Source organism: Sulfitobacter sp. F26169L (assembly GCF_026410285.1).
In the GTDB taxonomy this organism is placed as follows: Bacteria; Pseudomonadota; Alphaproteobacteria; order Rhodobacterales; family Rhodobacteraceae; genus Sulfitobacter.
The window spans coordinates 122,844-531,632 of sequence record NZ_JAPMLP010000002.1 but is presented as its reverse complement, the minus strand read 5'-3'; the positions used below and the strand labels follow the sequence as shown (position 1 = coordinate 531,632).

Annotated in this window: 365 protein-coding genes, 2 tRNA genes and 2 riboswitches (1 of these 369 cut by a window edge); of the genes, 163 read left to right on the top strand and 204 right to left on the bottom strand. The window is 55.6% G+C overall.

Annotated features, from left to right (window positions below):
* Positions 1–3,050, bottom strand: a 3,050-nt coding sequence (locus OS189_RS06765) for a cadherin-like domain-containing protein (protein ID WP_267166525.1), incomplete at its 3' end; no start/stop codon positions are given.
* 980 nt (positions 3,051–4,030) lie between these two features.
* On the opposite strand from OS189_RS06765, the gene OS189_RS06760 reads away from it, so the two are divergent.
* Positions 4,031–4,183, top strand: coding sequence for a hypothetical protein (locus tag OS189_RS06760; protein ID WP_267166524.1), 153 nt, complete (start codon positions 4,031–4,033; stop codon positions 4,181–4,183).
* A gap of 242 nt (positions 4,184–4,425) precedes the next feature.
* On the opposite strand, the gene OS189_RS06755 is transcribed toward OS189_RS06760, so the two are convergent.
* A complete protein-coding gene (locus OS189_RS06755) occupies positions 4,426–4,605 on the bottom strand; it encodes a hypothetical protein (protein WP_267166523.1) in 180 nt (59 codons plus the stop codon).
* A 37-nt stretch (positions 4,606–4,642) separates the two neighbouring features.
* A tRNA-Lys gene (locus OS189_RS06750) sits at positions 4,643–4,718 on the bottom strand.
* Positions 4,719–4,815: 97 nt separating this feature from the next.
* Here OS189_RS06750 and dapF point away from each other — a divergent pair.
* Both dapF and mtaB read left to right on the top strand, forming a co-directional pair.
* The gene (dapF, locus tag OS189_RS06745; protein ID WP_267166546.1) at positions 4,816–5,658 is read left to right on the top strand and encodes a diaminopimelate epimerase; all 843 of its coding nucleotides are present in this window, start codon (positions 4,816–4,818) and stop codon (positions 5,656–5,658) included.
* Entirely contained in the window at positions 5,655–6,908 is a 1,254-nt protein-coding gene (mtaB, locus tag OS189_RS06740; protein ID WP_267166522.1) for a tRNA (N(6)-L-threonylcarbamoyladenosine(37)-C(2))-methylthiotransferase MtaB, read from the top strand. The genes dapF and mtaB overlap by 4 nt, the downstream gene beginning before the upstream one ends.
* Positions 6,909–6,975: 67 nt before the next feature.
* Here mtaB and OS189_RS06735 read toward each other — a convergent pair whose 3' ends face one another.
* The 5 genes from OS189_RS06735 to OS189_RS06715 form a co-directional block, all read right to left on the bottom strand.
* Entirely contained in the window at positions 6,976–7,758 is a 783-nt protein-coding gene (locus OS189_RS06735) for a cytochrome c1 (protein WP_267166545.1), read from the bottom strand.
* A 12-nt stretch (positions 7,759–7,770) separates the two neighbouring features.
* Complete coding sequence (petB, locus tag OS189_RS06730; protein WP_267166521.1) at positions 7,771–9,114, bottom strand: cytochrome b; 1,344 nt, start codon at positions 9,112–9,114, stop codon at positions 7,771–7,773.
* A 12-nt stretch (positions 9,115–9,126) separates the two neighbouring features.
* Positions 9,127–9,687 carry a ubiquinol-cytochrome c reductase iron-sulfur subunit gene (gene petA / locus OS189_RS06725; RefSeq protein ID WP_267166520.1) on the bottom strand — a complete coding sequence of 187 codons (561 nt, stop codon included), beginning with the start codon at positions 9,685–9,687 and terminating at the stop codon, positions 9,127–9,129.
* Between the two features lie 180 nt (positions 9,688–9,867).
* Positions 9,868–10,479, bottom strand: coding sequence for a glutathione S-transferase (locus tag OS189_RS06720; RefSeq protein ID WP_267166519.1), 612 nt, complete (start codon positions 10,477–10,479; stop codon positions 9,868–9,870).
* Positions 10,480–10,549: 70 nt separating this feature from the next.
* Positions 10,550–11,173 carry an FMN-binding negative transcriptional regulator gene (locus tag OS189_RS06715; RefSeq protein ID WP_267166518.1) on the bottom strand — a complete coding sequence of 208 codons (624 nt, stop codon included), beginning with the start codon at positions 11,171–11,173 and terminating at the stop codon, positions 10,550–10,552.
* Positions 11,174–11,237: 64 nt separating this feature from the next.
* Positions 11,238–11,394: riboswitch (FMN riboswitch) on the top strand.
* Between the two features lie 81 nt (positions 11,395–11,475).
* Here OS189_RS06715 and OS189_RS06710 point away from each other — a divergent pair.
* On the top strand, positions 11,476–11,895 hold the full coding sequence (locus OS189_RS06710) for a 6,7-dimethyl-8-ribityllumazine synthase (protein ID WP_267166517.1): 420 nt from the start codon (positions 11,476–11,478) through the stop codon (positions 11,893–11,895).
* Here the strand turns inward: OS189_RS06710 and OS189_RS06705 are convergent.
* From OS189_RS06705 to thiB, 3 genes are read right to left on the bottom strand one after another with little or no spacing between them, the layout of a single operon-like run.
* Positions 11,892–12,584 (bottom strand): thiamine ABC transporter ATP-binding protein, encoded by a 693-nt coding sequence (locus OS189_RS06705; protein WP_267166516.1) that lies wholly within the window; start codon positions 12,582–12,584, stop codon positions 11,892–11,894. The genes OS189_RS06710 and OS189_RS06705 overlap by 4 nt on opposite strands.
* Entirely contained in the window at positions 12,571–14,127 is a 1,557-nt protein-coding gene (locus OS189_RS06700; protein WP_267166515.1) for a thiamine/thiamine pyrophosphate ABC transporter permease ThiP, read from the bottom strand. Before OS189_RS06700 ends, OS189_RS06705 begins: the two co-directional genes overlap by 14 nt.
* A complete protein-coding gene (thiB, locus tag OS189_RS06695) occupies positions 14,103–15,080 on the bottom strand; it encodes a thiamine ABC transporter substrate binding subunit (protein WP_267166514.1) in 978 nt (325 codons plus the stop codon). The genes OS189_RS06700 and thiB overlap by 25 nt, the downstream gene beginning before the upstream one ends.
* A gap of 33 nt (positions 15,081–15,113) precedes the next feature.
* Positions 15,114–15,213: riboswitch (TPP riboswitch) on the bottom strand.
* Between the two features lie 92 nt (positions 15,214–15,305).
* Here thiB and aroC point away from each other — a divergent pair.
* The 4 genes from aroC to OS189_RS06675 all read left to right on the top strand — a co-directional run bounded on the left by aroC (position 15,306) and on the right by OS189_RS06675 (position 19,057).
* Positions 15,306–16,415, top strand: coding sequence for a chorismate synthase (aroC, locus tag OS189_RS06690; RefSeq protein WP_267166513.1), 1,110 nt, complete (start codon positions 15,306–15,308; stop codon positions 16,413–16,415).
* 7 nt (positions 16,416–16,422) lie between these two features.
* Entirely contained in the window at positions 16,423–17,358 is a 936-nt protein-coding gene (locus OS189_RS06685) for a DMT family transporter (RefSeq protein WP_267166512.1), read from the top strand.
* Between the two features lie 24 nt (positions 17,359–17,382).
* Complete coding sequence (gene cobO, locus OS189_RS06680; RefSeq protein WP_267166511.1) at positions 17,383–17,985, top strand: cob(I)yrinic acid a,c-diamide adenosyltransferase; 603 nt, start codon at positions 17,383–17,385, stop codon at positions 17,983–17,985.
* Between the two features lie 124 nt (positions 17,986–18,109).
* Positions 18,110–19,057 (top strand): cyclase family protein, encoded by a 948-nt coding sequence (locus OS189_RS06675; RefSeq protein WP_267166510.1) that lies wholly within the window; start codon positions 18,110–18,112, stop codon positions 19,055–19,057.
* Positions 19,058–19,141: 84 nt separating this feature from the next.
* Here OS189_RS06675 and OS189_RS06670 read toward each other — a convergent pair whose 3' ends face one another.
* Complete coding sequence (locus OS189_RS06670) at positions 19,142–20,011, bottom strand: branched-chain amino acid aminotransferase (RefSeq protein ID WP_267166509.1); 870 nt, start codon at positions 20,009–20,011, stop codon at positions 19,142–19,144.
* A gap of 156 nt (positions 20,012–20,167) precedes the next feature.
* Between OS189_RS06670 and OS189_RS06665 the strand changes: the two genes are divergently transcribed.
* The 5 genes from OS189_RS06665 to dxs all read left to right on the top strand — a co-directional run bounded on the left by OS189_RS06665 (position 20,168) and on the right by dxs (position 24,571).
* Positions 20,168–20,677: a MarR family winged helix-turn-helix transcriptional regulator gene (locus OS189_RS06665; RefSeq protein WP_267166508.1), complete on the top strand. Its 510-nt coding sequence runs from the start codon at positions 20,168–20,170 to the stop codon at positions 20,675–20,677.
* Positions 20,674–21,375, top strand: coding sequence for a response regulator (locus OS189_RS06660; protein WP_267166507.1), 702 nt, complete (start codon positions 20,674–20,676; stop codon positions 21,373–21,375). Before OS189_RS06665 ends, OS189_RS06660 begins: the two co-directional genes overlap by 4 nt.
* 145 nt (positions 21,376–21,520) lie before the next feature.
* Positions 21,521–21,763, top strand: a complete 243-nt coding sequence (locus OS189_RS06655) for an exodeoxyribonuclease VII small subunit (protein WP_267166506.1) — start codon at positions 21,521–21,523, stop codon at positions 21,761–21,763.
* Positions 21,764–21,765: 2 nt separating this feature from the next.
* Entirely contained in the window at positions 21,766–22,632 is an 867-nt protein-coding gene (locus OS189_RS06650) for a polyprenyl synthetase family protein (protein WP_416237459.1), read from the top strand.
* Positions 22,633–22,642: 10 nt separating this feature from the next.
* Complete coding sequence (gene dxs, locus OS189_RS06645) at positions 22,643–24,571, top strand: 1-deoxy-D-xylulose-5-phosphate synthase (protein ID WP_267166505.1); 1,929 nt, start codon at positions 22,643–22,645, stop codon at positions 24,569–24,571.
* On the opposite strand, the gene OS189_RS06640 is transcribed toward dxs, so the two are convergent.
* From OS189_RS06640 to OS189_RS06600, 9 genes are all read right to left on the bottom strand, one after another.
* Positions 24,568–25,356 carry an ion transporter gene (locus OS189_RS06640; RefSeq protein WP_267166504.1) on the bottom strand — a complete coding sequence of 263 codons (789 nt, stop codon included), beginning with the start codon at positions 25,354–25,356 and terminating at the stop codon, positions 24,568–24,570. The genes dxs and OS189_RS06640 overlap by 4 nt on opposite strands.
* A 65-nt stretch (positions 25,357–25,421) precedes the next feature.
* A complete protein-coding gene (locus OS189_RS06635) occupies positions 25,422–26,009 on the bottom strand; it encodes an exopolysaccharide biosynthesis protein (protein ID WP_267166503.1) in 588 nt (195 codons plus the stop codon).
* Positions 26,010–26,876, bottom strand: coding sequence for an SDR family oxidoreductase (locus OS189_RS06630; protein ID WP_267166502.1), 867 nt, complete (start codon positions 26,874–26,876; stop codon positions 26,010–26,012).
* A 109-nt stretch (positions 26,877–26,985) separates the two neighbouring features.
* The gene (locus tag OS189_RS06625) at positions 26,986–27,231 is read right to left on the bottom strand and encodes a hypothetical protein (RefSeq protein ID WP_267166501.1); all 246 of its coding nucleotides are present in this window, start codon (positions 27,229–27,231) and stop codon (positions 26,986–26,988) included.
* A gap of 141 nt (positions 27,232–27,372) precedes the next feature.
* Positions 27,373–28,077, bottom strand: a complete 705-nt coding sequence (locus OS189_RS06620) for a YjbF family lipoprotein (protein WP_267166500.1) — start codon at positions 28,075–28,077, stop codon at positions 27,373–27,375.
* On the bottom strand, positions 28,074–30,239 hold the full coding sequence (locus OS189_RS06615; RefSeq protein WP_267166499.1) for a YjbH domain-containing protein: 2,166 nt from the start codon (positions 30,237–30,239) through the stop codon (positions 28,074–28,076). The genes OS189_RS06620 and OS189_RS06615 overlap by 4 nt, the downstream gene beginning before the upstream one ends.
* Positions 30,240–30,360: 121 nt before the next feature.
* Positions 30,361–32,250: a polysaccharide biosynthesis protein gene (locus OS189_RS06610; RefSeq protein WP_267166498.1), complete on the bottom strand. Its 1,890-nt coding sequence runs from the start codon at positions 32,248–32,250 to the stop codon at positions 30,361–30,363.
* 176 nt (positions 32,251–32,426) lie between these two features.
* Complete coding sequence (locus OS189_RS06605) at positions 32,427–33,035, bottom strand: sugar transferase (RefSeq protein ID WP_267166497.1); 609 nt, start codon at positions 33,033–33,035, stop codon at positions 32,427–32,429.
* Positions 33,032–33,886, bottom strand: a complete 855-nt coding sequence (locus OS189_RS06600) for an NAD-dependent epimerase/dehydratase family protein (protein WP_267166496.1) — start codon at positions 33,884–33,886, stop codon at positions 33,032–33,034. The genes OS189_RS06605 and OS189_RS06600 overlap by 4 nt, the downstream gene beginning before the upstream one ends.
* 102 nt (positions 33,887–33,988) lie before the next feature.
* Between OS189_RS06600 and OS189_RS06595 the strand changes: the two genes are divergently transcribed.
* Positions 33,989–35,101, top strand: a complete 1,113-nt coding sequence (locus OS189_RS06595) for a polysaccharide biosynthesis/export family protein (RefSeq protein ID WP_267166495.1) — start codon at positions 33,989–33,991, stop codon at positions 35,099–35,101.
* 6 nt (positions 35,102–35,107) lie between these two features.
* On the opposite strand, the gene OS189_RS06590 is transcribed toward OS189_RS06595, so the two are convergent.
* From OS189_RS06590 to OS189_RS06560, 7 genes are all read right to left on the bottom strand, one after another.
* Positions 35,108–36,361 carry a glycosyltransferase family 4 protein gene (locus OS189_RS06590; protein ID WP_267166494.1) on the bottom strand — a complete coding sequence of 418 codons (1,254 nt, stop codon included), beginning with the start codon at positions 36,359–36,361 and terminating at the stop codon, positions 35,108–35,110.
* 75 nt (positions 36,362–36,436) lie between these two features.
* A complete protein-coding gene (locus tag OS189_RS06585) occupies positions 36,437–37,216 on the bottom strand; it encodes a carnitinyl-CoA dehydratase (protein WP_267166493.1) in 780 nt (259 codons plus the stop codon).
* 2 nt (positions 37,217–37,218) lie between these two features.
* Positions 37,219–39,243, bottom strand: a complete 2,025-nt coding sequence (locus OS189_RS06580; protein ID WP_267166492.1) for an acetate--CoA ligase family protein — start codon at positions 39,241–39,243, stop codon at positions 37,219–37,221.
* A 282-nt stretch (positions 39,244–39,525) separates the two neighbouring features.
* A complete protein-coding gene (locus tag OS189_RS06575) occupies positions 39,526–40,686 on the bottom strand; it encodes an acyl-CoA dehydrogenase family protein (RefSeq protein ID WP_267166491.1) in 1,161 nt (386 codons plus the stop codon).
* Positions 40,686–41,648: a sterol desaturase family protein gene (locus OS189_RS06570; RefSeq protein WP_267166490.1), complete on the bottom strand. Its 963-nt coding sequence runs from the start codon at positions 41,646–41,648 to the stop codon at positions 40,686–40,688. Before OS189_RS06570 ends, OS189_RS06575 begins: the two co-directional genes overlap by 1 nt.
* Complete coding sequence (locus OS189_RS06565) at positions 41,645–42,400, bottom strand: class II aldolase and adducin N-terminal domain-containing protein (RefSeq protein WP_267166489.1); 756 nt, start codon at positions 42,398–42,400, stop codon at positions 41,645–41,647. The genes OS189_RS06570 and OS189_RS06565 overlap by 4 nt, the downstream gene beginning before the upstream one ends.
* Positions 42,401–42,467: 67 nt before the next feature.
* Positions 42,468–42,899 carry a VOC family protein gene (locus OS189_RS06560; RefSeq protein ID WP_267166488.1) on the bottom strand — a complete coding sequence of 144 codons (432 nt, stop codon included), beginning with the start codon at positions 42,897–42,899 and terminating at the stop codon, positions 42,468–42,470.
* Between the two features lie 51 nt (positions 42,900–42,950).
* On the opposite strand from OS189_RS06560, the gene ade reads away from it, so the two are divergent.
* The 6 genes from ade (at position 42,951) to OS189_RS06530 (ending at position 49,634) form a co-directional block, all read left to right on the top strand.
* Positions 42,951–44,747: an adenine deaminase gene (gene ade, locus OS189_RS06555; RefSeq protein ID WP_267166487.1), complete on the top strand. Its 1,797-nt coding sequence runs from the start codon at positions 42,951–42,953 to the stop codon at positions 44,745–44,747.
* A complete protein-coding gene (locus OS189_RS06550) occupies positions 44,744–45,550 on the top strand; it encodes a hypothetical protein (protein WP_267166486.1) in 807 nt (268 codons plus the stop codon). The genes ade and OS189_RS06550 overlap by 4 nt, the downstream gene beginning before the upstream one ends.
* Positions 45,551–45,561: 11 nt before the next feature.
* Positions 45,562–47,031: an AMP nucleosidase gene (locus OS189_RS06545; RefSeq protein ID WP_267166485.1), complete on the top strand. Its 1,470-nt coding sequence runs from the start codon at positions 45,562–45,564 to the stop codon at positions 47,029–47,031.
* Positions 47,032–47,166: 135 nt separating this feature from the next.
* Positions 47,167–47,457, top strand: a complete 291-nt coding sequence (locus tag OS189_RS06540) for an HU family DNA-binding protein (protein ID WP_267166484.1) — start codon at positions 47,167–47,169, stop codon at positions 47,455–47,457.
* Positions 47,458–47,599: 142 nt separating this feature from the next.
* Entirely contained in the window at positions 47,600–48,694 is a 1,095-nt protein-coding gene (locus tag OS189_RS06535; protein WP_267166483.1) for a histidine kinase dimerization/phosphoacceptor domain -containing protein, read from the top strand.
* A 70-nt stretch (positions 48,695–48,764) separates the two neighbouring features.
* Entirely contained in the window at positions 48,765–49,634 is an 870-nt protein-coding gene (locus tag OS189_RS06530) for a DMT family transporter (RefSeq protein ID WP_267166482.1), read from the top strand.
* 24 nt (positions 49,635–49,658) lie between these two features.
* Here OS189_RS06530 and OS189_RS06525 read toward each other — a convergent pair whose 3' ends face one another.
* Positions 49,659–50,177, bottom strand: a complete 519-nt coding sequence (locus OS189_RS06525) for a glutathione peroxidase (protein WP_267166481.1) — start codon at positions 50,175–50,177, stop codon at positions 49,659–49,661.
* A 138-nt stretch (positions 50,178–50,315) separates the two neighbouring features.
* Here OS189_RS06525 and msrB point away from each other — a divergent pair, with 138 nt between their 5' ends.
* Both msrB and msrA (OS189_RS06515) read left to right on the top strand, forming a co-directional pair.
* Positions 50,316–50,765, top strand: coding sequence for a peptide-methionine (R)-S-oxide reductase MsrB (gene msrB / locus OS189_RS06520; RefSeq protein ID WP_267166480.1), 450 nt, complete (start codon positions 50,316–50,318; stop codon positions 50,763–50,765).
* A complete protein-coding gene (gene msrA, locus OS189_RS06515) occupies positions 50,762–51,271 on the top strand; it encodes a peptide-methionine (S)-S-oxide reductase MsrA (RefSeq protein WP_267166479.1) in 510 nt (169 codons plus the stop codon). The genes msrB and msrA (OS189_RS06515) overlap by 4 nt, the downstream gene beginning before the upstream one ends.
* A 36-nt stretch (positions 51,272–51,307) precedes the next feature.
* Here msrA (OS189_RS06515) and OS189_RS06510 read toward each other — a convergent pair whose 3' ends face one another.
* The 10 genes from OS189_RS06510 to OS189_RS06465 all read right to left on the bottom strand — a co-directional run bounded on the left by OS189_RS06510 (position 51,308) and on the right by OS189_RS06465 (position 65,309).
* Positions 51,308–53,335: a hydantoinase/oxoprolinase N-terminal domain-containing protein gene (locus OS189_RS06510; RefSeq protein WP_267166478.1), complete on the bottom strand. Its 2,028-nt coding sequence runs from the start codon at positions 53,333–53,335 to the stop codon at positions 51,308–51,310.
* A gap of 66 nt (positions 53,336–53,401) precedes the next feature.
* Positions 53,402–54,424, bottom strand: a complete 1,023-nt coding sequence (gene queG, locus OS189_RS06505; RefSeq protein ID WP_267166477.1) for a tRNA epoxyqueuosine(34) reductase QueG — start codon at positions 54,422–54,424, stop codon at positions 53,402–53,404.
* Between the two features lie 69 nt (positions 54,425–54,493).
* On the bottom strand, positions 54,494–55,159 hold the full coding sequence (gene fzlA / locus OS189_RS06500) for an FtsZ-binding protein FzlA (RefSeq protein WP_267166476.1): 666 nt from the start codon (positions 55,157–55,159) through the stop codon (positions 54,494–54,496).
* Positions 55,160–55,212: 53 nt separating this feature from the next.
* Positions 55,213–55,968: a monofunctional biosynthetic peptidoglycan transglycosylase gene (gene mtgA, locus OS189_RS06495; protein WP_267166475.1), complete on the bottom strand. Its 756-nt coding sequence runs from the start codon at positions 55,966–55,968 to the stop codon at positions 55,213–55,215.
* A 187-nt stretch (positions 55,969–56,155) separates the two neighbouring features.
* Positions 56,156–56,827 (bottom strand): Hint domain-containing protein, encoded by a 672-nt coding sequence (locus tag OS189_RS06490; protein ID WP_267166474.1) that lies wholly within the window; start codon positions 56,825–56,827, stop codon positions 56,156–56,158.
* Positions 56,828–56,960: 133 nt separating this feature from the next.
* Entirely contained in the window at positions 56,961–61,493 is a 4,533-nt protein-coding gene (gltB, locus tag OS189_RS06485) for a glutamate synthase large subunit (RefSeq protein ID WP_267166473.1), read from the bottom strand.
* Entirely contained in the window at positions 61,480–61,926 is a 447-nt protein-coding gene (locus tag OS189_RS06480) for a GFA family protein (protein WP_267166472.1), read from the bottom strand. Before OS189_RS06480 ends, gltB begins: the two co-directional genes overlap by 14 nt.
* 6 nt (positions 61,927–61,932) lie before the next feature.
* The gene (locus OS189_RS06475; protein ID WP_267166471.1) at positions 61,933–63,366 is read right to left on the bottom strand and encodes an NAD(P)-dependent oxidoreductase; all 1,434 of its coding nucleotides are present in this window, start codon (positions 63,364–63,366) and stop codon (positions 61,933–61,935) included.
* A gap of 159 nt (positions 63,367–63,525) precedes the next feature.
* Positions 63,526–64,329, bottom strand: coding sequence for an undecaprenyl-diphosphate phosphatase (locus OS189_RS06470; protein WP_416237458.1), 804 nt, complete (start codon positions 64,327–64,329; stop codon positions 63,526–63,528).
* Positions 64,329–65,309, bottom strand: coding sequence for a complex I NDUFA9 subunit family protein (locus OS189_RS06465; RefSeq protein ID WP_267166470.1), 981 nt, complete (start codon positions 65,307–65,309; stop codon positions 64,329–64,331). The genes OS189_RS06470 and OS189_RS06465 overlap by 1 nt, the downstream gene beginning before the upstream one ends.
* 167 nt (positions 65,310–65,476) lie before the next feature.
* Here OS189_RS06465 and OS189_RS06460 point away from each other — a divergent pair.
* A tRNA-Leu gene (locus OS189_RS06460) sits at positions 65,477–65,562 on the top strand.
* 467 nt (positions 65,563–66,029) lie between these two features.
* Here OS189_RS06460 and OS189_RS06455 read toward each other — a convergent pair.
* From OS189_RS06455 to OS189_RS06445, 3 genes are read right to left on the bottom strand one after another with little or no spacing between them, the layout of a single operon-like run.
* Positions 66,030–67,337 (bottom strand): TRAP transporter large permease, encoded by a 1,308-nt coding sequence (locus OS189_RS06455; protein ID WP_267166469.1) that lies wholly within the window; start codon positions 67,335–67,337, stop codon positions 66,030–66,032.
* Entirely contained in the window at positions 67,327–67,872 is a 546-nt protein-coding gene (locus OS189_RS06450; RefSeq protein WP_267166468.1) for a TRAP transporter small permease, read from the bottom strand. Before OS189_RS06450 ends, OS189_RS06455 begins: the two co-directional genes overlap by 11 nt.
* 12 nt (positions 67,873–67,884) lie before the next feature.
* On the bottom strand, positions 67,885–68,931 hold the full coding sequence (locus OS189_RS06445) for a TRAP transporter substrate-binding protein (protein ID WP_267166467.1): 1,047 nt from the start codon (positions 68,929–68,931) through the stop codon (positions 67,885–67,887).
* Positions 68,932–69,160: 229 nt separating this feature from the next.
* Between OS189_RS06445 and OS189_RS06440 the strand changes: the two genes are divergently transcribed.
* Positions 69,161–69,937: an IclR family transcriptional regulator gene (locus OS189_RS06440; RefSeq protein WP_267166466.1), complete on the top strand. Its 777-nt coding sequence runs from the start codon at positions 69,161–69,163 to the stop codon at positions 69,935–69,937.
* Positions 69,938–69,970: 33 nt separating this feature from the next.
* Positions 69,971–71,101, top strand: a complete 1,131-nt coding sequence (locus OS189_RS06435; protein WP_267166465.1) for an alpha-hydroxy acid oxidase — start codon at positions 69,971–69,973, stop codon at positions 71,099–71,101.
* A gap of 1 nt (position 71,102) precedes the next feature.
* Here OS189_RS06435 and OS189_RS06430 read toward each other — a convergent pair whose 3' ends face one another.
* The 3 genes from OS189_RS06430 to OS189_RS06420 are packed head-to-tail and all read right to left on the bottom strand — an operon-like array spanning position 71,103 to position 72,562.
* Positions 71,103–71,582, bottom strand: a complete 480-nt coding sequence (locus OS189_RS06430; RefSeq protein ID WP_267166464.1) for a MarR family winged helix-turn-helix transcriptional regulator — start codon at positions 71,580–71,582, stop codon at positions 71,103–71,105.
* Positions 71,575–72,051, bottom strand: coding sequence for a MarR family winged helix-turn-helix transcriptional regulator (locus OS189_RS06425; protein WP_267166463.1), 477 nt, complete (start codon positions 72,049–72,051; stop codon positions 71,575–71,577). Before OS189_RS06425 ends, OS189_RS06430 begins: the two co-directional genes overlap by 8 nt.
* 22 nt (positions 72,052–72,073) lie before the next feature.
* Positions 72,074–72,562, bottom strand: coding sequence for an acyl-CoA thioesterase (locus OS189_RS06420; protein ID WP_267166462.1), 489 nt, complete (start codon positions 72,560–72,562; stop codon positions 72,074–72,076).
* A gap of 188 nt (positions 72,563–72,750) precedes the next feature.
* Here OS189_RS06420 and OS189_RS06415 point away from each other — a divergent pair, with 188 nt between their 5' ends.
* The 8 genes from OS189_RS06415 to OS189_RS06380 all read left to right on the top strand — a co-directional run bounded on the left by OS189_RS06415 (position 72,751) and on the right by OS189_RS06380 (position 82,300).
* On the top strand, positions 72,751–73,782 hold the full coding sequence (locus tag OS189_RS06415; protein WP_267166461.1) for a TRAP transporter substrate-binding protein: 1,032 nt from the start codon (positions 72,751–72,753) through the stop codon (positions 73,780–73,782).
* A 3-nt stretch (positions 73,783–73,785) separates the two neighbouring features.
* Positions 73,786–74,304: a TRAP transporter small permease gene (locus OS189_RS06410; protein WP_267166460.1), complete on the top strand. Its 519-nt coding sequence runs from the start codon at positions 73,786–73,788 to the stop codon at positions 74,302–74,304.
* Positions 74,304–75,617, top strand: coding sequence for a TRAP transporter large permease (locus OS189_RS06405; protein WP_267166459.1), 1,314 nt, complete (start codon positions 74,304–74,306; stop codon positions 75,615–75,617). Before OS189_RS06410 ends, OS189_RS06405 begins: the two co-directional genes overlap by 1 nt.
* 109 nt (positions 75,618–75,726) lie before the next feature.
* On the top strand, positions 75,727–79,263 hold the full coding sequence (locus OS189_RS06400; RefSeq protein WP_267166458.1) for an indolepyruvate ferredoxin oxidoreductase family protein: 3,537 nt from the start codon (positions 75,727–75,729) through the stop codon (positions 79,261–79,263).
* A gap of 24 nt (positions 79,264–79,287) precedes the next feature.
* The gene (locus OS189_RS06395) at positions 79,288–79,983 is read left to right on the top strand and encodes a fumarylacetoacetate hydrolase family protein (RefSeq protein WP_267166457.1); all 696 of its coding nucleotides are present in this window, start codon (positions 79,288–79,290) and stop codon (positions 79,981–79,983) included.
* Complete coding sequence (gene maiA / locus OS189_RS06390; RefSeq protein ID WP_267166456.1) at positions 79,980–80,627, top strand: maleylacetoacetate isomerase; 648 nt, start codon at positions 79,980–79,982, stop codon at positions 80,625–80,627. Before OS189_RS06395 ends, maiA begins: the two co-directional genes overlap by 4 nt.
* 24 nt (positions 80,628–80,651) lie before the next feature.
* Complete coding sequence (locus tag OS189_RS06385) at positions 80,652–81,737, top strand: cupin domain-containing protein (RefSeq protein ID WP_267166455.1); 1,086 nt, start codon at positions 80,652–80,654, stop codon at positions 81,735–81,737.
* Positions 81,734–82,300 (top strand): maleylpyruvate isomerase N-terminal domain-containing protein, encoded by a 567-nt coding sequence (locus OS189_RS06380; RefSeq protein ID WP_267166454.1) that lies wholly within the window; start codon positions 81,734–81,736, stop codon positions 82,298–82,300. Before OS189_RS06385 ends, OS189_RS06380 begins: the two co-directional genes overlap by 4 nt.
* 368 nt (positions 82,301–82,668) lie before the next feature.
* Here OS189_RS06380 and OS189_RS06375 read toward each other — a convergent pair whose 3' ends face one another.
* Complete coding sequence (locus OS189_RS06375) at positions 82,669–82,896, bottom strand: hypothetical protein (RefSeq protein ID WP_267166453.1); 228 nt, start codon at positions 82,894–82,896, stop codon at positions 82,669–82,671.
* Between the two features lie 127 nt (positions 82,897–83,023).
* Between OS189_RS06375 and OS189_RS06370 the strand changes: the two genes are divergently transcribed.
* The 11 genes from OS189_RS06370 to OS189_RS06320 all read left to right on the top strand — a co-directional run bounded on the left by OS189_RS06370 (position 83,024) and on the right by OS189_RS06320 (position 91,825).
* Entirely contained in the window at positions 83,024–83,659 is a 636-nt protein-coding gene (locus OS189_RS06370) for a flavin reductase family protein (protein WP_267166452.1), read from the top strand.
* Entirely contained in the window at positions 83,656–84,354 is a 699-nt protein-coding gene (locus OS189_RS06365) for an aspartate/glutamate racemase family protein (protein WP_267166451.1), read from the top strand. The genes OS189_RS06370 and OS189_RS06365 overlap by 4 nt, the downstream gene beginning before the upstream one ends.
* Positions 84,355–84,386: 32 nt before the next feature.
* Positions 84,387–85,592, top strand: a complete 1,206-nt coding sequence (locus OS189_RS06360; RefSeq protein ID WP_267166450.1) for an amidohydrolase family protein — start codon at positions 84,387–84,389, stop codon at positions 85,590–85,592.
* On the top strand, positions 85,589–87,049 hold the full coding sequence (locus tag OS189_RS06355; RefSeq protein ID WP_267166449.1) for an amidohydrolase family protein: 1,461 nt from the start codon (positions 85,589–85,591) through the stop codon (positions 87,047–87,049). Before OS189_RS06360 ends, OS189_RS06355 begins: the two co-directional genes overlap by 4 nt.
* A 134-nt stretch (positions 87,050–87,183) precedes the next feature.
* Positions 87,184–87,960, top strand: a complete 777-nt coding sequence (locus OS189_RS06350; RefSeq protein WP_267166448.1) for a PaaX family transcriptional regulator C-terminal domain-containing protein — start codon at positions 87,184–87,186, stop codon at positions 87,958–87,960.
* Positions 87,961–88,007: 47 nt separating this feature from the next.
* Positions 88,008–88,622, top strand: a complete 615-nt coding sequence (locus tag OS189_RS06345; RefSeq protein WP_267166447.1) for a ribonuclease D — start codon at positions 88,008–88,010, stop codon at positions 88,620–88,622.
* Between the two features lie 13 nt (positions 88,623–88,635).
* On the top strand, positions 88,636–89,235 hold the full coding sequence (locus tag OS189_RS06340; RefSeq protein ID WP_267166446.1) for a hypothetical protein: 600 nt from the start codon (positions 88,636–88,638) through the stop codon (positions 89,233–89,235).
* Between the two features lie 20 nt (positions 89,236–89,255).
* The gene (gene lptA / locus OS189_RS06335; RefSeq protein WP_416237457.1) at positions 89,256–89,747 is read left to right on the top strand and encodes a lipopolysaccharide transport periplasmic protein LptA; all 492 of its coding nucleotides are present in this window, start codon (positions 89,256–89,258) and stop codon (positions 89,745–89,747) included.
* Positions 89,747–90,505, top strand: coding sequence for an LPS export ABC transporter ATP-binding protein (gene lptB / locus OS189_RS06330; protein WP_267166445.1), 759 nt, complete (start codon positions 89,747–89,749; stop codon positions 90,503–90,505). The genes lptA and lptB overlap by 1 nt, the downstream gene beginning before the upstream one ends.
* A gap of 235 nt (positions 90,506–90,740) precedes the next feature.
* The gene (hpf, locus tag OS189_RS06325) at positions 90,741–91,307 is read left to right on the top strand and encodes a ribosome hibernation-promoting factor, HPF/YfiA family (RefSeq protein ID WP_267166444.1); all 567 of its coding nucleotides are present in this window, start codon (positions 90,741–90,743) and stop codon (positions 91,305–91,307) included.
* A gap of 53 nt (positions 91,308–91,360) precedes the next feature.
* Positions 91,361–91,825, top strand: coding sequence for a PTS sugar transporter subunit IIA (locus OS189_RS06320; protein ID WP_267166443.1), 465 nt, complete (start codon positions 91,361–91,363; stop codon positions 91,823–91,825).
* Between the two features lie 4 nt (positions 91,826–91,829).
* On the opposite strand, the gene OS189_RS06315 is transcribed toward OS189_RS06320, so the two are convergent.
* The 7 genes from OS189_RS06315 to cysQ form a co-directional block, all read right to left on the bottom strand.
* Positions 91,830–93,257, bottom strand: coding sequence for a nodulation protein NodH (locus tag OS189_RS06315; protein WP_267166442.1), 1,428 nt, complete (start codon positions 93,255–93,257; stop codon positions 91,830–91,832).
* A 2-nt stretch (positions 93,258–93,259) separates the two neighbouring features.
* A complete protein-coding gene (locus OS189_RS06310; protein ID WP_267166541.1) occupies positions 93,260–94,939 on the bottom strand; it encodes a DUF5927 domain-containing protein in 1,680 nt (559 codons plus the stop codon).
* Between the two features lie 20 nt (positions 94,940–94,959).
* Complete coding sequence (locus OS189_RS06305; RefSeq protein WP_267166441.1) at positions 94,960–95,970, bottom strand: glycosyltransferase family 2 protein; 1,011 nt, start codon at positions 95,968–95,970, stop codon at positions 94,960–94,962.
* A gap of 44 nt (positions 95,971–96,014) precedes the next feature.
* Positions 96,015–97,238, bottom strand: coding sequence for a glycosyltransferase family 4 protein (locus tag OS189_RS06300; RefSeq protein ID WP_267166440.1), 1,224 nt, complete (start codon positions 97,236–97,238; stop codon positions 96,015–96,017).
* 27 nt (positions 97,239–97,265) lie between these two features.
* The gene (gene galU, locus OS189_RS06295; protein ID WP_267166439.1) at positions 97,266–98,150 is read right to left on the bottom strand and encodes a UTP--glucose-1-phosphate uridylyltransferase GalU; all 885 of its coding nucleotides are present in this window, start codon (positions 98,148–98,150) and stop codon (positions 97,266–97,268) included.
* Positions 98,151–98,333: 183 nt separating this feature from the next.
* The gene (locus OS189_RS06290; protein ID WP_267166438.1) at positions 98,334–99,569 is read right to left on the bottom strand and encodes a glycosyltransferase family 2 protein; all 1,236 of its coding nucleotides are present in this window, start codon (positions 99,567–99,569) and stop codon (positions 98,334–98,336) included.
* A gap of 31 nt (positions 99,570–99,600) precedes the next feature.
* Positions 99,601–100,398 (bottom strand): 3'(2'),5'-bisphosphate nucleotidase CysQ, encoded by a 798-nt coding sequence (gene cysQ, locus OS189_RS06285; RefSeq protein WP_267166437.1) that lies wholly within the window; start codon positions 100,396–100,398, stop codon positions 99,601–99,603.
* Between the two features lie 115 nt (positions 100,399–100,513).
* Between cysQ and OS189_RS06280 the strand changes: the two genes are divergently transcribed.
* Positions 100,514–101,338 (top strand): ABC transporter permease, encoded by an 825-nt coding sequence (locus OS189_RS06280; RefSeq protein WP_267166436.1) that lies wholly within the window; start codon positions 100,514–100,516, stop codon positions 101,336–101,338.
* 587 nt (positions 101,339–101,925) lie between these two features.
* On the opposite strand, the gene OS189_RS06275 is transcribed toward OS189_RS06280, so the two are convergent.
* The gene (locus OS189_RS06275; protein ID WP_267166435.1) at positions 101,926–102,525 is read right to left on the bottom strand and encodes an alpha-ketoglutarate-dependent dioxygenase AlkB family protein; all 600 of its coding nucleotides are present in this window, start codon (positions 102,523–102,525) and stop codon (positions 101,926–101,928) included.
* Between the two features lie 216 nt (positions 102,526–102,741).
* On the opposite strand from OS189_RS06275, the gene dnaK reads away from it, so the two are divergent.
* From dnaK to radC, 3 genes are all read left to right on the top strand, one after another.
* On the top strand, positions 102,742–104,661 hold the full coding sequence (dnaK, locus tag OS189_RS06270) for a molecular chaperone DnaK (RefSeq protein ID WP_267166434.1): 1,920 nt from the start codon (positions 102,742–102,744) through the stop codon (positions 104,659–104,661).
* Positions 104,662–104,740: 79 nt separating this feature from the next.
* Positions 104,741–105,904: a molecular chaperone DnaJ gene (gene dnaJ / locus OS189_RS06265; protein WP_267166433.1), complete on the top strand. Its 1,164-nt coding sequence runs from the start codon at positions 104,741–104,743 to the stop codon at positions 105,902–105,904.
* 232 nt (positions 105,905–106,136) lie between these two features.
* A complete protein-coding gene (radC, locus tag OS189_RS06260) occupies positions 106,137–106,886 on the top strand; it encodes a RadC family protein (protein ID WP_416237456.1) in 750 nt (249 codons plus the stop codon).
* On the opposite strand, the gene OS189_RS06255 is transcribed toward radC, so the two are convergent.
* From OS189_RS06255 to secA, 3 genes are all read right to left on the bottom strand, one after another.
* A complete protein-coding gene (locus OS189_RS06255) occupies positions 106,883–108,451 on the bottom strand; it encodes a substrate-binding domain-containing protein (RefSeq protein ID WP_267166432.1) in 1,569 nt (522 codons plus the stop codon). The genes radC and OS189_RS06255 overlap by 4 nt on opposite strands.
* 18 nt (positions 108,452–108,469) lie before the next feature.
* Positions 108,470–109,486, bottom strand: a complete 1,017-nt coding sequence (locus OS189_RS06250; protein ID WP_267166431.1) for a hypothetical protein — start codon at positions 109,484–109,486, stop codon at positions 108,470–108,472.
* 105 nt (positions 109,487–109,591) lie between these two features.
* Positions 109,592–112,291: a preprotein translocase subunit SecA gene (gene secA / locus OS189_RS06245; protein WP_267166430.1), complete on the bottom strand. Its 2,700-nt coding sequence runs from the start codon at positions 112,289–112,291 to the stop codon at positions 109,592–109,594.
* Between the two features lie 176 nt (positions 112,292–112,467).
* On the opposite strand from secA, the gene OS189_RS06240 reads away from it, so the two are divergent.
* The 3 genes from OS189_RS06240 to mutT are packed head-to-tail and all read left to right on the top strand — an operon-like array spanning position 112,468 to position 114,952.
* On the top strand, positions 112,468–113,322 hold the full coding sequence (locus OS189_RS06240; RefSeq protein ID WP_267166429.1) for a peptidylprolyl isomerase: 855 nt from the start codon (positions 112,468–112,470) through the stop codon (positions 113,320–113,322).
* 8 nt (positions 113,323–113,330) lie between these two features.
* The gene (gene argJ / locus OS189_RS06235) at positions 113,331–114,557 is read left to right on the top strand and encodes a bifunctional glutamate N-acetyltransferase/amino-acid acetyltransferase ArgJ (protein ID WP_267166428.1); all 1,227 of its coding nucleotides are present in this window, start codon (positions 113,331–113,333) and stop codon (positions 114,555–114,557) included.
* Positions 114,554–114,952 carry an 8-oxo-dGTP diphosphatase MutT gene (mutT, locus tag OS189_RS06230; protein WP_267166427.1) on the top strand — a complete coding sequence of 133 codons (399 nt, stop codon included), beginning with the start codon at positions 114,554–114,556 and terminating at the stop codon, positions 114,950–114,952. The genes argJ and mutT overlap by 4 nt, the downstream gene beginning before the upstream one ends.
* 314 nt (positions 114,953–115,266) lie before the next feature.
* Here the strand turns inward: mutT and infB are convergent, their stop codons facing one another.
* The 6 genes from infB to pip all read right to left on the bottom strand — a co-directional run bounded on the left by infB (position 115,267) and on the right by pip (position 122,544).
* Positions 115,267–117,747 carry a translation initiation factor IF-2 gene (infB, locus tag OS189_RS06225; RefSeq protein WP_267166426.1) on the bottom strand — a complete coding sequence of 827 codons (2,481 nt, stop codon included), beginning with the start codon at positions 117,745–117,747 and terminating at the stop codon, positions 115,267–115,269.
* A gap of 8 nt (positions 117,748–117,755) precedes the next feature.
* Entirely contained in the window at positions 117,756–118,376 is a 621-nt protein-coding gene (locus tag OS189_RS06220) for an RNA-binding protein (RefSeq protein WP_267166425.1), read from the bottom strand.
* A gap of 22 nt (positions 118,377–118,398) precedes the next feature.
* Positions 118,399–120,012, bottom strand: coding sequence for a transcription termination factor NusA (gene nusA / locus OS189_RS06215; protein ID WP_267166424.1), 1,614 nt, complete (start codon positions 120,010–120,012; stop codon positions 118,399–118,401).
* Positions 120,012–120,620 (bottom strand): ribosome maturation factor RimP, encoded by a 609-nt coding sequence (gene rimP / locus OS189_RS06210; protein WP_267166423.1) that lies wholly within the window; start codon positions 120,618–120,620, stop codon positions 120,012–120,014. Before rimP ends, nusA begins: the two co-directional genes overlap by 1 nt.
* Before the next feature lie 125 nt (positions 120,621–120,745).
* Positions 120,746–121,576: an ABC transporter substrate-binding protein gene (locus OS189_RS06205; RefSeq protein WP_267166422.1), complete on the bottom strand. Its 831-nt coding sequence runs from the start codon at positions 121,574–121,576 to the stop codon at positions 120,746–120,748.
* Positions 121,573–122,544 (bottom strand): prolyl aminopeptidase, encoded by a 972-nt coding sequence (gene pip, locus OS189_RS06200; RefSeq protein WP_267166421.1) that lies wholly within the window; start codon positions 122,542–122,544, stop codon positions 121,573–121,575. Before pip ends, OS189_RS06205 begins: the two co-directional genes overlap by 4 nt.
* Before the next feature lie 49 nt (positions 122,545–122,593).
* Here pip and ubiG point away from each other — a divergent pair, with 49 nt between their 5' ends.
* Complete coding sequence (ubiG, locus tag OS189_RS06195; RefSeq protein WP_267166420.1) at positions 122,594–123,343, top strand: bifunctional 2-polyprenyl-6-hydroxyphenol methylase/3-demethylubiquinol 3-O-methyltransferase UbiG; 750 nt, start codon at positions 122,594–122,596, stop codon at positions 123,341–123,343.
* Positions 123,344–123,351: 8 nt separating this feature from the next.
* Here ubiG and OS189_RS06190 read toward each other — a convergent pair whose 3' ends face one another.
* The 4 genes from OS189_RS06190 to OS189_RS06175 are packed head-to-tail and all read right to left on the bottom strand — an operon-like array spanning position 123,352 to position 125,634.
* Positions 123,352–123,786: a MarR family winged helix-turn-helix transcriptional regulator gene (locus tag OS189_RS06190; protein ID WP_267166419.1), complete on the bottom strand. Its 435-nt coding sequence runs from the start codon at positions 123,784–123,786 to the stop codon at positions 123,352–123,354.
* Positions 123,783–124,616 carry a carbon-nitrogen hydrolase family protein gene (locus OS189_RS06185; RefSeq protein ID WP_267166418.1) on the bottom strand — a complete coding sequence of 278 codons (834 nt, stop codon included), beginning with the start codon at positions 124,614–124,616 and terminating at the stop codon, positions 123,783–123,785. The genes OS189_RS06190 and OS189_RS06185 overlap by 4 nt, the downstream gene beginning before the upstream one ends.
* On the bottom strand, positions 124,613–124,870 hold the full coding sequence (grxC, locus tag OS189_RS06180) for a glutaredoxin 3 (RefSeq protein ID WP_267166417.1): 258 nt from the start codon (positions 124,868–124,870) through the stop codon (positions 124,613–124,615). The genes OS189_RS06185 and grxC overlap by 4 nt, the downstream gene beginning before the upstream one ends.
* A 35-nt stretch (positions 124,871–124,905) precedes the next feature.
* Positions 124,906–125,634, bottom strand: a complete 729-nt coding sequence (locus OS189_RS06175; RefSeq protein ID WP_267166416.1) for a ComF family protein — start codon at positions 125,632–125,634, stop codon at positions 124,906–124,908.
* Positions 125,635–125,663: 29 nt separating this feature from the next.
* Between OS189_RS06175 and OS189_RS06170 the strand changes: the two genes are divergently transcribed.
* Both OS189_RS06170 and hemH read left to right on the top strand, forming a co-directional pair.
* Positions 125,664–126,464 carry a methyltransferase domain-containing protein gene (locus OS189_RS06170; RefSeq protein WP_267166415.1) on the top strand — a complete coding sequence of 267 codons (801 nt, stop codon included), beginning with the start codon at positions 125,664–125,666 and terminating at the stop codon, positions 126,462–126,464.
* A 54-nt stretch (positions 126,465–126,518) separates the two neighbouring features.
* Positions 126,519–127,583, top strand: a complete 1,065-nt coding sequence (gene hemH, locus OS189_RS06165) for a ferrochelatase (protein WP_267166414.1) — start codon at positions 126,519–126,521, stop codon at positions 127,581–127,583.
* A 79-nt stretch (positions 127,584–127,662) separates the two neighbouring features.
* Here hemH and OS189_RS06160 read toward each other — a convergent pair whose 3' ends face one another.
* The gene (locus OS189_RS06160) at positions 127,663–127,845 is read right to left on the bottom strand and encodes a hypothetical protein (RefSeq protein WP_267166413.1); all 183 of its coding nucleotides are present in this window, start codon (positions 127,843–127,845) and stop codon (positions 127,663–127,665) included.
* 143 nt (positions 127,846–127,988) lie between these two features.
* Positions 127,989–128,603: a L,D-transpeptidase gene (locus OS189_RS06155; RefSeq protein WP_267166412.1), complete on the bottom strand. Its 615-nt coding sequence runs from the start codon at positions 128,601–128,603 to the stop codon at positions 127,989–127,991.
* 163 nt (positions 128,604–128,766) lie between these two features.
* Between OS189_RS06155 and dalA the strand changes: the two genes are divergently transcribed.
* The gene (dalA, locus tag OS189_RS06150; RefSeq protein WP_267166411.1) at positions 128,767–129,276 is read left to right on the top strand and encodes a divisome-associated lipoprotein DalA; all 510 of its coding nucleotides are present in this window, start codon (positions 128,767–128,769) and stop codon (positions 129,274–129,276) included.
* Between the two features lie 23 nt (positions 129,277–129,299).
* Here dalA and OS189_RS06145 read toward each other — a convergent pair whose 3' ends face one another.
* The 7 genes from OS189_RS06145 to hslO all read right to left on the bottom strand — a co-directional run bounded on the left by OS189_RS06145 (position 129,300) and on the right by hslO (position 137,626).
* On the bottom strand, positions 129,300–129,797 hold the full coding sequence (locus OS189_RS06145) for a L,D-transpeptidase family protein (protein WP_267166410.1): 498 nt from the start codon (positions 129,795–129,797) through the stop codon (positions 129,300–129,302).
* 126 nt (positions 129,798–129,923) lie between these two features.
* Positions 129,924–131,141: a class I SAM-dependent RNA methyltransferase gene (locus OS189_RS06140; RefSeq protein WP_267166409.1), complete on the bottom strand. Its 1,218-nt coding sequence runs from the start codon at positions 131,139–131,141 to the stop codon at positions 129,924–129,926.
* A gap of 39 nt (positions 131,142–131,180) precedes the next feature.
* A complete protein-coding gene (locus tag OS189_RS06135) occupies positions 131,181–133,013 on the bottom strand; it encodes an ABC transporter ATP-binding protein (RefSeq protein WP_267166408.1) in 1,833 nt (610 codons plus the stop codon).
* Positions 133,010–134,851 (bottom strand): ABC transporter ATP-binding protein, encoded by a 1,842-nt coding sequence (locus OS189_RS06130; protein WP_267166407.1) that lies wholly within the window; start codon positions 134,849–134,851, stop codon positions 133,010–133,012. The genes OS189_RS06135 and OS189_RS06130 overlap by 4 nt, the downstream gene beginning before the upstream one ends.
* A gap of 45 nt (positions 134,852–134,896) precedes the next feature.
* Positions 134,897–136,081, bottom strand: coding sequence for a CCA tRNA nucleotidyltransferase (locus OS189_RS06125; RefSeq protein WP_267166406.1), 1,185 nt, complete (start codon positions 136,079–136,081; stop codon positions 134,897–134,899).
* Positions 136,057–136,653 (bottom strand): CoA pyrophosphatase, encoded by a 597-nt coding sequence (locus tag OS189_RS06120; protein ID WP_267166405.1) that lies wholly within the window; start codon positions 136,651–136,653, stop codon positions 136,057–136,059. Before OS189_RS06120 ends, OS189_RS06125 begins: the two co-directional genes overlap by 25 nt.
* Positions 136,646–137,626 (bottom strand): Hsp33 family molecular chaperone HslO, encoded by a 981-nt coding sequence (hslO, locus tag OS189_RS06115; protein ID WP_267166404.1) that lies wholly within the window; start codon positions 137,624–137,626, stop codon positions 136,646–136,648. Before hslO ends, OS189_RS06120 begins: the two co-directional genes overlap by 8 nt.
* Positions 137,627–137,706: 80 nt before the next feature.
* On the opposite strand from hslO, the gene OS189_RS06110 reads away from it, so the two are divergent.
* On the top strand, positions 137,707–138,153 hold the full coding sequence (locus OS189_RS06110; protein ID WP_267166403.1) for an NUDIX domain-containing protein: 447 nt from the start codon (positions 137,707–137,709) through the stop codon (positions 138,151–138,153).
* On the opposite strand, the gene OS189_RS06105 is transcribed toward OS189_RS06110, so the two are convergent.
* On the bottom strand, positions 138,132–139,412 hold the full coding sequence (locus OS189_RS06105) for a PP2C family protein-serine/threonine phosphatase (protein WP_267166402.1): 1,281 nt from the start codon (positions 139,410–139,412) through the stop codon (positions 138,132–138,134). The genes OS189_RS06110 and OS189_RS06105 overlap by 22 nt on opposite strands.
* A 136-nt stretch (positions 139,413–139,548) precedes the next feature.
* Here OS189_RS06105 and OS189_RS06100 point away from each other — a divergent pair, with 136 nt between their 5' ends.
* Complete coding sequence (locus OS189_RS06100; RefSeq protein ID WP_267166401.1) at positions 139,549–139,881, top strand: Hpt domain-containing protein; 333 nt, start codon at positions 139,549–139,551, stop codon at positions 139,879–139,881.
* Here the strand turns inward: OS189_RS06100 and OS189_RS06095 are convergent.
* Positions 139,878–140,684 (bottom strand): SDR family oxidoreductase, encoded by an 807-nt coding sequence (locus OS189_RS06095; RefSeq protein WP_267166400.1) that lies wholly within the window; start codon positions 140,682–140,684, stop codon positions 139,878–139,880. The genes OS189_RS06100 and OS189_RS06095 overlap by 4 nt on opposite strands.
* An 11-nt stretch (positions 140,685–140,695) precedes the next feature.
* Positions 140,696–141,928, bottom strand: a complete 1,233-nt coding sequence (gene ilvA / locus OS189_RS06090) for a threonine ammonia-lyase IlvA (protein WP_267166539.1) — start codon at positions 141,926–141,928, stop codon at positions 140,696–140,698.
* 134 nt (positions 141,929–142,062) lie between these two features.
* Here ilvA and OS189_RS06085 point away from each other — a divergent pair, with 134 nt between their 5' ends.
* On the top strand, positions 142,063–143,280 hold the full coding sequence (locus tag OS189_RS06085) for an argininosuccinate synthase (protein WP_267166399.1): 1,218 nt from the start codon (positions 142,063–142,065) through the stop codon (positions 143,278–143,280).
* 249 nt (positions 143,281–143,529) lie between these two features.
* On the opposite strand, the gene OS189_RS06080 is transcribed toward OS189_RS06085, so the two are convergent.
* Positions 143,530–144,225, bottom strand: a complete 696-nt coding sequence (locus OS189_RS06080) for a sulfotransferase-like domain-containing protein (RefSeq protein ID WP_267166398.1) — start codon at positions 144,223–144,225, stop codon at positions 143,530–143,532.
* Positions 144,226–144,377: 152 nt separating this feature from the next.
* On the opposite strand from OS189_RS06080, the gene msrA (OS189_RS06075) reads away from it, so the two are divergent.
* Positions 144,378–145,034, top strand: a complete 657-nt coding sequence (msrA, locus tag OS189_RS06075) for a peptide-methionine (S)-S-oxide reductase MsrA (protein ID WP_267166397.1) — start codon at positions 144,378–144,380, stop codon at positions 145,032–145,034.
* Here msrA (OS189_RS06075) and OS189_RS06070 read toward each other — a convergent pair.
* The 3 genes from OS189_RS06070 to OS189_RS06060 are packed head-to-tail and all read right to left on the bottom strand — an operon-like array spanning position 145,031 to position 149,937.
* Positions 145,031–145,897 (bottom strand): ribokinase, encoded by an 867-nt coding sequence (locus OS189_RS06070; protein ID WP_267166396.1) that lies wholly within the window; start codon positions 145,895–145,897, stop codon positions 145,031–145,033. The genes msrA (OS189_RS06075) and OS189_RS06070 overlap by 4 nt on opposite strands.
* A complete protein-coding gene (locus tag OS189_RS06065; protein WP_267166395.1) occupies positions 145,894–148,152 on the bottom strand; it encodes an NADP-dependent malic enzyme in 2,259 nt (752 codons plus the stop codon). The genes OS189_RS06070 and OS189_RS06065 overlap by 4 nt, the downstream gene beginning before the upstream one ends.
* A 57-nt stretch (positions 148,153–148,209) precedes the next feature.
* Complete coding sequence (locus tag OS189_RS06060) at positions 148,210–149,937, bottom strand: glycosyltransferase family 61 protein (protein ID WP_267166394.1); 1,728 nt, start codon at positions 149,935–149,937, stop codon at positions 148,210–148,212.
* A 127-nt stretch (positions 149,938–150,064) separates the two neighbouring features.
* On the opposite strand from OS189_RS06060, the gene mutS reads away from it, so the two are divergent.
* Positions 150,065–152,707, top strand: coding sequence for a DNA mismatch repair protein MutS (gene mutS, locus OS189_RS06055; protein ID WP_267166393.1), 2,643 nt, complete (start codon positions 150,065–150,067; stop codon positions 152,705–152,707).
* Between the two features lie 30 nt (positions 152,708–152,737).
* Here the strand turns inward: mutS and OS189_RS06050 are convergent, their stop codons facing one another.
* Both OS189_RS06050 and hrcA read right to left on the bottom strand, forming a co-directional pair.
* Entirely contained in the window at positions 152,738–153,295 is a 558-nt protein-coding gene (locus OS189_RS06050) for a nucleotide exchange factor GrpE (RefSeq protein WP_267166392.1), read from the bottom strand.
* A 9-nt stretch (positions 153,296–153,304) separates the two neighbouring features.
* Complete coding sequence (gene hrcA, locus OS189_RS06045) at positions 153,305–154,369, bottom strand: heat-inducible transcriptional repressor HrcA (RefSeq protein ID WP_267166391.1); 1,065 nt, start codon at positions 154,367–154,369, stop codon at positions 153,305–153,307.
* Between the two features lie 84 nt (positions 154,370–154,453).
* On the opposite strand from hrcA, the gene rph reads away from it, so the two are divergent.
* The 3 genes from rph to hemW are packed head-to-tail and all read left to right on the top strand — an operon-like array spanning position 154,454 to position 156,925.
* Complete coding sequence (rph, locus tag OS189_RS06040; protein ID WP_267166390.1) at positions 154,454–155,167, top strand: ribonuclease PH; 714 nt, start codon at positions 154,454–154,456, stop codon at positions 155,165–155,167.
* Positions 155,164–155,775: an RdgB/HAM1 family non-canonical purine NTP pyrophosphatase gene (gene rdgB, locus OS189_RS06035; protein WP_267166389.1), complete on the top strand. Its 612-nt coding sequence runs from the start codon at positions 155,164–155,166 to the stop codon at positions 155,773–155,775. The genes rph and rdgB overlap by 4 nt, the downstream gene beginning before the upstream one ends.
* Entirely contained in the window at positions 155,768–156,925 is a 1,158-nt protein-coding gene (hemW, locus tag OS189_RS06030; protein ID WP_267166538.1) for a radical SAM family heme chaperone HemW, read from the top strand. The genes rdgB and hemW overlap by 8 nt, the downstream gene beginning before the upstream one ends.
* Here hemW and OS189_RS06025 read toward each other — a convergent pair.
* From OS189_RS06025 to OS189_RS05995, 7 genes are all read right to left on the bottom strand, one after another.
* Positions 156,922–157,815 carry a ParB/RepB/Spo0J family partition protein gene (locus OS189_RS06025; protein ID WP_267166388.1) on the bottom strand — a complete coding sequence of 298 codons (894 nt, stop codon included), beginning with the start codon at positions 157,813–157,815 and terminating at the stop codon, positions 156,922–156,924. The two genes, hemW and OS189_RS06025, sit on opposite strands and share 4 nt — an antisense overlap.
* Positions 157,805–158,632 (bottom strand): ParA family protein, encoded by an 828-nt coding sequence (locus tag OS189_RS06020; RefSeq protein WP_267166387.1) that lies wholly within the window; start codon positions 158,630–158,632, stop codon positions 157,805–157,807. The genes OS189_RS06025 and OS189_RS06020 overlap by 11 nt, the downstream gene beginning before the upstream one ends.
* Positions 158,625–159,233 carry a 16S rRNA (guanine(527)-N(7))-methyltransferase RsmG gene (rsmG, locus tag OS189_RS06015; RefSeq protein ID WP_267166386.1) on the bottom strand — a complete coding sequence of 203 codons (609 nt, stop codon included), beginning with the start codon at positions 159,231–159,233 and terminating at the stop codon, positions 158,625–158,627. Before rsmG ends, OS189_RS06020 begins: the two co-directional genes overlap by 8 nt.
* Positions 159,233–161,095, bottom strand: a complete 1,863-nt coding sequence (gene mnmG / locus OS189_RS06010; RefSeq protein ID WP_267166385.1) for a tRNA uridine-5-carboxymethylaminomethyl(34) synthesis enzyme MnmG — start codon at positions 161,093–161,095, stop codon at positions 159,233–159,235. Before mnmG ends, rsmG begins: the two co-directional genes overlap by 1 nt.
* Positions 161,096–161,107: 12 nt before the next feature.
* Entirely contained in the window at positions 161,108–162,394 is a 1,287-nt protein-coding gene (gene mnmE, locus OS189_RS06005) for a tRNA uridine-5-carboxymethylaminomethyl(34) synthesis GTPase MnmE (RefSeq protein WP_267166384.1), read from the bottom strand.
* Positions 162,395–162,424: 30 nt separating this feature from the next.
* Positions 162,425–163,696, bottom strand: coding sequence for a transcription termination factor Rho (gene rho / locus OS189_RS06000; protein WP_267166383.1), 1,272 nt, complete (start codon positions 163,694–163,696; stop codon positions 162,425–162,427).
* 131 nt (positions 163,697–163,827) lie between these two features.
* The gene (locus OS189_RS05995; RefSeq protein WP_267166382.1) at positions 163,828–164,277 is read right to left on the bottom strand and encodes a CopD family protein; all 450 of its coding nucleotides are present in this window, start codon (positions 164,275–164,277) and stop codon (positions 163,828–163,830) included.
* A gap of 396 nt (positions 164,278–164,673) precedes the next feature.
* Between OS189_RS05995 and OS189_RS05990 the strand changes: the two genes are divergently transcribed.
* Genes OS189_RS05990 through dnaQ form a run of 4 tightly spaced genes read left to right on the top strand, consistent with a single transcriptional unit; the run spans position 164,674 to position 167,372 of the window.
* A complete protein-coding gene (locus OS189_RS05990; RefSeq protein WP_267166381.1) occupies positions 164,674–165,273 on the top strand; it encodes a Maf family protein in 600 nt (199 codons plus the stop codon).
* On the top strand, positions 165,270–166,106 hold the full coding sequence (locus OS189_RS05985) for a shikimate dehydrogenase (RefSeq protein WP_267166380.1): 837 nt from the start codon (positions 165,270–165,272) through the stop codon (positions 166,104–166,106). Before OS189_RS05990 ends, OS189_RS05985 begins: the two co-directional genes overlap by 4 nt.
* Positions 166,106–166,693: a dephospho-CoA kinase gene (gene coaE, locus OS189_RS05980; protein WP_267166379.1), complete on the top strand. Its 588-nt coding sequence runs from the start codon at positions 166,106–166,108 to the stop codon at positions 166,691–166,693. The genes OS189_RS05985 and coaE overlap by 1 nt, the downstream gene beginning before the upstream one ends.
* Entirely contained in the window at positions 166,686–167,372 is a 687-nt protein-coding gene (dnaQ, locus tag OS189_RS05975; RefSeq protein WP_267166378.1) for a DNA polymerase III subunit epsilon, read from the top strand. Before coaE ends, dnaQ begins: the two co-directional genes overlap by 8 nt.
* Before the next feature lie 3 nt (positions 167,373–167,375).
* On the opposite strand, the gene secB is transcribed toward dnaQ, so the two are convergent.
* Together secB and OS189_RS05965 are read right to left on the bottom strand one after the other, a co-directional pair.
* Positions 167,376–167,858, bottom strand: a complete 483-nt coding sequence (gene secB / locus OS189_RS05970; RefSeq protein WP_267166377.1) for a protein-export chaperone SecB — start codon at positions 167,856–167,858, stop codon at positions 167,376–167,378.
* A 72-nt stretch (positions 167,859–167,930) separates the two neighbouring features.
* Complete coding sequence (locus tag OS189_RS05965) at positions 167,931–168,419, bottom strand: FxsA family protein (protein WP_267166376.1); 489 nt, start codon at positions 168,417–168,419, stop codon at positions 167,931–167,933.
* 104 nt (positions 168,420–168,523) lie between these two features.
* On the opposite strand from OS189_RS05965, the gene OS189_RS05960 reads away from it, so the two are divergent.
* The 3 genes from OS189_RS05960 to OS189_RS05950 are packed head-to-tail and all read left to right on the top strand — an operon-like array spanning position 168,524 to position 170,810.
* The gene (locus tag OS189_RS05960; RefSeq protein ID WP_267166375.1) at positions 168,524–169,180 is read left to right on the top strand and encodes a Tim44/TimA family putative adaptor protein; all 657 of its coding nucleotides are present in this window, start codon (positions 168,524–168,526) and stop codon (positions 169,178–169,180) included.
* Positions 169,181–169,218: 38 nt separating this feature from the next.
* Complete coding sequence (gene mltA / locus OS189_RS05955; RefSeq protein WP_502226661.1) at positions 169,219–170,214, top strand: murein transglycosylase A; 996 nt, start codon at positions 169,219–169,221, stop codon at positions 170,212–170,214.
* Positions 170,211–170,810 carry a Smr/MutS family protein gene (locus OS189_RS05950; RefSeq protein ID WP_267166374.1) on the top strand — a complete coding sequence of 200 codons (600 nt, stop codon included), beginning with the start codon at positions 170,211–170,213 and terminating at the stop codon, positions 170,808–170,810. Before mltA ends, OS189_RS05950 begins: the two co-directional genes overlap by 4 nt.
* Here OS189_RS05950 and OS189_RS05945 read toward each other — a convergent pair.
* From OS189_RS05945 to hslV, 3 genes are read right to left on the bottom strand one after another with little or no spacing between them, the layout of a single operon-like run.
* On the bottom strand, positions 170,793–172,016 hold the full coding sequence (locus OS189_RS05945; RefSeq protein WP_267166373.1) for an MFS transporter: 1,224 nt from the start codon (positions 172,014–172,016) through the stop codon (positions 170,793–170,795). The genes OS189_RS05950 and OS189_RS05945 overlap by 18 nt on opposite strands.
* Before the next feature lie 39 nt (positions 172,017–172,055).
* Positions 172,056–173,363, bottom strand: a complete 1,308-nt coding sequence (hslU, locus tag OS189_RS05940) for an ATP-dependent protease ATPase subunit HslU (RefSeq protein ID WP_267166372.1) — start codon at positions 173,361–173,363, stop codon at positions 172,056–172,058.
* A complete protein-coding gene (gene hslV / locus OS189_RS05935) occupies positions 173,360–173,917 on the bottom strand; it encodes an ATP-dependent protease subunit HslV (RefSeq protein WP_267166371.1) in 558 nt (185 codons plus the stop codon). Before hslV ends, hslU begins: the two co-directional genes overlap by 4 nt.
* A gap of 96 nt (positions 173,918–174,013) precedes the next feature.
* Here hslV and OS189_RS05930 point away from each other — a divergent pair, with 96 nt between their 5' ends.
* Positions 174,014–174,907: a hypothetical protein gene (locus OS189_RS05930; protein WP_267166370.1), complete on the top strand. Its 894-nt coding sequence runs from the start codon at positions 174,014–174,016 to the stop codon at positions 174,905–174,907.
* A gap of 55 nt (positions 174,908–174,962) precedes the next feature.
* On the opposite strand, the gene trxA is transcribed toward OS189_RS05930, so the two are convergent.
* The 8 genes from trxA to regB form a co-directional block, all read right to left on the bottom strand.
* On the bottom strand, positions 174,963–175,295 hold the full coding sequence (trxA, locus tag OS189_RS05925) for a thioredoxin (RefSeq protein WP_267166369.1): 333 nt from the start codon (positions 175,293–175,295) through the stop codon (positions 174,963–174,965).
* A 21-nt stretch (positions 175,296–175,316) separates the two neighbouring features.
* On the bottom strand, positions 175,317–178,742 hold the full coding sequence (gene addA / locus OS189_RS05920; protein WP_267166368.1) for a double-strand break repair helicase AddA: 3,426 nt from the start codon (positions 178,740–178,742) through the stop codon (positions 175,317–175,319).
* Entirely contained in the window at positions 178,700–181,648 is a 2,949-nt protein-coding gene (gene addB / locus OS189_RS05915; RefSeq protein WP_267166367.1) for a double-strand break repair protein AddB, read from the bottom strand. Before addB ends, addA begins: the two co-directional genes overlap by 43 nt.
* Positions 181,641–182,330: a nucleotidyltransferase family protein gene (locus tag OS189_RS05910; protein WP_416237454.1), complete on the bottom strand. Its 690-nt coding sequence runs from the start codon at positions 182,328–182,330 to the stop codon at positions 181,641–181,643. The genes addB and OS189_RS05910 overlap by 8 nt, the downstream gene beginning before the upstream one ends.
* Positions 182,318–183,328: an aminoglycoside phosphotransferase family protein gene (locus OS189_RS05905; protein WP_267166365.1), complete on the bottom strand. Its 1,011-nt coding sequence runs from the start codon at positions 183,326–183,328 to the stop codon at positions 182,318–182,320. Before OS189_RS05905 ends, OS189_RS05910 begins: the two co-directional genes overlap by 13 nt.
* The gene (gene tsaE, locus OS189_RS05900) at positions 183,325–183,792 is read right to left on the bottom strand and encodes a tRNA (adenosine(37)-N6)-threonylcarbamoyltransferase complex ATPase subunit type 1 TsaE (protein WP_267166364.1); all 468 of its coding nucleotides are present in this window, start codon (positions 183,790–183,792) and stop codon (positions 183,325–183,327) included. The genes OS189_RS05905 and tsaE overlap by 4 nt, the downstream gene beginning before the upstream one ends.
* 49 nt (positions 183,793–183,841) lie before the next feature.
* Positions 183,842–185,347, bottom strand: a complete 1,506-nt coding sequence (locus OS189_RS05895) for a PAS-domain containing protein (RefSeq protein WP_267166363.1) — start codon at positions 185,345–185,347, stop codon at positions 183,842–183,844.
* An 82-nt stretch (positions 185,348–185,429) separates the two neighbouring features.
* Positions 185,430–186,821 (bottom strand): sensor histidine kinase RegB, encoded by a 1,392-nt coding sequence (regB, locus tag OS189_RS05890; RefSeq protein WP_267166362.1) that lies wholly within the window; start codon positions 186,819–186,821, stop codon positions 185,430–185,432.
* Between the two features lie 104 nt (positions 186,822–186,925).
* Here regB and OS189_RS05885 point away from each other — a divergent pair, with 104 nt between their 5' ends.
* Together OS189_RS05885 and OS189_RS05880 are read left to right on the top strand one after the other, a co-directional pair.
* Complete coding sequence (locus tag OS189_RS05885) at positions 186,926–187,534, top strand: SCO family protein (protein ID WP_267166361.1); 609 nt, start codon at positions 186,926–186,928, stop codon at positions 187,532–187,534.
* A gap of 66 nt (positions 187,535–187,600) precedes the next feature.
* Positions 187,601–188,155, top strand: coding sequence for an ActR/PrrA/RegA family redox response regulator transcription factor (locus tag OS189_RS05880; protein WP_267166360.1), 555 nt, complete (start codon positions 187,601–187,603; stop codon positions 188,153–188,155).
* Here OS189_RS05880 and OS189_RS05875 read toward each other — a convergent pair.
* Together OS189_RS05875 and OS189_RS05870 are read right to left on the bottom strand one after the other, a co-directional pair.
* Entirely contained in the window at positions 188,152–188,637 is a 486-nt protein-coding gene (locus tag OS189_RS05875; protein WP_267166359.1) for a GNAT family N-acetyltransferase, read from the bottom strand. The genes OS189_RS05880 and OS189_RS05875 overlap by 4 nt on opposite strands.
* On the bottom strand, positions 188,634–189,230 hold the full coding sequence (locus OS189_RS05870) for an HD domain-containing protein (protein ID WP_267166358.1): 597 nt from the start codon (positions 189,228–189,230) through the stop codon (positions 188,634–188,636). Before OS189_RS05870 ends, OS189_RS05875 begins: the two co-directional genes overlap by 4 nt.
* Before the next feature lie 98 nt (positions 189,231–189,328).
* Here OS189_RS05870 and OS189_RS05865 point away from each other — a divergent pair, with 98 nt between their 5' ends.
* The 3 genes from OS189_RS05865 to OS189_RS05855 all read left to right on the top strand — a co-directional run bounded on the left by OS189_RS05865 (position 189,329) and on the right by OS189_RS05855 (position 191,686).
* Entirely contained in the window at positions 189,329–189,634 is a 306-nt protein-coding gene (locus OS189_RS05865; RefSeq protein ID WP_267166357.1) for an S-adenosyl-L-homocysteine hydrolase, read from the top strand.
* A 95-nt stretch (positions 189,635–189,729) separates the two neighbouring features.
* Entirely contained in the window at positions 189,730–191,121 is a 1,392-nt protein-coding gene (gene ahcY / locus OS189_RS05860; protein ID WP_267166356.1) for an adenosylhomocysteinase, read from the top strand.
* 223 nt (positions 191,122–191,344) lie between these two features.
* Complete coding sequence (locus OS189_RS05855; protein WP_267166355.1) at positions 191,345–191,686, top strand: DUF2853 family protein; 342 nt, start codon at positions 191,345–191,347, stop codon at positions 191,684–191,686.
* A 220-nt stretch (positions 191,687–191,906) separates the two neighbouring features.
* Here the strand turns inward: OS189_RS05855 and OS189_RS05850 are convergent, their stop codons facing one another.
* The 4 genes from OS189_RS05850 to tsaD are packed head-to-tail and all read right to left on the bottom strand — an operon-like array spanning position 191,907 to position 194,635.
* Complete coding sequence (locus OS189_RS05850; RefSeq protein WP_267166354.1) at positions 191,907–192,326, bottom strand: EVE domain-containing protein; 420 nt, start codon at positions 192,324–192,326, stop codon at positions 191,907–191,909.
* A complete protein-coding gene (locus tag OS189_RS05845; protein WP_267166353.1) occupies positions 192,326–192,598 on the bottom strand; it encodes a YciI family protein in 273 nt (90 codons plus the stop codon). The genes OS189_RS05850 and OS189_RS05845 overlap by 1 nt, the downstream gene beginning before the upstream one ends.
* 1 nt (position 192,599) lies before the next feature.
* Positions 192,600–193,553 (bottom strand): NAD(P)H-dependent glycerol-3-phosphate dehydrogenase, encoded by a 954-nt coding sequence (locus OS189_RS05840; RefSeq protein WP_267166352.1) that lies wholly within the window; start codon positions 193,551–193,553, stop codon positions 192,600–192,602.
* The gene (gene tsaD / locus OS189_RS05835) at positions 193,550–194,635 is read right to left on the bottom strand and encodes a tRNA (adenosine(37)-N6)-threonylcarbamoyltransferase complex transferase subunit TsaD (protein WP_267166351.1); all 1,086 of its coding nucleotides are present in this window, start codon (positions 194,633–194,635) and stop codon (positions 193,550–193,552) included. The genes OS189_RS05840 and tsaD overlap by 4 nt, the downstream gene beginning before the upstream one ends.
* A gap of 84 nt (positions 194,636–194,719) precedes the next feature.
* Here tsaD and OS189_RS05830 point away from each other — a divergent pair, with 84 nt between their 5' ends.
* The 7 genes from OS189_RS05830 to OS189_RS05800 all read left to right on the top strand — a co-directional run bounded on the left by OS189_RS05830 (position 194,720) and on the right by OS189_RS05800 (position 199,875).
* Complete coding sequence (locus OS189_RS05830; RefSeq protein WP_267166350.1) at positions 194,720–195,421, top strand: uroporphyrinogen-III synthase; 702 nt, start codon at positions 194,720–194,722, stop codon at positions 195,419–195,421.
* Positions 195,422–195,494: 73 nt separating this feature from the next.
* Positions 195,495–196,754: a COG4223 family protein gene (locus tag OS189_RS05825; RefSeq protein WP_267166349.1), complete on the top strand. Its 1,260-nt coding sequence runs from the start codon at positions 195,495–195,497 to the stop codon at positions 196,752–196,754.
* Between the two features lie 12 nt (positions 196,755–196,766).
* Positions 196,767–198,263 carry a heme biosynthesis protein HemY gene (locus tag OS189_RS05820; RefSeq protein ID WP_267166348.1) on the top strand — a complete coding sequence of 499 codons (1,497 nt, stop codon included), beginning with the start codon at positions 196,767–196,769 and terminating at the stop codon, positions 198,261–198,263.
* 41 nt (positions 198,264–198,304) lie between these two features.
* Positions 198,305–198,568: a cation transporter gene (locus OS189_RS05815; protein WP_267166347.1), complete on the top strand. Its 264-nt coding sequence runs from the start codon at positions 198,305–198,307 to the stop codon at positions 198,566–198,568.
* Positions 198,569–198,895 carry a hypothetical protein gene (locus OS189_RS05810; RefSeq protein ID WP_267166346.1) on the top strand — a complete coding sequence of 109 codons (327 nt, stop codon included), beginning with the start codon at positions 198,569–198,571 and terminating at the stop codon, positions 198,893–198,895. It begins immediately after the preceding gene.
* 6 nt (positions 198,896–198,901) lie between these two features.
* The gene (locus tag OS189_RS05805; protein ID WP_323380223.1) at positions 198,902–199,339 is read left to right on the top strand and encodes a P-type ATPase actuator domain-containing protein; all 438 of its coding nucleotides are present in this window, start codon (positions 198,902–198,904) and stop codon (positions 199,337–199,339) included.
* Positions 199,340–199,542: 203 nt separating this feature from the next.
* Positions 199,543–199,875 (top strand): Rid family hydrolase, encoded by a 333-nt coding sequence (locus tag OS189_RS05800; protein ID WP_267166345.1) that lies wholly within the window; start codon positions 199,543–199,545, stop codon positions 199,873–199,875.
* Positions 199,876–200,505: 630 nt separating this feature from the next.
* Here the strand turns inward: OS189_RS05800 and OS189_RS05795 are convergent.
* From OS189_RS05795 to OS189_RS05755, 9 genes are all read right to left on the bottom strand, one after another.
* Positions 200,506–201,240 carry an ABC transporter permease gene (locus OS189_RS05795; RefSeq protein ID WP_267166344.1) on the bottom strand — a complete coding sequence of 245 codons (735 nt, stop codon included), beginning with the start codon at positions 201,238–201,240 and terminating at the stop codon, positions 200,506–200,508.
* The gene (locus OS189_RS05790; protein WP_267166343.1) at positions 201,237–202,172 is read right to left on the bottom strand and encodes an ABC transporter ATP-binding protein; all 936 of its coding nucleotides are present in this window, start codon (positions 202,170–202,172) and stop codon (positions 201,237–201,239) included. Before OS189_RS05790 ends, OS189_RS05795 begins: the two co-directional genes overlap by 4 nt.
* The gene (locus OS189_RS05785) at positions 202,169–203,335 is read right to left on the bottom strand and encodes an ABC transporter permease (RefSeq protein ID WP_267166342.1); all 1,167 of its coding nucleotides are present in this window, start codon (positions 203,333–203,335) and stop codon (positions 202,169–202,171) included. The genes OS189_RS05790 and OS189_RS05785 overlap by 4 nt, the downstream gene beginning before the upstream one ends.
* Before the next feature lie 18 nt (positions 203,336–203,353).
* Positions 203,354–204,262 carry a glycine betaine ABC transporter substrate-binding protein OsmF gene (gene osmF / locus OS189_RS05780; RefSeq protein WP_267166341.1) on the bottom strand — a complete coding sequence of 303 codons (909 nt, stop codon included), beginning with the start codon at positions 204,260–204,262 and terminating at the stop codon, positions 203,354–203,356.
* 340 nt (positions 204,263–204,602) lie between these two features.
* On the bottom strand, positions 204,603–205,208 hold the full coding sequence (locus OS189_RS05775) for a protein-methionine-sulfoxide reductase heme-binding subunit MsrQ (RefSeq protein WP_267166340.1): 606 nt from the start codon (positions 205,206–205,208) through the stop codon (positions 204,603–204,605).
* 97 nt (positions 205,209–205,305) lie between these two features.
* Positions 205,306–206,151 (bottom strand): NAD(P)H-binding protein, encoded by an 846-nt coding sequence (locus OS189_RS05770; RefSeq protein ID WP_267166339.1) that lies wholly within the window; start codon positions 206,149–206,151, stop codon positions 205,306–205,308.
* A gap of 57 nt (positions 206,152–206,208) precedes the next feature.
* Positions 206,209–206,529, bottom strand: coding sequence for a nuclear transport factor 2 family protein (locus tag OS189_RS05765; RefSeq protein WP_267166338.1), 321 nt, complete (start codon positions 206,527–206,529; stop codon positions 206,209–206,211).
* Positions 206,529–206,678 carry a hypothetical protein gene (locus OS189_RS05760; RefSeq protein WP_267166337.1) on the bottom strand — a complete coding sequence of 50 codons (150 nt, stop codon included), beginning with the start codon at positions 206,676–206,678 and terminating at the stop codon, positions 206,529–206,531. The genes OS189_RS05765 and OS189_RS05760 overlap by 1 nt, the downstream gene beginning before the upstream one ends.
* Before the next feature lie 41 nt (positions 206,679–206,719).
* Positions 206,720–207,013: a DUF2218 domain-containing protein gene (locus OS189_RS05755; protein WP_267166336.1), complete on the bottom strand. Its 294-nt coding sequence runs from the start codon at positions 207,011–207,013 to the stop codon at positions 206,720–206,722.
* 94 nt (positions 207,014–207,107) lie between these two features.
* Here OS189_RS05755 and OS189_RS05750 point away from each other — a divergent pair, with 94 nt between their 5' ends.
* The gene (locus tag OS189_RS05750; protein ID WP_267166335.1) at positions 207,108–208,004 is read left to right on the top strand and encodes a LysR family transcriptional regulator; all 897 of its coding nucleotides are present in this window, start codon (positions 207,108–207,110) and stop codon (positions 208,002–208,004) included.
* Between the two features lie 1,880 nt (positions 208,005–209,884).
* Here OS189_RS05750 and gyrB read toward each other — a convergent pair.
* From gyrB to rpsT, 5 genes are all read right to left on the bottom strand, one after another.
* Positions 209,885–212,299, bottom strand: coding sequence for a DNA topoisomerase (ATP-hydrolyzing) subunit B (gene gyrB / locus OS189_RS05745; RefSeq protein ID WP_267166334.1), 2,415 nt, complete (start codon positions 212,297–212,299; stop codon positions 209,885–209,887).
* 81 nt (positions 212,300–212,380) lie between these two features.
* Complete coding sequence (gene recF, locus OS189_RS05740; protein ID WP_267166333.1) at positions 212,381–213,481, bottom strand: DNA replication/repair protein RecF; 1,101 nt, start codon at positions 213,479–213,481, stop codon at positions 212,381–212,383.
* 37 nt (positions 213,482–213,518) lie between these two features.
* Complete coding sequence (dnaN, locus tag OS189_RS05735) at positions 213,519–214,637, bottom strand: DNA polymerase III subunit beta (RefSeq protein WP_267166332.1); 1,119 nt, start codon at positions 214,635–214,637, stop codon at positions 213,519–213,521.
* A gap of 139 nt (positions 214,638–214,776) precedes the next feature.
* A complete protein-coding gene (gene dnaA, locus OS189_RS05730; RefSeq protein ID WP_267166331.1) occupies positions 214,777–216,141 on the bottom strand; it encodes a chromosomal replication initiator protein DnaA in 1,365 nt (454 codons plus the stop codon).
* Between the two features lie 486 nt (positions 216,142–216,627).
* Positions 216,628–216,891 carry a 30S ribosomal protein S20 gene (gene rpsT, locus OS189_RS05725; RefSeq protein ID WP_267166330.1) on the bottom strand — a complete coding sequence of 88 codons (264 nt, stop codon included), beginning with the start codon at positions 216,889–216,891 and terminating at the stop codon, positions 216,628–216,630.
* 281 nt (positions 216,892–217,172) lie between these two features.
* Here rpsT and OS189_RS05720 point away from each other — a divergent pair, with 281 nt between their 5' ends.
* Positions 217,173–217,847: a helix-turn-helix transcriptional regulator gene (locus OS189_RS05720; RefSeq protein ID WP_267166329.1), complete on the top strand. Its 675-nt coding sequence runs from the start codon at positions 217,173–217,175 to the stop codon at positions 217,845–217,847.
* 71 nt (positions 217,848–217,918) lie between these two features.
* Positions 217,919–218,308, top strand: a complete 390-nt coding sequence (locus OS189_RS05715; RefSeq protein WP_267166328.1) for a YybH family protein — start codon at positions 217,919–217,921, stop codon at positions 218,306–218,308.
* A 115-nt stretch (positions 218,309–218,423) separates the two neighbouring features.
* Here the strand turns inward: OS189_RS05715 and OS189_RS05710 are convergent, their stop codons facing one another.
* Together OS189_RS05710 and mutM are read right to left on the bottom strand one after the other, a co-directional pair.
* Positions 218,424–219,200, bottom strand: coding sequence for an enoyl-CoA hydratase (locus OS189_RS05710; protein WP_267166327.1), 777 nt, complete (start codon positions 219,198–219,200; stop codon positions 218,424–218,426).
* Between the two features lie 62 nt (positions 219,201–219,262).
* Entirely contained in the window at positions 219,263–220,114 is an 852-nt protein-coding gene (mutM, locus tag OS189_RS05705) for a bifunctional DNA-formamidopyrimidine glycosylase/DNA-(apurinic or apyrimidinic site) lyase (RefSeq protein ID WP_267166326.1), read from the bottom strand.
* A gap of 81 nt (positions 220,115–220,195) precedes the next feature.
* Between mutM and ubiE the strand changes: the two genes are divergently transcribed.
* Positions 220,196–220,939: a bifunctional demethylmenaquinone methyltransferase/2-methoxy-6-polyprenyl-1,4-benzoquinol methylase UbiE gene (gene ubiE / locus OS189_RS05700; RefSeq protein ID WP_267166325.1), complete on the top strand. Its 744-nt coding sequence runs from the start codon at positions 220,196–220,198 to the stop codon at positions 220,937–220,939.
* Position 220,940: 1 nt separating this feature from the next.
* Positions 220,941–222,473 carry a 2-polyprenylphenol 6-hydroxylase gene (gene ubiB / locus OS189_RS05695; protein ID WP_267166324.1) on the top strand — a complete coding sequence of 511 codons (1,533 nt, stop codon included), beginning with the start codon at positions 220,941–220,943 and terminating at the stop codon, positions 222,471–222,473.
* Positions 222,474–222,545: 72 nt separating this feature from the next.
* Here the strand turns inward: ubiB and OS189_RS05690 are convergent, their stop codons facing one another.
* The 4 genes from OS189_RS05690 to OS189_RS05675 form a co-directional block, all read right to left on the bottom strand.
* Positions 222,546–223,724, bottom strand: a complete 1,179-nt coding sequence (locus tag OS189_RS05690) for an acetyl-CoA C-acyltransferase family protein (RefSeq protein ID WP_267166323.1) — start codon at positions 223,722–223,724, stop codon at positions 222,546–222,548.
* A gap of 81 nt (positions 223,725–223,805) precedes the next feature.
* Positions 223,806–224,546 carry a metallophosphoesterase family protein gene (locus OS189_RS05685; RefSeq protein WP_267166322.1) on the bottom strand — a complete coding sequence of 247 codons (741 nt, stop codon included), beginning with the start codon at positions 224,544–224,546 and terminating at the stop codon, positions 223,806–223,808.
* 68 nt (positions 224,547–224,614) lie between these two features.
* Positions 224,615–226,210 carry a phosphoglycerate dehydrogenase gene (serA, locus tag OS189_RS05680; RefSeq protein WP_267166321.1) on the bottom strand — a complete coding sequence of 532 codons (1,596 nt, stop codon included), beginning with the start codon at positions 226,208–226,210 and terminating at the stop codon, positions 224,615–224,617.
* A gap of 59 nt (positions 226,211–226,269) precedes the next feature.
* On the bottom strand, positions 226,270–227,409 hold the full coding sequence (locus OS189_RS05675) for a phosphoserine transaminase (RefSeq protein ID WP_267166320.1): 1,140 nt from the start codon (positions 227,407–227,409) through the stop codon (positions 226,270–226,272).
* Positions 227,410–227,565: 156 nt separating this feature from the next.
* On the opposite strand from OS189_RS05675, the gene serB reads away from it, so the two are divergent.
* The gene (gene serB / locus OS189_RS05670; RefSeq protein ID WP_267166319.1) at positions 227,566–228,441 is read left to right on the top strand and encodes a phosphoserine phosphatase SerB; all 876 of its coding nucleotides are present in this window, start codon (positions 227,566–227,568) and stop codon (positions 228,439–228,441) included.
* A gap of 74 nt (positions 228,442–228,515) precedes the next feature.
* Here the strand turns inward: serB and OS189_RS05665 are convergent, their stop codons facing one another.
* Entirely contained in the window at positions 228,516–229,496 is a 981-nt protein-coding gene (locus tag OS189_RS05665; RefSeq protein WP_267166318.1) for an asparaginase, read from the bottom strand.
* Between the two features lie 230 nt (positions 229,497–229,726).
* Between OS189_RS05665 and OS189_RS05660 the strand changes: the two genes are divergently transcribed.
* The 3 genes from OS189_RS05660 to OS189_RS05650 all read left to right on the top strand — a co-directional run bounded on the left by OS189_RS05660 (position 229,727) and on the right by OS189_RS05650 (position 232,075).
* The gene (locus OS189_RS05660) at positions 229,727–230,221 is read left to right on the top strand and encodes an invasion associated locus B family protein (RefSeq protein WP_267166317.1); all 495 of its coding nucleotides are present in this window, start codon (positions 229,727–229,729) and stop codon (positions 230,219–230,221) included.
* A gap of 107 nt (positions 230,222–230,328) precedes the next feature.
* The gene (rlmN, locus tag OS189_RS05655) at positions 230,329–231,513 is read left to right on the top strand and encodes a dual-specificity RNA methyltransferase RlmN (protein WP_267166316.1); all 1,185 of its coding nucleotides are present in this window, start codon (positions 230,329–230,331) and stop codon (positions 231,511–231,513) included.
* A gap of 346 nt (positions 231,514–231,859) precedes the next feature.
* Positions 231,860–232,075 carry a hypothetical protein gene (locus OS189_RS05650; RefSeq protein ID WP_267166315.1) on the top strand — a complete coding sequence of 72 codons (216 nt, stop codon included), beginning with the start codon at positions 231,860–231,862 and terminating at the stop codon, positions 232,073–232,075.
* On the opposite strand, the gene OS189_RS05645 is transcribed toward OS189_RS05650, so the two are convergent.
* Positions 232,076–232,918, bottom strand: coding sequence for an LOG family protein (locus OS189_RS05645; protein WP_267166314.1), 843 nt, complete (start codon positions 232,916–232,918; stop codon positions 232,076–232,078).
* 190 nt (positions 232,919–233,108) lie between these two features.
* On the opposite strand from OS189_RS05645, the gene dapD reads away from it, so the two are divergent.
* From dapD to OS189_RS05630, 3 genes are all read left to right on the top strand, one after another.
* Entirely contained in the window at positions 233,109–233,936 is an 828-nt protein-coding gene (dapD, locus tag OS189_RS05640) for a 2,3,4,5-tetrahydropyridine-2,6-dicarboxylate N-succinyltransferase (protein WP_267166313.1), read from the top strand.
* Complete coding sequence (locus OS189_RS05635; protein WP_267166312.1) at positions 233,936–234,289, top strand: hypothetical protein; 354 nt, start codon at positions 233,936–233,938, stop codon at positions 234,287–234,289. Before dapD ends, OS189_RS05635 begins: the two co-directional genes overlap by 1 nt.
* A 77-nt stretch (positions 234,290–234,366) precedes the next feature.
* Positions 234,367–234,705, top strand: a complete 339-nt coding sequence (locus OS189_RS05630; RefSeq protein WP_267166311.1) for a DUF8846 family protein — start codon at positions 234,367–234,369, stop codon at positions 234,703–234,705.
* A 3-nt stretch (positions 234,706–234,708) separates the two neighbouring features.
* On the opposite strand, the gene OS189_RS05625 is transcribed toward OS189_RS05630, so the two are convergent.
* Together OS189_RS05625 and OS189_RS05620 are read right to left on the bottom strand one after the other, a co-directional pair.
* Positions 234,709–235,803 carry a Hint domain-containing protein gene (locus tag OS189_RS05625; RefSeq protein ID WP_267166310.1) on the bottom strand — a complete coding sequence of 365 codons (1,095 nt, stop codon included), beginning with the start codon at positions 235,801–235,803 and terminating at the stop codon, positions 234,709–234,711.
* Position 235,804: 1 nt separating this feature from the next.
* The gene (locus OS189_RS05620; protein WP_267166309.1) at positions 235,805–237,385 is read right to left on the bottom strand and encodes a Hint domain-containing protein; all 1,581 of its coding nucleotides are present in this window, start codon (positions 237,383–237,385) and stop codon (positions 235,805–235,807) included.
* 273 nt (positions 237,386–237,658) lie between these two features.
* Here OS189_RS05620 and dapE point away from each other — a divergent pair, with 273 nt between their 5' ends.
* The 5 genes from dapE (at position 237,659) to OS189_RS05595 (ending at position 243,469) form a co-directional block, all read left to right on the top strand.
* Positions 237,659–238,813, top strand: a complete 1,155-nt coding sequence (dapE, locus tag OS189_RS05615; RefSeq protein WP_267166308.1) for a succinyl-diaminopimelate desuccinylase — start codon at positions 237,659–237,661, stop codon at positions 238,811–238,813.
* Positions 238,810–239,226: a GNAT family N-acetyltransferase gene (locus OS189_RS05610; protein ID WP_267166307.1), complete on the top strand. Its 417-nt coding sequence runs from the start codon at positions 238,810–238,812 to the stop codon at positions 239,224–239,226. The genes dapE and OS189_RS05610 overlap by 4 nt, the downstream gene beginning before the upstream one ends.
* Complete coding sequence (locus OS189_RS05605) at positions 239,223–239,795, top strand: TIGR04282 family arsenosugar biosynthesis glycosyltransferase (RefSeq protein WP_267166306.1); 573 nt, start codon at positions 239,223–239,225, stop codon at positions 239,793–239,795. The genes OS189_RS05610 and OS189_RS05605 overlap by 4 nt, the downstream gene beginning before the upstream one ends.
* Before the next feature lie 37 nt (positions 239,796–239,832).
* Positions 239,833–242,088 carry a ribonuclease R gene (gene rnr / locus OS189_RS05600; RefSeq protein ID WP_267166305.1) on the top strand — a complete coding sequence of 752 codons (2,256 nt, stop codon included), beginning with the start codon at positions 239,833–239,835 and terminating at the stop codon, positions 242,086–242,088.
* A gap of 172 nt (positions 242,089–242,260) precedes the next feature.
* A complete protein-coding gene (locus OS189_RS05595; RefSeq protein ID WP_267166304.1) occupies positions 242,261–243,469 on the top strand; it encodes a lytic murein transglycosylase in 1,209 nt (402 codons plus the stop codon).
* Here the strand turns inward: OS189_RS05595 and OS189_RS05590 are convergent.
* The 5 genes from OS189_RS05590 to OS189_RS05570 form a co-directional block, all read right to left on the bottom strand.
* Positions 243,458–244,636 (bottom strand): ABC transporter permease, encoded by a 1,179-nt coding sequence (locus OS189_RS05590; RefSeq protein WP_267166303.1) that lies wholly within the window; start codon positions 244,634–244,636, stop codon positions 243,458–243,460. The two genes, OS189_RS05595 and OS189_RS05590, sit on opposite strands and share 12 nt — an antisense overlap.
* 11 nt (positions 244,637–244,647) lie before the next feature.
* A complete protein-coding gene (locus OS189_RS05585) occupies positions 244,648–246,333 on the bottom strand; it encodes an ABC transporter permease (RefSeq protein WP_416237453.1) in 1,686 nt (561 codons plus the stop codon).
* Between the two features lie 94 nt (positions 246,334–246,427).
* Complete coding sequence (locus OS189_RS05580; protein ID WP_267166302.1) at positions 246,428–247,534, bottom strand: extracellular solute-binding protein; 1,107 nt, start codon at positions 247,532–247,534, stop codon at positions 246,428–246,430.
* Positions 247,535–247,654: 120 nt separating this feature from the next.
* On the bottom strand, positions 247,655–248,755 hold the full coding sequence (locus OS189_RS05575; protein WP_267166301.1) for an ABC transporter ATP-binding protein: 1,101 nt from the start codon (positions 248,753–248,755) through the stop codon (positions 247,655–247,657).
* 204 nt (positions 248,756–248,959) lie between these two features.
* Complete coding sequence (locus OS189_RS05570; RefSeq protein ID WP_267166300.1) at positions 248,960–250,357, bottom strand: aspartate aminotransferase family protein; 1,398 nt, start codon at positions 250,355–250,357, stop codon at positions 248,960–248,962.
* 228 nt (positions 250,358–250,585) lie between these two features.
* On the opposite strand from OS189_RS05570, the gene OS189_RS05565 reads away from it, so the two are divergent.
* From OS189_RS05565 to OS189_RS05540, 6 genes are all read left to right on the top strand, one after another.
* Positions 250,586–251,671 carry a polyamine ABC transporter substrate-binding protein gene (locus tag OS189_RS05565; RefSeq protein ID WP_267166299.1) on the top strand — a complete coding sequence of 362 codons (1,086 nt, stop codon included), beginning with the start codon at positions 250,586–250,588 and terminating at the stop codon, positions 251,669–251,671.
* Positions 251,672–251,743: 72 nt separating this feature from the next.
* Positions 251,744–252,871 carry an ABC transporter ATP-binding protein gene (locus tag OS189_RS05560; RefSeq protein WP_267166298.1) on the top strand — a complete coding sequence of 376 codons (1,128 nt, stop codon included), beginning with the start codon at positions 251,744–251,746 and terminating at the stop codon, positions 252,869–252,871.
* Complete coding sequence (locus OS189_RS05555) at positions 252,868–253,704, top strand: hypothetical protein (RefSeq protein ID WP_267166297.1); 837 nt, start codon at positions 252,868–252,870, stop codon at positions 253,702–253,704. Before OS189_RS05560 ends, OS189_RS05555 begins: the two co-directional genes overlap by 4 nt.
* Positions 253,704–254,579, top strand: a complete 876-nt coding sequence (locus tag OS189_RS05550; protein WP_267166296.1) for an ABC transporter permease subunit — start codon at positions 253,704–253,706, stop codon at positions 254,577–254,579. The genes OS189_RS05555 and OS189_RS05550 overlap by 1 nt, the downstream gene beginning before the upstream one ends.
* Complete coding sequence (locus OS189_RS05545; protein ID WP_267166295.1) at positions 254,576–255,394, top strand: ABC transporter permease subunit; 819 nt, start codon at positions 254,576–254,578, stop codon at positions 255,392–255,394. The genes OS189_RS05550 and OS189_RS05545 overlap by 4 nt, the downstream gene beginning before the upstream one ends.
* A complete protein-coding gene (locus OS189_RS05540) occupies positions 255,391–256,719 on the top strand; it encodes an NAD(P)/FAD-dependent oxidoreductase (RefSeq protein ID WP_267166294.1) in 1,329 nt (442 codons plus the stop codon). The genes OS189_RS05545 and OS189_RS05540 overlap by 4 nt, the downstream gene beginning before the upstream one ends.
* A 2-nt stretch (positions 256,720–256,721) precedes the next feature.
* On the opposite strand, the gene OS189_RS05535 is transcribed toward OS189_RS05540, so the two are convergent.
* On the bottom strand, positions 256,722–257,387 hold the full coding sequence (locus tag OS189_RS05535; protein WP_267166293.1) for a flagellar hook capping FlgD N-terminal domain-containing protein: 666 nt from the start codon (positions 257,385–257,387) through the stop codon (positions 256,722–256,724).
* Positions 257,388–257,396: 9 nt separating this feature from the next.
* The gene (gene fliK, locus OS189_RS05530) at positions 257,397–259,253 is read right to left on the bottom strand and encodes a flagellar hook-length control protein FliK (RefSeq protein WP_267166292.1); all 1,857 of its coding nucleotides are present in this window, start codon (positions 259,251–259,253) and stop codon (positions 257,397–257,399) included.
* 119 nt (positions 259,254–259,372) lie between these two features.
* On the opposite strand from fliK, the gene OS189_RS05525 reads away from it, so the two are divergent.
* The 6 genes from OS189_RS05525 (at position 259,373) to OS189_RS05500 (ending at position 262,736) form a co-directional block, all read left to right on the top strand.
* On the top strand, positions 259,373–259,645 hold the full coding sequence (locus OS189_RS05525; RefSeq protein WP_267166291.1) for a rod-binding protein: 273 nt from the start codon (positions 259,373–259,375) through the stop codon (positions 259,643–259,645).
* Complete coding sequence (locus tag OS189_RS05520) at positions 259,642–259,995, top strand: hypothetical protein (protein ID WP_267166290.1); 354 nt, start codon at positions 259,642–259,644, stop codon at positions 259,993–259,995. The genes OS189_RS05525 and OS189_RS05520 overlap by 4 nt, the downstream gene beginning before the upstream one ends.
* A gap of 254 nt (positions 259,996–260,249) precedes the next feature.
* Positions 260,250–261,098 carry a flagellin N-terminal helical domain-containing protein gene (locus OS189_RS05515; RefSeq protein ID WP_267166289.1) on the top strand — a complete coding sequence of 283 codons (849 nt, stop codon included), beginning with the start codon at positions 260,250–260,252 and terminating at the stop codon, positions 261,096–261,098.
* Between the two features lie 75 nt (positions 261,099–261,173).
* The gene (flaF, locus tag OS189_RS05510; RefSeq protein ID WP_267166288.1) at positions 261,174–261,527 is read left to right on the top strand and encodes a flagellar biosynthesis regulator FlaF; all 354 of its coding nucleotides are present in this window, start codon (positions 261,174–261,176) and stop codon (positions 261,525–261,527) included.
* 13 nt (positions 261,528–261,540) lie between these two features.
* Positions 261,541–261,945, top strand: coding sequence for a flagellar biosynthesis repressor FlbT (flbT, locus tag OS189_RS05505; RefSeq protein WP_267166287.1), 405 nt, complete (start codon positions 261,541–261,543; stop codon positions 261,943–261,945).
* On the top strand, positions 261,945–262,736 hold the full coding sequence (locus tag OS189_RS05500) for a DUF1217 domain-containing protein (RefSeq protein WP_267166286.1): 792 nt from the start codon (positions 261,945–261,947) through the stop codon (positions 262,734–262,736). Before flbT ends, OS189_RS05500 begins: the two co-directional genes overlap by 1 nt.
* On the opposite strand, the gene OS189_RS05495 is transcribed toward OS189_RS05500, so the two are convergent.
* A complete protein-coding gene (locus OS189_RS05495; protein ID WP_267166285.1) occupies positions 262,733–264,070 on the bottom strand; it encodes a FliI/YscN family ATPase in 1,338 nt (445 codons plus the stop codon). The two genes, OS189_RS05500 and OS189_RS05495, sit on opposite strands and share 4 nt — an antisense overlap.
* A 119-nt stretch (positions 264,071–264,189) precedes the next feature.
* Here OS189_RS05495 and OS189_RS05490 point away from each other — a divergent pair, with 119 nt between their 5' ends.
* From OS189_RS05490 to OS189_RS05450, 9 genes are read left to right on the top strand one after another with little or no spacing between them, the layout of a single operon-like run.
* Positions 264,190–264,537, top strand: a complete 348-nt coding sequence (locus tag OS189_RS05490) for a FlgB family protein (RefSeq protein WP_267166284.1) — start codon at positions 264,190–264,192, stop codon at positions 264,535–264,537.
* 11 nt (positions 264,538–264,548) lie between these two features.
* Complete coding sequence (gene flgC, locus OS189_RS05485; protein WP_267166283.1) at positions 264,549–264,941, top strand: flagellar basal body rod protein FlgC; 393 nt, start codon at positions 264,549–264,551, stop codon at positions 264,939–264,941.
* A 45-nt stretch (positions 264,942–264,986) separates the two neighbouring features.
* Positions 264,987–265,277 (top strand): flagellar hook-basal body complex protein FliE, encoded by a 291-nt coding sequence (fliE, locus tag OS189_RS05480; RefSeq protein WP_267166282.1) that lies wholly within the window; start codon positions 264,987–264,989, stop codon positions 265,275–265,277.
* Positions 265,277–265,546: a flagellar biosynthetic protein FliQ gene (locus OS189_RS05475; protein WP_267166281.1), complete on the top strand. Its 270-nt coding sequence runs from the start codon at positions 265,277–265,279 to the stop codon at positions 265,544–265,546. Before fliE ends, OS189_RS05475 begins: the two co-directional genes overlap by 1 nt.
* Positions 265,547–265,548: 2 nt before the next feature.
* Positions 265,549–266,268, top strand: coding sequence for a flagellar hook-basal body complex protein (locus OS189_RS05470; protein WP_267166280.1), 720 nt, complete (start codon positions 265,549–265,551; stop codon positions 266,266–266,268).
* A gap of 12 nt (positions 266,269–266,280) precedes the next feature.
* Positions 266,281–267,066, top strand: coding sequence for a flagellar basal-body rod protein FlgG (gene flgG, locus OS189_RS05465; protein ID WP_267166279.1), 786 nt, complete (start codon positions 266,281–266,283; stop codon positions 267,064–267,066).
* A complete protein-coding gene (flgA, locus tag OS189_RS05460; RefSeq protein ID WP_267166278.1) occupies positions 267,066–267,485 on the top strand; it encodes a flagellar basal body P-ring formation chaperone FlgA in 420 nt (139 codons plus the stop codon). The genes flgG and flgA overlap by 1 nt, the downstream gene beginning before the upstream one ends.
* Positions 267,486–267,489: 4 nt before the next feature.
* A complete protein-coding gene (gene flgH, locus OS189_RS05455) occupies positions 267,490–268,224 on the top strand; it encodes a flagellar basal body L-ring protein FlgH (RefSeq protein WP_267166277.1) in 735 nt (244 codons plus the stop codon).
* A 14-nt stretch (positions 268,225–268,238) separates the two neighbouring features.
* The gene (locus tag OS189_RS05450; protein ID WP_267166276.1) at positions 268,239–268,754 is read left to right on the top strand and encodes a flagellar basal body-associated FliL family protein; all 516 of its coding nucleotides are present in this window, start codon (positions 268,239–268,241) and stop codon (positions 268,752–268,754) included.
* Between the two features lie 6 nt (positions 268,755–268,760).
* Here OS189_RS05450 and OS189_RS05445 read toward each other — a convergent pair whose 3' ends face one another.
* The 10 genes from OS189_RS05445 to OS189_RS05400 form a co-directional block, all read right to left on the bottom strand.
* Positions 268,761–269,162: a hypothetical protein gene (locus tag OS189_RS05445; RefSeq protein ID WP_267166275.1), complete on the bottom strand. Its 402-nt coding sequence runs from the start codon at positions 269,160–269,162 to the stop codon at positions 268,761–268,763.
* Positions 269,159–270,244 carry an EscU/YscU/HrcU family type III secretion system export apparatus switch protein gene (locus OS189_RS05440; RefSeq protein ID WP_267166274.1) on the bottom strand — a complete coding sequence of 362 codons (1,086 nt, stop codon included), beginning with the start codon at positions 270,242–270,244 and terminating at the stop codon, positions 269,159–269,161. The genes OS189_RS05445 and OS189_RS05440 overlap by 4 nt, the downstream gene beginning before the upstream one ends.
* Positions 270,241–271,014, bottom strand: coding sequence for a flagellar biosynthetic protein FliR (locus tag OS189_RS05435; protein WP_267166273.1), 774 nt, complete (start codon positions 271,012–271,014; stop codon positions 270,241–270,243). The genes OS189_RS05440 and OS189_RS05435 overlap by 4 nt, the downstream gene beginning before the upstream one ends.
* Complete coding sequence (gene flhA, locus OS189_RS05430; RefSeq protein WP_267166272.1) at positions 271,011–273,089, bottom strand: flagellar biosynthesis protein FlhA; 2,079 nt, start codon at positions 273,087–273,089, stop codon at positions 271,011–271,013. The genes OS189_RS05435 and flhA overlap by 4 nt, the downstream gene beginning before the upstream one ends.
* Before the next feature lies 1 nt (position 273,090).
* Entirely contained in the window at positions 273,091–273,798 is a 708-nt protein-coding gene (locus tag OS189_RS05425; protein ID WP_267166271.1) for a lytic transglycosylase domain-containing protein, read from the bottom strand.
* Positions 273,799–273,880: 82 nt separating this feature from the next.
* The gene (locus OS189_RS05420; RefSeq protein ID WP_267166270.1) at positions 273,881–276,157 is read right to left on the bottom strand and encodes a hypothetical protein; all 2,277 of its coding nucleotides are present in this window, start codon (positions 276,155–276,157) and stop codon (positions 273,881–273,883) included.
* Complete coding sequence (gene motA / locus OS189_RS05415; protein ID WP_267166269.1) at positions 276,154–277,023, bottom strand: flagellar motor stator protein MotA; 870 nt, start codon at positions 277,021–277,023, stop codon at positions 276,154–276,156. The genes OS189_RS05420 and motA overlap by 4 nt, the downstream gene beginning before the upstream one ends.
* A gap of 64 nt (positions 277,024–277,087) precedes the next feature.
* Positions 277,088–277,741, bottom strand: coding sequence for a MotE family protein (locus OS189_RS05410; RefSeq protein ID WP_267166268.1), 654 nt, complete (start codon positions 277,739–277,741; stop codon positions 277,088–277,090).
* Positions 277,738–278,133, bottom strand: coding sequence for a hypothetical protein (locus OS189_RS05405; RefSeq protein ID WP_267166267.1), 396 nt, complete (start codon positions 278,131–278,133; stop codon positions 277,738–277,740). Before OS189_RS05405 ends, OS189_RS05410 begins: the two co-directional genes overlap by 4 nt.
* Before the next feature lie 11 nt (positions 278,134–278,144).
* Entirely contained in the window at positions 278,145–278,636 is a 492-nt protein-coding gene (locus tag OS189_RS05400; RefSeq protein WP_267166266.1) for a flagellar basal body-associated FliL family protein, read from the bottom strand.
* Positions 278,637–278,782: 146 nt separating this feature from the next.
* On the opposite strand from OS189_RS05400, the gene fliF reads away from it, so the two are divergent.
* From fliF to OS189_RS05365, 7 genes are all read left to right on the top strand, one after another.
* Positions 278,783–280,375: a flagellar basal-body MS-ring/collar protein FliF gene (gene fliF, locus OS189_RS05395; RefSeq protein ID WP_416237462.1), complete on the top strand. Its 1,593-nt coding sequence runs from the start codon at positions 278,783–278,785 to the stop codon at positions 280,373–280,375.
* The gene (locus tag OS189_RS05390; protein WP_267166265.1) at positions 280,372–280,977 is read left to right on the top strand and encodes a FliH/SctL family protein; all 606 of its coding nucleotides are present in this window, start codon (positions 280,372–280,374) and stop codon (positions 280,975–280,977) included. The genes fliF and OS189_RS05390 overlap by 4 nt, the downstream gene beginning before the upstream one ends.
* Positions 280,970–281,254, top strand: coding sequence for a FliM/FliN family flagellar motor switch protein (locus tag OS189_RS05385; protein ID WP_267166264.1), 285 nt, complete (start codon positions 280,970–280,972; stop codon positions 281,252–281,254). The genes OS189_RS05390 and OS189_RS05385 overlap by 8 nt, the downstream gene beginning before the upstream one ends.
* On the top strand, positions 281,254–281,985 hold the full coding sequence (gene fliP / locus OS189_RS05380) for a flagellar type III secretion system pore protein FliP (protein WP_267166263.1): 732 nt from the start codon (positions 281,254–281,256) through the stop codon (positions 281,983–281,985). Before OS189_RS05385 ends, fliP begins: the two co-directional genes overlap by 1 nt.
* A 241-nt stretch (positions 281,986–282,226) precedes the next feature.
* A complete protein-coding gene (locus tag OS189_RS05375; RefSeq protein WP_267166262.1) occupies positions 282,227–282,388 on the top strand; it encodes a hypothetical protein in 162 nt (53 codons plus the stop codon).
* Between the two features lie 350 nt (positions 282,389–282,738).
* The gene (locus OS189_RS05370; RefSeq protein WP_267166533.1) at positions 282,739–283,023 is read left to right on the top strand and encodes a DDE-type integrase/transposase/recombinase; all 285 of its coding nucleotides are present in this window, start codon (positions 282,739–282,741) and stop codon (positions 283,021–283,023) included.
* Positions 283,024–283,548: 525 nt separating this feature from the next.
* Positions 283,549–284,220 carry a hypothetical protein gene (locus OS189_RS05365; RefSeq protein WP_267166261.1) on the top strand — a complete coding sequence of 224 codons (672 nt, stop codon included), beginning with the start codon at positions 283,549–283,551 and terminating at the stop codon, positions 284,218–284,220.
* A 4-nt stretch (positions 284,221–284,224) separates the two neighbouring features.
* On the opposite strand, the gene OS189_RS05360 is transcribed toward OS189_RS05365, so the two are convergent.
* From OS189_RS05360 to OS189_RS05340, 5 genes are all read right to left on the bottom strand, one after another.
* Positions 284,225–285,337, bottom strand: coding sequence for a flagellar basal body P-ring protein FlgI (locus tag OS189_RS05360; protein ID WP_267166260.1), 1,113 nt, complete (start codon positions 285,335–285,337; stop codon positions 284,225–284,227).
* On the bottom strand, positions 285,334–286,338 hold the full coding sequence (locus OS189_RS05355) for a flagellin N-terminal helical domain-containing protein (protein WP_267166259.1): 1,005 nt from the start codon (positions 286,336–286,338) through the stop codon (positions 285,334–285,336). Before OS189_RS05355 ends, OS189_RS05360 begins: the two co-directional genes overlap by 4 nt.
* Before the next feature lie 2 nt (positions 286,339–286,340).
* A complete protein-coding gene (gene flgK, locus OS189_RS05350) occupies positions 286,341–287,783 on the bottom strand; it encodes a flagellar hook-associated protein FlgK (protein ID WP_267166258.1) in 1,443 nt (480 codons plus the stop codon).
* Between the two features lie 56 nt (positions 287,784–287,839).
* On the bottom strand, positions 287,840–289,141 hold the full coding sequence (locus tag OS189_RS05345; protein ID WP_267166257.1) for a flagellar hook protein FlgE: 1,302 nt from the start codon (positions 289,139–289,141) through the stop codon (positions 287,840–287,842).
* 101 nt (positions 289,142–289,242) lie between these two features.
* The gene (locus OS189_RS05340; RefSeq protein WP_267166256.1) at positions 289,243–290,088 is read right to left on the bottom strand and encodes a flagellar motor protein MotB; all 846 of its coding nucleotides are present in this window, start codon (positions 290,086–290,088) and stop codon (positions 289,243–289,245) included.
* Between the two features lie 125 nt (positions 290,089–290,213).
* On the opposite strand from OS189_RS05340, the gene OS189_RS05335 reads away from it, so the two are divergent.
* Positions 290,214–291,440 carry an MFS transporter gene (locus OS189_RS05335; RefSeq protein ID WP_416237461.1) on the top strand — a complete coding sequence of 409 codons (1,227 nt, stop codon included), beginning with the start codon at positions 290,214–290,216 and terminating at the stop codon, positions 291,438–291,440.
* Between the two features lies 1 nt (position 291,441).
* Here the strand turns inward: OS189_RS05335 and trhO are convergent, their stop codons facing one another.
* A complete protein-coding gene (trhO, locus tag OS189_RS05330) occupies positions 291,442–292,332 on the bottom strand; it encodes an oxygen-dependent tRNA uridine(34) hydroxylase TrhO (RefSeq protein ID WP_267166254.1) in 891 nt (296 codons plus the stop codon).
* A 93-nt stretch (positions 292,333–292,425) separates the two neighbouring features.
* Here trhO and pncA point away from each other — a divergent pair, with 93 nt between their 5' ends.
* The 3 genes from pncA to OS189_RS05315 are packed head-to-tail and all read left to right on the top strand — an operon-like array spanning position 292,426 to position 295,276.
* The gene (gene pncA / locus OS189_RS05325; RefSeq protein WP_267166253.1) at positions 292,426–293,019 is read left to right on the top strand and encodes a bifunctional nicotinamidase/pyrazinamidase; all 594 of its coding nucleotides are present in this window, start codon (positions 292,426–292,428) and stop codon (positions 293,017–293,019) included.
* Between the two features lie 59 nt (positions 293,020–293,078).
* Positions 293,079–294,371, top strand: coding sequence for a nicotinate phosphoribosyltransferase (pncB, locus tag OS189_RS05320; RefSeq protein WP_267166252.1), 1,293 nt, complete (start codon positions 293,079–293,081; stop codon positions 294,369–294,371).
* Positions 294,368–295,276: an aminotransferase class IV gene (locus OS189_RS05315; RefSeq protein WP_267166251.1), complete on the top strand. Its 909-nt coding sequence runs from the start codon at positions 294,368–294,370 to the stop codon at positions 295,274–295,276. Before pncB ends, OS189_RS05315 begins: the two co-directional genes overlap by 4 nt.
* Here the strand turns inward: OS189_RS05315 and OS189_RS05310 are convergent.
* Genes OS189_RS05310 through OS189_RS05295 form a run of 4 tightly spaced genes read right to left on the bottom strand, consistent with a single transcriptional unit; the run spans position 295,273 to position 298,695 of the window.
* The gene (locus OS189_RS05310) at positions 295,273–296,109 is read right to left on the bottom strand and encodes a metal ABC transporter permease (protein WP_267166250.1); all 837 of its coding nucleotides are present in this window, start codon (positions 296,107–296,109) and stop codon (positions 295,273–295,275) included. The two genes, OS189_RS05315 and OS189_RS05310, sit on opposite strands and share 4 nt — an antisense overlap.
* The gene (locus tag OS189_RS05305; RefSeq protein WP_267166249.1) at positions 296,106–296,957 is read right to left on the bottom strand and encodes a metal ABC transporter permease; all 852 of its coding nucleotides are present in this window, start codon (positions 296,955–296,957) and stop codon (positions 296,106–296,108) included. The genes OS189_RS05310 and OS189_RS05305 overlap by 4 nt, the downstream gene beginning before the upstream one ends.
* The gene (locus tag OS189_RS05300) at positions 296,957–297,805 is read right to left on the bottom strand and encodes a manganese/iron ABC transporter ATP-binding protein (RefSeq protein WP_267166248.1); all 849 of its coding nucleotides are present in this window, start codon (positions 297,803–297,805) and stop codon (positions 296,957–296,959) included. Before OS189_RS05300 ends, OS189_RS05305 begins: the two co-directional genes overlap by 1 nt.
* Positions 297,802–298,695, bottom strand: a complete 894-nt coding sequence (locus tag OS189_RS05295) for a metal ABC transporter substrate-binding protein (protein WP_267166247.1) — start codon at positions 298,693–298,695, stop codon at positions 297,802–297,804. Before OS189_RS05295 ends, OS189_RS05300 begins: the two co-directional genes overlap by 4 nt.
* Positions 298,696–298,817: 122 nt before the next feature.
* Between OS189_RS05295 and OS189_RS05290 the strand changes: the two genes are divergently transcribed.
* Both OS189_RS05290 and OS189_RS05285 read left to right on the top strand, forming a co-directional pair.
* Positions 298,818–299,255 carry a Fur family transcriptional regulator gene (locus OS189_RS05290; protein ID WP_267166246.1) on the top strand — a complete coding sequence of 146 codons (438 nt, stop codon included), beginning with the start codon at positions 298,818–298,820 and terminating at the stop codon, positions 299,253–299,255.
* Positions 299,256–299,436: 181 nt separating this feature from the next.
* Positions 299,437–300,309 carry a ferredoxin-like domain-containing protein gene (locus OS189_RS05285; RefSeq protein ID WP_267166245.1) on the top strand — a complete coding sequence of 291 codons (873 nt, stop codon included), beginning with the start codon at positions 299,437–299,439 and terminating at the stop codon, positions 300,307–300,309.
* Between the two features lie 251 nt (positions 300,310–300,560).
* Here the strand turns inward: OS189_RS05285 and arfB are convergent, their stop codons facing one another.
* The 6 genes from arfB to OS189_RS05255 all read right to left on the bottom strand — a co-directional run bounded on the left by arfB (position 300,561) and on the right by OS189_RS05255 (position 305,839).
* Positions 300,561–300,980, bottom strand: coding sequence for an alternative ribosome rescue aminoacyl-tRNA hydrolase ArfB (gene arfB, locus OS189_RS05280; protein ID WP_267166244.1), 420 nt, complete (start codon positions 300,978–300,980; stop codon positions 300,561–300,563).
* A gap of 321 nt (positions 300,981–301,301) precedes the next feature.
* Positions 301,302–301,934 (bottom strand): queuosine precursor transporter, encoded by a 633-nt coding sequence (locus OS189_RS05275; RefSeq protein WP_267166243.1) that lies wholly within the window; start codon positions 301,932–301,934, stop codon positions 301,302–301,304.
* Positions 301,935–302,040: 106 nt separating this feature from the next.
* The gene (locus tag OS189_RS05270; protein WP_267166242.1) at positions 302,041–302,826 is read right to left on the bottom strand and encodes an esterase-like activity of phytase family protein; all 786 of its coding nucleotides are present in this window, start codon (positions 302,824–302,826) and stop codon (positions 302,041–302,043) included.
* 74 nt (positions 302,827–302,900) lie between these two features.
* Positions 302,901–303,851 carry a penicillin-insensitive murein endopeptidase gene (gene mepA / locus OS189_RS05265; protein WP_267166241.1) on the bottom strand — a complete coding sequence of 317 codons (951 nt, stop codon included), beginning with the start codon at positions 303,849–303,851 and terminating at the stop codon, positions 302,901–302,903.
* Positions 303,848–305,221, bottom strand: a complete 1,374-nt coding sequence (locus OS189_RS05260; protein ID WP_267166240.1) for an MFS transporter — start codon at positions 305,219–305,221, stop codon at positions 303,848–303,850. Before OS189_RS05260 ends, mepA begins: the two co-directional genes overlap by 4 nt.
* Before the next feature lie 75 nt (positions 305,222–305,296).
* Positions 305,297–305,839, bottom strand: coding sequence for an acyl-CoA thioesterase (locus OS189_RS05255; protein WP_267166239.1), 543 nt, complete (start codon positions 305,837–305,839; stop codon positions 305,297–305,299).
* A 133-nt stretch (positions 305,840–305,972) separates the two neighbouring features.
* Between OS189_RS05255 and OS189_RS05250 the strand changes: the two genes are divergently transcribed.
* The 3 genes from OS189_RS05250 to yaaA all read left to right on the top strand — a co-directional run bounded on the left by OS189_RS05250 (position 305,973) and on the right by yaaA (position 309,254).
* Positions 305,973–306,260, top strand: coding sequence for a YggT family protein (locus OS189_RS05250; protein WP_267166238.1), 288 nt, complete (start codon positions 305,973–305,975; stop codon positions 306,258–306,260).
* Positions 306,261–306,372: 112 nt separating this feature from the next.
* Positions 306,373–308,421: a DNA helicase RecQ gene (recQ, locus tag OS189_RS05245; RefSeq protein ID WP_267166237.1), complete on the top strand. Its 2,049-nt coding sequence runs from the start codon at positions 306,373–306,375 to the stop codon at positions 308,419–308,421.
* A gap of 53 nt (positions 308,422–308,474) precedes the next feature.
* Complete coding sequence (gene yaaA / locus OS189_RS05240) at positions 308,475–309,254, top strand: peroxide stress protein YaaA (RefSeq protein WP_267166236.1); 780 nt, start codon at positions 308,475–308,477, stop codon at positions 309,252–309,254.
* On the opposite strand, the gene OS189_RS05235 is transcribed toward yaaA, so the two are convergent.
* Positions 309,239–311,419 carry a response regulator gene (locus tag OS189_RS05235; protein WP_267166235.1) on the bottom strand — a complete coding sequence of 727 codons (2,181 nt, stop codon included), beginning with the start codon at positions 311,417–311,419 and terminating at the stop codon, positions 309,239–309,241. The two genes, yaaA and OS189_RS05235, sit on opposite strands and share 16 nt — an antisense overlap.
* 137 nt (positions 311,420–311,556) lie before the next feature.
* Here OS189_RS05235 and OS189_RS05230 point away from each other — a divergent pair, with 137 nt between their 5' ends.
* Genes OS189_RS05230 through OS189_RS05220 form a run of 3 tightly spaced genes read left to right on the top strand, consistent with a single transcriptional unit; the run spans position 311,557 to position 319,943 of the window.
* Positions 311,557–316,977 carry an alpha-2-macroglobulin family protein gene (locus OS189_RS05230; RefSeq protein WP_267166234.1) on the top strand — a complete coding sequence of 1,807 codons (5,421 nt, stop codon included), beginning with the start codon at positions 311,557–311,559 and terminating at the stop codon, positions 316,975–316,977.
* Positions 316,974–319,004, top strand: a complete 2,031-nt coding sequence (gene pbpC / locus OS189_RS05225; protein WP_267166233.1) for a penicillin-binding protein 1C — start codon at positions 316,974–316,976, stop codon at positions 319,002–319,004. Before OS189_RS05230 ends, pbpC begins: the two co-directional genes overlap by 4 nt.
* A gap of 27 nt (positions 319,005–319,031) precedes the next feature.
* The gene (locus tag OS189_RS05220) at positions 319,032–319,943 is read left to right on the top strand and encodes an AEC family transporter (RefSeq protein WP_267166232.1); all 912 of its coding nucleotides are present in this window, start codon (positions 319,032–319,034) and stop codon (positions 319,941–319,943) included.
* An 8-nt stretch (positions 319,944–319,951) separates the two neighbouring features.
* Here OS189_RS05220 and OS189_RS05215 read toward each other — a convergent pair whose 3' ends face one another.
* From OS189_RS05215 to OS189_RS05200, 4 genes are read right to left on the bottom strand one after another with little or no spacing between them, the layout of a single operon-like run.
* Positions 319,952–321,994: a hypothetical protein gene (locus OS189_RS05215; protein WP_267166231.1), complete on the bottom strand. Its 2,043-nt coding sequence runs from the start codon at positions 321,992–321,994 to the stop codon at positions 319,952–319,954.
* Positions 321,991–324,756, bottom strand: coding sequence for a DUF4159 domain-containing protein (locus OS189_RS05210; protein ID WP_267166230.1), 2,766 nt, complete (start codon positions 324,754–324,756; stop codon positions 321,991–321,993). Before OS189_RS05210 ends, OS189_RS05215 begins: the two co-directional genes overlap by 4 nt.
* Entirely contained in the window at positions 324,753–325,634 is an 882-nt protein-coding gene (locus OS189_RS05205; RefSeq protein WP_267166229.1) for a DUF58 domain-containing protein, read from the bottom strand. Before OS189_RS05205 ends, OS189_RS05210 begins: the two co-directional genes overlap by 4 nt.
* Positions 325,631–326,671, bottom strand: coding sequence for an AAA family ATPase (locus tag OS189_RS05200; RefSeq protein ID WP_267166228.1), 1,041 nt, complete (start codon positions 326,669–326,671; stop codon positions 325,631–325,633). Before OS189_RS05200 ends, OS189_RS05205 begins: the two co-directional genes overlap by 4 nt.
* Before the next feature lie 70 nt (positions 326,672–326,741).
* On the opposite strand from OS189_RS05200, the gene OS189_RS05195 reads away from it, so the two are divergent.
* The 3 genes from OS189_RS05195 to OS189_RS05185 all read left to right on the top strand — a co-directional run bounded on the left by OS189_RS05195 (position 326,742) and on the right by OS189_RS05185 (position 328,309).
* Positions 326,742–327,323, top strand: a complete 582-nt coding sequence (locus tag OS189_RS05195; protein WP_267166227.1) for a DUF1285 domain-containing protein — start codon at positions 326,742–326,744, stop codon at positions 327,321–327,323.
* Positions 327,324–327,333: 10 nt separating this feature from the next.
* A complete protein-coding gene (locus tag OS189_RS05190) occupies positions 327,334–327,900 on the top strand; it encodes an ankyrin repeat domain-containing protein (protein ID WP_267166226.1) in 567 nt (188 codons plus the stop codon).
* 169 nt (positions 327,901–328,069) lie between these two features.
* On the top strand, positions 328,070–328,309 hold the full coding sequence (locus OS189_RS05185) for a DUF2798 domain-containing protein (protein ID WP_267166225.1): 240 nt from the start codon (positions 328,070–328,072) through the stop codon (positions 328,307–328,309).
* A gap of 4 nt (positions 328,310–328,313) precedes the next feature.
* On the opposite strand, the gene OS189_RS05180 is transcribed toward OS189_RS05185, so the two are convergent.
* From OS189_RS05180 to OS189_RS05170, 3 genes are all read right to left on the bottom strand, one after another.
* The gene (locus tag OS189_RS05180; protein ID WP_267166224.1) at positions 328,314–328,934 is read right to left on the bottom strand and encodes a glutathione S-transferase; all 621 of its coding nucleotides are present in this window, start codon (positions 328,932–328,934) and stop codon (positions 328,314–328,316) included.
* 10 nt (positions 328,935–328,944) lie between these two features.
* Positions 328,945–331,734, bottom strand: coding sequence for a DNA polymerase I (polA, locus tag OS189_RS05175; RefSeq protein WP_267166223.1), 2,790 nt, complete (start codon positions 331,732–331,734; stop codon positions 328,945–328,947).
* A gap of 92 nt (positions 331,735–331,826) precedes the next feature.
* A complete protein-coding gene (locus OS189_RS05170; RefSeq protein ID WP_267166222.1) occupies positions 331,827–332,006 on the bottom strand; it encodes a zinc-finger domain-containing protein in 180 nt (59 codons plus the stop codon).
* Between the two features lie 536 nt (positions 332,007–332,542).
* Here OS189_RS05170 and gpmI point away from each other — a divergent pair.
* The 3 genes from gpmI to OS189_RS05155 are packed head-to-tail and all read left to right on the top strand — an operon-like array spanning position 332,543 to position 336,526.
* On the top strand, positions 332,543–334,060 hold the full coding sequence (gene gpmI, locus OS189_RS05165; protein ID WP_267166221.1) for a 2,3-bisphosphoglycerate-independent phosphoglycerate mutase: 1,518 nt from the start codon (positions 332,543–332,545) through the stop codon (positions 334,058–334,060).
* Positions 334,057–335,184: a murein hydrolase activator EnvC family protein gene (locus OS189_RS05160; RefSeq protein ID WP_267166220.1), complete on the top strand. Its 1,128-nt coding sequence runs from the start codon at positions 334,057–334,059 to the stop codon at positions 335,182–335,184. Before gpmI ends, OS189_RS05160 begins: the two co-directional genes overlap by 4 nt.
* Positions 335,185–335,188: 4 nt before the next feature.
* On the top strand, positions 335,189–336,526 hold the full coding sequence (locus tag OS189_RS05155) for a S41 family peptidase (RefSeq protein WP_267166219.1): 1,338 nt from the start codon (positions 335,189–335,191) through the stop codon (positions 336,524–336,526).
* 140 nt (positions 336,527–336,666) lie between these two features.
* On the opposite strand, the gene OS189_RS05150 is transcribed toward OS189_RS05155, so the two are convergent.
* The 4 genes from OS189_RS05150 to ilvD form a co-directional block, all read right to left on the bottom strand.
* On the bottom strand, positions 336,667–337,041 hold the full coding sequence (locus tag OS189_RS05150; protein WP_267166218.1) for a hypothetical protein: 375 nt from the start codon (positions 337,039–337,041) through the stop codon (positions 336,667–336,669).
* Positions 337,042–337,082: 41 nt separating this feature from the next.
* Entirely contained in the window at positions 337,083–337,856 is a 774-nt protein-coding gene (locus OS189_RS05145; protein ID WP_267166217.1) for a DUF6478 family protein, read from the bottom strand.
* 120 nt (positions 337,857–337,976) lie between these two features.
* Positions 337,977–338,582: a hypothetical protein gene (locus OS189_RS05140; RefSeq protein WP_267166216.1), complete on the bottom strand. Its 606-nt coding sequence runs from the start codon at positions 338,580–338,582 to the stop codon at positions 337,977–337,979.
* On the bottom strand, positions 338,563–340,329 hold the full coding sequence (gene ilvD, locus OS189_RS05135) for a dihydroxy-acid dehydratase (protein ID WP_267166215.1): 1,767 nt from the start codon (positions 340,327–340,329) through the stop codon (positions 338,563–338,565). The genes OS189_RS05140 and ilvD overlap by 20 nt, the downstream gene beginning before the upstream one ends.
* A gap of 143 nt (positions 340,330–340,472) precedes the next feature.
* Here ilvD and OS189_RS05130 point away from each other — a divergent pair, with 143 nt between their 5' ends.
* From OS189_RS05130 to OS189_RS05110, 5 genes are all read left to right on the top strand, one after another.
* Positions 340,473–343,544 carry an ABC transporter transmembrane domain-containing protein gene (locus tag OS189_RS05130; RefSeq protein ID WP_267166214.1) on the top strand — a complete coding sequence of 1,024 codons (3,072 nt, stop codon included), beginning with the start codon at positions 340,473–340,475 and terminating at the stop codon, positions 343,542–343,544.
* Entirely contained in the window at positions 343,544–344,440 is an 897-nt protein-coding gene (locus OS189_RS05125) for a CPBP family intramembrane glutamic endopeptidase (RefSeq protein WP_267166213.1), read from the top strand. Before OS189_RS05130 ends, OS189_RS05125 begins: the two co-directional genes overlap by 1 nt.
* A gap of 60 nt (positions 344,441–344,500) precedes the next feature.
* Positions 344,501–345,445 (top strand): acetyl-CoA carboxylase, carboxyltransferase subunit beta, encoded by a 945-nt coding sequence (accD, locus tag OS189_RS05120; RefSeq protein ID WP_267166212.1) that lies wholly within the window; start codon positions 344,501–344,503, stop codon positions 345,443–345,445.
* Between the two features lie 67 nt (positions 345,446–345,512).
* Positions 345,513–346,787: a bifunctional folylpolyglutamate synthase/dihydrofolate synthase gene (locus OS189_RS05115; RefSeq protein ID WP_267166211.1), complete on the top strand. Its 1,275-nt coding sequence runs from the start codon at positions 345,513–345,515 to the stop codon at positions 346,785–346,787.
* A gap of 117 nt (positions 346,788–346,904) precedes the next feature.
* Positions 346,905–347,111, top strand: a complete 207-nt coding sequence (locus OS189_RS05110; RefSeq protein ID WP_267166210.1) for a hypothetical protein — start codon at positions 346,905–346,907, stop codon at positions 347,109–347,111.
* Here OS189_RS05110 and zapE read toward each other — a convergent pair.
* On the bottom strand, positions 347,108–348,169 hold the full coding sequence (gene zapE / locus OS189_RS05105) for a cell division protein ZapE (RefSeq protein WP_267166532.1): 1,062 nt from the start codon (positions 348,167–348,169) through the stop codon (positions 347,108–347,110). The two genes, OS189_RS05110 and zapE, sit on opposite strands and share 4 nt — an antisense overlap.
* 112 nt (positions 348,170–348,281) lie before the next feature.
* On the opposite strand from zapE, the gene OS189_RS05100 reads away from it, so the two are divergent.
* A complete protein-coding gene (locus tag OS189_RS05100) occupies positions 348,282–349,517 on the top strand; it encodes an MFS transporter (RefSeq protein WP_267166209.1) in 1,236 nt (411 codons plus the stop codon).
* Between the two features lie 108 nt (positions 349,518–349,625).
* On the opposite strand, the gene OS189_RS05095 is transcribed toward OS189_RS05100, so the two are convergent.
* The 6 genes from OS189_RS05095 to OS189_RS05070 all read right to left on the bottom strand — a co-directional run bounded on the left by OS189_RS05095 (position 349,626) and on the right by OS189_RS05070 (position 354,421).
* Positions 349,626–350,576, bottom strand: a complete 951-nt coding sequence (locus OS189_RS05095) for an alpha/beta fold hydrolase (RefSeq protein ID WP_267166208.1) — start codon at positions 350,574–350,576, stop codon at positions 349,626–349,628.
* Complete coding sequence (locus OS189_RS05090) at positions 350,573–351,493, bottom strand: ornithine cyclodeaminase family protein (RefSeq protein ID WP_267166207.1); 921 nt, start codon at positions 351,491–351,493, stop codon at positions 350,573–350,575. Before OS189_RS05090 ends, OS189_RS05095 begins: the two co-directional genes overlap by 4 nt.
* The gene (locus tag OS189_RS05085) at positions 351,490–352,110 is read right to left on the bottom strand and encodes an HAD family hydrolase (protein ID WP_267166206.1); all 621 of its coding nucleotides are present in this window, start codon (positions 352,108–352,110) and stop codon (positions 351,490–351,492) included. The genes OS189_RS05090 and OS189_RS05085 overlap by 4 nt, the downstream gene beginning before the upstream one ends.
* Positions 352,111–352,138: 28 nt before the next feature.
* The gene (locus OS189_RS05080) at positions 352,139–352,594 is read right to left on the bottom strand and encodes a YaiI/YqxD family protein (RefSeq protein WP_267166205.1); all 456 of its coding nucleotides are present in this window, start codon (positions 352,592–352,594) and stop codon (positions 352,139–352,141) included.
* Complete coding sequence (gene fghA / locus OS189_RS05075) at positions 352,591–353,424, bottom strand: S-formylglutathione hydrolase (protein ID WP_267166204.1); 834 nt, start codon at positions 353,422–353,424, stop codon at positions 352,591–352,593. The genes OS189_RS05080 and fghA overlap by 4 nt, the downstream gene beginning before the upstream one ends.
* Before the next feature lie 67 nt (positions 353,425–353,491).
* The gene (locus tag OS189_RS05070; protein WP_267166203.1) at positions 353,492–354,421 is read right to left on the bottom strand and encodes an AEC family transporter; all 930 of its coding nucleotides are present in this window, start codon (positions 354,419–354,421) and stop codon (positions 353,492–353,494) included.
* Positions 354,422–354,844: 423 nt separating this feature from the next.
* Here OS189_RS05070 and OS189_RS05065 point away from each other — a divergent pair, with 423 nt between their 5' ends.
* Entirely contained in the window at positions 354,845–355,117 is a 273-nt protein-coding gene (locus OS189_RS05065) for an I78 family peptidase inhibitor (protein ID WP_267166202.1), read from the top strand.
* Here OS189_RS05065 and paaK read toward each other — a convergent pair.
* Both paaK and paaI read right to left on the bottom strand, forming a co-directional pair.
* Positions 355,114–356,427, bottom strand: a complete 1,314-nt coding sequence (paaK, locus tag OS189_RS05060; protein WP_267166201.1) for a phenylacetate--CoA ligase PaaK — start codon at positions 356,425–356,427, stop codon at positions 355,114–355,116. The two genes, OS189_RS05065 and paaK, sit on opposite strands and share 4 nt — an antisense overlap.
* On the bottom strand, positions 356,424–356,864 hold the full coding sequence (paaI, locus tag OS189_RS05055) for a hydroxyphenylacetyl-CoA thioesterase PaaI (protein ID WP_267166200.1): 441 nt from the start codon (positions 356,862–356,864) through the stop codon (positions 356,424–356,426). Before paaI ends, paaK begins: the two co-directional genes overlap by 4 nt.
* A gap of 113 nt (positions 356,865–356,977) precedes the next feature.
* On the opposite strand from paaI, the gene OS189_RS05050 reads away from it, so the two are divergent.
* Positions 356,978–357,337 (top strand): DUF2794 domain-containing protein, encoded by a 360-nt coding sequence (locus OS189_RS05050; protein ID WP_267166199.1) that lies wholly within the window; start codon positions 356,978–356,980, stop codon positions 357,335–357,337.
* 112 nt (positions 357,338–357,449) lie between these two features.
* On the opposite strand, the gene OS189_RS05045 is transcribed toward OS189_RS05050, so the two are convergent.
* Positions 357,450–358,052 (bottom strand): toxin-activating lysine-acyltransferase, encoded by a 603-nt coding sequence (locus OS189_RS05045; RefSeq protein WP_267166198.1) that lies wholly within the window; start codon positions 358,050–358,052, stop codon positions 357,450–357,452.
* A gap of 586 nt (positions 358,053–358,638) precedes the next feature.
* Here OS189_RS05045 and OS189_RS18640 point away from each other — a divergent pair.
* Positions 358,639–390,759, top strand: a complete 32,121-nt coding sequence (locus OS189_RS18640) for a tandem-95 repeat protein (RefSeq protein ID WP_323380219.1) — start codon at positions 358,639–358,641, stop codon at positions 390,757–390,759.
* 154 nt (positions 390,760–390,913) lie between these two features.
* Here OS189_RS18640 and OS189_RS05020 read toward each other — a convergent pair whose 3' ends face one another.
* The 3 genes from OS189_RS05020 to OS189_RS05010 form a co-directional block, all read right to left on the bottom strand.
* Positions 390,914–391,705, bottom strand: a complete 792-nt coding sequence (locus OS189_RS05020) for a C40 family peptidase (protein ID WP_267166197.1) — start codon at positions 391,703–391,705, stop codon at positions 390,914–390,916.
* Positions 391,702–393,084 (bottom strand): leucyl aminopeptidase family protein, encoded by a 1,383-nt coding sequence (locus OS189_RS05015; RefSeq protein WP_267166196.1) that lies wholly within the window; start codon positions 393,082–393,084, stop codon positions 391,702–391,704. The genes OS189_RS05020 and OS189_RS05015 overlap by 4 nt, the downstream gene beginning before the upstream one ends.
* 70 nt (positions 393,085–393,154) lie before the next feature.
* Positions 393,155–393,535, bottom strand: coding sequence for a hypothetical protein (locus OS189_RS05010; RefSeq protein WP_267166195.1), 381 nt, complete (start codon positions 393,533–393,535; stop codon positions 393,155–393,157).
* A gap of 144 nt (positions 393,536–393,679) precedes the next feature.
* On the opposite strand from OS189_RS05010, the gene OS189_RS05005 reads away from it, so the two are divergent.
* Together OS189_RS05005 and OS189_RS05000 are read left to right on the top strand one after the other, a co-directional pair.
* A complete protein-coding gene (locus OS189_RS05005) occupies positions 393,680–394,330 on the top strand; it encodes a carbonic anhydrase (protein WP_267166194.1) in 651 nt (216 codons plus the stop codon).
* Between the two features lie 268 nt (positions 394,331–394,598).
* Positions 394,599–395,309: a hypothetical protein gene (locus OS189_RS05000; RefSeq protein ID WP_267166193.1), complete on the top strand. Its 711-nt coding sequence runs from the start codon at positions 394,599–394,601 to the stop codon at positions 395,307–395,309.
* A gap of 11 nt (positions 395,310–395,320) precedes the next feature.
* Here OS189_RS05000 and OS189_RS04995 read toward each other — a convergent pair whose 3' ends face one another.
* The 6 genes from OS189_RS04995 to OS189_RS04970 form a co-directional block, all read right to left on the bottom strand.
* Positions 395,321–396,937, bottom strand: a complete 1,617-nt coding sequence (locus tag OS189_RS04995; RefSeq protein WP_267166192.1) for a DUF4139 domain-containing protein — start codon at positions 396,935–396,937, stop codon at positions 395,321–395,323.
* A gap of 102 nt (positions 396,938–397,039) precedes the next feature.
* A complete protein-coding gene (locus tag OS189_RS04990) occupies positions 397,040–398,062 on the bottom strand; it encodes an aspartate-semialdehyde dehydrogenase (protein WP_267166191.1) in 1,023 nt (340 codons plus the stop codon).
* A 70-nt stretch (positions 398,063–398,132) separates the two neighbouring features.
* Positions 398,133–399,317 carry an MFS transporter gene (locus tag OS189_RS04985; RefSeq protein ID WP_267166190.1) on the bottom strand — a complete coding sequence of 395 codons (1,185 nt, stop codon included), beginning with the start codon at positions 399,315–399,317 and terminating at the stop codon, positions 398,133–398,135.
* On the bottom strand, positions 399,314–400,090 hold the full coding sequence (locus OS189_RS04980) for an aldolase/citrate lyase family protein (RefSeq protein ID WP_267166189.1): 777 nt from the start codon (positions 400,088–400,090) through the stop codon (positions 399,314–399,316). The genes OS189_RS04985 and OS189_RS04980 overlap by 4 nt, the downstream gene beginning before the upstream one ends.
* Before the next feature lie 63 nt (positions 400,091–400,153).
* Positions 400,154–400,828, bottom strand: a complete 675-nt coding sequence (locus OS189_RS04975; protein WP_267166531.1) for a winged helix-turn-helix domain-containing protein — start codon at positions 400,826–400,828, stop codon at positions 400,154–400,156.
* A 1-nt stretch (position 400,829) separates the two neighbouring features.
* Complete coding sequence (locus OS189_RS04970; RefSeq protein WP_267166188.1) at positions 400,830–401,120, bottom strand: hypothetical protein; 291 nt, start codon at positions 401,118–401,120, stop codon at positions 400,830–400,832.
* Between the two features lie 173 nt (positions 401,121–401,293).
* On the opposite strand from OS189_RS04970, the gene OS189_RS04965 reads away from it, so the two are divergent.
* From OS189_RS04965 to OS189_RS04955, 3 genes are all read left to right on the top strand, one after another.
* Positions 401,294–401,854 (top strand): hypothetical protein, encoded by a 561-nt coding sequence (locus OS189_RS04965; protein WP_267166187.1) that lies wholly within the window; start codon positions 401,294–401,296, stop codon positions 401,852–401,854.
* A 149-nt stretch (positions 401,855–402,003) separates the two neighbouring features.
* On the top strand, positions 402,004–402,618 hold the full coding sequence (gene rnhB, locus OS189_RS04960) for a ribonuclease HII (RefSeq protein WP_267166186.1): 615 nt from the start codon (positions 402,004–402,006) through the stop codon (positions 402,616–402,618).
* Positions 402,619–402,724: 106 nt separating this feature from the next.
* Entirely contained in the window at positions 402,725–403,825 is a 1,101-nt protein-coding gene (locus OS189_RS04955) for a site-specific DNA-methyltransferase (protein WP_267166185.1), read from the top strand.
* 103 nt (positions 403,826–403,928) lie between these two features.
* On the opposite strand, the gene OS189_RS04950 is transcribed toward OS189_RS04955, so the two are convergent.
* From OS189_RS04950 to mutY, 4 genes are all read right to left on the bottom strand, one after another.
* Positions 403,929–404,174, bottom strand: a complete 246-nt coding sequence (locus OS189_RS04950) for a hypothetical protein (protein ID WP_267166184.1) — start codon at positions 404,172–404,174, stop codon at positions 403,929–403,931.
* A gap of 85 nt (positions 404,175–404,259) precedes the next feature.
* Positions 404,260–404,682: a response regulator gene (locus OS189_RS04945; protein WP_267166183.1), complete on the bottom strand. Its 423-nt coding sequence runs from the start codon at positions 404,680–404,682 to the stop codon at positions 404,260–404,262.
* Between the two features lie 60 nt (positions 404,683–404,742).
* On the bottom strand, positions 404,743–405,894 hold the full coding sequence (locus tag OS189_RS04940) for an alkane 1-monooxygenase (protein ID WP_267166182.1): 1,152 nt from the start codon (positions 405,892–405,894) through the stop codon (positions 404,743–404,745).
* 31 nt (positions 405,895–405,925) lie between these two features.
* The gene (gene mutY / locus OS189_RS04935; protein ID WP_267166181.1) at positions 405,926–407,005 is read right to left on the bottom strand and encodes an A/G-specific adenine glycosylase; all 1,080 of its coding nucleotides are present in this window, start codon (positions 407,003–407,005) and stop codon (positions 405,926–405,928) included.
* Between the two features lie 142 nt (positions 407,006–407,147).
* Here mutY and OS189_RS04930 point away from each other — a divergent pair, with 142 nt between their 5' ends.
* The 3 genes in view from OS189_RS04930 to OS189_RS04920 are tightly spaced (at most 59 nt apart) and all read left to right on the top strand, a layout consistent with a single transcriptional unit that may run on beyond the window.
* Positions 407,148–407,654, top strand: a complete 507-nt coding sequence (locus OS189_RS04930; RefSeq protein ID WP_267166180.1) for a DUF721 domain-containing protein — start codon at positions 407,148–407,150, stop codon at positions 407,652–407,654.
* Between the two features lie 59 nt (positions 407,655–407,713).
* Positions 407,714–408,397 carry a DsbA family protein gene (locus OS189_RS04925; RefSeq protein ID WP_267166179.1) on the top strand — a complete coding sequence of 228 codons (684 nt, stop codon included), beginning with the start codon at positions 407,714–407,716 and terminating at the stop codon, positions 408,395–408,397.
* On the top strand, positions 408,397–408,789 hold the start of the coding sequence (locus tag OS189_RS04920) for a CaiB/BaiF CoA transferase family protein (RefSeq protein WP_267166178.1). Its footprint extends 720 nt past the window's final position; the window shows 393 of its 1,113 coding nt (coding positions 1–393); the start codon lies at positions 408,397–408,399; the stop codon falls past the right edge of the window. Before OS189_RS04925 ends, OS189_RS04920 begins: the two co-directional genes overlap by 1 nt.

The window sequence follows — 408,789 nt, the reverse complement described above, 5'->3', positions numbered from 1 at the left end:
GGATCGCCGCTCGCCATATCCGTCAACCCGCTGTTAACTCCTGCTGTGCCAACCTGTAGACTGTACAACAAAGGAGTCGTTGCCGCCGCGCCATCCGCGCCCATCTCCACATCAAACAGATCCGCAAACCCCTGCGACACAACCATCCCTAGCGCCGCATCAGACGTTGTAAGACCAGGAGGTGCATCAGCATTGATCGTTATGGCCGGCACATCATCAGCGATCGCGACAACCAGATTTGAAATGCGGGTATCGCCATCGGCATCGACTACGGCCACTTCAATCGTGTCGGTCAACGAATCGCCGGAGGTGCTTGCGTGAAGGAGGGTGTTTTCATCAAGCCTGTAAATAAAGGAAATATCACCAGTTTCGGGATTATATCCTGTGACCGTCAGACTACCGTAAGGCGTTTGAATATCGGGAATTGAAGCGGAATCGATATTTAGCAGCTGTTCCAGGGTAAGGGGAGTGCCGGATAGGCTAACCTGTACAAAATTGCCTTCGGTAGTGCCGACGTTCAGGGAAGACTGTATGCGATCCGTGCCCGATTGGGGGTCGGTACCAGTGGGCAAACCGGATTCGCTTACTGCAATATCGTGCGGTGCATTGGGCTGCTGATCTTCTGGAACCAGTCCTGCAACCTTGCGCGTATCGGTCGCTACGTTTCCGAAGGGATCCGTCGCTGTCGCAATGAACGTGACTTCTGACGGGCTTAACGGCGTTTCTGGTGAATAGCTCCATGTTCCATCCGGCCCGACATTCACTTCGACAGGATCGCCCCCGTCGATTGTGAGAACAACCGTATCTCCCGGCTGTGCCTGCCCCGTAATTGTCGGAACGGCACCGTCGATAACAGTGACCGGATCAATGGACACCTTTGTTCCTGTGTCCTTCAGGATTGTATCAGTTGTGACAACGGTATTTCCTTGCGCGTCTTCCAGCGCGACATCAACAGTCAGCACCCCGTCATCCAGACCGCCCAGATCGGCGGCCAGGATATAGGTACCATCAGGGTTTATCGTGACTTGTTCCAACGGAATGGAGACTGTGTTTGTGCCATCAGTCACTGTGATCGCGGTCACCGACCCACCGGTGGGCACCCGTCCCGTGATCGCAACATTTTGAAGATCATCGATTGTGGCCAGAACACCGTCTTTGACATCGGGATCCGCAACGCTTGCATCATCCGTGATGATTGCGTTGACAACATTGATAGTCCAGTCACCAGTTGCGCGAGAGGTATCTGTGCCGCTTCCGTCATCCACCGTGTAGGAGACTACAACATCGCCGGTAAAGCCCGGCGCAGGTTCAAACGACAAATGGCCGTTTTCATCAATGGAAACCGTACCGCTACCATCACCGAGAGTGACAGGAGCGCCAACACTGATTGGTTGACCGTCAACATGGGTGACCACCAAGTTAGCAGTTTCGCCTTCGTCAATGTCGGTATCGTTTGCGAGGACGTCTTTCGACGCCGTCTGACCGACAGAAATCAGGGAGGTATCATCTCCGGCGATGGGACTGTCGTTGCGACCTACCAGCGTGATGGTGATGATTTCACGTGCCAGATCGCCATTGGCATCGGTGACCGTAACCAGATATTTCTGGGTCAGTGTGGCGCCTTCGGGCAAGCTATCCAGTGCTGCATCGTCAACCGTGAATGTCCAGTCGACAACGTCGTCAACTGGCGGAAGAAGCTCAATAGAGCCAAGGTACGAACCATCGTTGACAACAGGCTCTGCTGTTGCGGTGAAGCCGCCAGCGTCACCGGTGAAACGGATTGTTCCGCTTGCAACCAGTTCCTGAGAATTTTCCAGAGGCGAGCCATCTACGCCCTCAATCAGCGACCCGTTCAACGCCGACGCGTCGCTATCGATAACAGGCGTATCATTTGAACCGGAAATTGTAACGGTCACGGTTTGCTCGGCCCAGCCACCGGCAGCATCAGTCACACGAATTGTGACAGTATCGGTCAGCGTTTCACCAACAGCCAGCCCCTGAACCGCGTCCAGATCATTGTTAACTTGGTATGTCCATGCACCGGACGCATCAACGCTGAAGGTGCCGAATGTACCAGCGCTGTCACCGACGATCGCCCATGTATGTGTGTCGCCCAGATCAACATCACTTACGCCCAATTGGCCGCCGGTGGTAAGCGCACCGTCCTCCTGAACCGCGCCTGCTTCTGCGCCATTGATCGCGGGTAAATCGTTTGTTCCCTGAACGTTTATTGTCAGCGTCGCGGTATCCGTGCCGCCGTTTCCATCGCCAACTGTATACGTGAAGACCTCGGTGCCGTTATCACCCGCACCAAGCGACTGTGTCGCGCTCAGATCATTATTCAGAACATAGGTATAGCTGCCATCGGAATTCAGCACCAATGTGCCGAACTCACCCTCCAAAGCGGATCCTACCACACCGTCAATATCGCCGGCCTGAACGCCGGTTACGGTGAGGGGGTCACCATCCGCATCGGTATCGTTCGCCAGCACATTACCTTGCGTCTGGGGCGTGCCGCCATCGGGCTGGTTGCCACCATCGGCAACACCGGCTTCGACAACGGTATCCGCATCGTCGCGCGCGACCGGCGCGGTGTTTTCATCCACAACCGGCGGTTCAATAACAATCGGCGGGTCGGTGTCACCGTTACTACCTGCAATTGCCGCAATCAGCCCTGCACCGGAGATCACGCCCAAAATCGGTGACATACCTGCAACCCAGAGCGGGGGCACCAACAGGTCATGCTCGATCTCGGCAATCTGGAAACAATCCCATGGCTCTGTGTACTGACCCCACCAGACGACCTCGTTTTCGTCTATGAACACGATGTCGTTGCGTCCGTCTTCGAAAGTGCCGAAAAAGTTGGCGATGGTTACCTTGCTTCCGTCTTTCAGCAGCAACACCAGATCGCTCCCGACCTTGTCAAAACGCGCCACCTCTTCCGGCCCGAAGCCGAGCGTTACAACACTGGGTGCATCCAGTTGTAGCTCTGTCGTGCCACTTACCTGGGTGGTGGAACTATCGGATTTCAACGTAACTGTTTTGATCATTACAACGCGCCTAGATTAAGTGTGTCTGAAGAGACAAATGTCCGGCAGGGTGCAGGCCGGATTTCGGTGGGGGATCGGAAAAGCGAGCAGGTCAGCCCGCGTTCGGAAGCATCGAAATTCCCATCGGAGTTTCGCCAAATTGCATCCAGCATTCGCTCGACCTCTTTCTTGACACCGCCGCTTCCAAGACAAAGGGAGCGGATATTGCTCAGTTTTCTGCTTATTTTTAATGAACTATTAGCAACCTATCCGCGATAGGTATAGGCGATTTAGCCGCTGCCATGTCCTACGCTGACGATATCCGATCAATTGCCTTCATTTTCGAGCTAACCAGAAGTGGGGGAAGTCGTGATCCAGATATAAATCCTTCAGCGCTCGATTGAGCAACGACCTTTATTTTCTACGCATTCCCCTCAACATAAGAAGACCTTTTGAAATCTCAAACACCTGATTTAATTGAAATATTTTATGAAAACGAGATAAGGGACAGCAATTCGATCCTGATGGAGATGGTGCAGCTTCAGATGTAGAATTTGAAAATACTTCAATCTGAAGTCATGCGCTGATCCGCCACGTTTCAATAGACTGGGAGAATTGCAGCGTCATTCCCCCTGCTTCAAAAAACAAGCGATTTCACGCTCAAAATTCAGCCGATAGAAGCATTCCTCAGCGCCTGAACATCAAACCAAAAGTCTGCTGCTGAAATCACTAGTCAGAACTGTTGTAACCATGACACCGTTTGCCTGCACGCACTCTGCTGAATAAAGGAAACTTTGGGCGGGGTTTAGGCGTGAGCTTAATGGTACCATCCGTCCACAACATGCGAATGGGCACAACAGGTTTTGGCATCTGATCCGCTATGCTCTTCGCGTGGAAGATATCAACGCTCCCGCTCGCCTGCCAGAGAAAGCTGAATAGTTTTCTGTTTGGAGCCATCCCGACCTCTTGCTGATCCAGAACTGCGGGATGCCATACCGGCTGTGGCGACATGGCAAGGTGGAACTGGTCCCACGCTTGATTACGCTGTCGAGGGATGGGGCGCCGGATACTACAAAAGCGCGCAGTTGGTCACATCGGATAACAGCCGCCAGACGCTTGACCGATTTCGTGATGCCAAGCTTGCGTATCATTAGGCATTCTCCCAATCTCGTCACGCGCCACCTTACCAATAGCTAAACGCTTTCGGCTTCTGGTTTGAAAATCGAACACCGACAAACGGGCCTGTCGGCGCAGCGTGCGCAGTTGCCGACGGGCGTGTAAATGTTGCCGCGCTGGATGCCGTTTCTTGGCGCACAATGTCGAAATACGATTCTTTTCACCGAATCTGAGAGGTCCGGAATTGGGATCGCCTACACGCGAGCTACCGTTGATGACATCAAAAGCGCACAATCCCGATGCTGTCATCCATGCTATTGATGCGGCTGTTTCCAGATTGAATGACGTGGATATAGATCTGCCCGGCCTTAGCGGAACCGTGAGCATCCCCCGCGAAGAATATCTGGCGGCTGCGAACCCCGAGGAGGTTCCCCACAGCAACTGGAGGGAAACCACCCATCCACGATCCTTCTACCAGATTATACATCGGAGAAAAATGGTGAGCCCGTCCGGGTTCGAACCGGAGACCTACTGATTAAAAGTCAGTTGCTCTACCAACTGAGCTACAGGCCCACTGTCGCGGTGTTTAGAAAGCTGTGCGTTACGGGTCAACCCCCATAACGCACGAAATTCATTCACACTGCTGGAATAAATCATGCGCTACCGCTATATGCCCTCAATGAGCCTTATTTCCCCTTCTCCTTTGCCGTTTATGAAAATGCACGGACTTGGAAACGACTTTGTCGTTTTCGACGCCCGCGAGCATGAAATGCCCCTGTCTGAGGGATTGATCCGTGCAATTGCGCACCGTCAGAAAGGAATCGGCTTTGACCAACTGGCCGTGATCGCGAAAGGATCAGGGGATGCGCATCTGACATTCTATAATGCAGACGGCTCTACCTCAGGCGCGTGTGGCAACGCCACGCGCTGTATTGCGCGCCACCTCATGGATGAGCTTGGCACAGAATCGCTTCACCTCACTACGGATCGGGGTGATTTGTTTGCCAAGGATGCCGGTAATCGCCTCACCTCCGTGAATATGGGGCAGCCGCAACTGGTCTGGCATGAAATTCCGCTCGCGGAACAGATGGACACGCTGGCCCTGCCCATTGATGGCGCGCCGGTTGCCACTGGCATGGGCAATCCGCATTGCACCTTTTTCGTGGACGACGTCGAAGGTGTTGACCTTGCCGCGTTTGGCGCCGCGCACGAGCATCATCCGTTATATCCCCAGCGAACCAATGTACAGATTGCGCAGATCACCGGCCCCGACCGCATCCGCATGCGGGTGTGGGAACGTGGTGTGGGGATAACGCTCGCGTCCGGCTCCTCTTCCTGCGCTACCGCCGTTGCAGCAGCCAGACGTGGCCTGACAGGACGTGCAGTGCGCATTGATCTGGATGGCGGAACACTTGCCGTTGAATGGCGCGATGACGGGGTCTGGATGACCGGACCGACAATGCACGTGGCCGATGGCACCCTCACCCCCGAATTTATCGCGAGTGCAACATGAGCGCCCCTGTCTTTTCCAACCACGGTTGCCGCCTGAACCAGTACGAACTGGAAGCCATGAAAGAACTGGCAGGTGAAGCGGGGCTGAAGAACGCGGTGGTTGTGAACACCTGTGCCGTCACGGCAGAGGCTGTGCGAAAGGCACGGCAGGACATTCGCAAGCTGCGCAAGGCAAACCCCGATGCGCGGCTGATTGTTACCGGCTGTGCCGCGCAGACAGAACCCGCGACATTTACGGCCATGCCCGAAGTGGATGCCGTCATCGGCAACACCGAAAAGATGCTGGGCGAAACCTGGCAGGGTCTTGCCGCCGATTTCATCGGTGAAACCGAAGCCCTGCAAGTGGATGACATCATGTCGGTGACCGAAACTGCAGGACATCTGATTGACGGCTTTGGCACCCGCAGCCGCGCCTATGTGCAGGTGCAAAATGGCTGCGATCATCGCTGTACGTTCTGCATTATCCCCTACGGGCGCGGCAATTCACGCTCGGTCCCTGCAGGGGTTGTAGTGGACCAGATCAAGCGGCTGTTCGACAAGGGTTTTAACGAAGTTGTGCTGACAGGTGTGGACTTGACATCGTGGGGCGCAGACCTGCCCGCCACGCCTAGATTGGGCGATTTGGTGATGCGCATTTTGCGGCTGGTGCCGGATTTACCGCGCCTGCGAATCAGCTCCATCGACTCGATCGAAGTGGATGAAAACCTGATGCAGGCCATCGCCACCGAGCCGCGTCTGATGCCGCACCTTCATCTGTCACTGCAACACGGCGATGACATGATTCTGAAACGTATGAAGCGGCGGCACCTGCGCGGCGATGCGATTGAATTTTGCACCCAAGCGCGCAAGCTGCGCCCCGACATGACATTTGGGGCTGATATAATTGCCGGCTTTCCAACAGAAACGGATGCGATGTTTGAGAACGCGCTGAAGTTGGTGGCAGAGTGTGACCTGACGTGGCTGCATGTTTTCCCCTACTCCGCGCGCGAAGGCACGCCAGCCGCGCGTATGCCCGCCGTGAACGGTGCCACGATCAAAACCCGCGCTGCCCAACTACGCGCCGCGGGAGATGTGCAGGTGCAAAAGCATCTGTCCGCCCAAGTTGGGCAGACCCATCAGGTACTAATGGAAAACCCGCATATGGGCCGCACACAGCAATTTACAGAGGTGCAATTCCAGACGCCGCAAGTGGAAGGTACAATCGTTTCAACCGTTATCAACGGGCACAGCGGGACACACCTTACCGCCTGAAGCCACCGGCAGAATAAGAAACGCCCGCAGCGTAAGCTACGGGCGTTTTCAGTTTTATCGCTTTGGCTTAGTGCTTGTGCTTTACACGTGCCCAAATGCGCTTGTTGGTCAGATACAGCAGGACGGAAAGCAGTGTCAGGAACAGCACACCGGCGAAACCGGCCTGCTTGCGCGCACCCATCTTGGGCTCTGCTGTCCACATCAGGAACGCGGCAACATCTTCCGACATTGCTTCGACGGTATTGGCGTGCCCGTCAGCAAATTCCACCGCTTCATCATACAACGGGGGCGCCATCGCGAGCCAGCCACCTGGGAAGTACTTGTTTTCGTAAAGCGTTGTGCCCGCTTCTTCCTTTTCTTCACCGGTATAACCGTGCAGCAGTGCCGCGATGTATTCCGCGCCGCCAGTACCTTTCAGCAACTGGTTGATGCCCAAGCCGTAAGGCCCGTGGAAACCGGCACGCTTTTTCGCCATCAGGGACAAATCAGGCGCGTTTTCAAGCGCTGAATTCGGGAAGTGATCAACCGGAGTTGCTTCGCGGAAATCATCCAGATCGGCATCGAATACTTCAAACTGCTTGGAATACTCAATCACCTGTTCTTCCGGCAGCTGCGGGCCGCCTTCATCACCAAGTGTACGCAGTGGCACAAACTTCAGACCATGGCACGATGCACAAACGTCCGTGTAAATCTGAAGCCCACGCTGAAGCTGGTTAACGTCATAGGATCCAAAAGGACCGTCAAACGAAAAGTCGATATTCGGTACCTTGTGTTCATTGCCACCGCCTGCCGCAAACGCGGCAGGAGCTGTCAGCGCCAATACGGCGGAGAGGAGTGTTGCTTTGATCATGTTCATCTCAATTTACTCCGCGGGGTTCACGATTGTAGAGGTGCCGCCTACTTTGGGCGCGTAATGCGCGTCAAAGTCCGCTTCGATTGTTTCAGGCTGTGCATCGGGTTTCTCGAAGACACCCAGCAATGGAAGGATCACGAGGAAGTAAGCAAACCAGTATGCCGAAGCGATGAGCGAGAAGGTTGCAAACGGCTCTTCTGCGGGCATGGCACCCAGCCACATCAGCGCGAAAAAGTCGATCACCAAGAGGCCGAACCACCACTTGAACATCGGACGATACCGCCCTGAACGCACACGGCTTGTGTCGAGCCATGGCACCGCGGCCATAACTGCAATCGCACCGAACATGGCCAGTACACCAAAGAACTTGGCGTCGACGATGCCGCCGGTCAGCGTTTCAGCGATAATCACAACCCAAACATCAGAAGTGAACGCGCGCAGAATTGCGTAGAACGGCAGGAAATACCATTCGGGAACGATGTGCGCAGGTGTCACCAGCGGGTTTGCTTCGATGTAGTTATCGGCGTGGCCGAGATAGTTCGGCATAAAGCCGACCACCGCAAAGAACACAACAAGGATCACGGCCAATGCAAACAGGTCTTTGATCACAAAGTAGGGCCAGAACGGCAGTGTGTCTTTCTCTGCTTCTTCTTTGGAGGTCCGGCGCACTTCAACGCCGGTCGGGTTGTTGTTGCCTGTGCTGTGGAATGCCCAGATGTGCAGGATCACAAGACCCGCAATCACGAAAGGCAGAAGATAGTGCAGCGAGAAGAAGCGGTTCAACGTGGCGTTATCAACCGCCGGACCGCCCAAGAGCAATGTCTGGATCGCTTCACCAACAAATGGCACCGCACCAAACAGACCCGTGATCACAGTCGCGCCCCAGAAGGACATCTGCCCCCAAGGAAGCACGTAGCCCATGAACGCGGTCGCCATCATCAGTAGATAGATGATCATGCCGATGATCCATGTGATTTCACGGGGCGCTTTGTAAGAGCCGTAGTAAAGGCCACGGAAAATATGTGCATAGACCGCAATAAAGAACAGCGACGCGCCGTTTGCGTGCATGTACCGCAGCATATAGCCGCCGTTCACGTTACGCATGATATGTTCAACCGAAGCGAACGCCATGTCGACATGCGGTGTATAATGCATCGCCAGAACGATGCCTGTTACAATTTGCAGCGCCAGACAGAACGTCAGAACAATGCCCCAGATCCACATCCAGTTCAGGTTCTTTGGCGTTGGGATCATCAGCGTGTCGTACAGCAGGCCAACGATCGGCAGGCGGGAATGAATCCACTTTTCGCCTTTTGTCGTCGGCTCATAAAGGTCGTGAGGAATTCCTGACATGTGTTGCTTCCTTTAACCGAGTTTAATTGTGGTTTCGTCGATGAACTCTGCAACCGGTACAGGCAGGTTCGTCGGCGCGGGGCCTTTGCGGATGCGACCCGCCGTATCGTAGTGCGATCCGTGACACGGGCAGAACCAGCCGCCGAAATCACCAGCGCCGTCGCCGATTGGCACGCAACCAAGGTGCGTACACACACCCATCATCACCAACCACTCGCCCGCTTCGTCCAGCGTACGGTTTTCATCCAGCGCAGGCGCTACACCGATGTTTTCGTTCTGGGCAACCGGATCGGGCAGATCGGACAGATCGACAGCGCGACCCTGTTCGATGTCTTCTGCGGTGCGACGACGGATGAAAACAGGCTTACCCAGCCATTTGACCGTCAATTGTGATCCGGCCTCAACACCGGACACATCAACACGGATAGAAGAAAGCGCCAGCACGTCGGCAGACGGGTTCATCTGGTTGACCAGCGGCCAGACAGCAGCACCAACTGCTACCGCGCCTGTGCCGGCTGTCGCGTAATAGAGGAAATCCCTCCGGTTGCCTTCGATATCATCAGCGTGTGACACGTCGGTTTCTCCATAATTAGGCCGCTCGGCGGCAAACAGGAATCCAGACGCACTGGTCCTCAGGCGCCGAATATTGGTTTGGTATCTAACTTGCAGTACAGGAGTCGTCCAGATGGTTTAGACGCGCAAAGGGTCGCACTGCGATAAAATCACCCGCAATTTGGTCACCTTTTACACGATTTAACCCGCAGGAGGCACCGTTGACTTCATCGACGCGCGCGATTCGAAATTTTTAAACCACTCTGCCAGCCCGTCGTTGCCCTTGCGCCACTCCCGCGCATCATGGCGGAAGTCGACATAGGCCAACGCGCAAGCGACCGCGATCTGGCCCATATCAAGAGGCGCCTGAAGATGGCTCATCCAGCGGGTATTCAGCGCACCGACGCTGCGCGCGATCTTGTCCCACTGTCCTTCAACCCATTCCGGCATCCGTTTGTCTTCGGGGCGCAGGCGCGCTTCATAGGTCATCAGCAATGCGGCATCCAGAATACCATCTGCTGTGGCCTCCAGCGTCAGCGTATCCCAGCGGCGCGCGCCCGTCGGGTACAGCTTGTCACCGCCACGCGCATCAAGATAGGCGGTGATAACGCGGCTATCATACAGCGTCGGCCCGTCAGGACGCTCAAGCGCGGGGACTTTGGCGAGCGGGTTTTTCGCCAGCAAAGAGGAATCAGCTGCGATTGGTGTGGTTGCCACGTCAATCAGTTCAACATCATCCCGCTGTCCTGTCTCTTCGAGCAGGATCATCACTTTGCGCACGTAAGGTGAGGTCGGGGCGTAATAGAGTTTCATGGCCGGATTCCTTTGAGAGCGTTGATCTGGAGTTACTCTTTACAGCGCCAGCGGATTTGGCAACCGCAGATTAGGTGTGGTCAAGCGCGCGCATCATGGCTGCGATTTCCGCCGTTTCACTGCCGATTCCGCTGTCCCCCAGTTGCTGCGCCGCCGCAAGGCGTACCGCCTCGGGCTTATTCTGGCCCAGCTTCCATGTTCCATCCACACCCGCCACTGCAAAGCGGAAAGGCACGATCATACGCATCATCTTTTCCAAAACTTCCGGCGTCATCTTTGCCGTGGTCCAAGCTGTTTTCGGCGATAGCTGCGTCTCATATGCGGCGGACTGACGGTCCAGCATGTCGCGCATGGCCTCTTGCGGCAAACGCTCCAGCGTTCCTGTCAGATGTACCGCGATATAATTCCACGTGGGCACCTGATCCTCCACACCGTACCAGTCGGGCGACACGTAACTGTCCGGCCCTGATACGATAATCCTGGCCTTGTGCGGCCCTGACCCCAGCCGCGCGATGGGGTTGGAGCGGACCAGATGCAAATCCGCGCTTGTGCCGTCATCAGACAGCAAAAACGGCACGTGGCTGATGTGCGGGCCATCATCGCCATTCAGCGCCAGCACACCGAACCCCCGTTCGCGTGCATAGCCAAGGTTGCGGGCGGTATCGGCATCATGGAAAACCGGATTGGGGTGCATCGCGCCCTCCTGAAAATGTGATGTGATAAGCTATTGCAGAGGTATGCGTTGCTTGGCAATCTGCACCTGTTCTCAGGGCGGGGTGAAACTCCCCACCGGCGGTATGGAGGGTCCCTCCAAGCCCGCGAGCGCTGCCGACCTTTCTTCGAGAGGCGGCGGGACAAGCAGATCCGGTGAGATGCCGGAGCCGACGGTGATAGTCCGGATGGAAGAGAATGCAGGATAGCGGCAGCACCGGTAAGGTGCGGCTGAAATTCTGTAATCGCCTTGGGTGGACGTGTCGAACCTTAAGGAGAAAACCAATGACAGACACCCCCGCCCGCTTCGCCTTTGTCAAAGCACAGTGGCATGCTGAAATTGTAGATCGCGCCTATGACGGATTTGTGGAAGGCACACCCGATGCGCAAACGGACGTGTTCGATGTACCCGGCGCATTTGAAATGCCCCTAAAGGCGCAGCAACTGGCCAAAACCGGAAACTACGACGCAATAATTTGCGCCGCTTTTGTGGTGGATGGTGGCATATACCGCCATGATTTTGTCGCCGCAGCTGTGGTGGACGGGCTGATGCGTGTCGGACTTGATACAGGTGTGCCCGTGTTGTCGGTATCCCTCACCCCGCACCAATATCAGGAAACCGATCATCACAACACAATTTACCGCGCGCATTTCATCGAAAAAGGTCGCGAGGCCGCGCGCGCTGCATTGGCTATCACGGCCTAGCCCAGATATGCGCGCAACTCCGGCGGTGGATTATCCATCAACGCTGCCGCCAGACGTGGCGCATGGGCGCGCCCCCCTTCGACAAAAATTACTTCGTCCGCGATGCGGCGTACATCATCCGGCGCGTGTGTGACCATCAACAGCGCGGCACCCGTTTGGGCCGCCATATCCTGCACCAGATCCAGCATTTCGTTGCGCAGCGCCGGCCCCAAAGCGGCAAACGGTTCGTCCAGTAGCACCAGAGGGCGCGCTTGCACCAGCACCCGCGCCAGCGCCGCGCGGCTTTGTTGTCCACCTGACAGATTTCCGGGTTTGGCCTGCGCAAATGCTGCCAGATCGACCTGCTCCAGCGCGGCTTCGACCTTTGCGCGCTCGGCTGCGTTCATTCCCAGATCAGGGCGAAGTCCCAAGCCGACATTTTGCAAAACCGTCAGATGCGGAAACAGGTTATTGTCCTGAAACAGCATCGTCATGGGCCGCACAGCCGGAGAGGTGTTTGTGATGTCTTGCCCGTTCCAGAGCATCACCCCGCGCGCAAGCGGGATAAACCCGCAAAGCGCCCCCAGCAGCGTGGATTTGCCCGCACCGGACGGGCCAATCACCGCGTATTTGCGCCCTGCCTCCAGCGTGAAATCAGCTTCCAGGCGAAAATCATCCTGCACAATTAGCGCATCATCAAGCTTCAGCACGCCAGCGCCCTCCCTTGTCGCATATCCAGAATATCCCGAGGCTGAGCGCCAGAAGCAACAGCGCTGCGCCTGCCGCCGCATCCATGCGGTAGGCCCCCATCAGCCGCACCATCTGCAACGGCAGTGTCACACGATCAGGATCGGCGAACAGTGCAATCACACCCAGATCACCCATCGACAGTGCGCCTGTCAGACCTGCGGCATATCCGATCGGGGCGCGCAACCGCGGCAGCAGTACGACGCGCCACAAACGCCAGCCTTGCACGTCCAGCATCAGGCTTAGCCGTCCGTATTGCCGCACCGCGTCCCGCATGGGCGGCACCAATATGCGCAACGCAAAGGGCAGCGCCATCATCGCATTCACCAGCATCGTAACCACCAGCGCAAAATCAAACGGATCGGCGACAGGGTTGATTACAATGAACCAGCCTGTCCCGATCATCAGCGGCGACGCGGACAAACCCAGCAGGCCGATCGCCTCCCCCCCGTCTGCCTTGCGGGCTGCGATCCACCCCGCCATCGGCAGTGCAAGGCCAAGCAGCACAGCGATGCTGGCAATCGCCACCATAATCGAGATACCCGCCGCGTGATAAACCTGCGCCGGCATCTGCGCCCAACCTTGCACACCACGCCAAACGACGGCCACCAGAGGCACCAGCAAGAACAGCGCCGCCAACACGATCACGATTGTATCAACAATCCTCTGCACCCCGCCACGTGCATCCCAACGGGGCATCATCCTGTCCAACCCGCCGCCAAGCGTTATGTCGGGAACAAGCCGCAACACCAACAGCGCCATGCCACCCGCAAGCACCAGTTGCACGACAGACAACAGCGCCGCACGGCCCAGATCAAAATCGAAACGGAACGCCTGATAGATCGCCAATTCGATTGTCGTGGCACGCGGGCCGCCACCCAGCGTCAGCGCCACAGCAAAACTGGTCAGACAGATCACAAACACCAGGGCCAGCGCACCGGGAACCACCTGCATCAGCATCGGCCACTCCACAGCGCGAAACATCGCACGTGGTGTCAGGCGGATTTGTGCAGCAAGGCGAAACCGTTCAGACGGGATATTCTGCCATCCCATCAACAGCAGTCGCGTTGCCAGAGGCATGTTGAAAAACACATGCGCCAGCACAACACCGTGAAACCCGTAGATCGACACGGCGGGCAAACCTGCGGCCTCCAGCGCCGTATTCAGCCAGCCGCTGCGCCCGAAAACCGCCAGCAGACCCAACACTGCGACGATCACCGGCAGGATGAAAGGTGCTCCCAGCAAGGTCACCAGTGCCCCGCGCCCAAAAAACCGCCGTCGCGCCAGGGCGCGCGCTACGGGCACCGCCAACAACACCGACAAACCCGATGACCATAGCGCCTGCAACACTGTAAACCGGATCGCCGCCCAGTCGGCAGCGCCCAAGCCTGCGCCAGTCTCTGCACGACTGATCACTGCGCCCAGCGCCAGGACGATCAGCGCCAGCACCAAAAGCGCCGCGCTGATCCCTGTCTTGCGGCTTATTGCGAGAGCGCTTTGAGCCATTCGGCCAATGCTTCCTCACGAAGTGCCGGAACGTTTTGCACATCAACGTGCAACGCTTTTTCAGGCACCGTCAGCGTCTCGAAGCCCTTGGGCAGACCCGCATCAGGCGTCACTGCGGGATACATCCAGTTGGTTGTCGGCAGTATCGTTTGCGCCGCATCAGACACCATGAATTTCAAAAATTCTGCGGCAAGTTCAGGTTGATCAGAGCCTGCCAGCCTGCCCATGACCTCGATCTGCATATAGTGGCCTTCGTCAAAAATGGCGGCCGCCTTGCTGTCGTCTTCCTCGGCGATCAGGTGATACGCCGGAGAGGTGGTATAGCTCAGCACCATGTCTGCCTCGCCTTCCAGAAACAGGCCGTATGCCTCTGACCAGCCCTTGGTCACCGTGACCACATTATCAGCCATTGCCTCCCAGATCGCAGGCGCCTCATCACGATAAGCATTCTTGACCCACATCAGCAGGCCCAATCCCGGTGTTGACGAGCGCGGATCCTGAATCACGATTTTCAGATCACTCTCGCCCAGCGCTTTGAAATTTGCCGGCGGTGTTACGTCTTTATTGTGAACAAACGCAAAATAGCCCCAGTCGTAGGGTGCAAATACAGGGTCGGTCCATTCAACCGGAAGAGCGTAGTCCGCAACTATATCCGTTTCCTGAAACAGCCCTGTTTCCTGTGCCGCAGCGATCAGCGCTGTATCAAGCCCCATCACCACGTCCGCGTCCGAGCGCGCGCCCTCCAGCTTCAGCCGCGCCAGAAGCGCTGCGCCGTCCCCCAAGCCCACCAGCCTGAGATCACAGGCGCAAACCTCTTCAAACGCTTTTTCAATCGCAGGACCCGGGCCCCACTCGGAAACAAAACTGTCGTAGGTGTACACAACAAGTTCAGGCGTTTCAGCCATGGCCGTTGTGGCAGCCAGAGTTGCAGTCGCAAACGTGAGATACTTCATAGCATCCTCCAAATTGCGGCGTCAGAAAGCGTTGGAGAATGTCCAGACCTTCCCTCCGCCGGTGTTAACCGGTTCAGGTTCTACGGGTCTGTACAGATGTACATCTCAGCCTAAGGCACCCCGAGGTACGTCAAGTCGTAGGCAATGCGCACAGCTTTAGCAAGCCAATACCCCTTGAGGCACCGACCTTGCCCCGCTAAGGCTTGGGACAAAGGAGCACACCGCATGTCGATCAACAGCTTTGGCCATCTTTTCCGCGTAACCACTTGGGGCGAAAGCCACGGGCCGGCCTTGGGTGCCACTGTTGATGGCTGTCCGCCAAACGTGCCGATTACGCCGGACATGATCCAGCACTGGCTGGAGAAGCGTAAGCCGGGCCAGAACAAATTCACCACCCAGCGCCGCGAGGCCGACGAGGTGCGGATTCTGTCGGGCACGTTTGAAGGTGTGACCACAGGCACCCCGATCCAGTTGATGATCGAAAACACCGATCAACGCTCGAAAGACTATGGAGACATCAAGGAGAAATTCCGCCCAGGTCATGCGGATATCACCTATTTCCAGAAATACGGCATCCGCGACTATCGCGGCGGCGGGCGTTCCTCTGCACGTGAAACTGCCAGCCGTGTGGCCGCTGGTGGCCTTGCGCGTGAGGCGATCAAGACGATCGCACCCGATGTGCAAATCACCGGTTACATGGTGCAGATGGGCCCGCACCAGATCGACCGTGCTGCGTTTGACTGGGACCAGATCGAACAGAACCCGTTCTGGGTGCCTGATGCCAAGGCCGCAGTGGACTGGGCCGAATACCTCGACGGTTTGCGCAAGTCAGGGTCCTCCGTAGGGGCGATTATCGAAGTGACTGCGCGCAATGTTCCCGCAGGTATCGGCGCCCCCGTTTACGGTAAGTTAGACACTGATCTGGCCGCCGCCATGATGAGCATCAACGCCGTCAAAGGTGTGGAAATCGGCGAAGGCATGTCAGCCGCAATGCTGACTGGAGAGTTGAACGCAGACGAAATATTCATGGGACCAAACGGGCCAGAGTATTCCTCCAACCATTCCGGCGGTATCCTTGGCGGGATCAGCACGGGGCAGGATATTGTGGTGCGCTTTGCGGTCAAGCCGACTTCGTCGATCCTGACCACCCGCAAGACAATCACCAAATCCGGTGAGGAAACCGAGATCATTACTAAAGGCCGTCACGATCCTTGTGTTGGTATCCGCGCGGTTCCGGTGGGTGAGGCAATGATGGCTTGTGTTATTCTGGATCATCTGTTGCTTCACCGCGGCCAGATCGGCAAGAACCAAGGCTTGATCGGATCAAAAAAATGACAGACCGATGAAGATCGAGGATTTCTCTGCAAAGCCGGCGCTGGGCGTTGCGCTGAAGGTGATGGCGATCATGCTGTTTACCTTCATGTCGGCCATCATCAAGGCCACAGCAGATGACGTTCCCGCCGGACAGGCCGTATTTTTCCGCTCGTTTTTTGCAATCCCCGTGATCCTGATCTGGCTGGCACAGCGCAAACAACTGGCTGTTGGCCTCAAGGCAAAAAACCCGATGGGACATGTGTGGCGCGGACTGTTCGGGACCACAGCGATGGGGCTTACATTTGCAGGTCTTGGCTTGCTGCCCCTGCCCGAAGTCACCGCAATCGGCTTTGCCACGCCAATTTTTACCGTACTTCTGGCGGCGCTGATGCTGGGGGAACGAATCCGTCTGTTTCGCGTAAGTGCAGTGGCAATCGGACTGGTTGGCGTGATTATCATTCTTTGGCCACGCTTCGGCGGCGCGCAGCTGGATCACGCCGCCACTCTGGGCGCGACGCTGATTCTCGGGGCAACCATGCTGCGCGCGTTGGTGCAGGTGCATCTGCGCCAGCTGGTGCAATTTGAACATACAGCCGCGATCGTATTCTATTTTTCCGTTACCGCATCGCTGCTTTCCCTTCTTACAGCGCCGTTCGGCTGGGTGGTGCCTACGGGTCAAACACTCGGGTTATTGGTTGCAGCGGGGTTTATCGGCGGGGTGGCGCAAATTCTGGTAACATCCTCCTATCGCTTCGGCTCTGTTTCGATGCTTGCGCCCTATGATTACACTTCGATGCTGTTTGCGATCATTCTGGGCTATGTTCTGTTTGACGAACTTCCAACGGCGCTGATGCTGATGGGTTCCGGTCTGGTTATTGTCGCAGGCGTGCTGGTAATATGGCGCGAGCGTCAGCTGGGAATGGAGCGCGGTAAGGTGCGCGCCGTCAGCGAACCGAAATCCTGATATTTTCAAAATGGAGACACGCTAATGTCCGACGATTCTAACGCCCACAAAACAAAAATGCAGGAAATCCAGACTCGACAGCGCAAGCGTGTCGCAGACCTGCAAGACCCCGAAAAGGGTCTGGTGCTGGTGCATACAGGTGCGGGAAAGGGCAAATCTTCTTCTGCGTTCGGTGTGATGGTGCGCGCGTTGGGGTGGAAGCAAAAGGTGGGTGTGATCCAGTTCATCAAAGGCAAATGGATCACCGGCGAGCGCCAGTTTTTCGAGCGTCTTGGCGGTGTCACATGGCACACCATGGGCGAGGGCTTCACCTGGGACACTCAAGACAAGGATCGCGATATCGCCGCTGCGCATGCCGCCTTTGCCAAGGGGCGCGAGATGATGGAAAGCGGTGATTATGACCTGATTGTCATGGATGAGATCAACATCGCGCTACGCTATGACTATCTGTCGGTCGAGGATGTGATCGCCGGTCTTGAGGCGCGTGACAAGCGCACCGGTGTGATCCTGACAGGCCGCGATGCAAAGCCCGAGTTATGCGAATACGCCGATCTGGTCACAGAGATGACCGAAGTGAAGCACCCGTTCAAAAACGGGATCAAAGCCCAGCGCGGTGTCGACTTCTAGGCGGCGACCTACCTGTAACTGCTGAAATTTCTCGTCAATGAAGGAAGCCGTGTTAGCCTGAAACTTCACAGGAGGCGAATCTGCCCCACCAGAGGGCGCGCCCGTTCAAAAGTGGAGGATCAAAATGACTTTGACGAAAATAACAGCCCTATGCCTCGGGTTGAGCATGGGTGCGGGTGCTGCATGGGCTGAATGCACGTCATCCAGCCAATGGGGCGCGGATGACACGCTCGGCTCTGCCAATCTGGTCACGCCAGAACGGACGCTCGCCGCGGCTTCGCTGATCAAGCAGGGGAAATCCATGCCGCTTGGCATCGCCATCGGGCCAAACACGCCAGCTTTTCCGCCCCGCTCGCTTAACCTACAGGTTGTGCAACCGAATCAGCAAGGCGGTCAAAAACTGTCGGGCTTCGGATACGAGGGCAACTATAACGATGACATTTTGCAGACGTGGATCGGCATCGGATCTCAGCTTGACGGGTTAGGGCATCTTGGCGAGGGCGGTCATTATTACAACTGTCTGGACGAGAAAGAGATAAGCGCGATCACAGGCCTGACCAAGCTGGGCACCCACGCCGTGCCACCGCTGGTTGGTCGTGCGGTGATACTGGATATGGCGGCCCATGCGGGTGTTGAAGTGATGGCCGCCGGCGCGCATTTCGGATCGGCCGAAATCAAAGCTGCAGCGGAAGCGCAGGGCGTGACCATGGGCGAAGGCGACATCATTCTGTTCCATACCGGATGGACCGAAGGCATGCTGGAAAGTGATCCGGCAGCCTGGGGCAGCACTGAACCGGGGCTGAGTAATGAAGGCGCGGTTTATATCGCTTCCCTCAACCCTATGGCGGTTGGTGCGGACACTTGGGGGTTAGAACCAATTCCGCCGGCGCCGGATGACAAGGTATTTTACGGTCACGTTACGCTGTTGAAAGAGAACGGGATTTATATTCTGGAAACCATGAATGTCGGACCGCTGCTGCGTGAAGGTGTAAACGAGTTCATGTTTGTTTTGGGGCAGCCGCGAATTGTCGGCTCGGTGCAGGCCATGATCAACCCCGTCGCCTTATACTGACATCAGGTTTTGCGGGGCCTTCGGCCCCGCTACGCCACCAGCCGGAGCTTCGCTCCGGCTGGTGGCGACATCCGGCATCGGTAATTACGCGCGCACAAGTTTTTCATAACTTTCCGCGATGTCGCGGGTCAGCGCGCCAACTTCGAAAGTATGTTCACCGATCTGGCCTACGGGCGTGACTTCCGCAGCGGTACCTGTCAGCCAGCACTGCTCGAATCCGTCAAGTTCCTCGGCCATGATGTGGCGTTCGTGTACGACGATCCCCCGTTCGCGCAGCATTTCGATCACCGTCTGGCGGGTGATACCATTAAGGAAACAGTCTGGCACGGGGGTATGAACCTCCCCGTTTTTTACAAAAAAGATATTCGCGCCCGTGGCTTCGGCCACATACCCGCGATGGTCGAACATCATCGCATCGGAACAGCCTTTGGCCTCTGCCGCATGTTTGGACATGGTGCAGATCATATACAAACCTGCCGCCTTGGCATGGCAGGGAATTGTCTCGGGAGAGGGACGCTTCCATTTGGATATGTCGAGCTTGGCGCCTTGCATTTTGGCATCACCATAATACGCGCCCCATTCCCATGCCGCGATCGCCATGCGCACAGGATTCCTTTGCGAGGCGACGCCCATGTCATCCCCTGCCCCGCGCCAAGCAACCGCGCGCACGTAGGCGTCTTTCAGCCCCGATGCTTTCAACACTTCGTTTTTCGCGGCCTCGATTTCATCTATCGAATAGGGGATTTCAAAATCGATCAGCTCTGCAGAGCGCTTGAGGCGTTCGGAATGTTCGCGGCTTTTGAAAATCTTGCCATTGTACGCGCGCTCTCCCTCAAACACAGAGGAGGCGTAGTGCATGGCGTGGGTCAGTATATGCACATTGGCTTCCCGCCACGGGATCATCTTCCCGTCCATCCAGATGTGTCCGTCACGGTCATCATATCCGCCAGCCATTGTACTTTCCTTTTACATTTTTTTCGATTGTTGCGCTAAAGCAATCGGTGTCGAAATTTAGTTACGCCATATTCGATTTTGCGTAGCCTTTCGGGGTTGGAGTGTCAACAACACTGACTTAAACTGCCGCTCTGAATTGACCTCGGGAGGATATCCATGGACAGGCGCACATCCAGCCCCGCAAGCGGCGAGGCGCTGCTGTTTCTTACGGACGAACAGCTGCGGCAGGGAATCGAGGCGATGTTTTTTGCCTATCGCGGCTTTACCGCCGATCCTGACAGGATCCTTGCTGAAATGGCGTATGGACGCGCCCACCACCGCGCGATCCATTTCATAGGCCGCGCGCCGGGGACAACTGTCAACAATTTGCTGAACCTGCTGGGGGTCACGAAACAATCGCTGAACCGTGTATTGCGCACATTGATTGCGGATGGTCTGGTAGAAAGCAAGGTCGGACGGATGGACAAACGCGAGCGACATCTGAACCTCACACAGGCGGGACAGGAATTGGAACAGACACTTTCGGATGCACAGCGCGCGCGGATGCGGGCAGCGTTTCGCGATGCAGGCCCCGATGCCGTGGCCGGTTTTCGAACTGTGCTAGAGGCGATGATGGACAGTGAAATGCGCGCCAGCTACGCCCGCCTGAGAGACAGCACATTATGAGTACCCCCGATGCGCACCTGTTGATTGTGGATGACGACGAACGCATTCGCACTCTCTTGCAGAAATTTCTGATGCGGCACGGATTTCTGGTGACAGCAGCACGGGATGCGGCCCATGCACGACGAATATTGTCGGGCCTGGAATTTGATATGCTTATCCTTGATGTGATGATGCCGGGCGAAGACGGGCTGAGCCTGACGCGATCTCTGCGCGAAACAATGACGACACCGATTTTGCTGCTGACCGCAAAAGGCGAAACCGGCAACAGGATCGAGGGACTGGAAGCGGGTGCGGATGATTACCTTGCCAAGCCGTTCGAGCCCAAGGAACTGCTGTTGCGCATAAACGCAATCTTGCGCCGGATGCCCGAAGCCGCCCCCCAGGACACCGCGCCGAAGGTACTGTATTTGGGGCCGATCTGTTATGATATGGAGCGGGGCGAGATGTGGCAGGGGGAAGAGCTTGTCCGGCTGACTGCAACGGAAATCCAGCTGATGAAGATATTTGCGGCAAAACCGGGAGAGGCATTAAGCCGTGCGAAACTGGTGGAGGAACTGGGGCGCGACCGTGGTCAGGCGCAAGAGCGTGCGGTAGATGTTCAAATCACCCGCCTGCGCCGCAAAATCGAGGCAGACCCCAAGCAACCGCAATATCTGCAAACCGTGCGTGGTGCGGGCTATATGCTTGCGCCCGATTAGCGGGTTGAGGGGGCCAGCCCCCATCGTCCCTTCGCGACGATTCCCCCGGGATATTTTTAGCCAAAAGAATTAGGGCGAAGCTGTGCTGGTCATGGCGATGCCGGACCGGTATGATTGCCTGAATACGAAACGAGAGAGTTTTTCCATGAGCGATACCCCTGTGAACGAGATGAGCTTTGAAGCGGCAATGGCCGAATTAGAGACTGTATTGGGAAAGCTGGAGCGCGGCGACGTTGCGCTGGACGAGAGTATTACCCTGTATGAACGCGGTGCGCTACTGAAAGCCCGTTGTGAGGCAAAACTGAAAGAAGCGGAAGAAAAAGTTGCCGTTATCACGCTGGATGGTGACGGTAACCCTGCCGGATTGAAGCCTGTCGAAGGGCTGTAGCCGTGGGCCGTTTTGCGCAGGCCTTGCTGGAGGCGGGTGATCTGGCCTCGACCCGTATTGCGGCCGCGCTTGACGGCGGATGTGGGGAAATTCGCAAAGCGATGATATATGGAACCACTGGCGGCAAGGGATTGCGTGCATTTCTGGTTCTAGAGTCAGCGCGACTGCATAATATTGCTGCGAAAGATGCGGCGGCTGCGGCGGCTTCGATTGAGGCGATGCATGCGTACTCTCTGGTGCATGACGATTTGCCTTGTATGGATGATGATGATTTGCGGCGCGGACAACCCACTGTGCATCGCAAATGGGATGAAGCAACTGCCGTGCTTGCAGGGGATGCATTGCAGGCCCTTGCATTTGAGTTGGTGGCGCAGACGGAATGCCCAATGGCAGCGCGGCTTCAGCTTGTGGTATCCCTCGCGCAAGCAGCGGGGGTGCGCGGAATGGTCGGCGGTCAAGCATTGGATATCGCGGCTGAAACAGCAAAAACACCTTTGAATCTGTCCGAAATCACCGATCTTCAAGCAGGGAAAACCGGAGCATTGATCGAGTGGGCCGCCACTGTGGGGCCTGAGATGGCGCAGGCCGACAGCACAGCGCTGGGACAATATGCCCGTGATCTTGGCCTCGCATTCCAGATTGCCGATGATATTCTTGATGTTGAGGGGAGTGTGGTTACTTTGGGAAAGGCCGTCGGGAAAGACGCGAGCGCTGGCAAAGCCACATTCGTATCACTTCTTGGCCTTGATGGTGCCAAAGCGCGCGCGCAATCTTTGGCGACTTCTGCTTGTGATGTGCTATCTGCCTATGGCAAAGACGCCGACACGCTGCGTGAGGCAGCGCAGTTTGTGATTGCGCGCAAAAGCTAGGGATGACGAAATGACCGATACGCCAACCACTCCGCTCCTGGACCGGATCAACCGCCCTGCGGATATGAAAGGCCTTTCGGACCGCGAATTGACGCAATTGGCAGATGAAGTACGTGCGGAAACTATCTCGGCGGTATCCGTGACGGGCGGACATTTGGGCGCTGGTTTGGGTGTAGTCGAACTGACGGTCGCACTGCATGCGGTTTTCGATACGCCGCGCGACAAGATCATCTGGGACGTTGGCCACCAGTGCTATCCGCATAAAATTCTGACAGAAAGGCGGGATCGTATTCGCACCTTGCGCATGGAAAACGGTTTGAGCGGTTTTACCAAACGCGCGGAATCGCCCTATGATCCGTTCGGTGCTGCGCATAGCTCCACCTCGATCTCGGCGGCGTTGGGATTTGCGGTGGCGCGGGATCTGGGCGGCGTTGTGCCCGAAGGATTGGGTGATGCGATTGCGGTGATCGGCGATGGCTCTATGTCGGCGGGCATGGCCTATGAGGCGATGAACAACGCCGGCCATCTGAAAAAGCGAATGATTGTTATCCTGAACGACAACGAGATGAGTATCGCGCCCCCTGTTGGCGCTATGTCGGCCTATCTAAGCCGCCTTTATGCGGAAGAGCCATTTCAGGAATTCAAATCCGCCGCAAAAGGCGCGGTGAGCCTGCTGCCCTATCCTTTCCGCGAAGGTGCAAAGCGCGCAAAGGAAATGCTGAAAGGGATGGCCGTCGGTGGCACGCTGTTCGAGCAATTGGGATTCAATTATGTCGGCCCGATCGACGGGCATGATATGGACCAGTTGTTGCCGGTGCTGCGCACAGTTAAGGCCCGCGCGACAGGGCCGATCCTGATCCATGTGTTGACCAAAAAGGGCAAGGGGTACGGGCCAGCCGAAGCGGCGCGGGACAAGGGCCATGCGACCGCAAAATTCAATGTAGTGACCGGAGAGCAGAAGAAGGCACCCAGCAACGCGCCCAGCTATACAAACGTTTTTGCGGATACACTTTTGCAACTGGCCGCCGAAGACGACAAAATTTGCGCGGTGACTGCCGCCATGCCCGATGGCACCGGCCTCAACCCTTTTCTTGCGCGCTACCCTTCGCGGTGTTTTGACGTCGGAATTGCAGAGCAGCATGGCGTGACTTTTTCCGCGGCACTGGCCGCTGGCGGAATGAAACCGTTTTGCACGATGTATTCCACGTTCCTGCAACGCGGCTACGATCAGGTGGTGCATGACGTTGCAATTCAACGCCTGCCAGTCCGGTTTGCGATAGATCGCGCAGGGTTGGTCGGTGCGGATGGCGCAACACATGCGGGATCATTCGATATCGCGTTTCTCGCCAACCTCCCCGGATTTGTTGTAATGGCCGCTGCTGATGAGGCAGAGCTGAAACACATGGTGGCCACGGCAGCAGCCCATGATGACGGGCCGATTGCTTTCCGCTTTCCGCGCGGTGAAGGGCGCGGCGTTGACATGCCGGAGCGTGGCGTACCGCTGGAAATTGGCAGGGGTCGGATGATTTCCAAAGGTAGCCGCGTTGCGATCCTTTCATTCGGGACCCGTTTGGAAGAAGTGGAGAAAGCGGCAGAGGCCCTGACTGCAAGAGGGATTACCCCGACAGTTGCCGACGCCCGTTTTGCCAAGCCGCTGGACCGTGACATGATCCTGTCACTTGCAGAAGACCACGAGGCATTAATCACCGTTGAAGAAGGCGCGATTGGCGGTTTTGGCAGCCATGTGGCGCAACTGCTGGCCGAAGAAGGCGTATTTGATAGCGGTTTGAAATATCGTTCTATGGTATTGCCCGACATCTTTATCGATCAGGCAAACCCTGCAGATATGTATGCAGTGGCGGGAATGAATGCCGAACAGATCGCGGCAAAAGTGCTGGATACGCTCGGCATTGGATCAATCGGCGCGCAAAGCGCCTAGTTTTTCTGCGCCGCGATCAACTGGTCCAGTTTAGCTTCCAATGCTTCCAGTCTGTCATGCACATCCGCACGGTATGCATCCGTGCTTGCCACTGATTCCTCTTGGTGAGCGTCCTGCATCGAGTTGACGATCAAACCGACCAGCAGGTTCACAACTGCAAAAGTAGTGACCATAATAAACGGGACAAAGAACATCCATGCGTATGGATAGACCTCCATCACCGGTCGCACGATGCCCATTGACCAGCTTTCCAGCGTCATGATCTGAAACAGGGAATACCCCGAGCGTCCCAGGGTGCCGAACCATTCATCAAACGATGTGCCGAACAGTTTCGTCGCCATAACAGCGGCGATATAAAAAATCAGCGCCATCAGGATAAACACCGATGCCATGCCGGGTAGAGCTGTAACGAATCCTTCAACCACGCGACGCAAACGCGGCGCCACAGAGACAACCCGCAGCACCCGCAATATCCGCAACGCACGCAGTGCAGAGAACCCCTGCGCCGCAGGAATAAGCGACAAACCGACAATCACGAAATCGAATATATTCCAACCATCGCGAAAAAACCGCATCCGGTAGGCGATCAGTTTTGCCAACAGTTCCGCGACAAACACAGCCAGACAGAACCTGTCCAGCATAATGATAATCCCACCTGCACGTTCCATCAGCGGTTTTGATGTTTCCAGACCAAGAATTACGGCATTGAACAGAATCACCAGAAGAATGGCATTTCTTACTCGGTCCGTTTCAAGAACGGCTGCAAGCTTTTGTGTGAAGGTCATGAGGGCTCCGTAGTTCGCGGGTTCGGATGTATATGGCGTGTCCGTCCCACCTCGACAAGGCGCGGTCAGACCAGAAAAAACAGCCCCACCCCAAGAGTGAGCGCGATCATCCCGTACCCGGCCAACACATACAGACCATCATCCATGAAAAGACCAAACACCAGCAACGCAACTGTGAAGGCACCGATTGAAGTTACAAACGGCAGGATTTCAAGAATCGGCCATGCCAGCGGGATACAGATACAGGCTAGCAACGTCATCAACCGTACAGGTCCGCGTGTGAGAACTGTCAATCGCGAGGTAGAGTGCCTGTCGACAAATGCGGAGGGCTTGCGCAACCATCCAACCATCTTCTCCAGTCGCGCCCCTGACATCCGCTGGCGCAACAAAATATCCGGCACCCATAAACGACGTCTGCCCCCCAAAGCCTGAACTGCCAGTAGGATAATAAGGCACGCGGACAATGTCGGCATTCCTGGCACACCGGAGATCGGGGAGATCAGTATGACCGCAATCACCAGAACGACGGGTGTAATCGAGCGTTCGCCAAACTGCTCCAGAACCTCACGAACCGAGACCGTATCATTCGATCTGGCAGCTGCTGCGACATTCTCAAGTAAATCGGACAGATCGCGGGGGGTGATATTGGTCATTCAGTTTTCGGTCTGCATACAATACGCGAGCATCGCGGCAAGACCGCTCCGGTAATCAGGATAGGTCAATTTCCAACCCAACGCCTGCTTGATGTGATCGTTCCGCACCCGCTTACTCTCGGCGTAAAAGCTGCGTGCCATGGGGGTCATTTCAGCCGTCTCGAACGGAATCCCGGGGGGAATCGGGACACCCAGCAGACGCGCAGCATGGCCGATTACGTCTTCTGGCGGGGCGGGATCATCATCACATACATTATAAATAGCGCCGGCATCGGGGGTCTGCAGGGAAAGCTCCAAGGCAAGTGCGATATCATCTACATGAATCCGGCTGAAAACCTGACCCTCTTTGATGATGCGTCGCGCGGTGCCATTGCGCACCTTTTCGAATGGGCCGCGCTCGGGTCCGTATATTCCGGCAAGCCTGAATATGTGTAACGGCAGATCAGGTATCTCGCGCCATGCCGCCTCGGCCTCCACCCGCGCCTGACCGCGTCTGGTTGTCGGCGTTAGCGGCGTTTGCTCGTCCACCCAGCGGCCTTTGTGGTCACCATAAACACCGGTGGTGGAAAGATATCCGACCCAGCGCATGTCAGATGCAGATCGTTCAAATACTGACCCTAGCGCAGCCAGAACCGGATCACCGTCCGGCCCCGGACTTGCCGAGACAAGAATATTGGGGAACTCTTCGATCAAATCGGTAGGATCGTCATCAGGCCAAAGAAATGGCTCTACACCAGTTGCGGCGATCCCGTCCAGCTTCGCGGCGCTGCGGGTTGTTCCCACAATATGCCAGCCTTCTGGCACCAATCGTGCAGCCAATGCGCGCGCGCTGTAGCCGTGGCCGAATGATAGCAGACGTTTATCCACGATCCGCTCCCTCTACTTATTGGGATAGATGGCAAGGTCCACAAACGAAAACGGCCTTTCCGTTAGGAAAGGCCGTTGAATTTTGATAGCTCGATGCCTCGAAGAAGACTTAGTCTGCTTCAGTACCGTGGCCGTCTACGGAACCATCGTCATCGTCGTTGCTGTTTGAAACCAGTGCGGCAACAACAGCAGCAGCTACTACGCCGCCTACGATTGCTGGAACGCCGATGCCGGAACCGCCAGCAGGAACGTACGCGATTACTTTTTCTTCTTCCTGAACTGGCTCAAGCGAACCGGCAAAAGAAGTTGTCGCGGCGAATGCTACGATTGTGGCAAGAGAAACGGTTTTAAACATTTTAGTCATCCTGTGTTAGATTTACTGTTCGGGGGATTCCCCGTTTGAAATTTGAATAGCCGAACGGGAATGAATTCTCAACGGTAATATCTTGCTCAAACTACATTATTGGCGATCATCTGCCAAGTGTTGCTCGGAAGCTCAATATTTCAACAAAACCATATCGAAGTAGCCCACTGCCGGCCCCATCCATTGTCTTGATTTGCGAACAACGCCGGTAGAGCGTTGGACCCAATACTCGTTACTTATACCCTGACCTCCTGCTGCGTCACTTACACATGTTTCGCGAAAGTGATCTGTTGTAAGAGATTGATTTGCAAAGGTTACCTTTGCTGCTCCCAAATTGCGAATGTCGCAGCGATACTGAAATTTGCTGCTGGTTACATCGCCGTCGGAAATTGTAAATGTGCGAATGCCGCTTCGGTTTGCGCCGGTTTTCAGGGCTGAAACTGTCACGCTCGCATCTGCAGCAATTATATCACGCCCGATGCCACGTGTGCCAATAACCACACCATTTCTCAAAAAAACCTGAGCGTTATCGGAAGATTTCCAGATTTCTACAGCGCCACGCCCCGAATCGCGCCGCGTTGCAGCACGCTGCAGAAAATCGCTGCCTCCCAGCGTGACAGGGTTAACCTGAAGCATGGGGACGTTGATCTTCGCATATTCCTCGGCCGACAGCACAACCCGTTGCGGCGCCCCTTCCCTACGGCCTTGAATGACAGTTTTCAAAGTCGTCGCGACAGTCTGCGCTACACTGGCCGAGTCGGATTTTTCAGAGCTGCAAGCAGCCAACATTCCTGCAATCAGACCAGCACTAAGAATGTGCGATGCAAAATTTTTCATTCCCAAACTCCAGACCAGTTTCCAACCAGCCCGTTGCGATGGCCACTGCGCACCTGTTCGTACAGACGGCCCGGCACATTCAGACGCGCACCACCATCACGAGAGAACGGACGGACGGAAGTAGATCTGATCCGCTTGTCCGGCTTGCCCAGCAGCCAGTCTGTTGGAATTGTCACCTTGATACCTTTATCAAAGGATCCCACGCCGAAGTCTTCTGACGATACATCGGTCAGGGTAAAGAAGCCCCCCAGTGCCCAACCGTTTGCAAATTCCCGCTCAAGCGTGAAAGTAGCTCCGACATCACCGGCAAGGTAGCGACCAACATCGACTTGCGCGGTGTAGCCGCCGTTAAATTCGTAATATGCTGAAACATGTCCGGTTGCGACGCTGTAATCCTGAAAGCCCAGCATATCGTCAAAAGCGCGCTGTTTGACATAGTTTGTCTCGACTCCCAGCGCGAGCCTGCTCGCGACCGGTTTCCACAACAGCTCCGCCGAAACACCGCCGAACATCCGCTCAAGATAGCCTGCTGACACCCGCGCATACACATCGGATCCGGCTTTCCACTGTTTGCTCACGTAGAGACTGGGAATAAAAGTATCACCACCTTGATCATACTCAACCGCGTCAGAGCGTACGTGCGGCAGGCGGGATTGATTGAGGCGGAAAATATCAGCGTTATTGCCAACCAAGCGATGCCGGACCTGCCCTGCAACCGTCCACCCCGGTGCAGGTTGGTAAGACAGATTAAGCGACAGACCCGCATCAAGCCGGATCGGCTCATAAGGATCGAAATAGCGCTGTGTCAGATAGGGGCCAAGTGACCAGTTGAACTTGGGGTACAAGGATTCGTTGCGCGCAGAACCCGGAAGTGCGGGCGAAGCACTGGTTATTCCGGCCACCGCCAACAGCGCATCAGCCGAGTTCGGCGCGGTTTCCAACGCCTCCAGATCAGAGCGACGCAAAACAATGGCTGACTGCGCCAGATTGTTCACCACAGGCACAATACGGAACGTTTCAACAGAAGCAGGTAAAACCCGCGCCATCGCCCGTGCAACCCGCCCGACTGACACGGCCGTCGCGCGGTAGCGATCGTTTGTATAGCGGATCTCCGTTGTCGACGCAGTCGTCCGCGCCTCGACCAACGTCAGGCCTTCTGCTTCCAGCAGCGGTATCATTGCATCGCGTACGGCACCTGATGCCGTTGATTGCGATTTGGCCCACGAGCCATCGTAGGCGGCAGGATCGGTGCGGCGCGCAGGTCTGATATCGTAGGGGCGCGGTGCAGCGATGCGCATCGGGACAATCGCTCTATTAGGGTTCAACTGCATCTGAACGTTGACCCCGATTTCGGAACCGTAAAGATAATAGCCACCGATCCGGATTGCATCATTGACCTGATATTCGGCACCAAAGTTGAACCGTGATTTCCGCTCGATTACACCTTGGCCGGTTTCGACCACATAGGCGTCAGAGCTGTATTCAGCTTTCAGGCCAAATTTGTCATTCACCTGCCACTCAACACCGGCAAACGGTGCGACATCACCGCGAAACCACTGGTTTGCAGACAGTTCACCGCCCGTATCACCCGGCGTGAACGCGGGACGGTCACTGCCGAACGGCGCGCCGATTGCACCCGAACTGCCCAAACGGCCCCAGCCCAGACCGACAGTGGTCTTCACAACCCCCGGAACACGACTACCCGAGAACGTCTTGGTCGCTGCCAGAAACTCACCCGCGTAGATACCCGTTCCGGCAAAATCCTGTAGCCCGAGGGTTACAGCAGGCAAATAGCGGCTTTCGTAGTTCAACAGAAAGCGGGCGTCAAAGCTGCGGTCACGGTAGGTATCGAAACCAGCGATGTTGGCGTTTTTAATACCAGAGTAACGGAAGCTGGCTTGAATCCGCGGCATCGCCTGAAACGTGAGCGTTGTGCGCGTTTGTCCGCCGCCGTGTGAAATGCCGATTGCCACCTGCCCGTCTGGCAATGCTTCGGCAGTTGGCATGTCAATCAGCCCGGTCACGCCGTAAAAGTTGAGGGACGGGCGGCTGGGCACATCGAAAAAGCCGTCGACATTCTGCGCTCCTGTCCCCGAAGGAACGATGCAGGCAGCCCCGAAAAGGCTGGTACAAAGCGCTGTCTGTGCAAGATGTCGGATCATTTTCTGCTCTCTGTCCGGTACTGTCTTTGCGGCAACTAATGCACATCTGTTCGGGAAAGCGCAACAAAGCAGAATTAGTCAGCTTCTTATTGAAGGATTGCGTGACAAATCTGCGCTCTGTTCAGGATGCGTCTGCCTTTGTAACGATAACCTGAAAGCCTTCGACCCAGCGGCGCACCACGTCGCGGGCCATGTCTTCGTCACTGGCGACAAACGCTTCGCGCAGGCTGCGCAAGGCGGTGGCGATTTCGATCTGCGACAGCCCTTCCTCATGGGTCATAAAAATTTTGGGGTACGATGTGCCAAGCAGGCTGTCTGACAATGTCAGTTCTTCCGACATCTTTTCACCCGGACGCAGGCCCGTAATTTCGATTTCGATATCGCCATCGGGATTGTCTGCGTCACGTACCTCGTATCCAGCGCTTTCGATCACCTGACGGGCAAGGTTCAGGATTGGCACCGGCTGCCCCATGTCCAGCACAAACACCTCCGCACCGCGGCTGATTGCACAAGCCTGCAAGACAAGCTGAACCGCCTCTTGAACGGTCATAAAGTAACGCTCGACACCTTTATCAGTCACCGTGAGCGGGCCGCCCCTGCTCAACTGCTCCTGGAACAGCGGTACAACAGACCCCGACGAACCAAGGACGTTTCCGAACCGGACCATAGAAAAGACTGTGCCTTCCTTGTTGCCCACACGCGTCGCCATATCGCGCACGACCAGTTCGGCCAACCGTTTCGAAGCGCCCATCACATTGGTTGGCCGCACAGCCTTGTCTGAAGAAATTAGCATAAACCGTTCCACCCCCGCCTTGGCGGATTGTTCGGCCAGTGTCTGGGTGCCAAACACGTTGTTCACCAATCCGGTGAGCGGGTTCGCTTCAACCAGTGGGACGTGTTTATAAGCAGCTGCGTGCAACACAATCTGCACGCCATGCGTCGTGAGCAGTTTTCGCACCTGCCTGCTGTCCGTGACTGTTCCCAATACAGGAACAATCTCGATATTCAAATTCTCATGTTCAATCGTACTGCGCAGTTCCATGTCGATATTGTACAGGCCCAATTCGCTCAATTCGAAGAGGATCAGCTTGGACGGCTTGCAATCAATTACCTGACGGCACAACTCCGAACCGATGGAACCACCCGCGCCCGAGATGAGAACAACCTTATCCTTGTAGCTACTGCTTGCATCACCCAGCGGATGATCAATTTCGACGCGGCCCAAAAAGCTTTTCGCGGAAACCGGCGTCAGCTTTTCGACCAGTTCCTTTTCTCCGATCAACTGGGAAAAGGACGGCAATGTCTGTACTTCCAGGCCCATCTTTTCCAACCGCCGTGCGATTTGGGCTTGCTTGGGGCGGCTTAGGGATGGCACTGCCAACAGCACACGATCAATCTGCTTGTCCTCGACCACCTTGGCGATGTTCACCGATGGATAGACCGTCAGGCGCTGCACACGCATACCGTGCAAACCCTTATTATCATCTACAAAAGCAACGGGATGTATGGACTGGTGACCCCGCAGGGCAGACACCATATGTGATCCGGTTGTTCCCGCACCGTATATCAACACCCGCGTCCGGTTGCTGGAGTAGCGATACAGCGCCAGCACCAGCTGAAGCAAGACGGCGCGGCTTGCTACGGCAAAGCAAAAGAACACCATACCGAAAACCATATGCAGCCCGACAGGCAGATCCAGCCCCGAAATGTCAGAGAACACGGCTGAAGCAACTGCAAGCAATGCCGCATGGATCGCGGTCAAACCGACTGACGCCGCCTCATAAGCGCTAAGCTGCGTATCACTCGTGCCGAGCCAGACAGAAATGCCGATGGTTGCCAGCACCATATACGGAAGCAGCAGCATGTAACTGCGCATATTTTCCCATATTCCACCCTGCAAATCCAAGGTGGAGAACGCAAACAACAAGGCAAGCGGAACAAGCGCCGCGTCAATCCCCTGCATGATGCGCCGCTTTTGCAATTTACTAAGCGACTTAATCCAGTTCAACATGACCTGTTCCAAATTACACGACATTCTGTCGCGACGGCAAAGTTATTAAAACCGGCGCCTTGCAGCGCGATCCATGCAGCCATTAACCGCAATCACCGGCTACGAATACTATATTTTCACCTAAAAGCATAACAAATGATGATCAATCCACAGGATTAAGCGCAGGTGGCCGGATTTCAGCGCCGGAAAAGGTTTGCGATTGTCTGAAACACCAAATCAAAATCATAGCAGATATTCTGATGACGCTGATAGATCAAATCCAGCTTAGCCTTCCGTGGAATGCAGATGCGGCAATAGACATCCTGCGTTTGCTCGGCGGTTGTGCAGCGCGACAGCAGGCGTTCTTCGTGTTTGTGAAACCGGATCGTGGCGAGGCCCGTCACACCCGGAACAGACCTGAGCACTTCACCATAAATCTCGGGAAACTGCTCGACATATTCGCGCAATGGAGGGCGCGGGCCAACAAAAGACAGATCGCCCTTGAGTATATTCCAAAGCTGGGGGAATTCATCCAGCCGTTTGGAGCGCAACCGCGCTCCGACAGGGGTAACGCGCGATGCTTTATGGGCCCCCGACACCCCTTGATCTTTCTCCACCACCGTCATCGTGCGAAACTTGATCAGGCCAAACGCCTGATCGGGCGTTTTCATCCGCTCGGCCACGTAGAACAACGGGCGCCCTTGCTTGAGGTAGATGTACACAATCAACAGCAGTATTATCGGCCCGAGGATCACCACCAACAGGCTGGCGAAAAACAGATCAAAGATGCGTTTGCGCCAAGTCATCCTTCAGCCCTGCCCTTGTTCCATTGCGCAACCATGCCTTGCGCCGTGCATTCATCTTCTGAAAAACTGTAAAGCGCTTCCAGGCGGCGGGTGTCCAGTGCTACTTCCCCGATCACGGGGCCTTGGGGTGCGCGCGGCGCCCATGCCAGACCGGCAGCATCCAGCAACGCGCCCATTTCAATCACGCCGGGGGCGGCGATGTTGATAATGTCCGGCACGTCTTTTGCCATGCATAATGTATGGATAACCCGCGCCAGCGTTTGCGGCCCGATATAGCTGCGCCGGGGTGTGCCGCCATCTGGCAATTGATCCAGCGCCATACCATCACGCCATCCGCCCAAGATCGCATCAGCCCCCGCAACATTTCCAATACGCAGCACACAAATCCGCCCCGCGCCCCGCGCCAATGCGACTTCCTCCATCGCGCGTTTGGCGTGGCCATATGCGCTCAGCGGGGCAACCGGCCCATCTTCGCAAAGCGGGCCATAAGCCGCGCCATAAACCGCTGCGGACGAAGCAACAAACACGCGTGTCTCGGCGGGCGCGGCATCAATGGCCGCAAGCGCCAGATCGGTATTAAGATGCATCCCGTCACCGGTCGCGACTGCGTGGGCCGGTGTGACACCCGATAGGCAAATAACAGTCTGCGCCTGCGCCGCCGCGGATTTCAGCGCGGCACTGTCGGCCAGCGGATCAAACTTCAGAAATCCGTTGATATTCTGGCGGCTCTGCCCGATCAGTTGACGCGGTTGCGGCCAATGCGCAAACAGCATCCGGCCCAGACGGCCACCCGCGCCAAGCAACAGCACGCGAGAATCGGTTTGAACAGGTGTTGTAACGATTGACCTCATAGCGTCATGCAGTATCTTGCGTTCAATATTTTTCCAACCCGCACACACCACAATCACGGCATGTGATACGGGTCGAACACAATAGATTGAGTGGGAATTCCGATGCGCAAGCTAACCAAGTACCTTTTGTGGATAGCACTTTGCGGTACGTTAGCTGCATGTGGCGCCCTGCCCCGCGGCGCTGCGATCCAATCGGAAGTAACCAAAGGCGCTGACCAGCCGGAAGCAGATTTTGCGGTCTATCCGGTTACAAAAGCATTCTTGCCCAGCGTTTCGGAGTGGCCCGACACCGGTGCGCGACACTATGGTTGGCTCTCCCACAGTCACGGGACCAATGCGCAGATCATCCGCCCCGGAGATACACTTAACCTTGTGATCTGGGACAGTGCCGAAAACTCGCTGCTGATGGCGCCGGGTGAGCGCAGTACAAACCTGACCAATATGCGCGTTTCCGAAGGCGGATCGATCTTTGTACCCTACGTGGGCAAAGTGCGCGTCGCAGAACGCACCCCCGACAACGCACGCCTGCTGCTTCAGCGCCAATTGGAGGCCGTTGCCCCCGGTGCGCAGGTACAACTTTCCATGGCCGAAGGGCGTATAAACTCGGTTGATATGGTTGGCGGTGTGCGCAGCCCCGGCAACTTGAAAATGCCGGATCAGAACTTTTCTGTGCTGGCGGCGATTTCAGCCGCTGGCGGTGTGAATGAATCCCTCACCAATCCGCAGGTCAAGCTGGTCCGAAGCCACAAAACCTATCGCACCTCGCTCCAGCGCCTGTTTGACAACCCCAAGCTTGACACACGCCTGCGCGGCGGCGACCGGATCATCATTGAAAAGGACAGCCGCTATTTCCTGTCCCTTGGTGCGGCCGGAAAGGAAAGCCAGTTCAGCTTTAACCGTGACAAGGTATCGGCACTTGATGCGCTTTCGATCATTGGTGGCGTAAATGATGTGCGCGCAAACCCCAAGGGGGTGCTGATCTTGCGCGAGTATCCTGCATCCGCTCTTAACGCAGGCCAACGCGGGCCACGTCAGCAGCGGGTGGTCTTTACGATTGACCTCACCACTTCCGACGGCCTGTTTTCGGCACGCAACTTCTTTATCAACTCCGGTGATCTGGTGCTTGCCACCGAAAGCCCGGTTTCGAGCGTCGGTGTGATTGTCGGACTGGTCGGATCGGCCTTCGGCCTAATCAATCTGGTCAGCAGCAACTAAGCCTGATCAGTCCGGCATACGGATCTGTTTGTCCTGCGGCAGCAGGGCATTCATCTCGGCGATATGCTCTGGCAGGCATTTGGTCAGAAAATCATATTCGGCAATCACGTGTTGGCGCGCAGCAGGCCCCAGATGGGCGAAATCTGCGGGCCGCTCCAGCACCTCAATTACCTGACGCGCCAGCGCCGCCGGATCGTGGAAATCAACCAGAAGGCCTGTCTTACCATGGGTCATTGCCTCCCGAACAGGGGCAACATCAGACGCGACGATCGTGGCTTCCATCGACATTGTTTCCAGCAGTGACCACGATAAAACGAACGGCATCGTCATATAGATATGGCATCTGCTGATCTGGATGATCTTCTGATACTGCTCGTAAGGCACCTGACCCAGAAAATGCACGCGGCTCCAATCGACGCGATCCCCGACTTCGGCTTCCATTTCGCCGCGCAATCCGCCGGGGCTTTTGATTTTTGCGCCGTAGGACACCTCGTTTCCACCCACAACCAGCACCCGCGCGTTCGGACGCGCTGCAAGGATATCGGGCAAGGCACGCATGAATTTGTGGAATCCCCGCATACGCTCAAGATTGCGCGCCATGTAAGTGACGATCTCGTCGTCCAGCCCGACGGGTTTGTCAATCCGCCCCAGTTTCAACTGCGCGGTTGCGTCCGGCTTAAGCTTGTCTGTGCGGATGCCGTCATGGCAGACGTAAATCTTGTCATGCATCTCGGGCGGAAAACAGTCGCGCTGCCACTTGGTCGGGCTGAGGCCGCGATCAACCGTCAAAATGTTAGCTGCAGGCACAGCATTGCGCGCGTGCAGCAGGAAAGGCGTGTGATCATTCACCGGCTCTTCATCGTCGAAATTCACCGGACCGCCGTGCAACCGGTAATAATACTCAAAGAAACCGATGATCGGCACATCAGGCCACACCTGTTTGAAAAACGTAAGCTCGCCCCAGCCGATATGCCCGACAACGATGTCCGGTTTAAACCCGTCATCACGCTCGATCTTCTGCGCCGCCAGCGCCGCACCGAACCCGGCGCCGGTGGCCTCTTCCCAGACCTTGCTCAGCCCGTAAGACTCTTTGTTGGATACGCGATGCGTTTTATAAATCCGCGTCTCTACCCCGTCTATTTTCGGCGCATTTTTACGTTGTGTCAGGAAATAGATCGTGTGTTCTCCACGCTCGGCCAACCACTGGACCAGTTCACGATACTGGCCAGGCATATTCTGATGCACAAACATGATATTCATGGAAATTTAGCGCCTGTTTCTAAAATCTAATTTGTAATCAGATAACCTTACCAGCGGACATTTGGCAAATGCCTGTTATTTGCCTTTCCAGACCGGATCACGTTTTTCTGCAAATGCGCGCGCACCTTCCAGCTGGTCTTCGGAAGAATAAAGGGTGTCGACACTGGCCAGTTGCCGTTTTGTAATCCGGTTCATCGCGTCCTGAAATTTTGCATCTTCCGCATCGCGCACAATCTCTTTGATTGCGGCATAGACCAGCGGCGGCCCCGACGCCAAAAGCCGCGCAAGCTCCCATGTCCGCTCCATCAATTGGTCTGCTGGCAATATCTCGTTCACCAGCCCCCATGTTTTGCCTTCCTCCGCGTCAAACCAGCGCCCTGTCAGCAAAAGCTCCATCGCGATATGATAGGGAATACGCTTGGGCAGCTTCACACTTGCCGCATCGGCCACGGTACCCGAGCGGATTTCCGGCAATGCAAAAGTTGCATGATCAGCCGCCAAAATCATATCGGCGCTCAATGCCAGTTCCAGCCCGCCACCACAGCAAATACCGTTCACAGCAGCTATTACCGGTTTGTTCAATCCCCGCAGTTCCTGCAACCCGCCAAAGCCGCCGACGCCGTAATCACCATCCACCGCGTCACCGTCTGCCGCTGCTTTCAAATCCCAGCCCGGACAGAAGAATTTATCACCCCCGCCGGTGATAATCGCAACACGAAGCCCGGAATCGTCGCGGAAACCGGCAAAAACCTCTCCCATCTGTCGCGATGTTATTAAATCGATTGCATTCGCTTTGGGGCGGTCCAATGTTACCTGCAGAATTGCACCTTCACGGTGCGTTTTGATCGGTTCCATCGCTATTCTCCTCTGGCTTCACACAGCAATGCATCCACTGCAACGGCTGTGTCGGGTGTACACATCAACGGGTTGATCTCTACCTCGCTGACGCGGCTGGCATTGACAATAACGTATTCCTGAACGCCCATCACAGCACGGATGATTGCATTCAGATCAGCACCGGATTTGCCGCGATACCCCTCGATCAAGGGCCATATACGAAGCGATTTCAATGCCGCCACCACTGATCCCGGATCTGCCGGAATCAGCATCGAGGCCGTATCTTGCCACAACTCTGTCAAAACGCCACCTGCACCAAGTGTCAGGACAAAACCGTGCGCAGGGTCACGAGTGACCCCGATCAGCAGTTCAACAACCGCTTCCTGCACCATTTCCTCGACCAGATAAGCGCCTTCCGGCATCACTTGTGCGGCAGTAAACACTTCATCCACCGCAAGCCCCAGACGCACACCGCATGCCTCGGATTTATGCGCAAGGCCCGTAACTTTAAGAACCAAAGGTGCAGTTAACGATGCAGCCACAGTTTTCAGTCCTTCCATGCGCCGAACTGTTGCACCTTTTGGCACTAAGACACCAAAGCCGCTCAATGCGGCCTTGGCTTGGGCCTCATCCACCAAAACCGCCTCGCGATCCGCTCCGGCATTAAGCACCGGCTGCGCGACAGGTTTCGCCAAGGAGGCTGCAATAGACGCCGCTGCAATTGCTTCGGTCAGCCCACTTATCGCCACAACCCCTCCGGCCATCAATTCGGCAGCAACATCAGGTGGCATCAATTCCGGCAGGGTCGCTACGACAGCGACTGGTCGGCCACTTTTCGCACGTATGGCAAGGGCCGCCTTTGTCGCACAATCCCAGTCCCTTGCATCCGTGTGCGGATAATCCACGATAACAAGCGTCAGCCCGATGTGCGACGCCGTCATTGGCAGCCAAGCTGCAGTCATCTTGACCACATCCCGCCACACATAAGTGTGGTAATCCAGCGGATTAGCCAAGGCGACCATTGGTCCCAAAGCATCTGCCAAACCGTCCCGCTGTTCGCCGGTCAGCGCAGGAAACGTCATGCCTGATCCTACGGCAGCGTCAGCGGCCAGACTTGCTTCACCTCCCGAACAGCTTATTGAGGATAGCGTCGGCGCATCCAAAGGCCCGACCATATGCAGTAACTTCAACGTTTCCAGAAAGGTTGGCAGATCGGACGTTCTGCCGATGCCCAAACGTTTTAGCAAGGCAGACGCACCGGCATCACTTCCCGCCAGTGACGCAGTATGCGAAACCGCAGCGTGTTGCGCCTGATCGGAACGCCCGACTTTTAACGCAATCAGCGGCACTCCCTTATCGCAAGCCTTATGCGCCAGAGCATACCACTCAGCCAAATCTCCAAATCCCTCGATGTGAAGCCCGATTGCAGTAACCCTCGGATCGTCAAGCAATTGCAAAGCAATCTGGGCCTGCGTAGTTTGCGCCATATTTCCGCAAGCTACCACGTAACCGATAGGCAAACCGCGCTGCTGCATCGTTAGATTGATTGCGATATTTGAGGACTGGGTCAGAATAGCGACACCACGCGCCACAGAGTCGCACCCATGTTGATCCGGCCACAACAGCGCGCGATCCAGCGCATTGATAAACCCATAGCAATTCGGTCCCAATAGCGGCATCTCACCTGCGGCTTTCACCAATTCAGCTTGCAGTTCCTTCCCATCGCGATCTTCCGCTGACGCTTCGGCAAAACCTGAGGCAAAACAAACGGCTCCTCCGGCACCAAACAAAGCCAGCGATCTGATAACTTCAATCGCAGATTTGCGGTTCACCCCGACAAAGGCGGCATCAGGGGGTGATGATAAATCGCTCAAATCACGAACGGTCGGAATACCCTCTATGATCCCACACCGCGGGTGCACAAGATCGACCCGGCCAGTAAATCCAATCCCATGTAGTTGCCGGACGATTTGGCTACACCAAGCTCCGCCACCAATCACCGCAATTGACCGGGGCCGCAAAAGCCTTCCTAGGTCAGCGCTCATCACTGACCTCTCGCACAAAGAACTTTTTGCCTTCGGCGAGGATATTTTTAGCCAAAAGAAATAACGCTCTACTAACTAACGCTACGCTAGGACTTACTTGCAGTACAGGCGGGGACGCCGATGACTGTGCCAGAAGAAGTAGCACTGCTATTTTTTCGAGGGGGGCTCCTCTGTGGGCTCCCCTACTTCTTTTGGCTAAAAATATCCCTGGGGGAATCGGCCAAAGGCCGATGGGGGACTGGTACCCCATCATCTTGCAATATTCGCGCAGACATGGATTTATCATGCGCCCAGTGCTCTCAACATTTCGCGGCTGATAATGTGTCGCTGAATCTCGGAGGTTCCATCCCATATCCGCTCGACGCGTGCATCCCTCCAGAATCGTTCTAGGGGATAGTCATCCATTAAACCCATACCGCCATGAACCTGAATTGCTGCATCGGTCACCCTTGCGAGCATCTCGCTTGCATAGAGTTTTGCACTCGCAATCTCGCGGTTTGCGGGGATCTTTTTATCCAGTCTGTCCGCAGCGGCGAGCGTTAAGAGATCGGCGGCGTCAATCTCTGTAATCATATCCGCCAATTGGAATGAAACGCCTTGAAACTTGCCGATTTTCTGGCCAAATTGCTCACGCTCGGCAGCATAGGTTAGTGCGTAATCAAACACCCGTCTTGCGCGGCCCACGCTCATCGTAGCGACAGTAATACGCGTGGCGTAGAGCCATGTGTTCATCACCTCGAATCCACTATCAACTTCACCCAAAACTTGCGCGTCAGGCAGGCGGCAATCGTCAAATTCGAGTATCATGTTTTTATAACCACGGTGGCTTACCGACTTATAACCGTCACGGATTGTGAACCCTTGAGTGCCACGATCCACAAGAAAGGCTGTGATACGTTTCTTGGGGCCTTTTGGTGTCTGGTCTTCACCTGTTGCGATAAACACAATGATAAAGTCAGCGTGATCCGCGCCCGAGATGAAGTGCTTGGTGCCGTTTACGACCCAGTCGCCTCCGTCCCGAACAGCATTGCATTTCATGCCCCGCACGTCCGAGCCTGCTCCCGGTTCGGTCATGGCAAGCGCATCCATCCGCTCACCACGCACTGCCGGCATTAGATAGCGTTCGATCTGCTCCCCCTCACAGGCCATCAGAATATTTTGTGGCCGCCCAAAAAAATGGTTCAGCGCCATTGAGCCGCGTCCTAATTCACGTTCAACCAGCGCAAATTCGACATGGTTCAGCCCCGCGCAGCCAACACTTTCAGGGAAGTTGCAGGCATAAAAACCCAGATCGATTGTCTTTTTTTTGATCTCCTGGGCGATCTCCTGGGGCACCTCCCCAGTGCGCTCTACCAACTCTTCGTGAGGGTAAATCTCCTTCTCCACAAACGAACGGACCGTATCCGCAATCATCTGGTGTTCTTCGGTCAGTCCGTAAATCATCATCTTTTCCTGCTTTTAAAGCGTTCGCGCATCATCGTTTTACCCGCCTCGGTTCCGTCATGGAATGAGCCGAACAACTTGTCCCATGGTACATCCAGATTGCCGTAGTTCACCTCGAAATAGCGGTGATGTAACTGGTGGTGGAACATCCCCAGATGCACGCGTTTTTTGTTGCGAAACCACAGACCTTCAAAACCGGTGTGGGAAGTGACTGCCAGCAACGCGTAGAACATCAGATGGAAAATGACGTGAACGGGGCTGCTGGGCAGGACCAGATGGATAAGCACCGTTCCGAAATACATCACATGCTCAACCGGATGCATTGACAGGCCGGACCAAGGGCCAACGTCGGTGTTGCGGTGATGCAGCGCGTGAAACCGGTACAGCGCATTTGTGTGCAGCAATCGGTGTATCCAGTAAAAATAAAAGCTCTCCCAGACGGGAATGAGAAAGAAGAAGGCAACGAACCAAATCGGTGTTTGCGCAAATGTTGTTTGCGGCAGCACGCCTGTGGCCAAACCCCACCACGCGAATGTTTCAAACAGGCTCCAGACCGTGACGCCGGATGCGATTGTCCAGAACATGTTATCTTTCAATTGGTCCGAGAAAGAAAACATCCGCCCTTTGCGCGGAAACGGACGTGGGTCGTATTTGTAATCTGTCCCCTGCACCGCATAGGCGTGGAACCAAAGGTGTAACCCCCCTGCAAGCAGCGTGATGATCACCGCATTGCGCAACCAGATGCCCAACACCCACAAACCGGGCGTTGTCGCTGTCTCTAACGTTGGGCTGAACAGCGCCCAGCTTAGAAAAGCCAGCGCCAGAATGCCCAGATTGATTGTCAGCGGAAACCAACCGTCGGCGTACCATTTGAGCACCTTCAATGGGCGCGGGGGCCATTGCCACAGGGGTGATACGGGGATGGCGCCCTTGGGCGCATGATTCCACTCGGTACGGCTCATTGTGCGTAATCCGATTGTTCGCTGTCCAAAATCGCCTTCAGCTCCGCCAGATGGCGCGCGTCCTGCTCTGGATATTCTTCCAGTTCTCGGGCAGTCTTTTCTGCGATTTCGTTACTGATGCGCCGCAGTGGCATACCCGTTTGCAATGCGCGGATATACGTCTCTGCCGCGCGCTCGAAATAATACAGGCGGTTGAATGTCTCGGCCACGGTATCGCCAATCACCATCACGCCATGACTGCCCATGACCATCACTTTTTGCTTCGGGTCAGTCAGCAGCTTTGCGCAGCGCGCGCCCTCATCCTCAAACGCCAGCCCGCCGTATTCTTCATCAATCACGACACGATTGAAAAAGGTGCAACAATTCTGGTCAATCGGCGGCAGACGGCTGTCTTGCAAACATGCCAACACAGTCGCAAAGATTGAATGAACGTGCATCACGCAGCGCGCGTGGCCGCAGGCACGGTGCACGCCGCCGTGCAAACCCCACGCTGTTGGATCAGGTGCATTCGGGCCTTCAAGCGTTTCTGGATCATTCGCGTCAATCAACAGTAAATCACTCGCTTTGATACGGCTGAAATGCATCTGGTTCGGGTTCATCAAAAACTGTGTGCCATCGTCATTCACCGCGAGAGAGAAATGATTGGCAACGCTTTCATGCATGTCCAACCGCGCGGTCCAGCGAAACGCCGCCGCCAGATCGACACGTTCCTGCCAGTGGGCCATGTTCGGCTTGCGCTCGGCGATATTCATCACGTTCTCCCTTTCTCAGTCTTTACAGAACCTGTGCGCACCCGGCCCGTCCGTTCCGTCTGCGACATTATTTGATCTGATTTAACGGCTTGCTAGGCACCCAAGCATACCCGTTGTCGCAAAGGATATAGGCTTCGCGCAGGCCATGCGGCTTGTCAGCGGGTGCTTGCAAAATCGTCGCGCCCGCGTCTTCGGCACGTTTACACGCGGTATCGGGATCAGTGTCATAGAGCCTCAGCTCAATGCCACCCCCACGGGGCGGGGTTTCCGGCACAAGCCCCAGTAACGGATTTGCGTGGTACGTCCCGTCACTGTGCACCTGAAAAACATTGTTACCATACACCATAATCGCGAAATCCGCAGTTGGTTGATGGGACTTCATGTCAAAAACAGTCTCTAGAAAGGCCACTTGGGCGCTTACATCTTTCACCAGCAAATTCACGCCCATGCCGCACAAAGATTGGCCAAACACGGCAGCACCAACACTGTCATAATCCATTGCGTCGTTTCCCCCGCTTGTACCTGAACCAACCCTGTGAAATATTGGGACATGACACAAGCAACTTTCCCCTCATGGCCCGATGTGGCCGCCGATCTGGTTAATGTCGCCGCTGGCCGCGCGCCTGCTGATATGATCATCAAGGGCGGCATCTGGGTAAACGTCCACACCCGCGAAGCATTACCTGATCACGACATCGCAATCGTAAAAGGGCGCATCGCCTTTGTCGGGCTCTGTGCGGATCACTGCAAAGGGCCACAGACCGAAATCATCGAGGCACGGGGGCGCTATATGATCCCCGGCCTGTGCGACGGGCATATGCACATCGAAAGCGGCATGCTTACCCCCGCTGAATTTGCACGTGCCGTGATCCCCCACGGCACCACAAGCATGTTCACAGATCCGCATGAGATCGCCAATGTACTGGGGCTGAGCGGCGTGCGCATGATGCATGACGAAGCGCTGATGCAGCCTGTGAATATCTTTACCCAGATGCCATCCTGCGCGCCCAGCGCGCCGGGTATGGAAACAACAGGCTACGAGATCACCGCCGATGATGTGGCCGAGGCAATGCAATGGCCGGGCATCATCGGACTGGGTGAAATGATGAACTTTCCCGGTGTCAGCAACGCCGATCCGCAAATGCTGGCCGAAATTGCCGCCACCCAACGTGCAGACAAGACTGTGGGGGGGCACTATGCCTCTCCCGATCTCGGGCCTGCCTTCGCAGCTTATGTCGCAGGCGGCCCCGCTGATGATCACGAAGGCACCTGTGAGGCGGACGCGATCGCGCGCATGCGGCAGGGAATGCGGGCGATGATCCGGCTAGGCTCTGCGTGGTATGACGTAGAAAGCCAGATCACCGCAATAACCGAGCGCGGCCTTGATCCACGCAACATGATCCTGTGTACCGATGATTGTCATTCTGCCACGCTGGTCAATGATGGGCACATGAACCGCGTTGTGCGCCATGCCATCGACTGTGGCTGTGATCCGCTGGTAGCGCTGCAAATGGCGACAATAAATACCGCTACCCACTTCGGGCTGGAACGCGAGATAGGGTCGCTTACGCCCGGTCGGCGGGCCGATGTAATCCTGTCATCAGACTTGCGCACATTGCCGGTTGAAACAGTCATCGCGCGCGGAGAAATCGTGGCGCAGGACGGAGTATGCCTTGTGGACTGCCCGCATTTCAACTGGCCCGAACATGCGCGCCAGACGGTCAATATGGCCGCTGATCTGTCACTCGATGATTTCACCATCACCGCCCCCGCCGGAGCAAATTCAGTCACTGCCAACGTAATTGGCGTGGTCGAAAACCAGGCACCTACCAAGGCGCTTCAGTTTGAACTGCCCGTCACCGAAGGCCGCGTGACAGCGCACGGTGATGTTTGCCAGATTGCGTTGGTGGAACGGCACCGCGCCACCGGTGGCGTGGTCAATGCGCTGGTGTCGGGGTTTGGTTATACTGGGGAAATGGCAATGGCCTCAACCGTGGCGCATGACAGCCACCATATGATTGTTGTGGGAACCGATACCGGCAACATGGCGCTGGCAGCAAATCATCTGCGCGCGCTGGGCGGCGGCATTACTGTCTTCAAAAACGGTATGGAACTGGCCACAATCGACCTGCCGATCGCCGGCCTGATGTCGGATAGCCCGGCCGCCGAGGTAGCAGCGAAAACCGATGCCGTGATGGAAGCCATGCGCGATTGCGGTTGCACCCTCAACAATGCGTATATGCAACACTCCCTGCTGGCGCTTGTCGTGATCCCCGAATTGCGGATATCCGATCTGGGCCTTGTCGATGTGCGCACTTTTGAATTTGTGGACGTAATTGTCACATGAAAACCTTTGCCCGAAACCTCGCCGAACTCATGCCTGACTGGGTGAAACTTTCCCCTGAGATTATCGAAACTTTCGACTGGATCGAGGATCAAGGCTGGTACAAGGTGCGCCGCAATGGCGCGCCCGAGGATAAGGTACTGTTGATCTATCCGCCAGAGCTTCAAAACCACCCCCTTGCCAGCCATGTCGCGTTTGCGGGAACAACCCTGCCCTACACCAGCCATTGGTCGACACCTGACCCCGCTATCGACAGGCGCATATTCGAGTTTGGCGAAACCTCGGGCGATGGTGGTCGTGTGGCGATCTGGCTGGACGAGGCGGGCAAACAGCAGTTTGTCCACATCGGGCATGACAGTCTGGGCATCATCGCCGACGATCCCCTGATCCTGATGCAATTCCTTGCTATGGGTTACCCCGAACCGGGGGCACTGGATCAAACAGACATCTCCCCGATGCAAGCCTATCTCGAATATCATGGCGTCCCAAGCCTCGCAGATTTCGGGAAAGAGGATCAGCCGGTGCTACCCTTAGACCTGCAAGGATATCTTAAGGACAGGTTCGATATTGATATGCCAGAAACTGCCGCCGACATCGGTATCAGAAGGTTTGCCGGATATCATGATCCCGATACGACAGATCCGTTTGCCCGCTGGATCGCAACGGTAACACCGGAACCCGACGAAAAAGATCTGGCTTATGAACTTGAACTTATGCGCAGGATCGAGTCGCTTGACCTAAAGGATGACGACACCTCACAAGCGATCATGGATAAAATCGGCACCCTGTTCAATTCCAAGGATTGAGAAACACCAAGATGAAGCAGTATCAGACCCTCACGCCCGTTGCGTTGCAAGCCGAAGCCTTTACAGATGCAACCGCTGCCGTTGACCGGCTGACCGCGCTTTATGATCAGGCAGTCAGTTTTTTGCGGACCGAATTCACCAATGCGATGTCCAGCACACCACCAGACACCCGTATCCGCGCATTCTATCCCGAAGTACGTTTTACGACATCCTCCTTTGCGCAGGTCGATACACGGCTCAGCTTCGGGCATGTCTCTACTCCCGGCACGTATGCCAGCACAATCACGCGGCCCGATTTATTCAGAAATTACCTGATCCAGCAAATCGGCCTGATTATTGAAAACCACGGCCAGCCTGTCATCGTTGGGGCATCGGATACGCCGATCCCGCTGCATTTTGCGATGACCAACGAAGACGGCATCACGGTTCCCCAAGAAGGCGCGGCGGAATTCACCCTACGCGATGTGTTCGATGTACCTGACCTGTCCACAACCAATGATGATATCGTTAACGGCACCTATGTGCCGCTTGACGGCGTCGGCCCTTTGGCACCTTTCACCGCACAGCGCGTAGATTATTCTCTTGCGCGGTTGTCGCATTATACCGCTACAGATCCCGATCACTTCCAGTGCCACGTTTTGTTTACGAACTATCAGTTCTACGTAGCCGAATTCGAAGATTTCGCCCGTGCCATGTTGCGCGATCCCGCCAGCGGCTATACTTCGTTCGTTTCCACTGGGGATCAGGAAATCACCGATGGCGATGCCCCGATAGAAGTGTCGGCAAAGCTGCCGCAAATGCCAACGTATCACCTCAAACGCAAGGACGGCTCCGGTATTACGCTGGTGAACATCGGGGTCGGCCCGTCCAACGCCAAAACCGCAACCGATCACATCGCGGTCCTGCGGCCGCACGCGTGGTTGATGGTTGGCCATTGCGCCGGATTGCGCAACAGTCAAAAGCTTGGCGATTTTGTGCTCGCCCACGCTTATCTGCGCGAAGATCACGTTCTGGATGATGATCTGCCCGTCTGGGTGCCGATCCCGCCGCTGGCTGAAATCCAGATTGCGCTGGAACAAGCACTGGCGCAGGTCACCCAACTGGAGGGATACGAGTTGAAGCGCATTATGCGTACCGGGACGGTTGCCACCATCGACAACCGCAACTGGGAACTGCGCGACCAATCCGGCCCTGTGCAGCGTCTAAGCCAGTCGCGCGCCATTGCGCTGGATATGGAGAGCGCAACAATCGCCGCCAACGGATACCGTTTCCGCGTCCCCTACGGCACACTGCTATGTGTTTCCGACAAACCCTTGCACGGTGAATTGAAGCTGCCCGGAATGGCGTCGGATTTCTATAAAACACAGGTTTCACGCCATCTGATGATCGGAATCCGTGCGATGGAACTGCTGCGCAACATGCCGCTTGAACGGATTCACAGCCGTAAATTGCGCTCGTTTGACGAAACTGCCTTTCTGTAGGGCGTCAAAAAGGCAGAAAATCGCAGAAAACCTTATATTTCGTCGGAATTATCTTCACTCTTCGTTGTATTTGCTCACAACATACCGTTACATTCCGCAAATGAGGCCCAACATTCGGGCAGTCGAGGAGATAAAATGACAACTAAACCAATGACAAAAACACAGCTCGTCGCCGCATTGGCCGAGGAAATGGGCACCGATAAAAAAGCAGCATCCAGCGCGCTCGATGCGGTTTGCGCGCTGATCACAAAGGAAGTCGCAGGCGGCGGCGCCGTAACACTTCCCGGTGTTGGCAAAATCTATTGCCGTGAACGCCCTGAACGGATGGTTCGCAACCCTGCGACCGGTGAGCAGTTCAAGAAAGAAGCAGACAAGGTTGTGAAAATGACCATCGCCAAAGCGCTGAAAGACAGCGTGAACGGCTAAGCCCTCTTTCTTCCGGAGAGTTTCAATTTGGGTCGCCTCAGTGCGACCCATTTTTTTGAACAGTAGGTCGAAAATATTAAATATTGTTTTTGGGCTGTATCGGGCTATTTTCTGAAAATAATTTTAGTACACAGGATGACCTATGCGCGCTGAAAAGCACCCCCAACAATCGGACCGCTTGCGCAGTCTAGAGCGGTACGGCATTCTGGATACACCACGTGAAAGCGACTATGACCAGATCGTCGAGCTGGCCTCGCAAATATGCGAAACCCCTATTTCAGTGATCAACATCATTGATGAATCGCGTCAGTGGTTCAAAGCCGAAGTAGGGCTGGGCGTGCGTGAAACTCCGGTGGAAACCTCCATATGTTCCCATGTCATCCTTCAGGACGACTTTGTAGAAATTCCCGATACTCTGGCCGATCCGCGCATGGCGGATAACCCGCTGTGTCTTGATGATCCGGGGTTGCGATTTTATGCTGGTGCGCGCCTGATCGGGTCGGATGGGCTGCCGTTGGGTACACTTTGTGTACTCGACAACCATCCGCGCTCCCTGACCGATCTGCAACGCAAAGCTCTGCGTGTTCTGGCAAAGCAGGTGATGAAGCAGTTCGAACTTCAGCGCGCATTGAGAAACGAAGAAATTCTGCGTGCCGAAATGGACCACCGGATCAAGAACTCCCTGCAGGCCACGTCCTCCATGATCCGGCTGTATTTGCGCAACGTAGAAGACGAAACCGCCCGCGATGCCTTGTCAGCGGTCCAGCGCAGAATTGATGGCATGTCCGCCCTGCATGAACAGTTGCAGAATTCCAGTGCCTCGGGGCGGGTAGAAATGAATGCCTACATTGATCAATTGATGGAGAGCCTGCGCGTAACAACACCGCATGGAATTGTGCTTAACCATACGGTCGATCCCGTCTCTCTTCCCTTTAGCTTCGCATCCGATATCGGTATAATCCTATCAGAATTTGTCGCCAACTCGATCAAGCACGGCTTTAAGGATCGCGATACCGGCAAAATAAATATCCAGCTGACCTCAGCAGATGACAACAGCCTTCAACTGGTCGCTTCTGACAATGGTGCAGGCTCGACAGCACCACCACCAGAACCAAGCAAGATCGGCGGAATTGGCAGCAGCCTTGTCGCCGCCGCTGCCTCCAAGCTTGGTGGCACACTGTCCAATGACCTAACGCCAGACGGCGCGCGCTTGAATCTGTTGTTCGATACGCATTAGGCACCGGTTGCTCTTTACAGTGAACTGCCCGATTGTCCGCACGACACATCAGGCACAAGGCAACACCATTATGGATTTACGCGCTATCGGACTGGGCCTTGCCTTTGCCCTTATGTGGTCTTCTGCGTTCACGTCCGCGCGGATCATCGTTGCGGATGCATCGCCATTGTTTGCCCTTTCATTGCGCTATCTTTTGTCCGGTCTGATCGGTGTCGGGCTGGCTCTGGCCTTTGGCCAAAGCTGGCGATTGACCGCACCCCAATGGCGCGCGACGATAATCTTCGGCGTATTGCAGAACGCGATCTACCTCGGCTTTTTCTTTGTGGCGATGCAGACCGTCGAAGCATCACTTGCCGCAATTATCGCTTCGACGATGCCGCTGATGGTCGCACTGGCCGCATGGCTGTTTTTGGGTGACAAGCTGGGACCGCTCGGCATTATCGGTCTGGTGACCGGCATCACAGGTGTCGCCCTGATCATGGGCACACGCATTTCAGGCGGTGTTGACCTGACCGGTGTCGCGATCTGTTTCGTTGGTGTCCTGGCACTGACCATTGCCACGCTCACAGTGCGCGGTGCCTCATCGGGCGGTAATCTTTTGATGGTTGTCGGCTTACAGATGCTGGTTGGTTGTGTTGCACTAACCATCGCAACACTTTTGTTCGAAACGCCCCGCGTGACACCCAGCTGGCCATTGGCACTGGCGTTTATCTATACCTGTCTTGTCCCCGGTCTGCTGGCAACATGGATATGGTTTTTGCTCGTGGGTCGAATCGGTGCCACCCGCGCAGCAACTTTCCACTTTCTCAATCCGTTCTTCGGTGTGGCCATCGCTGCTGTTCTACTGGGGGAAACATTAGGGTCGCGTGATATTATCGGCGTTGCAATCATTGCTGCGGGAATTCTTGCAGTACAAATTTCGCGCCAGCGCACGGTCTAGTATGTCGGGCCCGAACAAGAGAATCTAATTCAGAATCTTTTCGATCTCGCGGGGTATCACCCCTTTTTCAGGTGGCGCAGCCGCGCCCCATGTCGCGACAACCTTTCCGTCCGGTCCAATAAGCACTTTGTTGAAATTCCAGCGCGGCGAAAATCCAGTTTCGGCTTTTACATCCTTGTAAAACGGATGCGCAGCCTTCCCGCGAACGGGGGTCAGGTCAGTCATCGGCAGCGTTAGATTGAAATTCACCTCACAAAACTCTTTCACTTCGGCGGCACTGTCCAGTTCCTGATTGAAGTCATCCGACGGTACAGCAAGCACAACCAGACCCTGATCACGATAGCGATCATAAAGCGCCTGCAAGCCCTTATATTGACGTGTGAACGCGCATTGCGACGCTGTGTTCACAACCAGCACCGGATGGCCGGCGAAATCCGAAATCGTGATTTCTCCACCGTCTATGGATGCAAACACCGCATCCTGCGGCGCAGCTACGGCAACACCAGAAAGCAGTGAAAAGATTATCCCGAAAAACAGTCGCATAAAAAGTCCTCCTGTTTGTCTTACGCACGAACATTGCAGCGGGATCACAAACAGTTTTGCCAATCCCCGCCCGCCTGCCCTTTGATTTTTGCGCAAAAACACCATCTAGTGAAACAAGACCAGCGCAAGGAGCCCCCAATGGCCGAGTACACCAAGAATCCCGATGTCATCGCAACCCTATCGCCCGAAGAATTTCATGTCACCCAAGAGAACGGAACAGAACGTCCCGGAACAGGTAAACTGCTCGCCAATAAAGAGCCCGGAATTTACGTTGATATCGTATCGGGAGAACCGCTTTTCGCGTCTTCGGACAAATACGAAAGCGGCTGCGGCTGGCCCAGCTTTACCAAGGCCATCGAACCGGCCCATGTAAAGGAACTCACCGATGCCTCTCTCGGAATGGTACGCACCGAAGTGCGCAGCACCCACGGCGACAGCCATCTTGGCCACGTGTTCCCTGACGGACCACCTGATCGTGGCGGTTTGCGCTATTGCATCAATTCGGCGTCATTGCGATTTATTCACCGCGACGACATGGAGGCCGAAGGATACGGGCAGTATATTGATCAAGTGGAGGACGTCGCATGAGCAATCAACGCGCAGTTTTGGCAGGCGGATGTTTCTGGGGAATGCAGGACCTGATCCGCAAACGCAAAGGGGTCGTTTCAACCCGCGTAGGATATTCCGGCGGTGACGTGCCAAATGCCACCTATCGTAATCACGGCACCCACGCCGAGGCGATTGAAGTGATCTTTGATCCATCCATCCTCAGCTACCGCGAATTGCTGGAACTTTTTTTCCAGATTCACGATCCGACAACCGTTAACCGTCAAGGCAACGATATGGGGATGAGCTATCGCTCCGCGATTTATTATGAGGACGAAGACCAGAAAGCCGTTGCACTGGATACCATCGCAGATATCGAAGCCTCCGGCATCTGGCCCGGCAAGGTTGTTACCGAGGTAGAGCCGGTATCGGATTTCTGGGAAGCCGAACCGGAGCACCAGAATTATCTCGAGCGCATCCCCAACGGCTACACCTGCCACTTCCCCCGCCCCGACTGGGTGCTGCCAAAACGTGACGCAGCAGAATAGAACGCTATCGTGACCCTGCCTGCCGCGTGGGCGGGGTCAGATCCGAACCTCCTCGACGGGTTCCTGTGCAACACGCGGGCGTCCTGACGCTTCAACGGTGATGTCGGCTTCAATGAACACTTCGCGCTGCTCGACACCTGCGGTGCGGATATCACGCGTTATGTTGATCTGGATGTCACCCGCACCCGCTGCCTCGGCAGCCGCAAACGCGCGGGATTGCAGAACATCTTCAAGCCGTGCAAGAGCCGCTTCCAGATCAGTAAAATCCTGCGGCCCTTCGGATAGATGCACGCGAAAACGCCCTTCGCTCGGGGAGGTCACCGTTCCGGCTTGCCGCATTGTGACACGTCCCACTACAGCGCCGATCGCATTGGCCACACCCGCATGCTCGGGCAGGATCATCTCACAGCCCAGTTTTTTGCCAACTGCCGGATAATAGGCTTCGGCAGAGGCCCCAAGCCCGACCACAGGTACGCTCAATCCGGTTTCGAGACGGATCAGACCGGCATGACCGCCAAGACCGCGCTGCATCAGAACATGCCGTGCCAAAACAGCCGGATCATCTCCGAAACCAGTCTCTTCTTCGGAAAATGCAGTCTCTAGCAGGACCAATGCGGTCTGATGCTCTAGCCGGGCAATCACAATCCGCGCCATATCCGCTGGCGATGGCGCAAGCCTGTCCCCCGCACCCGTGCGCCGCCGCCCGAACAGCGCAAGCGCCTTCTCTGCCGCGTCCACGTCCCAATCTGTCGCCAACCTCAACACATGGCTGGCATCTGACGGTGTTACGCCGCTCAGCTGAACCAGACCACGCTCAACCAGATGTTTCAGCGCACCTGTCTCTATTCGCGATCGCAATACCTCCCCCAGCGGATGCACCTTTCCCCCGATCCGTTCCAGCAGGGTTTCCTCACGCGGCCCGATACCCTCAGCCGTCTGGCCTGAAACGCCCCGCACGAACCTTCCGTCATGCTCTCCGGGTAGGGTGCTGCGCAATTGTGCATCAAGTGCCGCATGCACTACCTCGGGTGCTTCCGTCGCAATCAGGGAAACAGGCAACAACCGGCGCGGCCCCAAGGTAACGCCACCCTGCAACCCCTCCGACAGGAAATGCACCTCGCTGTCTCCACCCAGACCGGTTGTGCGCATCGCCACGGCCTCCACCATCGTCCGGTAAGGTCCGACGCGCGCACCCGCCGGATCAATCGCCGGCCGCCCGTCCCTCAGAAATGCAACATCCGTTGTCGTTCCGCCAATGTCGGACACCAGCGCCCGCTCCACCCCCGTGAGCCATCGCGCGCCGACAATAGACGCCGCAGGACCGCTCAGGATCGTCTCGATAGGGCGTTCACGGGCCTGCGCGCTGGAGATCAACGCGCCGTCTCCCCGCACAACCATCAGCGGCGCACGGATGCCCAGCGCAGTAAGCGTGTCTTCCGCCCGTCCGATCAGACGGTCTATCATGCCGATCAGGCGCGCATTCAGCACCGCTGTCATCGCGCGTTTTGGCCCGTTCAGCTTTGCCGAAAGCTGGTGGGAGGCAGATACCGGACGCCCCGTCATTTCAGCCACCAGCGCCATAGTTCGCAGCTCATGCGCCGGATTACGCGTGGCAAACTGCGATGCAACGGCAAATCCGCCAACCTGCGCACCATGTTTGGCAAGAAAGGCATGCAATCCGGCCTCGTCCAAAGGCGCAGCTTCACCGCCTGCGTGGTTATGCCCCCCTGCCAGGACAATATGCGGGTCCCCTTTCAGCGCATCCAGCAGGCCGTGCGCTTCCAGATCACGTTCTTTGAAACCGATATAGATGAGTGCAACACGCCCACCCTGCCCCTCGACCAACGCGTTTGTGGCCAAGGTCGTGGACAGCGATGCAAGCGCAATATCGCCAGCCGACACACCGGATTGCGCCAACACCGCCCGCACCGCACCTCCGACACCAATTGCCAGATCGTGTCGCGTCGTCAGCGCCTTGGCACTTGCAATCACGTCCGTCTCATCACGGATGATCACCGCATCAGTGTACGTGCCACCAGTATCAACGCCCAAAAGCAACGCCATGGGATGCTCCTTTACCTTATCCGGAAACCCCTACCGGACCACCACAACAAAACCAGCCCAATAGCGTCACAGATGCGCCAGTTGCGCCACAGCCCAACGCGCGGCATCCTTTACGGTATCATCAGGATCGTCACACAATCCCTGCGCCGCAGCGCGCAGCGATACATCGCTGGAATTTCCAATCGCATAAAGCACATTGCGTACAAACCTGTCCCGTCCGATCCGCTTGACCGGTGACCCTGAAAATCGCGCTCGAAACGCCGCATCATCCAGCTCTACAAGCTCCGCCAAAGTGCCCCCTGCAGTGCCATGATAGCGGATATCACTGGCTGCGACGGCAAACTTGTTCCACGGACAGACGGCCAGACAATCGTCACACCCGTAAATCCGGTTTCCCAACTTCCTGCGCAGCTCCTCGTCCACCGGTCCCTTATGTTCAATTGTCAGATAAGAAATGCATTTCCTTGCATCCAATCGGTAGGGCTCCGGAAATGCGTTGGTCGGACAGACCTCCTGGCAGGCTGTGCAGCTTCCACAGCGATCCACTTCTGCCTCATCCGGTTCCAGCTCAAGCGTGGTAAAAACAGACCCTAAAAAGGCCCAATTCCCCCATTCTCGGCTTACCACGTTCGTGTGTTTGCCCTGCCAGCCAAGTCCCGCTGCCTGCGCCAGTGCCTTTTCCGGTACCGGCGCTGTGTCTACAAAAACTTTTACCTGACACTCTTGCTGCGCAATCAGCCACCGCGCCAGACGCTTCAGCCGCTTCTTTACAACATCATGGTAATCACGCCCCTGCGCATAAGCGGAAACCGCACCCAACTCCGGCTTCTCCAGTACTGCCAGCGGATCATATTCCGGCGCATAGCTCTCGGCCAACATAATTACGGAACGCGCTTCGGGCCACAGCACCGAAGGATCGCCGCGCCAACTAACGCGTTCTTCCATCCATCCCATTTGCCCATGATGTCCAGCCGCCAGAAACGCCCCCAGACGCTCTGGCACCTCGGGCACGGCATCAGGTTTGCATATCCGACAGGCAACAAATCCCGCATCCAGCGCTTCACGTACCAATCGCTGTTTAAGGTCCATTCTTCATCTTTCCCTTAAACTCATTTCCGCCGCAGGCACTGCCCCTCACCTCCAGCGGAGAAAGTGCGATCAGAAATCGAGGTTATTGTAGTGCTTCGGCGGCGTAAATCCGGGAACCTGATCCGCAAGAATGGATCTGAACGCAGGACGTGATTTTATTTTCGCGTACCAGTCCTTGACCTCCGGACAACTGTTCCAGTCGACATCCGAGATATAATCAAGCGACGACAGATGCGCAGCAGCGGCGAAATCCGCCAGTGTCATTGTATCGCCCGCCAACCAACGGCGATGGTCCAGCAACCAGGTCATATATCCCAGATGAAACTTGATCGCCCGCGCTCCGGCCTTGACGTTCTTGCTATCCGGGTAGCCCGTTTTCATCATTTTTTTATTCACCCGTTCATACAGCAATTTACTGGTAACTTCATGGTGGAATTTATCATCAAACCAGCTTACCAGCCGCCGCACTTCCAGCTTTTGCGCCGGATCGGATGGCAACAATGACGGTTCGGGCCGCGTTTCTTCGATATATTCACAGATCGCGGCACTTTCCGACATCATGATCCCGTCAAGGCGCAACACAGGCACCTTACCCGCAGGATTGCGTCGCAAGAAATCAGGGTCTTTTTCCCAATAGCGCTCTTCGACCAGTTCCACCTCAATCTTCTTCTCCGCAAGGCTCAGACGAATCTTGCGGCAATAGGGTGAAAGCGGGACGTGGAACAGGCGAGCCATGATAAATCCGTAACTAGGGCGTTGTTCCTAAATGCCTTGTGGCGGGCAAACATTCAACTCTCGAAACAATCTGCCCGTCCGTCAGCTTTAATTGTTGCGGCGCCTGCGCGGATTTGTGCCGCCCGTTTTTTCAAATAGGGTGTTGGCCGTGATGCGCTTCGTGTTTTGGGTGAGGGCAGAACCGCCGCCAGTTGCGAGGCCTGCCGCGCAGTCAATGCTTCGGGGCCAACTTTGAAATAGTGTCGCGCAGCCGCTTCCACGCCAAACACGCCTTCGTCAAACTCTGCCACATTCAGGTATACCTCAAGGATGCGCCGCTTCGGCCATATCGCCTCAACCAGCGGTGTGATTGCTGCCTCCAGCGCTTTGCGCACCCAAGTGCGACCATGCCACAGATAAACATTTTTTACTGTTTGCTGGCTGAGCGTTGACGCGCCGCGATTTGATCCTTCGGAAATCGCCAGCTTGATCGCGCGGACATCGAAACCCCAATGCTGACAAAAATTGGCATCTTCCGCAGCTACAACCGCACGGGCCATCACGGGGGCAATTTCACGCATCGGCACCCATTCCTGATCAACTCCGTTCAGGCGGCGGGACTCGCCCAGCATGTAGGCTGTGGTCGGCGGGTTCACCACACGGCCCAACAAAACGACAGCCAGAATTACAAAACAAACCAGCGCAACGCCACGCCACGCAATCCGCCTGATCCGGCGGCGCAGCGACAAGCGCGGCTGCTCTTTTGCTAAAACTTTCGGCGCGGCTTTGGCTTTTGGTTTAGCTTTGGTTTTTGCGGTGCGTTTTGCCATTGTGCACCTATATCTGGACGTTTGCCATTTGTGAACTTTCCGCACCACATCACGCAGCACCTTTTAAAGATGTGGTCAAAATTGCACGAATTGCGGCACCGGAAACAGAAATGTGTCAACAGCCACAGACCACAGTTGTGTTGGGGTGACGCCACGATGCATTTGTAAATACTCGAATTTTATTACGTCATGCCACCATCAGGCAGGGCGCCTCTTCACCTTCAACAACCATGCGGGATGCAAATAGGCTGCTTTTGCGAAGGTTTGCGATGGAGAAACTGTTGGGCATATCACCCCGAAGCCCGGCTAATTTTGCATGATCTGTGTCAATCACACAGCTTTCCGTGGGGCACCCGTCCCCGAACACGATCTGGGGGCGGTCCAACACCAGCTGGAAGTAGTCGATAACACCACACTCGACCCTGCGGACATCACGACCGTTAACCAGATGCTTCGCTGCTACCAGAATTTCATCGCAGCCCATCAACAACTGGGCGCGCCAATCAGTGATCAAAATCCGCTGTTCCGGCGAAACTAAGATCGAAACACTGTTACCCACTGTTCCCGCTTCGAAACGGACCGGAGCGAAATCGCCACTGCCCTGCACAGATTGCCGCAACACCATGCGCACTGGCTGTGGGCCATCGTCCAGCGTCTCGATCAGATCGCTCTGCCTTATATCCTCAACCGCGCAGGTACCGTGCGGAACACCAATGCGTGAACCGCGGGTATAGCCGGTCTGCCCGAATATATCGCCGATCTGCTCCTGATCGCGGGCGACACAGTTCATAGCTTGCGCCGCAGCACAAGTCCGGCGGCAATTATCACCGCAAAACTGTTCCTGATCTATCTTGGTCATGCTGCACCTCCGGCACTGTTCATGCCCAGGATGCAAGGTAATCTGGCCAAAATTGAGCCGCTAAATGTTTCCAAAAAAGGTGATTATGTGTCAGCGAAACGCATTGTTTCGCCCGCTGACACAATTGACTGTACTACTCGGCAGGAACGGCCTGTACTTCGTCGCTCAAAGGGACAGGAATACGATCCAACATTTCTTTCGGGCAGATTTGCACGAAATTGACCTTTTCCAGATCCCAATGCTGCAAAATATCCTTGGCCTTGCGGCTGTCGGTTTCCTCTACGTGGCGTTCGATCAGGGATTTAAGCTCGCGCTCCCAATGGTCCTGGGTCACCGGGCAATTCACCAATGTTTCGTGGTTCATCATGTCAAAGGCCCGCCCCTCAGGATCATAGAGATAGGCCATACCGCCGGTCATACCCGCGCCAAAGTTCGCACCGATATCCCCTAGAATAACAGCCACGCCGCCGGTCATGTATTCACACCCGTTGCTGCCACAGCCCTCAATCACCACCTTCGCGCCAGAATTACGCACGGCAAAACGCTCGCCCGCGCGACCTGCCGCAAATAGATAGCCGTCTGTCGCGCCGTACAGCACGGTATTGCCGATGATTGTGTTATCCGAGGCGATGATGACGCTGCTCATCTGGGGGCGCACAACAATTGTACCGCCTGACAGGCCTTTGCCCACATAATCGTTGGCATCGCCCGCCACGACCAGCTTCAGCCCCGGTGCCGCAAATGCACCCAGCGATTGCCCGGCCGATCCGGTGAGGTTGACCGTCAGGTGGTTGTCCTGCAATTCATTGCGCATTCCGAACCGCTTCACGATATGGCTGGACGTTCGCGTGCCGACCGAACGGTGTGTGTTTTGCACCGCATAGCTAAGCTGCATCTTCTCGCCATCCTCAAGGAAGCGCACAGCATCCGCCACAATCTGCGCATCCAGCGTGTCCGGCACGGGATTGCGCGGCTTGGCACGGTCATAGATCGCATCCATTTCCGCATCTACAGACAAGAGAAGCGGGTTCAAATCCAGATCATCCAGATGCGCCGACCCACGTGAAACCTGCGTCAACAGATCCGCACGGCCAATTACTTCGTCCAGTGAGCGCGCACCAATCGAGGCAAGGATTTCACGTACCTCGGTGGCGTAGAAGGTGATCAGATTTACGACCTTGTCGGCATTTCCGGTGAACTTGCCGCGCAGTGCCTCGTCCTGCGTACACACACCCACGGGGCAGGTGTTCGACTGGCACTGGCGCACCATGATACAGCCCATGGCGATCAGGGCCGCTGTACCGATGCCGTACTCTTCGGCTCCCATCATCGCCGCCATGACAATATCGCGGCCCGTGCGCAAACCACCATCGGTGCGCAAGGTCACACGCCCGCGCAGGTTGTTCATTGACAGAACCTGATGTGCTTCGGTCAGGCCCATTTCCCATGGCAGACCGGCATATTTGATCGAAGTCGCTGGGGAAGCACCTGTGCCACCGTTGTGGCCCGATATCAGGATAATATCGGCCTTGGCCTTGGCCACACCCGCCGCAATAGTGCCAACACCACTGGACGCCACCAGCTTTACCGTCACCTTACAGCGCGGATTGATCTGCTTGAGGTCGTAGATCAGCTGCGCCAGATCTTCGATGGAATAGATATCGTGGTGTGGCGGCGGCGAGATCAGCGTCACACCGGGTGTACTGTGGCGCAGACGTGCGATCAGTTCGGTTACTTTCATACCGGGCAACTGGCCGCCCTCACCGGGCTTGGCGCCTTGGGCGACCTTGATTTCCAGTTCTTCGCACTGGTTCAGGTATTCTGCTGTTACGCCAAAACGGCCCGATGCCACCTGTTTGATTTTCGCAGACGGGTTATCGCCATTCGGCTCGGGGTGGAAATGCGCGGGGTCTTCACCGCCCTCACCACTGTCCGATTTTGCCCCGATCCGGTTCATCGCCACATTCAGCGTTTTATGCGCCTCGGGGCTTAGCGCGCCCAGCGACATGCCCGGCGTGACAAAGCGTTTGCGGATCGCTGTGATGCTTTCCACTTCTTCGATCGGCACTGCTTCGCCCAACGGCTTGAGCGCAAGCAGATCACGCAGATGTATCGGCGGATTGCTTTGCATCTTGGCGCTATACTGCTTCCACATCTCGTAAGATGCGCGGTTACAGGCGGACTGTAGCATGTGCATGGAAGTCGCCTCCCAAGCGTGGGTTTCTCCGGATTTACGCGATTTGTAGAAACCGCCAATCGGCAACACCGTATCCGTAGCAGACCAGCCCTTTGCGTGGACTTCTTCTGCCTTGCGCTGGATGCCGCTGACGCCGATGCCGGAAATGCGGCTCATCATTCCGGGGAAATACTCTGCAACCATCGCGCGCGACAGGCCCACAGCCTCAAAGTTCAGCCCACCACGATAGGACGACACGACGGAAATCCCCATCTTTGCCATGATCTTGAGCAGCCCTGCATCAATCGCTTCGCGGTAGCGCGCGATCGCGGTTGTGAGGTCAATATCCATAAGGCCACGGCCAATCCGGTCAGCCAGTGAATCCTCTGCCAGATAGGCATTTACCACCGTTGCGCCACAGCCGATCAGAACGGCAAAATAATGCGGATCAATACATTCGGCAGACCGCACATTCAGCGATGTGAACGTCCGCAACCCTTTGCGGATCAGATGACTATGCACCGCACTGGTCGCCAGGATCATCGGCATCGCAATCTTATCTGCATCGCTGTGTTGATCCGTCAGCACCAGATGCCCTGCGCCCGAACGAACCGCATCTTCCGCCTCATTGCGGATACGTGTCAGCGCGGCGCTCAAATTCCCCGAGCCTGCTGCAAAGGTGCAGTCAATCGTCACCACATCGGCGACAAAGTTGCGCGTCAGCTCGTCAAACTCTGCGGTGCCCACAAACGGGCTGTCCAGCACCAGAATTTCGGTCTGGCTGCTATCTTCGTCCAGCACGTTCTTCAGGTTACCAAAACGGGTCTTCAGGCTCATCACACGGAATTCACGCAGGCTGTCGATCGGCGGGTTCGTCACCTGAGAGAAGTTCTGCCGGAAGAAATGGCTAAGCGGGCGATATTTTCCGGACAATACGGCAGACGGGGTATCGTCCCCCATGGATGCCAACGTTTCCTTGCCGTCTTCAGCCATCGGGGCCAGAATCTGCTCCAGCTCTTCGATGGTGTAACCCGCTGCAATCTGACGGCGGCGCAGCTCGTTTCCTTCAAAGATAGCGTATTCTGTCTGGCCTGTCAGGATTTCGTCAAGCTCGTTGATCTTGCTGACCCACTCACCAAACGGGCGCGCAGCAGCCAGTTTATCCTTGATCTCGGTGTCCCCGAACAATTTGCCTTCGGTCATATCCACAGCGAGCAACTGGCCCGGACCCAATGCTCCCTTGCGGATCACCCGTGCCTCATCCAGCGGCACCATACCTGCTTCTGATCCTGCAATCAGCATACCATCAGAAGTCACAACATAGCGCATCGGGCGCAAGCCGTTGCGATCAAGCCCCGCGCAAACCCAGCGGCCATCCGTCATGGCAAGCGCGGCAGGTCCGTCCCACGGCTCCATCACCGAGTTGCAGTAGGAATACATGTCACGCCACGCCTGTGGCAGCTCAACCGCCTGCTTTGACCACGACTCCGGCACCAACATGGTTTTCGCCATTGGCGCAGAACGCCCGGCACGTACCAGAACTTCGAAAACAGAGTCTAACGCGGCTGAATCCGATGATCCCGCTGCCACGATTGGCTTGATATCCTCTGCCATGTCGCCAAACGTACCGCTTGCCATGCGGATTTCGTGCGACTTCATCCAGTTGATGTTGCCCTTAAGGGTGTTAATCTCACCATTGTGGGCCAACATGCGGAACGGCTGGGCCAGCCACCACTGCGGGAAAGTATTTGTAGAATACCGCTGGTGATAGATCGCAAACGCGCTTTCAAAACGCTCATCCATCAAATCGGGATAAAACTCCGCCACCTGCTCGGCCAGCATCATGCCTTTGTAGATGATGCTGCGACATGACATTGACGCGATGTACAGCGTCGGCACCTGCGCAGCGATAGCGGCTTTTTCGATCCGGCGGCGGATTACATAGAGTTCCCGCTCGAATGTTTCCTCGTCCACACCTTTGGCATTAGAGATCAGGATTTGTTCAATTTCGGGGCGGGTTGCATTGGCCTTTTCGCCCAGACACTCAACTTTCACCGGCACATGGCGCCAGCCATAGATATAGTAGCCCATGCGCAGCACTTCAGTCTCTACGATGGTGCGGCATGTTTCCTGCGCGGCAAAATTTGTGCGGGGCAAAAACACCTGCCCCACAGCCAGCATCTCATCGGTGCGCGGTGTGTGCCCCGTGCGTGCAACCTGATCGTAAAAGAACGGCACCGGAATTTGCACATGAATACCTGCGCCATCGCCGGTTTTTCCATCCGCATCCACCGCGCCGCGGTGCCAGATCGCTTTCAGCGCCTTGATCCCGTTTTCCACCACTTCACGCGACCGCGATCCGTCGATGTTGACCACAAGGCCGACGCCACAGGAAGAATGTTCATCCTCGGGTGAATACATGCCCTTTTCGGCCATGAGTGCGCGCTTGGCTTCTTCGCGTGCTACCCACGCTTCATCATACTTGGCCATCGTATTCCTCCAGATATTCGGGGGCAAACACTGCAAGCGTTTCCCGTGTCGTCAGTTTTTCGTGATCCCCGGCGAGAGCATACGCCTGCGGGCATTTGTCAGTGAAATATTCAGCCATCAATGTCCCACCGCCTGCGTCGGGAAACAGACCCGCCGACAGATTGCGGGTGCCGTCTTTCTGCAGTTCATACCAAAGCGTCGAACCGCAAGTGCTGCAAAACGCGCGCGCGCCCCAGTCAGATGATTTGAACGTTGTGGCGGGTCCGGTAACGGCGATGCTGTCCGCAATCGTCTGCAGCGAGAAGAACGGGCCAGATCCGTGCTGTCGGCACATATCGCAGTGACACGCCCGCACTATTGGATTGTCGACCATCGCGCTCACCTGCACGGCGCCGCATAGGCACTGACCTTTGATTTCATGTGGAGCAGGCATCTTCCGCTACTCTGCCGCTATCACAGCAGCGTCGTTGAATGCCGCGATGATGGCTTCGGCACAGTCGCGACCGTCTTTGATGGCCCACACCACCAATGATGCGCCGCGCACGATATCACCCACGGCGTAGACTCCTTCGGCTTCTGTGCGGCCCGTGATATAGTCGGCACGCACGGTGCCCCAGCGGTTTACCGGAAGGTCGGGACAATCCCACAACGTTGGCAGGTCTTCGGCCTCAAACCCCAGCGCCATGATCACCAGATCGGCCTCTTCGACATAGTCCGAGCCTTCGATCACTTCGGGTGCTTGGCGTCCGGTGGCGTCGGGCTGCCCCAAACGCATCTTTTGCACCATCACACCACTAACCGGATCACCGACAAATCCTTTCGGCGCGCTGAGCCATTCGAACACGACGCCTTCTTCCTCGGCATTGGCAACTTCGCGCTGGCTGCCGGGCATGTTGGCGCGGTCACGTCGGTAGAGACACTTTACCGACGTTGCACCTTGCCGGATCGATGTGCGCACACAGTCCATCGCAGTGTCACCACCGCCAATTACAACCACACGCTTGCCCTGCGCGTTCAATGTGCCGTCAGAAAATTCTGGCACCTCATCGCCAAAGCTTTTCTTGTTGCTCACTGTCAGGAAATCCAGCGCGGGAACCAAGCCTTTCACGCCCACACCGGGGGCCTGCAAATCACGGCTTTTGTATACACCTGTGGCAATGATAACCGCATCATGTGCGCTGCGAATTTCGTCAAAGGTAATGTCCTCGCCCACTGCACAGTTTAACTTGAAGGTCACGCCACCTTGCGCCAGCTGTTGATTGCGGCGCATCACCACATCTTTCTCAAGCTTGAAGCCCGGGATGCCGTAGGTCATCAGACCGCCAGCGCGATCATACCGGTCATAGACGGTAACCTGCACACCCGCACGGCGCAGAAAATCAGCCGCCGCAAGGCCGCCGGGACCCGCACCGATGATGCCTACACTTTCGCTGCGCTCCTGCGCGGGCGTGATAGGTTTAACCCAACCCTGCTCCCACGCGGTATCGGTGATATACTTCTCGACAGAGCCGATGGTAACAGTGCCATGCCCCGAACTCTCGATGACACAATTGCCTTCGCACAGCCGATCCTGCGGACAGATTCGACCGCAAATTTCGGGGAAGGTATTGGTGGCTTGGGAAACCTCGTAGGCCTCCTGCAAACGCCCCTCAGCTGTCAGGCGCAACCAGTCAGGAATGTTGTTGTGCAGTGGACAGTGGGTCTGGCAGTAGGGCACGCCACACTGGCTACAGCGGCTCGACTGCTCGCGGGCCTTTTCATCTGCATATTCTGCATAAATCTCGTTAAAATCCTGCGCCCGCAGGTTCGGAGGACGCTTTTCCGGCATGTCCCGCTCAACACTGATAAACTTCAACATAGGTTGCTTCGCCATGACGCCGTGATCCTCAAATTCCGTATCAGCGTCCGGAGTAAACGAACTGAAAACAAAATAAAAGGCAGCATTGCTGACCTATATGTTGTTTTTTCAAGATTGAGGCGACCTGCCGCACTAGCTCAGGTGGCAAATTGGTTCCGATTCGGATCTATATTCTTAGAAGCCGCTGACAAGAAAGGCTAATGCGATGGATCCAATGACAATCCGCCACCATCCGAAAAGTGCATACCCATGTCGGCTGACATACCCCAACAGCCATTTGACCACCAAAACCGCGCTGATAAACGCCATCACAAAGCCAATTGCGATTTCCCCCATCGCGGAAACATCCAATACATCGCGATTCTTGTAGAGGTCATAAGCAAAAGCACCCGCCATTGTGGGCATCGACAAAAAGAAGGAAAACTCTGCCGCTGCGCGCTTGCTCGCGCCGAGCATCAGTGCGCCCACTATCGTAGCACCGGAGCGCGACACACCAGGCACCATTGCCAAGCATTGGATAAATCCGATTTTCACTGTCATCGCGATTGGCAACTTCATGGCATCATCATACCTGGGTTCGGGCGCAACCCGATCGACAAACACCAGCACAACGCCGCCTAGAATCAGCATCACGGCAATCAACATCGGTGTCTCGAACAAGACCTCCTTGATGAACCCGTGCGCCATAACTCCAATGACCACGGCAGGCAAAAACGCAAGCAATACCGACCAGATAAACCGCCGCGCCTGTGGGTCATGTGGCGCAGCCGCAAAGACGGAGGCAAGCCGCGCGGAATAAAGCGTCAGGATCGCAAGGACCGCACCCAGCTGGATAACAACTTCAAACGTTTTCCCGGCAGATTCAAAACCCAGAAAATGCCCCGCCAACAGGATATGCCCCGTTGAGGAGACAGGGATAAACTCGGTCAACCCTTCCAGTAACCCCAGAAAGGCCGCAACAATCGTGGTGTTTTCCATCAGCTGGAACGCAGGTTGCGTGCAGATTCCTTGATGGCGTCATACTGGCCCGACGGGCGGAAGCGCCACATATATTCGGGCAGAACAGAGATCATGGCAGTGGGGGTGATCCCCAATGCGTCAAACCCCTGTGCATCTTCGGCCGCAACATTATCGTTGCGCAGATTCTTTACCTGATCCCGTGTGATCGGGCTTTTGATCAGGCCGAGCGATATTGCTTGCACCATATCAAAACCGAACGCCATGATCCGCGCGATAGGGAACGGAATGTTCAGAACCAAACGGCGACGGCGGATTTCTTCCAGCATATGCTGCATCAACTCGCGGAACGTCTTGGTAACAGGACCACCCAACTCATACACGCCGCTGATGTCATCCAGCACACCCATAACGGCCGCTTTCGCGACATCATCCACATAGACGGGCTGAAACAGCGTATTCGCGCCAACAACCGGCAATACTGGTCCAAAGCGCGCCATATTTGCAAACCGGTTAAAAAACTCGTCCTCCGGCCCAAAAACAATAGAAGGCCGCAAGATCATTGCATCAGGCTGGTGTTTCAACACGCCTGCCTCACCTTCGGCTTTGGTGCGGGCATAATTGCTCTCGTTTTCCATATCGGCACCGATCGCAGAGACATGAACCATCCGCGTAATGCCTGCCTCCCTGGCCAGACGGGCGATCCGTGCCGGCCCCTCGGACTGAACCGCATCAAATGTATTTTTCCCGGCTTCAGCCAGAACACCAACGCAATTCACAACCGCATCAGCCCCCTGCATCACTGCCGCAACCGAAGCATCATCACGAATGTTGCACAACACAGGCTCCACCTGACCGACAACACCGTATGTTCGCACAAATAGCGCCTCATTGGGGCGGCGCACGGCTACCCGCACACGCCAGCCTTCTTTGGCCATCCGGCGGGCGACATAACGCCCGACAAAACCTGAACCGCCATAGATCGTAACCAGCTTAGACATGATGCATACCCTCAACGATTGTCCGGCACGGGTGTACCCCTGCACAGCCCTCCAAACAAGGCGCAAAAAGCGGTTGCGCCAATCAACATCAAATTACTCTGTATTCCGGCAACAAATGCAATTGACACCGCCGCCGCAGACCCTTAAATGCAGCCCTTACAAGTTGTGCCCAGATGGCGGAATGGTAGACGCGCTAGCTTCAGGTGCTAGTACTGGCAACGGTGTGGAGGTTCGAGTCCTCTTCTGGGCACCAATTTTTCCGTAGTTCAATATAGTAAATCGATTTCGAAGTTTTCGATTTTGGTCTTCCCGGTGATGACCTTGACGAAAAAATGACGTAATACCAAAGATGTCTCGTCGATACTAAAAGATCTTTCAGCCCTCACTCGTCTGCTGTTGGCTGAATAGGCGTATCTCTATGAATGCACCAGAGTTTACTGCTATTTTCGATCAAAGCTCGCGACGATTTAGCGGCTGGTTGATCCCTCCGGCTAAATTTTGATTTGTGTTTGAACTGTCCCAGAGTTGATCAGTTACCGCATACAAATCCTTGCGAGCCTCTCACTAGGTTCCTGCCCTTTTAAAGTCGTGAGAAGCTGGTCATCCTCAAACAGATTCGGATAATTTCGGGCAAAGCAAAGCAGATCCTGATTGGCTTTGGTCTGACAGAGGATCTGGTTCCTTTACATTGATAACTTCGTCTGAAACTCCGTAGTTTTTTCAGCCCAAGCCAAGCCAATTTGGCAACCACAAAACTAGGGCCGGAAGAAACAAGATTAGGCAAACACGAAGTGCGTCTGCTGCGATAAACGGCAGAATTCCCCTTGAGACCTTACCTATCGTGAGGGTGGGCGACACACCCTGGATGACGAATAGATTCATCCCGATAGGAGGTGTGATCAGTCCGATTTCAACGACAGAGACCATAAGGACACCAAACCAGATCGGATCATAGCCAAGCCCTGTGACAACCGTGAAAGCAGGAACAACTGTAAGCAGAATCATCGAAAGGCTGTCCATAAAACATCCAAGCACCAGATAGAACAGAAGCAGGATCAGAATAACCGTAAGCGGCGCAAAACCCTGTGTGGTGATCCAGCCAACCAACGCCTGTGTCATTCCGCTTGCTTCAATGAAGAAGTTGAATAATGCGGCGCCAATCAGGATGAGAAAGATCATTCCAGTCATTGATGCTGTCTCCAGCATCCCTTTGCGCAGCACATCCAACGTCAGTCTGCCACGAAGCGCCGTGAACAGAACCGCACCGCCCGCCCCAACAGCAGCAGCTTCAGTTGGTGAAAATAATCCCGCATAGATGCCGCCGATCACCAGCACAATCAGTGCAACCGCATCCCACATCTGCAATACGTAGGGCACGCGCTCGCCCCAGGGAATCCGCTCGGTTTTCGGGCCGAGTTCGGGCTTTTGCCAAACCTGCAAACGGATTGCCACAATGTAGAGCATTGCAGCCAAAATCCCGGGGATCATCGCTCCTGCGAACAAAGCGCCGATTGATTGCTCGGTCATCAGCGCATATATCACCAACAAGATAGAAGGTGGAATAAGAACACCCAGTGTTCCGCCTGCAGCTACGGCGGCACCTGCCAAAGCATCAGAGTATTGACGGCTTGCCATCTCGGGCAGTGCAACCCGCCCCATGGTTGCACAGGTAGCAAGAGAAGATCCGCTGATTGCACCGAACACCGCGCAAGCACCGATTGTAGCGGAGGCAAGACCGCCGGGCCGGTGTCCCGCAAAGGCGACGATCCCTTTGAACAGATTTTCGGACAACCCTGAATAGCTGGCGAAAACTCCCATGAAGATAAAGAGGGGTACAACCGACAAGCCGTAAGGAACAATCGCTTCAAATGGCAGACTGGCCATCACATAGTTGGCCGTGCTCCAGTCCTCAAGGAGCAGCACCCCGATGATGCCGACCCCGATCATGGCTATCGAGACAGGAACACGGAGCAAAACCAGCACAAGTGCCGCGATGAAACCAAATAGTCCCGCAAACTCAATCGCCATCTGTTGTTTTCCTTGTGATTAGAGTTTTGGCAGCAGCCAGAAGGCACGCCAGCACTGACAAGCTCAGGCCGACGACAAGTGCGCCCCAATAGAGGATCATCGGGATCGCAAGATCCTGGGAGACATCGCCGTAGCCCCAAATCTCCATCGCGCGGCCCCAGGTCAGCCAAAGCAGAAAGGCCAAAAGCGCTGCACCGAACAAGGCTGCCATGACGTCCAGTAACACCTTGATCCGGTCGCTCATGATGCCGGCAAGCAGATCAATTTTGACATGAGCGCCTTTGGTGAACGCATAGGGAATCGACATAGACGCCGCGATCACAACACTTAACTGAGTCAAATCAACGGCACCGATAAAGGAACCGCCACCTATCCGGCGCCAAATAATATCTCCAACAACGACAATGATCGCGACCGTCAGCACAGTCACGCCAAGAAGCGCGCCGATCATCGTGATCCGGTCCAGAATGGCTTGTACTTTATGGATCGCCGAATTGCTCGGCGATCCGCGTCCATTTTTTTCGGGCTTGGTCATGTTATCAAACGCTTACGCAGTCTCAAACTGAGCGATCAGTTCCTGCGCACGCTGGTAGATTGCCTGCGGGTCCACGACTCCCTGAGCTTTGAGGCTTTCTAGAAAATCATTGGTCATTGGCTCGAGGCTAGCCTTCCACTCGGCGCGGGTGGCATCGTCAATCGTGATAATTTCGTTGCCACGCTCAATCGCGTCGTCCTTGCCACGCTTGTCCCAAGCATCCCACCAATCGCCCATTTTGGCGACCAATGCGTCACCGGTCATGTCATCCAGAACCCCGCGCACGTCACCGGGCAGGCCTTCATATTTTTTCTTGTTCATCAAGATGTGAAATCCGGCCGCGTAGGCCGCGGCATCCGTGTGATACTTCAACACTTCGTTTGCGCGGATCGCACCGACCAAGTCCCAAGTGGTAATCGCGCCGTCCAGTGAACCCTTTTGCAGGTTTTCATAAATCGCCGAGGGCGGCATGCCGACGGGTGAAGCACCCAGATTTTCAAGCATAGCAGATACTGCAGGGCTTGGGGTACGCAGGCGCAGACCTGCCAGATCTTCAAGCGCGCGCACCGGCTTATCCGTTGTGTGAATCAGGCCACCGTTGTGAACCATCAACCCAAGTACGTGGAAGTTGTTGTATTCGTCTCCAAACGCACCCTCTTTAAACAGCTCCCACATCGCTCTGGAGCCGGAGCCCGCGTTTTGTACGAGGAAAGGCATCTCCATGATGGAGCTGGCGACAAAGCGGTCACGCGGAATGCCGTTGAGGCCCAAAGCAATGTCGACAACCCCCGCACGCACCTGGTCAGCCTGACGGTCAATTTTGCCAAACGCGGTGGTCGCATCCAGAACCTCGACCTCGACCTTGCCGCCTGTCCGCTCAGCCAGTTCTTCACCAAAAGGAATCATGAAATCTCTTGTGAACCCGTGCATCGGCGGCAGATAGTTACTCATCTTAAGTGTGATTTCCGCGTTTGCGAATGCGGGCCGCGCGATTGCAGCAACGGCAAGGCTTGCTGCGCCTGTTTTAAGCGCGGTTCTGCGGTTCATTTTAAATGTCATCTCTCTCTCCCGTTTCGGCCTTTTGCTGGCCCTAAGTGATGCTGTTGCGCAAAGGGATAGGCCCAAACTAGCCAGCTTTGCGTCAGCTTTGATCCCGATTGAAGGGTCGTTTCTGATTTGAAGCAACCCCGAAATTTATATCTCAAGAAGCCTCTCGCACTTTTATTTATCATCGCGTAATGTGTATCGCAATGCGTAACATTCTCTAATCTCTTTTCAGGTGCACCGGATGACAGCCATCACAACGGATCAAAGCTCCCCAACTGATAGCCGGCGCAGCAGCGTTCAAGCGGTCGATGTCGCCGCCTCCGTACTGGATGCGATGTGCGACCTACGGCGGCCCGCCCAGTTGAAAGACATCGCCAGAATTGCAGGTTTACAATCAGCCAAAGCCCACCGTTATCTGACGAGCCTCGTGGCATCCGGCCTTGCCGCACAGAACAAAGAGACTGGTCTCTACAGCCTTGGTCCCATGGCGCTGCGCCTTGGCGTTACAGCGATTAGCAACAATGATCTTATTCACCGCGCATCAGAGTCTTTGCGTGATCTGTGCGCCAAACATCAGACATCCGGTCATCTTGCTATCTGGGGCGAACGCGGGCCGGTTCTGATCAGAAATGAACACGGGGGACCGCCAATAATTCTAACCGTTGGTCTGGGGGCCACGATGCCTTTGCTACGCTCTGCATCCGGCCATATCTTTTTGTCCTACCTACCGCGTAGGGCAACGGAAGAAATCACGCATCAAGAGATGCAAATGCTGGGAATGGATGAAGCAGGTGTGTCAGAATTATGCGCCGAGACACGCGCACGCGGCTACGGCAAAACAAGCGGAGGTTTGATCCCCGGCCTCTATGCCGCAGCGTTTCCCGTGTTTGGAATTGATGGGAATATTCAGTGCTCCATCTCGTTCATTTCGACAGATGCCAACTTCTTTTCTTCTGAAAGAGACAATCTCGACAGCCTCCTGAACGCAGCACAAAAATTGTCAGATGCGCCATTCTAGGATGATTTCCAACAGCTAATCTATGAGGGGCTTATGATCGAAACACGTGACCTTGAGATCGCAGCGCAAAGGTATTTACCCAGATTTGTATTTGACTTTGTGTCAGGTGGATCCGGACAGGAACGCGCCCTGCGTAACAACAGTGACGCCTTTGAACAGATCAAATTCATTCCAAAGACTTTAAACGGCATTTCTTCCCCTTCAACTTCAGTCAACGTTCTGGGAAAATCCTATTGTGCGCCGTTTGGGGTCGCTCCGATCGGCATGCTGGGACTCGTTCGCAAAGGGGCCGAGACCATGCTGGGCCGCGCCGCGTGTGAACGTAATATTCCAATGATCCTTAGCACGGCTGCAACTCAATCCATTGAGGATGTGGCAAAGGTTGCCGAGGAGAATTTTTGGTTTCAATACTATCCGACGCAGCTGCAATCCCTGAATGACAGTCTGATCAAGCGCGCGCGTGACGTAGGTTGTCAGACATTGATGCTTACCGTCGATACGCCGGTGCCGGGTCGTCGATTGCGCGATGTGCGAAACGGGCTACAAATCCCCCCGCGTCTCACGTTGAAAACCATCGGGCAGCTTGCCCTGCGCCCCCGCTGGGCCATTGAACGGGCATTGGCAGGCACACCGGAGCTCGCCAATCTCGGTCCTATGTCAGGTGAAGCGCAACGCAGCTTTGCGGACACGATGCGATTGCTGAGTGCGCCTTCGATGACTTGGGAAGACGTGGCAAAACTGCGGGAAGGCTGGCATGGCCATCTGATTGTTAAAGGTCTGCTGCATCCTGACGATGTTTTGCACTGTGTCACACTTGGCGTCGACGGCGTTGTCCTCTCCAATCACGGCGGGCGGCAGCTTGATAGCGCAATTGCTCCTACTGCAATGTTATCTACCTGTCGGCAGGTTGCAGGTGACAAAATGACAATTATCGTGGATGGCGGCGTGCGGTCCGGTGATGATATTGCCAAGTGCCTGGCACTTGGCGCGGATTTGGTCCTGATCGGGCGCCCGTTTGTTTATGCTGCCACTGTTGGAGAGCAACATATCACTGGGTTGATTGATTTGCTTGTATCAGAGCTGGAAAACACGCTGTCTTTGGTGGGCGTTCCGATTGAACAACTGGCCGAAGTGCTTGCGCAAAACCTAGGAAAGCCAAGCTAGCTCAGATGCTATTTTCCCGGGTTTGTGCCAGAATCTGCTGCAAAACACTGATGCAAGTCTGCAGATCATCGCGGTCAATGTCTTCTGTCAGGGCACTGTACAGCGGGTTGATTACGGTTGCGACTTCGGCAAGTTTCTCAGTGCCTTTAGGGGACAATACAACCGTCCTGACACGTTGATCCAGCTTGCTCACGTTGCGCTCCGCGAGACCCGATACCACCAGTTGCTCTACAGCCCTGCTTACTGATGATTGCTCTGTCACGGCCAGAATTGACAACTCGCCAATCGTCAGCTCTCCGAATGCTGAAAGACAGGACAGGAGTCGCATGTTTGTCCCCTTAATATCGAGCGGAGATAACTCTTGATCTTGGTTCTGGCGCCAGCGATGCGCCAGCCTTGCAATCAGATAAGGAAGATACTGCTCAAGCTCATCCGGCGACGAAAAAGGAAGTGTAACCGGCTCCAACTGACGGCTACCCATCTTTTTCACCTTTCAACTTAAGCTTATCCGAAATCCGGCGAAGCGGTTCTGCCACCGCGATCAATGTCTCTGCTCCAATATCGGCCATACATTCAGCTAAGGTGGTTTCGTGAAACTGCATTGCCGTTTCAAAAATAGCTCTGCCGTCCTCGGTCAACTTCGCATTCACAGAACGTCTATCCGTGGCGGAGATTTCCTTGCTGACTAAACCGTCTTTGACCAGCCGGTTTACTAACCCCGAAACGTTTCCGTTCGTGACTTTTAACGCCACGGACAGATCCCCCATGCTCATTCCGTCAGGATGCCGCATCAGTTGGGCCAATACATCAAGCTTCGCAAGACCGATCCCTGCGTTGTCACGCAAGCTTTTGTTCAACTCGGAAAAGATTACATCGTGGACCCTAAGAATATTGAGCCAGAATCGCAGTTCTCGTGTCCGCTGTTCGTCAGGTTGCTTTGAAATAGCCACCCCCCCCGAGGCCCATGAAGTTCTACAGCTCTATATTGATCTTTGCATATTCTAACAATGCGTCTTTGATATCTTGCGGGATATCAATGGACCGATGCGAGTCAAGCGATGTGACCACAGTTGTAAATTCCCCGCGCAGCATCTCTTTTTCACCCTTCATCGCGTGTAACGTCAGAGAATAGGATTTGCCTCCAACTTTTGGCACAGAAACGAATACATCAACTTCATCCCCCATTGTGCAAGGTGCAAAGAACGTCGCGTTCGCCCGCACATACCCCAGCCCCGTACGGCGGGGGCCGAGGACGTCATAATAGTTGATGCCAAGCCGCTCGCAAAACCATGCCTCGATCACCTGATTGAAAACATTAAAGAACTCCGGCGTGTAGACAATACCCGCGGGATCACACTGTCCGTGTCGGAAAATGACAGTACGGCACCATAGCCTCTCGGGCAGATCGGCATTTGCTATCGGTACCGGATGTGCGTTTGCAGAGCGCGCTTGGCTGTTCATTGGCTTGTTTCCTCGGTTCAGGGTGGCAACCCGCAAATTTTCGCAAATTGCCATGCGGACAGTCTGGTTTGATTTTTTTGTATGGTAAAGCATATTTTTATATGTAAAGTAAATTGCGAAAGATCGAATCCAAGAGATCAGGCCGACGATAACCAGATCAGCAAATAACGAACCGGGAGGACCACCGAATGAATAAAACGAACAAATTGACAGTGTGGCTTACAGCCGCCGCAGCCGCGATGAGTTTTACAGCAGCCAATGCACAAGAGACTACGTTGACCATTTCAGCTTGGGCACCACCAACACACGGTGTGAACGCCAAAATGTTCCCCGACCTGATCCGCCGCATTGAAGAGGCGACAGACGGGCGTGTTACTGCCGAAATGAAATTTAATCTGGCACCACCACCTGCGCAGGCAGATATTATAACAGATGGCATCGCTGACATCGCGTGGATTGTGCACAACTACTCACCAGGCAGATTTCCATCTGCGACCATTGCAGAGCTGCCCGGCTTTGGGGGCTCCGCCGAGGCTTACTCCGTTGCCTACTGGCGCACCTTCGAAAAGTTTTTCGCGCAAGCCAATGAGCACCGTGATCTGAAAGTTCTGGCACTGCATTCCCATGGCGACGGCATGCTGCATTCCTCGACAGAGATAGAAACGCTTGATCAGATTGCTGGGATGAAACTGCGGATTGGTGGCGGCGTTGCGGGATTGGTAGGGGAAGCGCTTGAAGCCTCTGCAATCAACGTCCCTGCCCCCCGTGTTTATGAAACACTTGATTCAAATGCGGCAGATGGCGTTCTGATGCCGATGGAAGCCAAACTGGGCTTTCGCCTGACAGAAGTCGCCGAACACTCATATCAGATGCCCAGCGGTTTCTACCACACTTCCTCCGCCACCGTGATGAATCAAGATGCGTTCAACGCACTAAGTAAAGAGGATCAGGCCGCGCTGGATGAACTCTTTGGCGAGGAATTGTCGCGGATCACAGGGGCGTACTGGGATGAATTCGATGCCGATGGTTTTGCAGCCCTCGAAGCCGCTGGCGATAATACGTTCCGCACCGCGTCAGAATCCGACCAAGCGGCCTGGGCTGTAAAAAGCGACGCAATCGTTGCCGAGGTTCTTGATAGCTTTCCGGCGAAAAATATCGACGCGCCTGCCGCTTATGAATTCTTCAAAGCGGAATTTTCCCGTCTGAAGGATGGCGGCTAAATCATGACGGAGCAGACAAACCTGTCCCGCGCGACAAGCCTCGCCAACAGGCTTGCAATCGGTCCCGCGATTATCGCGGGGCTGACCCTGTTTTTCTTGATGGGGCTCACCTTTTTCGATGTCATCTCGCGTAGCGTCTTTTCGGCGCCCCTTAGCTACTCGGCAGAACTCACAGAAATGGCGATGGCTGTGATCGTGTTCGCAGCGTTGCCGATGGCGACACTCAAGGGTGATCACATCGTCGTTGACCTTTTTGACGGCTTTTTCAAATCGCGCGCCGCACGTATTCGGGATTTCATGGTGGATGTGGTTTGCCTCATCGCGTTGGTCTACCCGGCTTACCGTATCTGGACGATCGGGACGCGCAGCAAAGGGTACAATGAAGTGACTGAAATCCTCAACATCCCTCAATATTACCTGATCTATTTTGTGTCCATCGCCCTCTATGCCTGCTGCGGCATCTATATCTTGCGGCTGGTCAATTACTTCCTGAAACCTTCAACGCAAGATGAGGACCTGTAATGCTGATCTCGATTATTGGATTTGTTATGGTCCTCGTTCTATCCTTCCTGCGGATACCTATCGCGTTTTCCATGGGCATCGTAGGTTTTTTCGGCACGACCTATCTCATCAATGCCAAAGCATCGCTTTCACTGACAGGACGCTTGATTATTGACACCTCTCAGGATTACGGGCTTTCGGTTGTCCCGCTTTTCATTCTGATGGGGCTATTCGTGAACAAGGGCGGGCTGTCACGCGAGCTTTACCGTGCGGCCTATGTCTTTCTGGGGCACATGCGCGGCGGCCTTGCCATGACGACAATCACCGCCTGCGCCGGTTTCTCGGCGATCTGCGGCTCATCGCTTGCGACGGCCGCAACCATGTCCAAAGTCGCCATGCCCGAAATGCGCCGCATGGGCTATGCCGACAGCCTCTCGACCGCCTCGATCGCTGCGGGCGGCACCCTTGGCATCCTGATCCCACCCAGCGTCATTCTGGTGATCTACGGTTTGCTTACGGAAACCAGCATTGGCAAACTGTTTGTTGCAGGTATCATTCCCGGCCTCATCGGTGTCGTTTTCTATCTGATGGCCGTACAATACACTGTACGCACCAAGCCCGAAACAGGCCCTGCCGGAGAACGCAGTTCATGGGCTGAACGCCTGTCTGCCTTACGCGATATCTGGATGGTACTCGCACTGTTTTTCGTCGTGATCGGCGGGCTGTATGGTGCTTTTGATTTCTATCCGATTCATCTGACCTTCTCGCCGACCGAAGCGGCGGGCATGGGTGCTGCCGGCGCGTTCCTGATCGCGCTTGCCCGCCGCGCGCTGACCCTTGCGTCGATAAACGAGGCCCTGCTGGAAACCGCCATCACCTCTGCTGGCCTGTTCGCAGTGCTGATCGGGGCGTGGATGTTCTCCAACTTCGTGAATCTTGCAGGGTTGCCCGAAGCCCTGCGCGAATTTGTGCTCAGCGTGGGGGCCACGCCGATGTTGGTCATGCTTGTCATCATTGCGATCTACATTGTGTTGGGCTGCGTGTTCGAGAGCCTCTCGATGCTGCTTTTGACCGTTCCGATTTTCTTCCCGCTAGTCACGTCTCTTGGCTTTGACCCGGTGTGGTTCGGTATTATCGTCGTGGTCGTCACGGAAATCAGTCTGATCACGCCGCCCGTGGGGCTGAATGTATTTGTTCTCAAAGGCGTGGTGCCTGATGTATCCACGGCAACCATCTTCAAAGGGGTTACCCCCTTCTGGATCGCGGACATCTTTCGCCTCATTCTGCTACTGGCTTTCTCCGGCATCGTTCTCTTTTTGCCGAATATGATGTGAGCGGCATGAGGCAGAAAACGCAGAACCAGTGGTCTTCAGAGAGGCGCGGCACCTACCTTGCCGCGCCCTCCGCCACCAGCCAGATCTATACGTTTCAAGGAGCACGCACGTGACCAAAGCGGAAAAGATAAGCCAAACTGATGCTAAACCCGTTAAGGGCACGGTAAAGAAAGCCAACCGTCAGTTTATGACAGGCAATGACGCGCTTGTGCGTTTACCCATCGAACACCTGCGCCGCGACAAGGAAAACGGCTTGCGCACCAAGGGCTTCATCACCGGCTATCCCGGCTCGCCGATGGGCGGTTACGACATGGCGTTGCACCGCGCCAAGATCGAACAATACGACATCATCCACCACCCCGCCCAGAACGAAGAGCTGGGGGCGACCTCCCTTCTGGGCACCCAAATGCTCGATAATTTCGAGGCGGACGAGACCGATGGCGTTTTGGGCATCTGGTACGGGAAAGGACCGGGTGCGGACCGATCGGGCGATGCATTCAAGCACGGCAATTTCGCAGGCACCAGCACCCATGGCGCCGTCATCCTTCTGAGTGGGGAGGACCACGAGGCGAAATCCTCAAGCGTACCCTATCAACAGGAGTTTGCGTTCGAGCATAGCGGTATTCCGGTGGTTTACCCCGGCTCGGTCTCGGAATTTCTCGATTACGGTCTGCACGCCGCCGCAATGTCGCGGTTCAGCGGCTGTTGGGTTGCGATGAAGCTGGTCGCCCCGCTGTGCGATGGCGGAGAAGTTGTCGATCTGGACGCTTTGGCGCAGCCTGTGATCCCGCAAGGGTTTCAGGTCGAAGGCCGCGATTTCGCCAAGACCACCGATTTCAACTTCTTTCCTGTCGTCAATGTGGGAACGGAAGCGAAGCTCTATAACGAGCGTCACGAGGCGGTTCTGGCCTACGCGCGGGCCAACAACCTCAACCAGATCAAGGAATCCACCCCCTCCGACAAGATCGGCATTGTCGCTGCGGGCAAATCCTTTGCCGATGCGCGGGCATCAATGGACAAGCTGGGTCTGGACGTGGCCGCGCGGGCGCACAAGGGCATCCGCCTGGCGAAGGTCGGCCTGCTCACCCCGCTGGACGAGAGGTTCTTTCGCGAGTTTGCCGAGGGATTGGACTTGATCATCGTGATCGAGGAAAAGCGGGATTTTCTGGAACGACAGGTCGCCAAAGCGATTGCGGGTCACCACAACGCGAAAATTATCGGTAAACGTGACCTGAACGGTGCGCGCCTGTTCCCGGTTGAAGGCGGTATGGATGTGGACATCGTGACCGATCGCCTTGCACGTGTGTTGGACGTCGCCGCACCTGTCGCGAAAGAGGCAGCACCGATCCCGCGGTTGAAGGCCGACCCTGAGCCGAAATTTGCGAACAGAACGCCGAATTACTGCTCTGGCTGCCCGCACAACCGCTCGACCAAACTGGGAAAAGGGCAGATCGCTTGGGGCGCGCCCGGTTGTCACGTCTTTGCCGCCATCATGGAACAGCCCGAAAAACGCATCGAAGCCATGACGCAATACGGCGGTGAGGGGCTACCGTGGATCGGTCTGTCGCCCTACACCACCAAAAAACACATGGTGCAGAACATGGGCGATGGGTCATACTACCACGCCAGTCACCAGAACATTCGCTATGCAGTGGCGACAGGGCAGACGATGACATTCCGCATCCTCTATAACGGGGTGATCGCGAACACCGGCGGTCAGGAATATGCCGACGACAATTCGGTGCACAACATGTGTCGCAAGCTGGCCGTGGATGGCGTCAAGAAGATCGTGCTGGCCACCAAAACGCCGCGCGCCTATCGCTTCAAGGGCCTGCCCTCTATCGTGTCTCTTACCGGCCCTGATGACATCCCCGCGAAGCTGTTGGAGCTTGAGAGAACCGAAGGCGTGACAGTCCTCATCTATGACGGGGAGTGCGCGAACGAACGCCGCCGCCGTCAGAAGCGTGGCAAGCTGGCCAAGCCGACGACCTTTACCATCGTGAACGAGGATGTCTGCGAAAACTGCGGCGATTGCGGCCAAAAGGCCAACTGCATGTCGCTGCAAAAAGTGGAAACTCCCTTTGGTCGCAAGACACAGATCCACCAATCATCCTGCAATCAGGATCAGGCATGCATCGCGGGTGAATGTCCCTCGTTTGTCTCGGTGCATGTTGAAGAGGGCGCAGGGCCGGGCAAGGTGACACCCCCCGCGCTGCCCGAAACCTATCCCGAACCAACGCGCCCCGTGCTTGACGGGCCGTTCTCGATTTACATCCCGGGGGTTGGTGGCACAGGCGTGCTGTCGCTCAATGCAATGCTTGCACGCGCGGCGGTCAAAGACGGGCTGAACGTCAAGACCTATGACCAGTCCGGTGCGGCACAAAAATGGGGTGCCGTGGTATCAAGCCTGATCATCGCAAAGCCCGAGCAGGACATCCCCAGCAACAAGATTTCTTCTGGGCAAGCCGATCTCTATCTCGCGTTAGACATGGCGGCGGGAACCAACGCGACCAACATGGCCGTATGCAGCGCGATTAAAACGACAGCAGCGGTGAATTCCGAAATGCTGCCAACGGGAGAGATGGCACGAAACGTGTATTTCCAGCCGGATCAGGCGGGCATGCAAGCCTTTCTGAAATCCTCGATGCGTGAAAACGGCAGCACCGCCGTTCCGGCGCTGAGCATCGCGGAAAGCCTGTTTGGAAACTACATTCTGTCCAATATGATTGTGGTCGGCGCGGCCTATCAATCCGGATTTCTGCCCATCTCGGCAGAGGCGATCGAGGAGACGATCACAACCTCGGCCACCGCGCCCGAGCTCAATATCCTTGCTTTCCGCGCGGGGCGTTTGGCGGTCAGTGACCCTGCGGCGATGGAGTCGCTGATGCAGCGCGGCCCCAAGACGCTGGCGGACAGAACCTATGAGGCCGAAACCCGCGTTCCCGCCGATGTCGCAAAAGCGGTGCCGCAGATCACGGCAAAGCTCGATCTGCACAGCGAGGACACCCGCACGCTGATCGGCGGTCTGGTGCGTGATCTGATCCTTTATCAAAACCGCGGCTACGCAGAAACCTACGTCGAACGCCTCGCGCCGCTGACCCGCGCCGAGCAGGACTCAACCGGCAACAAAGACCAGCCCTTGTTGCAACTTGCAGCCCGCAACCTGCATAAGATGATGGCCTATAAAGACGAATACGAGGTGGCGCGGCTGCTCACCGATCCGGTGTTCGAGACACGTATTCGCACGGCCTTTCCCGGATTTAAATCCTTCAGCTACAACCTTCAGCCGCCCGCGCTGCGCTGGTTGATCAAGGACCGCAAGGTCGCAATCGGGGCGTGGTTCCGGCCCGCAATGGTGCTGCTGGCACGGATGCGGGGGCTGCGCGGCACAGCGTTTGATCCCTTCGGTTACAACTACGGCAGGCGCGCCGAGCGTGAGGCGATCGACTGGTACGCAGATGTACTGGCCAAATGCGCAATCATGCTCACCGATGGCAATGTCGAAACCGTCACCGAACTTTTGCGCCTGCCCGAGACTATCAGAGGCTATGAGGATCTGAAGATGACATCGCTCGACCGCGCCAAATCACGGGCGGCAGAGTTGTTAAAAGCACCCCAAAGTAATACCCAAATTCCAGCCGCCTAAAATAAAAAACGGAGACCCAGAACGATGAAATACGCATTCGATCCCGCCCAGATCCCCACCATTGCCGTGCACGGCAGTGATGAGCGCATTCCCGTGCGCCGCATCTTTTGCATCGGGCGCAACTATGCCGCGCACGCCCGCGAGATGGGCAAAGACCCGGATCGTGATCCGCCGTTCTTTTTCCTCAAGCCTGCCGATGCCGTGGTTGATGACGGGGTCACCATCCCCTACCCGCCCCAGACCGAGAACTTTCATTTCGAGGCAGAACTGGTCGCCGTCATCGGCACAGGGGGAAAGAATATTCCCGAGGAAAAATCGCTTGATCATGTCTGGGGTTACGGCGTGGGCAATGACCTCACCCGCCGCGATCTTCAGCTCAAGGCGCGTGAGCAGGGCCGCCCGTGGGATCTGGGAAAAGGGTTTGACCGCTCCGCGCCAATCGCGCCGATACACCCCGTGTCGGAGGTGGGACACCCAAGCAAGGGCGCGATCAAACTGACAGTCAATGGCGAGGTAAAGCAGGATGCCGATCTGGCGGACCTGATCTGGTCCATCCCTGAAATGATCTCGATCCTGTCGCACTCGATGGAATTGCAGGCGGGTGACGTGATTATGACCGGCACGCCCGCCGGCGTTGGTCCGCTGGTTGAGGGGGATACATGTGTCGTCTCGATCGAGGGTCTGGGCGATCTGACCACACATATCGGGCCAAAAGAATGACTTTGAAGCTGCATAACTTCTTTCGCTCCTCCACCTCAACGCGGCTGCGGGCCGCGTTGAACCTCAAAGGGTTGGAGTATGACTATATCCCCTATGCCCTGCGCAAGGGGGAGACACGCACGCCGGGCTACCTCGCCAAGAACCCGCAAGGGTTGGTGCCCTCGCTTGAGCGGGAGGACGGCACGGTCCTGACCCAATCGCTCGCTATAATCGAATGGCTGGACGAAACCCATCCGGAACCCGCACTGTTGCCAACAGATGCAGATGGTCGCGCCCGTGTGCGCGCCCTGGCTTATATGTTGGCCTGTGAAATCCACCCCTTGAACAATCTTCGGGTGCTGTTTCGTCTTGGTGACCAATTCGGCGCGGATGATGCTGCCCAGAAGGAATGGTTTACCCATTGGGTCACGCTGACATTTGATGCCTTCGAAACCGCACTTACAGACAGTACCGGGACGGGAACATTCTGCCATGGTGACGCGCCGGGTCTGGCCGATATCTGCCTCTATGCGCAGGTCTGGAACAACAAGCGCTTCGATATTCCCACAGAAAACTGGCCCACAATCGCGCGCATCTTCACCGAACTGGACAAGCTGCCTGCCTTCCAGAAAGCGGCACCGCCCAATCAACCTGATGCGGTCTGAAGCACTCATTAGAGAGGAAATGACATGGACGACGGAAAAAGTGACGTAATGAACCCCGATGCGACGCCCGAACTCAAGGCGCTCTATGAGGGGTTTAAAAGAGAAAGCATTATCCCGCTCTGGACACAGCTTGGCGATTTGATGCCGGTTCATCCCAAATCCAAAGCCGTGCCCCACGTCTGGAAGTGGGCGAACCTGAATGCACTTGCCGAAAAATCGGGCGAGCTGATCCCCGTGGGGCGCGGCGGGGAGCGTCGTGCGCTGGGGCTCGCCAATCCCGGCCTTGCTCCAAACGCCTATGTCAGCCCGACACTTTGGGCCGCCATTCAGCACCTCGGCCCCCGTGAAACCGCGCCCGAACATCGCCATTCCCAAAACGCCTTCCGTTTTGTTGTTGAAGGCGACGGTGTCTGGACGGTGGTCAACGGTGATCCTGTCCGCATGTCACGCGGTGATCTGCTGCTGACGCCGGGCTGGTGTTTTCACGGACACCACAACGACACCGATCATTCCATGACATGGATTGACGGACTCGACATCCCATTCAGCCAGCAGAACGATGTGGGTTTTTTCGAATTCGGTTCCGAGCGCGTCACCGACTATGCCACGCCCAATTTCTCTCGCGGCGAGCGGCTTTGGTGCCATCCAGGGCTACGCCCTTTGTCCGGGTTGGAAAATACCGTAAATTCTCCTATCGGCGCGTACCGTTGGGAGCACACCGACCGCGCGTTGGCAGAGCAGCTGTTGCTGGAGGACGAGGGCCATCCCGCCACCGTGGGGCCGGGTCACGCCGCGATCCGCTATACCAACCCCACCACCGGCGGCGATGTGATGCCGACAATCCGTCTTGAGTTCCACCGCCTGCGGGCTGGTGTGGAAACGCCCATGCGCCGCGAAGTCGGCTCAACAGTATTTCAGGTGTTTGATGGTGCAGGCGCTGTGGTGTTGAATGGCGAAACCCACAAGCTCGACAAGGGCGATATGTTTGTTATCCCCTCATGGATACCGTGGTCGCTTCAGGCGGAAACCCAGTTTGATCTGTTCCGTTTCTCCGATGCACCGATCATGGAGCGTCTCGGCTTCATGCGCACGATGGTCGACGGGGCATGAGCTTGTCACCATCGGATAAGGCCGCGCGCGATGCCCTTCGCGCGCGGCAAGGTAAGGGCGCGCGTTATGACGCACCGGATGCACCCCATGGTGACCTTCTGCTCGCACGGCGGGGCGCCGCTTATTTCGCCCGCAAACTTGGTGAGCTAAAAGACGACGATCTTGGCGCGCCAAGTTTGCGTGACGGCTGGACCCGCCGCCACCTTATCGCACATGCGGGCTATCATGCCCGCGCCTTGGCGCTGCTGGTTGAATCAGCCCGTACCGGTATCGAGTGCACGACATCTACGACCCAACAGGAGCGGCATGCCGAAATTGATCTTGGGGCAACCCTTCCGTCCCGAGCCTTGCGCGGCCTGGTGTTTCACGCGACGATTCATCTGGATGTCGAATGGCGTGATTTAACCGATGCCGGATGGGATACGCCTTTGGTTCTGCAAGATGGAACACTGCTCACCGCGCGCGACACGCCGCGACTGCGCGCACGCGAGATCTGGCAATGCGCCATTGATCTGGGCAATGGCGGTCGTGCATCAGACATTCCCAGAGAACTTGAAAAATGAAGCGCTCCTCAATTTGTAAATCATCTTGTCTGACATTTATGGAAGCAAGCGACGGTAATTTCGGGATTTTATTTTACAGAGGGGGGTTAAGAGTGGCGCCGTCTGACGGGTCGTGGACGGAGGGCGTCTTTACCCGTGAATGACCGCAATTGTGCAGCCGCGCAGATTCGTTCACGGGGCTATAGAACAAGCCGCGGCCTGCACCATGCATCCCGCGCACCGCCCGAAGACGCATTATAGGTTATGCCATAGGCAGCTACCGTGTAATGAACGGGCGGCGCATCCCATGCCGTCGGCACGCTGTACATGCGGTGACATCATTTTTTATCTGATGTCCCTTCCACAAGAACGGGGCAAGTCCAATGCATCTACCCTTTGTCTCCCATGCCCTCGCAACATGCGATGGAAAGTTCAACATTTCTAGCATCAACATTTTTTATATTCTGGAACAAAATCACTAAATCCCGACCGTCAAAATTCTGAAACAGCTTTATGTTTGCGATTTCTTCCTGAACTGAATGATTGGGCTTAGATTTGCGGAAAGCCGGATACTGAGCTTGACCAAATACCACTCGCACAAACGCTGCATGAGCCATATATCCATCCATCCCAGTCGCAATGTGGCACTAGCCTTGCGCAACCGCGACAGAAATGCGCAATCTGGATGTTATAACCAGAGCGAAGGCAGATTGCTCGACTGAACAGGCGAGGCGACGAAGCACCATGGAATTTGATTTCACATCTTTGCCAGAGCGTGACCGCTATCGTCTGCTGTCAAGCTTTGTCGCACCGCGCCCCATCGCACTGGTAACAACCGTGTCGCCCGATGGTGTCCCCAATGCCGCTCCAATGAGCTTTTTCAACGTTTTTTCGCAGGAGCCGCCAATCCTGATTCTCGGAATACAGACGCGACCTGATGGCTCTGTCAAAGACACTGTGAACAACCTTGACGCAAGCGGGTCATTCTGTGTGAACATGGTTGATATGGATCTGGCTAACGCCATGACCATCTGCGGCATCAGCTATGAGCCGGACGTCGACGAGATCGCCACTGCGGGCCTAAACATGACACCTGCCACGCAAATTGACGGCGGCTGGATCGCTGAAAGCCCCTGCGCGATGGAGTGCAAGGTTGCGCAGATCATCCGTTATGAAAGGCGCATAATTGTACTGGGTGAAGTGGTGCAAATGCATGTACGCGATACATGTCTTGATGATGAAGGCCGTTATGTGCGGCCGGAAAACTATCAGCCCATCGCCCGGCTGCATGCTGATAACTACATCACTTCCGACAGGCAGTTCGAGTTGAAAGCCCCTGATCAACCGCCTGCGGGTTTGAAACGTAAGGACGCGCCATGAAAATCCACATCGTCAATCCGAATTCGACAGTAGCGATGACGGATTCCATCGCCATCAGCGCCCGTGCCGCAGCGGGAGCAGACATAGAGATTATCGCTGCCACCGCCCACGGCACGCCCACCAGTATCGAAGGATATGCCGACGAAGCCCGCGCGGTGCCTGCGATGCTGGATGCAATCCTCACAGCTGAATCCCAAGGCGCGATGGCCCATGTGATTGCCTGTTTCGACGATCCGGGCCTTGATGCGGCCCGTGCTTTTGCCAACGGCCCTGTTGTCGGGCTGTGCGAATCGGCCCTGATTGCGGCAGGACGGATCGCAAAACGGTTTTCGGTTGTCACCACACTGCCCCGCGCGATTCCGATCATAGAAGATTTGGCAGATACCTACGGATGCGGCCGCCGCCTGCGAAAGGTACACGCGGCCGACATCCCTGTGCTGGACCTTGAAACCGCAGCGGATCGCGTTTTGCCTCTCATCGCTGCAAAAATCCGCCAAGCGGCCGAAGAAGACGGTGCCGAGGCCGTTGTGCTGGGCTGCGCAGGGATGAGCGCGCACCTTAGCTGGCTGGAGCGCGAAGCAGGTGTTCCCGTCATTGACGGAATCGGGTTTGCTGTTCGTTTCGCCGCAGCGCTGGCCGCGTCGAATATTGTGACGAGCAAGGTCGGCGCATATGCGCCACCGCGCATCAAATAAACCACGAACCAGACACCAGACAGGCTAGAAACATGACCAAACGGCTTCTTCTGAAAAATCTTCGTCTGATGGGGGACACGTCAGCCGATATCGCGATCGAGTCCGGACGATTTTTGCAAATCGCGCCGTCAATTGCTCCGCAACCGGACGACATCATTGAAGACTGTGAGGGCGCGCTGGCTTTATCCGGTTTGATTGACGGGCATACCCATCTGGACAAAACGCTGTGGGGCATGGACTGGCATCCGCATGCGCAAGGCAAGAGCCTTCAACAGATGATCGACACAGAACGCGCACTTCGTCACGAACTGGATATGGACGCAAAGCGCCAGTCGGCGCGGCAGGTCGCGCTTTCGCTGTCACAGGGCACAACGGCAATCCGCAGTCATGTCGATATCGATACCGACCACGGGTTGCGCTTGTTTGAAGGAGTGGCCGAAACCCGTGCGCACTATGCTGACGTGATGCAAATCGAAATCGTCGCCTTCCCCCAGTCGGGTATGATGATCCGTGAAGGCACGACCGAACTGATGGACCAGGCCCTGAGCGACGGTGCCGACATTGTCGGGGGTCTTGACCCCTGCGGAATTGACCGCGATCCCAAAGGACAACTGGATGCAGTGTTCGGACTGGCAGAAAAACACGGCAAACCCGTAGATATCCACCTGCACGAGCCGGGCGAAATGGGGGCCTTCAGCCTTGATCTGATACTGGACCGGACCGAGGCGCTGGCCATGCAGGGCAAAATAACCGTAAGCCATGCATTTTGCCTCGGCATGCAGGATCACGCGCGCGTTTCCGACCTGCTCGATCGCATAGCCGCGCTTGACGTATCGCTTGCCACAACCGCCCCCGCATCCCGCCCCGTGCCATCTGTTGCCGCATGCCGCGAACGTGGAATTCCGATTTGCGCAGGCAACGACGGCATTCGGGACACTTGGACGCCTTATGGCAACGCAGACATGCTGGAACGGGCGATGCTCGTCGGGTTGCGAAACAACTTTCGCGCAGATGTGGAGGTTACTTGGGCGCTGGACACCTGCACGGTGGATGCCGCGCGCATCATGGGCCTGAAAGACTATGGATTGGAGGTTGGCAACCGCGCCGATCTGGTATTGGTCGATGTTGGCGCGCTGTCCGAGGCAGTCACATTGCGTCCTGCCAGACGGTTGGTGATCTCTGCCGGGCAAATTGTTGCACGGAACGGCCAGACCGTCAGCAAATGGCAAGCAGCATGATCAGAACCGCCCTCACGGCGCGATGGATTGTCGGTCACGCAGAGGGCAGCCACCAGTTGTACAAGAACGGCACCGTTGTTGTGCAGGGCAGCGAGGTTCTCTTTGTCGGTCATCACTTTGACGGCGAAGTGCAACAGACCATCGATTTCGGCAATGCGATGATCGGACCGGGATTTATTGATCTGGATGCGCTGGCGGATCTGGATACAACCGTTCTGGGTTACGACAACTATCCGCCCGAACTGAAAGGCCGTGTCTGGCCGCAGAGTTATATGGATGCCGGACCCCGCGAAATGTACACGCCAGAGGAACTGGCATTTCAAAAACGCTACGCTTTCACCCGGCTGATTCGTAACGGGATTACTACAGCCCTGCCCATCGCCTCACTGTTTTATCGCGCATGGGGTGAAACCGTTGCAGAATTCAACGCAGCAGCAGAAGCGGCGGCTGATCTGGGTTTGCGCGTATATCTTGGCCCTGCCTATCGCAGTGGCAACTTGGTTGTCGGACAGAATCGCAAAATAGCTCCCTATTACGACGAACCGCGCGGTTTTGCCGGTCTTGATGACGCCGCAGCGTTTATTGACCGCCATGAAAACACCCACAGCGGATTAATCCGCACAATGCTGGCCCCTGACCGGATCGAGACCAGTACACCGGAACTACTGCGCCGAAGTGGCGCCGTTGCGCGTGACCGCGACGTGCCGATCCGTTTGCATTGTTGCCAATCACAGGTGGAATACGATCTCGTTGTCCAGCAACATGGGAAAAGCCCGCTCGAACTTCTGCGCGATGTTGATTTCTTTACCTCCAAAACCATTCTGCCACACGGGCTGTTCCTTTCAGGCATAAACGGCATCACTTTTGATGCACCGGATACGGAAATTCTGACGGAGTCCGGCGCGTCTGTTGCGCATTGTCCGCTGGTCATGGCGCGCAGCGGCAAGGTGATGCGGTCTTTCCAGCGGTTCCGCAAATTGGGCATCAACATCGGGATGGGAACAGATACCCACCCCGCCGATATGATCCAGAACATGGCAGTTGGCATGATGACCGCACGGATCGCGGACGATGCTCCATCATCTGTGCGAGCCGCCGATTATTACGACGCAGCAACCATTGGCGGTGCGGATGCGCTGAACCGTCCCGATCTGGGCCGGCTTGCGGCAGGGTCTGCGGCTGACCTCAATGTTATTCGTCTGGATAATCCCGCACTGGGGCAGGTTATCGACCCTATTCAAACAATTTTGCTGAACGGCGCAGGGCGCGATGTGTCTGACGTGATGATCGCTGGGCAATTTGTAATGCGCAATTGCGTGATCCCTGATGTGGACGCGCGTGATTACCAAGCCCGCGCCCAAATGCAATTTGACCGGATGGTGGCCCAATACCCCGATCGCACTCTGTTCCACCCGCCGGTCGACGAGATTTTTCCAGCCAGCTATCCGGTCAAATAAACCTGCCCGATGATCGGCCAGATCCATTGATCCAGTGAGGGTGGTTTGCGCAATAGCGACGATAATGCATCATATGCTGGCGCTGCCTGTCATTGATCCTATATGAAGTTAGCAATACCGCTATGGATCACCCTATGACCCCTGACACGTTCGAACAGACAAAAAAGGCGCTTATTGCTTTGGGCGGCCAGCGGGTGTGGTCATTGATGGTGACCCTTTTTGGCGATCTGGCCCAATCAGAAAGAAGTACAATTGACGGGCCTATCCTGTCCGCGATCATGGCAGAAGTGGAGGTAAAACCCGAAGCTGTACGCGTTGCACTGCACCGATTGCGCAATGACGGTTGGATCACCTCCCAGAAATACGGACGCACAAGGCGCCACGCGCTGACCCCGTCAAGCCGCGCGGAATCCCGGCAAGCCAGCGCACGCATCTACGCAAGCCCCACCCGCACAGACACACAATGGCAACTGGCGATCATGGAAGACACGGCATCCGCAACGCGCGAAAACATGATCGAACGCGGGTTTGCCCAGCTGGCGCCGCGGATCTATCTGGGGCATCCAGCCGCCAAGGCTCCGAAAAACGCGCTGACCTTGAATGGCGGTCCTGTGCCACAATGGTTGCGTCAGCAGATTGCCCCGCAAATGCTGATCGCCGAATACAACGCGCTGATCCCGTTATTGCGTAATGTAGAAAAACAAATCCCTGCCGGTTCGCTGGACAACCTGCAAACCGCAGTTCTGCGATGTTTGATTGTCCATAACTGGCGTCGCATTCTGCTGCGCCATCCGGCATTGCCCCGCGTCCTGCTACCTGATGATTGGCCGGGCTATACCTGTCATGTTCTGGTGGACAGGCTGCTTGCCAGATTTCCCCGCCCCTCGCTGATCACCATTCCGCCAGCCTGACAGGGCCCTGCTTTCCCCGCCCCATCTGTACCTGTATAGAGCAAACCATGACAAACAAAGTTTACCAAAACGATCTACCGGACGGGCTCGACCTTGGGCCGGTCGTAGCAATTGACTGTGAAACCATGGGGCTGCACCCCAAACGGGACCGGCTGTGTGTTGTGCAACTGTCAGGCGGGGACGGTCATGCCCATCTGGTCCAGATCGCGCGCGGACAGACAGAGGCCCCAAATTTGTGCCGCCTGCTGGAAGACAGCAACGTCCTGAAGCTGTTCCACTTCGGCCGCTTTGATATTGCTGCCATGCAAAACGCCTTTGGCGCTGTCGCAGCACCGGTGTATTGCACCAAAATCGCTAGCAGACTGGTGCGGACCTATACTGACCGTCATGGACTGGCCAAACTGTTGCAGGAATTGCTGAGTGTGGACGTCTCCAAACAGCAGCAATCCAGCGACTGGGGTGCGGCCGAACTGACCAAAGCGCAAATAGAATACGCGGCATCCGATGTGCTTTACCTGCACCGTCTGCGCGATGTGCTAAACGATATGCTGGCGCGCGAGGGCCGGATGGAGATGGCACAGGCCTGTTTCGACTTTCTGCCGACGCGGGCACATCTTGATCTCGCAGGCTGGCCGGACACAGACATTTTTGCACACGCATGATACGGGTGAGCCCATGATTGCACGCGACCGCTACTCCAGAACTGTGGCATTGCTGAAAGTGGCTTTTCCACTTGCCGCACTTGCCCTGCTGTCAACGCTGTTCCTGCTGTCGCGGGTCATGGATACGGATACCCCTCTGCCGTTTGCAGATAAGGAAATTCAGGACCGTCTACGCGACCAACAGATCACCGGCCCGTTTTTTTCTGGCAGCACAGCAGATGGTGACCAGATGTCTTTTTCCGCGCGGCGGCTGATCACCCGTAACGGGCGTGTCGGCACCAACCGCGCAGAAGACGTGATCGCCTCACTCAAAACAGCACAAGGTGCAACATTCAAGCTACAGGCAAATGTGGTCGAATTGGACATCGGTGCCAATACCGCCCAGTTGAGCGGTGATGTCAGCATGACAACCTCGACCGGTTACCGCATTAATACGCCCCGCGTTGAATCGGCGGTTTCTACGCTGGATGTGACTGCCCCCGAAACCGTTGCCGGAACCGGACCGCTGGGCGATCTGACCGCAGGAAACATGCGGATCTTTTCGCCAAAGGGTAGTGATTCAACGCAAATGCTTTTCAGTGGCGGCGTGAAACTGGTATACACCCCGAAGTGAGTGAGAGAGTGTTGTCGATTATGGGTCTTAGAGTAGTTCTGGTCGCGCTGGTAATGGCGCTGAATTCCACCTCGGCGATAGCACAGGGCGCAAATGTCGCCTTTGGCACCATCGCGCAGGATACGAACCTTCCGGTTGAAGTGACGTCGGACGAATTATCGGTCGATCAACAGACAGGTACGGCCGTATTTACGGGCAACGTTGTAATCGGACAGGGTGAAATGCGCCTGTCGGCGCAACGGGTGCTGGTCGTGTACCGCGCCACCGCCGACGGCATCGCAAAGATGGAAGCAACAGGCGGTGTCACATTGGTATCCGGTCCCGACGCTGCCGAGGCGGAGCGCGCGGATTACAGCATCGACGAAGGAACCATTGTGATGCGCGGCAATGTTCTGTTGGCGCAAGGGGCCAGCGCGCTGAGCGCGGATAAAATGACGATTCGCCTGCGCGACGGCACAGCCAGCATGTCGGGCAATGTGCGCACCCGTCTGCAAACAGGTGGCAACAACTGATGACTGCTCCCGATCTGAAGGTGTCCGAAGGCAGCGCGGGTTTGCGCATCTCACATCTGCGAAAATCTTACCGCAAAAAGGTGGTGATCCGGGACTTTTCAATGGAGCTTATGCGTGGCGAGGTCGTTGCGCTGCTGGGGCCGAACGGATCGGGCAAGACAACCACGTTCTATTCCGTTGCCGGCCTGGTCACCCCGGAAAGCGGATCGGTTGTCATCGACGGTAAGGATGTCACCACCCTGCCGATGTACCGCCGCGCGCAGTTGGGCATTGGATACCTGCCCCAAGAGATGAGCATCTTTCGCGGTCTGTCGGTACAGGAAAATATCCTCGCCATTCTGGATATCGTGGAAAGCAGCCGTCGTAAAAAACTTAAGCGACTGGATGAACTGCTGAGCGAATTCAGCATCGAACATCTGCGCCGTGCACCGGCCCTGGCGTTGTCGGGCGGAGAACGGCGGCGCGTAGAAATTGCGCGCTGTTTGGCCGCAAATCCTAAATATCTGTTGCTGGATGAACCCTTTGCCGGTGTTGATCCGATATCGGTCGGGGATATCCGGCATTTGGTGGCCGATCTGAAAAAACGCGGTATCGGCGTTTTGATCACGGACCACAACGTGCGTGAAACGCTGGAAATTGTTGACCGCGCCTATATCCTTCACGAGGGTCGGGTGCTGATGTCGGGCACACCGGACGAAGTTGTTCAGGACGGGGATGTGCGCCGTGTCTATCTAGGCGAAAACTTTAAGATTTCTTAAGCTATTCCCTGCCCTTTATGAGGCATTCTTCATCTAAAATGATTGACTCTGAAGTGAGTCTGGCCGTCTAATCAGGTATGGCAAACTGGCTGTGCACGTATATCATATCTTTATCACCCTCGGGTGGAGCGGATGTTAGAAACCTGCTGCCTGCCGCCATTTCCCGCAGCTGACTTCGCGCAAAGCGCCCTTTGAGGGGGCTGTGCCGGATCAGAGTAATATTGAAGGAGACATTATGCAGTACCATATCAGCGGAAAGCAGATCGACATCGGTGATGCACTGCGAACCCATGTAACAACCGAATTAGGTGTTGCAGTCCAGAAATACACGGAACGGCCAATTGATGCCCACGTCGTCTTCTCCAAATCCGGACACGAGTTTGTTTGCGAAACAACTGTGCATCTATCAACCGGCCTGAATGCCAAGGCAAAAGCACACGCAAACGAGATTTATGCGGCCTTCGATAGTTGCTGCGAAAAGATGGACAAGCAGCTTCGCCGCTACAAACGCAGGTTGAAGGACCACCACCGTACCCGCGCGGAACCGGTTGAACAATTTGGCGCTTCGTCGTATGTACTTGCACCAGAGCAGGACACAGACGGAGAAGAGCCGGATACGCCACATCCCATGATCATTGCCGAAACCCAGACAAGTATTTCTACCCTGTCTGTCGGTGAAGCGGTCATGCATATGGAACTGTCTGGTGCACCCGTTCTCGTGTTCAAAAAAGAGGGCAAAGACGGGGTCAACGTTGTATATCGCCGCGAAGACGGCAACATCGGCTGGATTGACCCTTCTTAATGGCTGAGCTATGGCGCGCGCTATAGCGCGCGCTTACAGGGAAACGCAGAGACATGAATTTCGCAAAACTCTTGACGCCGCAGGCGGTAAAAGTGCTGTCATCGACCACCAGCAAGAAACGTCTTCTTACCGAGCTGGGTGAGCTGGCTGCGGCAACATATGGCCTGAATGCGCAAACAGTTGTCGAAGCGTTGCTTGCCCGCGAAGCATTGGGCCCCACAGGGGTTGGCCATGGCGTTGCTCTGCCACACGCACGGCTCAGCGGTATTGACGAAGTGACCGGATTGTTTGTGCTGCTCGAAAAGCCTGTTGATTTCGGATCGGTGGATCGTCAGCCAGTGGACATTGCCTTCGCGCTTTTTGCGCCTGAAAATGCAGGTGTCGAACACCTCAAGGCGCTTGCACTGGTGTCACGCACGCTGCGCGACTGCGGCGTTTGTGCCAAACTTCGCGCCAATCCCAAACCCGATACGCTCTACACTATTCTGACCGAAGCCGAGGTTATCAAAGCCGCGTGAGATTTCAGCGCCAGCGGCTGAAACCGAACATCATGTAATCGCGCTGATAAATCTCCGCACCCAACGCTTCGATTTCATCACCATATATATCTTCCAGCGAATGTGGCCCATGAAATGAGGCCGGCTCGATCTGCCGGGCATCGTTATACCCGACACTGGCGGCCAGCGCCGCCAAATCCTGCGGCAGTGTTTCCTCGCGCAGGATCACATCCGGTAGCGTAAACTCCCCAAAACCCTGCACCACCTGCGCTTGCGTAGCCCACGCAGGATCAACCCGCACAGCAGTTTGTCCTGCAAGGTTTCCTTTCAGGAAGGTCAAAAACGCAATAAAGGCGGCGCGGTGTGTGCCTGCATCGATGCTGTCTTCCTGCCCCTCTTCGGGCAGGGGCAACTTATAGCGGCGCACCAGCGTGCGGCGCAGTTGCAAAAAGCCGCCCTTGCCGGAGTTCAGAATCCGGTGGCAAAACACTTCATGCGCGCGCAGCAGCGGGTGGCGTAGAATGGCAAAGCTGCGATGTCCTTCGTTCCCGCGCTTCCATTGGCGCAATTCCTTTTGGGTCATCTTCATGCCCAGCGCATTTTGCTTTTCACCGTCCAGCGACGCAAGCCAGCGGCGCACCTCCTGCTGTGGTCCCCCCGCGATAGGCATAAACAACAGCGGGGCTTTCACCCCGACCACGTAGCCCGGTACATTGGGACCACGGCGGGGTTCAAAGTTCGGGGTGCGGGTAAGGTCAAACCGATCCAGCCGCATCAGTGCCTGCTCCATCTGCTCATAGTTGCTGACTTTTTCGGAAAGCGGGCTGGGATTTTGCTTTTTCAGGCTCTTGTCCAACGCCTCCAGCTTTGCGGAGACCCCTAGAAAAGTCGCGATTCCGTTCATCACATCCACGTTTTGCAAATCTTCATAGGCAACGTAATACGCAGTTTGCCCGCTGGTTTGCAGCCTGTTCATCAACAGCAACTGGAACGCCTGCAACGCCTCTAGATGAGCCTCGAATTCTGTAGCGTCAAAAACTGCTTTCGCCGCTTTATGCGCTTTCATATCTGTCAATTTCCACTGGCCCGTTGCTTGCGCAATTTTCCAGCTGACATAGCTTTCAACGGGATTGCGGGTCAGGATAATTTTGGCGCAATGAGGGTCATCCAACACCACATCCAAAACGCGCGGATCGTGATCGTGAAAATACCGGAACCCCCCGATAGCACCCGGATCAAGGCGAATGGCACGCAGTAATGATGCAGGCTCCATATCCCGTGTGGCCTGATCCACGCCAAGTATTTGCGTACTGTTCGGGTAGCCGATAAAGTGCGGATTGAACGCCTCGCCGTGGCATTTGATACCCGCAAACGCATTCAGATTCGCCTCCAGAAAATTGGACCCTGTGCGCATTTCTGCAAACACGACAAAACTGTTAAACCGTGCTGTCATTCTTATTTCACCAAATATGGTTTACGCGGCACTTCCACGTTTGAGGTTGGCCCACGTTCAACAGGGAAATCGCCCATCAAATAAGGGTGCATGCCCTGATTCTTCAGGTTCTGGAGGAACTGTCCGAAGCCATGCAAATCAACCATCTTCGGAGCTTCGGACAAACGGCGGATACGGGCCTGCCCGATTTCATCTAATATGCCCTGCAACGGCTCCATCGGCGCTTCGATAAATTCCGCCATCGTCCAAATGCGTACGCGCGCCTTTGAATAAGGTGAGCGCAACACATCCATATGCTCACTCTCAATCTTCTGCAGCGTGGCCGCGATGCGTCTGATGTCGGCAAAATCCATATTCGAACGAAACAATGGCACCGCCCAAGCGCCCGTAATAACCGAAATCTGTGCATTGGGGTCTTTTGCAACGCGCCAGTTAATGTCTTGATTATCCTGCGGTCCAAACTGGAAGCACTGCCGCTCGCCGCGCGTATTCCAGATGAGATTCGTCAAAAAGGTCTCGGGGTTATAATCACGCTGGATCGCATTATCGCTCAACGCTCCGTTCAGGGTTGTTTGACCCTCGGCAAAAAATGCGCGCTCCGGAGCAAACAGATGGCCGTGCACCCGCGCACCGGTTGCATTACTCAACCAGATCTCAAAATTTTCAAAAAGTTGAGAAAACCCCTGAAAGATCGAATACTCAGCCGCCGTAACGCCATTCTCCCAATCTTCATTAGGAAAGCGGCTTTGCATATACAGGCCGGACCGTCCGCGCGTCCGCCGCTCGACTGCTTTGGCAAAAATGCGGTCAATCTTGCCGGGATTAGGCTCTGTCTTTTTCATCGCGCCAGCGGCGTCTGTTAAAAACGCTTCATAAAGACGGTCTGCATAGGGCCAGATTTTACGCGCGACAAAACAATCCGACCGCCGCAAAAGCTGCAGGTGGTCATCGTAAAAGATATGCGGCTTACCCTGAAAATCGAATTTTGACAGGGTTAGTGACCGACTTTCAATATTTGTGGAATACAGCCTCGAAAGGGTCTGAAAATAGCTTTCATCAGGTATCCAGACGTGACGGAAGTATCTGTCATATTTTGCACGCTCGGGGTCTTGCAAGATCGCCGAGAGCGTTTGGCGCGTCAGACACCACCACTGTGATCCCATATGCGGCATAACCCCGTGAGGCATACGGCGCTTAAGCTTCAGCTGCCGCTGGATATTCACGGCCTTGTCAAAAAGATAGCGGTGACGTTTCCATGAGAACGGGAAATGCATGGTAAACCGTTCTTCATCCAGCCCGCCCACGGTCCATGGCACATCCGCTGTAGTCGCGCTTTCGATAAAGTCGGTGCGCGGCCTTTCTGCCAGATAATCAATCAATTCTTGTACGGGTCGCAATGGCAGGCACGAACCGGACGCAAGGTAGACGTGCCGTACATCCGGAAAGCTGGCCAACATCAGCTCCGATGTCGCTTGGGAGGCAGCAACAATGCCCCATGTCCCCCATTCGCACCGAAAGCGTTTGCTGAAAAGGACATTTGGCACATCCGCCAAAGCCGATGTGAAACTGTCAAAAGCCGCCTTAGACACCTTACGATCCACATGGATCACCACCGGCACGTCGGCAGCCGCCCAGTGGCGTGCAACCTGTTCAGCGCGGCCCAGCGCTGTATGTACCAGCATGGCGACGCCCAGCGACGCGGTCACGCCCAGTTCCCCTTTGACATCAGGCCCAGAATTTCCAGCTGGCGCCAGTTGATGTACTTCTCGCTCCACTTACACCACAGCTGCGGATTGTCTTTTACCTGCTCTGCGTAGGCTTTGTATTCCACCGATCCGGCATAATGTTCGCCGCGCTCAAGCTCTTCTGCCGCTTTTGCACCGAAAGTATCAATGAATTTTGCATGCAGCAGAACACCGCTTGCTTTTTCCCCGCCCCATTCATCATAGACCTGATTCAAACCGCGTGGCAGCAGCATATGGGTTGAGCTGACATAGACGTATTTGCGATCCCACTTGACCAGCGGCACCTTGTTCAACGCGGGCGCTTTCTCGGGCGCGTTGGCAAAGAACACGCGCGCGCGAGGTCCGCCCTGAATCCACAGATTTGTGAAGGAATGGTTGCGCGACATCGTATAGTTGCCACTGTCAAACCAGGTAGCAATTTCGATCGGGTTCTGCCCCGCGCGGTACGGCTGTTCGTCCAGCCGTCCCTTGGGGTACATGTCCAGCAACATCGCAGAGAATGACTTGATCGAGGAGGCATCGAGCCAGTCTGTCAGCGCGCGCAACGGACGGGTATCACAGAACGGATAGACCAGAAATTCATCCGGATCGACAGTCAGCGTCCAATGGCCATGTGCATATTTTCTTTGCAGCCAGTTCAGCCAGTCAACGCCAAAGCGCGATCGACGATAGCTGGCACGGGTAAACCACAGCGATACATCCGGCTGGTTGCGCAGGTAATCCAGCGCCCCGTCGTCACTGTCATTGTCCACGAAAAAGAAATGGTTCACCCCTTGGGCGCGGTAGTATTCCAGAAAATAGGGCAACCGGATTTTTTCGTTTCGTTGAGTGCAGAACAATAGGATATCGTCGGGCCGAATTTGATCGGTCCGGTCTACAACGCATTTCAGTTCACGCCGCTTTCGAAATGCCCTAATGCGCCATCGTTTCCGCTGGAGCCTTAGGCGATATGATCGGATCGCACCCAAACACTGCCCTCATACTCTTGGTCGTCAGCCTTCTTGCACGCCTATCAGGTAGTACTTAACACAACCTTGAAATGCTCCGCCCATGTAGGCGCTTCAAAATCGCGGACCCTCAGCGTGTCCCGAGCCTGTTTGGACCAGTTCACAATTGTATCTTCCCATATCTGATCTGCGGAATCATCTATATAAACCGCATTATTTGCAAGGATTTCGCGGAATGTCGCCATATTGCTGCACAAAACCGGCGTTCCCAGTTGCAGTGCCTCTACGGCAGGCAGGCCGAAGCCCTCTGCATGGCTGGGAAACAACAACGCTTGCGCGCCTTCGATAAGGGCCATCAGGGTGCCATCGCTCAGGCCGGAAATCTCTCTAACCGGGGCATCTTCTCCCAACGCGTCAAGTCGCGCGAATACGGCTTCGTTGTTCCAGCCACGGCCACCACAGATCAGCAATGTCGGCGCATCCGGTCCCAACCTGTCCCAGATGTCCAACAACAGCGCGTGATTTTTTCGCGGCTCTATTGTCCCGACAGTAATGAAATACGTCGTATCGGGCAGCAATCCGGCGGGCAATGAGGCACGGTCAACCACAGGCGGGATTGTTCCTAAATGCGCGACAATACCCTGCGGCACTGCCCCCCACCGCGCCATCGCTGCCGCGCACCGCTCTTTCGTATCTTGTGAATTATAGATGATCAGATCAGCGTATTCGCGAACACGACGCATCTTTTGTTCAAACATTTCAACGGTTCCAACGCGCTGGTATTGCGGATATTCCAGCGGAATTACATCATGCACAAACACGGCAATCCGCGCATCTTGAACACTGCGCACTGCTTTCAGCACCCGCGTTGACAGGTTGCTGTGACCTGTATTCAGATAAGCGGTTCCACAAGGCAGGTTGCGGCATAGCATCCGCGCCAGTCCGTTCGGCGTGCAACGCGCAACCGAAAGTTTACGCGCATCTGTCTGGGCACGGCGCATTCCGTCACTGGCCCCGCGCTGCAAGCGCGACAGCAGATCAGGTGAAGACCACGGCAATGACCCAGTCAACCGCTTGTGAAAGGCCACCAGCCCGTCACTGTTCAACAACACATAGCCCACGGGCGTTCTCGCCAGCCCCCAAACAGGTACAGGCTCTGCTAAAAGCGCTTCCAGATAGGCAAGTTCAACACGGTCAACGCCCGTGAAGACGCGCCCTGCACGCCGCATTAGGCGTGTGAAATCCAGCAATCGGGCCTGCGGTGGCGCGGTTTCCTGCCTCTCCTCCAACAGTGCGCACCCCTCACGTCATAAGGTTTAAGCCAGATTTGGTACAATGTCCTTCAGGTAGGCTGCCAGATCATCACGTAGTTCGGGCCGTGCCAGACCATAAGCGACAGTAGCCTGCAAAAACCCTGATTTAGAGCCGCAATCAAACCGCTGCCCCGCAAAGCGATAACCATATACCTTGCGCCCCTGATCCAACTCGGCGGCAATCGCATCTGTCAACTGGATCTCGCCACCCGCGCCTTGCTTCATCTCATCGAGATTTCTCAGCACCGAAGGAGACAGGATATAACGCCCGATCACCGCGAGGTTGGAAGGAGATTCTTCGGCTCTTGGCTTTTCTACCATGCCTTTAATGTCCAGCAGATTACCATCTTCACGCTCGACATCCAGAATACCATACGACGATGTTCTTTCCGGCGCGACCTCCATCGCGGCGACCATGTTACCCCCCGTTTCTTCATACGCTTCGACCATCTGTTGCAAGCAGGGTTTTTCCGCAGAGATGACATCATCAGGTAGGATCACTGCAAAGGGCTGATCGCCAATCAGACGCCGCGCGCACCACACAGCATGGCCAAGGCCCAGCGCCTTGTGCTGACGGATATAGGCGATGGCGCCGCTGTCCATATTTGTGGCCTCCAGCACTTCGAGCAGATCTTTCTTGCCCTTGCGCCGCAATTCCTCTTCGAGATTGGGCGCAAGATCAAAGTAATCTTCCAGCGCACCCTTACCGCGCGAAGTTACGAAAATGAATTCGGTGATCCCCGCAGCGCGCGCCTCGTCGATCGCATATTGAATCAACGGACGGTCGACCAATGTCATGATCTCTTTCGGCACCGATTTGGTCGCCGGAAGAAACCGCGTACCCATGCCTGCAACAGGGAAAATTGCCGTTGTGACTTTGTTAGCCATATTTACTCGAAGACCTCTTATTTCTATTTTTCTGCCCTCGGTTAAGAGCGCAATCTCGTCCTTGCTGCAGATCGCGCCACAAAGCAGCGCTGTTATCAGTATAATTTCGAATGATGCGAAACAATGGCGCAAATGTGACATTTGTCCATTAACAGACGGGGAATTTCAGGCCCTAAAAGCCATTTATTCGCCAATAAGTCCCCGTACAGAGGCAACACGGGCCATTTCTCGCGCACGTCGTCTTGCAAACGTTGTCAGCCGAAACAACGGCTCGTCACGGTTCGCGCGGCCAAACAAGCCACCCCGTTGCACCCACACCCCCTGTGCGTCAAAATATACGCGGTGAAACAGTGCCGTGCGCGACAGGACTAGGACCGTCTCGCCCCCCCCTGCTGCAACACGGGTGGCGGCGTCTTTCAAAGCGGCGGCGCCGCGCAATCCGCGCACTGCGCTAAAGCGCGCCACGCGGGGCGCGGATTTGACCGGACGGAACGGCATGGCTGCATGACGCGCAAGTGGCCCGCATCCGAAGCTGCGGGTTTGTCCTTCATTATATCCCGCCACCAGACGCCTCATCAGCCGCCGCACATCACGCGGCTCCAGACGCCCCGCAACCATATGCAACATAAGGCGCTGCCATTCTGCGGATCGCTGATCCTTCCAATGGTCCGCACGCGCTTCCTTCGGGATATGTTTGCGCTGGAATACACCCCAGCTTGCGCCGATTTCATATAGATCACGCGGGACGCGATCCATCCGGCGCATCGCGCTGGGCGCGAATCCGTGATGCACCTGCGCAAGCGGCACCAATGCAGTGGCATGACCTGCGCGCGCCAGTCGCATATTCACATCCGTTTCATCCAGATAGAAACGGAAAGCAGGGTCAAACCCGCCGATCGAAATCAGAACATCACGCCGGAACGCCATGTTAGTGCCTTCCGTCTTGATCGCGCGCCCTTTCGGGGGCACCAAAATCGTGGCCTGAAACGGATCAATATCGACCGGCTCCGGTGTGCCTTGCGCATCCAGCGTGCGTGCCTTGTTTTGAAATGTGATACCATTCCGGCCCCGCACAAAGCCGCCCATCGCCGCAACATTACTGCGTGCGGCAGGGGCAACCAAATGGCGCAGCCATTGCGGTTCGGGCACAGCATCATCGTCAATAAATGCCACAACCTCGCCCGCAGCGTGGATCAAACCGATATTGCGCGCAGCCGATATGTTCGCTTCGTCAAACGGGATACACTTGATGTCTGCCAGAACATCGGGTTGTTCAGCCGCAGCAATGCCGGCGGGACACGCTACAACCACCACTTCGAAGTTGCTGTATTGCAGTTGCGCCACAGCCGCCAGACAGCGGCGCAACGCATCCGGCCGCGCGCGGCTGACGATGATCACGCTCACCGGCTGGTCAGTCATGAATGGATTGCTCCTACCCAAATCAATCCGTTTACGTCTTTTTCAGGTCAACACCCGGCGCATAGGCAATAAAAAACGGATTGGCATAATCCTCCTTGCCGTAGGTCAGCGGTGTATGATCATCAAACCGGATCACATCCCCGCCCGCCCCCTTCAGCACCGCATGTCCGGCGGCTGTATCCCATTCCATTGTCCGGCCAACACGGGGGTAGATATCTGCCTCACCCGTAGCGACCAGACAGAACTTGAGCGACGAACCCGCGCTTTTCATATCCTTGACCGAATATTTGGCAATGTAATCGTCAGTCGCCTGATCGCGGTGCGATTTGCTGGCCACCACCATCAACGCCGTATTGTCCGGTTTAGAGACTGATATCTCCTTGGTCTGACCAACCTTATCCTTGGCTAATTCTCCGGTTTCTTCTACCGATTTTCCCGTTGCCAGCGTAAAGAACACCCGGTTCTTCGCAGGCGCATAGACCACGCCGCGCGTCGGCACGCCCCCCTCGACCAAAGCGATATTGACCGTGAAATCACCCCGCCGGTGGATGAACTCTTTTGTGCCATCCAGCGGATCAACGATCAGGAAGGTATCACCTGTGGTGCCATGCGTGTCCGCCTGCTCTTCGGTGACCAGCAACACATCGGGAAAGGCGGCGCGCAGCCCGTCCGAGATAATCCTGTCAGCAGCCTCGTCCGCTGCGGTTACAGGGCTGTCGTCGGATTTCGACTTCACATCAAAATCGTCCCGCCCGTAGATTTCCATAATCTTGTCGCCCGCTTCCAACGAAAGGCGTCGCATCACCTGCGTCAATTTTTCGTAATCCATGCCCAACTCTCGCCATCCTTCGTTGATATAAATTCTGGATACCTTATGATGCTCTTGTAACGGATCAGCAAGAATTCCGTGCAATGGTGGTCATAACCGCAAGGCAGTACAGCAGATGTTTCAACCCGTTTACAGAAAACGATCCACCCTGCATGTCGTTCTGACGATGCTTGAGTTGATTTATCACTCAATCGTCCGTTCAGTCCGAAAAACGCACAATAACGCCTTCCTCGCTATCGTTACCAACATCTTGCAAGCGATCATCTTCGTCGGTGCCTTTTATGTGATGTTCTCTATTCTGGGTCTGCGCGGCGCTGCGTTACGGGGTGATTTCCTGATCTACATCATGTCTGGAATTTTCCTTTATATGACTCACTCCAAGGCGCTCGGCGCGGTTGTGGGGTCCGAAGGGCCTGCCAGCGCGATGATGCAGCACGCGCCGATGAATACGATCATTTCAATTTGTTCGGCTGCGCTCGGCGCGCTTTATATTCAGGTTCTGTCGCTGGGGGTTATTCTATTTGTCTACCACGTTGCCTGGACCCCGCTGGAGATCGAGCAGCCGATGGCGGCCTTTGGTATGCTGATCCTTGCGTGGTTTACCGGTGCAGCACTGGGGCTTGTCCTGCTGGCGATCAAACCATGGTTTCCTACGGCTGTCGGCATTTTTTCCACCATTTACCAGCGCGCCAATATGATTGCATCGGGCAAGATGTTTGTTGCCAACACGCTCCCCGGCTTCATGCTTGCCATGTTTGACTGGAACCCGCTGTTTCACACAATTGACCAAGCGCGCGGTTATGCCTTCCTCAACTACAACCCCCGCTACAGTGATCCGATGTATGCGTTCTGGGTCGGGCTGGTGCTGGTGATGATCGGCCTGATGGGAGAATTCTATACCCGCAAACATGCGTCAATCTCGTGGAGCGCGCGGCGATAGGCTTCCGTCTGCGAGACAAGGCAAAATTTTGCGAAGAAGCGGTAAGGTCTTCGCTTGGCTGTACCATCCGAGAAATGTCGATCTATGGCATAATCATGCTGATTCCGCACAGTTTCCAAGTCGGGCCCAACTCTAAGGCTTTGCGATGCAGTCACTTCGGTCCGAGCAATTTAGATTTTGTGTTAAAAATGACCGCGAGTAAGGAAATCAGATGAACTTCCAGAAAGAAAAGGATTTTATGGAGTTCCTGCTCCCGATGACATTTGGCATAAATTCGTCGGTGAACGCGGCAAAAGAGTAACAATAGATGGAATGAAACATATCCAGTTTCCCATCCGCTACTGGAATATTTAAGCGTTAGACGAACAGTCATGCTGGCGTTTCATACGGGATTCAGAAATCCACGCAGAGCAATAATTAATAATATTCCAAGACCTTTCGTTTTGGCACAGGCTTAAAACACCCCGTTTAACGTCGCCATGAACCCAATCCAAAACTTTTCCAGCTGTTAAATTTTTTACATTTGTTGAGAGAATAATATCTGCGGCGGCATAAATCGCCAAAGACCCGGAACCAAGCGGGCTACCTCACTCAACCACGCGCAGGGTCAGGTTGAGCCGGCCACCCTTTGGCAGTAGCGTAGATGATCCGGCCCTGATCCGGTCAACTCCGTGATAGGCCAGCCGCGCATCACCGCCCATGACAACCACATCGCCGGAGCGTAACCAATGGCTCTCGGTCTTGCCGCCGCGTGTGACGTTCCCCATGCGAAACAGCCCGTCATCTCCCAAAGATACCGACACAACAGGCCAGCGCATATCCGCCTCATCACGGTCCTGATGCAGGCCGAGCTTCGCGTCCGGCCCGTAATAATTGATCAAGCAGCACTCGGGCTGCCGCTCCAGCCCTGTTAAACCGTGCCATATTTCCAAAACTTCGGCGGGGATCGCAGGCCATGGTGTGCCATCGGGATGTTGCGACACATAACGATACCCGTTTCTGTCCGAGAACCACCCGTATTTCCCTGCCGCGCTCATCCTTACAGACATCGGTTTGCCGGAAGGTGTGTTCGGCCGGAAAAACGGCGCCTTTGCGACAACCCCGCGCACCGCATCCAAAACCGCCCGCTGGGCTTCAATATTCAGAAATCCGGAGTGTATTTCGAAGCCTTTAACCGAAAATCTCACCGCCAAACCCCCTATTTCTTGCCAATTTTCAGTATTTCTGTGTGAATCATCACATCTTAGTGTCTGCCACGGTTGCAGGGCCAGCACCCCCTCACTATATACCCTCCGAACCGCTGGAGACGACACGTTTCCAGCGTCAACCGGATCGAAGCAGTGGTGCCGCAACGGGCCTATGCTTCGTGTAATCGCCTTGAGCTAAAAAAGGGATCGAAAAACATGGCCAAAGTAATTGGTATTGACCTCGGAACAACAAACTCCTGTATCGCCATCATGGACGGCAGCCAGCCTCGCGTTGTTGAAAATGCCGAAGGCGCGCGCACTACGCCCTCTATCGTGGCCTTCACCGAAGATGAGCGCCTTGTAGGCCAGCCAGCAAAACGTCAGGCTGTCACCAACCCCGAAAACACGATTTTCGGCGTTAAACGTCTGATTGGCCGCCGCAACGATGACGCTGATCTTGCCAAAGACCGCAAAAACATGCCCTTCAATGTGATTGACGGTGGCAATGGTGATGCGTGGGTTGAAGCCCGTGGCGAGAAGTATTCACCTTCACAAATTTCCGCCTTCATCCTTGGCAAAATGAAAGAAACGGCCGAGTCGTATCTGGGCGAAGAAGTCACACAGGCGGTAATCACCGTTCCTGCCTACTTTAACGACGCCCAGCGTCAGGCAACCAAAGATGCCGGTAAAATCGCCGGTCTTGAGGTGTTGCGCATCATCAACGAACCTACAGCAGCCGCGCTTGCCTACGGTCTGGACAAAAAAGAAACACAAACCATCGCGGTCTATGACCTTGGCGGCGGTACATTCGACGTGACCATTCTGGAAATCGACGACGGCCTGTTCGAAGTGAAATCTACCAACGGTGACACGTTCCTCGGCGGTGAAGATTTTGACATGCGCATTGTCAACTACCTTGCGGACGAGTTCAAAAAAGAAAATCAGGTCGACCTCACACAAGATAAAATGGCGCTCCAGCGTCTGAAAGAGGCTGCTGAAAAAGCCAAGATCGAGCTTTCGTCAGCAACACAGACCGAAATTAACCAGCCGTTTATCTCCATGGGATCCAACGGCCAGCCGCTTCACATGGTGATGAAGCTGACCCGTGCCAAATTGGAAAGCCTCGTTGGTGATTTGATCAAAGCATCTATCAAGCCTTGTCAGGCAGCGCTGAAAGATGCCGGCCTAAAAGCAACCGACATCGACGAAGTTGTACTTGTCGGCGGTATGACCCGGATGCCGCGCGTTATTGAAGAAGTAACTAAATTCTTCGGTAAAGAGCCGCACAAAGGTGTGAACCCTGACGAAGTTGTGGCCCTTGGTGCTGCGATTCAGGCTGGCGTTTTGCAGGGTGATGTAAAAGACGTGGTTCTGCTGGACGTGACACCTCTGTCCTTGGGTATTGAAACCCTTGGCGGTGTGTTTACGCGCCTGATCGACCGCAACACAACCATCCCGACCAAGAAGAGCCAGATCTTCTCAACCGCGGAAGATAACCAGAACGCCGTAACCATTCGCGTGTTTCAGGGTGAACGGGAAATGGCCGCCGATAACAAAATCCTCGGTGCCTTCAATCTCGAATCTATCCCGCCAGCGCCACGCGGCATGCCCCAGATCGAAGTAACCTTCGATATCGATGCCAACGGCATCGTGTCCGTGGGCGCTTTGGACAAAGGCACAGGCAAAGAGCAAAAGATCACCATTCAAGCTTCCGGTGGTCTGTCCGATGCCGATATCGAGAAGATGGTTAAGGACGCGGAAGAAAACGCAGATGCGGATAAAGAGCGCCGCGCGTTGATCGAAGCAAAAAACCAGGCAGAAAGCCTTATCCACTCTACTGAAAAGTCGATGGAAGAGCATGCTGACAAGGTTGATCCAACCACTGTCGAAGCGATCGAACTGGCAATTGCAGCGTTGAAAGACGAAATGGAAACCGAAAATGCCGAAAAAATCAAATCCGGCATCCAGAACGTAACAGAAGCTGCAATGAAGCTGGGCGAAGCCATCTACAAGAGCGCGCAGGAAGCGGGCGAAGATGATATGGCCGCTGCCGCTGACGAGGCCCCGAACGGCAATGCCGACGATGATATCGTTGACGCTGATTTCGAAGACCTCGACAACGACAAGCGCGCGTAAATCCGCAGTGCGGAACCAATGACAGGGCCGGTCCGATCAGACGGGCCGGCCCTTCACGTTCCTGTAAAGGATAATACTGATGGCAAAACGTGACTATTATGAGATCTTGGGAGTCGCCAAAGGCGCCTCCGCAGAAGAGATCAAAAAGGGCTATCGCAAAAAGGCGAAAGAGCTGCACCCGGACCGCAACACCGGCAAACCGGAAGCGGAAGGACAGTTCAAAGAAGCCAACGAAGCTTACGAAGTCCTCAAAGATGCAGATAAAAAGGCGGCTTATGACCGCTACGGCCATGCTGCATTCGAGGGTGGCATAGGTGGTGGTGGCCGTCCGGGCGGTGGCTTTGGCGGCGCTGGTGGCGGACAGGGTGATTTCTCGTCCGCGTTTTCGGACGTATTCGATGACCTGTTCGGTGACTTCATGGGCGGTCGCGGGCAGCAGGGCGGCGGACGTCGCGCTGCACGCGGCTCTGATCTGCGTTTCAACCTGCGCGTCTCGCTAGAAGAAGCGTACTCCGGGCTCCAAAAATCCATCAACGTGCCCACATCCGTCAGCTGCGATGCATGCAACGGCTCGGGTGCCGAAGGTGGAGCCGAGCCAACCACCTGCCCCACATGTTCCGGCATGGGTAAGGTCCGCGCGCAGCAAGGCTTTTTCACAGTTGAACGCGGCTGCCCCACATGTTCCGGCCTAGGCCAAATCATCAAAAACCCGTGCACAACATGCCGCGGCGCCGGTCGCGTGGAAAAAGACCGCTCTTTGTCGGTTAATATTCCCGCAGGTGTAGAAACCGGCACCCGCATCCGTCTTGCAGGCGAAGGTGAAGCGGGTATGCGCGGCGGTCCTTCCGGAGATTTATACATCTTCATCGAAGTGCAGGATCACGAGCTGTTCGAACGGGATGGGCCAAACCTGTTCTGCCGCGTTCCGGTCACCATGGCCAGCGCCGCTTTGGGCGGCAGCATCGAAGTACCTACGATTGATGGTGGCCGTGGCCGTGTTCAGGTTCCCGCAGGCAGCCAGTCAGGTCGCCAAATGCGTTTACGCGGCAAAGGTATGCCGCATTTACGTGGCGGTGCCACAGGGGACATGATCATCGAATTGGCTGTAGAAACACCGGTGAACCTCACTAGCAAGCAAAAAGAGCTTTTGCGCGAATTCGAAGAACTCTCGGATAAGAATAACCCCGAGGGCAGCAGCTTTTTTTCCTCGGTCAAATCGTTCTGGGACTCAATGAAAGGGTGAAGCCCTTCATACTATCGCAGAGCCGTATACACGGGCGCACTTTACTTTGAGTAGTGCGCCCGTTTTCTTTTGATTATTACAATGGTCCAAATCCGCCGCTGACCTCATGCAAATTCGTGCAACGATGCCCTTCGCGTTCACACATTAGTCTACACAAGGTGATTTTACCCAGGTTGAACATCGAACTTCTTCGTTAACCAATCTCTAACTATATCTGCGGCATCTTGAAGAAATGTCGAACTTCAACGAACAGCCACTTCCCTTTTTGATGGACGAAGCCCCGGTGGCCGCGCAGGCGAGCGGAAAGCAACCTTCATACATAGCCGACCACCGCCAGCGTTTACGCGCAAGGTTTATGGCAGGTGGCGCAATGGCCATGCCTGAATATGAATTGCTTGAACTTGTCCTGTTCCGCGCCATTCCGCGGCGCGACGTCAAGCCGCTTGCGCGCGCGCTGATGGATTGTTTTGGTGATTTCAACCGTGTCCTCACCGCTCCAGAAGCGCGCCTGCGCGACATTTCAGGCGTCGGTGATGCCGTTGTTACAGAATTGAAAATTGTAGAGGCCGCTGCACACCGCATGGCGCGGTCGAAAATTATGCACAGCCACGTGCTTTCAAGTTGGGACTCGCTGCTCGATTATTGCCACACTACGATGGCTCATCGCGAAACCGAACAGTTTCGCGTCCTGTATCTGGATCGCAAAAACGTGTTAATCGGCGATGAAGAGCAAGCCAAAGGTACCGTTGATCATGTTCCTGTATACCCTCGCGAAGTCGCCAAGCGCGCTTTGGAACTGAACGCTTCTGCCGTCATACTTGTACACAACCATCCCTCCGGTGATCCGACACCTTCACAGGCTGACATTGACATGACGCACCGCGTAAATGCGGCCTGTGACGCGCTTGGCCTTACTCTGCATGATCACTTGATTATCGGCAAATCCCGGGAGCTCAGCTTTCGGGCTGATGGATATCTCTAGCGCACCCAAACCTCAACGCGGCGGTTGGCGCGGCGTCCCCAAGAACTGTCATCGCAGGCCATTGGCATCGCCTCTCCAAAGGCGTCAACACCCAGTTCCACCCGTTCAAGATTAGCAGCAACAGCGGCTTCATTGACCGCGCGGCGCACGGCGTCAGCGCGGCGAAGCGCGATATCCCGATTGGCTTCAGAGGGTCCGTTACCGTCACTGAAGCCGACAAAAAGGAGTCGCCGCGCATCATATTGCCCGACCTCCAGCGCCCGTGCCAGTTGCTGAACATTCGAGCGCGATTGCGCGTCTAAACGGACTGATCCCGCTTCAAACCGGAACGACGTGCTTAGCCGTGCCATGGGAACCAACGTGGCCGTCATCCGCTGCAATTCACCTAATGTAATTTCTGTACCAGCTTGAGCAATTGCATTGGCAAAACGGTTGCCTTGCTGCTCGACAGCGATCTCTTCCGGTGTCTGGTCCACAAAACCAGAACGCCGGATCACAATCTGCGCAGCCGGTCCACGGGTAAATGCAAGAAACTCTCGCGCAAGGCGCGGCAGGCGGCGTGCAGGAAAGTATAGAAACATCGGTGCCGTTAGCGGATAATCTTCTGTTTTGATTGTCCGGCGCGATGCCTGCATCGAAAATCCGCAACGCCCCGTCAGCATCAGAGCTTGTGTATCACCCCGTTCGGCGTAGCTGGTCAGACCCAATGCAAACGTATCAGCCGAAACAGCCTGAGACAGACTATCTGACGTAGCATGGCGCGTTGCCTTATCAGATAGCTTTCCAAGATTTGCCGGTCGCAGCAGTTGGTCCACAATCGCTTGCCCCAACCCTGAAGAGTCATCTGGTAGGTGCAAATCTATCGGTACGTCAGGTCCGCCGAGCGCTTTCCAATTGGTGATCCGTCCGGCCAGAACCTGTGCAAGATCGACCGGTGAAATCCCTTGAACGGGGTTAGTCCCGGAAACCACCGGAACAATCGCATCCAGCGCTAGCACACGACTGCGGTTGATCCCTGTCATATCGCCCAGACCCGCTTCTCTGGCTCTGCTGCGCTCTTCTGCGCGAATCTCGCGCAGCGACATCACGATATCGGCCTCATCTGCCAGCAGATCAGCAAACCCTTCATCGGTATTCGTCACACGAAAGAAAAATCGTGCGGCCAGCTTTCCATCGCTTGCGCGGCTGAGAAGATAGGTAAAACTGGTGCTATCCTCACCTTCTTCACGCTCCGTAACGTAGTCGTTTTTTTGTGCAAAGGCCTCTAGCAGCGCAGGCATCACAACAGCGCCCAATGTCGGCGCGCCGGAGATCTGAAGCTCGGCTACGAAATCTTCGATGTTCGGGCAACCAGGGCCAGTACACAAAACGCCTGATCCGTCCACAGTCAGTTCGCCATACTCCGTCTGAACACGGTAGAACTCACCGTCAAACCCAAGCAGCGTGCCACTCAGCTCAACCTTGCTATCGCGAGACGTGAGCGTGATGTCTTGTGCCTGCACAGACGATATAGCGCCAAAAAGGAAAAGTGCGGCGAGGACCGCCACACATATCGCTTTGATCATTAAGACCTCGGGGTTGCGTTAGTTAGATGCGACCTTCAAGTCTTCGAAGAGATTATTCAACACAAGAAAGTTCCCAGCGGCGTCACAGTCCGGCACGGACAGCGTCAAATTGCGGGTTGTGATATCGTTGCCACTGCTCACCTGCAGAATCTTCGCTTCGATCTCTAGCCCGCAGTTGTTTTCGGCAACTTCGGCTTCAACGCTCAGGTCAACGGTTTCTCCGTTTTCCGTTTGGACAGCCGGAATGGTATACACTTCTGCAAGCAGCCCATCCGGCACATCGGCATCGCCAAGCAGGGTGATGTAGCCGCCCTGTCCGGTCACAGCGTATGACATATCACGCGCAGCGCCCGCCCATACATGCCCTTCGCTATCATAGTCCGCCCCGAATTCCCGCGCGTGAAGTTGGAAACCTGTATCGCCTTTCCATTGCAATGCGACACGGTCAAAATCCGGCAACTCATCAACTGTGGTCTGGGCAACTGCACCGTCACCATTTGTAAACGCCATGATGAATGTCGCGTTTTCGGCCATAGCAGGCATAGTGATATCAAACGCGCCTTCTGCATCTGTGGTCTGGTTGAACAGCACCCCACTGTGATGCACGGTCACCCGCTCGTCGGGCAGACACGGCGCGTCAAGCGTCAGGTTCACCATAGCGGCCGCAATGGGGCGCGCATGTGCGGTAATCTCACAGGCTTGCTCTGCCGTTTCTTCCTTCCGCGACAGCTCAGGCGTCGCAGTGGCCGGTGCCGTTTGTACTTCGGGCATATCAATCGCTTCCGGCGGCACGATTGCAGGCGCAGCGGCCAAAACAACAGCTTCCTCTGTTTTTGGCGCCTTAAGCTTCTCGGTAAATTCAGCCGAAGTCAGAACGATTTCTTCTACATCCAGAACCACGGCATTTGCATTCATAAGGGTTGCGCCCTCAAAACGCTCTGGCGGCACCGTTTGCGATTGCTGCATGAAAAATCCGATGCCGATGGCACAAGCCAGCGTACCGGCAGCCATGGTGATTTCCTTGCGATGTTGCATTGTCTCGTCCCTTGTTACGGATTGGGTCGAGAACACTCTTCGTCTGAAAACGGGGCTGCAATAGGGCGGCCCCGCGCCTGAACTATGACGATTCCAAGGTACAGATCAGGTCAATTGACCGTGGCAGTGCTTGAACTTCTTACCCGATCCACAGGGACACAGATCATTCCGGCCGGGATTTCCCCATGTTGAGGGATCGTTTTCATCAAATCCGTCGGCTGCTTCTGCTGCCGCTTCGGCTTCATCCACGGCCTCGTCAACCGCTTCGTCTGCAGCCTGCTGTTGTGCAAGCATCTGTTGGATCATACGCTGCTGCTCTTCTTCACTGGCAGGCTCTATGCGCGACAGTTTTTGGGTCACATCCGAGCGCAAGCTGTCCAACATACTTTCAAACAACTGGAATGATTCGTTTTTATATTCGTTCAACGGATCACGCTGCGCATACCCCCGGAACCCGACAACAGACCGCAAATGTTCCAGCGTCAGCAGGTGATCACGCCATTTCGCATCAATTGTCTGCAACAGGAAATGCTTTTCGATGTTGCGCATATTTTCTTCGCCAAAGCGTTCGGCCTTGTCCGCCATCAGCTTGTCGGTCGCCTCGATCAGGCGCTCGCGAATAATATCATCATCAACGCCATCTTCTTCGCACCATGCAATGACCGGCACGTCGACGCCCAGCTGTTCGATCACAGCGGCATAAAAGCCCTGTGTGTCCCACTGGTCGGCATAGGTGTTGCGCGGCATGTATTGTTCGATCAGATCGTCAATCACCTGATGACGCATGTCTTCCGTGATTTCGTGCAGGTCCTGTGATTCCATGATGTCACGGCGCTGGCCAAAGATAACCTTGCGCTGTTCGTTCATCACGTCATCGAATTTCAGCAACTGCTTGCGAATGTCAAAGTTGCGGCCTTCTACCTTTGCCTGCGCGCGCTCAAGCGATTTATTCACCCAAGGGTGAATGATCGCCTCGCCTTCTTTCAGCCCCAGCGATGTCAGCACCTTCTCCAACCGCTCCGAACCGAAAATGCGCATCAGGTCATCTTCCAGCGACAGGAAGAATGAAGACCGCCCCGGATCACCCTGACGGCCGGAACGACCGCGCAACTGGTTATCAATACGGCGGCTTTCGTGGCGCTCGGACGCTAGTACAAACAAGCCGCCTGCCTCCAGCACCTTTTTCTTTTCGTCCGCGTGTTCTGCTTCGATCTTTGTGCGCACAGCAACCGGATCGGCATCCGGATCAGCGGCCAATGCTTCCAGTACCTTTAACTCAACGTTACCGCCAAGCTGGATATCGGTGCCGCGTCCCGCCATGTTGGTGGCGATTGTCACCGCGCCCAGTTTACCCGCATCACCGACAATCTGCGCTTCCTGCTCGTGCTGGCGCGCATTCAGGACATTGTGCTTGATCCCTTCGGCTTCCAGCAGCTTGCTCAGCATTTCGGATTTTTCGATGGATGTTGTGCCCACAAGGCATGGCTGACCTTTGGCGTGCGCCTCTTTCACGCGCTCTATCATTGCGGCATATTTTTCGCCCACCGTGCGGTAAACGGCGTCATCCTCATCTACCCGCGCGATCGGCACGTTGGTAGGAACCTCAACAACGCCAAGGCCGTAGATTTCCATAAATTCATCGGCTTCGGTCAGCGCTGTGCCCGTCATACCTGCTAATTTGTCATACAGGCGGAAATAGTTCTGGAAAGTCACCGATGCGAGAGTGATGTTTTCAGGTTTGATTTCAACGCCCTCTTTCGCCTCGATCGCCTGATGCAGGCCATCGCCCAAACGGCGACCGGCCATCATACGGCCTGTAAATTCGTCAATCAGAACAACTTCACCATCCCGTACGATATAGTCTTTGTCTTTCTCGAACAGCTTGTGCGCGCGCAGACCCTGATTGACGTGATGTACAATCGACGTGCTTTCAGGATCATAGAGCGTCATGCCGTCTTCCAGCAGTTCACGGGCGCGCAACTGCTCTTCAAGAAATTCGATACCCTCATCGGTAAAGGTCACGTTACGGGTTTTTTCATCCAGCTCATAATGCTCAGGCAGCAGCGACGGGATCACACCATCAATGGTCAGGTACATGTCAGACCTGTCATCCGACGGGCCGGAGATAATAAGTGGCGTACGCGCTTCGTCGATGAGGATGCTGTCAACCTCGTCCACAATAGCAAAGTTGTGCTGCTTCTGGAAAATCTCGCTCAACTCGGCCTTCATGTTGTCGCGCAGGTAGTCAAAGCCGAGTTCGTTGTTTGTGGTGTACGTGATATCGCAAGAATAGGCCTCGCGCTTTGCGTCATCTGTCATGCCCGGATAGATATAGCCGGTGGTCAGACCAAGTGCGCCGAAAACCTTGCCCATCCACTCCGCATCGCGTTTCACGAGGTATTCGTTCACGGTGACGATATGCACACCCTTATGGGTTAGCGCGTTGAGATAGGCGGCAAATGTCGCGGTCAGGGTTTTACCCTCACCGGTTTTCTGCTCGGCCACATTGCCCTGATGCAGAAAAATCGCACCCATAAGCTGCGTATCGAATGCCCGCAGACCCAGGGTACGACGCGCGGCCTCACGACAGTTTGCAAAAGCTTCCGGCAACAGGGCATCAAGGCTTTCGCCTTTCAACGCCCGCGTGGCCAATTCCTCTGTTTTGTCTTTGATCGCCTCGTCAGAGAGCTTTTCGTACTCCGGCTCCAGCGCGTTGATCTTTTCGATAAGGGGGCGGACAGCCTTAATCTTGCGATCATTTGGCGTACCAAAAACCTTTTTGGTGATTTTTCCGAGTCCCAGCATGCGATCTCCAGCCGAAGTTAAAATTCTATCGCGCGATCTGCTTGCCCCGCAAACACCCAGTCCATAAATAGAAGGGGAGAATGGTGGCTTTACGCCGCGCCCATCAGCGATGTAAGGGCCACCATGTAGCGTGTCAATGTAACTGGCCTTATACCGCCGGAATGATAGGACGATCCATGCAAAAACCCCTCACTTTTCTTGCGCCGCTGGCGTTTATCGCCGCTCTTGCCCTGCCCGCAGCAGCACAAGAGACGATTACAGCAGACCCATCCAAGGTTGTCGCCACTGTTGGCGGTACAGAAATCACCATCGGTCACATGATTGTTGCTTGGGCCGGATTGCCGGAACAATACAAAAACCTGCCGGACGATGTCCTTTTCCAGGGGATCCTCGATCAGTTGGTCCAGCAGACAGCCCTGCAACAGGAATACACGGGTGATCTGCCGCAGCGCGTATTGCTACAGCTGGAAAACGAACGCCGTTCGCTGACAGCAGGCGAATCCATCAACAGCATTTTGGAAGTGCCGCTGGAAGACGCAGAGGTGCAAGCCGCCTATGACGAAGAATACAAGAACGTAGAGCAAGCTCCCGAATTCAACGCGTCTCACATTCTGGTCGAAACCGAAGAGGCAGCATTGGAAGTAGTTGCCGCATTGGAGGATGGCGCGGAGTTTGAAACTGTCGCGCGTGAAAAATCTACCGGCCCGTCCGGGCCGAATGGTGGGCAGCTTGGCTGGTTCGGTCAGGGCGCGATGGTGCCCGAATTTGAAACCGCTGTTGCAGGTATGGAGGTCGGGGCCGTGTCTGCCCCCGTAAAAACTCAGTTCGGCTGGCATATCATCAAGCTGAACGAAACCCGTATTCAAGAAGCACCAAAGCTTGAAGAAGTGCGCGAAGAAATCGAAATGCAGATCCGTCAGGTCCGCGCACAAGAAAAGATTGATGCAGTAACCAACGCGGCCGAAGTTGACCGCAGCGGCGCAGAGGGTCTTGATCCGTCTGTTATAAAACAAGTAACCGTTCTGGAGTAAGCGGAACCATGGCAAAAATTACATCTGTGTCACCACTGGCACCCGCCGCTTTTCCAGACTTGCCTGAAATTGACGGCGTAAAGTTCGCCACTGCTGCGGCTGGTGTCAAATATCAGGGTCGCACCGATGTGATGCTTGCCACATTGGTGCCGGGAACCGTTGTGGCAGGCGCCTTCACACGCTCTGCCACACGCTCGGCGCCGGTACTGGATTGTCAGGAAAAGCTTGGCAAACCCTCTGACGCAGGCGCGGCTATTCTGGTTAACTCCGGCAACTCCAATGCGTTTACCGGAAAGACCGGCGTTGCCTCGGTGCAGGCAATCACCGCAGCTGTGGCCAAAGCGTGTGATGTCCCGCTAGATCGGGTGTTCACGTCCTCCACAGGTGTCATCGGTGAGCCATTGCCACATGAACGTATCACCGCTGCGCTTGATTCTCTGTCGAAATCCACTGCCGCGGACGGTATCGCCGGTGCTGCCAAGGCAATTATGACAACCGATACTTTCCCGAAGGGATCATCGGCAACTGTAGATTTGGACGGTAAAACAGTCTCTATCGCGGGCATTGCAAAAGGTTCAGGCATGATCGCCCCGGATATGGCCACGATGCTGGTCTATATTTTTACCGATGCGAAAATCGAGCAAAAAGCGTTGCAAGCACTGGTTTCAACCTCAAATGAAACGACGTTCAACAGCATCACAGTTGATAGCGATACATCCACATCCGACAGCCTGATTGTTGCAGCAACTGGCGCCAGCGGCGTCGCGGTGGATACCCATGAAGGATTCGCCAACGCTCTGCATGGTGTCATGCAGGACCTTGCACATCAGGTCGTCCGTGACGGAGAAGGCGCGACAAAGTTTGTTGAAATCAATGTTAACGGCGCGGCAAGCGATGCCGATGCCAAAATTCACGCGATGGCGATCGCAAATTCACCGCTGGTAAAAACCGCAATCGCTGGAGAAGATCCAAATTGGGGCCGGATTGTAATGGCAGTTGGTAAATCCGGTGCCGCAGCTGATCGTGACCGGCTGAGTATCCGTTTCGGGGACATCGAGGTTGCCAAAGACGGCTGGCGCAGCGAATCCTATTCGGAAGAGGCTGCAGCCGCTCAGATGAAAAAGGATCACATCGTTATTGGTGCCGATATCGGAATCGGGACCGGCAAAGCAACCGTGTGGACCTGTGATCTGACCCACGACTACATCGCGATCAACGCGGACTATCGATCGTGAAAATTGTTCTGGTCGCTGCGGTTGCGTTGATTGATGTTGATGGTCGGGTGTTGTTGGCGCAGCGTCCCGCCGGTAAATCCATGGCCGGATTATGGGAGTTTCCCGGAGGCAAAATCGAAACTGGTGAAACTCCCGAAACAGCCCTCATTCGGGAATTAGAAGAAGAATTGGGAATAGATACATGGGCATCGTGTCTGGCGCCCCTCACTTTTGCTAGTCATTCTTACGAAGATTTCCACCTGATGATGCCTCTGTTTGCCTGCCGGAAATGGAACGGGACACCCCAAGCCCGTGAAGGGCAGGTTTTGAAATGGGTGAAGCCGACCGAAATGCGAAACTACCCTATGCCACCAGCAGATATTCCGCTTATCGCGATTCTGCGAGACTGGCTCTAAGGGATTATAGTTCGCTTTAGATACAATTTTCCCATATGGGGCGTCATTATGCTGGATGTGGGCACAATATCCATTAAAGTGGAAGCATCTTAATTCTGGGGAGAATTTTCTTGCTGCGCACCATTACACTTGGAAGCTGTGTGTCTGTTCAAGGCACTTTTGTACGTTCCATGCCCGACGGTCGAATTGCCGTTCAAGTCGACAATACCGTTTATTCTGGCGTGCCTGTGACAAAGAAATAGGCAGATTTATAGCTGATATAAAAAAAGGGACAGTGTTTCGCACTGTCCCTTTTTTTATTGTTTCACATGCGTTTACGTCAGCGTGCGTGTGACTTCTTCGCGTGTGAAGATTTCGATCACGTCATCTGGGCGCACGTCGTCATAGTTTTCAAACGCCATACCACATTCCTGACCCGACTGAACTTCCGGTACTTCGTCCTTGAAACGCTTGAGTGTTTTCAGCGTGCCTTCGTGGATCACCACGTTGTCACGCAGCAAACGCACACCGGCTGAGCGGCGTGCCACCCCTTCGGTAACCAGACAACCGGCCACCTTGCCCACACCCGTGACCTTGAACACCTCTTTGATCGTGGCATAGCCGATAAAGGTTTCTTTGATCTCGTTGCTCAGCAGACCCGAAGCCGCAGCTTTTACGTCGTTCACCAGATCATAGATGATCGAATAGTAGCGGATTTCGACACCCTTCTGGTTGGCAGTGTTGCGTGCGGATGCATTGGCACGGACGTTAAAGCCCATGATCGGCGCATTCGAAGCCTCGGCCAGACCGACATCTGTTTCGGTGATTGCACCCACGCCGGAGTGCAGCACACGGACACGGACTTCGTCGTTGCCGATTTTTTCCATCGCTTGCACGATCGCCTCGGCAGAGCCCTGAACATCGGCTTTTACCAAGATTGGCAGTTCGGACACATCCTCATCTGCTTTAGCATTTGCCATCAGCTGTTCTAATGTGGTTGCAGCACCAGCCGCAGCGCGCTTGTCTTTCGCGGCATTGGCACGATATTCCGCGATCTCGCGCGCCTGTGCTTCGGTTTCTGTCACGTTCAGAACGTCACCTGCTTCGGGTGTACCATTCAGGCCCAGAACCTCGACGGGAACAGACGGGCCCGCTTCCTTAACGCGATTTCCTTTGTCGTCGATCAACGCACGAACTTTACCGTACTGCTCACCAACAACGAAAATATCACCTGTCCGCAGCGTCCCGTTCTGAACCAGAACTGTTGCCACAGGGCCGCGACCCACATCAAGCTGTGCCTCGATCACGGCGCCAACGGCAGCGCGATCAGGGTTGGCTTTCAGTTCAAGGATTTCCGCTTGCAGCGCAATCGCTTCCAACAGGTCATCAAGACCCTGACCGGTGATTGCAGAAACTTCAACGTCCTGAACGTCACCGGACATCTTTTCCACGATAACCTCGTGCTGCAACAAGGCTGCACGCACGCGGTCGGGGTCAGCCGCCGGTTTGTCAATTTTGTTGATAGCCACAATCATCGGCACCTTGGCCGCCTTTGCGTGCGCAATCGCTTCGATCGTCTGGGGCATTACCGCATCATCTGCTGCAACCACCAGAATAACGATATCCGTCACCTGTGCACCGCGTGAGCGCATGGAGGTAAACGCAGCGTGACCCGGAGTATCAAGGAACGACAACAACTGTCCACTGTCGGTCGTGATCTGGTAAGCACCGATGTGCTGGGTAATACCGCCTGCTTCGCCCTCTGTCACCTTCGCCTTACGGATCGCATCCAGCAGCGATGTTTTACCGTGGTCAACGTGACCCATGATGGTAATCACAGGTGGGCGCGGCTTCAGATCGCTCTCGTCATCCTCTTCCAGCTTGATCACATCTTCAACGTCAGCATCGGAAACCCGCACAACATTGTGACCGAATTCTTCAATGATCAGCTCGGCGGTGTCGGCGTCAATTGTCTGGTTCTGCGTAACCATCATGCCGTTGTTCATCAGCGCCTTCACAACAGCACCGATCTTTTCAGCCATACGAACGGCCAGTTCAGACACAACAATCGCCGGCGGTAGATTGACATTGCGCACAATTTTTTCGCGCTCGACCGTGCCGCCCATCGCCTTCTGACGTGCGCGGTCCTGCTTGCGCTTCATCTGCGCCATAGAGCGTTGACGGCCTCCTTCGCCACCACGCAACGCCTGGTTCACCGTCAGCTTGCCAGAACGACGGTCGTCGGCCAGCCGATTCTTTTTATTTGTTTCTTCGCGATCACGTTCGGTTTTACGCGGCGTAGATGCTGGAGCCGGCTTGTTCGGCACAGCACGTGATTGTGCAGGCTGCTCTGCAGCGGGCGCGGCGGCAGCGCGTGCTGCGGCTTCCGCCTCGCGTTTTGCACGTTCTTCCTCTTCGGCCTTCGCTTTAAGGCTTTCCTCACGTTCGCGATCTTCGCGCTCTTTTGCATCAATCTCGGCGCGGCGGCGTTCGCGCTCTTCTGCGCGCGCTTTCTCTTCCGCTTCACGTGCCGCGGCTTCTTCCGCCTCACGGGCCTTCGCGGCTTGAACAGCCTTCAGGCGGCGCTCCATCTCAGAGTCGGTGATACCCGCGGGGCGCCGCGAAGGATCACCAACGGGTCCGGCACCGGGGCCGGTTTGCTTTTGACCACCGGGCTTGGGCACCACAACGCGCTTGCGTTTGGTTTCCACAACAACGTTTTTGGTACGTCCGTGGCTAAAGCTTTGCTTTACATTGCCCGGACGCGCGGGGGCGCCCCGCAAACCCAATGTTTTCTTGCCATCACTATCGCTCATCTAGCTCGTCATCCTTTCGGCTGGCCGCTGCCAGCCTCGTTTTTACGCACGCCATTCAGTCTATGGGCTTCCTCTACAACACGTAGAGTGAGTCCACCAGAGGCGAGCGCCCCATGTATCACAGTTTGGCGACCGAATGCCAAACCCAATTCATCCGCCGTCAGACACCCGATATAGTGTCCGTAGTGCGGTGTGCTCAGTTTAGATTTGCCGCGTCCCGATCCATCCACAGCCTGGATCAGAACAAGCGCCTCTTCGTTCTGTAGCCAGCCTTTGACCTTTTCGTACCCAGCTACGGCTTTGCCCGCTTTGCGCTGCATCGAAATCAGGTCCACCACACGGCGGGCCAACTGCGTTTCTACTTCTTCCACCAGATTATCCGGCGTCTTTACAGGTTGCTTTGCACTGCGCGAAAACAACCCCTTTTTCACAACCGTCTCAAGGGCGGCACGATCTGCGGAAACCCACATACCACGCGCAGGCAGCTTACCCATGACATCCGGTACAACCTGACCATCAGGCCCTACAACGAAACGTATCAACCGGTACTTTGGTTGCACCTCACCTGTAGCAAGGCATTTGCGTTCCGCACCGCTTTCACGGTCTTTGGATGCGCCACCGCGTCCCATACTGATACCCCGAGGCCTGCGATCAGGCCTCGGCCTCCTCTTCTGCGTCACCTTCTTCGTCGGCGTCTGCGTCCAGTTCTGTCGGATCGACCCAGCCCAACAGCACACGGGCTGTCATAATCAGGCTTTGCGCCTCTTCCAGCGTCATCTCGAAGGGTTCAAGAACGCCATCATCCTTGACACGTTCGCCGTTCTCCGTGGTCCAGCCGCCAGCCAGCTCCCAATCCGCACAGGTTGCGAAATCTTCCAACGTTTTAACATCATCTTTGGCCAGTGCCTCTATCATTTGGGGTGTAAGGCCCTCAAATTCAATAAGGCTGTCTTCGGCACCCAGTGCGCGGGCAGAATCAAGTGCCGCCTTGTTCTGCGCTTCCAGCACGTCACGGGCGCGGGCCTGCAATTCGCTGGCGGTGTCTTCGTCGACGCCGTCGATGACCAGCAATTCGGAAACATCGACATAAGCGACTTCTTCGAGGTTGGTGAAACCTTCGGCAACCAGAAGCTGGGCAAAGAACTCGTCCAGATCGAGATTGTCCATAAACAGCTTGGTACGCTGTTCGAATTCCGCCTGACGGCGCGAGCTTTCCTGCTCTTCCGTCATAATATCGATATCAAGACCGGTCAGCTGGGACGCAAGGCGCACGTTCTGTCCACGGCGACCAATCGCAAGCGACAGCTGCTCTTCGGGTACAACAACCTCGATTTTGCCAGCTTCTTCATCCAGAACAACCTTGGACACTTCGGCGGGTTGCAATGCGTTCACAAGGAAGGTCGGCTGGTCGTCATTCCATGGAATGATGTCGATCTTTTCGCCCTGAAGCTCGTTTACAACGGCCTGAACACGGCTACCGCGCATACCCACACAGGCACCGACCGGATCGATGGAGTTATCGTAGGAAATTACAGCGATCTTGGCGCGTGATCCGGGATCACGGGCGACCGCTTTGATCTCGATGATACCGTCATAGATTTCCGGCACTTCCATCTTGAACAATTCGGCCATGAACTCGGGCGCTGTCCGGCTCAGGAAAATCTGCGGGCCGCGCTGCTCACGGCGCACGTCCTTGATGTAAACGCGGATACGGTCGTTCGGACGATATGATTCGCGGCCGATTTTTTCGTTGCGGCGCAGGATCGCTTCGCCAGCACCCACATCAACGATGACGTTGCCATACTCTTCACGCTTGACCAGACCATTGATGATCGTGCCTGCGCGGTCTTTGAATTCTTCGTACTGGCGATCACGCTCTGCTTCGCGAACCTTTTGCAAAATCACCTGCTTGGCCGATTGTGCGGCGATCCGGCCCATTTCAACAGGCGGAACCTCTTCGCTGAATTCCTGACCGATTTCGGGAGCGTCCATATATTGCTTGGCTTGCTCAACCGTAAATTCGGCCTGATAGTTTTCCAGATCCTCATCCGCCACAACAGTGCGCACACGCGTAAATGTCGCGCGGCCTGTCTTGCGGTCGATGCTCACGCGGATATCCATTTCTGCGCCGTAGCGGGACTTCGCCGCACGGGCGAGGGATTCTTCCATCGCTTCGATCACCAAACCGGGATCAATCATCTTTTCACGAGCAACAGCTTCGGCAGTTTGCAAAAGCTCAAGCTGGTTTGCGGATGTAATGGCCATTAGGTCTCTCCCTTGTCAGACTCATCTGTCTGTACCTCGCCCCGTAGGGGCGGCTCTTCATCAATAGTGTCAAATTTGGTTTCGTCTATGACACCAGCCGCCTTGCGCTGGCGCAACATTTCCTTGATCAGCTCGTCCGTCAGAACCAGCTTGGCATCGGTCAGCCAGTCAAATTTCAGACCAACAGTGCCCTCGTCGATGTTGATCAGAACTTCATCACCCTCAACACCGGCCAGCTGCCCCTTGAAACGGCGGCGGCCATCTATCAATTCTTCTGTTTCGATCTTGGCCTCATAGCCTTCAAAATTGGCAAAGTCCTTCAGGCGGGTCAGCGGACGGTCGATACCGGGGCTGGACACCTCCAACGCATACTCGTCAATGATCGGGTCTTCGACATCCAGCACCGCGCCAACAGCCGTGCTGATCTGGGCGCAATCATCCACTTCAATGCCACCATCAGGCTTGTCTGCCATAATCTGCAAGGTCGAGGTTTTACCGGACATCAGTCGCACGCGCACCAGCTCATACCCCATGTCTTCGATGACAGGCGTGATGATCTCGGCGAGACGCCGGTCCATGGCAGCTTTTGCAATCAGGTCGTTGTTCATAATCTCACTTGAATTCAGGCACAAAAAAACGGGCGCGCGGCCCGTGTCAGAGGTTCGGTGGGCGCTTGGTTTGGACCCGAGCGCGCCGCTGTTGAGTGCTCATATACGCGGGGAGAGAATAAACATCAAGCCCCCCACCACCGCTGTGGTGCGCGCAGATCGTCAAATACGCCACGACCCAGTGTTGATGGCAGTGCAATGTCGCGGGAAATCGCTTGCCCGCTCAACACTGCAATACCATCAATACCTTTCAGCGCCGATGTATCGGTAATGTCGGCACCATCCACCAGATACTCTGCCATCGCCTGCGCACGCACAGTTGCCGAAGGAATCGAAACCAGTTCAACCTGATCAAACCAGCCCGCTTGTCCGTCTTTCCAATGCATTTCCACACGTGATGCCAACAATTGCTGTCCCGCAGTGAAACGGCGCATCCGGTAAAGGCCCGTACCGATACCAATTTCGGAGGCATGTGCAGGGCGGATGATATGCGCCACGCGACCCAGCACAAATGGCAGTGCAGGCTCAGGTGCAGACAGCGCAATCTGGACGCGGTGCCGCGACAACGCGCGCACATCGCCCAGCGCGGCAAGGCTGTGAACAACATCGTTCGCGGTGAAGGGCGCACCGTCATGAAACGTAACACCTTGGCGCAAATCAAACGTCCAGACGGTCGCGTTTTCCGCGCTGGTCCAATCGGTTGCCAATTCGCCGCGTAATGTGCCATCGGCGGCAACTTCGGTCAGGGTTTCATAAACCAGGCCTTGCCGCGCAACTTGCATGAACAGGCCGTCACCGCTCACCCAGTTATCGCTGCGCGCAGCGCCTGAAACAGCCAGCCGCAGCTTACCCCCTCGTTGTGGCAACGGCCCCGCACTAACCCCCGCCGCCGCCAACAGGGCAGCAGCCGCACCGCTGGCAAACAATGCACGTCTATCTAAAGGCTTTCGGCTCATGTCTGTGCGATCCTGTCCATGGCGCGCACCAGTTCGGCAGTTATCCCCGGCTCACTCAACGCGTGACCGGCATTGCGCACCATTAACAATTCGGATTTCGGCCAGACACGCGCGATCGAATATGCGCTTTGGGGTGGGCAGATCATATCGTACCGGCCTTGCACGATTACTCCGGGAATGTGGGCGATGCGATCCATCTGCGCCAGAATCTGGCCATCATACTCCAGAAAACCCGCATTGATGAAATAGTGATTCTCAAGCCGCGCGAAGGCGCGTGCATATTCGCTTGGCCCCGCCACCATCTGCCCCGCAGAATGGATAGACGCCAGCGCGTTTTCCCACCCCGCCCACGCCGCCGCGTAACGGGTTTGCAACGATACGTCGTCGGAAAAAAGGCGGCGATGATACGCTTTTATGTAATCGTCCCGCTCCTCTTGGGGCACAAGAGCTGTAAACTTCTCCCAAACTTCGGGCCAGAATTTGCCGGCACCACCGCCATAGAACCAGTCCAGTTCAGATTGGGTCATCAGAAACACACCACGCAGCACCATGTTGCGTACCGCATACGGATGTGCCTGCGCGTAGATGAGCGATAATGTCGCACCCCAGCTGCCCCCGAATACAACCCACTGGTCAATGCCCAGTGTTTTGCGAATCAGCTCAATGTCGGCAACCAGATGCCACGTGGTGTTGTCGGTCACGCTTGCATGCGGTGTGGAGCGTCCACAGCCGCGTTGATCAAACAAAATAACGCGAAAACGTGCCGGATCAAAGTAACGCCGCATTGAGGGGCTACACCCGCCCCCCGGCCCGCCGTGCAGCACCACAACGGGAATACCATCAGGGTTGCCGCACTGCTCTACATACACCTCATGGCCCTGCCCGACGGCCAGCATCCGGCGGTCAAACGGGTCAACCGGCGGGTAAAGATGATGCACAGCGCGCTTTTGATCGTGGGTCTTATCCATTACCAGCCTATATAGTACGAAAGCCGCATTGAATACGAGGAGCGCAGAAATGCAAGCGCATCAAAGCACCATCGACCCCGACGAGGTCGCTAAGTTTGAAGCCATGGCCGCCGAGTGGTGGGACACAGAGGGCAAATTCAAACCGCTGCATATGCTTAACCCGTGCAGGCTGGATTACATTACAAACCAGATCGCGGGCGAGTTTGATCGCGACCTGACAAAACCGGAACCGTTCAAGGGGCTGCGGATTCTGGATATCGGCTGTGGCGGCGGACTTCTGGCAGAACCGATGGCGCGCCTCGGGGCCACTGTTGTGGGCGCGGATGCGGCTGCCGGAAATATCCCCGTGGCCCAAATCCATGCGGAGCAATCAGGGCTGGAAATCGATTACCGGCACACAACCGCCGAAGCATTGGCAGAGGCAGGCGAGCAATTCGATGTTGTGCTGAACATGGAGGTGATTGAACACGTAGCCTCCCCCATCAGCTACCTCACCGCTTGCCGTCAGTTACTGAAGCCGGGCGGTTTGCACATCTGCTCGACCCTCAACCGCAATGCGAAATCCTATGTGATGGCGATCATCGGCGCGGAACATGTCATGCGCTGGCTGCCCAAGGGAACACATGAATGGTCCAAATTCATTACCCCAGACGAGTTGTATAAACTGCTTGAGAAAGCGGGGCTGGAGCCGGTGGATCGCAAGGGGTTTGTGTTCAATCCGATTCTGTGGAGCTGGAGCCTGTCTGCGCGTGACCTGAGCGTGAACTACGTGACTGCCAGTCTGAAACCGGCGGCCTGAACAGCGTCCTAGCCCAGTTTGTTGCGCAGTTCGCGCAGAATGGGCAGGGCTGCGCGGGCCTTTTCCTCGCCCAACTGCTCGACCACCTGTGTAATCATCGGCGCTATCGAACTAAGCGCGGTATCACGTGCCTGACGCCCTGCGGGGCTGATGGTGACCATTTTGCGCCGTGCATCATCCCAATCGGGCCGAACATGGATATATCCGGCCCATTCCAGTTTTGTCAGCGTGTTGGTCATCGCCCCGCGTGTGACATGAAAGGTTTCGGCCAGTTGCGCCGGTGTGCGTTCCACATCGCGCCATGCCAGATGATTGAGAACGGAGAAATGCGAAATCTCCATACCCTTTGGCAACACCTTGCTCAGGCGGCTGCGCAATATCTGGTCTGTACCCAGAATCTCACTGAACAACATAATCGCTAGGGTATTGAATGCATCGCTCATTGAGGCGCCTCGAAGGGGCGCTTGTGGCTCATGCTGGGCACTTTTTGACGCGCGGCATCAACCTGCGACATGTCCAGATCAAACAGATGCACGCCAGCCTCCGTGCCGGCATCCAGCACAACTTCGCCCCACGGCGTAACAACCAGCGAGTGACCGTATGTGTCACGGGTTTTATGCGCGGCGCTGTTGTGTGTGCCTGTTTGCGCGGGGGCAATCACAAAACACCCCGTTTCGATTGCACGAGCGCGCAGCAAGCTATGCCAATGCGCGGCACCGGTTACAGGTGAAAACGCAGCAGGCACCGTCAGTAACTGCGCACCAGCATCCGCAAGCGCCTGAAACAGCGCGGGAAAGCGGATGTCATAACAGATGGTCATGCCAATGTTGGCAAAAGGCGTACGCGCCACGACAGCCTGCGCACCGGGCCTGTAGGCGGCTGATTCTTTCCACGTCTCTGTCGGGGTGACCTGGACATCAAACATGTGGATCTTGTCGTACCGCGCCACAACTTCACCTTGTGGATCAATCAGAAATGACCGGTTGGCAAACCGCCCGTCCGCGTCATCGGTTTTGAGCGCAAGAGAACCAATCAACAGCCACACACCCAATGCCGCCGCATCTGCACGCAAGGCTGCTAGCGTCGGATCGTCGTCCTCAAGGTGCAGCACATCACGTTGGTGCGAATGACTCGTCGATATGCAATTGCTCACTTCGGGCGTCAGGATAAATTCCGCACCCTGCCGCGCGGCCTCTGCGAGCATTTCGCGTGTCACCGGCAGGTTCTGCGCCGGATCATCGCTTACGCTGAGTTGGAGAACAGCAGCCTTCATGCAGCAAGCAACGCATCAAGCTTGCCTGCACGCTCAAGCGCGTGCAGTTCATCACAACCGCCAACATGGACATCACCCACAAAGATCTGTGGCACCGTGCGGCTGCCACCCGCGCGCTTGATCATTTCAGGCTTGCGATCGGGATGCGACAGAATGTCAATTTCGGAAAAGTTCACGCCTTTCTGGTTCAGCAAGCGTTTGGCGGCATGGCAAAAGCCGCACAGAGGAGATGTATAGATTTCTACAGGCTTCATCGACAGATCCTTTTCAACATGTGTTGAGTAAGGATTTAGGCGTCTTTTGCCGCTCTTGCTAGGGTTAGAACGCGCACGGGGCCGGAACCGGCCTCAAGACACGCATGCGCACAGGCAATAAGCGTTGCACCCGTGGTCATTACATCATCTATCAACAAGACCGGTTTCCCGTTTAGAATCCTCCCTCTTTTGGGATGGGGGCGGATCGCGTTTTCCAACGTCCTGAACCGCGCTTCACGGCTTAGCCCCTCCAATGATGACGTGCGCCGCACCCGTACCAATGCATCAGGGCACCACGCCAGCTCCATATTTTGTGCGACCGCGCGGGCAAGCAGGGCGGATTGATTATAACGCCGCTTCAGCAGCCGCGACCAGTGTAGTGGCACAGGCACAACCACCATATCCGACGCGTCAACGCCACGCATCATATTCGCCATCCAAAGGCCTGCTGGGCGCGCCATCTCTTGGCGGTCGCCATGCTTTAACGCCAGAATCAGCTTGCGCCCCGTATCACGATACAACACTGCCGCACGCCCCTGAACCCATGGTGGTGGCGCTTGCATACAGGCATCGCAGTGATAAATGTCACCCTGTCCACCAGCCGTCAGCGGCGTGCCGCAAGTATCGCAAATGGTGCCACCCAGAAATGCGGTGTCACGCCAACAACTGCCACACAGGCCGAAATCGCTTTCGACCATGTCGCCACAGGTTATGCAGCGGGGCGGATAGATCAGCGAAACGGCTGTTTGAAGTTGCGCCAGCATCGGCCTATGTACCCCCTATGACAAAACCCATGACAGACATCGATACCCTGCACCGGCGACGCGCCCGCGCCACGACAGAGGGGTTGTTCCTGCACACCGCTGCTGCGGACGAACTTCAGGATCGTCTGGATATGGTTAACAAGTCGTTTACAGCCCCTGCTCTTGTAACGGGTTTTCCGGATTTCTGGTCGCCTTTGCACCCGACCGCAAAGATTGTCCCAGACACCGAAACGCTGGAGCTTGCGCCCCTATCACATGATCTGGTTGCGCATGTGATGGGGCTGCACTGGGCAAATGATCCGGTCGGGCAACTGATCCAGTGCCGCCGCGCGCTGCTGCCGGACGGGCTGTTCATCGCCATCAGCTTTGGCGGTGACACACTTCACGAATTACGCCGCGTTCTGGGCCAGGCCGAGATTGCCGTGACCGGCGGGCTTTCCCCGCGCGTCGCCCCCCTGCCAGAGTTGCGCGATCTGGGTGGCCTACTGCAACGTGCAGGCTTTGCCCTGCCTGTCGCGGATACTGCCACGCTAACGGTTGAGTACCGCGACATCTGGCACCTGATGCATGATCTGCGCGCAATGGGTGAAACCAACGTGTTGAGTGACCGCCTCCGCCATCCCACCCGACGCGCGGTGTTCGAAGAAGCGCAAAATCTCTATGCGCAACACTTTGTCGCGCCTTCGGGAAGATTGCAGGCTAGCTTCGAGCTTCAGGTGCTTACAGGATGGTCGCCGGATGCCTCGCAACAGCAACCATTGCGCCCCGGATCGGCGCAACAACGGCTTGCCGATGCGCTGGGCGCACCTGAAACGCCCCTGCGCGATTGACCCCGCGCCAAATCTATCTATGTCCCGTCAGACACTATGCAGGATACCGCCATCATGACCGAGACGCGCCCCACAGAAAACCCAGCACGCCCCGTACACGCAGACGCGGATCATCCGCCCGTCATGCGGCCGAAAGTCGGCGTTCTGATTGCCAATCTGGGCACACCGGACAATTATGACTACTGGTCCATGCGGCGTTATCTGAACGAGTTCCTGTCCGATCGCCGCGTGATCGATTATTCGCCCTGGCTATGGCAGCCACTGTTACAGTTGGTCATCCTGACAAAACGGCCCTTCTCATCGGGGGCGGCCTATAAATCCATCTGGAACGAAGAAGAGGGCGAAAGCCCGCTGCTGACTATTACAAAGGCACAGACCGCAAAGATCAGCAGCGAAATGCAGAAAACCTATGGCGATGATGTTATGGTTGATTTCTGTATGCGCTACGGCAACCCGTCAACGCAGAGCAAAGTTGAAAAACTGGTCAAGGCCGGGTGCCAGAAAATCCTCTTTTTCCCGCTTTATCCGCAGTATGCCGGCGCAACATCAGCAACGGCCTGCGACAAGTTTTTCGAGGCCCTTACCCGCGAAAAGTGGCAACCTGCCAGCCGGACCGTAGAACCCTATTTTGACCGCCCCGATTACATCGACGCGCTCGCCAAGTCCATCGAGACAAAATACGCCGAACTGGAAACGCGGCCCGACATTTTGGTCTGTTCCTATCACGGAGTGCCCAAGCGTTATCTGATGGAGGGCGATCCCTATCACTGCCAGTGCCAAAAAACGACCCGTCTGCTGAAAGAGCGGTTGGGATGGGAAGACACCGACATCAAAACCACCTTCCAGTCGAAATTCGGCCCCGAAGAATGGCTACAGCCCTACACCGTTGAAGAGGTCGCCCGACTGGCCCAGCAAGGCAAAAAGAACATCGCCGTTTGCGCACCGGCCTTTTCATCCGATTGCATCGAGACACTGGAAGAAATTAACGAAGAGATTTTTGAAAGCTTCGAGGAAGCAGGCGGAGAGCACTTTACCTACATTCCATGCCTGAATGACGATGACGCGCACATCACCGCGCTGTCGAACGTGATCCGCGAAAATCTACAAGGTTGGATTTAGGCAGTTCGAAATCCAAAGGCCAAACACAAAAAAGGCGGCGCTGGGCGCCGCCTTTTTATGTTCAGTCAAAGACCGAAATTTAGTCAGTTGCGATTGCTGCTGCAACCAGAACCAAAAGAAGCAGTGGAACCAGAACACCAGCGGAAGAGCTAGATGCTTCCTCGATGATTACGGGTGCTTCGATGATTGGATCTGCCAGCGAGCCAGCGGAAGCGGAAGAAGCGGCAGCTGCAAGAGTTGCGGCGAGAACGAGTTTTTTCATAGTAATTACCTCCAGAAGATGGTGCGCTATGATTCTCAGCATAAACGCACCCAGACTTAACCTCGTGACTATCGGTAAATAGCATCTCTCGGCGAAATGGAATAATCATTCGCTATGCTATCAAGACTCTCGTTACATTGTCGTCAAATTAGCAACACCTGAGTGCCTACTTTTGCAACACTAAACAACTCCGCAATGTGTTCATTGTAAAGGCCGATGCAGCCGTTTGATGAACGGCGCCCGATTTTGCGTGTATCATGCGTACCGTGAATGCGGTAATACGTCCAAGACAGGTACAACGCATGTGTTCCTAACGGATTTTCAGGGCCGGGGCCGATGAATTTGGGCCATTCCGGATTACGCTCCAGCATCGAGGGCGTCGGGCGCCAGCTTGGTCCTTCGACCTTGCGCACAACTTCTGTCCGGCCACGGCGGGTCAATTCTTTTGTCAGGGGTACACTGGATGGGTACAGCTTGTACGTCGATTGATCTTCTGACCAATAGTGAACGGCGCGACTATCAATATCGACAAGAATTGCACCGTTCTTGGTGCTTTTGAAATACGGCTGCCAATCAAGTTTGCGAAAGCTGGAAATATTGCGGCGCACGACTTCATTGATATCACGCTCTACTTCCGTGGTCGCGCTGCCATCAAAAGCGGCGCCTGATGTCTGCGCAATTGCGGGCGCGGCCAGCATTGCCGCGCTTCCCGCAAGAAACCCGCGGCGGGTGTTCATCTTGAATGTTTGGTCTGACATCTCATGTCTCCGGCTAAAAAAGCTCCTGCCTTCCCTATATTGCGCCAAAGACACGTTTTCAAATCAAACCCGCGCGATATAGGCGGTTCACCGCGAAGTGTATTTGAACTGTTGCACCCCAGCATGTAAGGCAACGCTACATATTTAGGCTTGGAGTAGCGTAATGATCCGTAGTTTTACTCTTTTACTGGTTGCAGTCGTAGGCTTGTCCGCCTGTCAGCCTGCTGCTCCGCGCATGGGCACGGACGGACGGCCCGTACCCACAGCTTATAAGATCAGCCACCGCGAAGCGGAGAAAATTCCGTTCCGCATGCTGGATTCGGTTAATACCTTGCGCAGCGCTTCTGCTCTTACACCTCTGACGCTGAATGCGCAGCTTACAGCAGCTGCCGCAACGCACTCACGCGATATGCAGGTCCAGAACCGTCCTTGGCACTTTGGCTCTGACGGATCGTCGCCTGTGGATCGTGTGCAACGTGTCGGGTACGCGGGCACACTGGTGGGCGAGGTGATTTCCGAAACCTACGAATCAGAGCTTGAGACACTCGGCGCGTGGATGTCCCAACCAGATACGCGCCGCATCATCATGTCACCCGATGCCCGCCAAATGGGATTTTCGTGGTTTCAGGAAGATAACGGCAAAATCTGGTGGACGCTGGTACTTGGTAGCTGACCCGAAGGGTCAGAACCACCGCGTTAAGGATTGATCGAAATCGGCGTGCCGTCCTGGATCATCGCGTACATTTTTTCGATCTGCTTGTTATTCACTGCGATGCAGCCCCAAGTCCAATCATCCTTGTCCGGACGCATTGGATGTCTCTGACCGTGGATGAAAATCTCACCACCGGGTGATTTCCCCATCTCCCGCGCTTTTTGGATATCCACAGCGTTCGGATACGAAATACCAAGAGAGAGATGAAAACGGCTGTTCGGGTTACGACGGTCAATCCGGTAGATTCCCTCTGGCGTCTTGCCGTCACCCTCAAATTGCTTGTGCCCTTCGGGCGCAAAGCCGAGAAATATTTTGTAGTCGTTCAAAACGCGATCTTCGTTCAGAAGATACATCCGCCGCTCACCCTTGTTCACGACGATGCCGGTCACGTCCGGCCCATTGTAGCGTTTGAATTTGCTGGGGCTGCACGCCCCGAGTGTTGCAACCGCTGCACTGCCCAAAATGAGATTTCTACGTTTCATATGCCTGCTGCCTCATCCGTTGACGGATTATTATTTACCAAATCCTGTATCAAAAAAAAGAAGATTCCCAAAGCGGTCAATCTGGATTCTTCAAGTTTTACGGCACCCGTTACTTCTTGGTCGCTATCACCGCCGCGTCAGTTGCGCGGCCAGTTCGATATGCGACGACCAGCGAAACTGATCAACAGGCTGCACCCAGTCCAGCGTAAATCCGCCAGCAACCATTTGCGCCACATCCCGCGCAAAAGTAATCGGGTTGCATGAGACATATGCAATACGGCTTATTTCACTGCGCACCAGTTCAGCTGTCTGCGCCTCGGCACCCGCGCGCGGTGGATCAATTACCACCGCGTCAAATTTTTTAAATTCATCGGGCAATAGCGGGCGGCGGTACAGATCGCGCGCAGCGTGGGTGACGGTTTTCAACCCCTTCGCCATGCGCCACCCCTTATCCATAGCTTCCAGCATCTGCGCATCACCTTCCACCGCCAGAATTTCAGCGTTTTCTGCCAGGGGCAATGTGAAGGTGCCGCAGCCTGCGAACAGATCGACGATCCGTTTGGCACCTTGCACCGCTTCCTGAACGGCCGCCAGTAACTGCGCCTCGCCGTGGGCAGTGGCCTGCATAAACGCACCCGGAGGCGGGCAGACATCCGCTACGCCAAAGCGCTGGACCGGCGGCGCGCGCTGCGCGATCACCTCGTCTTCCCATGTAAGTCGCGCAAAGCCGCGGCTCTCGCACAGACCGGCAAGTGTGATTCGCAATGGTCCGTCCAATGGTTTCCCACCGCTCGCCTGAATGTCCAATCCACGCGGCGAACTGGTGACCGTAACCGCCAGCGTGGCCTTTCGGCTGCCGCCAAGCTCTGCCAGTGCCTCTGCAATTTCGCGGGCTTCCAAAAGTGCCGGTTCGACCAACTGACAATCGGGGATTTCGATCACCGTACCTGACGCGCGCCCGTGAAAGCCCGACATCGTTCCCTTTTTGGTGCGGCGAGCAGCAAAAGTTGCGCGGCGGCGCGATCGGGCTGGTGATGTCACAATCGGGCGAATTTCTGTACGGATTCCTTGCGCGGCCAAAGCTTGCGCAATAACATCTGTCTTCCATTCTGCTACCAGGGCATCTGACGCATGTTGAAGCTGGCAACCGCCACAAGATTTGAAATGGCGGCAAGGCGGTGCAACGCGGGCATCTGACGGGGTGATGATTTTTACATCACGCAGCGTCGATCCATCCAGCGCGCCGGTAACAACCTCTCCGGGGAGGGTCATTGGTGCAAACACCGGACCTTCAGCGATTCCGTCACCATAAAGTCCGAGGCGGGTGATTTTATATTCTGTCATGCTCCCGCCATAGCGGGGCCAAGCCTGCCCCGCCAGCCCCTATTCCGCTGCTTTCAGGTCCAGAAACCCGCCGGACTGGCGTTTCCAATACCCCGCATACAAACCACCCAGCGCCAGCAATTCGTCGTGGCTGCCCGCTTCGGCAATGCGCCCGTGGTCCAGTACAACGATACGGTCCATCTCGCGCAGGGTCGACAGACGGTGGGCGATTGCCATCACGGTTTTGCCTTCCATAACCCGCTCAAGCGCGGATTGGATTGCCGCTTCGACCTCACTGTCCAACGCACTTGTCGCTTCGTCCAACACAAGAATTGGTGCATCCTTGATAATTGCCCGCGCCAGCGCGATCCGTTGCCGTTGGCCACCCGACAGCTTCACACCCCGCTCACCCAGATGGGCATCATATCCCGTGCGGCCTTTGTGGTCTTCCAGTTCAAAGATAAATTCGTGCGCTTCGGCTTGTTTGGCAGCGGCAATCATCTCTTCCTCTGACGCATCGGGACGGCCGTACATGATATTCGCGCGCGCTGATCGGTTGAACATTGCCGTTTCCTGCGTGACCATCGCTATTGCGCGCCTCAAGCTTTCTTGCGTCACGTCCCTGATATCTTGCCCGTCAATCAGAATACGGCCATTTTCCGCCTCGTAGAGCCTGAGCATCAGGGAAACCAGCGTTGATTTACCCGCACCGGAGGCACCGACAACGCCCAGCTTTTCACCCGCACCGATCGTCAGATCAATACTTTCGATCCCGCCTGTGTCGCGTCCATAGGCAAAGCCGACCCCTTCAAATCGCACTTCGCCCCCGGTTGCATCCAGCGCCTTTGCGTCCGGCGCGTTGTCCAGCCGTGTGCGCGGGGTCAGAGTGCGCATCCCATCTTCGATTTCACCGATGTTGGAATAGATCGCCATCATCGTAAAGCTGACCCAGCCAGTCATCTGCGCGATACGGATCGCAATCGCACCGGCGGCTGCAATATCACCCGCAGTCGCCATGCCGCGCTGCCAGAGCAGCACAGTCGCCCCGATCAACAACACCGGTAACACGCCTGCAAGGCTCATCAACGCAAACCGGAAACCTGATGCAAGATATCCGAAAGACAACGCGCGCTTGCGGAAACTCTCCATCGCATCCAGCGCGGCACGGTCTTCGTGATCGTCATGGGCGAACAGCTTCACGGTTTTGATGTTTGTGATTGTGTCCACCACCTGCCCCGACACCATAGAGCGCGCGCCAGCCCGCGCCGCCGACCGTTTCCGGATACGCGGCAGAAACCAGTTGATCAGTGCGAAATACAGCACCAGCCAGACCGCCAGACCAACAGCAACCCAGCCGTTGATCGAAGATAGCAAAAGAACCGAGCCGAACAGCGACGCCAGCGCAAAAGAAACCACATTGATCATCTCTGCCGCGACATCGGTCACCGCGCGGGCGGCCTGCATCTGCTTTTGCGCAATCCGTCCCGCAAAATCATCATCAAAAAACGTCACGTTTTGCCCCAGCGACCAACGGTGCAGCCGCGACAGAACCAGCGGGTTGACGTTGGGCTGTACAACAATCGCATTTGCCGCTGCCGACAGGCCAAAAAACAAAGGCCGCGCGATCAGAAAAAATCCGACAGCAACGGCGATCATTGCAGTATTGCGCCCGTCAAAAAAAGCCTCCGGTCCACTGGCAACCGTCGCATCGATTATCCAGCCCAGGATCAAGGCCGTGCCAGCCTCTAACGCGCCAGCAAACGCCGACAGTGCCGCCGCAATCCATAGCGCAGGCCATGCGCCCGACAGGCACCAGCGCATAAAGGCACCCAATGTTTGCGGCGGCGGCCCCTCTGCGGGGCGGAAGGGGTTGATCCAGTTTCCAATATTCACGTCTCGTCTTCTTCCGTCTTCAAAAACCCGCCGGATTGGCGCGCCCAGAATTGGGCATATAGTCCGTTTGCAGCCAAAAGCGCGTCGTGGTCGCCGTCCTCCACAATCCGGCCCTTATCCAGCACCAGAATTCGGTCCATCCGCGCAATGGTGGACAGACGGTGCGCAATGGCGATTACCGTTTTCCCCTCCATCATCCCATAGAGCGTCTCCTGGATCGCCGCCTCAACTTCACTGTCCAGCGCGCTTGTCGCCTCGTCCAGCAACAGGATCGGCGCATCTTTAAGGATAACGCGCGCAAGCGTGATCCGTTGCCTCTGGCCGCCGGAAAGTTTCACACCCCTCTCCCCAACCCGCGATGCATAACCTGTGTTTCCCTCGGGGTCTTGCAAGCCTTCAATAAACTCATGCGCTTCGGCCTGACGGGCCGCCGCAATCGCTTCGGCTTCACTTGCTTCGGGGCGTCCATAGCGGATGTTCTCCAGAACGGAACGGTGCAGCAGCGCGCTGTCCTGTTGGACCATCCCGATCTGGCGGCGCAAGCTTTCTTGAGTGACGCCGTTTATGTCCTGTCCGTCAATCTCGATCAGGCCCGCTTCGGCATCGTAAAATCGCAAAAGCAGCTTTAGCAGGGTCGATTTTCCCGCACCTGATCGCCCGATCAACCCGATTTTCTGGCCCGGCTCTATCGTCAGATCAACAGCATTCAGACCGCCCGATCTACGGCCGTAATGATGGGTCAGCCCCTTCATCTCGATCCGCCCGTCTGTCAACTCCAGCGGCTTTGCATCGGGCGCATCAACCAGCGTAATCGGCTGGGCAATCGTCTCCATCCCTTCCGCGACTACACCAAGCTGGCGGAAGAACGCAGAAAGCGCCCACATGATCCACGCTGTCATCGAATTAAGCCGCAGTGTTAGCGTTGCGGCAGCGGCAACTGTACCGACACTCGCCTGGCCCTGAAACCACAGCGCCAGCGCCCAACCCACAACACCGACGATCAAGAGCCCGTTCAGCATCACCAGCGAAAAATCCATAATCGTATAGATCCGCTGTTCAATCTGGAACGTGCGGCGTGCTTCTTCGATCGCCTCTTTGGCATACAGCTCTTCACGATCATGGTGCGCAAACATCTTGACGGAATGGATGTTGGTATAGGCATCAACCACCCGCCCCGTCACCGCAGAACGCGCATCAGATGCCGCCTTGGACGCAGGACCAATCCGTCTGATCGCCCAGCGCGAAAGCACGAAGTAGACAGCAAACCACGCTACCAGCGGCACCAGAAGCTGCGGATCGGCAGAGGTCAACAGAATTGCGGCACCGATCAAATAGGCGAGCGAGAACGAAATCGCGTCAAAAGCCTGAAAGACAACTTCACCCGCTGCGGGCGGCGTCTGCATGATGCGGTTTGCAATACGTCCCGCGAAATCATTCTCGAACCATCCTACCGACTGGCGCAAAACCTGCCGGTGCGCGCGCCAGCGGATCAACGTGCCGAAGTTCGGCAAAATCGCGTTGCTTATCAACGCAACATCAACCGCCTGAATGAGCGGACGCAGGAACACGATAAACAGTCCGACGATGATCAATTCGGCGCCGTGGCGGGCCCACATTTCCTCTGGGCCCTGATCGAGAATATCCACGATCCGCCCCATGTAATAGATCAATCCGATCTCGATCGCGGCCACAACAATGGACATGAACGCTGTGACCGCAAATATTGTTTTGAACGGTTGGCTATATCCTTTGAAAAAAGACCAAAGGTCACGCGGCGGACGATCTTCTTGCGGATAGTCCACATAAGGATCCACCAGATTTTCAAAAAATCGAAACATGTTTTTGGCCTTTGGTTAGGTCGTGGCGGATATTAAATTGCAAACTCAGGGTTCAGGGATGGTCAACAAATCTGTTTTATCCAGCACGAAGCCTGATCCGATCCAAGCAGCCTTTAACTCTGCCAACCGCGCGCCCAGTGCTGCGCCCTGATAGAATGGCATCAGATCTTGCGCTTTTACGGGAAACACCTGCTGGGATGCATGTTCCAGCTGCGCTGCGAATTCGGGATCAGGCAAAGTTTCAGAAATTGCATTTCTGATCAAATAGGCTTGGATTGCAATACTTGTACCGTGATCGTAAGCAGTCTCTAACAGGGATGATCCTTCGAAAGTAGCGTTATGAATAATTGCATATTTCCGCTGCTCTGCTCTGCTGAGGCGGAGCCGATCCGGCACATTTTCTCCGCCCAGCGCTACCAGCCGGCCCAACCAGTCGGGCGCGCATCCCAATACGCCTTCGCTGTGGATCATCAGAAGGACAAAGCGAACATCGCTCGCAGGCAGAATAGTCCCTAATACGCCCGTTCGGGACATAGCTGCCAAGGCCGTAGATGGATCGGGCGCAAGTAGAAGTTTGGACATCTCGACACCTACCCGCTCTGCCGAAAGTGTCTCTAACCCGTCCAGATTGGCTGCAATTGCCGCTATCGCCTCGGCGTCCATCCCTGCCGAGGTATCTCCGTACCACGCATGGAAACGGAAATAACGTAGTGTACGCAGGTAATCTTCACGAATGCGCTGGCTCGCATCCTCAATAAACCGCACACGGCGCGCACGCAGATCCTGAATGCACCCTAACGGATCGAATACCGCACCATCCGCATCCGCATATAGGGCGTTCATCGTAAAATCACGACGGCGCGCATCGTCACCGACATCTGTCGAAAACGCCACAACAGCGCGGCGACCGTCGGTTTCGACATCACGCCGAAAGGTCGTAACCTCGTATCCGACACCATCAGAAACCACGGTGATCGTGCCGTGATCAATTCCCGTTGGAACGGATTTCAAACCAGCCTTTTCAGACAGCGCGATGATTTGTTGCGGCGTCGCACTGGTGGCCAGATCAACATCACTAACCGGCGCGCCTAACAACGCATTGCGCACACAGCCGCCGACATAGAATATCTGGTGCCCACCGGCATAAATCGCATCACAGACAGCGCGCGCCGAAGGGGCAGTTAGCCACGGCGCGTCAGCAGGATTTATTTTTGTATAATTTCGGTCCATGCGCGCAACATACGCGCAGTTGCACCCCAGATGTAATAGGGCCCGTAGGGCACAACATAAAAATGGCGCATCTGTCCGCGCCAGCGACGGGACTGCATCAGATAATTGTCGGGGTTCAGAACGTGATCCAGCGGCACGGCAAACACTTCGTCCACCTCACCCGGCTCGGGCCGAATTTCAAAATCCGTTTTCACGAAGCCGATCACGGGTGTCACACTAAAGCTGGTTACAGTCTCATGCGCTGGCAGAGTGCCCAACACCTCTACCGATTCGGGCGGCAGGCCGATTTCTTCATGTGCTTCTCGTAAAGCTGCGGCGATGACATCAACATCACCTTCGTCCTGTTTCCCCCCGGGAAAGGCGATCTGTCCCGGATGATGTTTAAGCGCGGCAGACCGCACCGTCAAAAGCAAGCTGAGGCCGCGCGCGTCTTCGACAATTGGCGCGAGAACACCAGCAGGGCGTAGTACCCGCCCCGCTGGTAGAATCGTATCAGTGTTCAGATCAAAATCAGACGATCCAACACCGGTTTGTGCCAAGGCACCGCGAAACCCTTCCAGCCGCTTATGCATCTTTTTCCGCTTCAAAACCGACAGATGCAGGATCAAGATCGTAATGCGCGCCGCAGAACTGGCAATCCGCGGTCACGCGCCCATCATCGGTTGTCATCGTTTCGATATCACGTGCCGAGTAGATCGACAGGCTTTGGCGGACCCGATCTTCAGAACAACTACAGCCGAAATGCACCCGCTGTTTGTCAAACACGCGCGGACGTTCTTCATGAAACAAACGCAACAACACATCAGACGGTGCCAGAACCGGTCCAATCAACTCCAGATCATCGACGGTATCCAGCAGGATATTCACCCGATTCCAGTTCTCTGTTTCGTCGTCGTCCAGCAGATCGACAGGCTGTAAAGTCTCGCCAGTGCCTTCATCTTGCGCAACAAATGGTGATGCCTTTGGCATATGCTGCAACATCACACCACCCGCGCGCCAGTGTTCGGCTGCATCCGCTGTCGTTGATTTACCGAAGCTCAGCTCAAACCGTGTTGGCAACTGTTCTGACTGGGCAAAGTACCCCTCAGCCGATTTCGACAGGCTTTCTGCCACCAGTGGCGAAATGCCCTGATAGGGAGTTGTCCCCTTGCCTTGGTCGATCATCACGGCGAAGTAACCCTTGCCAACCTGATCAATGGGCGCTCCTTCCGTCAGTCGATCCGCATCATAACTTGCGTAGGCACGAATGCGCGCAGGCGCGCCATCTTCTGACGGGCCATAATAGTCGGTTGCGATCATCCGCACAGGACCATCCGATTGCACCTGAAGTTGCAGCTTCCAGCGCAGCTTCATCGTCTGCCCGATCAGGGCGGTCAGCAGAGCCATTTCAGCGACCAGCGCCTCGACCTGCGGGGGGTAATCATGCTGCTCCAGAATACCGCCAAGGGCAGTATCAAGGCGCGCAATACGGCCCCGAATATCCGAGTTATCAAGCTGGAATGGCAGAACCGTATCGTCCCACCCGCTGCTGTTTGCATCTGTCATTTTCATCTATCCTTACCGCGAAGCGCTTGGCATACCGTGCCTATGTAGTGCGGGCAAGCCGTGACAAAAAGGGGGCAACCATGATCAGACGCGTCGGAGAAGTGCCGGAACGTGACAGGCGATATACTGTTCGGGCCGGTGTTTATGCAATTCTGCCCATCGGACGCCGTTTTTTACTGACCGCAGCTACAGGCGGAAAAATTGATGTTCAACTACCCGGTGGTGGGATTGATGCGGGCGAAAACCCCTTGCAAGCGCTCTACCGAGAAGTTCGCGAGGAAGTGGGCTGGTCTATCGCACGCCCCCTGCGACTTGGCGCTTTTCGACGCCATGTGTTTATGCCTGAATATGATTTATGGGCAGAAAAGCTGTGCACAGTCTATGTTGCCCGCCCCGTGCGCCAACTGCATCCACCAATAGAAGCGGACCATGAAACACTGATACTTGACGCAGATGATGCGATAGCAGCATTGGGCAATGACGGTGATCGCATGTTCCTCGAAGCCTATGTTGCCGCGAGGCCATGATATTCAAACAGGATCGCAGACACATCATCAGGGAAATCCGCGCTGCCGTTGAATTCTGTGAGCCGCCATATCAATGCCTCAAGAAATGCGGGACCGCGAACGGCGGCCAAATCTTTCATCATAGCTGTAAGCCCCTCTTCACCCAGCAATGCACCATCAGGGCCAGGACATTCCGTGACACCATCAGACAGGATCAAAATCCTGTCGCCGCGGCGTAGAGTAAGTTCAAACCGGTCAAAGTTTACGCCCGATAGCAACCCGACCGGAAAACCGCCGAGTCCGGTTTGTTCAATCTCGCCATTTGCGCGCTGTACAGCGGGGTGTGGGTGTCCCGCCTGTGACAGCACCATATGCCCTGTTTTCAATTCGACAAAGGCGAGCAGCAGCGTAAAGTAATGCTCTGTCTCCATTTCGTCGAGGACCAGCGTATTCAGCGCCGCAACCACTTCATCAGGATGGCGGGGCACGAACTGGCCTTTGGTATTTTTACGCAGGGCAACGTTTTGATCCGGTGCAGCGCTGGACAGATACCCGGCCAGACGCGCCGTCATCAACGCAGAGCTTATCCCGTGACCGGAAACATCCAGTGCATAAAGCCCGATATGCTGCGGCCCTGCTTCGAAAAATCCTACCAGATCACCGCCCACATGCCCTGATGATCGCAACATCAATGACAGATCACCAACAGGAAGCGCGCGAAATCGCTCCCTTACCAGTGATTGCTGTAACTTCTTGGCCTCCTGCAGATCGCTGTCGATATTATCATACAATTGTTGCAATTCGCCGAGCGTTTCAAGCAGCGTGCGGTTTGCTTGCGCCATAGATCGTTGCATTTCAATCAGTCGCTCACCTGCGGTTATGCGCGCGCGCAACTCGTTGCTGTCTACAGGTTTGGTCAGGAAATCATCGGCACCGCTGTCCAGACCGCGCGCAACTTCCTCCTTCTCACTCTTGGAAGTGAGAAGGATAAAGTAGCTATACTCTTCTCCATCCATTTCACGGATACGGCGGCACAGATCCAGACCCGACATTCCCGGCATCATCCAGTCACTTAAGATTAGATCAGGCCGGCGGAGCGCGACCAACTCCAACGCCCGCTCGGCGCTGTCCGCCTCTGCCACGTCAAACCCCCAGCGCTTTAAAGAAAGGGTCAGTATTTTGCGCTGTAATTTGCTGTCGTCCACCACCAGAACATGACGGATCGCCCCGCCGCGCGGCAGATGTGATAGCGTAAGAGGAGGGGCCGGAATGGCGGACATAATAACTTCACACAAAATCAATCCCGCAACCTTTAGCGCCTTGATCTTAACAACCAGTGAAGCGGCTCACACTTGCAGGCGATTACTTTTCCTTAACCCTTTTCGGCTAAAGCTAAGGGTATAAGGGAGGCTTCGCATGATTGACTGGAAGAGAATAAAAACACTTCGGAACGAGATCGGCGAAGAAAGCTTTCCCGAGGTGGTTGATATCTTTATCGAAGAAGTGTCGGAGATGATATCGAATTTACGCGATGCACCGCAGACAGAAACACTTGGCGAAGACCTTCATGCTTTAAAGGGCAGCGCACTGAACCTCGGGTTCACCATGTTCGCAGATTTATGCCAGAGCGGCGAAAACCGCGCCGCTGATGGTCGCGCGGAAGACATTTCGCTAGCCCCGATTCTGCAATGTTATGAAGATAGTAAGGATGTTTTTCTCGCCGGCCTACAAAATGGTAAGGCAGCTTAAACCAGTTTGTAAAAGCCGCTGACGCTGATGCTACCCTGTTCGTTAATCGCTTTTGCACGCAACATCTGCATCCCTTTGATCCACCGCGCCGGATCGGCACCGCGCAGCGCACTGTATTTCGCCACTTCGGGGTGCGGCATGATGACAAAAGTACCATCCGCCACGCCCTGCCAGACAGACGCGGCCACATCGCCTGCTGTTAACAGATTGCCCTGCGCGTCCGCATCGCCCAGCCCCAAAAGCGGGGTAGCAACATATTGCGGACAAACAACCGAAACGCCGATTCCGTCATCACCATGGGCGATCAGCAGCGATTCAGCAAAACTGACGGCAGCGTGCTTGCTCGCCGAATAGGCCGCATCTCCGATCTGGTTCAACAACCCCGCAGCAGAGGCGACGTTGACAAAATATCCCGACCCACGCGCTATCATCGCCGGAAGCAACGCACGCGCCGCCCAGACATGCGCCATCACGTGGACATTCCAATTCAACGCCCAGTCGGCATCGGGTGCCGATGCCGCATGGCTTGGGTCACCGCGCCCTAATCCTGCATTGGAAACAAATATATCTAGCGGACCATGTGCCGCCTGAGCAAATTCAATGGCTTCTATGATTTGTTTTTCTTGCGTTACGTCACAGGCAACGGCAATGGCGCCGATTTCCTTAGCGACACTTTGCGCAAGTTCGATATTCAGATCAGCAATGCAGACCTTGGCACCCGCCGCCACCGCTTGCCGCGCAAGCGCCGCGCCAATACCGCTGGCACCGCCGGTGATCACAATAGACTTACCTGAAATATCCATGGCCCACTCTCCTACAATACGAATTGAGCTAGCGTTTCATCATTGGTGATATCTGTATAGGTAAACCCTGCGTCATCAAGCTGTGCCAGAAACCGTGGAAATGCATCGGGACTGGGTGTTTCAATACCGATCAAAACCGAACCAAAGTTGCGCGCCGATTTCTTGAGGTATTCAAAGCGGCAGATATCGTCATCAGGGCCGAGTATATTCAGGAATTCTTTCAACGCACCGGGACGTTGAGGCATCCGCAAAATAAAGTACTTCTTCAGGCCCGAATACCGCTGCGCGCGCTCTTTTACCTCTGGCAAACGTTCGAAATCGAAATTGCCGCCTGATGTGACGCAAACGATTGTTTTACTTTTGATCTGTTCAGCAACTTCGCCCAGCGCCTCGATGCTCAGCGCACCGGCAGGCTCCAGAACGATGCCCTCGACGTTCAGCATTTCGATGATGCTGACACAAATCCGGTCTTCGGAAAGATGCACCACATCTGCGCGATCCACGTCTTTGAGCCATTCAAAATTGCGCATCCCCAGCTTCGCAACCGCCGCACCGTCTACAAAACTATTAATCGGCGAAATATCGACAGGCGTACCTTCTTCCAACGCGCGCGCGAGGCTTGGAGCCCCCAAAGGTTCAACAAATGTATAATCACAGCGATCCTTGAAAAACGCGCGGATGCCAGCGGATAATCCCCCACCACCGACCGGCAGAATAATCCGGTCAGGTGCCCGCCCAAGTTGGTCTTCAATCTCGACCGCAACAGATGCCTGACCTTCGATCACACTATCATCATCGAACGGAGACAGAAAATATGCGCCCTCTTCGATACAATACTGCTGCGCTGCACCAAGCGTTTTATCAAAGTAATCGCCCACCAGTCGCACTTCGATATTGTCACCACCAAAGATTCTGGTTTTCTGGATTTTCTGCTGTGGTGTTGTCACTGGCATAAAGATCACGCCGCGCACCCCGAAATGGCTGCACATAAACGCAACACCCTGCGCGTGGTTGCCAGCAGAGGCACAGACAAAAACCTGATGCTCCGGTATCAGCTTGCGCATGGCATTAAACGCACCGCGCAGCTTATATGAGCGCACAGGGCTCAGATCCTCCCGCTTTAGATAGATCTCCGCGCCGAACTTCTCGGACAGGAGCTCGTTTTTCATCAACGGAGTTGCGGGAAAAACGCTGCGCATGGCGCGTGTCGCGGCGATTGCGCCCATTTGGAAATCTTCGCTCATATAAATGCTGCGCCCTTTGCTGCGGTTGTTCTTTGGATAGGCCTGTAACGGAGATGCGTCAATAAACCCGTCCATCTTGCCGCGCCCCCCAAAACCCGCTACCCCAACCGCGAAACGCGACAAAGGAATGCCCAATGTTCAAGCCTAAAAAAGTTGTGCTCGCCTATTCCGGTGGCCTCGATACCTCGATCATCCTCAAATGGCTGCAAACCGAATATAACTGCGAAGTTGTCACCTTCACCGCCGATCTGGGTCAAGGAGAAGAGTTGGAACCCGCGCGCGCCAAGGCAGAAATGATGGGCGCGTCCGATATCTACGTCGAAGACGTGCGCGAAGAGTTTGTGCGTGATTTTGTTTTCCCGATGTTCCGTGCCAATGCGGTGTACGAAGGGCTGTATCTGCTGGGCACCTCCATTGCCCGTCCGCTCATTTCCAAACGTCTGGTAGAGATTGCGCATGAAACCGGTGCAGACGCGGTGGCGCATGGCGCAACCGGAAAAGGCAACGATCAGGTCCGCTTTGAACTGGCAGCCTACGCGCTTGACCCCGATATCAAGGTCATTGCGCCGTGGCGCGAATGGGATTTGACCAGCCGCACCAAACTGCTGGAATTTGCAGAGCAGCACCAGATACCTGTGGCAAAAGACAAGCGCGGCGAAGCGCCGTTTTCTGTGGACGCGAACCTGCTGCACACCTCATCCGAAGGCAAAGTGCTGGAAGATCCTGCTGTTGATGCACCTGAATATGTTTACCAGCGCACTGTTTCCCCCGAAGACGCGCCGGACGAGCCGGAATATGTCGAAATCGGATTCGAGCGTGGCGATGCGGTATCTGTGAACGGCGAAACGCTGTCTCCGGCCGAAGTGCTGACCAAGTTGAACGAACTGGGCGGGAAGCACGGCTGCGGCCGTCTCGATCTGGTCGAAGGCCGCTTTGTCGGGATGAAATCACGCGGTATCTACGAAACGCCGGGCGGTACATTGCTGCTCGAAGCGCACCGCGCGATTGAGTCCATTACCCTGGACCGTGGTGCCATGCACCTGAAAGACCAACTGATGCCACAATACGCCGAGTTGATATACAACGGCTTCTGGTTCTCGCCAGAGCGTACGATGCTGCAAGCGGCAATTGATGCCAGCCAGACCCATGTAACAGGAACTGCGCGCCTGAAACTTTACAAAGGCCACGTGCGTACTGTTGGCCGCTGGTCTGATTACAGTCTCTATTCCGAGGCCCATGTGACATTTGAAGATGACGCCGGGGCGTATGATCAGAAGGACGCAGCAGGGTTCATCCAGCTGAATGCGTTGCGGCTAAAGCTGCTCGCGGCGCGCGACAAACGTATGAAATGAGCATTTCGGCCTGATCAGATCCTTCTGATCGGGCCACGCCCGCTTTGGTGCTGAACCCAGCACAACGATCTTACCGAGCTGATTGATCATATAAATCCGAGTGAGCAGCTTCAAAAAAAACGAACGGCCCGAGCAAATAAATGCCCGAGCCGCCTACTCGTTACTAAGACCGAAAAATCAGTCTATGCGGTAAACACTACCTAAATACTATTTAAGAACGCTGAACATTTAACAACGATTTGGATTTGTTCACGGGGAAAGACGGCGCTGATGTAACCGTTGATAGTACGGCACCGCCTCCTCCAAAACCGATTGCAATTCGGCCGGCACATCAGGCAACGCGCCCTCAGCACCTGCAATGCCTGTGCTGTTGTGAACCGCCCCGTACCAGTGCTGCGCCCAGATGCCATCCTCCGCCCGCGGTCCTGCTGGCCAATGCAGCATCATCGGGTCAAAGGGCAGTTCAATCGCGGCACATAATGCGCGCAACATGCCTTCGGGGTCTGCGCGAATATCCGTGCTGTCGATTACGATACCACCCAGCCGATCGAACAAATCGGCCTGCTGGATAAAACCGATATCATCCAGCGTCGGCGATTCACGCTTGGCGGCATAGCTGGCGATCACGCGCGCGGGATGCCGTATCAGATGGATGTTTACGCAATCGTTGGCCCACGCCATCGGAAAGCCGTCCAGCATATGATGCGGCATATGCTTCATATACAAATGCGGATTTCCTTCGCGCCCACATAACGCCGCAACTCGCACCGGATCGGATTCATGCGCTGCGATAATCTGGTCTGCCATGGGGTGGTCGCTCCCCGATTTGACCAGGTAGGGCGCATAGAATGGCTCGTCCATCACAGCGAAATCGTCCCGCGCGCCGAATGCGTACATCATTGCCGTACTCAGATTGCGGGGGCCTGACCACATGGCGATACGCATCGGCGGGATCCTTCTGTAATGAACTGCGTTGAACCAAGTCTTAGCAGGCCAAACAGGACGGTAAACTCAAATCACCACACCGTGAGGAATTCATTCAAGCGTTGCGAAACGCTACGCACACCGTCAGCATGGTGATAAAAATGGAGAGTACCATGAGCACGCTCAACAATCTGAAGTCTATCGCACTGGCCGGTCTGATCGCAGTCGGCCTATTTGTGAAAGCCGCGCCTGTCCATGCAGGCGGCACCGAAACACTGACAGTCGCCGGCGGCTGTTTCTGGTGCGTCGAAGCGGATTTCGAAAAGGTGAAAGGCGTGAAAGATGCTGTCTCAGGCTATACTGGTGGCAAAACACCTGATCCGACTTACAAGCAGGTCACCGCAGGCGGGACCGGTCATTATGAAGCAGTCCGGATCACCTATGATCCATCCGTGATAAACGCGAGACAGTTGCTTGATCTATTCTTCCGTTCGGTCGACCCAACCGATGCAGGCGGCCAGTTTTGTGATCGCGGCGACAGCTATCGCACTGCAATATTCGCAAACGGCGATCAGAAAGCCGCAGCGCAGCGAGCCAAAGAAGAAGCACAGGCCGAACTGGGCCAGACGGTTGTCACGCCAATTCTTCCGGAAGCCAAATTTTATCCGGCTGAGGAATATCATCAGGATTATGCGAAAGGATCGAAATTGGTCATCACCCGCTTTGGACCCAAATCCCAAGCGAATGCTTACAAAGCCTATCGCGAGGCTTGTGGTCGCGATCAGCGCGTTAAAGAACTTTGGGGCAATGCCGCGCCGTTTGCCGGTTAACTCCCGAAATGATCCTGAATTTCCTTCAGGTCGGGGATTACATCCGCCGTGCCACGCCGCGCCACCATTAAAGCGCCTGCTTTTAGGGCCAGATCAATCGCGGCGTCCATGTTCATGCCGCGATCCAGACCGGCCACAAGATATCCGGTAAATGTATCACCTGCACCTGTCGTATCCACTGCTTCGGCGGGATAGGCATCAAACCGCTTTTCCCCTGTGTTAGAGAGCCATCTGCACCCTTTTGCACCCAGCGTCACAACCACATCAGGAATGCCCAATGCGTCAACACGTTGTCCGGTTGCTGTTTCCAGCTGAGTTGCTTCGACTTCGTTGAGAACAAGCAAATCAATACGGCCCAGAAGCTGTTCTATCGCGGCTGCTTCGAACGGGGCTGCGGCATAGACAACCCGCAGGCCCAATGCCTGGGCCGTGGTTGCGGCGTACTCTTGCCCGTTGGTTTCGTTCTGCATCAGCAGGAAATCGCGGGGCGACGCTTCGGTCAGGGCGGCACCAATTATGGCTTCGCTCAGCTCTATGTTTGCTCCTTGAAATAAAACGATATTATTCTCGCCACCTTGCTCGATCACGATGTTCGCATGGCCCGTTGGCACATCAAGTTGCGCAATGTGGGGCGTATCTACACCGTATTCCAACAACCGCTCAATGGTCCACGCCCCCTCCGGCCCGACGGCGCCTATATGAGACACCCGCGCCGCACCGCGCGCCGCAGCGACAGACATATTTGCACCCTTGCCGCCCAGCCCGAAACCATAACTGACCGCCGCCAGCGTTTCACCAGCGGCGGGCAAATGCGGCACCTCGTAAAACTTATCGATATTAATCGAGCCGAGGTTCCAGATCATCCGCCAACCTTACAGGAGGCGAGAATTGCCATGTTCAGGATATCGTTTGCTGTAGAGGTTGAAGAAGCGATCTGGATGGATTTATCCAACCCTGTCAAAATCGGGCCGATCACCGTCGCCCCCGCCATTTCCTGCATCAGCTTGACCGAAATACTGGCAGAGTGGCGCGCAGGCACAACAAGAATGTTCGCCGGACCTGTCAGACGTGAGAAAGGATAGCTCTTCTGGGTTTCGACGTTCAGAGCAACATCGACAGTCATTTCACCTTCGTATTCAAAATCCACCCCACGGCTATCCAGCACGCTGGGGGCCTTGTGCATTTTTTCTGCGCGCTCCGATACCGGATAGCCAAAGGTGGAAAAGCTTACAAATGCCACACGCGGCTCCATACCCAGATGCCGCGCAACGCGCGCGGCACTCTCGGCAATATTGGCAAGATCGTTCGCGTCCGGCCATTCATGCACCAGCGTATCCCCGATCAACACAATACGCCCTTTGTGCAGAAGCGCCGTAATCCCTGTCACGCCTGCTTGGGAATTGGCTTCAAACACGTGGTTGATCCGTTCAAGAACATGCGCGGATTTACGTGTGGCACCGGTGACAAGCCCGTCTCCGTGGCCGTGGGCCAGCATCAGCGACGCAAAAACATGCCGATCACGCGCGGCAAGGCGGTGAATGTCTTTGTGATCAAACCCGCGACGCTGAAGCTTTTCATAAAGGAAGGATTTATAAACATCCAAGTGAGGAGTATTGGCCGCGTTGACTATTTCCAGTTCCGACAGTGCGTCACCGATGCCTGCGGCAATCAATTTACCTTTCACATCATCTGTGCGGCCCACAACCAGCGCTTTTCCGTATCCCTGCCGTTGGTACATCACAGCGGCGCGCAGTACCTTGGGGTCATCGCCTTCGGCAAAGATCATCTGCGATTGATTGGCGCGGGCGCGCACATTGATGCTGCGCATGATGTTCGCTGTCGGATCAAGACGGGATTTCAGGCTAAGCTCGTAAGCTTCCATATCAATTATAGGACGGCGTGCAACGCCTGTATCCATCCCCGCTTTTGCCACTGCCGGCGGAATACGGTGGATCAAACGCGGGTCAAACGGGGTCGGGATGATATAATCGCGACCGAACGTGAGGTTTTTACCGTAGGCAAGCGCAACTTCATCCGGCACATCCTCACGCGCCAGATTGGCGAGGGCATGGGCGCAGGCAATCTTCATCTCGTCATTAATCGCCCGCGCATTGATGTCGAGCGCCCCGCGAAAAAGATACGGAAAGCCCAGAACGTTATTTACCTGATTGGGATAGTCACTGCGTCCGGTGGCAACGATAGCATCTTCCCGAACAGCGTGCGCTTCTTCGGGGGTTATTTCCGGGTCGGGGTTTGCCATCGCAAAGATCACCGGATCAGATGCCATGCTTGCAACCATATCCGCAGTCACCGCACCCTTGGCCGACACGCCCAGAAACACATCGGCACCGTCCATCGCATCCGCCAGACTACGTGCATCGGTAGACGCAGCATGGGCCGACTTCCACTGGTTCATGCCGTCGGTGCGGCCCTGATAAATCACGCCCTTTGTATCACACATGATACAGTTATTGTGCTTTGCTCCCATTGCCTTGAGGAGTTCAAGGCAGGCAATACCCGCAGCACCCGCACCATTGAGAACGATTTTCACGTCCTTAATCTTTTTACCTGATATTTTCAAAGCATTCAGCAGGCCCGCCGCACAGATGACTGCAGTCCCATGCTGGTCATCGTGGAAAACAGGAATGTCCATTTCCTCTTTCAGACGCTGTTCAATGATGAAGCATTCTGGCGCCTTGATGTCTTCCAGATTTATGCCGCCAAAGGTCGGCCCCATCAGCTTGACCGCGTTGATAAACGCTTCGGTGTCTTCTGTGTCCAGTTCGATGTCGATCGAGTTCACATCGGCAAAGCGTTTGAACAAAACCGCCTTACCCTCCATCACCGGTTTGGATGCCAACGCGCCGAGGTTACCCAACCCCAGAACCGCCGTACCATTCGAAATCACGGCAACAAGATTGCCCTTGTTCGTGTAATCATATGCCAGTTGCGGATCGGCAGCGATTGCCTCACATGGCACGGCAACACCCGGAGAATACGCCAGTGACAGATCACGCTGGGTTGTCATGGGGACGGTCGCGGTGATCTCGAACTTGCCCGGTGTCGGGTCAAGATGAAAGGCCAGCGCCTCTTCGGAAGTTACTTTGGTTTTGGTCACAGGCAGGCACTCTCCATTTGTTTCGGCAATCATAGCGGTGCAAGCGCGGCCACACAATCAGGCGACAAAGCGAACCCAGTCGTGGTTACGAATAAAATTTTCGTAGCGCTCCGGAAAATCACGCTGCAACACGGAAAGCGCCCAGCGCACCACTTGAGGGCGGTCACAATTACTGGCGCACCAGAAAATGCGGATCAGGGTTTGCCAGCGTTTCGGCTCTGCCTGATAGGCCTGTTCCAGCGCGACCAACTCCGATTTGGTTTCACCAAGTTCCTTGTGGCAATCGGCTTTCAACAGGCAAAGACCTAAATCACCGGTTGCCTTGTCCGCATGGGCCTCCAATAGCGTGATTGCCTGCATTGCTGCACCGGTTTGCAAAACACGCCGTCCAAGTTGTGTCAGAGTCGCCTTGCTGGGCATTTTGGGAGTATGGCCGAGTACAGTGACGATAAACGACATCACTTGCGCAACCCCTTCGTCAGACAAGCGGACCGGAACAATACCATCCACTTCGAACTTCGGCTCCTGAAGCGGATCATCCGTGTTGAAGTCAGCAAAAAAGCTGACGTATTTGCATTGCGCTGCATGGGCCAACGGCCAGAATTCTTTCCAGCGGTAGCGCGCAGTTTGCAATGTTCCCAGCTCGATGACGTAGGCGTCTGGATTGGCAAACAGCATGTTGGTAAATCCCGCCCCGTGCGGCGATACCATCATCTCTGCCTGCGCCATAATCGCGATCTGCTCCAGCGGTGACAGATTTTCGAAAACCACCCACTCAAACCCGAACAGTTGCAAATGCTCAAACAGATGGTCCTGACCATCTAACGGACGGTTGCGGCTGCTGCGATCATCACGGCCCACAAAGAAGCGCTTTGGCAGATGATCGAAATTCCGCCCCTCTATCGCTTTCAAGGCACGGGTGCGCAGAGCTAAAAGAGCGCTGCTTACAGCGTTCATTCCCAGTTTTTCCTGCCCTTCCGCCGTGGAGAGATCCAGCGGCGCACCACCGCGCGGCGCCAGTTTTCTTATGCCATCTGTCCGCACAGCGGGTGCCTGATACATGGCTGTCGTCATATCAAATGCGGTCAAGACCAGACGGTAGTCTTTTGGCGCACGTTCAAAATGCACGCGGCCCGCAAATTCTGGAAACAACGCCTCAACAAATGCTTCGGCAAAGGGGCGACGCTTTTCCTCGCTGTTGGGATAGTGGAAATAGATGCTTCCCTGAAACCCCACCTCATCCAGCACCGTAAGTTGGGACAGTGATTCAACAATGAAATGATAAAAGTTGAACGTGTTGCGACACACGACAGCGAAGTGGATATCGTTTTCCAGAAACGTCGTTTCCACAGGTATCTGTGACGCCACATTTGCTGACTGACAGGTGGTGAAATAGTCCCCTAAACGCTTTTCAGGGTCAAAGTCAGCTGCTTCGTGTTCCCAACGATATGCATTCAGCAACCGTGTGCCTGACGCGCCGGACAACACCAGTTTTCCCTTGGCAATCATCGCCGCTTTGCGAAAATTTGCATCATCGACAACAGCAGGTACGGTATTTACCTCGATCGCCGCACTAAACTTGCGCTGTCGGCGGGTACTGTCCAGAAACGAGCGAATTTTCTGGTTAATTTGCGGATGCTTACTTACGCCAAACCCCGAGATCTTTGCCGCTGGTCTCTTTCGCCACAAAAAGTCCGGCTCGCGCAACAGCTTAAGCCCCTCATCCTGCCACGGATCAAGGAACAGCGTTTGGGGATCATCGGTTAGGTCAATCTTGTTTTTCACCGGCTCGGTTGTCTCTTGGGGGACCAGATAGCATGTTCTACCATACTGAAGGAAATCGTCTACAGGAACGGCCCCTTTCCTCGCGTGGTCTGGTTTTGTATGGACACTACAAGCGAGGGAGATTGAGATGAGTGCAGGCACTGTCACACCGATGATGGCCCAATATCTGGAGATCAAATCCGGCTATCCCGACGCCCTGCTGTTTTATCGTATGGGCGATTTTTATGAATTGTTTTTTGACGACGCAGTTGCAGCTGCCGAGGCGCTGGACATTGCCCTGACCAAGCGGGGCAAACATGATGGCGCCGACATCCCGATGTGCGGCGTGCCGGTCCACGCTGCCGAAGGATATCTGCTGACGTTGATCCGCAAGGGTTTCCGCGTAGCGGTCGGCGAACAACTGGAAACGCCGGCGGAGGCGAAAAAGCGCGGTCATAAATCCGTGGTGAATCGCGATGTCGTCCGTCTGGTAACGCCGGGCACTTTGACCGAAGAGTCGTTACTGGAGGCACGGCGTCACAATTATCTTGCCGCATTTGCAGAGGTGCGTGATGCGCACGCACTGGCTTGGGTCGATATTTCAACGGGCGCGTTCCACGTGATGAGTGTTCCTCTGGTCAGGCTAGGGCCGGAACTTGCCCGCCTGGCGCCCTCAGAACTTTTGGTTGCTGAAGGGAAAGAGACAGAACACCGCGAATTAGAGACTGAATTCGGCCTCTCTCTCACGCCGCTTGCGCGTGCAAGTTTTGACAGCACAGGAGCCGAGGAGCGAATTTGCACACTGTTCGGGGTCACGTCGCTGGATGCTTTTGGAAATTTCAGCCGCGCCGAGGTATCGGCGATGGGTGCATTGATCGAATATCTGGACATGACCCAAAAGGGCAATCTGCCCCTACTGCGCAAACCGGTCAAGGAAACCGAAGCGCGCACCGTTCAGATCGACGCCGCAACGCGCCGCAACCTTGAATTGACCCATTCACTGACTGGCGGACGCTCCGGATCACTTCTGTCGGTCATGGACCGTACCGTCACGTCGGTTGGCGCCCGTCTGCTGGAGCGGCGAATTTCGAGCCCTTCGCGCGTATTAGAGACAATTCACGCCCGTCTGGACGCGGTGGATTTCGCCGTTCAAACCCCCCGCGTCGCACAAGATATCCGCCAACGCCTGCGTTCGGTCCCCGATCTTGAGCGCGCCCTGTCGCGGCTATCACTGGGCCGTGGCGGGCCGCGCGACCTCGCATCGATCCGGAACGGGCTATCCGAAGCTGAATACTTGCATCAATCGCTAACGTCACAACATCTGCCCGACCTGCTGAAAACCGCTGTCCAGAACCTTGCCGGCCATGAAACGTTGGTTGCGCTATTGGATGATGCGCTTATCCCCGAGCCGCCGTTGCTGGTACGCGATGGCGGATTTATTGCGCAAGGCTATCACGACGCGTTGGACGAGGCGCGGAAATTGCGCGATGAAGGCCGCAGCGTTGTAGCTGCCATGCAAGCAGAATTCGTCACTGATACAGGCATTTCGACACTCAAAATCAAGCACAACAACGTGCTTGGGTACTTCATTGAAACCACCACAACCCACGCTGAAAAAATGCTGTCGCCCCCGCTGTCGGATACATTTATCCACCGCCAGACGACGGCCAATCAGGTCAGGTTCACCACTGTTGAACTCTCCGAGCTTGAGACGAAAATCCTGAATGCGGGCAATCACGCTGTCGAATTGGAAAAGCAGCTCTATGAATCCCTGCGCGTGGCAATTCTGCAAAACGCCGGTGAAATTGGCGCGACTTCTGCCGCGCTTGCAGAACTGGATCTGGCGGTAGCCCTTGCAGATCTGGCGCAATCGGAAAATTGGGTGCGCCCCTTGGTCGATAATTCACGCGCGTTTGACATACAGGGCGGTCGGCATCCGGTGGTTGAACGTGCGCTGGCCCAGCAATCAGGCACACCCTTCGTCGCTAATGATTGCAACCTTAGCGCCGACACCGATGCCGCGATCTGGTTGCTAACCGGCCCGAACATGGCGGGTAAATCGACCTATTTGCGCCAAAACGCCCTGATGGCCCTGATTGCGCAAATGGGCAGCTATGTACCAGCGCGATCTGCGCATATCGGATTGGTCAGCCAGTTGTTTAGTCGCGTTGGCGCTTCCGATGATCTGGCGCGAGGTCGCTCGACCTTTATGGTCGAAATGGTCGAAACCGCTGCGATCCTTAATCAGGCGGATGACCGCGCACTGGTGATCCTTGATGAGATCGGGCGCGGCACGGCCACCTATGACGGTCTGTCTATTGCCTGGGCCACGTTGGAACATTTGCATGATGTGAACCGCGCGCGGGCTTTGTTTGCCACGCACTACCACGAGATGACCGCGCTTGCCGGAAAACTTGATGGTGTCGACAACGCCACCGTCACAGTTAAGGAGTGGGAGGGCGATGTCATTTTCCTCCACGAGGTTAAAAAGGGCGCGGCGGATCGGTCTTACGGGGTTCAAGTTGCACAGTTTGCCGGCCTGCCAGCGCAAGTAATCGCACGCGCCCGTGTTGTTCTGGAAGCGCTGGAAAAAGGCGAGCGTGAAGGCGGGGCAACGCAGAAAACCCTGATCGACGATCTGCCACTTTTCTCAACCACCCCGACGCCGGCCCCAGCGCCTGTGAAAGAATCTGCACTGGATACAATGTTGGAAAGTATCCTGCCGGATGAGCTGTCGCCACGCGAAGCGCTTGACCTCATCTATAAATTGAAAGAGGCGGCCAAAGATTGACCGCCTCAATTGATTGGATTTTGGCTTGGGTCAGGAAGCAGGAGTCGAAGAGACGCCGACCTGTGCCGGACGCAACAAACGATCATGCAGCATGAAACCCTCTGCCGCGACCTGAATGATATCACCCGCGCGTGTTTCCGGAACGGGTGCTTCAAACATCGCCTGATGGATCTTTGGATCAAATCGGTCGCCGGTCTGGGGCGCAATCACTTCGATGCCGTGTTTTTTGAAAACCGACAGAAGCTCCCGCATAGTGAGTTCAATCCCCTCCAGAAGCGGGCCGGAAACGCTGCGCTGTTCTTCGGTTGCCGCCTCCAGCGCGCGCTTCATATTGTCATAAACTGACAACATATCCCGCGCCAGTTTCGAGCCGCCGTAGTTTTCGGCCTCACGGCGATCCTTCTCGGACCGCTTGCGTGCATTTTCGGCATCTGCCAGTGCGCGGGTAAAGCGGTCTTTGTACTTGTCGCGCTCTGCGATTATCTCTTCAAGGGCCAGCTCGCCCTCGTCAATCTCTTCCATCTCGCTTGCATAAGCCTCTGCCTCTGCCGCTTCGGGATCATCCAAAAAATCGTTCGGGTCTGCCATTTTCCACCTCTAACTCCGGTCGGAAATCAGCTTTCCAACCAGTTGCGCCGTGTAATTCACAATCGGCACGATACGTCCATAGTTCAGGCGCGTCGGGCCAATAACGCCCACCGCACCAATGATCTTACGATCAGAGTTCATATATGGGGAAACTACCAAAGAGCTACCCGAAAGTGAGAAAAGTTTGTTCTCAGAGCCAATAAAGATACGCACACCGTCGCCATCCTCGGCCAATTCGAGAAAATCCGCGATATCGCGCTTGCGTTCAAGGTCATCAAACAGGCTGCGGACCTTCTCAAGGTCCTGCACATCACCGCTGTCTGTGAGCAAATTCGCCCGCCCCCGTACGATCAAACGCTCGGGGTGGTCCTCGCTGCTGTCCCAAATAACCAAACCGCTCTCAACCAGTTCTGCGGCTAGAGCGTCGATCTCCTGACGGCGGCGTTTCATTTCGGTTTTGATCGTGCTTTGCAACTCGCTCAGGGTTTTGCCTTCCACCAGCGAATTAAGGAAATTTGCCGCTTCGCGCATGGAGCTCGGTGTCTGTCCTGCGGGCGGCGCGAACAGGCGGTTTTCAACGTGACCATCCGAAAACACCAGAACAGCCAGTGCACGGTCATGGGACAACGAAACAAATTCGATATGTTTTATAGGTGCTTCATGTTTCGGGGCCAGCACCAGTGACGCGCCGTGTGTTACACCCGACAATGCGGTGCCCAGACGATCGAGCATACCTGATACATCATCACCGTTTTTCCCCATCGTCGCATCAATCTGCGCGCGATCGCTATCGTCGGGGTTTCCTACTTCTAGCAAACCATCGACAAACATACGCAAACCAAGCTGCGTGGGAATACGCCCAGCACTGACGTGCGGGCTGTCAAGCAGGCCGAGATGCTCAAGATCTTGCATCACGTTGCGGATAGTTGCGGCACTTACCTTTTCGGAAAAATCACGGGTCAGCGTGCGTGATCCCACCGGATCTCCGTTGGCAAGATACCCCTCCACCACGCGGCGAAACACCTCGCGCGAGCGATCATTCATTTCCTGCAAAAGGCCAGAGGTGTCTGTCATACTCACACATTAAGGGTGCGGGGGTTGCATCTGCAAGGGATCGGGCGGTATCGAGATGCCTAAATCAAACAAAAGGAATATCCCATGCGCCCATCCGGTCGGAAACTTGACGAAATGCGCACTGTATCGGTCGACGTCGGCTTTACCAAACACGCCGAAGGCTCGGCGCTAATCAAGATGGGTGACACCCACGTGCTGTGCACCGCCTCGATCGAGCCGCGCGTGCCATCGTTTATCAAGGGCTCTGGCCTGGGCTGGGTCACTGCGGAATACGGCATGCTTCCCCGTGCGACAAACACGCGGATGCGGCGCGAAGCGGCGGCAGGCAAGCAGGGTGGTCGCACCGTAGAAATCCAGCGCCTTATCGGTCGGTCCCTGCGGGCGGGTGTTGACCGGGTTGCTCTTGGCGAACGGCAGATCACGGTTGATTGCGATGTTCTTCAGGCTGATGGTGGCACCCGTTGCGCTGCCATTACCGGCGGCTGGATCGCCCTGCGTCTTGCGGTGAACAAGCTGATGAAAGCGGGTGATGTGATTTCGGACCCGATGACCGATCCGGTTGCGGCTATCAGCTGTGGTATCTACGCAGGCCAGCCTGTGCTGGACCTCGATTACCCCGAAGATTCCGAAGCAGGCGTCGACGGCAATTTCATCATGACCGAAAGCGGCCAGATGATTGAAACCCAGATGAGCGCTGAAGGATCCACCTACTCCCGCGCGCAGATGAATGAACTGATTGATCTGGCTGAAAAAGGCATCGCCGAACTGACCGCTATCCAGAAGGCCGCCTGCGCATGAGCCGGAAATTTGAGAGCGACCGGATACTGATCGCCACACACAACGCTGGCAAATTGGAAGAAATGCGGCAGCTATTTGCGCCGCTCGGGATCACAGTTGTTGGTGCCGCTGAATTGAATCTGGATGAGCCGGAAGAAACCGAAGACACATTTATCGGCAACGCACGGATCAAGGCCCATGCGGCTGTAGCGGCAACCGGACTTCCTGCGCTGGCAGATGACAGCGGTATTCAGGTCGCCGCGCTGGACTGTGCGCCGGGTGTCTACACCGCCGATTGGGCAGAGACTCCGGACGGCCGCGATTTCGTTGTGGCGATGCGTAAAACCCATGATTTACTGGAAAAAGCGAATGCACCGCATCCGCGTGCAGCGCGCTTTTGCGCAACCTTGGTGCTGGCCTGGCCTGACGGCCACGACGAGGTTGTCGAAGGGTTTGTCGATGGCACATTTGTCTGGCCCATGCGCGGCCAGACCGGTCATGGTTATGATCCCATTTTTCAACCCTTGGGAGAATCACGCACCTTTGCCGAGATGAGCCACGAGGAAAAAAACGCGATGAGCCACCGTGCCGATGCATTTACCAAATTGTTGGCGCAGTGCTTTGACTGAAGATTGGCAACAGGGCGGCTTTGGCATCTACATCCATTGGCCGTTCTGCGAAGCAAAATGCCCCTACTGCGATTTTAACAGCCATGTTTCACGCAACATCGATCAAGGCGCGTGGAAAATTGCCTATCTTTCCGAGCTCAACCGCTACGCCGCAGAAACGAAGGGCCGTACCGTAACTTCGGTATTTTTCGGCGGTGGCACCCCCAGCCTGATGGACCCTGAAACGGTCGCCGCTGTTATTGCGGAAATAAGAAAATTGTGGCCGACGGCGAACGATCTGGAAATCACACTAGAAGCAAATCCCGGATCAGTTGAAGCAGGCAGATTTGTTGCATATCGCGACGGTGGCGTTTCACGCATCTCTATGGGTATTCAGGCCCTGAATGATGCCGACCTTAAAAGGTTGGGCAGAATTCACACGGTTACCGAGGCACTGACCGCATTTGATATCGCACGCAACACGTTTGAGAGGGTTAGTTTTGATCTGATCTATGCGCGCCAGAACCAGTCGTTGAAAGACTGGCAAGCGGAGCTAAAAACGGCTCTATCCTTATCAATAGACCACCTTTCCCTCTATCAGTTGACGATTGAGGCTGGCACTGCATTTGGTGATCGCTACGCCATCGGGAAACTGCGCGGACTGCCCGATGAAGATCTGGGTGCCGATATGTTTGATGCGACTCAGGATATTTGCGGCGCTGCCGGGATGCCAGCCTACGAGGTTTCAAACCACGCCTCCGACAGTGCCCAATCTCGACACAACCTGATCTATTGGCGCTACGGCGATTATCTGGGGATCGGACCCGGAGCGCATGGCAGGCTGACAACCAACGGGAAACGCAGCGCAACGATTTGCTATAGCAATCCCAAACGCTGGCTGGATGCCGTTGCATCGAAAAACGCTGAACAAAGCCGCGAACAGCTCAGTCGCGATGATGAAGCGACCGAGTTTATGTTGATGGGGCTGCGTCTGCGGGAAGGCATTGATGTCAACCGATACACTGCGTTGGCCAAGAAGCCGCTGAATCCGAATACGATCGAACATCTGGCGTCCATCGGCATGATAGCCATGCAAAAAGATAGGTTACTCGTTACAAATCAAGGGTTTAAAGTACTAAACTCGGTCATTTCGGAATTATTGACGACCTAAGTAGCGCTCAACAACCGGCATAATTCGTCAAGCTCATCCAGCGATTTATACTGAACGGTAAGCTGGCCATTTTCTTGCCCTGGCTTATGTGTAAGCATTACACGCATGCCGAGGTTTGCAGATAGATCGCCCTCTAAAGCCTTTGTGTCAGCATCCTTTTCGCCTGCCGCCTTCCCGCTTGCCGGCTTTCCCCTGCCGTCATCTGAATGCTCGCGTTTTACCAGCGCCTCTGTCGCGCGAACGGACAAACCTCCTTTGATCACTTGCTGGGCAAGTTTCAAGGCGTCAGTGGCAGGAATAAGCGCACGTGCATGCCCTGCACTTAACTGACCGTCACGTAACAATTCGAGAACCGGCGTGGGAAGATTTAGCAGCCGCAAAAGGTTCGCAATGTGGCTCCTGCTCTTACCCAACGCCTCCGCCATCTTCTCCTGTGTATGGCCGAACTTGTCCATAAGCTGCTTGTAACCGGCAGCCTCTTCCGCAGCGTTCAAATCAGCACGCTGGATATTTTCGATGATCGCGACTTCAAGAACTTCTATATCGCTGAATTCGCGAACAATTACGGGCAGCGAATGAAGTTGCGCCATCTGGGCAGCGCGCCAACGACGTTCACCCGCAACAATTTCAAAATTCCCGTTATCCCTCGCGCGGACGATCAACGGTTGTAAAACGCCCTTTTCCTTTATCGAAGCGGCCAGATCCTCAAGATCATTCTGCACGAACTGCTTGCGCGGCTGGTCGGGATTGGGCGAAATACGTTCAATTGGAACAAGCTGATCGGCAGCAGACGGACCTTTAGCCGCGACGGTCTCTGTTTCACTTACGTCCGCCATCAGCGCAGACAAACCGCGACCGAGACCCCTTTTCCGTTCCTGATTATTCGACATGCTGCACCTCTTTTACAACGGGAGAATTTTTAGCCAGTAGTTCGTCTGCCAATTCACGGTATGCTTTAGCGCCCTTGGACAGGGTATCATAGGACAGAACAGGCATTGCAAAACTGGGTGCTTCGCTCACACGAACATTTCGCGGCACCATCGTTTTAAAAACCAGATCACCCAGATTATCACGTGCGTCCTGCTCAACCTGTTGGGATAGATTGTTCCGACGATCATACATAGTTAGCACAATACCCTCAATTCGAAGGTCTTTGTTACCCGATTGACGAACCTCTCGGATGGTCAACATGAGTTGCGACAACCCTTCCAACGCGAAAAACTCACTTTGCAGAGGAACAAGCACCGAATGAGCCCCGATCATCGCATTCACTGTAAGAAGGTTCAGCGAAGGTGGACAATCAATTAGGATGTAGTCAAACGCAAATGTGTCCATCTGCGTTTGTCGAAGCGCATCGTGTAGTAGGAAGCTCCGCTTTTCGTTTGTGAGTAGCTCCAGATCAGCCGAACTCAAATCCACAGTAGCCGGGACAATGTAAAGCCCTTTGGTCTGGGTTTCTAAAATGACTTCTTCTAGGTCGATATCTTCGAGCAGAAGCTCGTAAGTGGTAAATTCACGGTTATCCGCACCAATGCCAAGCCCCGTTGATGCGTTTCCTTGCGGATCTAGATCGATCACCAGCACACGTTTGCCTTTCTCGACAAGCGCTGCAGCAAGATTAATCGTGGTGGTGGTCTTACCCACCCCGCCCTTCTGGTTCGCGACCGCAATAATTTTCGGCCCGGTCGGCCGCGATAGGTCAGACACGCTTAAGCTCCTCAATTTTTAAAATTGTAGCGTCGCTATTTGTCATACTTCTTACGACTTCCAACTTATAGGACCAGGTTTTCTGCGCCGCCTCATGCTCTTTCTGCCAACTCGACCCTTTGGGAAAAACTGCCATACCAGATTTTGAAAGATGCCGCTCAGCAAATTCCAGCAACATCGGCAAATCGCTAAGCGCCCTTGCAGAGAGAACTTGGGCATTTAAAGGCTCAATCTCTTCAACACGGGCAGCGATGACGTTTACGTTAAGATCAAGCTCACGAGCAGCTGTACGAAGAAAAGCACATTTCCTCTGATCACTATCAACAAGCGAAAATGTGCGATCCGGATCGGTTTCTTTCGCCAGTATAGCAACCACTATCCCCGGAAAACCACCGCCACTGCCGATGTCCAGCCAGCTACCACCTTCGGGCGCCAGATTAAAAATCTGGATCGAGTCTACTATATGCCGATCCCATACCTGGAGCGCATCTTTTCCTGAAACAAGATTTATCTTTTTTGTCCACTTCTGTACCAAGGCTTCTAAAGCTCTCAGTCGTTCCATTGTTTCACGTGAAACATTATCCAACAGGGCGCTGGCCATCAAATTGCCGCCTTTGTCTGTTGCTTCCGAATTATCGCCAATATGAGTGTCAGTGCAGCTGGCGTCATTCCGTCGATACGTGAGGCCTGAGACAGATTCTCTGGCTTTGCGGCAGATAGCTTCATCTTGAGTTCGTTTGAAAGGCCTTCAATAAGGGAATAATCGAAATATGACGGTATCCGCTCCATTTCGTCCTTCAATAATTTCGCGACGTCCTTTTCTTGCCGCTTGATATAGTTCGCATAAAGCGCGTCCCTGGAAACCTGCACGGCAGTTTCATGCTCGATGGTCGCCAAATCAGGATCAAGCGCGACTAGATCAGAAAATTCGACATCCGGAAATGAAAGTAATTGGAAAGCGGTTCTTCGTTGGCCATCTTCATTAATCTTAATACCTGAACGCGCTGCCTCCTTAGGAGTGTATGATCGTTGCTCCAGAAGTTTACGGCAATGACCAAGCATTGACATTTTCTCGTCAAAAACCTTCGCGCGCGCTTGGCCTATACAACCTATTTCCAATCCAAGCCCGGTCAACCGTTGATCAGCATTATCGGCTCGAAGGGATAACCGGAATTCGGCTCTTGACGTAAACATACGGTAAGGTTCAGTGACACCTCTGGCAGTCAGATCATCTATCATTACACCGATATAGCTATTCGTCCGGCTAAAGATTATTGGACTCTCACCTTGGACGGCAAGAGCTGCATTAAGCCCAGCTACCATGCCCTGAGCCGCCGCCTCCTCATAGCCTGTCGTACCATTGATCTGACCTGCAAGGTATAATCCGGAAATCTCCTTAAGCTCTAATGTCTGGCGCAACGCTCTCGGGTCAACGTAATCGTATTCAATTGCATAGCCCGGTTGAAGAATTTGGACATTTTCCAAGCCCTTAATTGAACGTACATATTCTAACTGCACGTCGACTGGCAGGGATGTTGATATACCATTCGGATATATCGTTGAATCACTTAAGCCTTCTGGCTCAAGGAACACTTGATGAGATTCTTTCTCTGCGAAGCGTACCACTTTATCCTCGATCGAGGGGCAATATCTTGGGCCTACGCCATCAATATGCCCACCATACATTGCTGATCTGGACAGATTTTGCCGGATGATCTCATGTGTCCGCTCATTCGTGTGGGTAATCCCGCAAGAAATCTGCTTTGCCAAAACACTCTTCGAAAGAAAAGAGAAGAGAACTGGCTCATCATCTCCAGGTTGGCTTTCCAGACCATCCCACTCAATCGTATTTCCATCCAAACGAGGCGGTGTTCCCGTCTTTAGGCGGCCTAAAGATAATCCGAAGCTATCAATCCGTTCAGCAAGTCTCAAAGACGGTCTATCCCCCATCCGACCGCCAGGCTTTTGAATATCTCCAACGTGTATGACCCCACGGAGAAAGGTTCCCGTTGTCAGAATAACTGCTCCAGCCATAATGCTGGAACCATCAGCCATGGTGACACCTGAAACACGGGAGGCGTCCATAACTAAATCGGTGACCTCCCCCTCAAGGATTTCTATTTTCGGATGCGCTTCAATTTCCGCTAACATCGATTTCCGATATATATTCCGGTCGGCCTGCGCGCGGGGACCCTGCACAGCAGGCCCCTTGCGCCGATTCAATAGTCGGAACTGGATTCCTGAAGCATCAGCGACCCGACCCATGAGGCCATCCATCGCGTCGATTTCCCGAACAAGGTGCCCTTTACCGAGCCCTCCGATAGCTGGGTTACAGGACATGACACCGATAGTATTTCGTGACATCGTAACCAAAGCAGTATTTGCACCCATTCGCGCAGCAGCATGCGCCGCGTCCGCACCAGCATGACCACCACCAATTACAATGACATCAAAATGTTTCACGTGAAACAATCCTCATTTTCCAAGACAAAAACTCGCGAAAATCTCATCTAGCAGATTCTCTGCATCAATGCGACCAACCAATACTTCTAAAGCATGAATCCCTAGGCGGAGTTCAGCCGCCGCAATATCATATAGGTCCGGACCTGCGTCCAACAAACTTAAAGCAGACCATAAGCCAGAGCGGGCAACTTCCATCGCTCTTGCATGCCGGGCGTGCGTTGCGAGCCCTGCCCCGGATGCAAGGTTAGCGAGAACTTTCTCTAATTCCCTTAAAAGTTGCTCAACACCTGAACCCGTCTTTCCTGAGATAGATGGATATGGCTTTCCTGTGATATCACCTTTGGACTCCAAGATTATATCTTCGTCAGATGGAGAAATTGGCGGTTCATCACCTTCGTCTAAAAGGAATATCCTAATGTCCGCTTCTTTTGCTCTCCGTAAAGCAAGCTCAACACCAAGTACTTCAACTTCATCCTGACTTTCCCGAATACCCGCCGTATCAAGCAGCGTTACCGGCAGTCCTCCGAGATCCATTCGTACTTCAATAACATCACGTGTCGTACCTGCAATGTTTGAAGTAATTGCAGCATCTCTACCCGCTAAACGATTGAGGAGTGTCGATTTTCCAACATTTGGTGCGCCTACTATGGCAACTTCGAAACCAGTCCGGATCCGCTCAGCTGCACTGGCACCACTTATTTCTCTCGCCAGTGTTTGATCAACGCTCTTGAGCAACGAACGCACTTCATCACTTACATCTACTGGCACATCTTCATCTGCAAAATCGATTGTGGCTTCCAAAAGTGCCGCGGCTCTTATCAAGTCACGTCGCCATGCTTCTATCCTTAAACCCAAGTCACCGGACAACACCCGGAGTGCTTGCTTTCGCTGCGCTTCGGTCTCTGCTTCGATCAGATCTGCCAGCCCTTCAACTTGAACCAAATCAAGACGCCCGTTTTCCAACGCTCTGCGTGTAAATTCCCCCGGATTGGCAAGTCTGGCCCCCTCGAATTGTCCTAACTCGTTCAGAACCCGACGCATGATCGCAATACTGCCATGAAGGTGAAGTTCGATGACATCCTCGCCCGTGAAACTATCCGGAGCTGTAAATGAAAGGACAAGTGCCTGATCAATATGTCCTCCGGCACGATCTTTTACAAACCGCAGCGCGGATGATCTCGGGTTCGGCAGCTTTCCTACCAGTGCCGTGCAGATTTCGTGCGCCGATGGTCCGGATATCCGCACAATAGACACCCCAGCGCGGCCCACTGCTGTCGCTTGGGCAAATATCGTATCCATAGACCTAAGCCTTTGAATTTATGTGACGTTTTAGGTATTCATCGAATCGAAGAAGTCGGAGTTCGTCTTTGTCTGCTTCAATTTTGAAATCAGGAATTCAATTGCATCCGTTGTCCCCATCGGGTTCAAAATCCGGCGCAAAACGAATGTCTTTTGCAGATCAATTTTGTCGACCAGCAATTCTTCTTTCCGCGTACCGGATTTAAGAATGTCGATCGCAGGGAATACACGTTTGTCAGCAATCTTACGATCAAGAACAATTTCAGAGTTACCTGTCCCTTTGAATTCCTCGAAGATCACCTCATCCATCCGGCTGCCTGTATCAATCAGAGCAGTTGCGATAATCGTGAGCGATCCGCCCTCTTCAATGTTTCTCGCCGCGCCGAAAAAGCGTTTGGGGCGCTGCAGGGCATTTGCATCAACGCCACCGGTCAAGACCTTACCGGACGAAGGAACAACGGTGTTAAACGCCCGACCCAGACGGGTTACGGAGTCGAGCAGGATAACAACGTCACGTTTGTGTTCTACCAGCCGCTTGGCCTTTTCAATAACCATCTCAGACACGGCCACGTGGCGGGTTGCAGGCTCGTCAAATGTCGAAGACACAACCTCACCCTTAACCGAGCGCTGCATGTCGGTCACTTCTTCGGGCCGTTCGTCGATCAGCAAAACGATCAGATAACATTCAGGATGGTTTTGTTCGATCGAATTCGCAATGTTTTGCAGCAGTACCGTCTTACCCGTACGCGGTGGCGCCACAATCAGCGAACGCTGACCCTTACCAATTGGCGCAACAAGGTCAATAATCCGTGCCGAGCGGTCTTTGACTGTAGGATCGTCAATTTCCATCTTTAGACGTTCATCAGGATACAGCGGTGTCAGGTTTTCAAACGCAACCTTATGACGCGCCTTAATCGGATCTTCGAAGTTGATCTGCGTCACTTCTGTTAGCGCAAAATAACGTTCTGTATCATCAGGAGATTTGATCAACCCGTCGATAGTATCACCTGTGCGCAACGAATGCTGGCGGATCATGTCCGGAGAAACATAGATATCATCCGGACCGGGCAGATAGTTTGCTTCGGGAGAGCGCAAAAATCCGAATCCGTCCTGAAGCACTTCCAAAACCCCATCACCCGAGATTTCCCACCCCTCATCCGCGCGCTCACGCAGAATCTGGAACATCATCTCGCCTTTGCGCATGGTAGAGGCGTTTTCAATATCCAGTTCTTCGGCCATTGAAATCAGGCTCTTAGGCGATTGCGCCTTGAGATCGGCAAGAGTGAGGGTTTCGGTGGTCATAGAAAATTCCTTAGCCCTGCGCAAAAGGCGCTGGCTGGTCTGTTTGGGATGGTATCGGGTTTCACCCTCTCCGGACGGAGCGGTGCATATGCTTTACGCCGCGCCCCTGATGCTGTCAATCTGCCAGTGTTCTAGAACTTCACGGTGACCGAAAACACAATCAGGATCATCAGCAGGGTCGGAACCTCGTTCATTAGACGGTACTGCCTGCCGGTTACGGTGTTTTCTCCGCGCTGAAACCCTTTCATCCGGCGCATCAGCCACAGATGAAAGACAGTCATCGCGATAACCCCCGCGCCTTTGGTCCACGGCCAGACATCGCCCCAATAGACGATTCCCGGTGTAGCAACCAGCAGAATACCAAAAAGCCATGTCGCCATCATGGCAGGGCTCATAATCACTTTTGCGAGCTTGTATTCCATCATTGCAAAAATTTTATGGGTATCGCCTGTCAGACCAACCTGCTCGGTGTGGTGTACCATCAATCGGGGCAGATAAAACAGCGCAGCCATCCACGAGATCAGCGAAATGATATGAAACCCTTTGATCCAGGGGTAGGCCACGCTCAGGATATCACCCATGTCATTCTCTCCGGTCTGTGACCTTCTCTTTATAATAATAAAGATAGAAAGAAAGATTGTTGTTTTAAGTAGGGACACAAAAACCTGTGGATTAAATTTTTATCCACAAAGCGATATAGGGCTATCACGTGCCATATCGGGCCTGTTGATAACTTCCGATTAATTACAAAAACATAATATAATTAAATACTTATAGATACCCATAATCTATGAATAAGTTGGTGTATGTCTTTCGAACAAAAAGAGTTATCAAACCCCGAAATTGTTCTTTTCCACGGTGGGGGAATCTGCGGCAAACTTAATAGGATAGATGGATTATCCCGCTCTTGAACTCGGATGGTGTTTTGTCGACAAGTTGTCACCGAATACTTCGTAGATCATGCAAGGGTTATCCACATGACTGTCCACATCATCCTCGCATCCGGTTCTGAAATCCGTAGCCGAATGCTGCGCCAGGCGGCTGTTCCTCACACGGTGCAGATCGCGCGTATCGACGAGGATATGGTAAAAGCCTCGCTGATTTCCGAAGGGGCTCCGCCGCGTGATATTGCCGATGCGCTGGCTGAGATGAAAGCCGCAAAAGTTAGCGAGAAAAACCCCGAAGCGCTTGTGATCGGGTGTGACCAGATTCTGGAACATGCGGGCAAACTGCTGAGCAAACCAAAAACCGCAGAGGAGGCGTTGGCACAGCTACGTGCAATGCGTGGCGCCCGGCACAGTCTGCTTTCTGCAGCGGTGATTTATCAAGGTGGTAAACCGCTCTGGCGTCACATCGGGCAGGTTCGCCTTCGGATGCGCGAAGCGACCGATGCCTATCTGGACGATTACGTTGGGCGCAACTGGGACAGTATCAAACACGCCGTCGGTGCCTATAAGCTGGAAGAAGAAGGTGTAAGGCTTTTCTCGCACATCGAAGGCGATTACTTTAACGTTCTCGGTATGCCTTTGCTGGAAATCCTGAACTACCTTGCCCTGCGCGGAGATATTGCCCAATGACCGAACTGCCCCGCATTCCTTTGGCCGGTGTTATCGGTACACCCATTGCACATTCAAAATCACCGCAACTGCATCGCCATTGGTTGAAAACATACGGAATAACGGGGCATTACATCCCTATGGATATCGCGCCGGATGATCTGGAAACCGTTCTGCGAACATTGCCAAAAATGGGATTTGTCGGGGTAAACATTACGATTCCACACAAGGAAAAGGTGATGGAAATCGCTGATCTGGTAACGGATCGTGCAATTCTGATCGGTGCTGCAAACACGTTGATTTTCCGCAAGGATGGAAAAATTCATGCGGACAACACAGACGGCTATGGTTTCATTGAAAACCTAAAGGATGGCGCGCCACAGTGGAACCCGCGCAGCGGTCCTGCGGTGGTTCTGGGGGCCGGTGGTGCAGCGCGTGCCGTTATCTCGTCCTTGCTGGAAGCTGGTGTACCAGAAATCCACCTGTCAAACCGAACAAGAATACGCGCGGAAACGCTGCAAAAAGACTTTGGCAGCCGTGTGTTTGTGTATGACTGGGTTCAGGCAGGAAACATTATTGATGATGCTGCCCTGTTGGTAAACACCACCTCCCTTGGGATGATTGGCAAGCCGGAGTTGCGCGTGCCGCTGGATGGTCTGCGCCCGCAAACTGTTGTGACCGATCTGGTCTATGCGCCGCTGAAAACAAAAATGCTGGCCACCGCCGAGGAATATGGATGCGTCACTGTTGATGGTCTTGGCATGCTGTTGCATCAGGCAGTTCCGGCATTTGAACGCTGGTTTGGCCGCCGCCCCGAGGTTGATCGCGCCACCCGTGCGGCGGCGCTGCGCTGATGTTCTTGCTGGGTCTGACAGGTTCCATCGGGATGGGTAAATCCACCACCGCACAGATGTTTGTCGAACAGGGGTGTGCCTTGTGGGATGCGGATGCAGCTGTGCACCGCCTTTACGGCGCAGGTGGCGCGGCTGTGTCCCATTTTGAAGCTGTTTTCCCCGAAGCGATCGTTGACGGTGCAGTGTCGCGTCCGGTTTTGAAACAGATCATTGGACGTGATCCCGCTGCCCTAAAGCAGATCGAGCGTATTGTGCATCCTCTTGTCGGGCAGGATCGTACAGATTTTTTAAAGAATACGGATGCCGATATTGTCGTGCTGGACATCCCGCTGTTGTTTGAGACCGGAGGTGATGCCCGTATGGATGCAACCGCGTGTGTAATCACAGATGATGCGACACAGGAAGCGCGGGTTCTTGCGCGCGGCACGATGACGCGCGAGCAGTTTCTGGACATTAAGGCGAAACAACTGCCAGCCGCAGAAAAATGCGCCCGCGCAACCTATGTGATCAACACGGACACGCTTGAACAGGCAGCAGCACAGGTCCAAAACATCGTGCAAACAATCCGGAGCCAGCTTCATGCGTGAAATCGTCCTCGATACAGAAACCACCGGCTTTGATCCGCAGACAGGTGACCGCATTGTAGAAATCGGCGCCGTTGAATTGATGGGCCATGTGGCGACCGGCAACACGTACCACCAATACATAAACCCCGAACGCAGTATGCCGAACGAAGCATTCGAAGTGCATGGTCTGGGTGATGATTTCCTACGCGACAAGCCAAAGTTTGCGGCCATCGGTCAGGCATTTCTGGATTTTATCGGTGATAGCAAGTTGATCATCCACAATGCATCCTTCGACATGAAATTCCTGAACTTCGAACTGGCAAAAATGGGGTTGCGTCAGCTCCCGTGGGAGCAGGCGATCGACACGCTGGCCATCGCGCGCAAAAAGTTCCCCGGATCGCCCTCTTCACTTGATGCATTGTGCCGTCGTTTTGGCATCGATAACTCGTCTCGTACTTTGCACGGCGCGTTGTTGGATAGTGAAATTCTGGCCGAAGTGTATCTGGAACTGATCGGCGGTAAACAACCTGATTTTGGCCTGTCCACGCGCGCCGAACCCAAAGAGGGTGAAGCAAACACGGCGTGGTCACCGCGTCCGCGCCCCGTGCCATTGCCGTCACGGCTCAGCGAAAAAGAAATCGCCGCCCACGCTGAATTTGTCAGCAAATTGGGCGGCGATGCATTGTGGCTTAAAAGCTGAAGCTTACGCGTCGGCTTTTTGAGTCTCTTCCGCCTGACGGCGCGCGATTTCATTGCGGTAAAGCGATACGAAATCGATGTTTTCAAGGTTAAGCGGCGGGAAACCACCATCACGCGTCACATCGCTGACAATACGGCGCAGGAACGGGAAAATCATCCGCGGGCATTCGATCAACAGGAAGGGGTGCAACTGCTCCTCCGGTACGTCCTGAATGTCAAAAATACCGACATAGTCGATTTCCAGAACGAACAGCGTTGTGTCAGCGCCCTTTGCTTTGGAGGTCACGTTCAGCTTGATCGCTGTCTCGTACTGGTTTTCCGCGCTACGCTTTTTCGCGTCCAGATTTACTTGCACCTGAACATCAGGTTGCACATCGGATGGCGCGCCCTTTTGCGCCATGATGTTTTCGAATGACATATCACGGATGAACTGCCCCAAAACGCGCAGCTGGGGTGTTGTTGGTGTTGTTGCTTCGGCCTCGGCCATAATCGGCTCTCCTCTTTGGAGGTTGAAATTACTGGAAGTGGCTTAACAGGTCAGATCACAGCGCTCAATCTCTTAGTTTTTTGTCCACTTTGAGTTGCCTTTCGGCGCATCATCATCGGGCAGCTCTATGAATTCTCCATCAATGATATCGTCATTACGACGCGGTTGCGTTGGGCCACGATGGGGGCTTGCGCCCGACGTGCTGAAACTCTGGACATTCACGCGAGCGCGGATCGCTTTGAATACCGAGTGACGGATCGCAGGGACCAGCAGCGCAAAACCGACAGCATCTGTAAAAAAACCGGGTGTCAGCAGCAAAGCGCCGGAAAACAGGATCATCGCCCCGTGAACCAAGGGTTCGGTCGGATCGCGCAGATCACTGAACGAGCTTTGCAACTGCCCCAGTGCAAGCCGCCCCTGACTGCGGACCAGATAGGTGCCTGCAAGAGCTGTTAAAATAACGATCAAAAGAGTGGGCCAAAGGCCGATAAATCCACCAACTTGGATGAATAACGCAATTTCAATCACCGGAACGGCGATAAAAGCGATTAAAAGCCACATGTAATTGCTTCCTTTCATTAGGGCTACAGTGGACTCGAGCCCCCTTCGCACCTACATAAGGTGCTTAATCGATTGTTTCCACGCCTAGTCCCCAAGAGGTTCCTATGAATTCGCCGCTTATCCAGCTTCTGGTGCTTGCCGCTATCGCGGTTTTTCTGATCCTGCGGCTTAAAAATGTGCTTGGCACACGGGAGGGTTTTGAAAAACCGCCCCTTCCTACACCTGCTGCCCAGCGCAGTGGCCCTGCGTTTGAAGTTATCGAAGGCGGCCCCGATCTGGATATTACAGACCATTTTGACGAAGGCACCGCGCAGGCGCGCGCGCTGGCCGAGATGAAGCGGATTGAACCTTCGTTCAACGTTACAGATTTTCTGGCGGGTGCGCGCGGCGCTTACGAAATGATCGTGATGGGGTATGAACGCGGCGAACTTGATGAAATCAAGGCATTCCTGTCCGAAGATATCTACGAAAGCTTTGTTGACGGTGTCGCTGCGCGCGAAGATCAGGGTTTGACCATCGAGGCAAACTTTATCGGTGTCCGCGAGATGAGCCTTGAGAACGTGACGCTTGATCCCGACACAAAAGAAGCGGAAATGACGCTGAAATTTGTGGCAGAGTTGACACAGGCAGTTCGCAATAAGGAAGGCGAGATTGTTGAAGGCAGCATCACGGATGCTAAAAAGCAGAAAGACACGTGGGTATTTGCCCGCATAATGGGCTCGGATGATCCGAATTGGTTCTTGGTTTCTACAGACGGGTAGTATGCGCTCTTCGCATCAGTGCCATCTTCGGGGCTTCGCTGTTGGCGGGGCCTTTGGCGTCTGACGTAAAATACGATGTTCTGTCCTTTGACCAGTTGGACGGTTGGGAGACCGACGATCACGCCGCTGCGTTTCAGACGTTTTTGAACACCTGCAACGATATGAAAGATCCTGATTGGGGCGCCGTCTGTGCCTATGCCAGATCAGGCCCTGATCCGCGCGAATTTTTCGAACTGTTCTTCCGCCCTGTCCTGATAACGGATGGTAATGACGCGCTGTTCACCGGTTATTTCGAGCCGGAGCTTGAAGGCTCGCTCTATCGTTCCGATCGCTACCGCTATCCGGTTTATAAAATGCCGGCCGAAGCGCGCCGGAATCGTCCGTGGCTGACCCGACGTGAAATTCTGGAAAGCGGTGTTATGGATGGTCGGGGCTTGGAAATCGCCTATGTTGATGATCCGGTAGAGCTTTTTTTCCTTCAAATTCAGGGCTCTGGCCGTATTCGTCTGCCTGACGGGCGTGCGTTAAGGGTGGGGTATCGTGGTTCAAACGGGCATGATTACCGCTCTATCGGGCAAGAACTGGTCCGGCAAGGCATCTACGAACCACATCAGGTGAGTGCGCAAGTGATCAAAAACTGGGTCAGGCGTAACCCCGACGAAGGGCAGGAACTGCTGTACCACAACCCGTCCTATGTGTTTTTCCGCGAGGTAAGCAAAGTTCCCAGCGACAAGGGACCGCTGGGAGCGATGAACCGCTCGATCACGACAATGCGCACAATTGCTGTTGATCCGTCCATAATCCGGTTGGGATCTCCTGTCTGGATCGAAAAGGATGGCAAAAAACCTCTGCGGCGTTTGATGATTGCGCAGGATACGGGATCTGCGATCAAAGGGGCACAGCGGGCCGACGTTTTCTTTGGAACCGGCGACAAAGCGGGCCGCGAGGCGGGAACATTGCGTGATCCGGGGCGGCTGGTTGTGCTGATGCCGATCCAGCGCGCCTATGCCCTGCTGCCCGAAAGCGCATTATGAAGCGCCGCCGACTTAGCGCCGAGGATCAGGAACTTTGGGATCGTGTGCGCGCAAACACCAAGCCGATGGAACGCAGCAACCTCGAAGCCAAACGCTTTGATCCTGATGCGCCCCTGCCCGCACCTGCGGCTGCGTCACGCAACTTGCGTAAAGCGCAATCGGTTGTGCTTGGCAAACCTGTCGGAAAAACCCGCGCGCCTTCACATGTGTTGGCCCCTGCGGTCCACGATGCGATCCGTCAGGCACCGGTTCAGATGGATCAAAAATCTTTTGGTAAGTTAAAGCGCGGAAAACTGCGACCGGAGGGAAAAATTGACCTTCACGGCATGACGCTGGATCGTGCGCACCCTGTTTTGACCGGGTTTGTGATGAACTCACATGCCCAAGGTAAGCGGCTGATCCTAGTGGTGACAGGCAAGGGAAAACAGCGGGATGAAGGCGGCCCAATTCCTGTACGCCACGGCATTTTGCGCCATCAGGTGCCACAATGGCTGGCCATGCCGCCGATGAAATCGGTTGTGCTTCAAATCGCCCAAGCGCACGTCAGCCATGGTGGCGGCGGAGCCTACTACGTCTATTTACGCCGTAACAGGTAGATCGCGCTGATATCGTAACACTCCCAATCCGGCCAGCAATGCACCGCCGAAATAGAACAGGGCAATCGGGATCATCTGATCAGGAAAATCAATTCCGTAGTCAATGAAAGCACCCGTTATCCCCGGCCCGATGGCGGAGCCGAACACCATGAGCGCCGCTGCTGCCGCTTTGATCGCGCCGAGATGACGGGTGCCGTAAAACACCGCCCAGAATGCCGAGGTGGCTGTACCCTGTGTACCCTGCCCTATGCCAAATATCATCAACCCGATACCAGCCATAAAGATCGTATCCGCATAGGCCAGCACCAGAAACGACACACCAAAAGGCACCATTTGAAACGGTACAATCCACTTCACGCCGAACCTGTCGATCGCCCAACCGGTAAAGAAGGTAAACCCGATGCTGACAACCGTATAAACCGGCATCAACGCCACGTATGATACAAGGCTCCACCCCTTTACTTCAGTCAAGTGAACCTGCTGAAAAAAAAGCGCTGTGCCCCATGCAGACGGTCCGATCACCAGAGGGATCAGGATGTAAAATAACGGATGCCGCAACATTTGCGCACGCGTCCAGTGGACACCACCCATGCCGAGGCTTTGATTGCCACCTGCCATGGATTGTGGTGTCCGCTCCTGATGAAGCAATATTTGCATGATCGGGATCAATACAACGATACACATTGCTGCAAGCAACCACAGATTACGCCAATTCATTGTGACCAGCAGCCCAACGAACACCACCGGTAGTATCGCCTGCCCCACCGCGAACCCCATTGAGGATATGGACAGCGCACGACCACGCGCGGCGATAAACCATCGTGACATCGCAACTGCGCCCAGTTGCGACAGCATCCCCTGCCCCGTCAACCGCAAAGCGTAAATTACAAAAATGAGCAGGAAGCCGTTGGGCACTAGCGCCATTGCGACACAGGCAAATACAAGCAACGCCATTACAACAAGTGACAGTTGCCGCACACGAAACCTATCCGTTAGCGTCCCTGCCCAAATCATGGTGATTGCCGAAAGTGTAGTGCCGATGGTGTAGATGCCGCCCCAACCACCGTCCGAGAGGCCAAAAGCGGTTTTGATCTCACCTGCGAACAACGAGATAAAGTAAGTTTGTCCAAAAGACGAAGTAAAGGTCAGCAAAAACCCTGCCAACAAGAACAAACGGTTATCAATGAGAAAGCGTAGATACCCCATGCGCCCTTCGTCGCAGGCGCATGGGAAAATGGGAAGGGGTTAAAGCACGTAGCGGCTTAGATCGGTTGATTTGACAAGCTCGCCCAGATTGGCATCGACAAAATCGGCATCAACCACGATCTCTTCGCCGCTGCGGTCGGGCGCGGTAAAGCTGAGTTCTTCGAACACACGTTCCATCACCGTGTAAAGCCGCCGCGCTCCGATGTTCTCAACCGACTGGTTCACATCTGCTGCAATTTTCGCCAGCGCGGCGATCCCTTCCGGGGTAAAGCTGACGGTGACTTCTTCGGTTCCCATTAGGGCGGTGTACTGCAGGGTTAGGGCATTGTCTGTCTCTGTCAAAATACGCACAAAATCCTGCTCGGTCAGTGCGCGCAGTTCCACACGGATCGGCAAACGCCCCTGTAATTCCGGCAACAAATCAGACGGTTTCGCGATGTGGAACGCTCCCGAGGCGATAAACAGCACGTGATCCGTTTTCACAGGGCCATGCTTTGTGCTGACGGTGGTGCCCTCGATCAGAGGCAGCAGATCGCGCTGCACACCTTCGCGGCTTACATCACCGCCTCGCGCATCAGCGCGGGTACACACCTTGTCGATCTCATCCAGAAACACGATGCCGTTCTGCTCAACCGCTTCGATTGCGGCGCGGGTGACCGTTTCATCATCCAGCAGCTTATCGGCCTCTTCACCGATCAGCACTTCATAGCTTTCGGCAACGGTCAGGCGCTTCTTTGTCGTGCGGCCGCCCATGGCTTTGCCAAACATATCACCAAGATTAATCATCCCCATCCCGCCGCCAGGCTGTCCGGGAATATCCATTGCGGAAAACGGGTTTGATGTATCGGCGACTTCAAGCTCGATCATTGTGCTATCAAGCTGGCCATCGTGCAGCTTCTTGCGAAACATCTCACGCGTACCACTTCGCGCATCCGGGCCGGCAATTGCATCAATCACGCGCTCTTCCGCCGCGGTCTGAGCTTTTGCTTTCACGTCTTCGCGCATGTGTTCGCGCGTCATCGCAATGGCGGCGTCCAGTAGATCACGGATAATCTGCTCCACATCGCGGCCGACATATCCCACTTCGGTAAACTTTGTTGCTTCCACCTTGAGGAATGGCGCCCGCGCCAGTTTCGCCAGACGGCGACTGATTTCGGTTTTGCCCACGCCCGTGGGGCCGATCATCAGAATATTCTTGGGGTAAACCTCGTCGCGCAGATCGTCGGACAGTTGCTTGCGCCGCCAGCGGTTGCGCAGGGCCACGGCCACGGCGCGTTTGGCATCATTCTGGCCGATAATGTAACGGTCAAGCTCGGATACGATTTCGCGAGGGGTAAGATCGGTCATGGTTTGATTTTCTCCACGGTCAGGTTTCCGTTGGTATAAACGCAGATGTCAGAAGCGATTTTCATCGCGTCACGCGCAACGGCTTCGGCGTCGCGGTCGCTGTCGATCAGGCCACGTGCGGCGGCCAGCGCAAAGTTTCCGCCAGATCCGATTGCAGCGATGTCATGTTCGGGTTCCAGAACGTCACCTGCACCTGTGATGATCAACAATTCCTTGCCATCGGTCACTATCAGCATCGCCTCAAGCTTTTGCAGATATTTGTCGGTGCGCCAGTCTTTCGCCAGCTCTACGCTTGCGCGCTGTAACTGTCCGGGGGTGGCCTCCAGCTTTGCTTCTAGCCGTTCCAGCAGGGTAAAGGCATCGGCCGTTGAACCGGCAAAGCCAACAACCACGTCATAGCCACCAGGGGAGAGTTTGCGCACCTTGCGCGCTGTGCCTTTGATCACGGTTTGGCCAAGGCTCACCTGCCCGTCCCCCGCGATCACCACTTCGCCGCCCTTTTTCACGCCGATAATCGTCGTGCCGTGCCATCCGGGAAAACTGTCTTGTGCCATAAAACCTCCGTGTGTTGACGACTATATGGCGGTTGCCGCGCGACGGGACAAGGGCAGCCCTTGTTGTGACTGCCAGCGGGCAGTAGCGTCTGCGCCATGACAACATCCGAAACAGCAACTTTTTTGATGGAGCCGGAACTGTGCGAAAGTGCGCAGGCAGGTGAGCACAACTTTATCGGTAAGCTTGCCGGTGTGATGACACAGGCGGGACTGGACGTGGTTTATGCCCCCTTCGGTCAAGAGCCAAAGGGCCGCTCGATGAGCCATATCAAATCACCCCCCGATCCAATGGGGCTGTGTTTTCGCCGCGTCTATCATTATCCGTTCTGGCAGATCGAACAAAGCGCCGAGCGCTGGGCGTGGGATGTAGCGCAAAGCGAATTCGCGCCCGAGCGGTCCGAGGCGGACGAAGCGGCGCGATTTTACACGTTCTGGCAGAAACGCCTTTTTAGTGATGCGTGTGGCAATGCGACACGGGAAGGTTTTGTCTATGTTCCGCTGCAGGGCAAACTGACAGAGCACCGCCCCTTTCAGGTATGTAGCCCACTTGAAATGGTGGAGCATTGCCTTGCCCATACCCTCGCACCTGTAATCGCAACGCTGCATCCGCAAGAACGCTACAGCAGGGCCGAGATCGCGGCATTGAGCAGACTGGAAAAGCAGCACGACCGTTTGAGCGTACAGACAGGTGGGATGCAATCATTGCTGATGCAGTGCGACTATGTCGTGACGCAAAACTCAAGCGTGGCGTTCAACGGATACTTTTTCGGCAAACCCGCGCTGTTGTTTCGAAAGACAGATTTTCACCACATCGCTGTGCAGGCTGATCCGGCTGATATTGCGGCCGGATTCACAGCTGTTGGCCAATCCAAGCCGGACTATGCCGCCTACGTTCATTGGTTCTGGCAGAAAAACAGCATCAATGCGGGCCGTCCGGACGCCGAAGAACGGATCGCGGCGCGTTTAAGGCGCTTTGGCTGGCCGGTATAACCGATAAAAAAAGGGCGCCTGAAATCAGGCACCCTTTCAAAAATATGTGTCAGGCTCAGATGGATTCTTCGATCCAGCTTTGCAAGGCCGCCTTGGGGCGCGCACCTGCCATGTTGGATACAACTTCACCGTTCTTGAAAATGAACAGTGCAGGGATACCACGTACGCCCATTTGTGCGGGGGAGTTGGGGTTCTCATCGACGTTTACTTTGACGATCTTAACCTTGCCGTCCATTTCTGCTGACAACTCTTCCAGCGCGGGGCCGATTTGTTTGCAAGGGCCGCACCATTCTGCCCAGAAATCCACCACTACGGGGATATCGGAATTTTTTACTTCGGCGTCGAATGTATCGTCGGTAACAGAAACGGTGGCCATAAAGCTCTCCATGAGTTCGGGTTCGAGTGTTACCTAAGAAGGCAACGGCGCTGCGTCAAGATGACCTGTGCGCTGCAATGCGCTTGTCACGGTTTCGTGCGGCAAAGCCATCAGGCTGCCGGTGTGGGTCCACAGAATGGCGGTTTCAATCCGGTGATCGGGATAGATTGCTTGCAACGCATGGGCATAGGCACCCATCTGGCGCAGTAATCCTTCAGGGCAAGCGGCTGGCGTCTCTGGCACGGTCCGGTTTGTTTTGAAATCAATTGCCAATACCCGGTCAGCCTCCACAATCAACCTGTCAACGATACCGTACAGGCGCGTATCCTGCCAGTCAGCGGTCAGCGCAACCTCGACCAGTGCAGAGTGTGAAAAGACATCGGCTAGCGCTGGATTATCCAGAACGTTTATAGTTTCTGTGAGTGCCATTTGCGCAATTGCCGGATCAACTCCGCGGGTCAACTGGTCTGCCGCGGTAGTACGCGCTGGCACCGCAATAGGGGCAAGATGCTCCAACAGCTGATGCACCAGCGCGCCATAGGATTTAGCAGCTTCTTCGTCCTGTCCCGCTTCCCCGGCCAGTGCCTTCGCGCCGCCCAATTCGGTTGGCGTCAGCACCGTTTTCCGAGTGGGAGGAGGCGGCGGATGCCTGAAAAATACAGGCTCTAACTGGGCCGTTTGTGTCGTTTTTCTTGAAACTTCGACAATCGGAAGGGCGTTCCATCCGGCCTCTTCATGGCGGATGCCGCTGACGGGACCATCCACAAACGGAACTGCGTTCAGGTGGCCCAGCGCCTCTTGGGTCATTTGATACCAACTATTGCCATCCTTGGGCAGGCCACCAGCCGCCGCAACGATCAGCCATTTTTCAGCGCGGGTCATCGCAACGTACAGCAAGCGCAGGCTCTCTTGGGTTTGCGCTTCTTTCAGGGTGTCGATCTCGGCTGCAATTCCTTGGGTCATTTCCGGCGCATTTGGTCTCCAGATCGGTACACCATTCAACTGGATGATCTCATCGCGGATATCGTTCTTTTTGATCCCTGTGTCCGGCAGGATAACAATCGGCGCTTCCAGACCCTTTGCGCCATGCACCGTCATCACCCGAATTTGATCCGATGCACTGTCGATCTGGCGTTTGATTTCCAAATCATCGGCCTGCATCCATTCAAGGAAACCCGTCAGGCTGGGCACTTCGGTACGCTCATACGCCAGTGCCTGACCCAGCAGCGCGTCGATCCCGTCTTCTGCCTCTGTTCCCATCCGTGCAAGAAGCCGGCGGCGGCCGTCATGGCGGGTCAGGATACGTTCGATCAGATCGTAGGGGCGCAGAAAATCGACCTGCCCGCGCAAATCGTGTAATACCCTCAGTGTATCGGGATAACGATCTTCCTGCGTGCGCAGGCTTTGCCACAGGTCCAGCTTTTCGGGGCGGTAATGGGACAGGGTGAAAACCGCCTGCTCGTCCCATCCAAACAGCGGAGAGCGCAGCGCTGTAGCAAGGGAAAGGGCATCATCGGGCGTTGCCAAAAACGATAGCAACGCGCCTATGTCACGCACGGCCAGTTCCGCGCCGACCTTTAGGCGGTCAGCCCCCGCTATAGGCAAACCAGCAGCCTTGCACGCGCGAATAATCTCGGAGAACAGTCCCGTCTTGCGCCCTCGCACCAGAATAAGGAAATCACCCGCAGTAATCCGGCGGCGGATCATGCTGCGATCATTTGCCTCGTCGGGTATGTAATGCTCTCCCTCAACCAGATGTTTGATTTGCTGTGCAATCTGGTCGGCCAATATGACTGTGTGATGTTGCTGGCTTTTGCGGTCCACCGGATCGGTCCAGTCGGGCTCTTCCTCATCATCCTTGGTGGGTTCGACCAGCGGCCAGAGGTCAACGCGCCCCGGCAGTGCATCCTTAAAGGCTAGATGCGTCATATCTTCCCCCATCCGCGGATCGGGCTTTGTGTTAAAGGTCTGATCAACGACGCGCAGAATCGCAGGAGAAGAGCGGAACGAATAATCAAGGCTCTCGTTCTGAAAGCTGAGGTTTGCACCTTGCAAACTCTCCTGAAACGAGACGCGTTTAAGATCGAATTCGCGTGGATCGGCGCCCTGAAACGAGTAGATGGATTGCTTTTTGTCACCCACCACAAAAAGCGTGCGCGCAATGTCTTCGTCGCGCGCACCTGCACCTGATGAAAACTCGTCCGCCAGTTTTTCGATAACGTCCCATTGGCGCGGTGATGTGTCCTGTGCCTCGTCAACCAGAATGTGATCGATGCCGCCGTCAATGCGGTACAGCACCCATGCGGCCACTTTGGGATCATTCAGCAGGGCGCGGGCGCGCAGGATCAGATCGTCAAAATCCAACCACCCGCGCTGTAGCTTTTCGGCCTCGTAACGGGTGATGAAAGCGGTGGCGAAACGGTGCAGGGCGCGCGTACGCGATACGTTGCGTGCCCGCATCTGCAAATCATGTGCCTCGATCACGCGAACGGCCAGATCCTCGAACGGGGTCAGCATCGGGCCAAGATCAGCCTTGGCATCTTTGGTGGGAAAGCTTTTGCGCAATTCAAGCTTTTGCGTCAGCATCAGCGGTTTGAGTTTGTCCAGATCGGCCAGCGTCGGATCATTAAAGTTGATCGCGCGCAGACCATCGGCAAGGCGTGTCATGGTGACAGCCTTCTGATTGGCAAAGACGTTGATCGCATCGGGCATCCAGCGCGCAACGGCATCATCCATCACATCACGGGGCAGGGCAGTGATGTCAAATCCGGCAGGCAGATCGAACAGCGCATTCAGATCGTCGGGAAGGTCAACAAACAACTCCCGTTTGCCTGTAATTGCCTGGGTCAGCGAGGCAAAGCTTTCGCCAGTGTAATGCGCAGCCAGATCGGTAACCAACCCCGCTTGCGGCCCTTCCGCCATGGCGTCCAGTATATCTTCGCGCAGCAGTTCGGCGGCGCGGTCCTCGATCTCCTTGAACTGCGGGCTGACACCCGCTTCCAGCGGAAAGCGGCGCAGCAGCGAGGCGCAGAACGAATGGATCGTCTGGATTTTCAGGCCCCCAGGAGTTTCGATCGCCTGCGCAAATAGTGTGCGCGCCTCGCGCAGTTGTTCGTGCGAGATGTTTTTGAGTACACCAAGGTCGCGCAGACCTTTGCGCAGGGCATCGTCCTCCATCATCGCCCATTCGCCCAGCCGTTTGAACAGACGGTTCTGCATCTCTGATGCGGCGGCTTTGGTGTAGGTCAGGCACAGGATATGCTCCGGCTTTACGCCTTCCAGCAGCAACCGTGCCACGCGGTCAGTCAGCACACGGGTTTTGCCCGATCCGGCATTGGCGCTCAGCCATGTTGACATATCGGGGCGCGCGGCAGTGATCTGGGCGCGGGTTGCATCATCCCATTCGGGCAGATCGTTCATGTCAAATCCTGTGGTGTGGCGGGGTCTGATCCGTCCCATTCTCCGAAACGGGCAAGGTGATCATAATCACCCGCAAACCCGTCACGCTCCATCATCCGGCGTGAGGTGAAGCCTTGATCAAGGTCGAGATACGCGGCGATCAATTTACGCAGATTTTCCAGCGTAACGCTTGGCGGTTCATCTTCCAGCGGTGCATTCACCTCAACCGGCGGGTTACCGAGGCCGATAAACGTGGCGGCGGATACGGGCGCAGCGCCGATCTTTTTGAACGCGCCTTCTTCTACCATCGCGGCTTCAATCAATAGCTGTTTATCAAAGTGTTTTTGTTGCTTGTCGGTAGGCGGTTTGCCGGTTTTATAATCGTAAATCTGGATGTCACCGCTCGCATTGCGATCAATCCGGTCGGCTACGCCGCTGATAGTGAAACCCAGTTCAGACAGATCCAACACTCCGCGCGCATCTTCTTCAAACGCAACAGGTGTGGCGCTGGCAAGCCGCGCGCGCTCTGCCTCGATGAACCAGTCGGCCATACGGTCAAGTTTCGCCAGCCAGATCGTACGCGCAGCCGGCCATGGCACAAGTTCGGTGAGCACTGTGCTGGCGATATCCAGCAAATGCACGCGGTTCAGGTTGGCGGGATCAGCCATTACCGATTTTATAAAATGCTCCATCACGGTATGCGTGACGATCCCCCGCAGCGGCGCATCGGGGGATTGCACCAGCGGATTGAGCGCGCGCAACCGCAGGCTGTGCCTTGCGTAAATTGCGTATGGGTCGCGGATCAGGGTTTTGATCTGGGTAACAGACAGGCTGCGGGGACGCGCGGTGAGTGGCGGGCGGGGCGAGGGGCGCGGCGCAGATGGTACGCGGTCAACCGCCTCCAGTGCGCGGGCCTGTGACAGCCAGTGGTCACCGCGCGCAATCATTGCTTTCCAACCATCTACGCCACCCTGTTTGGGCAACCCGCCCATCAGGTTGCCCAGCCTGTTCACCCAGCGCGAAGGCACTGTTTCCGCATCTTCGGAGCGGATTGAACGGGTGATCCAGACTTCACGCGCGCACACCGCCTGTTGGTAATCATGCGCGGCCAGTCCGACACGGCGTTCGGGCAACAACAGCCCGGCGTCATTGCGCATCTTGCGATTGAGCCAGGGATCGGGCGGCGGAGCTTCGGGCCATGTTCCGTCATTCAGCCCGCCAAGGATCACCAGATCAGCGCCTTGCACCCGTGCCTCCAGCGTGCCCCAGATCATGATATCGGGGTGGGGCGCATCGCGGTCGCGCACTTCGCCAGCGGCCAGAAGTGCGCCGACCAGATCACCGTAATCAGCCGCCGTCAGCGCCGCGCCATATTTCGCCTCTGCCAGCAGTTCCTGCATGACCCGCAGCGCTTCCATGCCCGCCTTTTGCTGCCACAACTCATGCGCCTCATTCGCTGACGGGCCAGCGGCCAGATCATTTGCCAGCTTCAGATGCAGGGTCACCCAATACAAAAGCGGATGCGTCTGATGATCAAGATGTCCCATCATGGATGTGGCAACCCAGGTTGCCCAGCGCTGCATCCCCGCATCGTCCGGCACAGCTTTTTCACACAGGGCGACAAATGTGTCCGCATCGGGATAGGGAAGGCCGTGCCGCCTGATTGCCAGTTCACATCGCTGTGTGTACAGGCGGTGCAAATTCCGGTCCTCCGCGCTGTGGGTCAGCGGGTGCTTCAGAAGGGTCAGCAACCCTTCGGCATCCAGACGCCGCGCCAACAGCGCCGCAACATGACGCAGAAACCGGCCGGGCGGGGAAAGTTGCAGCGGTGTACCCGCACTGTCATCGGGCAGAATATCCCAACGGCTTAACGCGGCCGTTACGCGGCGACCCAGCATCCGGTCGGGCGTAATAAGTGCAGCGGTTTGCCCGTCTTCGGCGGCTTGTCGCAAACGCAACGCAATCGTCAAGGCTTCACCGCGCGGGGTTTCCGCCAGCACCAGTGTCATGTCCTGTGTGGCTTGCTCCAGATCCTCCAGCTGCGGACCTTCGATCCGCCATGCGTCGGTGACAGGGGCAGGGCGCAGCGAAAGCGACACAAGCTTGTTGCGCGCGGGCGAAGGAGGGGCGCATTGATGCCATTTTTGAACAGCATTCGGGGTGCTGCCCAGCGCCTTCATCAGATGATAAAACCGGAACTGCGGATGGTCCTCCGAGATCATCGGATCATCGAGCGCGGCCCATACCTCGGGCGGCAGATCGTCATCAAAACCGGGCAGGACCAACGCACCTTGCGGCAGCTTGGCGACAGCTTGCATCAGCAACATCGTCGTGCCCCGCGATCCGGTTGAACCTGCAATGATAACCGGATGGGTTGGCGGGTGTTCTGCCCAAAGGGCGGCGATGCCAAGAACGCGCGCGCGCTGTCTTGCTTCCTTGTCCGGTGCGGCTTCGGTCATGGAAAGATAGTTTTGCACAATCCCCAAAAACACCTTTGCCCGTTCCCAGTGGCCCGATTGATCAGTTACGTCCAGATCGGCGATTGTGTCGGGTGTCACGCCCTCGCCCTGCATCTCGTCGATCAAGGCCGCAAGACTGTCTGCCAGATCATACAGCGACGAGCGCGCAGCGAGGTCGGGTGATTTTTCAAGCAGGGCCAGTATCAGCTTGATCAGTTCAAGCCGTCTGCGCAGGGCAGGCACACCTTGGGGGATGACGACGCTGGGGGCCAGTGTTTCCAGATCGGTGATCAGCCGGATGCGGGGCAACAGCATCGCAGGCCCGTCTTCGAACATTGTCCGCAAACGGCGCGCCATACGCTGCGTATTTACCAGCAGTTCCACCCGCGCCAATGCCTCGGGCGGCTTGCCCTGAAAGCGGTGAAGCAACCCTTCCACCAACATTTGTGGAAAATCAACGCCGGCAGGCAGGCCGAAAACACGGGGGGAGTCTTGGGGGTCAAACATCGGATGCAATCAGTCTTTCTGCTGTTTTTACCCCATCTGGATGGCCCACGTCACACCAATGGCCCGGATAGGACAGACCGTGCAGCGTGCCTTTGGCCAGCATTTGATCCCACACCAGATTGAGGGAAAAAGCCTTTTGGGCGATATCGGCCAGCAGATCGGTTTTGATAATCTGTACACCGCCATACACAACACCTGCACCGCGCGTCAGGCGCCCGTCGGCGGCAATCGTAAAATCACCGTCGCCTTCATGCTCCAGCGCGTTGGCGGGGGGAATACCCATCAACAGCGCATCCATATGCGCGGGCTTCCATGCGTCCAGCAACAAGCGCAGCGGGTTCGGCCCACGCCAGATTGCATCGGTGTTCATGGTGATGACGGGGCCATTGCCCAGCAGAGGCAAGACATTGCGTAGCCCGCCACCTGTTTCCAGTATTTCCGGCGTCTCGACCATAGTTTTCACACCTAACGGGGTGAGGTGATCTATCAGCGTATCAGGCCGATAATGCAGATTGGCGACAACGACCTGCGGTGCGATATCACGCGCAAGATCCAACGCATGATCAATCAGCGGGCGGCCTGAAACCAACACCATCGGTTTTGGCGTGTGTGCTGTCAGGTGCTTCATCCGCGTGCCGAAACCGGCAGCAAAAAGCATTACGGAAAAGCTCATGCTGCGCATTTCGATTTCAGAAGGGCGAGGTTTTCTGGTGTGGGCGCGGGCAGGGTTGCAAATACATGCGCCTCAAGTGGCGCGAGCGCAGGATGTGCCAGATTACGCTCCACAAACTCCCAGACGCGGGGGATCAGATCAATGTAGCGCGGCTTGCCCAGTTCGATGCACAGCTTTGCAAATGCTCCCACGATGCGCAAATTTCGCTGCGCCCCAAGAAGCGCATAAGCCAGCCTAAATTTTTCTTCGTTTTGGGGGTTTTGCGAAAGATAGCGATCAATCATCGCGGCCTCTATCGCGGGCGATACATCACGCCGCGCGTCTTGCAGAATCGACACCAGATCATAGGCGGCGTGGCCGCGCATGGCATCCTGAAAATCAAGAAGCCCCACCCTTGCGGGGCCTATCCTGTCAGGCAGCCACAGCAGGTTTTCGGCGTGATAGTCCCGATGGATCAGAACCTGAGGTTCGTTTTCAAGCGGGGTCAGAAGATCCGATATGATCTGTTCGAATAAGGCCTGTTGCGGCGTGTTTTTCGCCCCCGTGAGGCCGAAAAGATACCATTCATAGGCGCGCGCAGAGAAAGTAGTCATCGTAGCAGTGTCGTAAGGCTCCAGCGGTGGACGGGGCGCGGCGTGCAGAGTTGTGAGCACATCAACAGAGGCTTCGTACAGCGGCATTTCCAGCGCCGCATCACGGGCGATCACTTGTTTGAACAGATCATCGCCCAAGTCCTCAATCAGTAGAAAGCCATTGGAAACATCTTTGTTCACGATCTCCGGTGCGCTGAGGTTGACGCTCCGCAAATGCTCGGCGATGGTGATAAAGGGGCGTACATCCTCGCCCTTATCCGCAGGGGCGTCCATCAGGATCAGGGTCTTCCCGTCCGGCGCAGTCAGGCGCTCGTAGCGGCGATTGGAGGCATCACCCGCGATAGTAAGACGTTTCGCATCGCCCCAACCGGCGTTTCGGATAAATTCGGTCAATAGGCTTGAGCGGTCGGTCATGGAATCCAGTCAGTCAGTTTTGCGTCCCAGCGGGAGGCCGACCATTTTGCGGTCAGGGTACGTGCGTTTTCAGCATCGGTTGTGGCGAGTGTGATGTCCAGTGCATCCTCGGGGCATAATGCGCCCAGACGATCAGGCCATTCGATCAGACAGATCGCCTGATCCATTGCGTCCACAAGGCCCAGTTCGTCAGTTTCGGAATGATCGCTCAGGCGGTAGAGATCTGCGTGCCATATCTCGGTGCCAGATGCCGCGTCATAGACCTGTACCAGCGTAAATGTGGGTGAGGGGACATCCTCTGCTGCAGCCAGCAGCGATTGGATCAGCGCACGCGCAAAATGGGTTTTTCCCGCACCCACATCCCCCGTCAGCAGTATCGTATCACCCGCCTGCAAATGCTGGCCAAGGCGCTGGGCAAGAATAGCTGTTTGGTCGGGTGCCGTGAGTGTTGTGGTGATTTGCATGATCCCAAACTAGCGGTCAATCACCTGGCGTGAAAGAGCTGTTGGTTACTCACGTTCGTTCGCTTGGGACGGGCAAGCCGGATGGTGCCGGTACGGGTTGGCGCGAAAACCGGACAACCGTTGCACCCGAGGCAATGGGGACGATTTTACACTGCATCGGAAGCTTGCCTTTGATACAAACAGGCATTTCCCATACCCCGCGATCTTCCAGCGACATCACAGAATCGTGCAGGTCCTGCCAAAGCGGATTGGGCGTAGATTTCTCTTTCCACATGCAAATAGCGTCCCCGATCGTGACGTCAGCGAAACTTGTATCAAACTGGAATCCCCAAAGCAGATCATAAGCCTTGTTGGAGAAGGTGAGCGTACCGGACTGGGAAAACACTGCCACTGCATCTTCGAAAGTATCCGCAAGGCTTTGTCCCAGCTCAAGTTCCGCGCGGAAATTCCGGGTTAGTGAGATTTCTGCGCTGATATCATCAATCAAAAAAGCGATGGCCCCGTCAGGGTGAGGTCGGCCTTTCACACTGTAAGTCTGGCCGGTCTCCAGCGTCCATGTTTCCTCGAACTGTCCTACTTCCGCGGCGCTGACTAGATCTGCCATACGCTGGCGCCATGTCTTGTAATTCTTTGGTTCCGGCATCCGGCGGTTTTCACGCATGGCATCAAAAAAGGAATCGAGTGTCGGCCGCGGGCTTAGGAATGAAACCGACAGGCCCGTCAGGTCAACAAGCGCTGGATTGAATAAAGCAAGCTGGCGGTCACGGTTGAAAATCGCCAAACCGATAGACAGATGCGCAAATGTTTTGGCGAGGGTCTGCACAAAATCGCGCTGTGCTTCCTCGGCTTTTATCAGGGCGGTCAGCGATGTTGCATGATATAATGTGCCTTGGCCGAGGGGATGACGGGTCACATCATACCACTCTGGGTACGCCGTATCAGGTATGTCGATCTGCACGCGACCCGCGTTTTCACCATCGGCACCGCCCGACAGATCAAACACAGGTTCGCAGGTGTCTTTGGAACCTTCCGGCAAACGCTTCGCAAGGGCTGAGTATGCCGCATTGTTCCACACAACTTTGCCAGCCTTATCTGTTTTCCATGCGGGATGGGGAAGCGTGACGCTTAATTGGTGCAACAGATCAAGCTCATCAGTGTTTTGCACCGCGGACTGCTCAGCTTCGGCTGGCAGGAACGTCAGCAAAGCTCCATCCGCCTGCCAAACTACCCTGATCCCCGAATACTCGGCTGATGTATCGTGCCGAACTGTTACAACCGTATCGTCGTTGCTATCCGGTAACATATCAGTCGGAATACCGGGAAATTCTGGCAAAAGGATTTCACGCAGATCGCCCCAGCTATGCGCACCGATGACGATGGGCAGACGTTCAAGAACGGAATCTGACGCATGATCGACAATCCCATGCCTGACTAGAATCATCGGCAGCTCGTCTGCTGTCAAAGCGGGATTGTCATCGCGCGAACGCAGGACCCACCAAAGGCTGCCGATTACCGTTGGTACTACAACGGCGAGGACTAGAACCAGATCATTCAAGGACAACAACTCCGCAAGATCCCTAAGCTAGATTGAAAGTTTGCGTATTTACCCTTAAAAAAATGTTAACATTGAGGCTGTCTCACATCTCAGCAAATCGGGTGTTGCGTCCCGATGCCACAGGGTTGTCGCCTGCAAGTGCGTCGATCTTGCGGCGGGGCCATCTCACTTCGACAACGGCGCCGATCTTTCTTGTCCGGTTGGTCGCATCATCTGCACCGTTAGCGAATCGCAGCATGGCACCCGAACGTTCAAGCAGGGTTTTTGCGATGAATAGCCCGAGGCCCATGCCTGCGTATTCGGGGCGAGCCGTGTCGTAGTTGGTGCGCTGGCGGCGGCCCATGAATGGATCACCCAAACGGCCCAAAAGCTGCGGCGGAAACCCCTTGCCATCGTCCAGGATCCGAACCGTTATGGTTTCAGCATTCCAACGGGTTTCAATCCAGACCGTAGTTTCCGCAAAATCCACAGCATTTTGCACCAGATTACGTAGGCCATGAATGATTTCCGGCATACGTAAAATTGCAGGTTGCGCAGACGGTATATTCTCACCGCTGTCGAGGCTGATCAAGACGTCTTTTCCGCGCTCCATATGAGGCTCGGCCGCGCTCTCGATTACTGTAATCAACGGGGCCTGACGCATATGAAGATCGTCCTTTCCGGCGCGGCCCATATCGCGCAGAATATCGCGGCATCGGTCGGTTTGTTGAACGATCAATTCCGCATCTTCGCGCAGGTCGGGTTGATCATGCAGTTCATGCACCAGCTCGGCGCTCGTCAGCTTGATCGTTGCCAGAGGAGTGCCGAGCTCATGGGCGGCTGCAGCAATGACACCGCCAAGATCGGTAAGCTTCTGCTCGCGCGCAAGCGCCATCTGCGTGGCTGCCAGCGCATCCGACATCAAATGAATTTCCGATGTTACGCGGCGCGAATAGGCAGACGTAAAGATGACAGCGATCACCAACGCTATCCACTGACCAAAAATGAACAACTGCGGTATGCGCAAGACCTCACCGGTTTCTGTGTGCAATGGTATATAGAAAAATGCCAGAACCGTGACGCTGACAATCGCCATAACGCATAATACCAGCGTTGAACGCAGGCTAAGAGCCGTTGCTGAAATCGTTACGGGACCAAGTAGCAACAATGTGAATGGGTTGTTAAGTCCGCCGGTCAGATACAGCAGAAAGCCGAGCTGAAGCAGATCGAATATGATCATGGAAATGTTTTCGCGCTCTGAAAGGCGCTTGTTTTCAGGAAATACAAATGCTGCTACCAGATTGCCAATCACCGAAACGCTGATGGCAAAGTAGCACCACCCCAGCTCCAGTTGCAGCCCGAACAGGAACGGCGCGATCGTAACGGCAACAAACTGGCCGACAATCGCGACCCAACGCAGGTAGATCATCGTGCGCAAACGGATCCAGTTGGCTCTTTTGCGTTCGCCAATCGGGCGAATTGTAGGCTGCGGCATCTGGGCGCTCCGGTGAAATGTGACTTGCAATGTAATGAACCTAGAGTAGGTCTGTGGCAATTGACCATCAAGCGCACCAATGACGCGGGTGCAAAGGAGCTGAAATGATCCGTATCGCTGCAATTATCGCTGTTATCATCGCTGGCGCAGGCCTGCTGACGATGTTGGTGCTGGGCCGAAGCGGTGAAGACGACCAGTTCGCTGCTTGTGGAGCAGGTGCGGTGGCGGGTGATTTGGGCGGACCGTTTACGTTGGTTAACGGCGCAGGCGAAACAGTCACCAGCGAGGAAGTAATCACGGAACCAACACTGATCTATTTCGGCTACACTTACTGCCCTGATGTCTGCCCACTTGATGTGGATCGTAACGCCGCCGCCATCGAAATTTTGGAAGAACGCGGCCAGATAGTTACGCCCGTATTCATTACGATCGATCCGGAGCGTGACACTCCCGAAGTTGTCAATGATTTTGCCGAGGTGATGCATCCGCGGATGATTGGCCTGACAGGTAGCCCCGAACAGATCGCGGAAGCCAGCAAAGCTTACCGCACGTACTACAAAGCGCATCCGCCAGTAGACGGCGAATATCTTGTCGATCATTCGACCTTTAGCTATCTGGTGACACCGGAAAACGGTTTTCTGGAATTTTTCCGCCGCGAACTGACGCCGGAACAGGTGGCTGACAAAATCGGATGCTTTGTCGATCGCATTTGACCGCTGGCAATCGCGGCCCATATCCTGTGTAGTGAGACCACACAATTATGAATAGGGCGCACCGCTATGCAGAAAGAGCAGTTGAACGATCTCGGACCTGATAAATCCCTGCTGCTGCTTGATGATGACGAACCGTTTCTGCGCCGGCTTGCGAAAGCGATGGAAAAACGCGGGTTTGAGGTGGAAACAGCAGGATCTGTAGCGGCCGGATCAGCAATCGCAACTGCGCGCCCCCCCGCCTATGCAGTGTGTGATTTGCGGCTGGAAGATGGCAACGGTTTGGATGTTGTGGAAATTCTGCGCGAAAAGCGGCCCGATGCACGGGTTGTTGTGCTAACCGGCTATGGCGCCATCGCAACCGCCGTAGCTGCTGTGAAAATCGGTGCAACGGATTATTTGTCAAAACCGGCTGACGCCACCGACATTACCAACGCGCTGCTGGCCAACGGTGATGATCTGCCGCCCCCGCCCGAAAACCCGATGAGCGCGGACCGTGTGAGGTGGGAGCATATCCAACGGGTCTATGAGCTGTGCGATCGCAATGTGTCTGAAACGGCGCGTCGTCTGAACATGCACCGCCGTACTTTGCAGCGAATTCTGGCAAAACGCAGCCCGCGCTAGACGTCGTAGCGCTTCAACCGTTTGTCGACCAACGTGCCATCGGCCAGTTCATAGCCTTCGATCACGTCATAATCGCGAAAACCGCGGCTTTGATAATAGGTCATGCCGCCGATGTTATCGGCGCGTATATTGGCACGAATCCAGACATAACCCATTTCCTTGGCCGCTTTGGCAGTTGCAGTGAACAAGGCCGAGCCGATGCCAAGGCCGGTCTGGCCGATCTGCACAAACGTTGCAATCTCTGCTGCTTCAGTGGGCAGCTGATCGCTGGGTTCTATCCACTGAAATCCAACCACCTGTTCCGATCCGTCCAGTGCTACATGCCATGCGGCGCGATCAGGTGCGTATTGCATCCATTCAGCCAGATCATCGCCAGTGACAGGGCGGACAAGCGCGGATGTGCCGCCGGCTTCGATAATTGCGTTCAGCAGTTTTGCCATTGATCCGGTATCAAGGGGCATGGCGGGGCGGACGTGTATCATGGCAACTGCTCCAACAGCTCTGCGTGACGTCTGGTGAAATCTGCGCGTACCTCGACAGGGGGGCGCAGCGAAATTTGCAACCCCTCTTTCAGCGCCGCATCGGGCTTGCCAAAAAAACGGTCCGCTTCCGCGACCTCGAAGCCCGCAATCTGCACCGCCTCCATCCATGCGCTCACACGGTCGGCTTTTTTGATCTGCTTTTTCACCGATGTGGGTACTTTGGCAGGCAGTCCGAACCTGATATGCACTGCCGCCTCAAGACGTTCATCCAATGCGCCATAGCTTGGGCCAATCGCCGCTTTTACGGGTGAGATCATATCCCCGATCACGTATTCGGGAGCGTCATGCAAAAGCGCGGCCAAACGCCATTTTACCGGCGCGGCTGGGGCAATGCGGCCAAAGATCGTTTCGACCAGCAGAGAATGCTCAGCCACCGAATAGGCAAAATCGCCCTTTGTCTGTCCATTCCAGCGCGCGACAAACGCAAGGCCGTGGGCGATATCCTCAATCTCGATATCTACGGGGGTCGGGTCCAGCAGGTCCAGCCTGCGACCTGATAACATGCGCTGCCATGCGCGGGGCTGTTGTGCCATTTGTGCCTCCTCGTTTTACGACAACGCGAATTGTTCCCGAAATATATTATGGAACATAGTGATAGCTGTGCTGTTGTCTCTTCAACAAGGAGATAACAATGAAAACCGCAATGACTGCAATCGCCGCTCTGGCCGTGATGGCCACTTCCGCCGCTGCCCAGGATGTCTGCATGAAGGCGTCGGAAATGCAATCTTCTCTGATCGAATGGTATGGTGAACGTCCTGTCGCTGAACCGACCCAAAACGATACCCGCCTGTGGGTGTCGGATGCATCGGGTTCATGGACATTGGTTCGAAACGTTTCTGGCGGCAAAGCCTGTGTTGTCGCGCAGGGCCGGAATTGGAGCGCGGATATGGATGCGCAGGACATGGTTGCAGCGATACAAGCCCGTACCGAAGGCTAGGTGAATTTGCGCGCAGGTCCGCGCGTGGCGCTGATTGCGAAACAGCTGGTGGGGTGCTATGCGCGCATCCAACGTGATCAGAAGGAGCGCCGCGCATGGCCAACGACTATATCGTAAAAGACATTGCCCTTGCGGATTATGGCCGCAAGGAACTGGACATCGCCGAGACAGAAATGCCGGGACTTATGGCATTGCGTAGCGAGTATGGCGAAGCCAAGCCGCTGAAAGGGGCGCGCATTGTCGGATCACTCCACATGACAATTCAGACAGCTGTTCTCATCGAAACATTGGTAGAACTTGGTGCCGACGTGCGCTGGGCATCGTGCAACATTTTCTCCACCCAAGATCATGCTGCCGCTGCTATCGCCGCAGGCGGAACACCTGTTTTCGCGATCAAGGGCCAGTCGCTGGAAGAGCATTGGGATTATCTCGATAAATCGTTCATGTTCCCAGATGGCCCGAACCTGATCCTTGATGATGGCGGTGATGCAACGCTGTACATTTTGCTGGGTGCGCGCGTTGAAAATGGGGAAACCGACCTGATCGAAGTGCCCACATCCGAAGAGGAAGTTGCGGTATTTGCGCAGATCAAAAAGCGTATGGCCGCCAGCCCCGGCTGGTTCACCAAAATGCGTGACCAGATTGTCGGCGTTTCCGAGGAAACAACAACCGGTGTGCACCGTCTGTATGATCTTTTCAAAAACGGCCAATTGCCCTTCCCTGCAATCAACGTGAACGATTCCGTTACCAAATCGAAGTTCGATAACAAATACGGCTGTAAAGAGTCGCTGGTCGATGGCATCCGGCGCGCCACCGATACGATGATGGCCGGCAAGGTTGCTGTTGTTCTGGGGTACGGTGATGTTGGCAAGGGCTCTGCTGCCTCACTGTCGGGTGCCGGTGCGCGCGTAAAGGTTACCGAAGTTGACCCGATCTGCGCCTTGCAGGCTGCGATGGACGGTTACGAAGTTGTGCTGCTGGAAGATGTGATCGACACAGCCGATATTTTCATCACGACCACAGGCAACAAAGACGTGATCCGCATCGAGCATATGCGCGAAATGAAGGATATGGCGATTGTTGGCAACATCGGTCACTTCGACAACGAAATTCAGGTTGCCGCGCTGAAGAACCACAAGTGGACAAATATCAAAGAACAGGTCGACATGATCGAGATGCCGTCCGGTAGTCGCTTGATCTTGCTTTCCGAGGGTCGTCTGCTGAACCTTGGCAACGCAACTGGCCATCCATCCTTTGTGATGTCAGCCTCCTTTACCAATCAGGTTCTGGCACAGATTGAACTGTGGACGCGTGGCGACCAGTACAAGAACGAAGTTTATATCCTGCCCAAGCATCTGGACGAGAAGGTTGCGCGCCTGCATCTTGACCGGATCGGTGTGAAGCTGTCCAAACTTGCACCCGATCAGGCTGCATATATCGGTGTGTCACCCGAGGGGCCGTTCAAGCCCGAGCATTACCGCTACTGATGTCTGCTAGTTGATCAAAACGCCGTCCGGCTCCGTCGGGCGGCGTTTTTGTTTGCGGCTTGTGACGTGTGCGTAGAGTAACTTTCGCTCATCCGGCTCAGGACGTCTTTCTGCTCATGGGGAAAACCTGTGGCAAAAATTCCTTTCGCAATTGCATTCAATTATATTAGGGTTTTGCGAAGATTGGCAAAATGTCCAATCAGGCAATAGAAGGAGACGACAGATGGGCAAGCGGGACGAGTGGATCGCGAAATACGCGGAAGATCTGAAAAACAAATGCGGCATTGAGCCTGATATTGCACTGTTGACCAAAGTAACCATTGGATGTGGTCCCTCTATCTATAACGCTGATGCATCTACAGTGGCAGGCAGCCAGCCAGCCGAACTGGAAACTGTCAAAAACAACTTCCTGATTAAAAAGCTGGGTCTGCCTGACGGCCCAAACCTGATGGAAGCCATCAACTCGGTAATCGAGACATACGGCAAATCAGAGCGGAACAAATACCGCGCAGTGATTTATTATATGCTGACCAAGCACTTTGGCAAAGAATCCGTTTACGGCTAAGCGGACCAATGATGATGCCGTCAAAACGCCCGCTTGGTTAAGCGGGCGTTTTTTATATGTGACCAATTCAAAATACTGTTTTCTTGCGAAAATTTCGCAGCTGGCGTAAGTTCTATTCACGGCCAGTATGGCCAGAACATATTTCGAATACGTGTGTGGGTCTTAGGGAGCACACGGGGTGAGAAGGGTTCTGGCGGGGTGCCGGAACCCTTTTTCACATTTACGCTTCGGTCTTTCCCATCTTGCAGACAAGGTTCCACTCGGCTTCGCTAACGGGCTGCACTGACAGGCGCGGGCTGCGTACCAGTGCCATATCAGCCAGCCGTTCATCGGCTTTGACCATGTCCAGTGTTACCGGCTCCACAAACGGGCGCACGGCCTTGATGTCCACGCACTCCCAACGTGGATCATCGGTGCTGCTGTCAGGATGTGCTGCCGCGCAGACCTCTACAATCCCTACAATCGCCTTTTCCTTTTGCGAATGATAGAAAAACCCCAGATCGCCCACAGCCATATCGCGCATGAAGTTACGCGCCTGATAGTTGCGCACACCGTCCCATTCCTCGCCCTCGCTGCCTTTGGCAACCTGATCGTCCCAGCTCCATTCGGAGGGTTCGGATTTGAACAGCCAGTAGGCCATTAGCCAATCACCTTTTTCCATTCGGTCAGGGAGACACTCTCGAACAGACCGGCTTTGGCATAGGGGTCATTGGCCGCCCATGTTTCGGCGGTGGCCATGTCAGGCACGTCCAGCACAATCATGGAGCCGCACATGCTGCCTTCAGCATCAATCAACGGACCTGCAAGATGCACGTGATCCGTGCTTTTGAGGTATTCCACATGGGCAGGACGGTTTTCCATACGCACATCAAGCGCACCGGATTTGTCACGAGCGATCAAGCAAACAAACATCTTATTCTTCCTTCAAGGGGCGGTTCAGCAAACTGTAAACTGCATCTTTCACATCTAACGATTTATCCAGCAAGGCGGCAACGGCCATTGTAATCGGCATGTCCAGCCCTGATTCCCGCGCCACTTGCGCCATTGCGCGGGCTGTTGCGGCGCCCTCAACGGTGGTGCCGGCGTCAAACGCTTCGCCCCGCCCGAGGCTGAGGCCAAGCCGGTAGTTCCGCGACCCTTCCGAAGTGCATGTTAGCGTTAGATCACCAAACCCCGATAGGCCCGCCAGCGTTTCCGCCTCTGCGCCGCGATGCTCCGCCATGCGTTTCATTTCGGCGTAGCCGCGTGTCATCAGGGCCGCGCGTGCGCTTTCCCCCATGCCTGCACCCATTGCCGTGCCGCAGGCAATCGCCACCACGTTCTTCAATGCACCGCCCAGTTCCGCGCCTATGGTATCCGTTGTCCGGTAGAGGCGCAGGGTTGGCGTGGTCAATTCCTTTTGCAAACTTCGCGCCAGGGCATCGTCCTGCGCGGCGAGTGTGAGCGCCGTAGGCAGGCCGCGCGCGATATCGGCAGCAAAACTGGGGCCTGTCATGATCGCGGCTTGTGCGTCCGGCACCTCTTCTGTGATGATACGGACAGGGCCGGCACCCGTGGTCAGCTCAATCCCTTTGCAGCACGCGACAAGGGATTTGCCGCTCAAAAGCTGCGCGTTGTCCCGTAAGAAACCCCGTAATTTCTGCATGGGAAGCGCCAGTAAAATAGTCTGTGACGTCAACGCGTGAGACAGATCACCCGTCACCTCTAGTTTATCGGAAAAGTGGCAATCCGGCAGCCGTTTTTTGTTCTCGCGGGCTTCTTGCATGTCAGCAGGATCGCGCGCCCAAAGGATAACGGGCACTTGACCCGCAAGTGCTATTGCCAACGCAGTTCCGAAAGCACCGCCGCCCAGTACACTGATACTCATGCTTTTGCTCCCTTCTTTCCGCTTCCCAGCATCGCGGGCGCGGTTTGATCCAGCGGCCAACGGGGCCGCGCAGAAAGCGTCATGCCATCTGGTGCGCGTGTGCCCATCTGCTCCAGCGCGGCGTAGGCGATCATCGCGGCATTATCAGTGCATAGCGCCAGCGGCGGGGCAATGAACGATGCGTTAAATTCGGCCGCTACATTCTTTAGTGCGCCACGAATGGCCATGTTTGCGGCCACACCACCCGCTACACAGATGCTGCGCATATTCGTTAGCGTAGCATATTCTACCAGCGCGCGGCGGGTCTTTTCGGCCAGTACGTCTACCACAGCCGCTTGAAAACTTGCGGCCAGATCCGCCTGATCCTGTGCGGCAAGCGCGCCATCGACCAGCAAACTGTCGCGTTGGCGCAGCACGGCAGTTTTCAGACCGGAAAAAGACATGTCGCATCCGGCACGGTCCAGCAACGGGCGGGGCAGTTTGAACCGCTTTGCATCGCCAAATTTCGCACGCGCCTCTATAGACGGGCCACCGGGTTGCGGTAAGGCGATCAGGCGCGCTACCTTGTCAAATGCTTCACCGGGTGCATCGTCTATTGTCCCGCCGAGGCGGCGGAAGTCATCAGGGCCGGAAACGATCAGAAACTGGCAATGCCCGCCCGATACAAGCAGCATCAGATAGGGAAATGCCACACCGTCTGTCAGGCGCGGGGTCAATGCATGACCTGCCAGATGATTCACACCATAGAGCGGCCGATTGCGTGCCAGTGCGATCCCCTTTGCGCACATCACACCTGATACAACACCGCCGATCAGACCTGGTCCCGCGGTCACGGCCACAGCGTCGATCGCCTCCAGGCCAAGACCTGATTGCTCCAACGCCTGCCTGACACAAATGTCCAGCTTTTCGGCATGGGCGCGGGCAGCGATCTCGGGAACGACACCGCCAAAACTGGCGTGCAGGTCCGTCTGGCTTAGGACAACAGATGACAGTACCTCGGCCGCCCCTGCCTGCCCGCGCAAGACTGCCGCCGCGGTATCGTCACAGCTGCTTTCGATGCCAAGAATTGTGAGCGCGGTCATGTTCTGCTTGTTTCCGTTGCGAAGGGGGTAGGGGGCAGGTAACACTCAACCGCGCGGCAAACAATCCTGAGAGCGTCAAAGCGAATGGCCCTGCCTACCCTTTTATTGACCCGCACCCGTGATCGCGCGCAGGCATTTGCGCAGGCTCTTGATCCGGCGGCGCTGGGGCGCGTGCGGGTGATGATTGCGCCGTTATTGGCGATTTCACCAACCAAAACCCCTTTGGTGCTCGACGAAATGCAGCAAGTGATATTCACCTCTGCAAATGGTGTGCTTCATGCGCCGCCGGGGCAAGGGCGCGTCGCATTTTGTGTAGGTGCGCATACCACCCAACAGGCAATAGCGCAGGGATGGAGTGCTACCCTTGCAGGTGATACCGCGAAAGAACTGATCGCAACATTGTCCAAAACGCCACCGAAGGGGCCTTTGTTGCATCTGGGTGGGACGCATACGCGCGGGGACATTGCGCAGATACTTACAGCGTCCGGCGTCAAAACACGTCACGTTGCGCTTTATGATCAAACCTTGCTGCCGCTGGAACAGCGCGCGATCGTCGCGCTGCGCGGGCCCTGCATTGTGCCGGTTTTTTCGCCGCGCACTGCGGCGCATCTGGTCCGTTCGGCAAAAGGAAAACTGGAACGCGCCAGCGTTGTGGCGCTAAGTGATGCTGTTGCCGAGCCGTTTCGCACGGAAAAGACGAAAAATCTGGTCATTATTCAGGCGCCACAGGCAGTATATATGCGGAAAGCGGTTGAAAACCTGTGCAGGACAGTCACCTTGCCTTGAGGGGCCGGAGGATGCCGGATAAGGTTACAAAGCTGGGCCCGTGCAGAGGGCAAGAATCGAAAAGGTATATGTTGTGGCATCATCGAAGAAAACCGGCCCTTCAAAGAGCAAATCACCGAAGAGCGAGGCGACAGACTCCAAGATAAAAGATGCTGTGATCGTTGAGGGTGAAACGTCTTCCAATCAGAGCGTGGACGTTGCCAAGGCAGAAGATGCAAAGAGCAAGCCCGAGCCTGAACAGGCCGCAAAATCCGACACGGTGCCAACCGGTACGGAATACACGGGCAACCGCGAACCGGACGAAAAGAAATCCGCCGGGGAGAAGTTGCAGGATGATGCTCCAGCGGCAGAAGAACAGGGTACAACCGTGGCCGAAATGGTACATCCTGTTCCCGTCACAACTCCGGTGCAGGAAAAGCGCAGCATATTCCTGCCATTGGTTCTGGGTGGCATCATTGCCGGCGTGATCGGATTTATGGCCGCTGAAATGGATATGTTCGGCAATGGCAGCGCAGACATCACAACAAAACTACGCAATGATCTGAACACCCAGCAAGAGCGTATCACTGCCCTTGAAACAGCTGAACAACCCGCTGTCCAGATGCCGCAAGTTGATCTTTCTCCGCTGGAACAACAGTTGAGTGCGCTGGAAGACCGGATTGCAGTCCTGGAAGAACGCCCTGTTGTTTCAGTTCCCGAAAGGGTTGATCTGGATGCGGCCGAAGCATACGCAGCCGAGCTTGCGGCGCTGAAATTATCTGTCGAAACCCAGCGCAGCGAGATCGAGACCCTTCTAAACAACGCAAAAAGTGTTGAGGAGGCCACAGCGGAAGCGGCAAGGGCTGCCACAATTCAGGCGGCGGTTACCAAAATCATTTCTGCAATTGACGCAGGCCAACCCTTTGACGCGGCACTTGCCGAGTTGGAGGCGGTTGAGGGGGCAACGATTGATCCTGCGCTGGGCGATGTCGCGGATGATGGTGTTGCGACGCTCAGCACCTTGCAGTCCGAATTCCCCGATCAGGCGCGAAAAGCGCTTGCGACCGCACGGGCCAGCGGGGTTGAAGAGGGCCAGCAGGGGCTGGGTGGATTCCTCAAGCGTTCGCTGGGTGCGCGGTCTGTCGCCCCGCGTGAAGGCAGTGATCCCGACGCCGTTTTGTCGCGCGCAGAAGCCGCGATAAAGTCCGGTGATCTGGATAAAACATTGACTGAACTTGATACCCTGCCCGAAGAAGCGCAGGCCGCAATAGCAGATTGGCGCGCAGCGGCGGATGCCCGTAATGCTGCACGCGCAGCGGCTGATGCTTTGGCACAACGCCTGACGGCAGACTAAGGAAAAATATTTATGCTCTGGTCCTTGATCAAAATCATCATCTTTGTTGGCGTTGTTGGCGCATTGGCATGGGGCGCGGGCCTTCTGCTGGAGGCAGACGGCGGTTTGCAAATCCGTGCGCTTGGATACGAGCTTAGCCCCGGTCCACTGGAGTCAATCCTGTTGCTGATTGTTCTGGTACTGGCGGTTTGGCTGTTGCTTAAAATTATGTCACTGCTTCTGGCGGTCTGGAAATTCCTCAACGGGGACGAAACCGCGCTGTCCCGGTACTTTGATCGCAATCGCGAGCGCAAGGGGTTTGACGCGCTGTCCGAAGGGTTGATGGCACTGGCCAGTGGCGAAGGCCGCGTGGCAATGGCAAAAGCTGCAAAGGCGGACAAGTACCTGAACAAGCCGGAACTGACCAATCTGTTGACTGCTCAAGCCGCCGAAATGGCGGGGGATACGCAAAAGGCCGAAGAAACATACCTGAAGCTGGTAGAAAACGAACAGACGCGGTTTGTTGGTGTGCGCGGGATCATGAAGCAAAAGCTGGCAGCCGGTGATACCGAAACCGCGCTGCAACTGGCGCAAAAGGCATTCGCCCTGAAGCCAAAGCACGAAGAAACCGGTGATGTTCTGCTGCGCCTGCAAGCAGAGAAGGAAGACTGGTCTGGCGCGCGCAAAACCCTGAACACCAAGCTGCGCAACGGTCAGTTGCCGCGTGACGTTCACAAACGCCGCGATGCTGTGCTGGCCCTGTCAGAGGCGAAGGATATTCTTGCTGATGAAAGCTCGATCGAAAAGCGTGAGGCGGCGATTGAAGCCAACCGTCTGTCGCCCGATCTGATACCGGCGGCAGTGATGGCCGCCCGCAGCTATATTGACCAGAACAAGCCGCGCTATGCCGCGCGTGTGTTGAAAAAGGCATGGGAAGCGCGCCCGCATCCCGATCTGGCAGCCGCCTTTGCCGCAATTGCCCCCAATGAATCTCCCGCCGAGCGGATCAAACGGTTTGCGGCGCTGACCAAAATCAAAACAGATCACCCCGAAACCAGAATGCTACTCGCCGAATTGCATATCGCTAACGAGGATTTTCCAGCCGCGCGCCGTGCGCTGGGTGATCTGGTTGAAACCGATCCCGATGCTCGCTCTGTCACATTGATGGCGGTGATTGAACGGGGTGAAGGTGCGTCTGACACGGTTGTCAAAGGCTGGCTGGCCCGTGCCATCGCGGTTCCTCGCGGCCCCCAGTGGATTTGCGAAAACTGCCAGCACATCCACAACGAGTGGAAGCCGATCTGTGAAAATTGTTCCAGCTTTGACACCCTTGAATGGAAACGCCCACCGCAGTCTGATGTGGCTATGCCGACCGGTGTACAGATGCTGCCGCTGATTGTTGGCGCGCTGGAAGATAATTCAGGTGCGACTGGTGTACCGCAGGTAGGGGACGATGTAAGCATCGAAGATGCCGAGATTATCGAGGCTGAAACCAATACCGAACCTGACGGTGAAAAGGGCGCTAAGTAGCCTCGGTGGGCTGATTGATTGCGCCTTCAGGGGGGCGCAAAATGTCTGATACATTTCGCATCCGTGTAGAAAATGTGTCGTGCGGTGCTTGCGCCGCCCGCGCGCAAAAGACGCTTTTTGACGCTGACGGCATCGAAGATGCTGCCGTCAGCCTTGCAGATGAAAGTGCGCATTTCACGGCAAAATCTGTAAAAGCACTTAAAGCGGCCTTTGAGGCCCGTGAGCGCGCTGGTTATCCGGGTAAACCGAAGGAAGGCGAAGACGCTGACACGCGCCGCGAAGCCAAGGAATACGACATTCTTTAGTTGCGCCGTGCAACGCTGTTTGCCGCACTTCTGGCTATTTCGGTCTTCGTGCTGGAAATGGGCAGCCTTGTTTTCCCCGTAGTTCACCGCGCGATACACGCAACGATCGGCATTGAAATTTCGTGGCAAATTCAGTTCGTGTTGACGACACTTCTGTCTATTGGCCCAGGCGCGAGGTTCTTCCGGCGGGGTGTTCGGGCGCTGTCGCGCGGTGCGCCTGATACGAACAGCCTTGTTGCGCCGGGCACAGGGGCTGCGTTTTCCTATTCAATTTTTGTGCTGCTCGCGCCGGAACTGCTGCCTGAACAATCGCGCGGTTTATTTTGAGTCGGCCTGCGCCATTATTGTGTCAATTCTGCTGGGCCGCTGGTTGGATGCACGCGCCAAAACCCGCACAGGCGCTGCGATCGAACGGCTGATCGGTATCGCCCCGATCCGGTACGGCTTGAAATCGATGGTGACCGGGTTGAACGCTCGTTGTCGGAACTGGTTACTGGCCGCACATTTATGGTGGGCGCGGCTGAACGGAGCGCTGAAGACGGAGAAGTAATTAACGGCGAAAGTGATGTCGATCAAAGCCTGTTCACCGGAGAGCCGAAGCCGGTATCCAAAGCGGCGGGTGATATGGTGACAGGCGGCACGGTAAATGCCGAAGGCACCCTGATCTGTCGTGTTACAGCCACCGGTTATGACAGCAAGCTTGCGCAGATTATCCGGTTGGTTGAAACAGTTCAGGGTGCCCGTCTTCCCCATTCAAGGTTTCGTCGATAGAATTACCCTGCGTTTTGTACCGGCCGTCTTAGTGACGGCACTGGTAACGATGATCGTCTGGGGTTTTTTCCGGGTCTGACCCAAAACTGTCGTTTATGTTGGTCGTCGGCGTGTCGGTCCTGATCATTACCTGCCCTTGTGCGATGGGTTTGGCAACGCCAACGTGTATAATGATCGGTACAGAGGCCAAAGTTGTTGAGCGCATGCAATTTGATCGCGGCTACCTCAGCCCTTACTTCGACACGGAACCTGCAAAAATGACGGCAAACCTCGAAGACTGTGTCATCCTGCTTCACGAGAAAAAGTTAACATCGCTGGCGCCAATGGTGCCTTTGCTTGAAGCCGTCATGCAGGCGGACAAGCAGCTCTTGGTCACGATATGGCTGGCTGATATGGTCGACTTTGACGAGATGAATGCCGTTTGGGACGCTTGGGTGCCAACGGGCCACGCGCCTGCTTGCGCTTGCGGTAAAGCAAAGGTGGTAGGCTCTGATCTTTTGGTAGAAATTATCGTGACGGCAGCGGTTGCTGCGTAACACTGCTTGGCAGAGAAATACAGCCGGCTCATCACGCTTTGGTTGTTTTCGGAAAGGTGAACAATAGCGAAAAAATAGCTACTTATCGGATATGATCATTCATCCGACCGCCTGCAAAGACCGCTTTGTCTATCAGCTTAAATCGTCCTGCGTCGCTAAAATTAGGGAAAGGCTCCAGAATATTTCGGACGCTGCCCCCTTGGAGAGACACAAAAAGCCTTGAAACCACACTAGATCCCCGACTTTGGTTCATCGCGAAACTAAGGGCAGGGTCGCCCCAAAATTACATGCGCTGTGCAATGAGGTGAGCGGCCGCTTTCAAACCGGAGGCAGAGAAGCTCCCACGACTGTCTGGATTCTGCCGTATCACGCGTCATGGACGACAGGTTCGTTGAAGGGATGCCCAAACAACTCACGTCTGTACCCCAAAATTCGAGCGGAGAGCTTCAGTGATCTCACAACAAAAAAATGTGAACGAACATATTCAACGAACATAAAATTTTTGATTGGTTATCAAATCGCTGCCAGTCAAGCCGACGTAGCCCTCAGACATGCGTAAGAAACTATAGTATTCCAGATCAGTAATTTCTGGATCAATTACCCAACGGCGCCGGATAGAGCACCGGCGATTCAACCACCCATGCGTTTGGTCAAGTACAATTCAAGTTGCACGAGTGCGTCATAGATCAACACGGCGAAAAGCCCGACGATCAAACCGCCCTGCAATACGTACGCGGTGTTGTTGGTTAAGAGGCCGGCGATGATAACCTCTCCCAGAGTTCGGGCCGCGACAGTAGAGCCTATCGTCGCCGTGCCCAAGGCGATGACAATGGAGAGTCGGATGCCCGTCAGCGTCACCGGCAATGCGAGTGGCAGTTCGACCCGCAAAAGGCGTTGCCAGCGGCTAAGGCCAATACCGCGTGCGGCTTCCATTGTGGCGCGGGGAAGGCTGGTCAGCGCGGTGACTGCGTTCTCGAATATCGGCAACAAGCCATACAGAAAAAGTGCCATCAACGTCGGTCCGGCACCGAAACCCAAAGCAGGGACAGCAAGCGCCAGCACAGCGACCGGCGGGAAAGTCTGGCCCATATTGGTGATCGTGCGCGACAAAGGTCGAAATGCAGCACCAGCCGGACGCGTCACGAGAATGGCGAGCGCCACAGCGACAATCGTCGCAGCAGCAGAGGCAAGTGTCACAATCCCGAGGTGGCTCAGTGACAAAGACAACATCGATGTCCGCTGATAGATCACCGGACCGCCGTCTGGCGCAAAGGGAGCAAATATCGGAACAAACCATTCGGGTCGTAGCACCAACGCCAGCAGAATCGCGATCATCACAGGGCGAAGGATCAGGCCGATTTTCATACGTGTGCCTCGGCGCGTGCGCGAATGGCTTTAAGTGTCACACGCCCTACGACTGAGCCTCCTCTGGTTGCGGGCACGGCATCGCGCCCGCTCCACAGACAGGCTGAGAGGGCGTCACGCAAGCTTGCGGTTTCTGACAGTGCTTCGCCCTCTGCGTCACCCGGCTCGATGATTTCGGACACTGAGATCAATGACAAAAGCCGTAGGGGCCTCTCGACGTCCCCTACCATGTTAGCCACGAAGTCTGTCGCGGGTCGGGAAATGATTTCGGCCGGGGGGGCATATTGTACCAGCTTTCCGCCGTCCATCACGGCCACGTGGTCCCCCAAGCTGATGGCTTCTTCCATGTCATGGGTTACCAACATGATCGTCGAACCCAGCTTACGCTGGATGTGCCGCAGGTCTTCTTGCGCGCGGGTCCGGATGATCGGGTCCAGTGCGCCGAAAGGTTCGTCCATCAGCAATAGATCAGGTCGCGATGCCAGCGCGCGCGCCACGCCGACACGTTGTTGTTGCCCGCCGGACAGTTCGGCTGGAAAGCGGTCGCGGAATACTGCGGGATCCATTGAAAACAGCGCGAGCAATTCATCGACGCGTGCATTGATCTTGTCGCGGGACCATTTCAGTAATTCGGGAACCGCGCCGATATTGCGAGCTACTGTATGGTGCGGGAACAGTCCGTGACCTTGAATGGCGTAGCCGATGCGCCGTCGTAGAAGATGCGGTTTTACCGAAGAGGTGGATGTACCGTTGATCCGCACCTCGCCAGAGGTCGGTTCCTCAAGACGGTTTATCATGCGCAATAATGTGGTTTTGCCAGACCCCGAGGTGCCAACAATTACAGTTATTGATCCAGTTTCTACCGTCATGGACACCGCATCGACCGCGTTTACTGTACCGTAGGTCTTGGTGATTTGGTCTATCTCGATCATGCTGTCTCCTCGGTGTGATGACGGGTGAGTTCGACCAGAATGTCCATGACAATCGCCGCCGTTAGGGCCAGCACAACAGTCGGCAATGCCCCCAGCAGGATCAGATCCGTCGCGGTTTGGTTTAGCCCCTGAAATACGAAAGTTCCAAAGCCGCCACCGCCAATCAGTCCGGCAATGACCGCAAGGCCGATGTTTTGCACAAGTACGATGCGCAAACCGGTTAGGATGATCGGCAGACCAAGCGGCAACTCAACGCGCAACAGACGCTGGCGGCGCGTCATTCCCATGCCGCGTGCGGCCTCCAGCGCGGCGGGGGGCGTGGAGGCGAGGCCAGCGACCGTGTTCCCAACGACAGGAAGCAGGGAATAGAGTACTAGAGCAAGAAATGCTGGGGCAAACCCGATGCCCGCGATGCCGATTTCTTGCGCGCCCGGAACGATATTTCCAACCAATCCAAGTATCGGGATCATCAACCCGAACATGGCAAGCGATGGAATGGTCTGTAAAAAGCTGAGTACTGGTAGGGTTACCCCCTTAAGCGCTGCGCGGTGGTGGCACAGAATACCAAGCGGAAACCCGATTAATGCTGCTGCCGCGAGTGATCCGAAAGCCAGTCCCAGATGGCGCTGAAACTCGGTGAAGAAAGCAACACGACGGCTGGCAAACTCCTGAAGAACCGATAGGTCGGACAGAAGGCCCGAGCTAAGGACGAGGGCCAATGCAAAAAGAATTGCGACCAATAACACACCGCGCAGCAATGGCCCCGGTTTCAGGGCGGCCAATGCGTCTGCCATAAGCAGCATAAAGATGACGAACAGGCACCAAAAGCCTGCCGCTGGTGAGACGCGTGCGTACTCTCCGGCTTGTGACAGAAGGATGGGCGCACTCTGGGAAAGTAACCAGAGGAGCCCCGCAAGACCAAGAACGGCCCCCAGAAACCTCAGGCGAGCCCACCCCGCGGCAAGACCCATCGCCAATCCGATGATTACTGCCGCCACGCCGGGGACGGTGATTGCATGCCCCGAAATGCGCCACGCAACAATGCCATCACCCGCCACAATGCGATTGGCCGCAAGCGTCATAAACGGGGCCAGCAATGAGGCCAGCCCCAGAATGGCAAAGAGCAATCCGGGCGGTGAAAGGTGGGTGCGAATACCCTTCATGCTCCAGGCCCTACGCGATCAATCCAGAACACCCGTTTCAGTCAGGTAATGGCGTGCCACGTCTTCAGCAGGCTCTCCGCCGACTTGGATTCGACCGTTCAGCCGTTGTAGAGTTTGCATATCAAGACCGGCAAAGATCGGGTTCAGGATTTCTGGTATGGAAGGATACTCGGTTAAAACGTCGGCCCGTACGATTGGAGCTGGCTCATAAACGGGCTGCACGCCTTTGTCGTCCTCCATCACCACAAGGCCCGTCGCGCCGACCCCCCCGTCGGTGCCGTATACCATGGCTGCGTTGACGCCCGATGTACCGCGTGCGGCGGCTTGGATCGTTGCGGCTGTATCGCCACCGGACAGAATTACGGTTTGATCGGACGTCAGGCTGAACTCGTAAGTATCTTGCATTGCAGGCAGGACCGCGGGAGAAGAAACGAACTCTGTCGAGGCCGCGAGTTTGACGTCGCCGCCAGCCGCAACCCAAGCGCCAAAGTCAGACATCGTCACTAAGTTATTCTCAGCAGCAATTTCACCAGTCACCGCGATGGCCCATGTGTTATTCGCGGGCGCGGGATCAAGCCATGTGACATTGTTCTGCTCACGATCCAACTCCGCCGCGCGCGCGTGCGCTGCGGCAGGATCTTTCCAGACGTCGCTGTCTGCTTCGTTAAAGAAAAACGCCGCGTTGCCGGTATATTCAGGGTAAATATCAATCTGGTCGGACAGCAGTGCTTCGCGCACAATCTGCGTGCCGCCAAGCTGCAAGCGACGTTCGACCGGTAAGTCTGCGTTTTCCAAAGCCAAGGCGATAATATTGCCCAGCAAACCGCCCTCGGTGTCGATTTTGGAAGAAACAGTAACGTCGGCGGTCACAGAGGTCGCCAGGAGGGCGGAAAGGCTTACCGCTGAAATGATTTGGCTGGGTTTCATAATTAGGGCTCCATTATGCCAGTGTTGTTCTTGCTGTAAATTTAGGTGTGGCTTTAAGTAGCTCAACAAACATTGAAGCCAAGTCCTGTCTCATTTCGCGCTTCCCGGTGATTAAAATTAGCCAAGAGCATTTATGTGTTAATCTCTGATTGTGGACCCATCGGCGCGGGAGTCAGGCAATGCGATCATCTTCCGAAATGGACTTTCAGAGTCTCGCAACGAAGGGCCGTTTCAGAATTGAAACTGACCAAATGTATTATAAAGTTCAAACAGCGCGCGAATAATTCCGCGCCTCGCAAATCGCATTAGGCGAGCCGGTCTTGGCTTTTGTACTTTCTTTTCAAGCCAGCCGAGCCGGCTGGCGGCGCAAATTGTAACCCAGCCGATAAGCCTCCAGTGCGATCAACGGTACAAAATGCACCATCGCAGGCCCAACTCCACCCCAATCATGCAGCGCTGCCCAATGCAGAAGCGTCAGCACTGCGGCACCGTAAACGAAGCGCTGAAGAGTTTTCCATCGAGGTCCCAGTTTGCGCACCCAGCCGTCTGTCGATGTGACGGCCAAGGGCACGAAGATCAGGAAGGCAAGCCAGCCGGTCCAGATATAGTACTTTGAAATTTCGTCTGCCGTGAAGGCGACCGCGCCTTCGTCAACAAGGTACAAAGCTGTGTGTGCTAAGGCATAGGCAAATGCCGCAACGCCAAGGTACCGCCGCCGCTTCATCAACCAGCGCGGCCCACGCCAACCTTTGAACAGCATCACCAACGGCGTGATCATCATCGCGATGATCATGAACCTTGCCGCAAATTCACCGGTCGGGTGCAGAAGTTCATGGACTGCTTCGGGATCGCCGGAGGCCAGGCCGATCACCATTGGAATGGCAGGCAACGTCAGGATGCCCCAAAAGGTATAGCGTGAATTGAAAAACGATTTTAATAAGGACATTGAAGTTACTTTCGTTTCCGTTTTACAAAACAGTGCAGTCAGTTTGCTGCGCCTAAGAGCAAGTATCGCGATATCGGGGTCACCGAAGAACGCTCATTCAGCCCGTGAGTGATCTGAAATAATCGGCCCAGCTTTCGTGAGCTCTGCCAGCAACAGCTTCAAAATCGCTGGGCGCATCGTAAATGCCAAGACGAATACCCTCATATATGCCGCCGATGATCGGGCCTATGAAATCGCCCAACTCGGCGGTGCGATCCGCAACGTATTCTTCTGGCGTCATTTCGCGATAGGTCAGCGACGTGCCGAACGCACCGTTCAAGAAATCAGTAAGCTCGGTTTGACTGATGGGAGTGCCCCACAGGTTAAATGTCTGGCCGTTGAAGTTATCATTGGTCAAAAGGCACGCGTAGGCATGGGCCAACTCAGAACGGGTTGTGTAGCCGCATTTGCCCGCACCGGCGCTGTTGGCGATCTCGCCTTTGGCTTTGTAACTATCGATATATTCCACGTCCGGCTCGATATAGATGCCGTTGCGTCCGATGGCATAGGCAAGCCCGCTGGCGCGCACATCGGCCTCGGTTTGGCGGTTGCTTTGCACAACGGGAGAAAAGGCAGTGCCTTCTTCGACGCCTTGGATACTGGTGTAAACGATCTTCCTTACACCTGCTGTTTTGGCAGCGTCAATGACATTGCGGTGCTGCTGAATACGGGCATCCGGGGCGTCCATGCCGGACACCAGCAACAATGTATCGACGTCTTTAAGCGATGTGCGCAACTGCTCCGGCTGCCCATAATCGCCGGGACGGATTTCGATACCAAGACCTTTTGCGTTCGCCGGGGTGCGGGCAAGGCCGATGATGGTCTCACTGGTTGGCATCTTAATCAGATTACGGGCAATCGCGCCGCCAAGTTGGCCCGATACGGCAGTTACTGCGATTGTCATTGGCGTGTTCCTCTACTGCAGTAGGCGGGCGCAGGATACGCCCGCCTGATTGAATTTCTAATCGTGGTAGGCTTGGCTGGTCGCAAGGCTGTCTTCAAACCAGTTCCACAGAACCACCTGACCATCACGCACTTTGGCACGCAGGGCGAAGGTGAATTCACCGATTTCTTTACCGCTATGGGTCGTGATCCCATTCATGCGACCAAACACGGCAACCGGATCTCCAGAGGCGAACGCATCTGTGTTCTCCCATTTCGTGGTCTGGAAGTTAGCCGAAAAGACGCGAAGGAAATCAAAGAGAGCTTCTTTGCCGACCGTCTGACCGATCCACGGTAGCAACGTGTCGCCTTCGTTCTGCGGGGCCAGATCATCAGCCATTAGATTGTCCATGGCTTCCATATCTCCGCTGCCCATGCACCCATAAAGGCCATGACGGTGGCAAAGCTGGCTTGTGTTACTTCGTCCATGTCCTGTTTTCCAACATTTGTGCCGAGGATCGGCGCAAGCAACGCGTCGAGGGATGTCATGATGTTTTACGGTTTTTGATAAGAGGTGTGTGAGTAACGGGTTAGGCAGAAACGACGGGCTGCCAGTCTATTTTTGGATTTTCGCGGAAGGCGAACCGTTCAAGATAGCTGCCGATAACACGGCACGCTGTTGTTAGGTCGCTTTGGGTTTCAGCTGTGACTGTCAGGTCAAGAACACCTTGGGTGGCATTCAAATTGCACTGGCCAAACGGGAAATCGATCAGGCCAGCCTCAGGATCAAACTGCACTTCAATCTTGTGCGCGAAGTGTTTGCAGAGTTGCTGCAAATACACGCTGGCCCGTTCGGTTGTAAATTTTGCGTTGCTTCTAAACATTGCTGTCTCCGGTGTGCTGAAGCCAGAAATAGACAGAACGCGCCTTTATGATTATCCCATATGTTAAGAAATCATTTTTACAGGAATTAGAAAGATGATCGAAGATTACCGCAGCCTCGCTGTCTTTGTCGCGATTGCCGATACGGGAAGCTTGAGTGCGGCGGGTCGTCGGCTAAAGCTTTCAACATCCGTCATCAGCCATCATCTATCACGACTGGAACAACGTCAGGGCGTGGCGCTGTTTTTTCGCTCGACGCGATCCATGTCTTTGACCCCGGAAGGCCAAATTGCCCTTGATCCTGCCCGCCGTATGGTCGCCGCGGGGGAAGAGGCCCTTGATGCGATCCACGCGGGAAACGAAGAACCCGTCGGATCACTCCATGTGGCGATGCCGGCTTTCGGCGAGCAAAGCAAACTTCACCAAGCGCTTTGGGGCTTTGCTCAGATGCACCCGATGGTTGCGATATCACTGCAGTGCAGTGACATGCCAACTGATCTGGTAAGAGACGGGTTTGATCTGGCGATCCGGCTGGGCACATTGCGGAACAGTAGCCTGAAAAGCCGTCGTATTGCGGATTTTGAGCGCTTGCTGGTCGCTTCACCGGGCTATCTGGCACAGCGCGAGCCGATTGTGACGCCGATAGATCTCGAGGCGCACGACTTCATCGCTGTAACACAAATCCCATCTGTGATGATGATTTTGGAGCGCAAAGAACAATCGGTAAGTATCGCCCCGACCAACATGCGCATCGAGGTGAATACCGTAAATGCCGCCAAGGCGGCCGTGCTGGCCGGTCTTGGTATCTGGCACCTGCCGCAAAGCGTAATCGAACAGGAGGTAACCCAAAGTCGCTTGGTGCGCGTCCTGCCAGATTGGAACCTTCCTACATTGGGAATCTACGCTGTTTGGCCAGACATCGGACCGCAAAAAGCGCTCACCCGACGCCTGATTGATCACTTCATTGCGCATCGTTCAGATTTGATGTTGTGAAGCAGTCACGTCAAACTCGTCGCTGACGCCGGCTGGATGCCGAAGTGGGCCAAGAGCCCTTGCACTGCCTCGTCAAACCGAGAACAAATCCGTTCAGTATATTGCAAACCCAGCATTGGCGCGGCCGTAACAAATGACCGGAATATTCGCAGAACGGAGTTTGATGCCGATGAAAACGTATGACCGCTCATTATGAGCATCAGGTTCAATTCATACGATTTTATCTCAATTTCCTGGTGTCAAACTAATAGCATCAGCATAGGGGCCGGCCCGACTGAAACAGCGACCAACCAGCTTCAAGGTTTCCGTGCGCGCAGATGTTAGCTGGTAAGTCGGGTTTTTGAGCTGTTTTTGGGCAGCCCCTCGTACCTCCAAATCTCTTGGCTGCCAGAAAAATCATCAATTTGACACCTCCCTGCGTAACGCACCAATGTGGGGTAAATAAGGTCAATTAGAACCCGTGCGTTGGGAAGATGAGCTCATGATGTCGCATGCAACTGCTAACGGTGTTATTTCTGGCAGAGTTAACTTCACTGGCTCGGAGCCACCCCGAAGTGGGTCAATCGCTGTTCGTTTCTGCACGATGCTTTCGTTCGCTTGAGTTTCTCGGAGCGCATGTCCAGCGCAAACCCGTCAGAGTGAGCGAGACACAGGAGATCGAAATCCTCGATTTCAGGATCCGCACTGATCCCGCCAGCCTTCAGGAGTTGAGATAGTCAGCGCGGGTCGAGTTTTGGGGCGCCTGGAAAAACGTTAGGCCCGAGGCCCTCAAGAGCAGCTCTCTGGGGACGCAAGATACTAGTGGCGTGCTCTCAAGAACGGTAAACCGAAAAAGACATCCAGCTTTGCTTTTGATAGACCAGTCCGAGATATCCTATTTGAGATGAGGCTGGATTCGGGGTGACCATGTTTGCACCCGATCGCCCTCGATCCATGAAATACACACCTCAATCGGCCGACTGTTGTTGGAAAGACTTGATGCCTGGAAACCTAGGACCGGAAACTTATGGCTACGTTTCTCGATGATGATGAAACTGTATCCTTCTTGATCCACCCGCTGCGCAGCATTTGCCCTGAACGAAAGGATTGCATTCAGGTGATATCATTCTAGATCGCCTCGATCCTGGATTTCCAGAAATAGCTTCATCCAAGCGTGGCTGGATCCCAATGATGCAGGGTTGCGTGCTTGGCTCAGGCGACCATTCTCCATGTTCATGCGGTTCGAGGTAAGCCGGTTGAGCATAGCCTTGTGAACAAGCCTCCCAACGACGGGTCTTGAAGCCATCCCAACCGTAACCGATACGAAAACTCCACCTACCTTGGATGTGGTTGAGCAGCACATCGGAGCCACTTTCGATGGCAGTGTCTCCGGCCTAAGGGATCAAGCGCTTGGCCAGTACTGCGACCGGCATAAGATGCCCACGCGATGCTGCGCTTTTGTAAAACGCACTGACCGTATTGGTGCCATGCTGGGAAAGCATTTGGACAAGTTTGTGTAGGCTCAAGGACGTTTGTATCACGTAACAAGTATCGACGATTGCTCCTCGCAGGCTGCCAACAGCCACCGGAGAAATAGCCGATAGCTTCTTGGAAGACGCTGAGCACTTGTCCCGTAAGGCCGCTTCCGGTTCATTCTTGGTCCTAGAAAGGGGAGAGTCAGAAGCATCAGAATTCGCTCAAAATTGCTTGGACCGAATTTCGCCAGAAAAATATTTCGTCGCCCCGAGAGGGATGCCGAGAACTTCACTCAAATTACTAAAAACTAATGTGGCAGACATTGATTGCCTTAATGAATTTTAAAGGCGTAGGGATCGGTTGTTCCATCCGCGACGCGCAAACTTATGCGCGCCACGCAAACTTATCCGCTTCCCTACAAATATTCAGAAATCCAGATTTTCGACGTTAAGTGCGTTTTGCTGAATAAATTCGCGGCGCGGTTCTACCACATCGCCCATCAGCTTGGTAAACAGATCGTCGGCTTCTGCCATATCCTCTACCCGAACCTGCAACAGCGTGCGTGCATCGGGGTCCAGCGTGGTTTCCCATAGCTGGCTCGGGTTCATTTCTCCCAAACCTTTGTACCGCTGAAGCGACAGGCCTTTTTCACCCTCGGCCAGAATTGCCGTCAACAAGTCCATCGGGCCGTGAATCAACTGTGTGCGATCCTTGCGGATCAGGGTCGCAGGCAAGTTATACACGTCTTGCAGATGTTCGGTGAAGGTGCCGGATTTACGGGCCTCTCCACCGCGCAACATCTTGCCATCCAATGTGCGCACTTCCTCAACTCCGCGCAGAATACGGGCCAGACGGATACCGTGATCTTGTGTAATGCGGCCCTGCCAACCCTTTTCATATTCAAGCGCGATCAGGTTCAGGCGCGCGGCTACCTTGTCGGCAACGCCTTGCAGATCTTTGTCCACCGCACCGGGAACAAACGCACCGGCAATCGCTGCCTGTTCAAGGATATGGCGCGGATAATGGGTTGGGAACGCCTCCAGAACGCGACGCAGCTGGCGCGCATGGTCAATGACACGTGCCAAGTCCTGACCGGTGATTTCCTCGCCGTTGCCCTGGCGCAGCATCGCACCTTCGCTGCCTTGCTGGACGAGGTATTCATCCATCGCAGCCTGATCTTTCAGATACACTTCGGATTTACCGCGTGACACTTTGTAAAGCGGCGGTTGGGCAATGTAGAGGTGCCCGTTTTCGATCAGTTCCGGCATCTGGCGATAGAAGAAGGTCAGTAGCAGCGTACGGATGTGCGCACCGTCCACGTCCGCGTCCGTCATAATGACGATCTTATGATACCGCAATTTGTCGATGTTGAATTCATCGCGTCCGATGCCTGTACCCAAGGCCATGACAAGGTTGCCGATCTCTTGCGAGCCGAGCATCCGGTCAAAGCGCGCGCGTTCTACGTTGAGAATCTTACCTTTAAGCGGCAGGATCGCCTGTGTCTGGCGGTCACGCCCCGTCTGCGCCGACCCACCGGCCGAGTCACCCTCCACAAGGAAGACTTCGGTTTTTGACGGGTCTTTTTCAGAGCAGTCTTTCAGCTTACCGGCGAGGAAGTTTACATCCATTGCCGTCTTGCGCCGCGTCAGATCACGTGCCTTGCGCGCCGCCTCACGGGCGTGAGCGGCCTCGATGATCTTGCCTACGACGATTTTAGCGATCTGCGGGTTTTCTTCAAACCATTCGGCGAGCTTTTCGTTTACCAGACCTTCAACAGCAGGCCGCACTTCGGAGGACACCAGCTTGTCTTTGGTTTGCGATGAAAACTTGGGGTCCGGTACTTTGACGGACAGTACACATGTCAGACCTTCGCGGGCATCATCCCCTGTAAAGGTTACTTTTTCCTTTTTGGCGATGCCGCTGGACTGTGCATAGTTGTTGATCGTCCGCGTTAGCGCGCCGCGAAAACCCGCCAGATGCGTACCGCCATCGCGCTGCGGGATGTTGTTGGTGAACGGCAGCACGTTTTCATGGTAGCTGTCGTTCCACCACATCGCGACTTCGACGCCGATGTCGTCTTTTTCACCGGTAATGAAGATCGGTTCCGGCAGAATAGAGGATTTGTTCCGGTCGAGGTATTTAACAAACTCTTTCACACCGCCGTCATAGTACAGTACGGTTTCCAGCGGTTCGGTGGGGCGCTCGTCGCGCAGAATGATTTTCACGCCCGAGTTCAAGAACGCCAGTTCGCGCAAGCGCTTTTCCAGCGTCTCGAAGGAGTACTCCAGGTTTGAAAAGGTTTCGAGCGATGCGAGAAAGCGCACTTCGGTGCCGGTACGATCTGTTGCGCCGAGTTTCTCAAGGTGCTTGGTGGTATACCCCCCCTCAAACCGCGCGACGTGTTCAAAGCCGTCACGCCAGACGCGCAGTTCAAGCCAGTCGCTGAGCGCATTTACAACAGATACACCAACGCCGTGCAGACCGCCGGAAACCTTGTAAGAGTTGCTGTCAAACTTACCGCCAGCGTGCAGCTGGGTCATGATCACTTCGGCGGCGGAAACACCTTCTTCCTCGTGGATACCCACCGGAACACCGCGCCCGTTGTCGGACACGGAAACAGAGCTGTCACTGTGGATCGTAACTGCAACATGATCCGCGTGACCTGCCAGCGCTTCGTCAATACCGTTATCCACGACCTCATACACCATGTGGTGCAGACCCGAGCCGTCATCGGTATCTCCGATGTACATGCCCGGACGCTTTCGAACAGCCTCCAAGCCTTTGAGAACCTTGATGGAATCTGCGCCGTATACTTCTGGGGTCTGCTCTGTCTCGGACATTGATGTGATCCTGTTATTCAATCCCCTAAATATACCGTTTTCACAGGCCAATGTCACGCAATTGGCACAAGATTTTGTGCGCTATAAATCCCCGTGTGAAACAACAGAGACACCGTCTGTTTCTGTTACCAGCAACGCCTGTGCGCGTATCCCCATCGCGGTAAAAAGCCCGTCTTCGGTCCCTGTCATCCACGCTTGTGCGCCCAGTGCTGCGATCTCGTCATAAAGGGCAGCGCGGCGCTCTGCATCAAGGTGGGCGGCGACTTCGTCGAGCAGCAACAGCGGGGGCGCGCCGAAATCTGCGGCCAGTGCCCGCGCATTGGCAAGGATCAGCGACACCAACAATGCCTTCTGCTCACCGGTAGAACAATCCCGCGCGGCCACGCCTTTAGTTGCATATTCACCGTAAAGATCAGCACGGTGTGGACCAACCAATGTACGTCCGGCAGACAGGTCGCGCATCCGGCCATCACTCAAAGCAGCCCGCATGGTTTCCACATCGTCCGGCATGTCACATTCAAGGGTTAATGTAGCTGCGGGAAAAGTGGTTTCGGCAGCGTTCTGTGCTTCTGTCAGCGCGCGCAAGGCGTATAGGCGGTTGTGATGGATTGCGACACCTGTTTCGGCCATCCGCGCTTCTAACGCGGCATACCACGATGGCTCGCGCACCATATCCTTTAACAGGCGGTTGCGTTCGCGCATGGCCTTTTCATAGGCAAGCGAGATTTCGGCATGATCCGGCAAAAAGCTGAGCGTCAGGCGGTCCAGAAACCGTCGCCGCCCTTCAGCGCCTTCAATCCAAAGCCTGTCCATCGAGGGGATCAGCCACAGAACACGCGCCACACGGCCCAAGGCAGTTTGCGGTGCAGGCTTGCCATCAATTCGCACCTGCCGGGCCGCCCCTTTTTCGGAAACCACTTCAATTTCGCTTACGCCGAGTGGTCCGTGCAGCAATGCGGTGATCTTCCAGCCCAACGCTTCCGGACGGCGCGTCATGTCCTCTGCGCTGGCGCGGCGCAACCCGCGTCCAGGAGAGAGGAGCGAGACAGCCTCGAGAATGTTGGTCTTACCAGCGCCGTTGTTGCCGTGAATCGCAACCGGGCGGGCATCGACCTCTATTACCGCCCGCTTGTGCGAGCGAAAATGTGAAAGCGTCAGGTTAGACAGGTATAGTCCGGCCATTATAGACGCTCGACATGGTTAATTGCTGGTTTGCTTATCACACACGCATTGGCATGACGACATAAACGGCAGAAGTATCGTTGCCCTCACGCATGAGCGTCGGATCACCGGAGGAGTTAAACAGGAACACCGCATTTTCGCGATCTACCTGCGACGCGATTTCTAGCAAGTATTTGGCGTTGAACCCGATTTCGAGCTTTTCGTCGCTGTAGGCTACGGCCAGTTCTTCTTCGGCAGCACCACTGTCGGGTGCGTTCACAGACAGGATCAGACGGTCTTCGTCCAGTTGCAACTTCACGGCGCGCGAACGCTCGGAACTTACGGTTGCTACGCGATCGACGGCCTTTGCAAAATCGGCGGCGTCTACTTCCAGCTTGCGTGTGTTGCCCTGCGGAATCACGCGGGTGTAATCGGGGAACGTCCCGTCGATTACTTTTGAGGTCAGCGTGATCAGCGGCGTGGCAAAGCGTACTTTGGTTTCCGATACAGACACGGCGATGATCATATCATCATCTTCCAGCAGTTTGCGCAGCTCACCCACAGTTTTGCGCGGTACAATTACGCCGGGCATGTCGGCGGCACCGTCGGGCATATCTGCATCGATACGGGCCAGACGGTGACCATCTGTTGCCACGCAGCGCAGTTTCTTGCCACCGTCACCTTCTGCGATATGCATGTAAACGCCGTTAAGGTAATACCGTGTTTCTTCGGTCGAGATTGCGAATTTCGATTTATCGAACAGACGCCGCAGCACAGCAGCATTGGCCGAGAAGTTCGAGGCATACTCGGACGAGGCCATCACCGGAAAATCTTCCTTGGGCAATGTCGCAAGCGAAAAATTCGAGCGGCCCGCTTCTACTGTGAGGCGGCCTGCGGCGGTGTCAGCGGTAAGTGAGACAAGCGCGCCGTCAGGCAGCTTACGAACGATTTCGTGTAGGGTGGTCGCGGCAACGGTTGTTGCGCCTGCGCGCTCTACCTGTGCGGGGGCTTTATCAACTACCTCGATGTCCAGATCGGTCGCGCGAAACGATACGTCGCTGCCTTCGGCCTCGATCAGAACGTTTGCAAGGATCGGAATGGTGTTGCGCCGTTCGACCACAGATTGTGCCTGGGAAACGGCCTTGAGCAACGCGGCGCGTTCGATGCTGAATTTCATATGCCTATCTCCACTGCACAGGGTCGGGAAGAATTAAATTACCCGCTTGCGGCGCAACCGCAAGAGTTAACGGACCAGACACGCAAAAGGCGACCTTTTCAAGGGCCGCCCTGTGACATCACTGCACCTTTGTTATTCGCTAGGCTTCAAGCGCGCGGCGCAAAAGCTCTAGATCCTCGGCGATCTGTCCGTCGGATACTTTCAGTTCTTCTATCCGCTTGACCCCGTGCATCACCGTTGTGTGGTCGCGGCCCCCGAAGCGACGCCCGATTTCGGGCAGCGAGCGGCTGGTCATGTGCTTGCACAGATACATTGCCACCTGACGCGGACGGGCATAGCTGCGCAGACGTTTCGGGCCGATCATATCCGACAGACGGATATTGTAATGATCCGAAACCTTGCGCTGGATCTCCTCAACGGAGATTTTACGTTCGGACGCACGCAAGACATCAGCCAGACAGTCCTGTGTCAGTTCCATATCGATCTTGCGCCCTACCAGTGAGGCAAAGGCAAACAAGCGGGTCAGCGCACCCTCAAGCACACGCACATTGGTGGAAATACGGTGCGCCAGAAATTCGAGAATTCCGTCATCCATCGCCAGTTCGGGATAGGAAGCGCGGTGAACGTCGACCTTGGTTTGCAAAATACCAAGGCGCAGTTCGTAATCTGTGGGGTGCAGATCGACCACAAGCCCGCATTGCAGACGGGATTTCACGCGATCCTCAAGATCTTTGATATCCTGCGGGGCGCGGTCGGCAGAAATGATGATCTGCTTGTTCTGGTCGACCAATGCGTTGAACGTATGGAAAAACTCTTCTTGGGTGCTGTCCTTGCCTGCAATAAATTGCACGTCATCGACCATCAGCACGTCAACAGTGCGGAAGATTTCCTTGAAATCCATCATTTTGCGATCACGCAATGCCTGAACAAAGCGGTACATGAATTGCTCTGCGGACAAGTACAGCACATTCAATTCCGGTTTGCGCGATGATAGTTCCTGCGCGATGGCGTGCATCAGGTGGGTTTTTCCCAAACCGACGCCGCCATACAAAAACAGCGGGTTGAATGTCACCGGACCACCCTCTGCCACGCGGCGCGCGGCGGCATGGGCCAGCTCGTTGGGTTTGCCGACAACGAAGGTGTCAAACGAAAACCGTTTTTCCAGCGGTGCAGTATAGGATGTTGCGGCGTTTGGCGCTTTGGGCGCAGCTGTGCGTGGCGGTGTTATCGCATCTGTTTTGCGTGTCGCAGGCTTGGCGGTTTTTCCGGCGACTTCGAATTTCAGACGCGACAGGGTGACATCCATCGCTTTCATCTCGTGAAGGATAAGATCGGCAAAGTTTTGGCTGACGTAGTTGCCAAAAAACGTGGTCGGCACCTGAACCGTTGCAATGCCATCCTGCATTTGCCCCAACGCAAGCGGGTCGATCCAGGTTGTATAGTTGTTCTGCCCCACCGTTTTGAGAAGACGCTGCTTAACACTGCCCCATTCGTCACGAGTCATCTTTACCTACCGCCATCATTTACGTCGCCGATGCGACACTCACCCAAACAATCCATTGGACATACACAAGCCGCCCGGTCCCTCGGGAAACCGGCTTTGTCCATTAGACTTTTACCTTGATGTGAACACCTATGGATGCGTCCTTGCACCAGCACAGAGTGTACGACACCGTTCTGATTTTGTGACAGGCAAATGTGCTGGCAGCAGCATCTGCAACTCTACTCAGTGCCCGAAATGGGCATCAAGAGAGACCTTCAAAACCGTACCCCACCTCTAGCAAAAATGGTGCCGCTCTTTCGGGTCTGTCCCCCCGCGATGTGAATCGCTCACTCTTCGTAGCAAGGGGGGATAGGGCGGTTCAACTCATCTTATATGTTGACTCTGTCTTTACCGCTAAAGAATCTCGCAGGCCCCGAAAACAGGCCTGAAAACAACACAGGCGCCACCAAAGGTGACGCCTGTATAAAAATCGCTTTTGGCCGATTCTCAGCCGAGTGCTTTGACCCGCGCGGACAGGCGGGACATTTTGCGTGCCGCTGTATTCTTGTGATAAACGCCTTTGGACACGCCGCGCATCAGCTCTGGCTGTGCCGCGCGAAGTGCGGCAACCGCATCCTCTTTTACGCCTGATTCAATCGCTTCTTCCAGCTTGCGCAGGAAGGTGCGGATACGTGAGCGGCGTGCTTTGTTGATTTCAAAACGCTTCTGGTTCTGACGCGCGCGTTTTTTCGCCTGTGCTGTATTGGCCATCGGATCATCCTATCAAAATATTCGTGTCAAAGCGTGCAATCGCTCCCGCTGGGGAGGACACCGATAGGTGATTCTAGCCTGAGCGGGCTGCACGCGCATGTATGAGGGGGGCTATAGCGGGATTTAGGCGGGAATGTAAAGGATGTCCTTCTGCATTGCGGCAAATCTCCCGGTTGTGCTTTTGTTGACAAAAAATCGGCAAATCGCAATGGTCAGGCACCTGCGCAAGCGGCGTCGATAAAAACGTACTGGAGTAAACTATTTCACGCGCTGAACGACTTTTGAATCTGGTAGAAGAGTTTCGCTGCCATCGCCGACCGGTTTCGGGGCAGGATCTTGCCAAAGCGTTGAGCATATCTATCCGCACCCTTTATCGCGACATCGAATCCCTGCGCGCCCTTGGTGCGGGGATCGACGGTGAACCGGGTGTGGGGTTCATGATGCGGTCAGGCTTTTTACTGCCGCCGATTATGTTCACGGTCGAGGAAGTGGACGCGCTGGTTCTGGGATCGCTATGGGTGGCAGACAAGGCGGACAAACCAATGGCAGAGGCCGCGCGCAAGGCGATGGCGCGGCTGACCGCAGTAATGCCAACAGAGCTGACCGATCGTGTTGAGGCGAAATATCTTTCTGTAACGCCCAGCAGCCATAGCCAACGAGAAACGATAGACATGTCGGCAATCAGACGCGCCATTCATGCAGAACGAAAAGTGCTGATCGGATACAATGATGCTGCCGGAAACAGTTCGGAACGTGTGATCTGGCCCTTCTTTCTCAGCTATCTGGACGGTGCGCGATTGATTTCCGCGTGGTGTGAGCTGCGCGAGGAAATTCGTCACTTCCGGACGGATCGCATGTCGAACCTCACAGAGTTGCCTGCACGCTATCCAAAACGCCGCCACGATTTAATCAAGGATTGGCGCGAACTGGAATCAAGTGAAGGCCCACATAAATGACTACTGCCATTTTCTGACACACGTGGCTGTTAGGGTGTCCCTGTAACAAGATGAACGAAGGACACCAGACGATGAGCAACGATCAAATCAACGCGACAATCAATGCAAACAACGCAGCAGTGGCTGCTGGCGATATGGACGCCATCCTTGCGACGTTTGAAGAGAACGCCGTCTTGGTCGGGCAGCCGGGTTCGATTGCCAAAGGTACGCAGGCTTTGCGCGAAGCTTTTCATGGCTTTGTGGCCATTAATCCGCAGATCAATGTAACAGCGCATGATATCATTCAGGCCGACGACATCGCACTGCATTCCTCTACATGGAAAATGACAGGCCAGACGCCTGATGGCTCACCCGTCGAGCAAAGCGGTTTTTCGGTTGTGGTTCTTAGAAAGCAGGCTGACGGCCGCTGGTTGATGGTGATCGACAACCCCTTTGGCGACCATCTTGTCAAGCAGGGTTGAGAATAGCAAACACTTGCGCAGTCGCTGATAGAGCGGTGTTGTTTGAAAGTAAAAAAAAGGCGGACCTTCGTTCAAGGCCCGCCTATCTGCTTCTATGCTTTTAACTGGTGCAATATTAGCGGTCGCGAAACTGCGCTTCGCGTTTCTCCAGAAAGGCGCCCATGCCTTCGGATTGATCTTCTGTCGCAAACAGAGCGTGGAACATGCGGCGTTCAAAGAGCAGACCTTCGCGCAGTGGTACTTCATAGGCGCGGTTGACGGCTTCTTTCACAACCATTGCCGAAATCATGGATTTTTCGGCAATCTTTTGCGCTGCGCTCAGTGCTTCTTCGATCAGCTTTTTTACTGGAACCACCCGTGAGGCAAGGCCAGAACGCTCTGCTTCGTCTGCATCCATGAAGCGGCCCGTCAGGTTCATATCCATTGCTTTGGACTTACCAATGATTCGCGTCAGACGCTGCGTGCCGCCGATGCCGGCGACAACACCAAGATTGATCTCGGGCTGCCCGAATTTAGCGGATTCCGAACAGATGATGAAATCACACATCATTGCCAGTTCGCAGCCACCGCCCAGTGCATAACCGGAGACGGCAGCAATGATAGGCTTGCGTACCCGCATGATCTGGTCGGTTTCGGCGGTGAACAAATCACCGGCAAAAGCATCAACGAATGTTTTGTCCTTCATCATCGAAATATCGGCACCGGCGGCAAAAGCCTTTTCCGATCCCGTGATCACGATGCAGCGCACCTTCTCGTTTTCCTGACATGCCGAAAGGCAATCAGCCAGTTCGCTCATCAGTTGATCATTCAGCGCGTTCAACGCATCAGGACGGTTCAGCGTCACCAAGGCCACGTGATTATCGACATCCAGTATGATCGTTTCATAAGCCATGTGTGCGGCCCTTTATTGTTGAATTGACGTTAGTGCATATCATGGCGGCAAGTTGGTTCAAGCTATCTTTGACATACCGGACAATAGAAAGTTGATCTGCCCGACTGGACAATGCGTGTGATGTTGCCACCACATCCCCCCCGCCGACAGGGCGCGCCCTCCCTGCCGTATACGTCAAAGGAATGCTGGAAATATCCAAGTTCCCCATCGGCTTGGCGGAAATCACGCAGGGATGATCCGCCCGCATCTATCGCATCGGACAGCACCTGCCGTATGATCGGAACCAACGCACTGACACGTGCTGTGGCAATTCGCCCCGCCTTGCGTTTGGGGCTGATTCCCGCCCGAAAAAGTGCCTCGCAGACATAGATATTGCCCAAGCCCGCGACAATACGTTGGTCAAGCAGCGCGGATTTTACGGGGGTGTTGCGGCCTTTGAAGGCATTCACCAGAATCGCTTCGTGAAAATCGTTACTCAGGGGTTCCGGCCCCAGCACAGCCAGCAACTTGTGATCAGCTGCCGTGGCAGTCTGCATTAAATCCATTGCGCCAAACCTGCGCGGATCATTGAATGTTATCCGCGCGCCGTTTTCCATGTGAAACACCACATGGTCATGTTTCTGCGCTGCCGGATGGTCATGCGCAAATACGCCCAGCGGATCACCTGATACCAGCATGCGCCCCGACATTCCCAAATGGATTAACAACGTCTCGCCCGAGCCCAGATCGGCAAGAATATACTTTGACCGCCGCCGCAAGCGTTCAACCCTCTGGCCTGTCAGCCGCGCCGCCATATCGGGCGGAAACGGCCATCGCAGTCCTTCGCGGTTCACATCCGCCTGCGTGATCACACCGCCCTCCATCACAGGGGCAAGCCCGCGGCGGACAGTTTCGACTTCGGGTAGTTCGGGCATGTCGGCTCCTGCGGCAATTGGCGGTTTGTATCTGCCGTTGTGAGGCTATATCCCACCTCTGACAAGATTAGGACACAGCGCATGACCGACAAGACCACCCATTTCGGGGCCCAGACAATTCGCGAAGACGAAAAGGCGGGTATGGTCCGCAGCCTTTTCTCGGATGTGGCCAATAAATATGACGTAATGAATGACGTGATGAGCATGGGCATCCACCGAATCTGGAAAGAAGCGATGATGGACTGGCTTGCGCCGCGCGCGGGTCAAAAGCTGCTCGATGTGGCGGGGGGAACCGGCGATGTATCGTTCAAATTCCTAAAGCGCGCGGGGTCCGGCCATGCAACTGTCTGTGATCTTACCGAAGGCATGCTGATCGAAGGGCGCAAGCGCGCCGAGGCCGAAGCGATGCAAGACAGTCTTGACTGGGTCGTTGGCGATGCAATGGCGCTGCCGTTCGAGGACAGCACATTCGATGTCTACACTATTTCCTTCGGCATTCGTAACGTCACCCGCCCCCAAGAGGCGCTGAACGAAGCCTATCGCGTGCTGAAACCCGGCGGTCGCCTGATGGTGCTAGAGTTCAGCCAGTTGCCAAATCCGATGATGCAGAAAGCTTATGATCTCTACAGCTTTAACGTGATCCCGCGGATGGGGCAGATGATCGCCAATGATCGCGACAGCTATCAGTACCTTGTCGAATCCATCCGCAACTTCCCCGACCAGGATACATTCCTTGGCATGGTGCGTGCCGCAGGATTCGAAAACGCAAAATACCGCAATCTAAGTATGGGCATCGCGGCCCTACACTCCGGTTGGAAAATCTAGAATGCGCGGTCCGCACAATATCTGGCGCCTGATCCGCACCGGCGCCACGCTGGAACGTACCGGTGCCATGAATTTCGTTCTCGACGCGTTCGAGGCGCCCAAGGCCGTGCGTTTCGTCGCGCGCGCGCTTGCGATCCCGTTCAAGCCGCTGGGGTACAAAGGGGACCCAACGCTTCAGCCTGCAACCCGCGCCCTCACAGCCCTTGGCCCTGCCTACATCAAATTCGGTCAAATCCTGTCGACTCGCCCCGATGTCGTCGGCGATGAAATGGCCCAGCAACTGCGCGTCTTGCAAGACCAGTTGCCGCCGTTTGATATCGAAACCGCAAAGGCCGAAGTCGAAAAAGAACTGGGCCAGCCGGTAGATGTAATTTTCTCGGAATTCAGCGAACCTGTCGCGGCGGCGTCCATCGCACAGGTCCACAAGGCGCGGTTGCATAGTACAGGCGAGGATGTTGCCGTAAAAGTCTTGCGGCCGGGCATTGAAAAAGCATTCAAAAAAGATGTGGATGCATTCTATCTGGCCGCCCGCATGGTCGAGCTTTTTTCGCCCGGCTCGCGCCGCCTGCGCCCGATGGATGTGATCGAACACTTCGATGGTGTCGTGCAGGGAGAGTTGGATCTCAGGCTCGAATCCTCTGCTGCTTCCGAATACGCCGCAAACACCAAAGACGATTCAGGGTTCGAACTGCCCGAGATCAAATGGGATTACTCGGCCCGCCGCGTCATGACCCTCGGTTGGGCAAGAGGTGTGCCCATGGGCGACAACGCCGCGATTGACGCCGCAGGGCACGACCGTGTTGAATTGTCCGAGCGTATCCTGGCCCTATTCCTGCAACACGCTCTGCGGGATGGATATTTTCACGGCGACATGCATCAGGGAAACCTGAAGGTTGCGGCAAACGGCAACATTATCGCGCTCGATTTCGGGATCATGGGCCATATCGATGAATACACCCGACGCGTCTACGCCGAGATTCTCTATGGCTTTATTCGCAAGGATTACAAACGCGTGGCCGAAGTCCACTTCGAGGCCGGATATGTCCCCGCTGACAAAGACGTGGACGAATTTGCCCGCGCTCTGCGTGCGGTGGGAGAGCCGATTTTCGGCATGGATTCGACCCGCATATCGATGGCGCGCCTGCTGTCGTATTTGTTTGAAGTGACGGAACGCTTCGGCATGGAAACCCGTACAGAACTGATTTTGTTACAACGCACCATGGTTGTCGTCGAAGGTGTGGCGCGCTCGCTAAACCCGCAAATGAACATCTGGCATGTCGCCGCGCCAATTGTCACCGACTACATCACAAAATCCATTGGCCCCAAAGCAGTCATCTCGGACCTGACAAAAACCGCGCGGGTTCTGTCGCGCTTTGGTCCACGTCTGCCCGCCTTGGTCGAGGCCGCTCTGATCCGGCAGGCCGCTACACCCGCGCCCGCCCAGCGTCCGTTCAAACGGTATCTTGCGCTCGCCGCACTTGTAGGCGCGGCCGGCGCCACAGGGATCATCTTTTTAATCGAGGCGGTTACCTGATAACTACTTTTTTTGGCTGAAAATGTCCTGCAGGGGCATCAGGGCTCGATGCCCTGATGCCCCTGCAAATAGTCACATCCGTTCAATCGCCAGTGCGATGCCCTGACCGCCGCCGATGCACATGGTGATCAACGCACGTTTTCCACCGATCCGCTCCAGTTCGTACAGCGCTTTGACAGTGATGATTGCACCGGTCGCCCCGACAGGGTGGCCCAGCGCGATTGCGCCGCCGTTCGGGTTTACTTTCGCCGGGTCAAAATCCAGCGCCTTGCTCACGGCCAGCGCTTGGGATGCGAAAGCTTCGTTGCTTTCGATCACGTCGAAATCTGCCGCCGTAAGGCCGGTTTTCTCCAGCAGCTTTGTAACGGCGGGGATTGGCCCGATGCCCATGACTTCGGGGCGTACCCCTGCGTGCGCATACCCGATAATCCGCGCCAGCGGGCGCAATCCGCTTGATGCCGCCGCAGATTCGCGCGCCAGAACCAGCGCTGCCGCACCATCGTTGATGCCCGAAGCATTGCCAGCTGTCACGGTCCCGTCTTTCTGAAACACCGGACGCAAACCTGCCAACTTCTCAAGCGTTGTTGCTTTTGGATGTTCGTCTACCTCGAAAGCTACCGTATCGCGGCCCTTGCGCACGTCGACAGAAACGATCTGTTCTTTGAAATATCCGGCCTCAATCGCAGCTGCGGCACGTTCTTGTGACTGCATGGCGAAGGCATCCTGCTCTGCGCGGGTTACTTCGTGCTCTCCGGCGACATTTTCTGCCGTGATGCCCATGTGCCCGGTTCCGAAAGGGCAGTTCAGCGTGCCCAGCAACATATCTTGCGAGGCAACATCACCCATTTTCTGTCCCCAACGTGCGGCGGGAAGGATATAGGGGGCGCGGCTCATGCTCTCTGCGCCGCCAGCCAGTGCAAATTCAGCGTCGCCCAACATGAGCGATTGAACAGCGGAAACAATCGCCTGAACGCCCGAACCGCACAAACGGTTAACGTTCATTGCAGGTACCGCATCAGGCACCCCTGCTTCCATCGCGGCAACGCGGCTAAGATACATGTCGCGCGGCTCTGTATTGATGACGTTGCCAAATACGACATGCCCGATCTGGCCGCCTTCAACGCCTGCGCGCGCCAATGCTTCGCGCGCGACGGTTGCGCCCAGTGTTGTGGCCGGTGTTCCCGCCAGCGCGCCGCCGAAAGTACCAATAGCGGTACGTGCGCCGCTCAGAATGACAATATCGTCTGACATGGGTTTTCTCCTGATTATGTTCGGCTTAACCTAGAAAGGCTTGCATGGATTGTCAGCCCCTACGTTCCGTCAGACTGCATTTCAGATAAAACTCTCGGGGTGCAAAGCGATACGCCCTTGATCCGAAAGTGACCAGCATTCCCGCCCTTCAAATACAACTGCGGCCAGCGGTCTTCCATATCCGGCACCGGCATCCAGATTCACGCGGTTACCATAATGGGTCACTGCTTTGACGGGGGTGTGGCCATGAACCACCAGCTTGCCGTGATCGCGCTTGTCGAGGTGGAACTCCTTGCGAATCCACAGCAGATCTTCTTCATCCTGCCCGGACAGCGGCACTCCAGGACGAATACCTGCATGGGCAAAAAACAAATCGACCGTTTCATAGCTGTGCGCGAGGGTGTTCAGAAAATCTATATGCGCCTGCGGGACAGCCGATTTTGCGAGCTTGTGTACAACCGTCTGTCGCTCTGTCTCGGTCACTTTGATGCCATACGAGGCCAGTGTCGCATCACCGCCTAAACGGGTGTGGAGCCAATAAAGATACACAGGCAAAAACGCATCATGCAGAGGATAATCGCGCATGAACCAGCTGAACATGCGGTCGTGATTTCCCTTCAGGCAGCGCCATGACTTACCCGCCGCGACCCCTTCAATCAGCAGATCAAGAACACCGGCAGAGTCGGGGCCACGGTCGGTATAATCGCCAAGAAATACAACTTCGGCATCTTTGCCACCATCGGCCTCGATCAAGGCCAGAACGCGGATCAACTCGGCCAGATGGCCGTGTATATCACCGATGGCGTAAATTGGTTTTGTCATGGAACCTCCAACGAAAAACAGGCGCGGCCCCGTCAGAGCCGCGCCTGTCAGATAAAGTATGGGTAGCTTTAAGCGACGTCGAATTCCAGCACCTTGATCTGGTTGAACATTCCGGTGTCGTGTAGCTTCTTCACCACTGTCGCCGGTACAGGCTCGTCGACGTACAGCAGCGCAATCGCTTCACCCTTCGCAGCCGAACGGCCCAGCGTAAAGTTGGCGATATTCACGCCGTTTTCGCCCATTGTATTGCCCAGCGTACCGATAATGCCGGGCACGTCTTCGTTGGTGGTATAGACCATGTGCGCGCCCACTTCGGCGTCGATGGTGATCCCCTTGATCTGGATAAACCGCGGCTTGCCGTCCGAGAAAACTGTGCCGGCAATGGAACGCTCGCGTTTTTCCGTAACAACAGTCACCTTGATATAGCCGTCGAAAACGCCGGATTTATCCTGATTGGTTGTGGAAATCTGGATGCCTTTTTCCTTGGCGACAACAGGTGCCGATACCATGTTCACATCAGGATTGGCGCGTTTCATAATCCCTGCGATGACGCCGCAGTTCAGCGCATCAATGTTCATATCCGACACAACACCGTCATAAAGGATGTTGATTGCCTTGATCGGCTCGTCGGTGAGCTGACCGATGAACGATCCGAGATGACCTGATAGCTTCAGCCACGGCCCCATAACCTGCGCCTCTTCGGCGGTAACGGACGGCATGTTGAGTGCGTTGCTGACGGCCCCCGTCAGCAGGTAATCAGACATCTGTTCTGCCACTTGCAGTGCCACGTTTTCCTGCGCTTCGCTAGTCGCCGCACCAAGGTGCGGTGTGCAGACCACGTTGGGCAGGTTGAACAACGGGTTTTCCTTGGCCGGCTCTTCTTTGAATACGTCAAATGCAGCACCCGCCACATGGCCGGATTTCAGAAGGTCGGCCAGCGCTTCTTCGTCCACCAGTCCGCCACGCGCACAGTTGATGATACGCACGCCCTTTTTTGTTTTCTCAAGGTTTTCACGGCTCAGAATGTTGTTGGTCTGCTCGGTGAATGGCACGTGCAGCGTAATAAAGTCAGAGCGCTTGAGCAATTCGTCCAGTTCAACCCGCTCCACCCCCATTTTGGCGGCCTTTTCTTCGCCAAGGAAGGGATCGAACGCGATAACTTTCATCTTCAAACCGCGCGCACGGTCACACACGATACCGCCGATGTTTCCTGCACCGATAACGCCCAACGTCTTGCCGGTAAGCTCGACACCCATGAATTTGGATTTTTCCCATTTCCCGGCATGGGTCGAGGCGGACGCCTCCGGAATCTGGCGCGCGACGGCAAACATCATCGCGATCGCGTGTTCTGCAGTTGTGATCATATTGCCGAAAGGCGTGTTCATCACGATCACACCCTTTTTGGAGGCTGCGTCTTTGTCGATGTTATCAGTCCCGATACCGGCGCGACCAATGACTTTGAGGTTCGGCGCCGCGGCGAGGATCTTCTCGGTCACTTTTGTAGCAGAGCGAATGGCAAGGCCATCGTAGTTGCCGATGACTTCCGCCAGCTTGTCTTTGTCCTTGCCCAGATCGGGCTGGAAATCCACGTCGATGCCGCGGTCTTTGAAGATTTGAACAGCTGCATCGCTGAGTTTGTCGGAAATGAGTACTTTAGGCGCCATGGGTGCGGTCCTTTGAAAAAAACAGGGGAGGGTGCGCGGAGGGATAGTCCCCACGCAGTTTATGCGTTGAGTTCAGCGTTGAATGCGTAGTCGAGCCAAGGCAGCATCGCTTCGATATCGCTTGTTTCGACTGTGGCACCACACCAGATGCGCAGGCCCGCAGGTGCGTCACGGTAAGCGCCGACATCCAGCGCGACGTTTTCATCCGCCAACCGCTTTGCAACGGCTTTGGCAAACGCTGCGCCATCACTGATCCGCGGATCGTTGAACTTCAGACATACAGAAGTGTTGGAGCGGGTGGCCGGATCAACGGCAAGGAATTCAAGCCAGTCATGTGTCTCTACAAAGGCGTTTATCGCCGCAGTATTGGCGTCAGCACGGGCGATCAGACCTTTCAGGCCGCCTACGGATTTCGCCCAATCCAGCGCAAGCAGGTAATCCTCGACGCAGAGCATGGAAGGGGTGTTGATTGTCTCACCCTTGAAGATACCCTCGATCAACTTGCCGCCTTTGGTCAGGCGGAAGATTTTTGGCAGGGGCCATGCAGGCGTGTAGTTTTCCAGACGCTCAACCGCGCGTGGGGACAGGATGAGCATCCCGTGGGCCGCTTCGCCGCCCAGCACTTTTTGCCAACTGAAGGTTGTGGCGTCCAGACGATCCCATGGCAGGTCCATCGCGAAAGCGGCAGATGTCGCATCGCACAGTGTCAGGCCTTTGCGGTCAGCGGGAATGTCAAAATCCGCAGGCACGCGCACGCCCGACGTGGTGCCGTTATAGGTAAAGCAAACATCGTTATCGAAATTCACACCGTCCAGATCGACGATCTCGCCGTAGGGGGCGGTTCTTTCTGTCGCATCGATCTTGAGTTGTTTCAGCGCGTCGGTCACCCAACCGGCCCCGAAGCTTTCCCATGCCAGCATTTCCACATGCCGTTCGCCCAGCAGGTTCCACATGGCCATTTCATACGCGCCAGTGTCAGACGCTGGCACGATGCCGATTTTGTAATCATCAGGCACGCCCAGAACTTCGCGCGTTGTGTCGATCGCTTCCAGCAGTTTTGCCTTGCCGGGGGCAGCGCGGTGGCTGCGGCCCAAGGGCGCGCCGGACAGTTTTGCCAGATCAAATGTGGGGGGTTTGGCGCAGGGGCCGGAAGAAAAACGCGGATTCACGGGCCGCGCCGTAGGTTGGTCAATAGCCATTATGCTATCCTCTCAGATATTCGCCCTTCGTTGGGGAAGGGTGTCCCACTGACTGATTTACGGGCGGTTGCCCTCTGGCACAAGGCGGCATTCAAGGCTAAACCGCCGTCTTGTAGGCTTTTTGCGACCTTCCTGACGCTGATCGGAAACTTTGATATGTTTACTGCCGTCCTTCTTACCGCGCCGAGCAAGCGCAACCTTGATCCGGCGCTGGTCGAATCGCTGCGCAATGCATGGGGTGGCGGTGATGCTGTCTGGTTGAGCCCTGACGAGGCGGCGGAGTTTTCACTGGCCGTTCTGCCGGAAAACCTGTGGGAGGTTTGGGAAAGCTGTCAGGCGATGGGCGTTGATTTGATTGTTGTGCCGTCGACAGGCCGTCGCAAAAAGATGCTACTGGCCGATATGGATAGCACGATGATCGAACAGGAATGCATTGACGAGCTTGCTGATGAGGCGGGAGTCGGCGCGCGCGTAAAGGACATTACAGCGCGTGCCATGAATGGCGAGCTGGATTTTGATGGTGCGCTGCGTGAGCGGGTTGGTTTGCTGAAGGGATTGCCCGAAGAGGTGATTGCAAAAGTGCTGGCGGAGCGGATCACATTGATGTCAGGCGGGGCGACATTGCTGGCCACGATGAAAGCGCAGGGTGCTTACACGGCCTTGGTTTCGGGTGGGTTTACAGCCTTTACATCCCAGGTGGCGGAACGGCTGGGCTTTGATGAAAACCGCGCAAATATATTACTGGTAAGCGATAGTATTTTGACAGGAGAGGTCGGGCTGCCGATCCTTGGCAAGCAGGCGAAAGTAGACGCGCTGGAAGATATCACCGCGCGGCTGGGAATTTCGGATGCCGATGTAATTGCAGTGGGTGACGGTGCCAACGATCTGGGCATGCTTGAGAGAGCAGGCATGGGCGTGGCACTACATGCAAAACCGTCTGTTGCTGCGCAATGTGATGTACGGATAAATTTCGGCGACCTGACAGCGTTGTTGTACGTGCAGGGATTTGCCAGATCAGAGTTTGTACTTTGACGGGGAGGGGGAGGGGCGCTGCCCCCTTGGCCCGAGGGCCAATTCCCCCGGGATATTTTTAGCCAAAAGAAAAATTAGAGTAGTCCAGCGGCGGGTTTGAGTATGCCTGTGCGCAATCCGTCCCAGTTGGTGATGGGTGCGTTGATCCGTTTGAGGGCTGCGGGGTGGTTTGCGTCAAGGGCGCCTAGACGGACAAGCAATGCGGCAATGGCCGCTTCGGCGGCGCGGGTTGTGCCGCAAGCGGCTTTCAGGGCGATGCCGATGCCGCGTTCTGGAAGGATAGCAACGAAAAATCCCTCCGCGCCGGTTTTAAGAGCGACTTTGCCATCACAGGCGCGCATAAGTTCGGTGCAGGCGCGACCTTCGCCTGCGACCAGTTCGGGGTGCAGGCGCATCGCCTGATGCAGACGTGTTTCGGCACTGTCTGATCCGGCTGCTGCAAAATGTGCCATGGCGCGGGCGACTCCGTGCAGGGTTGCGGCGTAATTCGGGGCCGAGCAGCCGTCTATTCCGTATCCCGGACTTTTCTGCTGCGTTACGTCTTCGAATGCTTCGAGGCAGGCGCGTTGTACCGGGTGGTCGGGATCGGTGTAATCAGGTCCTGCGCCGAGATGGCGGGCGAGTGTAAGAAAGCCTGCGTGTTTGCCCGAGCAGTTGTTGTGTATCCGGCAGGGGCTTTCGTGGGCGCGGATTTGCGCCACCATCGTGGCGCGATCACGTGATTCCTGTGGCCCGCAACGGAATGCTTCATCTTTCAGGCCGAGATCCTTCATCCAGTCACCCACAGCATCGACGTGGATTGTTGCGCCTTGATGGGAGGCGCATGCAAGCGCGAGTTGTTGAGTGGTAAGGTTGAATGCGTCCGCTGCGCCGGACCTTATCAGGGGCAGAGCCTGCATCATTTTTGAAGAACTTCTGGGTAGAACAATTGCATCGGGATCGCCCCAAGCATCCATGATCTGGCCTGATGAGTCGCAGATGACGGCATGGCCGGAATGGACACTTTCCAGAAAAGGGCCACGCCAGATTTCGGCAAACGGTGCGGGAGAGATCATAGTTGGTTCCTTTTGGCGTATATTATGGGCGAAAACCTGCCAATGCGGGGTTTCAGTACTCGCGTCTTTCGCGTTATGGTGTTTGTTGTCGAGAAGATCGCAAACCATTGCAATAGAATGACCCAATTTAAAGGGGCCGCAGCGTTGGTTTGCATTAAGTGTTGAGGCAACAAGACGGCTGGAGATTTGGACTGATGGCATTTTTGAGAACGGGTGTATGTGCTGCACTGATGACGGGCCTCATAGCGGGCGGCGCTTGGGCGCAGAGCCAGAGCACCAATCGCGTTGCGGCAAAGACCGACTGGAGTGTGTTCGTAGAGGATAACCCGACCGAGTGTTGGGGCGTTTCTACGCCAAAAGAGACCGTAAACTCCCGCGATGGGCGTGTGGTTGCTGTAAACCGTGGTCAGACTTTGCTGATGGTATTTTATCGACCCAGTGCAGGTGCCAAGGGGCAGGTTGCCTTTACCGGAGGTTATCCGTTTGCGAGTGGTTCTACCGTTACAATGGATATTTCGGGAAGTTCATTTGAGTTGTTTACCGAGGGGGAGTGGGCGTGGCCTGCGACTACTGCGGACGATTCAAAGATTATCACTGCGATGAAGCGTGGCGCCGATGCCAAGCTGACAGGCCGTTCGGGCCGCGGAACGAAAACAGAAGATACGTTTTCATTGTTGGGGTTCACTGCGGCTGTAGAAGATGCGGCGAAACGCTGCGGCGGCTGAATTTAACCTAGAGTTTATGGCAGCTCCATCCGGTATCGGGCGGGGCTGTTTTCATTTTTCGCACAGAACACCTATATAACGCGGAACCCCTGATAGGAATCGCACCCATGTCTGCACCAATCACCCAAGATGTTCACACCATTCCGCGCAAGCTGCCGGAAGGGCCCCAGAACCTTGTCGGGCTTACCCGTGACGCAATGCGCGATGCATTGATTGCTATTGGCACGCCTGAAAAACAGGCGAAGATGCGTGTTGGCCAGATTTGGCAGTGGATTTACAATTGGGGCGTTCGCGATTTCGACGCGATGACCAACCTTAGCAAAAGCTTCCGTGCCGAGCTGGCGCAGCACTTTGTAGTAGAGGTGCCGGAGGTCGTGACCAAACAGGTCAGTACAGATGGTACGCGCAAATATCTGGTGCGTATTGCGGGCGGTCACGAGGTGGAGGTAGTGTATATCCCCGAAACCGATCGGGGCACGCTGTGCGTCAGTTCGCAGGTTGGATGCACATTGACGTGTTCGTTCTGTCACACGGGCACCCAAAAGCTGGTGCGGAACCTGACGGCGGGTGAAATCATTGGGCAGGTCATGGTTGCACGTGATGATCTGGATGAATGGCCCAAAGGTGGTACTCGCACGCCTGAAGCGCGGCTTTTGTCAAACATTGTCCTGATGGGCATGGGCGAGCCGCTATACAACTTCGAAAACGTCCGTGATGCGATGAAGATTGCGATGGATCCCGAAGGTATCCAGCTTTCGCGTCGCCGCATCACCTTGAGCACATCCGGCGTAGTGCCGGAGATCGCACGTACCGCGCAGGAAATCGGCTGCATGCTGGCGGTGTCGTTTCATGCCACCACGGACGAGGTGCGCGACAAACTTGTCCCGATCAACAAAAAATGGAACATCGAAGCGTTGCTGGATGCGTTACGCGCGTATCCGAAAGCAGCCAATTCCGAGCGGATCACGTTCGAATACGTAATGCTGAATGGCATCAATGACAGTGACGAAGATGCGCACCGTCTGATGAAACTGATCGAGGGGATTCCCGCCAAAATCAATCTGATCCCGTTTAACGAGTGGCCCGGCGCACCCTATACGCGATCCTCCAACAATCGCATTCGGGCATTCTCTGATATCGTCCATGCAGCGGGTTATGCATCGCCTGTGCGTAAACCGCGTGGCGAAGATATCATGGCCGCCTGTGGTCAGCTCAAATCCGAGACCGAGCGCGTCCGCAAGTCACGACGCCAGATTGAAGCCGAGGCCGGTGTTGTGCGCGATAACCAATAGGAAGCCGCACAGCTTTCCTTGGATTGTTTCTGTATGAGCAACACCGCCAAACTTTTTTTGATATATCCCGGCTGTGCAGAAAGCCTCTTCGGTTATGTCATTTGTGGGCAGGCAGAGTGCTATTATGATTTTCCCGCTAGCGTAGAAAAATACAATTGATCGCATTCAACCCATACGTGCTATAGTAAATTTGTGAATTCGGCAGCAAACGCATTTCTTGCGCTTCAGGCGGTCATTTTCAACTTTTACGTGCTGAAAAACCGCCTTTCCGCCATATTACGATCTGAATCTCGACACCCCAACGCAGGAGACTGTTTCTCAAGATGGCTTAATCAGGAGAAATGTGATGTCTATCATTATTAAAACAGACGCCTTTACCACCGATAAGGTGATGCAGATCGTTACACGCGAGCGTGCGGTTGCGCTGTCGGCACGGGAATGGAAGCACCGCCTTGCAGGCTATGGCTATTCCATCCGCGATACCGATGACGGCAGACATGTTCTGGAAACCTTGCCCCACCAGGTAGAATTGTGTGAGTTGCCCGAAGAGCTGTTTAACTGATCATCTGTCGGGAATGCTGTCGCGTGTTGATGGCTCGCCCCAGTTTTCGATCAGATCCATCGCATCTTGGGCCGTTTCGACAAACCGAAACAGGTCAAGATCTTCGGCGGATATCGTGCCCGCATCGGCCAGCGCATCCCAGTTAATGATGCCTTTCCAGAATTCGCGGCCAAACAGCAAGAACGGCACACGTTCCATCCGGCCTGTCTGGATCAGCGTGAGCGCTTCAAATGTTTCGTCCAGTGTCCCAAAGCCGCCGGGAAACACACAGATCGCTTTTGCGCGCATCAGAAAATGCATTTTTCTAATCGCGAAATAGTGAAAATTGAAACACAGGTCGGGCGTAACATATTCGTTTGGTGCCTGCTCGTGTGGAAGAACAATTCCAAGGCCGATGGATTTGCCACCGGCATCCACTGCGCCGCGGTTGCCTGCCTCCATCACGCCCGGCCCACCGCCGGTGACGATAACATTTTCGCAGCCGCCGGATTCCTTTGATTTCAGGGTCATTAGACGCGCAAATTCACGCGCTTCGTCATAGAACCGTGAAAGGTCTGCCAGCGTTTTTGTGCGTGCAGTCTCTTTTTCTGCGGGGGCAGGGATGCGGGCACCACCAAACAAAACGATTGTTGACTGAATCCCGTATTCATCCAGAATCATCTGTGGCTTGAGAAGTTCCAGTTGCAGACGGACAGGACGCAGCTCTTCGCGGCATAAAAAGTCGAAATCACTGAATGCCAGCTTGTAGGACGGGGCCTGTGTTTGGGGTGTGACGGGCACATCAGCAGCAACGCTGCGATCTGTAGAGGCATGCCGCAGCGGGTGCCGGTTCTTTTTACTCATTATATCCTCGATCTTCTTGGCTTTGGCGCACCATGCACGTGATTGCGGCGGTTGACTATGGCATTATGTACGCTGTGGGGCAGGAGGCCCGTCAAGATTGTGAGCCGATCTAAATAGGGCGGAGGATTGCGCGGAAAGCCCTCTGCGCGTATAGCGCGTTCTAAACCTTTTTTGAAGACGGAGTTCCGACATGTCCAATGCACAGCTTGAAACAGCCATCGAGGCAGCGTGGGAAGACCGCGATAGCATTACCTCGGCCACAACCGGCGAGACACGTGATGCAATTGAGGCAACATTGAATGCTCTCGACAGCGGCAAACTGCGTGTTGCAGAGAAGCAGGACAGCGGTGATTGGCATGTAAACCAATGGGCTAAAAAGGCCGTTCTGCTAGGCTTTCGGATCAAGGATATGGAACATCAAGAAGGCGGCCCGCAGGGTGCCGGATGGTGGGACAAGGTCGACAGCAAGTTCAAAGGCTGGGGCGATGCGCAGTGGAAAGAAGCAGGCTTTCGCGCCGTGCCGAACTGCGTTGTGCGCAAGTCTGCCTATATTGCGCCGAACGTTGTGCTGATGCCTTCGTTTGTGAACATTGGTGCTTATGTCGACAGCGGCACAATGGTCGATACATGGGCGACTGTTGGCTCTTGCGCGCAGATCGGCAAAAACGTGCACCTTTCCGGTGGCGTCGGAATTGGTGGCGTTCTGGAGCCGATGCAGGCAGGTCCGACAATCATTGAGGACAACTGCTTTATCGGTGCACGCTCCGAAGTTGTCGAAGGTTGTATCGTCCGTGAAGGGTCTGTTCTGGGCATGGGCGTATTCATCGGCCAATCCACCAAGATCGTGGACCGTGAAACCGGTGAAGTCATGTATGGCGAAGTACCGTCCGGGTCCGTTGTTGTTGCAGGCTCCATGCCATCCAAGAACGGCGTTAACCTCTATTGCGCAGTGATCGTAAAGCGGGTGGACGAGCGGACACGCTCGAAAACATCAATCAACGAATTGTTGCGCGACTGATGCGGGTTCTTCTGACCATGCTGCTGGCTGTTCTGGCAACTGCTGCGTGGTCAGGGCCTTATGACGGGCGCTATCGTCCTGATCATCCGTCCGGCGACAGTTGGGATTGTAAAAGCATCGGGAAAGACGGTGGCGCAATCCTGTTGACCTCAAGTATTTTCTTTGCTGTAGGCAGCAGATGTACCTTGCGGGATGGTGTCGCGGTAAGCGGCATGGACGCTACGTTATATGATGCGATCTGTCGCGCTGACGGAGAGCCGTGGCACCGCCGGATAATGATCATGAAAACCGATAACGGCATCGCAGTTGTTCAAAAGGGCGCGCGCATCAGCATGTTGCGCAAGTGTGAGTAGGGCAATCTGCTTCTGTACCGTTTCAATTCGCGCAGGACCATCAGGGCTTGCGCACCCCTACCAGTAAGGTCGTTGCTATGTCTGAGGAAAATAAACCGAAAAAAACCTCCCGTCAGCAGGTCTATACCCTGTTGGTCGAGATTGGCCGCAAGGCGGGTGATGGGCTGCCCGAAAAAGCAACAGGTGCTGCGCTGATGTGTTTTGCTTCCGGCATCGACGAGGCGGAGGCCGTGCGCGAAACCGTTGCGATCCTGAAGCAGGCGGATACCGCCCCGCTGGACGTTACAGGATACGGCACGCTCGCCGAACGCGAAGCCGAGGGTCACGAAATTGACGAGGAAGAGCGCGCCCTGATGCAGCGCGCGCTCGACGAAAACTCCGTTATTGTGGCGCAGATGACGCCGTTTTTTGACTAGCCGTCAAGCTGCACGGCGTTTGGCGAGGTGAATAGCCTCATACCATTTGAGAATTTTGTGTGAGGGCGCTCTGTGTTCCGGAAGATCATTGCGATCCACGCCGAACAGCACGCTTGAGGCAAGCTGGTGCGTGTCACGGCGTATCCGACCGATATACATACTTTCCAACGGTGCGCCGCCAGCAAGGATCGTATCATGGTTCGGCAGGATCAATTGGGTATAGCGGGTTAGATGGCCGCTAGGCTCTGCTCGCGCAGCAAAGCCGTTAACCAGATGGCGCGCAGGCGTCAGCACCTTTTCACACGAGAACAGATATTCCACTTCCGGTCCGTCAATCACCACATGCTGTTCCGGCGCGATGATAATGTCATCCTGAAGCCCGAAATAGGGCGCGCGCATACGGATCGGCGCATAGCTGCCGCGTGCAGGCACGCTTCGGGTCACCGTCTGCAATACCGGCACCACATCGCCGTCGGCTGTGTAAACGGTATCGCCGCGTTTTAGTGTGCCGGCATTGCGGTAACCCCACGGCGTGGCAATCGGCGTGTCGGGCGACAGGGTCGGCCTTGCGCCAATCGGTTCGATCTGGTCAGACAGCGCGGCAAATACCATGTCCTGAGCATAATCCTGTTGCCCGCGGCCCAGCATTAGATCGCGCAGATCATCCAGCGTCAGTGTCAGCGGGTTTTCAACCGCAACACTTGTCACCACACTCTCGCCGACCTGTTCCAGCGTCAGACGGCCCCAGTTATATTTCGTGTCCCATGCATAGGTAAGGCGCAGCACTTCGGCGCGGCCAGCGTTCTTGTGCGCAATAGCGGCGTGGGCGATATGCTCCCCCTGAACATGCACCATCGCGACACCACCTCCGGGAATGGCCTGAAACACAAGGCTTCGATGGCTTGGGTGCGGAGTGGTGTAACCGAACAAGACCTGTGGTTTGCTGTCTTCGGCGACTTGGGTTTCAAATACGATACTGCCGCGCGTGAGAACCTGACCGGGCACATCCGCTACTATTGGTGCAGTGCGTTTTTCATGGCCCAGCCCGCGCAGGGACAGGCGGCGGTCGGAATGGTCGGTCAGTGCAAGCCAAGTCATTTTATGCTACCTTCGCGGCGCGCAAAAGCTCCGCCTCATAACGTTTCAGGGTAAGGCGTGCAGCTGTGGGATAACCGGTGCCGGTATCAGGGTCTAATTCGGGGAAAATACTGTAAATCTCCTTCACGGCATCGGCCTCGAAACTGCATGCGGTCTGCGGACCGGGTAAAAAGCTTTCGGTCTCCAGACCTTCGGAAAATACAACCTGATGGCGGTCAAACAGCAGATGCACATACGTCACCTCGCCGCCTTCGCGACGGGTGATCGAGTGATCGTTTACGAGATCGCGTGCAGCGACCAGCACTTCGGCCTCGCCGAATAACAGCTCTGCAAGATTGTCCTTGATCAATACGCGATGTAGCGGCGACACTAGCAAATCACGGTGCTGGCCAATGGTATTGGCGCGAATATGAATTGGTGCAAAGTCGCCTATGGCCGGTACGTTCCGCGTCCCGACCCAGCGCAGCGGCTGTGCCCCTTCATCTTTGGTCATCACCAGTTCGCCCGGCAGCAGCGTTTCAGCTCTCCGGTCGCCGTGCGGCGTTGCAATCAGTGTCCCTGCAACAAAACACGGCACAGAGGTCGCGTTGACAAAACCAACATCGGTGTCCGTGCCGTTGTCGATTGTATAGGTGAAGTTAAAGTCTTCTTCGTCACCGTCGCCGACCACATTAAAGGTGCCATCGGCGTTCAGGGTCACCTGCTGCCCCGTCGGCAGCGTAATTGCAGTACCCACTGTTACGGGTTGGCCGTTGATATGGGTGATGGTCATTGTGCCGGGACCGCCGTTCAGATCGTTTGACAGTACGTCCAGTGTGGTTGTTCCGTCCGGGTAGACATTCACATCATCCGATACGGCCACCAGCTTGGTCTGAACCGAGTTCCCCGCGATCAGTATGTTGGAGTCATATTGCGTATCCCCCACATCCGCCAATGCGATACGCATGGTGTTTGTCTGGTTGGGAATGACATTCATTGTCAGCGTCAGGGTGATGGTGAAGCCGTCCATCTCAGTGTTGTACGCGTCGCCCGTATTGTCGACGTACATGTTGATGTTGTTAGTGGTCGAGATGTTGTAAGGGTCTGTTTCGCCATCTCCCACGTCATGCTCAACCTGTTGGCCATTGATCCAGACGCCAAAGAAATCCTGATAGATCGAATTTGCGAATTCGGGATATTCCTCGGAGCTGAATACGAACTGCATCGTCAGCGTGTCACTGTCAGGGGTGAAATCAATATCCAGCGTTGCGGCATCATAGGTACGTGCGCCAGCCGCATTGTTGTATTGATAATAGTTATTCGTGCCCGAGGTATTTGTTGAAGTATTGGTATTCTGGTTTGACTGTCCGGAAGAGTTTGTAAAATCCTCAACCTCACCGGTTGAGAGAATAATACCTGTATCGCCCGGGGTTACGCCCGGCGACGTGGTGCTCCCGCCCGAGTACGTACCCGCACTGTCCTGATCTCCATAATATGTGGCACCGTTGACGATCACACCGTTGCCGAAGATCTCTTGCGCCATTTGCGTGGCGGTTGTGCCTTCGCGTACCGTTTCAATAGCGAGTTCGGATGCTGCTACCATGTTACTGCCTCAAACCATTCAAAAGGAGACAGCACACATCGCAGATAGACAGGGGTATGCCCCTGTTCCTGATCATGTCCGTATTTTCCGGACGCATCCGCCCCTGTTTTCAGGTGACGAATCTGCTCATACCCTGCCTCGGGTTATTTATTATGAGGTAAAGCTAACACAATTTTGACATAAATGAAGCGGGATTTCATGTGGGGGGATGGGGCTGGCACTTTTGTACCACAGAAGGGATAAGGGATTCGTGTTGAATAAGGAGCGCGCCACATGTCCAAATCCACCCCTGTCGACTCCGTAGAACTCACTGCGGCGCTGGTGCGCTGCCCCTCTGTCACGCCGGCGGATGGGGGTGCGTTGGACATTGTGCATGATCTTTTGGCATCGGCGGGATTTACTTGTGCGTGGGCGGATCGTGGCGGTATCCGCAACCTGTTTGCGCGTTGGGGCGCGAAAGGCAACACACGCAGCTTCGGCTTTAACGGTCATACAGATGTAGTGCCCATAGGGGATGAAGCGGCGTGGACCATGCCGCCCTTTGGCGCCGAAATCAAAGACGGCGTCATGTACGGGCGCGGCACCACCGATATGAAATCGGGCGTAGCTGCGTTTGCTGCGGCTGCCGTTGATTTTGTTAAAAACACGCCACCTGATGGTTCCATTTTAATCACGGTCACGGGTGACGAAGAGGGTGAATCTGTTGATGGTACACTGGCGCTGCTTGAGTACATGGAGCAGAACGGCGAGCGGATGGATGTCTGTTTAGTGGGAGAGCCGACCTGTCCGAACACCATGGGCGAGATGATCAAGATCGGGCGTCGCGGCTCCATGACGGTCAAGTTCCGCGTGATCGGCAAGCAGGGTCATTCTGCCTATCCGCACCGCGCCAATAATCCGCTGCCCGCGATGGTGCGCCTGATGGACAGGCTTGCCAGTCACGAACTGGACACAGGCACCGAACACTTTGACGCATCAACGCTCGCGATTGTAACCGTGGATACGGGTAACCCCGCCACCAATGTCATTCCGGCAGAGTGTGCCGCGACCGTAAATATACGTTTCAACGACAGCCATTCCGGCGAAAGCCTGAGCGCGTGGATCAAAGAGGAAGTGGCCGCAATTCGTGACGCGTTTGGCGTGCAAGTTGAAACCGAAGTAAAGATCTCGGGCGAAAGCTTTATCACACCGCCGGGTGAATTATCGGCCATGGTGGCAAACGCGGTGGAGTCGATCACCGGTGTGGCGCCAGAACTGTCAACCACAGGCGGTACGTCCGATGCGCGGTTTGTGAAGGCCCATTGCCCTGTCGTAGAATTCGGGTTGGTTGGGCAATCCATGCACCAAGTGGATGAACATGTGCGGGTCGAGCATATCCATGAATTGAAGGCGATCTATTCGCGCATCCTTCAGGATTATTTTGCATGATCGACATCACCGAAACAGACGACAGGCAAGCGTGCTATGCCCTGCGCCATACCGTGTTTGTGCAGGAGCAAGGCTATACCGCGGAGGGTGAGGTTGATGCATTAGACCCGTTAAGCCATCATTTGCTGGCGCAGCAAAACGGCACGCCTGTCGCTACAGCGCGGGTATATATTGCGGAAGGAACCGCCAAGATTGGTCGCGTCTGTGTTTTGAAAGAACTGCGCGGTACGGGTCTGGGTGCAGATCTGATCCGCGCCGCGGTCGAACTGGCCACGCGACAAGGCGCAGACCACGCCATTCTGGGCGCGCAGGTTCACGCGATCGGCTTTTACGCAAAGCTGGGTTTTGAACCCTACGGCCATCCATACGATGACGAAGGCGAGCCCCATCAAATGATGCAGCGGACCCTGTGAGGCGAACTGTTGTTGTGATGCTGAAAGAGCCGCGCGTCGGGCGGGTCAAGACGCGGCTGGGCCGTGATATCGGTATGGTGGCTGCGGCGTGGTGGTTTCGCCATCAGGTGCGCGCGCTGCTGCGACGCATTAGCGATCCGCGCTGGAATGTTGTGCTGGCTGTTTCGCCTGATTGTGCGGGCATGGTGTCGCGCGTCTGGCCAACCCATCTGCCGCGTATCCCCCAAGGCAGTGGTAATCTGGGCGACCGGATGGCGCGGGCCTTGCGCAGCGCCCCTGTCGGTCCCGTCTGTGTTATTGGCGGTGATATTCCGGACATCAACGCGGCACGAATTCAGGAGGCATTCGTAGCGCTGGGAAGGAGCGATGCGGTTTTTGGGCCTGCAACCGATGGGGGGTACTGGCTGATCGGGTTGAGCCGTGTACGCGCCATCCCGCCCGTCATATTTTCCGGCGTGCGCTGGTCATCGCAACACGCGTTGGCGGATACTATCGCAACACTGCCGGATCATCGCATCGCTTATGTCGCTTGCCTGCGTGATGTCGATACGGCTGATGATTTAAATTGATGTGACGCGCCCCTGTCACCGTGCTACCTGCTGATACATGAAAAAAATACCTACCAAGCAAGAGATCCTGAGCTGGATCGAAGAGAACCCGACCCTGACCGCCAAGCGCGACATCGCCAAGGCGTTCGGCATCAAGGGGGCTGCCCGCATTGATCTTAAGCGGCTCTTGAAAGAGCTGGAGGCCGAAGGCCATCTGGAGAAGCGCAAGAAGTCCTACTCCGATCCCGAGCGTTTGCCGCCTGTAAGCGTGCTGATGATCATTGGCGCGGATGGTGACGGCGATCTCTATGCCAAACCGATGGAGTGGGGCGGCGAAGGTGTAGAACCTGTAATCCTGATGATCCCGCGTGCCGCCGATCCGGCGCTGGGCGAAGGCGACCGTATTCTCGCCCGTCTGACTTTGGTGAAAGGCGAAAAACACCACTATGAAGGCCGCCTGATCCGCCGTATCGGGACCAACCCGAAAAAGATCATGGGTATTTTTCGCACCCACACTGAGGGGGGGCGCATCCAACCCATCGACAAAGGTGCGGACAAGGAATGGGCCGTGCCTGCGGATTATACCGGAGGCGCGCAAGACGGTGAATTGGTCGAGGCAGAGCTTGCTGGCCCCAAGGGTCGCATGGGCCTGCCGCGTGCGCGTGTCGTTAACCGTCTAGGCGATCCTTCTGCGCCCAAAGCAGTTTCGTTGATCGCGATTCACGAGCATAACATACCGGATGAGTTTCCCGATGATGTGATCGCCGAGGCGGATAATGCAGAACCCAAGGGCCTGAAAGGTCGCGAAGACCTGCGGGAGCTTCCGCTGGTGACAATCGACCCGTCTGATGCACGTGACCACGATGATGCCTGTTTTGCGCAGGCCGATGATGATCCGGCGAACGAGGGGGGGCACATCCTCTGGGTCGCGATTGCGGATGTCGCCGCCTATGTCACGCCCAATTCGGCGCTGGACCGGGAGGCGCGCAAGCGCGGAAACTCGACCTACTTTCCCGACCGTGTCGTGCCGATGTTGCCGGACCGTTTGTCGGGTGATCTGTGCTCCCTTCACGAAGGCGTTGATCGCGCCTGTATCGCGGTGCGGATGGTGCTGGATGCCCATGGCAACAAACTGCGCCATGATTTTCACCGCGCCCTTATGCGCTCTCCTGCCAGTTTGCATTATGAAGAGGTGCAGGATGCGATGGACGGTAGGGAAAACGACCGCACCGGGCCTTTGCTAGAGACTGTTATCAAGCCGCTTTATGCTGCTTACGGTGCCTTGGTCACAGCGCGCAAAGTACGTCAGCCGCTTGAGCTTGACCTGCCGGAGCGGCGGATAGAACTGGATGATGATGGCACTGTCCGTTCTGTCAATTTTCGCGAGCGGCTGGATGCCCACCGTCTGATCGAAGAATTTATGGTGCTGGCGAATGTGGCCGCTGCCGAAACGCTGATTGCCAAAAAAACGCCTTTGCTGTTCCGCACCCACGAAGAACCGACGCCGGAAAAGCTGGATGCCCTGCGCGAAACCGCTGCGGCGGCGGGATATACACTGGCCAAAGGGCAGGTTTTGCAAACCGCGCACCTCAACCGTCTTCTGGATCAGGCGGCGGGCAGCGATGATGCGGAACTGATCAACATCTCGACGTTGCGTTCCATGACACAAGCCTACTACGGGCCGGATCACATCGGCCACTTCGGCCTTGCGCTGCGGTCTTATGCGCATTTCACCTCGCCCATCCGCCGTTACGCCGATCTGATTGTTCACCGTGCGTTGATCACGGCGCATGGCTGGGGCAAAGACGGACTGTCAAAGCATGACATCGACGATATGGAAGCCACAGGCGCACATATCTCCGATACCGAACGGCGCTCGATGATTGCAGAGCGTGACACGAACGACCGCTATCTGGCGTCTTTTCTGTCGGAACGTGTGGGCAATGAAATGACAGGCCGGATCAGCGGCATTGCCCGTTTCGGCGCGTTTGTGAAGCTGGACGAGACAGGCGCAGACGGGTTGATTCCAATGCGCAACATCGGCCGCGAATATTTTCACCATGATGCAGATGCTGGCACGCTGATGGGCGCTGATACGGGTATGACGATCGGGTTGGGCCAGCGTGTGACGGTACGTCTGGCCGAGGTAACGCCGGTCACAGGGGGGATCGCGCTGGAACTGCTGGAGATTGACGACGAGAAAATCCCGCAAGGCCGCAAAAGCCCGGCAGGTCGAAGCCCTCGCCGTAAAGGGGCGAAGGCCAAAGGCAAAAAGGCAGCGACCAAGCGCAAAGTGACGCGCAGCCGTCGTTAACCCATCTCATCGGCACAGCGCGCGGTAAAGACGCGCAGCGCTGGATCGTTTGGAACGCCGTCGGGCCAAAGGCATCGCACGGGCCAAAGACCGCCCAGCCGGAACCTGACTGCTTTTCGCAGGAAAGGATCAGGTTTAGATTGCCTAAAACCGTTTCACAAAGGGTCTTATCATGCGTGGTATCACATTTTTCTTGATGCTGATGGCATCGTCAGCCGGAGCGCAGACAAGCACACCGGACGTGGTGCGCACGAATGAAGGTTTGCAGGAGTGGATTTTGGCATTCCGGCCCAAAGCACTGGCATCCGGTGTCACAGCCAGGACGTACGACACGGCGATGTCTGGCGTTACCTTTGCTACCAAGGTGGTAGAGCGTGATCGAAACCAATCTGAATTTACCAAAACCATTTGGGACTATCTTGAGACTGCCGTTTCCGATCTGCGGATTTCCAATGGTAAGGCAGCGCTGGCAAAGCAAAAAGCGGCGCTCGAAGCTATAGAAGCCAAGTATGGTGTACCTGCCGAAATAGTGACGGCAATTTGGGGGTTGGAAAGTGCTTATGGCACATTTCGCGGGACTGATCCGGTTGTCACATCAATGGCGTCACTCGCTTATGATGCGCGGCGTGCTGCCTTTTTCGAGAATGAACTGATTTCTGCCCTTAGCATCGTTGATGCGGGCCAGGCCAATCTGGAAAACCTGAAAGGTAGTTGGGCCGGTGCGATGGGCCACACGCAATTCATGCCAAGCTCGTTCTGGGGGTATGCTGTTGATTGGACTGGGGATGGCAAGCGCGACATCTGGGGTGATGACCCCCGTGATGCATTGGCATCAACCGCTGCATACCTCGAAGGACACGGATGGGTTTCGGGCCAGCCCTGGGGTGTTGAGGTGAAAATCCCCGAAGGCTTTGATTACTTGCTGGCCAACCGTGAGGTCTTAAAAAGCCCGAGCGATTGGGCAGCTTTGGGGGTCATGGATACCGATGGTAAACGTGTGCTGGATCACGGGCCTTCGTCAATCCTGCTGCCTGCGGGTGCAGAGGGCGCGGCGTTTATGGTTTTCAAGAATTTTGAAGTGCTGGAAAGCTATAACACGGCTGATGCCTATGTGATCGCGGTTGGCCATCTGGCAGACCGGATCGCAGGTGGCGCGCCGTTGCAGGGAAGCTGGCCCACAAAAGACCGCGCGCTGAGTTTTGACGAGCGGATCGAGCTCCAGAAGGAGCTGACTGCACAGGGGTTTGATACACAAAAAATCGATGCCAAGATCGGGCCGCTTACGGTGAATGCTGTGCGGGGCTGGCAGGTATCGCAGGGGTTGGTGCCTGACGGCTATGCCTCCCCCCGCATACTGGATCTTTTACGCTCAGCTCGGTGACATCCCGCGCAACCGTTCGGAGCGGCGGCGCAACAGTTCTACGACAGTCAGCAGACAGATCGAAATTCCTACAAGAATTGTCGCAACCGCCAGAATTGTCGGGCTGATCTGTTCGCGCAAACCAATGAACATCTGCCATGGCAGGGTTTTCTGGCCAGACGATCCGACGAACAAAACCACAACAACTTCGTCAAAGGAGGTAATGAACGCGAACAGGCCGCCTGAAATTACACCGGGAAGGATAAGTGGCATCTGAACGCGGAAAAAGGTGGTCACGGGGTTCGCGCCCATATTGGCCGCCGCACGCGTAAGAGAGCGGTCAAACCCCACCAGCGTGGCGGTGACAGTGATGATCACAAATGGAATACCAAGCGCCGCGTGCGCCAGAACCACGCCCACATAAGTGCCTTGAAGGCCGATGCGGCTGTAGAAAAAGTACATACCGGCAGCAGAGATAATCAGCGGCACAATCATGGGAGAGATCAAGATGGCCATGATTGCGCGACGGAACGGCACATGAGGCTGGCTGAGGCCAATGGCGGCAAGCGTGCCGAATGACACAGACAGCAGCGTCGCCACAGGAGCAATCTTGAGCGAATTCCACATCGCGTTCTGCCAGTCAGCATTGGTGAAGAAATCGCGATAATGCTTAAGCGAATACCCCGCCGGATCAAAGCGCAGCATTTCAGGCGTGAAGGTAAAGAAGTTCTCGGCGTTGAAGCTGAGCGGCATGACCACAAGGATCGGAGTGATTAGAAACACAAATATCGCACCGCATATGACGCGGAAGGTAAAGTGCCACAGAACCTGTCCGGGTGTCAGATAGGGCGGAATTTTTGCACGATAGCGTCCCTCGTATAGCCAAAAGGTGAGAAAGCCGAAAAACCAGCCAAAAAAGATGCCAATTAACAATCCGGGAATACCCGCAAGAGCGAACCCGCCCAACGCGATGAGGAGTGTAAGGCCCCAGCGGGCGGCTTTTTCGTTTTTGATCAACTTGGTCAGAATAAATGCCAACGCCCCCATAAGGATCGCGCCGCCTAGAACGCCCGCAATCAGGTTACCTTGGCCTGTGCCGATGAAGACGCCGAAGAACGCGCCGAAGGCCGCAACAACCGGAACATAAAACGTCGGTTCGGTGCGTGAGATGGGTGTGAGTGCAACCATGGGTCTGCTCCTTATCCGAGTTTCACGTTATCAATGCCGACGATCTTGTCGTAAGCGTAATACAGCAGCAGCACGGCCGCCAAGAGAATCGCGCCCAGCGCGGCACCAAGACCCCAGTTCAGCGAGCTGGAGATATGATAGGCGATCCGGTTCGAGATGAATGTTCCCGACGTACCACCCACAATCGCAGGGGTGATATAGTAACCGATGGCCAGAATAAAGACGAGGATACTGCCCGCCCCGATACCGGGAATGGATTGCGGGAAGTACACGCGCCAGAACGCGGTCCAGTTCGTTGCGCCCAGCGATTTCGCCGCACGCAGATAGCTGGGCTGGATCGTCTGCATCACAGAGTAAAGCGGCAGGATCATAAACGGCAGCAAAATATGTGTCATCGCGATGATCGTGCCTGTCTGGTTGTTGATCAGCGCCAATCGGTCATCTGTGGCCACAAGCCCCAGCCAGACAAGCGTATCGTTGATGACACCTTCCTGCTGCAGCATTACTTTCCAGGCCGAGGTGCGGACCAGAAGAGACGTCCAGAACGGCAGTAGTACAAGGATCAGCAGCAGGTTAGCTTGGCGAACGGGCAGGTTTGCCAAAATCCACGCCACCGGATAGCCCAGCAGAATGCACGAGCCCGTGATCACAACCGACATCACAATCGTACGCCAGAACAAAATCCCGTAAATGCGTTCGTTTTCGGGGCGAAGTTCGGGGCCGTCCACCGATTTTTGCATGTCGACCGCGTTCAGGAAATAGCCGGACGTATATTTCGGGCTGTAAACCTTGATGGTCTGCCAGACATCCAACGCGTGCCAGTCTTTATCGATATCGCGGAAGGCCTCGGAAAAGTTCACTGTCTCAAATGCAGGTGCGGCTGCGGCTGCTGCTTTCAGCTCTGCTGCAGCGGGGCCGGTATAGGACGCGACGCTGTTCTGGCCTGTCAAATCCGCATGCAGTGATGAATACACAATCGCCCACGGATCTTTCTTATAAAGATTGTCTTCGTCCTGGTTCTGGATGAAGTCTGCAAACCGCACATAGGTTTCGGTCGTGGCAGGCAGCATCTCTGCGATACCTTCGCGCAATTCAAACGGTGGCTGTTTACCGTCGGATTTTTTCCAGCCGTCCATCGCGACAAGCCAGCCATCGCTGGCCATCAAGCTGTTCCAGTTCTCGCCGGTCTTCCAGAAATCATCAAGATCTTCGAATTGATCCTGATAAACCTCTCCCATATCGTCAACCTTGCGGCCGGTTTTGCGAAACAACGATGAAACACCCGTCAGTTCATAATTCAAACGCGAGCCGAGGCGTGTGTGCAGTTTTGCTTCTTTGGCAAAAAACATGTCGTCGTAGAGCGCCTCGAATATCGGCTCCTGCGGAAATTCGGTGCCTTTTGCATCCCATTCCGCCAGCATATCTGTGGTGCGCGGTAATGTGTTGGACACGATCTCGTTCTCGACCGAGCGGAACAGCATATCAGCAATCGGCGCGATAAATGTAACCAGTACAAAGATCAGAAGCGGGCCGATCAGCGCCAAGGCCCGTACTTTTTGCAGTCGCAATGCACGGTTTAGTGACTTCTTCAGCGGCGTGCCATCTGCAGCCAGCATGGGCCCCGTATGGGCGGCATCCGCAGCGCGCGCCTCTGCGGCGGAAGATGCGGCGGTTTGGACTGTTGGTGCGTCGCTCATGGTGTCCCCATCGGCTTGGTCGGAAATGGTAAATTAACTAACAAATCTAGTGCGGAGAGGGCCGCGATGGGCCCCCTCCATAAGCTGCATCAGCTTATTGTACCAACCACGCCTGGAATTTGGCGTCGATGTCATCACGGTAATCTGCCCAGAACTCGTAGTTATACAAGAATGTGTTCTTGGCGTTTTCGGGATCGGTCGGCATGTGTGGGGCCATATCGATGCCCAGTTCTGCGTGCTTGTCCACCAGCGGTGCGGAGGATTTACGTGCAGGACCGTAGGCGATGTATTTCGCCTGATCTGCCAGACGCTTTGTGTCTGTTGCGAACATGATATAGTCCAGCGCGCGTGCCTTACGCTCGTCTGTCAAGCCGGTTGGAATGATCCATCCGTCAAGGTCGAACACCTGCGCGTCCCACAGCATTGCAACCGGCTGGTTCTGTTCTTCGATCAAGCTGAACAGACGGCCATTGTAGGTGGAACCCATAATCACTTCGCCATCGGCCAATAGTTGTGGCGTATCGGCGCCGGCTGACCACCAGACAACGTTGTCTTTGATCGTCGCCAGTTTATCCAGCGCTTGCTGCTGGCCTTCGGCTGTTTCCAGCACGTCATAGACTTCGTCTTTTGCAACGCCGTCACACAGCAGCGCCCATTCCATGTTGTTGATCGGGCGCTTTTCCAGCGAACGCTTGCCGGGATATGCTTCCAGATCGAACAGTGCACAGATATCTGTCGGGGCTTTGTCACCCACTAGATCGGTGCGATAGCCAACTGTTGTGGAATATACGATCTGCGGGATAAAGCAGTCGCCCACCAACAGGTCGCCAAAATCGTCGGAAGCTTTGGAGCCGTCATCGCCATCGGCAAGCATTTCGTCAGGGTCGATTTCCATCGCCAGACCTTCGTCGCAAAGACGGAGGGCATCGGCTGCAACAACATCGACAACGTCCCATGTGACATTGCCTGCTTCGTTCATCGCGCGCAGTTTGGCCACCGCCTCGTTCGAGGATTCGTCATTGATGATTTTGACGCCGGTTTTTTCCATGTAGGGGTCGTGATAAGCCTTTTGCTGGCTGTTGGAGTATGCCCCGCCCCAGCTTACGATTGTCATCTCGTTGGCCATATGGCTCTCAGCAAAAGACATGCTAGCCGCGACTGTAAGCGCGGTTGATGTCATCAGAGTTTTTGTAAGATTCATTCTTTTCTCTCCCAGTTTTATCCCGTTGCGGTATTTCAAGGCGACAACAACGGGTTTAGCTGCCACCCTTTATAGATCACGCCGCAGAGTGTGCGGCGCGATACATCATGCGCGGTGGTCTTATGCGTCCAGCGCGCGGCAATCTTCGGGCAGCCAGCCGATTTCGATCTGGGTGCCGGGTGTCAGGCGATCCTGATCAGGTGCGTTGCGGGTCTTGATGACAAAGTCGTCCCTGCCTGCAACACGTAGGCGTGTGCGGAAAATATCACCCATATAAATGAATTCCAGCACTTCGGCTTTCAGGGTAAATGCGTCTTCCTGCAAGCGTTCCCTGTTATATTCCACCCGCTCGGGGCGGATTGAAACGCGGGTGCGTTCACCGGCTTTCGAGACGTTGACCGGCTTCGCATCGATTAATTCACCGCTGTCCAGTTTGACAATCGCGATACCGTTCCTGATGTCCTGTACGGTGCCTTCTAACGTGTTATTCTCACCAATAAATTGCGCAACAAAACTGTTTTCTGGCTCTTCATACAGTTTGTCCGGTGGCGCAAGCTGCTGGATGCGGCCATCGTCAAACACCGCCACGCGATCGGACATGGTGAGGGCTTCGGTCTGGTCGTGGGTTACGTAAACAACGGTGATCCCCAGATCATGCGCCAGCTTGGTGATCTCGAACTGCAGGGTCTCGCGTAACTGTTTGTCCAGCGCGCCCAGCGGTTCGTCCATCAACACAAGCTCGGGTTCGAACACAAGTGCGCGCGCTAGTGCGATCCGCTGCTGCTGGCCCCCTGACAACTGCGCAGGACGCCGGCCCGCGAAATCACGCATCTGCACCATGTCGAGGGTGCGCATGATTTTTTCCTCGCGTTTGGATTTGCCCATTTTGCGGACTTCCAGCGGGAAAGACAGATTCTCGGCAACTGTCATATGCGGGAACAGGGCGTAGTTCTGGAAAACCATGCCGATGCCGCGCTTGTGAGGCGGGATGTTATTGATCGAAACGCCATCTAGGCGGATGTCGCCATACGTTGCCGTCTCAAATCCGGCAAGCATCATCAGACAGGTCGTTTTACCCGACCCCGATGGCCCAAGCATTGTCAGAAATTCGCCTTTGGGCAGGCTTAGGTTCAGATCTTTGACGACAAGGTTCTCGCCGTCATAGCTCTTTTGCACACGTTCAAATTCGACAAACGCGTCGCTGGATTTAGTATTCGCCAAATGTATGGCTCCCCGTAGTCTTTATTATTTTTAACATTGCGTCTGACTAAACGCATGCCTGCCCCTCTTTGCAACTGGATAAAGCTAGAAATGTTACAAATAAGCTGATTCAAGGCAAATTGCCTAAATTTCCATCAAATATCGGTAGAATGAACTGCAAAAAACGGGTCCGGAGATGAATCACTATGTCCGGACCCGCATCCCTCACGAAGCGGTTTTCAGCATGTCACCGTCTTTTAGCGCTTTATAAGTCTCGTCCAGTGCGAGTTTGGCGCGGGTGTGGAACACGTCAATCTCTTCCGGTGTGATAACCAGCGGCGGGGAAATGATCATGCGATCCCCGACGTGACGCATCACCAGATTGTTGGCAAAGCAGCGTTCACGGCACATGAATCCAACGGTCCCTTCATCCATTGCGAATTTGGCGCGGGTGTCCTTGTTCGGGGTCATCGGCAGCGAGGCCATCATACCCTTCACATTCACGCCGCCGACCAGCGGATGTTCTCCCAACTTCTCAAGCGCAGCGTGAAGGGCGGGGCCCGCCACGTTGTTTACATGATCAAGAACGTTTTCATCCTGCAAAAGGCGCAGGTTTTCCAACGCCACAGCGGCGCAGACGGGGTGGCCCGAATAGGTGTAGCCGTGGTTGAATTCGATTGCGTTGATTACTTCTGCGATTTCGTCACATACAATCGATCCGCCAATCGGTACGTATCCCGAGCTTAGACCCTTTGCGATGGTCATGATATGCGGTTTGATCCCCATCGTCGTGGAGCCGAACCAGTTGCCTGTGCGCCCGAACCCGCAGATCACCTCGTCAGCGATGATCAGGATATTGTGCTTGTCACAGATACGCTGGATTTCCGGCCAGTAGGTGCTGGGCGGCACAATCACGCCGCCTGCGCCTTGCACCGGCTCTGCGATAAACGCAGCAACATTCCCCGCTCCCAGTTCGAGGATTTTCTCTTCGAGTTCCCGGGCGCGCAGCAAGCCGAAATCTTCTGGCGTGTGATCGCCACCCTCGGCCCACCAATCAGGCTGCCCGATGTGATGAATTCCGGGAATCGGCATGCCACCCTGTGCATGCATATATGCCATCCCACCTAATGAGCCCGATCCCATGGAAGAGCCGTGATAGCCGTTTTTCCGGCTGATGATGTGTGATTTTTCGGGGTGCCCTTTTTCCGCCCAGTAGGTGCGCACCATCCGCAGGTTTGTATCATTCGCCTCGGAGCCGGAACCGGCGAAGAATACATGGTTCAATCCTTCCGGTGCCAGCTTTGCCAATTCGGCAGCGAGCGCAAGCGCAGGTGTGTGGGTTGTGTTGAAGAATGTGTTATAATAGGGCAGTTCCGCCATTTGGCGGGTAGCAACCTGTACCAGTTCATCGCGACCATAACCGAGATTCACACACCATAGACCCGCCATCGCATCGAGAATTTCGTTCCCCTCGCTGTCGCGCAAATAGATGCCTTTGGCACTGGTGATTACGCGCGCGCCACGCTCACCCAACTCATCATTCGTGGTAAACGGATGCATGTGGTGGGCGGCATCTAGTGCTTGCAATTCGGCGGTGGGAAGATGGTTGGATATGATGGTCATGAAAGGCCCCTATAGGCTAATGTATGGCTGAGCTTAAAATATGATCAAATTCTTGCGCGGTCAATCTTGCTGTGGATTGTGATGTTTCCGTTTGCGCAAAAGTATTTGCGCTCAAATGTTCTCAAAAGAGGGTAATCGACATGTTTTGCCTTGGCAAACAGTGCGAAATTTGATCATCTTTTCGCCAATGCCGGGATCAACCCGGTGTAACTGATGGGAGTTCCGTAAATGATCAAAGCACTTTTGACTGGTACCGCGGCTGTGTCGCTGCTGGCTGGCATGGCCATGGCTGAAGAAGTACGTGTGTACAACTGGTCCGACTATATCGACGAAGAATTGTTGGCCAAATTCGAAGAAGAAACCGGCATCAAGCTGATCTACGACGTCTTTGACAGCAACGAAGTGCTGGAGACAAAATTGCTGGCTGGCGGATCGGGATATGATGTTGTTGTGCCATCGGGTACGTTCCTGCAACGTCAGATCACTGCGGGTGCGTTCCAGAAACTGGATATGTCCAAACTGCCTAACATCTCGAACATGTGGGGTGTAGTGACAGACCGGACAGAGCAGTATGACCCTGATAACGCCTATTCCATCAACTATATGTGGGGCACCACTGGCATCGGTGTGAATCTGGGCAAGGTGCGTGAAATCCTTGGTGAAGACGCACCTGTTGATTCACTCGAACTGGTTTTGAACCCTGATAACATGTCCAAACTGGCAGAATGTGGTGTGCATTTCCTTGATGCCCCCGCCGAGATGCTGCCTATGGCGCTGAAATACATCGGCGAGGATCCAGACAGCCATGACCCCGAAGTTATCGCGAAAACCGAAGAGGTCTATGCCAAGGTCCGGCCCTACATCCAGAAATTCCACAGCTCTGAATATATTAACGCCTTGGCAAATGGTGACATCTGTGTGGCTGTCGGCTGGTCCGGCGATATCTTGCAGGCGCGTGATCGCGCGGCAGAAGCTGATAATGGTGTAGAAATTGCTTATCATGCGGCCAAGGAAGGGGCGCAGATGTGGTTCGATCAGATGGCGATTCCGGTTGATGCGCCAAACGTCGAAGCAGCACACAAATTCCTGAACTTCATCATGGATGCCAAGAACGCTGCGGCGGCTTCGAACTATGTTTATTACGCCAACGGCAACAAGGCCTCGCAAGAGTTCCTGCTGGAGGATGTGATCGGCGATCCGGCGATTTATCCTGATGATGACACGCTGGAAAACCTGTTCACCACCACCCCCTACCCCCCAAAGGTGCAGCGCGTGGTGACACGCACATGGACCAAGATCAAATCCGGTACTTGATCTGTCAGACAGCGGGGCGGCGCGCACAGGTGCCGCCCCATCCAAACGCGGCGAACGCAAGGAATATCACCCGTGAGCACAACCGTCTTCGCCCCTTGGGACGACCCGAACGCAAAACCCCTGATCCGGTTCAAAAACGTTACAAAACGCTTTGGCGAATTTGTTGCGATTGATGACCTGACGCAGGATATCTACGAAAGAGAATTCTTTGCCCTGCTTGGCCCGTCGGGCTGTGGCAAAACGACAATGATGCGCATGCTCGCGGGATTTGAAAGTGTTTCGGAAGGCACAATCGAACTGGCCGGACAGGACATTGCAAACGTACCGCCAAACCAGCGCGCAGTGAACATGATGTTCCAATCGTATGCCTTGTTCCCGCACCTGAGCGTTTACGACAACATCGCTTTCGGCCTCAAACGGGACAAGATGCCGAAAGACAAGATTGACGCGCGGGTGTCAGAAATGCTCAAGCTGACGCGGCTGGAGAAATTCGCCCGCCGCAAGCCGCACCAGATATCAGGTGGTCAGCGCCAGCGTGTCGCACTGGCGCGCAGTCTCGCCAAGGGGCCAAAGTTGTTGCTGCTGGACGAGCCGCTGGGCGCGCTGGACAAAAAACTGCGGCAGGATACCCAGTTTGAATTGATGGATATTCAGGAAACGACCGGCACCACCTTTGTCATCGTGACCCACGATCAGGAAGAAGCGATGACCGTCGCATCGCGCGTGGCCGTAATGGATGAAGGCCGGATCATTCAGGTGGCCACCCCAAGCGGTATCTATGAAACGCCCAACAGCGTTTATGTGGCCGATTTCATCGGTGACGTGAATATTATCAGTGGCACTGCCCAGGCAGCCAAGAAGGGGCAATATTACGTGGATTGGGGGGTCAACCAAGCGCCAATTCTCGCAACCTCCGAGCGGCCTTTCAGCGAGGGGCAGGAGTGTCATCTTGCCATCCGCCCTGAAAAAATCTCGATCACCAAGGAAAAGCCGGAAGAAGCTGAAAATGCCGTTGAAGGCAAGGTTCTGGACATCGCCTATCTGGGAAATCTCAGCACCTATCACGTGGAATTGCCGGGGGGGCAGATCATCAAGGCGCAGACCGCAAACACCCGCCGCCTGTCGCGCCGTGATATCACATGGGAAGATTCCGTCTGGATCCGATGGAACGCGACCGCCGGAGTGCTTTTGGCAGAATGAGTTTTCTGGAAAGCCTCTTTCTGAACTATCTGCCCTTGGCCGCAATTATCGTCGGCCTGATATGGTATTTTCGCAGGCCCGTAAAACGGCCCCCGCCAATACAGGCACCTCCCGTCAGTCCTCCCGAACTGCCCGATCTAGAATTGCCACCGCTCAAGGACAGATTGCGTGTGTTTGCACATGACATGTCAAACGGTCATTCCGGTTTGCTCAGGTTTGTCGATGATATGATGGCGCAAGGAGTGCTACCGTCTGATGCGCCGGAAGATTGGGAAATTTGGGATCAATATGATGATGGTGCTGGCCCCGAAGATTTCGGTGGTATCGTTGTGCAAGCACTTGTGTCGATCCATTTGAACACAGATGCCGTCATGCCATTGGTGTATTTTGACTGGAAAGAAGACACCGAGGAGGCTGCGGCACAGTTTGACGAATTGTTCGAGAGAATGACTGGCAAGACGGGCACGATCCTTTCCAAAATAAACGCTCTGCCTGAAAATATTCGGTACGCTAAAACCGGCCCCGAGGTCACGGCGGCCTTTGCAAGGCAAGGGTTTGAAACCAGCGGTTTCAAACTGTTGGAAATTACGCCGCCGATGGGTTGGGATGCTTATCTGTTTGCCGCTGTGCCCAGACGCCTTGGCAGGCGCTGGAACATGCGTGCGCTGCGCGCAACGCACGGGATGGACAGCAGAAAGGATATTTCGGTGAAGGACGCCTATTTTGCTGCGGCCCTCTTTATGGAAGAGCAACGCCCTGCCGGTGTGGACTATTTCAAGAACCGTACAGGTGAGGTAAGCCTTACCGTCACACCTTACTGGGAGGAAAACTGATGCGCAGATTTGCATTGATTGCGGTGCCATACATATGGCTGCTGGCGCTTTTTCTGGTTCCCTTTCTGATCGTGTTCAAGATATCGCTTTCGGACACTGCGCTCGCGATCCCGCCCTATACTCCGACGCTGAAGGACGGTTTTGGCGCGTTGATCCAAGGGCTTGATTTTGAGAATTTCAAGTTTCTGACAAGCGATGATCTGTATTACAAAGCCTACCTGAGCAGTTTGAAAATTGCCCTGTTCTCCACAATTCTGACTTTGCTGGTAGGGTATCCGATGGCCTACGGTATGGCCCGCGCCCCGCAAGAATGGCGCGCAACCTTGATGATGTTGGTGATCCTGCCTTTCTGGACCTCGTTTCTGATCCGCGTGTATGCGTGGATCGGTATCCTGAGCAATGAAGGACTCCTGAACCAGTTCCTGCTGTCTATCGGTTTGATTTCAGAGCCGCTGACGATACTGAACACCAACACGGCCGTGTATATCGGGATCGTCTATACCTACCTGCCATTTATGATCCTGCCGATCTACGCGCAGCTTGAGCGTATGGATGACAGCCTGATCGAAGCAGCAGAAGACCTTGGCTGTTCGCGCCTCTCCGCATTCTGGCTTGTAACGGTGCCGCTGTCCAAAAACGGAATAATCGCGGGATGTTTTCTGGTGTTCATTCCGGCGCTGGGCGAATTCGTTATCCCTTCGCTGCTGGGTGGTTCTGGCACGTTAATGATCGGCAAGGTTCTGTTTGAGGAGTTCTTCAACAACCGTGACTGGCCGGTGGCCTCGGCGGTGGCAGTTATTCTGCTGTTGATCCTGATCGTGCCGATCGTGCTGTTCCAGCGAAACCAGCAAAAGCAGGCGGAGGCCGAAGCATGAAACGTCTGAGCATCTTTAACGTCACATCGCTGACCCTCGGGTTCACCTTTCTGTACCTGCCTATGGTCCTACTGGTGATCTACAGCTTCAACGAATCCAAACTGGTCACGGTATGGGCAGGCTTTTCAACCAAATGGTACGGCGAATTGCTGCGCGATGAAGCGTTTTTAAGTGCCGCCTGGATTACGCTCGAAGTGGCAATTATCTCGTCTACGTTCGCAACTATCTTGGGAACGATGGCGGCCTATGTGCTGGTGAACAGCGGCCGCTTCTTTGGCCGCACACTGTTTTCCGGTATGATCTATGCGCCGCTTGTTATGCCCGAAGTAATCACGGGCCTGTCGCTTCTGTTGTTGTTTATTGGCATCGGTCTTGATCGTGGTGTGCTGACAATCGTTCTGGCGCATACGACTTTTTCGATGTGTTTCGTGTCGGTTGTTGTTTCGTCTCGGCTGGTCAGTTTTGACCGCTCGCTGGAGGAAGCGGCCCTTGATCTGGGGTGCAACCGTTTTGATGCCTTCCGGCTTGTGACGCTACCAATTATCGCGCCTGCCGTGATTTCAGGCTGGCTTCTGGCCTTCACGCTCAGCCTTGATGATCTGGTGATCGCATCGTTTGTGTCCGGTCCGTCATCAACCACCTTGCCGATCAAAATCTGGAGCGCGGTGCGCCTTGGCGTTTCGCCAGAAATAAACGCGCTTTCTACATTGATGATCGGGATTGTGACGGTTGGTGTGATCAGTGCTTCATTGGTGTCCAAGCGAAATTCGGTGCGTGCCCAAAGAGATGCACAGGCGGCAGAGCGTGGCGCGTGAAGCGTCTGTTTAATGAGTACGCTTATGGCGAAGGTCCCCGCGCCGGGTGTTGGTGGGATGAAACCTGTGAGATTCCTGCGCAGCCCGAATTTTCGGCGGCGGCGCGAACTGATGTTGCTATTATCGGCGCAGGTTTCACCGGACTGACTGCGGCGCTGTTTCTGGCGCGTGCGGGTATCACTGTAACCGTGCTGGAGGCACAGCGCATTGGCTGGGGCGCATCGGGCCGCAATGGCGGCTTTTGCTGCTTGGGTGGCGGAATAGCAGATGACGCGGCTCTTGATAGCCGCTTTGGCACCAAGGGGCGGGTTGAATTCCGCCGAACCGAGGTGGCAGCGATCCAGTTCGTTGAAAGCATAATTGAAGAAAACACCATTGATGTTGATCGCCATTCGCACGGTGAGACATCCCTTGCCCATCGGCCCAAAGATCTGGATGCTTTGAAAACACATGCCGGGAGTATTGCGGAAAATTACGGCGTGCCCCATCAAATACACAGCGCGGAAGATCTTGCGCCAATGGGCATGGCTGGCCCGTTTCATGGGGGTCTTACGGTTGAAGCAGGGTTTGGCCTGAACCCGCGCAAATACATCCGCGGGCTGGCGCGCGCTACGACGGCAGCGGGCGCTCAAATATTTGAAAAAAGCCTCGTAACCTCGATGGACAACCGGATCGACGGTTGGGCACTGAAGGTGAATGGCCATACGTTGAAAGCTGATCAAGTTATTTTGGCAACTAACGGGTATTCATCCGAAAACCTGCCTGATTGGTTGGCAGGGCGTTATATGCCCAGCCAATCCAACGTCATTGTCACCCGCCCGCTGAGCGATGATGAACTGGCCGAAGCCGGATGGACCAGCGAGCAGATGGCTTACGATACCCGCAATTTGTTGCACTACTTCCGCCTGATGCCGGACCGGCGTTTTTTGTTCGGTATGCGGGGTGGATTGCGTAGTGGAGCGAAAGCCGAAGCAAAGGCCAAAGCAAAAATTCGCACGGAATTTGATGCAATGTTTCCGGCGTGGCAGACGGTCGAAGCAGCGCACGGATGGTCAGGAATGGTATGTCTTGCCCGTGATCTGATGCCGTTTGTCGGGCAAGTCCCCGACCAGCGCGGATTATGGGCCGGAATGTGCTACCATGGTAACGGCGTCGCGATGGGCAGTTACAGCGGCGCATTGCTGGCGCAGCTGGTGCAGGAAAAGACACCGGATTTGATTTATCCCGAAACGATACGACAACCCTTGAGACGTTTCGAACTGGGCAGGTGGCGCCGCGCGGTTATGCCGTTTGCCTACGCTGCCTTCATGCTTGCCGACCGCTAAAATCATGTGCCTTCGCGAAGTGCGGTGATGCTGGAAGCAGGCGCTTCTGCACCTCCGGCAAACACCACGCGAGCTTCCGCGCCAAGGTTTTGTACTTCGATGATGCGTGCATAAGTTGCGGCCTGTGTGGTTGGTAGCGTAATGCCATTGGCCCCTGTTGCCTCCACTTCGAAGCGGTAAAGACCGGCAGGCACGGGCCGTCCATCCGGCCCGACCCCCGCCCAAACAACCGGATCGGAAGAAACAGGCAACGCGCCGCGATCAACCTCGCGACCCTGCACATCAAAAACTACCAATTGCATTTCCTCAGCGCCGGCGGGAGGGGTCGGCAGAACAGTGATCGGCGCGCTGTCAAACGGGACGGGTGCGGTTGTCCGTCCCTCCATTCCGATCCATCCGGCCATCTGCCCCATGGTTCCACTACCCAACTGGTTGGCCAATGCGGTCAATAGATCGTTTGACAACACCTGCTGTTCGACCATCGAAAACTGCGCAAGTTGCGCGGCATATTCCGAACTGTCCAACGGCTCTAGCGGGTCTTGATATTTGGCCTGTGTGGTCAGCATGTTGATAAAGGTTTCAAAGTCCGATGACAGCACGGCGCTGGTCTGCGGTGCAGATCCTGCGGTGGTAGCGACACCCGAAGGTGTCAGAGCAGAAGGTATCATAATTATTCCTTAAAGGCGGATATCGACGCCGCTTTCAGACAAACTATCCAGTTGAATAACGGCGGTTTCTGCGTTGGTCTCCTGGACTGTCCGTTCATCGCCGTCTGGCAAAGTGCCTGTCTGCCCGTCATGCGGCTGCTTTTCGCCTTCATCACCACGGCTTGCGCCATGACCAAAAGCGAAGTTGATCTGTTCGTAGCCCATATTGCGAAATGTCTGGCCCAACTGATCGATATGACGGCGCATCAAGTCAATTGTATCGGCACGTTCCGCAATAATATTGACAGTAATCGCCCCGTCATCAGTAATGATAGACATGCGTACCCGCCCCAGTTCTTGCGGCGACAGCGCAATTTCAACAGGTCGATGGACGGCTTGCACCATGACCTCTATCATTTGCCGTGCAACGTGTGGTGGCAATTCACTACGTAGCGGTTGAAGTGCTGATTGAGGAATATTTGAAATCCGCACACTGTCCCAGCTAGATAAATCGGGGCTCTCTAATGAAGCCATCAGCGAAGGTTTGATCCCTACTCCGTCTTCAATCTTTCCTGCATGCTTCGCTGGGAGCAACTTTCTTATAATGCCGGAAGCGGGTGTCTCTTCCGTCTGACTACGCGTCGTCGTCTGATGGGATTTGCCAGTCGTAAGGTGTATGTCACCACTCCTGTTATCTTGGTCTGTCAGGCTCGTATGTATCGTAGGCAAACCTGCCCGCCGCGAGCTTTGTTTTTCAGGTAAAAGGACCTTGGGTTTTTGTCCTCCTGCTTCTACCTGGGAATCAACGTGATCGAATGCCTGGCCTAGCGAAAGAGGGGAGTCGCGGCGGTAAGGTGGTGCGGTGGTGGCCATGGTCGGTGCGCCAGCATTAGATCCCGTTGGTATCAGAATGGAATCTAACATTTTCGCGGATTTAGGCTTCCGAAACGATTCCGTAGCGTCATTCTCACTCTGCGCGTTACCGTTCAAAGGGTCGGCGTGCACTGGTTTCGGCTTTGAAATACTATCGGATTGGCGAGGTCCACGGACCTGATCCGCCAACTTGGCGGGTTCCATTCCAGTTTGTGTAAAAACATCAGAAGTCGATTGGGTCGATTTATTCAAAGCTGTTGATGTATTGGTCGAGACGCTATCTCGGGACGAGGATGTCCTGGCTGGTGGTAAACGTGCGTCTGGCTCTGTCGATATTGCCGCTCCTGAGCCATAAAGGCCTTTTTTACGTGCGGTGCCAGACCCGTTTTCGTCTAGGATTCCGCCTGTTTGATCTTCATTCCAGCCGTTGCGCAAAAATTTTGGATCACTCTGGTCAGGACTATTTTTCTTGGTTTCTCTCGTGACAGGTAAAGTCATAGCCTCGGCCTGTTTCACCTTGTCATCAGCAGTTTGCATCTGAAATTGAGTGGCTGTCAAAGCAGACGCAAGATTAGCGTTTGTTGGCAAACGTTCTAGGGCAATCGAACGCGGATTTCCTTCAGTTACGTTTGTCGTATTCGCTGGGGAAGAAGCTGATCCGAGTTCCCCTTCAATTCGTGACGAGACTGATCGCTCCTCGCTAAAAGAGTCAAGCTGGTGCCTTTTTTCAGGGGTTCCGCTACTGCGCGCGTTGGATGCCGTCTCGCGTTGCTCGATCGTGTGTGACGCCGTCGTTTGTGATTTCTCTTTTGGCAAAGGCGCATCATTCTGGAGAAGCTGATCGCGGTCTATCGTGCCGGAGGGGTCTTCTTTTTCTGTGTTTGGTAGCATCGCCAGAAATGCGCCAAAATCTGGATGGCCAGCTTCAGTCTCCTCCGTGCTTAACGGAGTCTTTGGCGTATTTATCACCATCGGGATCACGGTATTTGCGATTTGTGCAACGGGAGTCTTCATTCACTGCCTCTTCAGATTCGGCGTCTGTCATCGAACACTATCCATACACTTCCTTACCGGTTGTTTACTGAATCGCGTCCATGATCAGAAAAATCGAAGCAATTTATGGAATGTTCCCGATGACCCTGATTCCCCCCGTGCTATCGCCGTCAGCCCCTGCCGACCGTCAAACAGCGCTTTTTGAAGCGGCGCAAAATCTTGAATCTGCGTTTTTGGCTGAAATGTTGCAGTCAGCCGGGTTTGGACAACCCAGCGAAAGTTTCGGAGGCGGGGCAGGCGAAGAACAGTTCGGCTCGTTTCTGGTTCAGGAGCAGGCAAAACATATCGTGAAGGGTGGCGGAATTGGTCTGGCGCAGTCTTTGTTCGAAGCGCTGAAGGAGAAATCGGAATGATGGCTGGAAATATTGACCTTGAACAGCTTGATTTCCTACTTGAGCGTGAACGCTCGTTACTCCTGAAAGGTGACCTGACCGGTCTGGGCACACTTCTTGAGGCAAAAGAAGAAATGGTTGAGATGCTATTGAAAGATACTGAAACACAAGCGGAAAAAATTATCCCGCTGGAAGGTAAACTGCGCCGTAACCAGCTTTTGCTGAATGGTGCGTTACATGGTGTTCGTTCAGTCGCAAAGCGGCTTGCTGCGCTACGACAGGTGCAAACCACACTAGAAACCTATGACGCACAAGGGCGAAAGCAGGACATCCTTGCAGACACAAAACCAAAGCTTGAAAAGCGTTCATGAAAATTAGGAACCGTGAAGCACGCGCTGTTTTGGTGATTTTTGCAGGAAATCCAATTGAATCAAATTCACGGAAGAGCGATCGGCCGCGTTAAGAATATAGAAAGAGCCAAAGCAGCAATATGGCGATGCATCCGGTACACGGGTGGCACATTGCTCGGAACGGGCGATTGTAAACGTCAGAATGGCATTCCTGTCCGCATTTTTGTGCAGACGTTATCCGGCGCAAAGCGTCGACACGAAAGGAACATGCTTCAATGTCGAGCATTCTTACAAACAACAGCGCAATGGTAGCGCTGCAAACTTTGAAATCCATCAACAACAATTTGTCAGAAACGCAAAGCCAGATTTCGACCGGCAAGGAAATCGGTTCAGCAAAAGATAACGCATCGATCTGGGCAATTTCGAAAGTCATGGAATCCGATGTTTCCGGTCTGGATGCTGTCAAAGACAGCCTTGCAACGGGCCAATCGGCTATTGCTGTGGCCAGTGCCGGCGCTGAATTGATCGTCGAAACGATTAAAGAAATGCAGCAGTTAGCAATTTCTGCCCAGTCGGAGGGTGCGGATTTTGGACAGATTGGCACGGAAATGGCCGAAAAAAAGCTGCAACTTGACTCGATCGTTGCCGGATCACAGTTTAACGGCGTCAATTTGCTCAACACTGATGTGGATGGCGCCGGTGCTGGTACAACATCAATGACAGTTGTCGGTGCGATCAATCGAGTTGGTAATGCTGCGCCAACGGCCACAACCATCAGTGTAGATTCTGCGAATCTGGAAGCGTCGGTGACCGGCGTAACGCTGACGGGAACCGCGGATACAGCAGACGCTGCAACTACCTATGGTGAGCTGACCACAATGCTTGATCTCGCGATCACAGGCGCGGCAAACCTTGGTACGGCAGCCAAGCGGCTGGATGATCAGGCCAATTTCGTGTCAAAGCTATCCGACTCTTTGACATCGGGTATCGGCGCCTTGGTCGATACAGACATGGAGGCGGCATCAGCCAAACTTCAGGCGCTGCAAACACAGCAGCAATTGGGTGTTCAGGCGCTTTCGATCGCCAACCAAACGCCGCAGACTATCCTGTCGTTGTTCCGTTAAATCAAGGCTTCCTGATAATAGTTGGGGGCGCATGTCAGCGCCCCCGCACAAAACCATTAATGAGTAGGGAAATCCGTGAACGCAACAGTACTTGCGCATATTGGATATGCGCCGACCGCCGCACCATTGAAATCTGCGCGAAAGGCAGAGTATGATGTTATTGCGCGCATAACATCACGCCTGACGACGGCGATTAAGGCGAAGGATTTTAATAGGTTAGTTCATGCACTGCATGAGAACCGCACTCTGTGGCGCAAGCTGGCGATGGATGTCGCAAGCCCCGAAAATCTCTTGCCCGATGACCTGCGCGCGCGGCTGATTTACCTTGCGGAGTTCACTGAGCATCATACCCGCAAAGTTATCAACCGAGAAGACTCAGCGACACCGTTGGTAGAGGTTAACACTGCGATATTGCGCGGACTGAAATAGAATGGAATCCAATATGAGTGGTCTTGTCCTTAAGCTTGGTCCAAAAGAGCGCGTTCTGATTAATGGCGCCGTTATCGAAAATGGAGACCGGCGCAGCCGCCTCGCCATAATGACACCTGACGCTAAAATATTGCGGCTTCGGGATGCAATCCATCCGGAAGATGCGAAAACGCCGGTGCGCCGGACTCTTTTTGCTGTGCAACTGGTTCTGTCTGGGGACAAGGATGCTGACAGCGCGCATTTGCCCTTGTTGCGACAGGTTGAGGAATTGAGCCAAGTGTTCACAGATGCAGACAGCCGCCAGATGCTGGCGGAAGCGAGCCAAGCGGTAATCGACAAGCAGCATTATCGGACGCTTAAGGCGTTACGTGCACTTTTGCCCCGCGAAGAGCGGCTTCTGGCCGTCCGGCCAAGCTAATGTTTCAGCCTGTTATTCCAATAAACGGCCTTGGGGGCTGGCGATTTCTACAAGACACTTATGATAGCCAATTCAAAGCATTTACACAAAGCACCCAGCTGCAACGCGATACCGAATATTTCCGCGAGAATATTGGCGCCATCGAAACCGCAGAACAACTGGTTGCAGACAGACGGTTATTGAACGTCGCGCTGGGCGCATTTGGTCTACAGGACGATATAAACAGCAAATTTTTCATTCGAAAAATGCTTGAAGAAGGCACGACAAGTAGTGATGCGCTGGCAAACCGCTTTACAGACCCGCGCTATAAAGAGATGTCACAGGCCTTCGGATTCGGCCCAAGTGAGTATCTGAAAGTTGACGAACCCATTTTTGCTGAAGCTATCATCGACCGTTTCGAGAAGCTCGAATTTGAAGTCGCAGCCGGGCAACAAAACGAAGCAATGCGCTTTGCGTTATACGCAGAGCGGCAGATGGGAGTCTTGGCACAAAAGGACATGTCAAATGATGCAAAGTGGTTTACCTTGATGGGTGAACCGCCCTTGCGAAAAATATTTGAGAAAGCATTAAATTTGCCTGCCGCTTTCGGCCAGATCGACATTGATCAGCAGCTCGGTGTCTTTAAGGATCGCGCTAAGAAAGAGTTCGGATCAGATGATTTGGAGCTATTCAGCGATCCGAAGATAGTTCAGGAGTTGATAACAAAATACGTTGTCCGTGATCAGATATCTCAATTCAACGCAGGCTATTCATCTAACGCAATTGCCCTTACACTTTTGCAAGGCGGCTAACCCTGACCGAGTCCGGCGCGACGGAGAATAAGTTCCAACTGGCTGAAGCTGCGCTGCGGGTCATCTGGCTCCACCTTTGCCAGAAACGCTTCGATTTCCGGATGTAGCTGAATCGCTTTGTCAATTTCGGGATCACTTCCGTGAGTGTAAAGTCCAGCGCGGATCATCATGGCGTTTGAATCATATAAGCTAATCATTTTTCGGATCAAAACGAGTAGGCGGTTCTCACGATCATTCGCCGCTGCAGGTAAGCTGCGTGAGACGGAGCGCAAGACATCCACAGCGGGGAATCTACCGCGCTCTGCAATTGTGCGATCCAATACGATATGACCGTCAAGAACACCGCGAAGGATGTCAGCTATTGGCTCGTCCATATCGGATCCGGCGACAAGAACGCTCAGAAGAGCAGTAATGTCCCCCTGTGATCCTGCTCCGGGTCCAGCGCGCTCACATAACGAAGTGATAAGATGGGTCGTTGAGGGAGGATAGCCACGAAGAACGGGTGCTTCGCCAGCAGCTACAGCAACTTCACGATGTGCTTCGGCAAAACGGGTGATTGAATCAGCGAGAAAAAGAACCGATTGGCCCGCATCGCGGAAATGTTCGGCTACTGCCATGGCAGTCCATGCACAGCGGCGGCGTAACAGGGGTGATTGATCAGACGTCGCGGCCACAACAATTGCCCGTGAAAGGCCCTCAGGCCCTAAAACGTTATCAACGAAATGGCGTAATTCGCGCCCCCGCTCGCCAATCATGGCGATCACGACGATCTCAGCGCTCATATGACGTGCGAACTGACCCAGCAGAGTAGATTTTCCGACGCCTGATCCTGCGAATAACCCCATGCGTTGCCCTTTGACCATCGGAAGCACCGTGTTGGTAACAGCCAGCCCGGTTCCAAGGCGATGGCCGAACGCGCGCCGCTTGGCAGCGTCAGGCGGTGAACATAATAATCGTCGCGAAAACGCTCCACGCAAAAGCGGCTTACCATCCAGCGGCTGCCCCATGGGATCAATAATCCGGCCAAGCCACTCACCAGAGGGGGCGATTACTGCAGGGGATAATAATGTCGCTCTGTCATTCAGGCTCACGCCTTCTGGCGGTTCTTCGGCGAGCATGACGAGATTTTCCTCAACAATTTGAACAACCTCCCCCTGTAATGGTACGCCCCGTTTGCGATAAACCTTCACCCCGTCTCCGATGGATGCATCATGCGCGAGACCGGTGATGTGCAACGCAGCGCCATCCGCACGGATGATTCTGCCTACGGGGCACACAGTGCGCAGATCGGCGATATGGGCGGCAAGCCCGTCGATAAGCGAAGCATCTGTCATGACATTCCTTTTCTGCTGCTCACTGTTTCTAAAGGAATCAGTCTTAAGCATTGATTGAAATTGCAGCAGGGAGAATCCCGATGTTCGAAAATCTAACAGTCTTTCAGACCGCGTCTGCGATGGCCCGCCATGCTGGGCAAAGTCAGGCATTGATATCCCAGAATGTCGCGAATGCAGATACGCCAGGGTATGTGGGCAAGGAAATGCCGGCCTTTGCAGAGCTTTACGCGCCGAACGAAATGGCAGGCATCCAACGCGCCACACGTCAGGGGCATTTGCACGGCAGTGTCAGCGTTCAGTCGATGACCCCCACAGATATGCGCAACGGCGATAATCCCAACGGCAACACCGTATCGCTTGAGACAGAGATGATGAAGGCGGCCGAAGTCAAAAGCCATCATGACCGCGCGCTGGCAATCTACAAATCTGCGCTGGATGTGCTGCGTGTTTCCGTGCGTACAAGATAGGAGCGATATTTATGACCGATTTTTCTTCAGCCCGATCCGTTTCTGCCAGTGGAATGCAGGCGCAGGCGCAGCGTTTGCGCCACCTGTCCGAGAATATTTCCAACGCAGATACACCGGGGTATCGGCGAAAACTTGTCTCGTTCGAAACAGCGATGGGGCAGGGTGATCGGGTGTCAAAAGTGGAGGTCGGGCGCGTGCGTCTGGATCAGAGCGAGTTGGCACAAGTGTACGATCCGGCACATCCGATGGCCGACGAAACAGGACAATACGAAGGCTCCAACGTGAACCTTTTGATCGAACTTGCAGATGCACGTGAAGCCCAGCGCAGCTATGAGGCAAACCTGAAAATGTTTGATCAGGCACGCAAGATGTCGAGCAGCTTAATGCAACTTTTACGTAATTAGTAAAATCTGCGACTTACGGGTCAACTTTTCAGAAGGAGTTCCAGAATGGAATTGAAAACACTTTCCGCAATCCAGAATTACGCCACCGCAAAACCTGCCACCACACCTGGTGAGGGGGAAGGCGGCGCGGCTGCGGCGCTAAAGGGTATCGCCGGTGATTTCGCATCCACCTTGGCGAAATCCGAACAGGTCGCGCAGTCGACGATGATGGGCAATGCTGATCCTCACGCTTTGGTACAGGCTTTGGCGCAAACCGAACTGGCGGTCGAAACGGCGGTAACTGTGCGAAACAAAGTTGTCGAAGCCTATCAGGAAATTCTGCGGATGCCTGTCTGATGATGGATGAACTGGTGTTCTATGACACCATGCGTCAGGGGCTATGGGTTGCAGTAGTAATCTCTTTGCCGATCCTGATTGCGGCATTGGTTACTGGTGTCTCAATCGGGTTGGTCCAGGCGCTTACATCCGTACAGGAAATGACACTGACATTTGTGCCCAAACTGGCGGCGATTGCCGTCGTGTTCTGGATGTCGATGCACTTCATGACCAACTCGCTTGTCGCGTTTTTTCATAACCAAATCATCCCGCTGATTATCGGAGGATAAAGATGGAAAGTACCGGATATATTACGCTGTCTCGACAGTCGGGCCTGCAACGTGAGATGCAGACCGTGGCAAATAATATTGCAAACGCTGCCACGACGGGATTTCGCGCAGAAGGTGTGATTTTTTCCGAATACGTGAAGCCTGTAGATCGTGGTACTTCTCTTTCGATGGGGCAGGGCAACATCGGAAAGACCTCCTTTGAACAAGGCGGTTTGCGTCAGACGAACGGCACATTTGACTTTGCGATTGAGGGGGATGGGTACTTCGTTATCCAGACCCCGATGGGAGACCGTCTCACCCGCGCGGGTGCATTTTCGCCCAGCGCTGATGGGCAACTGGTTACACCGGACGGGTTTCCGGTGCTTGATGCAGGCCGCGCGCCGCTGTTTGTCCCCGCAGAGGCGGGAACACTATCGGTTTCGTCTGATGGCACGTTGAGTATCAATGGCGCGCCACTGGGGCAGATGGCGCTGGTGCGGCCATTGGCACCGTTGGATATGATCCGCGAAGATGGCGTGTTGTTTCGCGCTGATGCTGGGGATGAACCGGCCGAAAATGCGCGCGTATTGCAAGGGTTTGTTGAGGGGTCAAATGTAAACCCGCTGCTTGAAATTTCCCGGATGATAGAGGTTCAGCGCGCCTATGAAATGGGCCAGAGCTTTTTACAAACTGAGGACGAGCGTGTTCGCGCCGCCGTAAAAACCCTCACACAATCCCAATAAAGGAGTAAGCCGATGCGCGCCCTTAAAATTGCCGCAACCGGAATGAGTGCCCAGCAAATGCGGGTCGAGACGATTTCCAACAATCTCGCCAATATGAGCACGACCGGCTACAATGCTCGTCGTGCCGAATTTGCCGATCTGCACTATCAACAAATGGCGCGGGCGGGATCGGTCAATGCCTCCGATGGTACCGTTTTGCCAACTGGTATCCAGTTGGGTCTTGGGGTGCGCCCCGCCGCAGTCAGTCTGCATTTGCAGCAGGGCTCGCTTTCTGCAACGCAGGGCGATCTGGACGTCGCGATTGAGGGGCAGGGATATCTGGAGGTCACGCTGCCCAGCGGGCAGACCGCATACACACGTGACGGCGGGCTGAAACGCACGGGCGAAGGGTTGATTGTAACATCCGAAGGGTTTCCTGTCGGGCCGGAAATTACCATTCCCGCCGATGCGCGCAGCGTTTCGATTAATGCAGACGGTGAGGTATATGCCTACTTCGATGAGGCTGCCGGTGGGCAGCTGCTGGGACAATTCACGCTGACCGGTTTTACCAATTCCAAAGGTTTGGAAGCGATCGGCAGCAACATGTTTCTTGAAACAGAGGCGTCCGGCCCCGCGCTTGTATCCTCTCCCGGAGAGGACGGGCTGGGGACACTGCGCCAAGGCTACCTCGAAGACAGTTCTGTTGATGCTGTACGAGAAATTACGGAGCTGATCGAGGCGCAGCGCGGCTACGAAATGAATGCAAAAGTTATCTCTGCAGTTGATCAGATGATGAGCGCAACGACGCAGGTACGCTGATGAGAACGTTCGCAATAATTTCCGCCGCCGTAATTTGTTTTCCAGTCTTCGCTGATACGGTTGTGCCTGCCCGCACGATCCGGCCTAACCAGATTATCACAGAAATGGATGTGACATTTGCCGCGGGTGATCTTGCGACAGGCTTCGCCCGCTTGGCCGATGTCATAGGCCAGGAAGCGCGAGTGGCGTTGTATCAGGGGCGGCCAATACTCCAAGGCGATATTGGCCCTCCGGCGATTGTCGTGCGAAATCAGATTGTAGGTCTGCGATACCATGCGAACGGCATAAACATCAGCACCGAAGGCAGGGCACTGGCACGCGGTGCAATCGGTGACCGGATACGGGTTATGAACCTTGGGTCACGCGCGATCATTTTCGGTCAGGTTCTGGGCGACGGCACTATTTCAGTAAGGAATTGATTCAATGCATACTACGCTCAAACTTGGCAGTATTGCCGTACTTGGCTTGACGATAGCGTGTGCGCGCGCGGATCATATCGGGACACCGCCCAGCTTTACGCCGGCGCTGGAAGCGCCAGAGGCGCGCGCGATGATCGAACCGGGATTGCCGGCGGTTCTTGTGGCGCAACGGCCAGTTGATGCTGCATCTCTCTGGTCGCCTTCACGCGCATCCCTGTTAGGGGACCGCCGCGCAGTGGTGCGCGGTGATATCCTTACGGTTGTGATCGAGATTGATGAAAAAGCCGAAATTTCGAATTCATCTGATCGCAGGCGCGCGGGATCGGAGAACCTGAGCATCCCCAGCCTAATTGGCCTGCCTCAACGGCTGAACAAGAAGCTGCCGGAAGGGGCCAGTTCGGACGATCTGGTGGGCATCAGCTCCCAAAGCAGTTCTTCCGGTGACGGGTCTGTAAAACGAAAGGAAAAGCTGGAACTGCGGATTGCAGCAACAGTAGTGGATGTCTTGCCGAATGGTGTTTTGTCCATCTCGGGAAGCCAAGAATTACGTGTGAATTTTGAACTGCGTGAATTGCTGGTCACGGGCTTTGTGCGACCTGAAGATGTCTCGCGCCAAAACGAGATCACTTACGACAAAATTGCATCGGCACGGGTTTCCTACGGGGGACGTGGCCAGATCAGTGATGTTCAACAGCCGCGGGTGGGCCAGCAAATTCTCGACGCTGTCTTGCCGTTTTAGTCAGGATTCATCCTATGAAAAAAATCATCCCGCTTGTTTTTCTTCTGATTGGTACCGGCGCCGGTGTCGGTGCGGGAATCCTTTTGCGTCCCGCTCCGGCTTCCGAAGCTGTTAGCGACACAGGCACTGAAATTAAAAAAGAAAAACAGGGCGAGCAGTCAGCACAGAAAAATATTGTTGAGCCGGATCACGGTGAAACGGCCGAAAACGAGTATGTAAAGTTGAGCAACCAATTCGTTGTACCAATTGTGTCAAATGACAAAGTTGTTGCGCTGGTTGTTCTGGCATTAAGCGTTGAAGTGCCGTCAGGAAAAACCGACAGTGTGCTGGAACGTGAACCGAAGCTGCGTGACAGTTTTTTGCAGGTATTGTTTGATCATGCAAATATGGGTGGGTTCGAGGGGAACTTCACACAGGCAGAAGTGCTGGGCCGGCTTCGTATGGCACTGAAAGAAGTGGCGCAAAGGGATCTGGGAAGTGAGATTGTGAAAGAAGTTTTGATCGTGGAGATTGCCCGGCAGGATTACTAGGCAATCCTACTGCGTTGACTCGATCGCGCGCTCCAAACGGGCGCGCGCTTTTTTCTTCTTCAGCTCTATACTCGCACTGTCTAAAAGCGCATCAGTCACCAGAACCTTACCGAAAGCTTCACGGACCTGCGCAATGTGGCGCTCTTTTACGGCAAGAACCTGAGCCAACTGCATGTTCAATTCGTATTGTTTCCGACCGATCCACGCCTGCCATAGACCATCGGCCCCGATTGCGCGCTGTGCAGGATCGCAATTTGCAAGGCTGTCCAACCGCTGCGTTTCCAGCCGGGACAATGAATTGCGCAATTTCCCTTCCTGTGCGGTCAGTCGCCCGAAGCTTTCTTGCTGCTGGCGATACTTTATATCTACAAGCCTCTTCATTGTGGCGAGATTTTTGAGATTGCTCATCTTGATCCTTTGGCGCGGCGGCGCATGTCTTCGGCAAATCTGATGGCCGCTGCTACGGGTGCGTAATCTTCATGTCTGATCTGTTGACCGATTTCGACCGAGGTGTGCAGGGCGCGCGCTGTCGGTGGATCGGAGTGAATGGGAACACCTGCCTCCCCCCCTAAACGTCGAATTGTCGCAGCGATTTCGTCCACCCCTTTGGCAACACAAACAGGCGCCTCGCCGGAAAGGCGGCTCCATTTCAACGCGACAGCATAATGTGTAGGGTTCACAATAATGACATCGGCATCAGGCACATCCTTCATCATCTGGTTTTGTGCGGCGGTTAATGCCCGTTGGCGCCGCTCCTGTTTCATATGTGGGTCACCTTCGCTTTCTTTCGTTTCGTCGGTAACTTCCTTCCGTGACATCCGGTTTTTTCGCATGTGCGACGCATGCTGCCAGAGTGCATCTACCGCGCCAATCAAGCCTGAAATGACAACTACGACACTCAGGAACGAAATGCAGATTTTTGCGAGGAGAGAGATTGCTGTTTGGGGCGTCGTCTGCAGCACCCCGATCATCTGGGGCAGCCATGTGCGGATAAAGAGCGCAAGGCATATTGAAAAGATCAGCAGCTTTACAAAACTCTTAAAAAACTCGAACAGCCCGTCACGCCCGAATTTGTTTTTGGCGTTGGACAACGGTGATATGCGGTTAAGTTTCGGCTCCAATTTGCTTGGCGCGAATACCCACGCGCGCTGTGCGAACAATGCGAGTATTACGCCAAGCGCAGGAAGCACAAATACAGGAGCCATTCCCCATCCGACAGCTTTCATTATTCCGCCTACCGGCGCGGCAGCGCGATCAGTGAAAAAAAGCTCAGCCAGCGCATCGGGCTGGTCAAGAAGAACCATCAATGTGCTTCCGACATGCTTTATTCCGGTCGTACCTACCGCTGAAAGTGCGACCAGCAGCCCCAGATAGGCGCAGGCCGTAAGCAGGTCGTTGGATTTGGCGATGTCGCCTTTTTTGCGCGCCTGCAGCAGCTTTTGCGCTGAAGCGTCAAAACTTTTATCCGAAGGATCTTCGCTATCGCTCATGGCACTGGCGCCAGTGGATTTGCAACGAAACTATTGAGCGCGTTAACCCATGTCGACAAAAGCAAAGGCGCCGAAAGACATAAAAGGATAAGACCGCCCGCCGTAATGACCGGCGCGCCGACAAATGCGACCATAAGCTGTGGCATAGCCTTGTTAATAACGCCCAAGGCAACATTGTAGAGTACGGATAAAATCACGAACGGTGCAGCCAACGTGAATGCAAGAGAAAACGCGCGTCTAATCTGGTCGACACCCCATTGCGACACATCGGAACCGGAAGGAAGTCTGCCCATTGGCAGCATTTCATAAGACAGGATCACCATTTCCGCTGCCCGAACATGAAGTCCGGTCATGACGGCAAGTGCCAGACCACCTGTCACAAGGATATGACCCATGGCGGGAACAGGCTCTGCCACAGCACCGCCCAGAATCTGCGCAAGGGACGTGGATTGGGCCGCAATCGATCCGGCAGTTTGCAGTGCGAGAACAAACAGGCGAATACCAATCCCAAGCAGAAGGCCGGCCGCAATTTCCGTCAGGGACATCCAGATGATGGAGTCAAATTTCATCGCTGTATCCGGCGCAGCAACTGCCGGAGTGATAATCAGCGTAAAGGCAAGCGCAATGCCGAGTTTGACACGTGCAGGCACCGATTGCTCACCAAAAGCGGGAAGCAAACTGACCAATGCGCTGACACGCAAAAATACAGCGAACCCATGCCAGAGCATAGCGTCGGTAACCTCCATCATTTCGGCCAGGCTCTGAATCATGCGGGTACAACACCTACCAGGGATGGTTTGGCGTCCAATCCGATTTCTTCAAATGACATGACAGGAGATCGAATTCCTTTTGCTAGCATAACTGTGTGTAAAAACCGCCGGCGACGTGTGTTGGTTACCACTGCGGGATATATTCCGTTCTGGTTTGCATCATTAATTTTCTGAGCGACCCCTTCTGCCAGCTGGTTGAACAAATCCGGTGGCAAGGCGATGTCCAGACCGCGATCTGCATCGACTTGATAGGCAGCGAACGTATCTTCCCATTCCGGCGCAAGTTGCACCAATGGCAAGGTGCCGTCTGCGCGGCGCACTTCAGCTACCATTTGGAATCCCAGTCGTTGCCGGACCAGCTCGCAAATAGCCTCCGGTTGGGCATTCTGGCCACGCGCTTCGGCAATCGCTTCGAGGATAAGCGGAAGGTTGCGGATCGAAACCTGCTCTGCCAGCAGCAGGCGCAATACGGAATGCAACACATCGACCGGCACCTTGTCCGGGATGAGTTCGTCCAGCAGTTTTCTGTTCGCTTCTGCTCTGGCAGGAGAAGAAATATTGACCATCTCATCCAACAGACGCCGGAGGGATTTTAACGTCAGTAGGCGCGGGAAGTTGCGTTTCACGACTTCAAGAAGGTGAGTGGCGAGAATTTCGGCAGGGGTGACAAGCGTAATACCGGCAATTGCTGCGTCTTCCTGGTCGGCTGCATTTATCCAGCGCGCAGGTGCCCCATATACCGGTTCCATCGTATCAAGACCAGATGGCAACGCATCAGGGTTTTCCGGCGCAAGCGCCAGTATCTGGTGGGGATTTAGTTTAGCGCGCGCCTGCTCTACCCCCTGAATACGTAGCAGGTAGGTGCCGGGCGGCAATCCGGCGTTATCTGTAAGTCGAATTTCGGGAAGAATAATGCCGAAGATTGATGCAACGTGGGTGCGCATGTTCACAATTCTCGCGTCCAAGCCTGTTCCGGGATCCAGAATCATACTGACAAGATCGGGGGCGAATTCGACATGGATGTCCGCCAGTTCCAGCACGTCACCAAGTGGCTTTTCACGTGGAAGTATCGGCGATTCCTCATCAGCTGTTTGCACTGGAGTCAAAGCCGCCTTTCGATACATGCGGTATGATAAAAGCCCAAGCCCCAACGCGCCGGCGATAAACGGCAAAAACGGCATGCCCGGAACAAGCGCGAATAAGGTCATGAGGCAAGCAACCGTTGCCAAAGCTGCGGGATGTTTGCTGAGTTGGGCAAATACGGCCAGATCGGTTGAGCCTTGCGCACCACCGCGCGCCAGTAATAAGGCAGAAGCAATCGAGATAATCACTGCGGGAATTTGCGAAACCAGACCGTCGCCCACAGTAAGAATGGCGTAGGTTTCAAATGCTGCGCTGATCGGCATTCCGTGTACCAGCGTCCCCATGATCAAGCCGGCCACAAGATTCAGCAGTGTGATCAACAGGCCCGCAATTGCATCCCCTTTGACAAATTTTGACGCGCCATCAAGGGATCCGAAAAAGGTTGTTTCCTGTTGCTCCTGAGCGCGGCGGTTTTTCGCTTCTTCGTGACTAATGGCGCCGGCAGACATATCTGCGTCTATTGCCATCTGCTTGCCCGGCATCCCGTCCAGAGCAAAACGCGCACCCACTTCCGCCATGCGGGTCGCACCCTTGTTGATCACCATAAAGTTAACAATCAAGAGAACACAAAAGACGACAAGACCCAAAAAAACAGACCCACCCATAACAAACTGGGCAAAGCCCTGTATGACGTCGCCCGCTGCATCGGTTCCTGTATGCCCCTCACCGATAATCAATTTGGTAGAGGAAACGTTCAGCGACAGACGCAGCATCAGCGATGCAAGTAGAATTGTTGGAAACGCGGAAAAATCCAATGGACGTTCGATAAAAAGCGTCACCGTAAAAATCAGAATTGCCAAAGCAAACGATGCGGCAAGCCCCACATCAAGGATCCACGCAGGCATGGGCAGGATCATCATGACGATGATCATCATCAGGGCGACGGCAAGCATGACAGTAGGTTGATAAAGCGCCCGCAAAGAAAACATCATATCAGCCCCCGCTCTGTCTGGCGAATAGAGAGCGTCCGGCGGAGGTTGCGGGCATCAAGGAGCCGAGAAATCCTCCGCTTCCGCCCGTCAAAAGCGAATAGGTATTTACGTTTGGTTCGGCCGGTTGTGTCGCGGCTTGCAAAATTTCTGGAGGTTGCGCTGGCTTTTCCGGGGTGTCTGAAAGCCTGCTACGAATCTTCTCATAGCGAGCCATGTAACGGGTTGCATATTTTCTTGTGCGTGAATGATATGCACCAGCCGCTTGTGTCCAATCGCCAAGTTCGCCGTAAAGCTGACCGAGGAACTTGGCGGCGTATCGGGTATTGATAAGCGGGTCGAACATATCCTCAATTGAATTGAAGGCCTTGCCGTGCCAGCGATAATTGATCTGGAAGCATCCCACATCAAAGCTTCTCGCGCCATTTTTGAAATGGCGGAAAACGTAAACACGTGCTTCATCTTCGGAATCGAACCAAACGCCTTTACCTTCCATATTCACTGTCCATGGCCAAGGGCGCAACGAACCGCCCGTACCGCGACCCGTCTCGGTGCGGGTGATCGCGCGTAAAACTGCCAGAGGCACACCGGATTCTTTTGCCACCTGCCTTGACGCAGTATCGCAGACTTGTGCTGGATCATTATCTGCTAACAAAATCCCAGCGTTAGAAAACAGTGCTAGGGCGATCAAGCCAAGCCAATTTGTCTGCATTTTGCACCTCAACTCCGCGTTCTGCGGTCAATGATCAAGCTAACGATGCAGTGTTTATTTTTTGTGACCAAAATATCGAAAATCACTGTAGTTTAGGCTCGAATTGCAAGCTTGGTTCTTTGAGTAATTGTTCGATTGTTGAGCGCGCATTACTACTTTCTTTCAATGCGTGACTGGCACGGCCTAAAGGTCCCAACCCAGCATTTGCACCAGATTGTTTCCTCTGCACTAGCGTGGTGATAGCGCCGAATTCTGCATTGTCAGCGGATGTTATCTCTTCCCAATGCTCTGACAGCCACGCGGCCTGTGCGGCTCGCTCTGTCTCGTCGTTGCGTGTGAAAATATCAGCAGCTTCACTGTATGCCCCTGTCATTTCTTTCGCCTGAGCCAACAAAAGCTCTGCTTTTTGGCCTTCGATGCCTATTAATGCAGCCTGAGCCTGAAAGGGTTGGCGCAGCTCAATTGCTACGCGGGCAGCCTGCAATTGGCGCGCAGGTATTCTTGGAGTTGCAGGAATCATGGCGATCATACCTTGGGCCTGTTCGAAAAATCCCAGGTTACTCAGACCATCTGCCAGCAAAAGTTTTGTGTCAAAATCAAGATTGTTCAAATCGTCCTGATTTTGCGCCAGAAAATGTTCCATAAAAGATAGAGGATCTGCCTTTCTAGCCAATTGGCCCAGCACCGTTTGTAAGATATCTTTGACAACCTCAGGTGAAAGTGATGGCTTCAGATCGCCCAGTTCTGAAAATGCTTCGTCAAACCGCTGCGATTGGCCAAGCGCAATAATTTGGGTGCGTCGCATTTTTTGGCCGATAGGAGCCCCCCGAAGCTCCTGGGCATACGCTTCAATCAACGTGACTGCTTCGGCTGAAACAGGCTCATCTCGTGCGATCTTTCCCTCCACCTGCTTTATCAATGCCCGAGCGGATTGCATGCTGTTCGAGTCAATGATGGCTTCTAGGGCAGTTTCAGCAGAGATTCCCGCGCCGAGCGCAATGTCAGCTTTCGCCATCAAAGCATCTGGCGGAACTTCACCTGCGAGCCGTTCTATGCTGCGCAATGCTGTCGCGGCGGCATTTGGGTTATTGGTTTGTAAAAAACGGTCACTCAACATAGGTGCTACGACTTTTCGCAGATGTTGGGGTAGTTTGTTTAGCGCGCGCAGTGCAGCATTGGCTTCAATGGCAATGTCTGAAGGAAGATCGCGAGCGCTCAGAATCGCCCAAAGTGCGACGTTAGATTTACAACTTGCGTATCCGGCAAGCGTATTGCTGCCGGTGGCGGCGCCATGTTCCAAAATAGCGGCAACAACGAACAGCTCAGCAACTGTGGTCTGCGCAGTAGGATCAAGTTTCAGTACTTTCAGCGCTTCAGCCCCGAAGCCGAAATGAATGTAGAGCCGCGCGAAATGGTGCACGGCCTCTAGATCAAGGCGATCGCGGGCGTCTATCAATGCATTTCGCGCGGGGCCAATTTGTTTAGAAAAGCTCTGATCGGTTCCCCACGTCTCTACTGGAAGAAATTCATCCGAGGGACAGGTCTGGCTGGATGCTGTCACGCTAACTTCTTCGCTTACGGCGCGTGTATCTCTATCCATGCTTGAACTAATTCGCATATTTTCCGAGGGAACCTGAACTAGCTGTGGCAACGCATTCGGCGTGAGGTCTGCTGTCATTGGGCCGGTCTGGTCCGTGATAGGACTAACAGGCGGAGTCTCATAGCTGTTCTCAAGAATTCCGATACTAGCGGCGTTTGCGACTTCCTTAACTAGTTCGTTTTGAACTTTATTAAGCAGATCTTTTTGGTCCGCTGAAGAACTCTCTGGCTCAAAATTGCGAATGTTTAGCTGGGCAGAATTAGGAGGCGTAAGAGGAAAGGCAAAACGAGAGCGGGCCCCAATCCAAGGCAAAACAGCACCATTCTCACTATTGGACATTTGTGTCTCGGACGTAACGCGCGCACCAATCAAAGGCGGACCATCAAGTAGAGGGCCAGCTAGCTTACTTCCTTGATCAGCTACGTCGACGACCAGCAGCGAGCCGCTTCGGAAAACGGTTGCTTGGCACGCACATGTAACTACCAATTTCAGTGAGTTCCGGCTTGTTTCGATAGCTGCGATTCGTTCCCGCTGCATGCGGATGAATACGTCCTTGAGGTCAAAGCCACCTTTGAAATCTGGCAATTGGATCTCTACGCCCGTTGTAGTTTGACGTGCTTCCCATGGCTGTTTGACCGGTACAGGAATTGTGAGACGGCTAAACGTGGGATGGTCACCTGACCGAACAAGCAGTTGTTGCGCTTGCGCGCCCCCTCCGAAAAGAGACATGAAGGCAATGAATAGGCCGAGGTTTCTCATGCAGCGTTCTGCTTTAGCGCCTTTAGCGCTTCTTCAAGGTCAATGTAGCTGGGGCGGCAATGGGATGGCGTATTTTGCCGCCCTACTTCGATACAGATGTTCGTTGCATGATTGTGCAAGTTGGCTACCAGTACTTCGCGAATTAGCTGGTAAAAGTTCGCTTCGTCCCGCGTCACGTCTCCTACCTTCGCCGCAAAAGGACCGACCAGTCCATAAGCGAGGAAAACACCCAGAAACGTCCCGACCAATGCGCCACCGATCAGTTTGCCCAATACTTCGGGCGGTTGGTCGATTTGCGCCATTGTTTTGATGATGCCCAAAACGGCGGCAACAATTCCCAGAGCAGGCAAGCCATCTGCAACAACCTGTAACGCGTGACTGGAGTGCATGGCATGTTCACGATTTGCATCCATTCGCTTGTCGAGAACTTCTTCGACTTGATGCGGATCGTCGTAATTCATTGAGGCCGACCGCAAAGTATCGCAAATAAGCGCGATGGCTTCCTTATCCTTCAAAATTTTGGGATATCTAGTGAAAATGTCGGATTCTTCCGGTCCCTCGATATGCTCCTCCACCGCAACGGGATTTTGCCGCGCAAGCCGGATAAGCTCAAAAAGCAGGCACAGCAAATCCTGATAGTCCTGATGTTTCCATTTCGGGCCTTTGAATACCTTACCCATATCCTTCAGTGTATGTTTTATGGCCGCCCCGTCATTGCTGATCAGAAAGGCGCCTGTGGCTGCCCCACCAATCATAATCATCTCGAATGGCAATGCTTTAAGGATGATTCCCATCTTGCCGCCAGCAAGCAGATAACCCCCAAAAACCATAAGGAATATGGTGATGATGCCGATAATGCCGATCATATTGATCCCCGGAATTGTTTCTTGCAGTGTCCCACGCGAAAGTTAAAAAAGTCTCAGCAATTGATCAGGTCTTTGGTACCTCAGCATTTCGACCAGCCAAAATGACGCTAATAGAATAGGCCGTTGGGGGTGAAAGCCCCGCCATGACCTGCGCGGCAACGTCAGGACGCATGCGACCCAGAAATCCGGCAGCAAAGCTGGGGTCCATCTCCTCGAACAAAGTCGCGGCGTCTTTGGGTTTCATGTTTTCGTAAAGTGCTGTCAGCCTCAGCAGGTCTTTTTCTGATGCTTCATCGGCAAGAGATAAGGTCGCGCGTAAGGACTGCTCTGTTTCGGACAAATCTTTCAGTCGTTTTTCAATTTCCATGTCAGCGATTGTCAAAGCACGCATGCGCATACCCAGTTGTTTTTCACGCACTGCAACCTGCGCTTCACGCTCGCTGAGTGCTTTTATCAAGCTGTTCATTTCGCTTCGGCTGCGTTTTGATATCTGCGTGAAATCGGCGGTTTGAGGCGTTGTATTTACCTCGTCTGCCGATTTTGTTTTTTCAGAGGCTGCAGGCATAGGAGCGGTTGGCAATTGGCTGTCTTGTGCCAGCACGCCTGTCGCACTTGATAGGATTCGAATGGTTGCGGAGCCCAGCAGGAGGGCGCCAATGACCATGACGGATCCGCGTCCTGCGGGAGCGAAAATTTTTCTAACCGCGCTAAAAATCATGCGATATCTCCTTGAGTCGTCGAATGGGGACGGCGGGCAAACATAGGTGTAGCTGAGCTTGCCGGGGGAGGCGGAGCGGTAGGCGCAACTGACTGTTGTTCCGGCACGGGCGGGACATCGTGTAATGCAGCCATCTGTAGCTCGAGCCTGCGAGACATATCCTCCGCTCGTGTTGTTAAATCTGTCAGGGTTTGCGCTGATCCCGCCGCTGTTTGCTGTGCGGCTGCCAGCGTCCGGTTTAGATCGTCAACCTGTGCCGAAAGCACTGCAACGGCCCCGCCAACGCCTTTCTCAAGGTCATTAAAGCGGTTGAGCCTGCGCCCGAGAACATAGCAATAAACTGCTGCGCCAATAGCCCCTGCGGCTAAAAATATATCTGCGATCAAGTTCATCACATGCTCCTCTATGTTACGACAAATTCCATGATTAAGAAGTCGTTGACGAGATCCGGACCCGTCACAATCTGTACACGCCGCAACATCTGCGCGCGCAAGCGCGTCAGTGCCGCTTGATCTTCCAGATCCGAAATTTCCAAAGCGCGAAGATAGCTGTTCAGTACATCCACAACACGGGGCAGAAGCTTGGTCACGGCGTCCCGCTGGCTTTTTGGAACTTCAAGCTGTGCGCGAAACCGAAGCAAGCGCCGCTCTGGTGTAGCGTTAACCGAAATGATCATCTGATCGACTTCAACAAATGCGATATCACCAAAAGGATCTTTTATTTCTTCTGTACCGGATTCGGTCCTGCTGTCACCCGTTTCAGCCAGAATCATACCTGACCATGTCGCATAAAACCCGCCAGCGGCACCGGCAAACGCCAGTACAAGGCCCAATACTAAGGGCATTTTTGACTTTTTTGGTTCTTCACCATCAGGGGTGTCTTCTTCTTCAGCCATAGTTTCTCCGTCCTCTGGTCTTTCAATCCATATAGACGCGATTGCACTAACGGGTTGTTAAGGCCGATAGGTCATTTGTTGAGTCGAAGCTGAACAGAACGTTCGGTGTGACGGAGGCCATTGTGCAGCAATACCTAAATGTCTGGATGAAGCTTGGACTCAAGCGGCAAGTAATTGTAATCGCAACGACAGGAGCGATGTTTTTTTCAATTCTCGCGATGGCGCGAATGACAACAGCCCCCAGTATGACGCTGCTTTATGCAGGGCTGGAAAGTAGTGCGGCAGGTGATGTTGTGAGCGCGCTAGAGCAGCGGGGCGTTGTATTTGACGTCCGCGGCGGCTCCATTTTCGTGGATAGCAAACAGCGCGATCAGCTTCGTCTTACACTGGCAAGCGAAGGATTGCCTGCAAATGGCAACCGAGGTTACGAACTGCTGGATCAGTTGACCGGATTCGGGACGACCAGCCAGATGTTTGATGCTGCCTATTGGCGTGCAAAGGAAGGCGAACTGGCGCGCACAATTGTTGCAAGTCCGGCTATTGCGATGGCCCGTGTGCATATTGCCAGCACCGGGTCCAACCCTTTCCAGCGCGGTGTGACACCGAAGGCGTCCGTCTCGCTGACACCCAATGGCGGTGGTATTTCCACTGCTCAGGGCAAAGCAGTTCGGTTTCTGGTGGCGTCTGCGGTGGCTGGTCTGGCACCGGAAGATGTTGCTGTTATTGACGCAAATGGTTCCCTGATCGGTGCAACAGAGCAGACAGCACAAACAGTAGGAGGCGACGACAAAGCGAAGGTTTTGCGTGATCGCGTCCAGCGCTTACTGGAAGCTCGGGTTGGTTTCGGTAACGCTGTCGTAGAGGTAAGCGTGGATACCGTGACCGAAAGCGAAGCGATCCGTGAACGTAGTTTCGACCCTGAGGGGCGGGTTGCGATCAGCAGCGATACCGAAGAACGTACCAATACGGCCAAGGGTACAGGCGGCGATGTGACCGTTGCAAGTAATCTGCCTGATCAGGAAGGTGGAGGCGGCGATGAATCTTCTTCCCAGAACAGCGAAACGCGTGAGCGCATAAATTACGAAGTATCCGAAACCGAACGCGAGGTAATTCGCGCTCCGGGTGCGATAAAGCGTCTTTCGGTTGCAGTCTTGGTTAATGAGGCAACTGTTATTAATGATGTCGGCGAGCCTGTGTCCCAGCCCCGTGACACAGACGAAATGGATGCCCTTCGTGAGCTTGTATCGTCAGCTGTAGGCTTTAACGAAGATCGCGGGGACGTGATCACCCTGAAATCCATGGCGCTACAATCCATTGCGCCTTCTGGAACTGCGGCAAGCACCTCCCTGATGGATCAGTTCGATCTCGATCTACTGTCAGCGATTCAAATGATCATATTGGCCATTGTAACGCTGATACTCGGGTTGTTTGTTATCCGCCCTGTGCTGAGCCGTCAGCCTATGGAGGCCCCCGCATTCTTAGGCCTGCAAACTACTCCGCCACATGATGAATCCATCGTGGAGAGTGACAATTTGCCCGCGGTATTTGAAGCAGAAGATATGGGCAGCAATTCACGCCGTGACACTTCAAGCGGCATGAATTTAGTGCAATCGGACGGGTATCCCGAGGGACAACCGCAAGATCCCGTAGCGCGGTTACGCAGTATGATTGGCGAACGACAGGACGAAACGGTTGAGATTTTGCGAGGGTGGCTGGAAGAGAAGGAAGAAAAAGTATGACCTCTATTGCCCACAGATATGCAGATTTCAGCCCATTTGAAATTGATGGCCAACCGGCCAATCCAGTTCCGCCCGAGCGCGTTGAAGATCAAAAGTTACAAGCATTCGAAGAAGGGTACCAAGCCGGGTGGACGGATGCGGAAAAAAATCACACCTCTGAGCAGAAAAACATTGGTGGAGAATTTTTACACACACTTCAAGATCTTTCATTCACCTATCAAGAAGCGCTAGCGCGGCTGAACCGCGGTCTAAGACCGATGTTTGAGCAGATGATTGCGACGCTGCTTCCGCAGACCACAAATGCTGCACTGCGCGCTCATGTGATTGAGCAATTGACCGAACTTGCCGCGACACAGACGAGCGCGCAGATCACGTTACGAATATCAGATAGCAATCTTCCAATGCTCGAAGACCTGCTGGAAGATGTGGAGCTAAAACTCCCTGTTCTACTGGCGCCGGACCGGAGCCTCAGCCCGAACCAGCTTTTTGTCTCTCTGGATACGCTGGAGCGGGAGGTGAATTTGGATGCGGTGTGCCAAGAAATCATATCAGCGATGAATGCCTTTAATTTTCACAGCCAGACGGAGCGCCCCAATGACTGAACAGACAAATCTTGCCACCGACGCGTCTAACCCGTTCACCTCAGTTCCGATCGAAGTCACTGTTTGCGTTGGAAAAGCCAGACCCCTTATTCGTGATTTGGTAATGTTGGGGGAGAATGCAGTGCTGACGTTGGACCGGCGCGTCGATGACCCCGTTGAAATTTATGTAGGGGAAAAGCTCATCGCGCGCGGCAGTCTGGAAGAAGCAGAGGGCGATGCGCATGGCCAGTTGATGGTGCGATTGACCGAGGTCGTTGATATGCAGCAAGGCATCTGATGACGCGGCTATTGTTCTATGTCTTTTTGTTTGCCGGATTGATATCAGCGCAGGGAGTTTCAGCTCAAGATGTCGCAATCTCATTCGGTGATGACGGGTCAGTTTCTGCGCGCACAATTCAGCTTTTTGCACTAATCACAGTCCTCAGCATCGCGCCAGGGCTTGCAATTATGGTCACTTGTTTCCCTTTTCTGGTTACTGTTCTTTCGATTCTCCGACAGGCTATTGGGCTTCAGCAATCACCGCCCAATATGTTGATCGTTAGTCTGGCGCTGTTTCTGACATATTTCATTATGGAGCCTGTTTTTACGGCTGCTTGGACAAATGGGATTGGTCCGCTCACGCGGAGTGAAATTGATGTGGAGCAAGCTTTTTTGTCGGCGCTGGAACCGTTCCGAGGCTTCATGGCAGCTCGTTTGGATTCGGATACTTTTTTTGCCATGGCAGAGCTGCGACCTGACACCGCAACCGCACAGCCCACGCCGGATGCTCCGCTTTCCGTGCTTATACCCAGCTTTATGCTTTCTGAAATCTCGCGCGCGTTCCAGATCGGATTTTTGATCTATCTGCCTTTTTTGATTATTGATCTGGTGGTTGCCGCGATCCTGATGTCCATGGGAATGATGATGGTTCCACCAGCGGTAGTATCTCTCCCGTTCAAACTTGCATTTTTCGTCGTAGCAGACGGATGGGCGTTGATTGCGGGGAGTCTTGTACGAAGTTACTTTTGAAAAAACCTTAGCGCAGAAATCATTTCTTATTCAAAAAACTGCGAATGTAACCGCTTCAGTTAAGCGGTCCGGCGAAACTGGACAGCGTGTTGAGATGTGTTCACCCTTCAAAACAGAAATTAAATAATGACAAATATTCGCGGATTTTGGACAGACCTTTAGCTACTGTGCGTCTGACCTGCTGAGTGGTGACAAGGCCGCGCAAGAGATTGCAGCGAAGCAGAAGATACATCCGACGCAGGTGGCGACATGGACGCGGCGGGCAATTTGTGGCCTGCTCGATGTGTTTTCCGACAAGGCCAAGAAAGCTGAAGATAACGAAGCCGAAGTCAAAGAGCTTCATGTGAAGATTAGCAAGCTGGCGGTTGAAATTGATTTTTTGTCACAAGGGCTGAAGCGATGAGCCCGACCGAACGCAATGTGATGATGAATTCGGGATCAGACGGATCTGAGTCTGGCAGCCAATGCAAACGGCCGAAGATCAGCCAATCCTCGAGATATTACACGTCGGTTAGTTTGAATGGTGAGACGCTGGAACTGATGAACGAGAATGACCGCGTGTTGACGAAGTATCCGTTTTTCGGCAGCCGCCAGATCGCGGCCTACTTACCGAGAAATGGTTTCTATGCCAGACGCCACCCATGTGGGCAGGGTGATGGGTTTGATGGGACCTCAGGCCATCTACAAAGGACCGAACACTAGCAAGAAGCACCCACAGCACCGGATTTACCCAAACCTGCTCCGGAACTAACAATCACGCGGCCGAACCACGTTTGGTGCAGTGACATCACCTACATCCCTGTACGGCGTGGGTTTCTGTATTTTGTCGCCATCATGGATTGGGCGACCCGCAAAGCCTTGGTATGGCGGTTATCAAACACCCTGGATGCCAGTTTTTGTGTCGAAGCCTTGAACGAGGCAATCGCTAAATACGGCAGGCCCGAGATCAAGAATACGGACCAAGGATCGGAGTTCACGGGTGCAGCCTGGACCACCACCTTGCCCGAGGCAGATGTTAAAATCTTAATGGATGGTTGAGGTCGTTATTTCGATAAAGTCTTCATCGAACGGCTGTGGCGGTCACTCAGACAGGAGGCCGTTTATTTGTACGAATTACAAGACAGGTTCCAAGCCAAACGCGTGATCAAAGACTGGATTCTACGATTCTGAACGGCCTCACACAGCCCTCGACAAGCGATCCCCCAAATGACGCATTCTTCGGCACGAAACGAACCCAAAAAGCGAAACGACACCAACCCGATTACGTCTTAGCTCGGCTGCAAAACTGTCCAAAAAAGCGGAACCACTTCAGGGATTCTACCGCAAGCGGACGTCGAGATACGGTTTGCACGGAAACTGCAGCGCATCTGAGGGTTACGAGCTACTCAATTCACTTTGATAGGTTTATGAAATTCTCTGAAGTTCTACTAAAGCCTGCATCTAACCTTCAGCTAAATGGCGAAAAAATTACCTTATTTCATACAGATATGGCAATTGCTCCAAAATGAATTTGATTTACTCTGGTTATCGTGCCGGGATGGCATCTAATATTTGGTGGCAATCATGGATCAGTGGAAAGTGCGGTCTGGAAATGGCGCATACGGTATTTTTCGAAAAATACTTGACGCGGCGATTGGCATCGTGTCGCGATGTCCGGATGTTTTCATTGCAGTTTGGATGCTCGATGCAATGGATCTTAGCATATATCTTGTGGCACGAATGCTATCGCTATCTGTACCTGCAGCGCTTTCTGTGTTGGAGTGGAAAATTACACCTCGGCTGTTGCAATTGTTAGAGGCAAACAAATCCATAGCCTTTTGCGCAGCTGCTGCGCGCGTTAACCTGAGTTACATGATGATCGCTGGAGCCATAGGTTTGCTAGTGGTGAGTGGCATGACATTCCTGATGCACGAATTTAGCATCGTAAACCACGGTTTCGAAGATGCATTCTTATGGATGGTCGTTGGTCAGTCATCGCCTGTATTATTCGGCGCGACAGCCTTATTGATGAAGGTGTTTGGGAGAGAAGTGGTTTACACGCTGTTTTCTCACCTAACATGGGTCTTTTTTGCTCTCTGTATGTTGATCTTGAAGGTGGATGGGCCAGTGCAGATTGCCCAATTATTGGCTACTGCGCAGCTGACGCTCGCAGGGGTTTGCGCAGCCCTGTTAACACAAAATGGAGTCTGGCCCGGATTAACTGCAGTGTTTCACAAAAAAATCAGAATCTTTTGAACGTCTAACGTACGATAAACTCCGCGTGTAATGCGCCCGCTGCTTTGATGCTTTTCAGAATATCAATCATGTCACGAGGTGAAACACCCAAAGCATTCAGACCGGCAATAACTTCAGAGAGTGAGGCCCCCGAAGGAATTTCTGCAAGCCCTATACCTGGCTCTTCTTCTATTGCGGCCCGTGTTCGCGGTACAACAACAGTTTCGCCTGGCGAAAAGGGATTTGGCTGCGCAACCAGCGGCTCTTCCTGAATACGCAACGTCAGATTTCCTTGGCTTACCGCTACGCGGGAGATCCGTACATCTTCACCCATTACAATTGTGCCGGAGCGCTGATCAACTACTACACGCGCTTTCCGTTCGGGTTCTACTTCGATGTTTTCAATTCGCCCTAGCGCATGCGCTACTGAACGCATGCGCGTCGCCGAAATGTTTAGCATAACTGTGCCGCTATCAAGCATCACTGCAACACCACGACCGAAGTTCCGGTTAATTGCTTGTTCGATCCGTCCGGCAGTTGTGAAATCGGCGTCGCGAAGGGCGAGGCGAAGATCGCTAAGCGAGCCCAAATTAAAATCGATTTCACGTTCAATTCGCGCACCTGATGGGATTGTGCCTGATGTCGGAACGCCTTGCGTGACCTGCCCGCCGTCGCCTTCTGCGGTAGCCCCTCCGGCGATAATCGTGCCCTGCGCGACCGCATAAATTTCTCCATCGGCTGCATTCAACGGGGTCATAATTAATGTGCCACCAAGGAGACTTTTTGCGTCTCCGATAGCGGACACAGTTACATCAATTTGCCCGCCGGCCCGGGCGAATGGCGGAAGGGTCGCGGTTACAAGAACAGCTGCAACATTCTTCGGCCTAAACTGCTCGCCCGTTACGTTGACGCCAAGACGCTCCAGAATATTGGTCATGATATCTTCAGTGAAAGGTGCGTTTCGCAACCCGTCACCTGAACCGTCCAGGCCGACAATTAGACCATATCCGACAAGATCATTGCCTCGAACTCCGTCAAAATCTACGAGATCCTTGATCCGCACTGGGCTGGCATGACTGCTGCCAATGGAAGCCAGAAGGAATGCCAAACAAGCTGTGATCTGGATTAATTTCCTCATAGGAAGTTCACCAGTGACAGTTGTGACATGCGGGAGGTAATGGCGTAAAGGCTTTGCAATTGAAATTGGACCTGCTCCAGTTCTGTCGCCGCTTTGTAGGGATCAATGGAGAGCAACGTGTTGCGGGCCATTTCCAAATTGGACCGTTCGGTACTGTGCCGCACGCCAATCGCCTCAATCAGGTTTTCCGAAACTCCGATCTTCGCCTGAAGATCAACCACAGCGCCGTCTGATTTTAATACCTCCCCAACGGTTTTCTGAAAGAGTTCTGTTTGTTGTGAATTTGTAAGGCCCAGTGCAGGATCGCCTGCCAGAGAAACTATCGCAAGATTACGCAAGGTGTCGCGCAATGCTGGATCGTCGCCGCGCAATTCGAAATTTGCACTGTCTTGATCAGAAAGCGAGACAGGCGCAAGTGAGGTGGTAGAGCCAAGATAGCCAACGTTTCGATATCCTGCCGGATCATCAAACCAGTTCTGCGCTGCCGTCAAAATGTTGTCGACACTCCCGGCTCCGACAATGGCTGTACGCAACGCCGCCAATAAATCGTCTGTCTTTGCAACCGGCTGGGTATCTGTGGCGGCTCCGGAAAAGATCATTCGTCCGTTAACGCTGGTATTCATTGCATTTATCACGCTGTCGAGCGTCTCACCTGCCTGAGTCAGGATGCTTTGGGTTGTATCCCCAAAAGCCGGATTTGTTGCTGTCATCAGCGTATCGCGGAAATCACTGTTCAGATCACCAATCCGAGAGAGTGCGCTTTGCACCCCTTCCGCAAACATGCCTGCCTCTTTCGTTGCCAGATCATAGCCTTCCAGTTTTGTCAGGCTGCGTTCAAGATCGTTAACGTAGGCCGAATTACTGCCGACTGCCTGGCGGATGTCGGCCACCTGACCGGAAGACAATTCAAGCGTGAGCCGCTGAATGTCATGCTTTAATGCGGAATTGCGCGATTGCATTGCATAGGATTGGGCTAGATCGCCTGAAGTACCAATTTGCATTTTTATAACCTTGTCAGTGTTTCCAGCATGGCGTCCGCTGCCTGAATAACGCGAGCGTTGGCAGCGTAGGCACGTTCAAGCAAAAGCAGGTTTTGCAATTCCTGATCGGTATCGACTCCATCTGATAATTGCTGCTGCGTAAGTTCGGCGAGGCGCGCAGAGGAATAGCTTAAATCCTGCTCTGCACTGCCGCGTGATGAGGCCAGAATACCGGTAAAGGAAGAAAACAGCTTGGCTATTGATTGTGGCCCCGAACCGAAATGCCCGGAAGCTGTCGGACGCAGTGTGTCCAGTGCCGACCGCAGATTATTAAGCAATGTCGCATCACCAACATCGCCTGGCGATATTGCTCCTAACCCGTCGCGCAAGCGCCACGCGTCCCCGCCTGCTTTCGGATCGACGGCAGCATTCAGCATCAATCGTCTGCTCAGGCCTACTTCGTCATGGGGTGCAAATGCGTTACCAGAGTCGGTGAAAAGTGCCGGATCGCCTGCGCCGCGAGAGGGATCCAGTGCTGGATCGGAAAACCGCTCAACCAGATCGCGCGCGAGTGCGTCTAGGTTTGTCTGCGCCTCGACGCCGTGTTCGTCGCGCACCGCGAAATGCCCGCCCAGACTACCCCCAGCCAGCGCGCTTGTGCGGATGCCCTGACCATTTAAAGTCAAGCCCGAAAGGGTTCCGGCATCGAGCGTTTGAAATTCCGTGACTATGTTTTGTTGATCAAAGCCGATTTTTGCGGCGGTGATATCCAACAAAATTGCACCGCCTTCAGTGTAAATTGCAATTGCGCCGTCATCGCGAGGGACAACGTTGGTGGGCACAATTGAACCGATTGTATCAAGAACCTTTTGACGTTGATCTAACAATGCTGGACTGCTGCCACCGCGTGCGTGAGATGATACGATTTGGATGTTTAATTGCTCAACCTGCTCTAGCGCTGTGTTAAGTGTGGCAACCTCGCGGGCAATGTTCGTATCGGCGCGTGTGCGCATCTCTTGTACATTTTGCGCCGCAATCCCGATGCCTCTGATGAGCTGTTGTGCTTGGGCTACGGTATTTTGCAGACGCTCTATCGAATCCGGCCTACTGGCGGCGGTGATCAGGCTTTCCTCAAATGCAGCGAGACGCCCGCTTAATCCGTCAGGGTTGCCAGCAAGGCCCGAAATGTCTTCTAACTGGTGGAAGAAATCAACAGCTGTCTGTGTATGCTGCTGGGCGGCCTCCGCCAGACGCCGGTCGGCCAGCACACCGTCGTTCATGTGGCGGTTGATGCCATCGATGCGCACGCCACCTGAAGCACCATGGCCGAGGGCCGACAGCGCCACTTCTCGCCGTCCATAAGACGGTGTTAGCGCGTTGGAGATATTATTTGAAACAATCTCGGAACCACGCGCAGCGGCGCGTAGTCCTGAAATAGCCGCGTTCATGGCTCCAGTTAGTGACATGATTGTCCCTTTCACTCACAACGGGGAGGCCATCGGTGCCGGCCCTAAATTACAGATCAACGCTTGATATTGGTCGTTTCCTGCAACATTTCGTCTACGGTCTGGATCACCTTGGCGTTGGAGGAATAGGCGCGCTGTGTCTGGATCATTGATGTCAATTCATTCGCAACATCGGTCGTCGATTCCTCGCGCGCGAAGGCCACAATGTCACCTGTTGGCCCATCACTGGCATCCCACAAAAAGAATGAACCGCTGTCGACCGAGGGTTGATAGGTTTGCGCGTCAAGGGCCACCATGCCGTTGGGATTTGGTAAGTCCACCAGTGGCACCTGATAAATTGTGCGTGTTACGCCAGTATCGAATGTGGCGTGTACATATCCGTTTCCATCGACATTTACGCTGGTCATATTGCCCACTGGCGACCCGTCTTTAGTAATCGAAACAGGGGCGAAGGTGTCCGACAATTGCGTAAGAGAGTCACTTTGCCCCAAGACACCGATATCAATTTCTATTGGGCCACCATCGACATTTACAATCAAGGTGCCAGCTGCGTTGTCGTATGCCCCGCCGGATACGGTTGCAACAGAAGCCAGTGTGCCACCAGCTGTGCGGCTGTCATCAAACGTCAGAACATATTCCCCGATGGTCACTGCTGGATCGACCGAGTCTGTGAGTGTCATTGTCCATTCATTTGATGCGCCCGTTGCTGGCACAGTTGGTGTAAACGTCACGTTCACACTCTCGGATGTGCCGAGGTTGCCATAGTATTCAACAGCCAGTTGTTGTGGATCGGCGGCGCTGCCAGCGACAGTGGCAGTTGCAGGTAGATTGACACCAAGACTCATCCTTGTTGTCGGCTCTCCGGTGAGTTGATTAACGTTAATCTGAATCGGTTCAAGACCCTCGGCAGTATCGCGCGAGAATGTCGGGATTGTGCCATCTGGCTGCGCAGGCCAGCCAAGCAGTACAAGGCCCGAATTTGTTGTCAGATACCCTTCATCATCGGTGGTGAACGAACCGGTTGTCGTTAGCAGCATGTTTGTGTCACCGTTACCCACATTCAGATCGGTGACTTTTCCGACAGGCAACATGCCACGCCCCCGCACGGCAAGGTCGGTCGCGTTTGTTGTCGTAACCAGTGAACCGCTCAGATCAATCTGGCGGTTTGTGTCCGCGCGCACGCCACCGGCCGAGTAGTTGCCGCCATTGCGTGAAATCACCATAGATTCAAAATCGGTCTGTACCCGTTTGTACCCGTAGGTTGACGAATTCGCGATATTGTCCGAAATGCTGGCCAGTTTGGTTGCATTGGCCTGAAGCCCCGCAACACCCGCGTTCAGCGAAGATGATATTGTCATAAGACACGCCTTTCTGCTCTGCCGTTTAGAGTTGTCCTGAAAGGCATAGTCCGACTCGCTTTAACGTCGGACTAACAGATAAAAAGAATCCCATATTTTCATCATCGAATATCGCGCAGTAATACAATCTCGACGCGTTCGTTGCGAATTGCCATGGTGTCACGTAGCACCGGCTCACGGTCGGCATGGCCCGTAACGCGATGGATGCGGGTGGCCTCGATGTTCTGGCCTTCAAGCAGCAGGCGCACTTGCGTGGCACGCCGATGGGATAGATCCCACACCGGGTTTTCGCGCAAAACAACGGGGCGTGCGCGTACATGGCCGCCTATTGCGATTTTGTTTGTGACGGTCCTGCTGACTTGGGCAACCAAAATTGCCAAATTCTTGAGCAGTGGTGTCGAAATGTCCGTATCACCGTCGAATATCTGCGCACCGCCGCGCGAATATAATTCGATGACCAGACCCTCGTCTGTGATGCGCGTGTTGATATGTTCCAGTGCGTTTTCCATTACCGAGGATTCGCCGCCATGCCCCAACAGCATCGCTTCGAGGCTTTCGAAAACTTCGTTTTGAGCGGCGGTTTCCTCTGCTGATGGATCATTTCCTGTTGCGCCACGGGTTTTGTCACCTGTTGCAGGATTGCTCGCGATCGCGCCTGAGCCCTCTTTTGGTAAAGCCACTTCCGAAAAAATGCTTTCGCCTGAGAACGCGCCTGTGCCGCCCCCGGACACCCGCACAACCGGAATCGACGGAGAAAAATAGTCAGCCAGCCCTTTTCGTTGTTGTTCCGTTGTCGCATTCAGCAGCCACATCAGCATGAAAAAAGCCATCATTGCGGTTACAAAATCCGCATAAGCGACTTTCCAGGCACCACCATGGTGCCCGCCGCCCTTGACCACTTTCTTACGCTTAATGATGACTGGCGCGCGGTTTGCTTGCGCACTCATATTCACCACCTCTTTTTCACCCAGCTATAGGGATAGCGGATGAAACGTTATCAAACCGCTAATCGGGAAGGAGTGGTAAACAATATGTTAAGCTTGCATTCGGGCATAGATCACGGCCACATCATCTGATGGATGATTTGATCACTGATAGCCGTTATTCTTGGAGCCGCCTCGCGCTGACATTGTGCGTCGGGACGGTGATCAATGCCGGAATGTGGGCGATTATTGTGATTATGCCCGCAGTTGAGGCCGAATACGGGGGCAGCCGCGCTATGGCGTCGCTGCCTTACACTCTGACGATGATCGGTTTTGGCACCGGCAATTATCTGTTCGGACGGGCGACTGATCGTTTCGGAATTACCAACTCCCTTATTGTCGCGGCGGTTGTAACAGCCTTGGGTTACGGGCTCGCGACGCTGTCAAACTCGCTTTTGATGCTGTCACTGGCACAATTGATTGTCGGCTTTGCGTCCTCTATCGGATTCGGGCCGCTTATTGCGGATATTTCACATTGGTTTGTCCGGCGACGCGGCATTGCCGTGGCAATTGCGGCATCCGGTAACTACCTTTCCGGCGCAATCTGGCCGATTTTATTGGCCGGAGTGCTACAGGAAAGCGGATGGCGCGCTGTTTATCTGGTGATGGCAGTTGTGACGCTGGCCTTGGTAATTCCGCTGGCGCTGGCGCTGCGCCGCCCGTTACCGGACGAAGCACATGCCGCCGCACATCTGGCCTCGACACAAAATGCACAATCCTCGGGGTTGTCGCCGCGCGCTTTGCAATATCTGCTGGCTTTCGCGGGTGTGGCTTGCTGTGTGGCGATGTCGATGCCGCAAGTGCACATCGTGGCGCTTTGCGTCGGGCTGGGTTTCGGGCCTGCCGTGGGGGCGCAGATGCTGTCGCTGATGCTGTTGGGCGGCGTTGGTTCGCGCATTATATCGGGTCTTGTGGCGGATCGTCTGGGGGGCGTGCGAACGTTGCTGATCGGATCCATTCTTCAGTGCATCGCATTGTTTCTGTATTTGCCTGCGGGCGGAATGGTGTCGCTCTACGCCGTAAGTCTTGTTTTCGGCCTCAGTCAGGGCGGGATCGTCCCCAGCTATGCACTGATTGTACGCGAATACATGCCAGCAAAAGAAGCAGGCGCACGTGTAGGGTTTGTGATGATGGCAACGATCCTGGGCATGGCGCTGGGCGGGTGGATGTCAGGCTGGATTTATGACGTCAGCGGATCTTACACGCTGGCTTTTGTAAATGGCATCGTGTGGAACGGCGTAAATATTGCGGTCATGCTTTGGCTGTTCTCGCGCAGCCGTCCCCGCGCGCCCCGTCCAATGGCGGCGCCAGCCTAACTTACCATTTGCGCCGTTTGGCTAGGTGCATCTGCTTTTGACGCTCCCGAAAGCGCATCTTATCATCCTCGGATGTTTCATCTACGCAGTTGTGACAGCTGACACCCTGCTCGAAGCCTTCCCGCTCAGTGTCGGCGGGGAGGATCGGGCGGCGGCAACCATGACACAATAGATGTGGCCCGATTTTCAGCCCATGTTCGACACTCACGCGGTTGTCGAAAACAAAGCACGACCCGTTCCATGTGCTCTGCGGCTGAGGCACTTCTTCCAGATACTTCAGAATACCACCTTTAAGGTGATAGACGTCTTCAACCCCTTGCCCAAGCAGGAAATTCGTGGATTTCTCACACCGGATGCCACCGGTGCAGAACATCGCGATTTTCTTGTTGTGAAAGCGGTGTTTGTTCGCCTCCCACCACGCGGGAAATTCGCCAAAGCTTGTGGTTTCGGGGTCAACCGCGCCTTCGAAGGTGCCAATGGCAACCTCGTAATCGTTGCGGGTGTCGATTACCGCTACATCATCACGGGTGATCAGATCGTTCCAGTCTTCCGGTTCGACGTAGTGACCAGTACCTGCAAGCGGGTCGACATCGGGCTGACCCATCGTCACGATCTCGCGCTTGATCCTCACCTTCATACGGCCAAACGGTGGCACGTCGGAATGGGCGATCTTGTGTTCCAGTTCCGCACATCCGGGCAGGGCGCGCAGATGTGCCAGCACTGCGTCAACTGCCGCTTGCGACGGCCCTGCGATTGTCCCGTTCACCCCCTCGCGCGCCAGCAGCAGTGTGCCAGTGATGTCGTTAACAAGACACAGTTTCAGCAACGCCGGTTTCAAGGCATCGGGGTCATCAAAGCGGGCAAAGTGATAAAGGGCGGCTATGGTATACATGGGACGCCAAATAGGCTGCACTGGGGCTGTTGCGCAAGAGGTCTGTAGGGTAAAAAGAACTCTATATCTGTTTCCAAGCGAAAAGGAGCCACCATGCACGCCCTTCTTATCATAGACCTCCAAAACGATTTTTGCGAAGGCGGCGCGTTGGCTGTCGCAGGCGGAAGCGAGATTGTCGCAGGCATCAACGCGTTGGCGGGGCAGTTTGATGCAGTCGTTCTGACCCAGGATTGGCATCCGGCGGGCCATTCCTCCTTCGCTTCGACGCATGCAGGACACGCGCCTTACGACATGATCGAAATGCCTTATGGTCAACAGGTACTGTGGCCTGACCATTGTATTCAGGGCACAGAGGGCGGCGCGTTTCACCCTTTGTTAGAGACTGATCGCGCGGATATAATCATTCGTAAAGGCTATAATCCTGCGATTGACAGCTATTCGGCATTTTTCGAAAACGACCATAAAACACCCACCGGACTGGAAGGGTATCTGCGCACGCGGGGGGGCACCGAAGTCACTCTTGTTGGTCTGGCGCTGGATTTCTGTGTGAATTATTCTGCCGTGGATGCGGCGCAACTGGGGTTCAAAGTAAATGTGCGTAAGGATTTGTGCCGCGCCATTGATCTGAATGGATCACTGGCCGAAGCGGAAAAGGCGATGAAAGGTGCAGGGGTTAGGTTTGACTAACCGCTTGCCCCCTAACGCGGCATACGCCACAAAACACAGGCATAACGGAGTTCTGCCCAATGGTTGATATCGCCACCCGCGTCTGGAATCACAAATGGAAGATCGACCCGATCGTGCGGTCGCTTATCGATACCGACTTTTACAAGCTGCTGATGTGTCAGTCGATTTTTCGAAACAAGCCGGACACGCAGGTGACGTTCAGCCTGATCAACCGTTCAAAAGACGTGCCACTGGCGAAGTTGATAGACGAAGGCGAACTGCGCGAGCAGCTTGACCACATCCGCACCCTCAGCCTTAGCCGCGGTGAATCGACCTGGCTGCGTGGCAACACGTTTTACGGCAAACGCCAGATGTTCCGCTCGGATTTTATGGAGTGGTTCGAGAACCTGCGCCTGCCGCCCTACCATCTTGAGCGTAAGGGCGATCAATATGAACTGACGTTCGAGGGCAAATGGCATGAGGTCATGCTTTGGGAGATTCCCGCCCTTGCCGTGCTGATGGAACTTCGCAGCCGCAGTGTTCTTGACGGGATGGAGAAATTCGAGCTTCAGGTTCTTTATGCCCGTGCGATGACGCGCGTCTGGGAAAAGATAGAGGCGCTGCGCGATGTACCTGATCTGTCCATTGCCGATTTCGGCACCCGACGGCGCCACAGCTTTTTGTGGCAGGACTGGTGTGTGCAGGCCATGAACGAAGGGCTGGGTAACAAGTTTACCGGAACCTCCAACTGCAAGATCGCCATGAAGCGTGAGCTGGAAGCAATTGGCACCAACGCCCATGAACTGCCCATGGTTTACGCAGCGCTTGCCGAAACCGACGAGGAACTGTTTCAGGCGCCCTACAAAGTGCTGGAAGACTGGCACGATGAACATGAAGGCAATTTGCGCATCATTCTGCCCGATACCTACGGCACCCAAGGCTTTCTGGATAGCGCACCCGACTGGCTGACAGGCTGGACGGGTATCCGCATCGACAGCGGTGATCCCGCCACAGCAGCGCAGCAGGCGATTGATTGGTGGAAACTGCGCGGCGAAGACCCGCGCAAAAAGCGCGTCATTTTCAGTGACGGGCTTGATGTTGCCAAGATCAAGGAGCTGCACGCGCAATTCGCTGACAAAACGGCGATTTCGTTCGGCTGGGGCACGTTGCTCACTAATGATTTCCGTGGCCTGGTGCCGGATGATGCGCTGGCTCCTTTTAGCCTTGTGTGCAAGGCAGTCAGCGCAAACGGGTCACCGACCGTGAAGCTGTCTGACAACCCGAAAAAGGCCATGGGCCCCGCCGATGAAATCGCCCGTTACAAGCGCGTGTTCGATGTCGGAGAGCAGGAATCACAAGAGGTAGTGGTATGAGCACAACGCATGAAGCAGACGAAGACCAGCGCAATCAGGATATCCTGATCTACGTCAACGGAGAGCTGAAGCCACGCGCCGAAGCAACCGTATCTGTCTACGACAGCGGCTTTCTGCTGGGGGACGGAATGTGGGAGGGAATGCGGCTCTATAACGGGGTTTGGGCGTTCTTTGACGAGCATATGGACCGGTTTTTCAACTCGTGCAAAGCGGTATCGCTTGATGTGGGGATGGACAAGGCAGGCATCGCCGAAGCGCTGCGCATGACTGCCGAAGCCAACGGCATGACAGATGATGTGCATTGCCGCCTGATGCTGACGCGCGGCGTAAAGGTAAAGCCGTTCCAGCATCCCTCGCTGTCACGTAGTGGCCCGACGCTGGTGATTATAATGGAACATTCCAAACCGGTCGAAACCCTGCAAACGACAGGCATCCGCCTTGCGACCGTGCCGCAGGTGCGTGGCCTGCCGATGTCGCAGGACGCCAAATACAACAGTCATTCCAAGCTGAATTGCGTGATCGCCTGCCTACAGGCCGAACAGGCTGGCGCGGATGAGGCGCTGATGCTGGACCCGTATGGGTTTGTGAACACCACCAACGCATGCAACTTCTTCATTGTGCGCCGCGGCGAGGTTTGGACCTCGACCGGAGATTATTGCATGAACGGGGTCACCCGCCAGAAGGTGATCGATCTATGCCGTGCCGACGGGATTCCGGTATTTGAAAAGAACTATTCGCTCTATGAGGCATATGGCGCGGACGAGGCATTTCTCACAGGGACATTCGGTGCGCAATCGCTGGTATCACATATCGATGGCAAGCCTATCGGGGACGGCAAGCGGCACGTCACAGACAGAATCCGCCAGCTTTATAAACAAGCAATTGCCGAGAATATCAGCGCCTAATCCTGACGGGCGGAAGCGCGGCGTGTGACCATGCCCGCCCTGACAAACGCAACAATGAATACGGCTGTCAGGATCAGGATGATTGTCGGGGCAGGGGCGCTATCAAGGTAGAAACTGGCATAAACTCCCAATACGCTCGACAGCATTGTGACGCCCACGGCAACCGGTAACATTCGCCCGAATTTCTGCGTAAGCAGAAATGCAATGGCACCTGGCGCGATCAGTAGGCCGATAGACAGGATGATCCCCACCGCAGACAGGGTTGCAACAATGGTGAGCGAGATCAGGGCGAGCAATCCGTAGTGCAGCCAGCCAACGCGCAGGCCCACCGCTTGCGCCTGTACCGGATCAAATGCATGCAGCATCAGATCATGCCGTTTGGCAATCACAATCACGGCTGCAAACAAAGCAATCAAACCGGCTGTCCATAGATCTGAACTGCCAACGCCCAGCATATTACCGAACAGGATATGATCCAGATGCATATCTGTCGAAATCTTCGTGTACATCACGATGCCGAACCCGAACATTCCGGAAAACACGATGCCCATTACGGTATCCTGCTTGACGCGGCTGTTTTCCGAAAGGAATCCCGTCGCCAATGCGCAAAACATACCGGCACAAAACGCGCCGATGATCAGCGGTATCCCCAAGATGTAAGCGCCGACAACTCCGGGTAGCACGGCATGGCTGATTGCATCCCCCATCAACGACCACCCCTTAAGCACCAGATAACATGACAGCAGGCTGGTCGGCACCGAAATGATGATCACAATCAGAAAGGCGTTTTGCATGAAGGCAAACTGAAACGGCTGAAGCAACGTCTCGATCATGGCAGCAATGCCTCCCGCGCCTTGCGCCGCGCAGCTAGATAACCGTGCTTGGGGGCGAACAGAAACACAGCAAGGAAAATGACCGTTTGCAAACTAACGATTATGCCACCCGTCGCGCCATCCAGAAAGAAGCTGAGGTATGCGCCAAAGAAAGAGGTGCCTGCACCGATCGCAACACTGACAACAAGTAGACGGGGAAAGCGGTCTGTCAGAAGATACGCAGTCGCTCCCGGTGTTACCACCATGGCAATCACCAGAAACGCCCCAACCGTTTGAAGCGCGGCCACACAGGATGCAGACAGCAACATGAAAAATACAACTTTGAGCAGGTCGGGCTTTAATCCGATAGAGCGCGCGTGATTTTCATCGAAAAACGTAACCATCAGGTCTTTCCATTTGGCCAACAGAATGGCCAGCGTCACAAACCCGATAACCGCAAGTTGCAGCGTATCCGCTGGCGTGATGGCCAGGATGTTGCCCATCGTAATGGTCTGCACGCTGACCGATGTGGGCGACAGCGACACCATGAATAGCCCCAAGCCGAAGAAAGAGGTAAATATCAGACCGATGATAGTATCTTCCTTCAGGCCCGACCGCTGGTTGAGAAACAGCATCGCGCCCGCCGCCAACCCACCTGCCGCGAAGGCTCCTAACGCGAAGGGAAGACCCAGCATATAGGCCCCCGCAACACCCGGCACGATGGAATGGCTGAGCGCGTCACCAATCAGTGACCATCCCTTCAGCATCAGATATGCTGATAGAAACGCACAGACCCCGCCGACCAGCGCGCTAACCCACATTGCGTTGAACATGTAGCCGTAGCTGAACGGCAGCAGCAGCGTTTCCATCACGAGGCGTCTTCCTTGCGTGTTTCATCTGCATACACGACAAACGGGCGCTCGTCGTCGGTGATCACACGGATTGTGCGCGTGTCATCATCGTCGTGCAGGTCCGCGCCGCCCAGCACAAAGTGGCGCAGCACACCGCCAAACGCGAGTTCGAGATTATCGTGGGTGAATGTCTCTTCCGTGGTGCCATAGGCGATCACGGTTTCCTTGACCAAAACTGTCCGGTCACAAAACTCGGGGACTGAGCCGAGGTTATGGGTGGAAACAAGCATCACCCGTCCTTCGTCCCGCATATCGCGCAGCAGTTCGATAATCTGATCTTCGGTTTTTACGTCAACACCGGTGAACGGCTCGTCCAGCAAAATCACCTGACCGTCTTGCGCCAGAGCACGGGCCAGAAACACACGCTTGCGCTGGCCACCGGACAGCTCACCAATCTGGCGGTGGCGGTATTCGATCATGTTGACCCGCTCCAGCGCGCTTGTCACAGCTTCGTGGTCGGCGCGTTTGGGGTGGCGGAAAAATCCCATATGGCCGTACCGCCCCATCATTACAACATCTTCAACCAGTACCGGAAAAGACCAGTCGACCTCCTCTGACTGGGGAACATATGCGACGATATTGCGCTTCAGGGCTTCTTTGACAGGCATTCCCATCACAGTAATCTCGCCCTTGGCAGCAGGAACGAACCCCATAATCGCCTTGAACAGGGTCGATTTTCCAGCCCCGTTAACCCCTACCAGTGCGGTAATGGTGCCGGTCGGTACTTCGAATGTAGCATCACGAAGGGCGGTATGCCCGTTGCGATAGGTTACAGTGACGTCTTGGGCGGAAATACCGGTGGTCATTTTGTAAGGCCCTCCACAATTGTCTCGGATGTGACGCGGATAAGATCCAGATAGGTTGGCACTTCCCCGTCCGCTTCGGTCAGGCTATCAACGTACAGAACACCGCCATATTTCGCGCCGGTTTCCCGCACGACCTGCTTTGCGGGTGCCTGACTGACTGTTGATTCACAGAACACTGCCGGAATGCCGTTTGCACGCACGGTATCAATGACCTTGCGCACCTGCTGCGGTGTGCCCTGCTGGTCGGCGTTCATTGGCCAAAGATACAGCTCTTTCATACCAAAATCGCGAGCCAGATAGCTGAACGCGCCTTCGCATGTCGCCAGCCAGCGCTGATCTTCCGGCACCGCAAGGACCGCATCGCGCAGAGGCACAATGACATCGTTAATCTCTTGTTTGTAGACTTCAGCGTTAGTGCGGTAAATCTCTGCGTTCTCAGGATCATGCAGCACGAAAGCGTCACGAATGTTGTCCACGTATATTAACGCTGTGCTCAGGCCCATCCACGCATGGGGGTTAGGCTTTCCGTCATACTCGCCTTCTGTAATGCTTATCGGGTCAATCCCGTCGGTCAACGTGGCAGAAGGGACATCTTTGAGGTTGGATAGAAACTGCTCGAACCACAGTTCAAGATTCAAACCGTTCCAAAGGATCAGGTCCGCATCCTGTGCGCGAATGATATCGCGCGGCGTGGGGGAATAACCGTGAATCTCTGCGCCAGGTTTGGTGACGCTTTCCACGACAGCCGCATCACCCGCCACATTGCGCGCCATATCGGCAATCACGGTAAAGGTCGTAACAGCCTTGAATTTCTCCTGTGCCGCTGCCGACGTGCTTACCAAAGCCAGCACAGCAGTTGCGGTGATCATTTTCAAGACGATTGCACCCATGCGGGAGACTCCTCAATTTTCACTTCTTATAAAAAATGCATATGAGAACCATTCACAAGTGTAAATAAGAATGATAACGATTCTCAAACATAGACGTCTGATGAGAATTTCGGGGCGAAAAGATGAGCGACGCGGCAGATACTACAGATAAGATGACAGCAGCATTGCGCAAAGCCGGTATTCGCGTGACCCGTCAACGCATCGCACTGCTTGGTGTTTTGGCCGAGGCGACCGATCACCCTGATGCTATTGAGCTGCACAAGCGTGCGAAGGAAATAGAACAATCCGTTTCGCTCGCCACTGTTTACAGAACACTGACAGTGCTGGAGGAGGGCGGCGTTGTACATCGTCACGCCTTTGACGGGGGCGGCGCACGGTTTGAAACGACACATGAAGAGCATCACGATCATATTCTGGATGTCGATACTGGAGAGGTGATCGAGTTCCAGTCCGACAAAATTGAACAACTTCAAGACGAGATCGCACGCGAATTGGGTTACGAGGTCGTGCATCACCGATTGGAGCTCTATTGCCGAAAGAAGGCTGCCGGCTCTAGTTGATGTTCGAATACAGGTAGGAAGGTCTGTAAGTACCCCCGAGATTGTCAGAGCGCGCTTTCGCGCGATCCAGCACGAAGTCCAATCTGGATGACCGGGCCTGCAACCGCTATGCTACATTGCGCGACGTTGGAGCCTGAGGTATAGGCCGGAAGCCAGTGTCGGCAATGATGGAGGCGGCTGGGTGACCGATCATACTGACTACCATGAACAAGACCAAAGCACCGGCAGCCCTCATCCAGAAATGGCGAAAGACGGGTTAATCGTGCAGGTGCGTCCGTTTTGTGGCCGCATCAGCCGCGCTCAGGCTGATGCTATCGCATCCCTTGCGGCTGCTCATGGCAACGGACTGCTGGACCTCACCGACAGTGCAACACTCCAGATCCGTGGTGTATCGCGGCAAAGCCACCCCGCGCTGATCAATGGCTTGAAAATGATGCGCCTGATTGATCCCGATCCGGATGTGGAAATCAGGCGAAATATCCTTGTCACCCCTTTCTGGAGGCCGCAAGATGAAGTCGAAATTCTCGCCAACCAGCTGACTGCCGAAATCGCTGCCAATGACGCTTCGGGCTTGCGGGATGAAATTAGATTTGCGGTCGATACAGGCCGCACACCCGTGTTGCAAAACGACGTGGCTGATATTCGCTTGGAAACAGACGCAGGCGGCAGTCTTCTACTGGTCGCAGATGGGATGAAAACAGGCAAACCCGTCACCACAGACTCAGCAGTTGCCGAAACTTTGAAACTGGCCCGTTGGTTTTCCGAAACCGCTGAAGATAAGGTAGATCGACTGAAGAGCCTTGTGGCGAAGAGTGTAATACCTGCCGGAGCTTTTGTGCCCCGCCAACAGGGAGCATACAATCCGGTACCTGGATATACACCAAACGGTGCTCTTGTAGGGCTGGCCTCGGGGCAAATGCATGTTGAAACGCTTTCATCTCTGGCCAAGCACGGCGGCTTGCGCCTTACTCCGTGGCGCCTGATCCTCGTCGAAAGCGCACGGGAATTACCCGAAATTGATGGAATCGAAACAGACTCCGGCAACCGGCTTTAACAGGCCTCGCGCCGGGTCGCCCTTGTCTGAGATTTCGCAGATCGCAAGTTCCAAAGGATTTACTACCAGTTGAATAGGTATTTCAACCAATGCACAGCTTCCTTGGTCCGCTCGGTCTGAAACACGTAACCAGCAATTCAAAGAGCTTGTCACACGCCCGCCGCACAGAACCACCCCCAATACGGCACCTAATCCACTTTCATTTTCCTGATAAATTCAAATCCCGCACCCGCTAGAAGCGCGACCGTCTGCTAATCAGGATCTACCTTTCCACGCAATGCCTTCACCTCGCCGCGCACCTTCTTGGCTTTCAAGCGGCGCTTCTTTGATCCCAACGTCGGTCGCGTGGCGATCCGCCTTTTCGGTGGCGTAACTGCTTTTTCAATCAGCTCTTTCAAGCGTTCGCGTACCAGTTCGCGGTTACGCGCCTGACTACGGGTCTCGTCGCACTGCAACACCAACGCACCATCATTGGTCCAGCGCCGCCCCGCCAGTCGCCGTAACCGGTTTTTCACGGGCAAGGGAAGTGACGGAGAACTAGCTGCCTCGAACCGCAACTCCACGGCAGAGGATACTTTGTTCACATTCTGCCCACCCGGACCCGAGGCACGCATGAAGCTTTCGGTCAGTTCCCAGTCCTGAATTGTAATGGCATCAGTGATATATAACATGGCGATAAACATAGCGCGCCCACGGCCCCGGTTGAAGGGGCGGCGGAGATTCCAGATGCCTGCGTTGCAAAAAGGGCCGCCCTGAAACAGAGCGGCCCAATCGAATTGTATAGGAGGCGGGATCGGTTAGACCGCTGGTCGACTCCGGTGTTTTGAATGCAGGGGCTGCCCTAGCAAACAAACTCCAAAGCTGTTCCGACACCTCTCTCCAGTACCGTTCTTGACACTAGATCACCTCCTTTACATTTGTTGAACTCACTGGGAGCGTCCCACATGTTTTCCAATTCGCAAAGCACTTTTTCAGGTGTTTTGTGTTTTTTCCTATATGTTGTCTATCTGCCTGACCTTCAGGCGGGCGGTGATGATGCGGAAAGGTATCAGGGCGATCAGCGCAAGGCCCAGTTTGACGCTCCAGTCCGCCACCGCGAGTGACACCCAAAGCGGTGCGAGCGGGCCGACTCCCAAAACCGGAAGAACCTCTGCTGCCCACGCCACATCAGTCGCGGGATGCACAAAAGACAACGCGCCGGAAAATGCGACGGAAAAAAAGATCACCGTATCGACAGTGCTGCTGACGAGCGTAGATACAAGCGGCGCTTTCCACCAGATACCTTTACGGAAAATGGAAAATATCCCGATATCCAGCATCTGGGCGATGAAAAATGCCAGACCGGATGCTATTGCGATACGCAAGGTAACAAGCGGCCCGAATTCTCCGATGATCTGGGTTCCGATCAAAGAACAGATAATGCCGACGATAAAACCCGCCAAAACAACGCGCCGTGCGGCAGCGGTGCCATAGACGCGGTTCATAATGTCCGTGACCAGAAAGGCAAGCGGATAGGTGAAAGCCCCCCATGTCAGCCAGTTACCATACAGAAATTGAACGAGGATGTTGGAGGCCACAACGATTGCAGCCATGGCAATAATGCCGGGAAGATGTGTGCGTGTCATATTTAAAACCGTTTTTGCAAGGGTGCGGCGACTTGGCCTGCGACAATCGCAGACCTCGCCCGTTTAGGCATCCCCGGCCAGTCACGCAACCATGTTTGCGAAATGATCACTCATTGACGGTATATTCGACGATCTGCGTGCGCAGAATGCGCAGATAATTATCATCCGAAATCATCGTCACATGCATTTGCCCGCGCGGATCGGTCCAGACGCTGAGTCCTTCCAGATTGTCGTAAAGACCGGGGAGGGTGGTCAGCAGTGACACCTCCCGCGGGGCGCGCGGATCAATCACAAACATGCGTATACGGCTGCGAAACCCCAGCAGGGTAGTTGCCCGTTCCAACAACCAGTACCTGCCTTTGTCGTCGAAATCCGCTCCGACAGGTACAAATGGGCCGCGTTGGGGGATGCGCGCACTGATCCGCCACTTGCCGTTGCGGTAGGCATAAAGCGGAAAGGAGCCACCACTGGCGGGGGGATTTTCTGCGATAGCAAACAGAGTGCCATCGGCACTGATGGCAAGCGCCTCGACACCTGTGTTGTCGCCCAAGGTGTTCTGGAACGGCAAGGCGATGCGCCCAGATGTCCGGCCTGTATCTGGATCAACCTGCATGATGCGGTGGCGGTGTTCAAAGGAAACATACGCAGTTCCGTCGTCAGAAATTGCAAGCCCTTCGGCGTCGCTCGCTTTTTTGCGCAGCGGCCTGCCGGACGAACGACCCAGACGGGAAACGTTTTGCACCGCCACACCATCCAGTTTACCGCTCGCGCGGTTCATGGATGCATTCAGAATATAGCCAAAGTCACTGATGACGGTCATTCTGGCGCCGTGGTCCGTCACCTCGATTCCGGACCATCCCCCAAACCACGGTGCGTCAAGCTGCCAGCGCATTGCGCTTTTGTGCTGCAACGCGATTTCTGCCTGTACACCGCTGCACAGGCAGACCAGGGCAATCGCCAGCCGGATCAATTTGCGTCAAGCACAGCTTTGCACTGGGCTGGAAGATCGGCCAGCACCAACTCGCGGCGCGGCTTGCGCGGAGTCGTGGGCTTTTTCGGGGTCGGCTTGGCCTTCGGCGGGTTCAGAATATTCGCCTGCCATTGGCGTGCATCGTCACACCCGTCACCCGCTGGTGGCGGGTTCTGGTCCCGGCAACCGCGTTCACCCTTCGGGCAGGCAAGCCGTACGTGAAAATGATAGTGATGCCCGTACCAAGGCCGGATCTTGCGCAGATAGCTGCGATCACCGCGTTCATCATCGCACATCTGCACTTTTGCTCCGGGAAACACAAAAATCCGTGCAACACGCGGATCTTTAGCCGCCGCCTTGATGATGTTGTGATGTGAACGTGTCCACGAGTCGTTTACATAGGCCCCCTTTGCGCGGCGCATGGAAATAGACGAAATATTTTCGCGCTGCTTTCGCGTCAGGCTCAGCGAGGTTGGCGGAAGCATCCAGATGTCTGCATCCAGCCCCATCTGGTGACTGCGGTGGCCCGTCAGCATCGGCCCCCCGCGCGGCTGGCTCATATCGCCAATATACAGGCCGTTCCAACCGGGTTGCTGCGCGGCAAACTGGCTGAGTTTCGTGACCATGTCGATCAGTTCCGGATGGCCCCAGTTGCGCCCGCGCGAGAGGCGCATGGCCTGCCACGTTGGCCCGCTTTCGGCCAGTTGCTGACCACCGGCCAGACATCCTTTTGCATAGCTGCCAAAGGCGGCAGGTGTCTGGCGGGTGCCCGATGATTTCGTCCCGAACAGCTTTTTCGCCTGAACATTGGCGAGCGGTCCGGCCAGTTCGCCAATGGTTGGCAATTCGGCCTTTTTCGCTTTTGCGCCGCTGATGTCGCGTGCGCCGCCGCAACCGGCGACCAGCATGCCCAAGACGGCGATTGTAACGAGCTTTCTGATGGTCATCTGTGAAAATCCCCTTTCGGTTTCACCCAGATTAACAGCATCAAGCCAATGATGAACAGCCCCACGACGGGGCTTACGCCCAATCGCTGGCTGCCGGTCATCTGGCTGGTGAAGGCAATCAGCGCCGGTGCAAGAAACGATGTTGCCTTGCCAGAAAGTGCATACAAACCGAAAGCTTCGGTAATCCGTGCCGGATTGGCTTGCCGCGTCATCATGTTGCGCGAAGAGGCTTGTAACGCGCCACCAGCTCCGCCAATGGCGGCACCGGCGATGAAAAAGGTCACATCCGGCATGTTTGATCCTTCCGCAATCGGAATGCCCAACACCGATGTCGGTGTGATCATCACAATCAGCAATGCAATACAGGCCAGCAGAACAACGCAAAAAATGATCACCGGCATCGGCCCTACGCGGCGATCCACGCGGCCTGCAACCCAGCAGAAAAATGCGCCTGATATCAGGGCGATGATGCCGAAAATACCAACTTCGGTGATTGACCACCCCAACACACCCGCAGCGTACACCCCGCCAAATGCATACATGCCATTCAGCCCGTCACGGTAAAACATGGACGAGCCGAGATAGGCCATCAATGAGGGATGGCGCGGCAAACCTTTCAACGTGGTGATCAGGTCACGGATGCTTTGGGCGACCAAAAGGCGGGGTGCGCCGGTTTTACGCCCGTCCCGTGTGTATAGGAAAAAGGGTATCATAAATACGGCAAACCAGATGGCGGCCAGCGGCCCGACAATACGGGTGTCAGCCTTGGTTTGCGGGTCCAGTCCGAACAGCGGCTTCAGTCCGACCATGGTATTTCCGCTTGCCGTCGCCTGAAACAAACCCAGCAAAATCGCCAAGGCCAGTAACCCGCCCAGATATCCAAACGCCCAGCCGGAACCGGATATGCGGCCCAGCTCCGAGGGATCGTTGTCAAGCTCAGGCAGATACGAGTTTGTGAAAATGGTCGCAAACTCCATCCCCATCAGGCCGACACCAAAGAAAAACAGCGCCCACATCACCGAAAAATCCTGCGGTGCGGTCCACCACAAGGCGCCGGAGCCGACGAAATACATCGCGGAAAACAGCCAGATCCAAGGCAGCTTGCGCCCCGAATTGTCGGCAATTGCCCCTAGAATCGGAGCAAGAACCGCAATCAGAATGCCCGTCGCAGCCAACCCCCAGCCCCAATAGGCTTGGGCTTGCGCGCGCGCGGCAGTTTCTGCCATGCCTTCGGCGATCAGGTTGGAGGACAGTGTGCTGGTGAAGTAAGGCCCGAATATAAACGTAAGAAGCAGCGTATTGTAGGGCTGGCTGGCCCAGTCGAAAAAAAACCAGCCCCAAATGCGTTTGCGCTGTGAAACCGCTGTCATAAAACTGCCTCTCCCGATTGCGTCCTAACATAGAACAGGCTGCACCAACCGGCGCAAGAAAAGGTTTGCGATTGTCTACATGTCCTGCATCGGGGGCCATGGGCGGGTGGCCTCGGCACGGGTCCAGTTGCTGACCCATTCGGGCATGGCGGGTGACACCGCATCCTGCCCCAACGCGGCCAGAACACGCGGCGGCAAAACGATCCCGTTATTGTCTGTTACGGCCGCGCGGTAAAGAACGTGGCTGGCGCATTCACCATCCCGTTTCCACATCGATTGTTCGATGTACATAAATTTGTCATCCCAACAGATCGCACGGCTGCGCACTGTAAACCGTTCAAAGGCGCGAATACGGCGGCGAAAGCGCACGTGGGATCCTGCCACGGTCAACGCCCAACGTTTGCGCCGCAAAACATCGATCAAGCCGGCGCGCTGTGCCAGCACGGTACGCCCCAGATCATACAGCGTCAGGGCGCGGCCATTGTTCAGCTCTAAAAATATGTCCAGATCAAGTGGCCAGCAGATGTGATGCGAAACAAGGGTGTCGGTCAGGCTGTCAAAACGCGGCTGACGGCGGGCCAGATACATATCTTTGAACAAGCGGATAAACGGGAACATCTCGAACCTCCTTTTTTACCGTCCGAATGACGTATATTCACCGCGCGTCAACCGTGAACATCGCGGCACCCTTGTCCTTTTTGCGCATCACGCTTAACTGCTGCTCAGATGTTTTGGAAAAGGACCGCCGCCTGTGACTTCACTGTTTATGATACTCATGCTTTTGTTGAACATCCTGTGGTTCTTTATCATTGCCCATGTGGTCATGTCGTGGCTGATCAATTTCCAGGTGCTAAACACCCGCCAGCCGCTGGTTGCCCAACTTTGGTATGGCATCAACCGTCTGCTAGAGCCGATTTATGCGCCCATCCGCCGCGTGCTGCCAAATATGGGGGGCCTTGATCTGGCCCCGCTGGTTGTATTGATCGGCGTTGCCATTGCGCGGATCGTGCTGACCAACAATGCGGCACTGTTTTACTAACACCGGAATTTCCCGACACTTAATTGACCTCAAACGGCGGAGTAGTCCTTGCCCCCCCTTTGGGGATATGTGAGTCTGCACCTGCTGCTTTTCCCAACTTCAGGTCTTGTCCATGTCCGGCGCCGTTTCGCTGCTAAAAGATGTATTCGGCTTTGATGGTTTCCGTCCGGGTCAGGAAGAGATCGTGCAGGCGGTGACCGCTGGCGAAAACGTGCTTGCCATCATGCCCACAGGCGGGGGCAAATCCCTCTGCTTCCAGCTTCCGGCCTTGATGCGCGAAGGGGTCACAGTGGTGATTTCGCCGCTGATTGCGTTGATGCGCGATCAGGTGCGTGCATTGCAGGAAGCCGGCGTTGGCGCGGGTGCGCTGACCTCTGGCAACACGCCCGAAGAAACAGATGCCGTATGGGAGGGGCTTGAGGCTGGAACACTGAAGCTGCTGTATATGGCGCCCGAGCGATTGGCAGCGGGTTCTGTCACTGGAATGCTCAAGCGGGTCGGAGTCAATCTGATCGCCGTGGATGAGGCGCATTGCGTCAGCCAATGGGGCCATGATTTCCGCCCCGATTATCTGCGCATCGGAGAGTTGAAACGCGCGCTGGGCGTACCGCTGGCGGCGTTCACGGCCACCGCAGACGCAGAGACGCAAGCCGAGATCATCCAGAAACTGTTTGACGGTATGGCCCCCACCGCATTCCTGCGTGGGTTTGACAGGCCGAACATCCACCTGATGTTTGCCGCCAAAAATAGCCCCCGAAACCAGATACTGAACTTTGCTGCCGCGCGGCGGGGGCAGTCGGGCATTGTGTATTGCGGCACACGGGCCAAAACCGAAGGCATCTCGCGCGCGCTCAACGATGCGGGTCAGCGGGCGATACACTATCATGGCGGGATGGAGGCAGAAGATCGCCGGATCGCCGAACGGAAATTCCAACAGGAAGACGGGCTGATCGTCGCGGCAACTGTTGCTTTTGGCATGGGGATCGACAAACCTGACATTCGCTGGGTTGCCCATGCCGATCTGCCCAAGAGCATAGAGTCCTATTATCAGGAAATTGGTCGCGCAGGTCGTGATGGCGCCCCTGCGGAAACGCTTACATTGTTCGGCCCCGAAGACATACGCCTGCGCCGCACCCAGATTGACGAAGGGCTTGCCCCGCCCGAACGTCGCAGCGCAGATCACGCGCGGCTGAACGCACTGCTGGGGTTGGCAGAGGCGCTTGAATGCAGGCGTAAAACCCTGCTGGGGTATTTTGACGAAAGCGAGGTTACCTGCGGCCGCTGTGATCTGTGCGATACTCCGGTTGAAACGTTTGATGGCACCACAGCTGTGCGCAAAGCCCTATCCGCGATGTTGCGCACGGAGGAATGGTTTGGCGCCGGTCACCTGATTGATATTCTGCTCGGCAATGAAACAGACAAGATAAAGCAGCGCGGCCACCAATCACTGCCCACTTACGGGGTCGGCACTGAATACTCCAAACCCGAATGGCAGGCGGTGTTCCGTCAGATGATGGGCCGTGATCTGGTGCGTCCCGATCCGGCGCGCCACGGCGCATTGCGGATGACGGATGCGGCCCTGCCAATTTTGCGCGACGAGGCAAAAATTACCCTGCGCCGTGACAGTATCAAGGCGGCCGGATCATCATCACGCCGACCTGCTGTTAAAGCGATGGTGAACGATGAAGACGCGCCATTGCTGAGCGCGCTCAAGGCCAAGCGGCGCGGACTGGCAGAGGCGGCAAAAGTGCCTGCTTATATCATCTTTACCGACCGGACGCTGATCGAAATGGCCGAGACACGGCCGACCAATCTGGACCAGATGGCACGCGTGAGTGGAATTGGCGCGAAAAAACTGGACAGCTACGGCGCAGCGTTTCTGGAGGTCATCAACGGTGAGGCTGAAATGATGCACCCGCAACGCCGCAAACTGGCCGGGCGTGATGCGGGTGGGCTGTATGATCAACTGCTTGAAAAGCAGGCCGAACTTTCACGCGGGGCAATGGGCACGGAAAAGCCGCTGAGTTGTTCGGCATCCTTGCTTGCAAAAGTGGCCCAGTTGCGCAGCGCGGACGCGCAAGGCATCGAACGGATACTGGGCGAAAAACGTGCCGAACGCTTTGGCGCGGCATTTCTGGAAATTCTGCGGGACGTAGAATAACTGGTCAGACAGGCGGCGCGGGCTAGGTCCGCGAACAGATAAGAGGAGCGGATATGCTTGTTGTAATTTCACCGGCCAAGCGGCTGGATTGGGCAGAACGTGATGTCGCTGTGACTGAACCTGATTTTCAGGAAGATGCCATGCGTTTGGTTAAAACCGCGCGCAATCTGACTCTGGGTGATTTGAAATCACTGATGTCGCTCAGCGACGATCTGGCCAAGCTGAACCGCGATCGTTTCAAGGAGTTTGAGGAGGCACCCGAGGCTGAAATCACGCGCCCTGCCGCTTTGGCGTTTGCAGGCGATACCTATCAGGGATTGGAAGCGGACAGTCTTGATGCGGATGAACTGGCCTATGCGCAAGATCACCTTCGAATTCTGTCCGGTCTTTATGGCGTATTGCGTCCGCTGGATGCGATACAGCCTTACCGTCTGGAAATGGGCAGCAGGCTCAAGACGCGGCGGGGGAAGAACCTGTATGACTATTGGGGCAGCGATTTGTCCAAAGCGCTGAATGTGCAGGCTGAAAAGACCGGTAGTGATGTGTTGGTGAATTGCGCCAGTCAGGAATATTTTGGCGCGGTTGATCTGAAAACGCTGAAACTCCGGGTCATCACGCCACAATTTATGGAAGATAAAAACGACGGCAAAGGCCCCAAAATCGTAAGCTTCTTTGCCAAGAAAGCGCGCGGTGCCATGGCCCGGTTTATCGTGCAAAAGCGTATCAATAGCGCCGAAGGTATCCTGGATTTTGATATCGGCGGGTACGCCCACGCGCCGGAGTTGTCAAAGCCGGACACGCCTGTCTTCTTGCGCCCCTATCCAGCCTCCTGATCCTCTGTCGGAAGGATCGGTAGCGTCCTATCGGGTTGTGCAAGAAGGATGTGTTCTTCGATAGCCGCGCGGCGCAGCGGCTTGGTCAGGTAGTGATCAAGCCCCGCCTGCAAAATCGATTTGTCATCGTCAGGCAGGGCATGGGCGGTCATCGCCACGACAGGAACGTGCCCGCCTGTGCCAGCTTCGATTTTGCGTATTGCCCTGGTCGCTTCTTTGCCATCCATACGGGGCATTGAAATATCCATAAACACCAGATCGGGCTTGAAGCTTTTGAAAAGTGATACGGCTTCTTCTCCGTTTTCCGCAAACTCAAGCGTGATGTTCAGTGATTTGATCATCTTGCTAAACACCAGCCGGTTGGTCCGGTTGTCTTCCGCGGCGAGCACGCGCATCTTGCGCAAGATTGCCGAAGGCGGGATATCAACCTCAGGTCTTTTCTCGGGCGCGATTTGTTTCAACGTATCAAACAAGGCGCGTCGCGGAATAGGCTTTTGCAGCATCGCGGCAAAACCGTTTGCACGCGCATCCTCTTTTAGGCCGACATGGCTCGCGCTGAGCAACATCAAAGGCACATCATTGCCACCAGAACGGATCGCGGTGACTAGCGAAAGCGCATCGACATCGGGCAACTTGTGATCACTGATTACCATATCAATTGTATGATCCAGCGCGGCCAGTGCTGCTTCGTTAGAGGCAACTCCAATTGTTTCGAGTTGTAGTTGCGCCAGCTGCCGCTCAAGTATCTCGCGATTTGCCGAGATATCATCCACCACCATAACCCGCCGCATAACGGAGGTCAGCGAAGGATAGGCCACATCAAGATCACCATTCGCCACCATTTCGATGCGGAAACCGAAACATGACCCGACCCCTTCTTCGGACGTGACCCAGATTTCACCCTGCATCAACTCCACCAGACGTTTGGTGATCGCAAGCCCGAGGCCAGTGCCGTCAAACTGTCTGTTCCGCTCGTTCTCGACCTGATTGAATTCGCCGAAAATGTGGCTGGTCATGTGTTCGGGAATGCCGATGCCCGTATCCTCAACCGCGATATGGACGGCAACCTGCCCTTTTTCCGCATCGGCAACCCCCGTGACGCGGATCAATACATGGCCTTCTGTCGTGAACTTTACCGCGTTGCCGATCAAATTGGTTAACACCTGCCGGACCCGTCCGGCATCCCCGACCAGATCGGTCGGCAAAAACAGGTCATAATCCAGCAACAGCTCAAGCCCTTTGTCATGAGCCATGGGCTGAAGCAGCATAATCACCTCCTGACAGGCACGTTCCAGATCAAAGGGGGCGTTGTGCAGTTCAAGGCGATCCGCTTCGATTTTGGAGTAATCAAGCACATCATTGATAATGACCAGCAGTGCTTCGCCGGAGTTCTTGATGGTTTGGGTGTAAAGGCGCTGTTCTTCGTTCAAAACGGTATCGTCCAGCAACTCAGCCATGCCGACGACACCGTTCATCGGGGTGCGTATTTCATGGCTCATGTTGGCAAGGAAAGCGGATTTGGCGCGGTTGGCCGCTTCTGCCAGTTCCCGCGCGGCCTTCAACTCCCGTTCGTAATGCACAGTCGTAGTGATATCGAGACCAAGAGAGACGACATCGCCGCTGGGGCCGCGCTGGTCCACCATCTTGACGTAATTGCCGTTCCACAGCTGGATCACTACGGGTTCGGGCTGTTGCTGCTGGAACCTGTTCATCATCCGCTGCCGCCACGCTGCCGGTTCCACGCCGCCGAGATTGATAATCCCTTCATCCGTCAACGCCTGTAAAATTGTGACAAAGTTTACTCCCGTCTTGATCACTTCCAGCCCGTCAAAGATCGACAGATAGGCCTGATTGGCCATGATCAGGTGGTTGTCGCCGTCGAAAAAGGCAAACCCGTCCTTGATTGTCTCGATAGAGTGCCACAGGCGTCGCTCTACCACCGCGATCTTTTCATGCGCCGCGTGCAGATCGGATTTTACCTTGCGATTCTCCGCGCCCATGCTTTCCACCAGCGCACGGGTGTCCACAATTTCATCGCTAAGCTGCCTTGCGTGACGGCCCAGCTTGCGATTTGCAGCAAAAAGCTCTGCCTTCTTCAGCTCCAGCATCCGTTCTGCCGCCAAACGACCGCGCCGCTCTTCGGTGAGTTTTTGCTGCAGGCTCATCCATTCCTCATTGGTCGCATCGTGCAAACCCACTTGTGCGCCGATGGAGGTAAATTTCAGCTTAACATCAGCACCCTTGCCTGTCTGCCGTCCCGCGTGTCACGCTGCCGATAACTGGCAAATTAGGGGATTCTGTCATGCGTGTTATGCAAATGGTGGCGGGTGTCGCGATCTGGCTGACAGCGACTGTTGCAGGTGTGCAAGCGCAGCAGGCGCTGCCGGATCATCGCTACGTTTATACGCAGGATGCCGATTTTTATGGCGCTGATCTCGGCCCGCTGTTTGAAACAACGCGCGATGCCTGCGCGCGTGCCTGTACTGCGCAATCTGCCTGTACGGCGTTCACGTTCAATACCCGCTCGAACGCATGTTTTCCCAAATCTGCGATAACACAGGTCGAATTTTTCGAGGGCGCTCTATCCGCGCGAAAGCTGGTCACACCCGCTGTCGCCCAAGCTGTTGCAGCAGAGCGGCGCGCCGAAATGATTTTTTTGAAACCTTCCGATTTTGATGCAGCGGCGCAATTGGTCCAAACCAACGCGGATCGTTATCAGACGGGCAATATCACGGTTGAGGATGCTGTTTCTGCCATGAACGCGGCGATTGCCCGTGGTGATATCCCCTCCGCCGCGCGCTGGGCGGGCAGTGCGGTGGCGTTGACAGATCGCGGCGATCTTTGGGCGCAGTTGGCATGGCTCGGCCTGCGGCCGCGCGGCGATACACCCCGCAATCTCGCGCAGCGCTTGCAGCGTGAGGCTGTTCCCGCAGCGCTCAATGCCTATCTACGGGCGGAGTCTCGGCCCGAACAGGTCAACGCGCTTGACCTGATGGCGCGCGCGCTGGAGGCAAACGGGCAGGGCCGCGAGATGATCGCGCTCTTGCGCCTGGCGGTAGCGCTGGAACCGCGGGAGGAGTTGCAAGCAGCGCTGGACACCGCGATTGGTAAATACGGCTTTCGCATTACGCAAACCCGTGTGGACAATAACAGCGCCCGCCCACGCATTTGCGCCGAGTTCTCTGAAAAGCTGTTACAGGCAGGCACCGATTATGAACCCTTTGTGCGGCTGGAAAACACCTCGTTGGTGGTAGAAGCGGGCGAGCGCGAAATCTGCATCGACGGTGTTTCCCATGGCGCGCGTTATACCGCAACCTTCCGCGCAGGGCTGCCTGCCGCAAGTGGTGAAGTTCTGCACAAGGATGTTCCAGTCACGCTGTATGTGCGTGACCGTGACCCATCTGTCCGCTTTTCTGGCCGTGCATATGTGTTGCCGCGCAGTACGCAGGCGGCGCTGCCTGTCGAAACCGTAAACACCGACAGTGTCGAGCTACAGTTGCGCCGTGTCAGCGACAGGAACCTGCTGCGCGCGATGCAGGACAGTTATTTTGGCAAACCGCTGAGCAAATATCAGGAGGACCGCTTTGCCGCAACGATTGCACAGGATATCTGGAGCGGTACAGGCGAGGTGCAAAATACGCTGAATACGGCAATGACCACCCGCCTGCCGCTGGGTGATGCGCTGAAAGATCAACCGGCCGGTATTTACGCGCTGACAGCGGGGATCAAAGGCGCTGATCCTTATGACAATCCCGCAGCGACCCAGTGGTTCATTCTGACCGATCTGGGTCTGAGCACGATGTCGGGCACAGACGGGTTGCACGTCACGGTGCGCAGTCTGGGCAGTGCCGATGCGCTCGCCGGTGTGACACTCAGCCTGATCTCACGCGCAAACGCAGTGTTGGGTGAGGTGGTGACCGATGCGCAGGGCCGCGCACATTTCCCCCGCGGGTTGACCCGTGGCGGCGGGGCTGCGGCGCCTGCCTTGTTGATGGCGCAGGAGCCTGACGGGGATGCAGCTTTCCTGTCGCTTACCGAGCCTGAATTCGACCTGTCGGATCGTGGCGTCGAGGGCCGGCCGCCTGCCCCGCCGATTGACACGTTTGTCACCACCGACAGGGGGGCCTATCGCGTCGGAGAAACCGTATATGCAACGGTGTTGACCCGCGATACCCAAGGGCGCGCAATTAACGGATTGCCGCTGGTTGCTGTGCTGAAACGCCCTGACGGTGCGGAATACAGCCGCATGTTAACCGCAAATGCGGTTGCGGGGGGGCATGTGTTTGCCATGCCGATTGGCGCACAGGCACCGCGTGGCGCGTGGCGTCTGGACATTATTGCCGATCCCGCAGAGGGGCCGCTGTCATCGCAGACCATCCTTGTCGAAGACTTTCTGCCGGACCGGATCGAATTTGATCTGACGCTGCCCGATGCCCCGCTTGCACTTGGCGATACGCCGCCGCTGCAAGTCGATGCGCGCTATCTGTTCGGCGCACCTGCTGCCGACCTTGCTGTTGAGGGCGAAGCGCGCCTACGCACCACACGCCGTCTGGACGCCTATCAAAACTATTTGTTCGGGCGCCACGATGAACGGTTCGACACGCGAACAAACTATATCGATCCTGTCCGAACAGATGCGCAGGGTCAGGCACAATTGTCCCTGATTATGCCACAGGTTGATGAACTGCCCAGCCAGCCGCTGGAGCTGGCAATCACAACGCGCGTTGCCGAAGGGTCGGGCCGCCCTGTCGAGCAGCGGCTGACCCGTACGCTGGTGCCGCAGGGGCCGCTCATCGGGATCAAGCCGGCGTTTGAAGATGTGCTGTCCGAAGGTGCAGAAGCGCAATTTGATCTGATTGCGACGCAGGGAAACATGCCTGTGCGCTGGACCTTTAACCGCGTCGATACGCAATACCAGTGGTATCAGAACGGCGGAAGCTGGGCGTGGGAGCCGATCACCCGCCGCATCCGTGTAGACAGTGGCGAGCTTTCACTGTCAGAGCAGCCGACGCCGCTGTCCGTGCCGACACAATGGGGTCAGTACGAACTGGTGGTAGAGCATCTGGGCGCACCTTATGCGGTAACCTCGGTTTCTGTCGCATCGGGCTGGTACGGTGGCGATGATGCGTCGGCCACGCCTGATTTCCTCGCTGTATCGCTGGACCGTGAGACATACAGCGTTGGCGATACTGCCCAACTGCGGGTTGTTGCACCTGAGTCCGGAGTTGCAGAAATCGCGGTGTTGTCGAACCGTGTGATCGAACAGCAAAGCCTGCGTGTGGAGGCCGGTGAAACGGTCATCCCCCTTACCGTGACCGAAGACTGGGGCAGCAGCGCCTATGTGACCGCCTCTGTGATCCGGCCGATGGACGCACAACAGGACCTTAATCCTGCGCGAAGCCTCGGACTGGCCCATGCGGCTGTGCGCCCCGCCGCAAAACAACTGACCGTTACGCTGGATCCTGCAGGAGAAGTTGACGGGCAGGCAGCGACCTTGCACGTTCCTGTTCAGGTTACGGGTATTGCCGAGGGTGAGACAGCCTACCTCACGCTGGCTGCGGTTGATGTCGGTATCCTGAACCTGACAGATTTTGCGGTGCCTGATCCGTCTGCGCATTATTTTGGCCAGCGGCGTCTGGGTGTCGGGTTGCGGGATGTTTATGGGCGATTGATTGATGGATTGAGCGGCGCCATGGGCAGCGTCCGTTCGGGTGGTGATGCAGCCCTGTCGGCGCAGTTGCAATCCCCACCACCTACCGAAGCGCTGATGGCGTTTTTCAGCGGTCCGGTCGCTGTGGATGCCGAGGGCCGCGCGGTGGTTGAGGTGACGCGTCCTGCTTTCAACGGCACAATCCGGCTGATGGCTGTCGCGTGGAGCGAGAGCGGCGTGGGCAACGCAACCCGCGACGTGGTCGCGCGCGATCCTGTCGTGATCACCGCCAGTCTGCCACGCCTGCTGGCGCCGCAAGACACAAGCCGCTTGCTGCTGGAAATGGTCCACACGCGCGGGGATAGCGGTGTGATGAAATTGGATGTGTTCGCGGATGCAGGCATCGCGATGGGGGCTGTCCCTGCCGTGGTGAACATCACCGAAAGCGGCACATTGCGGTTGCCGCTGGACCTTGTTGCCCGCGAAATTGGTGATCACCGGATCACTGTGCAACTTACCACGCCGGATGGCACGGTGTTGCAGCGCGTGCTGACCCTTCCGGTGCGCATCAATGATCCCGAGATTGCCACAACCAGACGGTTTTCGCTTGGCGCGGGTGAGACGTTTACGTTCGATAATGCGGTTCTGTCCGGTTTACGTGAAGGCACCGCCAGCGCTACGTTGACTGCCGGACCATTGGCACGGTTTGACGTTCCGGGGCTGCTGCGCCAGCTTGATCGCTATCCCTATGGCTGTACCGAGCAGGTTGCATCAGCATCCCTGCCGCTGCTGTATCTTGGCGATCTGGCCCAAAGCGCCGGTATCGGCAGCCCGTCGGAGATCAATGAAAAGATCGCAGAGGGGATTGCCCGCGTTCTGGCGCGACAGGCCTCTAACGGTGCGTTTGGCATGTGGCACCCCGATACGGGGGCGTTCTGGCTGGACGCGTATGTGACAGATTTCTTGTGGCGCGCTCAGGCGCAGGGCCATCCGGTGCCGCAGCGCGCGGTATCATCGGCGCTGGATAACCTGCGCAACCGTGTCAACTTTGCGCCTGACTTTGACAAGGGCGGCGAGGATATCGCTTATGCGCTGCTGGTGCTGACCCGTGCCGGTGCCGCGCAAATGGGTGATTTGCGATACTATGCCGACACCAAAGCCGCGGCATTCGCGACCCCGATGGCTGCTGCACAACTTGGCGCGGCGCTGGCAGCTTATGGCGATCCCGTGCGGGCGGATAAAATGTTTGCTCGCGCTGGCGCATTGCTGCTGACCCCCACAGACCGCAACCAATGGCGCGACGACTTTGGCAGTGACCTTCGTGATCGCGCAGCGGTTCTTAAACTCGCCGCAGAAGCGGGCAGCGAGAAGGTAAATCTGGAAGCGCTTGCACAATCCATGCAGGCAAGCCGCAATCTGTCGACGCAGGAAGCGGCGCAGGTTGTGCTTGCCGCCCATGCGCTGGATGTCGCCCCGGCGGGCAACAGCGGGATGGAGGTTGATGGCACGCCGGTCAGCGGTCCGCTCGTGCGCAAGCTTAGCGACCGCGATCCCCAAACAACGATGGTCCGCAACGTGTCTGATACGCCCACGGATATCACGCTCACCGCCTATGGCGTGCCAGAGGTAGCACCTGATGCGGGAGGCTATGGCTATGCCCTAACGCGCCGCTATTTCACGATGGAAGGAGAGGCGGTCTCAGGGCCGGTCGCCTCCGGTACGCGGTGGGTGACCGTGCTGGACATAAGGCCGTTTGATGATATCGGTGCACGGTTGATGATAGATGATCCACTGCCCGGAGGGTTCGAGATCGACAATCCCAACCTGTTGAACAGTGCATCCATCAAAGCGCTGGACTGGATTAAACCGGCCAACCCGCAAAACGTCGAATTCCGCGCGGATCGTTTTCTGGCGGCAGTTGATCACAGCGGCAGCGATGCGTTTCAGTTGGCCTATGTCGTGCGCGCTGTCTCACCGGGGGAGTATCATCACCCTGCTGCAATGGTGTCTGATATGTACCGCCCCGAGTATCGCGCCAACACAGCAACAGGCCGCCTGACCGTCACGCCATGAGACGGATCGCCGCATTTCTGGCTGTTGCAGTTGTGCTGCTTGGCCTCGCCGCGCATGGGCGGGACAGGCTGGATGATTGGGTCGCACAGACTGTGCTGCCGCCAATTCTGTCAGAAGTCGCAGTTGAAGTGCGCGCACGTGACGGTGCCTTGCTGCGCGCCTTCGCAGTAGAGGGCGGGCGGATGCGCCTTGCGATGCAACCCGACCAGGCTGACCCGCAATTCATCGCGATGCTGATCGCTTATGAAGACAAACGGTTTCATAATCATGGTGGTGTCGATCTGCGCGCGATGCTGCGTGCAGCTGCACAAGCTGCTTGGCATGGCGAAATCGTTTCCGGTGGCTCGACCCTCACGATGCAGGTCGCGCGTCTTCTGGAAAACTCCGGCACGGGAAGTTTCAAAGGCAAGCTGCGGCAGATGCGTGTCGCGCTAGCGCTCGAGCGGCGGTTGAGCAAAGTTGAAATACTCTCGCTGTATTTACATCACGCGCCTTACGGTGGTGCGGTGGAAGGCTTGCGCGCTGCAAGTCTCGCGTGGTTCGGCAAAGAGCCGCAACGATTGACCCAAGCCGAAGCGGCGCTTTTGATCGCCCTTCCGCAAGCGCCGGAAGTGCGCCGACCCGACCGCCATCCCCAAACAGCCCGTGCCGCGCGGGATCGGGTTTTGTCCCGTCTGGATTTAATTGCTGATGCGCGTCAGCCCGACGTGCCGAAATCAATGCGTACAATCCCGCAAGACGCTCCACATCTGGCGGCTTCGTTGCGCCACTCCGCTCCTGCTGCACTTCGCCTTGACACCACAATAGACAGACAACTTCAGCGTCGCATGCAAGAATTGGCACAGCGTGCGGTCGCCGGGCAGGCATCTGGCGTGTCTGCGGCGATTATTGTCGCAGATCACGGCACGGGGGAAATTCTGGCACATGTCGGATCACCTGCGTTTTCCTCTACACACGGTGCGTTGGGATTCGTCGATATGACGGTGGCAAAACGCTCACCGGGATCAACGCTCAAGCCCCTGGTCTACGGGCTCGCCTTTGATCAGGGTTTGGTGCACCCCAATACCTTGATCAACGATGCGCCTGTGTCTTTCGGCGGCTACGCACCACAGAATTTCGATGGCCGGTTTCGTGGAGTGCTCACCGTGCGGGATGCGCTGGTGCTTTCGCTGAATATCCCGCCCGTGTTGTTGACCCATGAACTGGGGGCCGCGCGGCTGATGTCCGGGCTGCGCCGCGCTGGGGCAGACCCGCAACTGCCATCGGGGCAGGCAGGGTTGGCAATAGCGCTGGGCGGCGTCGGGATAAGCTTGCACGATCTGGTTCAGCTTTACGCCGGTATTGCCCAAGGCGGAAAAGCAAGACAGCTGAGCGCGCGGCGACAGAAAAAATCACCTCTGCCAAAACAGTTTATCTCGCCGGTGGCGGCATGGCAGGTGTCAAACATCCTGTCGGGGATCGCACCCCCCAACGGGGCGGGCGCCGTTGCAGGGCAGATCGCTTATAAGACCGGTACATCTTACGGGCATCGCGACGCGTGGGCCATTGGCTTTGACGGGCAGCATGTGGTGGGTGTTTGGCTGGGCCGCCCGGACGGTACACCTGTGCCGGGTGCGTTTGGTGGTGCGCTTGCCGCGCCGGTGGTGTTTGAAGCCTTCGGCCGCATTGGACCTGATCGCGCGCCGCTTCCCGCGCCGCCACCGGAAACGCTAATCCAAAGTACAGCGCATCTGCCGGAACCATTGCAGCGGTTTCGCAGCCGCGCGGCGGTGTTTGCTGCTGATCCGGATCGGCCTGTCGTGACCTTCCCACCCGATGGTGCGGTTCTGCAGCGTAGCGGATTTGGTGTGCCGTTAAAGGTACAAGCAGGCAAGCTGCCGATGACTGTGCTGGTGGACGGTATGCCGATGATAACGCATCTGCGGGGGCGTGATGTTTTACTGCCGCTAAAGACCGCAGGCTTCACGCGGATATCGGTTGTGGATGCGCGTGGGCAAAGCAGCAGCGTTGAAATCCGTCTGGACTAATCACCGTTCGGATGGCAGGGATCACGGATGTCGCTTGCAATTTCCGCCCTTCCCCTTCTGTTGATCATCGCTTCGGGTTATGCGCTGGCGAAATCAGGGATCATTCCGCGCGGCAGTTGGGCCGCGATCGAGACGCTTTCGTTTCGCGGGCTTATCCCTGCAACGCTGATCCTGGCGATTGCGCGTTCCGATCTGTCACTTGAACGCTTTGGCGGGTTTGGCATTGCACTGGTTGGCACTCTGGCGGTGATTGCAGGTCTGGTGCTGTCCTTGCGAATGATGCCACAGGCGCGGCTGGGGAACCCCGCGTTCACCTCGCTTTTTCAAAGCAGCGTGCGATGGAATGCCTTCGTGGCGCTTGCCGCAGCCGAACAATTTTTGGCGGGTGGCATCGCGATCATGGCCGTGGCGATTGCGGTCCTGATACCGCTGATCAACATCACCTGCATTGTTGTGCTGGCGTCCTTTGGCCCCTCCAAGGCAAGCGTGTCAAAAATCCTCAATACGCTGATGCGCAATCCGCTGGTGCAAGCATGCGTTATCGGGCTGACGCTGAATCTCGGGGGCATATCCCTTCCGGCGTCGCTGGCAGACACTCTTGATATGATCGGGCGGGGCGCGCTGGGTGTCGGGCTTATGGCTGTGGGCGCGGGAATAAGCTTGCGGCGGATGGCACGGTTTGATTGGCGTGTCGGATTTGGTGCGCTTGTCCGGCCCGTGTTGGCGTCAAGTATCTTTGTCGGCTTCGGCGTTGTTCTTGGCCTGCCTTCGGCGCAAGTGTTTGCAGGGGTATTGGTGTTTGCAGCACCCGCTGCGTCCAACGGCTATATCGTGGCAAAACAGATGGGCGGTGACGCCGATCTTTATGCTGACGTTATGACATGGCAGGTGGTACTGTCGCTGATGGTGTTGCCCTTCTGGGCGTATATCCTGCTGTAGCTCCGGAGCTATCTGCGCCCTTCGCGCAGCCATGCCGCAGTGATCAATCCCGCACTCAGCAAAAGGACAAGCCATGCCGGCAGTATCGGCGTTTGGCGCACATCACGGGTTTCATAGGCCGCACGGGGGGTAAGCCCGATCCATCCCCGCCCCGCTGCGGGACGCCCTGCGCGCACGTTACGCAAGCGCGGCAACCCGTCTTCGATACGGGTTACCCCGCCTCGCAAAGCGTTCAAAACAGGCTCTAACGCGGATGGGTCTGCAATTGTTTCTACAAACTCACGCGGGGCCGAGGGGCCAAGACCGATGACACTCACCTGCTCGCCGTTTTCCAGACGGTAAAGGCCGATCTGCGGCCCGTCGAAAACCGTTTCGAACCGGCCCGGTCCTGCGGGTGACAGGGGCAATTCGGTGACTGTTCCATCAGGGCCGGTGATGGTCAGTGGCGGCACATCCTCACTCAGGGTGCGTCGTTCAATCCGCATGGTCTGGCCCTCGGCTGTGGCGGTCAGTGCCTCTTCTTCCAGTTCCGGCTCCCCCATCATCCAGTGCGCCAGACGGCGCAGCAGTTCCAATTGTGGCCCGCCGCCTTCATAGCCACGGTTCCACAACCACGCATGATCTGAGGCGAGCAGCGCCACGCGCCCTTCGTCCACACGATCAAGGATCAGCAGGGGGCGGTCTTCAATACCTGTCATCACGACGTTGCCGGAGGTCGTGGTCACATCAATCTGTCGCAGCCAGCGGCCCCATTCGCCGTTTTGCGGTAGGCCGGACGTGACCGGATGACGATCCCCCAGATCGGATACAACCGGCAGATAGGGTTCATCCAACACGCGCGCAGTGGGGTTCGCTGGCAGCACTGCGCCCAACGGTGTGCGATAGAGGCTTTCGGCGCTCGCAAAATCCGGCCCTGCGGATACCAGAACGGCACCGCCCTTGCGCACGTAATTCGCGATGTTTTCCAGATAGAGCGCAGGCAAAATACCCCGCCGTTTGTAGCGGTCAAAAATGATCAGATCGAAATCGTCTATTTTCTCCATGAACAATTCGCGCGTGGGAAACGCGATCAGCGACAGTTCCGACACCGGGACGCCGTCCTGTTTTTCCGGTGGTCGTAGAATGGTGAAATGTACAAGATCAACCGAGCTGTCCGATTTCAAAAGGTTGCGCCATGTGCGTCCGCCCGCGTGGGGTTGGCCGCTGACCAGCAGCACCCGCAGGCGGTCGCGCACGCCGTTCATCTGGATCACGGCGGAATTGTTACGGTCGGTCAGCTCGCCCTCGGCCTCGGGCAGGGAAAATCGGATCACGTTGCGACCGCCGTGCGGCAGTGTGACGGGCAGCTCAAGGTCTTCGCCAATTGGCACACGGAACCGCTGCGGCGCGTCTGCGTCAATAGAGATATCAAGCTCGGCAAAACCCTCGCTGGCAGGGGCCGCGCCAAGATCATCAATGCGCAAGGTCAGGACCACAGGTTCGCCTATAATGGCAAATGCAGGCGCGCCCAGAACGCTCAGGCGGCGGTCCCAATCTGTCGCTTCACCACTTAAAAGAACGTGAAAAGGTGCGGGCAGATCGACGGGCAAGTCGGCGTCATGCACACGGCCATCCGTTACGGCGACAATGCCCGCAACCCGCGCGCGCGGCTCTTCGGCCAGAGCTTCCGAGAGAGCCGTCATCATCTGCGTTCCGGCGTCACCTTGTCCGTCGGGAATGGTGATCCGCCGCAATTCGGTGTTGGGCCGTGCGGTGATGTGGGCGGCCATGGCATCGGCGGCATCGGATGTCTGCAGGGCGCGCGCGCCAAGGCGCTGACTGGCGCTTTCGTCTTCCAGCATCAAAACGATATCGCTCAGCGGTGCGCGGTCTTCCTGTTGATAGGACGGACCGGAAAGGGCCGCCAGCACCACCAGCCCCGCCAAGCCGCGCAGCGCCCAGCCGCGCAACCCGCGCACCAGCGCCAAAAGCACTCCAAGACCGGCAATCACGGCAACCATGACGAGTAAGGGCCATGGAACAAGCGGATCAAATACGATGCTGGATGTCATTGGCCCAACCTGTCCAAAAGCGCAGGCACATGGACCTGATCAGATTTGTAGTTTCCTGTAAGCACATGCATCACCAGATTGATGCCGAAACGGTAAGCGATTTCGCGCTGCCGCTCGCCGCTGTAGCCACGCCCGACAGGCAGCATGGGCCCACCGCCGGAGTTCACAGCCCACGCCGCTGCCCAGTCATTGCCGCCAATCACAACAGGGGTCACGCCATCGTTCAGGTCACGAAATGGCATCCCTTCGATCTGTTTGGCATTCGGGTCCGCCGCCTCGACCCAGACATCGCGGCCTGCATGACGGCCCGGAAAATCCTGAAGCAGATAGAAGGTGCGGGTGATCACATGGTCGCTCGGAATCGGCTCTAACGCGGGGATGTCAAGGGGCGCGGCCAGCTCTTGCAGTTTACGGCCATTGGGACTGGACGCGCCGAAGCTGGCCGTATTGGCGTCGCGCGTGTCAAACAGGATCATCCCCCCAGAGCGTAGATAGGTGTTCAGTTTGGCATAAGCCTCGCTCGACGGGGTCGGCTGTGCGGGCGTCACGGGCCAGTACAGGATCGGGAAAAACGCCAGTTCGTCGGTTTCAAGGTTCACGCTCAGCGGGTTCGACGGCTCTACCGAGGTGCGGAAGAACAGCGTATCGCTCAGACCGGTGAGGCCGGCGAGAGCGATTTCGTCAACCTCTGCATCACCCGTGATCACATGGCCCAACACCAGTTCTGCTGTCGCCGCCAGCGCAAATTCTTCCTCTGCCGTCTGGGCATCTGCGGGTGGTGTAATCATCAACAATGCGCCAATTGCGATACCAGCGGTATTACTGCGGCTCAACAGGCGGCCGGACAGGGACAGGGACACAACCACATCCGCTAACAGCAACAGGATCGAAAGGCTCAGGAACCAGCCTGCTACGGGCTGCTCCGGCGCAACGGAAAATCCGCGCACAGGCACATCGGACGGCCACTCTGCAAGGCCCAGCTCTGTTTCAGCGGTCAGCACGTTGCGCGCCAGCGTCCGGTCGCCCGACGTATACAACCCCGGTGGCACCGCAGGGCCGGTCGGCGCTTCGACCAGTTGCGGCCCGTCAACGCCGGCGAGTTTGCCTGCATCCACCAGCGTGCCAAATCCGTCCATCAATCGGCGCGGTATCCATGTGGTACCTTCCAACGCAGCGGTTGTCGCACTTGCCGCAGAGGAGGATACGGCCAACCGCTCCAGCATTTCAACAAACAGCCCCGACAGGGGCAGGGTGGACCATTCCGCAGTTGCGGTGACGTGAAACAGTACGATCTGGCCTTGTCCGACAGTCTTGCGTGTCACCAGTGGCGTACCATCGCTGAGCGATGCAATCACCCGCTCGGCGAGCGTCGGGTCGGGCTGTGCGACAACCTGCGCGCTTACGGTGACATCATCGGGGATAATAAGCCCGAAGAACGGTGAGCCGTTGGTGAAGGGCGACAGCGCTTTGGGCTCTCCCCAACTCATTGCGCCGCCTACACTTCGCCCACCTGCACGCAAACGAACGGGCATCAGGGGGTCTTCGTCAATGCGTGAAATATCACTTGCCGCGATGCGTGGACCTGCAAACCGCACCAACATGCCGCCCCCTTCGATCCATTCGGTTAGGGGGGCTGCCTCGGCCTCGGACAGGGTGGCAACATCGGCAAGGACGATCACATCAGGATTGGCAGGCAGCACATCACCCAACGCGCCGTTGATCAGATCGGCAGTGGGGGCCAGAGCCTGTTCGATGTAGTGCAAGGGGGACAGCAGCTCCAGCCCCTCGCGGTTTTCACGTGCCGAGATCAACGCAACCTCGCGCCGCCGCAAACCATCGTCGCTCAGCGTGCTGGCACCGGCAGAGCGCTGGCCGACAATATCAAACCGCGTTATCCGCGCGCGCAGTTCCGACGGCAGAACAATGGCTGTCTGACCCTCCGTCGCGCCCTCTTCAAACGTAGCGTTTGCGGTGGTTAGAATACGGCCATTGCCGGCGGGATCACGACCTTGTGCTTGTATCGTCACACTGCGTTCAGGTCCGGCAGTGGCACGCACGATACGTAACTGTACCGCACCATCCTCATATGTGGCGGGGCGAATGGCCATTACGTTCAGGGCTGTTTGATAGGCTTCGACCGAACCACGCTGTTGCAGTGCATCCAGCAGGTCATCGCGGCCTTCATATTCCAGAGTGTCACTAAACCAGAGTGTATCGAAGTTCCCCGCATCGCCAAGCGCTTCACGTGCACTGTCCAGCATGGCGGGGCTTGGTTGCCACGGGGCGGGTTTGATTCCTGCCAGCCTGTTGCGCCATGCGTCTGCGGATTGGAAAACAGGCGGTTCGGGTTGTGTCAGTGTCAAAAACCCGACCGTCCGGCCAAGGCGGCTGGCGCGGGTGAGTTGTGCCTCGATCGCCTCTTGTTGTTGTGGCCAGCGGGTCGCACCGGCCCATGATCCATCCAGCACAAACAGTAGCGGTCCGTTGCCATCCGCCTGCTCTGTTTCGGGGTTCATGACCGGCCCCGCAAGCCCGATGATAATTGCCGCCACCGCCAGCATCCGCAGCAGTAACAGCCACCAAGGCGTGCGATCAGACACAGTCTCGTCATCTTTGAGGCCCAGCAGCAGTGCCACACCGGGAAAGCGGCGTTTGACAGGCGCAGGCGGCACAGCGCGCAGCAGCAGCCAGAGGATCGGCAAAGCGGCCAAAGCAAGCAATAACCAAGGGGTGGTAAACCCGATGCCACCCAGAACCATCATGCGGCCACCGCTTTTGCATCAAGCGCGGTATAGAGCCAAAGCAAGCCCGCCTGCGCCGTGCTGTCTGTGTGGTGGAGACCATAGTGCCATCCGGTGAGGGCGCATAGCGATTGCAGTTCTGCCTTACGTTCGGCCAGCCGCGCCAGATAGCGCTCTTTCAGATCGTTGGCTTTCAATGTCTCGTGGCTGAGCGTGCCGCCCATGGATTCAAAAATCGTGCGACCGGTAAAGGGAAACGCCTCTTCGAAGGGGTCAAGCACGTGATACAGAACACCCCGAACCCCGCGATCGGCGGCTTTGGTCAGTGCTGTGCGAACCCCATCGATATCGCCCATGAAATCCGATATGAAAACAGCGCGCGCATGGGGGATCATGGCACGGTGTTCAGGGGGGGCGTAATCGGCATTGTCATCGCGGCACAACAGCGCGGCGAGCGCCATAATCTGCGGACGTCCCGCACGTGGTGGTAATTCGGTTCCGGTTAGCCCCACGCGCTCTCCCCCACGATTGAGAAGGATCGCAACGGCCAGCGCCAACACACGCGCACGCTCGATTTTTTGAGGCACCGCCTCTGATGAGGCAAAGCGCATGGAGGCTCCCTGATCCACCCACAACATCACCGACTGCGCGATCTGCCATTCCCGTTCGCGCACGAACTCGGTATCGCCCATGGCCGAGCGGCGATAGTCAATCGCACGGCGGCTGTCCCCGATTTGCGCCGGACGGTATTGCCAGAAATCATCCCCCGCCCCTGCACGGCGTCGGCCATGTGCGCCTAGCAGAACGGCACCGGCCAACTGCTCGGCACGGGCCAGCAGGGCAGGCAGGGCGACTGCTTCTGCCTCTGACTTTGCGCGAAGGGAGAGGGGATCGCTCACGCTACTGCGGCTTTCGGTTTGGCAAGCGCAGCGGCTGTTTCGTCGATCAAGTTGGTCAGGCTGTCGCCGCGCGCACGGGCGGCGAAATTCAGCGCCATGCGGTGGGTCAGTACGGGCCGCGCCATATCAATCACATCCTCGGCAGACGGGGCCAGGCGGCCCTGCAACAATGCACGCGCACGAACGGCCAGCATCAATGCCTGCGCGGCACGTGGTCCCGGGCCCCACGATACTGTTTCCCTGACGCGTGCACTTACCCCGTCTTCTTCGGGGCGGAAGGCGCGTACCAGATCAAGGATCATCTCCACAACGCTTTCGCCAACGGGCATCCGGCGCAAAAGCCGCTGCGCATCCAGTAACTCTCCGGCGGTGAACACCCCAACGGATTGCGCCTCTGCCTCGCCTGTGGTGGCAATCAGGATGTCACGCTCGGTTGCGCGATCGGGATAGGCGATGTCAATCTGGACCAGAAAGCGGTCAAGCTGCGCTTCCGGCAGGGGATAGGTGCCTTCCTGCTCGATCGGGTTCTGCGTCGCCAGAACATGAAACGGTGACCCAAGCGAGCGGTTTTGTCCTGCAACAGTGACTGTTTTTTCCTGCATCGCCTGTAACAGCGCGGATTGTGTGCGCGGTGATGCGCGGTTGATCTCGTCCGCCATCAAAAGCTGACAGAAAATCGGCCCTTCAATAAAGCGGAAACTGCGTGTGCCGCCGGCATCGGTGTCCAACACCTCGGAGCCGAGTATATCGGCAGGCATCAGATCGGGCGTGAACTGTACCCGCTTGCCATCCAGACCCATCACTGTACCCAGCGTTTCAACCAAGCGCGTTTTGCCCAGACCCGGCAGGCCCACCAATAGGCCGTGCCCACCGCACAGCAACGCGGTGAGTGTCAGTTCGACAACGCGCTCCTGCCCGATAAACCGCGCCATGATGGATTTGCGCGCCTCGCCCAGCTTCTCGCCCAAGGCTTCGATCTGATCGACCATATCTTCCGCCGCAAGGTCTTTGGCCGCCTGTGTGTCCGCTTGGGTCATGACTTCTCCGCTGTGCAGGTTATATTGTTACCATGTAAGTGTATCTCGAACTAAGGGAATGGTAAAAGCAATGACTGGACAAAAAGCTGTGACTCCGTCCGCCGAAAGCCTCGCGGCGTCTATCAAAGCATCCAAATCACGCGGTTTACCGCCGGTTGAGAAATGGAATCCCCCGTTTTGCGGTGACATAGACATGGAAATCCGCCGTGACGGTACATGGTTTTATGAAGGAACCCCCATCGGACGGCCCGGATTGGTCAAACTGTTCGCGTCGATTCTGATCCGCGAAGACGATAAATTCTTCCTTGTGACGCCTGTCGAAAAGGTGGGCATTCGCGTAGATGACGCGCCTTTTGTCGCAGTTGATTTCGAAGTGTCGGGGGAGGGGAGGGACCAGCGCCTGACCTTCACCACCAATCTGGATGATGTCACCGTTGCCGGACCGGACGCGCCCCTGCGGTTTGTGCGCGATGACGAAACCGGAGAGCCGTCGCCCTATGTGCGTGTCCGCCGCAACCTTGAGGCGCTGATTGATCGCAAGAGTTTTTATCGGCTTGTTGAACTCGGCTTACATCATGACGACTGGTTCGGTGTCTGGTCGGGCGGTGCGTTCTTTGGCATCATCCCGTCAAAAGACCTGCCTAAAGAATAGGAAGAGAAGTGTGGCTGCATTCAGGCGGATAATCGCCCTTCTGGTTGCCGCTATTGGGCTATCAGTGACGCCAGCGAGCGCACAGGAGATATCTACCGACGATTTCTTCAAGATGGTCCAGCTGGGTGAGGTGGCAGAGGTTGCGCAGGCGTTAAATCAGCAGCCGGAACTGGCGCAAGCCAGTGACAAATACGGCTTCTATGCCATTCACATGCTTGATTACGGCGGTTTCCGGCAAAAGCTGAAGCTGTTGCAACAAGCCGGTGCGGATATTAATGCCCAAAACGATGAGGGTTTTGGCCTGATGCACCTGATCGTTGATCCCGAGTTTATTCCCGCCGCCGTGGCGGCAGGCGGTGATGTAAACCTGCTTGATTTTGAAGGGCGCACGCCGCTTATGGCGCATCTGCTTGATGGTGGTCCTGATGATCCGTTCAACTTTATCGTGGCGTTGCTGGATGCCGGTGCCGACCCTGCGATACGGGACAACAGCGGCAGGAGTGTTCTGGATTATTCTGATGCGATGGATGATCCTGAACTGACAGCGATGTTGGTACAGGCGGGAGCCACCCGTTAAGGTCACAGCAGGACAATTTTATCTAAGGATGCGCCCGTATTGAGCTGCGATGTCGCAGGGTGTCGGGAGCAGATTGCAGCTTTAATGTTAGAGGGTTATGACCTCTATGTCAGTGAAGAGAACACTTCCGGCACCTGAGGTCACCTATATCTAACCGGATGAAATTATTATGATCCCCGCTCGATTTGCCCCCGTATTGTTTGGCTTTATCCTGTCTGGACTGATGTCTTGCATGGTGTCTGCCATCGCCACGTTTCGTGTGATTGATGCCGGTGATACATTCGTCAGCGCCTGGATGGCGTCATGGATTTTCAGTTGGGCGGTGGCTTTCCCGACAGTTTTGCTCGTCGCGCCTGTAACGCGCCGGATTGTGGCGCGGATTGTGGCGGCACCTGATACCGCTGGCTGATTTCCTAATTGGGAAAATACACAGACGGGTCGTGCGGTTTCCATTGCGGATATTTGTGCATGATGGTTGCGAATTCAGGTGATTCCAGAAAGGTATCAAGCCAGAGTTGAACGTTCGGCCAAGGCTGTTCGTCAAACCACGGCTTGTCTATATAGGCAAACTGGCGGACGAAGGGCAGGATCGCAAAATCGGCAAGTGACGGTTTTTCAAACAGCCACGGATTTAATACGGCATCCAGTTCAGTCAGAAAATCACTTGCCGCCGCGCGATGTGTTGCGGCGTCCTCATCAGGATATCGGATGGCGTATTTTGTGCGGTCCAGCGCGTGTTTAAACGGCCCGTCCGCGCGTGTGATCCAGTTTTCGCCCGCCTCGGGCATGTCCAGCCACCCTTTCGGGTCGTTCTGCTGTAAGGCCCAGCGCATGATATCAAGGCTTTCGTCTATCACGGTTGACTGATCTACCAGACACGGAACCGTTGCCGAAGGGGAAACCGCCAGAAACGCATCCGGCTTGTCGCGCAAGACAACCTCGCGCAGTTCAACGCGGCAGCCGGATACCTGCAATGCCAGTCGTGCGCGCATGGCGTAGGGGCAGCGGCGAAAGGAATAGAGAACAGGATTCACCAATGTCTCCTTAGTGTGCTTGCGCCCAATTGCTGCCGATCCCTGCTTCGACGCTCAGTTTTACGTCCAGTTTTACCACCGGATCAGAGGCGTTTTCCATGATGTTGCGCGCGGCCTCGATCAACGCATCCTCTGCGCCCTTATCGACCTCGAACAGCAGTTCATCGTGTACTTGCAACAGCATTTTAGCAGGCAAGTCGGCAATCGCGTCCGGCATACGGATCATCGCACGCCGGATCACATCGGCGGCGGTGCCCTGAATTGGTGCATTGATGGCTGCACGCGCGGCAAACCCTGCACGCGGACCTTTCGAGCCGATCTCGGGCGTGTGAATCTTGCGGCCGAACAGGGTCTGGACATATCCGTGCTCTTTGGCGAATGCCTTGGTGTCATCCATGTAGGTACGGATACCAGGGAAGCGTTCGAAGTAACGGTCGATGAACCCCTGCGCCTCTGCACGCGGGATGCGCAGATTGCGCGCAAGACCAAAACCGGAGATGCCGTAGATCACGCCAAAGTTGATCGCTTTGGCCTGTCGGCGGATATCGGGTGTCATTTCAGCCAGCGGCACGTTGAACATTTCGGATGCGGTCATGGCGTGAATGTCCAGACCATCGGCAAACGCCTGCTTTAGTGCGGGCAGATCGGCGATATGCGCCAGCAGCCGCAATTCGATCTGTGAATAATCCAGCGCCACCAGCGTTTTGCCTTCGTCGGCGATGAACGCTTCGCGGATGCGGCGACCTTCCTCGCTTCGGATCGGAATGTTTTGCAGATTGGGATCAGTTGACGACAGCCGCCCTGTAGAGGCACCCGTGATCGAATAGGATGTATGAACGCGGCCCGTGTCGGGGTTGATGTGGGTTTGCAGCGCGTCTGTATAGGTTGATTTCAGCTTGGACAGTTGCCGCCAGTCCAGCACACGGGCGGGCAATTCATGTTCGGTCGCCAGATCCTCAAGAACATCCACGCCGGTTGCATACGCGCCGGTCTTACCTTTTTTGCCGCCCCCAAGGCCCATTTCATCAAACAGGATTTCACCCAGTTGCTTGGGCGATCCCACATTGAACGAACGCCCGGCAAGTTCGTGAATTTCCGCCTCCAGCCCTGCCATCTTCTGCGAAAACGCGTTCGACATCCGGCTGAGCGTGTCACGGTCAACTTTGACGCCGTGCCGTTCCATCTGCATCAGGACCGGCATCAAGGGGCGTTCCATCGTTTCATAGACGCGGGTGGTTCCCACGCGGTGTAGGGCGGGTTTGAAGTGCTGCCACAGCCGCAGGGTGATATCGGCATCTTCTGATGCGTACTTTACGGCGTCCTCCAGCGGCACCTTGTCAAAGGTGATTGCGGATTTTCCGGTGCCCAGCAGCGGCTTGATCGGTATCGGCGTGTGGTTCAGATACCGTTCCGAGAGCGTATCCATGCCATGTCCGTGGATGCCAGCGTGCATGGCATAGGACATCAACATCGTGTCGTCGAACGGTGTCACAGCGATGTCGAGTTGCGCAAAAATCTTGGCATCATATTTCATATTCTGCCCGATTTTCAGGATCGCGGGATCGCACAGCATCGGCTTGAGCATCTCCAGCGCCTCGTCCAGCGGCATTTGCCCCTCGGCCAGATCATCCGAGCCGAACAGATCATTGCCGCGGTTCGCCTTGTGGATCAGCGGAATGTAACAGGCCTCGCCCGCCTCTACACACAGGCTGATGCCGACCAGATCAGCGGTCATGTCATCCAGACCCGTTGTTTCGGTATCCACCGCCACATAGCCGCGCTCGTAAATCCTGTCCAACCACGTTTGTAGGGCTGCCCTGTCGCTGACCATCGTGTAAATCGCCTTGTCAAAGGGCACCGCTTCGATCTCGGGCGCATCGGCGCTTGGCGCGGGGTCCGGAATGGCGGGGGCCTCTACCTTCAGGGCTTCTGCAATGCGTTTTGTAAGCGTTCGAAACTCCATCTCAGCCAGAAATTTCAACAGCTTTTCAGGGTCGGGCTCGCGGACTTCCAGATCATCCAGCGTGAATTTGAGCGGAGTTTTATCATCCAGCAGAACCAGACGCCGCGACAGGCGGATTTGCTCGGCATGATCGATCAGGGTCTGGCGACGTTTGGGTTGTTTGATTTCAGAGGCGCGCTCAAGCAGGGCGTCCAGATCGCCGTATTCGTTGATCAGCAAAGCCGCGGTTTTGATCCCGATGCCTGGTGCGCCCGGTACATTGTCAACCGAATCACCGGCGAGCGCCTGCACATCCACCACCCGTTCGGGATACACGCCGAACTTTGCGTGCACGCCTTCGCGGTCGATCGTGTTGTTTTTCATGGCATCAAACATTTCCACACCATCGCCGACCAGTTGCATCATATCCTTGTCGGAACTGATAATGGTGCAGCGCCCACCAGCTTCACGTGCCTGAACAGCCAGCGTTGCGATAATGTCGTCAGCCTCATAGCCTTCCATTTCTTCGCAGGCGATGTTGAAGGCGACGGTCGCTTCGCGCGTTAGCGGGATCTGAGGGCGCAAATCTTCGGGCATCGCCTCGCGGTTGGCTTTGTACTGGTCGTACATTTCATTGCGAAACGTATGGCTGCCCTTGTCGAAGATCACCGCAACATGCGTGACGTCACCGCCTGCGTTTCCTTCAACATAGCGTTGCAGCATGTTGCAAAAGCCCGACACCGCCCCAATGGGCAGCCCGTCGGATTTGCGGGTCAGCGGCGGCAGTGCGTGATAGGCACGGAAGATAAACGCAGAGCCGTCAATCAGATGTAGGTGGTGACCTTTGCCAAATGCCATGTCTCTGCGCTCCCTTTTTGCGGTGACTTTCCTTTTGCCACGCCAAAGGCCGGCTCGCCAGAGGCGATCCGCTGATCAGGCCGGTAGAAAGTTCAGACCTTGCCTTCAAAGTCCTCGTGGATGAATTTGCAATCGCAATAGCCACATTCGACCCAGCCTTTGTCGGCGGGGATTTGCAGCCATACACGGGGGTGTCCCGACGCGGTACCGCCGCCATCGCAGGCCACGCGGTGTGTATTGACGATGCGGGTTTCAGGTGCGTTCACGGTCATGGCTGGCCCTTTATACGTGGCAGTTCGGTTTGTGCTGTTATGGCTAATGGATGTCGCACGGGCAAGGGGGTGCCGAATTTACCGGTTCAGTTGCCGCCGCGATATAATAGCACGCACCGTATCCCAAATGGGGTATTCCATAAGTTAATCAATCATATATCCCGTTATCCGAGAACTCCCTGTCAAAGCTGCATCAAAAATAATTGCCTCGGCGCAATGATCATTGGCATCAAGGGATCATTGAAAAATGATCAGAACGGTCAGATTACTTACTAGTCGCTTTGAAGCTCCAAGGTGAGTTGTACTGCATCAGGCAAGGGCGCCGAAGGGACCACTCCTTGGCAAGCAGAGTGTCATATTCCGGCACGTGCTCCGCGCATGGTTCACAACACTCCGCCGGTCCGGCCGGCAGCCTTGGAGGCATTTTTCCGCTTTTCCTTCATTCGGTGGGTATATGCGCAGATAAAGTGGTTCACGTCCTGCTGCGCTGTAGGTACAAGGCCCTAACGCTGTTATCTAAGCCGGAGCCTGTACCCATGTCGTCGCCCAAACCTGTTGTGCTTTGTATTCTTGATGGTTGGGGAATCGGGGCGACACCCGAAGGGAACGCGCCGCATCTTGCAGCGACCCCGAACATGGACAGACTGATAGCGCAGTATCCTTCAGCAACGCTAACCACGTTTGGCCCCGATGTCGGCCTGCCGCGTGGGCAGATGGGCAATTCGGAAGTGGGCCACACAAATATCGGCGCGGGGCGCGTTGTTGCGATGGACCTTGGCCAGATTGATCTGGCGATTGAGGAAGGTCGGTTTGCCACGCATCCGCCGATGGTCGAATTTATATCGGTGATGAAGCGCGCAGGCGGCACAGCGCATCTGATGGGGCTTGTATCCCGGGGCGGGGTACACGGGCATATCGCGCATATGATCGCGGCAGTTCATGCGCTGGATGCTGCTGGCATACCGGTGGTGATCCATGCGCTGGCGGACGGGCGTGATGTCGCCCCGCGATCCGCGCTTGCTGATCTGGCGGATCTGGAAAGCGCGCTGCCCGAAGGCGTTCGCATCGTCACACTTACGGGGCGCTATTACGCGCTGGACCGTGACAACCGTTGGGATCGGGTGCAACTGGCCTACAACGCCATTGCCCAAGGCGAAGGCGTGCCCGCCGACAGTGCGATTGCCGCGGTGCAAGCTTCCTACGCGGAAAACATCGATGACGAGTTTATAAAACCCTGTGTGATAGGGGATTACGCTGGCGCGCAGGATGGTGACGGATTTTTCTGTCTCAATTTCCGCGCAGATCGCGCGCGCGAGGTCATGGCAGCACTGGCCGCGCCCGATTTTGATAGTTTTGATCGAGGCACGCGCAAGGATTGGGCGGCCGTCATGGGAATGGCCGCGTATTCCACGGCCCACACATTTTACATGACTACGATGTATCCGAAAATGGAAATCGTGAACACTTTGGGCGCGTGGGTTGCGGCCAAAGGTTTGCGCCAGTTCCGCCTTGCCGAAACAGAGAAGTACCCGCACGTAACCTTTTTCCTCAACGGCGGTGCAGAGGAACCGGAGCAGGGCGAGGAACGCTTTATGCCGCTTTCGCCTAAGGTTGCGACCTATGATTTACAGCCCGAGATGTCTTGCGCGCAGGTGACCGATCAACTCGTTAAAGCCATTGAAGCGCGGTATGATTTGATTGTCGTCAACTTTGCCAACCCCGACATGGTCGGGCACACCGGTGATCTGGATGCGGCAATCGCTGCTTGTGAAGCGGTTGATGCGGGGTTGGGCCGTGCGCTGGACGCCTTGGAGAGAGTTGGCGGCGCGATGATCGTCACCGCAGATCACGGAAATTGCGAGATGATGATCGACCCTGTGACAGGGGGCGCGCACACAGCCCATACGCTTAATCCCGTGCCGGTTATTGTGGTGGGTGGGCCGGATGGTGCTGGCCTGCGCGCGGGTCGGCTGGCTGATCTTGCGCCGACAGTTCTGGCGCTGATGGGGCTGGACCAGCCCGATGAAATGACGGGCGAAAGCCTGCTCACATGATCCTTCGCGCCGCCTTTCTTTTTCTGGTGCTTGCCACACCGCTCACAGCACAAGGGAACGCTGCCCAACAGGCGCGCGCAGCCGTTGAAATGCTGGAAGATGCGACAACGCAACTGGATGCGGCAGAAGGTGCGCGCGACCGTGTGCGCGCGCTGACCGGAACTATCCAAGCATTTGAAACAGGCCTCGCGGCAATGCGGACAGGGCTGCGGCAGGCGGCCATCCGCGAAGCCCAGCTTGCCGCGCGACTGGATGCGCGCGACAGCGAGGTCGGGCAACTTCTGGCCGTTTTGCAAAGCATCGGTACAGACACCCCGAAAGCGCTGTTGCATCCCGACGGGCCGATGGGAACCGCACGCGCAGGCCTCTTGCTGGCCGAATTGACACCGGCGCTGAACCAGCGCGCGGACCAGTTGCGCCGTGATCTGGAAGATGTGCAAACCCTGCGCACCTTGCAAACAGATGCCGAAGCCCGCCTGCGTACCAGCCTCACTGCTGTGCAAGCGGCCCGTGCGGCGCTTAATCAGGCCATGGCCGAGCGGACCGATCTGCCCAAACGTTTTACCGAAGACCCCGTTTCAACCGCGATCCTGATTGCCTCTACCGAAACGCTGGACGGGTTTGCATCGGGCCTTTCGCAGATTGTGACCGATGAAGACCTGAATGTTCAGACGCCGGTAAACATCGATGGCCAGATCGGCGATCTGCCGCTTCCGGTGCAAAGCGTTGTTTTGCGCGGCATGAACGAAGCAGATGCCGCAGGCATCCAGCGCCCCGGCCTGTTGTTGGCCACGCGCGCGCGTGCGATCGTTACCTCACCAACGGCTGCGACAATCCGCTATCAGGGGCCGCTGTTGGACTTTGGCAACGTAATGATATTGGAACCGCGCGCAGATACCCTATTTGTACTTGCAGGTATCGATACGGTGTACGGCGAAATCGGTCAGGTGATTGCCGCTGGCACACCCATTGGCCTGATGGGCGGGGCGGAAACCAGCGGCGAATTGTCAACAGATGGTGATGGCACTGGCGCTACCCGCACAGAAACGCTCTATATAGAAGTCAGACAGGACAATGTTCCCCAAGATCCCGCATCTTGGTTCAGAACCGACAAGGATGGATAGGTAAATGAAGAAGTTTTTGATGGCCGCCGCTGGTGGTACGATCCTCGGTGTGATCGCCACAACCCAGATCGCAGCCCCCCTGCTGGCGCAGGAGGCGGCAAAAACGAACAATGTGTACGAGCAACTGGACCTCTTTGGTGATATTTTCGAGCGCATTCGTGCGCAGTATGTCGAAGAAGTGGACTCATCCGAGCTGATCGAAGCGGCGATCAACGGCATGCTGACATCCCTTGATCCGCACTCCAGCTATCTGTCGCCCAAAGACGCGGCCAAGATGCGTGAACAGACCCGCGGAGAATTTGGTGGTCTTGGCATCGAAGTCACGCAAGAAGACGGTTTTGTCAAAGTAGTTTCGCCGATTGATGGCACCCCGGCGGACGAAGCGGGCATCGAAGCAGGTGATTTCATAACGCATGTAAACGGCGAAAGCCTGCTGGGGCTGGTACTGGACGAAGCGGTTGATCTGATGCGCGGGCCTGTCGGTTCCGAAATCGTGATCACAGTAGTGCGCGAAGGCGAAATTGAACCCTTTGATGTATCCATCATCCGCGACACCATCGAACTTACAGTCGTGCGCTCGCGCACTGAAGGCGACAGCGTTGTGCTACGCCTCAGCACATTCAACGATCAAACCTACCCCAAAATGGCCGAACAACTGGCCGAAAAGGTAGAAGCGGCTGGTGGAATGGACGCGATCAACGGATTCGTCATCGATCTGCGTAACAATCCGGGCGGCTTGCTGACGCAGGCCATCAAAGTGTCCGACGCCTTCCTAAACGAAGGCGAGATCGTCAGCACACGTGGGCGCGAAGTCTCTGACGGAGATCGCTTCAATGCAAAAGCGGGTGATCTGGCTGAGGGTAAACCGATTGTGGTCCTGATTAACGGCGGCTCTGCCTCTGCCTCAGAAATTGTTGCGGGCGCGTTGCAGGATCATCGTCGCGCAATTGTTATCGGCACCAAGAGCTTTGGCAAGGGATCGGTCCAGACGGTCATGCCGTTGCGCAGCGAAGGGGCCATGCGCCTGACTACCGCGCGCTATTACACGCCATCGGGCCGCTCGATCCAGTCGCTTGGTGTGTCACCTGATATCATCGTTGCCCAGCCGCCGCGCCGCGCCGAGGAGGAAGACGACGAGGAAACAACAATGCGCCGTTCCCGCTCGGAAGCGGACCTGCGGGGCAGCCTGAACAATGACAGCCTGACCGAGGACGAGATCAACCAGATCAAAGCCGACCGCGAACAGGCCGAAAAAGCCGCTGAATTGCGGATCGAGGATTATCAACTGGCCTATGCCATCGACATTCTTAAAGGTCTGTCAGCGCTTGGGTCGAAAAAGTAAACAAACCGCAATTTCGGTTTGATCGGGGCCGCTCTATTTCAGGGGCGGCCCTTTATCGTTTGCGCAAAACTGATGAAGCACGCTGGGGCTTTTCCAGTACCGGTCAGGTTAGGGATGCGGCGCATACACAATTTGTGGATTTACCCTGTTTCGAGGCAGTGACGGCGAAACGCGCGTTTCAGCATATCCAGTTCTGCGCGCAGCAGATCAACCTCGACACGCAAATCGTCGCCCAATGCTTCACCCGCCATTAGCGTAATCGCGCCCAATTGCTCATCGGTTGCGGCATCCGCGATCAACAGCGTTTGCAGCCCGTCTGCGACAGCTTCGGGCGGGATGGGGATTTTGACGGCGTGGCCCTTTTTATCCTCCAGCGCGGTGACCGAAACATCGGGAACCTGTGTGCCTTGATGGGTCACGTCAAGTTTGGGCAGCGCGCCGTCTGTCGCGCCTGTCAGTAGCCCTTCCCAAACGCCTTGTCGCATTTGGGTCTTGGTCAACACAAGGTTGGTCATCGCATCCTCCGTCACCCGTTCAGGGTGCTAAATCGTTTGTCCTAAATCTGTGCGCGTGGCCGCCGCGAGAATGTCAGATCACGCAGAACAACCTGATTCATTTCCGGCCCTTCAAATATCAGGTCAACCCATGCCCCCTCAACCCGCCGTTCATTCAGGTTTGAGTAGGCCAAATCAAACTCTACAACCGTCTGATCTTGGGTCAGGTCGACCTCGCGTACAATCTGCTCGGTGTTGGGACCATTCTTGATATTCAGACGGGCGAAAATCTCGATCGGTTTTTCCATTTCGATGATAGCGTCCATGCGGATCAGATGCGTGCGCTTCAACCCGTCAACACCACCCTCGGGCAGATCAATAACCAATGACAGAAATGATCCGTCGAATTGAAAAACGTCCATGCGCAGGCCGTAAGGCGCCAGATCTTCGGCGCGCAGGTTGCGCAACTGGCGCAATGTCAGTTCGGAAAACTCGCAATCGTGAAACAGCGTTACCTCACTGCCCAGCATAGATCGGGTTTGCGCCGCCGACAGGCCCGGAGTGGGCAGAGGCCCGCGCCACAATTCGGGTCGCCACGCCCAATCGGCGTTGTGCGGTTTGGGAAAGCTGGTCGATCCCTCCAGCGGCAAAGACAACCGTTCGTCAGCGACGTGAATCAAACTGTCTAGATGTGCCTTAAGCTGGCGGGCGCGCAAACGCTGGCGGCGCAGCGACACCAAATCGGCAGAGCGCGCCATCCGCGCGTTGCGTGCCCATTTCGCAATTGTCCGGCTGTAAAACGCCGTATCCAGTAGGTTTCCGCCTAATTTGGCCATTATATCTGCCTTGCTGCTTCCTGCATCTTTATGGGTCCCCAAACTGAGCTCTTGCTGAACGCCTGTGCATTTTCGACAAGATGCCATGTCTGCGCACCATCACGCAAGCATGGAGGTGGATTATCCCGTTGTGGTTTTGTCGGCAGTGCGTTTGATCATTTCTTGCAGAAAACTTGCACCTTCGGTTGAAACTGCGCGTCTGCCTTCGGGGCCGTATAACGCGGCGCCCATGAAAAAACCGCCGACTTGGGCAACAGAACGCCAGTGCGCGGCAGCCAGATCGGGGACCGGCGCTTTACCCGTTGTCTTGAAAACAACGCTTGTGTCTTGATTTCGCACATCCAGGGGCGGCCCCAGACCGGAGGCGGTCGCAATTTCTTGGGCGCTCGGAAGCGGTATATTCTTTGTATTTCTCGCGAAACTTACCGTCATCATGCCAAGAGGTGCACCCGCGCCACCAGTCGCCGCGCCAAGCGTATCGCATCGCGCCATGAGGGCAAAACTCTGGCTCAGGCTTTCGGGATCAATACAAAACCCCGTGGGTGGCACCAGTGTGACCTTGCCCCGCATCATCAACGCTTGGGTGAGCGGAGCAGGCGGCAGCGCCGCGTCGGATGGCGGCTTCAGGTTGTCCAGCAGGCCGCCTCCCGTCGTCGCCGCATCGCAAGCGCTCAGCAAAACTGCGATGCCGAGCGCTGCAAGCGGTTTAGAGGTCCATGTAGTCATGGCGCTCTTTCTTGCCGCCCGGATGGGTCACCGCCCCCAGATAGGTAGGGCCGACCAATTGCGCATATTTCCACAGTGCACCGGAACCATAGAGCGTTTCGCGCGGGCCCTCCCACGCAGCCTTGCGTGTTTCCAATTCCTCGTCCGTCAGATCAACCGAAATGGAGCCGGTGACTGCGTTGAGGGTAATCATATCGCCGTTTTTCAACAAGCCGATAGGCCCGCCCATTGCGGCCTCCGGTCCAACATGGCCGACGCAGAATCCGCGTGTGGCACCGGAAAAGCGGCCATCGGTGATGAGCGCAACTTTCTTTCCCATGCCCTGACCAGACAGCGCGGCAGTGGTGGCCAGCATTTCGCGCATCCCCGGACCGCCGCGTGGCCCCTCGTTACGGATGACAAACACGTCCCCTTCAGAATACGAGCGGTTTTGTACCGCTTCAAAGGCGTCCTGTTCACATTCAAACACCAATGCAGGGCCCGTAAAGACGATGTCTTCCTCGTCCATGCCTGCGATTTTCACGATGGCGCCTTCAGGGGCGAGGTTGCCTTTCAGACCTACAACACCACCGGTCTTGCTGATCGGGTTAGCAACGGTGTGAATCACCTTTCCGTCAGCTTCTCGCGTTAGTTTGTCCAGTTCTTCGCCCATGGAATAGCCGGTCACGGTCAGGCAATCTTCGTGCAGCAGACCCGCCTTGCGCAGTTCCTGCATTACCACAGGCACGCCGCCAGCCTCATAGAGGTCTTTAGCCACATAAGCGCCGCCCGGCTTCATGTCGACAAAGTATGGTGTGTCGCGGAAGATCTCGCAGACATCTTCAAGGAAGAAATCAATCCCCGCTTCATGCGCCATCGCAGGCAAGTGCAGACCCGCGTTGGTCGAACCGCCTGTGCAAGCGACGATTCGCGCCGCGTTTTCAAATGCCTGACGTGTGCAGATATCGCGTGCGCGAATGTTCTTTTCGATGAGGTTCATAACGGCCTTACCGGATGCAATCGCGTATTCGTCACGGCTCTCGTATGGGGCAGGCGCACCGGATGAGTTGGGCAACGCAAGGCCGATCGCCTCGGAGACACAGGCCATGGTATTAGCGGTGAACTGGCCACCGCACGCACCGGCCGATGGGCAGGCCACCCGCTCAAGCACATCCAGCGCTGCTTCGGACATTGTGCCGCTTTGCCAATTGCCGACGGCCTCGAACATGTCTTGCACTGTTAGATCGCGGTTCGCAAAATCCGCAGGCACGTCAGCACCTTTGGGCGCCTTGCCCGGCAGGATTGATCCGCCGTACATAAATACCGAAGGCACGTTGAGGCGGATCATCGCCATCATCATACCGGGCAGGGATTTGTCACACCCTGCAAGGCCCACAATAGCGTCATAGCAGTGGCCGCGCATCGTAAGTTCGACCGTGTCTGCAATCGCTTCACGCGAGGCGAGCGAAGAGCGCATCCCCTCATGACCCATCGCAATACCGTCTGTAACGGTGATGGTGGTAAATTCGCGCGGTGTCCCCTGTTCGGCGGCAACGCCGACCTTTACAGATTGCGCCTGACGGTTCAGCGCGATGTTACACGGGGCCGCTTCGTTCCAGCAGGTTGCAACACCAACCAGCGGCTGGTGAATTTCCTCTTCGGTCATGCCCATCGCATAATAATACGAGCGGTGGGGCGCACGCGCCGGTCCTTCGGTAACGTGACGGCTGGGCAGTTTTGATTTGTCGAAACGGGCGTTAGTGGACATCTGGGCGCTCTCCTGAGGAATTCTTTGCCAAAGGCATAATGGTGCAATGGGGCTGCTGCAAGCATTTGCGGGCTTCCCTGCATTGTAATGGCGCGCCCGCACGCATAGTTTGCCCCCAGTATTTTCCAGAGAAAGTCATGTCCATGGATAGCAGCCTGTTTGCCTTTATCTGGAAGCACTCCAAACGCGAGCAGCTTGTCTTGCTGGCGGTTACGATTCTGACGTTTCCGTTTTTGTACGCAACACTTGAATTGCCCAAGAGGATCATCAACGATGCCATCGGTTCTGAAACGCGGGTCATAGACGTTTTCGGGTATGAGCTGAGCCAGATACAGTTTCTGACGGTTCTGTGTGTTGCATATCTCGCGGCGGTGCTGGCACACGGCCTGATAAAAATGCGCCTGAACACCATGAAAGGTGTGGTCGCAGAGCGGATGCTACGCCGTTTCAGGTACAGTCTTATCGCACGCATGATGCGGTTTCCCAAACGCTACTTTCAGGACACATCACAGGGCGAACTGGTGAGCATGGTCACCTCCGAGGCCGAACCGATGGGTGGTCTGATGGGTGATTTTCTGGCCCAGCCGGTTTTTCAGGCAGGGCAGATGCTGATCATCGTGTTCTTTCTGTTTTTGCAATCGTTCTGGTTCGGGTTGGCCGGTGTCGCGCTGATCCCGTTGCAGGCTTATGTTATCCCGATGTTGCAGCGACAGATTAACTTGCTGAACAAGGATCGCATCAAGGAAGTGCGTGTGTTGTCTGCTGAAATTGGCGAAACAGCCGCAGGCATCACCGATCTGCGCACCAACGGCGGCTGGCGGTTCCGTCTGGCGGGGTTCACTGACAGGTTGGGCCGCCTTTTCGACATACGCTTCAAAATCTACCAAAAGAAATTCTTTATGAAGTTCCTCAACAACTTCATCACACAGCTCACCCCGTTCTTTTTCTATCTGGTGGGCGGCATATTGGCCATTCAGGGTGATATCACCGTCGGTGCGCTGGTCGCGGCTCTGGCGGCGTACAAAGACCTGAGCAGCCCGTGGAAAGAGCTGTTGGCTTATTATAACCAGACACAGGATATGGCGTTGCGCTGGGACGTGGTGACAGAGCGGTTTGAACCCGCCGGTGTCATCGACGAGGCGTTATTCGAGGGTACACCTGATGAAATTCCGCACCTGAAGGGCGAGATCAGTCTGCAAAATATCGTTGTGCGCAACAGTGATGGCGCTGCGGTGTTGAATGATCTGTCGCTGACGATCCCGAAGGGCGCACAGGTTGCGATAAAAACCTCATCGCAGTCAGAACGGCGCGCCATCGCCGAACTACTGACTCGCGAGCTGTTGCCCACGCGCGGGACCGTCACGATGGGAGGAATAGATATTGCCTCGGTGCATCAGGCTGTGATTGCGGCGCGTATCGGGTATGTCTCCGCGCAGCCCTATCTTTTCCATGGTACAATCGGTGACAACCTTTTGATGTCTTTGCGCACCTCCCCCAAAACTGTTCTGTGGGATCCGCAGCATCGTGACCGCGTCGGCATCGAGGCACGCCGCGCGGGTAATAGTCTGGACAGCCTGAAAGCCGACTGGCTTGACCCGGCGCTGGCTGATCTGGAAAGTCTGGAAGACGTGCACGCATGGTGGTTCGAGTTGAGCCGGGTCCTGAACACCGATGAGGGGATCATCAGGGGTATTTTGGGTGCGCGTGTGGATGCCGATAAACAACCCGAACTGGTCCGAAAGATCGTCAGTTTGCGCGACGAAGTTCACGCCACACTAAAAGAACGCAATCTCGATGGTGCCGTGTACCGCTTTGATCCTGAAACGTTCAATCCGGCTGTTGCGCTGGGCAGCAACATTCTGTTTGCCTCGCCCAGCCGTGATATCACCCAAGAGGGGCTGGCAAATGAAAAAGCCTTCCTTTCCATAATCGCAGAACAGGGGCTTGCAGAGCAGGCCATCGCTATCTCGCAGACGCTGGTGGAAACGTTGCACCAGACATTCGGCATGGATGGCACTAATCATCCTCTGTTTACGGCGCTCGGCATCGAAGATGACCTCTATGAACGTCTTGTCGACATTGCCACCCGCCGCCGGACACGCGGGGACGGCGCGCTCAGCGAATTGGAGTTTTCGCTGTTGCTGACAGTTCCTTTTGCGCTCACGGCCGAACAGATCGGGCCAGCATTTCCCGATAGTTTCAAAGATGAAATCCTGAAGTTGAGACGTACACGTGGCGCGCAACTGCGCGAGCTTGCGTCTGATATGTTCATTCCCATTACGCCTGACAATTATTTGCCACGCCTGACATTGCTGGAAAACCTGATCTATGGCCGCATCTCCGCCGTGGCGGGATTGCAGGCAGATTTGGTTGTTGACGCTGTGTCGGATGTTTTGCGCGCGCATGACTTGCGAAGTGCCGTTGCGGCGAATGTTTTTGATGTGCCTACCGCGATCGGCGGGGCCAACTTGCCTACGACCATCCTCGAGCGGTTTTCCTTTACCCGTGCCGCAATCAAACGCCCCGATATTCTGATATTTGACATGGCCCTTGCGGACAGCGACCTGACCCGCGTTCGCGAGCAACTGAGCAGACTTTTGCCAGATACTATCCAGATTTTTCTGGATGACCGGTTTGATGCGATCGAAAGCTACGACATGTTTGTGGAAATCAGTCATGGCCGGATGAATGGCGTTGAAGGCACCGAAAGTTATGACACAACGGCCGGCGTTTCAGAGGATTTGCGCCGCAAGCTGGAGGTGATCCAGCGCAGTGAACTATTCGGTCCGCTGGAACCGCGCGCACAGCGCTTGCTGGCATTTGCGGCGAAATGGTACGATGCGCCTGCAGGCAAAATCATTTTCAGCACCGGTGAACCCCCCGATGCAACCTATCTGTGTCTGTCAGGCAAGGCAGAAATTACGTTCCGCAACAAAGACGGTGAGGAAAAGCATGTCGCGACCATTGAACCTGGTCGTGTGATCGGCGATCTGGCGGTCATCGTCAGACAGCCCCGTCAGGCCAACCTGACGGCGCTCGAAGACAGCAGATTCCTGCGGTTTGGCGCAGACCAGTTCCGCTCGGTGATCGAGAATGACAAAGCGGTTTTGCTAAGCCTTCTGCAAGCGGTTTCCGAGAATCTTACCGGCGCCGCCAGCGTCATCAGGGATGCGCGCATAGAAATCCCGCGGGATACTTTCGGAGACGAGAGTTGATGCGAATACTGCCCGATTACCCGGCCCACGCACTGCATACTGCCGCCGTTGGCCGCAAGACCGAAGTCTGGCGGCTGCTGCTTGGTATCGTCGTAATGATCGGACTCTATATCGTTATGGCCTTGTTCTATCAGCAGATTATTGCCGAATTTTCGCGCTTGCGACCAACCTTTCAGGATGAACTGATTGCAGGCAGCACACCACTTGCGATGTTTGTTCTGCTGTTCAGTTTTGGCCTGATCGGTACTGCGGTATTTATCGGTGTGCGGCTGGTGCACAATCGGCCCGCTTTGGGCGTGATGGGACCTCTGATCCTTGCTGTGCCACAATTCTTTCGGGTGGCGGGAATGCTTGTTATTCTTGGCGTTGTGCTGACGGTTCTGCCGCCTTACGGAATGGGCGGGCCGTTGGTGCCCAACTTGGGATTTGGGCGATGGGCCGTTTTGCTGCCGCTTTCTTTGGTCGCCGTATTTGTGCAGATCAGCGCCGAAGAGATTTTCTTTCGTGGTTATCTACAACAACAACTGGGCGCGCGCTTCCGCTCTCCGCTAGTGTGGATTGTTTTGCCGTCGGCGTTGTTTGCACTTGGTCATTACCAGCCGGCGGAGGCGGGGCAGAATGCGGTGATGATCACGCTTTGGGCGGGAATGTTTGGTCTGCTGATGGCCGATCTAACGGCGCGAGCGGGAACAATCGGCCCTGCGCTAGCGGTGCATTTTCTAAATAATGTCACAGCGTTGCTGATTACATCGCTTCCCGACAGTCTGGGCGGTCTTGCGCTGTGGCACGCGCCTTTCGGTCTGGAAGACACCGAACAGTTGCGCGCTTGGTTGCCTGTGGATTTCGCACTGATGATCGTGAGTTGGCTTGCCGCGCGGCTTGCGTTGCGGCGCTGATTGCAATTCCCGCCGCAGCCCCTTATTTGGAGGGGAAACGTAACGTAACGAGGCGTCGATATGAACTGGATCAACAACTACGTTCGGCCGCGGATCAATTCGATCTTTTCGCGCCGCGAGACGCCAGAGAACCTTTGGACCAAATGCGATGAATGCGGCACCATGCTGTTCCACCGCGAGGTCAGCGATAATCTGAATGTCTGCACCAACTGCGGCCACCACATGCATATCAGCCCGCGGGACCGTTTTACGGCGCTGTTTGATGGTGGTATCTTTAACGAGATAAAAGTACCGGCACCCACGCCTGATCCGCTACAGTTCCGTGATCAAAAGAAATATCCCGACCGTTTGCGCGCCGCGCAAAAACAAACCGAGGAAGCCGAGGCAATGCTTGTCGCGTCTGGTGAGATCGGGCGCACGCCCGTTGTGGCCTGCGCGCAGGATTTCAGCTTTATGGGGGGATCGATGGGCATGTATGTGGGCAATGCAATCATTGCCGCCGCAGAAGAAGCGGTAAAGCTGAAGCGCCCGCTGATCCTGTTTTCGGCTGCTGGCGGTGCCCGTATGCAAGAAGGCATCCTGAGTCTGATGCAAATGCCGCGCACCACGGTTGCTGTGCAGATGCTCAAGGAAGCCGACCTGCCTTACATTGTGGTTTTGACCCACCCCACGACCGGCGGTGTGACCGCCAGCTACGCCATGCTGGGTGATGTGCATATCGCAGAGCCGAACGCATTGATCTGTTTTGCAGGCCCGCGCGTGATAGAACAAACCATTCGTGAAAAACTGCCCGAAGGTTTCCAGCGTGCTGAGTATCTGTTGGAACATGGTATGCTGGATCGTGTGACCTCGCGCCTGCAAATGCGTGATGAATTGATCACGATCGTGCGGATGCTTCTGGGGCTGCCCCCTGCTGTGCGCGGTGATCTGCCCGCACCAGCGGAAGTACCGGACGAGAAGGCTGAAAAACCTGCCGCCTCGGAAGCGGACGGTCCCAAAAAATGATATTGTGGCGCAAGTGCGTCCTGCTTTGATCTGTCGGTTTACACTTCCGTAGAAAAGATATTCGCGTATGAACACCCGGACATCCGATGTCATCCTTGAACGGATGATGGCCCTGCACCCCAAGATCATTGATCTGACGCTGGACCGGATGTTGCGGCTGCTTGATGCGCTGGGCAATCCGCAAAAGTCTTTGCCGCCCGTGATTCATATTGCAGGGACTAATGGCAAGGGATCAACACAGGCGATGATCCGCGCGGGGCTCGAAGCGGCGGGAAAGACTGTGCATGCCTACACCTCCCCCCACCTTGCGCGGTTTCACGAACGTATTCGCGTGGCGGGTGATCTGATCAGCGAGGACGCGCTGACCGAAGTGCTGGATGAATGTTACGCCGCAAACGGCGGGGAAAATATCACCTATTTCGAGATTACCACCTGCGCGGCCTTGCTGGCATTTTCACGCACCCCTGCGGATTATACACTGCTTGAGGTTGGCCTTGGTGGTCGGCTGGATGCAACGAATGTTGTCGCGCGCCCTGTGGCGACAGTGATCACACCTGTGGACCTCGACCATCAGCAGTTTCTTGGCGATACGCTGGCAGCGATTGCAGGGGAAAAGGCAGGCATCATCAAACGCCGCGTGCCGTGCATTGTCGGGCCGCAGCAAGATGAAGGTTTAGACGTGATCGAAGCGGTTGCTGCGCGCAACATGGCCCCGCTGAGCATTTATGGCCAGCACTGGCATGCAAACCGCGAAGCAGGCCGCATGATCTATCAGGACGAGCAAGGGTTGCTGGACCTGCCGCTGCCAGCTCTGCCGGGATTGCATCAGGTGCAAAACGCGGGTGCGGCGATTGCGACGCTGCGGACATTGGGGTTTGATGAAACGGCCTGCGAAGGCGCGGTCACGGATGCACAATGGCCTGCACGAATGCAGCGCCTGAAACATGGCCCTTTGGTGGAAGCGGCAGGGCAGGCGGAGCTTTGGCTTGACGGGGGGCACAATCCGGCAGCGGGCCGTGCCTTGGCAGTCGTTCTTGATGAATTGCCGGCCGTGCCTACGTACCTGATTTGCGGAATGCTCAACACCAAGGATATTTCAGGGTATCTGCGCCCGCTTGCACCCCATGTCACCGCCCTGCACGCCGTATCCATTCCCGGAGAGGCGGCCACCTTGCCTGCGGCCGCAACTGCCCAAGCAGCAGAGGCGTGCGGGATCACAGCCGTGCAGGCGCCCGATGTCCTGACGGCGCTGCGGAGCATCGTGCAGGAGACACCCCAAGCACGGGTGCTAATATGCGGTTCTCTGTATCTTGCAGGCAACATCTTGCGGGACAACGGCTAACAGACCACAAAATGCAGAGGATCTTCGTTGACGCAGAGTCAGTCGGCGCATTAGGACTGTGGCAATAACGGACGGCGTAAATTTTTGCACCAAATCGGAAAAGCCTTAGGACCGAGCATGAAAAAGACCGATAAAAACACGCCGGATCACTCCGGCCCGAAATCGCCTTTCGTGCGGCAGATGATCGTAAGCTTCATCGCCTTAAGCATTATGGGGGTCGGTATATGGTCCCTGATGGGGCAAAAGGCACCCTACCATCCCGATGGGTTTGATGATGAAGTCAGCCGTGGTGAAGTACCGGCGCTGAACACGATCCGCGACTAGGCTCTGGCCCAATCATCGCTTTGCATTTCGCGCAGGCGTGATGCCGTGCGTTCAAATTCAAACGTGCCCTCACCTTCCAGATACAGCATTTCGGGCTTTGCCGCAGCCGAGCAGATCAGCCGGACGCGCGCCTCGTAGAGCGCATCAATCAGCGTCACAAAACGCTTTGCTTCGTTGAAATTACTGCGCCCAAGCGTCGGGATGTCATCCAGCATCAGTACCTTCACCGCTTCGGCAACCGCGAGATAATCGGCAGGGCCAAGAGGCTGACCGCATAGCGCGTGAAACTTTGTGCGCCCGATGCCGTTGCGAAACCTTGGTATCACCACGTCACGCCCTTTGACCCGAAGTGTCAGCGGCTCGGCCTCACCGCCTGTCAGATCGTTCCAGACCTCATCCATCGCGGCGCGGCTTTCGGCATTTACGGGGGTGAAATACACCTGACTGCCTGATAGGCGATCCTGCCGGTAGTCCGTCTTGCTGACCAGTTCTTGCACCACCATCCGCTCTTTGATCAGATCGATAAAGGGAAGGAACAGATCACGATTGAGACCGTTTTTGTAAAGGTCGTCCGGTATTCTGTTCGAGGTGGTGATCACCACAACCCCGTCAGCAAACAGCGCTTCGAACAGGCGGCCAACGATCATCGCATCGGTGATGTCGGTGATTTGCATTTCGTCAAAGGCAAGCAACCTGACAGAATTGCTGACGTCTTTGGCAACTGGCGCAATCGCGTCATCTACACCGGTTTTGCGTACCTCATGCATCGCGGCGTGGATTTCCTGCATAAAAGCATGGAAATGCACGCGCCGCGCAGGAATATCGCCCAGATTTTTTACGAACAAATCCATCAACATGGATTTGCCACGCCCGACACCGCCCCACAGATACAGCCCCTTGGGCGGCTCGGGGGCTTTGCGGAACAGCCCCTTTTTAGCGGGGTTCAGCAAAGCTTCGCGGATGCGGTCAAATTCGGGCAACACCGCCTCTTGTGCGGGATCGGGCCGCAGGGTGCCGTCGGCAATCATCTGGTCATAAAGGGCGCGCAATGTTGTCATGACGGTGTACTTAATGCGCGGCGCGACGGTTGGAAAGTGTATGCGCACAATCGCCTGATTGACGGCACGGACAGACCCGCGCAATCTGGCGCGATTGAACCGGAGCTTTGCCATGCAGAAAACGCCACTCTTTTCGCCAGTGCTGATTGTGGGTTGCGTGATTATCATGGTCAGCTTTGCAATCCGCGCATCTTTCGGCGTGTTCCAGATACCCATCGCCGAAGAATTCGGCTGGCTGCGCGCCGAGTTTTCGCTGGCGATCGCGATCCAGAACCTTGCATGGGGGATCGGGCAACCGATCTTTGGCGCGATGGCGGAAAAAATCGGTGATCGTAAGGCAATCATCATCGGTGCGATCATTTATGCGCTTGGTTTGATCCTCTCGGCAGGATCGGACACGCCGATTGCGCACCAAACCTATGCCTGGCTGGTGGGGTTCGGCATTGCGGGCACCGGATTTGGTGTCATCCTAGCGGTGGTCGGGCGCGCGGCATCGGATGACAACCGCTCTATGGCGCTGGCAGTTGTGACTGCGGCGGGCAGCGCAGGCCAGATATTTGGCGCGCCAATGGCGGAATGGCTGCTCGGCATGATGAGTTGGCAGATGGTGTTCACCGTGTTTGCAGGCGTAATACTGTCTGTAATTCTAACCCTGCCGTTTATGCGCGCACCGGTCCAGGCCGACCGCGCGGAGCTGGAAGAGGCGATGGGCACCATTCTGCTGCGCGCGTTCAAAGACCCGAGCTATACGCTCATCTTCCTCGGCTTTTTCTCTTGCGGGTATCAATTGGCGTTTATCACGGCGCATTTCCCTGCCTTTGTCACTGAACTGTGCGGCCCGATCCTTGCGGGTGGCGTGTTGCACAACATGGGCATTACCTCCACTTCCGCCCTGGGAGCGGTTGCCATTTCGCTGATTGGTGCGGCGAATGTGGGCGGTACATTGCTGGCGGGATGGGCAGGCAAGCGGTACTCGAAAAAGTATCTTCTGGCAGGCATCTACACAGGCCGGACGGTGGTTGCAGCGGTTTTTATCCTGATGCCGATAACACCGACAAGCGTGATTGTTTTTTCAATCGCGATGGGGTCGCTATGGCTGGCCACTGTGCCGCTGACATCGGGCCTGATCGCCCATATTTACGGGCTGCGCTATATGGGCACGCTCTACGGTATTATCTTTTTCAGCCACCAGTTGGGCAGTTTTGCGGGGGTCTGGCTGGGCGGGCGGATGTATGACGCGTACGGCTCTTACACAACTGTGTGGTGGATTGGCGTTGCAGTCGGTGCGTTCAGTGCCGTTGTGCATCTGCCGATACGCGAAAAGCCGGTTCGCCTTGCTGTCGCTTGACAGGTGATAGTTTGCCGTACGATGCTACTACCATGCGCGATATGAAAGTTTCATGCGCCGCGCCTGCAAGATCAGCAAAACATCCGGTGCGTGTGCTGCCGTATTCCGCTAGGGATCGTGGCCCCAGTCATCGCCTTCGGGCGCAGGCAAAAACGCCGTAAGGTGCGCTAACACTTCTTTTGTGTGGGTGTAGGGCAAACCATGACCCGCATCCTCAACTACCTCATGGATTACGTCACGGTTCCACGCTGCCAGTTGCCCCATCGCGCTGGCGGAAACGACAGTATCTTCGCCCCCCCACAACGCAAGCACAGGAATTTTTGCGCGATGTAGCGTCATATGCTCCCCCTCCAGCGGTGCGCGCAACAGGCCGCGCAAACTGGACAGGACAGCGGGCACAAACCCCTGAAACACCAACTGGTTATGTTGGCTTTCCGATATTTGTGCGCTGACGTCGTATTGTTCACATTCCGCCCTGATCCCGTTGCGCAATTGGCGTGGATATCCGGCAAGCATGAGCCAGTCACCGATGATGCCGCGATCACGGATGAACCGTATCAGCGACGCGTCTATCCGTGCCATCCCTGCGGGAGTCAGCAGCGCAAGCCTGCGAACCCGCTCGGGGTAGGTTGCTGCAAATCCGGTGGCAATTGCGCCGCCCATGGAATGGCCTATCAGATGGAAAGGAGCGTCGATCTCCAGATGTGTCAACAGGTCAACAAGCTGGCGATTGAAAAGTGCTTTGTCCTGCGTGCCAGCGGGGCGGTCTGAATACCCGCGCCCGTAGAGATCATAAACCAGCACCCTGAAACCCAGATCCACCATTTCCTTGGCCAGCGGAGACCAGACAATTGATGGCGTGGTAAGTCCGTGAATACAAACCACAAGCGGTCCCTCTGCGGGGCCGGTCAGATGATAATGGGTTACACCCTGACTTAGCTCTGCGAATTGTCCGGAGGCGGAGCCGCGCCGTCCGTCGCTCATTTTTACGCGATAGTGTTCGATCACAAACGGTAGGGCCGCGACGGCCGCCAGAAGCAGAAGGAACAGCCAGATCATCCAGCTGCGCGCCACTGCTCAAGAATATAACGGCTGGTCATCAAATCCAGATGCGCGCCCCCGCCGTTTTTGCAGATGGTAATTTCATCATCAGAGCGGCGGCTGAACGCGTCGAGATTGTAGAAGTCTGCGATGATATGATCGCGGGTGATGGCGCCCGACTCCAGCGGAATTTTGATCTCGCCGATGTGGTCTGCGGTGGTGTCGATACTGTCGACAAACAGGCGCGCGCGTTGCAGCGCCGCGTCGTCCACCTCGCGCATGTCAGGGCGATAGGCGCCAATCAGATCAAGATGCTGGCCCGCTTGCAGCCATGCTCCTTTGATAAGAGGTTCGGTTGTCATCGTGGCACTGCCGATAATGTCGGCTTGCCCAACCGCGGCCTCAAGACCATCTGCAATCGCGAGGGCAGGCAAATCCGCCGCCATAGCCTCTGCACTGGCGCGGGTTCTGCTCCAGACGGTGAAAGTGGCATCAGGGAACGCCGCGCTGTAGGCGGCGTGCAATGATTTTGCGACCGTTCCCGCGCCCACCAGCAGAATACGCTTTGCATCCGGTCGCGCCAGACGGCGGGCCGCGAGCAGACTATCGCCAGCGGTTTTCCATTTGGTCACAAGATGAAAATCGATAATCGCCTCCAGCGTCCCATCCGTGTCTGAATACAGGCTGACCCCGCCGTTGATGGTGGGGATGCCGCGCGCGGCATTGTCGGGAAAGATCGTGGCCGATTTCACCGCCACACCCATACCGTCAATCCACGCGGCGCGGCTTAGCAATGTGTCGGGATCGCGATACAGAAAGGTATCACCAATCTCGGCCTTGGCCAGTGTGTGACCCGCCGCCATCGCGTCGGTCAGGGCTATCCAGTCCAGCAGTTTCTCGCCTGCCTCGAAGGAGATGAAAGGAATGGAGGTCATTGTGCGTCCTCTTGGGTTAACAGCCCTGCGGCGACCAGCCTGTCGGCCCAGCCCTTGGGGCTTTCAAAAAGATGTGTCTGCCAACCCCGCGCCTCTGCTGCGGCGATATTGTCGGTGCGGTCATCGGTGAACAGCAAATTACCACCGGACAGACCCGAAGTCTGCTCAAGCATTTCATAGATAAGCGGGTCAGGCTTGATCACGCCCATATGACCAGAGATGAAATCACGGTCGAATTCGTGCAGGAAACCGTATTTCCGCGCAGCGATTTCATAGGTCTGGATGCCAAAGTTGGTCAGGGAAAACACCGGCACGCCTTTGACCTGAAGTGCCTTCATCAACCGCACAGAATGATCAATGGCGGGTGATGCCATGTCGAGCCATCGGTCATGCCACAGCATGATTTCATCTGCCCATTGCGGGTTTTTCTTGGCGGTTTGCGTGATAACGGTGGTAAAATTCTCGCCCGTGTCCACGCGATCATTCATGCCGTGCAGGTCGACGTTGGCGAACATGGCGCGGCGGCGCTCCTCGCCGATTTCAGCGTCGAAAAAGCGCTCTGGCTGCCATTCGATCAGAACATTGCCGATGTCGAAGATCACTGCGGTGGGGGTCATATCCGTGCCTTTTCGACAAGAGCCGAGTTTATTGCAGCTTCTGCGCTGCGCGTATTTCACGCTCCAAAGCCTCAAGAAAGCGCGAGCGGTCGGCTTTTGTAAAACCTTTACCACCGCCCTGGCGGAACGGATCAGCGGCGCGCAGATCGGTCATCAGATCACGGGTGGCTAGCACATTGCCGATGTTTGCCTGCGTCAGCGCTTCACCGTTGTGTTTGATCACCTTCGCACCCGCTTCGACGCATTTTGCGGCCAGCGGGATATCGCCCGTTACCACCACATCCCCGCGCCCTGCGCGATCAGCGATCCACATATCGGCCACATCAGGGCCATCAGGGACGATAACAGTCTCTACATAAGGGTTTTGCGAGGGCCGCAGGCCCCCGTTTGAAACGACATACATCCTGATTTTGTGGCGCGTGATAACCCGCTCTGCTTCTTCTTTTACAGGGCAGGCATCCGCATCTATATAGACTGCTGTCATGCAGACCACAGCGCGTCAGCATGGAAAGTGATATGATCTTCCATAAATGTCGCGATGAAGAAATAGCTGTGATCATATCCCGGCTGCATACGGAACGTGCCGTTCTGGCGGCGTTTGGCCATGGCCGCGCTCAGCGCTTCGGGTTGCAGCAGATCGAGGAACTGGTCGTCAGTGCCCTGATCAATCAGGATCGGTCCGTCGAACCCTTTTTCCTGCATCAAAAGAGTTGAATCATGCGCGACCCAAGTGCTTTCGTCACTGCCCAGATAAGCGCTCATCTGTTTGCGGCCCCAATCGCTCGCGGTGGGGTGGGCGATGGGTGCGAAGGCAGATGCCGACATAAACCGCCCGGGCAGGGACATCGCAAGGGTCAATGCGCCGTGACCGCCCATCGAATGGCCGGTGATCGACTGGCGGGTCATATCAAGCGGAAAATGCTCGCCCAGCAAGGCTGGCAATTCATCGGCAATATAGCTCCACATCTGGAAGTGCGGTTTCCACGGGTCTTGGGTGGCGTTCACATAAAAACCCGCCCCTTGGCCCAGATCATAGGCGTCGTCGTTCGCCACACCTTCGCCGCGCGGCGAGGTATCGGGGAACACCAGTGCGATGCCCTGATCGGCGGCCCATGCTTGCGCGCCGGCCTTCACCATGGCGTTTTCATGTGTGCAGGTCAGGCCCGAAAGAAACCACAGCACCGGCACCGGGCCGTCTTTTGCCTCCTCGGGGAGGAACAATGCGAATGTCATGTCGCAGGCGCAGCTGGTGGATGCGTGTTTGATGACGTGTTGCGTGCCGCCAAAGCAGGCGTTGGATGAAAGCGTTTCCATGGGGGCTCCTTTTCGGGGTTACCTATGGCTACCCAGCACAGGCGCGCGGGGCAAGGGGGTGTTTATTTTACGCGCCCGTCAACCAGCCGATCCACATGCTGACCGTTACAATGCTGAACGCGGTTGAAACAAGGATCGCTGCCGAAACGCGTTGCGGCGACACGCCGTAGTGTTGCGCCAGAATATACACATTACCAGCAACAGGCAGCGCCGCTGCTGAAATGATAACAGTGGCCTGATAAGGCTCGACCTTGAACAGCGCGAAACACGCGAAGGCGACAAAAAGGGGATGCAGCACCAATTTGCAAAAGCTGAGCCAACCGGCAATCGACAGCCGCTCGGCCGATTTGGATGCAAGTGACGCACCAATAGCAAACAACGCCCCTGGTGTGGCGGCAGCGCCCAGAAGGGCCAGAAATTCGTTCATCGGTTCGGGGATCGGAATTTTCAGGCCAGACCACAACAGCCCCAGCGTGATGGCAACAATCATCGGGTTTTTGACCAGGCCCAACCCGACAGTGCGCAGGATTGCAACGCTCATCCGGCCATCCCTTGATCCGGTAATCAGGATCACGATCAAGGACGCAAATACGATCAGATCAACCGCAAGCGCCAGCATAACAGGGCCAATCGCCTCCGGCCCCAGCAACAGGACCAGCATCGGCACGCCAAGGAAGCCGATATTCCCGATCACAGCGCATTGCGCTTCGATCGCGGCGGTTTCGATGCTGAGTTTACGAAAGTAACACACCAGCGTGGCGATGCCGTACACAAAGGCAGTGCCCCAAAGATATGCCGCCACCAGCCGCGCATCCCACACCTCTGCCAGCGACAGATTGGCGGAAAACCGGAACAGCATTGCAGATAGGGCAAAGTAAAATACGAACTTCGTAAGGTACGCTGTCGCTTCGGCAGTAAAAAACCGCGTGCGTCCAGCCCAGTAGCCCAAACCGATCAGCGCAAAAAAGGGAAGTGTTTTAAGAAAGATGGCCACCATAACGGCACAGATAGCTCGCAGGCGTTCCCTATGCTAGTCAGAAACAGTTTCGGAAATCAGAACAACTCTGCGCATTGCAGGGTTTCACTGCCGTCCTGCTTTAGGCGGCTAACCGGACAACTTGCGTGCGGAAGGGAGAGCGGTCTTTTGTGGCAGTCGGGATAGTTGACGTAAAAGGCTGCATCATCGACAGTTTAAAACCTGCATATCTGACTTGGCAAATTTTTTGGGAATTAGGCTGCGCCAGCCCCCGATAGCTGTGTTCGGTACACTTGCGATAGGTTATCACTGAACGGTCCGGAGCGCTTAGCAAGGCGGATATCTGGATGCCGCTGCGGTTTCGGAGTAACAAGCGTATATGTGCGGTAGACAAAGATGGGACCGCGGATAACGAAATAGAAAATTTTTAGCGAGGTACGGCACATGAAGTATATGATTTTTGCAGGATTGCTTTTGGCGGGGTGCGGAGCGGCAGTAGGCCCGACAGCAAATCGCACACCCGCAAACGCCCCCGATACCTGCAATGCAGCGGCGCATCAGGGGCTGATCGGGATGGACGCGGCATCATCACTGGCACTGCCCGAGCCCAAGCGCCTATATGGCCCGAACGACGCTGTGACGACAGATTACAATCCGGACCGGCTGAACGTTCAGTTGAACGAGATCGACAATATCGTGGCAATAACCTGCGGCTAGTCCTCTTTGGGCCGCCTGTCCAGAATACGCACAGCCTTGCCCTCTGATCGGGGCACGGCGCCACATTCCCCAACCTCGATTTTCACACTGATACCAACCGTTTTCTTGATCGCAGCCGATAGGAATGCAGCGGCGTCAGTACGAGAGCTGGGATCAACTGAGTTATCGGCAACTTCTGTAAAAATTTGCATCTGATCCATTCGTCCGGGGCGGGACAATTCAATCTGGAAATGGGGGCCGAGAGCGTCAACCTGCATCAACAGTTCTTCGATCTGGGTGGGGAAAACATTGACGCCCCGCAGGATGATCATATCATCGCTGCGCCCTGTCACCTTTTCCATCCGGCGCATACTGCGCGCTGTTCCGGCCATCAGTCGTGTCAAATCGCGGGTACGATAGCGGATAACGGGAAACGCCTCCTTGGTAAGCGAGGTGAACACCAGTTCGCCTTTTTCACCATCTGCCACAACTTCACCCGTTTCGGGATTGATGATTTCGGGATAGAAGTGGTCTTCCCAGATGTGCAGGCCATCCTTGCTCTCGACACACTCCATCGACACGCCGGGGCCCATGACCTCTGACAATCCATAGATATCAACCGCGTGCATATCAAAAGCCTGCTCGATCTCTTTGCGCATGGCGTTTGTCCATGGTTCGGCACCAAAGATTCCGACCTCAAGCGAGCAATCGCGAGGATCAATGCCTTGGGCGTTGTATTCATCCAGAATGGACAGCGCATAAGAGGGCGTGACGGTAATCCCTTTTGGTTTGAAATCCTCGATCAGGCGAACCTGTCGCGGGGTCATGCCCCCCGATATCGGGATCGTACTGAGACCCAGCGCATCCGCCCCCAGATGAATGCCCAGACCACCGGTAAACAGACCATAGCCATAGGCATTGTGCAGCTTGTCCCCCGGACACATGCCCGCCGCGCGCAATGATCGCGCAACCACAGTGCCCCAATTTGCTAGATCACCTTCGGTATAACCGACAACAGTTGGCTGTCCTGTTGTACCTGACGAGGCATGGATTCGTTTTACACGCTCTTGCGGGACGGCAAACATACCAAAAGGATAGTTGTCGCGCAGGTCGGTTTTTACAGTGAAGGGAAATTTGGACAGATCACTAAGCTGTTTCAGATCATCTGGGTGCGCACCTGCCATGTCAAAACTGCGCCGGTAGAACGGTACATGATCATAGGCATGGCGCAGCGACCACTTCAGCCGTTCCAGTTGCAGTGCGCTGATTTCATCGCGGCTGGCGGTTTCAATCGGGTCAAGGCTGCCGGGCGCAGGTGTCAGATCCTTCATGTGATGTCTCCCTCTTCGGGGAATAATTGCCCCTTTATGGTTCGTGAAAGCCCCCGCATGGTCGCAATCGTGCGCCCGTCTTCCGCGCTGACCATCACGTCATAAACGCCAGAACGCCCCGCCATAGCCGTTTCCGTTGCTGTTGCGGTCAAAAGCTCGTCCACCTTGGCGGGGGCGATATAGGTTATCTGGTTCTGCTGGGCGACGGTCATGCGATTATAGCTGTTGCATGCAAACGCAAACGCACTGTCAGCCAGCGTAAAAATATAGCCGCCATGACAAGTCTGGTGACCGTTCAGCATTTTTGGCGTGACACGCATGGTCATGGAGGCAGCGCCGGGGGCAATATCAATGATCTGCATCCCGAGTTCGCGCGAGGCGGGATCTTGTGCCATCATTATTTCGGCTGACTTCGCCGCGCGTGCCTGTGGTGTCATCCGGTCGCCTCAATATGTTTCATGTTTTTCAAACCATATCCGCATATGTAACACATTCAAGCATTTTGAGCGTTAGCTCTTGATTTGCGCACACAGCAGGGCATGTTGGCTGTATGAGTATTTCTACGATCCCGACAAAACTTGCCCAAGGGGGTATTCACCCCGGACCGGCAGAGCAGGTTGCATTTCACCGTACCGAGCTTTCAGTCATTCTATCCCTATATGGCCGGATGGTAGCGGCAGGTGAATGGCGTGATTATGGCATATCGTGTTTGCGTGAAGTTGCTGTTTTCGCCGTCTTCCGTCGCACGGCTGAACATCCCCTATACCGTATTGAAAAGCGCCCCAAGCTTCGCATGAAACAGGGGTTGTACGCGGTAATTGGCGCAAACGGTCAGGTGATCAAACGGGGCCACGATCTGAAATCGGTGCTGCGGGTTCTTGAGCGCAAGCTGATCCGTGTGGTTGACTGAGTCTGATCATCCCAGGTTCCCGGACCTTCGGATTTGAGCTACTTTTTTCGACACACTTACTGGCGAGCAGAGCGCCCGAAATCTTGGTTTCGAACGCCCCGCTGCCGCGCAGCTATTTTTCTTTCATATCGGTCTGTGATTGCTGCATCTTTGCAAGCGTATCCTCATCAACCAGTTTTGTTATAATCGGATGAAGGCGCAACTCGCCGTCTTTGACGACCTGACGGAAATTTGCGATGACCTGTCCGGTAGTCTTTTGGTCAAGGGCGATGACATCAAACAGCCAGTTGATAGTCCCTGAAGTCCACTCGTTCGGCTTCAGGCGAATGGGAAATACGCCTGCGCGTATTTGCTCGCGAATTTTGACATCCACCTCTTCGGATACGCTTGCCCAGATCGCAAGGCCCGCCATATCGGGGGCGCCCGCCCCTTCATCCGCGTTGCGCCCGTAAGCCATGGCGATCCTGTCCATGGTCAGCGGCTCAAGAACCAGATGTGTGAGGTCCGCCAGGGATTGGTGCTTGTAACGCGGCTGCGTCATCATCGCCATGACCACTTTCCCGAAACTCTCGCGCACCTGACTGCGCAAAGTAGCGATTTTATCGGCTACATCCTTTTCGCTCATTTCCGGCGCGGCGGCAGGTTTGGTTTTGCCGTTTTGTTTTGGCTTGGGGTTGCTTTTCTTCTTTGCGCTTTTTTCGGTGGCTTTGGCCATGGATCATCTCTCTTGTGGTTTTAAAATTCTTAACGTCGAATGATTTGTCGCCGAGATCGGTTTAATGTGCATATGTCTCTGACTATAGGCAGTTGAATGGCTGCAGGGCAAACCTGCGCTCCTCTGACGGGGTGGTTTTTTTGGCACTGAATGTGCGCGACGATAGAAAAATTTTCAGGTTCGATAGGCGCAATCGTGCATAAAACAGCTGATTTCATGGAGAATTCAGCAAGTGCCAATACCCTTCGCCAGCCGAAACCTCATTTCACCGGCAGTGTGCAATACCCAATTTGGGGTATTTGGCCTGATTTGGACGCTGTAGGCGGCGAGTTGGTCGCTGGTCGGAGCATTATTCGTTGACTCAAATGCATCAGGTTCGGCAACATAAAATAGTAATATTTTAGTTAAATTGGCCTCACGGTTTTTGCAGCGATCTCTGATTTCCAGGGCCTGCTTTTTATAAAATTGGATTTTTGTGTGCTCAGATTCGAATCTGTCGATCAGGCGTTTGTTCTTGAAAACCGTTATCTTTTGCCGCCTGCACGCTCCAATCCGATGCATCCTATGACAGAATCGGAGACACCCCATGGCTGCTGATGGAACATCCGGACCGGACACAATTCTGGGAACTGCAGCGGCAGATTCGATCCGTGGTTTTGATGGTGATGACGATTTGCGGGGCCAGCAAGGCAACGATACGCTGGAAGGCGGCGAGGGGGATGACATCATCGACGGTGGTGATGATGCCGACCTGATTGTTGTCGAAAACGGGTTCGGCAATGATACCGTCATCGGCGGCGAGGGTGGTCTGGATTTCGATACGCTGGATCTCAGCGCGATAACAACGCCGCTCAACATCCTTTGGACAGGGCCGGAAGAGGGGAGTGCCGTCAGCGGGACGGACACAATCACGTTTTCCGAGATTGAAACCATCTTCACTGGTGCAGGCAACTCTCATGTGGATCTGGCCGGAGGCAGCACCACAACGCTGGTGAGCGGTGACGGCAATGATACCATAATCGGTTCGGGCGCAATTGGCGGCTTTACAGCCTACACCGGTGGCGGAAACGATTCCATTATCGGCAGTGTCTTTGCTGATTATCTCTGGCTCGGCGCGGGATCGGATTACACCCGGACTGACGATGGTAACGATACGGTCATTAGTGGCCACGGGAACGATACCATCATTGTTGACCACGGCGATGACAGCGTTGACGGAGGTGAGGATGATGATTGCCTGTTCGGGGGCGATGGCAACGATACGCTGATCGCGGGCGCAGGGGATGATTGTGTTTACGGCGAAGATGGTGCCGACCTCATCGAAGGTAACGAGGGCGAGGACACCCTGATCGGTGGTGCCGGCGAGGATACTATTAGCGGCGGCGACGACAATGACACAATAGAAGGTGGTCTTGGTAACGATGTCCTTACAGGTGATCACGGCGAAGATACCATTGATGGTGGCGAAGCAAATGACACCCTGAGCGGTGGAGATGGCAACGACACTCTGATTGGCGGTGACGGCCATGATCTTCTCGACGGGGACGAAGGCGACGACCTTCTGGAAGGCGGAGAAGGCAGCGATTGGCTGGAAGACGAGGAAGGCGACAACACCCTGCGCGGAGGGGTTGGCAATGATGATCTTATCGGCGGCGAAGGAGCCGATCTGCTGGACGGTGGTGACGATAACGACTGGCTGCACGCTGGTGGCGGTAACGATACGCTGCTGGGCGGTAGCGGCGAAGATACCTTGTTCGGTGGCGTTGGAAACGACCAGATTTCTGGCGGCACAGGTGCTGATGTAATATCTGGCGGAAGCGGGCACGACCAACTGGCGGGTGACGGCGGTGACGATATGCTGGACGGCGGCAGTGGTAACGACACGCTGAGCGGAGATGCAGGCAATGATGAAATCACCGGCGGTTCCGGTGACGATATTCTTGCCGGTGGGGCAGATGATGATGCGCTGTCCGGCGGGTACGGCGATGACACGCTGGATGGCGGGGCCGATAATGATGCCTTGTCCGGCGACGATGGCGATGATCTGCTGGTCGGTGGTGATGGTGATGATGCGCTGGCCGGTGGCAATCAGAACGACACGCTTTATGGTGGCGATGGCGACGACGTGCTGTCAGGCGGCATCGGCGCTGACCGGTTGTATGGCGATAATGAGGATGATTTTCTTGACGGCGACAGCGGCGATGACGCGCTGGATGGGGGCGCCGGAGATGACACGCTCATCGGCGGTATCGGCGCGGATCTCCTCGCCGGAGGTATCGGTGATGACGAATTGTCAGGCGGCAACCAGAACGACTCGCTGGATGGCGGCATTGGTAATGACTCCCTTGATGGTGGTCGTGACAATGATGTTTTGCTTGGGGGCATTGGCGACGATGCCCTTGTCGGCGGGCATGGCGATGACACGCTGGATGGCGAGTCCGGAGACGATGTGCTTCTGGGGGGTGAAGGGTACGATCTGCTGATCGGCAATCAGGATGACGATATTCTTGACGGTGGCGGGCTTGATGACACGCTGCTTGGCGGGTCGGGTGATGATACACTGATTGGTGGCGAGGGGGATGACATCCTGCGGGGCGGCACCGGGGCCAATGTACTGGACGGTGGGGCGGGTTTGGAAACCGTCAGCTATGATACCGCCGCAAACATCCTGACGCTGAGCGCTGGGGGCGGTGGTGCCCACATCCAGATTGCAGGCGCAACCGGTGAAGGCGAAATTAATGATACCCTGATAGATATCGACGCTGTCGAGATGAGCGCGCAATCTGACATCGTCGTCGTTCAGGGGGGCAGTGGCTGGGGAGGATCGGTTCTCGAAATCGGACTTGGCGGTGGCCATGATATTCTGGATTTCCATACAGAAGACGGCTCTGAATTTGCGTCAGGCGTCACTTTGGTAAACGGATTTGTGCAGTCCGGTGGCAGTGGTGCTTCAATCGACAGGCTGCGCGCTGTCGGTCTTGAAGTACGCGACAGTCTGCCTGATAGCGGCATCGGAAGCCTGCAGTTCACCAGTATGGACGACGTTTTCCTGACGGATGAAAGCGATTGGTTCGTTCTGACAGGTAATGGCGAGGGCGCTGCGGATGCGCATTCAGGCACGGGCCTGATTTTCGGTGCTGGCGGCGATGACATCCTTTATGTCGAAGACCCGAAACCCGGTGACCTCACGCTGGATGGCGGCGATGGAAATGACATCGTTATCGCCTTCAGTGGCACTGGTGTAAAAACTGTTGGTGGCCTTGGCCGTGACCTGATTATCAATTTCACGCAAGGCGGCGAATTATACGGCGATCTGATCACAGGGCAGCAATTCACCGGCGCGGAAAATGGCCCGCCTGTGGCAGAGCCGAAAGATGATGCTGAAAATAGTGACCAGTTCTATTTTGCCGCTGGTACAACCATTATGGACCCCCAAAAGGCCGACCTTCTGACTTTCTACGGGGTGCCGCTTACGGGGGGTGATGTGACCCCTGGTTCGGCCGTCTGGGGCGCGCTGGGTGGTGCGGGCGGAATTCTGGCGACAATCGGCAGCACCGTGGCCGGTGCAACGTCATTTGCTGCGGTTGTGGCAAGCGCGGCATCGGGAAACCACCTACGCGTTTTTTATGACACATGGATGCCGTTTATGGCCTATGTCGCCACGGATGACGGCCCGATGCGCGTGGTCAATACGGGTGATCTTCTGTGGCAGATAGCAACCGGAAACTCCGTTCCGACCGGTCCGGCTGACGGCGATGGCAGTTCCAACTATCAGACGGTACGCGGATATGACTATCAGGACGGCGGGTTCTTTACGTCCTCATGGCTGACAGACCCGCTGGGTGGGCACAAAGCTTACGTAAAAAGCCTTGTCCGCGATACCGCTGATCTGGGTCTGATTTTTAACTTCCCTGACGTGTTTTCCGTTATTATGGGCGGCCTCGGAATGGCGTCCGAGTTTATCAAGATGACCCCCGCAGTCGGCACCCTGATGGCTGCCTATTCGCAATTGTCAAATGTCAATGCTGCGTGGTGGCTTGCCGGTGCCAGTGTGCGTCTCGCCAAAGGTTTTGGCTGGGCCGAAGGTTTTGATCCGCTGACCATCGACCTTGATGGCGACGGGCTGGAAACCATTGCGATTGAAGCTTCGGATGTCTTCTTTGATCTCGATAACGACCGCTTTGCCGAACAGACCGGCTGGTTGAAAGGCGATGATGGTTTCCTTGTTATAGACCGCAATAACAATGACCGGATCGATGATCTGTCAGAAATGTTCGGCAGCCAGACTGACAGCGGTTTCGAGGATTTGTCGAAATATGACACTGCCGCGATGGGCGGCAATGAAGACGGGCAGGTTACATCGGATGATGCGATCTGGGCCCAGCTGCTGGTGTGGCGCGATGCGTCCGAAGACGGGATCACGGATGCCGGTGAGTTACTGACGCTGGACGCATTGGGGATTGTGTCACTCTCACTGGATACCGATCCGCTGGATATCACAACGCCCCAAGGTGCCGAGCTGCTTTCGGCGGGTGATATTACGTTCGCGGACGGATCTGTCCGTTTGATGTTCGACACGATCTTCGAAATGAACGACACGATCACAGAATACACCGGCGAAAAGGGTCTGGCTGCGTGGCAGCAAAACCTGACCATCGACATGCAGGGCTACGGTTCGATCACCGATTTGAGCGTTGCAATGGCAAACGACACAGAGCTGGCCCAGATCGTGGCGGATGCAGCAGCATTGATGACCGTGCCCGACCTGCGACTTCTGGTGGATCAGGTCGGCCCGGTGCTGGATTATTGGGGTCAGACGCAGGAAATGTCGAACGAACTGGTGGCGGTGCTGCTGGATACTGATGCGGATGGCAGTGTGACGCTGGCAGACAAAGGCATCTACGTCGAAGACGAAACCGGTGGATACTGGACGCTGGAAAGCGGCGATGCCGTGCGGGACGGGGCCGGTGAAATCATTGACCGCCCGACGCTTGAACAAGTGCTTGCGCAATCGGCTTCGGCAGGTCAGGTGTGGCAACTTGAACAGGCTTGGTCACCGGCATCGCGGGGGCAGGCGCCGCAGTTCCGCGAAGGCGCGCCGTATCTGGCGCGTATTGCTGATGACCGCGTGGTTGTTGACGATTACGGTATCCAGAACGAAGACGGCAGTTGGCGGCTGGCCAGCGGGCGCATCATTACAGACGGCGCAGGCGAGGCCATAGCACAGCCCACGGTTGACGATATTCTCGCACTGTCGCGTGAGGCAGGACAGGAGTGGCGTGAAGAAACGTTCACGTTCAGCCCGTTTGCCAACATCCCTGTCGAAAAGATCGGGTTCCGTGTCACGGACGGGATCACTGTTGATTATACCATCGAGGTCACGGATCAGGACGGCACCTTCCTTGTCTGGGCGCGCAATCTGGACCGCGCGCTGGAACTTCAGTTCAAAACCGGCGATTCACGCGAATTCAATCTGCGCAACTACGCTGTTGATCTGGAGACGCTTGACGAGGTCGGCGCCAGCAGTGACAGCGCCTATCGCGTAGTATCCCTGACGCCGGGGCAGATGCAGTTTGCGACGGCACTGGGCGGCATCGAGTTCCGTCCGCAGATGCTGAGCGCGACACTGGATAATGCGACCGGCCTGATTGATTATCGTGTGGTCGAGGGCGGTGATTACAGCTTCTCCGATGAACGCTACGAGTCGGTCATCACGCCGATGATCGATTATGCCGGCCAGTTAATGCAACAATATACGATGACCAGCTACCGTCTGGCGGTCAAGCTGGCGTTCCAGTCGGGTTTGTCCGAGTTCTCCCGCGGGCTGGAATACGACGTTGAGCTGGACAAATACCGCCCGACGACCGACCGCGAAATGGCGCCGATGTTCGAGGCGATCTTTGAAAGCGCGCCTGCCAGCAACGATGATGATGCAATCTATGATTACTTCATCGACTGGAGCATGATCCTGCTACAGATATTCCCCGACTTTCAGGCAGGTGATGTCGGGTTTTTCTTCGAGACCAAGGCGGGCTATGATCAGGCCTATGTGATGCAGATGCTGATCGCGGCCAGTGAAAACGTGCCCGTTGATCTGGATATCTTTGCCATCGCCAACGCCTTCGGTCTCGAAGAGCGGCGGATCATCACGCACGAGCCAACAGAAACCGCCGTGGTGTCCAAGGAAGGGGTGAATTTCTTCTACCTCTCCGAGGGCGATACCACCGTCACCGGCAGCTATCCGGAGGATGCGAACGGTTTTGGTGATGACATCCAGTCGGACATCTATTTCGTCGGCCGGAACTCGGGCAATGACATCATTTACGATCGCGATCTGGGTGATGTTGACCAACTGCGTCTGGCGCATCTGGCACCCGACGATGTTCGGGCCGTTCGCGACGGGCAGGACATGATCCTGTATTACAACGACGGAGCAAGCTCCATTCTGCTCAAGGATCAATTCCTTGGTGAGTTGAACATGCTGCTGATGGACGGAACACGCACCGAAACCGGCGTCACCGAGATCATCTTTGCCGATGGTTCGATCTGGAACCGGTTCCGCATGGCGTTCGAGGTCATCGATTATGAGCGCGGCGAAATGGACGAGGCGGATGCCTACTACGGTTCCGGCTCGGGGGATGTGCTGTTTGGCGGGCTGGGCAATGACTATCTCAGCGGTGGAGCGGGGGGTGATACCTATTACATCCGCCGTGGTGACGGAAACGATGTCATTGACGATCTGGGCAGCTTTTCGTTCGGACCAGTGCAGGCGGGCTTTGATTTCCTGATGTTCCGCGGTGATATCACGTCCGAGGATTTGCTGCTGACACGGGATGGTGCCAGCGAAAACCTGTTGATTTCGCTGCTGGACGACCAAGGCAACCTGACAGGCGATACTGTAGAACTGGTCGGGCAGTTCGGTGGTGTACGCATCAACCTGGGTGCTTTTTCCGAAGCAATGGGCACCAACACCGGACTGGACTTTATCGCACCCAACCTGATTGAAAAAATTACCTTCGAGCAGGGTCCGTCTCTGGAATACGAAGACATTATCGAACGCGTTTTGGAAAATGCCAAAACTGAAGGTGATGACGCCATTTATGGCATGCTGAACGACAACACGCTTGACGGTGGCGCGGGCGATGATTTCCTCACCGGTCTGGAAGGATTTGACGAGTATATCTACGGTCGCGACTACGGCAGTGACGTTGTGCTTGATGACGATAACAGTTCGTCGTTGTTTGGCCCGAAGGATGACAGGCTCACCTTTGTTGACCAGCTGACATGGACCGACATCGATTTTCTGCGCGATGGCGCCAGCGATACGTTGCGTATGCAGGTGAAGGGAACCACAGATCAGATCATCCTGCCCGATTATATGGATTACATCCTGCTGGTCGGCTTTACCAACATGATCGAAGAGATCGTATTTGCCAACGATGTGGTTTGGGACCAGTACAAGCTGTTGCAGCACTATGTCGATATCGCCAAAACCGACGGCGACGACGTGATTTACGGCTTTGATTATAATAGTGATCGTCTTGATGGCGGGCAGGGCGATGACCGTCTTGAGGGCATGGGCGCCAGTGATACCTATGTCTTTGGCGTCGGGTATGGCGAAGACACCATTTACGATAACACAAGCGCGGTTTTCGGCGGTCCGGGTACGGATACCGTCGAGTTTACCGGACTGACAACGGCGGATGTGTCGTTTTCGCGCACGGCGCTTGATCTGATCATTTCCATCGAAGGGACCAATGACCGTCTGGTGTTGGAAAACCAGTACGTCCGCTTTGGCCAGCAGAAAAACGCTGTCGAGTTTTTCGAGTTCACGGACGGTACACTCAGGTTTACCGATTTCAACCCCGAGGACATTGATCTGGTTGGAACTGCTGGTGCAGATACCATCACCGGTTCCAACTTCGGTGAGGTGCTGGACGGGCGCGGCGGGGACGACTCCCTTGTCGGCGGTGATGGCGGCGATACCTATCTGTTTGACGTAGGATACGGACAGGATGTTATCGTGGATGTCCGTGTGCGTGCGTCGTGGACGGATCGGAAGGGCATCATCGTGCCGGTGGACGATGTGGTTGCCTTTGGCGATGATCTTTCGCAGGACAACATTGTCTTTACCAAAGACGGCAATGATCTTGTTATCTCCAACACAGACAGCACCGACACGTTGCGCATCCGCAACCAGTTCCTCGATCTGGACAACGGGATTGAACGGTTTGAATTTACAGACGGCTCGGTACTTGCGATTTCGGATGTTGAGGAATTGCTGCTGATCGAGGGCGGAAACCGTGGCGACAACCTGATTGAGGGCAACCCCACCACCCCGAATACACTGGATGGGCGACAGGGCGATGACACATTGGTTGGCGGTTCAGCGGCTGACCTGTACGCCTTCGGCGCGGATTACGATTTTGACCGGATCATCGAGCGACCCGATGCGGATGGCGTCATCGATCAGGTCCAGTTCGGCGCATCGGTAACGCGCGACGGGCTGGCCATTACCCGCGACGGTCTGGATCTGGTGATCGATCTGGGCAGCGGCAATGATGTTCTGACAATTGTCGGCGGTCTGGGCTCAACGCGCATTGAAGAGTTCCGTTTTGGCGATGGCAGCATCCTGACACTGGATGAAATAATCGACGAGATGTTGACAGGAACCGATGCCGATGAACGTCTTATCGGGCTTGATAACCGCGATGACACGCTGAGCGGCGGCGCCGGTGCCGATGCGCTGGAAGGCGGCGCGGGCGATGACACCTATCTTGTCAATCTTGGGGATACCTCGACAGCGGTGCGCGATACTGCGGGCATCGACAGAATGCACTTTGGCGCGGGGATCACGATCGACAACATCGGTTTTGAAAACATTGATGGTGATCTGGTCATAACGTTGGCAGGGACGGGCGAAAAAATCGTCATCCTCGGCGGTTATATCGAAACACCAGTAGAAGTTTTTGCCTTTGCCGACGGAACCGAATTGGGAATTCTGGACGTGCGGGAAATCCTGCGCAAGGAAACATCCTATGAAGGTCAGAACATCATCAACGGTGCCGAATTTGCAGCGGGTGTGCCGCTGACGCCGGGTGGCGGGAATGACAAGGTTATTCTTGCGCAAGGCAGTATTGTGGAAATCTCGCCGTTCGAGGGCATCGACCGGATCGAAATGGGCGCAGGCGTGACAGAGGCGACACTGCGCATCCATGACGTTGCAAGCTATGCAGTAGAGGTGCGTCGTGCGGACGGGTCCAGTGATGATCTGGTTATCGCGTTCCCCTTTGCCAGTGGCCAGATTGTCATCGAAGGCGGGCTGGGGCGCGGGGCGCTGCCGGAAATCGTGTTCACCACCGATGCGGTGACATGGGGTGCGCAGGATCTGGTGCAGGCCATGATCGAAGGCCAGCAAAGCGCTGCGTCCGATTGGGTACTGGGCAGCGACCGTGCAGATACCTTTGAAGGCGGCACAGGCGATGACGTGATTTTCGGTAATCGCGGCGATGATGTGTATCTGTTTTCACCCGGTGACGGGCAGGATGTGATCGAAGATGAGCAGGGATTTGATACCCTGCAGTTGACGGGCTACCGCCCCTCGGATGTGCGGATCGAACGACTGGCATCCGATAGTGATGATCTGTTGCTGACATTTGCGGCCAGTGATGATTCCGTTTTGATACGGGATGCTGGCATTGATATAATCGTGTTCGGCGATGGTACGGTCTGGACGCGCGACGCCTTGCTTGATCTGGTCAACGCAACCGGATCGGACACCGATGATTTGCTCCGCGGCACTTCTGGTTCCGAAGAATATCGCGCGGGCCTTGGCAATGACATCATTGTCGACGGTCGCGGACTGGATATCTATCACTTTGCGCTGGGCGACGGTCAGGACCGGATCAGGTCAGACGGCGCGGCCGACGGTTTTGGCGCAATCGCTTTCGGCTCGGGGATCGCGCTGGAGGATATTACTGCAAAGCGCGATGCAGCCGGAAATATCACCATACTGATATCAGGCACCGATGATCGCCTTACCCTGATTGATCCGACAGGTGATCCTGATGCCATTGTCGGGACGCTGTCATTTGCGGACGGGCGGACTCTGTCCATTGCCGCCATCGCGCGTGACATTCCATCAACCGACGAGGATGATCATATCATCCTTGCATCAGGGCCGCTGGCAACGCCTGAACCGTCCTTTACCGCATTCGGACAGGGTGGCAACGACACGTTGGAAACCGGTCGTGGTGATGATGTGCTGGATGGAGGTCAGGGGAATGACCTGCTGAAAGGGAATTCCGGCAGTGACCGCTATGTTTTCGAACGCGGCGACGGGCAGGACTCCATTGCCGACATCGAACAACTGGATTCTGCGGCAATAGATGCGATTGTTTTTGGCGCGGGTATTTTGCCTGCCGATATCGAAGTGCTTTCTGTTGGGCCTGAGGATCTGGTACTTGGCCTTGTCGGCACATCGGACCGGCTGGTGCTTCAGGGCATGTTTGCCGACACCGCTGAGGGTTCAAGCACCGAAGAGTTGCGCTTTGCCACTGGTGACGTCTGGACGCTGGTTGATATCCTTGCTGCTGCTGCAACAGGCGGTGCTGACGATGACAACATCAATTTCGGCACGGCATTCACGGCTGATCTGGTGCTGGATGGTGGCACGGGTGATGATGTGCTGGCCGGTGGCAGAGGCAATACAATCTATCGGTTTGATCCGGGGTCGGGGAACGACAGGATTATCGAAGCCGGAAACTGGTTCTACTCTAACGATACCGTAAATTTTGGCGCAGGTTTTGATCCCGGCGATATGGTGGCAGTGCGCCATGGCAATGATCTGTTGCTGCGTTTTGCCGGCCATTCCGACACCCTGCTGATCGTCAACCAGTTCGGCCTGTCACATACGCCTGTCGATGTGTTTGCCTTTGACGGCGCACAAAGCCTGAGTGCTGCGGACGTGGCCGCCACATTGGTGGATGAAGATACGGCACAGCGCTTGCTGTCGCCCAGTGTTGCAGATGCCAATCCTTTCCTGTCGGGTCTGTTCAGCCATGAAAATGGTGGCGATGGATCGGGGGGCGGTGGTCCTGTGGATACAGGGACAGGCACCGCATCACCTCTGGCCCGCCGCATCGTAGCCGAAGATGGTACCGCAGAAATTTTTGCGACTTTCATCCCTGCAATAGATGAAGGCACCGGGCTGATTACCATTGCCGGTTTTGAAACGGGCGATCTGGGTGATCGTCTTGATATCGGGTTGGCGGCCGGTCTGTCGGGTGAGGTGGTCGCCCGTCAGGAAGGCGCTGATGTTTACATCTATTTCGCCGATAGTGGCGTCACCGATCTGGGCAATGCACGACAGATTTTCCGTCTTGAGGACGTGTCGCTTGACGCGCTTACACTGGGCAATTTCAACGGTGCGCCCTTCAGTTCGGCCGCACCGCAGACACTGTCCGGGACCAATACTGCCGAAACGCTGGAAGGCGGTTGGGGCGATGATACCCTCGACGCGAGCGGGGGCGAGGATACGCTGATCGGAGGGCAGGGCAACGACAGCCTGATCGGTCGCAACCAGAATGACACCTACCGCTTCGAAGCAGGATTTGGTCAGGATAGCATTTACGACAACGGCAACTACTCGACAGAAGACCGTGTTGTGTTCGGCGCTGGAATAAACGCCGCAGACCTTTCGGTAATGGCACAGGGCGAGGATTTGATCCTGTCGTTCCCCGATGGTGACAGTGTCCGTTTCCAGTACGATCTGACGAACTCCCGCTACCGTATCGAAACGGTCGCGTTCGAGGACGGGACCATTCTCAGCCACGATGATTTGTTGGCGATGGCTTTCGTCCCCGCAGACGACGACCGCCGCATGGACGGCAGTTACGATGATAACCTGCTGGATGGTGGCGGCGGCAACGACAGTATCTTCGCTCTCGGCGGTGCCGATACCCTGATTGGCGGTATGGGCAACGACAGCCTATCGGGAGGTGATCACAACGACACCTACCGTTTTGAAGCGGGCTTCGGTCAGGATTCCATCTATGAGAGGGGCAACTATTCAACCGCAGACGAGATTGTCTTCGGTGCGGGAATTGATCCGGCTGATCTGGTTGTGAGCGCGCAGGGTGAGGACCTGATCCTGTCCTTCCCGAACGGCGATAGTGTGCGGATCCAGTATGACCTGACAAACACCCGATACCGTGTTGAAACGGTTTCTTTCGACGATGGTACAACCCTTAGCCATGATGACCTGCTTGCATTGGCATATGTCGCCACTGACCAAGACCAGCGCATGGACGGCAGCTATGACGACAACCTTCTCGAAGGGGGCGGTGGCAATGACACGCTCTTTTCTCTTGGCGGTACAGATACACTGGTTGGCGGCGCGGGGGATGACAGTCTGTCGGGCGGTGATCACGATGACATCTACCATTTCGAAGCGGGCTTCGGGCAGGATACAATCTACGAGAGTGGTAATTATTCAACCGCGGACGAGGTGGTATTTGGCGCAGGAATAAACCCTGGCGATCTGGTAGTAACCGTGCAGGGAAATGACCTGATCCTGTCCTTCCCCAACGGCGACAGCGTGCGGCTTGAGTACGATCTCTCACACTCGCGCTATCGGATAGAAACTGTCTCCTTTGACGATGGAACCGTCTTTGATCACGATGATCTGCTGGCGATGGTCTATGCTGCCAGTGACGATGACACCCAGATGGACGGCAGCTACGATGATAACCTGCTGACGGGTGGCGGTGGGAACGATACCCTTTATGGTCTGGCGGGTGCGGATACACTCGTGGGCGGAACGGGCAATGACAGCCTGTCGGGCGGCAACCAGAACGATGTCTATCTGTTCGAGGCCGGATTCGGTCAGGATGTGGTTGCCGACAACGGCACATCGTCCACAGCGGACGAGATCGTTTTCGGTGCAGGTCTAAGCCTTGATGATCTGTTTGTGACTGCGCAAGGCGCGGATTTGATCATCGGCTTTAACGGAACAGAAGAACGGCTGCGCATCGCGAACACCCTATCCAACAGCCGCTATATTATTGAAACCCTGCGTTTTGATGACGGGCGCAGCATGACCTATGCGCAACTGCTGGATCAGGCGAATGCAGCGACACAGGCGGGCGATGCACTGACGGGTGGTGCGTCTGCCGACGTTCTCGACGGGTTGGGCGGCGACGACACAATCACCGGCAACGGCGGCGATGACACACTGCTGGGTGGTAGCGGTTTTGACCTGCTTGACGGCGGAAGCGGCGATGATGCGCTGTCAGGCGATGGCGGTGATGACACACTGTTCGGTGGCAATAACAACGACACGCTGATCGGCGGCAGCGGAGATGATTATCTGTCCGGCGGCACGCGCAATGACACCTACCTGTTCTCGGCAGGGTTCGGGCATGACGTTATCAACGAGAGTGACGGGTCCAATTTTTATTCCGGCACCGATACGGTTGTTTTTGACAACACTGTTCTGCCAGCCGATGTGACAGTCTACATTGATGGCGATGATCTGGTGCTGACACTCCCCGCAAGCGGCGACCAGTTGCGCCTGCAAGGCACTGTTGCGGGCAACAACAAGCGCGTTGAAAGCGTATCCTTCGAAGCAGATGGCACGATCTGGAGCCATGCGGATATGGTAAACAACGCGTTGCCATGGGCCGGACCATCGGGCCTATCGCAACAAGGTGACGCTGCCGTAAATCTGCTGGCTGGTGGTGACGGGGACGATTCCGTTCTGGGTTTGGAGAATACGGGCAGCCGGATGGAGGGTGGTCAAGGCAATGATACCCTGACAGGCGGCACATCGGACGAAGTTCTGACGGGCGGTGCAGGCAACGATCTTTTGCAGGGGCAGACTGGCGACGATGTCTATCTGTTTGAGGCGGGTTTCGGTCAGGACACCATCGACGATGGCGGTGCCAACGGCGACGGTAACAACTTCGATACCGTTATTTTCGCCGCAGGCATTTTAACCTCCGACATTGTTGTCGAAAAAACCGATGACACGGGCGGGCCGCTGATGCTCGGCTTTGCCGGTAGCACAGATCGGCTGACCATTGTGAACGGAAATGAGGATGCTACCGCCTTGGGTGGTATAGACGAAGTCCGCTTTGACGATGGCACAATCTGGACTGCAGCAGATCTGCGCAACATGGCCACACTACGGGCAGCCAGCGAAATAGAAGCGCCACTGGATGCTGCGATTGCCGATAGCCTAACAGGCAGCGATTATGGTGATGATCTGAACGGCCTCGATGCCAACGATACGTTGATCGGCGGCGCCGGAAACGACTATCTGTCCGGTGGTGCGGATGATGATCTGCTGGTCGGCGGGTTGGGCAATGATGTACTGGATGGCGATGCAGGTGATGATACCTACCGCTTTGGCACGGGCTTTGGCCGCGACACCATCCAGACGCAGTATGGCGGTAACGAAACCATCATCTTTGAAGCACCGATCAATCTGGCGGATCTGGTGGTATACAAATCCGGTTTTGAAGACGGCCCTGCCGAAACATATTGCCTGACATTCACCAACAGTGATGACGCTGTAACGCTCCAGCTTGAAGCCATTTTCGATGTAGAGGGGGAAGGCGGCAGCGGTGATCCCGCAACCTTTACCGTTCAGTTCGAGAGCGGTGGCACCATCGAGATGGCTGCACTGGACGCAATGGCAACATTCCTGCCCGACGGTCTGACACTGACCGGTGATCTGGCGGATGATACGCTGACAGGCACAGGACTGGCGGACCAGATTGAAGGCTACGCTGGCGACGATCATCTTGAGGCGCAGGGTGCAAATGCAACATTGACGGGCGGCGCGGGCGAGGACCTGCTGATCGCGGGCGCAGGCCGCACCCTTCTGGACGGAGGCGCGGGCTTTGACATCTATCGCGTTGGTGCAACCTTTGATCATGTCACGATCGAAAGTGATTACAGGTATGACAACCGCCTTGAGCTTCTGTCGCTGAACGCGGCGGATCTGATCGCCGAATACAATGCAAACTATGACTATCAGCTTGCGATGGCCACAGGCGAAGGCCGCATCGTGCTGGAATACGAAGCGGTGAGCGAAATCCGGTTTGCGGATGCAACATGGAGCTGGAACGATTTCCAGAGTCGCATCTATAACGCAACAGAGCGCGGCCTGAGCGACTATAGCGCATCGCTTACGGGCACAGCGTTTGACGATGACCTGAGTGGCAACAGCGCAGCGGGTTTGTTTGAAGGTCTGGCAGGTTCTGACTCTATCTATGCAGGGTCGGGCGATGATACGCTACGCGGCGGCACCGGACATGACACCCTGAACGGCGCAAGCGGCAATGATGTCTATGAATTCGAAGCGGGTTTCGGACATGATATCATCACGCTAAGCGACACGGGAACCGACGTTGATATCATCGTTTTCGGCGCGGGTATCCTGCCCGCCGATGTAACCGTCACCGACAGCTCTGGCGAGATGCTGATCTCGCTTAACGGCGGTACGGACACAATTCGTTTGGTGAACGGTAGCACGCCGATCTCCGAAATACGCTTTGCCGACGCCACGGTTTGGACAGCTGCCGATCTGGCTGCGATGATCGGGGCGCAACAGGCACCAATTGTCGGCACTGTGTTTGCGGATGACCTGAACGGAAGCGGCTTTGACGACCGGCTGTCAGGCGGTCAGGGCGACGATACGCTGTCAGGTGGCGCAGGCGATGATCATCTGGATGGTGGCGCAGGTCTGGACGATATCACAGCTGGGTCGGGTGATGACATCATCATTGACGAGGCCGGCGGTGCGATCCTGCGCTTCTCTGCGGGTTTCGGGCAGGATTATATCAGCGCGCAAACCGGCACGGGCGGCGCTGTCTCCGTTGTCTTTGACGCAACAATCGCGTCAACGGACATCAGCGTGGTGACCGAATATGAAGGTGGCCCGCTACTATTGCTTGTGAATGGCACATCCGATCGTCTGGAAATCGAGGTCGGTGGTTATGAAGGCGGTCTGGAAAATTACGGCGTTGACGACGTAACCTTCGCCGATGGCACGATCTGGACATTTGCAGATCTCAACGCCATGGCAACGCCGGTGAGCGGTCTGTCGATTGACGGTGATAATCCACCCGTTCCCGCGGGCAGTGCAAACGATGACAGCATTACCGGCAACAACAAGGATAACCTGCTGCTCGGGAATGATGGCAACGATACGCTGAACGGACTTCGCGGTGATGATACGCTTGTGGGCGGAGCAGGTAATGACCAGCTGGGCGGTGGTCGCGACAATGACACCTACCGCTTCGAAGCAGGGTTCGGTCAGGATGTTATCCTGAATGACGGGTATTACTACAACTATGACGTTGTCGAATTTGGCGTCTCAATTGCTTCGTCGGATGTCACGGTTGAATTGGTCAACGGATCAAATGATCTGGTTCTCAAGATCGCGGGAACAAACGACCGGATTACGATCCATGATGGCGCAACGCGCAGTAATATTGACGAAGTCCGCTTTGCGGATGGTACAACCTGGAGCGACAATGATCTGCTGACGATGGTCATGCCAGCAACTGGCACGACCGTCACCACTTCGTTTGTGGGCACCACGATGACCGGAACCGCGCTGGATGATGCGCTGCAAGGCTTGGGTGGCAACGATGACATTTCCGGTCTGGCGGGGCGCGATAACATTGCGGGTGGCGCAGGGGATGACACCCTGAATGGCGGTACGGGAAGTGACACGTTCTTTGATGTTTCGGGTGATGATACTTACCTCTATGCCGCAGGCGACGGCACTGACCGGATTACCGATCTGGAAGGCACCGACACCATCCGCTTTGACGGAGGAATAACGCCTGCGGATGTCACGATCTCACAGCGCTCCGGCACGGACATTGTGCTGGACCTCCCGTCGCTCGGTGACCGGATTGAACTGATCGGCGCGCTTGGAACTACCGGGCGGATGATCGAGCAGATCATATTCGATGATGGCACGATCTGGACACAAGCCGATTTGTTGGCGGCTTTGGTTGCGGGGACACAAGCCGGTGAAGTGATCGAAGGAACACCACAGGGCGACACCATCACCGGACTGGGCGGCGACGATACAATCAACGGCAACCAAGGTGCGGACAGCCTGTTGGGCGGCACCGGATCAGACAGCATATCCGGCGGAGAGGGTAACGACACCCTTTCAGGCGGGCACGGCGCGGATACACTGGCAGGTGATGCGGGCGACGATATGTTCCGCTTTGCAATCGGTGATGGCAATGTCACCCTACAGGACAGTCAGGGCACGGATCATGTCGAACTGGCCGCAGGTATCCTGACAGATGCGCTGAGGATCACCTTGCGCGGCAATGATATTCACCTGCGCGTGAAGGGCACAGAGGATCGTCTGATCTTGTCGGATGTGCTGGACAGTCCGGCCAATGAAATCGAGGAGTTGCGTTTTGCCGATGGTACAATCTGGACCCATGCCGACCTGATCGCGATTGCGCAGGCCAGCGTCGAAGATGACAATTTGACGGGGGATGCAACGGACGAGGTGTTCGATACCGGCGCAGGCAACGACACCGTTGATGCGCGTGCTGGCAATGACAGTATATTGGCAGGCTCCGGCGCCGACCGGATTGAGGGTGGTGAAGGCAACGACACAATCTACGGCGGCTTGGGCCGGGACACACTAAGTGATGATGCGGGTGATGATCTCTACCGCTTTTCGCTGGGCGACGGGGCGGATGTGATCACCGATTTGTCCGGCACAGATGCGATCGAGCTGGGCGCTGGCATAAACGAGGCAGACATTTCCGTCACGCAGCCCGACAGCGAAAATCTGTTGGTCCGTATTAGTGGAACCGAAGACCGGATCACACTTGTCGGTGCGCTGGGCAATCCTGAAAACGCAATTGAAGAACTGCGTTTTGACAATGGCGCTGTCTGGACATTCGCGCAGATGCTGGCGCTTAGCCAGACACCGACAGGCACCGCCGATTTGCTATCGGGCAGTGGTGTTGACGACACGCTGGACGGACTTGGCGGGAACGATACCATCGACGGACGCAGCGGCGATGACGTGTTGTCCGGTGGCGCAGGGGCGGACTCCGTCTTTGGTGGTGCGGGCGATGATATGCTGGATGGCGGCACTGGCACAGACCTTCTGGAAGGTGGGCCAGGTAATGACACCTATCTGTTTGCCGCAGGCGACGGTCAGACGGTTATCGAAGACACATCCGGGTTGGACCATATTATTCTGGGCGCAGGAATTTCCGCTGACCGTGTAAGCCTGTCACGCAGCGGCAGCAATGATATTGTATTGCGCGTAACCGGCACAGACGACCGTATCACGATTGTCGATTTTCTGGGCACCGGCGCAATCGAAAGCGTCGAGTTTGCAGACGGAACGCAGTGGGACAATGCTGAGATCCTGCGCCGCACAACGTTGGGCACGTCGGGCGATGACAGCTACTCTGGCCTCGATCTGCCCGAGCAGATGTCCGGCCTTGGTGGCGATGATACGCTGTCGGGCGCAGGGGGCGATGACACGCTGGATGGTGGCGCGGATGACGATCTGCTGTCGGGTGGTGCCGGTGCGGATCACTTGAGCGGCGGTACTGGAACCGACGTTTTGCAAGGCGGTGCAGGTGGCGATACCTATCTGTTTGCGGCGGGTGACGGCATGGCCCTGATTGATGATATGGGTGATGCCGCCGATGACACGTTGCAGATCAGCGGTTATGATCTCACCGAAATCCGCTTTTCCCGCACTGGGGCAGACGGTGATGATCTGACCATGCGGTTCGCCGGAAGCACAGACCGCATTGTTGTGGCCGGAGCATTTGCGGGTGACGCGGGCCGGATTGAACAGCTGGTCCTGACCGACAGTCTGCAAACCCTTACTTTTGCCGAGATCCAAGCCCGTGTTCAGCCTGATCTGGGCATCGACGGAACTGCGATCTATGGCGATGCAACCGATCAAACCCTGACAGGCACTGCGCTGGCGGATTACATCGAAGGTGGTGATGGCGCGGATACGCTGGATGGCGGCGCCGGTGATGACATCTTTGGTGATATTCTGGCCGACGACGCAACCGACACCTATACCGGTGGCACGGGTCGCGACATTTACCGCTACCTACCCGGATACGCGCTGTCGGGTGATATCGCAGAGGATGTGATCACCGATTTTGCAGCGGGTGATCTGGGCGATATTCTGCGCCTGTCGTCAGCCACACCGAACCCGTTTGTAAACGGGCGTCTGCAGCTGGTTCAGGATGGCGCTGACACCACAATTGTCCTGACCGATGACGCGGGCGGCAGCCGTTCTGTCATTCGTCTGTTGAACGTTGACGCAGCCACGCTGACGCCTGCAAACTTCGGTGGTGTCACGCTGGAGCGCGACAACAGCGGAATGAGCGGTGATGACGGCGCAAACATGATAACAGGTGGCCCGTTGGGTGATCTGGTGTTTGGCAACGGCGGTGCAGATACCATTCGCGGGTTTGCGGGCAATGACTCCCTTGCCGGCGGTGCAGACGGCGATCTGATTCTTGCAGGGTTTGGAAATGATTTGATCGCTGGCGAAGCAGGCCACGATGATCTGTCCGGCGGCGCAGGTGATGATACCCTGTCAGGCGGCACCGGTAATGACACATTGCGCGGCGGGGATGGTGATGCCCAATTTGCGGGCAACGACGTATTCCACGGCGGCGCCGGAAACGATGCCATTTATGGTGGCGCTCAAAACGACATCTACCTGTTCGGCGCGATGGACGGGCACGACACAATCGTCGATCCGGATGGCACCGATCGTGTGGAGTTCGACGCAACCGTGACACCCGAAAGCATGGTTGTTGTGCAGATCGGTGATGATCTGGAATTGCGCGTAACGGGGGGTAATACCCGCGTCCGTCTTGTCAATGCTGTCGCGGAGATCGTGCAAACCGATATCGAGCAAGTTGTTTTTGACGATGGTACAATCTGGACCAGAACCGATTTGCTAAGCCGCGCCATGATTGCGTCCCCTGCAGATGACACGCTTGCAATTTTGGCGGGTACGACAATTGATGGTCTGGGCGGCAATGATGACCTGACCGGCACAAGTGCCGATGAAACACTGCATGGCGGCGTGGGTGATGATACGCTGCGCGGTGGTGGCGGTAACGATACCTACACCTTTGCTTCGGGTGACGGTCTGGATTTGATCTCCGATGCGCTCGGGGCGAATGTGATCGAATTCGGCGCCGGAATTTCGCCTTCGGATGTGGTTTTGGTTGCGGGACAACCGACAATCACCTTGCAAATCAACAGCACCGGTGACCGCATTGATACAGGGCATATGCCCGATCCTGCAATGGCGCTGGCCGAAGTCCGTTTTCACGATGGCACAGTCTGGACAACCGGCGATCTGGTCAGCATGGCACTGGCCACGACGGCGGGTGACGATGTGACCTTCGGAAGCGATGCTGCTGAAACACTTGTCGGGCAGGATGGTGATGACCGGCTGGTTGCACAGGGTGGTGATGACGATCTGCGCGGTGATGGTGGTGTCGACCTGCTCGAAGGCGGCTTGGGCAATGATACCTACCGGTTTGATCTTGGCGATAATCAGGACCGCATCGTTGACACCGGCGGGGCTGCGGATGTGCTAATCCTCGGTGCAGGCATTGGCGTCGATGACTTGCGGGTTGCCCAATCCAGTGACGGCTCTGCGATGATCCTTGCCTTTGGCAGCGATGGCGACCGTGTGCGCATTGATAATGCGCTGGGTGAAGGCCGGATCGAAACAATCCGCTTTGCTGATGGTACCGAGCTCGGCATTTCCGATCTGCTCTCGTTCGTACCGACCGTTCTGGACGACCACATCTTTGGTGATGCTGCCGACAATCTGCTAAATGGCGGCCTGGGCAATGACCGTGTGAGCGGTGGCGCGGGCAATGATACCTACCTCTTTGCTGCCGGAGATGGCCGCGATATCCTGCGCGATGCAGCGTCCTCGGCGCATGATACCTTGATCATTACCGGCTACGCACCGGAGGATTTGGTGTTTAACGGTCTGGGCACCAGCGGCGGTGATCTGACGATACGTTTTGTTGGCAGCGACGATCAAATCATCATTGCAGACGGGTTGACCAAAAACGGGCGTGGTATCGAACGTATTGTCCTTGAGGACAGCGGAACCGAATACACCATCGCCCAAATCGGGACATTGCTTAGCGATGCGCAGGCCTCTGATGAAAACGATGTCATCTATGGCACCAATGGTGATGACATTCTGGCCGGCGGGTTGGGCGATGACCTGCTTGTAGGGTTGCTCGGGGATGATACCTTCCGTTATGCATCCGGTGACGGGGATGATCGCATTGATGCATTCGGGCGCGGCAACAATGTGCTGGAATTGACAGACTACACCCCAGCCGATCTGGAATCTGCCGTGCGTGCGGGGCCTGACAGTCACGATCTGGTTTTGACCTTCTTCACGCAAGGGGACCGGATTATTCTGGTGAACGCGCTGAGCGACCGGAACGTTGGCAACAGCACCCTGTCGATCCGCTTTGCGGATGATACCGTCTGGACCCGCGCAGAGATGCGTGCGCAGTCGTTGATCGACATCCAGACCGATGATGACGATTATGCAAACGACTTTGCCAGCGATGACCTGATTGATTTCGGTCAGGGTGATGATGCGGCGGACGGCCATGAAGGTGCTGACCAGTATGTCTATACCGTAGGGGACGGGCACGACCGTGTATCGGACAGCGGAGCAAGCCCAACAGAGACTGATGTAATCTCTATGCAGGGATTTGAGGCGGATACCACAACCGTAACGCGCCTGTTTCAGGGCAGCACCTCGGTCAAGCTCGGGTTTCTGGGCAACCCCGATGACACGCTGACAGTTATCAACGCGCTTTCGGATGATGCGACGTCGATTGAACAATACCTGTTTGATGATGGCACCATCTGGACCCGTGACACCCTGCTGACGTTACTGGAGAACAACACTCCAGTGGCCCTTGATGATGGCTTCTTTGCCGTCACTACGGGTGAGGAATTGCAAATTGGTTTGTTGGATATCCTCGAAAATGATTTTGATGCCGATGGTGATGCGCTCCGCCTTGTTTCCGTTGACGGGGGCGCGGCGGGCAATGCGCTGATTGATGGTGACGGCAATGTGCGTTTTGTAGCTGCTGACGGCTTTATCGGCGCAACCACAATCCGTTATGTGATCACTGATGACCGCAACGCTTTTGCCGAAGCTGAAATTTCGGTGAATGTCAGGCCTGTCGCCGAAGCGCTCGATGACACGGGTTTCACCGTTGAAGAAGACGGTTTTTTGACCCTGCGGGTCGAGCGGTTGTTGTCCAACGATATCGATGGCGACCGGATGATCGTCGGATCGGTTTTTGATGCGGTTAATGGCACCGTGTCCCTGTCCAGCAATGGGGATATCAGCTTCACGCCTGTCGCCAACTTCTATGGTCAGGCGCAATTCAGCTATGTGGCCAACACACCCGAAGGCGGGGCGGCAGTGGCGATGGTTTATATCAACGTCACACCAGAAAACGACGCGCCTATCGCGGGTGATGATGCCGGATTTGCGGGGTTTGAGGATACGCCGTTCGTCATCAGCGCCGCATCTTTGCTGGCTGATGACAGCGATGTGGATGGTGATTTGTTGACCATCAGTGCTGTGATCAATTCACCCGAGCTGGGCGTAACGCTGGATGACAACGGAAATATTCTGGTCACTCCGGCCGAGGATTTCTTCGGCACTGCCAGCTTTGACTATCTGGTCACAGATCCCGACGGGTTAAGCGATACAGGCACGGTCACTGTCACAATCGATGCTGTGAACGATGGCACGGATGCCCGCAGCGATCACTTTGACACGACCGACCTTGGTGCGCCGCTGCTTGAAGACAATCCGGTGATCATCGGGCTGGATCGCCTGACAGCCAATGACACCAATCAACTGGGTGAATTGCAGATTGCCCGTGTCTTTGGCGTTATCGGCGGCTCAGCGCGGCTGTTGGAAAACCAGACTGTGTTGTTTGAGCCTGACGCCAATTTCAACGGTGAGGCGCAATTCCAGTACACCGTTGATGACGGTCAGGGCGGGCGCGACACCGCTACGGTTACGCTGGCCTATCAGCCCGTGAACGACCGCCCCGTCGCCCGCGACGACCGCTACCGCGACGATGAACTTTCGCATATCCTGCGCGGGTTTCAGGATACTGCGCTGGAAATTCCGGTGCTTGAGCTGCTCAAGAACGACTATGATGTCGAAGGCCTTGCCGTCACGTTTGAAAACGCAACCGGTGCTGTAAACGGTGATCTGGTGGTTGAAGATGGCATCATCACCTTCACCCCGGATGCCGGTCATCAGGGAACAGCCACATTCGGCTATTCGGTGACAGACCCCGAAGGTGCGGTCGATGGCGGACAGGTGACACTGTTCTTCGAGACAACATCAGATGCGGCACCGGTTGCGGTGTCCGACCAGTTCCTTGTACCCGAAGATATTCCGACCACTATCCGCCTGAGCACATTGTTGGCCAACGATACCGATGTTGACAACGATACACTCGAAATCATCGGCTGGCGCATGACTGATCCTGTGTCGGACTTCTTCAAGTTTGGTCTTGATGCTGCATTTTCGTTTAATGGCACATTGGAACAGGACGAAAACGGTGATTTCCTGTACACGCCAAATATCGATGCGGAACTGGCGGGCGGCTTTGTCTATCTGTTGTCTGACGGTGCGGATGGGACCGACGAAGGCTATGTCGATATCCAGATTGTGCCATCAAACGATGATCCGACTGTCGTTGACGATGTAGGTTTTGTAACGCCGTTTGACGTGCCGCTGGTTATCCGCGTCGCAGATATGGTGTTTAACGATTATGACATCGAACAGGCCGACCACGACAAGGACGGCATCATTGATGTCGATCTGGACAACCCCGATCGCCCACGCCCGACCTTTGTAGGGGTGGACGGGGTTTACGACCCTGTAGAGCTTGCGCAAGGCAATCGCGTGTCGCTGGGCACATTCGAGGTGGTCACCTTCCGCGGCGAGGAATTCCTCGTGGCGCGGTTTGATGCGGGATACAGTGGCGAAGTTGCAATCGAGTACCGGATCGCTGACGAATTTGGCCTGGAAGATACCGGTTTTGCGACGGCATCTGTCGCGGATTTCTACGGTGCAGAGCTGTCGGGATCACCTCTGGTGGATTACATTGAGGGCAACAGCCTCTCCGAGAAAATCCATGGGTATCGTCGTGACGATTGGGTTGTAGCGCTGGATGGTGATGACACCATCGAAACCGGTTCGGGTGCCGACCTGATCGAAGCCGGTGCTGGCAACGACTTGATCAATGCAGGCGATGACGCTGACGAAGTGCGCGGCGGTACCGGATTTGATATATTGCAGTTTGCCGGATCGAACACGGGTGTGCGGGCCGATCTTTCGACATTGATCGGACAGGGTGGTCATGCCGAAGGCGACCGGTATGTCGGTCTCGAAGGCTTTGAAGGTACTGGCTACAACGACACGCTGGGCGGGGACGACAACCGCAATATATTGCGTGGCGAGGGTGGCCGTGACGCACTGATCGGGCGCGGCGGCAATGATGATCTGCATGGTGACGCGGGGGATGATACCCTTGAGGGCGGCACTGGCGCAGACAACCTAGACGGCGGCACAGGAAACGACTGGGCGCGTTACGAAAATTCTGCACAGGCGATCCAGATTTCACTGGATGAAAATACTGCCAGTGGAGGCGAAGCCGAAGGCGATATACTGAATGATATCGAAAACCTGATCGGATCGGACTTTGCTGACAATCTGGAAGGTGATGCAGGGGCAAACGCGCTCTTTGGTGGTCGTGGCGATGATACCCTGACTGGCCTTGACGGTGACGATCTGCTCCAAGGTGGACGCGGGGCAGACAGCCTTGTGGGGGGCGATGGTGTAGACACGGCCGATTATGTGCTCTCGCTTGAAGGGATCGATATCGATCTCGCCGCAGGGACGGCGTCCGGCGGTGATGCGGCGGGCGATACGCTCGACGGGATCGAGATCATTCAGGCCAGCTATCACAATGATACACTGCGCGGCGATGACAACGATAACACCTTCCGTGGTGGCCGCGGCGCTGACCTGATGGACGGGCGGCTGGGCTTTGATGTGGCTGATTATACCCGCGCGGATGAGGCGGTTACGGTTGATCTGTTCCTTGGGCAGGGGGTTGCCGGTGAGGCGCAGGGTGATACGCTGATTTCGATCGAGAAGGTCATCGGCTCCATCCATGATGATACCTTCATTGGCAGCGGTGGTGCCGACGTGTTTGACGGGCGTTTCGGCAACGACACCCTGCAGGGCGGATTGGGCGCTGATGACTATCTGTTCGGCTTTGACAGCGGCGCGGATATCGTCACCGACATTGGCGGCGGGGCCGAGATTGATCGCCTGATCCTTGGCACAGGAATCGCCACCAAAGACATATCGCTTTTGCAGGTCGGGGATGATCTCTTTGTCGAGCTTGAGCGCGACGATGGATATTTGATCGACACGCTGACAGTGACAGACCACTTCCTTGGTGAAGCAAGCGGAATTGAACAAATTGTTTTTGAAGACGGCACCATTTGGGATCGTGCTGCCATTCAGGCAGGACTGCGCGATGGCCGTTTCAATGCAATGAACGACATCTATCGCCTTGGCGTCGAAGACGAAGTCGCGCTGATCGACCCTGCCGACCTGATTGAAAACGATGCCGAAAGCGGGGTCGAGGATCTGGTGCTTGTATCTGTTCAAAACGGAGAATTCGGCACGGCATCCATCAACGCGGATGGCATGATCGAATTCCTAGGCGCGCAGGATCACAATGGCGATGCGTTTTTTGCCTATACGGTTCGTGATCCGCTGGGTCGTGAATCCACGGCCCGCGTCGAAGTGAATCTTTCACCTGTCAACGATGCACCTGTCGCAAACGATGATCCGTTGCAGTACGGTATCGAGGATGTGCCGCTGCGTATCCGTATCGAAAACCTGCTGGCCAATGATTACGATGTGGATGGTGATAACGAGATGGAGGGCTTGCGCATTGTGTCGGCCCAACCGCTGACCAATCTGGCTGGCGAGGATTTGCGCCCCTACTGGGACAAGCGAAACTATGATGGTCCTGCCACTGATGTGACATGGAAGATCGACAACCAGTATATCGAGTTCAAATCCCGTCCCGATCACTTCGGCTTTGCCGGTTTCCGGTATGTGCTAGCGGATAACGATGGTGCTACATCCACCGCAGATGTCGAAATTTACTTTGCACCTGTCAACGATGCGCCGCGCATCCGGGACGGATTGACCTGGGCGAAACTGGGTGAGGTGACAACCTTTACCGTCGACCAGTTGATGTCACGCGTTTATGATATCGAAGGCGATGAATTCGAATTTGTCGGGTTGCACATCGCGGCAGACGGTAACGCTTCGCGCAATGGTGTCGAGGTTTTTGATCCTGATACCGGCATTATTGAGTTCACACCTGCGGTCCTTGGGTACGCGACGATCTCGTTTGATGTGATTGATGCTTTGGGGGCAGAGGCGACCCTTGATTTCGGAATTCGGGTGCGGCCGCAGAATCTACCGCCTGTGGCGCGTGATGACCGTGGCTTTAACCTGCTTCAGGACGGGATGACCATAATTGATCCCGCCGATCTGCTGCTGAACGATTCCGACCCCGATGATGACACAGTTGTCTTTGAAGAAGTCTATCGCTTTGCCGAAAACGGCAAAGTCAGACTGAACGAAGATGGCATGATCGAGTTTGTTGCGCGCGAAAATTACAACGGTCCGGCCAGTTTTGAATACACGATCAGTGATGGCCTTGGCCTGACAGACACTGCTGTTGTGCATCTGAACATTCTGCCGGTGAACAACGGTCCGGTGCTGCGCGATGATGTGGTAAGAGGGCTGGAAGATGGTCCGCTCTATGTGATCCCCGCCGAGGCGTTTGGCAATGATCTGGATCTGGATGGCGATGTGTTGTTCTTCCAGCAAACAGAGCTGCTGGGCCAGTTGACCAGCCGGTTCCTCTCGCCTGATTATACTGTCCGTGCCACATCACCGAATAACACCGATCTACCGGATTGGTTGTTCTTTGACGCGGCCAGCATGACATTCTCGGGAAGCGTCCCCGACACACAGACAGATCCGGTAGAAGTTGCCGTATTCCTGAGCGACCCTTCCAGCGGTGCAATCTATGTGAACCGCTTTGCGTGGGATCCGGAAGACGACGCCGATGAGTTGGCAACCGGCATCAGTGTCCAGCCGACTGTATTGGCGGGTTTCACCATTCGTGAAGCGACCACTTGGTCACTTGACGAAGACGCAGATCAGGTCGCGACCTTTGATATCTCTGACGGAGAGTTCAGCGCGCAGGTGAATGGCGGGCGTCCTTTGCCAAGCTGGCTGACGTTTGATGCAGCAACGCGCAGCCTGAATGTATCGGAATTCGGCATTGATGATCAGGATCAAATGGCGCGGGTGCAGATTGTCTTTACGCCGACCGCACCGCTCGACCCCGATGTAGAAGATCAATACACCTTGGCAGACCGCGGCTTTACGCTGGAGTTTGTGATTGACCCGACCGATCCGCAGCTTGCCGCAATCAATGCGGTGCTGGCAGGCGATCCGTTGCTTGAAGCATCGGGGCAGTTTGGTCTGGATGCATCCGGCACTCCGACCCTCACCGTGGCACGCGAAAGCGGTGCGCCGCTGAACGACTGGATCAGCTTTGATGACACCACGTTAACCTTCTCCGGTACGCCGCCATCAGAATACGTGGGCGCGGTGCCGGTGCGGATTGATGTAAGCGGCGGTGCGCTGCCGGACATGTCGATCATCACTGAATTCGTCGTTGACGAGCAGTTTACAGTGATCGCGGAAGGGAACAACTCCCCCTTCAGCGTAATTGATTTCCCCGAACGTATCGACATTACCGCGCCCAAAGACTTCAACGGCAGTATTGCCTTTGCCTATGACGCCGAAGATGAAAAAGGCGGCGGAAGCGCTGATCCTGCGAATATCGTCTTCAATGTTGTCGCGACACGCGAATTTGCGGTCGCCAACGATGACACTATCTCGCTTTATGAAAACGGGTCGGTCACCTTTACAATTGCCGAATTGTTGCTGAACGATCGTGATGATGATGGTGATGCCCTGCGCATCACTGAGATCGGAACACCGCTAAACGGCGCTGTCAGCATTGCACTGGGTACGGTGACGATTGCTGCACCTGATGGGCTGGTGCCGCTTGCAGGTGGCACATGGTCTGTCGCGCTTGCGGATGGCAGTGAAACACCCGACTGGATGGTTGTTGATACCCTGACCGGCACATTGAGCGCGACAGTGCCGCTGGATGTGACAGGCAGCTATGACGTTGTATTCAGCAATTCGGATGGCACGACCACCCGTACGCAAGTTGTCAGCACCAGTTTTGATGGGAATGCAGGGGCCAGTGTCACCTACGCGCCGACACCGGGCTTTGCCGGAGAAGAGCGGCTCTCATATACATTGACAGATGATGCCGAAGGGGCAGTAGCGGGTACGGTCGTGCTTGACGTGATATCGTTGCTTGACCCACCGGTGGCCGCCACCGATCAGGTGAACGTGCTGGAAGACGGGGTTCTGGTTCTCACTCCCGCCGAACTGATGGCAAACGACAGTGATGCAGATGGTGATCCGATCCGCTTTGTCGGGGTGGGCGAGGCTGTGAATGGTACTGTCGCGTATGACGGCAGCCAGATCACATTTACACCCACACCGGATTTCTCGGGCGATGCATTGTTCACCTATACCGTAACCGATGACCGCCACGGCGAAAGCACCGGACGCGTCGAGGTCGATGTGATCAGCACCAACCGCGCGCCCCAAGCGGTCACGGATGTGTTTATTGTCGATGAAGACACACCGTTTGAATTCACCGCCGCGGACTTGCTGGCCAATGATCTGGACGCTGACGGCGACACAATCACCTTCCAGTCGCTTCAGTCGGAAGTGGCGGATGGCCGTTTGCTGGAGTTGCCGGACGGGCGCTATCAGTTTGTACCTGATGAAAACGTCACAGGACCGGTAACCTTCGGTTACGCTGTTTCAGACGGGCGTCTGGGCGCAAAAGCTTCTATCGTCTTTGACATCCAGCCTGTGAATGACGCGCCGATCGCCAACCCTGACGGGCATTTCTTTGGCACGCAGGACGAAGAGTTCCGCATTGATTTTGCAGACCTGCTGTTCAATGATCGCGATGTCGAGGGCGATACATTCTCAATTGTCGAAGTGTTTGACGGTGATAACGGCACGGTTCGTCGTGACGGGGATCAGGCGGTATTCCTTGGCCGTGCGGGATATTTCGGTGACGGTGGTTTCCATTATAGGGTCACGGATGAACACGGGGCGACCAATACAGGTTACGCGACCGTTCTGGTCATGCCGTTGTTCGATGTGCCCGTTGCCGTGTCCGACGCAGGATACGAAATGATAGAGGACACATACCTCGACATTGATCCCGCAGACCTAATGGCCAATGACGATATTCCGCTGGGCTCCGAAGTGATATTCCTCGGGTTGGAAACTGTCGGTCCGAACCGTTTTGAAGCGGAGATAACCGAGCTGGACAACGGCCTGTGGCGGCTGACAACAATTCAGGATTTCTTTGGTGAGATACAGCTGCGCTATGCGCTGACCAACGAAACCGGTTTCGAGGTCCCGACAACAGTGACGATTGATGTGCTTGGCACTTCTGATAGCCCCGTCGCGGAAGATGACATGCTGAGCGTCGTCGAGGATACATCTCTCGCCATCTTCGTGACCCAGCTGACAGCCAACGACAGCGACCCCGACAGGCAGGCCATCGTCCTGACCCGTATTCTGGGGTCCGAAAATGTTACGGCAGAGCTGACCGAAGACGGTCAGGTTATCGTGACACCGGATGTGGGTTTCTCCGGCACCGGATGGTTTGAGTATGAACTGGAGGATTCAGGCGGTCTGGCAACAACTGCACGGGTTGAAGTCCTTGTCGAGGCGGTGAATGACGCGCCGGTCCTGGCGGATCTAAGCGCGCTGTACGGTGTTCAGGAACAGCCGTTGTCTATCACGCTTCCCGTCGATGTGGCTGTTGATCCGGATGGTGATGCACTGGTTCTGACGGTGCGCGGACCCGAAGGCGCGCCGCTGCCCGACTGGCTTACGTTCAACCCCGCAACGCGTACGCTGTCGGGCACCCCTCCCCGAGACCTGAGCGGTGAGATCGCGCTTGAACTGTCTGCATCGGACGGACAGGCGAACACCGTCCGCGCGATAACGCTGAACCTTGCCAGTACAGAGGGCGCAGAGGCTCCCGTTATCACATCCGGTAACGGGGACCCTGTTGTCAGCCTGACCCATGCGGAAAACAACACGGCCGTAACGCAGATCACCGCTACGGATGAGAACGGTGATCCTGTAAACTTCGCCATAACCGGCGGTGTGGACGCGGCGTATTTTGCGATTGATAGCGTCACGGGCGAAGTCACATTTATTGCCCCCCCGGATTTTGAATTGCCGAAAAACGCAGCGGGCGACAATGTGTATGATCTGACTGTTTCAGCCAGTGACGGGGCGCGTTCATCTGAACAGACATTGCAGGTGTCCGTAACGGACGTGGTTGAAACCATTTCGGGCTTGGTTGTGACCGGCGCGCAAACAGATGATTTGATCGATCCCGAAAATACGGTGAACGGTCAGCCGCTTCCAACTGCTCTGGATGATGTAATCTCCGGAATGGGCGGTCGTGATACGCTGGATGGCGGTGCGGGTGATGACACGCTGCACGGTGGTGACGGTGACGATACGCTGTCTGGCGGCATTGGTGACGATGCTGTTGTCGGCGGCGATGGCATTGATACCGTCACCTATCTGGGTGCACCGATCGACTATGCCGTAAGCGGCGTCGGCAGCGGTGTGCTGAATGTGGTGTCGAATATTGATGCCGATCGCGGCACTGACGTTCTGGTGTCTGTCGAAAATCTGCATTTTTCAGGTGCGGTCTTTACTGATCCGCTCGCCATTTCCGATACGGAATTTGACACGGACAACCTCAATAACTGGATACTTCGCACGACAGAAAGGGATGAAAGCGGCGCGCTGGTTCGGACGTACCGTGCCGAGGACAACGGCCGCGAGATCGAAAAACGTTTCACAGACACCGGCGCGACTGAGGTTTGGGCCGATCCCCTGAACGTATCGCCGTGGCAATCAATAGTAATTGAATCCGGTGCAGATGGCGTAATGGTATCTCAGTCGATTGATTATGATAACGGTCGCAACAACACATATGCCTACGTCGATGGCGTACTGTCCGCGACGACCTACAGCGATTTTCTGGATATCGAATCGTGGACCACGATTTCGGCCAACTATGATGATACCGGTGCGATTACAGACAGTGTTGTCGATTATGACAACGGACGGCGCAAAGAGCTTGCTTATGTCGATGGCAATCTGGTGCAAAGCGTAACGTTCGATCTGGCCGATACAGAGGCATGGACAACCATCACAAAAGAATTTGATGCAGCGGGCGTGATTCTTTCGGGAGTTGTCGATTATGACAACGGACGGTTGAAAACTGCATCTTATGACGACGGGGCGCTGTTACAGACAGTGACATCGGATTTGGGGGATGCAGAATCGTGGACAAGCATCACACGCGACTACAACGCAGCCGGTGGGATTACGTCGAAAACCGTTATCTATGACAGCGGGCGCAGCAATGCGATTTCCTATGTGGACGGCACCGTAAGCCAGTCAATCCAGTCGGATCTGACTGATACGGAGACATGGACAAGCATTTCGACAGATTACGATGCCTCGGGTGTTATCACCTTCAAAGTGGTGGCCTATGACAACGGGCGCAGCAAATCGCTTGAGTATGCAGACGGTATCCTGTCGCAGAGTGTCACGTCAGACCTTCTCGACACGGAATCATGGACGCGTATCACAAGCGACTTTGACGCTTCCGGTCAAATCGTATCAAAGCTGGTGATTTATGACAACGGTCGCAGCAGCGCGCTTGAATATGAAGCCGGCACTCTGTCCCGATCAGTTATGTCCGATCTGCTTGATACGGAATCCTGGACGACCATCACGTCTGATTTTGACGCGGCGGGTACTATCATGGCCAAAGTCGTCGAATATGATAGCGGCCGCAGCAAATCGCTAAGCTATCTTGATGGAACATTGTCCCAGAGCATCGATTATGATCTGCTGGACACCGAGGCGTGGACCACCATCATCAAGGATTTTGACGCAGCCGGTGTGATTGAGAGCAGATTGGTGAACTATGACGACGGTCGCCAATTGAACGAGACATACCAAAGCGGCAAGATCGAAACGGCGTTTACCAACGACGCTGCCGATGTATTCGACTGGACCGCGCGGACCTACACCTATGATACAGAGGGCGAACTGGTCCTGTCAGAAATACACTATGATGATGGTCAGATAGATGAACGGATGTTTGTTGATGGCGTAAAAACGTCACGACTGCTGACAGACGGTGACGACATATTTGTCTGGACAACAAAAGAGACAATGTTTGACGAAAACGGTGAACGCAGTTCTCTCACCACACTGTTTGACGACGGGACAGTGGACACGATTATATTCTGACACGCGTAACATCGCGCGGAGCCAGCATTACTACATGGCCGAAGCGCTGCAAGTGTGCTTGATCTGAATTCTAGATCAGCGACATTTGCAGCGCCGCCGTTGGCGCAACATCGGGCCTTACAATAGGGGCCGCGTAATTGGCGTTTTTGGTGCTTTAGGCTTTGGCAGGCAACCTGCGGTGCGCGGTGATGGCGCCGTCGCTTTGCGCAATACGTGATATTGCCTCATCAATCGGCTCGAACACGGTGGCCATCGCGTGGCCATTCGCGTGGATCAGCATTTCATCATCCCAGACCAAGGCAACGTGCCCCTTCCAGAACAACAGATCATTGCGCTGTGGAACCGACCCGTCAGGCAGCAACGTGCCCAACCCTGCTTCCTGCATATCGCTGTCGCCCTGGCATGGTATGCCACATGCCACGCAAGCGGCCTGTATCAACCCCGAGCAATCAATACCCCAACGGCTGTTGCCGCCCCACAGGTATGGAGTGCCGAGAAATTGCGCCGCAACCTGCGCCGGATCATCCTCGAATATCTCTAGTGGCGCGATGTGTTGTTTGGGCACAAAACCGTGGCTGGTGCGGATAAATCCGTCTTTTTCATCCAGCATCGCCAATTTGCTGCCATGGCTCAGCGCGCAGCGGTCAATCGATTTCATGTTGGCGTTCTGATATCCGTGGCTGCCCGCTGCGGTGACCTTGTGAGACAATGTCTGGGGCTGCGTCAAGGACGACACACCGACAAAGCCGCAATACCCGTCCTGTGCGGATTGAACATAGGCCCAACCATCCTCACGCGAAAACACGGTCACCTCTGCGCCCAGCAGCAGCTGGCGATCGCGCGCGCCGTTCGGCTTGCGCAGCAGGTTGACCACCCCGCGCCCGATCTGGGCAGGCTCTTCTATCTGAACAAATTCGGGGTTTGGTGTCAGTCGTGGGTGGCTCATTTGATCAAAATCCTGTCGATGGCATCTAACAGTGCGCGCGTACCTTGCCCCACACCGCCCATGGCGCGCGCGGGTGCGGCGCTGGGTTGCCAGCCATATATGTCGAAGTGTGCGTATTTGCTATCGGTAACAAAGCGGCGCAGGAAAAGTGCGGCGGTGATGCAACCCGCAAAGCCGCCTTTGGGCGCATTGTCCAGGTCCGCAACTGCCGGTTCGATCATTGCCTCGTAAGGGTCGTGAAAGGGCAGGCGCCAGACGGGGTCAGCGACCCGCGCGGCAGAAGTTTCCAATGCGGTAACAAATTCTGCGTCATCGCTGAAATACGGTGCCAGATCGGGGCCGACAGCCACGCGGGCAGCCCCCGTCAGCGTGGCCATAGATATGATCTGATCCGGTTTTTCCTCATCCGCCAGCGCCAGTGCATCCGCCAGCACCAGACGCCCTTCGGCATCGGTATTATTGATCTCGACAGTCAGGCCCTTGCGCGATGTCAGAATGTCTTGCGGGCGATAGGCATTGTCCGAGATCGAATTCTCCACTGCCGGAATCAGCACACGAAGCTGCACTTGGACGCCGGTTGCCATGATCATATGCGCCAGCCCCAACACGGCAGCAGCGCCGCCCATGTCTTTTTTCATCAGGCCCATAGATGCGGCGGGTTTGATGTTCAGCCCGCCAGTATCGAAACACACCCCTTTCCCCACCAGTGTCAGGGTTGGCCCCGAATTGCCCCAGCGGATATCAATCAGGCGCGGGGCGCGGTCGGCCGCGCGCCCGACTGTGTGGATCATGGGCAGATTGGCGGCAAGCAAATCCTCTCCCACGGTAACCTCGATTGTAGCGCCGTGTTGCGTCGCCAGATCGCGCGCGGCCTGTTCCAGATCGGGCGGCCCCATGTCAGAGGCGGGAGTGTTGATCAGTGTGCGTGTCAGGGACTCGCCCTCGGCGATCATTTCAAGCCGCTGTGCATCAACTCCTTCGGGTGCCACTAGACAGGCGGCAATAGGATCCGCCTTTTTGTAGCGGTCGAAGCGGTAGCCGCTCAACAACCAGCCAAGCGCCTCCACCTCTGCGTGATCATCGGGCAGGCCGCTTGCAATCTGATAGGTGCCTTTGGGCAGCTTGGCCGCTGCTGCTGCCAAATGAAAGCGGCCACGTTTGCGCGTGGCCGGTGTGCCGTATCCGGCAAGGGCAAGGGACGGTGTGCCGTCAGGCCCCGCAATAACCAGCGCCTGCCCGATCCCGCCGGTAAAGCCGTTTGCCTTAACCCAGGTCGCGTTAGCGGCGGGTTGACCGGCAAGCCAGTCCTCCAGCGCATCCTGAGACAGGACATGCAGATTGATAGCGTCGGATGACGGAGCGGCAAAGCGAAGGGACATGACAGGGTGGGCCTTTCAAAAGTGTTTTTCAAACGCAGCCTATCGTATCCCTCAAGCGCTGCAAGCGCGCTCAAATGCTGAGATCTTCCATCGACCAGATGGCAGACAATGACCGCTCGCCGATGCGCAGAAGTCGCGATAGAGTGGCAGCTACGGCAACTGTGTCTTCCGCATCAAGGGTCGCGGTGACATCTCCAGCCACTTGGGCCAGCCTGTGCATTCCGATCTGGTCTGCAATCGCAATGAGAGAGCGGGCTTTCTTGCGCAATTGCTGCGGTTTGTCCGCACGCCACAGCGTTTGACATTGCGCCATACGCGCGGCCAGTTCCTCCATTGCGCGGCAGACAACGCTTTGCGCTCCTGTTTCGCCAAGCTGGCTGTACAGGGTGCCAATTCTGGCCTGATCCAGCTGAATTTGCTCTGATACACGGATATTTACGATATTGTTCATGTCTCACCCTTCATTTGCCCCCACGGCTTTGCCTGTTATGGGCCTGAGGAGTTTTCAAAACGTTGTCATACACATGTGTTTTCGCTCGAAATCCATCACATTTCAGTCTAAGTGAAAGAAAATGAATTGGGAGAATTGTGCGTTATGCAACAGGCAAAGCCGCTACCGAGCTACTTGGTTCAACGATATCATGGCTGGAAGGCCACCACATATTCCGAAAACCGCGCATGGTATCGCAAGTTAGCCAATGGCGGACAGCACCCTCGCGCCATGGTTATTTCCTGTTGTGACAGCCGCGTACACGTCACGTCAATTTTCGGTGCGGATCAGGGCGAGTTTTTTATTCACCGCAATATCGCCAGCCTTGTTCCCGCGTATGAACCTGACGGTAACCCCCACGGGACATCCGCCGCGGTAGAGTACGCCGTTCAGGTGCTGGAGGTCGCGCATCTGATTGTGCTGGGCCATTCCAATTGTGGCGGTGTGCAGGGATGCCTGAATATGTGCGCGGGCAATGCCCCCGGACTGGATGCAAAAGACAGCTTTGTCGGGCGTTGGATGGATATTTTGCGGCCGAAGTACGAACTGGTCAAAGATGTTGCCGACCCAGAAGAGCAGTTGCAACAACTGGAAAAGCACGCGGTCACAATTTCGCTGGAAAATCTGATGACCTTCCCGTGGCTGGCAGAAAAGGTTGCATCGGGCGAACTTACCTTGCACGGCATGTGGACTGATATCGGGGAAGGCGGGCTGGAATACTACAATCCGGCCGTAGCCGAGTTTGAAACGGTCTAGCGGTCAAGTTATAAGGGTCGGAACCCGTAACTGATCTCTTCGTTCTCGGCGGGGCAGGTCGCTCGGGTGAACGAAGCCGTTCAGGGTAGGTCAGCCGTGCGCAGGGAACAGTTCAGGTCGTGTGCTTCATCCGTCCCGACAGGCCTGATGGTCTGCTCAAAGCGGTATTTGCCTCGCCATATTTGTGTGGTGAGAGTTACCGACTGTGAAGTACTGCCCGCAGAGCGGCATTAACGCGTCGTTAACCAAATTCGCGCCAGTCTTATCTATGGATTTGGAATCAGTCACCCTAAAACTCCCCCGAGAGTTGTTGTCAGGCGCGCAGCGTGTCGCAACGGCGCGTGATGTCACGATCGGTCATCTGGTCCGCCACTTGCTCAAGCGGGAGGTTGATCGCCAGTCGTCGCAAGGTGCAGTCGCCAAGCCGGACCAGCGGCTGGTCACGGCACTGCAATCACTTCTGGCCCGTGATGTTCAAAATGCGCGCAGCTGGCAGGATCTGGTGGCGCGGTTGCGCATGCACGGTTACGCCTTGCACCCCTGTAATGATGATATGGTCCTGATAAAGATCAGCTGCGGCACACGGGTTTGCAGCGGTGCCGTGCTCGGATTTGACTATGCCGCGCTGGTCGAACGGTTTGACGGCCCATTGCCAATGGCACAAGAAAAGCCCGTAACAGGGTCGGGCGTAATGCCCGCAGGCAAGATCGACCCGACGCGCCATGCGATGCTGTGCAGACAGTTCACCGCCGCACGAAACTGGCCCGACCTGATCAACCGTCTGGCGATAGAGGGAATGGAACTGCGCCCGACCGGAGCGGAGATTGGGATACATATCGCTGCAACGGGGCGGCATCTGTGCAATGGATCGGCAGTGGGCGCGCCCTATGCGCAGTTGGTCAAGCGGTTCGGCGCACCCCTGCCGGGCCATCCTTGTAACCTTGGGTCACAAGCGATGAATCTGGCCACCGGAGAGTGACCCGATGTTCTTTATCGCAGCACTTTGCCATCGGGCCAGCGGATGGACTGCTCTATTGTGATTTCCTCTGTGGTATTTGCGCCTAGGGTCATATTCCACTGCATAAGCCCGCGGCGGTCATCGACGTTGGTAACATCTGCCTTGGGCGAGGCGCTCCACTGGATGACCAGATCATCCTGCTCGCTGTAGGGGATCGCGTCCAGTAGTTCGACATCCCAGATTTTGCCACCCAGATTTTCAACCGAAATCTGAACGTCTTGAGTTTGCGCATTGCTGCGGTTGATTAATCCGCGATCCCCTTCGCTGCGGTCCAGAACGGTACGAGTCAGTCGCAAATCTTCAACAGGGCCAAAGGCTTGAATGATATTGCCACCGGCTGGAACGGGTGCAAAATTGCTGCGCCCGACCAGCGCATCATCTACAAAAATTTGCGCACTGTTTGCAGCAAGCAGGGGTTCCTTGCTGGTGTTCACGGCCTCGCCCATCAAGAACGCGGTCTGGTCGCTTGCGGGCACTGCACGGGCAAACACACGGGTGTCAAATTGCAGCTTGTCCAGCTCTACCCGCGCACCTTCGGCGCTTTGCGCAAGGGTTACAGCATTGGGCAGGGTATAGGTCACACCGGGACCGTCAAAGCCGGGCATCGCTGTAACCGCGTCTTCCATCACAGGCTCCGGCGCGGCCGCCATGTCCAGATTAAGACCGCCAGCAGAGCGTTGCAGTTTTGCGCGCGCCTGCGCGTCCTCAATCGAAAGCAACCTCGGGTACACTTCGGACGGGACCACCTGCCCGCTGGGGGAAAGCGTGGAAAGGGTAAGAGAGATATCAGACCAGTTTTCGCCGCTGTTTTGATAGATCAATGCCGCACGGCGCAGTGTCAACGTGCTGTCATCACCAGTGGTCAGCATCACATCATAGGTGGGCTGCCACGTTGCGCGGGCAGGATAGCTAATTGACGCAATAACTGTGCCCGCCTCGGAAGCGTTCACTGATAGGGTCAGCAAGGCTTTTGCTTCTGCGGGGGGTGTCAGTGCGGCAAGGGCTGCACGGGCATCCTTGATGTCCTGCTCCAGATCCTCGCGGCCTTCGTTGATCTGGCGGGCTTTGCGCTGTGCGGCGATCTCTGCCTGCTTCGCGGCAAGGGTCTGTGCCTCGATCATCTGCGCCAGTTCGGCCAGTTCCTGCGGCGCAGATGGCAGTGTCTCGCTCGATACAAGACCTTGCAGGAAAGTCAGACGCGCCTGCGCTGCTTGCGCTGCAAGGTTTGCATCCTGTGCTTTGTCTTCCAGATCACGCAGCGCGTTTTCAGCGGTTTTGATCCGTGCTTTTGCGGCGGCAACTTCGGCGCTGTCGCTGTCGGGCTGCGGAGGTAGGGCATCGGTGCGCAGCCGCGTGCCTGTAATCTCTGCACCGTTAACAGCTGCACGAAGGCTTTCGGCATCAATCCATTGGGGCAGGTCAGGCAAAATGATCTCGTGCGTCCCCGCAGCCACGTCAACGCTCACCTCACGGGTGACCATGGCAAAACCGCTGTAAACGGTCGCCGCCGTTGGAAAAGAGGCGACTGTATAGGTGTCGGCCAGTGCAGGCAGGGGTAAAGCGGCAAGAGCGAAGGGGAGAATACGCATTTTAAGTGTCCTTTAAGATTGCGACCAACATGCCGTGCCACATCCCAAAGAAAAAGGGGCGCCTGTTCGGGCACCCCTCTGGTTAGGCATCTTGGGCGGAAATCAGCCCTTTTTCAGGACTTCGCGGCCCAGCAGTTCCGCAATCTGTACAGCATTCAGCGCGGCACCTTTGCGCAGGTTGTCCGATACACACCACAGGTTCAGGCCATTGTCGATTGTGCTGTCCTGACGGATGCGGCTGATGAAGGTTGCGAAATCGCCGACACATTCGATTGGTGTGACGTAACCACCGGCCTCACGCTTGTCGATTACCATGATACCGGGTGCTTCGCGCAGAATGTCGCGCGCTTCGTTCTCGTCCAGATGGTCTTCGAATTCGATGTTGATCGATTCCGAGTGGCCGACAAATACAGGCACACGCACACAGGTCGCTGTAACCTTGATCTTCGGGTCGACGATCTTTTTCGTCTCGACCATCATTTTCCATTCTTCCTTGGTATCACCGGAATCCATGAAAACGTCGATCTGCGGAATCACGTTAAACGCGATCTGCTTTTGGAACTTGCTTGGCGGTACATCTGTGACGGGATTGTAGATGCTTTTGGTCTGGTCCCACAGCTCGTCTGCGCCTTCTTTGCCGGCGCCGGATACGGATTGATACGTGCTGACCACAACGCGCTTGATCGTGGCGCGGTCGTGTAGGGGTTTCAGCGCCACAACCATCTGCGCGGTTGAGCAGTTGGGGTTGGCGATGATATTTTTCTTTGAATACATATGAATCGCCTCGGGATTTACCTCGGGGACGATCAGCGGGATGTCGGCGTCATAGCGGTACAGTGATGAATTGTCGATCACCACGCAGCCAGCCTTGGCAGCAAGGGGCGCGTATTTCTGGGTCGCTTCCGAGCCGACAGCAAACAGCGCCATGTCCCATCCGGTGAAATCGAACGTATCAAGGTCTTTCGTCTTAAGCGTCTTGTCGCCAAAGCTGACTTCTGTACCCAGCGAGCGGCGGCTGGCCAATACGGCAAGCTCGTCCACTGGAAACTGGCGTTCGGCCAGAATGCTCAACATTTCGCGGCCTACATTACCGGTGGCACCCACGACTACGACGCGATAACCCATCTCGATTACTCCATATATATGCGTGCGAGCCTGTTATACGGCTTTGGTGTACATTGAAAGGGGCAGGCGCCTAACCGCTGTCGGAGCGGGTGTCGGGGGCGAAGAGATAGACAAACAGACCGACGGCGAGCGCAATGGCAAAGTATACAAAGATCAGCGTATAGGGCAGAGACACCGTATCGGAGCCGCTATTGACGGCGTAAATGCGACCGGTGACAAATTGTGCAACGCCGACCCCGCCAATGCTGCACAGATTGAGCAACGTCACACCGCGCCCGACCAAATGGCGCGGCAACAGGTCCCGCCCGTGTGACATGATCGCGGCATAGGTTGCGCCAAAAAAGCCGACACCACACATCAGCACAACGGCCCACGTGGTGGAGTAATCGACCAGAACAACCATTCCGCCTGCCGATAACAGCAGCGCGAAGCTGCCAAGGAATACTGTCCATTTCAGGCTGTGAAAACGGCGGGCGAGAATGCTGTAAACCATAGGGCCGACCACCATCGTGATCCCCATAAAGAGTGTGGCTTGCCCGATGACACGGGGGGCAGCATTGAAAACCTCGGTTAGATACGGGCCGATCCAGAGGCCACGTAGCGCGCCCACCTGTGAATAGCTGACCAGCATCAAGGGGAAGATAAACCAGAGCGCGCGAATACGAAGCACCTCGCCGAAGCTTCCCTTTAGCGCGTCGGCTTCTTTCACGGGGTCGCGCACGAACACCCAGACGCCCAAGGCGGTAATTGCCGATAACACCGCCAGCCCCCAAAGGGCCGCACGCCAGCCTATGGTTTCGGCGGCAATTGTCATGGGATAGGAAGCGACGATGTTGCCCAGCGTCCCGACACCCACCATGACAGCCGCAAGAAATGCAAACCGAATTGGCGGATAATCAAGCGCGAAGATGTAATATGAGGCCATTAGTACCGGTGCACAGCCAATCCCGATCAGTGTCATCGCAATGCTGATATGCAAGGGCGTCGCGGCCATGGCAAATAACGCGGCACCGCCGCCACCACCGACCAGCAACAGAACTGCGGCCGTGCGCCGTGGCCCCACAGTATCCAGCGCCCAGCCAATCGGCGGCTGCAAAGCCGCGAAAGACAAGAACCAAAGACCGGATGCAAAGGCGAGATCTTCCGGCGTGGCGGCAATATCTGTCGCCAGAAAGGGACTAAGCACCGCAAGAAATGCCCGAAAAAACTGGCTGAGAACGTAGGCGAAAGCCAGCAGTGCGATACCGGTGTTCATCCCTTGGTTGCCTGCCATTTTTCAGCGAGTGCGCGCGCCGCATTGCCCAGCAGCAGTACGTCCGCACCTACGGCAACGAATTGCGCACCTGCTGCAATAGCATCGTTTGTCATCCCGTCGCGTGTTGACAGGATCCCGGGCGCTTTGCCTGCGACCCTGATGCGCCTCAGCGCATCCATAATCACGCTTTGCACATCGTCATGGTCTGCGTTGCCGATATGCCCCATGTCGGCGGCCAGATCGGCAGGGCCGATAAAGACGCCGTCAACACCTTCAACCGTCAGAATATCATCCAGTGCGGCCAGTCCGCGCATGTTTTCTACCTGCACCAGCAGGCAAATCTGAGCGTCCGCTGTGGTGCCGTAGTCGCCAATTGTGCCGAACCGCGCGGCCCGCGTCAGCGCGTATCCGACACCACGATCCCCGTTAGGTGGATAGGTCATGTCCCGTACCAACTGGCGTGCCTGATCCGCACTTTCGACCATCGGCACAAGAACCGTCTGCGCACCGGCGTCCAGCACCTGTTTCAGCATGTAGGTTTCACCTACAGGCACGCGCACAACGGCGTGGGCATCGGTGGCCGCAATCACTTGGAGCTGTAACAGGGTTGATCGCAGGTCATTTGGCCCGTGCTCGCCATCAATGACCAGCCAGTCAAAACCGGCCTGTCCCATCATTTCTGCGGAAAATCCGTCTGCCAGCCCCAGCCAGCAGCCAAATTGTATCTCGCCCTCTGCGAGCGCTTTTTTGAAGGGATTGAGGGGGGCAGGCATGGGCGGCGTCCTTTTCAGTGGTTGCCGTACCCTAGCGTTGGATGATCAGGAATGACCATAGCCCTAAAGCACCTTGATCACGTCCTTATCAATCGCCAGCATATAGCCGCGCCGTGCTATGTTTTTGACCAGTAATTCGCTGACCATCTGGTTGCCCAAAGTATCGCGCAAACGCTTTATCCGTGTGGCGCCCGCCGCTTCGTCACAATCTGCGGCATCCCTACCGGATATTACCGCTTCGATCTGCGAGCCCGACATCACATCATCATCCATACGGGCCTCCGCCAGAACGGCCATTGTCTCCATTGCGGCGTCGGTCAATTTAAAGCCGAGGTTGTTGAGGTACACTTTGTTCTCTTCTCGGCTGATCAGAAGGGAGGATACCTGAATGCCGGTCCGCTCAATCTGGGCCATGCGGCGATTGAAGGTGATGAGCAGCATCAGGAATACCACGGCAGCGATAAGCATAGCTGCCGCGAATATCAGCAGAACACCGATCAGCACGCGGTAATTGGTCAGCGTGTCGGAAAAGGCCGTGCCGGATTGGGCGAGTATTTCCAGCAGCTTGATTTCGGACGGTGAGGTGAGGGTGTCATTCTCGATGAATATCCGCTCGACCCGTGCGTTGAACGCATTGGCGTCGGGCAGCGCCCAGAACATGACCACAGCCCCAATCGTCAGCAGCGCAGCGACCGCGCAAATGCCGAAAATGACAAAGCGGCCACCGCTGCGGCGTATATCAGAAGCGGAGGAAGTTTGATCCGGCACTGTTTTTCCTTTGCGCTAGTCCGTCAGGCCCGAAAACCGAAACGATATTCAAAAGGGTCCAGCCCTGCGCGCCCAGCCGCTGTTCCAGTTGGGAACGCGCGGCATCTTTGGTGCAGTCACCGGAAACCTCGGCCACACCGTAATGCAGCCGAAGCGGATTGTCCTGTTTCGCTTTGTAATCGGCGTAACAGTCAGCGGCAAAGGCTGGCGTAGCAGATGCAAGCAACAGAGCGGCAAAGAGGGGAAAGCGGATGTGTTTCATGGGCGCAACGATGCGTTTTTCTGTGGTGTTATACAATATCCTGCGCCGCCGCAGTGAAGCGTTATTAGATAACAAGCGCCAGTTATTGCCTGTCCGACTGGCATTGGCCGAGATTGATGGAACACCGCAGCACAGACCGATTGTGCCGCACCTATCACAAAAGGACCACTCTCATGCGCCATCTGCTTCCTTCCCGCTTTGTTGGCACCTTTACAGGAGCCGCAATTGCCATGGCTACATTTACTGTTGCTCCCGCTTATGCCGATGATGACCGCACCGCACGTGCCATTGCCACAATACTGGGTTTGGCGGTTGTGGGTGCGATTATCCACGATAACCGGCAAGACAAGAAAAAGGACCATGTCAGGTATAAGGAACCGGTGCGCACTTATCCCAAGGCCACGACCCAATCCCAAGGCATCTATAATGGCAAGCGCCATCACGGCGGCAACGCCCATCAGCAGGGGTATAATCCGCCACGCCACAATGTGACACCAAAACCGCTGCCGCATCGGGTGAACCGCAAACTGCTTCCACAGGGATGCCTGCGCAGCTTTGAAACACGCAAAGGGAATGTACGCATGTTTGGCCGCCGCTGCCTTGAGCGCCACTATCGTCAAGTGAACCGCCTGCCGCAAAGCTGTTTCCAGCGCGTGCGTACGTTCAACGGTAAGCGGTCAGGCTATGGCGCACGGTGTTTGAGCCAGAACGGGTATCGGCTCGCGCGGCGCTGAACAGGAATCCGGCGCATCGGGTATCACCACTTTTTGCGCCGGTCCTTATGCGGCACGTCCCGCCGCATGGGAAACGGAAAGGGAGGGATGTTCGGGCATCTCTCCCTTTTCACTTGCACGCAGGGGCGGCATCCGGTTTCTGCACCGCCATGGAACCAGATTATTCATTCGAGAATTCAGCCCGCGCGCGCGGCTATGCCCGCATTGCTGGCGTAGATGAAGTAGGCCGCGGGCCATTGGCAGGACCGGTAACTGCCGCCGCTGTGGTACTGGACCCGACACGCATACCAGAAGGATTGAACGACAGCAAAAAGCTCAGTCGCAAAAAACGCGAACAACTCTATCCGTTGATCATGGCAGCGGCAGATGTGTCCATCGCCCACGCCAGCGTCGAAGAAATTGACGAGCACAATATACTGCGCGCCAGCCACATCGCGATGGTGCGCGCACTGGAAGGGCTAAAAATCCCGCCCGACTATTGCCTGATCGACGGAAACATGATCCCGCGCGGATTGTCCCTGCCAGCGGAAACAATCATCGCCGGTGACACGCGTTCTGTTTCCATTTCGGCGGCCTCAATTATGGCCAAAATATGTCGGGATTGTGTCATGTTGTCCCTTGCGCAACAGCACCCCGGATATGGCTGGGAGACGAACATGGGATATGGATCAAAAAGCCACATGTTGGCGCTTCAAAATTTGGGCGTAACCCCACACCATAGACGTTCGTTCAAGCCGGTACACAATATCTTGTGGCAAGAATAATTGTTAAAACTTTGATTCAAAAAACAAATTGACCCCGATTCCCTCTACGGTCATCTTGGGTCTCAAGCAACGAGTGCAAAAATGCACCGGGCAGTGAGGCAGAGCAATGACAGTAAAGACCAAGGAAGCGCAGGCGCTTCCCCTGAACACGATCCTAGACGGCGACTGTATCGAGGTGATGAATTCACTTCCCGCAAACAGTGTCGATCTGATCTTCGCAGATCCCCCCTATAACCTGCAATTGCGCGGCGATTTGCATCGTCCCGATAATTCCAAGGTAGACGCAGTGGATGACCACTGGGACCAGTTTGACAGCTTTGCGGTGTACGACAAATTCACCAAAGCATGGCTGAAAGCGGCGCGCCGGCTGTTAAAGCCAAATGGCGCGATCTGGGTCATTGGCAGCTATCACAACATCTTCCGCGTTGGTGCCGCGTTGCAGGATCAGGGCTACTGGATTCTCAATGACGTGGTATGGCGAAAGTCAAACCCGATGCCGAATTTCCGTGGCAAGCGTTTTACCAACGCCCATGAAACAATGATCTGGGCCGGCAAGGACGAAAACAGCAAATACACCTTTAACTACGAGGCGCTGAAGGCACTGAACGAAGGCATCCAGATGCGTAGTGACTGGGTCTTGCCCATTTGCAACGGTCACGAGCGTCTGAAAAACGAAGATGGTGACAAGGCGCACCCGACACAAAAACCCGAAAGCTTGTTGCACCGTGTGCTGGTCGGCTCCACCAACCCAGGTGATGTGATCCTTGACCCGTTCTTTGGTACGGGGACAACGGGGGCGGTTGCCAAAATGCTGGGCCGTGATTTCATTGGGATCGAGCGGGAGGAGGAGTACCGCAAGGTAGCCACCAAACGCATCGCGTCCGTGCGCAAATTCGATAACGAAGCGCTGCAAACAACCACTTCCAAGCGGGCAGAACCGCGTGTGCCGTTCGGCCAACTGGTAGAGCGTGGCATGCTGCGTCCGGGTGAAAACCTGTATTCAATGAACAACCGTCACAAAGCCAAAGTGCGCGCCGATGGCACGCTGATCGGTGATGACGTAAAAGGCTCGATCCATCAGGTCGGCGCGGCGCTGGAAGGCGCACCCAGCTGCAATGGATGGACATACTGGTGCTATAAAAAAGAAGGAAAAAGCGTCTCTATCGACGTGTTGCGCCAGCAGATCAGGGCAGAAATGCAAGCCTGATCGCCCCCTAGAAATTCGAACACCGCCAGTGTCACCGCACCCTCCACATGAGGGATGCGCTGATGACACTCACCTTGGCCCCGCCTTTCTGGCGGGGCTTTTTTTATGCGGTGGTCAGCGTCAGCCCGAATACCAGAACCAGACAGAGCCAGAAGATCACCATGCTTATTTGACTGATAGCATGCAGTACCCTTTGTAGGCTGGTTACTGGTGCGTTGCGCGGCGCTTTGTTGCCAACGCGAATTCCATCCCCCAACCAATCGCGCCACCACCCGGCAACGACCGAGACAGACAGGCAGATAAAGGCCACGCCATAGGCGTAGGGCTTGAGCAGTATCAGCGTTTCCATAACGCTAAAGGTAGGATCAGCAGGAACTTCCCGCAACCGGTCGATATGTATTATCGTTTACAGGATTGATCGCTGATGTGACTTGTCAGCTCACCCTGCGGCGTTTGCGCACGCCATTGCGCAGCGCCTGATCCACGTACTGCACACCGAATTCGGATTTATTGACGACATACAATACACCGGCAGAAGCTGCTTTTTCCCACATAAAGGGTGTGGGCCAGTCGCTGACCATAATTACAGGAATTTTGGCATGTTCCGGATTCGATGCCAGCTCCAACGCGAAATTTGCGCCGATCCCGTCGGGCAGATGGTTATCCAGCAGAATAAGCGAGATTTCACCGGCGGCCAGCGCCTTGCGTGCGGATTGCAATGTGGCCGCGACCTCTACCCGCATTTTATCTTGCGAGCGGCCAATTACGCGGGTCATCATAAGCTGGTCGAACTGGCTGTCTTCGATGATTAGGCAAGTCGCATCCCGAAGCGACCGAGCGGTGGCGTGCTGCTGCATAGAGAGAATCCCCTGACCTGATTACTCTCTCACGATTGACATATAGTAATTAAGGATCGCTTAGCGCGGCATTGGTGTGTTTGCGCGATTGTATTCCTGCCAGTCAGTGATTTCGGGGTAATACATCGCCCGCCAAGCGCGAACACGCGGGTTCATCGCGCGGCGCCACAGTGGTGGCATCATCGCCAGCATCGTCATCAGCGGATATCCATAGGGCAGTTGCGGCGCTTCGTCGGGACCATAGTTTTGCAAAACCGCAAACTGGCGGTCGGGTTTGTAATGATGGTCGGAATGGCGTTGCAGATTGATCAGCAACCAGTTGGAGGCTTTGTGCGCGGCATTCCAGCTATGGCGCGGCTGTACATGTTCGTACTTTCCATCGCCCAGATGTTTGCGGGTCAGGCCGTAATGTTCCACATAGTTGACCAGTTCCAACTGCCAGATGGCAACACCGGCCTGCACAATAAACAGGCCAACACCGGACCAGCCGCCCAGAACAAACGCGAGCACAATAAACCCGAGCTGTAGCGCCCAATACCGCCAGAACGGATTGCTGCGATCTGTCCAGGGCAGGTTTCTTCGGGCCAGCATCGCTTTTTCCGCGCGAAATGCGCTGACCCAGCATTGGTGCAGTACGCGGGGGTAAAAGCGGTGAAACCCTTCGTTGTAGCGCGCGGTGACAGGGTCACGCGGCGTCGCGACATAGCGGTGATGCACCAGCAGGTGTTCGGAACGAAAATGCGAATACAGCACCATCGCCAGCAGGATATCGGCCATCCAGCGTTCCGGTTTGCCCTTTCTGTGCATCAATTCATGCGAATAATTGATCCCGACCGTTCCGGTTATCACGCCAACACCGAAAAATACGCCGATCCGCTCCAGTGTGCTTAGATGCTCCGCCTGGGGGACGTACCACAGCAGGCTGATCAGCATGACAAACTGCACAGGCGTCCAGATCAGGGTGATCATGCTGTACCAGTAAAGATCATCACCGGTTGCACCAAGGTCCGCGTTTTGCGTGTTTAGCCCCAATGCAGCGTCCAGCGCTGTGAATAGATACCATGTTGCCGCGGGCACAATCACCAGCGTCCACCCCCCGTAGAGCGCACCGACCAAGGCAAGCGGGACCAGCACAAGCGATAACCAGAACGGCAAGGCACGGCCCAGCTTTGCCATTTCGGAGGGCGGGATCGGGGCGGCAGAGTTTGTCATGCTTTTGACCTTGAAAGACCTTTGCGCCTGTTCATAACAGGGATTGGCTGTCTGTCATATGCGGCGTCGCGTCTGATCGTACCAGATCATAGGCCTTTCGCATCACGGTGGGCAAATCCGACGGGCGGAACACATTGTCTGGCCTGAACGTACCCTGCGCAGGTTCCGCGCCAGGCGGCAACTGCGCGGTGACGACCCGCAGGATCAGATGAAAATGCGTGAAGGTGTGCCGCACCTCACCGCTGTTCTCTGTCCAGTCGCCTGTTGCCGGTGGCGCGCTTTGGGGATGGGGCAGCGCGGCATCCACCCACTCTGACCCGGGCCAGCCGAGCATTCCACCCAACAAACCCTTCTCGGGCCGCGTCTCCAGCAGCCATGCGCCATCGGTGCGGCGGCCGATGTAAACCGTGCCATGCCGGACCGGCTTGGCTTTCTTCGGCGTCTTTTTCGGCAGGTCCGCCATGGTTCCGGCAGCGCGCGCAGCACAGGGGTCACGCCAAGGGCAGATGCCGCAAGCGGGTGATTTCGGCGTGCAGATGGTGGCGCCCAGATCCATCACCGCTTGCGCATAATCACCGGCCCGCCGCGCAGGCGTTAACGCCTTTGCGTGGATCATCAGTTGTGGCTTGGCATCCGGTAGCGGCGTGTGGATGTCATAGAGCCGCGCCATAACGCGCTCTACGTTGCCATCAAGAACAGCGTGGGGCAGATCGAATGCAATCGATGAAACCGCTGCCGCTGTGTATGGTCCGATACCGGGTAGGTTGAGGAGCGCGTCATGGTCGGCGGGAAATACGCCGTCGTGGTCTGTAACCACTGTTCGGGCGCATTTCAACAGATTACGCGCCCGCGCATAGTATCCCAGCCCTGCCCATTCCGCCATGACGTCTGCGTCTTGCGCCGCCGCCAGATCACGCACTGTGGGCCAGCGGGTGATAAAGCGGATGAAATAGTCTTTTACCGTGGCAACTGTGGTCTGTTGCAGCATAATCTCGCTTAGCCAGACGGCGTAAGGGTCGGGTAGAACGCCGGCGGAACGGGCCTGCGGTGATGTTCGCCATGGCATTTCGCGGGCATGGGCATCATACCACTCCAGCAAGATTACAGACATGTTATCTTCTTCACGCACTGTTTATGAACCGATCCTGAATTGCCATAGTGGCAGCGCCGCCGCGTTGCGTTATGCTACTGCCTGACGATATAGCGCGGCATCCCTCCGGGTGCCACTCACACCGCAAGAAAGAAACCTAACCATGCCGCCCCGCCGCCCCACAACCAAAGGATTTGCCCGCACGGCCAGCTTGCTGAGTGGCAAAATCCGCAAGGCATCCGAAAGCCGTGGATTCGCGCAGTCGCGTTTGCTGACCAACTGGGCCGAAGTGGTGGGCGAGGATGCGGCGGCGATCTCGCGTCCTGTCGAGGTGTCTTATGGCCGTGGGGGTATGGGGGCCACGCTGACGCTGCTGACCACCGGTGCCAACGCTCCGGTCCTTGAAATGCAAAAAGAACAACTGCGCACGCGGGTAAATGCGGTTTACGGCTACAACGCCATCGCCCGTATCCGTGTTACGCAAACCGCTGCTACGGGGTTTGCCGAAGGGCAGGTGGCGTTCCAACACGCGCCCAAGAGAAAAGCCGCCCTACCTGATCCTGCCTTGCGCGAACAGGCCACAAAAACCGCCGCGCTTATCGGTGACGACACGTTGCGCGATGCGCTGGCCCGTCTGGGCGAAAACATACTGAACAAGCAAAAAAGCTGAGCGCGCAAACTACAGCATTCCCAACATCATTGAACGAAATTGAACGAAGGACTTACGAAATGAACCGCAGAAACATGATTATCGGTGCCGTCGCCACTTTGGGCCTTGGTGGCTGGTATCTGTCCAGCACCCGCAACACCACAATGGTTGCATTTCCCGATGCACGTCTGCCCGGTGCCGCAAACGCACAAAGCACAAATGGCGATGTCGATACTTCAGGCATCAAGGACATGGTGCTGGGTAATCCCGATGCGACTGTAGAAATTATTGAATATGCCTCTTTCACCTGCCCGCACTGCGCCACGTTTCATCAGGGGCCGTTCAAACAGCTAAAGTCCGAATTTATTGACACGGGCAAGGTGCGGTTCATCCACCGCGAAGTGTTCTTTGACCGCTTCGGGTTGTGGGCATCTCTCGTGGCGCGTTGCGGCGGAGAAGAGAAGTATTTCGGCATCATCAACATGATCTATTCAAGCCAGTCCGAATGGACCCGCGCAGGTGAGCCGGCCGCGATTGTCGATGAACTGCGCAAGATCGGGCGTCTGGCAGGGCTTGAAAACGATGCGATCGAGGCCTGTTTGCAGGACGGTGATCAGGCGCAGGCGATGGTTGCCTGGTATCAGAAAAACGCCGAAGCCGACGGCATCACCAGCACGCCGAGCTTTGTCATCGATGGCAAGAAACATGCCAACATGAGCTATGCAGACATGCAGAAAATCATCAACGACGCATTGGCAGGCTGATGACTGCGCCGCTGGCTGGCCTGAAGGTCATCGAACTGGCCCGTGTTCTGGCTGGCCCTTGGGCCGGTCAGACGCTGGCTGATCTGGGTGCCGAAGTGATCAAGGTGGAGAGCCCCGATGGCGATGACACGCGCCAATGGGGCCCTCCCTTTATCGAGCGCGGTGAAGATCAATCGTCTTCGTATTATCATTCCGCGAACCGCGGCAAGGCGTCGGTGGTTGTCGATTTGCGTACGCCGGAAGGGCAGGCAAAAATGCATGCCCTTCTGGAAGATGCCGACATCATGATCGAAAATTTCAAAACCGGCGGGCTGGCCAAATACGGCTTGGACTATGCCAGCCTGAAAAAGCGGTTTCCAAAGCTTATCTACTGCTCGATCACGGGGTTCGGT

Excerpts from the sequence above, each read along its gene's own strand:
- msrA (WP_267166397.1), top strand. The coding sequence starts at position 144,378 with ATGAGCACGCTCAACAATCTGAAGTCTATCGCACTGGCCGGTCTGATC.
- msrB (WP_267166480.1), top strand. The coding sequence starts at position 50,316 with ATGGCCGAGTACACCAAGAATCCCGATGTCATCGCAACCCTATCGCCC.
- OS189_RS05300 (WP_267166248.1), bottom strand. The coding sequence starts at position 297,805 with ATGACCACCGGTATTTCCGCCCAAGACGTCACTGTAACCTATCGCAAC.
- arfB (WP_267166244.1), bottom strand. The coding sequence starts at position 300,980 with ATGTTATATATCACTGATGCCATTACAATTCAGGACTGGGAACTGACC.
- OS189_RS05140 (WP_267166216.1), bottom strand. The coding sequence starts at position 338,582 with ATGACTACATGGACCTCTAAACCGCTTGCAGCGCTCGGCATCGCAGTT.
- fliP (WP_267166263.1), top strand. The coding sequence starts at position 281,254 with ATGACGCGGCTATTGTTCTATGTCTTTTTGTTTGCCGGATTGATATCA.
- OS189_RS05495 (WP_267166285.1), bottom strand. The coding sequence starts at position 264,070 with ATGACAGATGCTTCGCTTATCGACGGGCTTGCCGCCCATATCGCCGAT.
- OS189_RS06170 (WP_267166415.1), top strand. The coding sequence starts at position 125,664 with ATGACAGACATCGATACCCTGCACCGGCGACGCGCCCGCGCCACGACA.
- OS189_RS05215 (WP_267166231.1), bottom strand. The coding sequence starts at position 321,994 with ATGACATCCAGCATCGTATTTGATCCGCTTGTTCCATGGCCCTTACTC.
- OS189_RS05535 (WP_267166293.1), bottom strand. The coding sequence starts at position 257,387 with ATGATACCTTCTGCTCTGACACCTTCGGGTGTCGCTACCACCGCAGGA.
- OS189_RS05665 (WP_267166318.1), bottom strand. The coding sequence starts at position 229,496 with ATGATCTCTCCCGCACCGTTTGCCGAAATCTGGCGTGGCCCTTTTCTG.
- OS189_RS06420 (WP_267166462.1), bottom strand. The coding sequence starts at position 72,562 with ATGAACAGCCAAGCGCGCTCTGCAAACGCACATCCGGTACCGATAGCA.
- OS189_RS05420 (WP_267166270.1), bottom strand. The coding sequence starts at position 276,157 with ATGAGAAACCTCGGCCTATTCATTGCCTTCATGTCTCTTTTCGGAGGG.
- OS189_RS06605 (WP_267166497.1), bottom strand. The coding sequence starts at position 33,035 with ATGACTTGGCGCAAACGCATCTTTGATCTGTTTTTCGCCAGCCTGTTG.
- OS189_RS05295 (WP_267166247.1), bottom strand. The coding sequence starts at position 298,695 with ATGGGTGCAATCGTCTTGAAAATGATCACCGCAACTGCTGTGCTGGCT.
- flhA (WP_267166272.1), bottom strand. The coding sequence starts at position 273,089 with ATGATGTTTTCTTTGCGGGCGCTTTATCAACCTACTGTCATGCTTGCC.
- OS189_RS06410 (WP_267166460.1), top strand. The coding sequence starts at position 73,786 with ATGACGGAGCAGACAAACCTGTCCCGCGCGACAAGCCTCGCCAACAGG.
- OS189_RS05635 (WP_267166312.1), top strand. The coding sequence starts at position 233,936 with ATGCGGGTTCTTCTGACCATGCTGCTGGCTGTTCTGGCAACTGCTGCG.
- OS189_RS05070 (WP_267166203.1), bottom strand. The coding sequence starts at position 354,421 with ATGGTGGCCATCTTTCTTAAAACACTTCCCTTTTTTGCGCTGATCGGT.
- OS189_RS05045 (WP_267166198.1), bottom strand. The coding sequence starts at position 358,052 with ATGGCCAAAGCCACCGAAAAAAGCGCAAAGAAGAAAAGCAACCCCAAG.
- OS189_RS05450 (WP_267166276.1), top strand. The coding sequence starts at position 268,239 with ATGAAAAAAATCATCCCGCTTGTTTTTCTTCTGATTGGTACCGGCGCC.
- OS189_RS06590 (WP_267166494.1), bottom strand. The coding sequence starts at position 36,361 with ATGAATATCATGTTTGTGCATCAGAATATGCCTGGCCAGTATCGTGAA.
- OS189_RS05965 (WP_267166376.1), bottom strand. The coding sequence starts at position 168,419 with ATGTGGCTTTTAATCGCTTTTATCGCCGTTCCGGTGATTGAAATTGCG.
- OS189_RS05125 (WP_267166213.1), top strand. The coding sequence starts at position 343,544 with ATGCGAATACTGCCCGATTACCCGGCCCACGCACTGCATACTGCCGCC.
- secA (WP_267166430.1), bottom strand. The coding sequence starts at position 112,291 with ATGCTGGGACTCGGAAAAATCACCAAAAAGGTTTTTGGTACGCCAAAT.
- OS189_RS06240 (WP_267166429.1), top strand. The coding sequence starts at position 112,468 with ATGCAAAAACCCCTCACTTTTCTTGCGCCGCTGGCGTTTATCGCCGCT.
- OS189_RS06345 (WP_267166447.1), top strand. The coding sequence starts at position 88,008 with ATGACAAACAAAGTTTACCAAAACGATCTACCGGACGGGCTCGACCTT.
- OS189_RS06255 (WP_267166432.1), bottom strand. The coding sequence starts at position 108,451 with ATGATCAAAGCGATATGTGTGGCGGTCCTCGCCGCACTTTTCCTTTTT.
- polA (WP_267166223.1), bottom strand. The coding sequence starts at position 331,734 with ATGGCATTTGGCAAAGGTCACCACCTACATCTGATTGACGGCTCTGCG.
- OS189_RS05010 (WP_267166195.1), bottom strand. The coding sequence starts at position 393,535 with ATGAACAATATCGTAAATATCCGTGTATCAGAGCAAATTCAGCTGGAT.
- OS189_RS06250 (WP_267166431.1), bottom strand. The coding sequence starts at position 109,486 with ATGCAACATCGCAAGGAAATCACCATGGCTGCCGGTACGCTGGCTTGT.
- OS189_RS05110 (WP_267166210.1), top strand. The coding sequence starts at position 346,905 with ATGAAAAAGACCGATAAAAACACGCCGGATCACTCCGGCCCGAAATCG.
- OS189_RS05195 (WP_267166227.1), top strand. The coding sequence starts at position 326,742 with ATGACTGGACAAAAAGCTGTGACTCCGTCCGCCGAAAGCCTCGCGGCG.
- rho (WP_267166383.1), bottom strand. The coding sequence starts at position 163,696 with ATGACCACCGAAACCCTCACTCTTGCCGATCTCAAGGCGCAATCGCCT.
- OS189_RS06340 (WP_267166446.1), top strand. The coding sequence starts at position 88,636 with ATGATTGCACGCGACCGCTACTCCAGAACTGTGGCATTGCTGAAAGTG.
- serB (WP_267166319.1), top strand. The coding sequence starts at position 227,566 with ATGTTTACTGCCGTCCTTCTTACCGCGCCGAGCAAGCGCAACCTTGAT.
- OS189_RS05260 (WP_267166240.1), bottom strand. The coding sequence starts at position 305,221 with ATGACAGCGGTTTCACAGCGCAAACGCATTTGGGGCTGGTTTTTTTTC.
- OS189_RS05855 (WP_267166355.1), top strand. The coding sequence starts at position 191,345 with ATGGGCAAGCGGGACGAGTGGATCGCGAAATACGCGGAAGATCTGAAA.
- OS189_RS05815 (WP_267166347.1), top strand. The coding sequence starts at position 198,305 with ATGTCTGATACATTTCGCATCCGTGTAGAAAATGTGTCGTGCGGTGCT.
- mtaB (WP_267166522.1), top strand. The coding sequence starts at position 5,655 with ATGAGCGCCCCTGTCTTTTCCAACCACGGTTGCCGCCTGAACCAGTAC.
- OS189_RS05790 (WP_267166343.1), bottom strand. The coding sequence starts at position 202,172 with ATGATCGAGATAGACCAAATCACCAAGACCTACGGTACAGTAAACGCG.
- OS189_RS05305 (WP_267166249.1), bottom strand. The coding sequence starts at position 296,957 with ATGGAAACGCTGCTGCTGCCGTTCAGCTACGGCTACATGTTCAACGCA.
- OS189_RS05085 (WP_267166206.1), bottom strand. The coding sequence starts at position 352,110 with ATGACCCCCACCGCAGTGATCTTCGACATCGGCAATGTTCTGATCGAA.
- OS189_RS06525 (WP_267166481.1), bottom strand. The coding sequence starts at position 50,177 with ATGCGACTGTTTTTCGGGATAATCTTTTCACTGCTTTCTGGTGTTGCC.
- OS189_RS05795 (WP_267166344.1), bottom strand. The coding sequence starts at position 201,240 with ATGAAAATCGGCCTGATCCTTCGCCCTGTGATGATCGCGATTCTGCTG.
- OS189_RS06540 (WP_267166484.1), top strand. The coding sequence starts at position 47,167 with ATGACAACTAAACCAATGACAAAAACACAGCTCGTCGCCGCATTGGCC.
- OS189_RS05515 (WP_267166289.1), top strand. The coding sequence starts at position 260,250 with ATGTCGAGCATTCTTACAAACAACAGCGCAATGGTAGCGCTGCAAACT.
- OS189_RS05565 (WP_267166299.1), top strand. The coding sequence starts at position 250,586 with ATGATCAAAGCACTTTTGACTGGTACCGCGGCTGTGTCGCTGCTGGCT.
- OS189_RS05595 (WP_267166304.1), top strand. The coding sequence starts at position 242,261 with ATGCGTGGTATCACATTTTTCTTGATGCTGATGGCATCGTCAGCCGGA.
- OS189_RS05345 (WP_267166257.1), bottom strand. The coding sequence starts at position 289,141 with ATGACAATATCATCTTCGCTGAACGCGGGTGTTGCGGGGCTTCAGGCC.
- OS189_RS06615 (WP_267166499.1), bottom strand. The coding sequence starts at position 30,239 with ATGATCCGACATCTTGCACAGACAGCGCTTTGTACCAGCCTTTTCGGG.
- gpmI (WP_267166221.1), top strand. The coding sequence starts at position 332,543 with ATGTCGTCGCCCAAACCTGTTGTGCTTTGTATTCTTGATGGTTGGGGA.
- mutY (WP_267166181.1), bottom strand. The coding sequence starts at position 407,005 with ATGTCTGTAATCTTGCTGGAGTGGTATGATGCCCATGCCCGCGAAATG.
- OS189_RS05270 (WP_267166242.1), bottom strand. The coding sequence starts at position 302,826 with ATGCGCTGGCAGCTTGACGCACCGTGGTTTGGGGGATGGTCCGGAATC.
- OS189_RS05885 (WP_267166361.1), top strand. The coding sequence starts at position 186,926 with ATGATCCGTATCGCTGCAATTATCGCTGTTATCATCGCTGGCGCAGGC.
- OS189_RS06070 (WP_267166396.1), bottom strand. The coding sequence starts at position 145,897 with ATGATCTGGAACCTCGGCTCGATTAATATCGATAAGTTTTACGAGGTG.
- OS189_RS05800 (WP_267166345.1), top strand. The coding sequence starts at position 199,543 with ATGCAATTTGATCGCGGCTACCTCAGCCCTTACTTCGACACGGAACCT.
- OS189_RS05685 (WP_267166322.1), bottom strand. The coding sequence starts at position 224,546 with ATGACAAAACCAATTTACGCCATCGGTGATATACACGGCCATCTGGCC.
- OS189_RS06380 (WP_267166454.1), top strand. The coding sequence starts at position 81,734 with ATGAGCTTGTCACCATCGGATAAGGCCGCGCGCGATGCCCTTCGCGCG.
- OS189_RS06140 (WP_267166409.1), bottom strand. The coding sequence starts at position 131,141 with ATGACAGAATATAAAATCACCCGCCTCGGACTTTATGGTGACGGAATC.
- flbT (WP_267166287.1), top strand. The coding sequence starts at position 261,541 with ATGAGTGGTCTTGTCCTTAAGCTTGGTCCAAAAGAGCGCGTTCTGATT.
- OS189_RS05630 (WP_267166311.1), top strand. The coding sequence starts at position 234,367 with ATGTCTGAGGAAAATAAACCGAAAAAAACCTCCCGTCAGCAGGTCTAT.
- OS189_RS06095 (WP_267166400.1), bottom strand. The coding sequence starts at position 140,684 with ATGGATATTTCAGGTAAGTCTATTGTGATCACCGGCGGTGCCAGCGGT.
- fghA (WP_267166204.1), bottom strand. The coding sequence starts at position 353,424 with ATGGAAACGCTTTCATCCAACGCCTGCTTTGGCGGCACGCAACACGTC.
- OS189_RS05750 (WP_267166335.1), top strand. The coding sequence starts at position 207,108 with ATGATCGAAGATTACCGCAGCCTCGCTGTCTTTGTCGCGATTGCCGAT.
- galU (WP_267166439.1), bottom strand. The coding sequence starts at position 98,150 with ATGGCTAACAAAGTCACAACGGCAATTTTCCCTGTTGCAGGCATGGGT.
- trxA (WP_267166369.1), bottom strand. The coding sequence starts at position 175,295 with ATGGAGAGCTTTATGGCCACCGTTTCTGTTACCGACGATACATTCGAC.
- OS189_RS06480 (WP_267166472.1), bottom strand. The coding sequence starts at position 61,926 with ATGCCTGCTCCACATGAAATCAAAGGTCAGTGCCTATGCGGCGCCGTG.
- OS189_RS05340 (WP_267166256.1), bottom strand. The coding sequence starts at position 290,088 with ATGAGTGCGCAAGCAAACCGCGCGCCAGTCATCATTAAGCGTAAGAAA.
- lptB (WP_267166445.1), top strand. The coding sequence starts at position 89,747 with ATGACTGCTCCCGATCTGAAGGTGTCCGAAGGCAGCGCGGGTTTGCGC.
- OS189_RS05910 (WP_416237454.1), bottom strand. The coding sequence starts at position 182,330 with ATGCGCAGCATGAGCTTTTCCGTAATGCTTTTTGCTGCCGGTTTCGGC.
- dnaQ (WP_267166378.1), top strand. The coding sequence starts at position 166,686 with ATGCGTGAAATCGTCCTCGATACAGAAACCACCGGCTTTGATCCGCAG.
- dapD (WP_267166313.1), top strand. The coding sequence starts at position 233,109 with ATGTCCAATGCACAGCTTGAAACAGCCATCGAGGCAGCGTGGGAAGAC.
- OS189_RS05410 (WP_267166268.1), bottom strand. The coding sequence starts at position 277,741 with ATGATTTTTAGCGCGGTTAGAAAAATTTTCGCTCCCGCAGGACGCGGA.
- OS189_RS05660 (WP_267166317.1), top strand. The coding sequence starts at position 229,727 with ATGACGGGCCTCATAGCGGGCGGCGCTTGGGCGCAGAGCCAGAGCACC.
- hpf (WP_267166444.1), top strand. The coding sequence starts at position 90,741 with ATGCAGTACCATATCAGCGGAAAGCAGATCGACATCGGTGATGCACTG.
- OS189_RS05000 (WP_267166193.1), top strand. The coding sequence starts at position 394,599 with ATGGATTTGGAATCAGTCACCCTAAAACTCCCCCGAGAGTTGTTGTCA.
- OS189_RS06620 (WP_267166500.1), bottom strand. The coding sequence starts at position 28,077 with ATGAAAAATTTTGCATCGCACATTCTTAGTGCTGGTCTGATTGCAGGA.
- OS189_RS05870 (WP_267166358.1), bottom strand. The coding sequence starts at position 189,230 with ATGGCACAACAGCCCCGCGCATGGCAGCGCATGTTATCAGGTCGCAGG.
- grxC (WP_267166417.1), bottom strand. The coding sequence starts at position 124,870 with ATGAAGCCTGTAGAAATCTATACATCTCCTCTGTGCGGCTTTTGCCAT.
- OS189_RS05840 (WP_267166352.1), bottom strand. The coding sequence starts at position 193,553 with ATGAGTATCAGTGTACTGGGCGGCGGTGCTTTCGGAACTGCGTTGGCA.
- gyrB (WP_267166334.1), bottom strand. The coding sequence starts at position 212,299 with ATGTCCGAGACAGAGCAGACCCCAGAAGTATACGGCGCAGATTCCATC.
- OS189_RS05490 (WP_267166284.1), top strand. The coding sequence starts at position 264,190 with ATGGCCCGCCATGCTGGGCAAAGTCAGGCATTGATATCCCAGAATGTC.
- cysQ (WP_267166437.1), bottom strand. The coding sequence starts at position 100,398 with ATGGATTACGAAAAATTGACGCAGGTGATGCGACGCCTTTCGTTGGAA.
- OS189_RS05715 (WP_267166328.1), top strand. The coding sequence starts at position 217,919 with ATGAGCAACGATCAAATCAACGCGACAATCAATGCAAACAACGCAGCA.
- pbpC (WP_267166233.1), top strand. The coding sequence starts at position 316,974 with ATGAGACGGATCGCCGCATTTCTGGCTGTTGCAGTTGTGCTGCTTGGC.
- mutM (WP_267166326.1), bottom strand. The coding sequence starts at position 220,114 with ATGCCCGAACTACCCGAAGTCGAAACTGTCCGCCGCGGGCTTGCCCCT.
- maiA (WP_267166456.1), top strand. The coding sequence starts at position 79,980 with ATGACTTTGAAGCTGCATAACTTCTTTCGCTCCTCCACCTCAACGCGG.
- OS189_RS06640 (WP_267166504.1), bottom strand. The coding sequence starts at position 25,356 with ATGACCTTCACACAAAAGCTTGCAGCCGTTCTTGAAACGGACCGAGTA.
- rdgB (WP_267166389.1), top strand. The coding sequence starts at position 155,164 with ATGAGCCGGAAATTTGAGAGCGACCGGATACTGATCGCCACACACAAC.
- OS189_RS06365 (WP_267166451.1), top strand. The coding sequence starts at position 83,656 with ATGAAAATCCACATCGTCAATCCGAATTCGACAGTAGCGATGACGGAT.
- OS189_RS05650 (WP_267166315.1), top strand. The coding sequence starts at position 231,860 with ATGTCTATCATTATTAAAACAGACGCCTTTACCACCGATAAGGTGATG.
- OS189_RS04980 (WP_267166189.1), bottom strand. The coding sequence starts at position 400,090 with ATGCCTGCCCCCCTCAATCCCTTCAAAAAAGCGCTCGCAGAGGGCGAG.
- OS189_RS05500 (WP_267166286.1), top strand. The coding sequence starts at position 261,945 with ATGTTTCAGCCTGTTATTCCAATAAACGGCCTTGGGGGCTGGCGATTT.
- OS189_RS06435 (WP_267166465.1), top strand. The coding sequence starts at position 69,971 with ATGATCGAAACACGTGACCTTGAGATCGCAGCGCAAAGGTATTTACCC.
- OS189_RS06580 (WP_267166492.1), bottom strand. The coding sequence starts at position 39,243 with ATGAGCGCTGACCTAGGAAGGCTTTTGCGGCCCCGGTCAATTGCGGTG.
- ilvA (WP_267166539.1), bottom strand. The coding sequence starts at position 141,928 with ATGAGCGAAGATTTCCAAATGGGCGCAATCGCCGCGACACGCGCCATG.
- OS189_RS06310 (WP_267166541.1), bottom strand. The coding sequence starts at position 94,939 with ATGCTGGTACATACAGCGCTGGGCCGCGCTGAACAGGTTGCACGCCAC.
- cobO (WP_267166511.1), top strand. The coding sequence starts at position 17,383 with ATGTCCGACGATTCTAACGCCCACAAAACAAAAATGCAGGAAATCCAG.
- radC (WP_416237456.1), top strand. The coding sequence starts at position 106,137 with ATGTCGAACTTCAACGAACAGCCACTTCCCTTTTTGATGGACGAAGCC.
- OS189_RS05015 (WP_267166196.1), bottom strand. The coding sequence starts at position 393,084 with ATGTCCCTTCGCTTTGCCGCTCCGTCATCCGACGCTATCAATCTGCAT.
- OS189_RS05100 (WP_267166209.1), top strand. The coding sequence starts at position 348,282 with ATGCAGAAAACGCCACTCTTTTCGCCAGTGCTGATTGTGGGTTGCGTG.
- OS189_RS05760 (WP_267166337.1), bottom strand. The coding sequence starts at position 206,678 with ATGACATCCCTCGACGCGTTGCTTGCGCCGATCCTCGGCACAAATGTT.
- rimP (WP_267166423.1), bottom strand. The coding sequence starts at position 120,620 with ATGAACAACGACCTGATTGCAAAAGCTGCCATGGACCGGCGTCTCGCC.
- ubiG (WP_267166420.1), top strand. The coding sequence starts at position 122,594 with ATGCAAGCGCATCAAAGCACCATCGACCCCGACGAGGTCGCTAAGTTT.
- OS189_RS06715 (WP_267166518.1), bottom strand. The coding sequence starts at position 11,173 with ATGCACCCCAATCCGGTTTTCCATGATGCCGATACCGCCCGCAACCTT.
- OS189_RS06535 (WP_267166483.1), top strand. The coding sequence starts at position 47,600 with ATGCGCGCTGAAAAGCACCCCCAACAATCGGACCGCTTGCGCAGTCTA.
- hrcA (WP_267166391.1), bottom strand. The coding sequence starts at position 154,369 with ATGACAGACACCTCTGGCCTTTTGCAGGAAATGAATGATCGCTCGCGC.
- OS189_RS06110 (WP_267166403.1), top strand. The coding sequence starts at position 137,707 with ATGATCAGACGCGTCGGAGAAGTGCCGGAACGTGACAGGCGATATACT.
- OS189_RS05155 (WP_267166219.1), top strand. The coding sequence starts at position 335,189 with ATGAAGAAGTTTTTGATGGCCGCCGCTGGTGGTACGATCCTCGGTGTG.
- OS189_RS05525 (WP_267166291.1), top strand. The coding sequence starts at position 259,373 with ATGACCCTGATTCCCCCCGTGCTATCGCCGTCAGCCCCTGCCGACCGT.
- OS189_RS05785 (WP_267166342.1), bottom strand. The coding sequence starts at position 203,335 with ATGAAGGGTATTCGCACCCACCTTTCACCGCCCGGATTGCTCTTTGCC.
- argJ (WP_267166428.1), top strand. The coding sequence starts at position 113,331 with ATGGCAAAAATTACATCTGTGTCACCACTGGCACCCGCCGCTTTTCCA.
- OS189_RS05995 (WP_267166382.1), bottom strand. The coding sequence starts at position 164,277 with ATGGGTGATATCCTGAGCGTGGCCTACCCCTGGATCAAAGGGTTTCAT.
- OS189_RS06675 (WP_267166510.1), top strand. The coding sequence starts at position 18,110 with ATGACTTTGACGAAAATAACAGCCCTATGCCTCGGGTTGAGCATGGGT.
- OS189_RS06415 (WP_267166461.1), top strand. The coding sequence starts at position 72,751 with ATGAATAAAACGAACAAATTGACAGTGTGGCTTACAGCCGCCGCAGCC.
- OS189_RS06575 (WP_267166491.1), bottom strand. The coding sequence starts at position 40,686 with ATGATTTACGGACTGACCGAAGAACACCAGATGATTGCGGATACGGTC.
- OS189_RS05390 (WP_267166265.1), top strand. The coding sequence starts at position 280,372 with ATGACCTCTATTGCCCACAGATATGCAGATTTCAGCCCATTTGAAATT.
- accD (WP_267166212.1), top strand. The coding sequence starts at position 344,501 with ATGAACTGGATCAACAACTACGTTCGGCCGCGGATCAATTCGATCTTT.
- OS189_RS05770 (WP_267166339.1), bottom strand. The coding sequence starts at position 206,151 with ATGACAATCGCAGTAACTGCCGTATCGGGCCAACTTGGCGGCGCGATT.
- OS189_RS05315 (WP_267166251.1), top strand. The coding sequence starts at position 294,368 with ATGAGCACAACGCATGAAGCAGACGAAGACCAGCGCAATCAGGATATC.
- secB (WP_267166377.1), bottom strand. The coding sequence starts at position 167,858 with ATGGCCGAGGCCGAAGCAACAACACCAACAACACCCCAGCTGCGCGTT.
- OS189_RS05050 (WP_267166199.1), top strand. The coding sequence starts at position 356,978 with ATGAGTATTTCTACGATCCCGACAAAACTTGCCCAAGGGGGTATTCAC.
- mtgA (WP_267166475.1), bottom strand. The coding sequence starts at position 55,968 with ATGGCAAAACGCACCGCAAAAACCAAAGCTAAACCAAAAGCCAAAGCC.
- OS189_RS05020 (WP_267166197.1), bottom strand. The coding sequence starts at position 391,705 with ATGAGCCACCCACGACTGACACCAAACCCCGAATTTGTTCAGATAGAA.
- dnaK (WP_267166434.1), top strand. The coding sequence starts at position 102,742 with ATGGCCAAAGTAATTGGTATTGACCTCGGAACAACAAACTCCTGTATC.
- OS189_RS05905 (WP_267166365.1), bottom strand. The coding sequence starts at position 183,328 with ATGACCGACCGCTCAAGCCTATTGACCGAATTTATCCGAAACGCCGGT.
- OS189_RS05445 (WP_267166275.1), bottom strand. The coding sequence starts at position 269,162 with ATGAGCAATCTCAAAAATCTCGCCACAATGAAGAGGCTTGTAGATATA.
- OS189_RS05865 (WP_267166357.1), top strand. The coding sequence starts at position 189,329 with ATGAAAACCGCAATGACTGCAATCGCCGCTCTGGCCGTGATGGCCACT.
- addB (WP_267166367.1), bottom strand. The coding sequence starts at position 181,648 with ATGTTTGACCCCCAAGACTCCCCCCGTGTTTTCGGCCTGCCTGCCGGC.
- OS189_RS05475 (WP_267166281.1), top strand. The coding sequence starts at position 265,277 with ATGATGGATGAACTGGTGTTCTATGACACCATGCGTCAGGGGCTATGG.
- OS189_RS06585 (WP_267166493.1), bottom strand. The coding sequence starts at position 37,216 with ATGGAACCGATCAAAACGCACCGTGAAGGTGCAATTCTGCAGGTAACA.
- trhO (WP_267166254.1), bottom strand. The coding sequence starts at position 292,332 with ATGTATACCATAGCCGCCCTTTATCACTTTGCCCGCTTTGATGACCCC.
- dapF (WP_267166546.1), top strand. The coding sequence starts at position 4,816 with ATGCCCTCAATGAGCCTTATTTCCCCTTCTCCTTTGCCGTTTATGAAA.
- OS189_RS06445 (WP_267166467.1), bottom strand. The coding sequence starts at position 68,931 with ATGACATTTAAAATGAACCGCAGAACCGCGCTTAAAACAGGCGCAGCA.
- OS189_RS06710 (WP_267166517.1), top strand. The coding sequence starts at position 11,476 with ATGACAGACACCCCCGCCCGCTTCGCCTTTGTCAAAGCACAGTGGCAT.
- dalA (WP_267166411.1), top strand. The coding sequence starts at position 128,767 with ATGATCCGTAGTTTTACTCTTTTACTGGTTGCAGTCGTAGGCTTGTCC.
- OS189_RS06105 (WP_267166402.1), bottom strand. The coding sequence starts at position 139,412 with ATGTCCGCCATTCCGGCCCCTCCTCTTACGCTATCACATCTGCCGCGC.
- OS189_RS06205 (WP_267166422.1), bottom strand. The coding sequence starts at position 121,576 with ATGAGCCGAAAGCCTTTAGATAGACGTGCATTGTTTGCCAGCGGTGCG.
- OS189_RS04930 (WP_267166180.1), top strand. The coding sequence starts at position 407,148 with ATGCCGCCCCGCCGCCCCACAACCAAAGGATTTGCCCGCACGGCCAGC.
- ubiB (WP_267166324.1), top strand. The coding sequence starts at position 220,941 with ATGCGCGGTCCGCACAATATCTGGCGCCTGATCCGCACCGGCGCCACG.
- OS189_RS05930 (WP_267166370.1), top strand. The coding sequence starts at position 174,014 with ATGACAACATCCGAAACAGCAACTTTTTTGATGGAGCCGGAACTGTGC.
- OS189_RS06395 (WP_267166457.1), top strand. The coding sequence starts at position 79,288 with ATGAAATACGCATTCGATCCCGCCCAGATCCCCACCATTGCCGTGCAC.
- OS189_RS04985 (WP_267166190.1), bottom strand. The coding sequence starts at position 399,317 with ATGAACACCGGTATCGCACTGCTGGCTTTCGCCTACGTTCTCAGCCAG.
- hslU (WP_267166372.1), bottom strand. The coding sequence starts at position 173,363 with ATGACCGATCTTACCCCTCGCGAAATCGTATCCGAGCTTGACCGTTAC.
- zapE (WP_267166532.1), bottom strand. The coding sequence starts at position 348,169 with ATGACAACATTGCGCGCCCTTTATGACCAGATGATTGCCGACGGCACC.
- rnhB (WP_267166186.1), top strand. The coding sequence starts at position 402,004 with ATGGAACCAGATTATTCATTCGAGAATTCAGCCCGCGCGCGCGGCTAT.
- OS189_RS05850 (WP_267166354.1), bottom strand. The coding sequence starts at position 192,326 with ATGGCCTACTGGCTGTTCAAATCCGAACCCTCCGAATGGAGCTGGGAC.
- OS189_RS05160 (WP_267166220.1), top strand. The coding sequence starts at position 334,057 with ATGATCCTTCGCGCCGCCTTTCTTTTTCTGGTGCTTGCCACACCGCTC.
- OS189_RS06160 (WP_267166413.1), bottom strand. The coding sequence starts at position 127,845 with ATGAAAAAACTCGTTCTCGCCGCAACTCTTGCAGCTGCCGCTTCTTCC.
- OS189_RS06080 (WP_267166398.1), bottom strand. The coding sequence starts at position 144,225 with ATGCGTATCGCCATGTGGTCAGGCCCCCGCAATCTGAGTACGGCAATG.
- OS189_RS06755 (WP_267166523.1), bottom strand. The coding sequence starts at position 4,605 with ATGGGTGGTTTCCCTCCAGTTGCTGTGGGGAACCTCCTCGGGGTTCGC.
- OS189_RS06450 (WP_267166468.1), bottom strand. The coding sequence starts at position 67,872 with ATGACCAAGCCCGAAAAAAATGGACGCGGATCGCCGAGCAATTCGGCG.
- OS189_RS06320 (WP_267166443.1), top strand. The coding sequence starts at position 91,361 with ATGAATTTCGCAAAACTCTTGACGCCGCAGGCGGTAAAAGTGCTGTCA.
- OS189_RS06685 (WP_267166512.1), top strand. The coding sequence starts at position 16,423 with ATGAAGATCGAGGATTTCTCTGCAAAGCCGGCGCTGGGCGTTGCGCTG.
- OS189_RS06185 (WP_267166418.1), bottom strand. The coding sequence starts at position 124,616 with ATGAAGGCTGCTGTTCTCCAACTCAGCGTAAGCGATGATCCGGCGCAG.
- OS189_RS06085 (WP_267166399.1), top strand. The coding sequence starts at position 142,063 with ATGTTCAAGCCTAAAAAAGTTGTGCTCGCCTATTCCGGTGGCCTCGAT.
- OS189_RS05625 (WP_267166310.1), bottom strand. The coding sequence starts at position 235,803 with ATGACTTGGCTTGCACTGACCGACCATTCCGACCGCCGCCTGTCCCTG.
- OS189_RS04990 (WP_267166191.1), bottom strand. The coding sequence starts at position 398,062 with ATGGGTTATCGCGTCGTAGTCGTGGGTGCCACCGGTAATGTAGGCCGC.
- OS189_RS05675 (WP_267166320.1), bottom strand. The coding sequence starts at position 227,409 with ATGGCTATTGACCAACCTACGGCGCGGCCCGTGAATCCGCGTTTTTCT.
- OS189_RS05875 (WP_267166359.1), bottom strand. The coding sequence starts at position 188,637 with ATGATACACGTCCGCCCCGCCATGCCCCTTGATACCGGATCAATGGCA.
- fliK (WP_267166292.1), bottom strand. The coding sequence starts at position 259,253 with ATGAAGACTCCCGTTGCACAAATCGCAAATACCGTGATCCCGATGGTG.
- OS189_RS06660 (WP_267166507.1), top strand. The coding sequence starts at position 20,674 with ATGAGTACCCCCGATGCGCACCTGTTGATTGTGGATGACGACGAACGC.
- OS189_RS05435 (WP_267166273.1), bottom strand. The coding sequence starts at position 271,014 with ATGATTCAGAGCCTGGCCGAAATGATGGAGGTTACCGACGCTATGCTC.
- OS189_RS05880 (WP_267166360.1), top strand. The coding sequence starts at position 187,601 with ATGCAGAAAGAGCAGTTGAACGATCTCGGACCTGATAAATCCCTGCTG.
- fliF (WP_416237462.1), top strand. The coding sequence starts at position 278,783 with ATGAAGCTTGGACTCAAGCGGCAAGTAATTGTAATCGCAACGACAGGA.
- OS189_RS05290 (WP_267166246.1), top strand. The coding sequence starts at position 298,818 with ATGAGCGACGCGGCAGATACTACAGATAAGATGACAGCAGCATTGCGC.
- ahcY (WP_267166356.1), top strand. The coding sequence starts at position 189,730 with ATGGCCAACGACTATATCGTAAAAGACATTGCCCTTGCGGATTATGGC.
- dnaN (WP_267166332.1), bottom strand. The coding sequence starts at position 214,637 with ATGAAATTCAGCATCGAACGCGCCGCGTTGCTCAAGGCCGTTTCCCAG.
- OS189_RS05230 (WP_267166234.1), top strand. The coding sequence starts at position 311,557 with ATGCGTGTTATGCAAATGGTGGCGGGTGTCGCGATCTGGCTGACAGCG.
- OS189_RS04995 (WP_267166192.1), bottom strand. The coding sequence starts at position 396,937 with ATGCGTATTCTCCCCTTCGCTCTTGCCGCTTTACCCCTGCCTGCACTG.
- coaE (WP_267166379.1), top strand. The coding sequence starts at position 166,106 with ATGTTCTTGCTGGGTCTGACAGGTTCCATCGGGATGGGTAAATCCACC.
- OS189_RS06370 (WP_267166452.1), top strand. The coding sequence starts at position 83,024 with ATGGAATTTGATTTCACATCTTTGCCAGAGCGTGACCGCTATCGTCTG.
- regB (WP_267166362.1), bottom strand. The coding sequence starts at position 186,821 with ATGCCGCAGCCTACAATTCGCCCGATTGGCGAACGCAAAAGAGCCAAC.
- OS189_RS05470 (WP_267166280.1), top strand. The coding sequence starts at position 265,549 with ATGGAAAGTACCGGATATATTACGCTGTCTCGACAGTCGGGCCTGCAA.
- msrA (WP_267166479.1), top strand. The coding sequence starts at position 50,762 with ATGAGCAATCAACGCGCAGTTTTGGCAGGCGGATGTTTCTGGGGAATG.
- OS189_RS05130 (WP_267166214.1), top strand. The coding sequence starts at position 340,473 with ATGGATAGCAGCCTGTTTGCCTTTATCTGGAAGCACTCCAAACGCGAG.
- OS189_RS18640 (WP_323380219.1), top strand. The coding sequence starts at position 358,639 with ATGGCTGCTGATGGAACATCCGGACCGGACACAATTCTGGGAACTGCA.
- OS189_RS06025 (WP_267166388.1), bottom strand. The coding sequence starts at position 157,815 with ATGTCGAATAATCAGGAACGGAAAAGGGGTCTCGGTCGCGGTTTGTCT.
- OS189_RS06280 (WP_267166436.1), top strand. The coding sequence starts at position 100,514 with ATGTTTCAACCCGTTTACAGAAAACGATCCACCCTGCATGTCGTTCTG.
- OS189_RS06600 (WP_267166496.1), bottom strand. The coding sequence starts at position 33,886 with ATGAGGTCAATCGTTACAACACCTGTTCAAACCGATTCTCGCGTGCTG.
- OS189_RS05150 (WP_267166218.1), bottom strand. The coding sequence starts at position 337,041 with ATGACCAACCTTGTGTTGACCAAGACCCAAATGCGACAAGGCGTTTGG.
- OS189_RS05820 (WP_267166348.1), top strand. The coding sequence starts at position 196,767 with ATGCTCTGGTCCTTGATCAAAATCATCATCTTTGTTGGCGTTGTTGGC.
- mnmE (WP_267166384.1), bottom strand. The coding sequence starts at position 162,394 with ATGGATACGATATTTGCCCAAGCGACAGCAGTGGGCCGCGCTGGGGTG.
- OS189_RS06315 (WP_267166442.1), bottom strand. The coding sequence starts at position 93,257 with ATGACAGCACGGTTTAACAGTTTTGTCGTGTTTGCAGAAATGCGCACA.
- OS189_RS05520 (WP_267166290.1), top strand. The coding sequence starts at position 259,642 with ATGATGGCTGGAAATATTGACCTTGAACAGCTTGATTTCCTACTTGAG.
- OS189_RS06350 (WP_267166448.1), top strand. The coding sequence starts at position 87,184 with ATGACCCCTGACACGTTCGAACAGACAAAAAAGGCGCTTATTGCTTTG.
- OS189_RS04940 (WP_267166182.1), bottom strand. The coding sequence starts at position 405,894 with ATGACAAACTCTGCCGCCCCGATCCCGCCCTCCGAAATGGCAAAGCTG.
- OS189_RS06530 (WP_267166482.1), top strand. The coding sequence starts at position 48,765 with ATGGATTTACGCGCTATCGGACTGGGCCTTGCCTTTGCCCTTATGTGG.
- flgA (WP_267166278.1), top strand. The coding sequence starts at position 267,066 with ATGAGAACGTTCGCAATAATTTCCGCCGCCGTAATTTGTTTTCCAGTC.
- OS189_RS05945 (WP_267166373.1), bottom strand. The coding sequence starts at position 172,016 with ATGGGGTATCTACGCTTTCTCATTGATAACCGTTTGTTCTTGTTGGCA.
- recF (WP_267166333.1), bottom strand. The coding sequence starts at position 213,481 with ATGGCCGGACTATACCTGTCTAACCTGACGCTTTCACATTTTCGCTCG.
- ilvD (WP_267166215.1), bottom strand. The coding sequence starts at position 340,329 with ATGTCCACTAACGCCCGTTTCGACAAATCAAAACTGCCCAGCCGTCAC.
- yaaA (WP_267166236.1), top strand. The coding sequence starts at position 308,475 with ATGCTTGTTGTAATTTCACCGGCCAAGCGGCTGGATTGGGCAGAACGT.
- fzlA (WP_267166476.1), bottom strand. The coding sequence starts at position 55,159 with ATGGCTCGCCTGTTCCACGTCCCGCTTTCACCCTATTGCCGCAAGATT.
- OS189_RS05065 (WP_267166202.1), top strand. The coding sequence starts at position 354,845 with ATGAAGTATATGATTTTTGCAGGATTGCTTTTGGCGGGGTGCGGAGCG.
- OS189_RS05545 (WP_267166295.1), top strand. The coding sequence starts at position 254,576 with ATGAAACGTCTGAGCATCTTTAACGTCACATCGCTGACCCTCGGGTTC.
- rph (WP_267166390.1), top strand. The coding sequence starts at position 154,454 with ATGCGCCCATCCGGTCGGAAACTTGACGAAATGCGCACTGTATCGGTC.
- OS189_RS06125 (WP_267166406.1), bottom strand. The coding sequence starts at position 136,081 with ATGGACCGAAATTATACAAAAATAAATCCTGCTGACGCGCCGTGGCTA.
- OS189_RS05610 (WP_267166307.1), top strand. The coding sequence starts at position 238,810 with ATGATCGACATCACCGAAACAGACGACAGGCAAGCGTGCTATGCCCTG.
- OS189_RS06190 (WP_267166419.1), bottom strand. The coding sequence starts at position 123,786 with ATGAGCGATGCATTCAATACCCTAGCGATTATGTTGTTCAGTGAGATT.
- OS189_RS05585 (WP_416237453.1), bottom strand. The coding sequence starts at position 246,333 with ATGAGCGACGCACCAACAGTCCAAACCGCCGCATCTTCCGCCGCAGAG.
- lptA (WP_416237457.1), top strand. The coding sequence starts at position 89,256 with ATGGGTCTTAGAGTAGTTCTGGTCGCGCTGGTAATGGCGCTGAATTCC.
- aroC (WP_267166513.1), top strand. The coding sequence starts at position 15,306 with ATGTCGATCAACAGCTTTGGCCATCTTTTCCGCGTAACCACTTGGGGC.
- OS189_RS05690 (WP_267166323.1), bottom strand. The coding sequence starts at position 223,724 with ATGTCAGACGATATTGTCATTCTGAGCGGCGCACGTACCGCTATTGGT.
- OS189_RS05845 (WP_267166353.1), bottom strand. The coding sequence starts at position 192,598 with ATGTTTGTTTGCTTGATCGCTCGTGACAAATCCGGTGCGCTTGATGTG.
- pncA (WP_267166253.1), top strand. The coding sequence starts at position 292,426 with ATGCACGCCCTTCTTATCATAGACCTCCAAAACGATTTTTGCGAAGGC.
- OS189_RS06175 (WP_267166416.1), bottom strand. The coding sequence starts at position 125,634 with ATGCTGGCGCAACTTCAAACAGCCGTTTCGCTGATCTATCCGCCCCGC.
- OS189_RS06385 (WP_267166455.1), top strand. The coding sequence starts at position 80,652 with ATGGACGACGGAAAAAGTGACGTAATGAACCCCGATGCGACGCCCGAA.
- OS189_RS04970 (WP_267166188.1), bottom strand. The coding sequence starts at position 401,120 with ATGAAACACATCCGCTTTCCCCTCTTTGCCGCTCTGTTGCTTGCATCT.
- OS189_RS05310 (WP_267166250.1), bottom strand. The coding sequence starts at position 296,109 with ATGATCGAGACGTTGCTTCAGCCGTTTCAGTTTGCCTTCATGCAAAAC.
- infB (WP_267166426.1), bottom strand. The coding sequence starts at position 117,747 with ATGAGCGATAGTGATGGCAAGAAAACATTGGGTTTGCGGGGCGCCCCC.
- nusA (WP_267166424.1), bottom strand. The coding sequence starts at position 120,012 with ATGGCCATTACATCCGCAAACCAGCTTGAGCTTTTGCAAACTGCCGAA.
- OS189_RS04925 (WP_267166179.1), top strand. The coding sequence starts at position 407,714 with ATGAACCGCAGAAACATGATTATCGGTGCCGTCGCCACTTTGGGCCTT.
- OS189_RS06560 (WP_267166488.1), bottom strand. The coding sequence starts at position 42,899 with ATGGATTATGACAGTGTTGGTGCTGCCGTGTTTGGCCAATCTTTGTGC.
- OS189_RS05385 (WP_267166264.1), top strand. The coding sequence starts at position 280,970 with ATGACTGAACAGACAAATCTTGCCACCGACGCGTCTAACCCGTTCACC.
- OS189_RS04950 (WP_267166184.1), bottom strand. The coding sequence starts at position 404,174 with ATGGAAACGCTGATACTGCTCAAGCCCTACGCCTATGGCGTGGCCTTT.
- OS189_RS05950 (WP_267166374.1), top strand. The coding sequence starts at position 170,211 with ATGAAGCGCCGCCGACTTAGCGCCGAGGATCAGGAACTTTGGGATCGT.
- OS189_RS05755 (WP_267166336.1), bottom strand. The coding sequence starts at position 207,013 with ATGTTTAGAAGCAACGCAAAATTTACAACCGAACGGGCCAGCGTGTAT.
- OS189_RS06120 (WP_267166405.1), bottom strand. The coding sequence starts at position 136,653 with ATGCATAAGCGGCTGGAAGGGTTTCGCGGTGCCTTGGCACAAACCGGT.
- flgG (WP_267166279.1), top strand. The coding sequence starts at position 266,281 with ATGCGCGCCCTTAAAATTGCCGCAACCGGAATGAGTGCCCAGCAAATG.
- OS189_RS05550 (WP_267166296.1), top strand. The coding sequence starts at position 253,704 with ATGCGCAGATTTGCATTGATTGCGGTGCCATACATATGGCTGCTGGCG.
- OS189_RS06565 (WP_267166489.1), bottom strand. The coding sequence starts at position 42,400 with ATGAATATCGCCGAGCGCAAGCCGAACATGGCCCACTGGCAGGAACGT.
- OS189_RS05170 (WP_267166222.1), bottom strand. The coding sequence starts at position 332,006 with ATGACCGTGAACGCACCTGAAACCCGCATCGTCAATACACACCGCGTG.
- OS189_RS05115 (WP_267166211.1), top strand. The coding sequence starts at position 345,513 with ATGAACACCCGGACATCCGATGTCATCCTTGAACGGATGATGGCCCTG.
- OS189_RS05775 (WP_267166340.1), bottom strand. The coding sequence starts at position 205,208 with ATGTCCTTATTAAAATCGTTTTTCAATTCACGCTATACCTTTTGGGGC.
- OS189_RS05185 (WP_267166225.1), top strand. The coding sequence starts at position 328,070 with ATGATCCCCGCTCGATTTGCCCCCGTATTGTTTGGCTTTATCCTGTCT.
- OS189_RS05990 (WP_267166381.1), top strand. The coding sequence starts at position 164,674 with ATGACTGTCCACATCATCCTCGCATCCGGTTCTGAAATCCGTAGCCGA.
- OS189_RS06570 (WP_267166490.1), bottom strand. The coding sequence starts at position 41,648 with ATGAGCCGTACCGAGTGGAATCATGCGCCCAAGGGCGCCATCCCCGTA.
- OS189_RS05400 (WP_267166266.1), bottom strand. The coding sequence starts at position 278,636 with ATGGCTGAAGAAGAAGACACCCCTGATGGTGAAGAACCAAAAAAGTCA.
- OS189_RS06545 (WP_267166485.1), top strand. The coding sequence starts at position 45,562 with ATGAAGCAGTATCAGACCCTCACGCCCGTTGCGTTGCAAGCCGAAGCC.
- OS189_RS06625 (WP_267166501.1), bottom strand. The coding sequence starts at position 27,231 with ATGTTTAAAACCGTTTCTCTTGCCACAATCGTAGCATTCGCCGCGACA.
- OS189_RS06155 (WP_267166412.1), bottom strand. The coding sequence starts at position 128,603 with ATGTCAGACCAAACATTCAAGATGAACACCCGCCGCGGGTTTCTTGCG.
- OS189_RS06130 (WP_267166407.1), bottom strand. The coding sequence starts at position 134,851 with ATGTTTCGATTTTTTGAAAATCTGGTGGATCCTTATGTGGACTATCCG.
- pncB (WP_267166252.1), top strand. The coding sequence starts at position 293,079 with ATGGTTGATATCGCCACCCGCGTCTGGAATCACAAATGGAAGATCGAC.
- hslV (WP_267166371.1), bottom strand. The coding sequence starts at position 173,917 with ATGGCACAAGACAGTTTTCCCGGATGGCACGGCACGACGATTATCGGC.
- pip (WP_267166421.1), bottom strand. The coding sequence starts at position 122,544 with ATGGATAAGACCCACGATCAAAAGCGCGCTGTGCATCATCTTTACCCG.
- OS189_RS05960 (WP_267166375.1), top strand. The coding sequence starts at position 168,524 with ATGAATTCGCCGCTTATCCAGCTTCTGGTGCTTGCCGCTATCGCGGTT.
- queG (WP_267166477.1), bottom strand. The coding sequence starts at position 54,424 with ATGGACCTTAAACAGCGATTGGTACGTGAAGCGCTGGATGCGGGATTT.
- paaK (WP_267166201.1), bottom strand. The coding sequence starts at position 356,427 with ATGAAGGATCTGACACCTGCGCCCGGCAGCCTTGACCCGATTGAAACC.
- OS189_RS05145 (WP_267166217.1), bottom strand. The coding sequence starts at position 337,856 with ATGGCCAAATTAGGCGGAAACCTACTGGATACGGCGTTTTACAGCCGG.
- OS189_RS06550 (WP_267166486.1), top strand. The coding sequence starts at position 44,744 with ATGAAAACCTTTGCCCGAAACCTCGCCGAACTCATGCCTGACTGGGTG.
- osmF (WP_267166341.1), bottom strand. The coding sequence starts at position 204,262 with ATGAAACCCAGCCAAATCATTTCAGCGGTAAGCCTTTCCGCCCTCCTG.
- OS189_RS05275 (WP_267166243.1), bottom strand. The coding sequence starts at position 301,934 with ATGACACGCACACATCTTCCCGGCATTATTGCCATGGCTGCAATCGTT.
- OS189_RS04955 (WP_267166185.1), top strand. The coding sequence starts at position 402,725 with ATGACAGTAAAGACCAAGGAAGCGCAGGCGCTTCCCCTGAACACGATC.
- OS189_RS05590 (WP_267166303.1), bottom strand. The coding sequence starts at position 244,636 with ATGGTTGCACTCACACCCATCTCACGCACCGAACCGACGTTTTATGTT.
- flgK (WP_267166258.1), bottom strand. The coding sequence starts at position 287,783 with ATGTCACTAACTGGAGCCATGAACGCGGCTATTTCAGGACTACGCGCC.
- OS189_RS06145 (WP_267166410.1), bottom strand. The coding sequence starts at position 129,797 with ATGAAACGTAGAAATCTCATTTTGGGCAGTGCAGCGGTTGCAACACTC.
- OS189_RS05765 (WP_267166338.1), bottom strand. The coding sequence starts at position 206,529 with ATGGCTGATGATCTGGCCCCGCAGAACGAAGGCGACACGTTGCTACCG.
- OS189_RS06475 (WP_267166471.1), bottom strand. The coding sequence starts at position 63,366 with ATGGCGAAGCAACCTATGTTGAAGTTTATCAGTGTTGAGCGGGACATG.
- OS189_RS06375 (WP_267166453.1), bottom strand. The coding sequence starts at position 82,896 with ATGGCTCATGCAGCGTTTGTGCGAGTGGTATTTGGTCAAGCTCAGTAT.
- OS189_RS06735 (WP_267166545.1), bottom strand. The coding sequence starts at position 7,758 with ATGATCAAAGCAACACTCCTCTCCGCCGTATTGGCGCTGACAGCTCCT.
- hemH (WP_267166414.1), top strand. The coding sequence starts at position 126,519 with ATGACCGAGACGCGCCCCACAGAAAACCCAGCACGCCCCGTACACGCA.
- ubiE (WP_267166325.1), top strand. The coding sequence starts at position 220,196 with ATGACCGACAAGACCACCCATTTCGGGGCCCAGACAATTCGCGAAGAC.
- rsmG (WP_267166386.1), bottom strand. The coding sequence starts at position 159,233 with ATGGCCAGCGCCCTGTTGGATAATGTTTCACGTGAAACAATGGAACGA.
- OS189_RS05360 (WP_267166260.1), bottom strand. The coding sequence starts at position 285,337 with ATGAGGAAATTAATCCAGATCACAGCTTGTTTGGCATTCCTTCTGGCT.
- gltB (WP_267166473.1), bottom strand. The coding sequence starts at position 61,493 with ATGGCCAAGTATGATGAAGCGTGGGTAGCACGCGAAGAAGCCAAGCGC.
- OS189_RS06635 (WP_267166503.1), bottom strand. The coding sequence starts at position 26,009 with ATGACCAATATCACCCCCCGCGATCTGTCCGATTTACTTGAGAATGTC.
- OS189_RS05235 (WP_267166235.1), bottom strand. The coding sequence starts at position 311,419 with ATGAGCCTGCAGCAAAAACTCACCGAAGAGCGGCGCGGTCGTTTGGCG.
- OS189_RS05365 (WP_267166261.1), top strand. The coding sequence starts at position 283,549 with ATGGATCAGTGGAAAGTGCGGTCTGGAAATGGCGCATACGGTATTTTT.
- rpsT (WP_267166330.1), bottom strand. The coding sequence starts at position 216,891 with ATGGCCAATACAGCACAGGCGAAAAAACGCGCGCGTCAGAACCAGAAG.
- thiB (WP_267166514.1), bottom strand. The coding sequence starts at position 15,080 with ATGAAGTATCTCACGTTTGCGACTGCAACTCTGGCTGCCACAACGGCC.
- OS189_RS06610 (WP_267166498.1), bottom strand. The coding sequence starts at position 32,250 with ATGTTGAACTGGATTAAGTCGCTTAGTAAATTGCAAAAGCGGCGCATC.
- OS189_RS06405 (WP_267166459.1), top strand. The coding sequence starts at position 74,304 with ATGCTGATCTCGATTATTGGATTTGTTATGGTCCTCGTTCTATCCTTC.
- OS189_RS04965 (WP_267166187.1), top strand. The coding sequence starts at position 401,294 with ATGCGCCATCTGCTTCCTTCCCGCTTTGTTGGCACCTTTACAGGAGCC.
- dxs (WP_267166505.1), top strand. The coding sequence starts at position 22,643 with ATGACCGATACGCCAACCACTCCGCTCCTGGACCGGATCAACCGCCCT.
- OS189_RS04945 (WP_267166183.1), bottom strand. The coding sequence starts at position 404,682 with ATGCAGCAGCACGCCACCGCTCGGTCGCTTCGGGATGCGACTTGCCTA.
- OS189_RS05355 (WP_267166259.1), bottom strand. The coding sequence starts at position 286,338 with ATGCAAATTGGTACTTCAGGCGATCTAGCCCAATCCTATGCAATGCAA.
- OS189_RS05645 (WP_267166314.1), bottom strand. The coding sequence starts at position 232,918 with ATGAGTAAAAAGAACCGGCACCCGCTGCGGCATGCCTCTACAGATCGC.
- OS189_RS06595 (WP_267166495.1), top strand. The coding sequence starts at position 33,989 with ATGCGCAAGCTAACCAAGTACCTTTTGTGGATAGCACTTTGCGGTACG.
- OS189_RS06355 (WP_267166449.1), top strand. The coding sequence starts at position 85,589 with ATGATCAGAACCGCCCTCACGGCGCGATGGATTGTCGGTCACGCAGAG.
- serA (WP_267166321.1), bottom strand. The coding sequence starts at position 226,210 with ATGGCGCCTAAAGTACTCATTTCCGACAAACTCAGCGATGCAGCTGTT.
- OS189_RS06465 (WP_267166470.1), bottom strand. The coding sequence starts at position 65,309 with ATGTCTAAGCTGGTTACGATCTATGGCGGTTCAGGTTTTGTCGGGCGT.
- OS189_RS06360 (WP_267166450.1), top strand. The coding sequence starts at position 84,387 with ATGACCAAACGGCTTCTTCTGAAAAATCTTCGTCTGATGGGGGACACG.
- paaI (WP_267166200.1), bottom strand. The coding sequence starts at position 356,864 with ATGACACCACAGGCACGCGCGGCGAAGTCAGCCGAAATAATGATGGCA.
- OS189_RS05440 (WP_267166274.1), bottom strand. The coding sequence starts at position 270,244 with ATGAGCGATAGCGAAGATCCTTCGGATAAAAGTTTTGACGCTTCAGCG.
- OS189_RS06510 (WP_267166478.1), bottom strand. The coding sequence starts at position 53,335 with ATGGCGTTGCTTTTGGGCGTTGATACTGGTGGCACGTACACTGATGCG.
- dnaA (WP_267166331.1), bottom strand. The coding sequence starts at position 216,141 with ATGACTCGTGACGAATGGGGCAGTGTTAAGCAGCGTCTTCTCAAAACG.
- OS189_RS05090 (WP_267166207.1), bottom strand. The coding sequence starts at position 351,493 with ATGACCTCCATTCCTTTCATCTCCTTCGAGGCAGGCGAGAAACTGCTG.
- OS189_RS05405 (WP_267166267.1), bottom strand. The coding sequence starts at position 278,133 with ATGAACTTGATCGCAGATATATTTTTAGCCGCAGGGGCTATTGGCGCA.
- hslO (WP_267166404.1), bottom strand. The coding sequence starts at position 137,626 with ATGACAGATGCAAACAGCAGCGGGTGGGACGATACGGTTCTGCCATTC.
- fliE (WP_267166282.1), top strand. The coding sequence starts at position 264,987 with ATGGAATTGAAAACACTTTCCGCAATCCAGAATTACGCCACCGCAAAA.
- OS189_RS06100 (WP_267166401.1), top strand. The coding sequence starts at position 139,549 with ATGATTGACTGGAAGAGAATAAAAACACTTCGGAACGAGATCGGCGAA.
- OS189_RS05620 (WP_267166309.1), bottom strand. The coding sequence starts at position 237,385 with ATGGTAGCAGCATCCGAACTCGCTATTGAAACGGTACGCGAAGGCACA.
- OS189_RS05255 (WP_267166239.1), bottom strand. The coding sequence starts at position 305,839 with ATGTTCCCGTTTATCCGCTTGTTCAAAGATATGTATCTGGCCCGCCGT.
- OS189_RS06700 (WP_267166515.1), bottom strand. The coding sequence starts at position 14,127 with ATGGCTCAAAGCGCTCTCGCAATAAGCCGCAAGACAGGGATCAGCGCG.
- recQ (WP_267166237.1), top strand. The coding sequence starts at position 306,373 with ATGTCCGGCGCCGTTTCGCTGCTAAAAGATGTATTCGGCTTTGATGGT.
- ade (WP_267166487.1), top strand. The coding sequence starts at position 42,951 with ATGACACAAGCAACTTTCCCCTCATGGCCCGATGTGGCCGCCGATCTG.
- dnaJ (WP_267166433.1), top strand. The coding sequence starts at position 104,741 with ATGGCAAAACGTGACTATTATGAGATCTTGGGAGTCGCCAAAGGCGCC.
- OS189_RS06470 (WP_416237458.1), bottom strand. The coding sequence starts at position 64,329 with ATGGAAAACACCACGATTGTTGCGGCCTTTCTGGGGTTACTGGAAGGG.
- OS189_RS05080 (WP_267166205.1), bottom strand. The coding sequence starts at position 352,594 with ATGACAGCAGTCTATATAGATGCGGATGCCTGCCCTGTAAAAGAAGAA.
- OS189_RS06290 (WP_267166438.1), bottom strand. The coding sequence starts at position 99,569 with ATGACTGACCAGCCGGTGAGCGTGATCATCGTCAGCCGCGCGCGGCCG.
- motA (WP_267166269.1), bottom strand. The coding sequence starts at position 277,023 with ATGATCGGCATTATCGGCATCATCACCATATTCCTTATGGTTTTTGGG.
- OS189_RS05095 (WP_267166208.1), bottom strand. The coding sequence starts at position 350,576 with ATGATCTGGCTGTTCCTTCTGCTTCTGGCGGCCGTCGCGGCCCTACCG.
- OS189_RS05555 (WP_267166297.1), top strand. The coding sequence starts at position 252,868 with ATGAGTTTTCTGGAAAGCCTCTTTCTGAACTATCTGCCCTTGGCCGCA.
- tsaE (WP_267166364.1), bottom strand. The coding sequence starts at position 183,792 with ATGCAAATCACCACAACACTCACGGCACCCGACCAAACAGCTATTCTT.
- petB (WP_267166521.1), bottom strand. The coding sequence starts at position 9,114 with ATGTCAGGAATTCCTCACGACCTTTATGAGCCGACGACAAAAGGCGAA.
- OS189_RS06490 (WP_267166474.1), bottom strand. The coding sequence starts at position 56,827 with ATGACCAAGATAGATCAGGAACAGTTTTGCGGTGATAATTGCCGCCGG.
- OS189_RS05580 (WP_267166302.1), bottom strand. The coding sequence starts at position 247,534 with ATGAATCTTACAAAAACTCTGATGACATCAACCGCGCTTACAGTCGCG.
- mepA (WP_267166241.1), bottom strand. The coding sequence starts at position 303,851 with ATGACCATCAGAAAGCTCGTTACAATCGCCGTCTTGGGCATGCTGGTC.
- OS189_RS06670 (WP_267166509.1), bottom strand. The coding sequence starts at position 20,011 with ATGGCTGGCGGATATGATGACCGTGACGGACACATCTGGATGGACGGG.
- OS189_RS05220 (WP_267166232.1), top strand. The coding sequence starts at position 319,032 with ATGTCGCTTGCAATTTCCGCCCTTCCCCTTCTGTTGATCATCGCTTCG.
- addA (WP_267166368.1), bottom strand. The coding sequence starts at position 178,742 with ATGGGACGGATCAGACCCCGCCACACCACAGGATTTGACATGAACGAT.
- OS189_RS06655 (WP_267166506.1), top strand. The coding sequence starts at position 21,521 with ATGAGCGATACCCCTGTGAACGAGATGAGCTTTGAAGCGGCAATGGCC.
- OS189_RS05425 (WP_267166271.1), bottom strand. The coding sequence starts at position 273,798 with ATGCAGACAAATTGGCTTGGCTTGATCGCCCTAGCACTGTTTTCTAAC.
- OS189_RS05210 (WP_267166230.1), bottom strand. The coding sequence starts at position 324,756 with ATGATGGTTCTGGGTGGCATCGGGTTTACCACCCCTTGGTTATTGCTT.
- mutS (WP_267166393.1), top strand. The coding sequence starts at position 150,065 with ATGAGTGCAGGCACTGTCACACCGATGATGGCCCAATATCTGGAGATC.
- OS189_RS05830 (WP_267166350.1), top strand. The coding sequence starts at position 194,720 with ATGGCCCTGCCTACCCTTTTATTGACCCGCACCCGTGATCGCGCGCAG.
- rlmN (WP_267166316.1), top strand. The coding sequence starts at position 230,329 with ATGTCTGCACCAATCACCCAAGATGTTCACACCATTCCGCGCAAGCTG.
- flgH (WP_267166277.1), top strand. The coding sequence starts at position 267,490 with ATGCATACTACGCTCAAACTTGGCAGTATTGCCGTACTTGGCTTGACG.
- OS189_RS05200 (WP_267166228.1), bottom strand. The coding sequence starts at position 326,671 with ATGACCCAAGCGGACACACAGGCGGCCAAAGACCTTGCGGCGGAAGAT.
- OS189_RS06440 (WP_267166466.1), top strand. The coding sequence starts at position 69,161 with ATGACAGCCATCACAACGGATCAAAGCTCCCCAACTGATAGCCGGCGC.
- tsaD (WP_267166351.1), bottom strand. The coding sequence starts at position 194,635 with ATGACCGCGCTCACAATTCTTGGCATCGAAAGCAGCTGTGACGATACC.
- OS189_RS06050 (WP_267166392.1), bottom strand. The coding sequence starts at position 153,295 with ATGGCAGACCCGAACGATTTTTTGGATGATCCCGAAGCGGCAGAGGCA.
- OS189_RS06455 (WP_267166469.1), bottom strand. The coding sequence starts at position 67,337 with ATGGCGATTGAGTTTGCGGGACTATTTGGTTTCATCGCGGCACTTGTG.
- dapE (WP_267166308.1), top strand. The coding sequence starts at position 237,659 with ATGTCCAAATCCACCCCTGTCGACTCCGTAGAACTCACTGCGGCGCTG.
- OS189_RS05005 (WP_267166194.1), top strand. The coding sequence starts at position 393,680 with ATGCAACAGGCAAAGCCGCTACCGAGCTACTTGGTTCAACGATATCAT.
- OS189_RS05985 (WP_267166380.1), top strand. The coding sequence starts at position 165,270 with ATGACCGAACTGCCCCGCATTCCTTTGGCCGGTGTTATCGGTACACCC.
- OS189_RS05710 (WP_267166327.1), bottom strand. The coding sequence starts at position 219,200 with ATGGCTTATGAAACGATCATACTGGATGTCGATAATCACGTGGCCTTG.
- OS189_RS06220 (WP_267166425.1), bottom strand. The coding sequence starts at position 118,376 with ATGGGACGCGGTGGCGCATCCAAAGACCGTGAAAGCGGTGCGGAACGC.
- flgC (WP_267166283.1), top strand. The coding sequence starts at position 264,549 with ATGACCGATTTTTCTTCAGCCCGATCCGTTTCTGCCAGTGGAATGCAG.
- OS189_RS06665 (WP_267166508.1), top strand. The coding sequence starts at position 20,168 with ATGGACAGGCGCACATCCAGCCCCGCAAGCGGCGAGGCGCTGCTGTTT.
- rnr (WP_267166305.1), top strand. The coding sequence starts at position 239,833 with ATGAAAAAAATACCTACCAAGCAAGAGATCCTGAGCTGGATCGAAGAG.
- OS189_RS06720 (WP_267166519.1), bottom strand. The coding sequence starts at position 10,479 with ATGAAACTCTATTACGCCCCGACCTCACCTTACGTGCGCAAAGTGATG.
- OS189_RS06430 (WP_267166464.1), bottom strand. The coding sequence starts at position 71,582 with ATGGGTAGCCGTCAGTTGGAGCCGGTTACACTTCCTTTTTCGTCGCCG.
- OS189_RS05570 (WP_267166300.1), bottom strand. The coding sequence starts at position 250,357 with ATGACCATCATATCCAACCATCTTCCCACCGCCGAATTGCAAGCACTA.